The organism is Halomonas sp. DP5Y7-2, from assembly GCF_019802025.1.
GTDB lineage: Bacteria > Pseudomonadota > Gammaproteobacteria > Pseudomonadales > Halomonadaceae > Halomonas > Halomonas litopenaei_A.
The window spans coordinates 114,917-576,289 of sequence record NZ_JAHVHY010000001.1 but is presented as its reverse complement, the minus strand read 5'-3'; the positions used below and the strand labels follow the sequence as shown (position 1 = coordinate 576,289).

General features: G+C 62.1%; 379 protein-coding genes, 1 tRNA gene, 2 pseudogenes and 2 riboswitches (2 of these 384 only partly in view). Of the genes and pseudogenes, 200 read left to right on the top strand and 182 right to left on the bottom strand.

What is annotated here, in order from left to right; all coding sequences use genetic code 11:
* Positions 1–13, bottom strand: the 5' end (the start) of a protein-coding gene (locus tag KUW18_RS02415) for a lipocalin family protein (RefSeq protein WP_206939925.1). It extends 557 nt beyond the left edge of the window; 13 of the gene's 570 nt are visible here — the first part of the coding sequence; it begins with the start codon at positions 11–13; its stop codon lies beyond the left edge, outside the window.
* A gap of 202 nt (positions 14–215) precedes the next feature.
* Between KUW18_RS02415 and KUW18_RS02410 the strand changes: the two genes are divergently transcribed.
* Positions 216–1,148 carry a class I SAM-dependent methyltransferase gene (locus KUW18_RS02410; protein WP_222560720.1) on the top strand — a complete coding sequence of 311 codons (933 nt, stop codon included), beginning with the start codon at positions 216–218 and terminating at the stop codon, positions 1,146–1,148.
* A 29-nt stretch (positions 1,149–1,177) separates the two neighbouring features.
* Here KUW18_RS02410 and KUW18_RS02405 read toward each other — a convergent pair whose 3' ends face one another.
* Positions 1,178–2,254, bottom strand: a complete 1,077-nt coding sequence (locus KUW18_RS02405) for a tartrate dehydrogenase (protein WP_222560719.1) — start codon at positions 2,252–2,254, stop codon at positions 1,178–1,180.
* A gap of 208 nt (positions 2,255–2,462) precedes the next feature.
* Here KUW18_RS02405 and KUW18_RS02400 point away from each other — a divergent pair, with 208 nt between their 5' ends.
* The gene (locus KUW18_RS02400; protein ID WP_222560718.1) at positions 2,463–3,368 is read left to right on the top strand and encodes a LysR family transcriptional regulator; all 906 of its coding nucleotides are present in this window, start codon (positions 2,463–2,465) and stop codon (positions 3,366–3,368) included.
* Positions 3,369–3,397: 29 nt separating this feature from the next.
* Here the strand turns inward: KUW18_RS02400 and KUW18_RS02395 are convergent, their stop codons facing one another.
* Positions 3,398–4,594, bottom strand: a complete 1,197-nt coding sequence (locus KUW18_RS02395) for a TauD/TfdA family dioxygenase (RefSeq protein WP_261396388.1) — start codon at positions 4,592–4,594, stop codon at positions 3,398–3,400.
* A 165-nt stretch (positions 4,595–4,759) separates the two neighbouring features.
* Between KUW18_RS02395 and KUW18_RS02390 the strand changes: the two genes are divergently transcribed.
* The 3 genes from KUW18_RS02390 (at position 4,760) to KUW18_RS02380 (ending at position 8,379) form a co-directional block, all read left to right on the top strand.
* The gene (locus KUW18_RS02390; RefSeq protein ID WP_222560717.1) at positions 4,760–5,659 is read left to right on the top strand and encodes a LysR substrate-binding domain-containing protein; all 900 of its coding nucleotides are present in this window, start codon (positions 4,760–4,762) and stop codon (positions 5,657–5,659) included.
* A gap of 178 nt (positions 5,660–5,837) precedes the next feature.
* Complete coding sequence (locus KUW18_RS02385; protein ID WP_222237170.1) at positions 5,838–7,175, top strand: glycosyltransferase; 1,338 nt, start codon at positions 5,838–5,840, stop codon at positions 7,173–7,175.
* Positions 7,176–7,281: 106 nt separating this feature from the next.
* On the top strand, positions 7,282–8,379 hold the full coding sequence (locus KUW18_RS02380) for a sensor domain-containing diguanylate cyclase (RefSeq protein ID WP_222560716.1): 1,098 nt from the start codon (positions 7,282–7,284) through the stop codon (positions 8,377–8,379).
* A 233-nt stretch (positions 8,380–8,612) separates the two neighbouring features.
* Here KUW18_RS02380 and KUW18_RS02375 read toward each other — a convergent pair whose 3' ends face one another.
* The 10 genes from KUW18_RS02375 to glcD form a co-directional block, all read right to left on the bottom strand.
* Positions 8,613–9,308 (bottom strand): TVP38/TMEM64 family protein, encoded by a 696-nt coding sequence (locus KUW18_RS02375; protein ID WP_222483492.1) that lies wholly within the window; start codon positions 9,306–9,308, stop codon positions 8,613–8,615.
* A complete protein-coding gene (locus tag KUW18_RS02370) occupies positions 9,305–10,147 on the bottom strand; it encodes a zinc-dependent peptidase (RefSeq protein ID WP_222560715.1) in 843 nt (280 codons plus the stop codon). The genes KUW18_RS02375 and KUW18_RS02370 overlap by 4 nt, the downstream gene beginning before the upstream one ends.
* Complete coding sequence (locus KUW18_RS02365) at positions 10,147–11,721, bottom strand: bifunctional GNAT family N-acetyltransferase/carbon-nitrogen hydrolase family protein (protein ID WP_222560714.1); 1,575 nt, start codon at positions 11,719–11,721, stop codon at positions 10,147–10,149. The genes KUW18_RS02370 and KUW18_RS02365 overlap by 1 nt, the downstream gene beginning before the upstream one ends.
* A gap of 477 nt (positions 11,722–12,198) precedes the next feature.
* Positions 12,199–12,561 (bottom strand): hypothetical protein, encoded by a 363-nt coding sequence (locus tag KUW18_RS02360; protein WP_206939904.1) that lies wholly within the window; start codon positions 12,559–12,561, stop codon positions 12,199–12,201.
* Between the two features lie 623 nt (positions 12,562–13,184).
* On the bottom strand, positions 13,185–13,499 hold the full coding sequence (locus KUW18_RS02355; protein WP_222485178.1) for a hypothetical protein: 315 nt from the start codon (positions 13,497–13,499) through the stop codon (positions 13,185–13,187).
* 157 nt (positions 13,500–13,656) lie between these two features.
* A complete protein-coding gene (locus KUW18_RS02350) occupies positions 13,657–14,553 on the bottom strand; it encodes a DMT family transporter (RefSeq protein WP_222560713.1) in 897 nt (298 codons plus the stop codon).
* 92 nt (positions 14,554–14,645) lie between these two features.
* A complete protein-coding gene (locus KUW18_RS02345) occupies positions 14,646–15,047 on the bottom strand; it encodes a heme-binding protein (RefSeq protein ID WP_206939898.1) in 402 nt (133 codons plus the stop codon).
* Between the two features lie 119 nt (positions 15,048–15,166).
* The gene (gene glcF / locus KUW18_RS02340) at positions 15,167–16,396 is read right to left on the bottom strand and encodes a glycolate oxidase subunit GlcF (protein ID WP_222560712.1); all 1,230 of its coding nucleotides are present in this window, start codon (positions 16,394–16,396) and stop codon (positions 15,167–15,169) included.
* A 98-nt stretch (positions 16,397–16,494) separates the two neighbouring features.
* Positions 16,495–17,580, bottom strand: a complete 1,086-nt coding sequence (gene glcE / locus KUW18_RS02335; protein ID WP_222560711.1) for a glycolate oxidase subunit GlcE — start codon at positions 17,578–17,580, stop codon at positions 16,495–16,497.
* Positions 17,581–17,687: 107 nt separating this feature from the next.
* Positions 17,688–19,187: a glycolate oxidase subunit GlcD gene (glcD, locus tag KUW18_RS02330; protein WP_222161711.1), complete on the bottom strand. Its 1,500-nt coding sequence runs from the start codon at positions 19,185–19,187 to the stop codon at positions 17,688–17,690.
* A 212-nt stretch (positions 19,188–19,399) separates the two neighbouring features.
* Here glcD and glcC point away from each other — a divergent pair, with 212 nt between their 5' ends.
* The gene (glcC, locus tag KUW18_RS02325; protein ID WP_206939891.1) at positions 19,400–20,173 is read left to right on the top strand and encodes a transcriptional regulator GlcC; all 774 of its coding nucleotides are present in this window, start codon (positions 19,400–19,402) and stop codon (positions 20,171–20,173) included.
* A 339-nt stretch (positions 20,174–20,512) separates the two neighbouring features.
* Here the strand turns inward: glcC and KUW18_RS02320 are convergent, their stop codons facing one another.
* Complete coding sequence (locus tag KUW18_RS02320) at positions 20,513–21,172, bottom strand: GntR family transcriptional regulator (RefSeq protein WP_206939889.1); 660 nt, start codon at positions 21,170–21,172, stop codon at positions 20,513–20,515.
* A 193-nt stretch (positions 21,173–21,365) separates the two neighbouring features.
* Here KUW18_RS02320 and KUW18_RS02315 point away from each other — a divergent pair, with 193 nt between their 5' ends.
* The 10 genes from KUW18_RS02315 to KUW18_RS02270 all read left to right on the top strand — a co-directional run bounded on the left by KUW18_RS02315 (position 21,366) and on the right by KUW18_RS02270 (position 33,506).
* On the top strand, positions 21,366–21,842 hold the full coding sequence (locus KUW18_RS02315) for a GlcG/HbpS family heme-binding protein (RefSeq protein WP_222485195.1): 477 nt from the start codon (positions 21,366–21,368) through the stop codon (positions 21,840–21,842).
* Positions 21,843–22,366: 524 nt separating this feature from the next.
* The gene (locus KUW18_RS02310; protein WP_206939885.1) at positions 22,367–23,341 is read left to right on the top strand and encodes a TRAP transporter substrate-binding protein; all 975 of its coding nucleotides are present in this window, start codon (positions 22,367–22,369) and stop codon (positions 23,339–23,341) included.
* A gap of 63 nt (positions 23,342–23,404) precedes the next feature.
* Positions 23,405–23,986, top strand: a complete 582-nt coding sequence (locus KUW18_RS02305; RefSeq protein ID WP_206939883.1) for a TRAP transporter small permease — start codon at positions 23,405–23,407, stop codon at positions 23,984–23,986.
* Positions 23,983–25,269: a TRAP transporter large permease gene (locus KUW18_RS02300; protein WP_206939881.1), complete on the top strand. Its 1,287-nt coding sequence runs from the start codon at positions 23,983–23,985 to the stop codon at positions 25,267–25,269. The genes KUW18_RS02305 and KUW18_RS02300 overlap by 4 nt, the downstream gene beginning before the upstream one ends.
* Before the next feature lie 28 nt (positions 25,270–25,297).
* Positions 25,298–26,092, top strand: coding sequence for an enoyl-CoA hydratase/isomerase family protein (locus KUW18_RS02295; RefSeq protein ID WP_222560710.1), 795 nt, complete (start codon positions 25,298–25,300; stop codon positions 26,090–26,092).
* A gap of 24 nt (positions 26,093–26,116) precedes the next feature.
* Positions 26,117–27,304: a CaiB/BaiF CoA transferase family protein gene (locus KUW18_RS02290; RefSeq protein WP_206939877.1), complete on the top strand. Its 1,188-nt coding sequence runs from the start codon at positions 26,117–26,119 to the stop codon at positions 27,302–27,304.
* A gap of 178 nt (positions 27,305–27,482) precedes the next feature.
* On the top strand, positions 27,483–28,706 hold the full coding sequence (locus KUW18_RS02285; protein ID WP_222560709.1) for a pyridoxal-phosphate-dependent aminotransferase family protein: 1,224 nt from the start codon (positions 27,483–27,485) through the stop codon (positions 28,704–28,706).
* A gap of 65 nt (positions 28,707–28,771) precedes the next feature.
* Positions 28,772–31,777, top strand: a complete 3,006-nt coding sequence (locus KUW18_RS02280; RefSeq protein ID WP_222560708.1) for an FAD-binding and (Fe-S)-binding domain-containing protein — start codon at positions 28,772–28,774, stop codon at positions 31,775–31,777.
* Positions 31,778–31,864: 87 nt separating this feature from the next.
* On the top strand, positions 31,865–32,893 hold the full coding sequence (ltaE, locus tag KUW18_RS02275; RefSeq protein ID WP_206939871.1) for a low-specificity L-threonine aldolase: 1,029 nt from the start codon (positions 31,865–31,867) through the stop codon (positions 32,891–32,893).
* Positions 32,894–32,981: 88 nt separating this feature from the next.
* Entirely contained in the window at positions 32,982–33,506 is a 525-nt protein-coding gene (locus KUW18_RS02270; protein WP_206939869.1) for a gamma carbonic anhydrase family protein, read from the top strand.
* Positions 33,507–33,661: 155 nt separating this feature from the next.
* Here KUW18_RS02270 and KUW18_RS02265 read toward each other — a convergent pair whose 3' ends face one another.
* Both KUW18_RS02265 and KUW18_RS02260 read right to left on the bottom strand, forming a co-directional pair.
* Positions 33,662–33,814: a hypothetical protein gene (locus KUW18_RS02265; protein ID WP_206939867.1), complete on the bottom strand. Its 153-nt coding sequence runs from the start codon at positions 33,812–33,814 to the stop codon at positions 33,662–33,664.
* A gap of 482 nt (positions 33,815–34,296) precedes the next feature.
* Positions 34,297–36,000 (bottom strand): L-lactate permease, encoded by a 1,704-nt coding sequence (locus tag KUW18_RS02260; protein ID WP_222485227.1) that lies wholly within the window; start codon positions 35,998–36,000, stop codon positions 34,297–34,299.
* Between the two features lie 356 nt (positions 36,001–36,356).
* On the opposite strand from KUW18_RS02260, the gene KUW18_RS02255 reads away from it, so the two are divergent.
* The 3 genes from KUW18_RS02255 to KUW18_RS19670 all read left to right on the top strand — a co-directional run bounded on the left by KUW18_RS02255 (position 36,357) and on the right by KUW18_RS19670 (position 38,176).
* Positions 36,357–37,070: a glutathione S-transferase N-terminal domain-containing protein gene (locus tag KUW18_RS02255; protein ID WP_222237181.1), complete on the top strand. Its 714-nt coding sequence runs from the start codon at positions 36,357–36,359 to the stop codon at positions 37,068–37,070.
* A gap of 618 nt (positions 37,071–37,688) precedes the next feature.
* Positions 37,689–38,051 (top strand): hypothetical protein, encoded by a 363-nt coding sequence (locus KUW18_RS02250; protein WP_222483503.1) that lies wholly within the window; start codon positions 37,689–37,691, stop codon positions 38,049–38,051.
* Complete coding sequence (locus tag KUW18_RS19670) at positions 38,048–38,176, top strand: hypothetical protein (RefSeq protein WP_261315947.1); 129 nt, start codon at positions 38,048–38,050, stop codon at positions 38,174–38,176. Before KUW18_RS02250 ends, KUW18_RS19670 begins: the two co-directional genes overlap by 4 nt.
* 272 nt (positions 38,177–38,448) lie before the next feature.
* Here the strand turns inward: KUW18_RS19670 and uraD are convergent, their stop codons facing one another.
* On the bottom strand, positions 38,449–38,967 hold the full coding sequence (gene uraD, locus KUW18_RS02245; protein ID WP_206939858.1) for a 2-oxo-4-hydroxy-4-carboxy-5-ureidoimidazoline decarboxylase: 519 nt from the start codon (positions 38,965–38,967) through the stop codon (positions 38,449–38,451).
* 291 nt (positions 38,968–39,258) lie between these two features.
* Between uraD and uraH the strand changes: the two genes are divergently transcribed.
* The 3 genes from uraH (at position 39,259) to KUW18_RS02230 (ending at position 41,900) form a co-directional block, all read left to right on the top strand.
* The gene (uraH, locus tag KUW18_RS02240) at positions 39,259–39,612 is read left to right on the top strand and encodes a hydroxyisourate hydrolase (protein ID WP_222162089.1); all 354 of its coding nucleotides are present in this window, start codon (positions 39,259–39,261) and stop codon (positions 39,610–39,612) included.
* Positions 39,613–39,824: 212 nt separating this feature from the next.
* Positions 39,825–41,063 carry a urate hydroxylase PuuD gene (locus tag KUW18_RS02235; RefSeq protein WP_222485229.1) on the top strand — a complete coding sequence of 413 codons (1,239 nt, stop codon included), beginning with the start codon at positions 39,825–39,827 and terminating at the stop codon, positions 41,061–41,063.
* Between the two features lie 102 nt (positions 41,064–41,165).
* Positions 41,166–41,900, top strand: coding sequence for a GntR family transcriptional regulator (locus KUW18_RS02230; RefSeq protein WP_222237184.1), 735 nt, complete (start codon positions 41,166–41,168; stop codon positions 41,898–41,900).
* A gap of 193 nt (positions 41,901–42,093) precedes the next feature.
* Here the strand turns inward: KUW18_RS02230 and KUW18_RS02225 are convergent, their stop codons facing one another.
* From KUW18_RS02225 to KUW18_RS02210, 4 genes are all read right to left on the bottom strand, one after another.
* Complete coding sequence (locus KUW18_RS02225) at positions 42,094–43,701, bottom strand: inorganic phosphate transporter (RefSeq protein WP_222485231.1); 1,608 nt, start codon at positions 43,699–43,701, stop codon at positions 42,094–42,096.
* Between the two features lie 253 nt (positions 43,702–43,954).
* Positions 43,955–45,409, bottom strand: coding sequence for an NCS1 family nucleobase:cation symporter-1 (locus KUW18_RS02220; protein ID WP_206939850.1), 1,455 nt, complete (start codon positions 45,407–45,409; stop codon positions 43,955–43,957).
* Positions 45,410–45,513: 104 nt separating this feature from the next.
* Positions 45,514–46,875, bottom strand: a complete 1,362-nt coding sequence (locus tag KUW18_RS02215) for an NCS1 family transporter (protein WP_206939848.1) — start codon at positions 46,873–46,875, stop codon at positions 45,514–45,516.
* Between the two features lie 91 nt (positions 46,876–46,966).
* A complete protein-coding gene (locus KUW18_RS02210) occupies positions 46,967–47,719 on the bottom strand; it encodes an aspartate/glutamate racemase family protein (protein ID WP_206939846.1) in 753 nt (250 codons plus the stop codon).
* A 758-nt stretch (positions 47,720–48,477) separates the two neighbouring features.
* Between KUW18_RS02210 and puuE the strand changes: the two genes are divergently transcribed.
* The 3 genes from puuE (at position 48,478) to KUW18_RS02195 (ending at position 50,826) form a co-directional block, all read left to right on the top strand.
* Positions 48,478–49,419: an allantoinase PuuE gene (gene puuE / locus KUW18_RS02205; RefSeq protein WP_206939844.1), complete on the top strand. Its 942-nt coding sequence runs from the start codon at positions 48,478–48,480 to the stop codon at positions 49,417–49,419.
* A gap of 62 nt (positions 49,420–49,481) precedes the next feature.
* Positions 49,482–49,970, top strand: a complete 489-nt coding sequence (locus KUW18_RS02200) for an ureidoglycolate lyase (protein WP_206939842.1) — start codon at positions 49,482–49,484, stop codon at positions 49,968–49,970.
* Between the two features lie 13 nt (positions 49,971–49,983).
* On the top strand, positions 49,984–50,826 hold the full coding sequence (locus KUW18_RS02195; RefSeq protein WP_206939840.1) for a bifunctional allantoicase/(S)-ureidoglycine aminohydrolase: 843 nt from the start codon (positions 49,984–49,986) through the stop codon (positions 50,824–50,826).
* A gap of 49 nt (positions 50,827–50,875) precedes the next feature.
* Here the strand turns inward: KUW18_RS02195 and KUW18_RS02190 are convergent, their stop codons facing one another.
* Complete coding sequence (locus KUW18_RS02190) at positions 50,876–52,933, bottom strand: EAL domain-containing protein (RefSeq protein WP_222560707.1); 2,058 nt, start codon at positions 52,931–52,933, stop codon at positions 50,876–50,878.
* A 545-nt stretch (positions 52,934–53,478) separates the two neighbouring features.
* Here KUW18_RS02190 and gcl point away from each other — a divergent pair.
* The 9 genes from gcl (at position 53,479) to KUW18_RS02145 (ending at position 63,586) form a co-directional block, all read left to right on the top strand.
* On the top strand, positions 53,479–55,254 hold the full coding sequence (gene gcl, locus KUW18_RS02185) for a glyoxylate carboligase (protein ID WP_222161723.1): 1,776 nt from the start codon (positions 53,479–53,481) through the stop codon (positions 55,252–55,254).
* Positions 55,255–55,359: 105 nt separating this feature from the next.
* Positions 55,360–56,151, top strand: a complete 792-nt coding sequence (hyi, locus tag KUW18_RS02180; RefSeq protein ID WP_222161724.1) for a hydroxypyruvate isomerase — start codon at positions 55,360–55,362, stop codon at positions 56,149–56,151.
* Between the two features lie 60 nt (positions 56,152–56,211).
* A complete protein-coding gene (locus tag KUW18_RS02175) occupies positions 56,212–57,135 on the top strand; it encodes a 2-hydroxy-3-oxopropionate reductase (RefSeq protein WP_409995818.1) in 924 nt (307 codons plus the stop codon).
* Positions 57,136–58,004: 869 nt separating this feature from the next.
* On the top strand, positions 58,005–59,480 hold the full coding sequence (pyk, locus tag KUW18_RS02170) for a pyruvate kinase (protein ID WP_222560705.1): 1,476 nt from the start codon (positions 58,005–58,007) through the stop codon (positions 59,478–59,480).
* 179 nt (positions 59,481–59,659) lie between these two features.
* Entirely contained in the window at positions 59,660–60,382 is a 723-nt protein-coding gene (locus KUW18_RS02165) for a GntR family transcriptional regulator (protein WP_206939828.1), read from the top strand.
* Between the two features lie 40 nt (positions 60,383–60,422).
* Entirely contained in the window at positions 60,423–61,229 is an 807-nt protein-coding gene (gene modA / locus KUW18_RS02160) for a molybdate ABC transporter substrate-binding protein (protein WP_222560704.1), read from the top strand.
* A 6-nt stretch (positions 61,230–61,235) separates the two neighbouring features.
* Positions 61,236–61,907 carry a molybdate ABC transporter permease subunit gene (modB, locus tag KUW18_RS02155; RefSeq protein ID WP_222237195.1) on the top strand — a complete coding sequence of 224 codons (672 nt, stop codon included), beginning with the start codon at positions 61,236–61,238 and terminating at the stop codon, positions 61,905–61,907.
* A complete protein-coding gene (locus KUW18_RS02150) occupies positions 61,904–63,061 on the top strand; it encodes an ABC transporter ATP-binding protein (RefSeq protein WP_222483518.1) in 1,158 nt (385 codons plus the stop codon). The genes modB and KUW18_RS02150 overlap by 4 nt, the downstream gene beginning before the upstream one ends.
* Positions 63,062–63,073: 12 nt before the next feature.
* Complete coding sequence (locus KUW18_RS02145) at positions 63,074–63,586, top strand: DUF192 domain-containing protein (protein ID WP_222237197.1); 513 nt, start codon at positions 63,074–63,076, stop codon at positions 63,584–63,586.
* Here KUW18_RS02145 and KUW18_RS02140 read toward each other — a convergent pair.
* Both KUW18_RS02140 and KUW18_RS02135 read right to left on the bottom strand, forming a co-directional pair.
* Complete coding sequence (locus KUW18_RS02140; RefSeq protein ID WP_222237198.1) at positions 63,583–64,461, bottom strand: DMT family transporter; 879 nt, start codon at positions 64,459–64,461, stop codon at positions 63,583–63,585. The genes KUW18_RS02145 and KUW18_RS02140 overlap by 4 nt on opposite strands.
* Positions 64,462–64,547: 86 nt before the next feature.
* Positions 64,548–65,306, bottom strand: a complete 759-nt coding sequence (locus KUW18_RS02135; RefSeq protein WP_222560703.1) for an outer membrane protein OmpK — start codon at positions 65,304–65,306, stop codon at positions 64,548–64,550.
* A 360-nt stretch (positions 65,307–65,666) separates the two neighbouring features.
* Between KUW18_RS02135 and KUW18_RS02130 the strand changes: the two genes are divergently transcribed.
* The 3 genes from KUW18_RS02130 (at position 65,667) to KUW18_RS02120 (ending at position 68,573) form a co-directional block, all read left to right on the top strand.
* A complete protein-coding gene (locus KUW18_RS02130) occupies positions 65,667–66,698 on the top strand; it encodes a DctP family TRAP transporter solute-binding subunit (RefSeq protein ID WP_374107036.1) in 1,032 nt (343 codons plus the stop codon).
* Between the two features lie 113 nt (positions 66,699–66,811).
* Complete coding sequence (locus tag KUW18_RS02125) at positions 66,812–67,288, top strand: TRAP transporter small permease (RefSeq protein WP_222560702.1); 477 nt, start codon at positions 66,812–66,814, stop codon at positions 67,286–67,288.
* Positions 67,278–68,573 carry a TRAP transporter large permease gene (locus KUW18_RS02120; RefSeq protein WP_206939810.1) on the top strand — a complete coding sequence of 432 codons (1,296 nt, stop codon included), beginning with the start codon at positions 67,278–67,280 and terminating at the stop codon, positions 68,571–68,573. Before KUW18_RS02125 ends, KUW18_RS02120 begins: the two co-directional genes overlap by 11 nt.
* Positions 68,574–68,641: 68 nt before the next feature.
* On the opposite strand, the gene KUW18_RS02115 is transcribed toward KUW18_RS02120, so the two are convergent.
* Positions 68,642–69,169, bottom strand: coding sequence for a macro domain-containing protein (locus tag KUW18_RS02115; RefSeq protein WP_206939809.1), 528 nt, complete (start codon positions 69,167–69,169; stop codon positions 68,642–68,644).
* 97 nt (positions 69,170–69,266) lie between these two features.
* The gene (locus tag KUW18_RS02110; RefSeq protein ID WP_206939808.1) at positions 69,267–70,106 is read right to left on the bottom strand and encodes a carbon-nitrogen hydrolase family protein; all 840 of its coding nucleotides are present in this window, start codon (positions 70,104–70,106) and stop codon (positions 69,267–69,269) included.
* Positions 70,107–70,494: 388 nt separating this feature from the next.
* Here KUW18_RS02110 and KUW18_RS02105 point away from each other — a divergent pair, with 388 nt between their 5' ends.
* The 6 genes from KUW18_RS02105 (at position 70,495) to KUW18_RS02080 (ending at position 79,025) form a co-directional block, all read left to right on the top strand.
* Positions 70,495–71,478, top strand: coding sequence for a TAXI family TRAP transporter solute-binding subunit (locus KUW18_RS02105; RefSeq protein WP_206939807.1), 984 nt, complete (start codon positions 70,495–70,497; stop codon positions 71,476–71,478).
* A 201-nt stretch (positions 71,479–71,679) separates the two neighbouring features.
* Positions 71,680–74,274, top strand: a complete 2,595-nt coding sequence (locus KUW18_RS02100) for a TRAP transporter permease (protein WP_206939806.1) — start codon at positions 71,680–71,682, stop codon at positions 74,272–74,274.
* An 11-nt stretch (positions 74,275–74,285) separates the two neighbouring features.
* Positions 74,286–74,714, top strand: a complete 429-nt coding sequence (locus KUW18_RS02095) for a universal stress protein (RefSeq protein WP_206939805.1) — start codon at positions 74,286–74,288, stop codon at positions 74,712–74,714.
* A gap of 338 nt (positions 74,715–75,052) precedes the next feature.
* The gene (locus tag KUW18_RS02090; protein ID WP_206940798.1) at positions 75,053–75,871 is read left to right on the top strand and encodes a DUF2189 domain-containing protein; all 819 of its coding nucleotides are present in this window, start codon (positions 75,053–75,055) and stop codon (positions 75,869–75,871) included.
* A 206-nt stretch (positions 75,872–76,077) separates the two neighbouring features.
* Positions 76,078–76,593, top strand: coding sequence for a molybdopterin-dependent oxidoreductase (locus tag KUW18_RS02085; RefSeq protein WP_206939804.1), 516 nt, complete (start codon positions 76,078–76,080; stop codon positions 76,591–76,593).
* A 251-nt stretch (positions 76,594–76,844) separates the two neighbouring features.
* Positions 76,845–79,025, top strand: coding sequence for an ATP-binding protein (locus tag KUW18_RS02080; RefSeq protein ID WP_222560701.1), 2,181 nt, complete (start codon positions 76,845–76,847; stop codon positions 79,023–79,025).
* A gap of 165 nt (positions 79,026–79,190) precedes the next feature.
* On the opposite strand, the gene cra is transcribed toward KUW18_RS02080, so the two are convergent.
* Positions 79,191–80,195, bottom strand: a complete 1,005-nt coding sequence (cra, locus tag KUW18_RS02075; protein ID WP_222560700.1) for a catabolite repressor/activator — start codon at positions 80,193–80,195, stop codon at positions 79,191–79,193.
* A gap of 381 nt (positions 80,196–80,576) precedes the next feature.
* Between cra and ptsP the strand changes: the two genes are divergently transcribed.
* The 6 genes from ptsP to KUW18_RS02045 all read left to right on the top strand — a co-directional run bounded on the left by ptsP (position 80,577) and on the right by KUW18_RS02045 (position 89,863).
* Positions 80,577–83,468 carry a phosphoenolpyruvate--protein phosphotransferase gene (ptsP, locus tag KUW18_RS02070; protein ID WP_222560699.1) on the top strand — a complete coding sequence of 964 codons (2,892 nt, stop codon included), beginning with the start codon at positions 80,577–80,579 and terminating at the stop codon, positions 83,466–83,468.
* Positions 83,465–84,466, top strand: coding sequence for a 1-phosphofructokinase family hexose kinase (locus KUW18_RS02065; RefSeq protein ID WP_222483523.1), 1,002 nt, complete (start codon positions 83,465–83,467; stop codon positions 84,464–84,466). The genes ptsP and KUW18_RS02065 overlap by 4 nt, the downstream gene beginning before the upstream one ends.
* Positions 84,463–86,220: a PTS fructose-like transporter subunit IIB gene (locus KUW18_RS02060; RefSeq protein WP_222560698.1), complete on the top strand. Its 1,758-nt coding sequence runs from the start codon at positions 84,463–84,465 to the stop codon at positions 86,218–86,220. The genes KUW18_RS02065 and KUW18_RS02060 overlap by 4 nt, the downstream gene beginning before the upstream one ends.
* Before the next feature lie 356 nt (positions 86,221–86,576).
* Positions 86,577–87,143, top strand: coding sequence for an antibiotic biosynthesis monooxygenase (locus tag KUW18_RS02055; RefSeq protein ID WP_206939784.1), 567 nt, complete (start codon positions 86,577–86,579; stop codon positions 87,141–87,143).
* Positions 87,144–87,255: 112 nt separating this feature from the next.
* The gene (gene nosP, locus KUW18_RS02050; RefSeq protein WP_222560697.1) at positions 87,256–88,476 is read left to right on the top strand and encodes a nitric oxide-sensing protein NosP; all 1,221 of its coding nucleotides are present in this window, start codon (positions 87,256–87,258) and stop codon (positions 88,474–88,476) included.
* On the top strand, positions 88,460–89,863 hold the full coding sequence (locus KUW18_RS02045; RefSeq protein WP_315900629.1) for a hybrid sensor histidine kinase/response regulator: 1,404 nt from the start codon (positions 88,460–88,462) through the stop codon (positions 89,861–89,863). The genes nosP and KUW18_RS02045 overlap by 17 nt, the downstream gene beginning before the upstream one ends.
* Before the next feature lie 186 nt (positions 89,864–90,049).
* Here the strand turns inward: KUW18_RS02045 and KUW18_RS02040 are convergent, their stop codons facing one another.
* Entirely contained in the window at positions 90,050–90,739 is a 690-nt protein-coding gene (locus tag KUW18_RS02040) for a response regulator transcription factor (RefSeq protein WP_222560695.1), read from the bottom strand.
* 142 nt (positions 90,740–90,881) lie between these two features.
* On the opposite strand from KUW18_RS02040, the gene KUW18_RS02035 reads away from it, so the two are divergent.
* Positions 90,882–92,402, top strand: coding sequence for an aldehyde dehydrogenase family protein (locus KUW18_RS02035; RefSeq protein ID WP_222560694.1), 1,521 nt, complete (start codon positions 90,882–90,884; stop codon positions 92,400–92,402).
* Positions 92,403–92,613: 211 nt separating this feature from the next.
* Positions 92,614–93,642, top strand: a complete 1,029-nt coding sequence (gene adhP, locus KUW18_RS02030) for an alcohol dehydrogenase AdhP (RefSeq protein ID WP_222560693.1) — start codon at positions 92,614–92,616, stop codon at positions 93,640–93,642.
* Positions 93,643–93,729: 87 nt separating this feature from the next.
* Here adhP and KUW18_RS02025 read toward each other — a convergent pair whose 3' ends face one another.
* The 3 genes from KUW18_RS02025 to KUW18_RS02015 all read right to left on the bottom strand — a co-directional run bounded on the left by KUW18_RS02025 (position 93,730) and on the right by KUW18_RS02015 (position 97,780).
* Complete coding sequence (locus KUW18_RS02025) at positions 93,730–94,077, bottom strand: DOPA 4,5-dioxygenase family protein (protein ID WP_261317283.1); 348 nt, start codon at positions 94,075–94,077, stop codon at positions 93,730–93,732.
* Positions 94,078–94,311: 234 nt separating this feature from the next.
* Positions 94,312–96,357, bottom strand: coding sequence for a choline BCCT transporter BetT (betT, locus tag KUW18_RS02020; RefSeq protein ID WP_206939767.1), 2,046 nt, complete (start codon positions 96,355–96,357; stop codon positions 94,312–94,314).
* A 799-nt stretch (positions 96,358–97,156) separates the two neighbouring features.
* Positions 97,157–97,780 carry a hypothetical protein gene (locus tag KUW18_RS02015; protein ID WP_222237213.1) on the bottom strand — a complete coding sequence of 208 codons (624 nt, stop codon included), beginning with the start codon at positions 97,778–97,780 and terminating at the stop codon, positions 97,157–97,159.
* Between the two features lie 350 nt (positions 97,781–98,130).
* Here KUW18_RS02015 and KUW18_RS02010 point away from each other — a divergent pair, with 350 nt between their 5' ends.
* On the top strand, positions 98,131–98,730 hold the full coding sequence (locus tag KUW18_RS02010) for a LysE family translocator (protein ID WP_222560692.1): 600 nt from the start codon (positions 98,131–98,133) through the stop codon (positions 98,728–98,730).
* 103 nt (positions 98,731–98,833) lie between these two features.
* On the opposite strand, the gene KUW18_RS02005 is transcribed toward KUW18_RS02010, so the two are convergent.
* Positions 98,834–99,664 carry a helix-turn-helix transcriptional regulator gene (locus KUW18_RS02005; protein ID WP_222560691.1) on the bottom strand — a complete coding sequence of 277 codons (831 nt, stop codon included), beginning with the start codon at positions 99,662–99,664 and terminating at the stop codon, positions 98,834–98,836.
* A 328-nt stretch (positions 99,665–99,992) separates the two neighbouring features.
* Here KUW18_RS02005 and KUW18_RS02000 point away from each other — a divergent pair, with 328 nt between their 5' ends.
* Positions 99,993–101,516 carry a DUF3360 family protein gene (locus KUW18_RS02000; protein WP_222560690.1) on the top strand — a complete coding sequence of 508 codons (1,524 nt, stop codon included), beginning with the start codon at positions 99,993–99,995 and terminating at the stop codon, positions 101,514–101,516.
* Positions 101,517–101,587: 71 nt separating this feature from the next.
* Here the strand turns inward: KUW18_RS02000 and KUW18_RS01995 are convergent, their stop codons facing one another.
* The 5 genes from KUW18_RS01995 to KUW18_RS01975 all read right to left on the bottom strand — a co-directional run bounded on the left by KUW18_RS01995 (position 101,588) and on the right by KUW18_RS01975 (position 106,959).
* The gene (locus tag KUW18_RS01995) at positions 101,588–102,295 is read right to left on the bottom strand and encodes a response regulator (RefSeq protein WP_206939757.1); all 708 of its coding nucleotides are present in this window, start codon (positions 102,293–102,295) and stop codon (positions 101,588–101,590) included.
* A complete protein-coding gene (locus KUW18_RS01990; protein WP_206939755.1) occupies positions 102,292–103,734 on the bottom strand; it encodes an ATP-binding protein in 1,443 nt (480 codons plus the stop codon). The genes KUW18_RS01995 and KUW18_RS01990 overlap by 4 nt, the downstream gene beginning before the upstream one ends.
* A gap of 112 nt (positions 103,735–103,846) precedes the next feature.
* Entirely contained in the window at positions 103,847–104,920 is a 1,074-nt protein-coding gene (locus tag KUW18_RS01985) for a LacI family DNA-binding transcriptional regulator (protein WP_224908072.1), read from the bottom strand.
* 97 nt (positions 104,921–105,017) lie between these two features.
* Positions 105,018–105,944, bottom strand: coding sequence for a lysine exporter LysO family protein (locus KUW18_RS01980; protein ID WP_222560689.1), 927 nt, complete (start codon positions 105,942–105,944; stop codon positions 105,018–105,020).
* A 331-nt stretch (positions 105,945–106,275) separates the two neighbouring features.
* Complete coding sequence (locus KUW18_RS01975; protein ID WP_206939751.1) at positions 106,276–106,959, bottom strand: hypothetical protein; 684 nt, start codon at positions 106,957–106,959, stop codon at positions 106,276–106,278.
* A gap of 210 nt (positions 106,960–107,169) precedes the next feature.
* On the opposite strand from KUW18_RS01975, the gene KUW18_RS01970 reads away from it, so the two are divergent.
* From KUW18_RS01970 to yghU, 5 genes are all read left to right on the top strand, one after another.
* Positions 107,170–107,727, top strand: a complete 558-nt coding sequence (locus KUW18_RS01970; protein ID WP_206939749.1) for a DJ-1/PfpI family protein — start codon at positions 107,170–107,172, stop codon at positions 107,725–107,727.
* 340 nt (positions 107,728–108,067) lie between these two features.
* On the top strand, positions 108,068–108,652 hold the full coding sequence (locus KUW18_RS01965) for a TetR/AcrR family transcriptional regulator (RefSeq protein WP_222485288.1): 585 nt from the start codon (positions 108,068–108,070) through the stop codon (positions 108,650–108,652).
* Between the two features lie 580 nt (positions 108,653–109,232).
* Positions 109,233–110,342, top strand: coding sequence for an alkene reductase (locus KUW18_RS01960; protein ID WP_222560688.1), 1,110 nt, complete (start codon positions 109,233–109,235; stop codon positions 110,340–110,342).
* A gap of 252 nt (positions 110,343–110,594) precedes the next feature.
* Positions 110,595–111,353, top strand: a complete 759-nt coding sequence (locus KUW18_RS01955) for an SDR family oxidoreductase (RefSeq protein ID WP_206939743.1) — start codon at positions 110,595–110,597, stop codon at positions 111,351–111,353.
* Positions 111,354–111,506: 153 nt separating this feature from the next.
* Positions 111,507–112,382 (top strand): glutathione-dependent disulfide-bond oxidoreductase, encoded by an 876-nt coding sequence (gene yghU / locus KUW18_RS01950; protein ID WP_222560687.1) that lies wholly within the window; start codon positions 111,507–111,509, stop codon positions 112,380–112,382.
* A 120-nt stretch (positions 112,383–112,502) separates the two neighbouring features.
* Here yghU and KUW18_RS01945 read toward each other — a convergent pair whose 3' ends face one another.
* Entirely contained in the window at positions 112,503–113,447 is a 945-nt protein-coding gene (locus KUW18_RS01945; protein ID WP_222560686.1) for a 2-hydroxyacid dehydrogenase, read from the bottom strand.
* A gap of 30 nt (positions 113,448–113,477) precedes the next feature.
* Entirely contained in the window at positions 113,478–114,908 is a 1,431-nt protein-coding gene (locus KUW18_RS01940; RefSeq protein WP_206939737.1) for a PLP-dependent aminotransferase family protein, read from the bottom strand.
* A 287-nt stretch (positions 114,909–115,195) separates the two neighbouring features.
* On the opposite strand from KUW18_RS01940, the gene doeA reads away from it, so the two are divergent.
* From doeA to KUW18_RS01900, 8 genes are all read left to right on the top strand, one after another.
* Positions 115,196–116,395, top strand: coding sequence for an ectoine hydrolase DoeA (doeA, locus tag KUW18_RS01935; RefSeq protein ID WP_222161751.1), 1,200 nt, complete (start codon positions 115,196–115,198; stop codon positions 116,393–116,395).
* 134 nt (positions 116,396–116,529) lie between these two features.
* Positions 116,530–117,546: a N(2)-acetyl-L-2,4-diaminobutanoate deacetylase DoeB gene (doeB, locus tag KUW18_RS01930; protein WP_222560685.1), complete on the top strand. Its 1,017-nt coding sequence runs from the start codon at positions 116,530–116,532 to the stop codon at positions 117,544–117,546.
* Positions 117,543–118,028 carry an Lrp/AsnC family transcriptional regulator gene (locus KUW18_RS01925; protein WP_222483530.1) on the top strand — a complete coding sequence of 162 codons (486 nt, stop codon included), beginning with the start codon at positions 117,543–117,545 and terminating at the stop codon, positions 118,026–118,028. The genes doeB and KUW18_RS01925 overlap by 4 nt, the downstream gene beginning before the upstream one ends.
* A 243-nt stretch (positions 118,029–118,271) precedes the next feature.
* Positions 118,272–119,741: an NAD-dependent succinate-semialdehyde dehydrogenase gene (locus tag KUW18_RS01920; RefSeq protein WP_206939711.1), complete on the top strand. Its 1,470-nt coding sequence runs from the start codon at positions 118,272–118,274 to the stop codon at positions 119,739–119,741.
* A 144-nt stretch (positions 119,742–119,885) separates the two neighbouring features.
* Positions 119,886–121,295, top strand: coding sequence for an aminotransferase (locus KUW18_RS01915; RefSeq protein WP_222560684.1), 1,410 nt, complete (start codon positions 119,886–119,888; stop codon positions 121,293–121,295).
* Between the two features lie 131 nt (positions 121,296–121,426).
* Positions 121,427–122,446 (top strand): hydroxyectoine utilization dehydratase EutB, encoded by a 1,020-nt coding sequence (gene eutB / locus KUW18_RS01910; protein WP_222560683.1) that lies wholly within the window; start codon positions 121,427–121,429, stop codon positions 122,444–122,446.
* A gap of 115 nt (positions 122,447–122,561) precedes the next feature.
* Complete coding sequence (locus KUW18_RS01905; RefSeq protein ID WP_222560682.1) at positions 122,562–123,503, top strand: cyclodeaminase; 942 nt, start codon at positions 122,562–122,564, stop codon at positions 123,501–123,503.
* Positions 123,504–123,664: 161 nt separating this feature from the next.
* Positions 123,665–124,480 carry a DUF1206 domain-containing protein gene (locus KUW18_RS01900; protein WP_222560681.1) on the top strand — a complete coding sequence of 272 codons (816 nt, stop codon included), beginning with the start codon at positions 123,665–123,667 and terminating at the stop codon, positions 124,478–124,480.
* Between the two features lie 19 nt (positions 124,481–124,499).
* Here the strand turns inward: KUW18_RS01900 and KUW18_RS01895 are convergent, their stop codons facing one another.
* A complete protein-coding gene (locus KUW18_RS01895) occupies positions 124,500–125,408 on the bottom strand; it encodes a DMT family transporter (RefSeq protein ID WP_206939703.1) in 909 nt (302 codons plus the stop codon).
* 754 nt (positions 125,409–126,162) lie between these two features.
* Here KUW18_RS01895 and dctP point away from each other — a divergent pair.
* From dctP to KUW18_RS01880, 3 genes are all read left to right on the top strand, one after another.
* Positions 126,163–127,344: a TRAP transporter substrate-binding protein DctP gene (gene dctP, locus KUW18_RS01890; protein ID WP_224908082.1), complete on the top strand. Its 1,182-nt coding sequence runs from the start codon at positions 126,163–126,165 to the stop codon at positions 127,342–127,344.
* Between the two features lie 136 nt (positions 127,345–127,480).
* Positions 127,481–129,676, top strand: coding sequence for a TRAP transporter large permease subunit (locus tag KUW18_RS01885; RefSeq protein WP_206939699.1), 2,196 nt, complete (start codon positions 127,481–127,483; stop codon positions 129,674–129,676).
* Positions 129,677–130,019: 343 nt separating this feature from the next.
* Positions 130,020–130,409, top strand: a complete 390-nt coding sequence (locus KUW18_RS01880) for a DUF4168 domain-containing protein (RefSeq protein WP_206939697.1) — start codon at positions 130,020–130,022, stop codon at positions 130,407–130,409.
* Positions 130,410–130,485: 76 nt separating this feature from the next.
* Here the strand turns inward: KUW18_RS01880 and KUW18_RS01875 are convergent, their stop codons facing one another.
* Both KUW18_RS01875 and KUW18_RS01870 read right to left on the bottom strand, forming a co-directional pair.
* Positions 130,486–131,727: an MFS transporter gene (locus KUW18_RS01875; RefSeq protein ID WP_222560680.1), complete on the bottom strand. Its 1,242-nt coding sequence runs from the start codon at positions 131,725–131,727 to the stop codon at positions 130,486–130,488.
* A 21-nt stretch (positions 131,728–131,748) separates the two neighbouring features.
* Positions 131,749–132,912 (bottom strand): M20 family metallopeptidase, encoded by a 1,164-nt coding sequence (locus KUW18_RS01870; protein ID WP_222560679.1) that lies wholly within the window; start codon positions 132,910–132,912, stop codon positions 131,749–131,751.
* Positions 132,913–133,747: 835 nt separating this feature from the next.
* Here KUW18_RS01870 and KUW18_RS01865 point away from each other — a divergent pair.
* From KUW18_RS01865 to KUW18_RS01850, 4 genes are all read left to right on the top strand, one after another.
* Entirely contained in the window at positions 133,748–134,218 is a 471-nt protein-coding gene (locus tag KUW18_RS01865) for an antitoxin Xre/MbcA/ParS toxin-binding domain-containing protein (protein ID WP_206940790.1), read from the top strand.
* Positions 134,215–134,706 carry an RES family NAD+ phosphorylase gene (locus KUW18_RS01860; protein WP_315900626.1) on the top strand — a complete coding sequence of 164 codons (492 nt, stop codon included), beginning with the start codon at positions 134,215–134,217 and terminating at the stop codon, positions 134,704–134,706. The genes KUW18_RS01865 and KUW18_RS01860 overlap by 4 nt, the downstream gene beginning before the upstream one ends.
* Before the next feature lie 96 nt (positions 134,707–134,802).
* Positions 134,803–136,701: a DUF294 nucleotidyltransferase-like domain-containing protein gene (locus tag KUW18_RS01855; RefSeq protein ID WP_206939691.1), complete on the top strand. Its 1,899-nt coding sequence runs from the start codon at positions 134,803–134,805 to the stop codon at positions 136,699–136,701.
* Positions 136,702–136,707: 6 nt separating this feature from the next.
* Positions 136,708–137,430, top strand: coding sequence for a 3'-5' exonuclease (locus KUW18_RS01850; protein ID WP_206939689.1), 723 nt, complete (start codon positions 136,708–136,710; stop codon positions 137,428–137,430).
* Here KUW18_RS01850 and KUW18_RS01845 read toward each other — a convergent pair.
* From KUW18_RS01845 to KUW18_RS01795, 11 genes are all read right to left on the bottom strand, one after another.
* Positions 137,391–139,052, bottom strand: coding sequence for an ArnT family glycosyltransferase (locus KUW18_RS01845; protein WP_222560678.1), 1,662 nt, complete (start codon positions 139,050–139,052; stop codon positions 137,391–137,393). The two genes, KUW18_RS01850 and KUW18_RS01845, sit on opposite strands and share 40 nt — an antisense overlap.
* A gap of 154 nt (positions 139,053–139,206) precedes the next feature.
* Positions 139,207–140,877 (bottom strand): BCCT family transporter, encoded by a 1,671-nt coding sequence (locus KUW18_RS01840; protein ID WP_206939685.1) that lies wholly within the window; start codon positions 140,875–140,877, stop codon positions 139,207–139,209.
* 321 nt (positions 140,878–141,198) lie between these two features.
* Positions 141,199–142,053, bottom strand: a complete 855-nt coding sequence (locus tag KUW18_RS01835) for a glycine betaine ABC transporter substrate-binding protein (RefSeq protein ID WP_222560677.1) — start codon at positions 142,051–142,053, stop codon at positions 141,199–141,201.
* A gap of 144 nt (positions 142,054–142,197) precedes the next feature.
* On the bottom strand, positions 142,198–143,031 hold the full coding sequence (locus tag KUW18_RS01830) for a proline/glycine betaine ABC transporter permease (RefSeq protein ID WP_308126719.1): 834 nt from the start codon (positions 143,029–143,031) through the stop codon (positions 142,198–142,200).
* Positions 143,032–143,036: 5 nt separating this feature from the next.
* The gene (locus tag KUW18_RS01825) at positions 143,037–144,239 is read right to left on the bottom strand and encodes a glycine betaine/L-proline ABC transporter ATP-binding protein (protein ID WP_222560676.1); all 1,203 of its coding nucleotides are present in this window, start codon (positions 144,237–144,239) and stop codon (positions 143,037–143,039) included.
* Between the two features lie 377 nt (positions 144,240–144,616).
* Positions 144,617–145,759, bottom strand: a complete 1,143-nt coding sequence (locus KUW18_RS01820; protein WP_222560675.1) for a PQQ-dependent sugar dehydrogenase — start codon at positions 145,757–145,759, stop codon at positions 144,617–144,619.
* Between the two features lie 57 nt (positions 145,760–145,816).
* Complete coding sequence (locus KUW18_RS01815; RefSeq protein WP_206939676.1) at positions 145,817–146,692, bottom strand: AEC family transporter; 876 nt, start codon at positions 146,690–146,692, stop codon at positions 145,817–145,819.
* Between the two features lie 30 nt (positions 146,693–146,722).
* Complete coding sequence (locus KUW18_RS01810) at positions 146,723–148,897, bottom strand: FUSC family protein (protein ID WP_222560674.1); 2,175 nt, start codon at positions 148,895–148,897, stop codon at positions 146,723–146,725.
* Positions 148,897–149,760, bottom strand: coding sequence for an efflux RND transporter periplasmic adaptor subunit (locus tag KUW18_RS01805; protein ID WP_222560673.1), 864 nt, complete (start codon positions 149,758–149,760; stop codon positions 148,897–148,899). The genes KUW18_RS01810 and KUW18_RS01805 overlap by 1 nt, the downstream gene beginning before the upstream one ends.
* Positions 149,761–149,979, bottom strand: coding sequence for a DUF1656 domain-containing protein (locus KUW18_RS01800; protein ID WP_206939670.1), 219 nt, complete (start codon positions 149,977–149,979; stop codon positions 149,761–149,763).
* A 234-nt stretch (positions 149,980–150,213) separates the two neighbouring features.
* Positions 150,214–151,203, bottom strand: coding sequence for a LysR family transcriptional regulator (locus KUW18_RS01795; RefSeq protein ID WP_224908092.1), 990 nt, complete (start codon positions 151,201–151,203; stop codon positions 150,214–150,216).
* A gap of 292 nt (positions 151,204–151,495) precedes the next feature.
* On the opposite strand from KUW18_RS01795, the gene KUW18_RS01790 reads away from it, so the two are divergent.
* The 5 genes from KUW18_RS01790 to KUW18_RS01770 all read left to right on the top strand — a co-directional run bounded on the left by KUW18_RS01790 (position 151,496) and on the right by KUW18_RS01770 (position 157,676).
* Complete coding sequence (locus KUW18_RS01790) at positions 151,496–153,487, top strand: ligand-gated channel protein (protein WP_222237231.1); 1,992 nt, start codon at positions 151,496–151,498, stop codon at positions 153,485–153,487.
* A 166-nt stretch (positions 153,488–153,653) separates the two neighbouring features.
* Positions 153,654–154,607: an iron-siderophore ABC transporter substrate-binding protein gene (locus KUW18_RS01785; RefSeq protein WP_222485309.1), complete on the top strand. Its 954-nt coding sequence runs from the start codon at positions 153,654–153,656 to the stop codon at positions 154,605–154,607.
* A gap of 29 nt (positions 154,608–154,636) precedes the next feature.
* A complete protein-coding gene (locus KUW18_RS01780; protein ID WP_261395945.1) occupies positions 154,637–155,605 on the top strand; it encodes a FecCD family ABC transporter permease in 969 nt (322 codons plus the stop codon).
* A gap of 143 nt (positions 155,606–155,748) precedes the next feature.
* Positions 155,749–156,753 (top strand): FecCD family ABC transporter permease, encoded by a 1,005-nt coding sequence (locus tag KUW18_RS01775; RefSeq protein ID WP_222483542.1) that lies wholly within the window; start codon positions 155,749–155,751, stop codon positions 156,751–156,753.
* Positions 156,754–156,875: 122 nt separating this feature from the next.
* Positions 156,876–157,676 carry an ABC transporter ATP-binding protein gene (locus KUW18_RS01770; RefSeq protein ID WP_222162096.1) on the top strand — a complete coding sequence of 267 codons (801 nt, stop codon included), beginning with the start codon at positions 156,876–156,878 and terminating at the stop codon, positions 157,674–157,676.
* Positions 157,677–157,817: 141 nt separating this feature from the next.
* On the opposite strand, the gene KUW18_RS01765 is transcribed toward KUW18_RS01770, so the two are convergent.
* Entirely contained in the window at positions 157,818–158,417 is a 600-nt protein-coding gene (locus KUW18_RS01765; RefSeq protein ID WP_206939655.1) for a PRC-barrel domain containing protein, read from the bottom strand.
* Positions 158,418–158,935: 518 nt separating this feature from the next.
* On the opposite strand from KUW18_RS01765, the gene KUW18_RS01760 reads away from it, so the two are divergent.
* Both KUW18_RS01760 and KUW18_RS01755 read left to right on the top strand, forming a co-directional pair.
* Positions 158,936–160,612: a multidrug ABC transporter permease/ATP-binding protein gene (locus KUW18_RS01760; RefSeq protein WP_222560671.1), complete on the top strand. Its 1,677-nt coding sequence runs from the start codon at positions 158,936–158,938 to the stop codon at positions 160,610–160,612.
* A gap of 403 nt (positions 160,613–161,015) precedes the next feature.
* Positions 161,016–163,118 carry a TonB-dependent siderophore receptor gene (locus KUW18_RS01755; RefSeq protein ID WP_222560670.1) on the top strand — a complete coding sequence of 701 codons (2,103 nt, stop codon included), beginning with the start codon at positions 161,016–161,018 and terminating at the stop codon, positions 163,116–163,118.
* Between the two features lie 90 nt (positions 163,119–163,208).
* On the opposite strand, the gene KUW18_RS01750 is transcribed toward KUW18_RS01755, so the two are convergent.
* Genes KUW18_RS01750 through KUW18_RS01735 form a run of 4 tightly spaced genes read right to left on the bottom strand, consistent with a single transcriptional unit; the run spans position 163,209 to position 167,578 of the window.
* Complete coding sequence (locus KUW18_RS01750; protein WP_222560669.1) at positions 163,209–163,781, bottom strand: peptide-methionine (S)-S-oxide reductase; 573 nt, start codon at positions 163,779–163,781, stop codon at positions 163,209–163,211.
* A gap of 50 nt (positions 163,782–163,831) precedes the next feature.
* Positions 163,832–165,820 (bottom strand): Fe(3+)-hydroxamate ABC transporter permease FhuB, encoded by a 1,989-nt coding sequence (fhuB, locus tag KUW18_RS01745; RefSeq protein ID WP_222560668.1) that lies wholly within the window; start codon positions 165,818–165,820, stop codon positions 163,832–163,834.
* On the bottom strand, positions 165,807–166,754 hold the full coding sequence (locus KUW18_RS01740) for an iron-siderophore ABC transporter substrate-binding protein (protein WP_261396386.1): 948 nt from the start codon (positions 166,752–166,754) through the stop codon (positions 165,807–165,809). The genes fhuB and KUW18_RS01740 overlap by 14 nt, the downstream gene beginning before the upstream one ends.
* 56 nt (positions 166,755–166,810) lie before the next feature.
* Positions 166,811–167,578: an ATP-binding cassette domain-containing protein gene (locus KUW18_RS01735; protein WP_222560666.1), complete on the bottom strand. Its 768-nt coding sequence runs from the start codon at positions 167,576–167,578 to the stop codon at positions 166,811–166,813.
* 367 nt (positions 167,579–167,945) lie between these two features.
* Here KUW18_RS01735 and KUW18_RS01730 point away from each other — a divergent pair, with 367 nt between their 5' ends.
* The 3 genes from KUW18_RS01730 (at position 167,946) to KUW18_RS01715 (ending at position 172,156) form a co-directional block, all read left to right on the top strand.
* Positions 167,946–168,557 (top strand): superoxide dismutase, encoded by a 612-nt coding sequence (locus tag KUW18_RS01730; protein WP_206939619.1) that lies wholly within the window; start codon positions 167,946–167,948, stop codon positions 168,555–168,557.
* A 260-nt stretch (positions 168,558–168,817) separates the two neighbouring features.
* A complete protein-coding gene (locus tag KUW18_RS01725) occupies positions 168,818–170,614 on the top strand; it encodes an ABC transporter ATP-binding protein (RefSeq protein WP_315899899.1) in 1,797 nt (598 codons plus the stop codon).
* A gap of 468 nt (positions 170,615–171,082) precedes the next feature.
* Positions 171,083–172,156: a hypothetical protein gene (locus tag KUW18_RS01715; RefSeq protein WP_222560664.1), complete on the top strand. Its 1,074-nt coding sequence runs from the start codon at positions 171,083–171,085 to the stop codon at positions 172,154–172,156.
* 9 nt (positions 172,157–172,165) lie between these two features.
* Here the strand turns inward: KUW18_RS01715 and KUW18_RS01710 are convergent, their stop codons facing one another.
* The 4 genes from KUW18_RS01710 to KUW18_RS01695 all read right to left on the bottom strand — a co-directional run bounded on the left by KUW18_RS01710 (position 172,166) and on the right by KUW18_RS01695 (position 175,750).
* Positions 172,166–173,470, bottom strand: coding sequence for a TRAP transporter large permease (locus tag KUW18_RS01710; RefSeq protein ID WP_222237240.1), 1,305 nt, complete (start codon positions 173,468–173,470; stop codon positions 172,166–172,168).
* Positions 173,471–173,527: 57 nt separating this feature from the next.
* Positions 173,528–174,085, bottom strand: a complete 558-nt coding sequence (locus tag KUW18_RS01705) for a TRAP transporter small permease (protein ID WP_222560663.1) — start codon at positions 174,083–174,085, stop codon at positions 173,528–173,530.
* Between the two features lie 80 nt (positions 174,086–174,165).
* The gene (locus KUW18_RS01700) at positions 174,166–175,152 is read right to left on the bottom strand and encodes a TRAP transporter substrate-binding protein (protein ID WP_222560662.1); all 987 of its coding nucleotides are present in this window, start codon (positions 175,150–175,152) and stop codon (positions 174,166–174,168) included.
* 160 nt (positions 175,153–175,312) lie between these two features.
* Entirely contained in the window at positions 175,313–175,750 is a 438-nt protein-coding gene (locus KUW18_RS01695) for a VOC family protein (protein ID WP_206939600.1), read from the bottom strand.
* Positions 175,751–175,966: 216 nt separating this feature from the next.
* Between KUW18_RS01695 and KUW18_RS01690 the strand changes: the two genes are divergently transcribed.
* From KUW18_RS01690 to KUW18_RS01680, 3 genes are read left to right on the top strand one after another with little or no spacing between them, the layout of a single operon-like run.
* On the top strand, positions 175,967–176,731 hold the full coding sequence (locus tag KUW18_RS01690) for a 5-oxoprolinase subunit PxpA (RefSeq protein ID WP_222161776.1): 765 nt from the start codon (positions 175,967–175,969) through the stop codon (positions 176,729–176,731).
* The gene (gene pxpB / locus KUW18_RS01685) at positions 176,728–177,450 is read left to right on the top strand and encodes a 5-oxoprolinase subunit PxpB (RefSeq protein WP_222485323.1); all 723 of its coding nucleotides are present in this window, start codon (positions 176,728–176,730) and stop codon (positions 177,448–177,450) included. Before KUW18_RS01690 ends, pxpB begins: the two co-directional genes overlap by 4 nt.
* Positions 177,447–178,379: a biotin-dependent carboxyltransferase family protein gene (locus KUW18_RS01680; RefSeq protein ID WP_222560661.1), complete on the top strand. Its 933-nt coding sequence runs from the start codon at positions 177,447–177,449 to the stop codon at positions 178,377–178,379. The genes pxpB and KUW18_RS01680 overlap by 4 nt, the downstream gene beginning before the upstream one ends.
* A 12-nt stretch (positions 178,380–178,391) precedes the next feature.
* Here KUW18_RS01680 and KUW18_RS01675 read toward each other — a convergent pair whose 3' ends face one another.
* From KUW18_RS01675 to KUW18_RS01655, 5 genes are all read right to left on the bottom strand, one after another.
* Positions 178,392–180,554: a TonB-dependent siderophore receptor gene (locus KUW18_RS01675; protein WP_374107039.1), complete on the bottom strand. Its 2,163-nt coding sequence runs from the start codon at positions 180,552–180,554 to the stop codon at positions 178,392–178,394.
* 200 nt (positions 180,555–180,754) lie between these two features.
* Positions 180,755–181,735: a helix-turn-helix transcriptional regulator gene (locus KUW18_RS01670; RefSeq protein WP_222560660.1), complete on the bottom strand. Its 981-nt coding sequence runs from the start codon at positions 181,733–181,735 to the stop codon at positions 180,755–180,757.
* Positions 181,736–181,737: 2 nt separating this feature from the next.
* Positions 181,738–182,622: a siderophore-iron reductase FhuF gene (fhuF, locus tag KUW18_RS01665; RefSeq protein ID WP_222560659.1), complete on the bottom strand. Its 885-nt coding sequence runs from the start codon at positions 182,620–182,622 to the stop codon at positions 181,738–181,740.
* A 74-nt stretch (positions 182,623–182,696) separates the two neighbouring features.
* Positions 182,697–183,710 carry a sucrase ferredoxin gene (locus tag KUW18_RS01660; protein ID WP_261389546.1) on the bottom strand — a complete coding sequence of 338 codons (1,014 nt, stop codon included), beginning with the start codon at positions 183,708–183,710 and terminating at the stop codon, positions 182,697–182,699.
* A 71-nt stretch (positions 183,711–183,781) separates the two neighbouring features.
* On the bottom strand, positions 183,782–184,600 hold the full coding sequence (locus KUW18_RS01655; protein ID WP_315900625.1) for an ABC transporter ATP-binding protein: 819 nt from the start codon (positions 184,598–184,600) through the stop codon (positions 183,782–183,784).
* A 525-nt stretch (positions 184,601–185,125) separates the two neighbouring features.
* On the opposite strand from KUW18_RS01655, the gene KUW18_RS01650 reads away from it, so the two are divergent.
* The 6 genes from KUW18_RS01650 to KUW18_RS01625 all read left to right on the top strand — a co-directional run bounded on the left by KUW18_RS01650 (position 185,126) and on the right by KUW18_RS01625 (position 195,656).
* A complete protein-coding gene (locus KUW18_RS01650; RefSeq protein ID WP_222560657.1) occupies positions 185,126–187,261 on the top strand; it encodes a TonB-dependent receptor in 2,136 nt (711 codons plus the stop codon).
* A gap of 294 nt (positions 187,262–187,555) precedes the next feature.
* Entirely contained in the window at positions 187,556–189,418 is a 1,863-nt protein-coding gene (locus tag KUW18_RS01645) for an IucA/IucC family protein (protein ID WP_222483561.1), read from the top strand.
* Positions 189,411–190,769 (top strand): type III PLP-dependent enzyme, encoded by a 1,359-nt coding sequence (locus KUW18_RS01640; protein WP_222560656.1) that lies wholly within the window; start codon positions 189,411–189,413, stop codon positions 190,767–190,769. Before KUW18_RS01645 ends, KUW18_RS01640 begins: the two co-directional genes overlap by 8 nt.
* Positions 190,770–190,783: 14 nt before the next feature.
* Entirely contained in the window at positions 190,784–192,700 is a 1,917-nt protein-coding gene (locus KUW18_RS01635) for an IucA/IucC family protein (protein ID WP_222560655.1), read from the top strand.
* Positions 192,694–193,458, top strand: a complete 765-nt coding sequence (locus tag KUW18_RS01630) for an HpcH/HpaI aldolase family protein (RefSeq protein ID WP_222560654.1) — start codon at positions 192,694–192,696, stop codon at positions 193,456–193,458. Before KUW18_RS01635 ends, KUW18_RS01630 begins: the two co-directional genes overlap by 7 nt.
* A gap of 80 nt (positions 193,459–193,538) precedes the next feature.
* Positions 193,539–195,656, top strand: a complete 2,118-nt coding sequence (locus tag KUW18_RS01625; RefSeq protein ID WP_222560653.1) for an IucA/IucC family protein — start codon at positions 193,539–193,541, stop codon at positions 195,654–195,656.
* Positions 195,657–195,767: 111 nt separating this feature from the next.
* Here KUW18_RS01625 and KUW18_RS01620 read toward each other — a convergent pair whose 3' ends face one another.
* The 6 genes from KUW18_RS01620 to KUW18_RS01595 form a co-directional block, all read right to left on the bottom strand.
* Positions 195,768–196,391 carry an RraA family protein gene (locus KUW18_RS01620; protein WP_222560652.1) on the bottom strand — a complete coding sequence of 208 codons (624 nt, stop codon included), beginning with the start codon at positions 196,389–196,391 and terminating at the stop codon, positions 195,768–195,770.
* Positions 196,392–196,535: 144 nt separating this feature from the next.
* Complete coding sequence (locus KUW18_RS01615; protein WP_222560651.1) at positions 196,536–197,639, bottom strand: iron ABC transporter permease; 1,104 nt, start codon at positions 197,637–197,639, stop codon at positions 196,536–196,538.
* Positions 197,636–198,640, bottom strand: coding sequence for a FecCD family ABC transporter permease (locus KUW18_RS01610; RefSeq protein WP_222560650.1), 1,005 nt, complete (start codon positions 198,638–198,640; stop codon positions 197,636–197,638). Before KUW18_RS01610 ends, KUW18_RS01615 begins: the two co-directional genes overlap by 4 nt.
* Positions 198,640–199,785, bottom strand: a complete 1,146-nt coding sequence (locus tag KUW18_RS01605; protein WP_261396385.1) for an ABC transporter substrate-binding protein — start codon at positions 199,783–199,785, stop codon at positions 198,640–198,642. Before KUW18_RS01605 ends, KUW18_RS01610 begins: the two co-directional genes overlap by 1 nt.
* A 111-nt stretch (positions 199,786–199,896) precedes the next feature.
* On the bottom strand, positions 199,897–201,444 hold the full coding sequence (locus KUW18_RS01600; protein ID WP_222560649.1) for a DHA2 family efflux MFS transporter permease subunit: 1,548 nt from the start codon (positions 201,442–201,444) through the stop codon (positions 199,897–199,899).
* Between the two features lie 217 nt (positions 201,445–201,661).
* Positions 201,662–203,866, bottom strand: coding sequence for a TonB-dependent receptor (locus tag KUW18_RS01595; protein WP_222560648.1), 2,205 nt, complete (start codon positions 203,864–203,866; stop codon positions 201,662–201,664).
* A 269-nt stretch (positions 203,867–204,135) separates the two neighbouring features.
* Between KUW18_RS01595 and KUW18_RS01590 the strand changes: the two genes are divergently transcribed.
* The 9 genes and pseudogenes from KUW18_RS01590 (at position 204,136) to KUW18_RS01550 (ending at position 210,721) form a co-directional block, all read left to right on the top strand.
* Positions 204,136–205,176 carry a hypothetical protein gene (locus KUW18_RS01590; RefSeq protein ID WP_222161792.1) on the top strand — a complete coding sequence of 347 codons (1,041 nt, stop codon included), beginning with the start codon at positions 204,136–204,138 and terminating at the stop codon, positions 205,174–205,176.
* Between the two features lie 404 nt (positions 205,177–205,580).
* A tRNA-Ile gene (locus KUW18_RS01585) sits at positions 205,581–205,657 on the top strand.
* A gap of 414 nt (positions 205,658–206,071) precedes the next feature.
* Complete coding sequence (locus KUW18_RS19665; protein WP_261396384.1) at positions 206,072–206,194, top strand: hypothetical protein; 123 nt, start codon at positions 206,072–206,074, stop codon at positions 206,192–206,194.
* Between the two features lie 575 nt (positions 206,195–206,769).
* Positions 206,770–207,966: pseudogene (locus KUW18_RS01575) on the top strand (AAA family ATPase); the annotation flags it as partial.
* On the top strand, positions 207,959–208,786 hold the full coding sequence (locus tag KUW18_RS01570) for a DUF4435 domain-containing protein (RefSeq protein WP_222560647.1): 828 nt from the start codon (positions 207,959–207,961) through the stop codon (positions 208,784–208,786). The pseudogene KUW18_RS01575 and the gene KUW18_RS01570, both read left to right, overlap by 8 nt.
* Positions 208,787–209,020: 234 nt before the next feature.
* On the top strand, positions 209,021–209,332 hold the full coding sequence (locus KUW18_RS01565) for a DUF1153 domain-containing protein (protein WP_222560646.1): 312 nt from the start codon (positions 209,021–209,023) through the stop codon (positions 209,330–209,332).
* 143 nt (positions 209,333–209,475) lie between these two features.
* Positions 209,476–209,934 (top strand): DDE-type integrase/transposase/recombinase, encoded by a 459-nt coding sequence (locus tag KUW18_RS01560; RefSeq protein WP_222560645.1) that lies wholly within the window; start codon positions 209,476–209,478, stop codon positions 209,932–209,934.
* Positions 209,935–210,062: 128 nt separating this feature from the next.
* Entirely contained in the window at positions 210,063–210,302 is a 240-nt protein-coding gene (locus tag KUW18_RS01555; protein WP_206943143.1) for a FitA-like ribbon-helix-helix domain-containing protein, read from the top strand.
* Positions 210,299–210,721, top strand: coding sequence for a type II toxin-antitoxin system VapC family toxin (locus KUW18_RS01550; RefSeq protein WP_222560644.1), 423 nt, complete (start codon positions 210,299–210,301; stop codon positions 210,719–210,721). Before KUW18_RS01555 ends, KUW18_RS01550 begins: the two co-directional genes overlap by 4 nt.
* 599 nt (positions 210,722–211,320) lie before the next feature.
* On the opposite strand, the gene KUW18_RS01545 is transcribed toward KUW18_RS01550, so the two are convergent.
* The 5 genes and pseudogenes from KUW18_RS01545 to KUW18_RS01525 all read right to left on the bottom strand — a co-directional run bounded on the left by KUW18_RS01545 (position 211,321) and on the right by KUW18_RS01525 (position 215,347).
* Positions 211,321–211,608 (bottom strand): type II toxin-antitoxin system RelE/ParE family toxin, encoded by a 288-nt coding sequence (locus KUW18_RS01545; protein ID WP_261396382.1) that lies wholly within the window; start codon positions 211,606–211,608, stop codon positions 211,321–211,323.
* A complete protein-coding gene (locus KUW18_RS01540) occupies positions 211,605–211,892 on the bottom strand; it encodes a CopG family ribbon-helix-helix protein (protein ID WP_222560643.1) in 288 nt (95 codons plus the stop codon). Before KUW18_RS01540 ends, KUW18_RS01545 begins: the two co-directional genes overlap by 4 nt.
* 28 nt (positions 211,893–211,920) lie before the next feature.
* A pseudogene (locus KUW18_RS01535) lies at positions 211,921–212,741 on the bottom strand (DDE-type integrase/transposase/recombinase); the annotation flags it as partial.
* 460 nt (positions 212,742–213,201) lie between these two features.
* On the bottom strand, positions 213,202–214,071 hold the full coding sequence (locus tag KUW18_RS01530) for a DUF4437 domain-containing protein (RefSeq protein WP_222560642.1): 870 nt from the start codon (positions 214,069–214,071) through the stop codon (positions 213,202–213,204).
* Between the two features lie 364 nt (positions 214,072–214,435).
* Positions 214,436–215,347, bottom strand: a complete 912-nt coding sequence (locus KUW18_RS01525; protein WP_222560641.1) for a LysR family transcriptional regulator — start codon at positions 215,345–215,347, stop codon at positions 214,436–214,438.
* Positions 215,348–215,475: 128 nt separating this feature from the next.
* Here KUW18_RS01525 and KUW18_RS01520 point away from each other — a divergent pair, with 128 nt between their 5' ends.
* The 6 genes from KUW18_RS01520 to KUW18_RS01495 are packed head-to-tail and all read left to right on the top strand — an operon-like array spanning position 215,476 to position 221,845.
* Entirely contained in the window at positions 215,476–216,447 is a 972-nt protein-coding gene (locus KUW18_RS01520) for a TAXI family TRAP transporter solute-binding subunit (RefSeq protein WP_206943105.1), read from the top strand.
* A gap of 18 nt (positions 216,448–216,465) precedes the next feature.
* A complete protein-coding gene (locus tag KUW18_RS01515; RefSeq protein ID WP_222560640.1) occupies positions 216,466–218,340 on the top strand; it encodes a TRAP transporter permease in 1,875 nt (624 codons plus the stop codon).
* Complete coding sequence (locus KUW18_RS01510; protein ID WP_222560639.1) at positions 218,337–219,308, top strand: 3-hydroxyacyl-CoA dehydrogenase NAD-binding domain-containing protein; 972 nt, start codon at positions 218,337–218,339, stop codon at positions 219,306–219,308. The genes KUW18_RS01515 and KUW18_RS01510 overlap by 4 nt, the downstream gene beginning before the upstream one ends.
* The gene (locus tag KUW18_RS01505) at positions 219,305–220,147 is read left to right on the top strand and encodes a 3-keto-5-aminohexanoate cleavage protein (protein ID WP_222560638.1); all 843 of its coding nucleotides are present in this window, start codon (positions 219,305–219,307) and stop codon (positions 220,145–220,147) included. Before KUW18_RS01510 ends, KUW18_RS01505 begins: the two co-directional genes overlap by 4 nt.
* Positions 220,144–221,508, top strand: coding sequence for an acyclic terpene utilization AtuA family protein (locus KUW18_RS01500; RefSeq protein WP_222485440.1), 1,365 nt, complete (start codon positions 220,144–220,146; stop codon positions 221,506–221,508). Before KUW18_RS01505 ends, KUW18_RS01500 begins: the two co-directional genes overlap by 4 nt.
* A 4-nt stretch (positions 221,509–221,512) precedes the next feature.
* The gene (locus tag KUW18_RS01495) at positions 221,513–221,845 is read left to right on the top strand and encodes a hypothetical protein (RefSeq protein WP_261396381.1); all 333 of its coding nucleotides are present in this window, start codon (positions 221,513–221,515) and stop codon (positions 221,843–221,845) included.
* A 230-nt stretch (positions 221,846–222,075) separates the two neighbouring features.
* Here KUW18_RS01495 and KUW18_RS01490 read toward each other — a convergent pair whose 3' ends face one another.
* The 6 genes from KUW18_RS01490 to KUW18_RS01465 form a co-directional block, all read right to left on the bottom strand.
* The gene (locus KUW18_RS01490) at positions 222,076–223,500 is read right to left on the bottom strand and encodes a gamma-aminobutyraldehyde dehydrogenase (protein WP_222161811.1); all 1,425 of its coding nucleotides are present in this window, start codon (positions 223,498–223,500) and stop codon (positions 222,076–222,078) included.
* A 9-nt stretch (positions 223,501–223,509) separates the two neighbouring features.
* The gene (locus KUW18_RS01485; RefSeq protein ID WP_222161812.1) at positions 223,510–223,980 is read right to left on the bottom strand and encodes a hypothetical protein; all 471 of its coding nucleotides are present in this window, start codon (positions 223,978–223,980) and stop codon (positions 223,510–223,512) included.
* A gap of 32 nt (positions 223,981–224,012) precedes the next feature.
* Positions 224,013–225,422, bottom strand: a complete 1,410-nt coding sequence (locus tag KUW18_RS01480; RefSeq protein WP_222161813.1) for an APC family permease — start codon at positions 225,420–225,422, stop codon at positions 224,013–224,015.
* A gap of 211 nt (positions 225,423–225,633) precedes the next feature.
* Positions 225,634–226,785 (bottom strand): iron-containing alcohol dehydrogenase, encoded by a 1,152-nt coding sequence (locus KUW18_RS01475; RefSeq protein WP_222560636.1) that lies wholly within the window; start codon positions 226,783–226,785, stop codon positions 225,634–225,636.
* A gap of 62 nt (positions 226,786–226,847) precedes the next feature.
* Positions 226,848–228,308, bottom strand: a complete 1,461-nt coding sequence (locus KUW18_RS01470; RefSeq protein ID WP_222161815.1) for a gamma-aminobutyraldehyde dehydrogenase — start codon at positions 228,306–228,308, stop codon at positions 226,848–226,850.
* Between the two features lie 171 nt (positions 228,309–228,479).
* The gene (locus KUW18_RS01465) at positions 228,480–229,382 is read right to left on the bottom strand and encodes a LysR family transcriptional regulator (protein WP_206943087.1); all 903 of its coding nucleotides are present in this window, start codon (positions 229,380–229,382) and stop codon (positions 228,480–228,482) included.
* A 356-nt stretch (positions 229,383–229,738) separates the two neighbouring features.
* On the opposite strand from KUW18_RS01465, the gene KUW18_RS01460 reads away from it, so the two are divergent.
* Positions 229,739–232,180, top strand: coding sequence for a DNA/RNA helicase domain-containing protein (locus KUW18_RS01460; RefSeq protein ID WP_261396380.1), 2,442 nt, complete (start codon positions 229,739–229,741; stop codon positions 232,178–232,180).
* Positions 232,181–232,287: 107 nt separating this feature from the next.
* The gene (locus tag KUW18_RS01455; protein ID WP_222560635.1) at positions 232,288–232,644 is read left to right on the top strand and encodes a nucleotide pyrophosphohydrolase; all 357 of its coding nucleotides are present in this window, start codon (positions 232,288–232,290) and stop codon (positions 232,642–232,644) included.
* 140 nt (positions 232,645–232,784) lie between these two features.
* Here the strand turns inward: KUW18_RS01455 and KUW18_RS01450 are convergent, their stop codons facing one another.
* Complete coding sequence (locus KUW18_RS01450) at positions 232,785–233,981, bottom strand: MFS transporter (protein ID WP_222560634.1); 1,197 nt, start codon at positions 233,979–233,981, stop codon at positions 232,785–232,787.
* A 209-nt stretch (positions 233,982–234,190) separates the two neighbouring features.
* Here KUW18_RS01450 and KUW18_RS01445 point away from each other — a divergent pair, with 209 nt between their 5' ends.
* Positions 234,191–235,075 (top strand): LysR family transcriptional regulator, encoded by an 885-nt coding sequence (locus KUW18_RS01445; protein ID WP_222560633.1) that lies wholly within the window; start codon positions 234,191–234,193, stop codon positions 235,073–235,075.
* A 616-nt stretch (positions 235,076–235,691) separates the two neighbouring features.
* On the opposite strand, the gene KUW18_RS01440 is transcribed toward KUW18_RS01445, so the two are convergent.
* Together KUW18_RS01440 and KUW18_RS01435 are read right to left on the bottom strand one after the other, a co-directional pair.
* Entirely contained in the window at positions 235,692–236,573 is an 882-nt protein-coding gene (locus tag KUW18_RS01440; RefSeq protein WP_222560632.1) for a DMT family transporter, read from the bottom strand.
* A gap of 114 nt (positions 236,574–236,687) precedes the next feature.
* Positions 236,688–236,870 carry a hypothetical protein gene (locus KUW18_RS01435; RefSeq protein ID WP_222560631.1) on the bottom strand — a complete coding sequence of 61 codons (183 nt, stop codon included), beginning with the start codon at positions 236,868–236,870 and terminating at the stop codon, positions 236,688–236,690.
* 103 nt (positions 236,871–236,973) lie between these two features.
* Between KUW18_RS01435 and KUW18_RS01430 the strand changes: the two genes are divergently transcribed.
* The gene (locus KUW18_RS01430) at positions 236,974–237,189 is read left to right on the top strand and encodes a hypothetical protein (protein WP_206943077.1); all 216 of its coding nucleotides are present in this window, start codon (positions 236,974–236,976) and stop codon (positions 237,187–237,189) included.
* Positions 237,190–237,587: 398 nt separating this feature from the next.
* Here the strand turns inward: KUW18_RS01430 and KUW18_RS01425 are convergent, their stop codons facing one another.
* On the bottom strand, positions 237,588–238,487 hold the full coding sequence (locus KUW18_RS01425) for a LysR substrate-binding domain-containing protein (RefSeq protein WP_206943076.1): 900 nt from the start codon (positions 238,485–238,487) through the stop codon (positions 237,588–237,590).
* Between the two features lie 137 nt (positions 238,488–238,624).
* Here KUW18_RS01425 and KUW18_RS01420 point away from each other — a divergent pair, with 137 nt between their 5' ends.
* The 4 genes from KUW18_RS01420 to KUW18_RS01405 all read left to right on the top strand — a co-directional run bounded on the left by KUW18_RS01420 (position 238,625) and on the right by KUW18_RS01405 (position 243,685).
* A complete protein-coding gene (locus KUW18_RS01420) occupies positions 238,625–239,365 on the top strand; it encodes a class II aldolase/adducin family protein (RefSeq protein WP_222560630.1) in 741 nt (246 codons plus the stop codon).
* Between the two features lie 118 nt (positions 239,366–239,483).
* Entirely contained in the window at positions 239,484–240,875 is a 1,392-nt protein-coding gene (locus KUW18_RS01415; protein ID WP_206943074.1) for a YjiH family protein, read from the top strand.
* An 82-nt stretch (positions 240,876–240,957) separates the two neighbouring features.
* A complete protein-coding gene (locus KUW18_RS01410; RefSeq protein WP_222560629.1) occupies positions 240,958–242,694 on the top strand; it encodes an amidohydrolase in 1,737 nt (578 codons plus the stop codon).
* 28 nt (positions 242,695–242,722) lie between these two features.
* Positions 242,723–243,685: a CobW family GTP-binding protein gene (locus KUW18_RS01405; protein WP_222161825.1), complete on the top strand. Its 963-nt coding sequence runs from the start codon at positions 242,723–242,725 to the stop codon at positions 243,683–243,685.
* Positions 243,686–243,785: 100 nt separating this feature from the next.
* On the opposite strand, the gene KUW18_RS01400 is transcribed toward KUW18_RS01405, so the two are convergent.
* Both KUW18_RS01400 and KUW18_RS01395 read right to left on the bottom strand, forming a co-directional pair.
* Complete coding sequence (locus KUW18_RS01400) at positions 243,786–244,469, bottom strand: type 1 glutamine amidotransferase domain-containing protein (RefSeq protein WP_206943069.1); 684 nt, start codon at positions 244,467–244,469, stop codon at positions 243,786–243,788.
* Between the two features lie 67 nt (positions 244,470–244,536).
* Complete coding sequence (locus tag KUW18_RS01395; RefSeq protein WP_224908177.1) at positions 244,537–245,241, bottom strand: SDR family oxidoreductase; 705 nt, start codon at positions 245,239–245,241, stop codon at positions 244,537–244,539.
* Positions 245,242–245,396: 155 nt separating this feature from the next.
* On the opposite strand from KUW18_RS01395, the gene KUW18_RS01390 reads away from it, so the two are divergent.
* Positions 245,397–246,335 (top strand): LysR substrate-binding domain-containing protein, encoded by a 939-nt coding sequence (locus KUW18_RS01390; protein WP_222560628.1) that lies wholly within the window; start codon positions 245,397–245,399, stop codon positions 246,333–246,335.
* 44 nt (positions 246,336–246,379) lie between these two features.
* Here the strand turns inward: KUW18_RS01390 and KUW18_RS01385 are convergent, their stop codons facing one another.
* From KUW18_RS01385 to KUW18_RS01375, 3 genes are all read right to left on the bottom strand, one after another.
* On the bottom strand, positions 246,380–246,874 hold the full coding sequence (locus KUW18_RS01385; protein ID WP_222560627.1) for a flavin reductase family protein: 495 nt from the start codon (positions 246,872–246,874) through the stop codon (positions 246,380–246,382).
* A gap of 228 nt (positions 246,875–247,102) precedes the next feature.
* Entirely contained in the window at positions 247,103–248,131 is a 1,029-nt protein-coding gene (locus tag KUW18_RS01380; protein WP_222560626.1) for a methionine synthase, read from the bottom strand.
* A 25-nt stretch (positions 248,132–248,156) separates the two neighbouring features.
* A complete protein-coding gene (locus tag KUW18_RS01375) occupies positions 248,157–249,140 on the bottom strand; it encodes a DUF1852 domain-containing protein (RefSeq protein WP_222560757.1) in 984 nt (327 codons plus the stop codon).
* A gap of 938 nt (positions 249,141–250,078) precedes the next feature.
* On the opposite strand from KUW18_RS01375, the gene KUW18_RS01370 reads away from it, so the two are divergent.
* Together KUW18_RS01370 and KUW18_RS01365 are read left to right on the top strand one after the other, a co-directional pair.
* Positions 250,079–250,525, top strand: coding sequence for a DoxX family protein (locus KUW18_RS01370; RefSeq protein WP_222161831.1), 447 nt, complete (start codon positions 250,079–250,081; stop codon positions 250,523–250,525).
* Between the two features lie 130 nt (positions 250,526–250,655).
* On the top strand, positions 250,656–251,345 hold the full coding sequence (locus KUW18_RS01365; protein ID WP_222237287.1) for a pirin family protein: 690 nt from the start codon (positions 250,656–250,658) through the stop codon (positions 251,343–251,345).
* Positions 251,346–251,459: 114 nt separating this feature from the next.
* On the opposite strand, the gene KUW18_RS01360 is transcribed toward KUW18_RS01365, so the two are convergent.
* Both KUW18_RS01360 and KUW18_RS01355 read right to left on the bottom strand, forming a co-directional pair.
* The gene (locus KUW18_RS01360; RefSeq protein WP_206943059.1) at positions 251,460–251,885 is read right to left on the bottom strand and encodes a nuclear transport factor 2 family protein; all 426 of its coding nucleotides are present in this window, start codon (positions 251,883–251,885) and stop codon (positions 251,460–251,462) included.
* Positions 251,886–252,001: 116 nt separating this feature from the next.
* Complete coding sequence (locus KUW18_RS01355) at positions 252,002–253,252, bottom strand: zinc ABC transporter substrate-binding protein (protein ID WP_222560625.1); 1,251 nt, start codon at positions 253,250–253,252, stop codon at positions 252,002–252,004.
* Positions 253,253–253,581: 329 nt separating this feature from the next.
* Here KUW18_RS01355 and KUW18_RS01350 point away from each other — a divergent pair, with 329 nt between their 5' ends.
* Both KUW18_RS01350 and KUW18_RS01345 read left to right on the top strand, forming a co-directional pair.
* Positions 253,582–254,385 carry a metal ABC transporter ATP-binding protein gene (locus KUW18_RS01350; protein ID WP_222560624.1) on the top strand — a complete coding sequence of 268 codons (804 nt, stop codon included), beginning with the start codon at positions 253,582–253,584 and terminating at the stop codon, positions 254,383–254,385.
* The gene (locus KUW18_RS01345; protein WP_222560623.1) at positions 254,385–255,200 is read left to right on the top strand and encodes a metal ABC transporter permease; all 816 of its coding nucleotides are present in this window, start codon (positions 254,385–254,387) and stop codon (positions 255,198–255,200) included. Before KUW18_RS01350 ends, KUW18_RS01345 begins: the two co-directional genes overlap by 1 nt.
* Before the next feature lie 85 nt (positions 255,201–255,285).
* Here KUW18_RS01345 and luxS read toward each other — a convergent pair whose 3' ends face one another.
* The 8 genes from luxS to KUW18_RS01305 all read right to left on the bottom strand — a co-directional run bounded on the left by luxS (position 255,286) and on the right by KUW18_RS01305 (position 264,438).
* Positions 255,286–255,807, bottom strand: coding sequence for an S-ribosylhomocysteine lyase (luxS, locus tag KUW18_RS01340; RefSeq protein WP_222161836.1), 522 nt, complete (start codon positions 255,805–255,807; stop codon positions 255,286–255,288).
* A 66-nt stretch (positions 255,808–255,873) separates the two neighbouring features.
* Positions 255,874–257,886: a threonine--tRNA ligase gene (gene thrS / locus KUW18_RS01335; protein WP_222560622.1), complete on the bottom strand. Its 2,013-nt coding sequence runs from the start codon at positions 257,884–257,886 to the stop codon at positions 255,874–255,876.
* A 144-nt stretch (positions 257,887–258,030) separates the two neighbouring features.
* On the bottom strand, positions 258,031–258,933 hold the full coding sequence (gene folE2, locus KUW18_RS01330) for a GTP cyclohydrolase FolE2 (protein ID WP_222483643.1): 903 nt from the start codon (positions 258,931–258,933) through the stop codon (positions 258,031–258,033).
* A gap of 68 nt (positions 258,934–259,001) precedes the next feature.
* Entirely contained in the window at positions 259,002–260,081 is a 1,080-nt protein-coding gene (locus KUW18_RS01325) for a CobW family GTP-binding protein (RefSeq protein ID WP_222483645.1), read from the bottom strand.
* Between the two features lie 3 nt (positions 260,082–260,084).
* Positions 260,085–261,305, bottom strand: coding sequence for a zinc metallochaperone GTPase ZigA (gene zigA, locus KUW18_RS01320; protein ID WP_222560621.1), 1,221 nt, complete (start codon positions 261,303–261,305; stop codon positions 260,085–260,087).
* On the bottom strand, positions 261,302–261,730 hold the full coding sequence (locus tag KUW18_RS01315) for a TraR/DksA family transcriptional regulator (protein ID WP_206943045.1): 429 nt from the start codon (positions 261,728–261,730) through the stop codon (positions 261,302–261,304). Before KUW18_RS01315 ends, zigA begins: the two co-directional genes overlap by 4 nt.
* Before the next feature lie 368 nt (positions 261,731–262,098).
* On the bottom strand, positions 262,099–263,718 hold the full coding sequence (locus tag KUW18_RS01310) for a pyridoxamine 5'-phosphate oxidase family protein (RefSeq protein WP_222560620.1): 1,620 nt from the start codon (positions 263,716–263,718) through the stop codon (positions 262,099–262,101).
* Between the two features lie 48 nt (positions 263,719–263,766).
* Entirely contained in the window at positions 263,767–264,438 is a 672-nt protein-coding gene (locus KUW18_RS01305; protein ID WP_222560619.1) for a glutathione S-transferase family protein, read from the bottom strand.
* 165 nt (positions 264,439–264,603) lie between these two features.
* Between KUW18_RS01305 and KUW18_RS01300 the strand changes: the two genes are divergently transcribed.
* The 5 genes from KUW18_RS01300 to KUW18_RS01280 all read left to right on the top strand — a co-directional run bounded on the left by KUW18_RS01300 (position 264,604) and on the right by KUW18_RS01280 (position 268,995).
* Positions 264,604–265,506 (top strand): LysR family transcriptional regulator, encoded by a 903-nt coding sequence (locus tag KUW18_RS01300; RefSeq protein ID WP_222483653.1) that lies wholly within the window; start codon positions 264,604–264,606, stop codon positions 265,504–265,506.
* A 61-nt stretch (positions 265,507–265,567) separates the two neighbouring features.
* Positions 265,568–265,726, top strand: a complete 159-nt coding sequence (locus KUW18_RS01295; RefSeq protein ID WP_222237298.1) for a hypothetical protein — start codon at positions 265,568–265,570, stop codon at positions 265,724–265,726.
* Positions 265,727–265,926: 200 nt separating this feature from the next.
* Positions 265,927–266,742 (top strand): alpha/beta fold hydrolase, encoded by an 816-nt coding sequence (locus tag KUW18_RS01290; RefSeq protein WP_222560618.1) that lies wholly within the window; start codon positions 265,927–265,929, stop codon positions 266,740–266,742.
* A 26-nt stretch (positions 266,743–266,768) separates the two neighbouring features.
* On the top strand, positions 266,769–267,674 hold the full coding sequence (locus KUW18_RS01285; protein WP_222560756.1) for an alpha/beta fold hydrolase: 906 nt from the start codon (positions 266,769–266,771) through the stop codon (positions 267,672–267,674).
* A gap of 265 nt (positions 267,675–267,939) precedes the next feature.
* On the top strand, positions 267,940–268,995 hold the full coding sequence (locus KUW18_RS01280; protein WP_222485496.1) for a patatin-like phospholipase family protein: 1,056 nt from the start codon (positions 267,940–267,942) through the stop codon (positions 268,993–268,995).
* A 19-nt stretch (positions 268,996–269,014) separates the two neighbouring features.
* On the opposite strand, the gene KUW18_RS01275 is transcribed toward KUW18_RS01280, so the two are convergent.
* Complete coding sequence (locus KUW18_RS01275; RefSeq protein ID WP_206943035.1) at positions 269,015–269,602, bottom strand: Smr/MutS family protein; 588 nt, start codon at positions 269,600–269,602, stop codon at positions 269,015–269,017.
* Positions 269,603–269,774: 172 nt separating this feature from the next.
* Here KUW18_RS01275 and prmB point away from each other — a divergent pair, with 172 nt between their 5' ends.
* From prmB to phaC, 5 genes are all read left to right on the top strand, one after another.
* Positions 269,775–270,764 carry a 50S ribosomal protein L3 N(5)-glutamine methyltransferase gene (prmB, locus tag KUW18_RS01270; RefSeq protein WP_222560617.1) on the top strand — a complete coding sequence of 330 codons (990 nt, stop codon included), beginning with the start codon at positions 269,775–269,777 and terminating at the stop codon, positions 270,762–270,764.
* A 40-nt stretch (positions 270,765–270,804) separates the two neighbouring features.
* The gene (aroC, locus tag KUW18_RS01265; RefSeq protein WP_206943033.1) at positions 270,805–271,890 is read left to right on the top strand and encodes a chorismate synthase; all 1,086 of its coding nucleotides are present in this window, start codon (positions 270,805–270,807) and stop codon (positions 271,888–271,890) included.
* A gap of 200 nt (positions 271,891–272,090) precedes the next feature.
* The gene (locus KUW18_RS01260) at positions 272,091–272,498 is read left to right on the top strand and encodes a hypothetical protein (protein WP_222560616.1); all 408 of its coding nucleotides are present in this window, start codon (positions 272,091–272,093) and stop codon (positions 272,496–272,498) included.
* 381 nt (positions 272,499–272,879) lie between these two features.
* Positions 272,880–273,398 carry a phasin family protein gene (locus tag KUW18_RS01255; protein WP_222161847.1) on the top strand — a complete coding sequence of 173 codons (519 nt, stop codon included), beginning with the start codon at positions 272,880–272,882 and terminating at the stop codon, positions 273,396–273,398.
* Between the two features lie 192 nt (positions 273,399–273,590).
* Positions 273,591–275,408 carry a class I poly(R)-hydroxyalkanoic acid synthase gene (gene phaC / locus KUW18_RS01250; protein ID WP_409995817.1) on the top strand — a complete coding sequence of 606 codons (1,818 nt, stop codon included), beginning with the start codon at positions 273,591–273,593 and terminating at the stop codon, positions 275,406–275,408.
* A gap of 154 nt (positions 275,409–275,562) precedes the next feature.
* Here phaC and lnt read toward each other — a convergent pair whose 3' ends face one another.
* The 5 genes from lnt to miaB form a co-directional block, all read right to left on the bottom strand.
* Positions 275,563–277,056, bottom strand: coding sequence for an apolipoprotein N-acyltransferase (gene lnt / locus KUW18_RS01245; protein WP_222161849.1), 1,494 nt, complete (start codon positions 277,054–277,056; stop codon positions 275,563–275,565).
* A 65-nt stretch (positions 277,057–277,121) separates the two neighbouring features.
* Positions 277,122–277,985 carry an HlyC/CorC family transporter gene (locus tag KUW18_RS01240; RefSeq protein WP_206943026.1) on the bottom strand — a complete coding sequence of 288 codons (864 nt, stop codon included), beginning with the start codon at positions 277,983–277,985 and terminating at the stop codon, positions 277,122–277,124.
* The gene (ybeY, locus tag KUW18_RS01235; protein ID WP_206943023.1) at positions 277,982–278,488 is read right to left on the bottom strand and encodes an rRNA maturation RNase YbeY; all 507 of its coding nucleotides are present in this window, start codon (positions 278,486–278,488) and stop codon (positions 277,982–277,984) included. The genes KUW18_RS01240 and ybeY overlap by 4 nt, the downstream gene beginning before the upstream one ends.
* Positions 278,488–279,579 (bottom strand): PhoH family protein, encoded by a 1,092-nt coding sequence (locus KUW18_RS01230; protein ID WP_206943022.1) that lies wholly within the window; start codon positions 279,577–279,579, stop codon positions 278,488–278,490. Before KUW18_RS01230 ends, ybeY begins: the two co-directional genes overlap by 1 nt.
* 133 nt (positions 279,580–279,712) lie before the next feature.
* Entirely contained in the window at positions 279,713–281,056 is a 1,344-nt protein-coding gene (gene miaB / locus KUW18_RS01225) for a tRNA (N6-isopentenyl adenosine(37)-C2)-methylthiotransferase MiaB (protein WP_222161851.1), read from the bottom strand.
* Between the two features lie 549 nt (positions 281,057–281,605).
* On the opposite strand from miaB, the gene KUW18_RS01220 reads away from it, so the two are divergent.
* Together KUW18_RS01220 and KUW18_RS01215 are read left to right on the top strand one after the other, a co-directional pair.
* Complete coding sequence (locus KUW18_RS01220; protein ID WP_222161852.1) at positions 281,606–282,232, top strand: TIGR04211 family SH3 domain-containing protein; 627 nt, start codon at positions 281,606–281,608, stop codon at positions 282,230–282,232.
* 12 nt (positions 282,233–282,244) lie between these two features.
* Positions 282,245–282,895, top strand: a complete 651-nt coding sequence (locus tag KUW18_RS01215; RefSeq protein ID WP_222560614.1) for a thiopurine S-methyltransferase — start codon at positions 282,245–282,247, stop codon at positions 282,893–282,895.
* 84 nt (positions 282,896–282,979) lie between these two features.
* Here the strand turns inward: KUW18_RS01215 and KUW18_RS01210 are convergent, their stop codons facing one another.
* From KUW18_RS01210 to cysP, 5 genes are all read right to left on the bottom strand, one after another.
* Entirely contained in the window at positions 282,980–283,567 is a 588-nt protein-coding gene (locus KUW18_RS01210; RefSeq protein ID WP_222560613.1) for a YajG family lipoprotein, read from the bottom strand.
* A gap of 152 nt (positions 283,568–283,719) precedes the next feature.
* On the bottom strand, positions 283,720–284,823 hold the full coding sequence (locus KUW18_RS01205) for a sulfate/molybdate ABC transporter ATP-binding protein (protein ID WP_222483663.1): 1,104 nt from the start codon (positions 284,821–284,823) through the stop codon (positions 283,720–283,722).
* On the bottom strand, positions 284,820–285,647 hold the full coding sequence (gene cysW, locus KUW18_RS01200; RefSeq protein ID WP_206943014.1) for a sulfate ABC transporter permease subunit CysW: 828 nt from the start codon (positions 285,645–285,647) through the stop codon (positions 284,820–284,822). Before cysW ends, KUW18_RS01205 begins: the two co-directional genes overlap by 4 nt.
* Positions 285,647–286,510 (bottom strand): sulfate ABC transporter permease subunit CysT, encoded by an 864-nt coding sequence (cysT, locus tag KUW18_RS01195; protein ID WP_206943013.1) that lies wholly within the window; start codon positions 286,508–286,510, stop codon positions 285,647–285,649. Before cysT ends, cysW begins: the two co-directional genes overlap by 1 nt.
* Positions 286,511–286,534: 24 nt before the next feature.
* Positions 286,535–287,557, bottom strand: coding sequence for a thiosulfate ABC transporter substrate-binding protein CysP (gene cysP / locus KUW18_RS01190; RefSeq protein WP_206943011.1), 1,023 nt, complete (start codon positions 287,555–287,557; stop codon positions 286,535–286,537).
* Between the two features lie 385 nt (positions 287,558–287,942).
* Here cysP and rpe point away from each other — a divergent pair, with 385 nt between their 5' ends.
* From rpe to KUW18_RS01175, 3 genes are all read left to right on the top strand, one after another.
* Complete coding sequence (gene rpe / locus KUW18_RS01185) at positions 287,943–288,632, top strand: ribulose-phosphate 3-epimerase (RefSeq protein WP_222161854.1); 690 nt, start codon at positions 287,943–287,945, stop codon at positions 288,630–288,632.
* Positions 288,633–288,763: 131 nt separating this feature from the next.
* Positions 288,764–289,078 carry a GIY-YIG nuclease family protein gene (locus KUW18_RS01180; RefSeq protein ID WP_224851814.1) on the top strand — a complete coding sequence of 105 codons (315 nt, stop codon included), beginning with the start codon at positions 288,764–288,766 and terminating at the stop codon, positions 289,076–289,078.
* A 29-nt stretch (positions 289,079–289,107) separates the two neighbouring features.
* Positions 289,108–289,965: a mechanosensitive ion channel family protein gene (locus KUW18_RS01175; RefSeq protein WP_222560612.1), complete on the top strand. Its 858-nt coding sequence runs from the start codon at positions 289,108–289,110 to the stop codon at positions 289,963–289,965.
* Between the two features lie 101 nt (positions 289,966–290,066).
* On the opposite strand, the gene KUW18_RS01170 is transcribed toward KUW18_RS01175, so the two are convergent.
* Positions 290,067–291,368, bottom strand: a complete 1,302-nt coding sequence (locus tag KUW18_RS01170; protein ID WP_222560611.1) for an NAD(P)/FAD-dependent oxidoreductase — start codon at positions 291,366–291,368, stop codon at positions 290,067–290,069.
* A gap of 171 nt (positions 291,369–291,539) precedes the next feature.
* On the opposite strand from KUW18_RS01170, the gene KUW18_RS01165 reads away from it, so the two are divergent.
* The 5 genes from KUW18_RS01165 (at position 291,540) to trpC (ending at position 296,735) form a co-directional block, all read left to right on the top strand.
* Positions 291,540–292,232: a phosphoglycolate phosphatase gene (locus KUW18_RS01165; protein WP_224908189.1), complete on the top strand. Its 693-nt coding sequence runs from the start codon at positions 291,540–291,542 to the stop codon at positions 292,230–292,232.
* 254 nt (positions 292,233–292,486) lie between these two features.
* On the top strand, positions 292,487–293,989 hold the full coding sequence (trpE, locus tag KUW18_RS01160; RefSeq protein WP_222560755.1) for an anthranilate synthase component I: 1,503 nt from the start codon (positions 292,487–292,489) through the stop codon (positions 293,987–293,989).
* A gap of 245 nt (positions 293,990–294,234) precedes the next feature.
* On the top strand, positions 294,235–294,816 hold the full coding sequence (locus tag KUW18_RS01155; RefSeq protein ID WP_206943004.1) for an anthranilate synthase component II: 582 nt from the start codon (positions 294,235–294,237) through the stop codon (positions 294,814–294,816).
* An 18-nt stretch (positions 294,817–294,834) separates the two neighbouring features.
* Positions 294,835–295,854: an anthranilate phosphoribosyltransferase gene (gene trpD, locus KUW18_RS01150; RefSeq protein WP_222161922.1), complete on the top strand. Its 1,020-nt coding sequence runs from the start codon at positions 294,835–294,837 to the stop codon at positions 295,852–295,854.
* Between the two features lie 80 nt (positions 295,855–295,934).
* Positions 295,935–296,735 (top strand): indole-3-glycerol phosphate synthase TrpC, encoded by an 801-nt coding sequence (trpC, locus tag KUW18_RS01145; protein ID WP_206943000.1) that lies wholly within the window; start codon positions 295,935–295,937, stop codon positions 296,733–296,735.
* Between the two features lie 201 nt (positions 296,736–296,936).
* On the opposite strand, the gene KUW18_RS01140 is transcribed toward trpC, so the two are convergent.
* Together KUW18_RS01140 and KUW18_RS01135 are read right to left on the bottom strand one after the other, a co-directional pair.
* Positions 296,937–298,769: a cation:proton antiporter gene (locus KUW18_RS01140; RefSeq protein WP_222161924.1), complete on the bottom strand. Its 1,833-nt coding sequence runs from the start codon at positions 298,767–298,769 to the stop codon at positions 296,937–296,939.
* Positions 298,770–298,952: 183 nt separating this feature from the next.
* A complete protein-coding gene (locus tag KUW18_RS01135) occupies positions 298,953–302,096 on the bottom strand; it encodes an FAD-binding and (Fe-S)-binding domain-containing protein (RefSeq protein ID WP_222560610.1) in 3,144 nt (1,047 codons plus the stop codon).
* Between the two features lie 351 nt (positions 302,097–302,447).
* On the opposite strand from KUW18_RS01135, the gene serS reads away from it, so the two are divergent.
* On the top strand, positions 302,448–303,725 hold the full coding sequence (gene serS, locus KUW18_RS01130; RefSeq protein WP_206942994.1) for a serine--tRNA ligase: 1,278 nt from the start codon (positions 302,448–302,450) through the stop codon (positions 303,723–303,725).
* 143 nt (positions 303,726–303,868) lie between these two features.
* Here serS and KUW18_RS01125 read toward each other — a convergent pair whose 3' ends face one another.
* A complete protein-coding gene (locus tag KUW18_RS01125) occupies positions 303,869–304,711 on the bottom strand; it encodes an SIMPL domain-containing protein (RefSeq protein WP_222560609.1) in 843 nt (280 codons plus the stop codon).
* Between the two features lie 520 nt (positions 304,712–305,231).
* On the opposite strand from KUW18_RS01125, the gene KUW18_RS01120 reads away from it, so the two are divergent.
* Positions 305,232–306,422 (top strand): AI-2E family transporter, encoded by a 1,191-nt coding sequence (locus KUW18_RS01120; RefSeq protein WP_222560608.1) that lies wholly within the window; start codon positions 305,232–305,234, stop codon positions 306,420–306,422.
* A gap of 57 nt (positions 306,423–306,479) precedes the next feature.
* Here the strand turns inward: KUW18_RS01120 and KUW18_RS01115 are convergent, their stop codons facing one another.
* Together KUW18_RS01115 and KUW18_RS01110 are read right to left on the bottom strand one after the other, a co-directional pair.
* Positions 306,480–308,429, bottom strand: a complete 1,950-nt coding sequence (locus KUW18_RS01115; protein ID WP_222560607.1) for an alkaline phosphatase D family protein — start codon at positions 308,427–308,429, stop codon at positions 306,480–306,482.
* Between the two features lie 488 nt (positions 308,430–308,917).
* Positions 308,918–310,570 (bottom strand): FMN-binding glutamate synthase family protein, encoded by a 1,653-nt coding sequence (locus KUW18_RS01110; RefSeq protein ID WP_222560606.1) that lies wholly within the window; start codon positions 310,568–310,570, stop codon positions 308,918–308,920.
* Positions 310,571–310,937: 367 nt separating this feature from the next.
* Here KUW18_RS01110 and KUW18_RS01105 point away from each other — a divergent pair, with 367 nt between their 5' ends.
* The 4 genes from KUW18_RS01105 (at position 310,938) to KUW18_RS01090 (ending at position 316,015) form a co-directional block, all read left to right on the top strand.
* The gene (locus KUW18_RS01105) at positions 310,938–311,144 is read left to right on the top strand and encodes a cold-shock protein (RefSeq protein ID WP_045994373.1); all 207 of its coding nucleotides are present in this window, start codon (positions 310,938–310,940) and stop codon (positions 311,142–311,144) included.
* 334 nt (positions 311,145–311,478) lie between these two features.
* On the top strand, positions 311,479–313,248 hold the full coding sequence (locus KUW18_RS01100) for an SLC13 family permease (RefSeq protein ID WP_206942984.1): 1,770 nt from the start codon (positions 311,479–311,481) through the stop codon (positions 313,246–313,248).
* 359 nt (positions 313,249–313,607) lie between these two features.
* Complete coding sequence (locus KUW18_RS01095) at positions 313,608–314,276, top strand: alpha/beta hydrolase (protein ID WP_206942982.1); 669 nt, start codon at positions 313,608–313,610, stop codon at positions 314,274–314,276.
* Between the two features lie 119 nt (positions 314,277–314,395).
* Positions 314,396–316,015 carry a sensor domain-containing diguanylate cyclase gene (locus KUW18_RS01090; RefSeq protein ID WP_222485516.1) on the top strand — a complete coding sequence of 540 codons (1,620 nt, stop codon included), beginning with the start codon at positions 314,396–314,398 and terminating at the stop codon, positions 316,013–316,015.
* Positions 316,016–316,152: 137 nt separating this feature from the next.
* On the opposite strand, the gene KUW18_RS01085 is transcribed toward KUW18_RS01090, so the two are convergent.
* The 6 genes from KUW18_RS01085 to KUW18_RS01060 form a co-directional block, all read right to left on the bottom strand.
* Positions 316,153–317,556 carry a PhoH family protein gene (locus KUW18_RS01085; RefSeq protein WP_206943184.1) on the bottom strand — a complete coding sequence of 468 codons (1,404 nt, stop codon included), beginning with the start codon at positions 317,554–317,556 and terminating at the stop codon, positions 316,153–316,155.
* Between the two features lie 376 nt (positions 317,557–317,932).
* The gene (nirD, locus tag KUW18_RS01080; protein WP_222560605.1) at positions 317,933–318,319 is read right to left on the bottom strand and encodes a nitrite reductase small subunit NirD; all 387 of its coding nucleotides are present in this window, start codon (positions 318,317–318,319) and stop codon (positions 317,933–317,935) included.
* A gap of 34 nt (positions 318,320–318,353) precedes the next feature.
* Positions 318,354–320,894 carry a nitrite reductase large subunit NirB gene (gene nirB, locus KUW18_RS01075; protein WP_222560604.1) on the bottom strand — a complete coding sequence of 847 codons (2,541 nt, stop codon included), beginning with the start codon at positions 320,892–320,894 and terminating at the stop codon, positions 318,354–318,356.
* A complete protein-coding gene (locus KUW18_RS01070; RefSeq protein WP_222560603.1) occupies positions 320,894–322,228 on the bottom strand; it encodes an NAD(P)/FAD-dependent oxidoreductase in 1,335 nt (444 codons plus the stop codon). Before KUW18_RS01070 ends, nirB begins: the two co-directional genes overlap by 1 nt.
* A 225-nt stretch (positions 322,229–322,453) precedes the next feature.
* The gene (locus KUW18_RS01065; RefSeq protein ID WP_222237315.1) at positions 322,454–323,512 is read right to left on the bottom strand and encodes a CmpA/NrtA family ABC transporter substrate-binding protein; all 1,059 of its coding nucleotides are present in this window, start codon (positions 323,510–323,512) and stop codon (positions 322,454–322,456) included.
* A complete protein-coding gene (locus KUW18_RS01060) occupies positions 323,509–324,123 on the bottom strand; it encodes an ANTAR domain-containing response regulator (RefSeq protein WP_224851810.1) in 615 nt (204 codons plus the stop codon). Before KUW18_RS01060 ends, KUW18_RS01065 begins: the two co-directional genes overlap by 4 nt.
* Positions 324,124–324,721: 598 nt before the next feature.
* Between KUW18_RS01060 and KUW18_RS01055 the strand changes: the two genes are divergently transcribed.
* Together KUW18_RS01055 and cobA are read left to right on the top strand one after the other, a co-directional pair.
* Complete coding sequence (locus KUW18_RS01055; protein WP_222560602.1) at positions 324,722–327,532, top strand: nitrate reductase; 2,811 nt, start codon at positions 324,722–324,724, stop codon at positions 327,530–327,532.
* Positions 327,533–327,686: 154 nt separating this feature from the next.
* On the top strand, positions 327,687–328,550 hold the full coding sequence (cobA, locus tag KUW18_RS01050; protein WP_222560601.1) for a uroporphyrinogen-III C-methyltransferase: 864 nt from the start codon (positions 327,687–327,689) through the stop codon (positions 328,548–328,550).
* 98 nt (positions 328,551–328,648) lie between these two features.
* Here cobA and KUW18_RS01045 read toward each other — a convergent pair whose 3' ends face one another.
* The 4 genes from KUW18_RS01045 to KUW18_RS01030 form a co-directional block, all read right to left on the bottom strand.
* Positions 328,649–329,962 (bottom strand): fimbrial protein, encoded by a 1,314-nt coding sequence (locus tag KUW18_RS01045; RefSeq protein ID WP_222560600.1) that lies wholly within the window; start codon positions 329,960–329,962, stop codon positions 328,649–328,651.
* Positions 329,959–332,508 carry a fimbria/pilus outer membrane usher protein gene (locus tag KUW18_RS01040; RefSeq protein WP_222560599.1) on the bottom strand — a complete coding sequence of 850 codons (2,550 nt, stop codon included), beginning with the start codon at positions 332,506–332,508 and terminating at the stop codon, positions 329,959–329,961. Before KUW18_RS01040 ends, KUW18_RS01045 begins: the two co-directional genes overlap by 4 nt.
* 16 nt (positions 332,509–332,524) lie before the next feature.
* A complete protein-coding gene (locus KUW18_RS01035) occupies positions 332,525–333,220 on the bottom strand; it encodes a molecular chaperone (RefSeq protein WP_222237320.1) in 696 nt (231 codons plus the stop codon).
* A gap of 62 nt (positions 333,221–333,282) precedes the next feature.
* Positions 333,283–333,825 (bottom strand): fimbrial protein, encoded by a 543-nt coding sequence (locus KUW18_RS01030; RefSeq protein WP_222560598.1) that lies wholly within the window; start codon positions 333,823–333,825, stop codon positions 333,283–333,285.
* A 304-nt stretch (positions 333,826–334,129) separates the two neighbouring features.
* Between KUW18_RS01030 and KUW18_RS01025 the strand changes: the two genes are divergently transcribed.
* Positions 334,130–335,686 carry a phospholipase D family protein gene (locus KUW18_RS01025; RefSeq protein ID WP_222560597.1) on the top strand — a complete coding sequence of 519 codons (1,557 nt, stop codon included), beginning with the start codon at positions 334,130–334,132 and terminating at the stop codon, positions 335,684–335,686.
* Positions 335,687–335,777: 91 nt separating this feature from the next.
* On the opposite strand, the gene KUW18_RS01020 is transcribed toward KUW18_RS01025, so the two are convergent.
* The 5 genes from KUW18_RS01020 to KUW18_RS01000 all read right to left on the bottom strand — a co-directional run bounded on the left by KUW18_RS01020 (position 335,778) and on the right by KUW18_RS01000 (position 340,462).
* The gene (locus KUW18_RS01020; RefSeq protein ID WP_222560596.1) at positions 335,778–336,215 is read right to left on the bottom strand and encodes a GFA family protein; all 438 of its coding nucleotides are present in this window, start codon (positions 336,213–336,215) and stop codon (positions 335,778–335,780) included.
* Positions 336,216–336,356: 141 nt separating this feature from the next.
* Positions 336,357–336,836 (bottom strand): peroxiredoxin, encoded by a 480-nt coding sequence (locus KUW18_RS01015; RefSeq protein ID WP_222161942.1) that lies wholly within the window; start codon positions 336,834–336,836, stop codon positions 336,357–336,359.
* A gap of 45 nt (positions 336,837–336,881) precedes the next feature.
* A complete protein-coding gene (locus KUW18_RS01010; protein WP_206942935.1) occupies positions 336,882–337,589 on the bottom strand; it encodes an SDR family oxidoreductase in 708 nt (235 codons plus the stop codon).
* 205 nt (positions 337,590–337,794) lie between these two features.
* A complete protein-coding gene (locus KUW18_RS01005) occupies positions 337,795–339,144 on the bottom strand; it encodes an MFS transporter (RefSeq protein ID WP_206942933.1) in 1,350 nt (449 codons plus the stop codon).
* A 562-nt stretch (positions 339,145–339,706) separates the two neighbouring features.
* Positions 339,707–340,462 carry a murein L,D-transpeptidase catalytic domain family protein gene (locus KUW18_RS01000; protein ID WP_409995816.1) on the bottom strand — a complete coding sequence of 252 codons (756 nt, stop codon included), beginning with the start codon at positions 340,460–340,462 and terminating at the stop codon, positions 339,707–339,709.
* A gap of 345 nt (positions 340,463–340,807) precedes the next feature.
* Here KUW18_RS01000 and KUW18_RS00995 point away from each other — a divergent pair, with 345 nt between their 5' ends.
* The 3 genes from KUW18_RS00995 to KUW18_RS00985 all read left to right on the top strand — a co-directional run bounded on the left by KUW18_RS00995 (position 340,808) and on the right by KUW18_RS00985 (position 345,203).
* Positions 340,808–342,529 carry a murein L,D-transpeptidase gene (locus KUW18_RS00995; RefSeq protein WP_261396378.1) on the top strand — a complete coding sequence of 574 codons (1,722 nt, stop codon included), beginning with the start codon at positions 340,808–340,810 and terminating at the stop codon, positions 342,527–342,529.
* A 136-nt stretch (positions 342,530–342,665) separates the two neighbouring features.
* On the top strand, positions 342,666–343,895 hold the full coding sequence (locus KUW18_RS00990) for an MFS transporter (protein ID WP_206942931.1): 1,230 nt from the start codon (positions 342,666–342,668) through the stop codon (positions 343,893–343,895).
* Between the two features lie 252 nt (positions 343,896–344,147).
* Positions 344,148–345,203: a spermidine/putrescine ABC transporter substrate-binding protein gene (locus KUW18_RS00985; protein WP_206942929.1), complete on the top strand. Its 1,056-nt coding sequence runs from the start codon at positions 344,148–344,150 to the stop codon at positions 345,201–345,203.
* Positions 345,204–345,402: 199 nt separating this feature from the next.
* Here KUW18_RS00985 and KUW18_RS00980 read toward each other — a convergent pair whose 3' ends face one another.
* From KUW18_RS00980 to KUW18_RS00960, 5 genes are all read right to left on the bottom strand, one after another.
* Positions 345,403–346,014 (bottom strand): LysE family translocator, encoded by a 612-nt coding sequence (locus tag KUW18_RS00980; RefSeq protein WP_222560595.1) that lies wholly within the window; start codon positions 346,012–346,014, stop codon positions 345,403–345,405.
* Positions 346,015–346,138: 124 nt separating this feature from the next.
* Positions 346,139–348,478, bottom strand: coding sequence for a xanthine dehydrogenase family protein molybdopterin-binding subunit (locus tag KUW18_RS00975; protein ID WP_222560594.1), 2,340 nt, complete (start codon positions 348,476–348,478; stop codon positions 346,139–346,141).
* Positions 348,475–348,978, bottom strand: a complete 504-nt coding sequence (locus KUW18_RS00970; RefSeq protein ID WP_206942923.1) for a (2Fe-2S)-binding protein — start codon at positions 348,976–348,978, stop codon at positions 348,475–348,477. The genes KUW18_RS00975 and KUW18_RS00970 overlap by 4 nt, the downstream gene beginning before the upstream one ends.
* 373 nt (positions 348,979–349,351) lie before the next feature.
* On the bottom strand, positions 349,352–349,876 hold the full coding sequence (locus tag KUW18_RS00965; protein ID WP_206942921.1) for an invasion associated locus B family protein: 525 nt from the start codon (positions 349,874–349,876) through the stop codon (positions 349,352–349,354).
* Positions 349,877–350,079: 203 nt separating this feature from the next.
* Positions 350,080–350,880: an arylamine N-acetyltransferase family protein gene (locus KUW18_RS00960; RefSeq protein WP_222560593.1), complete on the bottom strand. Its 801-nt coding sequence runs from the start codon at positions 350,878–350,880 to the stop codon at positions 350,080–350,082.
* A 252-nt stretch (positions 350,881–351,132) separates the two neighbouring features.
* Here KUW18_RS00960 and KUW18_RS00955 point away from each other — a divergent pair, with 252 nt between their 5' ends.
* The 10 genes from KUW18_RS00955 to KUW18_RS00910 all read left to right on the top strand — a co-directional run bounded on the left by KUW18_RS00955 (position 351,133) and on the right by KUW18_RS00910 (position 363,263).
* A complete protein-coding gene (locus tag KUW18_RS00955) occupies positions 351,133–352,686 on the top strand; it encodes an ABC transporter substrate-binding protein (RefSeq protein ID WP_261396377.1) in 1,554 nt (517 codons plus the stop codon).
* Positions 352,687–352,804: 118 nt separating this feature from the next.
* The gene (locus KUW18_RS00950) at positions 352,805–353,752 is read left to right on the top strand and encodes an ABC transporter permease (protein WP_206942917.1); all 948 of its coding nucleotides are present in this window, start codon (positions 352,805–352,807) and stop codon (positions 353,750–353,752) included.
* Positions 353,749–354,585, top strand: a complete 837-nt coding sequence (locus KUW18_RS00945) for an ABC transporter permease (protein WP_224908205.1) — start codon at positions 353,749–353,751, stop codon at positions 354,583–354,585. Before KUW18_RS00950 ends, KUW18_RS00945 begins: the two co-directional genes overlap by 4 nt.
* Positions 354,582–356,042: an ABC transporter ATP-binding protein gene (locus tag KUW18_RS00940; RefSeq protein WP_222560592.1), complete on the top strand. Its 1,461-nt coding sequence runs from the start codon at positions 354,582–354,584 to the stop codon at positions 356,040–356,042. Before KUW18_RS00945 ends, KUW18_RS00940 begins: the two co-directional genes overlap by 4 nt.
* A 279-nt stretch (positions 356,043–356,321) precedes the next feature.
* Complete coding sequence (locus KUW18_RS00935) at positions 356,322–356,777, top strand: arsenate reductase ArsC (RefSeq protein WP_222483725.1); 456 nt, start codon at positions 356,322–356,324, stop codon at positions 356,775–356,777.
* A 138-nt stretch (positions 356,778–356,915) separates the two neighbouring features.
* The gene (locus tag KUW18_RS00930; RefSeq protein ID WP_222483730.1) at positions 356,916–357,932 is read left to right on the top strand and encodes an ArsJ-associated glyceraldehyde-3-phosphate dehydrogenase; all 1,017 of its coding nucleotides are present in this window, start codon (positions 356,916–356,918) and stop codon (positions 357,930–357,932) included.
* On the top strand, positions 357,925–359,169 hold the full coding sequence (gene arsJ, locus KUW18_RS00925; RefSeq protein WP_222560591.1) for an organoarsenical effux MFS transporter ArsJ: 1,245 nt from the start codon (positions 357,925–357,927) through the stop codon (positions 359,167–359,169). Before KUW18_RS00930 ends, arsJ begins: the two co-directional genes overlap by 8 nt.
* A gap of 237 nt (positions 359,170–359,406) precedes the next feature.
* Positions 359,407–359,760 carry a metalloregulator ArsR/SmtB family transcription factor gene (locus KUW18_RS00920; protein WP_222560590.1) on the top strand — a complete coding sequence of 118 codons (354 nt, stop codon included), beginning with the start codon at positions 359,407–359,409 and terminating at the stop codon, positions 359,758–359,760.
* A gap of 248 nt (positions 359,761–360,008) precedes the next feature.
* Positions 360,009–362,348, top strand: coding sequence for a glucose/quinate/shikimate family membrane-bound PQQ-dependent dehydrogenase (locus KUW18_RS00915; RefSeq protein ID WP_222560589.1), 2,340 nt, complete (start codon positions 360,009–360,011; stop codon positions 362,346–362,348).
* A gap of 297 nt (positions 362,349–362,645) precedes the next feature.
* Positions 362,646–363,263 carry a hypothetical protein gene (locus KUW18_RS00910; protein WP_222560588.1) on the top strand — a complete coding sequence of 206 codons (618 nt, stop codon included), beginning with the start codon at positions 362,646–362,648 and terminating at the stop codon, positions 363,261–363,263.
* A gap of 49 nt (positions 363,264–363,312) precedes the next feature.
* On the opposite strand, the gene KUW18_RS00905 is transcribed toward KUW18_RS00910, so the two are convergent.
* The 6 genes from KUW18_RS00905 to KUW18_RS00880 all read right to left on the bottom strand — a co-directional run bounded on the left by KUW18_RS00905 (position 363,313) and on the right by KUW18_RS00880 (position 370,611).
* Positions 363,313–363,477 (bottom strand): hypothetical protein, encoded by a 165-nt coding sequence (locus KUW18_RS00905; protein WP_206942901.1) that lies wholly within the window; start codon positions 363,475–363,477, stop codon positions 363,313–363,315.
* Between the two features lie 87 nt (positions 363,478–363,564).
* Complete coding sequence (locus tag KUW18_RS00900) at positions 363,565–364,929, bottom strand: APC family permease (protein ID WP_222161956.1); 1,365 nt, start codon at positions 364,927–364,929, stop codon at positions 363,565–363,567.
* Between the two features lie 482 nt (positions 364,930–365,411).
* On the bottom strand, positions 365,412–366,443 hold the full coding sequence (locus tag KUW18_RS00895; RefSeq protein ID WP_222560587.1) for a histone deacetylase family protein: 1,032 nt from the start codon (positions 366,441–366,443) through the stop codon (positions 365,412–365,414).
* An 18-nt stretch (positions 366,444–366,461) separates the two neighbouring features.
* The gene (locus KUW18_RS00890) at positions 366,462–367,862 is read right to left on the bottom strand and encodes an NAD(P)/FAD-dependent oxidoreductase (protein ID WP_222560586.1); all 1,401 of its coding nucleotides are present in this window, start codon (positions 367,860–367,862) and stop codon (positions 366,462–366,464) included.
* On the bottom strand, positions 367,859–369,235 hold the full coding sequence (locus KUW18_RS00885) for a Na+/H+ antiporter NhaC family protein (protein ID WP_206942894.1): 1,377 nt from the start codon (positions 369,233–369,235) through the stop codon (positions 367,859–367,861). Before KUW18_RS00885 ends, KUW18_RS00890 begins: the two co-directional genes overlap by 4 nt.
* A gap of 83 nt (positions 369,236–369,318) precedes the next feature.
* A complete protein-coding gene (locus KUW18_RS00880) occupies positions 369,319–370,611 on the bottom strand; it encodes an NAD(P)/FAD-dependent oxidoreductase (protein WP_222560585.1) in 1,293 nt (430 codons plus the stop codon).
* Positions 370,612–370,897: 286 nt separating this feature from the next.
* Here KUW18_RS00880 and KUW18_RS00875 point away from each other — a divergent pair, with 286 nt between their 5' ends.
* Both KUW18_RS00875 and KUW18_RS00870 read left to right on the top strand, forming a co-directional pair.
* Entirely contained in the window at positions 370,898–371,650 is a 753-nt protein-coding gene (locus tag KUW18_RS00875) for a GntR family transcriptional regulator (RefSeq protein ID WP_222560584.1), read from the top strand.
* Positions 371,651–371,684: 34 nt separating this feature from the next.
* Positions 371,685–372,407, top strand: a complete 723-nt coding sequence (locus KUW18_RS00870; protein WP_222560583.1) for an MOSC domain-containing protein — start codon at positions 371,685–371,687, stop codon at positions 372,405–372,407.
* Positions 372,408–372,558: 151 nt separating this feature from the next.
* On the opposite strand, the gene KUW18_RS00865 is transcribed toward KUW18_RS00870, so the two are convergent.
* Entirely contained in the window at positions 372,559–374,325 is a 1,767-nt protein-coding gene (locus KUW18_RS00865; RefSeq protein ID WP_222560582.1) for a peptidoglycan DD-metalloendopeptidase family protein, read from the bottom strand.
* Between the two features lie 484 nt (positions 374,326–374,809).
* Between KUW18_RS00865 and KUW18_RS00860 the strand changes: the two genes are divergently transcribed.
* Both KUW18_RS00860 and KUW18_RS00855 read left to right on the top strand, forming a co-directional pair.
* Entirely contained in the window at positions 374,810–375,745 is a 936-nt protein-coding gene (locus tag KUW18_RS00860; protein WP_222560581.1) for a LysR family transcriptional regulator, read from the top strand.
* Between the two features lie 72 nt (positions 375,746–375,817).
* A complete protein-coding gene (locus KUW18_RS00855; protein WP_222560580.1) occupies positions 375,818–376,822 on the top strand; it encodes a glutathione S-transferase family protein in 1,005 nt (334 codons plus the stop codon).
* Positions 376,823–376,842: 20 nt separating this feature from the next.
* Here the strand turns inward: KUW18_RS00855 and KUW18_RS00850 are convergent, their stop codons facing one another.
* On the bottom strand, positions 376,843–377,298 hold the full coding sequence (locus tag KUW18_RS00850; RefSeq protein ID WP_206942882.1) for a YaiI/YqxD family protein: 456 nt from the start codon (positions 377,296–377,298) through the stop codon (positions 376,843–376,845).
* A gap of 444 nt (positions 377,299–377,742) precedes the next feature.
* Between KUW18_RS00850 and KUW18_RS00845 the strand changes: the two genes are divergently transcribed.
* Positions 377,743–379,470 (top strand): DEAD/DEAH box helicase, encoded by a 1,728-nt coding sequence (locus KUW18_RS00845; protein WP_222560579.1) that lies wholly within the window; start codon positions 377,743–377,745, stop codon positions 379,468–379,470.
* A 232-nt stretch (positions 379,471–379,702) separates the two neighbouring features.
* Here the strand turns inward: KUW18_RS00845 and KUW18_RS00840 are convergent, their stop codons facing one another.
* From KUW18_RS00840 to KUW18_RS00825, 4 genes are all read right to left on the bottom strand, one after another.
* Complete coding sequence (locus KUW18_RS00840; RefSeq protein WP_206942878.1) at positions 379,703–380,452, bottom strand: glutamine amidotransferase; 750 nt, start codon at positions 380,450–380,452, stop codon at positions 379,703–379,705.
* Positions 380,449–381,621 (bottom strand): acetylornithine deacetylase, encoded by a 1,173-nt coding sequence (argE, locus tag KUW18_RS00835; protein ID WP_222560578.1) that lies wholly within the window; start codon positions 381,619–381,621, stop codon positions 380,449–380,451. The genes KUW18_RS00840 and argE overlap by 4 nt, the downstream gene beginning before the upstream one ends.
* A gap of 118 nt (positions 381,622–381,739) precedes the next feature.
* Entirely contained in the window at positions 381,740–385,042 is a 3,303-nt protein-coding gene (locus tag KUW18_RS00830) for an AAA family ATPase (protein WP_222560577.1), read from the bottom strand.
* On the bottom strand, positions 385,039–386,319 hold the full coding sequence (locus KUW18_RS00825; protein ID WP_222560576.1) for an exonuclease SbcCD subunit D C-terminal domain-containing protein: 1,281 nt from the start codon (positions 386,317–386,319) through the stop codon (positions 385,039–385,041). The genes KUW18_RS00830 and KUW18_RS00825 overlap by 4 nt, the downstream gene beginning before the upstream one ends.
* 125 nt (positions 386,320–386,444) lie before the next feature.
* Here KUW18_RS00825 and nfi point away from each other — a divergent pair, with 125 nt between their 5' ends.
* Positions 386,445–387,125, top strand: a complete 681-nt coding sequence (gene nfi / locus KUW18_RS00820; protein WP_222560575.1) for a deoxyribonuclease V — start codon at positions 386,445–386,447, stop codon at positions 387,123–387,125.
* 34 nt (positions 387,126–387,159) lie between these two features.
* Complete coding sequence (locus tag KUW18_RS00815; RefSeq protein ID WP_222560574.1) at positions 387,160–387,720, top strand: DUF1415 domain-containing protein; 561 nt, start codon at positions 387,160–387,162, stop codon at positions 387,718–387,720.
* Positions 387,721–387,878: 158 nt separating this feature from the next.
* Here KUW18_RS00815 and KUW18_RS00810 read toward each other — a convergent pair whose 3' ends face one another.
* On the bottom strand, positions 387,879–388,751 hold the full coding sequence (locus tag KUW18_RS00810; protein ID WP_222560573.1) for an aldo/keto reductase: 873 nt from the start codon (positions 388,749–388,751) through the stop codon (positions 387,879–387,881).
* 281 nt (positions 388,752–389,032) lie between these two features.
* Here KUW18_RS00810 and KUW18_RS00805 point away from each other — a divergent pair, with 281 nt between their 5' ends.
* The gene (locus KUW18_RS00805; protein ID WP_222560572.1) at positions 389,033–389,461 is read left to right on the top strand and encodes an OsmC family protein; all 429 of its coding nucleotides are present in this window, start codon (positions 389,033–389,035) and stop codon (positions 389,459–389,461) included.
* Between the two features lie 163 nt (positions 389,462–389,624).
* Here KUW18_RS00805 and KUW18_RS00800 read toward each other — a convergent pair whose 3' ends face one another.
* Both KUW18_RS00800 and KUW18_RS00795 read right to left on the bottom strand, forming a co-directional pair.
* Positions 389,625–390,368 carry a gamma-glutamyl-gamma-aminobutyrate hydrolase family protein gene (locus KUW18_RS00800; RefSeq protein WP_206942862.1) on the bottom strand — a complete coding sequence of 248 codons (744 nt, stop codon included), beginning with the start codon at positions 390,366–390,368 and terminating at the stop codon, positions 389,625–389,627.
* Entirely contained in the window at positions 390,361–391,350 is a 990-nt protein-coding gene (locus KUW18_RS00795) for an amidoligase family protein (protein ID WP_206942860.1), read from the bottom strand. The genes KUW18_RS00800 and KUW18_RS00795 overlap by 8 nt, the downstream gene beginning before the upstream one ends.
* 105 nt (positions 391,351–391,455) lie before the next feature.
* On the opposite strand from KUW18_RS00795, the gene KUW18_RS00790 reads away from it, so the two are divergent.
* Both KUW18_RS00790 and KUW18_RS00785 read left to right on the top strand, forming a co-directional pair.
* Entirely contained in the window at positions 391,456–393,822 is a 2,367-nt protein-coding gene (locus KUW18_RS00790) for a mechanosensitive ion channel family protein (RefSeq protein ID WP_222560571.1), read from the top strand.
* 367 nt (positions 393,823–394,189) lie between these two features.
* Positions 394,190–394,465: a glutaredoxin family protein gene (locus KUW18_RS00785; protein ID WP_222161975.1), complete on the top strand. Its 276-nt coding sequence runs from the start codon at positions 394,190–394,192 to the stop codon at positions 394,463–394,465.
* 309 nt (positions 394,466–394,774) lie between these two features.
* Here the strand turns inward: KUW18_RS00785 and cdd are convergent, their stop codons facing one another.
* The 6 genes from cdd to KUW18_RS00755 all read right to left on the bottom strand — a co-directional run bounded on the left by cdd (position 394,775) and on the right by KUW18_RS00755 (position 400,752).
* Positions 394,775–395,215, bottom strand: a complete 441-nt coding sequence (cdd, locus tag KUW18_RS00780) for a cytidine deaminase (RefSeq protein ID WP_222483753.1) — start codon at positions 395,213–395,215, stop codon at positions 394,775–394,777.
* Positions 395,212–395,955 (bottom strand): purine-nucleoside phosphorylase, encoded by a 744-nt coding sequence (gene deoD / locus KUW18_RS00775; protein ID WP_206942852.1) that lies wholly within the window; start codon positions 395,953–395,955, stop codon positions 395,212–395,214. The genes cdd and deoD overlap by 4 nt, the downstream gene beginning before the upstream one ends.
* 95 nt (positions 395,956–396,050) lie before the next feature.
* Positions 396,051–397,283: a phosphopentomutase gene (locus KUW18_RS00770; protein WP_222483754.1), complete on the bottom strand. Its 1,233-nt coding sequence runs from the start codon at positions 397,281–397,283 to the stop codon at positions 396,051–396,053.
* Positions 397,280–398,620 carry a thymidine phosphorylase gene (gene deoA, locus KUW18_RS00765; RefSeq protein WP_222560570.1) on the bottom strand — a complete coding sequence of 447 codons (1,341 nt, stop codon included), beginning with the start codon at positions 398,618–398,620 and terminating at the stop codon, positions 397,280–397,282. The genes KUW18_RS00770 and deoA overlap by 4 nt, the downstream gene beginning before the upstream one ends.
* Complete coding sequence (gene deoC / locus KUW18_RS00760) at positions 398,620–399,408, bottom strand: deoxyribose-phosphate aldolase (protein ID WP_206942846.1); 789 nt, start codon at positions 399,406–399,408, stop codon at positions 398,620–398,622. The genes deoA and deoC overlap by 1 nt, the downstream gene beginning before the upstream one ends.
* 78 nt (positions 399,409–399,486) lie before the next feature.
* Positions 399,487–400,752, bottom strand: a complete 1,266-nt coding sequence (locus KUW18_RS00755) for a NupC/NupG family nucleoside CNT transporter (RefSeq protein ID WP_206942844.1) — start codon at positions 400,750–400,752, stop codon at positions 399,487–399,489.
* 443 nt (positions 400,753–401,195) lie between these two features.
* Between KUW18_RS00755 and KUW18_RS00750 the strand changes: the two genes are divergently transcribed.
* The 7 genes from KUW18_RS00750 to KUW18_RS00720 all read left to right on the top strand — a co-directional run bounded on the left by KUW18_RS00750 (position 401,196) and on the right by KUW18_RS00720 (position 408,486).
* Positions 401,196–401,963 (top strand): DeoR/GlpR family DNA-binding transcription regulator, encoded by a 768-nt coding sequence (locus KUW18_RS00750; protein ID WP_222560569.1) that lies wholly within the window; start codon positions 401,196–401,198, stop codon positions 401,961–401,963.
* 804 nt (positions 401,964–402,767) lie between these two features.
* Positions 402,768–403,757 (top strand): ubiquinol oxidase subunit II, encoded by a 990-nt coding sequence (gene cyoA / locus KUW18_RS00745; protein ID WP_206942840.1) that lies wholly within the window; start codon positions 402,768–402,770, stop codon positions 403,755–403,757.
* A 3-nt stretch (positions 403,758–403,760) separates the two neighbouring features.
* Positions 403,761–405,743 carry a cytochrome o ubiquinol oxidase subunit I gene (gene cyoB, locus KUW18_RS00740; protein ID WP_222161980.1) on the top strand — a complete coding sequence of 661 codons (1,983 nt, stop codon included), beginning with the start codon at positions 403,761–403,763 and terminating at the stop codon, positions 405,741–405,743.
* A gap of 2 nt (positions 405,744–405,745) precedes the next feature.
* On the top strand, positions 405,746–406,375 hold the full coding sequence (gene cyoC / locus KUW18_RS00735) for a cytochrome o ubiquinol oxidase subunit III (protein ID WP_206942836.1): 630 nt from the start codon (positions 405,746–405,748) through the stop codon (positions 406,373–406,375).
* Position 406,376: 1 nt separating this feature from the next.
* Positions 406,377–406,703 (top strand): cytochrome o ubiquinol oxidase subunit IV, encoded by a 327-nt coding sequence (gene cyoD / locus KUW18_RS00730; RefSeq protein WP_206942834.1) that lies wholly within the window; start codon positions 406,377–406,379, stop codon positions 406,701–406,703.
* Positions 406,661–407,620 (top strand): heme o synthase, encoded by a 960-nt coding sequence (cyoE, locus tag KUW18_RS00725; protein WP_206942833.1) that lies wholly within the window; start codon positions 406,661–406,663, stop codon positions 407,618–407,620. Before cyoD ends, cyoE begins: the two co-directional genes overlap by 43 nt.
* Positions 407,621–407,880: 260 nt before the next feature.
* Entirely contained in the window at positions 407,881–408,486 is a 606-nt protein-coding gene (locus KUW18_RS00720) for a Yip1 family protein (RefSeq protein WP_206942832.1), read from the top strand.
* 147 nt (positions 408,487–408,633) lie between these two features.
* Here the strand turns inward: KUW18_RS00720 and KUW18_RS00715 are convergent, their stop codons facing one another.
* Positions 408,634–409,761, bottom strand: coding sequence for an aminotransferase class V-fold PLP-dependent enzyme (locus KUW18_RS00715; RefSeq protein ID WP_206942829.1), 1,128 nt, complete (start codon positions 409,759–409,761; stop codon positions 408,634–408,636).
* Between the two features lie 557 nt (positions 409,762–410,318).
* On the opposite strand from KUW18_RS00715, the gene KUW18_RS00710 reads away from it, so the two are divergent.
* On the top strand, positions 410,319–411,293 hold the full coding sequence (locus KUW18_RS00710; RefSeq protein ID WP_222560568.1) for a hypothetical protein: 975 nt from the start codon (positions 410,319–410,321) through the stop codon (positions 411,291–411,293).
* An 84-nt stretch (positions 411,294–411,377) separates the two neighbouring features.
* Here KUW18_RS00710 and KUW18_RS00705 read toward each other — a convergent pair whose 3' ends face one another.
* Positions 411,378–412,220 carry an IclR family transcriptional regulator gene (locus KUW18_RS00705; RefSeq protein WP_206942826.1) on the bottom strand — a complete coding sequence of 281 codons (843 nt, stop codon included), beginning with the start codon at positions 412,218–412,220 and terminating at the stop codon, positions 411,378–411,380.
* A gap of 228 nt (positions 412,221–412,448) precedes the next feature.
* On the opposite strand from KUW18_RS00705, the gene xsc reads away from it, so the two are divergent.
* From xsc to KUW18_RS00685, 4 genes are all read left to right on the top strand, one after another.
* Entirely contained in the window at positions 412,449–414,269 is a 1,821-nt protein-coding gene (gene xsc, locus KUW18_RS00700; RefSeq protein ID WP_261317295.1) for a sulfoacetaldehyde acetyltransferase, read from the top strand.
* Positions 414,270–414,426: 157 nt separating this feature from the next.
* The gene (gene pta, locus KUW18_RS00695) at positions 414,427–415,434 is read left to right on the top strand and encodes a phosphate acetyltransferase (RefSeq protein WP_206942823.1); all 1,008 of its coding nucleotides are present in this window, start codon (positions 414,427–414,429) and stop codon (positions 415,432–415,434) included.
* A 28-nt stretch (positions 415,435–415,462) separates the two neighbouring features.
* Complete coding sequence (locus tag KUW18_RS00690) at positions 415,463–416,248, top strand: TSUP family transporter (protein ID WP_222485592.1); 786 nt, start codon at positions 415,463–415,465, stop codon at positions 416,246–416,248.
* Positions 416,249–416,317: 69 nt separating this feature from the next.
* Entirely contained in the window at positions 416,318–417,016 is a 699-nt protein-coding gene (locus KUW18_RS00685; RefSeq protein WP_222560567.1) for an aspartate/glutamate racemase family protein, read from the top strand.
* Positions 417,017–417,065: 49 nt separating this feature from the next.
* Here KUW18_RS00685 and KUW18_RS00680 read toward each other — a convergent pair whose 3' ends face one another.
* A complete protein-coding gene (locus KUW18_RS00680; RefSeq protein WP_222560566.1) occupies positions 417,066–417,998 on the bottom strand; it encodes a LysR family transcriptional regulator in 933 nt (310 codons plus the stop codon).
* Positions 417,999–418,284: 286 nt separating this feature from the next.
* Between KUW18_RS00680 and KUW18_RS00675 the strand changes: the two genes are divergently transcribed.
* Together KUW18_RS00675 and KUW18_RS00670 are read left to right on the top strand one after the other, a co-directional pair.
* Entirely contained in the window at positions 418,285–419,697 is a 1,413-nt protein-coding gene (locus KUW18_RS00675; protein WP_222560565.1) for a sodium:solute symporter, read from the top strand.
* Between the two features lie 187 nt (positions 419,698–419,884).
* A complete protein-coding gene (locus KUW18_RS00670; protein WP_222560564.1) occupies positions 419,885–421,141 on the top strand; it encodes an NAD(P)/FAD-dependent oxidoreductase in 1,257 nt (418 codons plus the stop codon).
* Between the two features lie 85 nt (positions 421,142–421,226).
* Here KUW18_RS00670 and KUW18_RS00665 read toward each other — a convergent pair whose 3' ends face one another.
* Together KUW18_RS00665 and KUW18_RS00660 are read right to left on the bottom strand one after the other, a co-directional pair.
* Positions 421,227–422,978 (bottom strand): cobaltochelatase CobT-related protein, encoded by a 1,752-nt coding sequence (locus KUW18_RS00665; RefSeq protein ID WP_206942810.1) that lies wholly within the window; start codon positions 422,976–422,978, stop codon positions 421,227–421,229.
* Positions 422,975–423,979, bottom strand: coding sequence for an AAA family ATPase (locus KUW18_RS00660; protein ID WP_222560563.1), 1,005 nt, complete (start codon positions 423,977–423,979; stop codon positions 422,975–422,977). The genes KUW18_RS00665 and KUW18_RS00660 overlap by 4 nt, the downstream gene beginning before the upstream one ends.
* Before the next feature lie 148 nt (positions 423,980–424,127).
* Between KUW18_RS00660 and thiO the strand changes: the two genes are divergently transcribed.
* The 3 genes from thiO (at position 424,128) to KUW18_RS00645 (ending at position 427,320) form a co-directional block, all read left to right on the top strand.
* Positions 424,128–425,303, top strand: coding sequence for a glycine oxidase ThiO (thiO, locus tag KUW18_RS00655; RefSeq protein WP_222560562.1), 1,176 nt, complete (start codon positions 424,128–424,130; stop codon positions 425,301–425,303).
* 119 nt (positions 425,304–425,422) lie between these two features.
* Positions 425,423–425,815, top strand: coding sequence for a nuclear transport factor 2 family protein (locus KUW18_RS00650; protein WP_222237375.1), 393 nt, complete (start codon positions 425,423–425,425; stop codon positions 425,813–425,815).
* Positions 425,816–425,847: 32 nt separating this feature from the next.
* Positions 425,848–427,320, top strand: coding sequence for an NAD(P)/FAD-dependent oxidoreductase (locus KUW18_RS00645; protein WP_222560561.1), 1,473 nt, complete (start codon positions 425,848–425,850; stop codon positions 427,318–427,320).
* Positions 427,321–427,491: 171 nt separating this feature from the next.
* Here the strand turns inward: KUW18_RS00645 and KUW18_RS00640 are convergent, their stop codons facing one another.
* Entirely contained in the window at positions 427,492–428,388 is an 897-nt protein-coding gene (locus KUW18_RS00640) for a LysR family transcriptional regulator (RefSeq protein ID WP_206942799.1), read from the bottom strand.
* 114 nt (positions 428,389–428,502) lie between these two features.
* Between KUW18_RS00640 and KUW18_RS00635 the strand changes: the two genes are divergently transcribed.
* The 3 genes from KUW18_RS00635 (at position 428,503) to KUW18_RS00625 (ending at position 432,888) form a co-directional block, all read left to right on the top strand.
* Entirely contained in the window at positions 428,503–430,005 is a 1,503-nt protein-coding gene (locus KUW18_RS00635) for a sodium/glutamate symporter (RefSeq protein WP_206942797.1), read from the top strand.
* Positions 430,002–431,639, top strand: coding sequence for an amidohydrolase (locus KUW18_RS00630; RefSeq protein WP_222161992.1), 1,638 nt, complete (start codon positions 430,002–430,004; stop codon positions 431,637–431,639). The genes KUW18_RS00635 and KUW18_RS00630 overlap by 4 nt, the downstream gene beginning before the upstream one ends.
* A gap of 199 nt (positions 431,640–431,838) precedes the next feature.
* Positions 431,839–432,888, top strand: a complete 1,050-nt coding sequence (locus tag KUW18_RS00625) for a CobW family GTP-binding protein (RefSeq protein WP_222560560.1) — start codon at positions 431,839–431,841, stop codon at positions 432,886–432,888.
* 159 nt (positions 432,889–433,047) lie between these two features.
* On the opposite strand, the gene KUW18_RS00620 is transcribed toward KUW18_RS00625, so the two are convergent.
* On the bottom strand, positions 433,048–434,556 hold the full coding sequence (locus KUW18_RS00620) for a PLP-dependent aminotransferase family protein (RefSeq protein ID WP_222560559.1): 1,509 nt from the start codon (positions 434,554–434,556) through the stop codon (positions 433,048–433,050).
* Positions 434,557–434,835: 279 nt separating this feature from the next.
* Between KUW18_RS00620 and KUW18_RS00615 the strand changes: the two genes are divergently transcribed.
* From KUW18_RS00615 to KUW18_RS00600, 4 genes are all read left to right on the top strand, one after another.
* Positions 434,836–435,879, top strand: coding sequence for a TRAP transporter substrate-binding protein (locus KUW18_RS00615; RefSeq protein ID WP_222560558.1), 1,044 nt, complete (start codon positions 434,836–434,838; stop codon positions 435,877–435,879).
* Between the two features lie 56 nt (positions 435,880–435,935).
* Positions 435,936–436,538, top strand: coding sequence for a TRAP transporter small permease (locus KUW18_RS00610; RefSeq protein WP_224908234.1), 603 nt, complete (start codon positions 435,936–435,938; stop codon positions 436,536–436,538).
* A 2-nt stretch (positions 436,539–436,540) separates the two neighbouring features.
* Positions 436,541–437,881: a TRAP transporter large permease gene (locus KUW18_RS00605; RefSeq protein ID WP_206942786.1), complete on the top strand. Its 1,341-nt coding sequence runs from the start codon at positions 436,541–436,543 to the stop codon at positions 437,879–437,881.
* Between the two features lie 148 nt (positions 437,882–438,029).
* Positions 438,030–438,572: a universal stress protein gene (locus KUW18_RS00600; RefSeq protein ID WP_222161996.1), complete on the top strand. Its 543-nt coding sequence runs from the start codon at positions 438,030–438,032 to the stop codon at positions 438,570–438,572.
* A 153-nt stretch (positions 438,573–438,725) separates the two neighbouring features.
* Here the strand turns inward: KUW18_RS00600 and KUW18_RS00595 are convergent, their stop codons facing one another.
* The 4 genes from KUW18_RS00595 to KUW18_RS00580 all read right to left on the bottom strand — a co-directional run bounded on the left by KUW18_RS00595 (position 438,726) and on the right by KUW18_RS00580 (position 442,708).
* A complete protein-coding gene (locus KUW18_RS00595; RefSeq protein WP_206942781.1) occupies positions 438,726–439,502 on the bottom strand; it encodes an IclR family transcriptional regulator in 777 nt (258 codons plus the stop codon).
* A gap of 101 nt (positions 439,503–439,603) precedes the next feature.
* Positions 439,604–440,878, bottom strand: a complete 1,275-nt coding sequence (locus KUW18_RS00590) for a TRAP transporter large permease (RefSeq protein WP_222560557.1) — start codon at positions 440,876–440,878, stop codon at positions 439,604–439,606.
* Positions 440,879–440,888: 10 nt separating this feature from the next.
* A complete protein-coding gene (locus KUW18_RS00585) occupies positions 440,889–441,476 on the bottom strand; it encodes a TRAP transporter small permease (RefSeq protein ID WP_222237384.1) in 588 nt (195 codons plus the stop codon).
* Complete coding sequence (locus KUW18_RS00580) at positions 441,476–442,708, bottom strand: TRAP transporter substrate-binding protein (RefSeq protein WP_206942775.1); 1,233 nt, start codon at positions 442,706–442,708, stop codon at positions 441,476–441,478. The genes KUW18_RS00585 and KUW18_RS00580 overlap by 1 nt, the downstream gene beginning before the upstream one ends.
* Before the next feature lie 212 nt (positions 442,709–442,920).
* Here KUW18_RS00580 and KUW18_RS00575 point away from each other — a divergent pair, with 212 nt between their 5' ends.
* Positions 442,921–444,552, top strand: coding sequence for a GMC family oxidoreductase (locus KUW18_RS00575; RefSeq protein ID WP_222560556.1), 1,632 nt, complete (start codon positions 442,921–442,923; stop codon positions 444,550–444,552).
* A 183-nt stretch (positions 444,553–444,735) separates the two neighbouring features.
* Positions 444,736–445,797, top strand: a complete 1,062-nt coding sequence (locus tag KUW18_RS00570; protein WP_242520863.1) for a YeiH family protein — start codon at positions 444,736–444,738, stop codon at positions 445,795–445,797.
* A 126-nt stretch (positions 445,798–445,923) separates the two neighbouring features.
* On the opposite strand, the gene pta (KUW18_RS00565) is transcribed toward KUW18_RS00570, so the two are convergent.
* The 10 genes from pta (KUW18_RS00565) to KUW18_RS00520 form a co-directional block, all read right to left on the bottom strand.
* Positions 445,924–448,086 carry a phosphate acetyltransferase gene (gene pta, locus KUW18_RS00565; protein ID WP_222560555.1) on the bottom strand — a complete coding sequence of 721 codons (2,163 nt, stop codon included), beginning with the start codon at positions 448,084–448,086 and terminating at the stop codon, positions 445,924–445,926.
* The gene (locus KUW18_RS00560) at positions 448,083–449,297 is read right to left on the bottom strand and encodes an acetate/propionate family kinase (protein ID WP_222560554.1); all 1,215 of its coding nucleotides are present in this window, start codon (positions 449,295–449,297) and stop codon (positions 448,083–448,085) included. The genes pta (KUW18_RS00565) and KUW18_RS00560 overlap by 4 nt, the downstream gene beginning before the upstream one ends.
* Positions 449,298–449,602: 305 nt before the next feature.
* Complete coding sequence (thiC, locus tag KUW18_RS00555; RefSeq protein WP_261396375.1) at positions 449,603–451,555, bottom strand: phosphomethylpyrimidine synthase ThiC; 1,953 nt, start codon at positions 451,553–451,555, stop codon at positions 449,603–449,605.
* A gap of 94 nt (positions 451,556–451,649) precedes the next feature.
* A riboswitch (TPP riboswitch) is annotated at positions 451,650–451,784 on the bottom strand.
* A gap of 81 nt (positions 451,785–451,865) precedes the next feature.
* Complete coding sequence (tenA, locus tag KUW18_RS00550) at positions 451,866–452,534, bottom strand: thiaminase II (RefSeq protein WP_222560553.1); 669 nt, start codon at positions 452,532–452,534, stop codon at positions 451,866–451,868.
* A gap of 77 nt (positions 452,535–452,611) precedes the next feature.
* Positions 452,612–452,763, bottom strand: a riboswitch (TPP riboswitch).
* Positions 452,764–452,933: 170 nt separating this feature from the next.
* Positions 452,934–454,856, bottom strand: coding sequence for a glucans biosynthesis glucosyltransferase MdoH (gene mdoH / locus KUW18_RS00545; protein WP_222560552.1), 1,923 nt, complete (start codon positions 454,854–454,856; stop codon positions 452,934–452,936).
* Positions 454,853–456,469, bottom strand: a complete 1,617-nt coding sequence (locus tag KUW18_RS00540; protein ID WP_315900617.1) for a glucan biosynthesis protein — start codon at positions 456,467–456,469, stop codon at positions 454,853–454,855. Before KUW18_RS00540 ends, mdoH begins: the two co-directional genes overlap by 4 nt.
* Before the next feature lie 500 nt (positions 456,470–456,969).
* The gene (locus tag KUW18_RS00535) at positions 456,970–457,326 is read right to left on the bottom strand and encodes a hypothetical protein (RefSeq protein ID WP_315900616.1); all 357 of its coding nucleotides are present in this window, start codon (positions 457,324–457,326) and stop codon (positions 456,970–456,972) included.
* Complete coding sequence (locus KUW18_RS00530) at positions 457,323–458,264, bottom strand: lysophospholipid acyltransferase family protein (protein WP_206942763.1); 942 nt, start codon at positions 458,262–458,264, stop codon at positions 457,323–457,325. The genes KUW18_RS00535 and KUW18_RS00530 overlap by 4 nt, the downstream gene beginning before the upstream one ends.
* A 2-nt stretch (positions 458,265–458,266) precedes the next feature.
* Entirely contained in the window at positions 458,267–458,656 is a 390-nt protein-coding gene (locus tag KUW18_RS00525; RefSeq protein WP_261395962.1) for a DUF4870 family protein, read from the bottom strand.
* A 121-nt stretch (positions 458,657–458,777) separates the two neighbouring features.
* Positions 458,778–459,182, bottom strand: a complete 405-nt coding sequence (locus tag KUW18_RS00520) for a VOC family protein (RefSeq protein WP_206942759.1) — start codon at positions 459,180–459,182, stop codon at positions 458,778–458,780.
* A gap of 41 nt (positions 459,183–459,223) precedes the next feature.
* On the opposite strand from KUW18_RS00520, the gene KUW18_RS00515 reads away from it, so the two are divergent.
* Together KUW18_RS00515 and KUW18_RS00510 are read left to right on the top strand one after the other, a co-directional pair.
* Positions 459,224–459,859, top strand: a complete 636-nt coding sequence (locus KUW18_RS00515) for a class I SAM-dependent methyltransferase (RefSeq protein WP_222560551.1) — start codon at positions 459,224–459,226, stop codon at positions 459,857–459,859.
* A gap of 204 nt (positions 459,860–460,063) precedes the next feature.
* A protein-coding gene (locus KUW18_RS00510) for an MFS transporter (RefSeq protein WP_222485622.1) crosses the window boundary here: on the top strand, positions 460,064–461,373 show its 5' portion. 208 nt of this gene lie beyond the right edge of the window; only the first 1,310 of its 1,518 coding nucleotides appear in the window; its start codon is at positions 460,064–460,066; its stop codon lies beyond the right edge, outside the window.

Sequence of the window (461,373 nt, the reverse complement as noted above, 5' to 3'; positions counted from 1 at the left end):
CGTGCGAAGACATGATGACTCCAGAGAAACGTTCATGATGTAAAGCTAGTGTATGTCTCTGGTATCAATGTTGTCCAAGGATGGGGCGGCTTCTGCCAATCGCCACTCCGGTGCTGATACCGGCGTGGTCAGATGGCTAGTGGGGGACAGGGAATCAGGGCGTGGCCGTGAAGGACAGTACGACAGGGAATCAGAAGACAACAGGGAGCCTGGGGATGAAGGATACGAGGTCACGTAGTGAGGCGGTATTGGCAAGAGTCGATGAGCACTATGCTGGCAAACCCGCTGGCAAACCTGCTGGCCGCCTTGATGCCCGTTTGACCGACCGGCTGAGAGATGCCTTTCAGACGGCAGGCTGCGATGTGGAGCGGCTGAGCCTGGACGAGATAGCGGGTGTCGACCAGCTTCATCTTGGCGGCCGCGCGGCGAGTCGACGGCTGAGTCGGTTGGCTCAACTGCCCCCTGGCAGCCGCGTGCTGGATATCGGCTGTGGCACCGGGGGTGCCAGTCGCCTGCTTGCCGCTGAAGGCGACTGCCAGGTGGTGGGGATTGACGTCACGGCGGAGTTCATCGATGTGGCCAGATGGCTCAGTCGTGCCACCGGGCTGTCGTCCAGGACCCGGTTCATCTGTGCCGATGCTGCCGAACTGCCGCTGCCCAGCGCAAGTGTTGACGCGGTCTGGTGTCAGCATGCGCTGCTTAACATGCCGACCCCCGATGCGGTGATCGGCGAATGGTGTCGAGTCCTTGCCGGTCAGGGCAAGCTGCTATTGCATGAGGTGGTCAGCGGTGACAACCCCTCACCGCTGGTGCTGCCGGTGCCCTGGGCAAGTCGCCGAGAGCATAGCCAGCTCGAGTCACTGACTCAGCTTGAGCGGCGCCTGGAAAGCGCTGGCTTTGAATGCCTGACACTTGAGGACGTGACGGCCGATGCCCTGGCATGGCGGGGCAAGCATGCACGCCACGAACAACCGCCACAGGCTGAGACGACGCAGGGGACGCCCGCAAAGACGGAGGGCAGCCGTCACAAGCTGCCCGGCGCGGCGGCCATCTTCGGTGAGTCGTTTGTCGACATGGGGCGTAACCTGCTCGACAACCTTCAGCACGACCGGGTGAGGGTGGTACAGGGCGTGTGGCAGCGGGGCTGACCTGTTCGATCAGGCCTGCCCCGCCGGCCTCAGCCTTGAGCAATCCGCTCGCTGATGGCACCACCCAGTCGCTCGGTGGTACCAGTGCCACCAAGATCCGGCGTCAGGACCGCCTTGTCGCCGTCTTCCAGTACGGCTTCGATCGCCGCGAGGATGGCGTCGCCGGCGTCCTTGTGTCCCAGGTGTTCGAGCATCATGGCTCCGGACCAGATCTGGCCGATGGGATTGGCGATGCCCTTGCCGGCGATATCCGGTGCGCTGCCGTGAACTGGCTCGAACAGGCTGGGGAAGGTGCCCTCAGGGTTGATGTTGGCAGAGGGCGCGACGCCAATGGTGCCGGTGCAGGCAGGCCCCAGGTCAGACAGGATGTCGCCGAACAGATTCGAGGCGACCACCACATCGAACCAGTCCGGGTGCATCACGAAGTTGGCGGTCAGGATGTCGATATGAAACTTGTCGACCTCGACATCGCTGTAGTGCTTGGCCATCTCGGCCACGCGACTGTCCCACCAGGGCATGGTGATGGCGATGCCGTTGGACTTGGTGGCGGACGTCAGTTTCTTGCGCGGCCGGCTCTGGGCCAGGTCAAAGGCGTACTTGAGGACTCGGTCGACGCCGTGGCGGGTCATCACGGTTTCCTGAATGACGACTTCCCGATCAGTGCCCTCGAACATGGTGCCGCCAACGCTCGAATACTCGCCCTCGGTGTTCTCGCGAACCACATAGAAGTCGATGTCCCCGGGCACGCGTCCCGCCAGAGGACTCTTGATCCCCGGAAGCAGGCGGCAGGGGCGCAGGTTGACGTACTGGTCAAACTCGCGTCGAAACTTGAGCAGCGATCCCCACAGCGAGATGTGATCGGGCACTTTGTCGGGCCAGCCGATGGCACCATAGAAGATGGCATCAAAGCCGATCAGCGTCTCACGCCAGTCGTCCGGCAGCATCTTGCCGTGCTCGAGGTAATAGTCACAGCAGGCGAAGTCAAAGGTCTGGGTGTCGAGCGCAATATCGAAACGCTTGGCTGCGGCCTCCAGGGCGCGTACGCCCTCTGGCATGACTTCGGTACCGATGCCGTCTCCGGCGATGATCGCAATGCGATGGGACATGGGGCGAGCTCCTGTCAGCGTTGATGTTGATCTGTTGTTAGTGGAGAGACTGCCAGCCGAGTGGTTGTGGGTTGAACGGCCGTCTGTCGTCAGGTCGGCGGTCCTGACGTTGACCAGGTCGCCGTCGCTGAAGCCAGTGTAGCCCTTTACGTGAATGGGATAATGGGGCTTTATGGCAATTCATTGTTGAATCTTGGTGGAGAGTGGCGTGGCGTCACTGGATGATCTTGCGTTCTTTCGCCAGCTGGCGCTGGCAGGCAACTTGACGGCTACGGCGCGGGAGCTTGGGCTGTCGCTGTCGGCGGTGAGCAAACGGCTCAAGCAGATCGAGGCGCGGCTGGGGGTTGAGCTGGCCACGCGTACCACCCGCCGGTGGACCCTGACCGCCGAGGGAGAGCGGTATCTGGCCCGTGGCATGGCCCTGCTGGAAGAGTTGGCAGAGCTGGAAGAGAGCCTGGGGGAGGACCGCCGCGCACTGGCGGGGCCGATTCGCATCAATGCCACCTTTGGCTTCGGTCGCCGCCACGTGGCTCCACTGCTATCCGATTTCTGTGCCCAGCATCCCGGGATCGAGGCATCGCTTGAACTGTCGAACTTTCCTGCGCCGCTGGTGGAGGGGGTCGATCTGGGGATCCGTATCGGCGAGCCACCGGACTCGCGCCTGATCGCGCGTCGGCTGGTCATCAACCGTCGAGTGCCCTGTGCCTCACCTGACTACCTGGCCCAGCACGGACGGCCCGTCGCCGTCTCCGACCTTCAACGCCATGCCTGTCTGGTGCTTCGCGAGAACGATAGTGACTTTGCTCAGTGGCGCTTTGAAGATGCCCAGGGCAAGGAGGCATCGGTGAAGGTCGGTGGGCGCCTTGCCAGCAATGACGGGGAAGTCATCAAGCGGCTGGCGCTAGACGGCCACGGGATCATGCTGCGCTCCTGGTGGGATGTCTGTGATGACCTGGCGGCGGGAAGACTGGTTCAGCTGCTGCCGGGGTGGCAGGGAGTCAGGGCCGACTTCTTCGCGGTCTATGCCCAGCGCCGTCACGTTCCGGCTCGACTGCGGGCGCTGGTCGACTTTCTCGCGAAGGGACTGGAAGACCGCATTGCTGTCCCGGCTTGAGCGACGGGCTGGCGCAATAGGGCGCTGGCTCAGCCCTGTCTGGCCAGCACGCGCAAGCGTGACTCCAGCATGTCGCGGTCCAGGTAGGTGCCCTGCAGGTGGCGCTCGCCGGTGCTGGGGTCAAACGCTTCGCGACCGTGGAGAACCCGGCGATTGTCAAAGGCGACCATTTGCCCTGGCTTGAGCTCAAGGGATATTCGGTGCTCCGGGGCGTTCAGCAACGCCCAGAAATGGGCGTAGGCCTCGTACCAGGGGGCGATCAACGCCTCCGGCAGGTGGAGGGTGTCACGAATCCAGTTATTGAAGCGAATCTCGCGAATGCGCCCATCCGGCGCCACGTCTATGACCGGTTCGCGCACGCCAATATCCTGCTCGTCATCCTGAAAGCGAAAGTCGATGGGCGTTGTCGCCAGCAGGGTGAAGTGGGCGGGATGTTCGGCCCGCAATGCCTCAGCGACCTGAACGCCGTCGGCAAAGATCGAGCCGCCTCCTTCGGCATCGTTCTTGAGGCAGTAAAGCAGCTGTATGTCCGGCGGCTGGCGCCAGTTGGGCAGGTCCGTATGCAGCGCCAGGCCGATGGCCGTATAGGCTGCGTTGTTGGGGTTGGGCTTTGAGACCACGTCGAAACGTGCACCGAAGTTGGTCGCTCTGAGCGGTCCAATACGCTGCGCCAGTCGGCTGACTTCGTCCAGGGCCAGCGGGCCGTCATCCAGCAGCACCAGGCCATCGCGCAGCAGTGCGGTGAGCCACCGTTGTTCGCCCTCACCGCCGGCGACGAGGTCTGAGTGGCGTACACGCTCGGCAGCGAAACCATGGGGCCACGCCACCGTGTTGGGCAGCGGCGACGGGCTTGAATACCCTGGCCGGCGCTGATGCAGCCAGCCGCTGGCGAACCGGCTGATATGCTCATCCTGCCAGGACAGCTGCAGCTGCCCTTGTACGACCCGTGCACCAGACAGCCGTGGCGTTTCCTCAAGGGGCATCACCAGCCGCTCCCGGGTCTGCGGGTGTCGGCATCGCTCGCAGGCACAATGATCACGAAGCCAGATCAGCGGGTAGCTGCCCTCGTCACCGTTTTCCCAGGTCAGCCTGACGTGGGATTCGCTGGTGCTGACGGTGGCAAGCCATGGCCGGTCGGGGTAGGGGGCGAGTTCATGCATGTCGATCAGCGCGTCAGCGCGTAGGGAGACGTCAGTCGCTTGAGGCGGCACGGCATCGCTTTGCATGGAAACTCTCCTGAAGCGGCATGTTGAAGGTGAGGGAGGGGAAACATGGTGGCGGCTCGAGCCCGTGTCGACAAACGACTAATATGGGGTCTTAGGCCAAGCTCTGCTTATGGCACCTTTTTGCTTGGTGCCAAGTAAACCAACCACTACGCGGATGGATACGAGATGAGCGCTCTTCCTCCTCTCCACTGGCTGCAGGCCTTCGAGGCCTCGGCGCGCACGCTGAGCTTCACCGCAGCAGGACAGGAACTGTCGGTGACACAGGCGGCCATCAGTCAGCGCATCAGGTTGCTGGAGGACCGTCTGGGGCAAGCCCTGTTCGTACGACACCCTCGCAGCCTGTCGTTGACCCCGGCAGGCCAAGCCTGGCTGCCGAGCGTGCAGGAAGCCTTCGCGCGCCTGGAAGAGGGGACGCTTGAAGTGTTCGGTACCACCTCGGAAGGCCAGGTCACCCTGCGCACCACGCCCGCCCTGCAGCATTATTGGTTGGCGCCTCGGCTGGCGCGTTTTCACGCCACTCATCGCGATATCTCGGTCAGGGTGGTCAGTGCCATCTGGAGCGCCGACTTTGGCGCCCAGGGGGCGGATATGGAAATCCGCTACGGCCGAGGGGACTGGGGGAATGTGGAGAGCATCAGCCTGGGCAAGGAGTCGCTGATCCCCGTATGTTCACCATCGCTGGCCGAGCGTCTGGCCTCACCGGGGGATCTGGCTGGACAGACGCTGTTGCACGCTGCAGGATTCGCCTCAGGCTGGCCGGCGTGGCTGTCTCTGGTGGACCAGGCAGCACTGTCGCGCCAGTGCCATAGCCTGGTATGTGACAACCTCAGCATGGTCATCAGCCTTGCCGAGCAGGGCGTCGGAGTGGCATTGGTGCATCAGCGCCTGCTGACTGGCAGGCACTCCCTGGTGGCCCCTTTCGCGACGGCATTGCCCGTGGATGAAGGATTCTGGCTGTGCCGGCCAAAACGGCAGCAGGGGCAGGCCGCACACGGTCTGTGGACGTGGCTGCTGGCCGATCGGGAGGATGCCGAAGGTTCTGTCATCACCCCTGCCTCCACCTGAGTCACCTGAGTGCTCGTATCCATGATGGCCAGGCGGGGCGAACCATACACGCGTAAACTTGTCCTCATAGGGTTTGTTGCCAGCGCCGTTGCCGTCGTCCACGCCACTCGAGTGACGACCGTTTCACGCAGGCGTTAGACGCTTTTTTTCTACCTGCTTTCGGGAGCGAATAGCCACCGTGAATGTGCTGATGTTCACCAACACCTATGCACCCATTGTGGGCGGGGTGAGCGAATCCGTGCAGCGTCTCAAGTCCCAGCTCCAGGACGCCGGCCATGCTGTGCTGGTGGTGGCACCTCGGCTGGAGGGACAGCCGGACAACGAGCCGGACGTGGTCAGGGTGGCGGCGGTCCAGCAGTTCAATGGCAGCGACTTTTCCCTCCCCGTACCGATTCCCGGGCAATTGTTCGATGCCATCGAGTCCTTCGAGCCAGACATCGTGCATTCCCATCATCCTTTCCTGCTGGGGGATACCGCGGCTCGAGCAGCGGAAACGTACGGACTGCCTTTGGTGTTCACCCACCACACACTGTATGAACACTACACCCACTATGTGCCCGGGCATTCGCCCCGGATGCAGCGCTTCGCCATCGCCCTGGCGACCCAGTACACCTGGCTGTGTGACGAGGTCATCGCGCCGAGCGAGAGCATCAAGGCGCTGTTGGCGGAACGTGCGGGCAATCCGCAGACCACGGTGGTACCAAGCGGTGTCGATACCCGTCGGTTTGCCGGTGGCCAGCGTGACCGTTGGCGTAAGCACTTCGGTATCGGTGACGATGCGCTGGTGCTGGGACATCTTGGTCGCCTTGCCAAGGAGAAGAATCTGGCCTTCCTGGCCCGTGCTGTGTGCCTGGCGTTGACGGCGCGAACGGACGCCTGGTGGCTGGTGGTGGGTGACGGCAATGCGCGGCAGGTGGTCGAGAGCATCGCCCAGGAACAGGGGGTGTTGGATCGCGTCTGCTTTACCGGGTGTCTGCATGGCCAGGAGCTGATCGATGCCTACCATGGGATGGATGTGTTTGCCTTTGCTTCGTTTAGCGAGACGCAAGGCATGGTCGTCGCCGAGGCGATGGCGGCGGGCTTGCCGGTGGTGGCCCTGGACGCGCCGGGCGTGCGCGAGGTGGTGCGTGACGGTGCCAACGGCCGCCTGCTGCAGAGCGAGGACGAGAGTGCCTTTGCCGAGGCGCTGCTGGAGTGCGGTGAGCCCGAGTGCTGGCAGGACCGGCATCAGGCCGCGCTGACAACCGCAAAAGACTACGATGAGTCGCGCTGTGCCGAGCGTTGCCTGCGCGTCTATCGCCTGGCCATCGCCCATGGCGGCCCCTTTACACACGCAGACGATGGCGGCTGGGAGCGGGTGCGCAGCCGTCTTGGCGCTGAGTGGCAGATGCTGTGCTACCGAGGGCGAGTCCTGCGTCACGTGGTGCAAGACGAATGGCGGGAAGAGCGTCCTTCCTGGTGGCCTGGGCACCACCATGGTGAACCGAAGACACCGGCTCGCCGAGAAGAGTCGTAGGCGTACCCTGGCCTAAGACATGTCGAAGGGTTGCTGTCGTCAGCATGCCGTTGCGGTGCGTCGCTTGGCGGTTGTTCCCTTTCCCTGGCTGGTGCACGATAGTGTCATGACAATGCAGCAGGATGGCATGAATGCCTGGCGTGGAGGTGGCAGGGTGTCCAAGGCAAGCGAACCAGGGGAAATGACGTCTCTCGATGTCGACTTGACCATCGAATTGCCGGTGCGCTTCGTGCACGAGCTGTCTGCTGCCGAGTCGTTACAGGACGTGCTGGACACGGTGGCCAGGTGGTCGCATACCATGTTTGGCGCCAATCGGGCGTCCATCACCCTGGCCAAGTCCGAGACCGAACTGGCATTGATTGCCATGCAGGGCAACAACGCCATTCCCGTAGACGCTCCCATGCCCATCGAAGGGACGATGGTGGGGCGGGTCTATCGCAACCGTCAGGCGGAGTACGCCGCCAGCTTCGAAGGTAGCAGCGATCTGGATTGCCAGATGCTGCGTAGCAAGGGACTAAGGTGTTGTCTCGATGTGCCGATGATCAGCAGCGGTCGCTGCATGGGCACCATGAACATTGCCCATGAGACGCCTGACGCCTTCAGCGACCTCGATCGGCAGCGCCTGCAGGCCATGGCGCACTGGGTGGCGGCCAGCATTCGTATTCATCACCAGATGGAAGAAATGGCGCTGCTGTCCGGTACCGACCCCCTGACCGGGGTATGCAACAGACGGGCCTTCGCCACCCGCTTTGGTGCACTGACCAAGCGCTGGCAGTGCCATAGCGCGGCTCTGGGAATCGCGCTCATCGATCTCGATCACTTCAAGTCCATCAACGACACTTACGGCCATGACGTGGGCGACCAGGTTCTGGTCGCCGTGGCGAAAGCGCTCACGTCCAGCTTTCGCAAGTCTGACCTGATCGCGCGAATGGGAGGCGAGGAATTTTGCGTGGTCATGGCCGATGTGGACAAGCCGGCGCTGATGGTGGCGCTGGAGCGTTTCAACCAGGCGCTGGCCAGTCTCGATGTGTCGGCCGCAGGAGCGCCGATTGCGGTCACGGCCAGTATTGGCGCCCTGTTGATCGATCAGGGGCACGAGGACCTGGGCCAGCTGGTCAGCCATGCCGACAAGGCCATGTACCGTGCCAAGACCGGCGGACGTAATCGTATCGAGTTTGTTCACCTTAAGGAAAGTGCCACCTAGGGCTTGTACGAAAAGTGCCTGCGCTTGGTGATACGGCGTTAAAAATCGGGTCAAAATGCTCATTTACACCTCGTAAACTGCGCTTTCTCACCGATTTTTGCCTTGTCTAACCTTCGCTCGTCGACTTTTCGGACAAAGCCTCGCCCGCACCTGGGGGGCGCTCACTTCACGCCCCGCACTTCACGCCCCGCACTTCAAGCCCTGCTCTCGAGACGCGCTGTTCAAGAGAGGGCTTACCGCGTTATCTCGCTCCGGGAGCGTTTGCGCCGGTCCGCCCAGCGCTTGAGCGCCACCAGCACGGCAACGCCGATGGCCAGTCCCATCACGGAGTAGATCACCTCGCTGCGGCTGTCTGCCGTTACCAGCTCACCCAGCTGGCTGCCCAGCAGGGTAACGCCGGCAAGCCCAGGGGCGATCCCGATGACGGAGCCGATCAGGTAATCCCTGAAACGCAGGTGAAAGGCACCGGCCAGCATATTGGTCAGGGTGAAGGGGGCCAATGGCAGCAGATTGACGATGGTCATGGTGCGTATGCCGCGGCCGGAAAGGTAGCGCGATACGCCGTGGAGTCGCTTGCCGCCATAACGCAGCAGTGCGTCCCGACCGAGTTGCCGGCCGACCCACCAGGTCAGGCATGACGCGGCCAAGGTGCCAATCAGGGCATAACCAAACCCCCACCAGGGCCCGAACAGCAGGCCCGTGGCCGCTACCAGCAGGCTGAGCGGGAACATCACCAGCGACAGGCCGGCGTAGACGCTGGCCACCACCACCATCGCCCATGGGCTATCGCGCCATGCTGCGGCGCCCTGTGCCAGCGTTAACAAGGTGTCGACCGTCAGCAGGTCATGCATCGCCAGCCATTGCCAGGTCAGACCGCAGGCGAGGAGAAGCGTCAGCGCCAGAGTAGGGAGAAGCCAGCGACGGGTCATGACGAGCGAGCCTGTGAGTCGGATGACGGAGCGTCAAGGGCAGCGGTGGGTAGGTGCCATTGATGCGGCTGCTGCTTGAAGTAGCGACAGAGCAGTTCGTACAGGCCGGAATAGGCCTGAGATAGGAGGTCGGGTGCGCTGAAGAAGGTCTCGCAGCAGACCGCGAAACACTCTCCAGGGTGAGTGGCCGCGTAGTCATCGATAGGCGTCGGCTCGCCGCTGGCAACACGTTCCTGAAGATCGCTCCAGACCGCGGAGAATTCGCGATGCCACTGCGCCGAGGCAATGGTCACAGGAAGCGGGGGGAAGCCGTCGACGTCCTGAGAGTTGCCCATGTCGAGCTTATGGGCGAACTCGTGGATGACCACGTTGAAGCCCTCCAGGCCACCGCTCTCCAGCAGGTCGGGCAGGGCAATGACCACCGGCCCCTGATAGAACGTCTCGCCGGCACGCTCGTCCTCGTAGACGTGCATCACGCCGGCCTCGTCCATCTCTTCGACCTGGCGACGAAAGGCCTCGGGCAACACCAGTACTTCGTGCACGTTGGCGAAGGCGTCCTGGTGCTCGTGATCGCTCCAGCCGAGGGTCAGCAGGCAGGCCTGGGCCGCCAGGGCCAGGCGTTCCTCGCTATCCAGTGCCGCAGGGTCCAGGTCCGGGTGCAGGCTCAGGCGCTTGTCGTGAAGAAAGCGCCAGGCGCGCTGCCCCAGGCGCTGGGCCGACGCCTCGGGCACCCGGGCCAGCAAGGGCAGCCGCGCCCGCGCGCCTGCCCAGGTGTCGGCGGGGAAGGGATGACGGGCATCGAAACGCGCTGCTCGCCATCGCCTGAGGCGGGACAACATCAGCTGTCGTCCTGGTCCCTGGCGCCGGACTTCCAGGACCAGTCGCGCAGGCGCAGGTCGAACAGGTCCTTGCGGCGGTCCTTGAGGTTGGTCACCGAGCCCTCGGCGCGGACCACGGTCAACCGCGACAGGTCGAGATCCGAGAACATGATCATTTCGGTGTTGGGGGTGGTCTCTGCCATCACTGCGTCGTGGGGGAAGGCGAAGTCGGAAGGCGAGAATACCGAGGACTGAGCGTACTGGATGTCCAGGTTCTCGATGGACGGCACATTGCCGACGCTACCGCACAGCACTACGTAGCATTCGTTCTCGATGGCTCGGGCCTGGGCGCAATGACGAACCCGCAGATAGCCGTTCTTGGTGTCGGTCCAGAACGGCACGAACAGCAGGTCCATGTCCTGATCGGCGAGCAGTCGGCCCAGCTCCGGGAATTCCACGTCGTAGCAGATCAGGATGCCGATGCGCCCGGCATCGGTCTGGAACACGCAGAGGTCGTCGCCGCCCTCAATGACCCAATCACGCCGCTCTTGAGGGGTGATGTGCAGTTTTGCCTGGCGCTCTACGCTGCCGTCGCGGTGGCACAGGTAGGCCACGTTGTAGAGGCGTCCGTCGTCACCTTCCTCGATCATCGATCCGGCGATGATGTTGATGTTGTAGGCCACCGCCATGCGTGACATTTCGGTCTTGAAGCGCTCGGTGAATCCGGCCAGGAACCGAATGGCCGCCATCTGGTCCTGCTGTGCGGCGCGATCCTGCAGCCCCATCAGCGGGGCATTGAACAATTCGGGAAAGACGGCAAAGTCGCTCTGGTAGTCCGACAGCGCATCGACAAAGTACTCGACCTGCTGCAGTACCGCCTCGACCGATGCAAATTCCCGCATCTGCCACTGCACCGCGCCAACCCGAACCTGGGTGGGACGACTTTCCAGCATGCGTTCGGCCGGCTCGAACAGGATGTTGTTCCACTCGAGCAGGGTCGCATATCCCTGGGACTTCTCGTCCTCGGGCAAGTACTTGCGCAGCAGTCGCTTGACCTGGAAATCGTTGGACAGCTGAAACGACAGGATGGGGTCGTGCAGCTCCTTGCGCGATACCTTGTCGATGTACTCACTGGGAGACATCTGCTCGGCAACCCGGTGATACTCTGGGATGCGGCCCCCGGCCAGGATGGCCTTGAGGTTGAGCTGGCGACAGACTTCCTTGCGCGCTTCGTACAGGCGTCGGCCCAGGCGATAGCCGCGGTAGGCGGGGTCGATCAGTACATCGATGCCGTACATGGCATCGCCATCCTTGTCGTTCTGGATGGTCTCGCGCTTACCGATGAGATCGTCGTAGCGATGAGGGTTGGAGAACTCTTCGTAGTCCACCAGGGCGGTCAATGCAACGCCCACCAGGCGGCCATCGTCCTCGATGACGATCTGGCCGTCAGGAAATTCTGCCACCAGCTTGTCGATGGTGTTCCTGGGCCAGGCTCCGCCAATATCGTGATAGACCTTGTCCATCAGCCCCTTGAGCTGGGGATAGTCGTCGCAGGTCAGGTTGCGGAGATTCAGCTGTAGATCATCGAGGGACATGCAACGTTCCTCCGGAAATGAGTCGCTAAGGCTAACATGCCGCTTGCGGCAGGTGGAAAAGCCGGGAATAGGTGGGGATCAGCGTTGGTTGACAGGAAAACGCGGTAAAAAGGTGCTGTACAAGATCACTCACATAAGACCGTCGGGCTAGCAGCAGCGGCACAAGAGCATCGCTGGAAAAGCATCTGTACAGCAGCCACGAGCCCTGTATCAACGACCCATGTAAGGTGTTCCGCTACACAGTGGCGGTAGTGTCAGGACTTCGAAAAACAGGTGGTAACGAGTATACCTTAGGCACGTCTGTGACGTGAGCCAGCGCCTGTCCCATCGTCAGGGTGGCAGGAGACACCATACACGCAAGACAACTAAGGCAACCGATAGCCCCAGGACATAAAAAGGCCCCGCCCAATGAGGGGCGGAGCCTGACGAGTCACTTTGCGGGCAAGTGCAGCGGCGCGTGCCGCAGTGCTAGAGGTCTCAGACCTCGTTTTCCGGCTTGTTGGCTGAGTCGACGCCGCTATCCTCAACCAGCTTGCCCTCGTCGAGAGCGGAGGGATTATCGCTGTCAGAGGCCTTGTCAGAAGGCATGTGGCTGGAATCGACTCCACCATCCTTGACGATTTCGCCACCGGGGATGGCGCCATCGGCATGGTCGGCCATGGACGGGTCGTTGGCCGAATCGACTCCGCTGTTGTCCGGCGTGACCTCCTCCTGCTGCATATCACCCTGGGCGTGCGCATGGTCGTCGCCGTGGTGGTCTGCCAGTGCGGCGCCGGAGGCGAGTCCAAGCAGTCCAGCAAGGGCCAGGCGCTTGAGCAACGTGGTTGAGAAAGTGTTCATTGCAGTACCTCCAGATGTTCACTGGTCATGGTCTGTACAGGGTCAGTCGATGCCTGTGCGCTGGCTCATCAGTGAGAGCGCATACGTCTCAGTTCAGGGCAAAGAAGGTCGCTGTGGGTGGGGGCTAACAACCAAGAAACGTTAGCCGGACGAGGGCGTGGGAGGCGTGAACCCTTCCTTGGGCTCGGGTGGCATCCTTTTCACTGTCCGGCGCGAGCCGATCCTTGTGCTCAATGTGGGCATCCAAGCCCATCAGTTCCGTCCTGGAACTGTCGGCAGCCTTCCTGGCAGCCGTGGTGATCTAGCCTGGGCCCTTCCATGGGCCCGTCAATCTTCCGTGTCGCTGTCGGGCGTGAGCGAATCCGTCTGCTCGTCGTGGAGCTTCCTGCTCCTGCGGTTCCGTCCTGGAACCACTGGCGGCCTTCCTGGCGCCGCGGTGATCTAGCCTGGGCCCTTCCTTGGGCCCGTCAATCTTCCGTGTCGCTGTCGGGCGTGAGCGAATCCGTCTGCTCGTCGCAGAGCTTCCTGCTCCTGCGGTTCCGTCCTGGAACCACTGGCGGCCTTCCTGGCCGCCGACCCGCGGCATATCCGTGCCGCTAGTGCCGTCCTTTGTCAGGGCGCGTTTATTCGGTTTCGTTGGCAGAGTCGACGCCGCTGTCTTCTGCCAGGTCTCCGGTCGGTTGGGTCTGATTCATGCCGTCGTCAGCACCTTCGGTGCTATTGGCAGAGTCGACGCCACCGTCCTCGACAATCGGCTCATCAGTGTTCATGGCATCGCTGCCATGCTGGCCGCTTGTATCGTGCTGCTCGGTGACGTTGTTGGAAGAGTCGACGCCACTTTCCTGTGCATCGCTTTCCTCGTGATGGTTTGCCAGGGCCATGCTGGAAAACAACGCCATGGCGCTCATCAGTGCTGCTGCCTTGACGATATGTTTCATGGTGAACCTCTCGTCGCTGGTGGGTGCAGTGGACCGCCGGCGTCCTGTGCTCAGCGGTTGTACTAAAGCTATACAACCTGATCTGAAAATGCAAATAAGCCTGATAACTAAGTCTAAGTATTGTTCACTGTTATGGCGACAACGGCGGGCATGTCCCCTAGGCAACAGGGCTTTTGAGGCCGATGGGGCGACGCAAGGTCTGCGCCAGGAGAACCCCGGAAAGCACTAGCGCGCCACCGCTAAGGTGGTGCCACGAAAGAGTTTCACTAAGGAAGGACATGGCGATAAGGGCGCTGAATAGCGGCATCAGGTTGATGAATATGCTGGCTCTGCTGGCGCCAATTTGTCGAATGGCCAGCATCCACAGGTAGGTGGTGACGATGGACGCAGGGATGCCTGCGTACAGGATCAGTCCTATATTTTTTGAATCAATGGGGGTCATGGGTCCCATCAGATAAAAAGGCAACAGCGCGATCACCGCGAACAGCGCCTGGCCGTAGAGCATGACCCAGGGGGAGATGGGGAGCGGCCAACGCTTGAGCATGACGCCATACAGCGCGTAGCAGATAGCGGCCACCACCATCAGGGCATCGCCTGGAGCGACCTCCAGCGCTGCCAGGGTAGCGAGTCGGCCTTGGCTCAAGAGCCAGAGCACCCCGATCAATGCCAGCAGGCCGCCGATGCATCCACCCCAGGTAGGCGCCTCTCGCAGCACCAGCGCACTGAGCAGAATGGTCAGCAGCGGCACCATGGCGGCTAGAATGCCCATGTTGGTGGCACTGGTGGTGGCCGCTGCCACGTAGGCAAGGCCCTGCCAGAGTGCCATGCCAAGCAGACCGAGCAGCGCGAGCCTTGGCCAATGCTGGATGACCTGCCGTCGCTCTGACCACAGTCGTGGCCAGACAAAGGGAGTCATCACGAGTACGGCCAGCACCCAGCGTAGAAAGGCGATGCTGCTGGGAGAGATGGTGCCTACAGTCAGCTGGTTGATGGTCATGTTGCCGGACCAGATCAGCACGGCACCCAGCGGCGCGAGAAAGGGCAGAAGTGGCATGGGACCTTCCGTGTCAGCACTTCGGTGAGTCACAAGCACCACCGCCGCCAGAAGCGGCGGCGGTGGTGGATCCAGCTGTCGGGGACGGCGTGTTACGCGATGGCAGCGGCGCCAGCCTTGGCCACCTGGATGTCCTGATCGGGCTTGACCCCGGAGATGCCCACGGCGCCTGCCACCTGGCCATCGATCATGACGGGGACACCGCCTGACATCAGGCCCTGCATGGGCGCCGACAGGAAGGCATTGCGGCCACCGTTGATCATGTCCTCGAAAATCTGGGTGTCCTTGCGGCCGATGGCGGCGGAGCGTGCCTTGGCCATGGCAACGTCAGCGCTGAAGGGCGCTGCGCCATCGAGGCGGCGTAGGCCCAGCGGATAACCGCCGTCGTCGCTGACCACGATGGTGACGGCGAAGCCGTTGGCGTCGGCTTCCTGTTGCGCGGCATCAAGAATGGCATTGACCTGAGACTGGTCGAGGTAAGGCTTGGTCGGCATGGTGGCTCCTGTTGTTACAGTTAGTTCAAAATGTGGAAAATATTTTCGTTTTCAGTCTAGGCGCTCTGGGACTGTCTGACCAGCGCCTTGTCGACGATCTCGATCCAGTGGCTCTCGCGCTAGCCCAGCGCCTCATCGACGATCTCGACCCAGTGGCGCACCGGGGTGCGGTTGGTGGAGGCAAGATGGGTCTGGCAACCAATGTTCGCCGTGACGACCACATCCGGCTTGCCTTCCTCCAGCGCGTCCATCTTGTTGTCGCGCAACTGGCGCGACAGTTCGGGCTGGGTGATCGAGTAGGTCCCGGCGGAGCCGCAGCAAAGGTGGCCATCTCGCACCGGTGTCAGGGTGAAGCCCATCCTGGTCAGTACCGTTTCCACCGCGCCGTTGAGCTTCTGGGCATGCTGCAGGGTGCAGGGGCAATGGAAGGCCAGGCGCTGGTCGGCACGCACGTCGAGAGTGGTCAGGTCTTCCTGTCCCAGCACTTCGACCAGGTCCTTGGCGGCCTCGCTGACCCGGCGTGCCTTCTCGGCATAGTCGGGGTCGTCGGCGAGCACTTCGACATATTCCTTGACGAAAGCGCCGCAGCCGCTGGCGGTCTGGATGATGGCCTCGCAACCGGCGTCAAGGTGAGGCAGCCAGGCGTCGATATTGCGTCTGGCTCGCTCGCGTCCGGCTTCCTGGGCGTTCAGGTGAAAGTCGATGGCGCCGCAGCAGCCTGCCTCCGGTGCCGGGGTCAGCGCGATGCCTAGCCGGTCCAGCACCCGGGCAGTAGCGGCATTGGTATTGGGGGACAGGCCCGGCTGAACGCAGCCTTCCAGGATCAGCATCTGCCGCTCATGTCGCCGGGTGGGGCGGATGCCTGCATCGACCGGACGAGGCGGCATCTTGCTCTTGAGCGCGCCCGGGACCAGTGGCTTGAAGGTCTGGCCCAGCGACAGCAGCGCCTTGAAGCGAGCAGGCTCGACCAATGCCTTGCGCAGACCGAAGCGCAACGCCTTGTCGGCGGTGGAGCGCGGCACCCGGCGTTCGATCTCGGCGCGGCCGATATCCAGAAGCTTGTGGTACTCGACGCCTGACGGACAGGTCGTCTCGCAGTTGCGACAGGTCAGGCAGCGGTCAAGGTGAAGACGGGTTTCCTCGGTGATCTGGTCGTCGTCTTCAGGGCTTTCGAGCATCTCCTTCATCAGGTAGATGCGGCCGCGAGGGCCATCGCGCTCATCGCCGAGCAATTGGTAGGTGGGGCAGGTCGCGTTGCAGAAGCCGCAGTGTACGCAGCTTCTCAGTACCCTGTCCGCCTCACGCAGGTGAGGCTTCTCGAGATCTTGTTCGGTGAAATGCGTCTGCATGTTGTTATCCGCTAGTCGTGGTCAAGGCTTGCAGCGTCACTGCAGTCTTGCGGTGAAACGGGTCGCCTGTGGCAATCGCTTGGCGCGCCAGGGGCGCATTACCAGTCCGGATACAGCCGACGCGGATTGAAGATGGCGTCGGGGTCGAGTTGGCGCTTTACCTGCTCGTGGTACTTGGCGACCACTGGGGAGAGCGGGGTAAAGGGCTCGGCAGCGCCCGGTGTGAAACAGCTGGCATGCCCTCCAGCGCGCTGGACAACGGCGCGTAGTTCATGGGCATCGACCGCGCCTTTCAGCCAGCGTTGGTTGCCGCCCCAGTCGAGCAGCAGAGTATCCGGGGCAACCCCGTCGAGCGTGAGCATGGCGCTGTTGGTCGGCAGACTGATCCGCCATAGCGGCGCGTCCGAGGCCGTAAAAAAGGGCAGTGACAGCTCCTTGAGTTCGCTCCAGAAGCCTGGCTCTAGCGTGTCGCCACCGATCATGCTGGCGGTCGCCTTCACCGAACTCTCACCGCCCTCCAGGCGCACGTGCAGGGCGCCAGCGTGCCAGGCGGCTGCACTCAGCGGCAGTGGCTTGCGGCCCCACTCTGCCAGGCGCTGCAGCGCATCTTGCTGGCTCATCTCAAGACGCAGGCTGGCGCTGGCGGTGGCCTTCGGCAGCACCTTGAGCGTCACTTCGGTAATCAGCCCCAATGTGCCCTGGGCGCCGACCATCAGGCGTGACAGGTCGTAGCCGGCCACGTTCTTCATGACTTCACCGCCGAAGCGCTGCTCACGCCCCTGGTGGTCGAGCACCCGCAGGCCCAGCACAAAATCGCGCACCGAGCCGGCCCAGGGACGGCGTGGCCCGGACAGCCCGCTGGCGATGGTGCCACCCACGGTGGCGGCGCTGCCGAAGTGAGGTGGTTCGAAGGGCAGCATCTGGCCCTGGTCGGCCAGTGCATCTTCCAGTTCGGCGATCGGGGTGCCGGCTCGCACCGAGACAATCAGTTCGACCGGATCGTAGCTGGTGATGCCACGGTGTTCGCGGGTGGATACCGGCGTACCTTCCACGGGGCGGCCATAGAATGACTTGGTGCCGCCACCTTCGATACGGATGGGGTGAGCGCTGCTGGCCGCTGCAACGGCCTCGGACAGGGCGGGAAGGCCGTCGGCAGCAGAACAGAAAACATCATTGTTGGACATGCGGGTACCTGCATTCCGGCAAAAGAGAAACAAACATCCGTGCACTCGCGCTATACGGCGATGACCGGTTCACGAGAACCGTGGCAGCTCTGGATGCGGCAACATGGCTAGAACCTGGGCAGCTCTGGATGCGGCAGCTCGTTGTTGTGCACGTGCATCGCTCCGAACTCGGCACAACGCGCCAGGGTCGGGATGTTCTTGCCAGGGTTGAGCAGACCGTCGGGGTCGAAGGCTGCCTTGACCGCATGGAAGGTAGAGATTTCCAGGCTGTCGAACTGGGCGCACATCTGGTTGATCTTCTCGCGGCCTACCCCATGCTCGCCGGTGATCGATCCGCCCGCTTCCACGCATAGCTCAAGAATCTTGCCGCCCAGTGCCTCGGCGGTGGCCAGCTCTCCTTCACGATTGGCGTCGAACAGAATCAGCGGATGCATATTGCCGTCGCCGGCATGAAACACGTTGGCCACCTTCAGGCCATATTGCTGCGACAGGTCGCTGATGCCCTTGAGCACTCGCGGAAGCTCACGCCTGGGGATGGTGCCATCCATGCAGTAGTAGTCCGGCGACATGCGCCCGACGGCGGGAAACGCGTTCTTGCGACCTGCCCAGAACTTGGCTCGCTCGGTTTCGTCGCGGGCCAGCTGGACATCACTGGCACCCGCCTTGGCGAGAACACCGCGCACGGTCTCGATATCGTCGTCGACGTCGGCCTCGACGCCGTCGAGCTCGCATAGCAGGATCGCCTCGGCATCCACCGGGTAGCCGGCTCGGATGAAGTCCTCGGCGGCGCGTATGGCCAGGTTGTCCATCATCTCTAGGCCGCCAGGAATGATGCCGGCAGCGATGATATCGCCCACGGCGGCACCCGCCTTTTCGACGTCGTCGAAACTCGCCATCAGCACCTTGGCGGTTTCGGGTTTTGGCAGCAGCTTGACCGTGATTTCGGTGACCACGCCGAGCATGCCCTCGGAGCCCATCATCAGCGCCAGCAGGTCGAAGCCTGGGCTGTCGAGCGCCTCGGAACCGATCGTCATGCGCTCGCCTTCGATGGTCATCACCTCGAGCTTCAGCACATTGTGTACCGTGAGGCCGTACTTGAGGCAGTGCACGCCGCCCGCGTTCTCGGCGACATTGCCGCCAATGGAGCAGGCAATCTGGGAGGAGGGGTCCGGCGCGTAGTAAAGCCCAAAGGGCGAGGCCGCTTCCGAGATGGCCAGGTTGCGCACCCCCGGTTGCACACGCGCGACGCGAGCGTCGGCATCGATGTCGAGGATGCGGTTGAAGCGTGACATGACCAGCAGCACCCCTTGCTCCAGCGGCAGGGCGCCGCCGGACAGGCCTGTGCCTGCTCCCCGGGTCACCACCGGTACGCCGAGCGCGCGGCATTGCTTGAGCAGGGCCTCGACCTGGTCCAGGCGCTCGGGCAGGGCCACCAGCATGGGCAGGACGCGGTAAGCCGAAAGGCCGTCACATTCGAAGGGGCGCAGGTCTTCCTCACGGTGCAACAGGGTAAGATCAGGGGCAACGCGAGAAAGCTCCGCCAGGACTTCCTGCCTGTCGCGGCGCGGCAGGGCGCCGTCCAGGCGTTCGTCGTAGAGGATGTTCATGATGCTTGTTCGCCTCAGCTAGCACGGTCGTGCGTACTTGATGGTTATTGTCTGCACTACAATCTGCGTGCTATCGGTCCTGCTGTCCACCAGTTGGTTTGCTGGTCTGACCAGTTGTTGTAGCGCTGGCGCTTCTCTTCCGTCCATGATCAGATCGGCAAATGACTGACCGGCGGACGACACATGTGACAGAGGTGAGGGGCTACGCGGATATGTGGGACCGGGACGAGCGACTCGCGCCGAGCAACACCTCAGCGGCGATCGCCGCAAAACTTGAGACGCTGATTCTGGATGGTGTCTTTCGGCCAGGGCAGTTGTTGCCCTCTGAACGCCGCCTGTGCGAGCGGCTGGGGGTTGGGCGCTCGTCGTTGCGCGAGGCGCTGGGCACGCTGCGCAGCAAGGGCGTGATCGTGACCCGGCAGGGAAGGGGGTCCGAGGTCGCCCCGCTGGTGGAAGCCCCCCATGCCAGCCCCTTGATGCACCTGTTTCGCGAGCACCCCAGAACCCTGTATGACCTGCTTGAAGTGCGCGCCTTGCTGGAAGGGGAGTCGGCCAGTCTGGCCGCAAGTCGCGGGACCGCCTCGGACAGGGTGTTGATCACCCGGCGCTACCGGGAGATGGCGGACTACGTGAGCGGGACACAGGACATTGAAGTCGAGCGTCTGGCGCGCCTCGATCACGCCTTCCATCTGGCGATCTGTCAGGCGTCGCACAACCCAGTGCTGGCGCACACGCTGCAAAGCCTGACCGACCTGCTGCTGAGTTCAGTGTTTGCCTCGGTGAAGCACCTCTATCATCGGCCGGATGCACGAGACATGATCAATCGCCAGCACGCCCGTCTGCACCGGGCGGTGGTGGAAGGCAAGCCGCAGCTGGCGCGCCGAGTGGCGCTGGAGCATCTGTCTACCATCGGTGACATGCTGCGGGAGATCGAGGCAGAGGATCAGCGCCTGGAGCGCTCGGCCATGCGGCTGGAAGAGTGGTAAGGGAAACGCTGCATAAACTACTGCGCTCGACATCTCGGCTGCTGGCGGTGCTCAAGATCCTCATTTAACCGCATGCAAAGGAAACACTGCATAAATGCCTACGCCGCCGATTCGCTGCGTTACGCGCTGCTCGAACTCCTCACCTATACCCCATAGGCTCCGGGTTCTGCGCTGCGGGCGCCTGGCGCCTCATGCCGCTCGGCTGATTTATTCAGCGCTTCCTAAACTCCGGTCTTTGCGCTCCGGCAGCTACCGACCTGTCATCGCTCGAAACATTTATTCAGCGTTTCCTAAGTGCCGAGACGACGGCAGACACCTTTCCACGCCGTCCCGGAACCCCTATTCTTCGTCGATGATGCCGCTGACGGTTGCCACTTCCAGCTTGTGGCCCAGGTGGGCCCTGAGGATGTCGCCCAGGCGCTTGCCATCCCGTGCATCGATGGCTTCCAGCATGGCCTCGTGGTCGGCGACTGCCTTGGCCCAGTTGGCTTGTCCCATTTCGACGCTATAACGAATGCGTTTTACCCGCTGGCTCAAGTTGTTGTACATCTCGATAAGCACATCATTGTTCGATGCGGCCAGGATGCGCTCATGAATCTGCTGGTTGACCTCGAAGTAGGGGGCTAGCTCCCCGTTGCGGTAGTGATTCAACATGCGTTGATGCAGCGCGCGAATCTGCTCGACATCCTCATCACTGAGATGTTGGCAGGCCAGTTCGCCGGACAGTCCTTCAAGGGCACCCATGACGTCGTAGGTGTTCTTGACCCCCTGGCGAGTCAGCCTGACGACTCGTGAACCGCGATTGGGCAGGTTCTCGACCAACCCCTCCGACGTCAACACCTTGAGCGCTTCGCGCAGCGGGGTGCGTGATACGCCAAAACTCTCGCACAGCTCCTTTTCGGCAATCTTCTCGCCGGGAAGCAGACTGCCTTGCTCGATCAGGTCGCGTACCCGGTCGGCGACTTCCAGGTAGAGGCTGCGCGGCTGAATCTTTTCCATGTCTCGAGTCCCTGGATCAAAAGGTCGGTGAAGGGTGTCAGCAGGCGATAGCCGGTGGCGTGTGCTGGATGTCATGCAGGATACCGCAGTTGACGGCCACCGTTTTCGGTATTATGAATTCATTATTCAAAGAAAGCGAGTGCGACAGGTGCTGGCAGAGGTTCCATACAACACATGATGTGATGGAGGGATGATGGCTGGGAACGTATTTCTTGCACAGGTTCAGATTCCACGGCAGTTGGCGCGAGGCATTCTTGATGCAGCATTCGAACATGCCCGACAACAGCAAATGCCTCCGCTGACGGCGGTGGTGCTGGATGGCGGCGGCCAGCTGGTGGTCGGTGAGCGTGAAGACGGCTGTAGTCCGCTACGCTGGGCGGTGGCCAATGGCAAGGCCTATGCCGCCCTCGGGGTCGGCGTAGCCAGCGGTGTCACCGGAGAGCGTAACGCTCAACGGCCTGCCTTTCTCGCGTCCGTGGCGGATGCGGCACAGGGGCGCTTCGTGCCCGTGGCTGGCGGCGTACTGATACTCGATGAAGATCAGCGCATTGTCGGTGCCGTGGGCGTCAGCGGTGCATCGTCCGCTGAGGATCAGGCGGCGGCGATAGCGGGGATTCGCGCGCAAGGCTGGCTGGCAGGCCTGCAACCAGGAGACGACTCGGCATCCTGAGCGGGCTCGTCCCGGACAACCTGTCACAGTGGAATCACGGTGAAAGAGCCGCCTTCTGTGGAAGAAGCGCGCCCCTTTCCCGTGTTCCCGTCGATTCTTGGGTTCATCTTCCTTTTCTCTCTGTATCTGTCTTTTTTCCTGTTCCCCACTCTGCTTTTTGCTTCCCGTCTTATCCGCTTGTTTTTTCTCCGCTTGTCTTGCCGGCCTCTTCGGCTTGTCTCTTCGGCATCTTCCGCTTGGCGGCCGGCGCCATGGCATCCTTGGTCGAGCGCTTTTAATTTATAAGTAATTGATATTAATTCTATTTTTCTTGATAAAGCCGAGTTAGGCAAAGACAAAAGTATAATACCTAATTTTGAATTATGTATCCATTCTTCCAGTGGTCCATCGAGAGTTTGCCCCGACTACGCCGGTTGAAGCAGGCGTGACAGGAGCACGCCAGCTCCCGATGCGCCATCCTCCAGGGCGTTATCCCGCGCCCTCCGCCAGACCATGCAGGACAACAACAATTCGGAGTGAGGGTTATGAAACTGCTGAAGACCGTACTGGCCGCTTCCGTGCTGGCGCTAGGCGTCGGCACCGCTCAGGCCGACGAAGTGCAGATCAAGTTTGGCCATGTGGGTGGGCCAGGTTCGCTGTTCGAGAAGACCGCCAACGAATTTGCCCGCCTGGCCAACGAGCGGCTGGAAGGCGAGGCCGAGGTGGTCACCTACGGCTCCAGCCAGCTGGGTTCCGACGAGCAGATGCTCAACAAGTTGAAGCTCGGCACCATCGATCTGTCGCTGCCGTCCTCGATCATGAGCAGCGTGGCGCCGGAATTCTCGCTGTTCGAGATGCCCTACCTGATCGAGGATCGGGAGCACCTCGCCCGCGTCCGCGACGAGGTGCTGCGTGATGTGCTCTACCCCGTGGCCGAAGACAAGCGCTACCGCATCATCGGCATCTGGGAGAACGGCTTCCGTCAGATCACCAACAACGTCCGCCCGATCGTGGTCCCCGAGGATCTCGATGGCATCAAGCTGCGTACCCCTAACGGTGTGTGGCGGGTCGAGATGTTCAAGAGCTACGGCGCATCGCCGGCGCCCATGGCGCTGTCCGAGGCCTTCGTTGCGCTGCAGACCGGCGCCATGGATGGTCAGGAAAACCCGCTGGTACAGATCTATTCCCAGCGCTTCCAAGAGGTTCAGGACTACCTGTCGCTGTCCAATCACGTCTATTCCCCGGCCTATGTGCTGGCCGGTGCCAGCTGGACCCGCCTGCCCGAGCATGTCCGTGAAGTGCTGATCGAGACCGCCGAAGAGGTCGAGGCCTTCGCACTGGAGCAGGGCGCCGCGCTGGACGAAAGCCTGGTCAGCACCATGGAAGAAGAAGGGATGGAGGTGAACGAGGTCGACACCGACGCCTTCGTCGAGGGCTCTCGTGGTATCTACGAGAAGTTCGCCGCCGAGGTGGAAGGGGGTGAGGAACTGTTGTCGCGGGTGGAAGCACTGCGCGAATAACGCCTGTCCACTGCGGCCTTGCCACCCTAGGTGAGGCCGCATCCACCTTCGGAGGGATGCTCTGTGCTTACCACCATTTCCGCGGCCTACCAGAAGCTTCTGGAGGTCATCGTCTTTCTCAATGTGCTGGCGCTGACCCTGGTGGTGACCATCGGGTTCGCGTCACGTCTGTTGGGCTCTCCTTTCAGCTGGTACGACGAGGTCGCCTCCATCGGACTGGCCTGGCTGACCTACTACGGCGCCGCCCTGGCCGCCCTCAAGGGCGCCCACATCGCCTGTCCCAGTGTGATCAACATGGTCTCGCCATCCATTCGCCTGCCTATCGCGCTGCTCGCCGAGGCGATCACCATTGGCTTCTTCGTGCTGCTCGGCGTCACCGGCTTTCAGGTGGTACAGATCCTCGAGGGGTCTACGCTGGTGAGCCTGCCCAGCATCTCGGTGCAGTTTACCCAGTCGGTGATCCCGATCGGTGCCGCCATGTTCATTCTCGCCCAGCTGCTCAGGCTCCCCGACGTTATCCGGGCGGCCAAGGGAGCTGGCTTCGTCGATCACGAGCTCGAAGAGGCCGGTGTGCTGGCCGATGACGTGCGCAGCGATGACCCACCCGCCATGCCTGAAGGTCAGATGCCGAGGAGAACCCCATGATCATCGCGTCCATGTTCTTCGGCCTGATCGGGCTGATACTGATCAACGTGCCGGTGGCCATCGCCCTCGGTCTTGTCGGCGCCCTGGCCACCGTGGCCAGCTATGGCACCCTGGCCTTGCCCAACGTCGGCATGGTGATGTTCGACGGTGCCACCAAGTTCCCGCTGATTGCGATTCCGCTGTTCATCCTGGCCGGCGCCATCATGAATGCCTCCAGCATCTCGCGCCGGTTGATCGATCTGGCGTCTGCCATGGTCGGCTTCATCAAGGGCGGTCTTGCCATGGTGACCATCGGCGCCTCGATCTTCTTTGCCGAGATCTCGGGCTCTGCCGTCGCCGGTGTCTCGGCGATCGGCTCGATCCTGATTCCGGCCATGCGCAAGAAGGGCTACTCCAAGGAGTTCGCCGCGGCCATCTCGTCCTCGGCGGCGAGTCTGGCGATCATCCTGCCGCCCTCGATCCCGATGATTCTCTACGCGGTCATGTCCGGCGAGTCGGTGGTCAAGATGTTTGTCGCCGGTATCTTCCCGGGCCTGCTAGGCGCCCTGGGTCTGGCGGCCATGTGCTACTACCTGGCGCGTCGTCACAACCTGCCGGCGGAGCAGAACTTCCAGGCATCGCGGCTGTGGAAGGCCTTCAAGGGCGCCATCTGGGCGCTGCTGATTCCGGTGATCATCCTCGGCGGCATCTTCGGCGGCATCGTCACCGCGACAGAAGGTGCCGCGCTGGCGGTGGTGGTGGCGATCTTCATCAGTGCGGTGATCTATCGCGAGTTCAGCCTCAAGATCTTCTACAAAGCCTGCCTCGACGCCGGTGTCCAGACGGCGGTGGTGATGCTGCTGGTGGCATCCTCGGCGGTGGTCGGTCTGTATCTCACCGAGACCCAGATTCCTCAGCAGCTGGCCAATTCCATCGCCGAGATGACCGACAACAAGTACGTGGTACTGGCGCTTCTGAACGTCATCTTCCTGGTGCTGGGGATCTTCCTGCACTCGGCGGCGGCGATCATCCTGGTGGTGCCCATCGTGCTGCCGCTGGTCACCGCGGTGGGCATCGATCCGCTGCACTTCGGCCTGATCGTGACGCTGAACCTGGCCATCGGCCAGCAGACGCCTCCGGTAGCCAGCGTGCTGATCGCTTCCTGCTCCATCGCCAAGGCCGACATCTGGGCGACTACCCGCACCAACCTGTGGTTCCTGGCGGTGCTGTTCGTGATCCTGCTGATCAACACCTACGTGCCCGCCGTGGCCCTGGCGCTGGTCAACCTGATCTACGGCGTGTGATCGCGACCACCTAAAGGAGAACAATGACATGAGCGACAACGATCAAGGCCAGGTGCACTACCACAGTGAAGACGGCGTCGCCTGGCTGACCTTCGATCGCACCGCCAGTCGCAACGCCATGACCTGGCAGATGTACGACCAGCTCGAGGCTCACTGCGAGACCATCGAGAACGATCCAGAGCTGGTCGCGGTGGTGATGCGCGGCGCCGGCGGCGAAGCCTTTGTCGCCGGCACCGATATCAAGCAGTTCGCCACCTTCGACAAGGGTGAGGATGCCATCGCCTACGAGCGTCGCATCGACCGAGTGGTCGGGCGGGTGGAGCACCTGCCGCTGCCGACGCTGGCGCTGCTGGAAGGCTTCTGTGTCGGCGGTGGCGCCGCCATCGCCCTGGCCTGTGATTTCCGCCTGGCCACGCCAACGCTCAAGTTCGGCATTCCCATCGCCAGGACCCTGGGCAACTGCCTGTCGATCACCAACGTCTCGCGGCTGGTCGAGCACGCAGGTATCGCCCGGGCCAAGCAGGTCCTGATGGCGGGTGAGCTGGTACGCGCCGAGGAGGCCCTGGCTCTGGGACTGGTTGGCGAGGTCGTCGACGCCGAGGCCATCGAGGCGACGGTGGTCGAGCGCGCGCAGGCGTTCAAGGAGCGCGCTCCCTTGACCGTGCGGGCGGCCAAGGAGGTGATCCAGCGGGTGATCGAGGCGCGCCGCCCGGCCTTCGACGCCAGCGACGACTGGATCGCTACCTGCTACACCAGCCGCGACTTCAAGGCCGCGGTCGACAAGTTCGTCAACAAGACACCCTTCCGCTGGCAGGGTCACTAAGGCCCTGAGGCAAGGAGACTCACAATGCTGCCACTCGATGGGATCAAGGTACTCGACGTCTCGCAGATCATGGCCGGCCCCTACTGCACCATGGTGCTGGGTGACATGGGCGCCGAGGTGATCAAGGTCGAGAAGGCCAACGGCGGCGACGACAGCCGCCAGATGGGCCCCTACGTCGAGGACGAATCGACCTGTTTCGCCCAGATCAACCGTAACAAGAAGAGCATTTCGCTCAACCTGAAAGAAGAAAAGGGCCGCGAGGTGTTCTATCGCCTCGCCAAGGAAGCCGACGTGGTGGTCGAGAACTACCGACCCGGCGTCACCCAGTCCCTGAAGATCGACTACGACAGCCTCAAGGCGATCAACCCGGGACTGATCTATTGCTCGATCTCGGGCTATGGCCAGACCGGCCCGTCACGTCACAAGGGCGGCTTCGACCTGGTGGCCCAGGGCATGAGCGGGCTGATGTCGATGACCGGGGAACCAGGTCGACGTCCGCTCAAGACCGGGGTCGCCGTCTACGATATCGGCGCCGGGTTGACCGCCATCTACTCGATCCTGGCGGCCTATATCCACCGTCAGCGCAGTGGTGAAGGCCAGCACCTGGATATCGCCATTGCCGAGTGTGGCCTGCCCTGGTTCACCTGGGAGGCGGGCGCCTACTTCTCCGAGGGCCGAGTGCCGCAGGCAACCGGCTGGCGACACCGGGTGTCGGCGCCTTATCAAGCCATGCGCGTTCGCGATGGTTACATGATGCTCGGCTGCGCCAACCAGCGGACCTGGGAGCGTTTCTGCGAAGACGTCATCGAGCGCCCCGAGCTGATGGTCGACGAGCGCTTCGCGACCAACCTCGATCGCGGCGCCAACGTCGAGACACTGGAAGCCATCCTCGAGGACATTCTCGGGCAACAGGATCGCGCCTACTGGCTCGAACGCTGTGACGCCGCCGGGGTGCCGGCCGGGCCGATCAACGACTTCGACCAGGCCATGCATGACGAACACTACCTCGCCCGCGAGATGGTGCTGGAAGTCGATCATCCCACCATGGGGCGCATGAAGACCCTGGGCTTTCCCAGCAAGTTCTCGGCGACCCCGTTGGCGATTCGCCAGCCGGCGCCGCTGTTTGCCCAGCACACCGATGAGGTGCTGGGGGAGATCGGGCTGGCAGCAGACGAGATCGACGCGCTGCGCCAGCAAGGCGCCGTGCGCTGACACCGACACCTCCGCGATCGGCCGCTAGTGTCTGGCATGTCGCCGAATCGGTGGGGCGGTGTCGCCATAAAAATTGCATTCATTATTACAAGTTATTCCAAGAGGGGCGCGCTTGCTCTTGGTGCCCTCACAGCTATCCAGGTGTCGCCTAGTGCGACGCCTGGCCAGGAGGCCTTACATGCTGAATCTCGACTATCATCCCAGCGGACGTCACTTCCTCCAGATTCCCGGTCCTTCGCCGGTACCGGATCGCATCCTGCGTGCCATGAGTCTGCCGACCATCGACCATCGTGGTCCCGAATTTGGTGCGCTGGGGCGCGAATTGCTGGGCAAGGTCGGCAAGATCTTCAAGACCGATGGCCCGGTAGTGATCTACCCGGCGTCAGGCACCGGGGCCTGGGAGGCGGCTCTGGCCAACACGCTGTCTCCAGGAGACCCGGTGCTGATGTTCGAGACCGGGCACTTTGCCTCGCTGTGGCAGCGCCTGGCGCGTCGCCTGGGGCTGGAGCCTGAGTTTATCGGTATGCCTGGCGCTGAAGGCTGGCGCCATGGTGTCGATGCCACCATGATCGAGGCACGCCTCAAAGATGACACCGAGCACCGGCTCAAGGCGGTCTGTGTGGTACACAACGAGACCTCTACCGGTGTGACCAGTGATATCGCCGCGGTGCGCCGGGCGATCGATGCCGCCGGCCACCCGGCGCTATTGCTGGTCGATACCATCTCGGGGCTTGCCAGCGCCGACTATCGCCACGATGAGTGGGGGGTCGACGTCACGATCTCCGGCTCCCAGAAGGGACTGATGCTGCCGCCGGGCATCAGCTTCAACGCCATCTCCGACAAGGCCCTGGCCGCCAGTCGCGAATCGCGGCTGCCCAAGAGCTTCTGGGCCTGGGACGAGATCCTTGAAGCCAACCAGGGCGGCTACTGGCCCTATACCCCCAATACCAATCTGCTCTACGGCCTCAACGAGGCCATCGACATGCTGCTGGACGAGGGGCTGGATAACGTTCTGGCCCGTCATCAGCGCTGGGCGGCGGGGGTGCGTGCGGCGGTGAACGCCTGGGGACTCGAGATTCAGTGCCAGGACCCCAAGGTCTACTCGCCGGTGCTGACCGGCGTGGTGATGCCGGAGGGCGTCGACGCCGATGCCGTGCGCAAGCTGATCTACGAGCGCTTCGATCTGTCGCTCGGCACCGGGCTTGGCAAGGCCAAGGGACGCATGTTCCGTATCGGCCATCTGGGTGACTGCAATGACCTGACGCTGATGGCGACCCTGGCCGGCTGCGAGATGGGGCTGAAGCTCTCCGGGGTGAGCCTCGCCGGCAGCGGCGTCGAGGCCGCCATGGCGTACTTCTCCGAGAACCCGGCGCCACACGTGGCCCGCCTGGCTCGCGATTGAACCACCATCCGCCCGCCGGCGTGCGTTGACGCCGGCGGTCCAGCCAGGTTGCTGAGGAGAGGGTAATGAATTCGTTGACGTCTACTGTCACGCCCCGAAACGCTCGCATCCAGCCTCTGCCGAGCTTTGCCGAGCGCCTTGCGCGTGAATTGAAGGGGGAGGTGCTGTTCGACGCCGCCAGTCGCGGTCGTTATTCCACCGACGCCTCGATCTATCAGATCACCCCGGTAGGCGTGGTCATCCCGCGTCATCAGGATGATCTCGCGCTGACCCTCGACATTGCGCGGGATGAGGGGATTCCGGTGCTGGCCCGTGGCGGGGGGACCAGTCAGTGTGGCCAGACCGTGGGCGAGGCCCTGGTGGTCGACGTCAGCCGTCACCTCAACGGTGTGGTGTCCTTCGACAAGGAGGCACGCACCGTCGTGGTGGAGCCGGGAATTGTGCTTGATCATCTCAACGCCTGGCTCAAGCCCCATGGCCTGTGGTTTCCGGTGGATGTTTCCACCAGCGCCCAGTGCACGCTGGGCGGCATGGCGGGCAACAACTCCTGCGGCTCGCGCTCGATTCATTACGGCAACATGGTGCACAACGTCCAGGCGATGGATGTGCTGCTGGCCGATGGCGAAGAAGCGCACTTCGGGCGAGTTGACGAGCTTGTCGCCGGCTCTCGGGCGGCGATGCTGGCAGAGCGCGTCGAGATGATTGCGCGGCGTGAGCGTGAGCGTATTCGCGAGCATTTCCCCAAGGTGCTCAGGCGGGTGGCGGGCTACAACCTGGACCTGTTCGACTGCCAGAACCCGCTGCCGTACGAGGCTGATGGACACGCCAATCTGGCGCACCTGCTGGTGGGCTCCGAGGGCACTCTGGGGGTGACGCGACGGCTGACCCTGAAGCTGTCACCACTGCCGCAGCACAAGGTGCTGAGCGTGGTGAACTTCCCCACCTTCTATCAGGCCATGGACCTGACCCAGCACATCGTGACCCTGTCACCGACGGCGGTGGAGCTGGTGGACCACACCATGATCTCGCTGTCGCTGGAAAACCCGGCATTTCGCCCGGTCATCGAAAAAGCCCTGATCGGCAAGCCAGAAGCCGTGTTGCTGGTGGAGTTCGCCGGTGAGGACCGGGAGCAGCTGCTGAAGAACCTGGCTCGGCTGAATGAGCTGATGGCCGACCTGGGACTGCCGGACTGTGTGGTCGACATGCCGGAGCCCAGCGCCCAGAAAGCACTGTGGGACGTGCGCAAGGCCGGGCTGAACATCATGATGAGCATGAAGGGCGACGGCAAGCCGGTGTCCTTTATCGAAGATTGTGCGGTGCCACTGGAGCATCTGGCGGAGTACACCGACAAGCTCACCGAGGTATTCCATCGCCATGGCACCGAGGGCACCTGGTATGCCCATGCCAGTGTCGGTGCGCTGCATGTCCGTCCCATTCTCGACATGCGTCGTGACGGGGCCGAGAAGATGCGGGCCATCGCCGAGGAGGCATCGGCCCTGGTCAAGGCCTACAAGGGGGCCTACTCCGGGGAACACGGCGACGGCATCTGTCGCGGCGAATGGGTGGCCTGGCAGTTTGGCGAGACACTCAATGACGCCTTTCGTGAGGTCAAGGGACTGTTCGATCCGTCGAACCTGCTTAACCCTGGCAAGATCGTCGATACCCCGAAGATGGACGACTCTCGTCTGTTCCGGTTTCCCCCGGACTACCAGCGCATCGAGGTGACGCCGGTACTCGACTGGTCTCCGTGGAACGTTGAACGGGACCCCATGAACGGCGAGCAGACGGCACCCGGCACTGGAAGCGACCGCACGGGAGGGCTCGCCAGTGCGGTAGAGATGTGCAACAACAACGGCCATTGCCGCAAGTTTGACGCTGGCACCATGTGTCCCAGCTATCGCATCACTCGAGATGAAAAACACCTGACCCGCGGGCGTGCCAATACCCTGCGCCTGGTGCTGTCCGGCCAGCTCGGTCGCGACGGCCTGGCCAGCGATGAGGTCAAGGAAGCGCTCGACCTGTGCGTCTCGTGCAAGGGCTGCAAGCGCGACTGTCCTACCGGTGTCGACATGGCCAGGATCAAGATAGAGGCACGTGCCGCCAGGGTGGCGCAGCACGGGATCGGCCTGCGCGAGCGGTTGATCGGTGACCTGCCCAGACGAGCCCCCATGCTGAAGCGCCTGGCTCCACTGGTGGCCGCCATCGAGCAGGTGCCGTGGGTTGCCAACCCGCTCAAGCGTGCTCTTGGCCTGGCGCAGGAGCGTGCCCTGCCCAGAGTGACGTCGGACTACCTGGGCGGACACACGGCGGACATGGCGGCGGGTGAGGGTGCCACGAGCGGAGAAGTGGTGCTGTTTGTGGATACCTTCAACAACTATATGGAAGCCGACAATGCGGTGGCGGCTCATCGGGTGCTGCAAGCGGCGGGCTATCAGGTGACGCTGGCCAGGGGGCCTGATCGCCGACCGCTGTGCTGTGGTCGGACCTATCTCGCCAGTGGCCAGGTGGAGCGCGCCAAGCAAGAAGCCAGGCGAACCCTGGAGGCGCTGGCGCCTTACGTCGAACGAGGCGTCGCCATCGTCGGGCTCGAACCATCGTGTCTGCTCACGCTACGGGACGAGTTCCTGGGATTTGGCTTTGGTGAGGCGGCCAAGCGTCTGGCAGCCTCCAGCTATCTATTCGAGGAGTTTCTGGTGCGTGAGCAGGATGCCGGGCGCCTGAATCTGGCACTGGGGCCGTTGGCCACGCCGCGTGCGCTACTGCATGGGCACTGTCATCAGAAGGCCTTTGGCGCGCTGACGCCGGTGCAGACGGTGCTGTCATGGATTCCCGGCCTTGAGGTCAACACCATCCAGTCGTCGTGCTGCGGCATGGCCGGTAGCTTTGGCTACGAACGAGAGCATTTCGACGCCTCCATGCAGATGGCAGAGCTATCGCTGCTGCCCGCCGTGCGAGAGGACGAGGAGGCGTTGATCGTGGCTGACGGTACCAGCTGTCGCCACCAGATTCGCGATGGCGCCGCACGGGAGGCTCGCCACGTGGCCGTCGTCCTGGCCGAGGCACTGAGATGAAGCAGCGCGTGGCGGTGATGACAGTGCTCACAGCGCAGCCGGGCTGGCATACTCGAGTACACGAGCAGCCAATGCGGGGATAACGCCATGATCGATCTACGTAGTGATACCGTGACGCAGCCCACCGATGCCATGCGCGATGCCATGGCGATTGCGCCGGTGGGTGATGATGTGTGGGGGGATGACCCCAGCGTCACTGCCTTCGAGTCGGAGGTGGCCGATCGCGCCGGCTTTGCGGCTGCGGCGTTCTTCCCCTCTGGCACCCAGAGCAACCTCACCGCGATGTTGGTGCACTGCGGGCGAGGAGACGAAGTCATTGCCGGGCAGGCTTCGCACATTTACCGCGATGAGGGGGGCGGTGCCGCCGTCCTGGGAGGCATTCAGCCGCAGCCGCTGGCCCAGCAGCCTGATGGTCGTATCGCTCTGGATGACATTGCGGCGGCCATCAAGGGCGATGATATCCATCACGCGCGCACGCGCTTGATTGCCCTGGAAAATACCTTTCAAGGCCGAGTCTTGCCCCAGGACTATGTGGCGGCCGTCACCGGGCTTGCGGCGGACAGAGGTCTTGCTTGTCACCTCGATGGTGCTCGGCTGTTCAATGCCAGCGTTGCCACCGGGAAGTCGTTGGCGGAGCTGTGTTCAGGTTTTGACTCGGTATCCCTGTGCTTTTCGAAGGGCCTTGGCGCTCCGGTAGGGTCACTGCTGCTGGGAGGCGAGCGCTTCATTGACTCGGCTCGGCGTTGGCGCAAGACGCTTGGCGGCGGCATGCGTCAGTCGGGCCTGCTCGCCGCCGCCTGTCGCCATGCCCTGCATCACCATGTGGAGCGGCTGGCTGACGACCATCGCCACGCGCGCCAACTGGCGGAGTGGTTGGCGGCGGTCCCCGGTATCGGCGTTTTCGGACAAGCGACCAACATGGTGTTCATGGATGTGCCGGCCCCCCATTGCGCGGCGCTGGAAGGATATCTGGCCGAGCGAGGCATTCTTGTCGCCGTCAGGCCCCGCACGCGTCTGGTCACGCACCTCGGGATCTCTGAGTCGGACGTGCGCCGTGTGGCGACAGAAATCTCCGGCTACTTTGCCTCGCTCGCCCAGGAGTCGACAACGGAGTAGGCAGAGTTTGGAAACAGCGTCCACTATATAGTCAGGGTGGACGCTCATCGCCACCCATCCACAAGGACAACGACGTCAGGAGCGGGCCATGGCCATCTATCGTCTGGGTAACCATTCCCCTCATATCCATCGCAGCGTGTTCGTCGCCGAAAGTGCCGAGGTCATCGGCCAGGTCAAGCTGCACGAAGACGCCAGCGTGTGGTATCAGGCCGTATTGAGGGGCGATACCGAATCACTCGAGATTCAACAGGGCAGCAATATTCAGGATGGTGCCGTGCTGCATGCGGATCCCGGCTATCCGCTGGTCGTGGGACCAGGCGTGACGGTGGGGCATCAGGCCATGTTGCATGGCTGCACCGTGGGAGAGGGGACGCTGATCGGCATCCAGGCGGTGGTGCTCAATGGCGCGGTGATCGGCAAGAATTGCCTGATCGGTGCGGGTGCCCTGGTCAAGGAAGGCGCCGAAATTCCCGACAACAGTCTGGTTGTAGGTGCACCGGCGAGAGTCATCCGTGAGCTCAATGACAAGGCGATTGCTGCACTGAAGGACAATGCCCAGGGCTATGTCGAGAAAGCCAGGCTGCATCGCACGCGGCTAGCCAGGATTGGCTAGCGCTTGCAGCCAGCGCCTGGACGGCGCCTCCTCAGGCCAGGTTGGCCGAGGAGGCGCCCCTTGGAGACAAACTGTCTGGCCGTGTACCTCCAGGGCAAGTGCCTGCTGCTTTCAGCACGGGCGAAAGCGTGCTGGCCAGCTTCCCGCTGTTTCGCTCAGGAGCGTCGCCTGGCGGGCCGATGGGAGCGCCGGGCCCTTGGTGGTACGGGGATCTTGGTGCGGACCAGCGCGGCATCGGTAGGGCGTGCTGCCTGGGTGATAATGATGGCAGCAATCACGGTGATCAGGGCGAACAGAAAGTAGGACATGATAAGTCTCCTTGTCAGCGTGGTGGACTCGCTGGACGGTTTCGCCCCATCGGCGAGAGTGTCCTGAGTCGTCCCTTGATGCGAGGCTGCGGCGCGGTCTCGCCTTTCTTTATTGGTCGTCATTCCCGGCGACCTTAGTGAAAGCCTTCCTCTATTATCTGTGCGGTGCTATAGAACTGGCACGGCGCTAACTACCTGCCTTGATGTCACTCTAGGTGGCCCTGAGCCTGATCGCCATATCAGCACAGTAGTATTCAAATTGTGCTGAGAGGGGCGCCTGGCTTGGCGCTATGGAGGCATCGCCTCGGGCGATAGGTAGGCAGTGGCGAGCCACCTTGCAGGCCTTCGAGGGTTCGCGGTAGCCCTTGAACGCCTGTGTAACGTCTGTTTTGACCCTTGAGATGAGTCGCCTGGCAGGGCAACCAAAAAGGGCGCCACCGGTGGTGACGCCCTCGTTGCGCGACGTGTAGAGCGTGACGGGATTACCCGGCAAGTCCCATCAATGGGTCACTGATCCCGACCACTTGCATGGCCACGAGTCCGATCAGACCTGCCGCGAGTACATAGTAGATCGTCGGCAGAATGGTCTTGCGAATCGTGATGCCTTCACGGCCCAGCAAGCCCACCGTTGCAGAGGCTGCGACCACGTTGTGGATGGCGATCATGTTACCGGCAGCGGCACCCACAGCCTGCAGCGCGACCATAAGCGCAGTGGAGACACCGAGCTGTTGGGCCACGTTGAACTGGAAGTCGGCCAGCATCAGGTTGGAGACGGTATTGGAGCCGGCAATAAAGGCGCCAAGGGCACCGACGGCCGGTGCGAACAGCGGATAGATGCCGCCCACACCATCAGCCACGGCGGTGGCCATGGCGACGGGCATGGAGGCCAGGTCCGCGCCGTTGACGCCTGAGTTGATAAGAATACGCACCATCGGAATGGTGAATACCAGCACGAAACCTGCTCCCAGCAAGGTGCGGGTGGATTCCCCGAAGGCCGCCTTGAGCTGGCTGCCGTTCATACGATGCAGCAGGGCGGTCAACAGGACCACCATCAACAGGATGCCCCCCGGCAGGTACAGCGGCTGCAGGCTGCCGGAGATGCCAGCTTCGCCCAGAATATCGCTGAAGCCGACGCTGATGGAGGTCAGGGCCTGCTTGAACGGATCTACCGTGCGCGACAGTACCAGCAGCACTGCCAGCAGTACGTAAGGTAGCCAGCCCATGAAGGTGCTCATCGGCGCGCGGCCCACGACATCATCGGCCTTGATGCTGAGCTTGCCGATCCAGTGCTTGGGCCAGCTGTCCGCGTCGGGAAAGTCCCAGCTCTCCTTGGGCATCAGGAAGCCGCGACGGGCGGCAGGCACGACGATGGCCAGGCCTACCATGGCGCCGATCATCGAAGGAAACTCAGGTCCCAGGAAGACACCCGCCAGCGCGTAGGGCACGACGAAGGCAATGCCGGCGAAGATGGCAAAAGGCGCAATGGCCAGGCCCTCCTTCCACGAACGGTTGGCACCGAAGAAGCGCACCATCACGCTGACCATGAACAGTGGCATCACAATGCCCACTACCGCGTGGACCAGCGCCACTTCACCGGCGATCAAACGGAAGTACTCCAGCCAGGTGGCACCGCCATCCTCGAGTGTGGAAGTGATGCCTGCCTTGTCCAGGCCACCGGCCACGCCCACCACGATCGGGGTGCCGACAGCACCGAAGGACACCGGTGTGGACTGGATCATCATGCCGACGACGACCGCGGCAAGTGCCGGGAAGCCCAGGGCGACCATCAGTGGGGCGGCGACCGCTGCTGGAGTGCCAAAACCCGAGGCACCTTCGATAAAGCAGCCAAACAGCCAGGCCACGATGATGGCCTGGACCCTGCGGTCAGGGCTGATGCCGGAAAAACCGTTGCGGATGGCAGCAATGCCACCCGAGTGCTTCAGCGTATTGAGCAACAAGATGGCGCCAAAGATGATCCACAGGATCGCTACGGTCAGGATCAACCCCTGCAGGGTGGAAGCCATGACCCGGGTAAAGGTCATGTCCCAGGCCAGCAGAGCGATCAATGCGGTGACCACAAAGACGATAGGCATGGCGATCTTGGCAGCCATGCGCAGTCCAATCAGCAGAATGCCTGCCAGGACGAGCGGTATGAAGGCGATCAACGCTAGGGAGGTATCGGTCATGGTGTTGGGGTCTCTTGTCGTGTCCTTGTTTGTAATTGCCGTTGTATGACGTGCCGGTCGCATCTCGACCTAAGGTTCGGACAAGGCGGCACGATAAGCTGACTCACGACGTTGATCTAGCTCTGGGATATTGGTCAGACCAAAATGAGAATGCTGAGTTGTTTTTGGATTTACCGAGTTAAGCATTTATTTACAGTAGTTTAGGGGCTTCAGCTCAGCCTGTTCCCGCTGTCGAACGGGCAAGATTGTTAGACTAATGGACAGCAAAATGTCGATATTCCTGCATCGCAAGCGTTGGCGACGGTGGTGGGGGATGGCACTATCAGCGGACACTTTGTTGAAATGGGGTATTTGGCATGGCACTGGTGATGTATGACCTGTGTGGCATCGATGAGGCGCTGCGCTTCTCTCCGTTTTGCTGGCGGGCCAAGCTTGCGGTAGCGCATAAGGGCCTTGAGCTGGAGACGCGCCCCTGGTGTTTCACCGAGAAGGAGGCGCTTGAGTTCTCCCATCACGACAAGGTGCCTGTGATGGTGGACGGCGATAACGTCATCACCGACAGCTTCGAGATCATGCAGTACCTTGATCGTGCCTACCCTGAGGCACCTTCCTTGTTGGGCGACTCGATGGGCCAGGCGCGAGCACGCTTTTTCAAGCATTACAGCGAACGGTCCCTGCAGCTGCCGATTCTGCGCACCATCGTGATGGATCTGATAAATGCGATTCACCCCAAGGATCGCGACTATTTTCGCAGTACCCGGGAAAAGCGCCTGGGCATGACGCTTGAGCAGTTCCATTCGCCGGCGAAGGGCTTGAGCCAGCTGGATTCCGCCCTGGAACCACTGCGGGGCCAGCTCTCTGGCAGCGATTTTGTGGATGGCGATGCTCCGGCTGGCGCCGACTACCTGCTCTTTGCGAATTTCATGTGGGCCCGCACTGTCTCGACTGCGGACCTGGTCTCCAATGCGGATCCGGTTTATGCCTGGCTGGAACGCATGCTAGACGTCAACGATGGCATGGGACGCAAGGCCGTGCGTATCACTGATATCGAGGGCGCATATCGGCCCTGAGCTCTGATGTGAAGAGCTCTGATGTAAAACGCGGCGGACGTAGACCTTGATACGTCTGCTGTTCGCCGCCTATCCCTAGGACCTCACGGTTTCGTTTGTACCGGTTCAGGCTCTTTTTCCCTGCCGTTTTCCCTTCCACTGTGCAAGCCTGTCTTACTCTTCTGTTTTCTTGTGTCTTTTGTTCTGTCTCGGGTGTTTCTCCACCCCCGTAGCTTCACCGCTTTTCATCGCGATAGTAACGGAGCACGCGATGTCGTCTTTTCTTACAAAGTGTACGAATACGAGCCGCCAGCCCTCGGATAACGGATTGTCACCGGTGCGTCACTTTCCTCTTGCTATGGTCAGATGAGGCTGGCACTCGATGTGATGGTGAGTGCCGCTGCCATAGCTGACCGCCTCGGCCCCGAAGGGGGGCGGCTCCCGCGTATATGTCTTATATGATGTTGCGGCGCAGCATGGGGCGTTCTAGTCTTCATGTGGCGAGACTAAATTGTGCTCGTTTGAAGACGCGATATATCACAGGCAGCACTTGTCTGGCTGGGCGGACGCAAGCGTGAGTCATGAGTCGCCCTGACCGATGTTCTGGCGTGCTGGCTGACTTCCTAGGGAGACACCGAAATGAGCAACAACAAGGCCATGCCGTCCATTGACAAGATGATTCCCTCCATGGACACGCTATTCACCCCCTGGCGCGAAAGCAGCCTGCTGACACTGGAGTATTCACAGAAAATGCTCGATGTGCGCTTCAAGGCCATCGACTCGGCGGTCAAGGCCGGCATCGCTCAGGCGCGTACCTGGTGTGAGGTCAATGATGCAGAGAGTCTTCGCAACGCCAGTCAGGCACAGCAGGAAACGCTGTCAGCCATTGGTGAGACCTTGAGAGTGGAAGGCGAAGAGCTGTTTACGCTGAGCAAGGAATATCAGGAAAAGTGCCAGACGGTCGCCCGCCAGGCTCTGGATGTACCCAAGGACGAGTCTTGAATAGTCGTGACAAGGCATCGGATACCGCCAGCTGCGCAGCGCTGATCGCCCCATCGGATCCGATCAAGCCCGGAGCGCTGATCAGAATGAGCGGCGTGAAGATGGCCTGGTCGGCAATGCGCTGACGACGCAGTCGCCTCCCGAGACAGCGTGCTGCCGCTTGACAGGGCACAGGACGACAGACGGCCCGTCGTAAGGACGACGGGCCGTTTTCTGTCTTGCTCCCCTGGCTGCAGACAGAGCGAATCTGCCCAGCTATGTTGCGGGCTATGTTGCGGGCCATTTTTCCGGGCCGAGCCATGTGCTGTACGCAGGCCTGAATCGCAGGTCTGAATCGCAGGTCTGAATCAATAGAGGGCCGTATCGCCAGGCGGTGCCGGTACGGCCGCTTTTACGCCTATTGAGCTCGTGCCTCCAACCGAAAGCGAGCGATACGGTTGATTTGAATGACGGCCTCGTGGCGCTCCTGCTCGGCGCTGTTGTCCAGTCGCTGCTCAAAGGCTGCCAGGATGGTATGACGATTGCCGCCCTTGACCGCCATGATGAAGGGAAAGCCAAAGCGTGCCTTGTAGGCATCATTGAGGCGGGTAAATCGGGCGAGTTCTTCTGGGGTGCACTGGTCCAGGCCTGCTCCCGCTTGTTCGCGGGTGGAATCGTCTGTCAGCTCGCCCGCGGCGGCAGCCTTGCCCGCCAGGTCGGGGTGAGCGCGAATGACCTGCAATTGTTCCTCGGGTGATGCCTCCAGCAGCACCTCGCCCATGAGGTGGGCTAGCTGCGCCGGGTCATCGTGCTTGGTGGCGAGCCCCCGAGCAAAGGCGCGTTCCGCCACCCAAGGTGAGTGCTCGAAGACGTCTCCGTAAGTATCGACAAAACGCTGTTGGTCCATCTGGCTGGGACGTTCGCTGAGGGTGGGCATTCGCTGGCTCCTGTGATCTGAGGATAGCGGGGTGGTTCGTCGGCTCGGCTACCGGTGATGGGCGGCTGAAGACGAGGCGGCGATCTCGCTGCGACTTCGCTCTTTCAAACTGTATACAAAAAATTGTTTGAAATGTACTCTACATTCGATCAATGATGTTTACCATGATATCGGTCTCTTCGTCTTGCCGGTTGATGTCCTGGCCTGCGCTTGCTTGATCGGTGCGACCAATGTGACTGACCACCTGATGACGGTTCACCTAAAGACTGACCACCATAAGTGAGGATCATGATGGGACGCCTGACGACGCATGTACTGGACACAGCGCTTGGCCGCCCTGGCCAAGGAATTCGTATCGAGCTCTTCCGCCTTGAAGGAGACCGTCGCGTACATTTGGGCGATGTGATCACCAACGACGACGGACGTTGTGATCATCCGATTCTAGAGGGCAGTGACCTCATCGAAGGGGAATACGAGCTGGTATTCCACGCAGGCGACTATCTGCGCGCTCAAGGCATCGAGGCTCGCGAGCCTCGTTTCCTCGATCGTATTCCGTTGCGTTTCGGGATTGCCGATGCCGCTGAGCACTACCATGTACCGTTGCTGCTCTCGCCCTACAGCTACTCCACCTATCGGGGCAGCTGAGAACGCACTGCAGACATGCTCGCCGGGGCGAATGGCTGCGTTGCGCGCCGCTTGAACACCTCATTGGAATAGAGGTTTCGGGGGCCGAGCTGCTGGCGCCGAGCGCATTGTTTTGCTCGGTTGATGTATGCAGCGCTTCGCCCAGGGGCCGCGACGTGTCTGCACTCGGGCAGCCCTCTGCTTTCCAATAATAAACAGCCGGGATTAGGACTATGTCATCTTATCTGTTGGACGTGAGCAACTTCATGCTGCGCTGGCTCCATGTCATTGCCGCCGTTGCCTGGATCGGTGAGTCCATCTATTTCGTTATGCTCGACAACTCGTTGAAGACCCCCAAGGCGGAGGAAGATCGCAGCAAGGGCGTGTTTGGCGAGATGTGGGCCGTCCACGGTGGCGGTTTCTACCACAACCAGAAGTATGCGACGGCTCCGGCGAAATTGCCGGATGATCTCCACTGGTCATTCTGGAAGGCGTACACGACGTGGCTGTCAGGCTTTGCCCTGTTTGTCATCCTGTATATGGCGAATCCCGGCTTCTATCTGGTCAACCCCAATAGCCCATGGCAGTGGGCGGCCAACATGACGGGGTGGCAGGCCAATATCGTGGCACTGCTGTTCCTGCTGGGTGGCTGGGTGGTCTACAACGAGATGTGCAAGCGTGTCAGCCCCAATATGGAGCGGGATGGTCTCTTGAGTGTGGGGGTGGCCATCATGATGGTGGTCGTGGCCTACCTTAGCGTGCATATCTTTGCGGGGCGCGCGGCATTTCTGCTGACCGGTGCCGTCATGGCGACGGCCATGTCTGCCAACGTCTTCTTCTGGATCATCCCTGGCCAGCGCCGCATGGTCAAAGCGATGAAGGCCGGTGAGGCACCGAACCCGCTGGACGGCAAGCGCGGCAAGCAGCGCTCGGTCCACAACACCTACTTTACGTTGCCGGTGGTGCTGTTGATGATCAGCAACCACTATTCCTTTGCCTACAGCAACGACTGGGCCTGGGTGATCATGGCTCTGCTGATCTTTGGCGGGGCATTGATTCGTCAGTATTTTGTGTTGATGCATAGTGGTCAGCACAAGCCTGGCTATCCGATCCTTGGCGTGGCGCTGATCCTGCTGGCCTTCGCAGTGGGAAGTCCGTGGCTGGCAAGTGGCTCGGTAGCCTCCTCTTCCTCCTCCGACAGCTCAGTGGTGGCGTCAAGCGACGGAGGGGCGACGCCTCTGGCACGAGTCCATGCGGTCATGGAGGAGCGCTGCGCCAGTTGTCACGCGGCCCAACCTTCTCATCCCGGGTTCTCCGCTCCTCCCTTGGGTGTCGCACTGGACACTGAGACTCAGACCCAACAACACAAGGCACAGATTCAACAAGTGGTCGCCAGTGGCTACATGCCACTCGGGAATCTGACGCAAATGACCGACGACGAACGTACCTTGATCGCCAACTGGGGAGAGTGACACCGTGCGGGGCAAGCGTGGAGAGCAAGCGGGTGGTGATGGTTCTTGTTGATGGCGTATGTCGTATACAATAACGACATACTGACTCTGAGGGCTATGCTGATGAATCAGCGCGTAAAAGCGTCGCCATCTGCCACGTCGGCGCCGCGCCAGGGCAAGAACGGTGATGGCGCCGAGCGACATGAAGCGATTCATCGGTCCATCAGTGATGCCATCATCGAGCACCGGCTGAAGCCGGGAGCCCGCCTGCGCGAGGATGCCCTGTCGGACGTGTTCGGTGTCAGCCGAACCGGCATCCGCAAGATCCTCCAACGTCTTGCGCTGGAGGAGCTGGTGACCCTGACGCCACGTCGCGGCGCCAGCGTGACGCGTCCTACCGCTGACGAGGCCAAGGACGTGTTCGATGCGCGCCAGATGGTGGAGTGCGGGCTGATGCCCGACATTGCCAGAAGGATCACCAGCGCTGATATCGACACGCTGCGTGAGATGGCGCGACGTGAACGCGATGCACTGCGCACTGGGCAGCAAAGCGTGGCCATCAGGCTGTCGGCGGATTTTCATACCTATCTGGCCAGGCTGTCCGGCAATCGGACACTGGCCGACTTCGTTGAGCGTCTGTGTTCTCGCAGTTCCCTGATTCTGGCGGTGTACGGTAACACCGGTCACCTGGGCTGTGAGTCCCATGACCACCAGGACCTCATCAATTTCCTGGCCGAGGGCAAGGCTGAGCGCGCCGCAGCATTTATGGGCCGGCACCTGAAGGCCATCGAAGCGTCCCTGTCCATCGTCGAGGAAGAGAACGAAGCGCCCAACCTGTTCGAGATCTTCTCCCGCTGACACCGCCAAGCGACGCCCCAACATAGCGCCACAACGCCCCAAAAAAGCCCCGAATCATCAGCAGATGGTTCGGGGCTTTTCGTTGGTAGTGCGGGATCGAACTCTGTAGCGCGCCAACGCATCGCCTCGCGCTGGGCCTGCAACCTATTGTGTCCTGCAGCCTATCGTGGCCCGCTGGGAAAGGCCGACAGGTTTAGCCGAACAGGGTACGCAGCGTCACGAAGGCGATGGCGCTGATCAGGCCTGCTGCCGGTAGCGTGATGACCCAGGCCAGGCCGATGGGTTTCATCAGTTGCCAGTTGGTCTGATGGTTGACCAGGCCAATGCCCAGCACCGCGCCGATCAGGATGTGTGTACTGGACACCGGCAGGCCCATGATGGAAGCCAGCATCACGACGCCTGCCGCCGCCAGCTCTGCCGCAAACCCGGATGCCGGATGCATGGCGGTCAGATTGTGTCCGACGGTCTGGATCACCTCCTTGCCGATAAACCAGAGACCGACGATAAGGGCGACCCCGAAGGTGATCATGGCGATCGGAGGGATGGTCGCTTCGGCGCCAATGGCGCCAGTACGCAGTACGTCAAGGATGGCGGCGAAGGGGCCGATGGCATTGGCGATATCGTTGGAGCCATGGCTGAAGGCAAACCCCGCCGCGGTAAAGACCTGCATCCAGCTGAACATCAGGAAGGTCGAGCGGGACAGCGAGGTGCCCTTGAGCGTCTTGGCAAAGATAAACGTGGCCATCCATACCACGGCACCGATCATGCCCATGATCAGGTAGTTGTTAAGCGTCGTCAGTCCCAGGTCGAGATGCTTGAAGCCCTTGAACAGCAGCATGGCCGAGATGATCATGGCTCCGCCGGCGGCGACCAGGGGCACCCAGTTCTGCAGGGCACGATGGGCATCGATATCCTCGCGCTGGCGCTCGATCCGCTTGAGCTCCTTGAAGTAGTCTGACTCGAATTCGGCACGCTCATCATCCTGGTAGTCCTGGTCATGGTAGACCTGAACGTCCCGGGTCATGGCATGGGTATAGGAAATCTTCTGGATCTCTGACAGGCGCTCGAAGGCCTCCTTATGGCGACGATCATTCTCGTATTTCTCGCGCTTGATCGCCTTCAGACGCTGCTCCGCCTCATCGTTGTAGTTGAGGATGTGTTTCCTGATCATGCTGAACAGCGCATATGACATCAGTCCCCCCAGCACCGGTGACAGCACCCAGGAGATAGCGATCTGCCAGATCTTGCCCCACTGCACCAGGCCAAGGCTGTCGACCCCTGGGGTCATGGTTCCGAGCACGATGGACGAGCCCACAATGGCACCGATGATCGAATGGGTGGTGGAGACCGGATAGCCTTTCTTGCTGGCAAACAGTAGCCACAGGGCGGCGGCTACCAGTGCCGACATCATGATGAAGACGAAGTCCATCGGCGCGACCGTCATGCCCGACAGATCGACGATGCCCTTGCGGATCGTATCGGTGACCTCTCCGCCTGCGATGACCGCACCGCTGACCTCGAACACCGCCGCCACCAGCAAGGCCTGCTTGATCGACAAGGTTCCTGCGCCGACGCTGGTGCCGAAGGAATTGGCCACATCATTGCCGCCGATATTGAAGGCCATGAACACCCCGAACAGGGTGGCCAGGGTGAATACCAGCGGAAAGTGGCCCTGGGTGTAGCCGAAGCCCCAGAACAGAAAGTATCCGACGGTAGCGAAGAGAAGTACCGCAAAGGCCAGGCTCAGCCCTGATGGGCGAAGCACCATAGGAACCGATAGCGAGGGGGAAGGGGTGGTCATTGTGCATCCTCTGAGGTGGGCATGCCTTGCTCGTGGGACGGCAGGGCGTGAGGATGACAATGGGCAGAGGCGATGACAGCGAGATGTCATCTTGGCTGCGTTGTGTGCTTTGTCGTGCAGGCTGGGGAAGGGGTTGGTCGTGCGGGTAGAGATAGTAGGCAAGAGCTTACGTCTTTGGGGAGGAGGAAGTACGTGCACAGCAGGCCCTCCCCGGGCCAGGCCGGGAAGGGCATGGTGTCATCGTCTTGGTCGCCTAGTGAGCCGGTTGCGGGACCCGGTACTGGTGCATCAGGGCAAAATACAGCACGCCCCCGAGGGCGGCGCCCATCATCCAGCCAAAACCTGCAAGTCCTTGCAGGGCAGGAACGATCACCGTCGCCAGAGAAAACACCGCGGCTAAGGCGAAGGCGGCCACGGCCCGCAGGTTCCAGCCGTTGGTGTAGGTATAGGCATCGCCCTGCTTGGCGGAAAACAGTGCCTGCACATCGAGCTTGCCGCCTTTGATCAGATAGAAGTCGACAACGATGATGCCGTAGAAGGGCGCGACGATGGCGCCTAGCGCGTTGACGAAGCCCGGCACGCCAATTTGGCTGATGACCGAGACCCACAGTGCGCCGACAAAAAAGGCGACGCAGGCAGTGATCAGGCCGCCGACCTTGAAGCTGATATGCCGCGGGAATAGGTTCGCCAGGTCATAGGCAGGGGGGATGAAATTGGCCACCAGGTTGATGCCGACGGTAGCGGCGAAAAACGTGACGGCGGCCAGCAGTGTCAGGGGCAAGGCATCGACACGATCGACGATATCGGTGGGGTTGGTCAGCGCCTCGCCGAACAGTACCAGGGTGCCGGCGGTGATGATCAGCGCGATGAAGGAAAAGAAGGCCACGTTCAAGGGCAGGCCCAGCAGGTTGCCCAGCTTCATCTGGCGCTCGCTTTGTACGAAGCGGGTGAAATCCCCGAAGTTGATCACGACGGCGGCAAAGTAGGCGACCATGGTCCCGACCACGGCAGCAAAGGCAGATAGGCCTCCGCTATCCTCGCCGCTGGTCGAGAAGATGCTCCCGACGGCAGGCAGCAGCTCGCTGCCGGCTTGCCACCAGACAATCAGCATCAGCACGACCATGACCACGTAGACCAGCGGGCCTGCCCAGTTCAGGAAGTGCTTGATGCGCTCGATGCCGGACCAGAAGATGGCGATCTGGAACAGCCACACCAGCACAAACGACAGCCAGGCGACGGGTGACAGGCCAAGCACGCCTTCCCCTCCATCCGTGCCGATAAGGGCGGTAATCATCAGCGTGACGGCGGTGGAGGCAAAGTAGGTCTGCACGCCATACCAGAAAATACCGACGATGGCGCGCAGCAGAGCCGGCAGGTTGGAACCTCTAACCCCGAGGCTGGCGCGGACCATGACCGGGAAGGGGATGCCGTAGCGAACGCTCGGGGCACCGGTCAGGTTGACCAGAAACATCACGATCAAGCCGGCCAGCATGATCGCTGCCATCACCGCCCAGCCGCTGAGGTTGTAGGACAGAAACAACGAGGCTGCCAGGGTGTAGCCAAACAGGCTTTGAATATCGTTGGACCAGACATTGAAGATTTCGAAGGCTCCCCAGCTGCGCCGTGAGTGGGGGAGCGGGGCCAGGTCGTGGTTGTAGAGGCTCGGGTCGACCCTCGTGGTATCGAGGGTCAGGTCGGAATCGGCCATGGGGATCACTCTTGTTGTTGGATAGCGTCAGGCGGATGTCATGATGCGTTGCTGTCAGCCGGAAAAGGCAAGGCGAGGTCAGTCACCTCGCCGTTGCAGTACGCTTACTGGTTGAAGCGCTGGCAACCTTGCCAGTAGCGCATCAACAGCAGATAGGTGAGGCCCGCGGGAATCAGACTGGCGTACCAGGAAATGGTGGAGAAGCTGAAGGCCGCCACGACGCCTACGGCGGTGGCAATGAAGGCCGCCAGATTGACGCCACGGTAGGGGCCATTCGGATCGTAGAGCTTGTCCAGGTCCAGGGTGCGCCGGCGAATCAGGTAGTAGTCCACCACCAGTACGGCAAAGATGGGGCCGAGAAAGGCGGAATAGGTCTGTACGAACACCTGCAGGCCAGCAGCTGACTCATCCTTGACCAACTCCCAGGGGAAGGTGGCGAACGCCAATAGACCAACGACGACCGAGGCCTTGCGGTAACTCAGCTTGAAGGTGTCCATCAGCACGTAGGTTGGCGGTACCACATTGTTGAGGACATTGGTGGTCACCTGAGCGAAGGCGATGAACAGCAGGGTGGTCATCAGCAGAGGGGTGTTGTCGACGGCGTTGGCAAACACGCGTATCGGATCGGCCACGCCGGTCGCCTCGGACACCATGAAGCCAATCAGGCCCATGAACAGCGTGCAGGGCAGTATCGACATGGCGTAGAGGGTCGTCAGCAGGCCGGGACCCGAGCCTTCGACGTGCTCTCGTGAGTAATCGCTGACGTTGAGCATCATGGTCGAGTAGATGCCCAGAAACAGCATGGTAGCCCCCCAGAAGGGCAGGCCCCATGAGCCCTCCATGGTGACCAGATTGGCCGACAGCGTGTCACCGTACCGGGCCACGGTGCTGTAGAACATGTACACCAGCGACGCCAGGATGAAGGCGCTGCCCACGTTCTCAAGCCACTTGATGCCCTGAAAGCCCAGCACCGAAAGGCCGATCTGCACAAACTGGAAAGCGATGAAGAACACGATCAGGTTGTCATAGCCGAACAGGGTGGCAGACACCAGATTCAGTGCGCCGGCCCCAATCCAGCTCTGGAAGCCGTACCAGACAATCGCCGGAACGGCTCGCACCAAGCCGGGTAAGCGGGTGCCCTGAAAGCCGAAGGCGCTGCGCGCCTGGACCATGAAGGGAATGCCGTACTTGTATCCAGCGGCACCGTTCAGGGCAAGGGCGATACCGATGATAAAGCAGCCGATGGCAATCGCTACCGTGGCCTGGATCAGGTTGAGCGTGCCGACGACACTGGACCCCATGGTAAAGGTACCAATGGAGACACAGCCCCCGAACCAGGCCAGCAGGTAGGAGGTGCGCCCCATGATGCGAGTTTTCTGAGGCGCAAGAGACTCATCGCCGAGGCTTTTGGTGGCGGCCGGGGCGATGCCTTGGGGGGCGTCCGGCCGAGAGGTGGAAGTGGTCATCGAGGACCTCGCTTATTGTGGATTATTATTGACCGCAGGCAGGGCCCGGAGCGGTAAGGGCCTGGCGGGAAGCAGGTGGCTGGTGCCTATGCTATTCCTGAGTAAATGTGAGGTGTGACAGGTGCTGATAGTGGCCGACGAAGGGCTTGGGCCGGGGGAACGCCAGGTCACCGGTCTTGCTGGTAGCAAGTCCCAGCCCGACCAATGCCTCGGCCAGCTTGACCGCTGACGTCACCCCCTCAACCACCGGCAGGCCGACCTCTCGGCTGATGGTGTCGGTCAGATCTGCCATGCCGCCGCAGCCGAGAACGATGGCGCCGATGCCATCCTCCTGCTTGGCGCGGCGCCCTTCTTCGATAATCCTGGCAAGGGCGCGATCGCCGTCCTGTTCAAGATCCAGCACCGGGATATCGGCCGCACGGACACGCCGACACTGGTGGCGGAAGCCGTACTGGTCCAGCAGGTGTTCGGCGATGATCACCGTGCGTGGCAGGGTGGTGACCACCGAGAAGCGAGTGCTGATCAGGCTTGCCATATGAAAGGCCGCTTCTGCGATGCCGATGACTGGTGCCCGAGTCGCTTCGCGAGCGGCCAGCAGCCCAGGATCACCGAAGCACGCCACCACGTAGGCGTCGACCTGGGTCTCACGATCCATTCTCAGGACCTCTTCGACAACCCCGACAGCGCTGATGGCCTCGTCAAAGTGACCTTCAATGGACACAGGCCCACTGGCGGGCTGCGAGGCGGTCACGCGAGTCGCGGGGCCGGCGATGTCCGTAGCGGCGAGACGGATGGTCTCTGTCATCGCATCAGTCGTATTGGGGTTGATCAGGTGTACGTGCATGCTCGCTACCTTCGTGAACGAATCGATATCTCTTTGTACACAAAATAGTGCTACATCGAATACGTATCAAGTCGAAAGATGCCAGGCAATGCCTGGTTTTAAATTACGTTAAAAAACAATGGTTAAGAGATTTATCATGGTGCAGTCACCGATTGCTTCCCGTCGTTTCAGCATATTGACGACGATCTTTGTTAGTATGTGAGGACGATGCCGTTAGTGAAGTGTATACAATTGATAGCGCCGCCTGGTCGAGGGCCGCTGGGCGCAGCGTTCACACGGGGCGGCAATCTCAGGTCGCGTCGGCTGGCCCGTCGGTTCAAGCACTTAGGACAATGCCTGAGAGCGGTGCTGGAGGGCGGCTTGAAGTATGGGTCTGAAGACCGGGATGGAAGACCAGACTGGAGCCGCGTTGTTGAGGAAGAGCGAGTCCGATCTTCGACGATATCTTCGACGATAGAGTGGTTGCTCGTGGCTTGAGTACAGTCTATCTTTCTTTTGTATACATAATGAGGCGCGACCGGGAGTGCCGGGCGGCAGTGCGCCATATCGGTGACATGACGCCCCCGTGTATTAAGCGCTAGGTCTAAGCGTCAGGTCTAAGCGTCAGGACTAAGCGTCAGGACTAAGCGTCAGGACTACGCGCCAGGTTGAAACACTGTGTCGAAGCGCTGTGCGCCTTGCCCCAGGCCCTATGTCCGCTGGACCGATCAGCCCGAGCAAGCGCTGGATGCGCCCACTGGCTTTCAGGAGAAGACATCATGACAACAACCGCCTATCCCAGGGATCTTGTCGGCTATGGCCGCACGCCGCCCCATGCCAACTGGCCAGGCAGGGCGAAGATTGCCGTGCAGTTTGTGCTCAATTACGAAGAGGGTGGGGAGAACTGCGTATTGCACGGTGATGCGGGATCCGAGCAGTTCCTGTCTGAGATCATTGGTGCCGACAGCTACCCAGACCGTCACTTGAGCATGGAGTCGATCTACGAATATGGCTCCCGGGCAGGCGTGTGGCGGGTTCTGAGAGAGTTCGAGCGCCGCGGCATGCCGCTGACGGTGTTCGGGGTCGCCATGGCGCTTGAGCGTCACCCTGAGCTGGCGTTGGCCTTCAAGGAACTGGGCCATGAGATTGCCTGTCACGGCTACCGCTGGATTCATTATCAGCAGGTGTCCGAGAAGGTGGAGCGGGAGCATATGCGCAAGGCCATCGAGATCTTCGAGCGGCTTTACGGCGAACGCCCGCTAGGCTGGTACACCGGGCGTGATAGCCCCAACACTCGTCGCTTGGTGCTGGACGAAGGTGGCTTTCTGTACGACAGCGACTATTACGGTGATGATCTGCCTTTCTGGACCTGTGAAGCGGACAGCCAGGGCCAGCAGCACCCCCATCTCGTGGTGCCCTATACTCTGGACAGCAATGATATGCGCTTTGCGGCGCCGCAAGGCTTCAACACCGCTGACCACTTTTTCACCTACCTGCGTGACGCCTTTGATGTCCTCTATGCCGAGGGTGATGAGTCACCCAAGATGCTGTCGGTCGGTCTGCACTGCCGCTTGATCGGTCGCCCCGGGCGGTTCCGCGCGTTGCAGCGCTTCCTTGACCATATCGAGGCGCATGATCGGGTGTGGGTGACGCGCCGAGTGGACATCGCACGCCACTGGGCTGAGCATTTTCCGGCGCCTTCCCCCGCGCCGATTGGCTGAAGACGTCGGATAGCGTCATGCTGCACGGGCGTTGAAGCCCGCCACGAGACCCAGGAATTCCCATGCTAGAACTGATTGCGCGGCCGCTGACGGCCGAGGCCTTTGCCCCCTTTGGCGATGTCATCGACGCACGCACGTCATCGTCTTTTCCGATCAATGCCGGGCGCACCCAGCGTCATCATGACCTGGTCGCGATCGAGACGCTGGGTGATAACGCCCGGCCAATGATCAGCCTGTTCGTCAGCCAGCCGATCGAGCTGCCGCTGACGCTGAGCTTTCTCGAGCGTCATCCGCTGGGCAGCCAGGCCTTCATGCCGCTGCACGAAGAGCGTTTCATCATTGTCGTTGCTCCCCCAGGGGATGCCATTGAAGCTGACCAGGTGCGCGCGTTCGTGACCGACGGGCGCCAGGGTGTGAACTATCGTGCAGGTACCTGGCATGCCATCCAGTCGGTGCTGGACCGGGAAGGGGAGTTTCTGGTCGTGGATCGCGGCGGGGACGGCGACAACTGTGACGAGTTCCCCCTCGACCTGCGCGTGACACTGGACTGACAAGGAAACCAAGATGAGTGACTCTCGTCCCACACGACACTACTATGCGCCTCATGGCGGCCATCCCGGGCAGAAGGTCATGACCACTGACCGAGCGATGTTTACCGAGGCCTTTGCGGTCATCCCCAAGGGGGTGTATCGCGATATCGTGACCAGCAAGCTGCCGCACTGGAACAACACTCGCCTGTGGGTGCTCTCTCGCCCCCTGTCTGGCTTTGCTGAGACGTTTTCCCAGTACATCATGGAGGTCGGGCCAGGCGGGGGCAGTGAGCGCCCCGAGTCCAATCCCCAGGCCGAAGGCGTGCTGTTCGTGGTGGAAGGCCAGCTTGAATTGACCCTCGCTGGCCAGCGGCACGTGATGACGCCTGGAGGCTATGCGTTTATCCCCCCCGGTAGTGATTGGCAGCTGCACAACTCCAGCACGGAAGCCGTGCGGTTTCACTGGATTCGCAAGGCCTATGAGGCGGTTGATGGTATCGATCTGCCGGAGCCGATCGTGACCAACGAGAACGACATCGCGCCGACGGTCATGCCTGACTGCAACGAGGTCTGGGCGACCACGCGCTTCGTTGATCCCGAGGACATGCGCCACGATATGCATGTGACGGTGGTGACCTTCCAGCCCGGTGGCGTGATCCCCTTCGATGAGACCCACGTCATGGAACACGGTCTCTACGTGCTGGAGGGTAAGGCGGTCTACCATCTCAATCAGCAGTGGGTCGAAGTGGAAGCCGGTGACTACATGTGGCTGAGGGCGTTCTGCCCACAGGCCTGTTATGCCGGTGGGCCTGGCCCCTTCCGCTACCTGCTGTACAAGGACGTCAATCGCCACATGAAGCTGCCTGTGCTGTCCTGAGGCCTGGTCCACGGATCTTCGTCGTCGGGTCTTGGTGTTGCCGCGAAGGCTAGCTTGTCGGACCTTCGCGGTGATGCTCCTCCCGCAGTAATGCCTCCATGGCGGCGGCTTCCATCGGTCGGTACAGCAGAAACCCCTGCACCAGCGGGACACCTAATGTCGCCAGAAAGGCCTGCTTGCGCTGATCGTCCACGCCTTCGCAGATGACCTGGAGGCGGAGGGTCTGGCACAGCTGGTAAATGGACGCCACGATGCTGGCCTGGCGCGGATGATGGATGTGCTCGATCAGGGTCTTGTCCAGTTTGACGAAATCGACCGTCAGTTGACTCAGATAGTTGAACGATGAGTAACCGCTGCCGAAGTCGTCCAGGGCGAACTGCACGTCCATGGATTGAAACAGGTGGATATCGGACAGTGTCTGGGGCAGGTCCGTCAGTAGCGACTGCTCCGTGATTTCGATACCCAGAGCATTGACGGGGTCCTCGTTGAGCGCCGTATAGAAGCAGCGCCGGACGTTGTCGCTGGTAAAGAACAGCGGCGTCACATTGATGAACAGCCGCTTGTTGACCCCTTGTTCGTGCCATCGCAGCGCATGCTGGCAGGCTTCGCGAATCACCCAGCACTCTATGCCCTCCATCACGCCGGGATGATGGCGTAGCACGTCGAGAAACAGCGGGGCGTGGAGTCTTCCCTGGGCATCACGGTAACGCAATAGCGCCTCGACATGACGGATGCGGGACGTTGAGGCGTCAACGACAGGTTGAAAGACCAGCTCCAGTTCTCCCTCGCTCAGCCACTTCAAGGTGCGGTCGGCCTGCTTGACGCGGCTCCAACGGCTGACATTTTCTTCCATCAGCACGATATCCAGCGCGTCGTCGCCGAAGGCAGAGTCACTGGCCTTGCGCGAGGGAAAGACGGGATAGTCATCCTGACTTGAGTGCTCTCGATACACGTAGCGTCGCCATGCCACCGTATAGATGGCGACGCCACAGCCGATGCAGGTCAGTTGCAAGAGAATGGACGGCAGGTACAAGCCATCGAAGGCCAGGTAGCTGGAGATCAGGTAAGGCACCGCCCAGTGGACGCTATTGGGGTGTGGCTCCACCCAGCCTGCTGCCACGGCGGTGTAAGCGATGACGGCATTGACGGTGGGCACGGCGATGAACGCCCACGCCATGCGCAGGTTGAACACCAGGGGGATGCCGAACACCAGCGTCTCGCTGATGTTGAACAGGGTCAGCGGCGCCGATATTCGCGCCAGCGCCTTGTACTCCCGGCGTGAACTGACCACCAGCATGACCAGCATGAGGCAGAACACCGAGCCTGCCCCGCCCGGGGTGGCGTACAAGGTGAAGAACTCTGGAGACGGCAGGCCGAGCAGCGCGCTCTTGTGATGCAGGTACTCATAGACGCCGAGCATGGTGGCATAGCCATGGATCGCAAACAGCGATAGCACCTGCAGGAACATCACGAACAGGATGACCTCGACCCCATAGGGAATGCGGTCGACGAGTGCAGCATGAATGCCAGGGGCGAAGCGGTCGGAGAGGGTGACGAAGGCAAGGCGTAGAAGGATCGCCAGTAGTACGCACAGCACACCTGGCAACACATAGCGCAGGTTGAAGGTGATCAGTTGACTCATGACGACCTTGCCTGCGCTCGAGTCACTGCCGTCCCGGCCAAATAGCTTGAACATGACGTGCGTCAACAGCAGGGTCGGATAGATGGCGATGGTCGCGCCCAGACTGCGGCTTTGTGGACCGGCCTCGGTACCCAGTTGGTCCCAACCACAGAGGATCCAGAACACCGGCAGGGAGACCAGCATGACGGCTGGGGCGCGTACCCGATGATGGCTGTTGAGCGACCAGCTCAGGGACAGCAGGATGACCTCGGGAAACAGCTCTCCCAGATAGCGCGCCAGATGGCTGATGTAATAGGCCATCCCGGAATCGATACCGGCAAAATGGAAGAGGTTGGCCGCGACGGTCAGCGCGGCCATGACAATCACATAAGGCAGTATCGACAGGTAGGCATTGCGAATCGCCAGCAGCGTCCGGTGGGCTGCCAGGCTGGAAAAACGCTCATCAAGGTCGCGGAGGTCGGGCATCGTCCGGGCAACTGCCTCCGTGGGTCATGCCGCGATGCATTGGCCCAGACCGCCAGCGACGGTGAGCAGCGCGTCTGGTCTGGACCGCAGCGGCGTGATGGCTCGGGCAGGCCAGCGTCTGTCCCAGAGGGTCCCTGATGTTCCGTCAGCGGCCGGAGTAGCCTGCATAGTTTCTGTCAGTATAGCGACGTCAGCTCTACACATATGTGCCGTTGCGAGCAGGCTCCGGTTGCAATTGCACACTGCTCTATGCGTTCCGTGTTCTCCCTCTTCTCCCTCTTCTCCCTCTTCTCCCTCTTCTCCTTCTTCTCCCTCCCTCCCTCCGCGAGGGTCATGTAGGCCGTGATGACGTGATGTTTCTGTCCCGTCTCGCCACTCCCTCTACGGTTTTGTGCGTTCCTGCACGATTTTTGGAAAATAATTCCAAATACATTTGCAGCGATGGAGTCGGCCTGCTAAACATAATGGAAAGAAATTCCACAAAAATAGAATTGTCCTTTATTGCGTCGCAACAATGTATACAGTTTGATGCCTGGAGGTGTTCCATGACTCGCATGACCGCTGCGGATGCTGCTGTTCACGTATTGCTCAAGGAAGGAATTGACGTCGCTTTTGGTCTTCCTGGTGCGGCCATCAACCCGTTTTACGCCGCGATGCGGCGGGTGGGCGGCATCGATCATGTGCTGGCACGGCATGTGGAAGGTGCCTCGCATATGGCAGAGGGCTACACGCGGGCCCAGCCAGGCAATATCGGCGTCTGCATCGGCACGTCGGGCCCTGCGGGCACGGACATGATCACCGGGCTGTATTCGGCGTCTGCCGACTCGATCCCCATTCTTTGCATCACGGGTCAGGCACCTGTCGCCAAGCTGCATAAAGAGGATTTTCAGGCGGTAGATATCCAGGCCATTGCCGGTCCCGTCACCAAGTGGGCTGTCACGGTTCGGGAGGCGGCCCAGGTACCGCGGGCGTTCCAGCAGGCATTCCAGTTGATGCGTTCGTCACGCCCAGGGCCGGTCCTGATCGATCTGCCGATCGATGTGCAGCTCACCGAGATCGAATTTGATCCTGACACCTATGAACCCCTGCCGGCCTACAAGCCGAGGGCCAGTCGTGTCCAGTGTGAAAAGGCGCTGGAGATGCTCAATGCTGCCGAGCGCCCCCTGTTGGTGGCCGGGGGAGGTGTCATCAATGCTGATGCCGCGAGCGAGCTGCAGACCTTGGCCGAATTGCTGGGTATTCCGGTCATTCCGACCTTGATGGGGTGGGGAGTGCTGCCAGACGATCATCCCTTGATGGCGGGCATGGTGGGGCTGCAAACCTCCCACCGTTATGGCAATGCGACCCTGCTCGAGTCGGACTTTGTCATGGGGGTCGGCAATCGCTGGGCCAACCGGCATACCGGTAATCTCGAGACCTACACCGAGGGACGAACCTTCGTCCATATCGACATCGAGCCCACTCAGATTGGCCGTATCTTTGGCCCTGACTACGGCATCGTGTCCGACGCCAAGGCGGCCCTCGTGACCATGATCGAGATTGCCCGGGACTGGGCCAAGGAAGGCCGCCTGAAGGAGCGCAGCAGCTGGGTGGCGGCTTGTCAGCAGCGCAAGCAGACCATGCTGCGAAAGACCCATTTCGATGATGTGCCGGTCAAGCCCCAGCGGGTCTACGAGGAAATGAACAAGGTGTTCGGCCGTGACACGCGGTACGTCACTACCATCGGACTGTCGCAGATTGCTGGCGCCCAATTCTTGCACGTCTACAAGCCTCGTCACTGGATCAACTGCGGTCAGGCAGGTCCGTTGGGCTGGACGATTCCAGCAGCCTTGGGCGTATGCCGGGCAGATCCTGACGCCGAGGTGGTCGCGCTGTCTGGTGACTATGACTTCCAGTTCATGATCGAGGAGTTGGCAGTAGGTGCCCAGTTCCACCTGCCCTATGTGCATGTTCTGGTGAACAACGCCTATCTCGGATTGATTCGCCAGGCTCAGCGCGGCTTTGACATGGACTACTGCGTCCAGCTGTCGTTCGAGAACATCAACTGCGAAGAGATCAACGGCTACGGCGTCGACCACGTGACCGTGGTGGAAGGGCTGGGCTGCAAGGCGCTGCGGGTCACCACGCCTGACGAGATCGGGCCAGCCCTGGAGCGCGCCCGCCAACTGGCCCGAGAGCACCGCGTGCCGGTCGTTGTCGAGATCATCCTTGAGCGCGTCACGAATATCGCGATGGGCACAGATATTGCCGGCATCAATGAGTTCGAAGCCTTGGCCGAGAACCTCGAGGATGCGCCAAGCTCGATCGCTGCCTTGACGTGACACGCCTTCACTTGACCGGAAACCACGTGTCGACGCCGCGTCACGCCAGTTGTTGGCTGGGCGCGGGTCACAAAAGAACATCTTGACGTCCAAGAGGAGCACCACATGGCCAAGTTTGCCGCCAACCTGAGCATGCTGTTTACCGAGTTGCCTTTCCTCGATCGATTTGAGGCAGCCGCGAAGGCGGGTTTTCAAGGGGTCGAGTACCTCTTCCCCTATGACTACTCCGCCGCGGAGATCAAGCAGCGACTGCAGGCCCATGGCCTGGTGCAGGTGCTGCATAACCTACCAGCCGGCGACTGGGAGGCGGGGGAGCGCGGGATTGCCTGTCATCCGGAGCGCATCGAGGAGTTTCGCGCGGGCGTCGACACCGCGATTGAGTACGCGACGGCCCTGGGCTGCCGCCAGGTCAACTGCCTGGCGGGCATCGTGCCAGAGGGCGTCAGTCAGGCGCAGGCACAGCGGACCCTGGTCGACAATCTGCGTTATGCCGCGGGCAGGCTCGAGACAGCCGGCATTCTGCTGCTGGCCGAGCCTATCAATACTCGCGATATTCCAGGCTTCTTCCTGCATCACACGGAGCAGGCGCTGGCGCTGTTCGACGAAGTCGCCAGCGACAACCTGAAGCTGCAGTACGACATCTACCACATGCAAATCATGGAAGGGGACCTGGCACCGACCATGGAGCGTCACCTGTCGCGTATTGCCCACGTGCAGCTGGCGGACAATCCGGGGCGCCACGAGCCGGGCACAGGAGAAATCCACTATCCCTTCCTGTTCCAGCACCTTGATCACATCGGCTATCGCGGCTGGATCGGATGCGAGTACAAGCCAGCCACTACGACCCAGGAGGGGCTTGGCTGGCTCGATAGCGTCAGAGCGATTGCCACCAAGTAGGGCGTCGCGTCAGTCAGCACAGCATTGCGACATGCAGCATCGACGTTGCCGGATGTCGCGATCGCCACAGAGTTACAAGGCACCACGAGGAGCATAACAATGAGCAAGATCGGTTTTATCGGGTTGGGGATCATGGGACGCCCCATGGCAGGGCACCTGCTGGACGCGGGACACGAACTGACCACGGTCAAGCGGGGTACGCTTGCTGCCGCCTTGGCCGAGAAGGGCATGCAGGAGCTCGACAGTCCTGACGCCGTGGCCCAGGTCAGTGACGTCATCATCACCATGGTGCCCGATACCCCGGACGTCGCGGAGGTGCTGTTCGGGGAGCAGGGCGTGGTACACGGGCTCAAGCCAGGCACGCTGGTCATCGACATGAGTTCGATTGCCCCTCTGGCTACCCAGGAATTTGCCCGCAGGATTCATGAGGCCGGCGGCGAGTACGTCGATGCCCCGGTGTCCGGGGGCGAGGGAGGTGCCATCAATGCCGCCCTGACCATCATGGTGGGGGCGACCCAGGAAGGCTTCGAGAGAGCCCTGCCGCTACTTGAGATTATGGGCAAGACCATTACGCGGATTGGCGGCCACGGGGCTGGGCAGACCTGCAAGGTCGCCAACCAGATCGTGGTGGCACTGACGATCGAGGCGGTGTCCGAAGGGCTGTTGTTCGCTTCCAAGGCAGGTGCCGACGTCAGCAAGGTGCGGGAAGCACTGCTGGGCGGATTGGCGCAATCGAAGATTCTCGACGTGCATGGGCAGCGGATGATCGACCGGACATTTGACCCCGGTTTCCGCATCCGCTTGCATCAGAAAGATCTGAACCTGGCCTTGGAAGGAGCCAGAGGCCTCAACCTGGCCCTGCCAGGAACCGCCAATGCCGCCCAGCTGTTTCAATCCTGTGCTGCGCTGGGCGGATCGGAGTGGGACCATGCTGGCATCGTGCGTGCCCTGGAGGCATTGGCGAGTCACGACATTGGCCAATAGCGTCAGCCGAGGCCGTGGTATCACGGCTGACGCTTGGAAATGACAGGGGCGTGACTGCTCCCTGCCAAGCAGGTGATGGCGTTGTCGATACGTCCTGGGGCAGCGCCACGCTGACTCAAGACGTTGCCGGGGAAGCACCTGGACATCTCTACAGCATCCATGGACCTCCTGGAGAGTTCTACCGCATTCCTGGCAAGTCGTGCACCGCTATTGCCTGCTGGGTCGCGTCTGCGACCCTTGCTCGCCGACGGGGTCCCCCTCCATTGTGTGCCTGTCGGTGGGCCTTTTTGGTGCTGCAGAGTGCCTATTCAGAGGGGCTTACCGGCTCGCTTCACTCCAGGCAGCCTGAGGATGCCAGAGCTGAACGTGTGAGGCCTGGCGATATAGAGGAGCCACCGAGGCCTGGCTGTATAGAGGAGCCACCGATGCCTGGCTATACAGAGGAGCCACCGATGCCTGGCTGTATAGAATCGCCCTACAGAAGAGCCCCAGGTGAATGGCTGGGCCCCCTTCGTGATTTGAGACTCTCGCGCAGAGCTAGTTAGACTGTCGTGAACACGCCTTCTGACAGGGCATGCACATGGATGGTTTGCCGTTGGTCGGTGGTTTATCTGTAGTTAAATTACAGGATGGTGCCTTTGCCAGAGGGGGTAGCCCAGACGCTGAGCCGTTGCACTACCCTTTCGATCTAGCCGTCGTCAGTATTTGTTGATTTTCAACAAAGGGTTGGCGAGATGGAGTGGCCTATCAGCGGCGGTAGTCGCTTTGACATATTCCTTGTAGTAAAATTACAGAACTCGGTCGCGCGTCACGTTCTGTGATGATCCGCCCGACCTGCTTGCGTCATTTTCGAACCCGTCGAGGACAGCATGAGCCAATTCCCGCATACCCCCGTACGTCGTACCAAGATCGTTGCCACCCTCGGGCCCGCCAGTGATCGTGAGGGGGTCCTGGAAGAGATGCTGCGAGCGGGTGTCGACGTGGTTCGCCTCAACTTTTCCCATGGCAGCGCCGACGATCACCGCCGTCGACTGACGGAAGTCAGAGCGATTGCCGACAAGCTTGGGCGCAGTGTCGCGGCACTGGGCGATCTGCAGGGGCCCAAGATTCGCATCGCCCGTTTCGCCGATGGTGCCGTCACCCTGGAAGAGGGTGCGAGCTTCGTGATCGATGTGGCGCTGGATGCTCAGTCCGGCGACGCTGCCCGGGTTGGCTGCGATTACAAGGAGCTGGCTGAGGACGTTGCTTCGGGTGATCGCCTGCTACTGGACGATGGCCGCGTCGTGCTGGATGTTCAGCGTGTCGAGGGTAGCCAGATCCACACCCAGGTTGTCGTGGGCGGCAAGTTGTCCAACAACAAGGGAATCAACAAGCAGGGCGGCGGGCTGTCGGCGCCGGCGCTTACTGACAAGGACAAGCAGGACCTCAAGACGGCCATCGATATCGGCGTGGATTACCTGGCCGTGTCGTTCCCACGGACCGCAGAGGACATGCTCGAGGCGCGTCGCCTGTTGGGTGACGCCGGCGCCGAGGTCGGGCTGGTCGCCAAGCTTGAGCGTGCCGAGGCGGTGGCGAATGACGAGACCCTGGACGGCATTATCGAGGCCAGCGAGGCGGTCATGGTGGCCCGTGGTGACCTTGGGGTGGAAATCGGTGACGAAAAGCTGATCGGCACCCAGAAGCGCATCATCAAGCATGCGCGTAGCCATAACCGCGCCGTGATCACTGCGACACAGATGATGGAGTCGATGATCGAGTCGCCGTTGCCGACGCGCGCAGAGGTCTTCGACGTGGCCAACGCGGTGCTGGATGCCACCGATGCGGTCATGCTCTCCGCCGAAACGGCGGCAGGGGACTATCCGGTCGAGACGATCGAGGCCATGCACCGTGTCTGTCTTGGTGCTGAACGTGAGCGCATCGCTCAGGAATCCGGCCACCGCATCCATGAAGGCTTCGAGCGGATCGATGAAACCATCGCCCTGTCTGCCATGTATGCGGCCAACCACTTGTCCGGAGTGGCGGCGATTGCCTGCATGACGTCCACCGGCTACACGCCGTTGATCGCCTCGCGCATTCGTTCAGGTCTGCCCATCGTCGGTCTGGCGCACAACCCGATCGCCCAGCGTCGTATGGCGCTGTATCGCGGCGTCATTTCACTGCCCTTCGATACCAGTGACATGACCGCAGCGGAGCTCAATGATCGAGCCCTCGAGCGGCTGGTCAAGCATGGCGTGGCGGCTCCTGGCGACCACGTCATCCTGACCCGCGGCGACCACATGAATGCTCATGGTGGCACTAACACCCTCAAGATTCTCGACGTCAACGAGGGGCATGTCAGCAGCTGATGGCCGCTTGCTAGGTAATACTCGAGATCATTGTCGAGTCAGCATGGCGCCCGGTCCGTATGGACCGGGCGCTGTCGTCTGATCTGCCTCCTCCGGTGTATACATGACATGCCTCTTCTGTGGTGCAATAGGGGAAAACATGAGAAGGTCAAGCTTTCCGCGATAATGGGTAGGCAGCAATGAGCAACGCCTGGCAGCAAGAGGTGATGGCCGAGATCAAGTCCGGTGGACGGATCAGTGATGGCGATATCGTGCGCCAGGTGCGCCGAGCGGTGTTGACCCAACGGCTGCCTCCGGGGACCCGCCTGCCTGAGGTGACATTGGGCGACGTATTTGGTGTCAGTCGTTCGGTGGTGCGCAAGGCGTTGACGCGGTTGGCCTCAGAACACGTGGTAGATCAGCGCCCCAACCAAGTGGCCCGAGTCAGAGCGCCGGATGTGGACGAGACGCGGCAGACCTTTGCGGCGCGCCGATTGGTCGAGGGTGAGGTGGCTGCGCTGACCGCCGGCACACTGGAGGCTCCGGCGCTGGTCCAGCTTGAGGACCGTATCGACCGGGAGCGGGAGGCTTTTCTTGCCAGTGACGAACCGACGCGGATCGAACATTCCTTGGCGATTCATCACCTGCTGGCGGAGCATTCTCCCAATCGGGTACTGGGGGCGATGCTGACAGATCTGATCCTGCGGACATCGATCGTCATTGCCCTGTACAAGCGGCAGGGCGTCGGCAGCTGCTACCTGGAGGGCGATCACACGCGGCTGCTGAGCCATCTGCGTGAGGGCGATGGCGAGGCCTGCCGCCGCGATGTCGAGCTCCACCTGGATAGCCTTCAGTCGTTGCTGGATCTCGGCCCGAGAGACAGCCGCATCGATCTCAGGTCGATACTTGCCGGGGATGCCTGAGTCATCGCTTGACCCTACTGCCACGTGAGTCTTCTGCACCATGCGCGCTATCCTGACCGCCTTGTCCTTGCTGCTCTGCGCCTTCGCCCCTCCTGCGCTGGCGGAGCGGGTCAATGTCGCTGCGGCGTCATCTCTGCAATTCGTCATGCCGCGACTGGTGGAAAGGTTTGCCGAGAGGGCGGATGCCGATCCCGCAGAGCCTGTGCAGGTCGTGGTGACCTACGGCGCCTCCGGGAATCTCAAGCGCCAGATCGAGCAGGGGGCTCCCTTCACACTATTTCTGTCGGCTGACGAACGCCGGGCGCTGGAGCTGGAGCAGTCTGGGTTCGCCGAGCAGCCAGGCCAGGTGTATGCCCATGGGCGTCTGGTCTGGCTGCAGCGCGCCGATCACCCGCTGCCGTCTGAACAGGCGCCGTTGGCGGGGGTGCGCCAGGCCATCGAGGCGCGCCAACGCGGTGACGCTGTACGGCGTATCGCGATGGCCAATCCGCGCCATGCTCCCTACGGCATGGCTGCACAGCAGGTACTCGCCCGCGAGGGGTTGTGGGACGCCAGCGAGCCGCTGCGACTGATGGGAGAAAACGTCGCCCAGGCCGCTCAGTTCGCGCTCTCGGCGGAGGCTCAAGGAGGCTTCGCCGCCTACTCTCTGGTCAAGGCGCCGGCACTGGCCAAGCGTGCCAGTTGGCGCTTGATACCCGCCTCCTGGCACGCTCCCATCGTGCAGCGCATGGTGCTGCTCAAGGAGGCGGGGCCGGGTGCTACCGCGTTCTATCAGTTCCTGCAAAGTGCTGAGGCCATCTCCGTGCTTGAAGCCGAGGGGTTCGGCTCACCGGCTGATGGCAGGTGATGGCCCATGGATGCACCGGCGCTGATCGTTTCCCTCAAGTTGGCCGTGCTGACCAGTGCGGGGCTGTTGCTTCCAGCGCTCTGGCTGGGGCGGCGCCTGGCGCAGAGCCGCACTCGCTGGAAAGTACTGCCAGAGTCACTGGTCGCGTTGCCGCTGGTCATGCCTCCCACCGTGATGGGGTTCTATCTTATGCTGGCCTTCAGTGCTGACGCCCCCCTGGGCGGCGTTTGGCAGAGATTGACCGGGACCAGCTTGAACTTCTCCTTCAGCGGTATTCTGCTAGCCTCGCTGATCGTCAATATTCCGTTTGCCGTGCAGCCCATCCAGCGCGCCTTCGAAGCGTTACCGGATCATCTGAGAGAGGCCGCCTGGTGCAGCGGTCTATCGCCATGGCGTACCTTCCTGTCCATCGAGCTGCCGCTGGTGATGCCGGGGGTGGTGTCGGCCCTGGCGCTGACCTTTGCACATACTCTCGGTGAATTCGGGGTCATCCTGATGGTGGGAGGGGCGATCGACGGGGAAACGCGTACCTTGGCTATTTCTATCTACGACCATGTGCAGGCCTTCGATGAGTCCGCCGCAGGCTGGATGTCCGCGCTGCTGTTGGCGATCTCGTTCATTACCATCGCAGTGGTCTATGGGCTGTCTGCGCGTCATCGCTGGCAGGCTGAGCGATGACGTTGGCTGAGCGTCCGGCGGGCCAGCAAGGGGAAGGGCTGGTGGTCAAGCTGTCCCAGCCCGGACCGATTCCGCTGGATGCCGAATTCCACTGCCGGCCGGGCGAGCTACTGGCCCTGGTAGGTCCCTCGGGCAGCGGCAAATCGACCCTGCTCAGAGCCATCGCCGGACTCTACGCTCCCGCCCGTGGCCGGGTCAGCTGCGGGCAGGAGACCTGGTACGACGCTGATCAAGGCCATGACTGGTCGCCCCAGCAACGGCGAGTGGGGATGGTGTTTCAGGACTATGCCCTGTTTCCTCACCTTGATGCAGCGGACAACATTGCCACCGCCATGGGGCACCTGCCACGCAGCGAGCGCCGACGTCGAGCCGCTGACTGGCTGGAAAGGGTCAATCTCGAGGGGTTGGAGCGGCGTTTGCCGCGGCAGCTGTCCGGCGGCCAACGCCAGCGTGTGGCGCTGGCCAGGGCCTTGGCTCGGGAGCCCAAGGTGCTGCTGCTCGATGAGCCGTTTTCGGCGGTCGATCAGGTCACTCGTCGGCGCTTGCAGCGCGAGCTGGTGCAACTGCGCGAGCGGCTCAGCATTCCTATCGTGCTGGTCACCCATGATCTCAATGAAGCCAGCGCGCTGGCGGATCGCCTGTGTGTCCTCCACGCGGGACGCTCCTTGCAGCAGGGGGCGCCTGAAGCACTGTTTCGGCGGCCAGCCAGCCCAGCCGTAGCCAGGCTGCTCGATCGCCCCAATGTGTTTTCGGGACGCGTGGTGGCGACCTCCCAAGGGCTCAGGCTCAGCTGGGGTGAGTGGTGTCTTGAAGTGGCTCAGGGGCTGGACGCCTATCCGGTGGGCAGTCACCTGACCTGGTATCTGCCGGCATCTGATATTGTGCTGCAACGAAGTGATCGTCCCTCCCGCGGCATTCGCGAAAACCTGGTGACAGCCCGGGTCGACGAGCTGCTGGTGTTGGGAGGTCAGAGCTCGGTCACCCTCAGGGTCCCTCATGAACCGCAGCCATTGCGCTTCGACATCGCGACCCATGCGGCGCGCCGCAATGGTCTGGTGAAGGGCGGCTGGGTCAGGGTGTCGCTGCTTGCCGCTGGTATCCATGTCATGCAAGCAGATATGCTGCCATCCTCACGTGATGACGATAGCCCTTGATTGGAGGCCTGCATGACTCTTTCCCGCCGTCGTTTCCTGGCGTCGCTGGCGTTGACGCCGGTGGCCCTGTCCTCCACCGGGTTGCTGTCACAGGCTCTTGCCAATGCGCCGGGCCTGGAGACGGTGATCCTGGTAATCCATGGGGCCCAGGGCCCGACCCGATTCACGGTAGAAGTGGCTGACGATGCAAAGGAGCGCAATCAGGGCTTGATGGGCCGGGAGCAGCTGGCAGACGACGCCGGCATGCTGTTTCTCTACCAGAGCCCCCAGGGCGTGCACAATGGCTTCTGGATGTATCAAACCCTGCTGCCGTTGGATATTGCCTTTATTGGTGCCGATGGCCGAATTCAGGAAGTGCGTCGCATGGACCCCTGCGAGGGAAGCGCCTCTGGTTGCCCGACCACGCGTCCCGCCGAGCGATATCATGCGGCGCTGGAAGTTCGGGCCGGCACCTTTGACGCCCTGGGCGTTGGCCCCGGCGACTGCGTCAGCTGGCCGGGGAGTGAGGGAACCTGCCAGGGCTAGGTGGTTGACGTGCGGCTGTGCGCCCGGCGGCGCGGTGTGAAGCGGATGACGATCAGGGCGACCCCGGCCACGACCATACCGCCGCCGCCTAGCTTGAAGGGGTCGACGCTGTCGTCCAGCAGCAGGATGCCCAGCACCACCGCCAGCACCGGTACCAGCAAGGTCAGTGGCACCACGCGATTGACGGCGTGTCGTCTGACCAGCCCAAACCAGATGCCGTATGCCAGGATGGATGACATCAACGCGGTGTAGAGCACCGCCCCCCATCCCTTGACCCCGGCGTCCAGCATCGCCTGCAGGTGATGGTCCTCGAACCACCAGGAGGCCAAGGCCAGCTGGGGAGTGGCAAACAGGGCAATCCAGCCAGCCATCGCCATGGGCGACACCGAAGGCCCCAGCTTGATCAGCAGCTGCGAGACGGCCCAGCCCAGTGCGCTGAGCAACAGCAATGCTGTTGGCAGCGGCGCGGGCAGGCTGGGGCCGCCCGCCAATACCGCAATCCCGCCGAAGGACAGCAGCAGACCCACCAGACGTTTGATGCCCAGTCGTTCTTTCAGGAAGATCACGGCCAGTAGCGTGGCGAAGGGCGTGCCCATCTGTACCAGCAGGGCGCCGGTACCGGCTTCCGCTTGGGACAGGCCAATGATCAGCAGGGCAAAGTTCATTACCCCGAAGGTGACGGACAGTAGCAGCAGGAAGGGCAATTGGTGTCGTGACACCGGATGAAAGGGCACCAGCAGGGCGGCGACCAGTGCCAGTCTCAGGGTGGTCAGCAGCAGAGGAGGCATGTCGGTGACTCCAAGCTTGATGACGATGATGTTCAACGCCCAGATGACAATGACGCAGAGCCCGAGAAGAAGGTCACGTAGAGGCACTGGAAATCCTTGTTGGCAAAGCCAGCAGGATAGCAGAGCCCCCCGTCCGGCCGAAGGGGCGATGACGGGGGAAACCCAGCAGATGCCTAGAAGGTCCAGCGTACCAGTGCCTGCGGCAGGGATTCGTCGGTGTCCTTCAGGCCGAACTTGTTGTGCCAGTATTGGTATTCGAGACCCAGGCCGACATGCTCGGTGGCGTGCCAGACCAGCTGAGGCTGTGCCAGCACCTGGGACTCCAGGTCACCTTCCTCGGAGGTGATGTCCATGAACCCTTCGAAGCTGAAGTTCTCGTGCCACAGCTGAAATGGTCGGTTCCAGGCCAGCGTCAGCTGCTCCGAGCTGCCGTCGGCCTTGTCGCTGTCATCGTCGCGATACATGGCCTGTACCTTGAAGAAGCGAAAGCCCGGCACGTCGAGATCCACGCCAAGCCCCACCATATGAGTGGTCTTGCGGGTGGCGGAGTTGCGGTCCAGGTCGATCTGGCCGTTCAGGTAAACGTTGCTCACGGGGCCGAAGGACAGATCCTGTCCGAGCACCTTGCCGATGTTTCCCCTCACGTTGAATTCCGCATGGGTGCTGCCGTAGTCCTGTTCTTCCTCGGTGCCCCGGTCGTAGTTGGTGAAGTCGGCGAAGAAGAAACTGTCGGCATAGGTCCAGCCGCTCGCATTGGCGATCGTCAGGATGCCGTGGCGGCGGTTATCGATACCGAAGCCGGCATCGGCCTGGTCCTCATAGTCCCAGCCATAGAGGGCTTCGACCTTGGTCGTGCTATAGAGAGCGGCCTGGGCCGGAAGGCTCAGCGCGGTTGCCGTCAAGGCGGCAAGGCAATAGGGCAGCTGTCGCATGAGAGTCCTCGTTGTCATTGTGGTTGTCGTCATGCATCTAATGGAAAATATTTCCGTAAACGCCTAGATCAGCTTTTCCGATGGCCAGCGACAGGTCAATGAGTTTGTATACATTTTTGGCAGGAAGATGTGTGCATGTTCGAGGTGGGTGAAGGAGGTGGCTGCCTCTCCGTTTCCGCTCATGCCGGTGCGAGACCGAAGGCTTTCCTCTTGTGGTGGATTATGGTTTGCAGGCATATTGAACAGCGGTCAGGACCCATGTTGTTCGCCTATCTCCATAATCGACTCCCAGTCGGCCGAGCTGTCGCGTCTCCGCGCTTGCCGCGTGCCGCCAAGGGAGCATCAACGCAAGGACACGTCATGTCTTCTCTGTTTGGCCTTCGAGCGCCCGCTCGTTGTTCCCTCACCTTGGTTGGCGCCGCTCTGGTGCTTGGTAGTCTGGGTGTCTCGGCGGATGCCGAGGCGCGTGAGCTCAAGGTCTCCACGGTGCTATCCGATGCCTTCCCCTGGGGCCAGGCGGCGCAGAAATGGGCCGACCTGGTGGAGGAACGATCCGATGGCGAGCTGACGCTGCGGGTCTTCCCCAACTCCCAGCTGGTCAGCGGTGACCAGACCCGTGAGTTTTCCGCCATGCGCTCCGGCCTGATCGATCTGGCCGTTGGCTCGACCATCAACTGGTCGCCCCAGGTGCCTGAACTCAACCTGTTCTCGTTGCCGTTTCTGATGCCGGATGAGCAAGCGGTCGATGCCGTGACCACCGGAGAGGCTGGCGAGCTGGTGTTCCAGGCGATCGAGTCCCGTGGTGTGGTGCCCCTGGCATGGGGGGAGAATGGCTTTCGTCAGCTGTCCAACTCTCGCGGTGTCATTGACGAACCGGGTGATCTCGAAGGCTTGAAGATTCGCGTGGTCGGATCGCCGCTGTTCCAGGACACCTTTACTGCCCTGGGCGCCAACCCGACGCAGATGAGCTGGGCGGACGCCAAGCCTGCCCTGACCACGGGGGCGGTAGACGGTCAGGAGAACCCGCTGTCGGTGTTTGATGTGGCGCGTATCGACCAGGTGGGGCAAGAGCATGTGACGCTGTGGAATTACATGAATGATCCGCTGATCTTTGCTGCCAACCAGCAAGTCTGGGGCACCCTGTCGGATGACGAAAAAGCGCTGCTGCGGGACACCGCGGTGGAGGCTGGAGCCTGGGAAGTGGCGATGACCCGGGAGCAGGAGAGCGAGCGTCTGGCGGCCATTCAGGAGCGTGGTGTCACCGTCACCGACCTGACCGACGACCAGCATCAGGCCTTCGTCACCGCGACGGAAAGCGTCTACGACAAGTGGGTGCCGAGGATTGGGGAGGACCTGGTGGACGCTGCCCGCAGCGCCATCGAGTCTCGCTGAAGCCTCCTCCGCTGTCCCTTGTCGCGCCGCTGGTGTGACAGGTGGACTGCCATGCCGGCCTATCCTGCGGGAGGGCCGGCGTTGTCCTCACCCCCGACCGACGTACCGTTCCAATGAAACGTCCTGATGCTCGACTCGAGCGTATCCTCGCTACCCTGGCGATCCTGATCATTGGCGTGATCAGCCTGGTCAACGTGGTAGTGCGCTACATCACGGGAGGCTCCTTTGCGTTTACCGAGGAGTTTTCTGTCTTCTTGCTGGTGATTCTGACCTTTGCCGGCGCATCCGTGGCGTTGCGACGCCATCGCCATATTCGTATCGGGCTGCTGGAGCGCAAGCTGCCAGCAGCAGGTCAACGTGTGCTGATCCTGTTCCAGGGATGCTGCGGAGTGGTCGTGCTAGGCATGATCACCTGGTTCAGCGGAGTGATGACCTGGCAGGAGTACCAGTGGCAGTCCCTGTCTCCTGGGCTTGGTTTGCCGCAGTGGTGGTACCTGATTTGGCTGCCGCTATTGTCTACCCTGATGCTGCTGCGCCAGGTTCAAGCCTGCGTCGAGCGCCTGCGAAGGGAGAGTCGCGATGACACCTGATCTTTGGATGCTGGCGGCCTTTCTGCTGCTGCTGGTGGCCGGGGTGCCGGTGGCGTTCTCGCTCGGCCTGTCTGGCGCCGTAGGCATTATCACGGGGCTATCACCGGCGATGCTGGCGACCCTGGGCACCAATACCTACAACAGCGTGGCAAAGTATCCGCTGATTGCGATTCCGCTGTTTATCCTGACCGGCCTCATCTTCGAGCGCGCCGGTGTCGCGGCTCGGCTGGTGCGCTTCGCGCAGGCCCTGGTGGGTCCACGACACGGTGGGCTGGCGGTGGTTGCGGTGGTGGTGTGCATGATCATGGGAGGCATGAGCGGCTCCGGTCCGGCGGATGCTGCCGCTGTGGCCATGGTGATGCTGCCCAGCATGACCCGAGCAGGCTATCCACGACCGTTTTCGGCGACCTTGATTGCGTCATCTGCCTCCACCGCCATTCTGATTCCGCCTTCGGTGGCGTTGATTCTCTACTCCATTGTGGTGCCTGGGGTGGACCTTCGAGCGCTGTTTGCGGCGGGTCTGTTTCCTGGCGTGCTGGCTGGCGCCTCGTTACTGATACCGGCGCTGTGGCTGTCGCGCCACCATGGCTGGGAAGACCCCCGCGACGTCGAGCGCCCGCCGATCGGCAAGAGCTTTCGGGAGGCGCTGCCCGCGCTGTTCGCGCCGGTCATCATTCTAGGAGGGCTGCGCAGTGGGCTGTTTACCCCCACCGAGGCTGCGGTGGTCGCCGTCGCCTATGGTGTCATCGTCGGCCTGGTGGTGACCCGCGAGCTGTCCCTGAAGGACCTCTGGGGGCTGATGGGTGAGGCTGCCATCGTGTCCGGCGTGGTCATGCTGATCATCGCGCTGGCGGGTATCTTCGCCTGGTCAGGCACCATGCTGGGAACCTTCCGCCACCTTGCCGAATGGGTCATCGGTCTGTCTGACAACGGTGCCTTGCTGCTGGTACTGATCATGCTTGCTGTGCTAGCGGCGGGCATGTTGCTGGATGCTATTTCGATCTATCTGATCATGATGCCGATCCTGATTCCGGTGATGCAGCACTTTGGCTGGAACCCTGTCTGGTTCGGCATTCTGCTGGCCATGAATATTGCCATCGGCCAGTTCACGCCACCCGTGGCGGTCAATTTGATGGTGACCACTGAGGTCGCCAAGGTACGACTCGAACAGACCGTCGGCTGGGCGCTGATCTTTGTCGCGGCCATGGCATCGGCATTGGCGTTGGTAGCAATTTTCCCTGAGATCGCCCTGTGGTTGCCCAGGATCCTGGGGTACAACGTCTAGCATAACGTCTAGCGCAGGGGGGGCGGCAGCCAGCAGCGCCCGAGGACGTTACCGGCTGTCGTTGCCGCTCAAGGGTGATCGGTCAGAGTCTCGAGCCAACGCTGGTGGAGGTCGCGGGTGGTGTCGTCGAACAGCACGAAGCGCACCAGGTCGATGCTGTCGTAGCGGGCCAGTTCGCTGAGCACGGTAGTGATGGCAATCTCTGCGGCTTCCTCGACCGGATAGCCAAAGATGCCGGTGGACAGGGCGGGAAACGCCAAGCGGCGGATACCCTGCTCACTGGCCAGCGCAAGCGCCTGTCGATAGCAGCTGGCCAGCAGTTCGGCACTCGGCTCGTCGTGGCCGTAGACGGGGCCCAGGCAATGGATGACCCAGGGCGCAGGCAGGTTGAAGCCGGGAGTTATCACAGCCTGGCCCGGGGCGATGGGGGCCAAGGGCCTGCCTGCCTTGGCCAGTTCCGGTCCCGCCGCTCGGTGCAGCGCTCCTGCGACGCCGCCGCCGCTCTCCAGTTGGGCATTGGCGGCGTTCACGACTGCGTCGACGTCTGACTGCTGTGAAATATCGCCGGTCACGCATTCCATCAACGGGTGAGACATGGGGCCTCCTTGGCGTGGCTAGGGGGTGAGAGGGGGGTGAGAAAGGGTGGCGAAGGGATTGCGAAAGGCCTCACGCAAGAGTGGCGGCTAGGGCCTTCTAGGGCAAGGGGTGGACGGGCAGGCGGTCGATATCGTCGCGGCGGTCGCGGGCCAGCGGTAGGCGCGCACGTGCCTCCATCAGCTGTTGGCGATCCAGCTCCCTGCAGACGATGCCTTCCTGGTGGCTCAATGGTTGGGCTGGGATATCGGCCGTCAACAGGGGCGGACACAGGGTGGAGTGCCCCCAGTCGTCCCCCGCACGATTGAGGCTCAGCCAGTAGCATTGATGCTCCATGGCACGGGTCGTGATGAAGCTATGCCAGCTGGCGAAGGAAAAGTCGCGAGTAAAGGCCACTGGATGGAGCATCAGGTCCACCCCCTGCTGGCGGTAGCGGGCCGCCAGCTCGCCGAAGCGCAGGTCATAGCAGATCATGACGCCGACCCTCCATCCCGCTACATCGAACGTGACCAGGCGGTCTCCTGGGACAAAATGGCCCGCCTCGGCACTCGCGCCGAATTGCGCGCAATGTAACTTGTCATAGACAGCGCTGATCTCGCCGTCTGGTCCGACCACAACCTGGCTGATGTGTCGTCTCAAGCCTGCGGGAGTATCAGCAGCGCGGCGGGCGAGACCAAAGGCGATGAAGCAGCCGAGCTCGGAGGCCAGGTCTCGATGCAGCTGCACCACCGGCCCCTTGAGATCGTCGTCCAGTTGGTCTAGGTGATCAAAGGCGGCATCGCTGTATTCCTGAGACGACAGTTCCGGCAGCACGATGAGATCCGGTTGATGGTGACGGGCCGCCTGGCGCAGGTCTTGCGCGAGCCGTGTCAGGTAGCCGAGCTGTTCGTTGCGGGTCCGGGTGGTGGGGATTGCGGTCTGACAGGCCAGTAGTCGCATCGGATTCTCGTGTCAGGAAATGTCCAAGATTACCTGCCGTGCAGGCGTGACGACAGTCATGGGTGTGGCACCTTTGTCCGCAGCGACTATGCTCACGATGAGTGCTGGTGTCTGCATGGACGCTGATGCAAGGTGGCAGGGCAGCCGCGGCGGCTTTGCTGGATGGGCCTGTCACAGGCTGATGGTCGGGTAAGGAGGAAAGGTCGTCGTAAAATTAACGCCCACTAAACGTTAGCGGTAGCTAAACTCTCGTTTTACAATGGATATGCCTGGACCCTTCAGGTGAATTTCCCGCTAAAGTAGTGACGATTGGACGCTTTGCCGGCCCAGGAGGGGCAGGGTAGAGTTCCATGCTGTCAACGTCGACAATACCAAAAGAGGTGTGACCATGAAGCGCCATGCTTTCTCCGCCGCTGCTCTGTCCAGCGCCATTCTGGGAACTGCCATGTTCGCGTCCCCGGCCATGGCCCAGGATCAGGAACAGTTCATCACCATCGGCACCGGTGGTCAGACCGGCGTGTATTACGTCGTTGGGCAGTCCGTCTGCCGCTTCGTTAATCGCAATAGCGACGAGACGAACATTCGCTGTAACGCGCCCTCTACCGGGGGTTCTGTGGCCAACGTCAATGGCATTCGCAGCGGCGAGTTGACCATGGGTGTGGCGCAGTCTGATGTGCAGTATCAGGCCTACAACGGCACTGGCAACTTCGAAGGTGACGCCTACGAAGATCTGCGCGCCGTCTTCAAGGTGCATGGTGAGCCGCTGACGATCCTGGCCCGTGCTGATTCCGGCATCGAGAGCCTGGATGACCTGGCTGGCAAGCGCGTCAACATCGGTAATCCGGGTTCCGGTCAGCGCAACACCATGGAAGTGGTGATGGACGCCAAGGGCTGGACCGAAGACACCTTCTCCCTGGCTTCCCAGCTGGACGCGGCCGAAATGGCCTCTGCCCTGGCGGACAACAACATCGATGCCATGGCCTATGTGGTCGGCCACCCCAATGGCTCCATCCAGGAAGCCACCACCACGGTCGACGCGCGCCTGGTGCCCCTTAACGATGACGCCATCAAGGGACTGGTCGAGGAATATCCCTACTATTCCATGTCCACCATCCCGGGCGGCCTGTACAAGGGCAACGACGAGGACGTCGAAACCTTCGGTGTCGCGGCCACCTTCGTGACCAGCGCTGAAGCCGACGACGAACTGGTCTACCAGACCGTCAAGGCAGTGTTCGACAACTTCGACCGCTTCAAGCGCCTGCACCCGGCCTTCGAAACGCTGGATCCGAAGGACATGGTCTCCAATGGCCTGTCTGCCCCGCTGCACGAAGGTGCCGCTCGCTACTATCGTGAGCAGGGCTGGATCGAGTAACGGATTACCGTTACACGGATATCCGATGCATTTCTGCGCGGTCAGCCAGTGGGCGGCCGCGCAGTGCGTTGTGGACCGGCGACGAGATGAGCCAGTCACTGTCTCGTCAGCATCTGCAACGCGCCCGTTCATTCGGGCCTCAGGGGATGGTGGCCGCGGCCAACCATCATCACGATTCCTCTCCCAAGGCAGGGCACGCTTATGACTGAGGACAACAAAAGATCCACGGCGGCAGAAGTGGATCTTGAGGACATGGTCGCCTCCAGCGACTCAGGCTCGCGCAATCCGGCGGGTGGACCAGGCAAACTGCTGGTGGGGGTTGCCGCAGCGTGGTCGCTGTTTCAGCTATGGATAGCCTCGCCGCTGCCGTTCATGGCGGGCATTGGCGTCTTCAATGCCACCGAAGCGCGCTCCATACACCTGGCCTTTGCGCTGTTCCTGGCATTCATGGCGTATCCCGCCACCAAGCGCTCGCCGCGCGATCGTATTCCTTTGCAGGATTGGGTGCTGGGCATTCTTGCCGCCTGTGCCGGCGCGTACATGTTTGTGTTCTACGAGCAGCTTGCCCAGCGTCCTGGTGCACCGATTCTGCAGGACGTCATCGTCGGTGTGGCCGGTCTGGTGCTGTTGCTGGAGGCGACTCGGCGCGCGCTCGGGCCGCCACTAATGATCATTGCCTCGATCTTTATCATTTATTCACTGGCAGGCCCGTGGATGCCCGGCATTCTGGCGCATCGCGGTGTCAGTCTGTATGGCTTGGTCAATCATCAGTGGCTAACCACCCAAGGCGTGTTTGGTATCGCCCTGGGGGTGTCGACCAGCTTCGTCTTCCTGTTTGTGCTCTTTGGCGCCTTGCTGGACAAGGCTGGCGCGGGTAACTATTTCATCAAGGTCGCCTTTTCTCTGCTGGGCCACTACAAGGGCGGGCCGGCCAAGGCTGCCGTGGTGGCTTCGGGCATGACGGGGCTGATTTCCGGCTCTTCCATTGCCAACACGGTGACTACCGGCACGTTCACCATTCCGATGATGAAGCGTGTGGGCTTTTCCTCCGAGAAGGCGGGCGCGGTGGAGGTCTCCTCCTCGGTCAACGGCCAGATCATGCCGCCGGTCATGGGGGCGGCCGCCTTTCTGATGGTGGAATACGTCGGTATTTCCTACGTGGAGGTGATCAAGCACGCCTTCCTGCCGGCGCTGATTTCCTATATTGCCTTGATCTACATCGTTCACCTCGAGGCGCTCAAGGCCAATATGCAGGGCCTGGAAAGCTCCAACCCGCCGAAGCCACTGGTGCGCAAGGTGATCGGGTTCCTCGGTGGTCTGCTGCTGATGATGGTGGTGGCGCTGGGCGTCTACTACGGCCTTGGCTGGCTGAAACCGGTACTGGGCGATGCCACTCCCTGGGTCGTTGCGGTGGCGCTGGCCGTGGTCTATGTGGCCCTGCTCAAGCTCGCAGCGGGATATCCTGAGCTGGAGCTGGATGACCCCAACGAGCCTATCTACACCTTGCCGCAGACGCGCCCGACGGTCATGGTGGGTCTGCAGTATCTGCTGCCGGTCATCGTCCTGATCTGGTGCTTGATGGTGGAGCGTCTTTCGCCTGGGCTGTCGGCTTTCTGGGCCACGGTCTTCATGGTCTTCATCATGCTGACCCAGCGTCCGATCATGCACGCCTTCCGTGGCCGCGGCGATTTTGCCAAGGACCTGCGTGAAGGCGGCATGGACCTGTGGAACGGCCTGGTCACCGGCGCCCGTAACATGATCGGTATCGGTATTGCCACGGCGACGGCCGGCATCATTGTCGGTGCCGTGTCTCAGACCGGGGTGGGGCTGGTGCTCGCGGACGTGGTGGAAATCCTGTCCATGGGCAACCTGATGCTGATCCTGTTCTTCACTGCCGTGCTCAGCTTGATTCTGGGGATGGGGCTGCCGACGACCGCCAACTACATCGTAGTGTCGGCGCTGCTGGCACCGGTGATCGTACAGCTAGGTGAACAGAACGGGTTGCTGGTGCCGTTGATCGCCGTGCACCTGTTTGTGTTCTATTTCGGCATCATGGCGGACGTCACTCCGCCGGTGGGGCTGGCTTCCTTCGCTGCCGCGGCGGTCTCGGGAGGCGACCCCATTCGTACCGGGTTCCAGGCGTTCTACTACAGCCTGAGAACGGCCGCACTGCCGTTCTTGTTCATCTTCAACACGGATCTGCTGTTGATTGATGTAGCGCCCTTGCAGGGGGTATTGGTGTTCGTGGTGGCGACGATCGCCATGTTGATCTTTGCCGCGGCCACCCAAGGCTACATGCTGACAAGAAACCGCTGGTACGAGAGCATCCTGTTGCTGCTGGTGGCATTCAGCCTGTTCCGCCCGGGCTTCTGGATGGACATGATCCATGACCCGTACCGCAGTATTGCTCCGTCTGAATTTGTCGAGACTTACGGCAAGGTGGACGAAGACAGTACCCTGCGTATCCAGGTCAAGGGCGAAGATGCCTTCGGTGATCCTCTGACCACCTACATGACTCTGCCCGTTGTCGAGGGTGAGAGCGGAGAAGAGCGGCTGCTCAACCTCGGCCTTGAGCTATACATCGACGATGGGCGTGCCATGGTCGACATGGTGACCTACGGCAGTCAGGCATCGGATCTCGGCTTCGACTTCGATCAGGAGATCGTCGATATTCAGGCGCCGGTGGATCGCTGGCCGAAGGAGTTGATCTGGTTCCCGGCGCTGCTGCTGTTCGCCTTTGTGGTATTGGCGCAGCGCCGTCGTCGCTCGCATGATTCCACCGAGGCTACGGTCTGAGGAGGCCTGACATGTATCAGAAACTGTTGTTGCCGGTCGATCTCAACGAGCCCTCCTCCTGGGAGCGTGCCTTGCCTGTGGCGCTGTCCTTGTGTCGGAACTTTGAGGCCAGCCTGCACCTGGTGACGGTCCTGCCGGACTATCGCATGCCGCTGGTGGGCTCCTATTTCCCCAAGGATTTTGCCAAGAAGGCGCGGGAAGCGTTACAGAAGGCTCAGAAGGAGTTCATCGACCAGCACGTGCCTGATGACGTCCAGTCTCAGGCCATCATCGTCGATGGGTCCCCATGGGAGGCCATCATCAAGGTCGGCAAGAAGATCGATGCCGACCTGATCGTGATGGCGTCGCATACCAAGCGCAAGTTCTCTGACTACGTGATAGGCCCCAATGCGGAGCATGTGGTGCACCACAGCAAGTGTTCGGTGATGATCGTTCGCTGAGACGCTGGCAGGTCCAGGTGATAGACCGCTATCCGCAGCCCCCTCCTTGTGAGGGGGCTTTTTATTGTTGATGTGGCCTCCGCGGTACGGCCTCGAAGACGAGCGAGTGAGTGCCGTCGCAGGCACGTGGCTTTTTCGTAAGCTTGCGTAGGTTCAAGGCGAAGCCCCGGCCCATCAACTACAGTCAAGTGAGAGTCGACCGGCGCCTAGGAGCGCGAAACACCCCTTTGTCAGGCGCTAAGACTCCCATGACGGTTGTGCAACAACCGATGGAATCACTGGTGGCATAACGGGCCGATAGTACAAGCCCTTAGCCGTTGGTAGAGGGGGTGAAGATGATGAGTGCAGCAGCTTCACGGCGGGACAAGCTGGCAAGCGGCGCCAGGGTCAAGATCTCCATCAAGAATGTCGGTATGGGACGGCCAAGAGCATGGCTGGCTTCCGGCTTCGAGGACTTCAGGGCGGCAACGGCCGTCAGCCTTTCTTACGGCATGTTCTGGGTAGGGCTCAGTATCGCCGTCACGGCGGGCGCGTTGACCATGGGCCTGTGGCACTGGCTGTTGCCACTGGTGGCCGGGTTCATGTTTATCGGCCCGCTGGTGGCGGTAGGGTCCTACGGGATCAGTCGCGCGTTGGAAGAGGGCCGATCACCGACGTTGGGGGATGCATTTGGCGCCTGGCGCGGTCATGGCGGCCAGCTGGCGATGATGGGCGTGATGATGATGATCTTCTTTCTCGCCTGGATTCGCCTGGCCACCTTGCTGTTCGCGCTGTTCTTCGGTCTGCAGTCTCCTGATCCGGCAACCGTCTATGCCTCCTTGCTGACCACTCCCGAAGGGTTCGGCATGCTGGCCGTGGGGTTGGCGGTGGGTTGTGTACTGGCTTTTGGCGCCTTCTCGATCAGTGTGGTTGCGATTCCGACGCTGATGGATCAGGACCTGACGTTTATGGAAGGGATCGAGGCCAGCATCCGCTCGGTGGCCAGAAATTTCCGCCCGATGCTGCTGTGGGCGGCTATCCTGACCGGCTGTGTGTTGATCGGGATGGCGACCTTCTATATCGGGCTGGCCTTGATCTTGCCGGTGCTGGGGCACGCCAGCTGGCACGCCTACGAGGATCTCGTGGTGTGCGAGATGGTGGACGAGTCCGACGCCTGAGCCTGACGACAGGCGCCGGCGTAGGGCTCATCGCCTGGGTCTGGTGCCTGGGTCTGGCGTCTGAGAGTGATTCGCAGCGGCGAAGGGGCTTATCTCCTGTTCAGGGCCCAGTTTTCTTGAATCAGCAAAGGCGGGGGCCGCTTGCTGGACTGACCTTTTGTACGCGATGACGTACTCTACACCTGCGTAACGTGTCAGGAGAGGTCATGCGGGTGCCAGGGTGTTTTCGCCAAGTGGTCGTGCTGTTGGGAATGTTGCTGGTAGCGGAAGTGGGGCACGCCCACTCCTTGCCTGCTCCAGAGGGGCCAGTACTGCTGAAGATGTCAGGCGACATCGATAATGCCAATGTGGGAAATCAGCTGTGGCTGGATCGTCAGATGCTCGAGCAACTCGAAGGGCGGGAGCTTACGACCGATACCCCCTGGCACCGTCAGGCGAGTCGTTTCAAGGGCCCGCTTCTGCGCAGTGTCCTCGAATTGGCGGGCGTCAGGGCTGGGCACATCCGGGTGCATGCCTTGAACGGGTTTGTGGCGGATATTCCGGTGTCCGATGCCCAGCGCTACGACGTGATACTGGCGATGTCCCAGGACGATAACGTCATGTCGGTGCGAAATTTTGGCCCGCTGTTTGTGCTCTATCCCTTCGATGACCACCCTGAGCTGCACAACGAAACCATCCAATTTCGCTCGGTGTGGCAAGTGGATGCGATCGAGGTGCCTTAAGGCCTATGCGCCGTGGTGACAAGCCTCGGGCGGGTACGTCGAACGCCATGTAATGAGGAATCGGTGGTGCAAAGTGTGGTGGGAGGTGGTTTGCAGACCTGCAAGGAGGCAGTGCCGCGCGTGCACGTCGTTGAGGTAGCAGCAGTCAGAGCAGCAGCCAGCAGAGGCATCGTCGGCTCGTGTCGTCATTCGCTGCGGCGTAGGCGTGTGCGCCCGTGGCGGGAGGAGGGCGTCTTGGGCGTCCGCGTTACATGAGGCGTTATCCGCTTCGGCTTGTCTTCAGCGCCGTGGCCGCGCTGGCCTTTTTTGCCGCCGCCATGGTGGTGATCGGGCTGGTCGCGTGGCGCCAGGACAATCTGGCCCACCGGGTGATGGAAGACGTGACCTGGCACAGCTACAAGCTGGACCGGGACACCGTGCAGCTTCGCAACCTTCTGCTGTTTGGCGAACATGGAGCGCATGGTGTCGCCGATTTCAGGCTGGAGTTTGATCTGCTCTACAGCCGTTTAAACCTGTTTCAGCATAGCGATATCAGTGAGTTGTTGGAGCAAGCGCCAGCGGCACGCCGTCAGTTGTCGTTGATCACGGACCTGATGAAAGACCTGGACGCGGAAGTGAGTGTGCTGTCAGCACTGGACAGCGATACCTTATCCCTACTTGATCAGCGACTGGTCCGCCTGAGTACGGAGACCGAGCGCTTGATCATGGCCGTCAACGGCTACCTGGCCGAGGTCAATACGGAGGAGCGTCAGCGGCTCCAGTGGTTGTATGTGCTGTTGCTGGTGATGATTCTGGGCATGACCCTGGCAGGGGGCGTCATGCTTACTGTGCTGCTCAAGGAAGCGCGGGACAACGAGGCGTCTCGCAAGGCCTTGGAGACCTTGAGCGGTGAGCTGGAGATCAGTGCACGGCGGGCCCAGTCTGCCAGCCAGGCCAAGTCAGATTTTCTGGCCACCGTCAGTCATGAAATACGCACCCCGCTCAACGGCGTCATCGGCATGAGCGAGCTGTTGAGTGACCTTGATCTGCCTGAACGCGCCGATCACTACTCTCGCACGATCCATTCCAGTGCCCGTCAGTTGATGGGCATGATCGATGACATTCTGGACTTTTCCAAGATCGAAGCCGGCCGCATGGAAGTGGACCTGCAGCCGGTGCAGCTGGACCGGCTGGTGGAAGAAACCCTCGATCTTTTCCGTCCCAAGGCCCTGACCAAACGGCTGAAATTGCTGAGCCACATGGATGACACCTTGCCGCCGTGGATTGAAGGCGACCCCGGGCGGCTGCGCCAAGTGGTGCTGAATCTGCTGGCCAACGCGATCAAGTTTACCGAACGCGGCATGGTGCGTCTTTCAGTGACGCGGCTGGACGATGAGCGGATCCAGTTTGATGTGGTGGATACCGGTCAGGGTGTGGATGCCTCGCTGCTGCCCCAGCTGTTCGAGCCGTTCAGGCAAGGTGACGCTTCGGTGGCACGGCGTTACGGGGGGACAGGGCTGGGGCTTGCCATCTCCAAACGGCTGGTGGAGTCGATGGGCGGAGAGATCGGCGTCGACAGTCGCTGGGGCAAGGGCAGCCGATTCTGGTTCAGCTTACCTCTGGTGGCCTGTGAGCAAGACGAGCGTGCCATGCCGACGGCCCCCACCGGGCGCCCGCGGGTGGCCCCGAAGCAGCTGGCCGAAGCGGATCTGCTGGTGGTCGAAGATAACCTGGTCAACCAGGAGGTGGCCATGGCGATGCTCGAACGCCTGGGTTGCGCCGCGACCCTGGCGGCCAGTGGCAAGGAAGCGCTGGCACTGTGCGGCGAGCGTCGCTTCGATCTGATTCTGATGGATATTCAGATGCCGGACCTTGATGGTCGAGAAGTGACGCGGCGCTTGCGTAGCTTTGCCGACTGGCGGCGGGACGTACCGGTCGTGGCCATGACCGCAGGTGGAGCCAGCCATGATGAGGCAGACTGCCTGGCTGCCGGTATGAATGACTACCTTAACAAGCCGCTGCTGATGGGCACCTTGCTCAGCGTTCTCAAGCGCTATCTGCAAGGAGAGGGGCATGCTGTCGAGGGAGCGAGCGCGGCGACCTCGCTGATCAACGTCAAGACACTGGATGCGTTGGACGAGGGCCTGGGCGGCGAGCGCAGAAACGCCTTGGTCAAGCTGTTCGGGCGTCAGGCGCGAGCCCGGCTGCCGGATATCGAGCGGGCCTATCGCGAGGGCGAAGATGAACCCTTGGCGCGACTTGCCCACCAGCTTCGCGGTGAAGCCGCGGGAGTCGGGGCCCAGGCCGTGGCGGAAGCCGCCCAAGCCCTGGAATTCTGGGTCAGGGAAGGGCGTCCCACGGAAGCGCGGGGTGTGATCGACAGCTTGCCCGATCTGCTGGAGCGAACCCTGGAGGCCTACGCTCAGAGCCAATACCGTTTCCCGCTGGCATGATATTGGCTCCGGCATGGCTCTGACATGGCCCTGGCTCTGACATGGCTCTGACATGGCCTTGGCTAGAGCGCGGGCGACAGTAGCGTTACGCCCCAAGGGCAAGTCATCCTTGAGGAGTGATCCTTGAGGAGTGATCCGCGTATCGCGCAATGACCTGGGGCGCTGTCAAGAGCGGTAACTGGTGGGCAACGGCCGCCGCCAGCGCGGATGGCGCGGCACGACGGCGCGCTGGGGACTATAGCTTCCATTGACCGCCTCCAACGCCAGATCCAGGGCCTTGTGGGCGATGGTCTGGTGATCCTGGACGGCGGAGTTGACCGCCAGCGGCAAAAAGTCCAGCAGCCGGTTGTCACCGAAGCTGGCCATGGCCAGGCGAGAGGGAAGCCCTCCGCGGGCGATCAACTCGTCCAGCGCACCCTCCAGCAGAATGTATGAGGCGGTAACCAGCGCATCCGGCAGTCCGTTGGCATCCATGTACTCGCCAAGCATTCTGGCGCCTTCCTCCCGGGCATACTGATGGCCGCTGGCCAGCGTGCACTCCAGCTCGCGCCCTTCGATGCCGCGATGGAAGCCGGCGCGACGCTCGGCGGTGATCGACAGGTGGGGTACCGCGTCCAACCACAGAATGCGTTTTACCGAGGACGTCATCAACGACCGCGTCAGCTGTTCCGCTGCATTGGCGTCATCACTGACGACGCTGGCGAACTGGTCAGCCGACAGTCCTCGGTCAATGGCGATGACGGGCAGGCCCTCTGCCATCATGTCGGCGTAGAAGATTTCCGGCTGCTCCAGACAGCTTGCGACGATAAGTGCCTCGCAGCGCTGAGCCCGAAGTGCCAGGGCCAGGTCCTTCTCACTGTCCGGCTGGTCGTCGGAGCCCACAATCAGCAGCTGGTAGCCCGCGGCCCTGGCACCTCGTTCCAGGTGCTTGGCGAGCCTGGCATAGCTGGAGTTCTCCAGGTCAGGAATGATCAAGCCAAGAATGCGGCTGGTCCCTCTACGCAAGGCGGCGGCCTGGGCGTCAACACGATAGCCATGCTCGCGGACCACGGCCATGACGCGATCCACCGTGTCCTGACGAATGCGACGCTCCTTGGCCTTGCCATTCACGATGTAGCTGGCGGTGGTGCGAGAGACGCCTGCCAAGCGAGCGATTTCGGCCAGGGTCATGCGGTTTACTCCCTCTTGTGGATGCCACGGTATCGGCGTAGGTGTTGCCGGAAAGACGGCGGCGCCGGTTCATGCCTGCGCTGTCACGTACCTGCGCGAGATGCGCGCAGGGATAGTCTACCTGTTGGCGGTCGCGGTGCCCCCTGCCAAAGTCTTAACAAACGCGACTTGCCTTATGCGCTGAATCGTACCAGCATTGTGCCATGGTGAGGTGACACGATTCAGCTTTGTGGCAGATCAAACGCCAGACCTGGCCGAGCAGGGACAAGGCTCGCTGGCCCAGCAACGCCATGGTCCCGGCGATCCCGCCTGTCTCGTATCACCCTAGTGACTGTTCATTACCGGTGGGGCCCGCAGGAGCCTCGCCCAGGAGAACTTCAGATGCTGACGCTGAATGCCGACGACGTCTTGCTGGACTGTCGTGCCGAGAGCTGGCGCCACGCCCTGGATACGGCCTTCGACGCGCTGAAGGCGGCCGATCTGGTAGAAGATGGCTATCGCCAGGGACTGCACGACAGGGAAGCCCAGTCGTCTACCTGGTTAGGCAACGGGATTGCGATTCCTCATGGAACTCCCGCCAGTCGCGAGGCTGTGCGGCAGACAGGCGTACAGGTATTGCAGTTTCCCGAGGGGGTCGAGTGGCACGATGGCCAGCGGGTGCACGTGCTGGTGACGATCGCTGCCCAGAGCGACGAGCACCTCGATATTCTGCGTAGCCTGACCCATGTGCTGGACCAAGAGGGAGTGTCGCAGCAGCTGGCGGCGGCGACCACCGCCGCTGAGGTGGTGGCACTGCTTGGACGCAAGGTGGTGAGCGCCCGGCTCGACGCAAAGACGTTGGTGCTCAACCAGGCCGGGCAGGACATGTTTGACCTGCTGCTGGCGGGCGCGCAGCGACTCAGGCATCTCGGCCTGGTCGATGGCCGCTTTGTCGGGGACGTGCTTGAGCAAGCGCCTGCTGCCCTCGGCCATGGTCTGTGGCTGTATGCCAGCGACACCGGGGTGGCGGAGCCAGGCATGGCTGTGGTTACCCCTGCCGCGGCCATCGAGCATCAGGGTGGCCGGATCAAGGCCGTGCTGTGCCTTGCGGCCCAGGGGGAGGCGGGTCGGCCACTGGCAGACGCGGTCCTGTCCTTGGTCGACGCCCTGGCGTCGACCCCGGCACCTGAGCTGGACGAGGGTGATGCCGATGCCTGGCTGAGCCTGCTGGCTGGCGAAGGCGGTGGCGTGGCTAGCCGGCGGGTGCAGCTGCTCAACGCTCATGGGCTGCATGCGCGCCCCGCCAAGGTGCTGGTGCAGAAGGCCCGTGAAGCGGGGGTGGCAGTGCAAATACGCCTGGCCGACGGAGGTGGCCAGCCGGTCTCGGCGGCGTCCTTGAGCAAGGTGATTGGCCTGGGTGCGCGTCGCGGCCAGGAACTCGTGCTGTCAGCGCGAGGCGATGGCGCTGAAATGGCCCTGGAGCAGCTGGCCGAGGCCATCACGGACGGTCTTGGCGAGCACGTTACGCCGCTGTCTGCCACTGCGACAGCGACACCCGCGGCGATGGCGGCAGACACGCTGGACAGTGAAGTCCCGACAGTGCCCCAGGAGGATGAACCTGTCACCGCGGTTGCCGCCTCTCCTGGACTGGCAGTGGCGCCGCTGTACGTGCTGAAGACACCGCGCTTCGACTATCCCGAGCATGCCTCCGACCCTGCCGCGGAAAAGGCCCGTCTGGCCGATGCCATTCAGCAGGGTGCCGATCAGCTCGAGGCATTGATTCGCAGTACCGCAGGCGGCGAGGTCGCGGCAATCCTCTCGATGCACCAGGAAATGCTGGATGATCCCGAACTGGCCGAGGCCTCGCGTGAGGGAATCGATGAAGGGTTATCCGCTGAGGCGGCCTGGTGGCAAGCGATCGACGTGGCCGCGCGGGCCCAGGAGCAGCTGGCAGATCGGTTGCTGGCCGAACGTGCCGCGGATCTGCGCGATGTTGGGCGGCGCGTGCTGGGCATTCTGTGTCAGATCGAACTACCGCAACCGCCGGATGAGCCTTACCTGCTGGTCACCGATGATATCGGCCCGTCAGATGTGGCTCGCCTGGACACCCAGCGTGTGAGGGGCATCGTCACGGCACGTGGTGGTGCGACGGCGCATAGCGCCATCCTGGCAAGAGCGCTGGGGATACCCGCCGTGGTGGGGGCTGGCGCTGGCGTGCTGCAGCTGACCAGCGGCACCGACATGCTGTTGGATGGCGACGAGGGCTGGGTCGTGGCGGCCCCGACGGCCGAGCGCCGCGAGCGCTTCGCGTCGCGCATGGAAGAGCTCGAGGCGCTCAAGGAAAAGGCGTGGGAGGCCCGTTTCAGTGAGGCGCGCACAGGCGATGGCCAGCGTATCGAGGTGATGGCCAATCTGGGTAATACCGCCCACGCGCATGACGCCGTCTCCCGCGGCGCGGAAGGCGTCGGGCTGCTGCGTACCGAGTTTCTGTTCATGGCCCACGCCTCGCTGCCCGATGTGGCCACCCAGGAGCGCGAGTATCGTGAAGCGATGGACGCCCTGGACGGTCGTCCGCTGGTCGCGCGCACGCTGGACGTGGGCGGTGACAAACCCCTGTCCTATTGGCCGCTGCCCCAGGAAGATAATCCCTTCCTGGGACTTCGCGGCATTCGTCTGGCCCTCAAGCGTCCCCAGGTCTTGCGCGATCAATTTACCGCGTTGATCAAGGCCGCCGCAGGCCGTCCGCTGCGCATCATGCTGCCGATGGTCAAGGATGTGGCGGAGTTTCGCGCTGCCCGCGCCATCTTTGATGAGGTGCTGGAGACGCTGGGGGTGAGTCATGACGGGGAATCGCTCCAGCTGGGCGTCATGATCGAGGTTCCCTCATGCGCCTTGCTGGCGCCGAGCCTGGCCCCAGAGGTCGATTTCTTTTCGATCGGGACCAATGACCTGACCCAGTACACCCTGGCGATCGACCGGGGCCACCCGGAGCTGTCTGCTGACTCCGATGGCCTGCACCCGTCGGTATTGAGGCTGATTCGAATGACCGTGCAAGCCGCTCATGACCATGGCAAGTGGGTCGGTGTGTGCGGCGAGTTGGCCAGTGATCGCCAGGCGATCCCGGTGCTCGCAGGCCTGGGCATTGACGAGCTGTCGGTCAGCGCGCGCCAGGTACCCATGGTCAAGGCCAGACTGGCGAGTGTGACGATGGACAAGGCGCGCGAGCTCGCCGCCCTGTCTCTGGCACAGCCCACCGCCAGTGACGTGCGCCGCGCGCTGGAGGCCCAGCAATGAGCCGGAACCAGGACGAGGCCCACAAGGCCCCGGTGCTGACGATCTCGGCCAATCCCGCGCTGGATCTATCGGTAGGGCTGGCGCAGCTGGTGCCGGGCGCCCTGCATCGCGCTGAATCGGTGGAACTGACCGCGGCGGGCAAGGGCGTCAACATGGCGCGAGTGCTGGCCGCGCTGGGCCATCCGGTGTGTGTGACCGGCTTTCTTGGCAAGGACAACGACGCCGCCTTTGTCGACGCCTTTGCCGACATGGGGGTCGAAGACGCCTTCGTGCGGCTGCCAGGGGCTACCCGTATCAATACCAAGCTGACCGAGCAGGATGGTCGCGTCAGTGACATCAATGCGCCGGGGCTGGCGCTCGAGGAAGAGCACTGGCAACGCTTGCTCGACACCCTGGATCAGCGCCTGAGCCAGCCTCAGCTGCGGCCTGCGGCGGTCATGATTGGGGGGAGTCTGCCTCCGGGAATTGCCCCCCAGGCCCTGGGTGAGTTGATCTCTCGGGTCAAGGCCGCCGGGATCCCGGTGTGGGCAGATACCAGCGGTGAAGCTCTGCGAGTCGCGGTCAAGGCCGGCGCCGATGCGGTCAAGCCGAATGTGGAAGAGCTGGCTGACTGGGCCGGGCGTGCGCTGCCCGGTGATGACGCCATCCACCAGGCGACCTTGGAGCTGTTCGCTGCCGGCGTCGGTGATGTGGTGGTCTCGGCCGGGGCTTCTGGAGTGACCTGGTTGGGTCAGCAGGGGCTGTGGCAGTCGCTTCCCCCTGCCGTCAAGGTCAGCAACACCGTATGTGCCGGAGACACCCTGTTCGCCGGACTGCTCCATGGGGTGCTGTGCGAGTGGTCTGCCGAGCAGGCGTTGAGATTCGCCACGGCGCTATCCGCCGAAGCGGTGCGCCATACCGGTGTCGGATGTAGCGACGCCGGCGACTTTTCCGATCTTCTTTCCGACACCAGGGTGCGACGCCGCAATGACGTCGAAGCCCGGGGAGTAATGGCATGAATGTGATTGTGCTGACGAACTGCCCGAGTGGCAGCGTCACGAGCTATCTGGCGGCTCAGCGCCTGGAGCCTGCAGCCAAGGCCAAGGGCTGGCAGGTGTCCATCGAGATGCATTCGAACCTGGCCAAGGTCGAGGCGCTGTCCAACGACACCCTGGCCGCGGCTGAACTGGTCATCGCTGTCGGCGAGCCGCTGGCAGGGGCGCATCGTTTCAGCGGCAAGCGGCTGTATCGCGGCCAGCTGGCCGACGCGCTGGGCGATCCTGATGCCTTTCTCGACAAGGCGGCGCGTGATGCGCAGGTTTTTACACCGCTCAATGACGGCGCCGAGGGGCAGTCAACGGGCGCTGCCGCGGAGCCGGGAAGCAGTGCGCGTATTGTGGCGGTGACCGCTTGTCCCACTGGGGTGGCGCACACCTTCATGGCGGCCGAGGCACTGGCGGAGGCCGGGCGTGCCTCGGGACACCAGATTCGCGTCGAGACTCAAGGGTCGGTGGGTGCTCAGGACCAGCTGACGTCCGAGGAAATCGCCAGCGCCGATGTGGTCATTCTCGCCTGTGATATCGAAGTGGACCCCAGTCGTTTTGCTGGCAAGCGGATCTATCGCACCTCCACCGGAAACGCCCTGAAGAAGTCTCGTCAGACGATCGAGGCTGCCTTGCAGGAGGCGAGCCTTGAAAGTGGTGGCGAGCAGGCCAAGGCCGAGTCCGCCAAGAGTTTCAAGGAAAAGGGGGTCTACAAGCACCTGTTGACCGGTGTGTCATTCATGCTGCCCATGGTGGTGGCTGGCGGTCTGCTGATTGCATTGTCCTTTGTCTTCGGGATCGAAGCGTTCAAGGAAGAGGGCACACTACCGGCTGCGCTGATGGAGATAGGTGGTGGCACCGCCTTTGCCCTGATGGTGCCGGTGCTGGCCGGCTACATCGCCTATTCCATCGCCGATCGACCCGGCATTGCACCCGGCATGATTGGCGGCATGTTGGCCTCGAACATTGGCGCGGGGTTTATTGGCGGCATCCTTGCCGGCTTTCTGGCCGGCTACGTGGCCAAGGCGGTGACGCGCTACGTCAGGCTGCCCTCCAGCGTCGAGTCGCTCAAGCCGATCCTGATTATCCCGCTGGTCGCGAGCCTGGTAACGGGGCTGGTGATGATCTACGTGGTCGGCGAGCCGGTGGCACAGCTGCTGACAGCCCTGACCTCGTTTTTGGAAAGCATGGGATCTACCAACGCGGTGCTGCTGGGCATCCTGCTCGGCGCGATGATGTGCTTTGACCTTGGCGGACCGGTGAATAAGGCGGCGTATACCTTCGGCGTGGGTCTACTGGCCTCGGAAACCTATGCCCCCATGGCGGCCATCATGGCGGCTGGCATGGTGCCTGCGATTGGCATGGGGATTGCCACTTTTGTGGCCGGGCGAAAGTTCGCAGATGCGGAGCGTGAAGCGGGCAAGGCATCCTTTGTGCTGGGCATGTGCTTTATCAGTGAAGGCGCCATTCCCTTTGCTGCCAAGGATCCGCTGCGAGTGATTCCGGTCAGCATGCTGGGTGGAGCCATCACCGGGGCCATCTCCATGCTGGTGGGGGCCAAGTTGATGGCACCTCATGGCGGCGTCTTCGTGCTACTGATCCCTAACGCCATCACCCCGGTGCTGTGGTACCTGCTGGCCATCGTCGCCGGATCGCTGGTGACAGGCCTTGGTTATGCGGCGATCAAACGCAGTGAGGTGTCTGCCATGCCCGTCGGCGAAAGCCACTGATGGAAAGATGACACGCTGCACAGGTGTGGTGCATTGATGTGACCCGAAGGGTCCTGTCGGTGCGATGGTCAGGCTCGGCCCCTTGGTGGGTCGGGCCTTTTTTCTGTAAAAGTGATTTTTTTCGAGAAGATAAACTGTCATTTGGCGAAGGTGCCAAGAGAAAGATGACGCCCACCGGCGCTGTGTCATAATGGCTTGGATTTTGCTTGATAAAGCATGTACCGACGTTGCCGCTGCCGCTGACTACCCTAGCCGCCGCGGTGTGGGCCTTACCGGGCCCGTAGTAACCCTTACCCTGGGTATCTGGAGGCGTTCGGCGCTGATCGCGCGGCGACTCCGGTTGATGAGGAGATCCCATGTCAAGCAAACCTGTCACATTGATGGTGGCACGCCGCGTCGCACGAGGCCGCTACCACGACTTTACCGTCTGGCTCGACGAAGGCCGTGAACTTGCCGCGGATTTTCCCGGTTATCTCGGTTCCGGCATCCTGGCACCGCCTCCCGGGGACGACGAGTACCAGATCATCTTTCGCTTTCAGGACTCCGACACCCTGGCCCGCTGGGAGCATTCTGCCTCTCGTCGCGCTTGGCTTGAGCGTGGTGCCGGGCTGTTTGATGCTCCGCTAGAACGCCGCGCGGTGGGACTGGACAGCTGGTTTTCGTCGCCTGGACCGAGAGTCCCCCCGCGCTGGAAGCAGGCCATCGCCATCTGGCTGGCGTTTTTTCCCGTGTCGCTGATGTTCCAGTGGGGGTTGGGGGATGCGCTGGCGACACTGCCGATGGTGCCTCGTGTGCTGGCCAGCACATTGATGCTGACGCCGGTCATGGTGTTCCTCTTCATCCCCCTGTCCACGCGCCTGTTGGCGCCTTGGCTGCAGGCCCCCACGCGGCGCCTGCCGCGGTTCAAGCTACGTCGAAGCTGAGCCAGCCGAGTTCACACCAGAGCATTGAGTCGTGACCCTGGCGGCACCTACACTCAAGGGAGCGCGGCGTGACACGCCGTGCGCCCCTGTGGGCAGGAGCCGAGGACCTTCAATGGCGGATAGGGATAGTGGTCTGGATAGCGGTCTGAACAGTGGTCTGGACAGTGGGACGGATAGCGGGATATCCGCCCCGGTCGCGCGCGACCACGAGGCGCTTGGCCTGAGCGTCGCATGTAGTCGCGATCCCCGGCCTGGGGTTGCGGCGCAGGAGTTGAAGCAAGGACTCGATCACCCCGATCTTGGGTTCGTGCTGTTCTTCGTCAGTGCCGAATACCCGCTGGACGAGCTGGCCGAGGCGATCGACGCCAGGTTTGGTGAACTGCCGGTGGCCGGGTGTACCAGCGCAGGGGAGATTACGCCAACTGGCTATGCCCGCGGCTCCATCGTGGCCATCGGCTTTGATCGTCGGCACTATGGCGTCGCCACGACCCTGATCGAGGAGCTGGACGACGTCACATTGCCGGACGCGCAGCGTCGGGTCGAGGCACTCTTGAGCAGCGCGCGACGACGCCTGCCGGGAGAGGCGTTTGCGCTGACACTGCTCGATGGTCTGTCGGCCAGTGAAGAGCAGGTGCTGGCGACGCTCGACGCCGCACTTGGCGGTATCCCGAGCTTTGGCGGCTCAGCGGGCGACGACAATCACCTGGCCCATACCCATGTGTTTACGGCAGGGCGCTTTCACAGTGGTGCTGCGGTTGTCGTGCTGATCACCACCCGCCACCCCTTCGAGGTGTTTTCGTCCCACCATCTCAAGGCCCGCAGGGAGAAGCTGGTGGTGACCCGTGCCGACGCCGAGGGGCGGCGCGTGCTGGAGCTCAATGCGCTGCCCGCCGTCGATGAGTACGCGCGGTGGGTGGGAGTGCCAGCCAGCCAGCTCGATGAAGGGGTGTTCGCCCGCTTCCCGCTGGCGGTCAAGCTGGGGGATGCCTACTACGTGCGCTCCATCCAGCGTGCCAATGCCGACGGCAGTCTCAGTTTCTACTGTGCGGTGGAAACCGGCATCGTGCTGACCGCGATGGCTGCCGAGCCCATTCTCACCGCGCTGGAGCACACCCTGAGCGGACTGCGGCAGCGGCTAGGCAGCCCGCAGTTGATCATCGGCTGCGACTGCTTTCTACGCCGTCTCGAGATAGAAGCCCTCGATCAGGTGGCAGAGGCCTCCCGCCAGCTGTCCGGGGCATCGGTGCTCGGCTTCAACACCTATGGCGAACAGCACCATGGCATGCACGTCAATCAGACCTTCACGGGGGTGGCGATTGGATCTGGCCGGTGAGCGACAGCCGAGTACCTTGACGACGGCGCTGGAACACGAGCTGGAGGAAGAGAACCGGCGACTGCGCAAGATCTGTCAGGCGTTGATGGAACGCGTCGAGTCGGCGGGCATGGGGTCGGCGCCCTATGGCGCCTTCGAACATGCCGTATTGCTGGCGGAGCAGGTGCGCGAACGTACCGAGACGCTGCACCGCACCCTCGATGAGCTGGCAGAGGCCAATGCGCGGCTGGAGGAGGCGCGGCGCGAGGCAGAAGCGGCCAATGCCTCCAAGACACGTTTTCTCGCGGCGGTCAGCCACGATCTGCTGCAACCCTTGAACGCAGCCAGACTGTTTGCCAGCGCTCTGGAAGAGCAGCAGCTAGGCCATGAGCCCGGTCGCCTGGTCCACCGCATCGATCGCTCCCTGGCGGATGTGGAGTTGCTGCTGGGGACGCTGGTGGATATCTCGCGGCTCGATGCGGGCGTGCTGACGCCGGATATCGCCCCCTTTTCAGTGGCGCAGCTGCTGGACGTGCTGGCGGAAGAATGCCGCCAGATGGCTGGGGCGCGGGGGCTGGCGTTGCGCTACGTCGCCAGCAGCGCCTGGGTCGCCTCGGACCTGGCCCTGCTGGCCCGCGTCATCCGTAACCTGATGTCCAATGCGGTGCGCTATACCGAGTCCGGACGCGTGTTGCTGGGCTGTCGGCGTCGGCAGATCGGTGGAGCGGCCTGTCTCGAGATTGTGGTCGGCGATACCGGACCAGGCATCGATGCAGCACGCCAGCAGGACATCTTCCTCGAATTTCGGCGTGGTGATGCCGACGCCAAGGCGCAGGAGCGCGGCCTCGGTCTTGGGCTTGCGATCGTCGAGCGCATCGCGCGCTTGCTGGATCATCCCATTCGGCTGGTCAGCCGGCCCGGGCATGGCGCCTTGTTCTCGGTCACGGTTCCCCTTGTCGAGTCGGTGCCGACGCCGCTGGAGACGCCCGACAGTCAGCTTCTGCCCGGGGAAGAGGTGCTGGCGGGCAGCCTGGTCTGGGTACTGGACAACGACCCCGCCATTCTCGACGGGATGCGGGCGCTGCTGGGCGGATGGGGCTGCGAGTCGCGGCTGGCGCTTGAAGTCAGCGAACTTGAGCAAAGCCTGGACAGTGCAGAGGCTGCGCCTGATACCCCCGCGGGGCCCAGGGTGGTGATGATCGATTATCACCTGGCCGATGACGAGGAAGACGGGCTCTCCCTGGCCCAGCGTCTTGCCGCCAGCGGGCGCGGTATCGTCCCGATCCTAATCACGGCCAACCACGACGCCGCCATCAAGCGCCGCTGTCGCGAGCAGGGCATCACCTGCCTGTTGAAGCCGGTGAAACCGCTACGGCTACGTCAGGCATTGGTGCATCTCTTGAGTTGAGGCGAGCGTGGGAGCCACTGGAAGGTTCGTGTCGCGACGCTAGGGAGGGGGTGTGTCGGTAGCACTTTGTTTGGGTGGGTGAAGTGACGCAGCTGACTTGGCGCCCGGTGTGCTGCCCTTCCCTACGTCTTCTTCCGGACCCTGGTCACGGCTGTCTGAAAACCTGGCTGCGTCGTAGTCGGCGCCTTAGCGGGTCCGTCGGTTTGCCAGGCAGGTCAAGAGGGTGGACTCGTCGGCGGCCAGGATGGCCTGCACTCGACTACTGACCCCGAGCTTCTTGAGAATGGCTGAAACGTGGGTCTTGACGGTGGTCTCGGCGATCTCGAGCTCCCGTGCGATGACCTTGTTGGAGGCTCCGCGGATGACCAATGAGAGCACCTCTAGCTGCTTTATCGTCAGCTGGTTCAACACGTCCACGGGAGTGGCCGTGCTCTGCGCGGGGGCGGGAGAGGGCCTGACGGCAGACAGCTCAGCTGGCCGACGCATGATATCCGCAGGCAGATAGATCTGACCGTCAAGAATCTGCTTGATCGCCGCCAGCAGGTCCGGGCGAGGTGTGGATTTGGGCAGGTATCCAACCGCGCCTAGATCCAGCGCCCCCAGCACCGTGGCTCTGTCACTCTCGGCCGATAGCACGGCCACTGCCACGCCGGGGAACGCACGCCTGAGGGTATCGAGGCCATCGAGCCCCGAGGCATCGGGCAGGTTCAGGTCCAACAGCACCAGGTCGACATTGTCATCGGCATCCAACGCCTGGGCCAGAGCGGCGAAACAGTCCGCCTCGCGCAGCGAGGCACCGGGCAGTCCTGCCTGGATCACCGCGGTGATGGCGTCGCGAAACAGAGGGTGATCGTCAGCCACCATCAGGCTGTACATGTCGGGCTCTCCGCGTTCTTCACGATGAGCCTCCTACCGAAGGAGGAGGCGCTCTCCTGCCAGGGCAGTATGTCGCATGCCGGGTCCGTGACCAAGACTGGAATGGCGTACAACGACAACATCCTGACAAAGGAGACACGCCATGATCTATCAAAACCCCGGACAGCCCGGCGCCGTCGTCAGCTTCGACGAGCAATACGGCAACTACATCGGCGGTGAATTCGTCGCTCCGGTGAAGGGGCAGTACTTCGACAATGTCAGCCCGGTCAACGGACAGGTGTTCTGCAAGATCCCACGCTCAACGGCGGAGGACATCGACAAGGCGCTGGATGCCGCCCATGCCGCAGCGCCGGCCTGGGGGCGCACCTCTGCCACGGAGCGCTCGAACATCCTGCTCAAGATGGCGGATCGCATCGAGGCCAACCTGGAAGCCTTGGCGGTGGCAGAGTGCTGGGACAACGGCAAGGCGGTTCGCGAAACCCTGAACGCCGACATCCCCCTTGCAGTCGACCATTTTCGTTACTTCGCCGGCTGTATTCGCGCTCAGGAAGGCACTGCTGCCGATATCGACGCACACACCGTGGCCTACCACTTCCATGAGCCGCTAGGGGTGGTCGGCCAGATCATCCCCTGGAACTTTCCACTACTGATGGCCACCTGGAAACTGGCCCCGGCGCTGGCGGCAGGCAACTGCGTAGTGCTCAAGCCGGCAGAGCAGACCCCCGCTTCCATTCTGAAGCTGATGGAAATCATTGGCGATCTGTTGCCTGCCGGGGTGGTCAATGTGGTCAATGGCTTTGGTGCCGAAGCCGGTGAGGCCCTGGCGACCAGCAAGCGGATCGCCAAGATTGCCTTTACCGGATCGACGCCGGTGGGGTCGCATATTCTCAAGTGCGCCGCCGACAACATCATCCCCTCGACGGTGGAACTGGGTGGCAAGTCGCCCAACATCTATTTTGCCGACATCATGAATGCCGAGCCGGAATTCATCGACAAGGCGGCCGAGGGCCTGGTGCTGGCGTTCTTCAACCAGGGTGAGGTGTGTACCTGTCCGTCGCGGGCGCTGATTCAGGAAAGCATGTATGAACCCTTCATGGCCAAGGTGATGGAGCGGGTCGCCACGATCAAGCGTGGCAACCCGCTGGACACCGATGTTCAGGTGGGTGCCCAGGCCTCCAAGGAGCAGTTCGACAAGATCATGTCGTATATGGACATCGCCCGTGAGGAGGGAGCCGAGTTTCTGACCGGGGGCAACCAGGCCAAGGTCGATCCGGCCCTGGATACCGGGTACTACATCGAGCCGACGCTGCTCAAGGGCAACAACCAGATGAGGGTGTTCCAGGAAGAGATCTTCGGCCCGGTGGTGGCTGTGACCACCTTCAAGGACGAGGAAGAAGCCCTGGCCATCGCCAACGATACCGAGTTTGGCCTTGGTGCTGGCGTGTGGAGCCGCGACATCAACGTGGCCTTCCGCATGGGGCGCGGGATTCAGGCCGGCCGTGTGTGGACCAACTGCTATCACCAATATCCCGCCCACGCCGCCTTCGGCGGCTACAAGAAATCCGGTGTCGGTCGCGAGACCCACAAGATGGTGCTCGAGCATTACCAGCAGACCAAGAACCTGCTGGTGAGCTACGACACGAATCCGCTGGGTTTTTTCTGATCCAATGACACTTGGCCAGTGGCAGCGCCGCTGGCCAAGTGGAGAGTCCGAGTGGTCGCGCCGAACCTGGCGCATGTTACCGGCGCCTGTTGGGCGCCCATCGCCTGGTCGTCAATGTCGTGTGCGTGGTGATGAGTGTGGTGTATCGCGGGTCCTCGACATGGGCGTACCAAGGTTTTCTCATGCCTGAAACAAGGCAAGGAGTCATGCCATGCAACGCACTATGGAAGCCGCCGTCGTTCGTCAGTTTGGTCAACCCCTGAGCATCGAGGAAGTCGAGGTACCGCGTCCTGCCAGAGGCGAGGTGCTGGTCAAGATTGCGGCATCGGGTGTGTGTCACACTGACTTGCACGCGGCTCACGGCGACTGGCCGGTCAAGCCCAATCCTCCTTTCATTCCGGGCCATGAAGGTGTCGGCCAGGTGGCGGCCGTCGGCGAAGGGGTCACCCATATCAAGGAGGGTGATCGCGTCGGTATTCCCTGGCTGTACACCGCCTGTGGGCACTGCGAACACTGCCTGGGGGGATGGGAAACGCTTTGCGAGTCGCAGCAGAACACCGGGTATTCGGTAAACGGCGGGTTCGCCGAGTACGCGATCGCCGATGCTGGCTTCGTCGGTCATCTGCCGGACAGTGTGGGCTTTGTCGAGATTGCTCCCGTGCTGTGTGCCGGGGTGACGGTGTACAAGGGGCTGAAGATGACCGATACCCGCCCGGGGCAATGGGTGGTGGTGTCGGGGATTGGCGGACTGGGCCATATGGCGGTGCAGTATGCCAAGGCCATGGGGCTGAATGTGGCAGCCGTTGATGTCGCGGATGACAAGTTGGAGCTGGCCAAAAAGCTGGGTGCCACGGTGACCGTCAACGCCCTCAAGGAAGACCCGGTGGCAGCGCTCAAGCGCGATATCGGCGGTGCCCACGGGGCCTTGGTCACGGCGGTGTCGCCGAAGGCCTTCGAACAGGCCCAGGGCATGGTTCGGCGGGGCGGTACCATTGCCTTGAACGGCCTGCCGCCAGGGGACTTCCCGCTGCCGATCTTCGATACCGTGCTGAACGGCATCACCGTGCGTGGTTCCATCGTCGGCACCCGTCAGGACCTGCAGGAAGCACTGGATTTCGCCGGTGAAGGCAAGGTCAAGGCCACCGTTTCCTCCGATCGCCTGGCCAATATCAACGACATCTTCGGGCGTATGCTGGATGGCAAGATCGAGGGGAGGGTGGTGCTCGATATGCAGGGCTAATGTGACCGCCCTGCACTGAAGACGTGTTGAGTAGGAGGGGGCGGTGGAGCCCAGGTTTCCAAGGCCCAGGTGCTTGCGTTCTGCCGCTCAGTCGCGGTGAAACACGTCGAGGTTCAACGTTTGGCTCTGACCCAGCCAGATGACCCCCTGAGTGTGGTCAAACAGGTCATCGTCGGTACCCAGGTGCACAAAAATGTCCATGTCGCCCCGGTGGATGGCGAGCCAGGGCACAATGGCACCGAAGTCTTCAGCGGCGAAGGAGAGCTGGCAGCTCCAGCGTGGGTGTGGGCCCACCGGTTGTTGATGAAAGCGCCCGACCTGCACGGCAAAGCGTGCCTGGCAGGCGTCTGCCAACGTCTGCGCCTGGGCAAGCCCGCAAGCATCGTCGTAGTAGAGGTGGGCATGGTAGTAGCGAATCTGATCGACATCGGGCATCGGTAAGCTCCTTGGTAGTCCTTGTAGCATCGCGCCAATGGAGGGATGGAGCAACGGTGGTGGGCTGGCTTGCAGCTTCACGACCGCACCAGCACCACTTCTCGCCAGTCTCAGTCCTGGTCAGCTCCACAGCACTCTCACTGCACCACTTTTATCAACGCATAAGAAAGCGGCGGCCCCTGGGGCCGCCGCAGTTGATGCTGATGTTGCAGGGTTATCTGAACGCCAAGGTGTTCAGGGGTCTTGCGTCGCCCCTTCCGGTGGCTCGCCGATGAAACCAGGCATGGCCGGTGTCGGCGTGCCCTGGCGGGCAATGGCCAGGAACTGCAGATGACGCTCGTATTCGCCGAGCACGTCGTCGATGACCTGGCCGCGGGTGTAGCCGTTGAGGTTCTGCCCCAGGCCGCCTTCCGCCAGATGGACGTCCAGACGCAGGTAGTAGTCGTCATCGGCGGGCAGGAAGCTCGGCGTACGCATGCGGTGTGGTCTGACCTGATAGACGAAGCTCTGCATCTCATCGAAGTCCACCTGCAGGGTCAGGCGCGGCAACGGCTCGCCGTCGATCTGCTCCTCACTCAGGGTGGCGGTCTGGCCACGGCGCTCGAGCTCTTCCACAAACTGGGCGAGGCCGGGACGCAAGGCGTGCTTGATGGTGGACTCCGCGCCGGCGCGGTTGGAGGTGTCCAGCGCGCGATCCAGGCGCTCCTTCCAGTTGCCTCCTTCACCGCTGGCCGCGACCAGCTTGCGCGCGTCGGCCTTTTCCTTCTCCGTGCGCAGCGCACGGGTCAGCCCGACCATGATCGCAAACATCACCAGCGAGAAGGGCAGGGCTGTGATCACTACCGCACTTTGCAGAGCGTCCAGACCACCGGCCATCAACAGGGCAATGGTAATCAGACCAATGATGGCAGACCAGAAGATGCGCAGGCGAATCGGTGCATCATGGTTCACGTCACGCAGGATCGAGGTGAAGTTGGCCAGGACCAGAGCCCCGGAGTCAGCGGAGGTCACGAAGAACACCACACCCAGCAGCGTCACCACCGAGGCGGTAATGCTGATATAGGGATATTGCTCCAGGAAGGTATAGATGGTGGTCTGCGGCGTGGCCAGAGCCTGCTCGCCCAGCACCGTCAGCCCGTCATTGGCGACCATGTCGATCCCGGAGTTACCGAAGATGGACATCCACGCCATCATGAAGCCCAGTGGAATCAGCAGGGCACCCATGGCGAACTGGCGAATGGTGCGCCCACGCGAGATACGAGCGAGGAACAGGCCAACAAAGGGCGTCCAGGCAATCCACCAGCCCCAGAAGAAGATGGTCCACCAGCCCTTCCACTGCTGTGCGTCGCTGCCGGCGAACGCATAGGTGTCGAAACTCTTGCCGACAAAGCCACCCAGATAGTCCCCGACGTTAAGCACCAGGGCATTCAGCAGATGAAGCGTATCGCCCTGGAACAACACGAACAGCAGCAGGGCAGCAGCCAGCAGCATGTTGAACTCGGACAGGCGACGGATGCCTTTCTCTACGCCGGTCACCACGGAAATGGTCGCCAGTATGACCACCAGTACGATCAGCACGACTTGCGTCGAAAGGCTCTCAGGCACGCCGAACATGAACGTCAGGCCGTAATTGAGCTGGATGACGCCGATGCCCAGGCTGGTGGCGATACCGAACACCGTGGAAATGACCGCGGTGATGTCCACCGCATTGCCGATCGGGCCGTAGATGCGCTTGCCCAGCAGCGGATAGAGCGCGCTCCGGATGGCCAGCGGTAGGCGGTGACGATAGCTGAAGTAGGCCAGAGCCATGCCCATCAGGACGTACATGCCCCACCCGGTCAGGCCCCAGTGCAGGAAGGTCTGGGGGACGGCCTGGCGCAGCGCAGCGGCACTTTCCGGTGCCATGTCCGGAGGGGTCAGGTAGTGCGACAGCGGCTCTGCCACGCAGAAGAACAGCAGGTCGATGCCAATGCCTGCAGCGAACAGCATGGACGCCCAGGAGAGTAGCGAGAACTCTGGGCGGGAGTGATCCGGGCCTAGCCGAATGTTGCCGACGCGGGACAGGCTGATCACCAGCACGAATACCAGATAGGCCACGGCGGCCAGCATGTAGTACCAGCCAAAGGTATCGTTGACCCAGGCCAGCCCTGCATCGAACAAGGCGCCTGCCTGCTCGGTCAAGGTCATGGTGAAGATGAGAAAGACCACGATGCCTGCCACGGCGCCATGAAAGACGACGGGGTTGAGACGATCGCGGGAGGCGTTTTCATGTTGTGACATGCACGTGCTCCCTAGAGGATGAAATGAGACTGAGCCGATCCGGCAACTTGCTGACCGAGGCCCTGCTGTGCCGGTCTCCGTAGCGCCGTCCTGGCATCTCCCAGCGGGCATTCCTTGCTGCTACGCCATTTCGTTAATTGGATGAGCAATTAACGAAATGGTGGTGACGGAGTGTCGCGATCAATGCCGTCTGGCCGAAGGCTCATTGTGCTGCTGCCGATAGGGCAGGTCGCCAGCACAGCGAGTGTTCGCGAGACAGTAAGCGCGACCCCAGCGGCGGCTCTTGGATGGGGTCGCTGACGATCCTATCCAGCCGTTGGAGGCTCACATTTTATTGATTGAACGTTCAATAAAATACAGAGTCCCGATGCATCTTTCAAGGTCGGCACCAAAAGACCGTGGAGAAAGCGTTGGGCATGGCGTGCAGGAATCGGGTCAGAGAACGGGGACGAAGGGTGGGGCCAAGGAGCGGGGCTGAAGAACGGGGCCAGAGAACGGGACTAAGTAGCGGGGCCAAGGAATGGGAAAGAAAAACGAAGACGAGAAGCGCGGCCGAGAAACCCACGCCATAAGGGGGCGATACCCATGAAAAAGCCCCATACCGGGCGGCATGGGGCTTACGAGGGGCTGCCGGAAAGCGATTCCGGCGCCTAGGGAAACACGGCATCGATGATGACGCTCAAGAGGCTACGGTGACTGCAGCGATACGATCCTGGTGACCGTCAGTCATTCCGAGGCCGCCTGCTGCGGTGGCGTCATCAGCTGCAACAGGCTGCCAGTGTTTCCTAGTGGGCGGGGATCAGGCCTCGGGAGCGTGGCGCTTGCCATGTTCGTGAGGATGACGCTCGCCGTGGCCGCGAGGACCTTGATCATGGCCCGGCATCAGGGCGTGCTTGAGCTCACGCATCTGCTGCTCGTCGAGGATGTTGGCCATCTGGTCCCTGGAGGACGTCATCAGCTCGCGCCATGCATCGTGTCGCTGTTCGTCACTCTCGAAGTCCTGGGCCTTGAGAGCCTCGGCACCTTCCTTGAAGGACTCACGGGCAGCGTTGAAGGCCTCGCGGTCTTCAGCGGACAGCTCCCACTTGTCGACCAGCGCATTGACGCGCTCTTCGCGCAGTTCATGACGGGCGCGCTCCAGCGCGGCCATGCCATCTTCCCCGAGGATCTCCTGGCGCTGTTCGCGGAAATCGGCGTTCAGTTCCTCGATGGCCTCGTGATGCTCGATACCTGCCTGCTTGAGTGCTTCGCGGGTGTCGGCGTCGATGCCGGCACGCTCATACAGCTCCGCGCGCATATCAGGGCCAGCGTGACGCGGTCCTTCGTGGCGATCCGGAGCCGCGCTAGCGCTCATCGCGATTGGCAGCAGGGCAGCGGAGATGGCGGCAGACAGCAGGGCCTTGCGAGCAAACGTGGTGTTCATGTGTGACTCCTTCAGCGTTGATGACCCTTTACCAAGGGTGATGTTGTCCGGGCGATGCCCTTGTTGACGTGATTTATCTTGGCGGGGTGTCGTGCAACTGACATGCAGCCAATGTGCAGAGAAGCGGCAAGCGCAGCCGACGTTATGCAACACGCTGTTCCAGTCAGAGCCGCCGTGGCAGGCGGAAGGCTCCAAGGCGGTGGTCGTGGCTGGTGGTGAGACGAGGCGGGTGGCGAGACAGGGAACAAGACTGGGTCAGGCGGCTGGAGGGACAGTGGGTGAAATTTTCTTCAATACCCGCACTAGCAGAAGCCTCAGGCTGAGGCTTTCCCCTGGGTGTGGAGTACGACATGACGTTTTCTGCTGATGAACTGTTGGCGATATTGGGATTTGCCTTGGTGGCGTCGCTTTCGCCGGGTCCCGTGAACCTGCTGATACTGACCGCCGGGATCGGCCACGGTAGCGCCCGAGCGATGCGACTTGCGGTAGGCTCATGTGCTGGCTTCACGCTCTTGCTAGGCGTGTTGGCGGCCGGACTTGGCAGCGTCTGGCAGGCGCTGCCGGTATTGCAGTGGGTGTTGAAGGCGGCGGGCGGAGGGTTCGTGGCGTGGCTGTCCTGGAAACTGCTGCAGGACCGCGGCGACTGGGGAGCAGAGGCCCATGGCACGGCGCCAGGGTTGATGACGGCGGCACTGATGCAGTGGCTCAATCCCAAGGCGTGGATCGCCTCCATGGCGGGGCTCGGGATCTTTACTGCGGGGCGAGGAGGGCTGGATATGGCCGTGTTTACCCTGACGTGGGGGACGGTCTGCTTTGCCAGTGCCTGCGTATGGGCATGGTGCGGGTCGCACGCGGGGCAGTGGCTGGCCGATGCGGGGCGTCGCCAGCTGCTGCAGCGCGGCTTGGCGGTGACGCTGATGTGCAGTGGCGTGTTGATGCTTCTGCCTTGAACGGAGTGGCCCCTCTATCATCCGCTGACGTTGCCCGTCCTTGGCCATCAATACGCCCAGAGCCGCCCCGAGGGCCGCAACAATCCGGCGGGAGATAAGCCGACTATGCGTGGCGGGGGAGGGAACCCTCGGCGTAGTGCCCCGGTGTGGTCGCCAGCAGTTTCTTGAAGGTTCGCTGCAGATGCGCCTGGTCGGCGAAGCCGCAATCGCTGGCGACTTGCGCAATCGGCTGGCCCTGGCGCAGCCGATCGCGAGCTTCGCGCACTCGCAGATCGATCAGGGCTGCATGGGGCGTGGTGGCATAGTGGCGCCGAAAGCCTGCGATCAGGCTGGTGGTGCGACAGCCCGCCTCCTGGCACAGGTCGGCGAGGCTCAGGTCATGTTGCCAGTCATCGTTCAGACGCTGCCAGGCACGGGCCAGGGCGTCGGGCGGAGCATTGCGCAGAGGCTCGGCTCGTGCCATCTGCTTGGCCAGCTCAGCCACCAGCAAGGCCAAGGCGGCGTCCCGTTCCATCCGGTCGGCATCGGCGGAGGCAAGGGTGTCAGTCAGGACCATGATGGAGCGGTGCAGCACGGGATCGCGACTGATCTGCCGAATCAGAGGCGGAAGGTCGTCCGTCGTTACGTCCAACTGGACGGCCAGCCAGGCGCTGTCGAGATAGACCATATCGTAGCCCCAGTCAGCGTCGCTCAGGGCATTGCAGGCATGCACGGCGCCGGGCTCTATCATCACCACGTCGCCTTGGGTGACTTCAAGGGAGCGGTGGCGATGGCGGAACTGGGAATGTCCTTGAACGATGGCACCCAGTGACAGGGTGTCATGGCTGTGGGCGGCGTGACTGAGGCGATGCCCCCCTCTCACCCGCCTGGCCTCGAGCTGGGGCAGGTCAGGGGCGCGCAGATAGCGGGACAGGGTGGCCGGAATAGTGCGCATGACGGGCTCTCTATCAATAAGGGCTCTCTGGTTAACAAGGACGTCTCGTTGACGAGCCGCAAGGGAGAGCAACGATAGCTACTGTTATCCATCTTCCCGCGGCAGGCAAGTGCCGTGGAGCCTGAGCTGGGTCAAGGGATGCACCCTGAGCACAGCGTGGCCGCCAGGGGCGGGGAAAAGGCTGACGGCGATCAACGAGTATCGCCACTTAGATGGATAAGGTGACTTACCTTTTATGCTGAAACGATCCATTGGCTGACAAGGCCGTCGGACACGACGCTGCGTGGCAAGAGCAGTGGGTCGATTTCCTCTGACAAGTGAGATCACCATGACGGACACTGCCACGTCCCGGGCGCAATCGCCCGAGGCGCTCAGCTATCGTGAGCTGCATCGGGATGCCAGCGAGTTTGCCAGCCGCTCCGACTATCTGGAGCACGAACTCAAGATCATGCGTCCCAGGCGCTTCAGCCTTAACTTGATCGGACGTGACTTCAATTTCGAGATCGAGGATCTGGTGCCGGCGATCGCAGGCACCATCGGTATCATCGCGATGTACTCGGCGGTGATGATGTCCTGGGCGGATGGGCTCTCGGCCGCCTGGCCAGATGTCCAGCTGGGCAAGGATTTCGCTATCGCCGTGTCACGGCTCGAGATGCTGCTCCCGGTGCTGCTGTTCTGCGTGCTGGGTTCGGGGATCTTCAATCCCCGTGCCAACCTGGCCGGCAACCACGGACCGATGATTCCGCTGATCGGCAGCATGGCGTTGGCCGGCGCGCATCCCCTGGCGCTGGCGCTTTGGATCGGCGCCTTTGGTCTGGGGCTGTCGTGGATCAAGGGCGGGTCGCGGCTGGTCAACCTGACGTCTCAAGGGACCGCTGGGGGGCTGCTGATCTTCCTCGGATTTTCCGGGGCCATCGGCCAGATCAGCAATCTTAAATCTTGGGGCCTGGGCCTCTCCGGCGACATGGGGTACGTCGCTCTGATCGTGCTGGCGGTGAACATTGTGCTGTATGCGGTGCTGGCTCGCCTGGGCAAGCGCTGGCTGGCCATTCCTGCCTGTGCGGTCACTGGACTGCTGGTGGCGCTCGCCTTGGGCGCAGGTGGTGACCTTGAGTTGACCACCGAAGTAGGCCTTCCGCCCTTGAGCCCAAGCTACTGGTGGGGCAGCACCGAACAAGGCTGGATGATGGGGCTGCCCAATGTGCAGCACTTTATCGCCTCACTGCCGTTTGCCATTCTGGCGGTGGCCATGTGGTCCCCCGACTTTCTCGGCCATCGCATCTTTCAGGAGATGAACTATCCCAAGGGGGCCGACAGGGTGCTGATGGACGTCGATGACACCATGACCATGTGCTCCATCCGCCAGGTGGTCGGCACTGCCCTTGGAGGAGGCAATATCACCTCTTCCTGGGGCACTTACATGATCCCGGCAGCGATTGCCAAACGACCGATTCCGGCGGGGGCGATCCTGCTGGGCCTGCTGACCATCACCATTGCCATTCTAGGGTTCCCCATGGACATCGCGGTGTGGCCACCGGTCATGTGCGTGGCGCTGTTGGTGGGGGTGTTCCTGCCGATGCTCGAGGCCGGCGTACAGATGATCAAGGAAGGGAAGGACGCCCAGGCGGCCGGGGTATGCCTGTTTGCCGCTGCGGTGACCAACCCTGTTCTTGCCTGGGCCGCGACCATGCTGCTCGACAATAATGGCTGGATCGGTGACCGCGAGCGTTCCGGGCGGCTGTCGCTGGCGGATCGGCTGGTCATTCCCGCCGCGGTGCTCGGTATCTGTCTGTTCGCCATGCTGGCGGTGGGCATGTTCGAGGGACAGTACGGGATTCCCGCGCTGTTCTAGATCGAGCGCACGTGCCAGACGCAAGAGGCCGCCCTTGGGCGGCCTCTTGCGTTGTCGGCGGGTGATCGCTGTCACTCTTCCGGCTGGTACTTGTAGCCGACGCCGTAGACCGAGCGGATGATTTCTCGTTCTGGCCAGATGTCCGCGATCTTCTTGCGTAGCTTCTTGATGTGGCTGTCCACCGTGCGCTCCGAGACGATGCGATGGTCGCGGTACATGTGATCCATCAGCTGCTCGCGGGCAAAGATGCGGCCCGGCGAATGCATCATGACCTTGAGCAGCTGGAACTCCACCGCGGTGAGGCCGAGATCCTGGCCGTTGGCCAGGGCGCGCCAGCCGCTCTCATCCAGGATAAGGTCGTGATTGGCCTGGCTGTCAGTGTGCCGGGCTTGGCTGCGACGCAGCACGGCCTTGACCCTGGCCACCACCTCTCGTGGGCTGAAGGGCTTGCAGATATAGTCATCGGCACCCAGCTCCAGCCCCAGCAGTCGGTCGACTTCCTCGACGCGGGCGGTGAGCATGACCACGGCAATATCGGGCCAGCGCTGGCGGATCTCGCGACACAGGGTCAGGCCATCGGTGCCCGGCAGCATCAGGTCCAGCAGTACCAGGCTGGGGCGTGACTCGACCTCGCTCAGGTAGCCCACGACCTGATCGCCGTGGTCAATGTGGTGGGTGGCATAGCCACTGCCCTGCAGATAGTCCGCCACCAGGCGTGCAATCTTGGGCTCGTCCTCGACGATCAGGATCGTGTCGGTGGCGGCGTCGTTATCAGTCATTCGGTGTCCTCGTGCTGCTGCAGGTGGTCGGGCAGGGCCGGAAAACGCAAGGTCCAGCATAACCCTCCGAGAGCGGAAGGAGAGGGAGTCATCTCGGCGTCGTGGGCCCGTGCCAGGGCGGTGGCGATGGACAGGCCAAGGCCACTGCCTCCGCTGGCGCGGTTGCGGGAGCCTTCAACGCGGTATAGCCGCTCGGTCAGGCGGGGCAGCTCGCTGGCCGGGACGCCAGGGGCGCTATCTTCCCAGCGCAGCAGCCAGTCGTCGGCGTCGCGTTCGAGTCGGACCCTGAGCTGCCCAGGAGCCTGAGTATAGGCGCAAGTGTTGTCGATCAGGTTATTCCAAAGCTGGCGCAGGCGCTGGATGTCACCACGAATCCAGGCAGGCTGCTGGATATCATGCTCCAGGCTGATGCCGTGGTCACTCAGCCAGCCCTCCGCCTCATCCAGGCGAGAGGACAGCTGCTCGCCCAGATCCAGCGGGGCTAGCTGCACTTCGAGCGCGCCAGCGTCACTCTGTGACAGCAGGCGCAGGTCGGCGACCAGTCGTTCCAGCTGGCCCACTTCCTGGGACAACGAGTGCAGATTGTCCTGATCGAGGGCGCGAATGCCGTCCTGCATCGCCTCGATCTCCCCACGCAGCACCGCCAGGGGCGTGCGCAGCTCGTGGGCGATGTCCGATACCCAGCGGCTTCTTGCCTCACGACTGGCCTCCAGGGTTTCTGCCAGCACGTTGAAGTCATGTGACAGGCTCGACAGCTCATCGCGGCCCCGCTCGGGCAGGCGAATGCTGTAGTCGCCTTCGGTCAGGCGCCGGGTGGCCAGCGCCATGCCACGGGCGCGGCGTCCCATCCACCACGACAGCGCGGCTGCCAGCAGCAGCGACGTCAGCGCCAGTGCGATCACGATGATCGTCAGGTTGCGCTGCTGCTGGGCCAGAAACAGTCGATCCATGCGGGCCATCAGCTGTTCCGGAGGCCGATACCCCAGGGTCCCGACCTGGCGCCCGGCACTCATGACCGGCAGCCAGCGAAGCTCTGCCGCCATGTCATCCTTGTCCGGTGGCAGGCCGATGACCGGCAGTCCGTTCTCGTCGTGCAGTACGAAATCCCGTGGATCCCCCAGGTCACCTTCAATCGACAGCGGTGGCAGGTTGTCGCCGGGCCATAGCTGTCGCCGCACCAGATGATGCCAGGCCCGCGGTGACTGGCGTAGCCATTGCCAGTTCTGTCGCCGCGCCCAGGCTTCGCCCAGCCCCTCCGCCAGGGTTTCGGCACGCCGGGTCTGGGAACGATCCAGGTATTCGATGAAGCCCTGATCGAGACTACGAGAAATGGCCACGAAGACCAGGCCAGCAATGGCCACGTTGACGACCAGAATAATGGCGAAAAGCTTCAGTCCCAGGCGTGAGAAGGCTGGGCGAAACAGACGTTTCGCGGACATGCGCGAGTTCCTTGACCGTGATGACAGTGGTTCCTGCACAGCATGCCATTGCTCGGCATGAAAAGGCGTCATTAACGGTGAAACCTTTGTGCAGCTTGCCGCCGGCGGTGGTTCAGGGGCAGGTATCGCCCAGCACCAACTGGGTGGAAAGGCGCTGGTGCTGAGCGGGCTCCAGGCCGAGTACCATGCGTGCTGCGACGCGTCCTTTCTCGATGCTGTTCTGACGTACTGTAGTCAGCCGAGGTGCGCGGTACTGTCCCTCTTCGATGCCGTCAAAGCCCGTCAGGCGCAGGTCCTGCGGCACCCGGATGCCGCGTTGCTCGGCCAGGGTTAGCGCGGTCAGGGCAATTCGGTCCGACATGCACAAGAGCAGATCGGGACGCTGTTCGGCGGGAAGGTCAAGAATCTCCGCGATCACGGGGGCACATACAGCGTGAACGTTTTCATCGATGTTCCACACCGGCACGTCGTCAGGGGCTATGCCTTGCTCGGACAGCGCGCGCTGGAAGCCATCCAGTCTGGCCCGGGTGATGGTGTGGTCGGCGCTTAAATAGTCCTGTTCCTGGCTGACCCGACCATTATGCGGCTCCACGGTCAGACGCAGACTCACAATGGCCGCACGTTGGGGCGCGTGGGTCAGAGCGTGGCGCGCAATGGCGTAGCACGCCTGTTCATTGTCGACGTGCACGGTAGGTCGAGCATCGATATGGAAATCGACGCCAACCAGAGGTCGTTGGGCGGGAAGTTCGTTGATCAGGCGGTCACCGGGCATCAAGCCGTAGACGATAAAGCCGTCGGCCATGCTGGCGGAACCCGGGTGGCACAGCGCGTCGGCCTGGCGCGGTGAGCCCGCCTGACGTCCCGACAACAGCAACAAGGTGTGGCCGTGGGCGTCGAGGACCTCGGTGACACCGCTGAGCAGCTCGCTGGAGACGGCGTCATTCAGGCTATAGGTAAGGGTTTCTGCCAGTACCACCGCGACGATGCGCGACTGCCCGGTGCGCAAACTGCGCGCCCGGGCATCCGGGCCGGGGTATCCCAGGCGGCGTGCCTCGGCCAGGATATGTTCGCGCAGCGCGCGCGACAGCTGATCGGGACGGTTGAAGGCATTGGACACCGTGGCCGTCGAGACCTTGAGGCGCTGGGCCAGATCCTTCAGCGTGATAGGGCGATCGGACGTGCTCACGGTGGGATGTCCTCCGATGCAGTCGCCAGCAGGGCTGCGATGGATGATGTCGTGCCGACAGTAAGCCTGGTCCGCTGCCAGGCGCTGACGCTTGAAGCTACAGTGACACCAGGAAGAGAATCAGCGGTGGTGACAGTAGCGACAGCAGAAAGCCACTGACCACCGCAATGGGCACGCAGCGAACGCCACCGTGCTGCTGAATGACCGGCAGGGTGAAGTCCATCGAGGTGGCGCCGCCGTAGCCGATGGCCAATGGCGCATAGCGGCGCATGACCAGAGGAATCAGTACGAAGGCCAGCAGCTCTCGCGTCAAGTCGTTGAAGAAGGCGACGCCCCCGAGCGCGGGGCCTAGGCGCTCACCGATCAGAATGCCCGACAGCGAGTACCAGCCAAATCCCGAGGCCATGGCCAGCCCCTCGTTCCACTCAAGGTCGAGCAGCGGGGCCGCCGCCAGCCCACCCAGCAGCGAGCTCGTTGCCAGCGTCAAGGCGATGTAGAGACCATGTCGGTTCAACAGGATCTGCTTGAGTGGCATGCCGGAATTGCGCAGCTGGCAGCCGATCAACGCCAGCAGCAGGTACAGCACCCACTCGGCGAGGTGCTCCGCCAGCTGGAAAGGGGTCGCCCCCCAGCGGCCGACCAGCAGCAGGCCGAGGACCAGGCCTGCAACGACCACCCCGACCAGCGCCAGTGAGCCAGCCATGGCGGCCAGTTTGCTGGTGGGCGCACCTTCAACGACCTGCCTTTTCCCCAGATCCAGTCGCAGTCGCCGCGACAGCCACCACAGGGCTGCCAGATTGAACAGCGAAATCACGCTGAACAGCGTCAGCGCTTGGCCGCCCATGCGCGACAGCTGGTTGCCGAGGTCTGGCAAACCCGCAAGGCTGATGCCCATCAGCAGCAGGATGAGATAGATGGAGGCGCTGACGCCTCGATTGATCCAGCCAAGCACCGCAGCGCTGCGAACGGGGATCAGGTAGCCCAGTACCAGGGGCAGCAGAACGATCAGCAGACCGCTAAACATGAAAGTGCATCCTTGCTTGATAGATAGAGTGCTTGTCGGCGCTTCCCAGAACGCAGGGAGAAAAGGAGATGGTCGGCCGGTATAAGGGGTGGCTGGATCGCTCCCATGGGCGATCCACTCGCAGCACGAAGCGCCCGGGTGATAGCCGCGGGCGCAGGTAGAGCGCTGGGACATGTCCCTCGCTACCCGCAGTGCCAACATAAAGCGCACTACTCTATGCAAATTTGGTCGGCCGGGAAAGCCGACCAAAGCGGCAGAGCGTCGTCGGTGCAAGAGAGGGGGAAGCGCCGCCGAGCGGAGGTCCGCGACCTCGGTTGGGATGGGGGGTGGGTCACGGGAGGGTGAGTGAGGTGAGTGCCAGCTCGCTGACCTGCTCGCCCCGCTTGGTATAGGTCACGCCGAGCAACAGGCCAGCAAGCTCAGGATGAAAGGTCACCACCATGTGTCGGTCGTCTTTGTCAGGGTCTGCCAGTCGAACCCTGGGCGCGTCGATAGAGCGTCCCTGCACTTCCATCCTGCGTGACGCCATGGGGGTGGCAATCAGTCGTTCCTGTTCGCCCTTGTGGTCGAGGTAGCGAAGCTCACAGGAGGGCGAGCAGCCATGCTGCTGTACCTGGCGAGACAGCTGAATCAACGCTGTCTGCCGATCAGGGGTCTGCCGCAGCTGCGGTGCATTGAGCTGGTAGCGCTTGCCGATACCTAGCAGCTTGTAGCCGCTGGCGTAACCAATGGCTTGAAGCTGTGCCCCCTGGCTCAGGAATCTCGCGCTTTCCTGACCTTCTGCAACGGCGACGCGAGCGCGCATATCACTGAGCCAATGTTCGCCCTCTGGCTGCAGACGGTGATGGACGGTGGCATCCGGCCAGCCGTCCACCGACAGGTGATAGCGAGCGTCGAAGGCCGATAGCGTCGCGGCCTGTGCCGTGACAGGCATGATCAGCAGCCACAGCAGACTGGCGCCGAGCGCCTGGCGGCAGTGGGTGACAAGTCGGCGATAGTGGAGAATAGAGGCCATGGTGTTATCCGTGCTGGCAAGTCGGGTCGCTTACTGTGGGAGGCCGATTCCGCGACAAGGTTCCGCGACGCTGGCGATGACGCGGATCAGTGGTTACGCTGCATGACAGCATGGTCAGCGTGAGGCGGGTCTGAAAAGTGCCTGCGCTCGTCGACTTTTCGGTCAATGCCTCGACCCTGCGCCGTTTCCAACGACCAAGGAGTCTGCCTTATGGCACGTTTGTTGCTGCTCGCGGGAGATTTTGTCGAAGATTATGAAATCATGGTGCCGTTCCAGGCCTTGCAGGCCATGGGGCACCGTGTCGATGCGGTCTGTCCTGACAAGAAGGAAGGCGATACGGTCAAGACGGCCATCCATGACTTCGAAGGTGACCAGACCTATACCGAAAAGCCGGGGCATCTGTTCGCGCTGAACGAGACCTTTGCCGACATCACCGTAGCAGACTACAACGGTTTGGTGATCCCAGGCGGCAGGGCGCCGGAGTATCTGCGCCTGGACGAGCGGGTACTGGAGGTAGTGCGCCACTTCGTCGACAGTGAAAAACCGGTTGCAGCCGTCTGCCATGGTGCCCAACTGTTGGCCGCCGCGGTGTCATTGTCGGGTCACCGCATCTCCGCGTACCCGGCCTGTGCGCCGGAAGTGCGCCTGGCCGGAGGAGAATTTGTCGACCTCGAGGTGACCGATGCGATCACCTGTGGCAAGTTCGTGACCGCGCCAGCCTGGCCGGCGCATCCGGAGTGGTTGCGCCAGTTCAACGCGCTGCTGTAGAACGCGCTGCTGTAGACAGCAGCGGGCGGTGGCGAGCCCCATGCTGGGGAGGAGACTCACGTGCGGGTGTCGTCGCCAATCGATTGCCGCAGGGCAAACGCCGCAAGTAAGCGTCGCAGTGAAACCCTGAAGGGTAACGATGAGGTACATCGAGGAAGCGTATCCCTATAGTTAGTGGTCGGTTCGGTGCCTCATTGTGCTGCTGGCGAGGCCATGAAGTGGGTGTTTGCTCGACGCCAAGGCCCCGTTATTCGGGCCTTGGTGGTCAGGCTGGCGGTTATCGGCGGAGTCACCTGTGATGGGGTTGACGTGAGTAGACGACTGGTCTAGTGTGCGATGTATGACGACTAAAGCTCCCACCAGAGACCTGTTGATTCAGGTCGGCATGACCACCTTTGCCGAGCACGGCTATACGGCCACGGGCATCAATGCGGTGCTCAAGGCGGCAGGCGTGCCGAAGGGGTCCTTCTATCACTACTTCGCCAGCAAGGAGGCGTTCGGCCTTGCGGTCGTTGAGTCTTTCGCGGAAGAGTACGACAAGCGCTTCCAGGACTTGCTGGTGCATTCTTCTGACGAGCCCTTTGCGCGGCTGCACCGTTATTTCGCTGAAGCGCGTCAAGGCATGGCGGAATGCGGTCACTTGCGCGGCTGTCTGATTGGCACCCTGGGACAGGAGATGTCGTCCCAAAGTGACTGCTTGCGAGACGCCCTTGACGGCATTTTCAAGCGCTGGGAAAGCTACTTTGCCAGCTGCCTGAAAGAAGGGCAGCAAGCAGGCACGATTCGCAGCGATATCTCCGCAGAGGCGATGGCATCGTTCATCCTGGCGGGCTGGCAGGGTGCCATGCTCAGGGCCAAGATGATGAGGACCTGCTCGCCCATGTCGGAGTTTGAGGACACGTTGCTGGCGTGTATCAAGGCCTGAGCCGCAAGAGCAGGAGAGCGTGAACCGCTTCGGCAGCATCGCGGCGACATTGCGGCAAGACGGAACAAGCGCCTGCACGAATGAGCCGCTGCATTGGGCGCAGCCCTGACGCCTCGCCGATAGCGCGTAGGCCTCGGGTTTCGCGCTGTTCGGGCGTCGCGACAAGTGCGCCCGGCGGCTCATTCCGCTCGCTGGACGTGTGTAGCGCTCTTAGTGCTTTTTTTTGAACGCAATCACTAATAGACTGGTCTAAAAATTTGTACAGAACGGTTGAAAATCTATTCAATAGTTGTACATTAAGTGTATTGATAGAAAGCGTCACTGGTGAGTCCCTTCCGGGATAGGCGTCAGGTTTCGACGTCAGGGCTAGTTTCCATTGCTAGCAACCAGGACGGGTTTCCAGTGCTGGCGGCCAGCGCTACTCACCCAGGCTGTCTAGCGGTGGCGTGATGGCATTGGCAGGACGGCCAACGGAATCTTTCGCCACGTGAGAACGTTGCACCAGCAAGAACGGCGACCTTTTTCATTTTCTTGCCAGATCGTCACGCCAAGACGATGACCACTGATCAGGAGGCTTTGTATGAGCGCTGAACAGGATCCGCTTTTTACCCCCCAGGTACTGGGTGATATTGAACTGCCGCATCGTGTCTTGATGTCTCCGCTCACGCGCTCGCGTTCCGCGCAGCCAGGGGATATCCCTCAGCAGATGAATGTGGACTACTACCGTCAGCGCGCGGGCGCCGCTCTGATCCTGAGTGAGGCGACGCAGATTTCACCCCAGGGAAAGGGCTATGCGTTCACCCCTGGCATTCACAGCCAGGAGCAGATCACAGGCTGGCGCAAGGTCACCGATGCGGTGCATGAGGCCGGCGGCCGTATCCATGCCCAACTGTGGCATGTCGGACGGATTTCCCATCCCGAGCTACAGCCCGGCAAGGCTGACCCGGTCGCCCCGTCGGCGATCAAGCCGGAGGGGGCCAAGACGTTTATCAGCGCTGAATCAGGCATGGTCGACGTGCCGACCCCCCGTGCGCTGGACGTTGACGAGCTGCCCGGTATCGTCGAGCAGTATCGCCAGGCCGCCATCAATGCGCGTGAGGCGGGCTTCGATGGTGTTCAGGTCCACGCTGCCAACGGTTATTTGCTCGATCAGTTTCTCAAGTCGGACAGCAACGCACGCACCGACGCCTATGGTGGCAGTGTCGAGAACCGCCTGCGCCTGCCGCTGGAAGTCGTGCGCGCCGTGGTCGACGTATGGGGCAAGGGGCGTGTCGGCGTGCGCATCAGCCCGACGGGCAGCTTCAATGACGTGCACGACCAGAAGCCTGAAGAGACCTTTCCTGCCTTCGCTGCGGCACTGGATGACGTCGGCATTGCCTACCTGGAGGTGGTCGAGGATTCCTTCCAGGGCAATCATGAGAACGGCCGTCCCGAAGCCATCATCAGCGCCATCCGTGACAGCTTCAGCGGCGTGTACATTGCCAACGGTGCCTACACCGCCAGCGAAGCGCGCGAGCGTATTGCCGCCGGCAAGACGGACCTGGTGACCTTCGGCCGCCCGTTCATCGCGAACCCGGACTTGCCTGAACGCTTCCGCCGCCATGCGCCCCTCAATGAGCCGGACTACGACACCTTCTACGGTGGCGATGAAACGGGCTACACCGACTATCCGTTTCTCGACCAACAGTGATGGAGACGGCTCCCCCGGAGAGCCGAGTCCCGCACCCCGCGGGGGTGCGGTGGCGCTTAGACACGACACCGTTAATGACACTCTTAACGGCACGCTAGATGACATTCTCAACGACAGTCTCAATGACGCATTCGGTGACGCTCTGAGGCCTTCGCGGAGCGACCCCAGACGGGCGTGCTTCGTGCATGACATGGGGCGACGGGTGTTTTTACCGAGCGTCGATGTCTTCACGGATCGATAATGGAGATCAGCATGGATATCAAGAACGTAAGTACCGACGGCATCCAGGACAAGGTTGTCATTATCACCGGTGCCAGCAGCGGTCTGGGCGAGGCGACAGCCAAGCGTCTGGCCAAGGGTGGCGCCAGGCTCGTGCTGGGGGCTCGCCGCGACGACCGCCTCAAGCGCCTGTGCGAGGAGATCAAGGCCGAAGGTGGGCAAGCCGTCTACCGGGTGACCGACGTGACCGATCGTGAGCAGGTAGAGGCCCTGGCACAGCTGGCGCGTGACGAGTTCGGGCGGATCGATGTGCTGGTCAACAATGCTGGCCTGATGCCGCTGTCGCCGCTGGACAAGCTCAAGGTAGACGAGTGGGACCAGATGGTGGACGTCAACATCAAGGGCGTGCTCTACGGCATTGCCGCCGTTCTACCCACCATGCGTGAACAGCACGAGGGCCACGTCATCAACCTGTCCTCCGTGGCGGGCCATGTGGTATTCCCGGCCGCTGCGGTCTACTGCGCGACCAAGTTCGCGGTCAAGGCGTTGACCGAAGGGCTGCGTCAGGAGTCCGGTGGCGAGATCCGGGCCACCAACATCTCCCCTGGGGCCATTGACACTGAATTGACCCAATCGATCAGCGATGATGATACGGCCAAGGGGGTCAATGAGCTTTACACCCTGGCCATCGACGCTGACGCGGTGGCTCGCGCGATTGCCTTTGCGGTGGAGCAGCCGGCCGACGTGGACGTCAATGAGCTGGTGCTGCGCCCGACCCGTCAGGAGCTGTAAGCTAGGCGGGAACATCGGCACTGAGTCAGCTGTCGGGTCATGTTGCGGCGAGGAGGGTGGCGCCGTTGCCACCCGACTCGATTTGCCGACGAACATGACGACAGCGGATCCCGGACTGAGCGGGATGATGCCCACATCACGTGAAGGAACATCATGAGCAACGACACACAGTACCAGCCGCCGAAAGTATGGAAGTGGGAAGGCGAAAGTGGCGGTCAATTTGCCAGCATCAACCGGCCGATCGCCGGACCGACCCACGACAAGGAGCTACCGGTCGGAAAACACCCGCTGCAGCTCTACTCCCTGGCGACGCCCAATGGCGTGAAGGTCAATATCATGCTGGAGGAGTTGTTGGCGCTGGGCCATGACCAGGCGGAATACGATGCCTGGTTGATCCGCATCGGCGATGGCGACCAGTTCTCCAGCGGTTTCGTGGAGATCAACCCGAACTCGAAGATCCCGGCATTGGTGGACCACAGCACTCAGCCAGCGACGCGGGTGTTTGAGTCGGGGTCAATCCTGGTGTATCTGGCGGAGAAATTTGGCGCCTTTCTGCCCACTGACCACAAGGCCCGGACCGAGGCCATGAACTGGCTGTTCTGGCAGATGGGGTCCGCGCCGTATCTGGGCGGAGGCTTCGGGCATTTCTACGCCTACGCGCCTGAGAAGTACGAGTATCCGATCAATCGCTTCACCATGGAAACCAAGCGCCAGCTGGATGTGCTGGATCGCCACCTGGCCGACCATGAATTCCTGGCGGGTGACAGCTACAGCATCGCCGACATGGCGACGTTTGCCTGGTACGGCCAGCTGGTCCTGGGCCGGCTGTACGATGCCGCCGAGTTTCTGTCGGTGCACGAGTACACCCACGTGCTGCGCTGGGCCAGGGCTATCGATGCCCGCCCCGCCGTCAAGCGTGGGCGCATGGTCAATCGCACCTTCGGCGAGCCTGCCGAGCAGCTGCACGAACGGCACGATGCCAGTGACTTCGACACGCGCACCCAGGACAAGATCGGCGGTGACAGCTGAGCAGTGACGTGATGCAAGATCGTTGATCAACGACCGCAGAAGGGCACCTCCATGAGGTGCCCTTTTTTTTCTGGTTCGCAAGGGTGTGTCAGCGATTCCAGGCCACAATGAGCGCTGCTATCAATAGCCTGCTTCGGGGTCCACGGTCTCGATCTCCTTGCCCTGGCTAAGCGCCTCGATGCTTGCGGCGACCTGGTCGAGGGCCTCGTTGAGCGGAGTAGGGCCAGCCATGTGAGGCGTCACCAGAACCCTCGGGTGGTGCCACAGCGGGCTGGAGGACGGCAAGGGTTCCACCGGGAAGGCGTCGAGCAGCGCCCCGCGCAGACGACCCTCCTGATGGTCATCGGCCGGGCCCAATGCCTGCAGCAGCGCTGCCTCGTCAATCAAGGTGCCGCGTCCGGGGTTGATCAGGCTGGCACCCTGGGGCAGTAGCGCCAGGCTGCGCTGGTTGATGATGTGGTGAGTCGCGGGAGTATCTGGCAGAAGCAGCACCAGGGTGCGTGAGCGTTGCAGCGCCTGCTCCAGCCCAGCGTCACCGTGCAGGCACTCGATATCTTCCAGCGACTTGGGCGATCGACTCCAGCCGAGCACCGGGTAGCCGTCGGCGGCGATGGTGGCGGCGACCTTGGCGCCGATGGCCCCCAATCCCAGTACGCCGACCGTCCACTCCTGCTTGTCGATGACGGCGTGTTCTCGCCACTGGGCCTGCTGTTGCTGGCGCTGATAGCGATCGAAGTCCCGTTGGAAATGCAGCAGGCCATAGCGGGTGTAGTCGGCGATCAGTTCGCCCATGCCCGCATCGCGCAGCTTGACGATCGGGACATCTCGGGGCAGGGCCGGATTGTTCAGCAAGGCATCGACCCCAGCCCCCAGGTTGATGATGCCCTTGAGGCCGGAGCACTCCCGCATCAGCGTCTCATCCGGTTTCCAGGCGGCCAGGTAGTCGGCCTCGGCGCGCTGCTGTCGATCCGTGTCTTGGCTCTTCCAGATGGTCGCGCCGGGTAGCCGTTCGCTCAATGCGCGCTGCCACTGGTCTGCCTGGTCGGTATGTACGATAACTTTCATGGACAGTCCTCTGCGGGCGGTAGGTCGGGTCTAGTAGACAATCTGCATCATGGGTGGCGGGGCGTCATCCAGCAGCTGCGCCAGGCGCCTGAGGCCTTCCTCCAGGCGTTCGATATCCGGCTCGGCGCCAAGGCTCAAGCGCACTCGTCGCGGGGCCGGAGTCTGCTCCACCATGAAGGGCGTGGCCGTGGTGATCGCCACGCCTTCCTGTTCGGCCAGTTGCTGCAGTTCCTCCGCGCGCCAGCTTCCCGGTAGCGATAGCCACACATGCAGGCTGGTGGGGCGAGAGGCGCGGCCATGCTCCGCCAGCAGGCGGGCGGCCAAGCGCTGGCGCTCGGCCAGCAGATCCCGTTGATGAGCCGCCATCTGATCCACGCTGCCGTCCTCCAGCCAAGCATTGGCCACTTCAAAGCACAGCGGCGTGGCCATCCAGGAGGTCGCGCGCAGGCGTGGCAGCGTATGGTGAAGCTGGCTGCGCGGTACGGTCAGATATCCCGCGCGCAGTCCCGGCATGGTGGCCTTGGTCAGGCTGGTGACATGAAACCCTTGGGTGGGGATGCGCGCGCTGACCGGGGCCAGGGGTTGGGGCTCAAGCAACGCGTGAACGTCATCTTCGATCAGCCAGACGCCATGCCGCTCGAGGATCGCGGCAATGTCGTCCCGACGGGCCTCGCCCTGAGTCGCTCCGGTAGGGTTGAGCTGGCTTGATGTCAGGCACACGGCGCGAGGCTTGAAGCGGCGACACGCGGCATCCAGGGCCTCCGGCACCATGCCCTGACCATCGATGGCGACGCCTCTCAGCTGGAAGCCAAGTGTTCGCGACAGGGCGATCAGCCCATGGTCGGTCAGGGCTTCGGTCAGCACCAGATCACCGTGTTGCACCACGCTGGAAATGGCCAGCATGATGCCGTGAGCGCCACCGTTGGTGAGGATGCGGTCGTCCGGCTCGCCAGGCATCCCCAGCCGCTCGTTCAGCCACCAGCTGGCCAGTTCGCGTTGATGAGGGAGTCCAGCAATCGGGCGGCACGCGGCAAACACGTCAGGATGCGCCGTGTCGGCCAGTTCCCGCAGACTGTCACGAAAGCGCTGATGATGGGCGGGAGGACACACCGGATGAGCAATCGACAGGTCAATCAATGCCTGTTCCGAGCGGGGCTCACCTGCGCGCAGATAGGCGGACTCGCGATTGTCGTCCAGCGCATTGATCCAGGTGCCACTGCCGACCCTGGCCTGGACCAGGCCCATTTTTTCGGCCTGTGCATAGGCGCGAGATACCGTTTGTACGCTGACGCCAATGTGCTCTGCCAATCTTCGGTGGGGCGGCAAGCGAGTGCCCGGCATAAGCTCACCAGAGCGTATGCCTCGGGACAGCGCCCGCGCAATGGCCAGGTACTTTGGCTGGCCGTCGTCGGGAAGCCCATCGATCAGGGCAGCGAGTTGGCCGAGTAGATCAATTGTCATGATGCAATAAAGCCTTTGACCGGGAGCTTATACGTAGTGCTAGTATCAGCAAGACGGCATTGATCAGTCATTGTCATGACGCTTCATGACGATTGTCATGACAATTCTTTCCTCCGCACGCTACAGGGGAAGCAATGCCGCATCAAGCAGACATTGAACGAAAGCGGCGAGGCCCCAGGCCCATCTTCGGCAGCGGTTGACGCCGGTTCGTTCAAGGCATCTGCAAGGGCGCGCCGGGCCTCTAGTTGCCCGGTTTTCGGTGATGACATTGTTTGGCGAGTGGTTTCATGATTCAGGTATCCCTGCCGTTCACTCGTGAGGAATACGCTCAGCGCCTGCAGAAGGTGCGTGCCGAGATGGCGATGCGAGGCATCGATGTGCTGATCGTCAGCGATCCGTCCAACATGGCCTGGCTGACGGGCTACGATGGCTGGTCCTTTTACGTACATCAGTGCGTCTTGCTGGGGCTCGAGGGCGAGCCCGTGTGGTACGGCCGGCGTCAGGACAGCAACGGTGCGCTGCGCACCTGCTGGATGGATCCGGACAACATCACCTATTACCCCGACTATTACGTCCAGAACCCCGACATGCACCCCATGGAGTATCTGGCGCAGTCGATCATGCCTGACCGGGCATGGTGTGAAGGGGTGGTCGGCATGGAGATGGACAATTACTACTTCTCCGCCAAGGCCTATCAGAGTTTGGTCAAGGAACTGCCCCACGCGCGTTTTCAGGATGCCAATGCACTGGTCAACTGGTGCCGAGCGATCAAGTCTCCGCGTGAGATCGAGTACATGCGGGTGGCGGCGCGTATCGTCGAGGGCATGCACTCACGCATTCTCGAGATGATCGAACCGGGTCTGGCCAAGTCCAAGCTGGTGTCGGAAATCTATCGTGTCGGCATTGAAGGCTGGACCGACAGCACCGGTCAGGTCTATGGCGGTGACTATCCGGCCATCGTCCCGCTGCTGCCGACGGGCAGTGACGCCGCGGCACCGCACCTGACCTGGGACGACACTCCCTTCCGCGAGGGGGAAGGCACCTTTTTCGAGATTGCCGGCTGCTACAAGCGCTACCACTGCCCGCTGTCGCGCACGGTGTTTCTGGGCAAGCCGCCCAAGGAGTTCGTGCGCGGTGAGTCGGCCTTGCTGGAAGGTATCGAAAACGGTCTTGCGGTGGCCAAGCCGGGCAACCGTACTGCCGATATCGCTCTGGCGCTCGGCGCGGCGATGGACAAGTACGGCTTTGACCGGGGGGGCGCCCGCTGTGGATACCCCATCGGCATCAGCTATCCCCCGGACTGGGGCGAGCGTACCATGAGCCTGCGCCCGTCTGACGACACCATCCTCGAACCGGGAATGACCTTCCACTTCATGCCGGGCATGTGGATGGATGACTGGGGGCTCGAGATTACCGAAAGCATCCTGATCACCGAAAACGGGGCTGAGCCCCTGGCCGACTTCCCGCGTCAGCTGTTCGTCAAGTAGACGTTTCCCCTGGCCGCTGCGGCGCTGCTGTCCCGTTGCCATGACAGGACCACAGCGCCGGATGCGATCTCACCATAATCCGGTGCCCATGACGGCATCGACATGCTTTCCGCAGATTCTGTTCTGGAGTTCCCATGAGCAAGCGCAAGAGCCCGATTTCCGCGACCGTTGATTTCGACGCCCAGGGCGTTCAGCACGGTTTTCTCAAGCTGCCGATTTCCAACGACGAGTCGGCCTGGGGAGCGGTGATGATTCCGGTGACGGTGGTGGCCAATGGCGAGGGTCCCACGGCGCTGTTGACCGGTGGTAACCATGGTGATGAGTACGAGGGCATCACGGCGCTGCAGAAGCTTTCGGTATCGCTCAAGCCGGAAGAGGTGCAGGGGAGGGTGATCATCGTGCCGATGATGAACACGCCGGCGGCCCAGGTAGGACGACGCACCTCACCGATGGATGGCGGGAACCTCAATCGCAGCTTTCCGGGAGACCCCGACGGCAGCGTAACGGAAAAGATCGCCGACTACTTTACTCGCGAAATGGTGCCGATGGCCGATATCGTGCTGGACCTGCATTCTGGCGGCCGCACCCTCGATATCATTCCGTTTGGTGCATCCCATGTGCTCGACAACCCCGAGCAGCAGCGTCAGGCGCTGGAAGGCGCCAAGGCCTTTGGCGCTCCCTACGCCATGATGATGTTCGAACTCGATGCAGCGGCCCTGTTCGATACGGTGGTGGAAAGTCAGGGCAAGGTCTTCATCGCGACCGAGCTGGGTGGCGGTGGCACCTCGACCCCCGAGAGCCTCGCCATCACCGAGCGCGGCATCGACAATATCTTGATTCACTTCGGCTTGAAGCAGGGTGAGGTAGCGATGCCCGAGACCCAGGTCTATCTCGATATGCCGGATGCCAGCTGCTACGTGCAGAGTGAACACACCGGGCTGCTCGAGCTGACCCACGCCCTCGGCGACAGCGTTCAACGCGGTGATGTGATTGCAAGGGTGTATGACATGACGCGCAGCGGTGCCAAGCCCATCGAGTATCAGGCCGAACGCGATGGCATCCTGGCGGCCCGTCGCTTTCCGGCACAGGTCAACATGGGGGACACCATTGCGGTGATCGCGGAAGTGGTGGAATCCCTGGGCGAGTCATGAAACTTGACCGTTACGATCTCAAGATACTGTCCATCCTGTCCCAGGACGGGCGCATCACCAAGTCGCGGCTGGCCGAAGCCATCAACCTCTCGGTCAGCCCCTGCTGGGAGCGGGTGAGGCGTCTGGAGAAGGCCGGCGTCATCGAAGGCTATTGCGCCAGAATCAATGCCGCCGCATTGGTTCGGCGCACACCCGTATGGGTGCAGATCGAGCTCAAGGCCCATAACGCCGAGAGCTTTCAGCGGTTCGAGGCCTTGGTTCATGCGACCGACGAGGTGACGGAATGTGTGGCCGTCGGTGGAGGGGTCGACTACTTGATCAAGGTCGAGACCGAGACCATCGACGCCTATCAGCGATTGATCGATGACTGGCTGACGTCGGATATCGGGATCGAGCGCTATTTCACCTACATCGTGACCAAGCAGGTCAAGGCGCCGCGCCAGGGGGTCGATATCGACGCCCTGAACAGCAGCGCTACTTGAGGCTCGGGCCGGGCCTCGTCAGGGGCCTGCCTGGGTCATCGGTTTGCACAAACCTGCATGGCAGAAAAAACCTCGATGTAGCGAGTCGGGACAAAAAAAATGCCATCTTCCAGCGGCGGCTTCAAAAAGTCCGTCCCTGGTATCTCCCTTACCATGACGTCATTGCGTGGCGCCTGCCATGGCATTGATACAGGTGTTCCGTCCCCCTGATGAGACGACGGAACCGACTAGGGAGGTAGCGTCATGAAGCTCAGCGATCCGCGTCTGTTTCGTCAGTATGCCTACATCGGTGGCAAGTGGACCCACGGTGATGAAGGCCGCGAAGAAGCGGTGATCAACCCCGCCAATGGTGAGGTGATCGGTCATATCCCGCTGCTCGAGCCGGCCCAGATCCGTCGTAGTGTGGACGTGGCCGACGAGGCCTTCGCCCAGTGGCGAGCCCTGCGCGCCGACGAGCGCTGCGAACGTCTGCTGGCGTGGTACGACTTGCTGCAGCAGCACCGCGAAGATCTGGCGACGATCATGACGCTCGAGCAAGGCAAACCGCTGCCCGATGCGCGTGGAGAAGTGGAGTATGGGGCCAGCTTCGTGCGCTGGTTCGCCGAGGAGGGCAAGCGAACCTACGGCGAGACGATTCCCAGCCACATTCCCAACGCGGCGCTGGGGACGATCAAGGAGCCGGTCGGCATTGCGCTGCTGATCACGCCATGGAATTTTCCGCTGGCGATGATCACTCGCAAGGCAGCAGCCGCCATGGCGGCGGGGTGCCCGGTGATCGTCAAGCCGGCCAACGAGACGCCGTTCTCTGCGTTGGCCCTGGCGGAGCTGGCCGAGCGTGCCGGAATCCCGGCGGGCATCTTCAATGTGGTGCTGGGGGATGCCGCCCAGGTGTCGTCGCTGCTGTGCGCCGAGGACCGGGTCAAGGCGGTGTCCTTCACCGGCTCCACCCGTGTGGGGCGACTGTTGCTGGAGCAATCCGCGCCGACGGTCAAGCGGGTGTCGATGGAGCTCGGCGGTAACGCGCCCTTCATCGTGGGCCCGGACATGGACCCCAAGGAAGCGGCCCTGGCCGCCGTGGCGGCCAAGTTCCAGACCGCAGGGCAGGACTGCCTGGCGGCCAACCGGATCCTGGTGCACGAGTCAATCCACGACGCCTTCGTGGCGCACTTTAGCGAGCGTATGGCCGCCTTGACCGTGGGCGACGGGATGCTCAGCGAAGTGGACCTGGGGCCGTTGATTCACCGCCGGGCGGTGGAAAACGCCCGTGCCACCGTGGACGACGCCGTCTCCCGCGGTGCCACCCTGGTCGCCGGGGATCAGACGGATGCTCCGGGAGAGAACTTCTTCATGCCGGTGCTGCTCACCGGCGTGACCCAGGACATGAAAGTATGGCGTCAGGAGTGTTTTGCTCCGGTCGCAGGCGTGACGGCTTACCGCGATGACGATGAGGTGATCGCTCTGGCCAATGACACCGAGTACGGGCTGGCCGCCTATGTCTACACCCATGACATCAGGCGGATCTGGAAGCTGCTGCGCGCCCTGGAGTTCGGCATGGTGTCGGTGAACTCGGTCAAGATGACCGGTCCTCCCGTGCCGTTTGGGGGCGTCAAGCAGTCGGGCCTCGGACGCGAAGGTGGCGCCACCGGTATCGATGAATATCTGGAAACCAAGTACTACTGCCTCGGCGCACTGGGCTCGGTCTCTGGCAGCTAGATGACAGCCTGCGGTGATGGACGACATGACCGCGGCAGGACGGTTGGCCCGTAGCAGGTACGGGCCGACATTGATGACGAAACGGCTGATCCGTTCTCTCGGCGAGAGCGGGAAGCGCTACGGGCAAGGAAACAAGGAAACCACATGAGCACCCATCAGGACCTGATCGATCGCGACCGCAAGGTCACCTTTCACGCCTCGACGCACCTGCGTGACTTCGCCCATGGCGACGCGCCTGGCCGCGTCATCACCGGCGGCAAGGGCATTCACATCGTCGACAAGGACGGCCGCGAATTCATCGACGGTTTTGCCGGGCTCTACTGCGTCAACATCGGCTATGGCCGCACCGAAGTCGCCGAGGCCATTTACCAGCAGGCGCTGGAGATGTCCTACTATCACACCTACGTTGGTCACTCCAATGAGCCTCAGATCGCCCTGTCCGAGCAGATTCTGAAGCTGGCGGGTCCCGGCATGTCCAAGGTCTACTATGGCCTGGGCGGCAGCGATGCCAACGAGACCCAGCTGAAGCTGGTGCGCTACTACAACAACGTTCTGGGCCGCCCGCAGAAGAAGAAGGTCATCTCGCGCCAGCGTGGCTATCACGGCTCCGGCCTGGCCACCGGCTCGCTGACCGGTCTGAAGGCGTTCCATGATCAGTTCGACCTGCCCATGGCTGGAGTGCTGCACACCGAGGCACCCCATTACTACCAGCGCAGTGCCGAGCAGGCCGGCATGAGCGAGCGCGAGTTCTCCGCCTATTGTGCCGAGAAGCTTGAAGAGATGATTCTGGCGGAAGGTCCCGACACCGTGGCGGCCTTCATTGGTGAGCCGGTGCTCGGCACCGGCGGCATCGTGCCACCGCCCGAAGGATACTGGGACGCCATCCAGGCGGTGCTGGCGAAGTACGACATCCTGCTGATCGCCGATGAAGTGGTCTGTGGCTTTGGCCGTATCGGCGCCGACTTCGGCAGCCATGCCTACGGCATCAAGCCCGACCTGATCACCATCGCCAAGGGCCTGACCAGTGCCTATCAGCCCTTGTCCGGGGTGATCGTGGGGGATCGCGTGTGGCAAGTGCTTGAGCAAGGTACCAGCGAGCTGGGCCCGATCGGTCACGGTTGGACCTATTCCGGCCACGCTCTGGGATGTGCTGCAGCTCTGGCCAACCTGGCGATCATCGAGCGTGAGAACCTGACCGGCAACGCGCGTGATACCGGCGCCTACCTGCAGAGCCGCATGCAGGCGGTGTTCGGCGATCATCCCATCGTCGGTGAGGCCCGTGGGGTGGGCATGCTGGCGGCACTGGAGTTTGCCGTGGATCCTGATTCCCGCCAGGCCTTCGACGCGAGCCACAAGGTGGGCCCACGGATCGCCGCCGCGGCGCTCGAGGAGAACCTGATTGCTCGTGCCATGCCGCAGGGTGACATCCTCGGGTTTGCGCCGCCGCTGACCACTACCCGCGCCGAGGTCGATGAAATTGTCGCCCGTGCCGAGCGTGCCGTGAACAAGGTCACCGATCAGCTGGTCAAGGAAGGCGTTCTGCAGACCGCCTGACGTCAGCGCTGATCTGCGGTGTGTGACATGGGGTCGTCTCCTTGAGGGAGGCGGCCCCTGTCGGTTTATACGCGGCGGCGGGGGCGCTGGAGGACGGTCGCCTTCGTCGCGCGCCATAAAAGGAGACAGCCATGCAAGCCTCCACGTGCTCTGCCCATGGCGTAAGCCTGGACCAGATCTTCAAGGCCCGACACCGGATTGCCGGCCAGGTGACACGTACACCGCTGGTGTTGTCGCGACCGCTGTCCGAACGCTTTGACGCTGAGGTGTATCTCAAGCTCGAAACCTTGCAGCCCACCGGCGCGTTCAAGCTGCGCGGTGCCACCAACATGATCGCCGCGCTGCTGGAGCGAGATGGACGCGATGCCCTGGCACGTGGCGTGACCACCGCCTCCACCGGCAACCATGGGCGCGCGGTCGCCTATGCGGCGTCGCGTCTCGGGGTACCCGCCGTGATCTGCCTGTCGCGATTGGTGCCGGCTAACAAGGTCGCTGCTATCGAGGCCCTGGGCGCCCAGGTTCGACAGGTGGGAGCCAGCCAGGATGAGGCCTTCATGGAGGTGGCGCGCTTGGTGGAGCAAGAGGGCATGACGCTGATCCCTCCCTTTGATGACCCCCTTATCGCGGCGGGCCAGGGCACCATCGGGATCGAGCTGCTGGAAGACCTGCCCGAGCTTGACCGAGTGATCGTGGGGCTGTCCGGTGGAGGACTGCTGGGAGGCATTGGGGCCGCGATCAAGGGCGTGCGTCCTGCTGCCCGCGTCAGCGGTGTCAGCCTGGCCGAGGGGGCCGCCATGCATGCCAGCCTCACGGCGGGCTATCCGGTAGAGGTGGACGAGGTCGAGAGCCTGGGAGACTCCCTGGGTGGCGGTATCGGCTTGGACAATCGCTGCACCTTCGAGCTGGTCAAACAGGTGATGGACGACCATTGCCAAGTGTCGGAGCGTGCCATCGCCCAGGCCATGGTGGACCTGCTCGAGCACGACAAGATCCTGGTCGAAGGGGCCGCCGCTGTCGGTTTGGCGGCCATGGCGCAGGGCCACCTGGACGTTCGCGGAGAGCGCGTTGTGCTGGTACTTTCCGGCAATGGCGTCTCGCTGGATACCCTTGACCAGGCGCGCCGGTGTGCGGCCGATGGCCCTCGCGGCTGAGGCCCGCACTTGAGGCCGCACATGAGACCAAGGCTTGATCCAGCGTCCGCCTCAGGACTTTCTTCACAGGGCACCGACAGGTGACAGGTGTCCTATCCATGACAAGGAGCCATGCATGCAGCTCTTCAACCGCGAACAGATTCGTCAGGCTGTCGCTATCGACCATCACGCCCTGGCAGCCGTCGAAGAGGGCTTCGCTGCGCTGGGGCGAGGCGAGGTGGTGCAGCCGCCGATCCTGTCCATGGCCATTGAGGAGGCCAATGGCGAGGTAGACGTCAAGACCGCCCATATTCGTGGTCACGACCGCTTTGCGATCAAGGTCAGCCCGGGGTTCTTCGACAATCCCAAGATAGGCCTGCCGAGCCTGAACGGCCTGATGATGGTGTTCTCGGCCCGCACCGGTCTGGTCGATGCGGTGCTGTTCGATGAGGGCTATCTGACGATGGTGCGCACCGCCTTGGCGGGCGCCATCGCCGCCAAGTACCTGTCCCGTGACTCCAGTCGCCGCGTCACCGTGCTGGGAGCCGGGGAGCAGGCCATCCGGCAGGTCGAGGCACTGCGGCTGGTACGTGACATCGAGATCGTCGATGTGTGGTCTCGGCGTGGGTCGGCTGCCGAGGAGTACGCCGAGACCATGCGTGAGGCGGGGCTTACCGTGAATGTCCACGATAGCGTGCGTGAGGCCTGCGCGATGGCCGACATCATCGTCACCACCACGCCTTCCCAGGCACCGATTCTGGAGGCCGCCGACCTGCCCGAAGGGGTGCATGTGACCGCCATGGGGTCGGATAGTCCGGATAAGCGGGAGTTGGCCGAAAGCGTACTGACGCGTGCCGACGCCTTTGTCTGTGACACCCGCGCCCAGAGCGAGTCCAACGGCGAGCTGAAGGCGTTTCATGGACGTGAGGTGCCGTTCAAGGTGCATGAACTGGGCCAGGTCATTGCGCGTGGGGATCGTCTGCGCCTGTCCGATGCCACCATTACCGTGTGTGACCTCACCGGGACGGGCGTGCAGGATACGGCCATTGCCGCCCATGCCCTGAACCGGCTGGGCTAGCGGCTCATCGCCAGAACGTCAGGGCGGTGATGGCCACGTTTGCCAACAACAGGCCGAATCAGGACGACTCCAGATGCTGGGGGAGGCTGCGCTGCCAATCGTTTTTGCTGAAACGAGATTTTTTGCGGAGGATAGAGGGGTCTTGAGTGTCTGGAGCTGTCATGCCCTCTCTACCTGCGCCTCTACGCCATCGGCGTAGATGGATCGTTATCCTGGCGCGACTTGGCTATACCGCCAAGGGCGTTGTCTATCTGCTGATCGGACTCCTGGCCGCGCTGGGGGCGGTGGGACTGGGCGGTGACAATGTCGGCACCAAGGAAGCCCTGGCTCATCTGGCGCGGCAACCGTTTGGCTCGCTGATGCTGGCGGCACTGGTGGCGGGTCTCTATGCCTATGCCGCCTGGCGTGGCTTGCAGGGACTGTTCGATGTGGAGAATCGTGGCCGTAGTCTGAAGGCCCTGGGCACACGGGCGGCGCTGGTGATCAGCGGACTCATCTACGCCAGTCTAGGCTGGTACGGGCTTGAGCTGCTGGATGATCCTCACGAGACCACGGGAGGGGCCGAGGAGCGAACAGCGATGCTGATGTCCCACCCTGGCGGTCTCTGGCTGGTGGCCGCACTGGGCCTGATCTTTATCGGTGTTGGCGTGCGCCAGTCTTGGCGTGCGTTGACCGCCAGCTACCTGGAGCGCTGGCGACGGCAGGACATGAGCAAGCGCCAGAAAGACCTCGCGTCAGGGCTCAGCCGCTGGGGCCTGGCCGCTCGCGGCGTGGTCTTCGCACTGATCGGAGGCTTTCTGCTGGCTGCTGCCTGGCAGGCCGACCCAGGCCAGGCCGAGGGGCTGGGTGGGGCCTTGGATGCTCTGGCCGCCCAGCCCTTTGGCCCATGGTGGTTGGCCGCGGTGGCAGGAGGACTGCTCAATTACGGCACCTACTGCGTGATCAATGCTCGCTTCCGACAGGTGAAGGTGGACTGATGCGCCCGGTGCCGGCGCATCACCTGCCGCGCTTGGCACGGATCGTCAGCGCCACCCCGGCGATGGCGATGACCATGCCGGCCAGGGATAGCGCCGGCAGGCCTTCATCGAAGAGCCACCAGGCCTCGACCGCGGTCACCGGCGGAACCAGGTAGAACAGGCTGGCGACCCGGGAAGCTTCTCCGCGCTTGATCAGCAGCATCAACAGCAGAATGGCCGCGATCGACAGCACCAGCACCAGCCAGCCAAGGGTCAGGACAAAGGTCAGTGTCCACTCGACCTCGCGGCTTTCCAGCAGCAGGCAACCCCCACCGAGCAGCGCCAGCGCGCCCAGATATTGCACCACGCTGCCCCCCAGCAGAGGCATGCCGGTGCAAAAGCGCTTCTGGTACAGCGTTCCCAGCGCGATACCCAGCAGCGCGACCAGCGTACAGGCCAGCGCAGGCCAGCCGAACCCGTCGAAGGACAGGGCCGACAGGTCCATCTTGCCGCCCAGCACCAGGCTGACGCCTGCAAGCCCCATCACGAGCCCCAGCCATTGCACCGGTGTGAGCCTCTCGCCAAGCAATGGGCCCGCCAGTGCCGCCGTCAGCAGCGGCTGCAGGCCCACCAGTAAAGAGGCCAGCCCCGCCGGCATACCCAGACTGATGGCATAGAACACGCCGCCTAGATAGGCCCCATGGACGAGGCACCCCGACACGGCGACGTGCCCCCACAGACGCAGCCCCCGTGGCCATGCCGATCGAGTGAGCAACACAATCGGTACCAGCAGCGCCAGGGTAGCGATGAAGCGGATGGTCAGAAAGGTGAAGGGCTCGGCGTAGGGCAGGCCGAATTTGGCACCGATGAAGCCGGTACTCCACAGCAGTACGAAGACCAACGGCATGGCTGCTGTCAGTCCGCCAGGCAGCGTCTTCGTGCTGCTCATGGGTGCGTCTCGGAGCACACGTCAGGCGCTGTGATGGTGGCGGCGACTGTGGCGGCGACTGTGATGGCGACTGTGGCGAATTCAGTGGCGCATGCAGTGGTGGTTGCAGTGGCGAATACGGGCAGCGATCCCGGCGACTGCCGAGAAGACAGGATCCGTTCCATGGAGAGGCTCCTTTGCGATAAGCCAGGGCCCGGAGGTTCGAGCCGTGAAAGCAGAGCCCATGATGCCTGAAAAGGCGGCCGGGCTGGAGCTGCCGATGGCCCGTCGCTGTCGTGCTTTGGTCGTAGGTCGAGACGTCGTCAGATGATTGGTCAGACCATGATTTAGATTGTTTTTACGGGTTTTTTTGCCTCTATGGGCACTGGTCAGACCAATCGGAGAAGGCACTTGCGTTGAAACACTGCGTTGGCCGTATTAGTGCTTTTCGCTAGCTTTTTTTCGACGACAGCCGTCCCGCGACAGGTGTGTGCTCTAGTGAATCAGGGCTCCGTTCCATCACAGCTTTAGCTGCAAAACGGTGAGCCGGCATATGGCTGCGCAGCAGCTCAAGCCGCACATCACCAAAGCTCTGATGCCGCATCGCTGGGGAAATACCTGCAGTCAGGTGGCGGATGTCTGCGCATGGACGCGTGCAGGGCCTGGATCCCATCCGGGAACGCCTGCGGTAGTCAATGCTGACGCCATGGATCGACAACAACAACGCACCTGGCACCGCCGACCCTCGGCGTGCCGATCCACCTGGAGTTTTGCCATGTCTCCGATCGACAAGTCCCGGCAAGATCAGCCTGGCATGTCTACGACACCTCTCGATACCCATGCGGCCGCTGCCAGCCCTGTGACGCCGGATCGCCGCCGCTTCCTCAAGGCTGCGGCGGTGGGCTCTGCCGCTGCGGTGGCGGCTCCCTGGGTCGGCAATGTGCAGGCTCAGCAGGGCATTCGCATCCGCATGCAATCGTCCTGGCAGCCAGGGACGACCGGCTATCGCATCTTCGAACAATGGGCTAACGGTGTGGCCGAGGCCACCAGTGGTGAAGTGACGATTGAGCCCTTTCCTGCCGGCGCCGTCGCCGGCGCCTTCGAGGTAGCCGATGCGGTTCGCAATGGAGTGCTCGATGGACAGAACTGGTTCACCGTCTACTGGCCAGGAAAGATGCCGGCTGGGGTGTTTCTGACGGCCTACCCCATGGGCCTGTCCGTGCCTCACCAGTGGGACATGATGTTCGGCGCTTACGGCGGCTTCGGTATTGCCAAGGATCTTTACCGCAAACAGGGTCAGGAACTGCTGGGCTACGTGCACCACGACCTCAACCTGATTCACTCCAAGGTGCCGTTGAGAAGCTTTGACGACTTCGCTGGGGTCAAGATCCGCATGCCCGGTGGCATCGTCGCCGAAACCTTCGCCAAGATCGGCGCCCGTACCACGCTGCTGCCTGGCTCAGAGGTCTATCCGGCCCTCGAGAAGGGGACGATTGATGCGGCGGATTACACCGGTGCGGCGGTCAACTTCGAGCTGGGCTTCTGGCAGGTGACCGACTACATCATCATGGGCCCGCCTTCGACGCCCTGTCTGCACCAGGCGGTCGACCTCATGGACATTGCGGTCAACCGCCGCGTCTACGAGCGCATGTCCGATCAGACCAAGGACCTGATGCACGACCTGGTCGCTGCCTACTCCCGCGAGCACTACGCCGCCATCCAGAAGGCCAACGCCGAGGCCTGGCCGAAGTATCGCGAGAAGGGTGTCGAGATCATCCACCTGTCAGAAGAGGATGCCGACCGCTTCCGCGATGCCGCGATCCCGCTGTGGTTCGAATGGGCCAACAAGGATCCGGATGCGGCGAAGCTGTTCCGCGCCCACCTCAACACCATGCTCGACCCGGCGGTGGCCCTGATCACCGAAGAAGACATCAAGGATTTCGAGCTCAACGCTTGAGGACAATCGCGACGCTGGGGCGCCAGCGTCGCGAGTACCTTTGAATGACTGACGTGCCGCCCGGGACTGCCCGATCGGCTTCGATGAATGGTCCGTGGTCGCCTGCAGCAAGCCGGCGGCCTGCGGAGGAGCGTCAATGAATCTTCAGATCGATTTCGTTCTGCCTCACTGGCTGTACTGGTCGGTGTTGGCGGGGTTGCCGCTGGTCGTGATGCTGTTGGTGGACAGAAGTTTTCGCCGCGGCGGTCAGGTCAGCGGCAGTGATACGGCCGAGACGCCTGTGTCGTCGGAGCAGGCTGACTATGTGCCGCCGGGAAATGCGCTGACGGCGGGTATCGACCGCATCTCGGGGTTCGCCGGTCGCTATGTGGCTTACTGGTCGCTGATCGCCCCCTTTGTCTTCACCTACGAAGTGCTGATGCGCTACGCCTTCAACTCGCCGACCAACTGGGCGCACGAGTCGATGACCCTGATGTTCGGCATGCAATACCTGCTGGCGGGCGCCTTCGCCCTGCGTGAAGGGGGGCATGTACGAGTCGATATCCTCTACCAGCGGGCGGCGCCGCTCAACAAGGCAGCGCTGGACCTGGTCACCTCGATTTTCTTCTTTATCTTCACCCTGGCGCTACTGACCACCGGGTGGCGCTTCTTCTCACAGTCGGTCAGTGATGTCTGGTGGTTTGGAGACAGCTACGCCAATGAGGTGTCCTTCACCGAATGGGCCGTACAGTATTATCCGGTTAAATTCATGCTGTTCCTGGGGGCATTGCTGTTGCTGCTGCAGGGCATCGCGCAGCTGATTCGCGATATGCAGTCCTACGCCCATCACCGCCAGAGCCACGCCGGTAGCCGGACCTTTGCTGCCGTACTGGTGGGGCTGGCTCTGCTGCTGGGTGCCTACACGCTGTATGAAGTGGTCAACATCGCTCTGACCGACTATGAAAGCCTGGCGATGAGCCTGGAGAATGCCCTGGCCACCGTCGGCATTGGCGAGCTGACGTTACTGATGTTCGGCACCTTGATGGTGGTCCTGGTGGCCGGGTTGCCGCTGGCCTTCGTCACCGGTGGGCTCGGTGTCGTCTTCCTGTATCTGGTGGGCGATCAGCACATGCTGAACCTGATGCCATCGCGGATCTTCCCGATGATGACCAATTACCAGCTGTCCGCCATCCCGCTGTTTATCTTCATGGCGGCGGTACTGGAGAAAGCGGGCATCATCGAAGAGCTGTTCGATGTGGTCTACAAGTGGATGGGGGGCCTCAAGGCCGGACTGGCCATCGCCACCATCATTGCCTCCACCTTGCTGGCCGCCATGGTCGGTGTGATAGGCGCCGCCGTTGTGACGATGGGGCTGATCGCCTTGCCGGCGATGCTCAAGCGCAACTATCAGCCCGAGATAGCGCTGGGCTCGATCATGGCCGGCGGCACCCTGGGCATTCTGATCCCTCCCTCGATCCTGGCGATCATCTACGGCGTCATCGCCCAGCAGTCCGTAGGCGAGCTCTATCTCGGCTCGCTGATTCCTGGTCTCCTGCTGGCGGGCATGTACGCCTTCTATTGCTGGATGCGGGGTACCTTGAACATCAAGGTGGCACCGCCGATGCCGGTGGAAGATCGCGTGTCCAGCGCCGAGAAGCTGAGGCTGTTGCGCAATATGCTGGCGCCCATCGCGCTGGTGATGTTGGTACTCGGGATCATCTTCACCGGCGTCGCCACGCCGGTGGAAGCGGCCGGTATCGGAACCTTCGGTGCCTTGCTGGTGGCGGCACTGCATAAGCGCCTGACTTGGCCCAATCTGCACGCCGCCTGCATGACGACCCTGGTGGCCACGGCGATGGTGATGTGGATCATCTTCGGCGCCAGCATCTTCGTCGGCTTCTACATCCTGCAGGGGGGCCAGACCTTCGTACAGGACCTGATCGCCGGCGCTGGGCTCGGTCCCTACGCGGTACTGGCGTTGATGATGGTGTTGCTGGTGGCGCTGGGCATGTTCCTGGATTGGGTCGGTATCCTGCTGTTGGCGGTGCCGATCTTCGTGCCGCTGATCAAGGGGCTCGACTTTACCGGGGTGCTGGGGCTGCCTGGCGTAGATCCCGCCGATGTATCGCTGTGGTTCGGGGTCATCTATCTGGTCAACATGCAGATGTCGTTTCTGAGTCCTCCCTTTGGCTATGCGCTGTTCTACATCAAGGGCGTGTGTCCTCCCCATATCACCATGGGGCAGATATTCCGCTCATCCTTCCCGTTCCTGGCTCTGCAGGCCTTGGGGCTGTTGCTGGTCATCCTGTTCCCGGCGCTGGTGACCTGGCTACCCAACCTGGCTTACGGATAGCGCCGGCTAGGCCAACGCTTCTCCCTGTCGCCGGAGCATCCGGTGGCAGGGGAGACAGTGCTTGGCTCGCTAGCCGCAGGCGCGAGTGTCGGCACATCCGCGCCGGCACGGCTGAGTCGCTGCCCCCACCACGTAGTGACAGAAACCGCGAGAAGTGTCCGCTATTCTGCTCTTCACCTGACGCAGCGTTGGCGTACCATGGGGTCAGCTCTTCACGCTGATGTCGCTCGCTGGAGACAGCTGGCTTGCATTCCGTAACACGATCGTGGGGAACCGATGCGAACGTGTGTCGTCACAATGGGCGAGCGATTGACGAATTCTCAATGACCTCCTGGAGGACTTCATGCAACGATTCACTGCCCTGATTACTGCCGCACTGCTCTCCGCCGGTCTGATGAGCGCCACGGCCCACGCTCAAGACGCCAGCGCCCAGGCATCGTCCAGCGCCGACGTGGAAGCAGCAGTACAGGCACAGAACTTCTCTGACGCCGAACTGCAGAAGTTTGCCGATGCGTCCAAGGAGATCGCCACGATTTCTCAGGATTACACCCAGCGCCTGCAAGAGGCCGAGGACCAGCAGGCCCAGCAGGATGTGCGCACCGAGGCCAACCAGAAGATGGTCGAGGCCGTACAGCAAAGCGGGCTCGAGGTGGAGAAGTTCAATGCCATCGGCCAGGCCATTCAGCAGAATCCTGACATGATGAAGCGCGTTCAGGAGATGGCGCAGTCCTGATAGGTGACTGTCCATAAAGACGCCCCCTCCGGCTTTCCGCCGGAGGGGGCGTCTTCGTTTTGGGGGCAGCCTTACGTCAGTGGCTGACCTGGAGGGCCAGCTTTCTTGCTCTGGCGCTGATGGTGAATGACGCAATCATTCCCAGCACGCTGACCAAGGCCAGGGTGAGGAAGATATTGTGGTAGCCAAGCGCCTTGTCCAGATCTAGCCAGTGGCCGAAAAGCGTCGCTGAGAACAGGTCGGGAGAGAACCCAATCACCGAAGCAATGCCTGCAGCGGTAGCCATCAGAGATGCCGGGATCTTGGTTTCACTGGCGATGGAGAACACGATGCCGTAGAGCGACAAGCTGAAGATGCCTGGCAGCAGGGAATAGAGGCTGACCATGGTCGAACTGGCATTTTCTGGCATGTAGATCACGCCGGTGTAGAGTAGGGCAAGGATCGCGAAAAGTACCACGAACCAGCGGCTGGTCGACTTGAACACCTTGTCGGCGATAAGACCACTGACGGGAGCGAGTATATAGAATACGTAGGTTCTGAAGATGGTAAGAATGCCAGACTGCTCAGGAGAGACCCCATAGATGTCGGTCAGATAAGGCGTAAAGTAGACGTTGCTGGAGAAAATCATGAAGGCGGCAAAGATAATGACCGAGAAGATCCAGAGCACTGGGCTCTTGAGCAGGACCACGATCTGCGAGCTATCAAAGTTATTGGTAACAAGGTTGCGGGACGCCTCGCGATCCTCCTTGATGAGGAACCAGACGACGGCTGCTGCAACCGTGGTACTGATGCCGTAAATCATGACAACGTAGAAGAATTGCTGCGACATGTCGTCCGAGAAGCCTAGTACCCACACAGCAATGCCATTGATGGCCGCGCCGAAGAGTCCGTTGCCCATGTAGTAAAGTCCATACATGAACCCTTGTTCTTTTTCTCCCCCGATCAGGCGAATCGTTTTCATGAGGGCACCCAAGAAAACAAACACGGTAGAGAACGATAGCAGGAACCAGATGGCCAGACTGATGCCATAGCCCATGTTGAAGGCGTAGATGAAGGTCAGTATTGACGTCGAGAGTAGCGATAAAATAATACAGCGCTTGGTGGAGCTCTTATCTGCCAGAATACCCCCAGGGATCATCAGCAGGGTGGTGCCCACCGTATAGATAGTGGTCAGTAGGCCAATTTGCTGATTGCTGATATCCATCGCCGCAATCTGGTAATCGTAGAATACATACCTGATGTAGGGAATGAGATAGATGGTCGCCCCGGCCGATGATAGCGCCAGTATCTGTAGATACTTAAATAGCCTTGAGTTCATGGGTATTCTCTGCAGATGGATTTACTTGAGGAGAGAAGAAGCATAATCGACAAGAAACGCCACGCCGTTGATCAGGCCGGCTTCTTGCATATCGAATTTCGAATGGTGTAGCGGATACTGTCCCTCACCTTTTCCGATGCCGATGAAGCCAAAGCACCCCGGAACTTTCTGGAGATATTCCGAGAAGTCTTCACCCGCCATGGAGGGCGCGACTGAGACAAGTGCGGACGCTCCAAGTGTATTGATGACGGACTGCTGTGCCAGCGATGAAAAGTGTTCGTCATTCTCGACGAATGGTGCTCCATAGAGGTATTCAATCTCGTAGGTTGCGCCGAACGATGAGGTAACACCCTGCACGATGGTTTCAATACGCTGCTTTATGGTGTCTCTCGTGTCATTGGAGAAGTAGCGACATGTGCCCTTGAGGTGGACGGTATCGGGAATAGCGTTGTGAGCGACTCCGCCATTGACCGCGCACACGCTGACCACGGTGGGAAGGAAGGGATCAACCTGTCTGCTGCAGATACTCTGAAGGCTGGTAATGACATGCGCTGAAATCAATACAGGGTCGATGGTCTGGTGAGGCATGGATCCATGGCCGCTGCTTCCTACGATTGTGATATCGAAGAAGTCGGCTTCTGCCATGCGCGGACCGCTATCGACAGAGATGGTGCCGACGGGAATATCTGGCCACACATGTAGTCCAGCAATGGCAGTCATATCTTCAAAAAAATCGCTTCTTTCGGCCACGATCTTCTGAGCGGCGCCCTCAAGCTCTTCATCAGGCTGGAAGATAAGTTTGGCTGTTCCTTTGAACGTGTCTCTGTTCTCCGACAGGAACTTGGCAGCAGTCAGTAGCATGGCGATATGGCCGTCGTGGCCGCATGCATGCATCACCCCTTGGTTTTTTGAGGAAAATGAGACGCCAGAGGCTTCCGTGACTGGCAGTGCATCAATGTCTGCACGAAGGCCAAGAACGACATCCCCAGGTTGACCTTCAATGGTTGCCAGTATTCCAGTACCACACACCTCCTTTTCATAGGAGATGTTTAATTTGTCGAGCTCATGACAAATACGCTCTGCCGTTTTAAATTCCTGCTGGCTCAGTTCTGGGTTTTCGTGGAAATGCTGACGTAGATCAATGGTGTATCTGGCGCTCTCTTTCGCAAACTCTAAAGGTGTCATGCTGATGCCTTCTGGATAGGGATTTAACTTCCGCTTATACGCGATGCGTTTTTTCGCGGAGCTGCTAGAGGTGTTGTCGATTAATATTTTTTAATAGCGCGTTCTTGTTTGCAATAAAAATGCATGGCGGTTTCGGATGAAAAATTGACATTCCTCTATGGAAAAGGCATTTGCTTCTGTTTTTACACGAACTGCTTGTATATGAGATGATTCACCATAATGACCTTTTTACGTCTTTCGGCTTTTCACTTGTTTTTTTAAGGACTGCCTGAGGAAAGCGCTCGCTGTACCAGACGAGGTAACGCTTTAGACTTACGAATTGTCTTCGGTAGATAAAAGCGGTGTTAGGAGCTGCAGTAAGAGCTGTGCTGGGAACTATGTCAGGTTCTTGATGTCGAGCCGCTTGCATGTGCTGCAAGTGAGAACTCTGCTCGTGTCACGCCCTGCGTTATTCATGTCAGTGCGGTGAAGAAAACACGCTGTGATCGAAACACTTGATAGGCATCCGTCATGCTTCACGCTGCCTGCGCTATATCCGCCATACTCGCCATACTCTGGCCAGTGTGCAGCGCACGCTGGTATTGCGGTGGGCTCGGGGTAGAGACGTTCCATGACAGGGGTCTGGCCATTCCGTGAAGTCCTGACATGATGAAGCGCGTTCAGGAGATGGCACCGACCTGGTCGGTTGCCCATGGGGATCACGCCAGGCGAACTGGCGAACGCGCCCTGCTGACTATCCGGATCAGCGGACCTTCTTTCCGTCAAGCTCAGGTCTCTCGACACTTTTGCCAGATGGCACTATTATTTTGACAGATGGCTGTCAAAGGAGCTCATAATGAAGGTTGCCGAATGTGCCCTCGATGCCAAGACGAGTTTGTTGCAACGCACGCTGGAGCGCCTGCTGGGCAAGCCTGCACCCGAGGCAACGACGGCCCTGTACATTCACGAGATGATCGAGAAGGGCTTGCCGTCTCGCGATGTATTGCGATTTGTCGAATCAGTTGACCTGCTTAGTGATAGGGCAATGGCCGTCAAGCTGATCGGTATGTCCGAACGCACGCTTTATCGTCGGATCAAGTCGCCGGAGCCGCTTAACACTGAGCAGAGTAGTCGTGCCTGGCGTTTCGCCGAGGTGCTTACCAGGGCGGAAGATGTGTTGGGCGATGCTGCTGAAGCAGAGCGTTGGATGGGAACACCGGCCTTGGGGCTTGAGGGGCGCAAGCCGATAGATCTTCTCACCACCCAGGTGGGGTACGAGCTGGTGGACGACCTTCTTACCCGCCTGGATCAGGGAGTGTACACGTGACATCCGCTGGCAAGGATCTGCTGCTGTGGCGGCTTGAACGAGAGCGGCATATGGCCAGCTGGAGCAGTGGTGTCGGTGCAAAGCTGGCTGGCGGACGCTGGAATACAAAGGGGCGAGCGGCGGTGTATGGGGCCTGCGATCCATCAACGGCGATCCTCGAAGTCGCGGTGCATAAGGGTTTCAAGGCGCTGGATACCATCCCCCATATGTTGTTGTGCGTGCGTATCACTGATCCTGGCAGCGTGTTTGAGGTAGTGCCCGAGGACTTGCCCAACCCCACCTGGTTGGTTCCTGGATCGCCTAGCCTTGGTCAGCAGTGCTATGGCGACGAGCTGCTGTCTCGTTATCCCTTTATAACAGTGCCTTCGACGGTCTCCCGACATAGTCGCAATATCGTGATGAATCCGCTGACGGGCCAGGAGAGCGTCGAGATCGTCGTGATCGAGCCCTTCGCCCTGGACCCACGGCTGCATCCTCCCGCCGAGTGAGCAAACGCTTTACAGCCATTGCCATGGCCCGCATCCTTTCTGCATGAGAGCGCCGAGCATGTAGCGCGCCTGTACCGGCACCGCGCGGAGGACACCATGGAAGCGGAACTGTTGGAAATCAGCCAGCACATGGGGCGCTTCCCGCCCTTTGATGGTCTCACGGATGAGCTGCTGGATGAGGTGGCGAGCCAGGTACAGGTCAGCTATTTCAAGGCGGGCTCGACGATTCTCGAGCTCGATGCGGTGCACGAGGAGTTCTGCTACATCCGCAGTGGCGCGGTGGAGGTCTCGCGCCGCAACGGCGAGCTTTACAACCTGCTTGGCGAGGGCGATATCTTTGGCCATTTCAGCCTGTTGCGCCACAGCAGAGTTCGCTTTCCCGCCAAGGCGCTGGAAGACAGTCTGATCTACTTCATTCCCGAGGCCATGTTCCATCGGCTGTGCGAGGCCGATGAAGCCTTCTCTGACTTTGTCGAGGTGGATCGCCCCCGGCTCGAGACGGCGGTCGAAAGCCAGCGCAAGAACAACGACATGATGGTGACGCGGATCCGCAAGCTGCTGACCCGCTATCCCGTGATGGTGGAGGCCCGTGCAACGGTGCAACACGCGGCCCGCCAGATCAGCGACTTCCAGGCGTCGGCCGTGCTGGTGCTGGACAAGCCCGGGGACAACCCCCGCTATACCTTCAAGGACAGCGAGGGCACCTACTGGCAAGTGACCGGGATCCTCACCGACAGCGATTTTCGTACCAAGGTGGTCGCCGAGGGGCTGTCACCGGATACCCCGGTAGGGGAGGTGGCGGGTCGTCGGCTGATCGCGATACAGTCCGATGAGTCGGTGCAGGAAGCGATGCTGTGCATGTTGCGTAACAACATCCATCATCTGCCGGTGATGCACCGCCGTTCGCCGGTGGGCATCGTGCATCTGTCCGATATCATTCGCTACGAGACCCAGAGCAGCCTATATCTGGTGAGCAATATCTTTCACCAGCCATCGGTGGAGAGTCTGGCCAAGCTGGCCCCCGACGTGCAGGCAGCGTTCGTGCGGATGGTGCATGATGGCGCCGACTCGCAGATGGTGGGCAAGGCGCTGTCGACCATCGGTCGCAGCTTTACCCGGCGCCTCTTGGAAATGGCGGAAGAGGAGTTGGGGCCGCCACCGGTTCCTTACTGCTTCATGGCGCTGGGTTCCATGGCGCGTAACGAGCAGAGCATTGTCACCGACCAGGATAACGCCCTGGTACTCTCCGACGACTTCGACCCGGCGCTGCATGACGAGTACTTTGCCACCATGGCCAAACGCGTCAGTGATGGCCTTGCCGCCTGCGGGTACACCTACTGCAAGGGCGACGTGATGGCCACCAATCCCAAGTGGCGTCAGCCCTTGGCGGTATGGAAGCGCTATTTCACGCAATGGATCGAGCAGCCCTCGCCGGAGGGGCTGTTGCACAGCTCCATCTTCTTCGACCTGGATACCGTGCATGGCGACAACCCGCTGGTGGAAGCCTTGCAGGACCTGGTGGCTACCAAGGCATCACAGCACAAGCGCTTCCTGGCCGCCATGGCGCGCAATGCTCTCAACCGTACGCCGCCACTTGGCTTCTTTCGGACGTTTGTGATGGAGAAGGACGGCAAGCACAACAACTCGATCAACTTGAAGCGCCGGGGCACCGCTCCCATGGTCGATCTGATTCGTATCCATGCCCTGGCCTGTGGGTCCCGTGCCCAGAACAGCTTCGATCGACTCGATGACATCGACCGCACTCAGCTGCTGGCGCCAGGCGTCAGTGACCGGCTGCGCTACGCGCTGGAGTTTCTGTCGATGTCGCGGATTCGCCATCAGGTCATCGATCTCGAGCATGAGCAGCAGCCGGACAACAACATCGAGCCCGAAAACGTGTCCAGCGAAGAGCGCCATCACCTGAAGGATGCCTTCCAGGCGCTCAGCAATGCCCAGAAGTTTCTCAAGTTTCGCTACCCGATGACGCACAGGTAGGCGGCCATGCCACTCCTTCGACCCAAGACACGCTCGGCCCCTGACTGGCACGACTACCTGGTGGCCCGGCGCCAGCAGAGTCGTCAGCGTGCCCTGGTGGACTTCTTTGCTGGTGCGGATCTGTCCCCGATCCTGCCCGTGCAGGAGGCCCCGCTGATGGCCCTGGATCTGGAAACCACTGGGCTGGACCCCAAGCGAGACGAGATCGTGTCGATTGGCCTGGTACCGTTCTCACTGTCACGGATTCGTCTGTCGGAGCGACGCTACTGGGTGGTCAGGCCGCACCGCACGCTCAAGGCCGAATCGGTCACCTTCCATCACATCACCCACGCCGATATCCAGGGAGCACCGCGCATCGAAGAGGTGCTCGAGGAGGTCTTTGAGGCGATGGCCGGGCACCTGCTGGTGGTGCACTATCGCCACATCGAAAGGGCCTTTCTGCAGGCTGCCGTGCAGGCTAAGTGGCAGGAGACTCTGAGTTTTCCGGTCATCGACACCATGTCCCTGGAGGCGAGAATCCATCGGCAATCACTGATGGCGCGCTTTCGACGCTGGATGGGGCGGCCGCCGGCCTCCATCCGCCTGCATGACAGCCGGGTGCGCTATGGCCTGCCTCACTACCACGGACATCATGCCTTGACCGATGCTATCGCCACGGCCGAGCTGCTGCAGGCCCAGGTCGCCGGCAACTACGCTCCGGAAACGCCCATCGGAATGCTCTGGAGTTGAGCCTTAGGCTGGCCTTCCCACAGCAGTGGCGGGTGGCCCCCTGCGACACTGCCGGGTCGTCCGTTCGGTGACCGTGTCAGCAGGCGATAGGTTTTTCCTCGATAGGGTTGATAGAGGATGGTGGTGGCGTTCTCGGGTAGCGGAAGCTGATCGTCGCTGGTGACGATGCGACCGTTCGGATGGGAAGCCCACCAGCGATCCACCTCGTCGTCCTCCAACTCGACCAGAGGGCGTTGCAGCCGGCCAAGATACTGGAACTGGTCCGCGTAGCGCCCGGCGTAGGCAACGGGAGTTCCGCGAGTCTCCAGCTGGTGGAGTCGCTGGGCCAGAGGAGTAAGGTCATAGCGTTGTGTCAGCAGCGGGCGGGTGCTGACCAGCAGGCAGGTCAGGGTGACCGGCCACACCAGCAGGGCCAGGCGCGAAGAGCGTTGAGGAGCAGCGATCATGGCCAGCAGCAGGGGAACCAGCGCCAGCGCGCGATAGCCATTGTGAACAGGCGTAACGCCTCCCAGTGTCTGCAAGAGCTCCGGCATGACCAGCAGCAGCGGGACTGCCAGCCATGGCATATGTCGTAGCCATCTGCCGTGGCTTGCCAGCAGTGGCTGCCCCTTGCCAGGCAAGCCCAGGCTGATCCACAGCGCAGCGAAGGGCAGTGTCGGGATCAGGTAGTGCGCCTGCTTGCCACTGATCAGGCTCAGTACAAGGACCGCTGGCAGCACGCCGAGCAGAGCCAGGCGGGCCAGTCGGGACGTCAGTCGGGGACGCCACCACAACGATGTCATCGACCAGGGAAACAGCGCCAGCGGGATTAGCGGCAGGTACCAGTACCAGGGGCGGGCGTGGGCAAAGGAATGACTGACCCTGCCGGCAAACTGGCCCCACAGGATGTCACGGGCATAGTCGGCTCCACCGGCCTGTGCCGCGGGCAAGGCCCAGGCCAGGCCCATGGCCAGGCCGATTGTCCCAGAGCCACAGAGTGCCATCGCGCTGGCGCCAAGTGAGCGCGGCGACCACCAGCCGATTCCCAGCGCCAGCGGCAGCCAATACAGCAGTATCACCGGCCCCTTGGCCAGCAATCCGAGTCCCAGCCCCACGCCGCTCATCACTACCCAACCTGTCCCCCCGTATCGCGCTAGGCCGACCAGGCCGAGCACTGCCAGCAGCAGGCAGGTGGTCAGCAGAATGTCGAACATCGATAGCGGCAAGAAGACCGACCAGAGCGTCATGCCCAGCAGTAGCCCGGGAGCCCAGCGCGCCTGTGCGACGCTTTGCGGGAATCCGACGCGAACAATGGCCACCAGCAGTGGATAGCTCAGTAGACCCACCAAAGGCACCGCAAGGCGCCCGACCGGGTCGTCGGTGCCGAAGATCACCCAGGCCAGATGAATGAGCCAGAACAGCAGGGGAGGCTTGTGGGCATAGGGCTCGCCATTGAGCTGGGGTACCAGCCAAAGGTGGTGCTGCCACATTTCCCAGGCAACACCCAGATAGCGGGTCTCGTCGATGGGCATCAACGGAGTAGATGCCACGCGCACGACGATCAGCAACGCTGCCGCCAGCATCACCGTGGTCAATGGTGTCAAATGGGGCAGGGGTAGCTTGGACAGGGAGTGCTTGGACATGACAGGGCTCCATCAACGGATGCCCGTCACCCTAGACGACAAACCTTAGCAGAGGCTTATCCGGCAGGAGGGTGCTGCTTTTTCAGGCGGCCATAACGACCGTCGGCGGCCACAAGGCCGCCGACGGTAGATGATACGAAGCTGTCAGGTCGAATCAGACGGCCTTGGGCTCGCTCATCAGGCCCTTGATGATGGCGTAACTGGCCACCAGCAGCACCAGCGTGAACGGCAGACCGGTCGACACGGCTGCCGCCTGCAGCGCTGTCAGGCCACCACCCAGCAGCAGGGCAATGGCAATGGCGCCTTCGATCAGTGCCCAGAACACGCGCTGCGGCTTGGGGGCATCGACCTTGCCACCTGCGGTGATCGAGTCAATGACCAGAGAGCCGGAGTCGGAGGAGGTCACGAAGAACACGATGACCAGCACGATGCCGATGAACGACGTGATCGACGCCAGCGGCAGCTCACCCAGCATGGCGAACAGCTTCAGCTCCAGTGCGGCATCCTGCACACCCTGGAAGCCATCGGTGATGTACTGCTCGATGGCGGTGCCGCCGAACGACGTCATCCACAGCACCGAGACCAGGGTCGGTACCAGCAGCACGGCCGTCAGGAATTCGCGCACGGTGCGGCCACGGCTGACACGGGCGATGAACATGCCGACGAACGGTGACCAGGAGATCCACCAGGCCCAGTAGAAGGCAGTCCAGCCCTGCACGAAGTTGGCGTCTTCACGGCCGAAGGGGTTGGACAGTGCTGGCAGTTCAGCCAGGTAGTGCCCCAGGTTGGAGAAGAAGCCGGTGGCAATCGCCAGGGTCGGGCCAACGATGATCACGAAGGCCAGCAGCAGGAACGCCAGCACCATGTTGACCTGGGACAGACGCTGTACGCCCTTGTCGACGCCCAGCATGATGGAGCAGAGCGCCACGCCAGTGATCGCGACAATCAGCAGCACCATGGTGGTGTCGGTGTTCGGTGTGCCAAACAGCTCGTTGAGGCCGGCGGCTGCCTGGGAGGCACCGAGACCCAGCGAGGTCGCCAGACCGAACAAGGTGGCGAACACCGCCAGGATGTCGATCAGGTGTCCAGGCCAGCCCCACACGCGTTCACCCAGAATCGGGTAGAACACGGAGCGCATGGTCAGCGGCAGGCCCTTGTTGAACGAAAAGATGGCCAGCGACAGGCCGACAATGGCGTAGGCTGCCCAGGGGTGGAGCCCCCAGTGGAAGATGGTAGCGGCCATGCCCAGATTGACGGCGGCCTGTTCATCGCCAGCGGCGCCGCCAAGAGGCGCCCAGTCAGTGCGAATACCGTTGTCACCGACGGTCGTGCCACCCAGCGCCGTCGAGAAGTGCGACATCGGCTCGGACACGCCGTAGAACATCAGGCCGATGCCCATGCCGGCGGCGAACAGCATGGCGAACCAGCCCATGTAACTGTAGTCAGGTGTCGCGTGAGCACCACCGATACGGACCTTGCCCAGAGGGGTGAAGATCAGCCCCAGCGACAGCAGCACGAAGACGTTGCCGCCCAGCAGGAAGACCCACGACAGGTTGCTGGTCAGCCAACCGCGGATGCCGTTGAAGAACGGCTCGGCGCTGGTCTGGAAGGCCAGGGTCAGGATAACGAACACCAGAATCAGCAGCGATGAGACGGAGAAGACCTTGCCGTGCAGGTCGACGTCCACGCCGAAGGATTTGGTGACGATATTGTCCTGACCGATGACGTAATCGGTATCGATCAGATTGGCGGGCCCGTCCGGGGCCGGTACCCCCTCGCTGCCGGTATCGGCGCTCGAGGGCTTGTGGTTAGGGTCTGTTTCCACGTGCGATCTCCCTTGCGTTTGAAGATGAGGTGCAAAGTGTTGCTGCCGTCAAGCCATGCTGCTGTCACTCGTTGCTCGTTTGTTGTGCCAGTCTGTTGGCCGTGCCTGCCTGAAGTGTGGCCTGTCTGAAGGCGCTTGCCAGCGGCATCTTCAACGGCAGGGGCCGAGGACGCGCTGCCAATGCTGCCACAAGCATGTCACATTCCGCGGCTGTAGAGCGTTCCCGCGACGACAGCGTGGAGGACATCAACGACAGCAGGGGCGCCCTGGGGCACCCCTGAAAACGGCCGCGTCGGAGTGACGCAACACGGTAAAGTGGGCTCAGGCTTCGCCCAGCCACTCCTTGACGACGTCCGGATGGTTCTCGACCCACTGCTTGGCATTTTCATAGGGGTCGGCGTCGTCTTCCTGATTCATCAGCATGACTTCGCCCATCATTTCCGGGGTCCACTCGAAGTTTTCGAGAATCGAGTAGGCCTCCGGCATGTCGTCCTCGAGCCCCTGGCGAACGATGGTGTGAATCTGCTCGGCACCGCCGTAGACGCCCTGCGGGTCGTCGAGATACTTGAGATCCCAGCGGGCGAACATCCAGTGCGGTGTCCAGGAGGTCACTACGATGGGCTCGCCGCGGTCGATGGCACTGCCCAGTGCCGCCGTCATCGTGGCGCCGCTGCCAGTGCGCAGGTCCAGATCGAGATCATAGGCATCGACCACTTCCTCGGTCAGGCGCATCAGGCCCGCGCCGGGATCGATACCAATGATCTCGCCATTGAATTCGTCAGCGTGGTCGTTCAGCTCGTCAATGGAGCTGATATCCGCGTCCGCCGGGACCACCAGGCCGAGCTTGGTGCCGTCGAGGTTGACCCCTGCATCGACCAGTTGGTTCTTGAGGCGAGCGTAGTAGTCCTCATGGGTGGTCGGCAGCCAGCCGGCCAGCAGTGCATCAGCGTCGCCGCTGGCGACGGACTGCCACATGGCGGCGGCGGACAGGGCGGACGTTTCGACCTCGTAGCCGGCCTGTTCCAGTACGGCACGAACCACGTTGGTAGAGGCGACAGTGGAGGACCACTCCACGTAGGCCAGGTGCACGGAGCCCTTGTCCTGGGCGTTCACGCCAGTGGCGACGGCGCTGACGGCCAGCGCCAGGCCGAGGGTACGGGTTGCCTTCAGTGACATGCTGTGACTCTCCTTGCGATGAGTGAAACAGGTTCCATCAGCCGTGTTTCCAAGCTGTTAAAGCCTGAAGCAGGCGGTGGCATCTTGCAAATGGATGGGGCGCGCGGGCGTCAACGGCCGTGCCCCATCCGTCGCTGCCAGCCCTTACTGCTTGCGTTCCTTGCGCAGTGACTGGGTCAGACGGTCGAGCAACATCGCCAGAATGACCACGGCGATGCCAGCCTCGAAGCCGTCACCCGGGCGCAGGCGCTGGATCGCGCGCCAGACTTCGCTACCCAGACCGTCGGCGCCGATCATGGCCGCAATGACGACCATGGACAGGGCCAGCATGATGGTCTGGTTGATGCCGGCCATCACGGTCGGCAGGGACAGCGGCAGCTGAACCTTGAACAGCTTCTGGCCTCGGGTGGCGCCATAGGCGTCCGCGGCTTCGATCAGCTCCACCGGCACCTGGCGGATACCCAGAGTGGTGAAACGAATCGCCGGGGGCATCGAGAAGATGACCGTGGCAAAGATCGCGGATACCGAGCCGATGCCGAAGAAGGGGATAGCCGGAATCAGGTAGACGAAGGCCGGCATCGTCTGCATGAAGTCCAGAATCGGCATGATCGCTCGGTACAGCCTGTCCGATAGCGCTGCGGCGATGCCCACGGGCAGTGCGATGATCACGGCGACCAGGGTGGCGATCACCACCAGCGTGAGGGTCTCGATCATCGGATCCCAGAGGCCCAGGTCCCAGATGAGTCCCAGGCCAATCACTGCACCGATGGCAAGTCGCGGGCTGGCCAGTTTCCAGCACAGGCCGGCGATGATCACCAGCAGAGCCCAGTCGGGAAGCCACATCAGTGCATCGTTGAGACCATCAATACCGGTCTGGGTGAATCGCGAGATGCCACGGGTAACACCAGAATACTCTGTGGTCAGCCAGTTCAGCCCAGTCTCGATCCAGTCTCCGAGGGGAATGCGAGGAATCTCGATCGCCATTATTGATCTCCTGCCTGTGCCAGTTCATCCAGTACCGCGCCCTTGACGACGACGCCCAGCAGGCGTCGTTCGTCGTCGATCACGGCGATCGGGAAGCTCTTCTCGTTGAACAGGGCGAAGAGATTATGCAACGGCTCGTCGGGGCCCACCGTGCGGAAGTCCTGCGTGAGTACCCCATCGAGACGATCCTGACCGGCCTGAATGGCCGTATTGGCAGCGTCTGCCTCGACCAGCCCCAGCAGCTTGCGGTCTCGGCTGGTGACGTAGATCGAGTCCATGGCGTTTTCTTTCATCTTGCGCAGCGCCGTACGCGGACCGTCATCTTCTCGCGCGGTGGCACGCACCGGACGCATGGCGCTGGATGCCGTCAATACTCGCGACATGTCTACGCCTTCAATAAAGCGTTCCACGTAGTCGTCGGCGGGCTTGGTCAGGATTTCCTCGGGCGTGCCGATCTGCACCACTTCACCGTCCTTGAGCAGCACGATGCGATCACCGATGTTCAGCGCCTCATCCAGGTCATGGGTGATGAACACGGTGGTCTTCTTCATGCGGTGCTGAAGCTCCAGCAACTCCTGCTGCATGTCTTTGCGAATCAACGGATCCAGCGCCGAGAAGGCCTCGTCCATCAGCAGCACGCTGGCGTCGTTGGCCAGTGCCCTGGCCAGGCCCACCCGCTGCTGCATACCCCCGGACAGCTGATTGGGATAGGCATCCTCCCAGCCCTTCAGGCCAACCTGGGAGAGGGCGTCGCGGGCCGTCTTGGCTCGGGTATCCGCGTCGATGCCGCGAATCTCGAGGCCGAATTCGGCGTTTTGCTGCACCGTGCGATGGGGAAACAGAGCAAAGTTCTGAAACACCATTGAAAAGTGCCTGCGACGGCATTCCAGTAGCGCCTTGTCGGACAGCTGGGGAATATCTTCGCCATCGATGACGATCTCGCCTTCGGTCGGCTCGATCAGCCGGTTCAGACAGCGAATCAAGGTGGACTTGCCGGAGCCGGACAGGCCCATGATGACCAGCAGCTCACCTTCATGGACGTCGAAGTCGATGTTCGACAGGCCCAGCGTCTGGCCGGTTTTCTCGAGGATGTCGGGACGCTTGAGTCCCTCGTCGCGAAGCTTGAGCGCCTTCTTTGGCTGGTCGCCGAAGACCTTGCTCAGCCCGCGAACCTTGATCTTGACGGATCGGTTATCGCTCATGGGTACGGGATGCCTTTTCAGGTGACGTGTTGGCTCCCAGGCGCTCGAACGATGAAGGTCGACGTCATGCGGTCGTTGGCGTCGGCGTTCGTCGTCCAATGCTGGAAGCTAGGCCTCGGGGCTGCGGCTTTCCCTGCCGCAGCCGCGCTGGGTGAAAGCATGCCATCTTTCACCGTTGAGGCGCAGAAAAGTGCAATACCCTAAAGGTCTTTGAAAGATCATTCAAATTAAGCATGGGGGCGAAGAGTGCTTGAAAGCAATCTCGCGCAGCGCAAGGGGTTGTGCATGAGAGCTATCGCCACCCATGCCGTTTAGGCATGGGAGCGAGGAAGTTTTGTGGCTTTTCGCGACGGGCTGTGGGCCTGTGGCAGGGGGCCTCAGCGAGCCCGTGAGAGTCGGATCAGGCGCCCCGGGTTGGCGTCGGTCAACAGGTAGACGGCCCCTTCGGGACCCACCCTGACGTCGCGTATTCGTCCCACTTCGCCGTCGAGAATGACCTCTCTTTCGATCAACTGATCGGCGTCGAAACGCAGTCTCACCAGGCGTTCGCTGCGAAGGCCTCCGGCCAGCAGGTCACCTTGCCAGTCCGCAAACTCATTGCCGCTCACCACGGCCAGGCCCGAAGGCGCGAAGCGCCCTTCGAAGACGTGCAGCGGGTCGCGCTTGCCCGGTGCGCTGTCCACGCCCAGTGGCAGGTTGGTGGCGTAGTCGCGGCCACGGGTGACGTCCGGCCAGCCATAGTTATCCCCAGGCTGGATGAGGTTGAGCTCATCACCGCCACGAGGACCATGTTCGGTGGCCCACAGGCGACCATCGGCGGCCAGGGCCAGCCCCTGGGGGTTGCGATGACCGAGGGAGTAGAGTTCCGCTGCCGCGCCCTCGATAGCAGGGTTGTCAGTGGCTGGCGCGCCCTCCGCCGTCATGCGCAACAGGCTGCCGGCATGGTCTCGCGCATCTTGTGCCCGCTCGCCATCGCCACGGTCGCCGATGCTCAGCCACAGCAGACCCTGGTGATCGAACAGCAGCCTGCCCCCGTAGTGACGTCCAGGTCGAGAAAATCGGTTCTGCACGAATACCGGTTCGACGCGGCCGAGCCTTTCACCGTCCCACCACACGCGAGACACAGCGGTGGCATCGCCCTCGGCGTCTTCATCCTGGGAGTCGTCAGTCTGGGCGGGACGCGCCCAGGCAAAGTAGAGCCAGTCGTGGACGCCGTCGCCATAGTCCGGGTGCAGGGCCAGGTCGAAGAGTCCGCCTTGTCCCTGGGTCGACACCTCGGGCAGCCCCGTCAACGTGTCGACCTGGCCGTCGTCGATCAGGGCGAGCGAGCCGTGCTGCTCGCCGACCAGCAGGCGTCCATCCGGCAGGAACGTCAGCGACCAGGGGGTATCCAGCGCGTCCGTGATCACTTCCAGGGCCACCGGATGGTAGAGCCCGGGCACTTCGGTCGGCGGCGGTTCCGCCCAGGCGGATGGGGCCGTGGCGGTCAATGACAGGGTCAGGATGAGGCGGCGGATCATGCAGTCTCCCGTTGATCAAGATGCCTGGCTCCGACAGCACCGCTGTCTCGACAGACGCTACAACAGCAATGCCAGCAGTGCCGGCAGATAGATCAAGGATAGCAGGGTGGAGCAGAACACCAGGCTGGCCACGTAGGCGGGTTCGCGTTGGGACTTCTGGGCAAACAGGTAGTTGAACACTGCTACCGGCATGCTCATCTGCACGACCAGAATGGCAAGGGCGGTGGGTGGCAGCGATAGCCAGGTACCCACACCCCAGGCCACCCCGGCCGCCATCGGAATCCGCAGCAGGCTGAACCAGACCCCTGAACGCAGGCTTCTGACCTGAATACTGGCCAGGGATACCCCCAGGGTGATCAGCATCAATGGCACGGTGAAGCCAGAGATAAGGTCAACGCTGTTCTGCAGCCACAGCGGCAGCTGGGTGTCCGTGAACAGCAAGGCCATCGAGATAAGGATGGCGTAGACGGTTGGGGTCTTGATCAATGACTTGAAGGGATTGCCACGGCTGGCCAGCATCGTGCCCAGGGTGAATTGGAACAGCGAGACCGTGACCATCACGGTGATGCCGAAGGCAAAGCCTGCCTGGCCAAAGGCGTAGAGCACGACCGGCAACCCCATGTTGCCGGTATTTGGGTACATGGTGGGCGCCAGCAGCACGCGCCAGTCCCGACGCAGGATGACGGCCAGCAGGAAGGTCAGGGCGGCCATGGCGCACAGCACCAGCGCGGCTGCCAGCATCGTTCGGCCAAAGCTCGACGCATCGATGTCGGCGCCGGCCAGAGAGGCGATGACCAGCGACGGGGTGCCGATGTTGAACACCAGCTTGGTCACGAAGGCCACCGGGTAGTCGAAGCCGCGTCGAATCCAGAAGAACCCGAGGCCTGCTCCGGTGATGACCGGGGCCATTACCGCAAAGAGTTCGGCAAACATGGAAGCGCAATCTCCTGGAGGTTGGGGAGGTCAGCGCTCACGCGCCAGGCGCGAGCGCTCGGCCTGGCGTTCAAGCGACATGGTCAGTCTTTCGATCAAGCCCGCGGTCAGGCGTTGTTCCACGGGATCATTGCCGTGCTGTTCCAGTGCCTCGAGCAGCTGCTCGCCGGTAGCACGCATATGTTCGGGTGGCTCGCCCCGGGCACTGGCGCCGTAGTCGTCTGCCAAGGCTGCGGCAAAGCGGTCGAGCGCCTGTCGTATCGGGGTTGCCTGTTCGCCGAGGCGGCGCCTCAGGTGCAGGCTGGCGTAGCCCAGGTCCAGGCCGACCAGCCCCAGCGATAGCAGATAGCGCCGCTGTTCCGGGAGCGCATCGTCATGCCGGGCGAGACTCAGCAGGCGGTCGGCCATGGTACCACCAAAGCGCGTTTCTGCCTGGTGCGGCGGTCTTTGCCACAGTCGATGCAGGTCGCTGACCGTTGCTTTCACCAGGCGGCGCTTGCGCACCGCCAGGGGGAGGCCCGGCAACAGGCGAAACGCCGTGACCACGGTGGAGAGGCCGATCACCAGTGCAATGGCGCGGTTGAGAAAGCCATCGAAGGTGAGATCCATGCCATTGCCGGGCATCGTCAACAGGATGTTGCCGATGGTGAAGGCCAGGCAGTACCCCATCAGCCGCGGATTGGCGGCACCGAGCAGCCCGACGAACAGTGGAGGCATGAAGACCAGCGCCAGGGTCACGATGTCGTTGGCCTGGGCCAGCAGCACGTGTCCGAACAGGAAGGCACTCGGTATGGCCGCCAGCATGCCCTTGAGGAAGGTCGCGGCGACCATGGCAGGGTTGTCGCGAGTGGCGAAGAACGCCGAGAACAGGGTGCCGACCAGCATCGCGACCTGGCCATTGTCCCAGGCGGTGTAGCGCCAGAAGGTCGCCAGCAGGGCGAACACCAGTCCTGCCCGCAGACCATTCAGGGCTGCTGCCAGGTGGTCCCTGTGCCACGCCAGGGCGGGTGCCTTCAGTCGGCGTTTGCCAGGGGTATGAATGGCCTCACGCGCATCGAGGATGACCAGCGCATGGCCCAGGGCTTCGCGCATGCCCATATTGAGACGTAGCTGTAGCAGGGCCTCGGCGCCGTCACGGTCCCCGGTCGTGGCCGGATCGAGATGCTCACCAGCAGGTCCGGAAGGGGGGCTGGAAGTGACGCCAGACGTGCTGGCAGACGTGTTGAGAGACGTGCCATCAACAGCGCCGCGACAAGGACCGCCTTTGTCGATGCCGCGCTCGACGCACTTGAGGGCGCGGTGGCGAAGTTGCAGCAGGCGCTCACGGGCCTGGCTCACCCCTTGCCCCTCGGCGCTAAGACGCAGACCTTCCGCCATGTCCCGGGCCAGCTGGCGGGTCTCGGCGGGCAGGCGATCGCCGTGGTAGCGCAGCAGCTGCTGCAGGGCATGCAGGATGGCCAGCAGGCGTGAGGTGCGACGTGTCAGCACATGGCTGGCGCGAATACGTCCACTGCCCTCCGGGCCTTCATAACGTGCCGCCTGACTGTCGGTCTCAAGCTGGGTCAGTGGCGTCAGGGTGGCGGTCAGGGTGGACTGCAAGGCGCCGATGTCGTCGCTGTTGTTGAGGCGCAGGGCACCATGGAGAAAGGCATGATTGACCACCTGGTCAGCCAGGTCGGCCAGGTGGTCGCGTACCTGGATCGGCCACAACAGGGCACTGACCAGGGTGGCGCAAATGGCGCCCAGGGCCAGTTCCGACAGGCGTGCAACGGCAATCGCGAACAGCCCCCCGGGGGCACTGGCGGTGATGATCACGATCAACATGGCGGTGACTGCCGCCATGATGCAGCCGTAGGACGCGTTGTTGCGGGTCAACGAGGCGGCGTAGGCACACACGGATATCCACAGCGTCAGGCACACCAGGGCTGGCGTGGGGGCCTGAACAAAGGCAGCCATGATGGCGATGCCGACGACACAGCCGATGAGGGTGCCGCTGAGCTGACTGATACCTTTTTCAAGGACCATTCCGCTCATGGGGCGAATCTGCAGAAAGGCGGCGGAGATCAGTGCCCAGTAGGGGCGGTCGAGGTCGCACCAGAGCGCGATATACAGAGCCAGCAACATGGCCAGCGTCGCCTTGATGGCAAACTTGACCGCGCTGGCCGGCGGCGTCAGATAGGCGTGCCACCACACAGAGAACGGCATCAGCGCGACTCTTGCTGGACGCGTACCGTAGCGGTCATGCCTGCGCTCAGTTCAAGCCCTTCGGGTAGCTCATCCAGGGCAATACGCACGGGAATGCGTTGTGCCAGGCGTACCCAGCTGAAGGTCGGCTCGACTTGGGGCAGCAGCTGGTTGTTGGGCGCCGTGTTGTCGTCGGCAATCCCGCGACCGATGCTCTCGACGTGGCCAGCCAGCTCGATATCTCCGCTCATCAGAATCACCGTGGCGGGATCCCCGACCGCAAACGCTGGGCGTTTGGTCTCTTCGAAGTAGGCGGTCACGTAGTAGGACCCTTCTACCACCAGGGCCATGACGGCGGTGCCACGGGTGACGTAGTTGCCTTGGGCAAGCTGCAGGTTCAGCACATGCCCTGCCGCCGGGGCGGTGACGTCGGTGCGCTCCAGATCGAGACGCGCGCTTGCCAGGTCGCTGCGGGCCTGATCCAGGGTGGCGGCGGCCACATCCCGGTTGCGATTGGCGCTCTCCTGGTTTTCGGCACTGATGGCCTGGCGGCTCAGTTGCGCACGACGAGACGCTTCATGCTCACGCAGCGCCAGTTCCGCCTCGCGCTGGGCGACGATGGCAGAAGCCTTGTCGAAGGCCGCTTGATAGCGCGCCTGGTCGATACGAAAGAGCGTCTGTCCGGCGTCCACGCGAACGTTGTCGTCCACGGCCAGCTCAGTGGCTCGGCCGGAGACATCGGGGGCAATGGTGATGATCTCTGCGCCGATACGGGCGTCCCGTGTCCAGGGCGTATAAAGGTAGTAATGCCAGAGCCATAGTCCGCAGGCGATGGCGGCGGCGACCACGATCAAGGTGATCAGCGCACGTAGCGACTTGCGCATTCAGGTGGCTCCAGGGGTAAGGGCACCGAGCCAGGCGAAGGCAGCGGTGCAGATGACGAACAATGAGGTATCCAGCCACGCCTCGTGCCAGTAGCGGGAGCTGCCCAGCCAGCGATGCAGCAGCCAGCGCAGTGTCGCGGCCAAGAGCAGGCCGAGGATCGCGTAGACCAGCAGGGGACTGAAGTAGATGCCGCCCAGGGCGACTTCCTTGAGCGCCATGGAATCTCTCCTGGGCAAACCAAGTGCCGGATGCGTTACGTGAATCGAGTAAGCCAGAGCGAGTAAGCCAGAGAAAGGTTAGCAAACAACGGACGTTGACGGCAGCCCTGCCGTCCCATGTCGCGTCTTTGCGCCTGACGTTGGTAGTGAGGTAGCGGCTGTTGATGTGGAGGAGGAGCTGACCTGCGGGAGGTGGCCTATGGGGAGCAAGCTCGCGACGGCAGAGGCCTTGGATCAGCCAGCGGCTTGGCGGCGCGCAAGTGGCTCCTGGCGCTGGCCGATCCAGTCGGTAGGCACCGCATCACGCAGGTGATCCAGCAGGGCAGTGACCTTGCGCGGCTGATGACCGAAGCCATATAGCAGTGTCACCGGCAGGGGCGTCAGCGACCAGTGATCAAGGCAGCGCACCAGTTCCCCAGGGTGGTGACGCTCCCGGGCTTCAACCATCCACACCGGCAACACGCCAATGCCCCGGCCGCGCGCAATGGCATCTACATGCAGCATGGACTGATCGACCCGAAAACGAGAGGCCGGCGGCTGAAAATGCACCTGACCGCCCTGGCGGTGAGTCAGGGTGATGCCGTTCTGGCTTTCCCCCATCAGGTCAATCCAGGCGTGGTGGGCCAGGGCATCCGGGGATTCAGGCTCGCCGTGGTGGGCGAGGTAGTCGGGATGGGCATAGATGCCACGCTCCAGAGCGCCAAGGCGCTCCTGGCGTAGGTTGCCGTCCTCTACCTGGCCAAGCCAGACGCATACACCCTGGAAGTCGGGGTCCCTGGCAGCCACTTCCCCCGTGCTCAGGGTCAGACGCACGGCGGGATGTTTCTCGAGAAAGGTCTCCATCACACCACCCAGCCAGCTACGGGTAAGGGTGCGGTGTGCCTCGACATGGAGCTCGCCACTGACGTCTTCGCGCAGGCTGTCGAGGGTGCGCTGTCCCTGATCGGCCAGCTTCAGTATCTCGCGACTGATGACGTAGTAGCGCTGTCCTGCTTCTGTGGGCAACAGCTGATTGGCCTGTCGCTTGAGCAATGGCTGGCCTAGACGTGCCTCCAGCTGACTGATCCGCCGGCTCAGGGTCGACTTGGCCAGGCCCAGCTGAATCGCACTCTGGGTCAGGCTTCCGGTCTCCATGACACGGTTGAAGGCTAGCAGTTCGTCGAGGTCAGGCATCACATCACGCAGGCGTGCTGAAGAAGAGGAAGAGGCCTTGCAGTATGCCATGCGCTGACGCGGATGAAAATCATTCTCTAGGGCTGCGGCGCAGCGTCGCCGAGGCAAGAACGGGGCCCTCGCGTGTCTCTCGTGACGTTCGAGCCACAGATCCCGATTGCGGATGGCCTGTTGCGAAGGGTGCAACGCGGTGTTTTGCAGCAATTATGAAACTTTGATGGAAGAATCTAAATGATAAATATTCACATTCATAAAGGCTTCGTCTTTAGACCCACGACCCAGCGGGCCGAAGCCAGAGCAAGAGCCACCAGGTGGATTGCCACCTCACTCGGAGCGAAAAACGATGTTGTCTCACCCCCTGCCGCGCCATCCTCTGTCGATCAGCATTCGCCGCCTTGCCGTCGGGCTGGCGGGAGCCTCCGTATGCACGGCCCTGCCGGTGTTGGCCGCTGATGATGTTGCCCTGGATGACGTGGTGGTGACAGCCGCCGGGTTTGATCAGAGCATCGCCGATGCACCGGCCTCGATCAGCGTGGTGACCCGGGAAGACCTGGAAAAACGCTATTACCAGGACGTGACCGATGCGCTGCGCGACGTTCCGGGGGTCATCGTGACCGGCGGTGGCGGTGGTGACAATGGCTATGACATCAGCATGCGCGGCATGCCCGCCAAGTACACCCTGTTGCTGATCGACGGCCGTCGTGTCAGCACCCGCGAGACCCGTCCCAATGGCAGCGCCGGCTTCGAGCAGGATTGGCTGCCGCCGCTGCAGGCGATCGAGCGTATCGAGGTGGTGCGTGGCCCGATGGCGACCCTTTACGGTTCCGACGCCATCGGCGGTGTCATCAACGTGATCACCCGCAAGGTGGCCGATGAATGGCACGGCAACCTGCAGCTGGACACCATCCTGCAGCAGGACAGCGATTCTGGCGACAGCCGGCAGGCCAACTTCTATGCCTCTGGGCCGCTGTCCGAGGGACTGCTCGGGCTGACGGTGTACGGACGCGCCACCCAGCGGGATGAAGACAACATCATCAATGGCTACGAAGACAAGCAGGTCCAGAGCTTGACCGCGAGGCTGTCGCTGACGCCCTCCGACAATCATGATCTGGCGCTCGAGGCCAGCCGTACCGAGCAGGATCGCGAAGCCTTGCTCGGCAACAGCGTCGACCCGGACGGCTGCCGTGGTGGCTGTGAAGACAGCTTTGACGAGTTCACCCAGGAATACGTGGCACTGACCCATACCGGTCGCTTCTCCTTCGGTACCACAGAGACCTACGTCCAGCGCGAAGAAGCCCGCAACAAGACTCGCGAGATGGAGATCACCAACACCAACGCCAAGTCGAGCCTGGTCATGCCGCTGGGCGCGCATATCGTCACCGTCGGCGCCAGCTTCGAAGAGGAAGAGCTGGACGACCAGACCTCGAATCAGATTTCCGATCTGACCAACGTGCGCAACAGTCAGTGGGCCCTGTTTGCCGAAGACGAGTGGATGCTCCTCGACGACTGGTCGCTGACCGGCGGGGTGCGTATGGATCACGACGAGAACTACGGCTCTGAAGTCAGCCCCCGCTTGTACAGCGTCTGGCACATGACCTCCGACTGGACGCTGAAGGGCGGTGTCTCCACCGGCTACCGGGCACCGGATCTGCGCGAGATCACCCCTGGCTGGGGGCAGGTCAGCCGCGGCGGCAACATCTACGGCAACCCGGATCTCGAGCCGGAAACGTCGGTCAACAAGGAACTGGGGCTTCTGTACAACAATGCCAGCGGTCTGTCTGCCAGCGCCACCGTGTTCCACAACGACTTTGACGACAAGATCACTCGGATCGCCTGTCCGGTAGATATCTGTACGGATGGCCCCAACCAGTTCGGCAGCAACCCGACCTACCGAGTCAATGTCGATGAAGCCGAAACGCAGGGCGTCGAGCTGTCGCTGTCGACCCCCATCGGCCAGTCGTTGGAGCTGTCCGCCAGCTACACCTACACCGACTCTGAACAGAAGAGCGGCGAGTACGAAGGCGAGCCTCTGACCCAGCTGCCCGAGCATGAATTCTCCGCCAACCTCGACTGGGAGGTGAGCGACCGTCTGTCCCAGTGGACACGCGTGACCTATCGCGGCGACGAAAGTCAGCCCACCACCGGACCGTCGCAGAGTGCCATCGTGGCGCCGGACTACACCTTCGTCGACACCGGCATCGGCTATCAGCTGACCGACGCCGCTCGCGTCAACGTCGGCATCTACAACCTCTTTGATGAAGACATCGACTACGACGAGTACGGCTACGTCGAAGATGGGCGCCGCGTCTGGCTCGGCTTGAACGTCGACTTCTAAGGAAGAGCGTCAGCGTCCCGCTCTGTCGAACGCACCGTTCCGATATGAGCGAGGAGGTTGGGCAAGCAACTGCAACTGAGATTGATTACTATATCGTTCCACATCGCCCCTCCTCGGCATGTCACCGAGGAGAGGCGTGCGACAAGGAATAGAGAAGATGCGAGCAATGTCCCGTAAAACATCCGCAGGGGTGGTGGCAGCGATCGGCCTGGCCGCTCTTGCCCTGTTGGCGCCTGTCAGTGCCAGTGCCCAGCAAGATAGTCGTGTGCTCGAGACCGCCAACGGCAAGGTCACGGTCAACGGGCAGCCGACGCGTGTCGTCACGCTATACGAAGGGGCGTTGGACGCTTCTCTGGCTGCCGGGGTAACGCCGCTGGGCGCGGTGGCGACGCGTGCTGCCGAGGATGTGGCGGACTATCTGCGCGATGACGTTCCCGATATTCAGATCGTCGGTACCTCCGGTGAGGTCAATGTCGAGGCGGTGGTCGGGCTCAAGCCTGACCTGATTCTGGCCTCCTCGCGTCTGTCTGACGAGACTTACGCGCTGCTATCCCAGCTGGCGCCGACGATCGTGCCCACTACCCAGGGCTTCGATGCCAATGCCTGGAAGGATGAGGCCCGCCTGTTTGGCGCCGCACTGGGGCATCAGGACCAGGTGGACGCAGCCATTGATGCAGTGGAAACCCGCGCCGCCTCATTGGCTGATCAGGTCGCCGAGCGCAGCGCGGGTGACAGCGCTTTCCTGATCCGCTGGATGCCCCAGGGGCCGCTGGTGATGTCGACTCGGCTGTTTTCCACCGGCTTGCTCGAGGCCGCTGGCCTGGACGTTCAGGACGATGGACTGGTGCCTGACAACCGTCCGCATAGCGACCCGCTGAGCCTCGAGTCGCTGTCGCGTGTCGACGGTGACTGGCTGTTCCTTGCCACGCTCGACGAGAAGGGACAGGAAGCGCTGGCCCAGGCGCGCCAGAGCGATGCGTTTGCCCGGCTGTCGGTGGTCGAGAACGATCGCGTCGTGGCGGTGAACGGTCAGCTGTGGACCAGTGCCAATGGTCCCATCGCCGCCCAGGCTGTGCTCGATGACATCGAGCGGGCACTGGAGGTCACTGCCGCACCGTGACGTCACTTCGACATGTTCCAGGAGGGCCATTGGTGGCCCTCTTTGTGTTGCTTGGGCTCGCCGTCATGGCGAGCCTTGCCGTGGGTGCGGGTGAGCTCGGTGTGGTCGACTCTCTGCAAGTGCTGATGGGGCAGGGGGGGGAAGAGGCGTCCTTCGTTGTCTGGCAGCTGCGACTGCCGCGCACCCTGGTGGGCCTGGTAGTGGGCATTGCCCTCGGCGTGTCTGGCACCCTGCTGCAGTCCATGACCCGCAATCCGCTGGCTGAACCTGGCCTGCTCGGCGTCAGCGCGGGGGCCGCCTTTGCCGTGGCGCTGATGTTGCTGGCGGGAGGCAGCCTGCTTCAGCTGCGCATCGGTGTGGCGCAACTGGGGGCGCTGGCCGGTTGCCTGTGCGTGCTGGGCGTCAGTCGCATCCGTGGCTTGGGCAGTGATCCGATTCGTCTGGTGCTGGCGGGGGCGGCATTCTCGGGCCTGCTGGGGGCCCTGACGTCGCTTATTCTGCTGACCGACCGCCGCGCCGCTGACGAGATTCGCTTCTGGGTGGTCGGCAGCCTGTCAGGACGTCAGCTGGAGGACTTGCTGGCGGTGCTTCCGAGCATGGCGATCGCGGGACTGGCACTGATCGTGGTAGTGCGACCGATGGCCAGTCTGGCCCTGGGCGAGCGCGCCAGCGCTGGGCTTGGGCATCACCCCGGCAGGCTGCGTCTGATGGCGGTGCTGATCGTCGCGGTACTGGTGGGCGGAGCCACCGCCGTGGCCGGCCCCATAGCGTTCGTGGGGCTGGTGGTTCCCTTTGTCGCCCGCGCCATCGCCGGGCCTGAGCTGCGTCGCACGCTATGGCTGTGCCTGCCGCTGGGACCGCTGCTGGTGTTGACCGCCGATGTCGTCTCCAGACGGCTGGTGGCACCCTCTGAAATGCCGCTGGGAGTACTGACCGCCCTGTGCGGGGCACCGGTACTGATCAGCGTTGTGCGCGCCCGTCGCCTGCCGAGTCTGTAATGATGTCGATGCCTTCTTGTTCCTCACATAGCCCTTCGAATAGCCCTTCGCATAGCCCCTCACATAGCCCTTCGCATAGCCCCTCAAATAGCCCCGCCACGCTCCCGGAGAGCGCCGAACATCGCGGCCCGCTGCCACAGGGCATGTGGCTATGGCGTTATCGCGGGATCAGCCTGCTGCTCGACCGGCGCCATTGGTCAGGGGTGCTGTTACTGTTGGCTGCGCTAGGACTGGCGAGCCTTGCCTACCTGTGTCTCGGCGAGCAGCACCTGCCTCCACAGACCCTGTGGGACGTCATGCTCAACCAGGCGGGGCCCCTTGATACCTTCGTGGTCGAGCAGCTTCGCCTTCCTCGCCTGCTGGCGGCGCTGTCCACTGGCCTGGCCTTTGGACTTGCCGGCTGCCTGATGCAGACCTTGGCGCGCAATCGGCTGGCGACGCCGGGCATCATTGGCATCGATAACGGCGCCACCGCCTTTGCGGTGGCCTCGGTGCTGGGCATGGGGCTCAGCCTGGCGCCTTCCGCCATGGCGCTGGCCGGGGCGGCGACTGCCGCTGTGCTGACCTTCGGCCTGGCCGCGGGAGGGGGCGCCCGTGGCTATCGCTTTATCGTGGCCGGGATAGGGGTCGGTGCCATCTTTGGGGCAGTGACCCAATTGATGCTGTCGCGGGCGGCCATCGATGTGGCCAATGCAGCCTACCCCTGGACCGTAGGCACGCTGAACGCGCGTCCTGCCGGCGCCGTGCAGGTGTTGGGTGTTGGGCTGCTCGTGCTGGTGCCGCTGGCGCTGTGGCTGTCGCGGTCACTGGCATTGATGCGCTTTTCCGATGCCGTGGCCACCGGCCTGGGGGCACCGCTCAAGCGACGCCGGGCCCAGGTGCTGGTGGTCTCGGTGGCGCTGACTGCCTTGGCCGTATCAGTGGCAGGGCCGGTGGGCATGGTGGGGCTGCTGGGCCCTGAAGTCGCGCGCCACCTCTGCGGCAACCGTCAGGTACCGCTGCTCGGGGCGGGGCTCGCCGGGGCCATGGTCATGGTGGTGGCCGATCTGGTGGGACGGTTGTTGCTGTCTCCGCTAGAGCTGCCCGTGGGTATCGTCACCGCGGTCGTCGGTGGCCCCTGGCTGATCTGGATTCTGGTGCGCCGCTGATGAGGCCTCGGTTGAGTGGTTGCCCATGGTTGGGCGCACGTCTAGAGCCTATTTAGAAAATTTAGATAGTTGAGAGAGTCTTGATGTCACTCCCATCATCGTCACCGCAACAGCCTCGGCCGATGGCCCCAGAACCCGCCCCCTACGTGGTGGAAGACCTGGTGCTCAGCCATGGCCGCCTGCGCGTCATCGACGGCTTGAACCTGACCATTCCTCAAGGCCAGCTCACGGCCATCGTGGGGCCCAATGGCTGCGGCAAGTCGACGCTGCTGGCGGGACTTTCACGGCTGCACACGCCGACACAGGGCAAGGTCTGGCTGCAAGGCCAGGAGCTCAAGCGCCTGAGTGCAAGAGACCTGGCGCGCCGCATTGCCTTGCTGCCCCAGGAGGCCTCCGCCCCCGAGGGGCTTAGCGTCAATGATCTGATCCGCTTCGGTCGCCAGCCTCACCAGTCCTGGTATCGCCAGTGGAGTGAGGAAGATCAGGCCGTGGTCGCCCAGGCCATCGCCAGCGCGGGACTACAGACGCTTGCCGAGCGTGGTCTGGAGACGCTCTCCGGAGGCCAGCGCCAACGAGCCTGGATTGCCATGACCATCGCCCAGCAGACGCCCATTATTCTGCTGGACGAGCCGACGTCGGCGCTGGATCTTGGCCACCAGCTGGAGGTCTTCGAGCTATTGCATCGGCTGGTGCTCAAGGGGCGCACCATCATCATGGTGGTGCACGACCTGACCAGCGCATGCCGTTATGCCGACCATCTGGTGGCGATGCGGGACGGTAAGCTAGTCGCGGAGGGAAAGCCGCAGGAGGTGGTGACACCTGCCCTGGTCAGGCAGCTCTATGACGTTGACTGTTCGCTGGTGGAAGATCCGCTGACGGGCAAGCCGCTGCTGGCAGGCTTGAGGCGGTCCGAGCAGAGCTGACGCGATGCTGAGCCCAGGGACGTTAGACCTATCCAGGAACGTTAGACATATAGTGCGGGCCTAAAACGCAACACACCCGGTCGATGACCGGGTGTGTGATGGCGTCAAAGGATAGTAGCCTGTGACGTTCAAGCTACCCCATTAATTGGCGGCATCTTGTGCAGCGTCTTCGGCATTGTCGCCAGCGTTTTCGATGGCATTACCGGCGCTGGTCAAGGCGTTGGCAGTGGCGGACTTGGTGGTCTGCCAGGCACTCTGAGCGCCTTCCTTGGTGTCCATCCAAGCCTGTTGCACGTTGGTCTTGGTCTGATTCCACCAGGTGTTGGTGTACTCAGGCTGTGCGGAGATTTCATCCTGAGTGATGTTCAGGTGAACGGAGTATTCGATGTTGTCCAGGCTGTCGCCGTTGGTGGTCTGAACGGTAAAGTCGCCGGTCTCGACCACGTACTGGTTTTCGCCCAGGTCGAGCAGGTCGCCTGCTTCCACCACGATGGCGCGGATTTTCATGTCATTGTCGAGCAGGATATCCTCGACTTCGCCCACCTCGTCCTGGCTTGAGCCTTTGGCAAAGACATCGGCATCGAGCAGCTCTTCAGCGGAGTAGAGGCCTTGCGGCTCGCTGTGTGCGGCCTGATTCGCGCCCTCGTTGTGATGATCGGCAAGGGCGGTGGTGCCCACGGCCATGGAGCCGGCGAAGACAGTGCTTGCGATAGCGGTAGTCAGCAGATTCTTGCGGATCATTCCTTTTCTCCTTCTGGCGAGTGGTTCTTGCGATCCTCTCGGTTGCGGCGTGTTCCAGTGCAGCAACCTGTCTTGCTTGCAGCGACGCAAGGATGCTCATCGCGACGCTGTGATATCTATTGTGGAGGTTATGTACAAGATTTCAAGGGCGCGTTGTGAAAGAAATATGTAAGCCCGTGTTGCTGCTTCATGACAGGTTCAGGGAAGCGTATAGCCCGACGCCATGGGGAAAAGGCACGGCGGTTGAGCCGCGCGTAACGCTGCGAATCGGCGGCGCAGGCATTTGTGCAGTGTTTCCCTTGCGTCGACGGTTCGCTCTGGGACAATGCACGCCCTGGTGTGGCAAGCCAGCCATGACAAGCCAGTCGTCACAAGCCAGCCGTGACACGCCGACAACCATGGACCTGGTCACACGTTGCCAAAGAGGCTGCGCCCAGTGGTGGTCTGTGAGCGTGGAGAAGTCCTGCGGCGTAGAGCAGCATTCAGCGAGCTAAATTCCCCCTGAGAGGCGTGAGTCATTGGAACTATTAAGTGTCGTCTACCGCTACTATCGTTGGCCCTTTGTCGGGGTGATGCTGCTGAGCCTCGTCAGCGCGGCCCTGGGGATTGGAGCGATCGCCTTCATCAACCGCCGTCTGATCGAAGTGTCGGGAGACGTCGGCAGTATTCTGCCCCAGTTCTTGGGCATTGTAGTGGCGCTACTGGCCGTGACGCTGGCTTCGCAACTGGCGCTGACCACGCTGGGACATCACTTCGTCTATGGACTTCGCTCGCGTCTGGTCAAGCAGATTCTGGACACCGATATCGAGCGCCTGGAACGTCTAGGCAGTGCCGAATTGTTGGCCAGCCTGTCCAGCGATGTGCGCAATATCACGATCGCTTTCGTGCGTCTTCCCGAGCTGGTTCAAGGCATTGTATTGACGCTAGGCTCAGCGCTTTATCTCGGCTGGTTGTCGCCAGGGCTGTTGATCGTGACCAGCCTTTGGGTCGGGGCGACCATGGCAGCCGGAGCCTGGTTGGTCAGACGCGTGTATCGCCATCTGTCCCAGGTGCGCGAGACCGAGGACGCGCTGTACCGCGATTATCAGGCGGTCATTGATGGTCGCAAGGAGCTGGCGCTCAATCGTGACCGAGCCCAGGCACTCTTTGAAGACACCTACGACCGCGATGCCCGGCGCTATCGCCACCACATCATCCGCGCCGATACCTATCACCTGAGCGCTGTCAATGTGTCCAACATCATGATGTTGGGCGCCATCGGTGTGGTGTTCTATCTGGCCAACGGGCTGGGCTGGGCGTCTACCGAAGTCGCGGCCACCTTTTCGCTGACCCTGTTGTTCCTGCGCACTCCCCTGATCTCTGCGGTGGGCGCCTTGCCCACGCTGCTGAGCGCTCAGGTTGCCTTCGATAAGATTCGTGGGCTGGATCTGGCTGAGCCCCGTCAGGAATTTGGCCGTCGAGCGGCGGTGAGCGGAGCATGGCAAGAGCTACGGCTGGAGGGCGTCAGCTTCCGCTATTCATCGTCGCATACCTCTGCAGGGGACTCTGGTGGATTCGTGGTCGGCCCCCTCGATCTATCGCTTAAGCGAGGTGAGCTGGTGTTTTTGATCGGTGGCAACGGCAGCGGCAAATCCACGCTGGCAAAGCTGTTGACCGGACTGTATCGCCCTCACGAGGGCAGCATGACGCTCGATGGCAAGGTGTTGAATGACAGCGATCGAGAAGGGTTTCGTCAGCGCTTTTCCGCGGTGTATACCGACTTTCATCAGTTTGACACCCTGGTCGGACCCGACGGGGCCTCGCCTGACCCGGTACTGGTGGAACGCTGGCTCGATGTGCTCAAGATGCGGGACAAACTGCACTTCGATGGGCAAAGGGTGACCAATCCAGAGCTGTCTCAGGGACAGCGCAAACGCCTTGCACTGCTGATGGCGGTGGCGGAGGAGCGCGACATCCTGTTGCTCGACGAGTGGGCGGCGGATCAGGATCCGCAGTTCCGGCGTGTGTTCTATCAAGAGTTGCTACCCAAGCTGCGGAGCATGGGCAAGACGGTGTTCGCCATCAGCCATGACGATCACTATTTTCAGCACGCTGATCGACTGCTGGAAATGCGCGCCGGACAGTTGATCGAACTCACCGGGGAAAATCGCGAGGCCGCCAGTCGTGATGCCGTGGGACGCCTTGAACAACATTAGCGTACTCACCGGTCCGACAGTGAAGGCTGGGCAGCTAAGGCGCCCAGTGGGCCAAGCCAAGCTAGGAAGTCAGTAAGCTCGCCCTGACTGGCGCGTACCGTGATGGTACGGGAGGGCTGGGAGAGCTGCCCGGAGAGCTGCCCGGAGAGTGGCTGGGAGAGTGGCTTGGAGAGCGGCTTGGAGAGCGGCTCGGAGGAGGAGATCTTGGCGGGTTAGGTCGTAGCGATATGCCGATCGTTGACCGTAACCCGCATTTGGTGGAGAAGCGTTGACTGCTCGTGGAGGATAAATTGCGAGATTAAATGAAAACAATTAGCATGTAGATGTTGTTGTTTTCTTGAGCAGGATTCCCATTGGCGTTCCTGCTTGGTCGTTCGCTCTGACGCTGCCTCCGAGGTTCTCCATGCTCCCCCAGCACCACTCACTATCCCGTCACCCGCTTGCACGGGCGGTTCACTATGCCACCGTGCCCCTGATCGTCGGGTGGGTTCCGATGGCCTCGCTGGCGATGGCACAGGAGGAAGCGGTCACCGAGGTCTCCAGTGACACCATGGTCGTGACGACGTCTACCCTGAAGGTCGATACGCCGGTGCTGGAGACACCGAGGTCAACCTCCCAGGTCTCCCGAGAAGAGCTCGATAACCGCCAGGTCAACAAGTACGACGAAGTGCTGCGCTACCGCAGCGGCGTGGTATCGCAGCCGTTCGGCCAGGACAACAAGGCAGATTGGTTCTATATTCGCGGCTTCAATGGTGAAGACTCGCTCTATCAGGATGGCTTGCGTCAGTTCCGCGAGGGTGGCTACTTCTGGTGGAGCACCGAGACCTTTGGTCTGGAAAGCGTTGAGTTGCTCAAGGGGCCTGCCTCTATCCTGTACGGTGAGGCGCCTCCCGGTGGGGTCATCAACGCCATCAGCAAGCGCCCGACGGAAGACCAGCAGGGGCTTATCGAGCTGCAGTACGGTAGCGATAACCACGAGCAGGTCGGCGTCGACGTCTCCGGCCCTGTGGCCGGCCGCGACGATGTTCGCTATCGCATGGTGGGACTGTTCCGCGAGAACGATGCGCAGATCGACCACGCGGACAACCAGCGCGTCTATCTGGCGCCGAGTCTGGCGGTGGATTTGTCCGACGATACCAGCATTACCTTCCTGGCAAGCTACCTGAAGGATCATGGCACCCCCACCAACGGCTTCAAGCTGCCTTACGGCACCGTCGACAGCACGCCTTTTGGTCGGCTCGATCCCGAAGACAACCTCGGGGAGCCGGGCTACGAGCGTCAGGAGCATGAGCAGTGGGCGCTGGGCTACGAGCTGTCCCATCGCCTGAATGACACCTGGGACATCGAGCAGAACTTCCGCTACAGCCATCTGGACCTGCTGGAGCGCGACGTCTATGTGTCTTATCTGCTGGATGATCGCAATGCCCAACGTGGCCTGACCTATCGCGATGGTGACTTCGATGCGGTCACGGTAGACACCCGTGCTATCGGCCGCTGGTACAGCGATCGTACCGAGAACACCCTGTTGCTTGGCGTCGACTATCAAGATCTGGATATCGACTACGACAACTACGATGACTTCGCCTTCGGCTTGCCCTTCGATATCTTTGATCCCGAGTACGGCAACTTCACGCCGTCATCGCGGACAGGTAGCGACCATGATGAGGGCAAGGAGCAGCTTGGCTTCTACGCTCAGAACCAGCTGCGTCTGGACGATCGCTGGATCTTTCTTGCCGGCCTGCGCCATGACAGCGTGGATGTGACCAATCGCATCAACGGTGAAGATAATGGCGGTGGTACCGAGGATGAGACGAGCTTCTCCGGCGGTATCATGTACCTTGGCGACTATGGTATCTCGCCATATCTGAGCTACAGCGAGTCCTTCTCACCGCAGATCGGCACCGATCCGGACGGCCGCGCCTACCGCCCCAGCGATGGCGAACAGTGGGAGCTGGGGGTGAAGTATGCACCTGACTGGCTGGATGGTTATGTCACCGCGGCAGTCTTCGACCTCAAGGAAAGCGATACCCTCTACACCAGCGGTGAGTCGGCCAATCGCCAGGGGGGAGAGCGGGAGTCCCAGGGCTTTGAGATCGAGGGGGTAGGCTACGTGACCGATGACCTCAAGGTCACCGCCGCGTACACCTATACCGATGTACGGGTAGACTTGAGTCGCGAAGAGCAAGACCTGCGCGCGGGTCTGATTCCGCGCAACCAGGCGTCGCTGTGGCTGGACTATGAAGTGCCAGGAGCCCTGCATGGACTTAACCTGGGCGGTGGCGTGCGCTATGTGGGCGAGACCAAGGACAATCCTCGTTACTCGGATACCCAGGTGGACTCCTACACCTTGTGGGACGCCAAGGTCAGCTATGACATCACGCCGCAATGGACCGCCCAGGTCAACGTCAACAACCTGACCGACGAAGAATATGTGTCCGGTTGTGACTACTGGTGCTACTACGGTGAAGAGCGCAGCGTGGTAGGCAGCATCAAGTACCGCTTCTGACCACAGCACGTAGTCTAAGTGAGAACGCCCGACCAGGCTCTGCCGGTCGGGCGTTTGTGTGTCTGCCGGGAGGACGTCATGGCTGGCGTTTCAAGAACAACGCTGTGAAGGTGTCGGCGCCTTGTTGACCCCTGCCTGGGCCAGTCGCTCGCCGTCTGCGACCTCGCTAAAGCGGTCCAGCAAGAGCTTCAGCTTGGGGGTAATCCAGCGCTCGCAGAACGGCCGCGAGGGGTCGCTGTAGAAGTAGTCCTGGTAGTCCTCCTTCGAGGCGCGAAAGTCCACCAGTGGCAAGACCCGGGTGAGCAGGGGGGCGTCGAAGTCGTCCTGCAACTGGGCCAGGGTGTCTCGAGCCGAAGCCGCCTGAGACTCGGTCAGCACATAGATCGCCGAGCGATAGCGGTCGCGGCGCTGGTGGTCTGCGGTGGCCCGGTGGGTGTAAAGGTGAATCTCGATCAGCACGTCGAGGGGCAGTCGAGAGGGGTCATAGTCCACCACCACGGCTTCATGAAAGTCCGAGTGCTCGCCGTCGGCGGCGACCCAGCCCTGATGGACGGATTCGACTCCCTTGAGCGACTGGTAGACCGCCTCCAGGCACCAGTAGCAGCTGCCGCCGAGGGCCAGGCGGCCGAGGGAAGGACGGAGCAGGGGCAGGCTGTCGTGCATCGGGATTCCCTCGTTTGCGGAGCGGTTTTGTCACCGATTACACCTTTAGCTTACAACTTTCGCAGCCCCCACATGAAATAGCTGCCGCCAAGAATCGAGGCGACCAGACCGGCAGGTATCTCCTGGGGGAATAGCAGCTGTCGCCCGACCCAGTCGGCCAGCACCATCAGCAGGGCGCCGATCAGCGCCGCACCGGCCAGATGCAGGCGAGCGCGAGAGAACCCCATCAGCCGCGCCATATGAGGAGCCAGCAGGCCGACGAAGGACAGCGGCCCGACGATCAGCGTGGACGCGGCAGTCAGCACCGCCACCGTTGCCAACAATCCCAGGCGAGCGTTTTCCACATGGATGCCAAGGGCCTTGGAGGTGGCGCTTCCCAGCGGCAGGATATCCAGCCAGCGGGCCAGCAGCTGGGCAGCCAGGGCGACGGCCGCACCGGCCACCAGCACCACCAGCGCCGAGGTCGGGTCGACGTAATAGGTCGAGCCAGACAGCCAGGCCATGACCTGTTGCCCGCGGGGGTCGCCTCCCACCATGATGATGGAGCGCACCGCGTCGAACAGCGCCGTGATGGCCACGCCGCTGAGCAGCAGGCGCTCGGGCTGGAAGCCGCTGGCGCGGTTGAGTGCAACCAGCAGCGCTAGTGTCACCAGCGCCCCCAGGGTGCCGGTTCCCAGCAGCAGCAAGTGGCTGGGTCCGGGCACCACAAAGATGGTGATAATCAGCGCGATGGCTGTGCCACCACTGATGCCCAGCAGTTCGGGGCTTGCCATCGGGTTGGCGGTGACGCGCTGGATCAGGGTACCGGCGATGGCCAGCAGGGCGCCGCTGCCAGCGGCCGCCATGATCCGTGGCCAGCGCCAGTCGAGTACCTGGACCTCTGTGCTCAGTGACCAGCCCGTGCTGGTTTGCCCGGCGAGTATGCCGACCAGCATGGCGATCACCAGTGCCGCTGCGAGTCCTGCCAGCAGCGGGACAGGCGTCGAGGTTCGCAGCACCAGGGGAGCCGATGCCGGTGGTGGCCGACGGGGCGTCAGCTTGAGCCGGGGGATCAGCCACAACAGCAGGGGAGCACCCAGCATCGCCGTGGTAGCCCCTGTGGGAAGCAGTGTCGGCAGTGCGTCGATGCCGCCTTGCAGCACCAGGTCGGTGACGGTCAGCAGCAGCGCGCCAAACAGCATCGACCAGCCCACCCGCGCCGGCAGCCGTCGGGCACCGGCCATACGTGCGATGTTGGGGGCCGCCAGACCGATAAAACCAATGATGCCGACAGTAGCCACCACGCAGCCTGTCAGGAAGACCGCCAGGCCGAGGCCGCCCAGGCGCAGCCACTTGAGTGACACGCCGAGGCTCTTGGCGCTGGCATCATCGAGCTCGAGCAGTGCCAGCGGGCGAATCAGCCAGATGGCCAGGGCGCCAGCGACCAGCACGCGAGGCAGCAGGTAGAACACCCCGTCCCAGCCATTCTGGGCCAATGATCCTGCACCCCATACCAGCACCCCCTTGAGCGCCTCCTGGTTAAACAGCAGCAGCACGATGGCCAGGGCGCCGAAGTACAGATTCACTACCAGACCACCGAGCACCACCACGCCAGGCGACAGGCCGCGCCGCCAGCCCAGCGCAAATACCAGGCCCATGGCCAGGGCGCCGCCGGACAGGGCGACCCACTCCCGTCCAAGGGCGAGCAGGCCCGGCGCCACCAGGGTGGCGATCATCAGGGCCAGGTTGGCCCCACTGGCGACGCCCAGGGTGGTGGGTGCTGCCAGGGGATTGCGTAGCACCTGCTGCATCAACACTCCAGCCAAGCCCAGGGCTGCGCCGGCGGTCAGGGCAATGGCCAGTCGCGGCCACCAGCTGTAGTGCAGTACCAGTGACGAGGGGGTGGTCACGTCAAGCGAGGACAGTGCGGCCAGGGCAGAGCTTGCGCCACCCAGGCCTTCAAGGGACTGCCACGCTGCCAGCAGGCAAAGGGCGACGAGCACCGCGGCGGTTGCACTCAGTCGGTGTGATTGCCAGCTGCGGGTGTCAACGGCCTGCATCAAGGGTCTCGCTATCACGGGAGGAGGGTAGGAGCATCGTCGTTTCGCGCTGGGCGGAGCGCGTCGTTGTTGTGGTGGCTGCGGGGCTGTCTGCACCCAGAGCCTCACCCAGCTTGCTGGCGAAGCGGTTGGCAGAAGGCAAGGCACCAAAGCTCCACACCGGTGGCAAGGTCACGACGTCGTTTCGTTTGACGCTTCCCAGATGGCGCCATAGCCCGCTGTCGGCCAGCGCCTCGCGCACTCCCGCAACATAAGGTTCGACCACCACGATACGGGCCTGTGGGTAGTTGGCCAGCTGTTCGATGCCGATCAAGCTGAAGCCCCAGACATTGGTGGTGCCGGTCCAGGCGTTGGTCAGGCCCATCCGCTCGATCACGGCCTGATACAGGCTGTGGTCACCAAACAGGCGCACGTGACGCTCATCCATGAACTGGATCAGCAGCAGCGGGCGCGTGTCCTCGGGAAGGCGATCGGCAATCTGCGCGATATGCGCCTCGCTGCTGGCAATAAGGCGCTCCGCCTCCGCCTGGCGGCCGACCAGTTCGCCCAGTTCGCGGGTCAGGGTCAGTGCTTCGTTCCAGAAGTCACCGTCCCCGCTGTACATCGAGAATTGCTTCACCTCGGCAATGGCCGACAGTCGCGGTGCCAGATTCGCAAACATGGGAGAGATGACGATCGCGTCCGGGTTCAGGTCGGCCAGCAATTCCAGGTTGGGCTGGGTGCGCAGGCCAATATCGACACTCTGAGCGGGTGCTTCGAGCCCCACCCAGCTTTCATAGTCATCGGTCTGGGCCAGTGCCATGGGCGGCGCCTCCAGGGCGACCAGCGTTTCTGCCAGGGTCCAGTCGAGGCTCGCGATGCGTGGTGAGGCCAGACAACTGGCGGACAGTGACAACACTCCCAGCGCCAGTGCTGTCAGCCAGCATGAACGCAAGGGGCGCGGCAATCGTCGAAAAAGCGGGCGGGCTGGCAGTGAAAGCCGACGGAGCATCATTGCACCAGGGCCACGGCGTGCTCGCCACTGGGGTGGGGCATGACCTGCATCGGGATGCCGTAGATATCCTCAAGGACGTCTCCGGTCATCAGTGTCTCCGGGCTTCCCTCGGCGATGACCTGGCCGCTGTGCAGAGCCACCAGGCGGTCACAGAAGCGTGAGGCCATATTGATGTCGTGAAGCACGATCACCACGCCCAGGTCGAGCTCACGGCTGAGCTTCTTCACCAGGGTCATCACCTCCACCTGGTGAGCGATATCCAGGGCTGCCAATGGCTCATCGAGCAGCAGCAGACGACTGCCCTGGGCCAGCAGCATGGCGAGCCACACGCGAGTACGCTCGCCCCCGGACAGGGTGTCCACCAGGCGCTCGGCAAAGGCCTCGGTGTGGGTCAGTGCCATGGCCCTGCTGACGTGCTCCTGGTCGTCTAGGCGCGAACGCCCGAGCAGTCCCTTCCAGGGATAGCGGCCAAAGGCGATAAGCTCGCGGCAGGTCAGGTTTTCGGCCCCAGGCAGGTGCTGGGGGAGGTAGGCCACCTCCCTGGCGAAGGCACGGCGCCCCCAGCTTTCAAGGGGCTGGCCGTTGAACAGGATGCGTCCTGCGCTGACCGGTTGCTGCTGCGCCATCAGCTTGAGCAGGGTGGACTTGCCCGAGCCATTGTGGCCGATCAAGCCATGCACGCGGCCCGCGTCGAAGGTTAGGCTGGTGGGGGCCAGCAGCGTCTTGCCCGGAATCGTGAAAGAGGCGGACTGAAGGTCGAACATGAACAAGGGCTCCGCTGGGTCGTCCGGGCGATCGGAATTACACTCTTAATGGATAGGAATGGTTATCAATTTGTTTGCTGTTGTCAATCCGATGTGTCATCAGGGAACATCGGGCAGTCGCCGTTGGCTAACCCTTGTAGAAGAGGCGTAAAAGATGCCACCCTGTGGCCTACGGCATCGGGCCTTGCCGAGGTGAGCCAAGGTCGCTGAAGCGACGCCGCTGGACGAGAACTTTTCCAGCGCTGCAGGCGCTAGCGAGACCGTCGCGACTTGCCTATAGTATGAGGCCCACGATGACGCAAGCTGGTGAGTGGGATAGGATTATCCCCCTGAATCAGCCCAACTTTACAAGGAAGGAGGTATCACCATGGCACATACTCTGCCGGAACTGCCCTACGCCTACGACGCACTGGAACCCTCCATCGATGCGCAGACCATGGAGATCCACCATTCTCGTCACCACAACACCTACGTCACCAACCTGAATGGTGCGCTGGAAGGTACTGGTCTTGAAGACCTGCCGGTGGACGAGCTGGTTGCCAACCTTGAGCGTCTGCCTGAAGACAAGCGCCAGCCGGTCATCAACAACGGCGGTGGTCATGCCAACCACTCCCTGTTCTGGACGGTGATGTCCCCGAACGGCGGTGGTAACCCGAAAGGCAAGGTGGCTGACGCCATCGAAAAGGAACTTGGCGGCTTTGATGCCTTCAAGGATGCCTTTACCAAGGCCGCTCTGGGCCGTTTCGGTTCTGGTTGGGCGTGGCTGTCCGTGACTCCGGACGGCGCCCTGGTGGTGGAAAACACCCTCAACCAGGACAGCCCGCTGATGCACGGCAACACCCCGGTACTGGGGCTGGACGTGTGGGAGCACGCCTACTACCTGAAGTATCAGAACAAGCGTCCTGACTACATCGCCGCCTTCTTCAACGTGGTGGATTGGGACGAAGTCGAGCGTCGTTACCAGGCAGCCACTGCCTGATCGACACCGGCATGACGTCATCACGACGTCGTCCGACCTGCTAGCAGGTCACGCGCCGCGGCCCCAGGGCCGCGGCGTTTTGCTGTGTAGTTGTTGTGTAGTTGCCGCGTATTGCTGGTGTCGGCGGCCGGGTCTCGCCCTGCGCCAGCGTGTTCATGTTGCACGTCATCAACGGCTTCGCATTCTCAGCACCCGTGTCTTCGCCCCGTGCCGAGGGCGCGAAGCGCTGGCACCGATGTAAGCCGCAAGGAGCCACCACTGTGTCCACTTCCTCCAGCCTGCAGGCCTTGGGTCGCCTGTTGCGCTATGCCCGGGGCTATCGTCGGCGAATCGTCGCCGCGACCCTGTGCTCGATTATCAACAAGTTGTTTGATATCGCGCCCGAGATTCTGATCGGTGTCGCCATCGACGTCGTGGTCAATCAGGAGCAGAGCTTCGTCGCCCGGTTGGGCTTCGTCTCGGCGTCGTCCCAGATCATTGTGCTGGGGGTGCTGACCTTCTTTATCTGGGCGGGAGAGTCACTGTTCGAGTATCTGTTTCAGATCCTCTGGCGCAACCTCGCCCAGCGCCTGCAGGCGGACCTGCGACAGGACGCCTACGAACACGTGCAGCGTCTGGACATGGGCTTCTTCGAATCGCGTTCATCCGGCGAGCTGGTGGCCACCATGAACGACGATGTCAACCAGCTCGAACGCTTCCTGGATGGCGGAGCCAACTCGCTGATCCAGGTTGGGGTGACCGTCGTGGCGGTGGGAGCCGTGTTCTTCGTGCTGTCCCCGTTGATTGCGCTGCTGGCGTTTACCCCGGTGCCATTGATCCTTTGGGGGGCCTTCGTGTTTCAGCGCAAGGCGGGGCCCTTGTACGCCGACGTGCGCGAAAAGGTGAGCGTGCTCTCCAGTCGGCTGTCGAACAATATTCAGGGCATGGCCACCATCAAGAGCTTTACCGCCGAGGCCCGCGAGGCCGAGCGGCTGAAGGCCGACAGTGAAGCCTATGTGGATGCCAACAGTCGTGCCATTCGCATCAGCTCGGCCTTTATTCCGGTGATTCGCATGGCGATCCTGACCGGCTTCCTGGCGACCTTCATCGTCGGCGGCATGCAGGCGCTTTCAGGCGAACTGAATGTGGGAGCCTACGGTGTACTGGTGTTCCTGACCCAGCGCCTGCTGTGGCCGCTGACAGGGTTGGCCCAGGTCATCGACCTGTTCGAGCGGGCCATGGCCAGCACGCGTCGTATCCTTGATCTGATTGCCACACCCATTCGTGTGCGCGATGACGGTCAGACCACGTTGCCGACCCCGGTCCGGGGGGAGGTGCGGTTCGATAAAGTAAGCTTTCACTACGCCGAGAGCCATGCGGGTATCGATGATGTGGATCTGGTGGTGCCCGCTGGACGCACCCTGGCGCTGGTCGGCCCCACGGGTTCCGGCAAGTCCACCCTGATCAAGCTGCTGCTGCGCTTTCACGATCCCGACCAGGGGCAGGTCGTCCTGGATGGCATTCCGGTAGCGGAGCTTCGCCAGAATGCGCTGCGCGATGCCATCGGACTCGTCAGTCAGGACGTCTACCTGTTCGAGGGCAGCGTGCGAGACAACATCGCCTACGCACGACCCGAGGCAAGTCTCGATGAAGTCGTCCGTGCTGCCCGTACTGCCGAGGCCTGGGAATTTATCGAGCGCCTGCCCGATGGCCTCGATACCCGCGTCGGCGAACGCGGCGTACGGCTGTCCGGTGGCCAGCGTCAGCGCCTGTCCCTGGCCAGGGCGCTGCTCAAGGACCCGCCGGTGCTGGTGCTGGATGAAGCCACCAGTGCGGTGGACAACGAGACCGAGGCCGCCATCCAGCGCTCGCTGGCGCGGATTGGCAGCGAGCGCACCGTGATCATGATCGCCCACCGCCTGTCCACCATCGTTCACGCCGACGACATCGTGGTGATGGAGCTTGGACGAGTGGTCGAGCGCGGCACCCACCAGCAGCTGATCGAACGCGGCGGACGCTATGCTGCCCAGTGGCAGGTACAGACCGGTGAGGCCGCCCAGTCGGCTCAGGTCATCTAGGCTGTCCGCTGGCGCTATCAGCTCCGCGCCAGCGCCATCAGCTCCGCGCCAGCGCCATCAGCTCCGCGCCAGCGCCAGCCTCAGTGTCAGCGGCAGTAGCCGTGCCTGTAGCAGAAGCCGTGCCTGCGGCAGAGAAGAGGCCCATCGCGCTTGGCGGCAAAAGTCGCCAAGCGGGCCCGGGGCGTCTAGGGTGAGTAAGTCACTACACACTTTGCTGCGCCGGGACAGCAGGGGGTAGTGACGGAGCCTGATGATCAGGCCAGCTCCCGGTACAGCAGCGAGCACATCGCGCTCGCGGGAGGAACTGCCATGGGCATATCGGCCAAGCAGCGTCCTAAGGCCGCTCAATCAGAGCCGCTCGAGACACAATGCCCTGAGACGGAATGCCCTGAGACGGAATGCCCTGAGACGGAATGCCCTGAGATAGGCAGTCAGGATACGGCCAGCCATGACACGGGCGCGCTCGATATGGGTCGCCACGACAGCAAGCGCTGCGATGCGAATCGCCTCAGTGCTGACAGTCTCGACGTATCGGATCACCGGGTGTCAGGGGGTGTGGCGCGAGAACGCTCGAGTGCATCGACCTTGGCGGGTGAGCAAGGGCCTACTCAGCCAAGCCGAGAGCCGTCGAAGTCCGACGACAGTCGCGGCGTCGATCCTTGCGGTGACCGGGTGGATCAGTTGCTGGATGACATGGCGGCGTTGCTGGATTTTGCGCTGGAAGCGGAAGGCGTGCCGCTGGATGTGGATCTTTCCGCGTATTATCGGGCGCGCCAGCAGCAGAGGCAGAACGTGCCGTTAAGTGGCGCCGACATCGACGGTCTGGTCGCCTGTTACCGTGAGCTGTCGCGCCGCTACCCGGGCATCTCCCCACGCACCTTGGCGGCGACACGTCCCAGCCGGGAAAGCGGCAGACTTCGCGATAGCCGCACCGGGCGCTACCTGATGCGGCTGTGGCAGTGCACCGCGGCGGTGGTGATGCTGGCCATCATCTCCAATGTGATGATGTCAGCGATCGGCGCGGAGGCAGGCATGACGGTTGGCGCTGGTGCGCAGGCCACTCTCCTGGGATTTCTCTACGAAGGTCTGCGTCACACCGAGGCGTTTCTGTATGGAGCGCTCGGGGCCTTTGCCTTTGTGCTGCGGGTCACCGCCAGCCGACTCTACAGTCGTACCTTCGACCCGGCGCGTATTGGCGAGCACGTCAATCGCATCGTGCTCGGCACCCTGTCGGGAGGAGCGATCGTGCTGTTCGTTTCTCAGATTCCCAGCGACAAGGGCGCAGAGGTCGCGCTCAGCGGCGCCGCCCTGGGATTTCTCGCCGGCTACAGTATCGACTTTCTGTTCGGCACGCTGGACCGAATGATTCGCGCCTTGCTGTCCGATGGCAGCACAGACAGTGCCAATCGTGCTGCAAGGGCAAGGCGTGACGCCGATGTGGTGGAAACCCTGGATGAGTTGATGAGCCAGCAGACCGACGCCGAGACCCGGCGCCGGCTTGAAGGCATCATCGAGACGCTGAGACAGCGCCAGCGAGTCTGAAAACGGCGGCTATCCGCTCATCGCCTGGGGCAGGTAGGTAGCGATGCCGGGGAACAGGCTCATGATCACGATGGCCACGATCATCAGCAGGAAGAAGGGCACCGTGGCACGGGTGATCGACATGATGTCGCGGCCGGTGAGTCCCTGGATCACAAACAGGTTGAACCCTACCGGCGGGGTGATCTGTGACATCTCGACGACGATGACCAGGTAGATGCCGAACCAGATCAAGTCGAAGCCGGCCACCTCGATCACCGGCATGATGATCGAGGTCACCAGCAGGATCAGCGAGATACCGTCGAGGAAGCAACCCAGCACCAGCAGGAACAGGGTCAGGACCACCAGTAACCAGGCCGGTGACAGGCCCATGGCGCCGATCTTCTCGGCCAGGTCCATCGGCAGCTGGGTAAAGCTCATGGCGGATGCCAGGAAGGAGGCCCCGGCAATGATGAAGGCGATCATGCAGGAGGTCCGCACCGCGGCAAACAGTGCCTCCTTGAAGATGGCGGCGTTGAAGTGGCCGTTGGCCCTGGCGATCAGCATGGACAGTACGACGCCGGACGCAGCGGCCTCGGTGGGCGAGGCGAGCCCGCCGTAGATGCTGCCAAGAATACCGCCGATCAGTGCCAGCAACGGCAGCAGCTGCAGGCTGCCGGTGAGCTTCTGGCGCAGCGGCATGGCGCTGTCGCGCTTGCCCACCGCGCCCCGCCGATTGCCTACCAGCAGTGACCAGCCGATGACATAGGCCATGAACAGCCCCAGCAACAGCAGACCGGGTCCGACGCCTGCGATGAACAGTCGCGAGATCGACTGCTCGGTGACGACGCCATAGACGATCATCATGATCGATGGCGGAATCAACAGGCCCAGGGTCGAGGCGCTGGCCAGGGTTCCGATGGCCAGATCGTCGTCATACCCTCGGCTCTTGAGCTCAGGCAGCGTCATCTTGCCGACGGTGGCGCAGGTCGCCGCAGAAGAACCGCACACTGCCGCGAACAGCCCACTGCCGATGATGTTGGAGTGCAGCAGGCGTCCAGGAAGTCGGCCGAGCCAGGGCGACAGCGCCTGGAACATGTTATTGGCAAGCCCCGAACGGAACAGGATTTCGCCCATCCACACGAACATCGGCAGGGCGGTCAGGTCCCAACCGTAGCTCGCGCCCCAGAAGTCGGACGCCAGGATAGGTCCGGGCGCCAGGGGAAAGAACAGCGTCAGCACGATAAAACCGGTGCCAAGCAGGGCGTAGGCGATCCATACGCCGCTGCCCAGCAGCAGTGCCAGGGCCAGCAGGGTAACCAGACTGATGATCAGCATAGCGACGGGCTCTCCACGCAGGGGTAGCAAGGGGGCCGTGCGACAGGGCAGGGGATGTCAGTCATGGCCAGCCTCATCATCCGGGGCCTGGAAGCGTTGTGGTGCCTGCAGCGCCTGGCGTGCGGTATCGAGCAAGGCCTCGGCCAGAGCTAGGCTCATCATGACCATGCCGATCAGCAGCACCAGCTGCGGAATCCACAGGGGGATGGCCAGCAGCCCCGACGAGACGTCGTCGTATTCCAGGCTCTCCTGCATCAGCTGCCACAGCGACACGCACAACAGCGCATTGAGCGCCGAGGCGATCAGCAGACAGGCAAGTTCGGTAAAGGCCCGCACCGCCGCAGGAAGACGCTGAATCACCAGCGACATGCGGATATGGGCATGATGGGTGAAGGTGTAGGCCATGCCGAGAAATGTCGCGCCCACCAGCAGGAAGGAGGCCAGCTCCGATACCCCGGTGATTTCGAGGCCCAGGCGCGAGCTGCCGGCCATGACCAGCACGGCGTCCAATAGTCGAAACATTACCTGCAGGGTAATCAGCGTGCAGATGGCGACCATCGAGGCGGCCGCTCCCCATCCGCCCAGGCGGTAGATGGGCATCAGGCGAAATGTCATGAGTATGCTCCCACCGGAGGGCGGACAGGATCAATCAGCGCGGATGGCCTCCAGCGATCGGCAATCCGCGCTGCCTTGACTCACTCGATGTTGCTGCGGTACTCCTCGATCAGCGCCTTGGCGCGATCATCCGCGCGGCTCTCCCAGTCCTGGAACAGCGTGTCGCCAGCCTCGGAAAGGGCTTTAGCCACCGCATCAACGGGCTCGGATATGGTGATGCCATTCTCCTCAAGGGCCTGGGCGCTGCCTGCCATGTCGGCCTTGCTGGCTTCCCAGCCACGCTGTTCGGCCTGGGCGGCGGCCTCCAGCAGTGCGTCCTGAGAGGCCTGGTCGAGACGGTCGAAGGCCTTCTGATTGACGAAGATGATGTTCTTCGGGATCCACAGGTTGGCATCGGTGAAGTGGGACACGTAGTCCCACGCGGCCATGGACTCACCGGTCGACACTGAGGTGATCATGGCGTCGACGCGTCCCGTGGAGAAGGCCGTCGGAATATCCGACTCCTCGGTTTCGGTGGGTAGGCCGCCGAGATTCTCGGTCAGGCGCTGGGTATTGATGTTGGGAGCACGCACCCTGAGCCCTTCAAACTGGGCTGGATCGTCGAGCGCGATGTCGGTGTAGATGCCTTGGGAGGGCCAGGGCACCGCGTACAGCGGTTTCATGCCCTGTTCAGCGAACAATTCTTCAATGACGGGCTTGCTTGCCTGCCACAGCGCCCATGCCTCGTCGTAGCTGCCGGCGAGGCCCGGCAGGGTGTCGAGTTCAAAGACGGGGGATTCGTTGGACAGAATCGACAGGAAGATCTCGCCGGCCTGGACGGTGCCACGCCTGACCGATGGCTTGATCTCGCCATGGCTGATCAGCGAGCCACCCGAGTGCACGGTAATATCCAGCTCACCGTCGGTGGCCTCGCGGACATCGTCAGCGAACTGTTTGGTGTTGACGGTGTGAAAGCTGGCGTCGCCGTAGGGCGTGGCCAGGTTCCAATCGGCGGCCTGGGCGGCGGATGCCAGGCCCGTCAGTGAGGCAACGGCAACCGCCAGACGAAGAGAGCGGAGACAGGGCATGATGGCGAACCTTGTTGTTGTTGAGTGTGTTGTTGAGCTTGTCGTCGAGTGAGTCGTTGAGTCTGTTGTCGAACCTAGCGATGAGGCGATGCTTGCGTCAGCGTCAGTGAAGGCGGCGTTGAAGATCAACCGACACCACTGACGCAGCCCGGACCGGTGGTCAGGCCTTCTTGAACAGCTGGCTGTCGCGATCCTTGAACGCCTTGAATTCTAGCGCGTTGCCGGAAGGGTCCTTGAAGAACATGGTCGCCTGCTCGCCTGGCTCGCCCTTGAAGCGAATATAGGGTTCGATCTCGAACTCCACGCCGTGGGACTTGAGCTTGTCGGCCAGGGCTTCCCAGGCTGGCATCTCGAGGACCACGCCGAAGTGCGGTACCGGCACGCCGTGACCGTCGACCGGATTCTTGTGGGCAGCGCTGGCGGCATCCTTGAGCGCTGGATTCAGATGGCAGACGAACTGATGGCCGTAGAGGTCGAAGTCGACCCAGGACTCAGAGCTGCGGCCTTCGGGGCAGCCGAGAAAGTTGCCATAGAATTCGCGGGCTTCGTCGATATCGCGGACCTGGATGGCCAGATGGAAAGGATCGCTGACAGCCATGGGAAGTCTCCGGTTGGATAGGGCGTTATTGACAGGGTAGTGTCAGTGATTCTTGGCCGGGTGAGCTGCTGTCGTCAATCTTGACGCTGAATTTGTTGCTGCGCAGCGATGACGCGAGTCTCGGGGCGATGCCGGTACGCTGCCCGGCGGCTTGATCGAGAATTCAGACAGCGACATCATTCAATGACACTTCATCGACAACAATAAGGTGGCCCTATGCCGATCCCCCTCCTCAACTGCGATGTCGGCGAGAGTTTCGGCGCCTGGAAGATAGGCCGCGATGCCGACGTGATGGCGTATATCGACTGCGCCAACATTGCCTGCGGCTTCCATGCGGGCGACCCCGACGTGATGCGTCGCACCGTCGGCCTGGCGGTGGCCAACAACGTGGCCATCGGTGCGCACCCCGGCTACCCGGACCTGGTCGGGTTTGGACGGCGCAGCCTGGCGGTGTCGCCGTCCGAAGCGGAGAACCTGTTGCTGTATCAGATCGGCGCGCTGGATGGTGTGTGTCGAGCGGAAGGCTCTCGAGTCCGCTATATCAAGCCCCATGGTGCCCTGTACAACGATATGGCGGTGAACAGCCCGGCGGGCCAGGACCTGCTGCGCGCGACCATGCGCGCCGTGCGTGCCTACGATGCCAGCCTGCCGCTGCTGGTGATGTCCACCGCCGATACCGATGACGTCCGGGCGTTGGCGGCGGAGGAGGGCGTTTCCCTGTGGTTCGAAGTGTTCGCCGATCGAGCCTACGACCAGCAGGGGCGGCTGGTGTCTCGGCGTGAACCGGGAGCGGTGCATCATGATGAGTCGACCATCGTCGCCCAGGCGGTCACGCTGGCCAAGGGGGAGCCTCTGGCGGCCCGAGACGGGACCCCGCTGCAACTGCCTGCGGATACGCTGTGCGTGCACGGTGACAACGAAAGCTCCGTGGCCGCCGTCCGGGCCATTCGTGAGGCCTTCGACCGACTGGAGGAGGCATGACGCCACGCCCACGACTGGAGACAGTCGCCTTCGATAGCCTGATCGTCAGGCTGTTTGATGCCATCGACGAAGCGCATATGCCCTGGGTGCTGGCGGCCACCAACGCGATTCGCCAGCGCCTTGGCGACGCTGCCCTGGAGGTGGTGCCGTCCTACACCACGGTACTGGTCCAGATCGATATCCAGCGACTGTCGTTGGCGGAGGCCCGGACACGCCTCATGGCGGCACTTGATGGACTGTCACCCCAGGCGGCGGAACAAGGCACCCTGCATGAGATTCCTGTCTGGTACGACCCCTCCGTCGGTCCTGAGCTAACGCTGATGGCGCGCCGCTCCGGGATGACGGTCGAGGAGGTCGTCCGCCGTCACTGTGCGCGTGACTACAGCGTGTTCGCGCTGGGCTTTGCGCCTGGCTACGGCTTTATGGGGCTGGTCGAGGACGCTCTGGCGACGCCGCGGTTGAAGACCCCGCGCCAGAAGGTGGCCGCGGGCAGCGTGGGTATCGCGGATCGCCAGACGGCGGTTTACCCGGCTCCTTCTCCCGGTGGCTGGAACCTGATCGGGCGAACCGCGGTGAAGCTGTTTGATCGCGAGCGCGAGGGCTACACCCTGTTCAAGCCCGGTGATCGCGTGCGCTTTGTGGCCATCGACCGCGCTACCTTCGAGGCGCAGGGCGGCGACACCACCCCCCAACCCCCGGCCGAGGAGAGCGGCGCATGAGTCTCAAGGTGGAACGTGCGGGACCCATGGCACTGGTGGTCGATGGTGGACGTGGTGGGGTGCGTCATCTTGGCGTGACCCAGGGCGGCGCCATGGACTGGGTGGCGCTGGGATGGGCCAACTGGCTGCTCGGCAATGCTCCGGACGCCGCTGGTCTCGAAGTCATGGTGGGGGGGCTTGAGCTGGTCGCCGAGGCCGATATCTGCGTGGCGCTGGCGGGGGCGGATCTCGCTGCGCGACGTGACGGCGAGGCCATCGCTCCCGGTCAGGCACTGACGCTGAAGCAAGGACAGCGACTGGTCTTCGAGCGTCCCAGCAAGGGCCTGCGCGCCTATCTGGCTCTCCCGGGGGGCGTGGCCGGAGAAGCGGTGATGGGGAGTCTTTCGAGCACCGTGCGGGAGGGCCTGGGCGGTCTGGATGGCCTGGGACGTCCCCTGGTGGCGGGTGACCGCGTGGAGGCGAAAGCGCCACACCAGCGTGTGAACTCGCGAGAGCTGGCCCCAAGCGCGGCAACGCTGACTGCCTCATCGGAGCCGCTCGAGCTGGCGCTGGTAACGGGCGCTCAGCTCGCAAGCTTCGACGGACACAGCCTTTACCGTGCCTTCAACCAGGACTGGACCATCGATCAGCGTGCCGACCGCATGGGCATTCGCCTGACCGGGGCGCGCCTTGAAGGCCGGATGAAGGGCATGGTGTCGGAGGGTATTCCGCTGGGTGCGGTGCAGGTGCCTCCCGACGGCCAGCCGATCATCCTGATGAACGATCGTCAGACCATCGGCGGCTACCCGCGTCTGGGTGCGCTGACGCCGCTTGCCTGTGCACGCCTGGCCCAGTGCCTGCCCGGGACACGGGTCCGCTTCAAGGCGGTGTCTCCCGAACAGGCTCGGCGGGACCATCTGCAGTGCCTGCATGCATGGCGTACTGAGTGATCGCCGTCAGACTCAGAACTGATAGCTCACGGTAGCACTGACGCTGCGCTCGGCGCCGAAGTAGCAGAACTCGAGGGAGTTGCAGGACGCGACGTAGTCTTCGTCCAGCAGGTTGTTGACGTTGAGTCGAGCGCTCACGCCCTCAAGTCCGACGCGGCTGAAGTCGTAGCCAAGGGTGGCATCGACCAGGGTGTAGTCCGGAACCGACTTGGTGTTGGCGCGATCTGCCTGGATATCGGCGTGGTAACGCACCCCCAGGCCGGTGTTCAGGCCGGCCAAAGGTCCGCGGGCGACATCGTAGTAGCCCCACACCGAAGCGATATGCTTGGGTGAGTAGATGGCGTCGTTGCCCTCTTCACCGGGGACATCGCTCTCCTCGTAGGTAATGTCGGTGTAGGCGTAGCTCGCCTGCATGCTCAACTCGTCGGTGAATTGGGTGCGGGCTTCAAGCTCAATGCCTTGGGACTCGATCTCACCAATGGCGCGGTAAGGGTCAGTGGGCTGCTCCTTGGTCGCCACATTGTCTTGAGTGATGTGGAACAGGGCGATGGAGTATTGGTCCTGGGTGCCCAGCGGCTGATATTTCAGGCCGGTTTCCACCTGCTCGCCTTCCATGGGCTCAAGCAGATCTCCTGATGCATCGACGAAGCTGGTCGGAGTGAACGCCGTGGAGTAGCTGACGTAGGGTGAGACGCCGTTATCGAAGGCGTAGAGAAGGCCGGCCCGTCCACTGAACTGAGTTTCATCCAGTTCGGAGCTGTCACCGCTATCGCGATTGGTATTCTCGATGTCGACCCAGTCGTAACGGCCACCCAGGGTCAGATGCCAGCGGTCCCAGCTGATCTGGTCCTGCAGGTAGACGCCGGTCTGCTCGAGCTCGTGGGTCTCGCGGGTGGTCACCGCGATGTCGCCGACGGGGCCTGCACCGTAGCTGGGGTTGAAGGCATTGATCTGCGGGAAGGCGCCACTGGACCAGGTCACCTCGTTTTCCCGTGTCTGATAGTCGACCCCCGTCAGCACGCGGTGGTTGAGCCCGCCGGTGGTGAAGCTGGCCTCGAGCTGGTTGTCTACCGTCCAGGCTTCCAAGTCCTCATCGGCGCCTGAATAGTAGCGATAGAGCTCAGTGTCGTTGGCCCAGCCATAGGCATAGACCTGGTCCATGGTGACATCCGACTCCAGGTACCTGAGCTTCTGGCGAGCGATAAGCCCGTTGCCGAAGCGATGCTCCAGCTCATAGCCGAAGAGGTTCTGGTCACGCTCGAAGTTGTCGTAGTCGTCTTCGCCTTCGAAGAAGGTGTTGTCGATGTGCTGGCCGGCGTGGCTGGTCACGGTGCCCTCGTAGGGCAAGCCCGCGTGATAGCCGCCTTCGGGTTCACGAGACAGGTAGGCGTTGAGGTTCAGGGTGGTCGCGTCGGTGATGTCCCAGGTCAGTGACGGTGCGATGGCATAGCTTTCTTCCTCCACCGGGTCGAACTGGGTATCGGCGGCGCGGGCGACGCCGGTCAGGCGGAAGGCGGCGCGCTGTCCTTCGTCGACGCTACCGGTGATATCGAAGGCCGCACGGCGCTGGTCGTTGTTGCCAAAGCCGACCTGGACCTCTCCGGTGGGGGTATCGGTGAAGGTCGGCCGCTTGCTGGTCAAGGCCACCAGGCCACCGGGGGAGGCTCGACCGTAGAGCACCGAGGCCGGGCCCTTGACCACCTCGACACTTTCCAGCATCCACGGGTCAATCTTCAGTGAGCTGTAGCTGTTGCTGTCGCCCATCAGTTTCAGGCCGTCGAGGAAGGTATTGCTCACGCTGCCGTCAGAGAAGCCGCGCAGAACGATGTAGTCGTAGCGGTTGGATGCACCGATCTGATTGGTATAAACACCTGGGGTGTAATCCAGAGCCCGCTGCACGGACTGGGCACCGCGTCGCTCGATGTCCTCGGCGCTGACGCTGGAGGTGGCCTGCGGGGTCTCCAGAAACGGCGTGTCGGTCTTGGTGGCGGCTTCACCGGTGACCGTCATGGTGCTGAGTTCTGCGCTGTCGGCCGCGCTGTTGTCGGCGGCTTGTGCCAGGGCGTTAGCAGAGAGCATCAGCGACGACAGGCCAAGCATCGCCAGCGATGCACGAGAGATGGCGGTCGCGAGTGGCGTCGACGCCCATTGGCGGCGCAGGCCGGGGGAGGTCATTGTGTTCATGGAAGGGCTTACCGTATGAGTCGAGCCAGGAGATGGCGTTGGAAGCGTGTTTTTCGGTAATGCGAATTATTCCATTTTAATGGCGCCATCTTCCTATGCGTATCGCCAAGATCCTTATGCGCGGTGACAGGCTGTTGAACGATTGCCGTGCCAAGCTGGTGGGAGTGCTGCGGCTATGCGTGAGCCACCGCCTAGCCGACATCCCTGGGAGATACCCCGAAGCGACGGCGGAAGGCGGTGGAAAAATTGGAAGCATGGCCGTAGCCGCTGTCGAAGGCGGCCTGCTGTACGCTGGCGCCCCGAGACAGCAGCTCATAGGCCAGCATCAGGCGGCGTTCGCGCAGGTAGTCGAAGACCGAGACACCGAACAGGCGCTGGAACTTTGCGCGTAGACCGGATTGGCTCATGGAGGCGAGCTCGGCGAGTTGCTCGAGGCTGTAAGGGTGAGCAGGGGCATCGTGCAGGGTTTGACGTACCCGCTCCAGGCGCTGGCGTTCTGCCAGCTGCAGACCGCTTTGATGCGCTCCGGGATGACGCAGGCCATGGGCCAGCAGCTGCAGTCCGATCGCCTCCAGCAGCAGCTGTCGCTGTCCTGCCGAGGGTTGCGGCGTGACCGCCTGCTCAAGCATCGGTGCCAGATAGCCGGGCAGGGGCCAGACATGCAGGTGAGGGCGCGGCGAGTCGAGAAGCTCGGTGATCTCAGGACGTTGGCTGAGTGCGTGGATGGCCGCTTCGTCGAGGGACAGGTTCAGCGTGCGCAGGCGCTGGCCGGCGTCCTGGTGCACACGCAGGGCCACCTGGTCGGCGAGCCTGGCGCTGAGCGCGCTGCCGGCGGAAAGGCGCTGGCGACGCCCGCCCTGATCTACCTGAATGGCGCCCTCCAGGACGACGCAGACGAACAGGGGGGAGGCCATGGTGGAGCAGGAGTCATACGGCGTCAGCACCTCGACGTCGGAAAACGTCAGATGCCAGCCAGGGCGTACCTGCTCCTCGATCACACGCCCCCTGAGCACGGCCAGGTCGCGGGCCACCTGGGGCGAGCGCATGCCGGCGAAGCGATAGTCGATGCCGTGGCGTTGCGCAAAGCCAAGAAAGTCACCGGCGCGAATGAGGCGTGGCTGGATGCCTTCGGCAGGCGCGCCGACGAGAGGGCGGGATCGGGCTGGGGGCATCGTCAGCCGGCGGCAACGCGAGACGTGGCGTTGCGCAAGGAGGGCCGACGCGCCTGGCGCTCGCCTTCGTCCTTGGCCGCAGGGAAGGTCTGCACCACGCTGGAGGTGTCGCCAGATTGGTTCTGGTTCTGATTCTGGTTCTGGCGCTTGGCCGCGGCGCGGGCTGCCAGGGCATTGTCATCCAGCGGGCAGGTGCCGCAGTAGGCCAGGTCATCCAGGCGGTAGCGTAGGCAGCATACGCGGCGAATGCGCTGGGTCTCGCCTTGATCGTCCTGGAGGTAGCGAACCGGCATGAACAGAGGGTTGCGCCGGCCATCGGGATACACCCGGTGATCGAGCAGCCGCAGCGCTTGCTCGGCGGCGTCGGGTGAGCCCATGGGGTGTGTGTGAGCCCCACGGGCAAAGTAGTCGAAGTAGCCGCCGAAGTTGCTCCAGAACACCTTGGGCGAGGCGCCGGAAACGCAACCCAGCATGTCGATCAAAGGAGCAATATGGCCTTGCAGCAAGCGCTCGAAGCGCTCGAAAGCATCCAGTGATGGCAGCGGGGTGCCCTCATGGCGTAAGGCAATACCGTGGGTGCAGCCTGATTCGTTGAGATAGATCCCCATTTCGTCCAGTGCCACCGGCAGGTCCCGCTCCAGCAGCAGGTTGGACGCCAGCGTGTGGGCGGCAAGCTGGCTAAAGTGCCATTTCGACCACAGTGAGGCAACGGCCTTGAGATCCTCTCCCTTGAACTGAGTGGTGTAGCGCTCGATCAGCTCGTCCAGCACGCCAGGCTCGAGCAGTGTCTCTGCTGGCATGGCGTCGTCGGGCAAGGTCGCTGCCACAGTAGGCACCGTGAGGTGTTCCAGGGGACCGCAATACAGACGGGAAAGCGCTGATGTCATGGGGCGTCCTGCAGGCCGGAGGCTTGAGGTCGAAAGACCAACGGCGACTACAGTAGATTAAATGCGAATTGTTATCAAGAGTAATGATTCTCGTTAGCTGGTGCTACTCTGATGGCTCGCCACACCTGGCTTGCGCTCGGCCCTTCTGCCAGGTCCGAGCACATGTCCACGCGATCAAGGGTCATCGAGCGACATAGCACTTGTGCTCGGCCCTCATGGACGACGCCTTCATGGTCAGTGGATCTCCAATGCCAGTGAATGCTGACGCTATCGGCATCGGCGGTGGTTCCAGCGTCGGCGCCAGCCACGTCCTCGACCAGTGTCAGCTGCACGCCACCGGCGGCGCTGGTGGCGTCGTGCTCATCGAGCCAGCCGAGCAGGGCGACCTCGGCACACTGCTGTACCGGTGTCAGCGCGGACGCGCCACGGTAGCCGGGTAGATAGCGCCTGCCCTGGGCTTCGGCCTGCAGCATGGGTAGCGCGTGCTCGGGATCGATACGGCCGTACTTGCGCACCGGAGACAGCACGATGATGCTGGCGGCGAAGCGGCAGCCACCCAGGTGGCTGCTTTCCCACACGTCAAACGGCAAGCGCTGCTGCTCGACCGCGTGCGCCAGGGCCTTGTAACTGCGAAAGCCATAGCGTGCGCAGCACTTGTCCTTCTTGCCATGGGTACAGCACAGCACCACATCGTCGCGTTGGGGGAGCGATGGCCAGGCGGACAGGTCGGAACCCGAGGCCAGCGCCTCGGCGAACGCCAGCAGGGCATCGAGATCCAGACGCAGGCGTTGGCGCTCTGGCATCAGCATGACCTCGTGGAGGCCGTCTGGCTGGTCGCGCCGGTGAATCAGATTGACCCGGCGACCGCTTGCGGCCAACCCATCCAGGCTGTCTTTCAGGCGCTGTGGCATGTCGCTGGCGTGGCGCAGGTTGCGCTGCCATTTGGCCCGGGGCCAGCTGATCAGCAGGTTGCGCTCGGCGTGGGCGCCGCTGCCGGGCAAGGGATCGTCCAGCTGGCGGCTGAGGTCGGTGCAGAAGGTCTTGTTGATCACGGCGGTATTGATGGTGGTGTGGCTGGCGCTGTTCATATCGGCACGGGGATTGCTGTCACGATACTGGTTTTCACGAGGCGGGATTTCACGGTGCGTGGGGTGCCGTCTCAGGAAGGCCGCGTGCAGGCGGCGGCTTGGTCGCGGTCTTCCAGCAGTGGGCTGCCGGCCCTGTCCGAGCGTCGCTTGAGCGGCACGCACAGCGGCCTGCCGCTGGCCGGGTCGTGAATCACCTGGGCGTCCAGGTCGAAGACCTGCATGAGGTTGGCGCGGGTAAACACGTCAGCCGGCGTGCCGCTGGTGATGATGCGGCCGTCCCGCAACATTACCAGTTCGTCGGCGTAGGCGGCCGCCAGGTTCAAGTCGTGGAGCACCAGCAGCAGGGTGCGACCCTGGTCGTGGGCAAGGCCGGTCAACAGCTCGAGCAGATCGACCTGAACCTTGAGGTCGAGAAACGTCGTGGGCTCATCGAGCAAGATCAAATCGGTCTGCTGGGCCAGGACCATGGCGATCCAGCAGCGCTGGCGCTGACCTCCGGAGAGGGCGTCCACGTGACGATCGGCGAACTCGGTCACGTGGGTGTAGGCCATGGCTTCGGCGATGACCTCGGCGTCACGACGAGCGTCACGCTGCCATAGTCGCTGGTGCGGGAAGCGCCCCATGGCCACCAGTTGGCGCACGCTGAGGCCTTCCGGGGCGGTCGGTCCCTGGGGCAGCAACCCCAGCCGTTTGGCCACCTCACGGGTCGACTGATGGTGGATCGCCTGGCCATCCAGCAGCACTTGTCCCGACTGCGGGCTAAGCGTTCTCGCCAGTGTCTTGAGCAGCGTCGACTTGCCACTGCCGTTGGGCCCAAGCAGTACCGTCAACTTGCCCGGTGCGATGGTGATGTCGACGCCATCCAGCACCACCCGGTCTTCGTATCCCACTGTCAGGGCTGTCCCCTGAAGTCGATGTGACGCGGCCTGGCGAGGGGCCGGGCGCGAAGGCTTTGGCGGAAAAGAGGGGGACGACGACATGGGGCGCGTCTCTGCTGAGGGCAAAATGGCTGTCGACGGTATGACAAAACATTCTCATTTTCAATCTGGCGAAACAGCTTGCAGCACTGTTCGTGCGCTTTTGACCAGTCGTTTAAGCACAAAATCTTGTGAGGTTATGACGAACGGTTCGTTCGAACATCATGGACAGCGCAAATTCGATTAATTAGGATAATCGTTCTCATTTAGAGATGCGGTAGTAACAACGACGCAGCACGATATCAGATGAGAGGCGTGCAGCAGGACCTCCGCTTGCGGAGACCCATTGGGAACAGGGAAGGCTTGACCGTCATGTCGGCCGATGTCGTCTCTCGCGCTGGAGTCACCGCCTCCGCCACGGGCGAAGGGGGCGACAGGCCTGAATCAGTCGCTGCGCAGATCATTCGAACGATAGCTCCACAAGGAATAACGCACGACATGAATCGTCATGCTCTATGGCCCACCGTCTCACTACTGAGCCTCGCCATTGCTCAGCACGCCGCGGCGCAGACCAGCGCTTCCTCGTCTTCCTCCGATGCAGCCCGTGCAGATCAAGGGCCGACCATGGTGGTGACCGCCTCGCGGACCAATACCACCAAGGAAGACTCGCCCCAGACGGTGCGCATCATCACCGAGGAAGAGATCGCTCAGCAGCTCGATGTGACCACGGACTCGTCGCAGATCCTGAGCAACCTGCTGCCGTCCTACTCCCCCAACCGCCAGAAAATGACCGGCAGTGGCGAGACCCTGAGGGGCCGCACGCCGCTGTTTCTGATCGACGGTATTCCCCAGTCGAACCCGCTGCGTCCCACCGGCCGTGAATCGCACACCATCGACTTTTCCCAGGTCGAGCAGATCGAGGTCATTCAAGGGGCCAACGCGACCAACGGTGTGGGGGCTGCTGGCGGGGTGATCAACATCATCACCAAGCGACCGGAGCCGGGTAGCTTCAACCAGCACTTCAGCGCGCAGCTGACCACGCCCACCAGTGAACTGGACGGCGACACCCTGAGCTACAAGACCGATTACGGCTTCAGCGGCAATGAGGGTGCCGTGGACTACGTGTTTGGCCTCAGCTATGAGGACCAGGGGCTCTATCTGGATGGCAAGGGCGATCCTGTCGGGGTCGATAACACCCAGGGCGATCTGATGGATTCGCGCAGCTATGACCTGCTGGGCAAGCTGGCCTACTGGATCGACGACAACCAGCGCGTGCAGTTCACCCTGAACCACTACGACATCGAAGGCCACAATGACTACGTCAGCGTGACCGGCGATCGCGATGCGGGCATCCCGACCACCTCCGAGCGTGGCACGCCCGAGGGCGATGCACCCTACAACGAGGTGTGGACGACGGGCCTGAGCTATGACAACTACGACCTGGCTGGCATGCAGCTGAGCGCCCAGGCGTACTATCAGGATTACGAGGCACTGTTCGGAGCCACCGATTCCGGCACCTTCCAGGACCCGTCGCTGGCGCCGTTGGGCACCTACTACGACCAGAGCTCTGCCAAGACCGAGAAGTTCGGTACCAAGGTCTCGCTGACCAAGGATGACCTGTGGGATGACCGACTGAAGCTGACCGGTGGCTTCGATACCCTGTTCGACGAGACCGAACAGTACCTGTACGGCAGCGGCCGCACCTACGTGCCGCCCACCGACTACACCGACCTGTCACCGTTCTTCCAGGCCGAGTTCGCCCCTGTCGATTCCCTGCTGCTGTCCGCCGGCGTGCGCTACGAGTACGCTGAGCTGGATATCGATGACTACCAGACGGTATGGGCCAACAACGGTGTGGACGTGGAAGGTGGCAACCCCGACTTCGATGAAACGCTCTACAACGTGGGCGCCGTATGGAAGCCGGTACAGGGTGTAAGCCTGTTCACCAACTACTCAGAAGGCTTCTCCATTCCCGATGTGGGACGAGCGCTGCGAGGGATCGATACGCCGGGACAGTCGGTCGACAGCATCGACAACCTGCGCCCCATCGTCACCGAAAACATCGAGACCGGTGTGCGCTACGAGAACGATCGGCTGGCGGCTGAGTTGAGCTACTACGAGTCCACGTCCGACTTCGGCAGTCGTCTGACCGAGCAGGACGGTGTCTTCATCATGAACCGTCAGGAAACCCAGATCACCGGCATCGAGGCCTCGGTGGACTATGCCTTTACCGAGCGCCACTCTGGTCGTCTGGCCTACTCCCATATGACGGGGCTGTACGACAGCGACAACGATGGTGATCTCGACGCCGAGCTGTCCGGCCTAGATGTGTCGCCGGACCGTCTGGTCGGCAGCTGGTCCGCCAACTGGACCGACAAGCTGTCCACCTTCCTGCAGGCCAACTACGCCTTCGACGAGTCCTACGATGAAGAAGAGCGTGAGTTCGATGGCTACCTGCTGGTCGACGCCGCGGTGGGCTATCGCCTGCCGACCGGCAAGATCAACGTCGGCGTTTCCAACCTGCTCGACGAGGACTACATCACCTACTACTCCCAGAGTGCGCTGGTCAACGACGACCGCTACTTTGCTGGCCGTGGTCGCACCCTGACCCTGGGCTATAGCGTGGAGTTCTAGGAGCGAACGTTCAGGAGCGCTTGATCAAGGCCCGCCGTCAGGACGGCGGCGGGCCACTTGAGCGGCCCTGGCCAATCGCTCGCTGACGCAGCACAGCACACCTTCACCACGGTCATCACGACCATCGTCCGATCAATCGTCATAACAACCGCTACAGCAACACCATCACAACAACGCAACAACAACACCCCTTCGCCTAGTGACTAGCCAGGAAAGCGCGACTTTCTCAGGCCTGCGGTCGTGCGCCGTAGCCAGAGAGAGCAACAAAGGATGGAATCCTTGCGGAGGTTGCATATGCAATTCCCCTTACAGACTCGCACCCCTGGCGAGATTGCTCGGCATGCCTCGCAGCATGCCCTGCTCAACGGCATCATCAAGGAAGTGGGTATTCCCCAGGACTTGCTGAGCCACCACTGGCCTGCCCATCGGCAGGGCCTGCCCCACACCGATAAAGGATGGCCGCTGCAGATTGCGTGGTCACCGACGCTTAGCTTGTTTGTGCTGGTCGACCGGCATTCGGCGTTGGGCGTTCATGCCTATGTATCGGAGCTGTACCTGCGGCGTCCTACGGACCCGCGTTGGCGCCCGGCGCAGACGGCTGAGCTGGTAGCGGCATTGCTGGAGGACGGGCCCTGGCGTGACGCCTTCCCCAATCCGGAATTCCGCGACCAGGTTCTGCTGAGTCAGCGCGTGATGGAAGATATCCTGTCACGCGCCGACCAATCTGATCGTCGCAGCGAGCGTCCTGAGCGGCACCCCCTTGGCGACTATGCGTCCAGCGAACAGGGGCTATGGTTCGGACATCCCAACCACCCGACCCCCAAGGCGCGGCAATGGCCTGAGGATCTTCCCGATGCCGGCGTTGCCTGTTCGCCGGAGTCGGGTATCGCAACACGTTTGCACCAGTTCTCGTTCCCGGCAGAGGGCCTGCGCATCAACAGCAATGGCCCGTCGCCGCAGGAGCTGCTGCAGCAGGCAGCGGATCAGGCAGCCGACAGCGCCGACGACCGCGTGGTACTGGCCATGCACCCGATCCAGGCCGAGCTGTTCCGGCGCTCGCCCCAGGTCGCCCCCTATCTGGCCGACGGGCGGATTCGCGATCTTGGCGCCAGCGGCTTCGAGGCGGTGCCCACGGCGTCCATGCGTACCTGGTACCTGGAGGATCACCCTTGGTTCATCAAGGGCTCGTTGAACGTGCGCATCACCAACTGCGTGCGCAAGAACGCCTGGTACGAATTGGCCAGCACGCTGGTGATCGACCGCATCATGGCGCAACTGGTCGAGGCGGGGGATCCCGCGCTTAAGCGACTGGAGGTCGCCCGCGAGCCCGCCACGCTGCACTGGACGCCGAGCGACGATGACGCCGATGGCCAGGATCCCGAGGTGCGCCGCTGGTTCTGTGAACAGACCGGCATCATCCTGCGCGACAACTTCTGCCGTCGCTTTGGTGCCGAGCGCTGCCTGTTGTCCGCCACGGTGTTTGCCCGGGATACCCAACTGACGCCGATGGTGCTCGATCTGGTCGGGCGCAGCTATGGCGTCGGCCCCGCGGACAGCAGCGACGAACAGCGACTCGACTGGTTCCGTGCCTACTTGAAGACCCTGGTAGAGCCGGTGCTCGCGCTGTACTTCCGGCACGGCATCGTGGTCGAGCCCCATCTGCAGAATTGTGTGCTGGTGCATCAGCAAGGACGCCCGCAGCGGATGCTGCTGCGCGACTTCGAAGGCACCAAGTTGACCGCTGACCTGGGCGTGGACTGGCTGGCCGGCGAGACGCTGGATCCCCGTGTCCGCCAGTCGATGGTCTACAGCCGAGAGAAAGGCTGGAATCGCATCGCCTACTGCCTGCTGCTGAATCATCTGGCGGAGGCCATCCTGGCATTGAGCTGGCAGCGTCCTGCCCTTGCCGATGACCTGTGGGACGCCACCGCCGACGAGCTGGCGCGAGTAAGGGACCGCTTGAGCGAGATGTCACAGGCATCTCCCGGGAGGGCTACCCCCGAGCTTGATGCGCTGCTTGCCGGTGACGCGCTGCCATGCAAGACCAACCTCAAGCTCAGGCTGATGGCCCAGGCGGATCGGCATGCAGAATACGTGCGCTTGCCGAGCCCCTGGCGCGCGGTGTCGAGCCCGCGCCGGGAGGTGGCCCATGGTTGATGTCACCCTGAACCGCCCGTTGGCTGACGCTGTGCCGAGGGGCGACGCCGCTGATACGCCAGTGGTGGCGGAGCGTTCTGCAGCAGTAGCCCCTGGTTCCGCTCACGCCATCCCCGAGGCGGTGCGCCAGGCCATATTGGCCCATCAGGCAGACGCCCAGGACCCGGTCGCGGCCTTCTTCTACGACCTGGAGGCACTGGCAGAGCGGGCGCGCTGGATGATGTCGGCGTTGCCCAAGGGCGTCGAGCTGTTCTATGCCATCAAGGCCAACAGCGAGGCCCCGATGCTCAAGACCCTGGCGCCGCTGGTGGATGGTTTCGAGCTGTCCTCCGGCGGTGAGATAGCGCGGATGCGCCAGGCGACCCAGGCGTTGCCCTGGGTGCTGTCTGGCCCCGGCAAGCTGGATAGCGAGATGCAGCGCGCCATGGACGAGGGTATCGAGGCCTTCCATGTGGAGAGTCTCGGTGAAATTGCGCGTCTTGAGCGCCTGGCGGCAGCGCGAGGTGAGCCGCAGAGCGTGCTGCTGCGTATCAATCCGAGTCTGCCCGAGTCGCTGTCCAGTCGCTTGCGCATGGCGGGCACCGCCACACCGTTCGGCATCGACGAGGCGGAACTCGGCGCGGCGGTCGCGGCGGTGGAGGCAGCGTCCCACCTCAGGCTGGTAGGCTTTCACGTGCACGCCATGTCCCACCAGCGCAGCGTGCACAAGCACAAGACACTGCTCGATAGCTATCTGGATCGCTGGCCGCGTTGGCGAGCACTGGCCGAACATCCGGCGTCGGTCACCCAGCTCAATGTGGGGGGCGGCATCGGCGTTGACTACCAAGCGCCATCTGCCCCGGGCGAGCAGTTCGACTGGCCGGCGCTGTGCGCTCATCTGGGACAGCGCCTTGAGCACATGGACGATGCGCCACGCCTGCGCTTCGAGATTGGACGCTTCGTCTCAGCCTTCTGCGGCTATTACGTCATGGAAGTGATCGACACCAAGTCGAGCCACGGCGAGAACTTCGTGATCTGCCGTGGCGGCACCCACCAATTTCGCCTGCCCGCCGCCCAGGGCCATGACCACCCGGTGGTTGCGCTGTGCCCATCACCGGCCGAGGGCCGCTCTGGCGCGCAGGCGGACGCCAAGCCCGCTGCCACAAAACGCTGGAGCGTGGTCGGCCAGCTGTGCACGCCCAAGGATGTACTGACACGCGCCGCCTGGCTCAACGACCCGGCGCCAGGGGATCTGCTGGTGCTGCCCCTGGCCGGGGCCTATGGCTACAACATTTCCCACGCCGACTTTCTGTGTCATCCAAGGCCCGAGCAGTGCTTTATCAGCGCGCCCGGCCGCGTGGCTATCTATTGACGTCGAGGAATCCCATGACATTACTTACCTCCGCGGCAGCCGCCACGCGGCCCTTTGCCGTGGCTGCCAACTGGCAGCATCGCCAACGCATCGAACGCCGCGTCATTGGCCAGCTGCTGCAGACATTGCTGTACGAAGACGTGCTCGAACCCATCAGCGAAACCCGCCTGGAGGCCTCGTCGGCGTCCCCCGATGCCGCCGACAGATCGCTGTTCCGGTTGAAGGTGGGGCCGGGTCGCTACCGGGTCGAAGGGTTTCGCTGTCACAGCTTTGCGCTGGTGCGCCTGGATCATTCGAGCCTGGTGAAGGAAGCCGCAGATGGCGATGTATCGCCGACCCTGTTCGAGGTGCTGGATGACCTCGACCATGCCCTTGGTGGCGATGGAAAACTCGGTGCGGGCTTTATTCGTGAGCTGACCGAAACCCTGATCAAGGACCTGCAGTCGTCCACCGTCGCAAGCCCGGGTAACGGGATCGACCCGCGCCAGCTGGATGCCGATGCCCTGGAGCAGGCCTTCACCGATGCCCATAGCTATCACCCCAGCTACAAGTCACGCCTGGGATTCAGCCTCGATGACAACCGCCGCTATGGCCCGGAGTTCGGCCAGGACCTTCGCGTGCTGTGGCTTGGCGTACCGCGGCGGCTGGCCCATCAAGGGGCTTCCTGCGGCTATCGGGTAGCGGCCATGGTCGAGGCCGAGGCGGGCGCCGAGGTCGAGTCGGCGCTGTCTGGGTGGCTGCAGCAGCAGGATTTGACGCGCGATCAGGTGGTACTGATGCCGGTCCATCCCTGGCAGTGGGACAACGTGCTGGTTGCGGCGCTGTACCCGGAACTTGCCCGCGGCGAGATCGCTCTGCTGGGGGAAGGACAGCTGAGCTACCGGCCCCAGCAGTCGATCCGCACCTTGTCGCCGGTGGGGAACGCCGAGCGCGATGCGCCGCGCCCCTACCTCAAGCTGGCGCTGGGTATCACCAATACGTCCAGCACCCGCATCCTGGCCCGTCACACCATCACCAATGGGCCCATCATCACCGCTTGGCTCAAGACCCTGGTGGACAGCCATACGACGGCCAAGGCATCGGGCATGGTCATCCTCGGTGAGGTGGCGGGCGTTGCCCTGGACGAGCGCGCCTTCCCCGGGCTGCGCCATGACCAGGTGTATGGCCAGGTGGGCGCGCTGTGGCGAGAGCACATCGACGAGTTCCTGGCGCCCGGAGAGCAGGCGGTGCCCTTCAATGGGCTCAGTCAGTTCACTCGCCAGCCCGACGGCGAACCCGACGCACCTTTCATCGCCGACTGGATCGAGCGCCACGGCCGCGACGCCTGGACGCGTCAGCTGGTGATGGTGGCGACCTTGCCGATCATCCACCTGCTGTTTGCCGAAGGCGTCGGGCTTGAGTCTCACGGCCAGAACATCGTGGTGATCCACCGCGATGGCTGGCCGGTGAGAATCGCGCTCAAGGACTTCCACGATGGCGTGCGCTACAGCGAGGCCGCCCTGGCCCGCCCGGAGCTGGCCCCCAGGCTGGAGCCACTGCCCGCGGCTCATGCCGCTCGCAACCGCAACTCCTTCATCGTCACCGATGACCTGGATGCGGTGCGGGATTACTCCTGTGATGCCTTCTTCTTCATTGCCCTGGCCGAGATGGCGATCTTCCTGAAGCGTCATTTTGGCCTGGAGGAGAAGACCTTCTGGGCGATGGTCGCCGACGTCATCGTGGCCTACCAAGAAGCCCACCCGGAGCATGCCGAGCGCTACCGCAGCTTCGACGTCTTCGTCCCCGAATGGGAAGTGGAAGCGCTTACCCGCCGGCGGCTGTTTGGCGATGACATTCCCCAGGTCAAGCGCGTGCCCAATCCCCTGGCTGAGCACGCACCGGGCGGTGCAACGCCGCGCCAGCACCAGGGCGGGGAGCCGATGCCATGCTGAGAACCAATCAACTCAAGCTCGCCCTGGCGCAAGGGCGCGAGGTGTTTGGCGTGCTGGCGTCGCTGCCTACGGCGGCGTCGATCGAGCTGATCGCCGAGGCTGGCTTTGACTTCGTGGTGATCGACTGCGAACACGTGCTGATCAACCCGGAAACCATCGAGCACATGATTCGCACCGCAGAAAGCTACGCGCTGACGCCGCTGGTGCGGGTCGCCGATGACGATCCCAAGACTCTGCTGCGGCTGCTGGATGGCGGCGCCCAGGGCATCGTGTTGCCCAGTGTCGAAGATCCCGTGCGCCTGGCAATGGCGGCCCAGGCGTGCCGCTATGCCCCCCAGGGCACCCGCAGCCTGAACGCCGGAAGGCCGGGTTCCTTCGGCAAGCACTCCCTGGCCGAATACGTGCACAAGGCCAACGACGAGATTCTGGTGGTGGCGATGATCGAGAGTCGCACCGGCGTGGAGCGCATCGACGCGCTGTGTGCGGTCCCTGGGGTGGACCTGATCCTCGAGGGCGCCGCCGACCTGTCGCAATCTCTGGGTGTCACCTGGCAGACCGCTCATCCCGAGGTGACCGATGCCTTGGCCAGGGTACAGCGTAGCGCCGCCGAGCACGGCATCCCATACGCCGCCTTCCTGCGTCACGCTGGTGCCAAGGCCGAGTGGCGCGAACGCAGCGTGCATACCTTCATGCTGGGCGATGAACGCGGTATTGCCTTTCGCGCCCTCAGCCAGGCATTGCAGGAGGCCGCGTCATGACCCGGCCATCCCCAGACGCTGAAGGCCTGGCGTCATCACCCACCCCTGATCGCCCAACTATCCAACAGGAGGCCCCAAGTATGGCGTCCATCGACGGTTCCTCATCCTTTCGCGGCACTGATGTGCCTGTCACTGATTCGGCTGTCACGGGCTCAGCTGGCGCAGATTCATTTGTCGAAACACCTGGCGCCGGCGAGCAGATTCTGGCGTTTCTCGTAGACGGCCTGCTGGTCGAGGAGCTGCTGGAGAGCGCCAAGCTGCGTGAAGACGACGATGCTGCGCGGCGTCAGGCCACCGCCTGGTTTGGCGCGGCAGTGGTGCAGGGCCAGACCCGTCTGTGGGACTGGCAGACACCCCAGGGCGAGCGCCTGGTCATGCTGCTGGAGCCAGGCATTGTCCAGGCCTGGCAGAAGGTGCCGGCGACCCCTGTGCTGGTCGTGCCGGACGCTGATTCCAGCGCTATCGAGCTGGATGCGCCAGCGCTGATGCGCCTGCTATGCCAGGCGAAGGGGGAGCCGGAGCAAGCGCTAGAGACAGGGCCAGCCGAGGCCAACGGTGACCAGCCCCACAGCGGCTTGACCAAGGGCCAGCAGGTGTTTCTGCGTGCGCTGGAGGACAGCCTGTGGCAAGCCGAGGCGTCGATGCATCACGGCGTGCGCACCGATGACCTTGCGGCGCTGGATACCCACGCCCACTTTGTGCGGACGGAGCAATGGGCATCGCTGCTGGATCGCCCCTACCATCCGACGGCCAAGGCCAAGCAGGGCATGAGTGCCGATGAGTACCAGGCCTACATGGCGGAGTTCGCTCGTCCGGTGGGGCTCGTCTGGGTCGCCGTGGCGCGCCATCGGCTATGCACCGGCGCCGGCCTTGAGGCGGCAGACGGCGGTGACGTGGACAGCGTGCCCGCCGACTGGGTGCTGGCCCATGATGAGCGCCAGGCGCTGCAGGATGAGCTGAGAAGCAAGGGTATCGACCAGACCCACGTGGCCTTGCCGGTGCATCCATGGCAGCACGAGCATGCCCTGCCGACGTGGTTAGCCACGGACCTTGAGGAGGGGCATTGCGTGACCCTTGAGACGGTCACCGGGGGCTGGTGGCCGACGTCATCACTGCGCTCGCTGCTGTCTACCCGCTGCTCCGAGCACAGCCTGAAGCTGCCTATGGCCATTCATTCCCTGGGCGCATCGCGCTATCTGCCCGCCGTGAAGATGATCAATGGTGATCTCAGCGCCAGGCTGCTGGCCCAGGCCAGGCAGCGTGACCCGGTGCTGGCGAGTGCCCTGCACCTGTGTGACGAGGGCAAGTGGTGGGCCTACATGCCCGAAGATGCCAGCCTGTTTGACGAAGCCCCGCGTCATCTCAGCGCCATGGTGCGCAGCTATCCGCGGGAGCTGCTGGCCCAGCGTGATGTGCAGCTGGTGCCCATGGCGACCCTGGGGACGCCACTGCCGAGCGAGAACACGGCAAGCGCCCACCACCTGTTCAGCGACTGGATGGACCAGCGAGGCATGGAACATGGGGCCGAAAGCGCCAGAGCCCTGTTTGGCGAGCTGTGTTCGCGCTTCTTCGAGATCAACCTGCGCATGTTGCGTCTCGGGATGCTGGCGGAGGTCCATGGTCAGAATGCCGTGCTGGTAGTGCGTGATGGCCAGGTCGAAGGGCTGCTGCTCAGGGACCATGACTCGCTGCGCATCCACGTCGGTCAGCTCGAGCGTCACGGCATGCAGGACCCGTGCTACCGGATCAAGAAGGGACACGCCAATACTCTCTACCACGAGAGTCAGGAGGCCCTGGTGTTCTGGCTTCAGACCCTGGCCATCCAGGTGAACCTGCGCGCCATCATCGACACCGTGGCGGGGCATTTCGGCCTGTCGAGTCGGGCCCTGTGGCAGGATCTCAGCGCGGTGCTGGACGGCGTGCTCGACGCCGTTCCCTTCGAAGATGGCGAGCGTCGTCGATTGAAGGCGGTGCTGTTCGAGCGCGAAAGCTGGCCTTACAAGCGTCTGATCGCACCGATCATCGAGCGCGCCGGCGGCCCCGGCAGCATGCCCTTCGGTGTCAGCGAGACCGTCAACCCGCTACGGGCCTGCCAGGGGGAGCCGACGCATCAGACAGCCGAGGCAACGGCCTGCGTCGAACAGGGTGTCAGTACCGCAAGCCTAGCCGACCGCCAGAGGACGCTGCAGCAAGCCTGATCTAGCGTAAGAAAGTACGCGGCGGCATCGGTGAATACCGATGCCGCCGTTTTTTGTGCGCAAGACAGGGGCTATGGCAGGGGCTATGACCGGGGCTATGACAGGGGATATTCAGCGCAGCCAGTCGGGGTGCTCGCGTAACATCGCCTCGCGGCGGCTGGCCTCTTCGGCTTGCTTGGCCAGGGCGCGCTCCGCCAGTGCGTCGGCGCGATGGGGCGGCAGCACGAACAGACCGTCGTCATCGCCGACAATCAGGTCGCCGGGTTCGATGGTGACGCCGTCAATGGAGACAGAGGTGTTGATCTCACCCTCCAACGACAGCGAGCGGGTGGTCAGCGGGCTGGTCCCCCTGGCGTAGATCGGTAGCGATAGACGAGAGAGGGCGTCCCAGTCGGTAATGGCGCCATTGGTGACGACCCCGGCAAGTCCCTTCTTGAGCGCCGCGTAGGCGCGAAACTCCCCCCAGCAGGCGCGCTGCTGGTCGCTGCCCACGTCGATCACCAGCACATCGCCGGGCTCTGCCTGGATCAATGCTTCGCGGATGATGCTGCCATCGATATGCGGGATCTTGACCGTCAGCGCCGTGCCCAACAGGCGAATGGGACGTCGAATCGGCTGCAGCGACGCGATAGCGCCGAGGTCACTGAAGTGGCCCAGGGTGGAGGTCGACAGGCTGCCCAGGCGTTCGATCTGTTCGTCACTGAAGCGCTGCTGTCGCGGCGCGATGTAAAACATGCTGGTCTCCTTATTGAAAGACGAGGCTGTTTGAACAAGACGCTGTCAGCAAGACGGTATCAGCAAGACACCAGTGCTGACGTGATTACGCCTGGACCCGGCAGTCCCGCTGAACTTGATCAGCACTTCAAGCAGCACCTCAGGCTACTGCCGGTGGCGATAGAGCAGATAGACGAAGAACGGGGCGCCGACGGCAGAAACGAAGATGCCGGCCGGCAGGTCCTTGGGCAGAAAGGCCACCCGTCCCAGCAGGTCGGCATACAGCACGATCAGGGCGCCACACAGCGCGGCCGTTGGTACCAGGCGCGCCAGGCTGCGTCCTACCAGGCGAGCCGCCAGGTGTGGCGCGACCAGCCCGACAAAGCTGAGTCCGCCGACGAAGGCGACCGCGGCACCGGCCAGGGCCACGCTCAGCGCCAGCAGGATCAGGCGGCTCTGTTGCACGTTGACCCCAAGCCCCAGGGCGACGCTGTCACCCAGCGCCAGGGCATCCATATGTCGAGCCAACGCGAGACTGGCCGGTAGGGCGATCAACAGCCACGGCAGCAGCGACAGCACGTCCTGCCATTGGGCGGCGTACAGGCTGCCGGTCAGCCAGACGTAGGCGTGCAGCGCCGAGGCATCGTCGCTGATCACGATCAACAGCGTAGTGGCAGCGCCCATGGCCGCTGAAAGGCCGATGCCCACCAGCACGACGCGAGAAGGTTCAAGCCCCGCTCGCCAGGCCAGGGACACCACCAGCAGGGTGGCCAACACGGCCCCTGCGAGTGCTGCCAGCGGCAGCAGACTGATGCTCAGCGAACCGAGAAGGCCTGCCAGGAAGATCACGGCCGCCAGCGCTGCGCCGCTGGTGATGCCGATCACGTCCGGTGAGGCCAAGGGGTTTCTGACGATGCCCTGGAGGATCGCGCCGGCGCAGGCCAGCGCGGCGCCCGCCAGCACCGCCAGCAGGATGCGTGGCAGCCGAAGCTCCCAGATGATAAAGCCGACGTCGCTGTCTGCCGGTGCCACCAGGGCGCCGAGCACCTTGGGCGGCGACGTGGGGAAACTGCCCAGGGACAACGACAGCCCCATGCTGGCGAGCAGCGCCAGCCCGAGCAGGGTGACCACCCACAGGAAGCGATATCGTGCTGTGCGCTCCCGTGGCGAAGAGCAGCCCGGTGAGGTCAGGGAACTGCTGCTGTTGAGGCAGGTGTTCGCGCGGTGATTGGCGGCGGATGTCGACAAGGTGTTGTGTCCCTGGGTCATGTCGCCACCTGCCGTCTGCGCGCCAGGTAGATGAAGAAGGGCGTGCCGAGCAGTGCCGTCATCACCCCGACCGGCACCTCCTGGGGTGGCATCAGAAACCGCGAGGCGATATCGGCGGCCAGCAGCAGGGTCGCACCCAGCACGCCACAGGCGGGCAACAGCCAGCGATGGTCGATGCCGATCAGGCCGCGAGCCATGTGCGGCACGATCAGCCCGACGAAGCCGATCATGCCGGCCAGGGCGACGGAGCTTCCCGCCAGCAGGATCACGCAGAGGCCGAGCAGCAGCTTTAGCGTACCCACGCGCATGCCGAGGCCGGTGACCATCTCGTCGCCTAGCAGCAGCGCATTGGCATGACGTGACAGAACCGCGGTGATAGCCAGCGCCAAAATAAACAGGGGCAACAGGGGCACCACCAGATCGAGCTCGCGACCCGAGACGGACCCCGCCAACCAGTACAGCACGCTCTCGAAGCTCTGCTGGTCGAGGATCAGCAGGCCCTGGCTGAAGGACAGAAACATGGCGCTGACGGCAACCCCGGCCAGCACCACCCGCAGCGGAGACAGTTCACCGCGGCGTCCTCGGCTGAGCGCCAGCACCAGCAAGGCGGCTACCAGCGCCCCCAGCAGCGCCGCCCAGACATACTGCCCTGGGGCATGCAGCGGCAGCAGCGATACCGCCACGACGACGAAGAACATGGCGCCGGCATTGATACCAAGGATGCCAGGCGAGGCCAACGGGTTGCGGGTCATGGTCTGCATCAGCACCCCGGCGATGGCTAGGCTTGAGCCGGTCAGGGTCGCAATGACGGCCCGTGGCAGACGCTCGGAGACGATGATGATGTGGTCGATTCGGCCTCCGTCGTAGGCGCTCAGCGCCTGCCAGACATCGCCCAGGGTGATGTCGGTGGTGCCCAGCGTCACGCTCGCGGCGAAGGCCGCAAGCCACAACAGGATGCCGAGCACGAGTCCTGCCGAACGGGTGGTGGTGCGGTCAAGCATCAAGAATCCTGCTGGTCGTCAGTAGCGCGAGTGGAGCTGTGGGTTTTGGCAGCGGCTCTGGCGTCAGATGCGAAGGCCAGCTGGCAGTCGTTGGGGCCGACAGGCGCCTGTTGGGACATGCGAGCCGCCAGCGGCGTCGAGTCAGCGGCCAGCGGCAGTGAGCGGGATGCGGAAGCGGCGGACTCAGACGATGCAAGCTGGGGAAAATAGTGACGGTACAGGTCATCGAGCATGGCGTTGGCCGCCAGAATACCGCCACCCATGATCCAGTTGACCGTATTGACCTCATACACCCGTCCCGCCTGTGCTGCCTTCAGGCGCTGCCACAGGGGATGCGCGGTCCAGTGACGGTAGGTGGCCAGGATGGCCGGGTCGTCTTCCAGCAGCACGAAGATGACATCGGCATCCAGCGTCGGGATATTCTCTTCGCTGGTCAGCTTGATGCCCCAGCCCTGGTCGCTGGCCGCATCGGGCTGCTCGAAGCCGATCTCGCCGAGAATGCTTCCGGCAAAGCCGGTGGAATACAGGCGCAGATGATCGCTCTTGAAGCGAACCACGGCCGCCTTCTGCGGCCAATTATCGCCCAGGCGCCGCGCCAGCCGCTGACGCAGGTCGGCGATGCGGGCATTCCAGCAGGTCATCAGCTCGCGGGCCTGGGCCTCGCGGCCGGTGGCTTGTGCTACCTCGTCAAGGGATGACCTGAAGTCATAGACGTTGGCCGCGAAGCGGGTTGGGGCGATACGTTCCAGCAGCGGGCGAACCCGCTCGTGGCGAAAACGCGTGCCAATAATGACGTCAGGGTCGAGCCAGGCGATCTTCTCGAGATTGGGCTGGGTTTCCAGGCCCACATGCTCCACCCCATTCAGCGCCGGTCGCAGATAGCGGTAGGTGGGCTTCTCCATCCAGGCGTCGACCACTCCAATCGGCGTCAGGCCTAGTGCCACGGCACTGTCGGTGGCGCCCTGGTAGAGCGTGACCAGACGCGGAGAGGTGGCTGGAGGTGGCGCCGTGTCCCCACGCGCCGTTTCAGCAAACAGCAGCATGCCGGCCAGCAGTGCGATGGCGGCAAACAGCAGAGCGCCCGACAGCAACGCCAGCAGCTTTAGCAGCTCGCGCAGCGCCGAAGGCGCTGCGCGGGAGCGCAAGGGCCTCGGGGACGATGGCGCTGCGCGGGGGCGCAACGGCCTTGGGGGCGATGGCGCTGGCGGGTGCGATGATGGGCGTAACGTGGGAGAGGGCATCATGGGGCGGATCCGTCACGTAAGCATGTGGGCAGTGTGATGGCGGGTTGCCCGGCCCAGCCGCCAGGCCAGCGGCAGGCACAGCAGGGCGATCAGGGCGAGCGCGGTGAAGGCTTCACTCAGGGCCTGGGCACTGGCGCCAACACTGGCGTCACTACCGGCGAGCTGGTCGACCCGGGCATCGTAGTAAAGCGATAGCGCCACCAGCCCCAGCGATGCGACCAGGCGTCGGGCCATATTGTTCATGGCGGAGGCTTGGGTCATCTCGGCGTCAGGTAGCGCGCGTACGCCGACAGTCGTGGCAGGCAGGTAGCCGCAGGCAAGGCCGATCCCGCGAAGTCCCATCCAGGCCCCGACCAGCCACACCGGCGCAGCCGGTGACATCAGGGCGAGTCCCATCAGGCTGATCGCGGTCACGCCGAGCCCCACCAGCAGACACCATTGGGGCGGGTAGCGGTCGATCATGCGGCCGGCCTGGGGCGAGCACAGTGAGGCGGTAAGGGCGGTGGCCAGAAACACCAGTCCGGTGACGAAAGGACTGGCACCTAGCACCTGCTGCATCCACAGCGGCGTCAGCAGGACGCAGCCAAACAGAATGATCGATTGCAGGCAGGCCAGCACCACGCTCAAGCGGTAGGCCGAGTGGCGAAATAACGACAGTGCCAGCAAAGGTGCCGTGGTACGTTGCTCCACCAGGACAAAGGCCACCAGGCAGGCGATTCCCGCGGTCAGCGGCACCGCCACACCAATGGACAGCAGGTTTTCAAGGGTCTCGACCCGTCCTAGTGCAGCAAGCACCGCGCCCATGCCCAAGGTGATCAGCACGAAGCCCGGCAAGTCGAAGCGACGCTGACGATTGGGCGCTTCACGCCGCAGGCAGCGCCAGCCCAAAGCCAGGCCGAGCAGTGCAAAGGGAAGGTTCATCAGAAACAACGCACGCCAGTGGGTCAGCTCCAGCAAGAGACCGCCCACCGTGGGACCGATGGCAGGCGCAATCATGACGGCAAAGCCCCATATACCGCTGATTCGGCCTCGCTGCTCAGGCGGGTAGGCGGCAAAGATCAACGCCAGGGACAGCGGGATCATCAGTCCGGCAGCGGTGCCCTGAAGGGCGCGCGCCATGATGATGCCCGACAGGCTGTCGGCCATGGCACCGAGCAGGGACCCCGCCAGAAATCCCGACAGCCCCAGCAAGTAGATCGTGCGGCGGCCGAAGCGGTCGGCCAGGTAGCCGGTGAGGGGCATGCTCATGGCCATGCTGATCATGAACAGCGTGATGACCCAGTTTACCTGGCTGGCGCTGGCCTCGAAGGTCACCATCAGCTCTGCCACCGCGAGGTTGAGCGCACTGTTGTTGAGGCTCACGGTAAAGGTGCCCAGTAGCACGCTGGCCAGTACCCAGGCGCCTCCTGGCGTGACCTCGGCGGTATCGTCGTCAGTGGCCCGCGGCGGTGACGCGTCATTACCCAGGGCATCCTGGTTCTCGTCAGCTGTGCCAGCGCGAGAGGACAGCGCGGTGGGCGAGCGAGAAGAAGACGGTGCCGAGGGGCGAAGCGTGGACATGAAGCGTCTCACCGTAGTGATAAAGCGTGAGCATCGAGGGGCGATGATCATGCCATGCCGCAAAGGCAAATGCAATTCATTATCAAATAAGGCGTTGCCGTCAGCAACCGGGGGCGCCGCACGCTGTTTGGCAAACAAAAGCGCCAGACCCAAAGGCCTGGCGCAGCTGACAGTAGCGGATCTGGATGGGTGTCAGGACATAGCCCGATGGTAGGTCTTAGAAATCCATCGTCCAACCCAGGGTAAAGGTGCGTCCCCGACCCTGGTAGTCATACAGGTACTCTGGACCATAGTAGGGAGAGTAGAACATCGCGGCGCGCTGACCCCAGACCGTGGAGTATTCTTCGTCGAGAAGGTTGTCGATGCCAAGGGTCAGGCGGCCGATGTCGATGTCCTGAGCCAGGGCCAGGTCCACCGTGGTATAGCCATCGATTTGACGGTCGTTGTCATCTTCGAGGTTGTGGGCATGGTTGGCCTGCAGGCGCGCGCTGCGACCCGCGGCCATATCGTTCCATCCAACGAAGGCCGTCGCCGATGACAGCGAGGCGTAGCGGGCGTCACGCTTGTTCCACTGTCCGTCGTCGTCTTTCTGTTCCGAGCGGACCAGGTGCAGGGTGCCGCCGACTTCGAAGCCCCCGTCCAGGTAGCGAGTGACAGCAGCCTCAAGACCGTAGTCACGCTTGTTTTCCTCAACCACGCTGACGGACAGGTCTTCGGCGTTTTCCACCGCCTTGTCAGACCACGCATAGTAAAGTGCTGCCTGGGTGCTCCAGTCGGCGTTGTTGAAGCGCCATCCCAGCTCTACCTGATCCGTCTTGATGGCATCCAGCGGGTTGTCGTCGACGCTGACGTCGGCGCTCTTGCCGTAATACTTGGCAGGATCGGGCAGCTCGAAGCCTTGACTGAACTGAATCCAGTTCTGGTGACCATTGCCATAGTCGTACAGCGCGCTGGCATTGAGCAGCGTCGCGTCGTAGTCATTCTCGCCGCCGGGGATGCCATTGAAGTCGTCGACCTCGACATCCATGTGCTGCTGACGAACCCCCGCAGACAGGGTCAGCCCCTCGGTTACCCGCCAATCCCCCTGGGCGAAGCCTGCATAGCCATCCACTTCATAGCTGGGGTAGCGGGGGACCACGTCACTGCGCTGCTGAGTCAGCCCGCCACTGGCGTTGGACGCAGCGATATCAAAGAGCATCTGGTTGGCGTCGAAGGACTCCCGGTCCATGTCGACCCCATAGGTCAGTGACACGCTGTCGCTCAGGTCGGCGTCAAATAACGCCTTGATGCCGCCAAGGTCGGTGTTCTGCTTGGAGGTACGAAACTCGATGCCCTCAGATGTCGCGTAGGGGAAGGCGTTGAAGCTGGCTTCCTCCTCCCGATAGAAGGCCTGCAGGTAGAAGTCCTGGCCCAGCAGGTCAGCGTGATGATACTGCAGGTTGACCATGCGACGGTCGGTCGCCGGGTCCCGGTCCGATGAGTAGCCGTCACGGATCTCGGCACCGTCCAGGTTGCCCAGGGTCAGGTTGGGGAAATACAGGCCGCGATCCCCTTCATAGGCGGAGCGGTAGAGCTGAGCCCCTAGCGTCAGTGTCTGTTGTGGCGCCAGCCTGACATCGACGCTGCCCATGATGTCGATGGAGCGGTTGTCCTGCAGGTCGGTCTGGGCGATATCCGGGAAGATCTCGTCACCGCGACCGTCGTAGAAACGGCCGTTGTCCTGATACGCCACCGCCAGACGACCTTGAATCTGCTCGTTGCCGCCGCTGATGTCCTGGGCGAGACGAAAATCGGCATCGTCGCTGTCATTGAAGCCGCTGGTCACGCTGGTGGCGGTGGAAAAGTGGCGCCCGGGACCTTCCCCCTTCTTGGTGACGATGTTGATGATGCCGCCGGTGGCACCTCCGCCATACAGGCTGCTGGCGCCGGACAGCACCTCTACGCGCTCAATGTTGAAGGGATCAATCGCATCGAACTGGCGCGAGAGACCGCGAGAGCTGTTCAGCGAGACACCGTCGATCAGCACCTGAACGCTACGGCCACGCATGTTCTGGCCGTAGTTGGTGCGCCCCTGAGGGGCCAGGTCCAGACCGGGCACCAGACGACCAAGGGCCGTTTTCAGATCCGCGCCAGTGGCGATCTGGGTGTTCAGCTGTTGCTGGTCAACGACCCAGACGGCACCGGGAATCTCACTGATCGATTTGGGCGTCCGCGAGCCGACCACCACCATGGTGTCGGCGGTAACCTCCGCTTGCGTAGTGGTCGCGGCAACGGAAGTGTCGTTTTGTGCCAGGGCCGTAGCAGGTGTTGCCAGGGTCAGCAGCAGCGCTGCGTAGCCGGAGCGGCAGGGCGTTCGCGGTGATGCTGAGTCGCAGGCGAGGGGGAAGCGAATGGCGTGGGAAAGAGGGTGTCTGGAGTGCATGAAAGGATCGCTGAATAAGAAACACCGCCGCCATTAGGCGTGTCGGCGAAACAACGCGTGAAAGCCTCTTCGGGCTTCATCGCAACCGGCCAGCAGACATCGAAGGGGCAGCTGTCGCTGCTGGCGCAAGCAATATAACGAATTGTGGAAATAATGCGAAGCGTTCGTATTAAAGCTTGTGGTTTGTGCACGTCAAACTCCCCCCCTCGCCGACCAGAGGCACAAGGCGTAGGCTGGATGCCTCTACTACACGACGATCAGGAGGCTTGATGACACGGGTAAAGATCCTCAAGCAGGGCACGATCCACTGCTTTCCTCCCGGGCTGCGTGACGACCAGGGCGAGCTGGTCAACGCCGAGATTTCTGCGGTGGCCTACGATGGCGAGCGACTGCTGATGGCCAGCGACAAGCCGATCCCCGGTCACGAGCGTTCCGCCGCCTTCAGCCTGCCGTTGACCGCCGATGGTCCCGACGACAACCGCATCGACTACCTGACCCAGCAGACCATCAAGGAAGCGGTGAAGTATGAAGACTTCGCCCTGACCACCGATGGGCGCCACATGATCGCCACCACCGGCTTTGATCGCATCGACGACGAGACTCACGATCTCAACGCCTATAACCACCTGCTGATCTGGCCCCTTCACGAGCCTGACCGGGTCCAGGTGGTGGACCCCGACCCCCGCGACGGCGTGGAAGGCTCGCTCGAGTTTCGGCGCAAGATGGACGCAGCCGTAGGCGAGCCCTACTACAAGATCGAGGGTCTGGCCGCGATTCCCGGCGAGCGTGGCGATGGCCTGCTGTTGTTCGGCATCCGCGAGCAGGGCAAGGCCCACGATGACTTCGACTACGTGCGCCGGGTCATCGGTGCCCATTACATCATCAACGACAATGACAACCTGGAATTTGTCGATGCCCTGCATGACGTCTTCAGCTTCGACCCCGGCGAGTACGACGGCGTGGACCACGTTTGTGGCCTGTCTAGCCTTGAGTACGATCCCTACCACGGCCAGCTCTACCTGCTGACCAGCTTCGAGACCGAAGAGGGCGACGACGAGGTCATCGGCGGCTATCTGTGGGTGATGTCGCTGCATGACTTCCGCCAGGGCAGGACACCCACCCTGGTGCGCGACGAGAACGACAAGGTGCTCGAGTTCGAACACAAGGCCGAAGGCCTCGCCGTACTTGACCGCGAACGTCTGTTCGTCGCCTACGACAACGACCGCAACTACGACCTGCACAGCGTCAGCGAACGCGACGAACGCCGCTGCTGCGAAGCCCCCTACACCATCCTTGGGCTGGTGCAGTAGACCCAACGTCATCCAGGCACCGCACAGCGCCACATCGCACAGAAGCAAAGCGGGACACGGAGGCGACGACTGGAGAGCCCTGGAGAGCGTCAGTGAGCGATAGAGGGCGAAGAGCAATACCGCGTGAGTAGAGGTGTGGGTAAAAGGCGCGTCAGAATGGGCGCGGGAAGAAAGGGCGCGGGGAATCGGTGAAAGGAGAAGGGCGCCGCGGGTACGCCAGCGGTACAGCCAGTCGCCAAACCGGTTCTTGAGGCGCCCGATCGATGATGTGACCAGGGCTGTGATGTGAGGAAGGGCACAGCCGAAACGCCTCGAAGACTGCCATACTGACCAGTGGCAAGCGTCCACCTGAAACCCGCTGGCCTACGGCCGCCGCATTCGCTATCATACGTCCGCGCTGATAAGGGCCTATAGCTCAGTTGGTTAGAGCAGGGGACTCATAATCCCTTGGTCGTAGGTTCAAGTCCTACTGGGCCCACCATTCAAATCAGCGTCCTAGCCGAATCGGTTAAGTCCTTCCGAGAATTTGGTGTCCGTAACGGCGTCCGTTGTGTCATCCCTGGCACCCGTCTCAAGCCGGCACGCTCTCTTCATCCTGGTAGATCCTGGCAGTTGGAAAGCCGTCGTCCGCAAGACTGGGTGGCCTACCACTGCCCGCACTTTGCATTCGTTTTGGCACCAAGCGTGATGCCCAGGACTGGGCACTTCGTACCGAAGACGACATGGTGCGTGATATCTTTGCATCGCATATCCAGCGCGGTGTCTCGGAATGCATGACGCTCGAAGCCGCCCTCAAGCGCTATCTCGCCGACGTTATCCCGACCAAGAAGCCCCTAAGCTCTTGTGAAAAGCCCAGAAGAGCGAACGCCACAAGGCCGGCACGCTGATCGAGCACTTGGGCAAGTACTCCCTTGCGGCCTTGACGCCGGAGCTGATCGCCAACTACCGCGACACCCGCCTGAACCGCATTGGCGATGCAAGGATGGGCCTCGGCCTGACCTGCAATAGCTTCTGGTAAGGTCGAGAGCTAAGCGTCAGCGGGATAAGAGTGGCGCTTGAGCCCTCATAACAATGCTCTGGAACCAGGCGAAGAAGCAATCTGTACTCATTTTTTTTGCTTCCGTGGCTTAAGGCAGAAGACAGCTGGCCGATGAGTAGAAGTAAGGCATTCCGGTTGGGGGCGATGAGGTCAGTGCTCACAAGCCAATGCAGATGCTAAAGCGGTATACGCACCCTCGGGCGTAGGACTTGGTTGAGCAGCTGGATACATTGAGTGATATCTAATGCACAAGATGATAGTTTGAGATAGTTTAAGGGAATGTTCGGGTGGCTTTCGACCCATAATGGACGTACCGATTAAGACAGCTATTACATCATACGGAGTTATGTGGCATGCGTAGTAATGAGTGCCATCCTGCCGAATAAAATAAAGATATAGGAAGTTCAATCGACAAAGAGAAGACAAGCTTTCGGCATAGCATTCTTTAGCTTAGATAATGAAATAGGAGAGTCCTTTTGTACAAGATCGATAGATTCGAAATTGATGGTTTTTGGCACCGTTTTGATGCCGCTTGAGGCTTTAATTCTGATGTTAATATAATTATCGGAAAGAATGGTACCGGTAAGACAACTTTTATGAATATCTTACATGGCGTTTTAGCTGTAGATATTAACTCGATAGAGGAAAATGATTTTAAATCAGTAAAGATAACTTTAGTCGATGGAAAGCGAAAGAAGACAATTAAAGCCACTAAGTTAGAGGATGAGCGATATCCATTCTCCGTTATTGAGTATCAAATATCTCAAAGAAAGTTTACACTTCGTCTTATGGGGCTCCAAGAGCGTCGCTATCCAACATCTATTAGAAGAAGATTCCAAGAAGAAGCTTTAAATCTTCGCCAAGAGTTAGAAGATCTCGTATCAGTGTCCTCACTGTCTGTATATCGTCTTCGACATGATGATGACTACGAGGTTCGTGACAATCGAGGGACCCGTGTTGTTTCACCTGTGGATTATAGGCTTGGACAGGCATTAAGAGGGCTTACCCAATACCAGCTGGGACTTTCTCAGAAAGCTAGAGAGGTTTCTGCAAAGTTGCAAACCGATGTTTTAGCATCAATTCTTTATGGCGAAGAAGATGCCAAAGATGTAGGCTATGAGCTGGATTTTGATAAATCAGAAGAACAAACTCGCCTGACTTCTGCTTATGCACAATTAAACTCTTTAAATTCTGAGATTAGAAAGAAAATACGCGTTCATGTGAATGCGATTGATGAAACAATCACAAGTATTACCGGGAAAGTGAAGTCGAAAGAAAAAAGCTCTGATAAGAAGATAGTGGATATAAAGCCGCTTGAAGCGCTGCGAAAAACGCGAAGAATTATTGACCTTTCTCTGGAGGCAAAGAAGGAAACTCAGGAGATATACGCACAGATTGAAAAATTCTTGAGTATAATAAAAGATTTCATAAAAGATAAGAAATTTGAATTCGATTCAGGAAGTCTAGTTATAAAAACCACACACGGAATAGTTGGGCATGAGCGTCTTTCTTCTGGTGAAAAGCAACTAATTATTTTGTTGGTAGAAGCCTTGCTTCAAGGTTGTCGCCCACACGTATTTTTAGCAGATGAGCCTGAGCTTTCACTTCATATCGCGTGGCAGCGGATGGTCATACCTGCAATTAAAGACCTTAATCCAAGTGCGCAAATTATAGCAGCCACACACTCACCAGAGGTCGCCTCAAAATATTCAGATTCGATTTTTGATATGGAGAGTTTGATTAATGGCTGACCTCGAGTATTCGGTTGAAGCAAGAAATACCCTCAGTGCATTTTATCGTGTTGAAAGAATTGTTTATGTCGAGGGGGAAGACGATATTATTTTTTGGGAGTTTTTATTTGAAAAGCTTGCTGGTATTAGTGTCAAAGCAGAAGAAGCAGGTGGAAAGGGAAAGCTAGAATCTAGAATGGATGAAGTGAGGAATGGAGAAGCTAATTTTTTTGTTGCTATTGACAGTGATTTTGATTGGATGAATGAGGATTGTTCTCATCCGAAAATTTATTCAACTTTCGGGTATTCTATGGAGAATTCTATGATTACAGAGGAGTCATTGCAAAAACTTATATGTAGGGTTGCAAAGGTTTCTAGGCATCAAGTGAGTACAGAAAAGTGTCGAGAATGGCTGTTTAGTATAGAAGATGCTGTGCAGTCGCTAGTTCTAGCAGATGCTGCCAATCGACACCAAGACGCTGGTCTTTCTGTAGTTTCGGATAATTGCGACCGGTTTCTTGTATCAAAAAAATCCAGCCAGTTGTCCGCTCAAAAGATCTCATCGCACATTGAAGGTCTTGATATAGATATTCCTCAAGAATTTAAGAACAGATTTTCATTTCGCATGAATACGAAAGGGTTGAGATTGATTGATGTTATACGAGGGCATTTTCTGTTTTCAGCAGCTTTTCGATTTGTAAAGGAGTACGTAGCAGAATTAAAATCATCAGCATCAATATCTCAGGAAATGCTTTTTGGTGGTTTAATGCTAGCTTTTGAGGCAAGCTTTGACGAAAATCATAGGCATTATAGCTATTATCGAGACATCTTTGAAAAATAAAAATGACAACTGTCTGCACTGAGGATTAAAGAAACATGCGGCATCTTGCTACGACTCAAGCTACTCCATTTTATCTGCTAATGGTCCCATATTTATATATTACTAGCCCAAGCTTAGCCGCCTGGCCGACACCGTGCCTTTAAGTTGTGCGTGCTATTTATGTGTAATAAATTGTAAGTGAAGTGACCCCCTCCCGAGCTGCACAGACTATAGTGCAGCCATCAGGAGGATGAAATGAACAACGAACCTACCGTCAAACGCTGGGCCGCGAAGCGCAAGGCCTCCGTGGTCATGGACATCTTCAAGGGCAAGACCACAGCAGCTGAGGTGGCCCGCCAATACGATCTCACCGTCTCCGAGATCGAGGGCTGGGTCGATGAGGCCCAGCGGAGTATGGAAAACGGGTTCAGGGCTCGCCCGAAGGACGTCCGCGAGCAGTACGAATCTGAACTGCGGGAGACCAAAGAGGCGCTGGGTGAGGCCCACCTGCAGATCTATGCGCTAAAAAAGTTTCGCCGCCTGCTCGACGAGGACGAGAACTCGTAAGGTCGCTGCAGGCGGAAATGGTCCAGCAGGGCCACGTGGTGTCGCTCGTCAAACTCTGTCAGTGGTTGGGGCTTCCCCGGCGGAAGTTGTATTACCGTCCGAGGCCGCGGCGACGCAAGATCAATACGGAGCTAACCACCAGAGTGAAGCTTGCGCTGGAGCAGTTCCCCACCTACGGCTATCGCCGTCTGGCGTGCGTCCTGGGGGAGAACCGTAAGCCGATCCAACGCATCTTGCAGCTCAAAGATTGGCAGGTGCGCAAGCGGCCCCAAGGCTTCCGGCCGCGTGCCCGGAGCCTGCCGTCCGTCGCCTCTCGGCCTGATGAGCGTTGGGCCACCGACCTCACCCATGTGTGGTGCGGTAAGGATCGGCGGGCCAGCCGGGCGGTGATCATCGACTGTTGCACTCGAGAGATCCTTGGTTGGCGATTGTCGGACAACGGCAGCAGCAAGACGGCTGAAGCAGCGCTGGAAGAGGCTCTGGTACATCGATTCGGCGCACTGAGTCGGACTCATCAACCGCTGGCCCTGCGCTCTGACAACGGCCTCGTTTTCAGCAGTTGGCACTATACAGCGACAGTGAGGGCCTACGGGCTCACATAAGGGGGGGGCAAGAGTCCTGGCCCTCGAAGCCTCTATTAGGGCCAGCATGGTACCTATCGTCATGTGCAGGCGCATTCGTGCGCTTCACGCTATCATTGATAGCATTGTAATCACATGGAGAGTCTGGCATGGCTTCGATCACGATCCGCAACTTGGATGAGCAGTTGAAGGCTCAGCTTCGCATGCAGGCGGCAAGGCATGGCCATTCCATGGAAGAGGAGGTTCGCATCATTCTACGTAGTGCCTTAAACCAGCCTCAGGCAAAGGGGCTGGGGACTCGCATACGTGAGCGATTCGCAGACGCGGGAGGCATCGAACTGGAAGTGCCGCCTAGGTCTGAGCCACGTGATCCGGGCTTCGGCGCATGATTGTTCTCGATACCAACGTGCTATCCGAGCTGATGCGGCCTGTGCCAAACGCCCGGGTTGTCGACTGGCTGGACAGGCAGGATGCTATTTCCGTGACAATTTCCGCTATTACAGTCGCTGAAATTCTCTATGGCATCGAGCGCCTGCCCGACGGTAGGCGCAAACGTGGTTTCGCAGCCATGGCGGCGGCAATGTTTGAGGAAGATTTCTCTGGCCGCATTCTATCGTTCGATAGCGGGGCTGCGATTCACTACGCAGAGCAGGTCGCTGCCAGCGAGAGTGCAGGAAGGCAGGTTCACATGGCCGATGCCCAAATTGCGGCTATCTGCATCCAGCATGGAGCGGTGTTGGTGACACGCAACGTAAAGGATTTCGAGACGTTGAGCGTCGAGACGACCAACCCTTGGGAAATGGGCTGATATCGGTACACTGACGGTACAGTGGTTGGTTCGGGAAGGTTCCACTAAATTTCGCTAAGCTTCTGATATTCCTCTTTTTTAATCCTTGTTAGATTGCGGTAGATTTCGTAGAATTTTGATTATCTTATTGATTTAAAAGCGAAATTATAATTCCTTGGTCGTAGGTTCAAGTCCTACTGGGCCCACCATTCAGACCAGCGTCTTACGACTTCCCTTCCGAGAGTCCCAACGTCCAAGGGATCCGTTTCAGTAGTCAGTTTCAGTAGAGCGCCGATCCTTCAGTCCCCTGGAGACTTTACATGGCCACCATCGTCAAGACCCCCGCCGGCAGCTAGAAAGCCGTTATCCGCAAGACCGGCTGGCCTGCCACCGCCCGCACTGTGCATTCGTTTCCGCACCAAGGGTGACGCCCAGGACTGGGCACGCCGCACCGAACACGAAATGGTGCGTGATAGGGGGGAATCGCAAATCCAGCGCAGTGCCTCGGAGCGCATGACGCTCGAAGCCGCACCCAAGCGCTATCTCGCCGACGTAACCCCGACCAAGAAGCCCTAAGCTCTTATAGAGAGCTCAGAAGTGAATCGCCCGGTCTACCCGACCTATTTTAGAGAAGGCGGCCACTGGCGAGCTGTGTGCACCACACTCAGTACCCGCACCTGCATCCCCACAATGTCATAGACCAACATATAGCTGGGATGTACAACCAGCTCTCGGGATCCCGGAGCACGGCCAGGCCGTCCACTGTCAGGCTGGTCCACCAGCTGTGCCGCCTTCTCTGAAAACAGTTCATCCAACGTCAAGGCTGCCAGCGGGTTCTCAGCTTCTATGTAGTCGTAAATGTCGTCACGATCCTGGATCGCCTCTGGCGTCCAGACCAGCTCCATCATTTAGACTTCGCCAGACGAGCACGGGTAGCTGCACGGCGGGCAGCAGACCTTGCTTCCACATCGGCGGCAGGTATCAGATTTCCAGCGTCTGCCGAGGCCCGTGATTGCTCCACCTTGGCAATCAGCCAGGCATCATAATCCTGCGCTTCCTGCTGCTGCGCTACATAGTTGCGCATAAAGTCGCGTAGAAGCTGTGCCCCGGTACGATCGTGAGCCTTGGCCGCATTGGCAAACTGTGCTTTCAGGTTTTCGTCGACCCGAAAGGTGAAGGTAGCATCGCTCATGACACCATCCTCATGTGTTACACGGTAACTACAGGGTAGCACAGAGGGTATGCCATGCATCCACGCGCATCCGCCATGAGCAGATACGTGAGCGGTACATGTCGATTGATAGTTCAGGACGCCGGTTCTGCCAGTCTTTCATCGCAGAAACTGGGGCCTGGTGCTTCAATGCCTTCTGCGGGATGTAATGATTGTACAGCCAGCAGTACCGTTTTAGCGTTTGCTCCAGGTCTTCTCCGGAGACATAGCGACGCGTCGCCAAGAGGTCACTGATACAGCCATTGAAGCGTTCGACCAGTCCGTTGGTTTGAGGGTGGCCCGGTCGAATCAGGCGGTGCTCCACGTGGTGCTCTGCACATGCCTGGTCAAACGGATGCTGTTCGGTGGGCTTGCGCTCTCCACCAAAGGTGAAGCGATCCGTGAAGCTCTTGCCATTATCCGTCAGCACCTTTTGTACCTTGAACGGGGCCTTCTCAACGACCCGATAAAAAACGCTTCAGCATCGCTTACCGCCTGGCGGGAGCGCAGCTCTAGATAGACCCAGCGCGTAGCTCGGTCGATGGCAACGTACAGATAGCGGTGCTGCGTCTCGTCAGGCATCTGCGGCAGATACTTGATATCGAGATGGAGGTAGCCCGGTTCGTAGTCTCGAAAGGACTTGGGCGCCTCCTTCTTGCCCTCCTGGTCCCTCTTAGCCAATTGGGCCAAGGTGGGTACCTGGCGGCGTTTCAACATCCGGTGGAGCGCCGCTCTGGATAGCGTGGGGTGCAAAAACTCCCAGGCGACGACGAGCAGGTCGTCGAGCCCGAGACGAAGGAATTCGCGTGCCGCAATCAGCACCTCTTCCTGCTCGTGAAGTGACTCCCACTTTCACGATCTACGTCATTGGCCAGTCAGCTGGCGGGTAGCGGAGGGTGTCGATCCAACCTCTATCTGGCCAGGAGGCCTCCGTGATAAGTGGCCCCAACTCCATATAGACGTTGGGGAGATATACGTACTTGAGGGCGGAGGAACATCCTCGCTTAGTATATTGCGTCGTGCCCTTGCCAGTGTACCCCGATGACGACCATCGCATTCTGGATGGTGCCAGGTGCGAGCTACCCGAATGCCCAGCTGTGTGGGCGCATGAAGGGACTGGCGGAAATTTGCCGGCTCAAGAGTGATCCAGGATCTGGAATGACAGAGTTGCGGCTTTGACGAGGGTGTCACAGACATAGCCCTGAACACGAACGGTCACCTCGGTCTTGAAGCCGGGTGGCCGTTCGCGTTTTCTGCAGCGCTTTATGGTTGCTGGTTCAGCTCTCGGGGGTCATTGCTCGGCGATGTCGAAATCGCCATTGGTGCGTACGTAGAGCAGTGTCTCGCCGTCGGCACCGGTGGCGATGTCATGGGTGATCTCGCCCTGTGAACCGAAGTAGCTGCCGGTCGTCAGGTGCTGGCTGTCGTTCTTTCCCTCGGTCTCGTGGGTCAGGTCGCCCTTGATGACCACGGCGCGGAATTCGTCGGCGTGGCTTGTGATCTCAACCGAGAAATCGGCTGGCAGTTTCACCAGACGGCCACTCATCTGTCCGGCGTCCGGGTTGCCCCACAGGAAAGCGGTCTTCGGGCCTTGTACTGCGTCGTCGCTGCCCGGAAGGCTGATCCAGCGTATGTCATTGGCATCCAGCCATACCAGGTTGTTTTCGGCGACATTCAGCGGCTCTTCATCGTTGTGGAAGGCCTCGGATTCTGGCTGTACCAGATAGGGCCCTTCATCGATCTCGATGTAGGCCATGTTGACCTCGTCACGGGCTGCGGTGATATGAGACTCCCCCGCCGGCTGGATCCAGAACGAGCCTGCGGGCAGCCACTGCTCATCGGCGTTCTTGTCATCGTTGTGAACCTCGCCCTGGATGACCACACCACGATAGGTGATGTTGTGGATGTGAGGCGGTGAGGAGAAACCTTCATTGAACTTCACCAGGAAGCCGGAAGCGCCATCCTTGGTGCGGTCACCCCACAGGTCACCTGCGGCCGGGCTCTGGTCACCGCGCAGCGGATTGAGATAGCCCCAGTCGATATCAGACTGCTGGACGACTTCGCTGGTTGGCGTGAGCGAGGACTGGCTATCGGCGTGGGCGGTGATGCTGGTAACGGCGATCGAGAGGCCAAGTAGAGCAAGGGAGAAAGGACGTTTCATGATGGCTGCCTGTCTGTCTGAGCATTGAAAGGAAAGGCGCATCGCCGATGCGCTGGCAATCGACGCGGTGAATTTTGGAAGGCACAGGCGGCGTGATAAAGCGGCAAAGGGGGGAAACACTATTCGTCAGAACACGATAATCTGGCGCTGATGCTGGGCGTTGTGCTGTGGGTCGACGCTAGGGTGAAGCCACGACATGCGGCGTTTCTTCTTCCTAGAGACGATGAGAATTCCTCGATAGGTCACGGCGGCGCGCCCTCAACACCGTGTGGCATTGCGGGTGAAAGCTGGCCTGGGGCAGTTCCCCTACCTCTGGCTATTGGCTATTGGCGATGTGGCGAGATGGGGAAAGCCTTCGTCTCGACTATTGAATTTCCAGCGGATTAAGCGTCAGCGCGTGCTTTCTCACGACTTCCAGCATGGCGGTGGCAGCGGCGGACTGTAACGAGCGCGCCGGTGTGATGATTCCCAGCGTGCGTGGAACGGTGGGGTGCGTCAGTGGGCGCCACTCCAGCCCCTCAGACGAGATTTGTTTAAAGCTGAGGGAGGGTAGGGCGGCGACGCCTTGTCCGGCTGCGACCATGCGTCCTGCTGTGCCGATCTGACTGACTTCGCACATGACGTCCATCTCCGCATCGAGGTGTTGCAACACCTCGTCGATGGCCTGCCGGGTGCTCGAAAGCCGGCTAAGGGCGATGACGGGATAGGCGATCAACTCCTCCCACTTCACCTCGTCCTGGTTCAGCAGGGGATGTCCATGGGGGCAGACCGCAACGAAGTGGTCGTCCACCAGCGATTCGAAATGTATGGCCTCTGCCCCGCTGGGCTTCACCGAAAAGCCGATATCCGCTCGCTGGTCCCTGACGAGTTCATCCACCTGGTTGGCCAGGACATCATGGACGTTGATGGCGATGTTGGGGTACTGCCGCCGGTAGTCCGCCAAGACGGCAGGGAGGAAGCCGGCCGCGAGGGTCGGAAGGGCGGCTAGCGTCACCTTGCCGCGTTCCTTGTTGAAGAGTTCGCCGATATCTCCCAGGGCTTCGTCCCAGTCACTGATCAGGCGCCTTGCGATAGGCAGAAAATAGCGACCTTCCGGGGTCAGCTGGATCCCCCTGGGCGAGCGGTTGAAGAGCATGCCCCCGACCGACTCCTCAAGCTTTCGGATGGCAATGCTCAAGGCCGGTTGAGAGAGGTGCAGGCGTTCGGAGGCCTCTATGAAACTGCCGTATTCTGCGACGGCCACAAATGCCTTCAACTGTCGGATGGATGGTTGCATAAAAAAAGTAAAAGTCTCGTTCGTTTAAATATATTAGACAAATACCGGCATTCTTTCCAAGGTGTGGAGGTCGCAAGACACTCGTCTACTGGACGCCAATAATAGATAACACCAGAGAGAGCTACGCCATGTCCTCATACAAGACGCCGCTGCTGGCTGCCATCCTCAGTGCCGGCCTGATGTCCGCTGCTGCCCAGGCAGAAGATCAGCTGCTTATCGGCTCCACCTCTACCTCCTCCAGCCAGTACGGCTATTTCGTGGCCGTCGGCCAGATCATCAACCAGAAAGTCGAAGGGGTTCGCGCATCGGTCGTCGAAACGGGAGCCACCGTCGACAATCTTCGCCGGATTCTTCGCGGTCAGCTCGATATGGGGCTTGTCACCACCAATGTGGGCTATCACGCCTACTCGGGCGAAGGTGAGTTTGCTGATCGGCCGGTAGATAACCGTCTGCTGTGGGTGTATTCGGCAGCCCCGCAGAATGTGGTCATGCGCGAGGATGCCGGGGTGTCGTCGTTGACCGACCTGAACGGAGTTGGTCTTAACCCAGGTATTACTGGGTCGGCTACCGAGGCGACAACGCTGGCCGTCATGGAGACCTTGGGCATCTCACCCGACTACGTGCGAGGCTCCACCACCGACGTCGTGGCCGGTGTGAAGGACAACCGCATTGCCGGTTACGTCAAGTCCGGGGTCGGCAACAAGCTCGACGGATCCTCCATGGACGTCGCCACCTTTACGCCGATTCAGGTGTTGTCACTGGACGAGGATCAGGCGAACACCCTGCGGGAGCAGATGCCTGACATCTCCGTGGTAGATATTCCAGAGGGCGCGGCCGAAGGTATGCCTGCCTACACCACCTGGAGCTTCGGCCTCGCCATGCATTCGTCGCCGGACCTGGATGAGCAGATGGCGTATGACATCGTCAAGGCGGTCATGGAGAACCCAGATCCGCAGGTGAGCGCATTGGCCAACCTGGCGAATGTGGACATCGCCGAACTCACGTTGGAAAGCGGCACGGTTCCCTTCCATCCAGGCGCCGCTCGCTATTTCGAAGAGCAGGGCTACGAGATTCCTGACCACCTGCAGCCGGTGGAATAATCTCAGGAGCCCGGTTCCATGCGTAATAAAAGCTTGATGTTGGTCGCCCTGGTTCTCGGTGGCTTCATTTTCTACACCTCGGCAACAGGGCCATTCGATAGCCTGGTACATCGAAGCGTTTTTCTTGCGCTGGTGATTGGACTGGGCCTTCTCAGCTTCCCTCTGGGCGCAGGCAAGCCATGGCGTCCAGTTGGGATCACCGTTGATGTCATGCTTGCCGTTGGTGCCATCACCTCCTGTCTCTATGTCACGGTAAAGGCAGATGACATCCTGTCGACGCTGCCCTGGGCGACCACTCAGGACAAGCTCATGGCAGCGACGCTGGTGCTCACCATCCTGGAAGTCGCGCGGCGTGCCATCGGCTGGATTTTTCCCATGCTGGTAGCGCTTGGCATTGCCTATGCGCTGTTCGGCAATCTGCTGTCTGGCCCGTTGAGTCATCGAGGTTTCGACACCGCTTTTGTGACCGAAACGCTTTTCCTTGGTGACCTGGGAATCTGGGGCATGCTGCTTGGTGTGGCGGCGACCACGATCGCTGCGTTCGTCTTGTTCGGATCATTGCTGCTGCATACGGGAGGGGGCCAGACCTTCATTGATCTGTCGATGCGCATTGGAGGCCGAAGCCAAGGTGGAGCAGCCAAGATTGCCACGGTCGCGTCGAGCCTGTTTGCCATGGTGAGTGGCAGTGCGGTGGCCAATGTCGCGACCACAGGCAACTTCACGATTCCGATGATGAAGCGCTTGAAGTATCCCGCCGCTTTCGCCGGAGGCGTCGAGTCGGTGGCCTCGACGGGTGGTCAAATTGCACCGCCCATTCTGGGAGCCGCCGCATTCATCATGGCCGAGATCCTGGGCGTCAGCTACGTCACTATCGCTCTGGCGGCGCTGCTGCCTGCCGCTCTCTTCTATGTGGCAGTGTTTTTTACCATTCACGTGGTGGCGGTGCGGCGTGCGCTGCCGCTGGTGCCCGAGGCCGACTTGCCACGCTGGCCGGACGTACTGCAGTTCAGACGAATCGTGCCCATTCTGGCGGCCCTGGGCGGCCTGTTCGGTGGCGTACTGACAGGCTACTCCATCCAGTACTCCGCGTTTCTGGGCATAGCGTCGCTACTGCTGTGCTACGTGACCTTCGGCATTCTGGACCGCACACCCCCCGCGCAGATGGTGCGGATGCTCATGACCGGGCTTGAAGACGCTGGCAAGGGCATGGTCATCATCGGTGTCCTGCTGGCAGGGGCTCAGATCCTCGTCGCGATGCTCAACATGACCGGTATCGGAGTGACGCTATCCACCCTGGTGGTGAGCGTGGCCGGCGAGCAGCTTTTCCTCGTGGCGCTGATCGTTGCCGTTATCTGTCTCATCATGGGGATGGGCATTCCCACCACCGCGGCGTATGTCCTGGTGGCCGCTGTTCTGGCGCCGGCCTTGACGCGTATGGGCGTTGAGCCGCTGGTCGCCCATCTCTTTGTCTTCTATTTTGCGACGATCTCGGTGATTACCCCGCCGGTGTGTATCGCGGTTTTCGTTGCGGCAGGCATCGCTCAGGCGGGATGGTTGAATGTGGCCGGTCATGCCGTACGCCTTGGCGCCGCCACCTACATTATTCCCTTCCTGATTCTGGCCTACCCCGCATTGATTGGCATGGGCGGTGCGTGGGAAATCACCACCGCAGCCCTGCGAGCCCTGGCGTTTGTCCTGGCCTTCGCCGGAGCCTTGGGTGGAGCCCGATTGACAGGGCGTCGCTGGCTGGATGCCGCCATTCTCCTCATCGTCGGCATTCTAGCGGTCTTGCCGGGCCTGGCTCCGGGCTTGGTTGGCGTCATCGGGCTGTTTGCCCTGTATGGCTGGGCTTGGAATGTGGCACGTCGTAACCAGCTGCAGGGAGCATCATGATGAACGATTCCGAGTCTGTGATAACGCGCATTGCGATAGTGGGATGCGGCACGATTGGCATCTGTTGGGCCGCCTATTTCCTTTCGCGTGGGTTAGAGGTCAGTGCGTATGACCCGGACGCTTCTGCAAGAGCCGCTTTTGCAGATCTTGTGGCTGCCGACATGGAAACACTGGGGGGCTCTCCACGTGAGCCCAAGGTATGTGGCGCTCTAGCTGATGCCGTCGAGCAAGCGGAGCTGGTGGTGGAGAATGCGCCGGAGTCAGCAGAGGTGAAGCGTAGGCTGCTGGCTGACATTCAACGGCTGGCCCTTCCGTCGGCGTTGATCGTCAGCAGCACGTCGTCGATGCAACACTCCGATATTGCCTTGGATGCTCCGGAACCGTCGCGAATCGCGATTGCTCATCCCTTCAACCCTCCCCATCTGGTGCCGCTTGTCGAGCTCTACGGGACGGATGCAGAGGTTGTCGACAGGCTCGCCACCTTTTACCGAGGCATCGGCAAGCAGCCCGTGGTGATGAAGAAGGAAATGGTGGGGCACATCGCTAACCGTCTGACGTCTGCGGTGTGGCGCGAGGCGTTGTACCTGCTGCAGGAAGGGGTCGCCAGTGTCGAAGACATCGACCGGGCGGTGACCGCGGGCCCGGGAATGCGCTGGGCGATACAGGGTCCTTTTCTGACATATCACCTGGGGGGTGGAAAGGGTGGAATCAAGCACTACTTAGAGCACCTGGGTCCGAGTCAGCAATATCGCTGGGCCAGTCTGGGCTCCCCGACGGTGGATGAGGCGCTCAAGAGTCGTGTCGTCGCTGGTGTCGAACAGGCGGCTTGCGGTCAGTCACTGAGCGAACTTTCTGCTCAGCGTGATGCCCAGTTGGTGGCGCTGCAGCAAGCCATCGAGGCTGCACCTCAGTCTGCACAACCGCCCGCACACCAGCCCGCAGATCAGCCCGCGGAGGTGAAGTCATGACATCACCTTGCTTGTTGATGGTCGCCCCCAACGGCGCTCGACGTACCCGGGTCGATCACCCGCAAATCCCGCTGACGCCAGAGGCGCTAGCCGCCGATGCGCTCGCCTGCCGTGATGCGGGGGCGGCCATGGTGCACTTGCACGTGCGTGAACCTGATGGCCGTCATCTATTGGATGTGGCTGCCTATCGAGACGCGCTGGGCATGATCCGTGCAGCTGTCGGCGATGACATGGTGCTGCAAGTCACCAGCGAGGCGGGTGGGCGTTATGACCCACAGGCCCAGAGGAAATTGCTGGAAGAGCTTCGTCCTGAATCCGTCTCGGTAGCCGTGCGCGAGCTGTTTGGCGACCCTCAGGAGGTCGCAGCGAGTGGCGCCGTTTGCCGTAACCTTCAGGCCGAGGGGGGCAGTGTGCAATACATCCTCTACTCCGTTGAGGACCTGCTCCACTTCAACCAGCTTCGCGATACTGGGGTCTTGCCATCCGGCAAGAGCTTCCTGCTGTTTGTCCTGGGACGCTATGAGACACCGCCGGTGGCGGATCCGGCTCGCCTGCCTGAATTTCTGAAAGCCCTGACACCGGGTGATAAGTGGGCCGTCTGCGCCTTTGGGCCGACGGAAGCCGAGTGCATGGGGTTGGCCGCAGCGCACGGTGGGCATGCCCGTGTGGGTTTCGAGAACAACCTCTGGCGCCCCGATGGCACTCTGGTGAAAGACAATGCGGAGTTGGTGCGCTTGACGCGCGAGCGGATTGAAGCCAGCGGCCGCAGCATCATGAAGCCTCGTCAGGTGAGAGAATTCCTTGGTTTGCCCTTGGTGAGATCCGGGAGGCTCGCATGACTGTTGTCGTAGGCTGTGGGGCGGGTTTCTCGGGTGACCGTACCGACGCGGCGGGGCCACTGGTGGAAGCTCTGCTGCACTATGATGCGCCGCGTGCCCTGATGTTCGAAACGCTGGGAGAGCGAACCCTGGCGGCCGCTCAGTTGGCGCGTCTGCAAGACCCCAGCAGAGGGGTAGAGCCCCTGCTGGAGGCGTTTCTTGCCCCCGTTCTGGGTGATTGTTTGCGTAATGCCATTACCGTGTTGGGAAACTTCGGTGCGGCAAACCCTGAAGCCGCAGGTGACCAAGTGGCAGCGATGGCACAACGGGCTGGCGTCAAGGATGCCCGCATCGCGGTGATTCAGGGGGATGACGTTCGCCAGCAGATTCACTCGCTTGACTGGCAGCCGTGGGAGGGCGAGCACCGCGAGCTGCCAGACAGCAACGACGTGGTGGCGGCCAATGTGTACCTGGGGGCGGATGCACTGGTCGAGGCACTGGCGCAGGAGGCACAGGTGGTGGTCACAGGACGTGTCGCCGATCCCGCCTTGGCCTTGGCCCCTCTGCGCTACCACCACGGATGGGCGCGCGATGACTGGGACCGGATCGCCGCCGGGACCTTGGCGGGCCACCTGATTGAGTGTGGTGCACAGGTGACAGGAGGGTACTTTGCCGATCCCGGGGTCAAGGATGTTCAAGGCATGCACTGCCTGGGATATCCCATCGTCGAGGTAGAGCGCGATGGCAGTCTGATAGTGACGAAACCTCCAGGTACAGGAGGCTTGGTGACGGAGCAGACGGTCAAGGAGCAGCTTCTTTACGAAATTCATGATCCCGCCGGCTATGTGACACCGGATGTGGTGGTGGACTTGACGGGCGTTGAGGTGCGGCAAGTGGGCCGTGATCGCGTATCGGTCAAAGGGGTGCGAGGGCACCCAGCGCCGGACAGGCTCAAGACGACCGTCAGCTTTCTGGATGGTTATCAAGGGGAAGCGGAAATTTCCTATGCCGGGCCTAACGCAATGGCTCGAGCAAAGCTCGCCCAGGATACGTTGCAGCGGCGGTTGGCAACGCGCTGCCCCGCTGACATGAGGACTCGCTTCGATGTCATTGGTATTTCCAGCGTGTTCGACGGTGATGCGGCAGTGTGGCGAGACAGTCCAGGAAGCTCCTCCGAGGATATTCGGCTGCGTCTGGCGGTGGAGCATAAACAACGTGCGGCGGTTGAGCTCGCGACACAGGAGTTGCTGGCGCTGTATTGCTGCGGCCCCGCTGCAGGTGGCGGTGTGCGTCGACACCTGAACCGCCGGCTCAAGACGGCCTCGTACCTGGTTCGCCGCCAAGATGTCACACCCAGCGTCAGCATCCGCAATGGGAGTTGAGGATATGTCTCGTGAACGACGGTCTCTTTATCACTTTGCCCATGCTCGCGCTGGCGATAAGGGCGACCGACTGAACCTGGCCGTTTTCGTCTACAAGGACGAGCACTACCGCTGGCTACTGGATCAGGTGACCGAGGAGGGGGTGTATCAGCTCTTCGCTCATCGTGGTGTCACCGGGGTGAAACTCTATCCCATGCCTAACCTTGCCGGGATCAATCTTGTCCTGGAAGACGTCCTTCAAGGGGGCGTAAACGGTTCGCTCAACCTGGATGGCCACGGTAAGACACTCTCTTCCCTGCTGCTTTCAATGACGGTCGAGAGCCCCGTTTCGCGATAAATGGGACGGGCGACCGACAAGGTTGTTACGGCTACCTTCAGAGGGAACGTGGAGGACGTGCCCGAGGTCCGCTGAGTGGGCAGCCAGGTGCAGGCGACGGTGCGGCTTGCGAAGCAAAAGTGGGGCGAAGGGTGTTGCTCCCTGTCGCATCGTCTAGTGCTGCTGTGCTTTACAGCGGGGAAGACGTCAGGCGGATGATCACTCCGCCTGACGTGATTCGAATAGCTACGTCAGTGCTTGATCATGACATGTCTGACACAGGTGTAGTCTTCAAGACCGTACATCGACATATCCTTGCCATATCCAGATAGCTTCTGGCCGCCGTGCGGCATTTCGCTGACCAGCATGAAGTGCGTATTCACCCAAGTGCAGCCGTATTGCAGCCGGCTCGAGAGGCGATGGGCGCGCCCGATGTCCTGGGTCCATACAGAAGAGGCGAGGCCATAGTCGGAATCATTGGCCCAGGCTAGCACCTGCTCTTCTTCTTCGAACGGGGTCACGGAGACCACTGGGCCGAATACTTCGCGCTGTACAATTTCGTCGTCCTGACGTGCACCCGCGATAATGGTTGGGGCAAAGAAATTGCCAGACCGGTCGAGGGCCGTCCCGCCGCTGACCACTTCAATATGCGGCACGGCTGCAGCTCGCTCTACAAAACCTTGTACGCGCTTCAGGTGGTCTGCAGTGATCAGGGGGCCCATTTCGACGTCTTCTTCATCCTGGGAACCGACCTTGATCTGGCCCACCGCGTCTTTCAAGCGGGACACAAAGTCTTCATAGACGTTTCGTTGGACATATAGGCGGCAGGCGGCGGTACAGTCCTGGCCAGCATTATAGAAGGCGAAGTTGCGGATGCCTTCCACTGCATCATCAAGGTCAGCGTCGTCAAAGATCAGTACCGGCGCTTTGCCCCCTAGCTCCATATGCATGCGCTTCACGCTGTCTGCAGTAGACGAAACGATAGCACTGCCCGTACCTACTGAGCCGGTCAGAGATACCATGCGTACCTTAGGATGACCTGTCAGGGGTTCGCCGACCGTGTTGCCTCGTCCATGGACCACATTGACGACCCCTGGTGGAAAGATGTCGGCCATGGCACTGGCGAGTGCCAGGCTCGTCAAAGGAGTGTGCTCGGACGGCTTGAGTACTACGGTATTACCCGCAGCAAGGGCCGGAGCAAGCTTCCATGACGCCATCATCAGCGGATAGTTCCAAGGTGCGATGGATGCCACTACTCCCAGTGGGTCTCTGCGGATCATGGAGGTATGCCCCTCCATGTACTCACCTGCAGCAGACGCACTCATGCACCTTACCGCGCCGGCGAAGAAACGAAAGACATCAGAGGCACCTGGAATCTCGTCTTCAAGAGACTGCCGATAAGGCTTTCCGCAGTTGTCTGACTCCAATCGGGCTAGCATTTCTTGGTGAGAATCAATCCAGTCAGCCAGTGCCAGCAGCTTGGTAGCGCGAAATGCTGGTGTCGTCAGCGACCAGCTGGTGAATGCTGCATCGGCAGCTGTTACGGCTTCCTCAACCTGCTCAGAAGTTGCCTCATTAAGCGTGCACAGGACTTCATGATTGGTAGGATCAAGAACGTCCAGAGGAGCGCCTTTACCTTGACATAAAGTGCCGTTGATCAATAGCGAGTAATCCATGGAATATCCTTACGCGAGAGTGGTATCAAGGCGTTGACCAAGCAAGCGGCTAAGCCCTTCGATCTCTTTGCCATTGAGTTTAACGAAGTAGTGCATGGGCGGGACGAGCGTCCAAATAAAGCAACCTGGTAGTGTGACTAAATGCACGGTTGCACTGGAGTCAGAGACTCCCCGCCGGTAAGTTGCCATTTCAATATCAATCAGCGATGACAGCGTTGACAGCTGGGGATGCTGAGCAAGCCAGTCACTGGCAGCCTGCTCACCAGACCATTGCGTTCCCTTTCTCCAGTACGCTTCACCGAGAGGCGCCTCAAGGTTGTCAATCTTCAGGGTGATGTCTAGCTTGTAGATTCTAGAAAAGAAACGGCGCTTCTCGACGTAGCGCAAGATCATATCGCCACCATCGAAGCTTCCCGATCGGCTCATAGGGCCGATACGTTCGCTGCAACCTAGTTGCTTGGCCATGAGTTCGAACGCCATGTTTGCGCGCGTTTCGATGTTGGAGAAGAGTCTCATCGAGCGGAAGCCTCAGTCACTGGAGCGCTGTCTTCGGGACTGGTGGTATTGTGTTGGGCGTATAGTGATCCCAGAGGCGTCGGTGTGAACAATGGAATCTTCTTGAACTTTAACCAAGCCACTGCGTAGACAATGATAATGGTCATGAAGCCCCCTGCGATCGCGTAGATCTGGGCTTTCATCGCTCCTTCGGGATGAATGGTAACGATCATGTAGATACAGGCCGCGATACCCACTATTTGGGGAATCGGAAAGAAGGGGGTCGAGAAGGGCCGATGTACATTGGGATACCGCTTACGCAGGATCATGACGTTGATCTGGGCAATAACGTAGGAGAGCAGCCATGTCACGCAGGACGCCAAAATCATGGTAGCGATAAGGTCCATGCTGATGCTCAGCATGAAGGGGATGCACAGTAGAAGAAATACGCTAAAAATGCCTACCCAAGGAGTACGGAAGCGGGGGTGGACATAGGTGAAAGCTCGAGGCAGTAAGCCCTCTCTGGCAAGGCCGTAGAGCATGCGAGGTACAGCAGCCATGTGCGAGTTGATGGAGCTGGCACTGGCGAGCACCGTAATCATGACCATAAAGATCTTTCCAGCCTGCCCGAACAGCGCCCCGGCCCCATCTACCTGAGGAGCAGTAGAAGATTCGAGCACGTCGAGGGGAACGTAACGTGCGATAGCTTGGCCGAACAACATATCAGCGACAAAGATGGTCAGAAGGCCAAACAACATGGCCTTGGGAATCGTCTTTTCCGGCTCTTTGACTTCTTCCGCCATGGGAGCGACGTACTCGATGCCAACGAATAGCCAGATACCGAGTGCTAATGACTGAAGTACGACTTCCCACCCTTTAGGGTTGAACGGAACCTGAGTGGGATCTGTGTGAGTACCCCATTCCATCAAACCCAGTACACCCATGACTGATGTACCTATGATCATGGAGCCGGTTGTGAATACCTGGACGGAGCCGAATACCCCGACTCCCACCAGGTTCACGGCAAGGAAGAGCACCAGGAGAACGACCGCGACGAACGTAGCACTGATGCCAGGGACCAAGCTTTGTGCCGCGAGCCCTGCAGTGATCGACTCCATGGCTCCGGCAGCCGACACCAGTACAATGTAGCCGCCAAGAACGCTGACAATTGCCATGAAAGGGCCCATGGCTACCATCGTATAGTCGCCGATCATCCCCGCTCCGGGCATGAAAGATGAAAGCTCAGAGTAGGAAAAAGATACAAGGATACTCACGATCATCGCGATAAAGGCACTGACGATAAACGCTGGGCCCACCAGGCCCATGCTATAACCAAGTGTCACCATGGTGGTGCCAGCCACGACCAGCCCCGTACAGGTGGAGAAAGCTCTCCAGAAGCCTAGAGTTCTTACAAGTTCGTTGCTCATTTTTGTCGTTCCACTGTGATGGATATTATAAGGCAGGGCTCGTTGTTTTATTTAAACACTGCATTCAGGAGCTCAAGATGTGACGCCCGCGTCAAATAGTGATGATGGAGTCTTGATGGTCAATATCTGAGCGGTCGCCAACGATTTTTGTAGCGGTAGACGAGAGATAGCGTGTTTTCGTGTACGTTTAATTGATCAGTAGTAAAGCGTCCTAGTAGTTATATGCCTGGCGGATGATGTCTAAGTAACTGTCGACCGTCATTTCTTTGGCATTACTAGCGTCTGAGATATTCTGTTTTGATTTTTCAGCAATGCTATGAAAATCCGCTTCCTGGACGCCGGCTACTTCAGAGAATTTCGGGATGCCGAGCCGTTGGCTCATGTTGAAAAGCACGTCGACGGCAGCCCTGGCGGCATCTGCTTCGCCGAGTTGCGGGTCAACCCCCAGGGCAAAGGCTACTTGAGAATGCCGTTCCAGATCCGCGTCACAGTTATGTCTGAAGATAAAGGGCAGGAAAATGGAGTTCGCAACTCCGTGAGGAGTGTCGTACATGCCTCCGATGGCTTCTGAAATGCAGTGCACGCTGGCGATGTCTGCATTGCCAAAAGCCATACCTGCGATCAGGCTGGCGACCATCATTTGCTCTCGCGCGCCATGGTTATCGCGTTCTTCTACCGCAGGGAGAAGGTTTGAACTGATCAGGCGAATGGCGTGCAGCGCTAGAGCGTCACTGATGGGGTTAGCCATCTTTCCGGTGTAGGCTTCTATCGCATGTGTTAACGCGTCCATTCCCGTAGCTGCCGCGATTGCCGGAGGTAGTTGGGCAGTGACCTCCGTATCGAGTAGTGCTAACTCAGGAGCTAGCCTGACGTCCAGCAGGCTCATTTTATACTGTCGTGCAGAATCGGTGATCACCGAGAAAAAGGTGACTTCGCTCCCCGTACCCGCTGTAGTCGGAATAGCCACTAGAGGAAGAGGGTCGGTGACAAGGGTATTCTCGCCTTCATAGTCCTCGATAACTCCTTCATGAGTCATCAAGACCGCGATCGCCTTGGCAGCGTCAATAGCGCTACCACCCCCTACCGCCAAAAGGCCTTCGATATCTGCACCCCGATACTCGTTGGCTATGCGATTACAATCTTCGCTGCGAGGATTGGGCTTAACCTCAGTCGTTACCTTAAAGCTGATTCCCGCATGTTCAAGGCTTGCATAAATAGGAGAGAGAAGCCCTGCGGCTTCGATGCCCGGATCAGTGACTATCAGGATGCGTGTCAACTGCATTTCCTGAAGGTGTTGACCTACCTGTGAGCGCAGGCCCGGTTCCATCACGATTTTAGTGGGTAGCACAAAGGGAAAGTTCATGGTGTCTCCAGAGCTGTTATTATACGAGGGGCATGGACGGGCATTCGCATGCCATGAAGTTGTCAGTCAAGTGGGGAATGTCTAGCCATGATGTGCCTTACCACGCTGTAGTCTTGGAGCGAATCACTCGAAAGCTCCTTTCCATAGCCGGATCGCTTCAGTCCGCCGTGAGGCATTTCGGTAGCTAGCATGAAATGGGTGTTGATCCACGTGCAGCCGTATTCGAGTCGGCTGGCAAGATGCATTGCCTTATCCATGTTTGTGGTCCAGACGGAGGAGGCAAGTCCATATTCGGTATCGTTCGACCAATCCAGGGCCTGAGATATTTCATCAAAGCGTGTGACTGTTACGACCGGGCCAAAGACTTCACGCTGTACAATTTCATCCGACTGAAGACAGCCAGCAAGCAATGTTGGTTGGTAAAAGAAACCGCTCCCGGAAGGAATTGCCGCGCCCGTAATGCGTTCCACGTGGGGTTCTGTCAATGCCCGTTCGACGAAGCTGGCGACGCGATCACGCTGGCGTAGGCTGATCAAGGGGCCCATATCGTTGTCTTGATCGTTGCGCTGGGCAAATCGGAGCCGTGAGACGGCGTCGCCCAGCCGCTCTACCAGGCGGTCATGAATACCTGATTGGACGTAGATGCGGCACGCTGCAGTGCAGTCCTGCCCGGCATTGTAGTAGCCGTGTCGGGTGATGCCTTCGACCACGAGGTCCAGGTCAGCATCATCGCAGACGATGACGGGAGCTTTGCCACCAAGCTCAAGGTGGGTGCGCTTGAGTGAATTGACCGCCTCTTTCAACACCTTTTGGCCCGTGACGATGTCTCCGGTGAGGGAAATCATCCGAATATCGGAGTGTCGGGCTAGCAGGCTGCCTACGTTTTCACCACCACCACAGACGATGTTGAGACACCCCGCGGGGAGTATGCCTTCTAGATGGGTGGCCAGTTCAAGAATCGAGAGTGGCGTGTGCTCAGATGGCTTGAACACTAGGGTATTACCCGCTGCAAGCGCAGGAGCGATCTTCCACGCCGCCATCATCAGTGGATAGTTCCATGGGGCGATGGATGCGACGACACCAAGTGGTGCTCGCTGAACCATGCTGGTATAGCCGGGAACGTACTCAGCACTGAGTTGCCCATATTGACAGCGGACGGCCCCTGCGAAGAAACGAAAGACGTCGATGGCTGCGTTCAGGTCGTCGTTCAGTGCCTGATGCAGAGGCTTGCCGCAGTTCAGTGATTCTATTTGTGCCAGGGAAGAGGCCCTTTCCTGAATCAAGCTGGCAATTTCGAGTAGAGCTGTCGAGCGCTGCTGTGGCGTCGTGCGTGACCAAGTTGCCTGGGCGCGACCGGCAGCGGCGATGGCCTGCTCGACTTGTTCCATGCTTGCTTCCCGGACCTCAGCGATCACCTTCCCAGACGTGGGATCATGGATGCTTTCAGCTCGGCCCTCACCTTCGACGAGACAGCCATCGATAAGGAGCTTTGTAGTGAACGAAGGGCATGGGACTGAGGTCATGAGATTCTCGCTTGCAAGGATGGGAGCCGAGTCCAGCGACGCGCTCTTTTACGCAGTTCGGCAAGACTAAGCGGGAAGCAAAGTATCGACAATTTCTTATTTTCGAGGGTAGGTATCGATTTTTCTGTGGGCTCGAGGATCAAGAAGGACTTGAGGAAGTAACCGGTGCACTCAGCGTCTGGTGTCACCGTGACCGCCGCGAACGACGGACAGGAAGGCATCAACGAGGGCTGGACGCTGTGATCCCCTGCGCCAGGTAAGGCCAACGTCCAGGGTGTCGTTCAAGTCATGCAGTGAACGTGCCTCGATGATGTCGCCCTCAAGCGACCAGGGACGGTATGTCATGTCGGGCTGTATCGAGAGTCCAAGGCCGGCAGCGACCAGACTGCGTACTGCCTCGGTTGAGCTGGTTCGCATGGTGATGTTCGGGGGAGTGCTAAGGCGTTGCCAGAAAGCACGGGCGCTATGCTCCATTTCATCCACGTTCAACTGAATTAGCGCCTCTGCCGCGACGTCAGCGAGAGAGATGCTGTCATGCTCGAGAAGAGGGTGTCTCGCGGGTAGCCAGAGACGGTAAGGAGAATGCACCAGTACTTCGGTTTGCAGTGCCTGGCGATTGGACAGGTTGGAGAGTATCAGCACACCGACGTCAATTTCCCCGCTGACAAGCAGGTGTTCAACATAATGCCGCTCGTCTTCGACCACGGTGATCTCGACTCGCGGGTAGGCCAGCTGAAAGCGCGTCAACAGGTCGGCCAGGAAGTACCCGGCGACGAGACTTGTCACGCCGATGACCAGCTGGCCGGACTCTTGATGCGTCGCTTCCTGTAGATTCCTCTTGGCGTTTTCTACAGTGCTCTGAATCAGGTGCGACTGGCGCAGGAACTGATGACCTTGATGGGTTAGCGTCATACCCTTCGCGCTGCGGGAAAATAGCGACACTTCGAGCTCTTCCTCGAGCTGCTGGATGGCCAGCGTCAGAGTCGATTGAGAGACGAATACTGCCTGGGCTGCCGCTGAGATGGATCCCAGTTCAGCGATGGCGATGAAGTAGCGTATTTGCTTTAGGGTCATGGTCTAGTATTTAAAAAAACGATGGCGTGCTTAGGGTATAGGGTTTTTCTGCTTGGTGTCAGATCACGGAGCAGTGAGACGTTGGAGAGCATGACGTCCTGGACCCAACAAGCTGTCTCGTTCATGGAGGTGGAGAGCCCATAGCAGGAAGGCGAGTGGGCTGGTAGTCAGGATTTTGGTCCAGATGGCGTTCGCCGTTTGGCTGCGCGAGCGATCTTGGCTAATAGAGCTCAACCTCCAGCAGGAGAGGCGAATGGGTCCTTTGGGTAGCGAGGCCAGCGCTTCGTTTCATCACTCAGGCATCTCACATTCGGTCAGTGCTGTGGCTGTCGCTAGTGTGCATAATCGTCAACAGCATGCAGGCGAGCAACGATGACTCGCTGACGGAAAAGGGAGCCCTGGAGCGTATGCTGGTCTACAACGCCACCAAGCAGCAGTTTATCGATGATGTGCGAGCCAACGTCATCACCGACGCCATCGAGAACGAGGTGGCGCGTAGACTGAACCGCAACTCGCCACGCAGTGAGGTGACGTCCTGGGAGAACTCCCTGCGCTTCATGATGAGCGTTCTGCTCGACGAGGGCATTCCTGCATCGGCGGGGGTCGCCATCGAGTACAACATTCCGCTGACCAATCGCCGGGTGGACTTCATCCTGACCGGCAAGAACCACCAGCGGGACGATGCGGCGGTTATCGTGGAACTGAAGCAGTGGCAGTCCGTCGAGGTGACGAAGAAGGATGCCATCGTGCGCACCCAGTTGGGTGGTGGCGTGCGCGAGACCAACCACCCGTCGTATCAGGCGTGGTCCTATGGCGCGCTGATCGAGGACTACAACGAGACGGTACGCTCCGAGTCGATCCGCCTGGTGCCCTGCGCCTACCTGCACAACATGAAGCAGGGGCACGCCATCAATGATCCCTTCTACGAGCACCACACGCGCCGTGCGCCGGTCTTCATCTCGCAGGATGCCCTGAAGCTCTCCGAGTTTTTGAGCCAGCACATCAAGTACGGCGACAGCAACGACATCATGTATCGCATCGAGCATGGTGTGATCAAGCCGAGCAAGAACCTGGCGGATGCCCTGGCCTCGATGATGCAGGGCAACGCCGAGTTCCTGATGATCGACGACCAGAAGCTGGTCTATGAAACTGCGATCGATCTTGCGCATCGCGCAGGCAGCGGCAATAAGCAGTGCCTGATCGTCAAGGGCGGGCCAGGTACCGGCAAGTCGGTGGTGGCGATCAACCTGCTGGTGGAGCTGACGAAGCGCGAGATGATGACCCAGTACGTCTCGCGCAACTCGGCCCCTCGTGAGGTCTTCAAGAAGAAGCTGACCGGCACGCGCAAGAAGACGCACATCGACAACCTGTTCAAGGGCTCAGGCAGCTACGTCAATGCCGAGCCGGATACCTTCCATGCGCTGATCGTCGACGAGGCGCACCGCCTGAACGAGAAGTCGGGCATGTATCAGAACCTGGGCGAGAGCCAGATCAAGGAGGTGATTGCCGCGTCATGCTTTTCGATCTTCTTCATCGATGAAGCGCAGCGTGTCACGCTGAAGGACGTGGGTACGGTCGAGGAGATCCGGCGGCGGGCGGCCGAGGGCGGCGCCGAGATGCAGGAGCTCGAGCTGGCGTCGCAGTTTCGCTGCAATGGCTCGGATGGGTACCTCGCCTGGCTCGATCACGCGCTTCAGATTCGCACCACGGCCAACACCGACCTTGAGGACATCGACTACGACTTCCAGGTGTTCGATGACCCGAGTGCCATGCGCCAGGCGATTCTCGAAAAGAACCGCAAGGCCAACAAGGCACGTATGGTGGCGGGCTATTGCTGGCCCTGGGCCAGCAAGAAGGACAAGCAGGCCATGGACATCGTGTTTCCCGAACATGGCTTCGCCGCCCAGTGGAACCTCGATGACGACGGCATGCTGTGGGCGATCGCCGATGGCTCAGCAGAGCAGGTCGGCTGTATCCACACCTGCCAGGGGCTCGAGTTCGACTACGTCGGCGTCATCATCGGCGACGACTTCGTGATTCGTGACGGCCGCGTGGTGACAGACGCGGCCAAGCGGGCAGGTCAGGATCGCTCGGTGCATGGCTACAAGACGATGCTCAAAAATGATCCTGAGCATGCCCATGCCCAGGCGGATCAGATCATCAAGAACACCTATCGCACCTTGATGACGAGGGGCCAGAAGGGCTGTTACGTCTATGCCACGGACCCCGAGACCCGTGAGTACTTTGCGGCCTTTGCTCGCTCTCAAGCAGCGGCTGAGCGGCTGGATGCGCCCGAGGAAGCCGAGACGCTGGATGGCTTGCATCTTCCCATCGTGACGCGTGATCAGGCCGCGCCGTTCGAGCGCCATGTGCCCGTGTACGATCTGAGCATCGCCGCCGGTGAGTTCAGCGAGATGCAAATCGCCGACGCCGAGCACTGGGTCGAGCTGCCGGACTTCATGCGTGCGAGCCCCGACCTGTTCGTCAGCCGGGTAGTGGGGGAGTCGATGAACCGGCGCATCCCCAATGGCGCCTGGTGCCTGTTCCGTGCCAACCCCGGCGGCACGCGGCACGGGAAGGTCGTCGTGGTGCAGCATCGCGCCATTGAGGACCCCGACCATGGCGGCAGCTTCACGGTGAAGCTGTATCAGAGCGAGAAGGTCGAGGAGTACGGCGAGTTCGTGAACCAGCGCATCGTGCTGAAGCCCCAGACCAACGCCTTCGGTTACAAGGACATCGTGCTCGAGGACGAGCTTGAGGATCTGAAGGTCATCGGCGAATTCCTCTCCGTGCTGTGAGCGAGTGGGCGGTCGGATCGCCGCCTATACCGATGCAGGCTAGATAGCGAGCGGCAGAGCAGGCATGCTCACCGCTATCCGATACCGCAGAACCAGGTGAGCCCTAGATGTTAGACCCGTTCAAACAGCTCCGTGACGCCATGGACCAGTTCGCCACCGAGCGTGACTGGGACCAGTTCCACTCCCCAAAGAACCTGGCCATGGCGCTGACGGTGGAGGCAGCTGAACTGCAAGAGTGCTTCCAGTGGCTGACCGAGGCGCAGTCCAGGGAGCTGGATGAGCAGCAACTGGCCGCCGTGCGCGATGAAATTGCCGATGTTCAGCTCTACCTGATCCGGCTGGCGGGCAAGCTGGACGTGGATATTGAAGCGGCATGCCGGGCGAAGATGGAGAAGAATGCGCAGAAGTATCCCGCCGACCAGGTGAAGGGGAGTGCGAAAAAGTACACGCATTATCAGGATTGACGTGATGTGTCTTCGCCTGTCGGTGCTGCTTGACCGCTGAGCACGACGCTGGCCCGAATTCCCCGCCACCTGGCCGTCAGGTGGCGGGGCTTTTGCATCATGCCTTTCGTCATGAGCGGGCTGGTGTTACCTGTGATAGCTCAGGCGCTGCGATTGTCGCGCTTGAGAAGATAGGCGGCTAGGTAGAGCACCGTGAAGACTAGCCCTAGAGCGGCCGCGGTTCCGAAGACATTGCGGCCATCGCCCGGAACAAGTTCCAGGAATGAGGTCAGGAACTGTCCCAGGAAGATCGCCATCGTCAGGTAGGAGAGATTGCGACCGCGAACCGAAGGATGGCTGCGTTCCACCGTCATATGATTGAGCAGCGGGATGGAGAAACCGAAGCCCAAGCCGGCTAGTAAGGCCCCGACATTCATCAGGGACATGCTCTCGGCCTGCTGGAAGATGAACAGGCTGGCGGTATAAAGCAGAAAGGCCAGCACCAGAGTCGGCATTTCGCCCAGCGCACGCGACACCTTCGGCATCAGCATTGCGGCCACCACCGCGACCAGTGAGATTGCCGCCAGGAAGATACCGGTGGCTGCCTCATCCAGCCCGAGAAGATTCAAGCGCATGGGCAGCATGACGATGGCCGTGAAGAATAGCGTCATCGAGATGGCTGCTGCCAGGTAGGTGCCATGAAGCGAGGATAATGGCGCGGCGGCCTGATTCTGCCCGGGCTCTGCCTCAGGGGCGGAAGGGGACTGTCTCGGCACCATTATCCACAGCATGGCCAGTAGCCCCCAGGCCAGCAGGTAGAGTAGGAATGGCATCTGCCAGGCGATACCCGCCAGTACGCCACTGACGAGCAAGAAGATCACCCCACCAAGCTCGATGGACATGCCCTGCTGGGAGATCATCGCCAGACGGGCATGACCGTGATACCACTCTGAGATCAGGGTGGTGCCGCCTGCCATCACCACCGCTGTCACGCCACCCAACAGGATGCGATCGGCAAACACGGCGACGGTGCCCTCCAGCAGCGCCCCGCCTGCTCCCAGCAGGCCATACAGCAGCAGCCCCCCCACAAGCGAGGGATAGGCACCGATGCGATCTATCATGCGCCCGGCGATCGGCGCGAACATCACGGCACCCAACGACGGCAAGGTGATCAGCCAGCTGGCATGACTTTCCACCTGCAGGGCAGAGGCGATGTTCAGAAGCCCGGGGGCTACTACGGTTCCCACCATGATGGTCAGGCAGGCAATGGCCAGCAGTGTGAAACGGCCACCGGCAGAGAGAGTTGGCGAGGACTCGCGTGCACCCTGCGCGACGAGTCCAGTGGTTGATGTCGTCATATAGGCTCCACTCGTGTTCAGGGCCTCCGTATCAGCGGATGCGCGGCATCGGCCTACCCAAGTAAGAGGCAAGGAGGGACGCGAAAGGCAACAGCTAATGGAGGAAGGCTTAGCAGGCCCTCAGATTAACGAGTACAGACTTATAGTAGAAATGACGATAATCGATATGACTTATACTATCTGAGCATCAGTAATCCTCGAGGGCAGTCATGGAACTCCGCACTCTGAAAACCTTCGTCTCGGTGGCGACGCACAGAAGCTTCTCGGCCGCTGCACGTGAGCTGCATACCGTGCAGCCCGCTATCAGCCGCCAGATAGCCGACCTCGAAGCCGAGTTGAACGTGAGTCTGCTGTGGCGCAATACCCGGGAAGTGCGTGTCACGGCGCCGGGAGAGGCATTGCTGGAGGAGGCGCAGGCACGCAAGCGCGTGGCGATGGCAGCCAGCGGCCAGACCGGCACGCTGCGTATCGGCTATATGAGCTCGGCCTGCGCGAGCTTCGTGCCCGGGTTGATGCGCGATTTCGCCGCCACCCACCCAGAGGTGAGTCTGACCTTGAATGAGATGAGCGCTCAGCAGCAGCTGGATGCATTCGGACGTGACGAGATTGACATCGGACTGTCGCGTCCGCTCCCCGTCGAGCACCGAAACGCCTTGGCTACCCTGCCTGTCTACGAGGATCGTCTGATGGTGGTTGTGCCGGAGGGGCATCGTCTGGCGCACCGCAAGCGGCTCGCCCTCAGCGAGCTGGAGCAGGAAGACTTTGTGCTATTTCAGCGCAAGCATGCGACCGGGTTGTTCGACCAGATCATCAGTGCCTGCGGCGATGCAGGCTTCTCGCCGCGCATCCAGCGCCAGCCAGCCTTGATGCAGACACTGCTCAGTGAGGTCGCGGCTGGGGTGGGAATCGCCATCGCGCCCGGCTGCATTCGACGATTGCAATGTGATGGCTGCCGGTTTATCCCATTGCGCCCGGCACTCGGGGCAGTGCCGCTGGAGTTGCACTATCCGACGACACCGGGACGACCGGTGATCGACGCCTTCGTCGCACTGGTCGAAGAGCGCCTCCCCGCCATCCGCCAGCAGATGGCGTGAGGCTCAAGCAGGGGCAAGGACGGGCTGGTCGTTGGTGTAAACCTCTGGCCACGGAGGACCATGGCTACTGAAAGTGGCAGCCGCTTAGCTCGCCGTTAGAGTCTCGGACTAGGCGCCGCATGGAAGGGCCTGCCTGATGCCGCTTGAAGCTCTCTACATGTTTAAGAGGCTTCCTGCCAAGTACCACAATCATACAAGGTGAACGAACAGGGTTGTCGACGCCTGCCAGCAGCGAGTAGACGCTTGTATCTTGAAGCACTTTTCTGAAGTGTTTAAGCGCTAGCCTATGACGCATCATTATTCCAAGCGCAGGGTATAACGCGACGACCAGCAGGGGAGCTCAGTTCCAATGTGACATCATCAAGGCCTTGTTTACCGGCGACTGGGAGTACCTCAGTTGGCTGGATAGCTTCGCTATCGTCTCAACAGGCTTCAGGAGGAGTGCCTGCTTTCCGCATGCCGAATACGCTTCATCGTGTGATTACCTGCTATCAGGGGTAACGGGGCCGAAATCTCACTTTTCCGGTGGTCCGGGTCCTTGGAGAAAGATTACCTTTGCCTGAGACTCGCAAAGCCCCCTCTTGCGAACTCCATCGTTCAAGGGGCCGGTCCCAAGCTACATGAGATGAGAAGGTAGGCGCCGAGCTTTGCCTCGCAGGCCCAGCCAGGCGTTGATGAAGAGGGTCAACAGAATCAATGAGCCGCCGAGCAGGGTCGCCTGTGGTGGCTGCTCATCCAGCCAGTACCAGACCCACAGTGTGCCAAAGACTGCTTCAATCAAATAGAACAGCGCCACTTCCGCCGATGGCAGGTGGCGGGTCGCGTTGTTGATCAGTGCGGTGGCCAATGGCATCTGCAATAACCCCATCAGCGCCAATACGCCGTAGCTTTGTGTTGTCAGGGCAAATGGCGTTGCCATCGGCCAGGCAATCAGTGCCGATAGGCCGCCACCTATGGCGATAAGGGGGAGTCTGTCCAGCTTCGGGTGACGGCGCAGCAGGGTGAGGTTGCCCCCGACAGCCGCCGCCGCGATCACCGCATACATATCTCCCAGCAGTCCTTCGCTGGAAAGCGACCCCGCGAAAACGATCAGCATGCCGGCCATGGCCGCCGAAATCGCTAACCAGATCCGCATGGCAACCGCCTCATGCAGAAAGCAACGCGTGAAGATGGCAGCAAACAGCGGGGCGGCACTCAATATGACGACAACATTGGCGACCTTGGTGTTCATGACGGCGAGGACAAACAGACTGGACGTGATCGCCAGCGTGATGGCGGAGCACAGGGCCGCGGCGGGATGTTCTTTCAGTGTTGCCAGCCGTCGGCCGCTTAGGCACAGCAAGCCGAGCGAGAGTGCCATCAAGGCGCCTCTCCAGAAAATGATGTTCCATCCATCCGTCGCCGCCAGGCGGACCAGCAGACTGTCGAAGCTTAGAACGGTGACGCCTGCCGCCGCCATGGCAAGGCCGCGTCCGTGGCCATGTAGAGGGAAGAACATTCAGTGGGCTCCTGCTGAGATGTGCGTTGGTCCTGGGGTCAGTCTGGGGTGATGGCGACGATGTCACAACGTCCCAGGCAGGATACGAGCCCTGCGCCTGGCGAGCTGTTCTCTTTACGACAGCATGGTTGTTGTCTTTTCCCCAAGGGCAGCCGCGATCAGCCAGTCCCTGAACAGGGGCGGGGCGCTAGCAAGCGGGCGACGGCGGTCGCGCACGACGTACTCAGCAAGGCTGGTGTTGTCGCTATACTTGCCATCACGCACAAGCTTGCCGCTGGCAATGGCGTCAGCGGCCATGGAATGCCGCGCCAGGCCAGTGTGGCGCGCCCCTCCCGCCGAGCTGTGTAGGCTATAGGGCAGGCCATGCGGCTGGCGTACGCGCAGCCACCCGGAGAATACGATGAGCGAACAACGCCCCAAGCCCGAGGCCGGTGGCCCTGCGCTGGAAGGCCATGCCGTTGAGCAGATTCCCGCTAAGACACTCCGCCCCCGTGAGCCTGCGGTGCGCTGGCTAACGCCTGATGAGCTAGCCGACTTACGTCGTGATATGGCCGAGTCGTCGGCCTGGATGCGCGCTGAACTCAAGCGTCGTAGGGCGCGTAGGCAAGACCAGTAGCACGTTACGGGGTTGGAGCTTGCTCCTGTCGTTCCGGCTGACGAGTGGTTGTGATTCAGATGAGACCACGGTGGAGGCGCTGTCGTGGTCTAGTGGGTGCCGTGGTGTGGTCGGTTGCTGAAGTGGTCCAGGGGCAGGCAGTGACAGGTGCTCTTCGTCTTTTCCCCAGTTGCCTTCTAGGGCTTGTCTGAAAAGTGCCTGCGCTCGGTAATACGGCGTTAAAAATCGTCTGGTACGCCAGCCCGGTCAAAATACTCATTTACACCACGTAAACTGCGCTTTCTCAACGATTTTTTCCTTATCTAACCTTCGCTCGTCGACTTTTCGGACAGAGCCGAGTCACCCGCGTTCTTTCATCGCCGGTGGCGAGTAGATCTGCTGCTGCTTTTCATCATTGTCTACGTCGTTTCCTCCAGTAACCACCGGGCGAACAGCTGCGTTGGGCGATGGGGCAGGCGCTGCCGGCGGATGGCAACGTAGTAGGCGCCACACACCATCGCTGTGCGGGAGGCCTGTACCAATTGGCCCTTGGATAGCTCGGCTTCGACAAAGTAGGCGGGAAGTACTGTCGCGCCGAGGCCATGTTCGGCGGCATCGAGCAAGAACCGGAAGTGCTCGAAGTGCTGGCCTGGAATCGACTTTATGGCCTCGCCATCGAGCCCGGCGCCTTGTAGCCAAAGGTATGTGGAAGATAGCTGAGGGGTGGGAGCATAGCTGCCGTGGTGCAACACCGGGTAGCGCAGCAGGTCTCTGGGGTCGTCTATCGGGCCATACCGCTCGAACAGGGCCGGGGTGCATACGACCACCAGCTCGCCTTGAATCAGGAAGTGGCTCTCGAACTCTGGCCATTGTCCGTCCCCGTAGAGAATACCCACGTCAAAGTCTTCGCTACCGTCGTAGAGGTGGCGAAGATCATTCATGATGTCGGTAGTCACCTCAGGGTGCTTAAGCTTGAAGTCCCCGAGTCTGGGCAGTAGCCAGCGAGAGGTAAAGGAAGGCTCCGCGCCGACGGTGACCAGGTCAGACGTTCCACTGCTGAGCGAGCGTGTCACGCCGTCGATCTGGTGCAATGCTTTCGATACCACGCTCAGGTACTGCTGGCCACTGTCTGTCAGGCTCAAGCGCTGCTTCTCCCGGTGAAACAGCGCGCAGCCAAGCTCGCGTTCCAACTTCTTGATCTGCTTGCTGACAGCGCTCAGGGTCAGGTTGAGCTCTTCCGCCGCCTTGGTGATGCTGAGATGACGGGCCGTCGTCTCGAAGCAACTGAGCGAGATCATGGTGGGCAGCTGACGACTCATCGGCGCGGTCCTGAAGGGTCATTCCGTTTTGGAATGATCTATGGAAAATAGATCGATATCACGTATCTGACAAGTTCCTTACTCTACCCGAGTCGGCCCGAACTGGGGCTCGTCCAACGGTAGAACAGGAACAAGACATGGGACATCAGGACACGCGCGCGGCGCTGCGAACCGATCTGGCGGCGGCCTATCGACTTTTGGATTACTACGGCTGGAGTGATCAGATCTTTACCCATCTGTCAGTTCGGGTTCCAGGTGACGAGCCGACATTTCTGATCAATGCCTATGGTCTGTTACCCGAAGAGGTAAGCGCATCCAACCTGGTGGAGATCGATGCTTACGGTAATAAAGTTGGAGAGGTGGATAGTGAGGTCAATCCCGCCGGGTTCACCATACATAGCGCTATCCATCTCCACCGGCATGACGCAGCATGCGTGATGCATACCCATACCATGGCCGGAATGGCCGTGTCGGCGTTGGAAGAGGGCCTGCTGCCGATCAATCAGACGAACATGGCCTTTTATCAGCGCTTGGGATACTACGACTACGAAGGCATTCCGTTGGACCTGTCCGTTCGGCAGCGCATCGTCGAAGCGCTTGGCAGTCACCAGGCGATGATCTTGCGAAATCATGGTCTTCTTACCGTGGGTCGCAGTATTCCCGAGGCCTTTTTCTACATGTATTACCTGAACCAGGCCTGCGAAATCCAGCTCGAGGCGATGAAAAGCGGTCGTCCGCTGGTCCTGCCCTCGAATGATGCCTGTGAGTTTACCGCCCGACAGTTCGAGCACCCCGACTATCATCAGGAAGGTGTTGACCTGGTCTGGAAGGCGCTGCGGCGCAAGCTGGACCGCATGGATCCGAGCTACCGGCAATAGTCCCTGGCGAACCGCGGCACGTCGTTCCGGACGACAGTGCCAGACAGGCCGTACCGGGACGTTGGCCTGATACCACAATGGAATCCTGAAGCTGGATAACTATAACAAGGTGGCACCCATGCAACATAAATCCGAATCATCGGCCGTGACCGATGAGACAACGCATCGCTCCCATCGCTATAGCGCTGCGCAACTTGCCAAGTTCCTGCTGCCCACTCTTCTTGGCGTGCTGTTGTTCCTTACTCCCATCAGCGTCGATGGCCGCCTGACGGTATTGATTGCTTTCGTTATCGACTATATCAATGACGTGATAAAGCCATTGATGGTGCCGGTAACCGTTGCCGTTGCGGTCATTCCCAGCGCACTGACGGTGCTGGTCACGTTCAGCTCGCTAAAGGAGCATCCCAATCGCTTCGTGCAGCTGCTGAATCCTGGAGTCGGATGGACGCTTATCAGGGTGGTAGGAGCCACACTGATGCTGATGACCTACTTCCAGTGGGGGCCAGAGTGGGTATGGCACCGCAACACCGGGGGCGTATTGCTTTACGACGTCGGGCCCGTGGTACTGGCCATCTATTTCCTGTCGGCCTTGCTGCTGCCGCTGCTGACCGATTATGGGCTAATGGAGTTCGTCGGTAGCCTTCTGTCTAGGGTTTTCGTCAAGCTGTTCGGGCTGCCGGGGCGTGCCGCTATCGACAGTCTTGCCTCCTGGCTGTCAGCGTCCGCCGTGGGCATTATCCTGACCACGCAGCAGTACCGACAGGGCTTCTATACCAGTCGAGAAGCCTGTGTCATCTCGACCAATTTTTCGATCGTGTCGATCGCTTACTCGTACCTGTTGCTGAGTTTGATCGGAATGCAGCATGTATTTCTACCGTGGTATGCCGCCGTCGCTTTCACCGGCATTGTGTGCGCCATCATCGTGCCAAAGTTACCGCCGTTGCGGGGTAAGCCCGATGCGTACCATCCCGTTGTGGGTCAGCAACTGGTGATGGACAAGCAGGCAGGGGAAGGGCTGTTTGCGATGGGGCTGCGTCGAGCAGTAGAACGTGCGGCCTCGGCTGCGCCACCGTTGGAACTGTTCAAGCGCAGTGTGCATGTCAGTCTCGATGTGGCGATCTCCGTATATCCCACGATGATGATCATTGGCTGTACCGGATTGGCGTTGATCGAGTTCACCCAGTTCTTCCACGTGCTGTCATTGCCTCTGGTGCCATTTCTCGAACTGCTGCAGCTGCCAGAAGCTGACAAGGCCGCTCCTGCGCTGCTTGCCGGCATTGTGGACAGCATCATGCCGCCGTTGCTCGGCGCCGGTATTGAAAGTGAGGTTACTCGGTTCGTGCTGGCAGGTGTCGCGGTCAACCAGATCATCTTCTTCACCGAGGCCGCGATCGTCCTGATTCGAGCAGGGATTGGTTTGAAGCTGAGGGACCTCATCGTGATTTATCTGCTCCGCGTACTGATCTCCTTGCCGATACTGTCTCTCCTGGGCCACCTGATCCTGGGATAAATCTGCCAACGCCTGCGGCTAGCCTGTGTCATGTCACTGCGCTAGTCGCTGGAGGCATCTTCCGGTTTGAAAGGGCTACATCATGGACGTTTCTCGTCATTATCTGTCTTCCAATACCCGTCCTTCTGCAGCAACTGCCGAGCTGGTCTTGACCAATGGCCGGTTCTACACGGTGGATGACGCGACGCCCTGGGCTGATGCTGTAGCGATCTCCCAGGGGCGCTTCATCGCCGTCGGCAGTGCCGACCAGGTTGCCGCCCATATCGGTGAACATACTCGTGTGGTGGATCTGGGTGGTCGCTTTGTCATGCCTGGCCTTTACGACATGCACACCCATCCTGACCTGGCGCTGGCACCTGGCTACGCAGGATACCTGGATGTCGGACTCGAGGACCCGACGCCAGAGCAGGTTAGCCAGGCGATCTTGAGTTACGCCGACCAACATCCGGGGGATGGCTGGATCTATGGCGCTTATTTTGTGCGGTATACCTTCAAGCAGGCGGGCATCGTTCCGGATCGAGCCTGGCTCGACAGTATCGTGTCGGATCGCCCGGTGGCCATTCTCGACCGCTCCTGGGGATGTATGTTGGTCAACTCGATGGCGCTGGAACTAGCCGCTATCGATGTCAACACTCCGGACCCTCGCCATGGTTACATCGAACGTGACGGTATCACTGGGGAGCCCACGGGCATCCTGGTCGATGGTGCCTACGCGATGATTCATGCCGCCATGCCGCCCTCTCCGGCGCATGCCCTGCAGCGAGCCTATCGTGAGGGCGTGCAGTTCCAAAGCGGACGTGGGGTGGTCGGCACCAAGTTTGTTCATGTGTGCGAACACCGTCTCGATGCGTTGCGCACCATCGACCAGCAAGGACAGCTGACAGTGAGGGTCGAGGCGGCGATCAGCTGGCAGGATGACATCTTCCCCGTGAAGCGCCGGTGGGAGCTGATAGCAGGGGAGCGGCACTTCTATCGCAGTGCTCGGCTTAATGCCAACGCTGTCAAATTTCACTTTGACGGGACTCATGAGTCGCGGTCGTCGTACTTGTCGACCCCCTGGGCCGAGGGCAGCGCCTGGCGCGGTCACCTCAACCTGACGCCTGAGCATATCAACGACATGGTCGCGGATATGGATCGCAAGGGCATTCGCGTGATTGCGCATTGCACCGGCGATGGCGCTTCTGATCTGTTTCTTGATGCTGTGGCCGAGGCTCGGCGACGCAACGGTGGCAAGGGCATGCGCCATCAGTGTGCCCACAGCACCACCTTGCTGGATGCCAACTTGCAGCGCTTCAGCGAACTGGATGTCATTGCCGAGTTTTCCCCGGTGGGGTGGTTCCCCTCTTCGTTTGCCTATGCTCGTGCTGTGTTTGGCGAGGAGCGCATGCAGCGTGCCTACAACTTCAAGGGCGTGTTGGATGCCGGCGGCGTGGCGGTCATGGGCACCGACTGGCCGGTATCGAGTCTGGACCCCTGGATCGGCTTCGAGGCAATGGTGACCCGAGAGAATCCCTGGGAGGAGACGGACGCCAGCTTCTATGGCGAGCCGATCAGCCTGGAGCAGGCTATTCGCGTAATGACCATCAATGGCGCCTGGGCGATGGGAATCGAGCATCAAGCCGGCTCGATCTCGGTCGGCAAGTCGGCTGACTTGATCGTGCTGGACCGCAACCTCTTCGAGGTTGCCCCACGAGGCAATATTCACGCTACCCAGGTAGACCTCACCATGCTGGAAGGTGAGTTTGTCTGGGACGCACAGGGAGAGTTTTCCGGCACGGTGCGCGAAGCCGTATGGCAGCGCGATATTCCTGAATTTTGAACCGCCCAGTCCGAAGGGATGAGTCCGCATGAAGCATCAGCATTTCCCCCCTGTTCCGGTCACCATCGTGTCGGGCTTTCTGGGCGCCGGCAAGACGACCTTGCTCAACAAGATTCTCAACAGTGACATTGGGTTGAGGATGGCGGTGATGGTCAACGACTTCGGTGCGATCAATATCGACCGTGACTTGATCGTCAGTGAGACGCAGACCATGGTCAGCCTTGCCAATGGCTGTATCTGCTGCACCGTAGAGAGCGACTTGATGGAGCAGGTGTCCCGCTTGCTGGCTCTCAGGGAGCAGCGTCCGGAGTACATCCTTATTGAGGCCAGCGGCGTCTCCAACCCTAGCAAGATAGCCGGGACATTGCGTTATCCACAGTTTCAGGACCAACTGGTGATCGACAGTGTCCTCACGGTAATAGACGCAGAGCAGTTTGATCAGCTCGAGGGCGAGCTGGCGGCCCTGGCGATGGAGCAGCTCGATATTGCCGACATCGTGGTACTCAACAAGTGTGACCTGGCGAGCCCTGCGCAGGTGAGGGCGATGAAGCAGCGCTGGCTATATCCCGGAGTGCGACTGCTGGAAGCGCGCTTTGGTGAAGTGCCGCTGGAGCTGGTGCTGGGCGTTGGGGCCTTCGATCCTGTGCGCCTGGAGTCCTCGCATGAGTGCGGTGCGCACTGCACGCACGCAGATCACGCTCACCAGTTTGAAAGCTGGAGCTGGAGCAGTGATCGGCCGCTGTCATTGGCGGCGCTGCGGAGGGTGCTCGAATCGCTGCCGTCGAGTGTCTATCGCGCCAAGGGTATCTGTTGCCTGGCAGAGCTGCCGGATCGCCGTGCAGTGCTGCATCTGGTGGGCAGTCGCAGTGAGCTTGAGCCCGGTGCTCCCTGGGCGGAAGACCAGCCCATGTCGCGCGTTGTGGTCATCGGTGAGCGCGGACAGCTGAGCCTTCCTCAGCTGGAAGCGGCCTTCGAGGGATGCGTGGCGTAAGCGCCTGTTAGGCCAGCTCGCTGGCTGATAGTTGAAGCGCCTCCCCCGGCAGCAACAGGTCGTCGCCAGGGGAGGCCTCCGGTGGGTCAGCTATCAGACCTTATGCCTTCAGGCTGTCGAGCAACAGCTCGGCGACGCCCTCAGAGGACATCGGGTTCTGGCCGGTGATGATCAACCCGTCCTGAATCGCGAAGGCGGTGAAGTCGGCCTTCTTTTCGTACAGACCACCTTGCTGCTGCAGGCTGTCTTCCACCAGGAACGGCACGATCTCGGTGAGGCCCACGGCGGCTTCTTCGCCATTGGTGAAGCCGGTGACGCGCACGCCATCGACGAAGGGGGTGCCGTCTGACTTCTTCGCCTTCAGCAGCACCGCAGGGGCGTGGCAGACCGCGCTGACGGGCTTGCCAGCGGCGTGGAACTGCTCGATCAGGCGAATGGAGTCTGCATCATTGGTCAGGTCCCACAGCGGGCCATGGCCGCCCGGGTAGAAGATGGCATCGAAATCCTCGACCTTCATCTCGGACAGCACCGCGGTGTTGGCCAGGTCACGCTGGGCTTGCGCGTCCTGGTCGAAACGGCGAGTGGCGTCTGTCTGGAAGTCTTCGCCTTCACTGGCCGGGTCGAGCGGTGGCTGACCACCCTTGGGAGACGCCAGCGTGACCTCGACACCGGCGTCTTTCAGCACGTAGTAGGGGGCGGCCAGCTCTTCGAGCCAGAAGCCTGTCTTCTTGCCAGTGTCTCCAAGGGTATCGTGGGATGTGACAACAACCAGTACCTTGCTCATGGGGCTCTCCTTGATCGTGCGGATGTATCCGCAGGACGTGATGATGGGGTTGACGCCTAGACGTCGTTTAGCGCGTTGGCATCAGGTGCACTTCGCGGATGTTGGCTCGCGGCGCTGCTTGGATGGCGTACAGCACGGCGTCGGCAACATCCTGCGGGTGCAGCTTGTCCGGCTTGGGCTGGTCAAAGAAGGGCGTGTTGACCATGCCTGGGGTAATCGTGGTGCAACGGCCCTGCCACTCGGCCATTTCCAGCGCCAGGTTCTGGCCAAAGCCGTAGGCGAACCACTTGCTTGAGCTGTAGATCGACCCCGCATGGGTGTCACGCCCCGCCACCGAGCTGGTGAGGATGAAATGCCCCTGACGCGCTCTCAGGTGGGGCAGAGTGGTGTGGGCGGTCCACAGCAGTGCGTTGATGTTGATATCGATGACGCGCTTCCACTCTTCCGGGTCTCCCTGCTCCGTACCCGCTTGGCTGATGCCGGTGCCAGCGTTAGCAAAGGCAACGTCCAGGTGGCCGTAGTGGGCCACCGCACGCGCCACGACGTCAGCCATCTGATCGTAGTCGGTGGCATCGGCGGCAATCGCCAGCACCTTGTCGTGACCCAGTTCCTCGGCCAGGGCAGCAAGTCGCTCTTCGCGGCGCGCCGTGACGACCACCTTGTGACCAGCTTCCACCAGCGTGCGCGCCGTGGCCTCGCCAATGCCGCTGGATGCACCGGTAATCAGTACGATCTTTTCGCTGGCAGTGTCTGTCATCTGTCCACCTGTCATGATGGGCTCCTGTGAGTCGAGTGCTGAGTTCACGTGTGGTGTCACGGTAATGTCTGCTCGGCCATCGTCATAATCGATAGTGCGGATAGCTGCTATTATCGAGACAAATAGTTGGTGGCTCGCCGCCACGTCAGACGCTGCTGTGGGTGCCCTGGATGAAACTCAACTACGACCTCAACCTGCTGCGGACCTTCCATGCGTTGTACCTGGAGCAGAACGTCACCCGTGCGGGAGAACGTCTACATCTCAGCCAGCCGTCAGTAAGCGCTGCCTTGGGACGCCTGCGGGAGCTGTTCAATGATCCGCTGTTCATACGTGATCGCCAGCGCATGCGTCCGACAGAGAAGGCGGACCACCTCTTTCCCGTCATCGAGGCAGCGTTGACCGATCTGGATGGCCTGATTACCAGCGAGCGGGACTTTTCTCCCGCCACCGAGCAGCGCCATTTCGAGATCGCGGCCAACGACTATTTCGAGGTGTTGATTCTGCCCGCGCTGGCCGGGGTCCTGCGCGAACAGGCGCCAGGCATCACCTTGCAGGTGCGTCGCCTGTCACAGGACATGAGCGAGGCTGGGGTCATGAGCGGCACGACCGATCTGGCGTTTGGGCGCCAGGTCGATCCTCCCGATAACCTGGTCGTGCGCGAGGTCATCCGCGAAGGGATCGAGTGTCTGGTCGGAAATGGGCACCCGCTGCTGGAGCGGCTGGAAGGAAGTGGGCAGATGGCCAGGGACGATTTCGAGCGCTATGCCCATGTCCTGGTGCAGCCCCATACGCGCTTGAAAAGCGGTATCTTCAAGCAGCTCGAAGGCCAGGGCTTGAGGCGTGAGGTGGCGTTGGCCGTGACCTACTTCATGGCGGTGCCCGCGCTATTGGAGCGGTCTTCGCTGATCGCCAGCCTGCCCACAGGGCTTTGCCAGCATTTCCAGCGACAGTTTGCGGTGACCCCGGTGGCGCCGCCGGTGGCCTTTGACGCCTTTCCCTTCCATCTCAGCTGGCATCGCCGCTATCAAAAGGACCCGGCACACCGCTGGCTGCGCGAACAGATCATCGCGTGCTGTCGCAGGCTGCCTGATCAGGGCGAGCTAACGTAAATGCGTATGCATCAGCCCGGCTTTCCATCCTTCGCGCTAGCGCCTCACGCCAGCTGGCGATACTGGCCCTTGAAGTACAGCAGGGGGCCGCTTGGGGAAGCCTCGCCCTGGTTGAGTCGGAGCGCCTTTACCTCGCCAATCACGATAAGGTGATCCCCGGCGACGTGCTCTGCGTGAATGTCGCAATCGAGCCAGTGCAGGGTATCCGGAATCAACGGGTTGCCTAGCGGTGATGCTTGCCACTCGATACCTTGCCACTTGTCGGCCCCCTGGCGGGAAAACTGATTCGAGATCGGCGCCTGTTCAGCGGACAGCATGTTGACCGCGAAGCGACCGGCCTGGCGGATCTTGGGATAGCTGTACGAGGTCGATTTGACGCTGAAGGAGACCAGCGGCGGATCCATCGAGACACTGTAAAAGGACTGGCAGGTGAAGCCGATCGGCTCACCCTCAGCAAGAGAAGAGATCACGGTGATTCCGGACGCATAGTGCCCAAGGGCCTCGCGGAAGCGGGCCGGCTCGATCACATCCCTCGGCATGTGAACTTGGCCGGTCCTTGCCGTAGCGGGTGAGCCAGAAACAGCGGGTGAGCCAGAAACAGAGGATGAGCCAGAAACAGCGGGTGCAGCGGGGTCTGAAACAACGCCTGAAACAACGTCAGAAGATGGGGCAGGGAACGACATGGTGACTCCGGAAACGTCAGACGGCATGGCCGCCGCGAGGCAATCACGGCGGCCATGGGAAAGAACGGAGGGTGCGCGCCTGGTTTAGCGTGTCAGCTCCTGGCGGACAATCGCTGCCCCCTGACTGAGGGCATCCATCTTGGCCCTGGCGACCTGGCGGGACAGCGGCGCCATGCCGCAGTTGGTGCAGGGATAGAGCTTGTCGGCGTCGACGAACTGAAGTGCCTTGCGCAGGGTGTTGGCCACCTCTTCCGGGGTCTCGATGGTATTGGTCGCAACGTCGATGGCACCGACCATGACCTTCTTGCCACGAATCAGCTCGATCAGCTCCATCGGAACCCGCGAGTTGTGGCATTCCAGAGAGACAATATCGATGTTGGACTGCCTGAGCTTGGGGAAGACCTCTTCGTACTGGCGCCACTCGGAGCCGAGCGTGCTCTTCCAGTCGGTGTTGGCCTTGATGCCGTAGCCGTAGCAGATGTGAACGGCCGTCTCGCACTTCAGGCCCTCGATCGCTCTTTCCAGCGTGGCGATGCCCCAGTCATTCACTTCATCGAAGAAGACATTGAAGGCCGGTTCATCGAACTGAATGATATCGACCCCGGCAGCCTCCAGTTCCTTGGCTTCCTGATTCAGAATCTTGGCAAATTCCCAGGCCAGTTTTTCCCGGCTCTTGTAGTGACCATCGTAGAGGGTGTCGATCATGGTCATGGGGCCGGGCAGTGCCCACTTGATGGGTTGATCTGTCTGGGCCCGCAAGAAGGCGGCATCGTCCACGAAGACGGGCTTCTGGCGGGAGACGTCTCCGACGACAGAGGGCACGCTGGCGTCGTAGCGATCGCGGATGCGCACGGTCTCGCGCTTTTCGAAGTCGACGCCATTGAGGTGTTCAATGAAGGTCGTGACGAAATGCTGGCGAGACTGTTCACCATCGCTGACGATATCGATGCCGGCATGGCGCTGTTCGTGCAGGGCCAGGCGCAGCGCGTCCTGCTTGCCTTCCACCAGCTCGGCTTCCTGAAGTTTCCAGGGGGACCACAGCACTTCAGGTTGTGCGAGCCAGGAGGGTTTTGGAAGGCTGCCGGCCGTCGATGTCGGGAGCAGTGTTGTCATGATGGATAGCCTTGTCAGAAGTGAATCAGTGAGCGTAATTGGCGGACCATTGTTCAAGAATCGCGCGGTAGGGTTTGATGAAGCACTCTTCAACAAACTTCCCTTGCTCGGTCGCGAGCTGGCTGCGTTCTTCTCTGTCGTAGACGATCTGCGTCAATGAATAGTCCTGCTGCTGCAGGCTCGGCTGGTAGGACTTCCCAGCAGCTGAGTTGGCGTTGTAGATCTCCGGACGATAGATCTTCTGGAACGTATCCATGGTGCTGATCGTGCTGATGAGCTCCAGGTTGGTGTAGTCGCCCAGCAGGTCGCCCATGAAGTAGAACGCCAACGGTGCGACGCTGCCCGGGGGCATGAAGTAGCGAACCTTCATGCCCATCTTGTTGAAGTACGCATCCGTCAGCGAATGCTCCTCCTGCAGATACTCGACACCCAGCACGGGATGATGATTTTCCGTGCGGTGATAGGTCTTGGTGCTCGACACGCTGATGCAGATGACGGGGGGCTTGTTGAAATGCTCCCTGTAGGTGTCCGAGTTCACGAAGGCCTTGAACAGGTTGCCGTGCAAGACACCGAAGTCATCGGGAACGCTGAAGGTGTCCTGCCCCTTGTTGTGTTCCTTCAGCACCAGGCTGAAGTCGTAGTCCCGGACATAGGACGAGAAGTTGTTGCCCGCGATCCCTTCGATGCGCTCGTTGGTGTGTGTATCGATGATGCGGGTCTTGAGGATTTCAATCAGCGGCAGGGCACCGTCACGGGTGGACGTATCCACGGCCATTTCTACCGAAATGATCTCCAGTTCCAGCCTGTAACGGTCACCCTTGGGGTTGTCCCAGTCAGCCAAGGCATTAAAGCGGTTGTCGATCATGCGCAGGGTGTTGCGCAGGTTGTCCTCGCGCTTTTCCCCTCTGGCCAGGTTGGCAAAGTTGGTGGTGATACGAGTGCTGTCCGACGGCTGATAGTGTTCGTCGAAACGAAGGCTCTTAACGGTGAATGCAAAGTCGTTGTTCATCGTGGGTGCCATCCTGGTTCCTGAGAGGTGAATCCAAGGCGTCTGGAGATCCAGTCGTCCTTCGACGGTGCCTTTCGGGTCAAACGGTTGATCTCGTCAAGGTGTGCTAGCTCACCGGTAGCTTGCGCGCTGGTCGTGACGAGCTGGTCGTGACGAAATAGTGATGACGATTATCAAGACACTTCTAAGATGAGGCAAACTGAAGTTTCTCATTGTTAACTTCAAATTTATTCATGCAGGGAGGAGGGCGATACCGCAGCGTGCAGGAACGTCTTTGAGTTCGATAAAACCGAATGGTCTATCGGATTTATGTCGCTTTTTTTCGATATTATTGTTGGTTTAATCTTTCTTCAACGCGACAGAGACGCTGATCGCGACACCCACTACACGGTCATGAAGAGAGACACACCATGAAACTCAAGCCCGCACTGTTCACTCTGCTTTTCGCCACTGCCCCTGTCACAGCAGCTCTCACTGCTCCTGCAATCGCTCAGGCAGGTCAGGCTTCTGCCCTCACCGCGAGATTGCATGAGCCACTTTCCATTCAGGCGCAGTCGCTCTCCGTTCAGGCGCAGCCGCTTGTCGGTACTGCGGTCGAGGCGAATGCCACGAAGGTCAGCATGGAAGGTAGCACTGCCATGGCGCAGGCCCGAGCCAACCTGCAGGCACGCCACCTGCGCCACACCTCGGCGACTGGGGACAGCAATGGGCTGCAGCTAAGCCTTAACGCGACCAAGTAACCCGGAAAGGCGTCGGCCTGGAGGCTTGCGCAAGATCGACCGAGTGCTTCCCTCGGTCGTGACAATACGAACACCGTCAGTGCCAAATCCATCCGCTGACTCACCGAGAGTGGAATCGCCGGGATCGCGTTCGACTCTCTATGGCAACCGCCCGGACCCCCGTGCTGTGGCAACCGCACGAACACTCTTGGAGATATCATGAACACATCAGTCGTTAGCCGCGTCATCAGCAGTTCAGACAGCCTGGCCCCCCTGGCCCTGCGTGTGCCCGCCGGCATCATTTTCATGGCACATGGTGCCCAGAAGCTCTTCGGTTGGTTTGGCGGCTATGGTCTGGAAGGCACAGGACAGTGGATGGCCTCCATCGGACTTGAGCCGGGGTACTTGATGGCGCTGGCGGCTGGCAGCGCAGAGTTCTTTGGCGGTCTGGCGCTGTTGATAGGGTTGCTGGTGCGCCCGGCAGCGGTGGTGCTCGCGTTCACCATGCTGATGGCGATCTTCAGCGTCCACGCTGCAAACGGACTGTTCATGAGCAATAACGGCTATGAATTCGCGCTGTCGTTGTTGGCGATTGCTGTCTCTCTTGCGATCAGCGGCGGTGGACGAGCCTCACTGGATGCGGTCATGGCTCGTAAGGTGTCCTGATTGCCGTTGTGCGACTTTTCCACGCCCCATACTCGACCTATCCACGACTTGATCATGACCTTGATGCGTCGCCATGCGTGATCCTTTTGCGGCGGCTGCGCTTCACCAGGTGCTGCCTGTAGGAGGCAATATGAGACTTCGACATGCCCATGAACGCGGACGTGCCAATCACGGCTGGTTACGCTCTCACCATACTTTTTCGTTTGCCAGCTACGTGGATCCACGACACATGGGGTTCAGATCGCTGCGAGTCATCAACGAAGATCGTGTGACCGGTGGTGCAGGGTTCGGCACCCATCCCCACCAGGACATGGAAATTATTTCATACGTGCTGTCGGGGACGATGGCGCATCAGGACAGCATGGATAATGGCTCTACCATGCGGCCTGGAGACGTGCAGCGGATGTCGGCAGGCACGGGAGTGTTGCATAGCGAATTCAACGCTTCACCCAGTGAAGAGCTGCACTTCCTGCAGATCTGGATAGAACCTCGAGAGCGAGGCATCGCTCCCAGCTATGAGCAGCGCTCGTTTCCGCCGGAGGACAGGCAGGGCCGCTGGCGCCTGGTGGTCTCACCGCAGGGTCTGGACGATTCCGTCAGCGTGAATCAGGACGTCAACTTGTATGCGGGGCTGTTCGATGCGGGCGAAAGCGCCGAGACGCCGGCAACACGCCACGCATGGCTGCATGTGGCCAAGGGCGAGGTTGCGGTCAACGGGCAGCTTATGTCCGCAGGCGATGCGGCGGCGTTTGAACCGGGAGAAGAGGTCAGGGTCGTCGGTATCGCGGCGGCTGAGGTGCTGCTGTTTGACCTTGCCTGACCTGGTCTTGGACGGCCACCACCCTGCATGCCGTCGCTAGAGACCCAGGCCGACGCCGTCGCTCGCGACGTCAGCCTGGGTCGCGCCAACATCACCGTGCGGCTCAAGACCGCTTCAGACAAGCTGCGAGGAATGGTGGCCCGTGATCTTCCATTCTCCTGCGATTTCTTCAAAGGTGAACAGGAAGCGCGCGGGAATGGTGGCCATATCACCCTTTATGAGATAGCTGAAGACGTAGTGGCCACCGATGACGACGGTGCCCAACTTGCGACTGACACGGCGAGAGAATTCGCCGAGCTCGCAGCTAAGGTCTTCGTTGGCGAGAAAGGCATCGAAGTAGGCCTGCCTGGCAAGTCGGTCTTCTCTCACGTCGTTGGCGACAGTCGGCACAAGAATGGCGTCTTCGGCGTAAAGCGCCAGCAGGGTCTCCTTCTCTCCACGACTGACGGCAATCGCCCATCGCTCCAGCGTTCGGGTGGCCGCGTCAAGGCAGAACTGCGCATCCCGTTCAGTCAATGGCGGGGAGGTCGGGTGGGGCATGGTGAATGGCTCTCCATAACAGTGTGGGAATGAACAGACGCCGCCGACAGGGCGGGTGTCGGCGACGTCAGGGCAGGGGAGTGGCCCGTTTGACGCTCACTCCTCGAGCCCTAGCCCTAGCCCTTGGTGCAGTCGGTCATGCCGTCTGCCAGTCGCTGCAGCAGCTGTGAATAGAGACCGGGTCCCAGGTCCAGGTCGACACCGAGGGGGTCCATCACGATGGAGGTGTTGACCTCTGTTCCCTCGAACACGCTGTCAATCAGGGCAGGGTTGAACTGGGGTTCGCGGAAGACGCATTGGATGTTGTCGTCGCTGACACGGGTCTGGATCTCGCGAATTCGCGCCGGGCTCGGGTCTGATGCATCGCCAAGGGAGATGGCCCCGGAGGCAGGGACAGCGAAGCGGTTCTCGAAGTATTGGTAGGCGTCGTGGAACACGATGAAGCGAACCCCACGTGCGTCATCCAGTTGGTTATCCAGCCGCTGAATCAGCTCGTCCAGGTCAGCCTGGCCGTTCGCTGCGTTCTGGCGATACGTAGCGGCGTGCTCTGGGTCCAGTTCTGCCAGGGTGGTCGCAATCGTATCGAGCCATGCCTTGGCATTGACAGGATCAAGCCAGCCATGGGGGTCCATGCCGTCGTGTGCATGACCATGTTCGTGATCATGAGCGGTATGCTGGTCGTGATCGTGGTCGGCATGGTCGTGATCGTGGTCGGCATGGTCGTGATCGTGGTCGGCATGGTCGTGATCGTGGTCGGCATGGTCGTGATCGTGGTCGGCATGGTCGTGATCGTGGTCGGCATGGTCGTGATCGTGGTCGGCATGGTCGTGATCGTGGTCGGCATGGTCGTGATCGTGGTCGGCATGGTCGTGATCGTGGTCGGCATGGTCATGATCGCCATGTTCGTCGTGCTCGCCATGGTCATGATCGCCATGTTCGTGACCATCATGATCGTGATCTTCGTGATCTTCGTGATCTTCGTGATCGCCATGATCATGGGCTTCAAAGGTAGCGCCTTGGCGATATGCCAGTGTCACCGTGCCGGGAGCTTCCATCAGCTCCACTTCGCGAGCGCCATCCGCCAGGGAAGTCCTGGCTCGCTCAAGCCACGGCGTCAGGCTGTCACTGACCCAGAACACGGCGTCGGCGCTGGCCAGTGCCTGCGCTTCGGAAGGGCGCATGGAATAGCCGTGGGGCGACGCACCGGGCTGGATGACCAGCTCTGGCGATCCCAACTCTCCCATGACCTGGGCCACCAGCGCATGCACCGGTGGGATATCCACCGCCACGTTGGGCACGTCAGCGACGGCAATGGCCGGTGTCAGCAGCCATGGCAAGCAGAGCGGACGCAGTAGCGGTTTTTTCATCGTGTTCTCCCGGAAGGTATCGACGTGGACAGCTGACGTGGTGACGCCACGCTTGTGGAATAAAACGTTATATTATAACATTAACTGCCTGGTCAATGAGAGCCCCGTAAACCTGAGCCTCGTCAATAGCGCCCGCCCTGGTTCGGGGTCGCTTGTACGGGGCCAGCGACAGCTCATCCTTCTCCCACGACGGCGCGTCCCAGTCTCGTGACAGCACGTCCTTGCGAGTGGCCAGAAGAGCCGTCATGCCGCGCGCGCCGCGCACGGTGGCTGTGAATATCATGTCTCTGCGCGTGAGCGGCGCAGCAATAGCCAGTTGGAGAGCCTCCATGCCCTTGCTGTCCATCGACAATTTGTCTGTCGCCCTAGGGGGCCATAGCGTATTGGAGGGCATCGACCTGAGTGTCGATCGCGGCGAAATCGTGACCCTGGTGGGCCCTAATGGCTCCGGCAAGTCGACTCTGTTGCGCGCCATCATCGGTGCAGTAAGGCCATCGCAGGGGCGTGTGACCCGGGAAGCTGGGCTGGTCATCGGCTATGTACCACAGCGGTTGGCCATCGACCCGACGCTGCCGTTGACCGTGTTTCGCTTTCTTAATCTGCCGCGCCGGCATTCGCGTCAGGCGCTGGCTCAGGCGCTGGTGCAGGCGGGAGTGCCGGAGCTCGGGCAACAGCAGGTCGCGGACCTGTCAGGAGGCCAGTTTCAGCGAATCTTGCTGGCGCGAGCCCTGCTGGAAAAGCCTGACCTGCTGTTGCTTGATGAAGCGACTCGTGGCCTCGACCACCGCGGCACCGCGGACTTTTATCGGCAGATCGCCAAGGTTCGCAGCGAGCTTGGATGTGCGGTAATGATGGTCAGCCATGAACTGCATGTGGTCATGCGGGCGTCGGACAGAGTGGTGTGTCTCAATGGCCACGTGTGCTGCCAGGGCACCCCTGAACGCGTGCTCGCATCACCGGTTTACCGCCAGCTGTTTGGCCCTGACACCAGTGATGCGCTGGCGTTTTATCGGCATTCGCATCCACAGCCGTCGTCTTCCCAGTGCCTGGCCCCAGAGGACGCGGGGGCCGAGGCGCCGCCGACCACTCCAGCGAAGGCGGCAAACGACAGGCTGATGGAGGCGTCTCGCTGATGTTTGACGATTTTCTTGTGCGAGCCGTGTTGGCCGGTCTGGGGGTTGCCCTGGCGGCTGCACCGCTCGGGTGCTTTGTTGTCTGGCGACGAATGGCGTATTTCGGCGACGCGACGGCGCATGCTGCGATTCTTGGGGTGGCTCTGTCGTTGCTGCTGTCCACGTCCATGTTGGCGGGCGTACTGGCCGTTTCGCTGCTGATGGCGGTGGTGGTCTCTCAGCTGAGTGGACGGGGCTACGCCATGGACACTCTGCTCGGCGTCATGGCGCATTCGGCGTTGGCCTTTGGGCTGGTCGCGGTGTCCTTTGTGTCGGGTGTGCGCATCGACCTGATGGCGTATCTGTTCGGCGATATCCTTGCGGTGGGCAAGAGCGACCTGATGATCATCGCCGCTGGCGCGATTCTGGTGGTTAGCCTGGTGGGATGGCGCTGGTCGGCGCTGTTGACCGCCACGCTGGACGAAGATCTCGCCAGGGCCAGTGGTATTGACCCGCGGCGGGAGCAGCTGGTGCTGACGCTGTCGCTGGCGGTGGTGGTCGCGGTGGCACTGAAGGTGGTGGGAGTGCTGCTGATTGCGGCGCTGCTGATCATTCCGGCTGCGGCCGCGCGCCCGCTGTGTCGCACCCCGGAAGCCATGGCGCTGGTGGCGGCGAGCATTGGCGCCTGTTCGACCACTGGCGGGCTCCAGGCCGCCTATTGGCTGGATACGCCGACAGGGCCCACCATTGTCAGTCTTGCTGCGCTTATATTCGTTGTGACCAGCGTGGTGGGGCGTGTTTGCTATTCCCGGTCTAGGGCCGTGGATCCCGAGTGACGACGGCTCCAGGACGACGGCTCTCACACTGCAGCGCACGCTTGGTGGTTGACCAAGCGTGCGCTGCAGCATGTGCGCTGGGTGCTTAAACGTCGTTGCCCAGGGTCTTGAGTTGCTCGGGGCTCAAGGCCAGGTCGTCATTGCGGTTGACGCCGATGCCCTGGTCGATGATGGTGCGCGCGATCTCCTGAGCCTCTTCGAGGGAATGCATCAGGTAGGTGCCGCACTGGTGCTCGTTGAGCTCAGGAATATCTTCCATGCGCTTCACGTTGAGCACGTCGTTCATGGCCGCCTGCCAGGCGTCGGCGACGGCTTGCTCGCTGGGGCTGCCCAGCAGGCTCATGTAGAAACCGGTGCGGCAGCCCATCGGCGAAATATCGATGATCTCGACGCTGTCGCCGTTCAGGTGCTGGCGCATGAAGCCGGCAAACAGGTGCTCCAGGGTATGAATGCCCTTTTCCCCCATCATGCTCTCGTTCGGCCGGTTGAAGCGCAGGTCGAACACCGTGATGGTGTCGCCCGAAGGCGAGCGCATGGTCTTGGCCACGCGCACTGCCGGGGCATTCATGATGGTGTGGTCAACGGTAAAGCTGTCGAGAAGTGGCATGTTGGCTCCTGCAGATATAACGCAAGGGCACGACGTCGCGCGTCGCGCCCATTGCAAGCATGATGCTCAGGCCTCCTGGGGGAGCGTGGCGCAAGCCAGGCGCTCGAGGCGCAGTGCCTGTTCGCGGCGCTGAGCGTTGTGGTCGGGAGCCTGACATTGTTCTTCGAGCAGGGCAATGGCTTCTTGCACTGGCATGCTGCCAAGGTCGCTGCCGTCGCGCAGGCGCACCGTGACCTTGCCCTCGGCGGCTTCGCGATTGCCGACAATCAGCAGGTACGGGATCCGGCTCAAGGTCTGCTCCCGGATCTTGTAGCCGATCTTCTCGTTGCGCACGTCGGCATTCGCCCGTATCCCTGCTCCCTTCAAGGCATCTGTCAGTAGCTCAGCGTAGTCCCGCTGGGCCTCGGTAATCGACATGACCACGGCCTGCTGTGGCATCAGCCAGGCGGGAAGCTTGCCCGCGTGATGTTCGATCAGGATGCCGATGAAGCGCTCGAGCGAGCCAAACAGGGCTCGATGGAGCATGACGGGCCGCTGTCGTTGGCCCTGCTCATCTACGTAGTCGATGCCAAATCGCTCGGGCAGGTTCATGTCGACCTGCAGGGTTCCGCACTGCCAGTCGCGGCCGATGGCATCGCGCAGCACGAACTCCAGCTTGGGTCCGTAGAAGGCTCCTTCGCCCGGGTTGAGAGTGTAGTCCAGCGCCATGGCGTCGAGGGCTGTCGTCAATGCTTGTTCAAGGCGATCCCAGACAGCATCGCTGCCCATGCGGTTGTCGGGGCGGGTCGACAGCTTGATGTGGACGTCATCGAAGCCGAACTCCCGATAGATATCCAGCACCAGCGCGACCACCTGCTGACACTCCTCGTTTATCTGCTCCGGCGTGCAGTAAATGTGGGCGTCGTCCTGGGTGAAGTGGCGCACCCGCAGCAGGCCATGCAAGGCACCGGATGGCTCGTACCGGTGTACCTTGCCGAATTCACCCATGCGAATGGGCAGGTCACGGTAGCTCTTCAGTCCGTGGCGATAGAGCAGCACGCTGCCGGGGCAGTTCATCGGCTTCAGCGCAAGATCCCGTCCGTCCTCGGTCTGGGTGGTGAACATGTGGTCCTGATAGTTCTGCCAGTGCCCGGAGGTTTCCCACAGACTGCGGTCCATCATGTCGGGTGTGTTGACCTCGACATAGCCGCTACTGGCCTGGCGGCGACGCATGTAGGCGATCAATGTCTGCAGCACCTGCCATCCGCCTGGGTGCCAGAACACCGCACCGGGCGCTTCTTCCTGGAAGTGGAAAAGCCCGAGCTGGCGTCCCAGGCGCCGATGATCACGACGCTCGGCTTCCTCAAGACGCTGGACATAGGCCTTGAGTGCCTTGCGGTCCGCCCAGGCGGTGCCGTAAATCCGCTGTAGTTGGGCGTTGCGAGCGTCACCGCGCCAGTAGGCACCCGACAGCTTGGTCAGCGCGAAGTGCTTGAGAAACCGGGTATTGGGAACATGGGGGCCACGGCACATGTCCACGTATTCCTGGTGGAGGTAGAGGCCCAGGGTGGCTTCCTGCGGCATCTCCTCGATCAGGTGAAGCTTGTAGCTTTCGCCGCGCTCGCGAAAGATCTCTATGGCCTGGTCGCGGGGCAGGCGGCGCTTGATGACGTCGTAGTTCTGCGCGATCAGTGACGTCATGCGTTCAGCGATGGCTTGCAGGTCATCAGGGGTGAAGGGCCGTTCGTGGGCGATGTCATAGTAGAAGCCGTCTTCGATGACTGGCCCGATCACCATCTGGGCGTCTGGGTAGAGCTGTTTGACCGCGTGCCCCAGCAGGTGCGCGCAGGAGTGGCGCAGGATATCGAGCCCTTCGGGATCGCTGGGGGTGATCACCTGGACCCGGGCATCCCGGTCGATGGGGTCGCAGGCATCCACTAGCACGTCGTTGACGCGCCCGGCCAGGGTTTGCCGAGCAAGCCCCGGACCGATAGCGGCGGCGATATCTGCGACGGTGGTAGGCGAAGGCAGTGTGAGCTCGCGCTCATCCGGCAGTGTGATGGTGACGTGCGGGGCGGCCGCGGGGGCGCTGTCATTCATGTCGGTTCTCACGATGAAACGTCGTGGCGGTAGAGAAGCTCGGGTTCAGATCGCGCCAGCGCGGTGACCCAGGAGGAGGCTGAGAAGGCATGGGGGCGGCCTGTGGGTGGCCTGTGGGTGGCATAGGACTGGCCCCAGAGGACATCACGCTTGCTCTCGCCAATTCCACTGGCTACGAGCCACGGCGTCATGGGCATGCAGGCTTTCTGCGTGCACCACCTTCAGGTAAAAACCGTCGATACCGGGCTGGTCCCGCAGGACCTGGTGCACGCGACGAGCGGCATCCTCGCAGAACATCAGGTTCTGTCCGTTAGCGAGGGCAAAGGCCTGCTCGTCAACCCGTTTGACGGCGGTCTGCAGGGCAGTGCCGAGGGTCTTTTCCACCCGATCGACGATGGTCTCCAGCGGCAGTTCCGCAAGCTCTGTCGACAGGCGCAGCGACAGGTGCGCCTGACTGCGCTGGCTATGGGGGGTGGCCAGGATGCCTTGCTCACTGCCGAGCCAGGCGTGTACCGCCTCTCGGGTGACGGGGGTATCGGTGAAGTCTTCATCGAACGCCTGCTGAATCAACTGGCGTGCCAGCGCCGCCGAGCAGGGGCAGGTCGATGAATAGCCGATGCTGACGTCGAGCACGGCGCTGACCTGGTCACTGGCGCTACGTCGCATGCGCAGCGCGAAGGGATAGGTCTTCCACCCTGACAGCGGGCTGATCAAGGCGGGGCGTCGCAGCAAGGCCTCGCCCTCCAGGTCCAGATAGGCCTGCTGCGAGAGCTGCTGGTGGCTGTCCAGAAAGTTGTTGAGGACGTCGTTGACGCGGGGCAACGTCAGCGGCACGTCCTCAAGCTCAGCCAGTGCCAGGTACAGGCGTGACATGTGGATGCCGCGAACCGCGGGATCATCAAGGCTGACACCGGCCGATGCGCGGCCCGCAATGGTCTTGCCGGCGACCTGCAGTGGCAGGGCGATGCCCTCCATGCCGACCCAGTCCAGGGGAACTGAGTGAGTTGCAGGGGCGGCGGCGATATCTTCCAGAGGGTGCGATGTCATAGAAAACTCAATGTGTGACTAGGTGGCGTGGGCCTTGGCCTCGTGCATCTGCGGGTGGTGCAGCTGGGCTAGCTATCGAAGTAGGTGAACAGCTGCGTCACCGTATCGGCGGCCACACCACTGGTGATGAATACAAAGCGAGACACGCCGTCCGGACAGGCGTCTGGCGGCAACGGGACGGGAGGGTGAAAGATATGCTGGACGCCATGCAGCGCCAGCGGCTGGTCTCGGTTGGCCACGTTAACGATGGCCTTGATCCGCAGCATTCTGTCGCCCAGCAGGCTCAGCAGAAGATCCAGCCAGTCCTCCAGCACTTCGGCTGCAATCGGCGTCTCGACAGTGAAGCAGAACGAGCGAATCTGCTCGCCGTGGCGGCTTACGGGAGCGTCGTTGGAGACGCTGAGCATGGGCGTCGGCGCGGCGCTGGCGCCAGTCCCGACAGAGACGCTGGAGAACGAGCTGACCTGTAGATAGGCGCCGGCCCCGAGCCAGCCCTGAGCCTGCGGCGCATCCTTGGCCGACGCTGGCAGACGCCGGGCGGTGAGGCGTGCAGCATCGATTTCGCCATTAAGGACCTCGATCTGCTCGGCGGCAGGGTTGATCTCGGCCAGCTGCCTCGATAGATCGTTCAGGCGTGTCCCACCCACCAGATCGGTCTTGGTCAGCAGCAGGCAGTCAGCGACCGCAGCCTGGCGCTGTGACTCGCCATGGGCATGAAGGGTAGAGAGACCATTGGCTGCATCGACCAGGCAAACAACGCCGTCCAGACGGAAGCGCTGGGCCAGCCAGTGATCGGTCATCAAGGTCTGGAGAATCGGCGCAGGATCGGCAAGCCCGGTAGTCTCGATGATCATTCGGGACACCGGGCGCGCCTCGCGTTGGTTCAGCTGCTCCACGGCTTGCTGCACGCTGCGACTGAGGTCGCCGCGAATCGTGCAGCACAGACAGCCACTGCTCATTTCGACGACGGTGTGCTCATCGCCCTCTGCCACCAGCCGGTGATCCAGGCCGATGTCACCGAACTCGTTGATCACCACCAGCGCATCGCTCATGGCCGGCTGGCGCACCAGATGATTGAGCAGTGTCGTCTTGCCGCTGCCAAGAAAGCCGGTCAGCACGGTCACCGGGATAGGTTCGGCATTCTGCATGGTTTACTTCCAGGCGGGGAAGGGGTCGGGCAGCGTTGCCCAGGCGTCCTTGCCCTCCAGCAGCAATGACTCGCTGATCAGGCAGTCATCCAGCGCTTGGCGGATACGCGCTTCGTCGAGGTTCTGGCCGATGAAGACCAGCTCCTGTCGCATGTCGCCGAAGGGCTCTTCCCAGCGTTCCAGGATGGAGGCGCGATAGTCGGGGTCTTCGGGCCAGTTGATCTCAGGGATCGCCTTCCAGAACATGCCGGCAAAGCCGTAGTGGGCGATACCCCCAGCCTGGCTCCACTGGCCGGCAAAGGTCGGCCGCGTGGCCAGCCAGAAGAACCCCTTGGAGCGCAATAGCTTGCCGCCAAACCAGTTGCTGTGCAGCAGCTCGAAGAAGCGCTGTGGATGGAAAGGACGTCGTGCGTGGTAGGCAAAGCTGGAGATGCCGTATTCCTCGGTCTCTGGCACGTGCTCGCCGCGCAGTTCCTTGAGCCATCCCGGCGCTTGCTGGGCCCGCTCGAAGCTGAAGCGCCCGGTATCCAGCACCTTGTCCAGGGATACCTTGCCATGGGCGATGGGCAGCAATTCGGCCTCGGGGTTGAGGGCGCGCAGCACGCTCGTCAGCTCTTCAAGTTCGGCCTGGCCAAGAAGGTCAGTCTTGCTGATCAGCAGCACATCGCAGAATTCGATCTGGTCGACCAGCAGGTCGGCCACATTGCGCTCGTCGTCTTCTCCCAGGCTTTCCCCGGCCTCTGCCAGGGATTGGGCCTCGCGATACTGGCTGAGGAAGTTGGCGCCATCGACCACGGTCACCAGAGTATCCAGGCGGGCGACCTCGGACAGGCTACGACCTTGCTCGTCGGCGAAGGTGAACGTTTCGGCGACGGGGAGTGGTTCGGAAATGCCGGTGGACTCGATCACCAGCGTGTCGAAGCGCCCTTCCTCGGCCAGTCGTCGTACTTCGATCAGCAGATCCTCGCGCAGCGTGCAGCAGATGCAGCCGTTGCTCATCTCTACCAGCTGTTCTTCGGCCCGGTTGAGAGTGACCTCGCCTGCCTGGTCTGGTGCACCCCTGACCAGGGCCGCGTCGATATTGACCTCACTCATGTCATTGACGATGACCGCCACTCGGCGACCTTCGCGATTGGCCAGGATATGGTTGAGCAGGGTGGTCTTGCCGGCGCCGAGAAAGCCGGACAGAACGGTCACCGGAAGGGGGGCGGCTGAGGGGGTCATGCGCTTTCTCCTCGCATCTTGCGATAGTGGTGTTCCCGTTGCTCCTGGCGTTCCTTGGCCTCAAGGGTCAGCTTGGCGGTAGGGCGCAGCAGCAGCCTGGGGATGCCGATGGGTTCGCCGGTTTCGATGCAGTAGCCGTAGTCTCCGGCATCGATCCGGCGAATGGCTGAGTCGATATTGGCGATCAGGCGGGTTTCGCGATCGGCCTGACGCAGCTGCAGCCTCAGCTCCTCTTCAAAGGCGGCCTGGTCAAGTTCGTCGCTATCCCGCTCGTGGGACGCCATATTGGTCCGTATTTCCCTCAGGTGGGCCTCGATCTGGGCCCTCTCCGACAGCAGCCGCTGGCGGAAAAATGCGAGCTGCTCTTCATTCATGTAGTCGTCGTCCGACATGGCCAGAAGACGGGTCTCTTCAGGAGACGACATCGCGGTGTTCTCCAGCGATAGGGGTGAATCACGGTGTGTTGGCAGCACGCGTTGGCTTGGCTTGCGTCGTGATCACTGGCTGATCATCTGTACCGACCGCCAGGCGTTGACGCCACGGTGTGGATTCGAGCTACCACAGCTCGTCGCGCCCAAGTCGTGGGTGCAAAGTTATAACATAACAAAAAGAGGTTGCGAAGCAGGGCCGAGACGGTCGAAGTACACATGAGGGGCAAAGACGGATAGCGCGATGCTTAGTGTGGTGTTTAGCGCGAGATGGAGGAGAGGGGGAGGCGAGAGGGGGGCGAGAGGGAAGCGAGAGGGAGGCGATAGGGAGGCGCCCCCCCCGCTACACCAGGCACCCTGAGAGGTTAAAAGGACTCGCTATGGAGGCGAGCGGCGGGGACGCCGTAGCTGATGAGATCATCGGTCAAGTTCGCTACGAAAGCAGAGGGGCCGCACACAAGATAGTGTGTTTCGGGATGACCAGCGGTCTCGAGCACGGCAGTGGCGCTGAGGCGTCCAGCAACGTGGAAGTCATGTCCGAGGCGATCTTCCGGGGCCGGCTGACTGTAGAAGATGCGCTGGTGTAAGTGGGCATGACGAGCCACCAGTTCGTTGACTTCCTGGCGCAGGGGATGTTGATTGCCTCGGCGAGCTCCGTGAAGGTACCAGGCGGGGCGTCCTTGTCTGGCCGCCGCGTGAAGCATGGCGACCATAGGGGTGAGACCAATACCCGCACTGATCAATGCCACCGGTGTCTCTTTGTCAGGCAACACGAAGTCGCCGGAGGGCCTGCCTGCCTTGATGATTGCTCCTTCGCCAATGACGTCGTGCAGGTAGCGTGATACCAGGCCGTAGGCCTCGCGCTTGATACTGAGACGGTAGTGTTGGCTATCGGCAGGATCACCTGACAGCGAGTAGCTACGCGAGGTGGTGCCAAGCTGTCCTGGAACCTGCATGTCCACGTTGAGGTGCTGGCCTGCGGTGGCCGGTAGTAGGGGATGTTGATCGACAGGTGCGAGGTAGAAGGAGGTGACGTCCTTGCTCTCGCGTACCTTGCGCTTGATCGTGAGGTCTCGTGTGTGTTGAAGATCTCGCTGCCAGCGAAGTGACAGCACATGGCGGCGTTCCAGTATGCGTTCGATAGTGACGTGTATAAATCGTCTGGCTTGTGGGTCGGAGGACGCCCCCGGGCTCCAGTCGATTCGTGCGGTGCCACTGATGTGCAGCAGGCTGCCTTGGTTGAAGTCCACGAAGACCAGACCCACCCGTGGATCCTTGAGCAGATTGCCGATGGTGTTGAAGAAGTTGTTACCCGCATAGTCCGGAATGACCAGCTCTTGCTCGCTCTCTACCTTGACGAAGCCCGGCGCGCCCCCACGATGCGAAGCGTCGAAGCCGTTGTGACGTGCTTCGGAGTGATCGTGATGGCCAGACCCCATAAACATCGTGTCGGCGCGTTCAATCCAGTGAATGTGGTCGCGTGTCAGCTGGCTGAAGCGCTTGAGCGTGCCCGGCGCGTCGGCTTGGGTACGCGATAGTGTGCGCTGTTGAATGTACTGGGGGCAGTTGCCAAAGGACTGCTGAACGTCGATGACGTAGCCATCGGAGGACCGTGAAATTCGCCCGTTGAAGCGATTCCTGCGTCGGCTGGCGAGATCGATGCCCAGCACTCCCACATCACCGCCTGAGAATAAGCGCTCGGCTAGCGGATCACTCGGCTCTGGCTCGGTACGGAGGCTCAGCTGATAGGGCGTGGGAGAGTGCAGAAATCCGTCGGCCCCCTCCAGCACAGTGACCCAGGTACGACCGTTCAGGTCGCTACCTGCCATGACCAGAAAGGGCAGAGCAGTGTGGAAATCTCGATGCTGGTCGGGCAGAAAGTCTCGAATAAAACCGCCTGCCCAACTGGCAACGTCGCCGACACCCGCACGATGCTGGGCCTCGCGTTCGCCCTGATGAAAGGGAGTGGTGGGCACTTGCGTCATGGATATCCTCGCAGGATCTTGGAGGGGAACTGATTGATGGAACTGTATTTAGGGTCGTCGATGAGCTCTGAAATATGACGGTTTGGCCGGGCGCAGCTCTGGCGCCACCACCGGTGACGATGCCATGGCCACGAAGCCAGGCAGTGCGCGCACGCGCTGCAGCCACGTATGCACGCTCGGATAAGGCCTCAAGTCGACGCCGCCTTCTGGGGCATGGGCGATATAGCTGAAGAGCGCTACGTCTGCGAGCGTCGGTCGCCCAGTGGCGAGCCATGCTCGAGTGGATAGGTGAGTGTCCAGGATACCTAGCAGGTCGTGAGCCTTTTCTACTGCTGCCGAGTGATCCAGCGGGACATCGAATACCTTGACGAGGCGAGCGGCGCAGGGGCCTGCAAACAGGTTGTCGGCAGCAATGGTCAGCCAACGCTGCACTTCGGCCGCGTCCTTGGGTGAGGCGGGAAGCCAGTCGCTGTCCGCTGCATAGTTCTTGACCAGATAAACGAGAATGGCGTTGCTGTCCGAGAGTGTATAGCCGTTGTCGTCGATGGCCGGGACGAGACCGAAGGGGCTGATCGCCAGGAATTCGGGTGCTTTGTGCGCGCGATTGGCCATATCAAGATCGACTGTCCGATAGGGCAACCCGAGCAAAGAGAGCATTAGCTCTACCCGGTGGCAGTGACCAGACTTTGGCGTGCGGTATAGGGTGATGGGGTGCGACATGATGGGTGCCTGCTGTGGAAGTGTGAGCTTAAGCCTCGGTAATGACGAGCATTGGACGGCCACTGTGGCGGGCCTCACTGCTTGATGAGCTTATCTCTCTTCGTTTAATGAATTAATATGGAAAAAAAGAAAGGCACTATTTTATGAAATGGAGGTAATCCGCGAATGGATCGGCTGCAAAGCCTAAAGGTCTTCATTGCGGTGGCAGAAGCCGAGAGCTTCGCGGAAGCCGCTCGCCGACTTGGCATGAGTGCGCCCTCGGTGACGCGAGGGGTGAATGCCCTTGAGGCTCGTCTAGGTACGCGGTTACTGATCCGCACCACCCGTCGAGTGCGATTGACAGAAGTAGGTCGCGCCTATCTGGAGGATGCCCGTCACGTGCTGGCGCAGCTGCAGGCCGCTGACGATGCTGCTTCCGGCGCGGCCATTCGTCCGCTCGGCGAGTTGCGACTCACCTGTCCCAATGAGTTCGGCCGGCGATATATGACGCCCATGCTGGTGGACTTTCTCGACGCCTATCCGGATGTGTCAGTGGATGTCGTGATGCTCGACCGAGTGGTCAATATGGTGGAAGAGGGCTTTGATGTGGCACTACGTATCGGTCCTCTTCCGTCATCAGAACTGGTCGCAGTCAGGGTGGGGGACGTGCGACGAGTGATCTGTGCAGCACCTGATTATCTAGAGCGCTGGGGCGAGCCTCAAAAGCCTCAAGAGCTAAAGGATCATCGCATTGCCGCGGTCTCTGCCTTGAGTCCAATCGTCGAATGGCGCTTTGGACGTGACGAAAAGGACACCGTGAGGATAAGTCCTCGGCTACGTCTGAGTAGCGTGGCTGCGGGGATCGAGGCAGCGTGTCACGGCTGGGGGCTGACGCGTGTGCTGTCGTATCAGATCGCGGATGAGCTGGCCTCGGGCCGTCTGCGCGTGGTGCTGCAGGATCACGAGCCCGCTCCTTGGCCGATTCATCTGGTGCATGTCGAGGGCCGGCGTGCGCCAGCGAAGGTGCGTAGCTTCGTGGATTTTGCCCGCGATCGCCTGCGTGCTCGTTTGGCAGACATGCTGGAGTGAGCGTGGCCGCAGCCGCCCTGCGGATAGTCTGACGATTGCAGCCCATTGCAATGAGACTGGCATGCGGGCTTCTGGTGTCGTCACCGATGAGTTACCGGGCCAACCAAAGCCCAATGATCACTGCGATGGCGACGGTGAGGAAGAAAATGCGGTTGCGCTGACGCGTATCACGACGGGGCTTGGAGGACACGTGGAATACCTGGCTGATGAAAGCGAATGACGAGGCGTCAGAAGCGCCAGTGGTTGCCATGAGATCGGTGCAAAGAGGACGAGGCTCCACGGTGGCGACCGAAGGCCTACGTCCCACTGCCGGCAGGCCACTTGAGCACGGCGCTGACTCGCCATAGGGTAAACTCGTTAGCCAGCTGACGCTACCGGCGGCCGGATTGCCGCTGCCCCTATGATGATGAGCGAAGGACCATGACCGAGTCACACCGCCCGACCTTGCTGTTTGCCCACGCCAACGGGTTTCCCGGGGGCAGCTATCGCAGTCTGTTGGCTCCATTGAAGGAGCGTTTTGACATCCAGCCACTGGACCGGCTGGGGCATCATCCTGACTTTCCTGTTGGTCACAACTGGCTGGCCTTGCGCGACGAATATCTGGACAGTACGCGTGATCTGCCGGGCCCCTTTATCGGCGTGGGGCATTCCATGGGCGGCGTCATCACCGCCATGGCAGCGCGCCAGGCTCCTGAGCGGTTCCAGGCAGTGGTGATGCTCGACCCGCCGCTGATGCTGGGGTTGGACGCAATGGCCATGCGCCTCAGCAAATGGCTGGGCATGGTGGATCGGGTGACCCCGGCGGGCAAGAGCAAAGGGCGGCGCGCGCGCTGGGAAAGCCGCGATGCCATGCGTGCCCAGCTGCGGCGCAAGGGGCTGTTTCGGGCCTTTACGCCGGAAGCCCTGGACGACTATATCGAGGCCGGCACGACGGTACTGGAAGACGGTAGTGCCGTACTGAGCTACGACCCGGATATCGAGGTCGAGATATTTCGTCACCTTCCTCACCACCTGGATCGTCTGCCCCGCGAGGTGTCGGTGCCTATCGGAGTGTTGGCGGGAGCGTCGTCGGATCTGCTGACGCCGTCGCGGTGCAGGCGGCTGAGCCGCCGCGGTATCGTGCTGGAGACGGTGCTGGGGACGCATATGTTTCCCATGGAGCAGCCGGATGCGACGCGAGAGGCCTTGCTGTCCATGATCGATCGCCTGCTGGCACCAGAGGGGGCGCGTAAATGACCCGGATTCCGACGACGGCAACCGCCATGACCTCGACAGGCGCTGCTCTGGGTTTGGCTGAAGGGCGCCTGGCTGAAGGGCGTTTGGCTGCGCTGGTTTGGGGGGAAGAGGGGGCGCCCACCTGGCTGGCGCTGCACGGGTGGCTCGACAACGCGGCCAGCTTCAGTCGTCTCGCGCCGCTGCTGGCACGTCGCCTTGGCATACGCATCGTGGCCATCGATATGTCGGGCCACGGGTTGTCACGGCCACTGGCAGGGAATCTCGATTACGCCATCTGGGATTACTGTCATGACCTGCTCGACGCCATGGACGATCTGGGGCTGGAGCGCGCACCGCTGCTGGCGCATTCGCTGGGGGCTGGGGTCGCCTGCCTGCTGGCCGCTGCGTTGCCCGAGCGGGTCGAACGCCTGGTATTGATCGACGGCCTGGGAGCTCTCACGACCGCACCGCAAGAGACCGCCCGGCAACTCGGACGGTCGCTCAAGGCGCACCGTCGCCGGCGGTCCCGCTCCCCCCGCTATGCGGATCTCGACAGCGCGGTGGAGGCACGTGTCGTCGGTGGTGCGACGCCCGTGGATGCCGAGACGGTTCGTGACATTGTGGCGCGCAATCTGGCACCAGGGGACGATGGGCAGCTGCAGCTGCGCACCGATCCACGCTTGCTGCGACCCTCTCCCGTCAGGCTGACCGACGAGCAGGTCGCCCACCTGCTTGAGGCTATTGCCTGCGAGGTACTGCTGATCGAGGGACGCGACGGTATCCTCGGCGACAGCCCCCGCGGCATTGCGGCGCGGGCACGGGTTCGCCAGCTGACACGGCACGTGCTTGAGGGCGGGCATCATCTGCATGCTTCGCCCAGCCATGTGCAGGCGGTGGCAGACACCATCGTCAGTGCCTTAGGCGACCCCGGGGGTCCCGCCGCTTCATCCTAGCTGGCCCGGCAAGCTCCGGCATGGGCATGGCGTGGGACGTCAGGCGCTCGTACCAGATGCCGGCCTCGAAGCGGCTACGCCGTGATCAGCGGTGTAAGTGTTTCCACGCAGGGGTGGACTAATCTGATAGACAGGTTCGAGGCAGCCGTATTCGCCAGAGCCTGTCAGATCATCGTGCGTCGGCAGGACGGTCATTGCCCAGCCCTCGACCTTGCCGTGGACTCGGGGACGACCCGCCGACATCAAGCGGCAGGAGGGCCACGCCATGACGACCTATCGCCACGACTGTCCGCCGGGCTTGCCCGGCAAGCGCATCGCTCTGACCCTGGGCAGCGGCGGAGCCAGAGGCTACGCCCACATCGGTGTTCTGCAGGAGCTGGCCGCGCGAGAGTACGAGATCGTCGCTATCTCGGGGTGTTCCATGGGCGCGCTGATCGGCGGCATCTATGCCGCGGGCAAGCTGGAGGACTATCGGCAGTGGGTGGAGGAGCTGGGCTCGTTCGGGGTGCTGCGACTGCTCGACATGTCGTTCACTTCCATGGGCGCCATGCAGGGCAAGAAGGTCATGAGCAAGATCGAGTCCTTCATCGGTGATGTGGCCATTGAAGATCTGCCGATACCGTTCACTGCGGTGGCCACCGACCTGGTGCGCCAGCGCGAGGTATGGTTTCAGCGCGGTTCGTTGCTGAAGGCTATCCGCGCCTCTATTGCCATCCCGGGGGTGTTTACCCCGGTGGAGGACGGGCCACGCCTGCTGGTGGATGGTGGCCTGCTGAATCCCTTGCCGATCATTTCCAATGTCTCGGTACACGCGGACCTGGTAATGGCCGTCAACGTCACGGCCAACAGTCCGCAGCTGGTTACCCTGGAAGAACTGTTGCCGACCCATTGTCCCAGCTGTGACGAGTCACGCGGTGGGTCGGCGTCCCCTGCGTCTTCCCCCTCGAAGGACGAACGACGCAAGGGGGATCGAAGACACGAGGCGAAAGGGACGCCGCTGGTACGTCGGCTGCTGGACAGCGCCAATACCGAGGCCGAGGCGGATCGCGCCGAGCGGGGCACGGCGGCGCTGGGTCCCAAGGACTGGGGACGCCTGGCCACCATCCTCACCTCATTCGATATCACCCAGGCGGCCCTGGCGCGCTACAAGGAAGCGGGATACCCGCCTGATATTCTGGTGGAGGTGCCCAAGACGGTGTGTGGGTCGTTTGAGTTCCACCGGGCCAGAGACCTGATTCGGCTGGGACGTCACCTTACCTGCCAGGCGCTGGATCGTATCGAGACCTGTGGCCTGGTGGAGCATGCCGAGGTGCGTCGCTGAGCGCCGACGGGTGATGTGGTCAAGGGGTGTGGCCACGTCTGCGGAGGAGCACGTACACCGCGCCGGTGCCGCCCTCGGCATCGGTGGCGGAGCAGAATGCCAGCACGCTTGGCCACTCCCTGAGCCAGGCATTGACGTGGCTCTTGATCACCGGGTAATCCGCGGTTGCGCCCCAGGCCTTGCCATGGACGACAATCACGCAGCGATGGCCGCTGGCGACGGAATCGCGCAGAAAGCTCTCAAGTTCAGCCCGGGCTTCTTCCAGGCTGTAGCCGTGCAGGTCGAGCCCACCCTCCCACTGGATCAATCCGCGCTTCAGCTGGCTGCGCGTCCGGTAGGGCAGGTCAGGCAATGCGAAATCGAGATACTCGGAAGGACGTACCGGCTCTACCCGACCGTCGGAGGTGCGCCCCGTCGCCACGTCATCCCCGGCACTGACCGCCGCCGCGCGTCTCGCGGCGGCGGCCTGGTCCCGCTGTGGATGCGATGTGGTGCGCGGCTTGCCGGTATCAGCGCGATTGTGCCGGATGCGACGGACTCCCGCCTGTTCCAGGGCCTGGCGAAACGCGTTGATGTCGTCGTCGGGCGGTGGCTGGCGGTGGCTCATCGGGGCCTCGAGTGCGTGAATGGGGCGGTCAGTATACCGCGCTCGTCGTGGCAGTGAACCGCTGGCGCGGATACAATGCCGGACAGTCCATTTCGCTACGCCGATTGCCTGTTGCAGCGCGTGCTGCAAGGCCGGATAGCCCCATCGCGAACCCGCTCGACAGGATTCCCCCTTGGCTGATTCTTCTTCTGCCCCCTCATCCACGCGCCTTCCTGCCCAAGGGCGCGACGCTTCCTCCACGCTGGTGCTCGCCGACGGCGAACTTGCCGATGGTCTGATCACCCTGCGCGACTGCCTGCGCTGGGCCACCAGCGAGTTTCATCTGGCCGGATTGACCTTCAGCCACGGCACCGATAGCGCCTGGGATGAGGCGGTAGCGCTGGTGCTGGGCGCGCTGCATCTACCCTGGGACGTTGATCCCAGCGTGCAGGAGGCCCGCTTGCTGCCGATGGAGCGTGAGCGCATCGTGGCATTGGTCCGCGCGCGTATTACCGATCGCCGGCCGCTGCCCTATCTGCTGGGCGAGGCATTTTTCGCCGGGCTGACCTTTGCCGTGGATGAACGCGTGCTGATTCCGCGCTCGCCCATCGCTGAACTGATCGAGAGCGGCTACCAGGCGTGGTTCCCGGAAGAGCCGCCGCGACGCATTCTGGACCTGTGTACCGGCTCTGGCTGCATCGGTATCGCCAGTGCCGAATATCTGCCCACTGCAGAGGTCGATCTGTCGGATATCAGCCAGGATGCCTTGGCCGTGGCGCGGGCGAACATCAATCGCCATGATGTAGGGCGTCGGGTGCGCGCGGTGCAAAGCGATGTCTTCGATGGCCTGGAGGGGCAGCGCTACGACCTGATCGTATCGAATCCGCCCTATGTGGATCTGCGGGACCTGACCACCATGCCTGAAGAGTTTCGCCATGAACCTGCGCTGGCACTGGGTGCCGGCAGCGACGGCCTGGATATCGTCCGGCGCATCCTGCGCGAGGCGAGAGCACACCTGACGGACCAGGGCGTGCTGATTGTCGAGGTGGGCAATTCTGACCATCACCTTGAAGCGGCCTTCCCCGAGGTGCCGTTCCTGTGGCTCGACTTCGAGCGCGGCGGTCAGGGCGTGTTTGCCTTGACCGCCGATGAACTCGACGCCCATGCGGCGTCCTTTGCCTGAGTTCGCCTAACACTTTCGCGATACACACAGAGGAGCGCCCATGTCCGGCAATACCTTCGGCAAACTGTTTACCGTCACCACCTTCGGCGAGAGCCACGGGATCGCGCTGGGCGCCATCGTCGATGGTTGTCCTCCTGGCATCGAGCTGAGTGAAGCCGACCTGCAGGCGGACCTCGACCGCCGGCGTCCCGGCACGTCCCGTCATACCACCCAGCGGCGCGAGCCGGACCAGGTCAAGATCCTGTCCGGCGTGTTCGAGGGCAAGACCACCGGCACATCGATCGGTCTGTTGATCGAGAATACCGATCAGCGCTCGAAGGACTACTCCAAGATCAAGGACCAGTTCCGGCCCGCCCACGCGGACTACACCTATCACCACAAGTACGGCGTGCGCGACTATCGCGGTGGCGGTCGCTCCAGCGCCCGCGAGACCGCGATGCGCGTCGCTGCTGGCGCGATTGCCAAGAAGTACCTGGCCAGTCAGGGCATTGTGGTGAGGGGCTACATGAGTCAGCTGGGTGAGCTGGCCATCGAATTTCGCGACTGGGCCTCGGTAAACGATAATCCGTTCTTCTGCCCTGACCCAGAGCGCGTGCCGGAGCTCGAGGCCTACATGGACCAGCTGCGTCGTGATCAGGACTCGGTCGGTGCCAAGATCACCGTGACCGCGGAAGGCCTGCCGCCTGGCTTGGGCGAGCCGGTGTTCGACCGTCTCGATGCTGACCTGGCCCACGGCTTGATGAGCATCAATGCGGTGAAGGGCGTAGAAATCGGTGATGGCTTTGCCAGCGTGTCACAGCGTGGCAGTGAGCATCGCGACGAGATGACCCCGGAAGGCTTCCTGTCCAATCATGCGGGCGGTGTGCTGGGGGGGATTTCCAGTGGTCAGACCTTGATCGCTCATCTCGCGCTCAAGCCGACCTCGAGCATCACCATTCCAGGACGCTCCATCGATGTGGACGGCAATCCGGTAGAGGTAGTGACCAAGGGCCGTCATGACCCCTGCGTCGGCATTCGTGCGACGCCGATTGCCGAAGCGATGATGGCGTTGACGCTGGTGGACCACCTGTTGCGCCATCGCGCACAGAATAGCGAGGTTTCCGTCAGCACCCCACGGTTACGCTGAATCGCGGAGCGTGACAGGACTGCTACACTCAAGATGGCGTGAAAGGAAGATGACGAAGCAAGGCATCTTTTGCTTATTGCGTCTTGTGCTTGCTGCGCAGGGTGGCGCTGGTCAGGACAGTCGCCGTCGATATCGCTGATGTGATATTCCCCTAGCGCCGACGCAACGTCGACATATCGACCAGGGAGTAAGAGGCCAGCATGAAAATCAACGTCGAGTTCGATCTGACGCCAGAAGAATTCCGTCAGGCACTGGGGCTTCCCAATATCGAGGCCTTCCAGCAGGACCTGCTTGATCGCATTCAGCGGCAGATGGAATCCGGTGTCGAGGGCTATGACCCCATGAGTCTGATGCAGCCCTTTCTGCAGCAGCCTGCTCTGCAACAGGGCTTGTCCCAGGGTCTGGCCAGCTTTGGCAACTATCAGAAAATGATGATGGATATGCTGACTCAGGCGGCTCAGAGTGCGCGCAGTACATCGAGCTCCTCGAGCGAGTCGGAGCAGGAGTCGGGATCGGCGTCGCGGTCCAGCAGCACCGCTCGGTCGAGCAGTGCGTCTCGTCGGACAGGCAGTGCCAGCGCCAGGTCCGGCAGCAAGGACAAGGGCTGACGGCTTGGCCATGGCAACAGGCGCGGCGATGCCGGTGACGAGTGTCCCATGCATATTCGCGCAGCTCGAGGGGATGTCATGGCGCTGTCATCCTGTGTGTGCCAGACTGACCTTTGTTGCGTTGCAACAATGATGCTGATGGCGCACGCCAGGAGCAACGTCAGGCTGGCCTGCAGTTGCCATGCAGAGCCATGGCGGTCGCCTGGAACGACAGGCGTCATGTGACTCCAAAGGGGCGCAATGCCCCCATGAAGAGTCCGCATGAAGAGCCTGCATGAACAACATCCGGTGCGCTGACGCTACGGCGTCATTGACACGAAATGCTGAATGAACAGGCTGTTTGGACAGGGTTCATCGACAGGACTTCCAGGAGGTTTGGTCATGCAAGACAAGATGTTCGACAACTTCAGCGAGCAGACTCGTCAGTTCTTCGAGCCGATGCGCAAGCTTAATTCCCTGATGCTGGACAACATGGAAAAGATGTCCCAGTACCAGATGGAATCGATGAAGCGCTATAGCCAGATGGGCACCGAGCGCATGCGTGATGCCACCGAGATCAACGATGCCGAGGGGCTGCGCGACTTCTCCACCCGTCAGGCCGAGATGCTCAACGAGCTGTCGGCGCAGATGCTGGAAGATGCCCGCGCCATGAGCCAGCTCAGCCTTGAATTCAAGACAGAACTGGAGACGTTGTTCGCCGAGTCCGGCCAGCAGCTTGCCGAACAGGCCACCCAGGCACGGGACCAGGCGACGGCTGCCGTGGAAAAGGCCACCCAGCAGGTTACCGAAGCGGCGGAAAAGACCGCCCAGCAAGCGTCGCAGGCAGCCTCCAGTGCTACTGCATCTACCAAGTCGACAGGCACCGCCAGGGCGACCTCGAGTCGCAAGCGCACGTCCTGATCGCGGTGTCACCCTGGCGGTCGGTCAAGCGACAGCCAGCAAAGGGCAGGGGTCCGGTGGGCCCTTGCCCTTACGCATCAAACAACCATGACAAGATGAGGGTGGATACCGCGATGCCGGCCGGCGAACGGTGAGCCATCCTGTGTGCGGGGCAGTGGAGAGGAGGTCGCCATGGCGGCAGGTGAGCAGGTAATGGACAACCCTGAAGAGTGGGGCAGCCAGTTGTCAGTGCTGAGCGCAGAGTACCAGGCACTGATGGAGGACTTTCTTTCACGCATGGTACCGAGTGATGCAGCCGACTCGGTGATGGAAGATATTCGCAACAGCTTCCAGGCGGGTGCGGAGTCGCTGATGCGTAATCCCACCTTGCTGTGGGAGACCCAGACGAAGTTGATGCAGGATCAGCTGGCGCTGTGGCAGCAAGCCATGTCTGCCGCCAGCGGCGGCGCCCTGGAGCCCTTGGTGACTCCCTCGCGGGGGGATCGCCGATTCAAGGATGAGGCCTGGACCAGCGACCCGGCCTATAACGCCATCATGCAGCAGTATCTGCTGTTCTCCAGCACCGTGGAGAACCTGGTGGACCGGCTGGACGATCTGACCCCTGGCGAGAAGCGCAATCTGTCGTTCTATGCTCGCCAGATGGTCAATGCCATGTCACCAACCAACTTCGTCTCGACCAATCCGGAGGTCATGCGCAAGACCCTGGAAACCCGCGGTCAGAATCTGGTGGATGGTCTGGCGCGACTGCGCGAAGACCTGGCCAACTCTGCCGAAGGTCTGAACGTGACCATGACCGATCGCAGTGCCTTTGAGGTCGGCCGCAACATCGCGGTGTCCGAAGGCGCCGTGGTCATGGAAAACGAGCTGATCCAGCTGATTCAGTATGCGCCCACCACGGAAAAGGTGTTCAAGACACCGCTGCTGATCGTTCCTCCCTGGATCAACAAGTATTACGTGCTGGACCTGCGCCCGGAAAACTCGCTGGTCAAGTGGCTGGTGGACCAAGGGCATACCGTCTTCCTGATTTCCTGGCGCAACCCAGGCCCCGAGCAGCGCGACCTGACCTGGGCGGACTACATGCAGCTGGGGCCCATCGCGGCGCTGGATGGCATCGAGCAGGCTACCGGAGAGAAGTCGGCCAATTTCCTCTCCTACTGTATTGGCGGCACCCTGACCGCGTCGACCATGGCGTATCTGACCAGCACCCGACGCGGGCGCAAGGCGAAGTCAGTCACCTACATGGCGACGCTGCAGGACTTTCGTGATCCTGGGGAAATCGGCGTGTTCCTCAGCGAGCCGGTGCTGCAAGGGATTGAAGCCAAGCTCGAGCAGGACGGCTACCTCGACGGCCGGGTGATGGCGTATTCCTTCAACCTGCTGCGCGAGAATGACCTGTTCTGGTCGTTCTACGTCAATAACTACCTCAAGGGCGAGGACCCTGCCGCCTTTGATCTGCTGTACTGGAACACGGACGGTACCAATCTCCCAGCGGGCACTCACGGCTGGTACCTGCGCCACCTGTACCAGGAAAACCTGCTGGTCGAGCCGGGCGGGATCGAGCTGGACGACGTCAAGATTGATCTGCGCAAGGTATCGACCCCCAGCTACTTCGTTGCCACCCGTGAAGACCACATCGCCAAGTGGAACAGTAGCTACTACGGGGCCTTGCTGCCCAAGGGGCCCGTCACCTTCGTACTTGGTGGCTCCGGGCATATTGCCGGGATCGTCAACCCGCCCCACAAGAACAAGTACGGTTACTGGACCAACAGCGAACTGCCCGACAACCATGACGACTGGCTGGCTGGCGCCGAGGCCCACGAAGGTTCCTGGTGGCCGCATTGGCAGCAGTGGATGTTGGACGGTGGCTATGTGGATGCAGACAAGATGGTCGAGGCTCGTCAGCCCGGAGGGGGAGAGCTGGCCTTGTTGGAACCTGCGCCAGGACGTTTCGTGAAGATCTCGATTCCGGAGGTACTGGGCGAGTCTCCTGAAGACGATTCGTCCTCCTGAGACGCGCTCTGACGAGGGCTGTCACGACAACGCCGCAAGGGCCTTGGCCCTTGCGGCGTTTTGCTTGCCTGCAGGTCTTTGGTAGCGATTGGCGCTTGCTGGGGCGATAGGCCTTTAGCGGCTGACGCCAGGTCAGCTGCGCATCACCCTTTCGTCAGGCGGTGCGGCGGCGCCAGCCGAACCCGATCAGCAGCAGCAGGGCGGCCAGGGCCCAGGTGGGCCAGCTGCCGGTGCGCGTGAAAGGCGTCAGGCCTTGCATCGGTTGCACCTCGCCATCCAGCCTGGCGGTGGTGAATTGGGGCAGCTGGTCGAGGATCTCGCCCTGGTCGTCGATGATCGCCGTAATCCCGTTGCTGGTGGCGCGGATCACGTAGCGGCCGTTCTCCAGGGCTCGCAGGCGGGCCATCTCCAGATGCTGGTGCGGGCCGATGGAGTTGCCAAACCAGCTATCGTTGGACACGGTCAGCAGCAGTTCGGCGTGGCGAGCTCGCTGTGCTACCAGGTCGGCATAGATGATTTCGTAGCAGATCGCGTTGCCGATGGTATGCCCCGCGGCGACCATCGGGTCCTGCCGATCGGGACCCGGTGTCATGGCCGGCATCGGCAGGTCGAAGAAGGCGATGGCGCCGCGCAGCACGCTTTCCAACGGCAGATATTCACCGAAGGGCACAAGATGCGCCTTGCGATAGCCGCCGCTGGCGTTGCCGTAGGCGGATACGGCGTTGTAGAAGCGGCCGTCTTCATCCCGCTGCAGGATGCCCGTCAGCAGTGCCGTTTCGGGTGCCAGGGCAGCCTGTGCGCGGGCCATGATGGGTTCTGCCTGGTCTTCGAACATCGGCAGGGCAGCCTCCGGCCAGATGACGATATCCGGCTCGGCGGGACGGCTGGCCTCCAGTTCTCCCGTCATGCCGAGATAGGTGTTTACGGCTTGACGCTGACCTTCAGGCAGCCACTTGATCTCCTGGGGCAGGTTACCCTGCAACAGGCTGACCTTGAGCGGCTCGCCAGCAGGTGTCGTCCAGTGGCTTGGCAGGACGACGGCCACGGCCCAGATCAGGACCAGTGGCAGTGCTGCCAGATAACGCCTTTGCAGCAGCTCTACCAACAGGGCACCACTGGCGGCAACGGCTAACGACAGCAGATAGACGCCGCCCAGGGGAGCCAGCGTCGACAGCGGCGAGTCGACCTGGGTGCTGCCCAGCAGCAGCCAGGGAAAGCCGGTGAATAGCCAGGTGCGAATCCACTCCATCAGCACCCAGAAGCCGACAAAGCCCGCAAGCCCCGCGACGACGGTAGGGCGTGCTGGCATCAGGCGCCGGAACAGGCCCAGAGGAATGGCGACGAACAGGGCCATGCTGGCAACGAACAGCGCGGTCAGAAAGAAGGCCAGTGGAGCGCTGGTGTAGCCATAGTCGTGGATGGACACATAGACCCAGGAGGCGCCGCTGCCAAATAGCCCCAGGCCATAGCTCCAGCCGCGCAGCAGCGCCTGACGTGGCGACATGAGGTAAAGGCCGGCGTAGACCAGCGCGGGGGAAAGGAGAGCCAGCCACCACCAACCAAAGGGGGCAGCCGCCAGGGTGGTCAGGCCACCGGCAAGCAGGGCAGCAAGGTAACCGAGTCGGCCACCGAACAGTCGCTCGAGCATGGAACGTCCATCCTTGGGTCACGAGAGATAGGAGAGGGGCGATGCCCCTTGCGGGGCATCGGGGATCATTCGCTTTCGGCGTTGGCGGGCTCGACTTCCAGCAAGCGAATGCGTCGGTTATCGGCGTTGAGCACGGTGAAGCGCCAACCGCCGATCTGAGTATGTTCACCGCGAGCCGGAAGGTGGCCGAAGCGTTGCATGACCAGGCCGCCAAGGGTGTCGAATTCGTCATCGGAAAAGCGGGTATCGAAGCGCTCGTTGAAGTCTTCGATGGGGGTCAGGGCTCTGACGGCGTAGCGATCCTCACCCAGCTGACGAATGTCTTCTTCCTCGTCGGTATCGTGTTCGTCTTCGATGTCGCCGACGATTTCCTCGAGGATGTCCTCGATGGTGACGATACCCGCGGTGCCGCCGTATTCATCCACCACGATCGCCATGTGATTGTGGGTATCGCGGAATTCCTTGAGCAGGCTGTTGAGGCGCTTCGACTCCGGGACGAACATGGCCGGACGCAGCACTTCCTCAAGCTGAAAGGGGCGTTCCTCGCTGTTGTTCTGCAGCAGGGGCAGCAGATCCTTGACCAGCAGGATGCCCTTGACCTCATCGAGGTTCTCGCCGATGACCGGATAGCGCGAGTGGCCGGTTTCCAGAATGATGGGCAGGTAGTCTTCCAGCGGTTGTTCGAGCTCAAGCGCAGTGACCTGAGAGCGCGGAATCAGCACCTCCCTGACCTGCTGATCGCTGATGTTCAGGGCGCCCTCGATGATGGTCATGGCGTCCTGTTCCAGCCGTAGACGGCTGCCTGCCTGGCGCAGGAATTCACGGAGTTCTTCCCGCGAACTGGGCTCGTCGCTGTCGTTGGACAGCGCGCTGAAGAGTTTGTCGAACCAGGACTTGTTGGCCTGGCTACTCGATCGGTCTTCGCTCATGCGTCGGCTCTCTCGTCCTCGCTATCGGGATCTGGAGATGGGGCCGGCGGGGCGTAGGGATCAGAAATACCCAGGCCGGCAAGGATACTGCGCTCGAGGTTTTCCATGACCTCGGCTTCATCGTCCTCGATATGGTCGTGGCCGAGCAAATGCAAGGTGCCATGGACGACCATATGAGCGTAGTGATCGATCAGCCGCTTGTCCTGCTCCATCGCTTCGCGCTCGACCACCGGGTGACAGACCACCAGGTCTCCCAGTAGCGGCAGGTCGAGGCCGGGTGGGGCCTCGAAAGGAAAGGACAGAACGTTGGTCGGGGCATCCTTGCCACGATAGTCACGATTGAGGGCCTGGCTTTCGTCGCTATCGACCAGGCGTATCGTCAGTTCGGCATCTTCACGGCCGGGAAAGTGTTCCAGCACGGCATCGACCCAGCGTTGAAGCTGGGCCGAGTCGGGCAGCGCTTCGGCGTGGCTGGCGATCTGACGATCGACGCAGGCGCTCATCAGTTGGCGTCTCCGTTGCTGCCATTGCTGAACTGGAGGCGATCGGCACGTTCCTGGCGGCGTTCTTCGGCGCGGGCCTCGCGGCGCGCGCGTTCCTCGGCTTCCTGGTTGGCCTCGAACAGGTCATAGGCCTCGATGATGCGCTGGACCATCGGGTGGCGGACCACATCCTTGGCGGCGAAGTGTGTCACGCCAATGCCGGCGGTGTCCTTCAGCACGTCGAGCACCTGAATCAGGCCTGAGCTCTGCCCGCGCGGCAGGTCGACCTGGGTCACGTCACCGGTGATCACCGCGGTCGAGCCAAAGCCGATACGGGTGAGGAACATCTTCATCTGTTCGCGAGTGGTGTTCTGGCTCTCGTCGAGGATGATGAAGGCGTTGTTGAGGGTTCGTCCACGCATGTAGGCCAGCGGGGCGATCTCGATCACCTGGCGCTCGATCAGCTTGGCAACCTGCTCAAAGCCGATCATTTCATACAGGGCGTCGTACAGCGGACGCAGGTAAGGATCGATCTTCTGGGCCAGGTCGCCAGGCAGGAAGCCGAGTTTCTCGCCGGCTTCCACGGCTGGGCGTACCAGCAGGATGCGGCGCACCTGCTGCTGATTGAGGGCCTCTACCGCGGCCGCCACGGCAAGATACGTCTTGCCGGTGCCCGCCGGGCCGATGCCGAAGTTGATATCGTGCTGGCGGATGCTGGTGACGTAGCCCTGCTGGTTCAAACCGCGAGGCTTGATCAGCGTACGCGGCGTACGGATCAGCACTTCGCCGTCGCCGATCTCTTCTTCGGTCTCTTCCTCAAGGGCTTCGATACCGGATTCCTGCAGGAACAGGTGAACGCTGTCAGGGGTTAGTTCGGTAGACGCGGTCTCGCGGTAGAGATGCTCCACCAGGTTGGAGGCTGCCTTGACCCGGGGGCCGGGACCCGCCAGCTGGAACATGTTGCCGCGATTGCGCAGGGTGACGCCGAGCCGGCTTTCGATCAGCTTCAGGTGCTCGTCGCGCTGGCCGCACAGATTGGCGAGACGGCGCGGCTCGTTGGGTTCAAGGTTGAGCGTGATGATGCGATTGGCCTGGGTCGATGGCTGGCTCAAGGCGAGAAAAATCCGTGGTTGATGACTAGAGGGTGTTAACAGTTCCGTCAGCTTACTGCCCCGGCGTAGGCCAGGGCAATGATCCGAGGCGGTGTCGATGCGTGTTGGACAGCCACCTCGGGTCGGCTGCGTATCAGTAGCGCTCGCCAGAGGCGAGTTCGCCGCGCAGTGAATTGGGCAGCGCTTCGGTGATTTCCACGTCGACAAAGTAGCCAATCAACTCGGTCGGATTGGCCGCGCGGAAGTTGACGACACGGTTGTTCTCGGTGCGGCCGGACAGCTGTCCCGGGTCACGCGGCGAGAAACCGGATACCAGCACGCGCTGGGTAGTGCCTACCATGCGACGACTGATCTGCATGGCCTGCTGGTTGATACGCTCCTGCAGGATGGCCAGGCGCTGCTTCTTGACCTCTTCTGGCGTGTCGTCCTCCAGCGCCGCTGCCGGAGTGCCCGGTCGCGCGGAATAGACGAAGCTGAATGAGACGTCGAAGCCGATCCGGTGAATCAGGTCCATGGTCGCTTCGAAGTCTTCTTCGGTCTCGCCAGGGAAGCCGATGATGAAGTCGGAGGAGAAGCTGATGTCGGGACGCAGCGCGCGAATGCGCTCCATCTTGTCGACGTACTCCTCGACCGTGTGACCGCGCTTCATGGCCGCCAACACCCGGTCGGAGCCTGCTTGCACCGGCAGGTGCAGATGGCTGACCAGTTCCGGGATGTCGGCGTATGCCTCGATCAGGCTGTCGCTGAACTCCACCGGGTGGGAGGTGGTGAAGCGGATGCGGTCGATGCCATCAACTGCCGCCACGCAGGCAATCAGCTCGGCCAGGTCAATCTCGTCGCCATCGTCGTTGATGCCACGGTAGGCATTGACGTTCTGCCCCAGCAGGTTGATTTCGCGAACGCCCTGGTCGGCCAGGTGGAAGACCTCATCCATGACGGCCTCGAAGGGCCGCGAGACCTCTTCGCCGCGGGTGTAGGGCACCACGCAGAAGGTGCAGTACTTGGAGCATCCCTCCATCACCGAGACGAAGGCACTGGCACCATCGGAGCTTGGCTTGGGCAGGTGATCGAACTTCTCGATCTCGGGGAAGGTGACGTCCACCACCGAGATCTGGTTGGAGCGGCTGGCATCCAGCATGCCCGGCACGCGGTGCAGGGTCTGTGGACCAAACACCATATCCACGTGGGGAGCACGCTTGCGGATGGCATCGCCTTCCTGGCTCGCCACACAGCCGCCGACGCCGATGACCAGGTCGGGGTTCGACTGCTTGAGCTTTTTCCAGCGGCCGAGCTGGTGGAAGACCTTTTCCTGGGCCTTCTCGCGAATCGAGCAGGTGTTGAGCAGGATCACGTCTGCGTCTTGCTCGTTGTCGGTCAGCTCCATCTGATGAGATTCGCCGAGCAGGTCCGCCATGCGGGCGGAGTCATACTCGTTCATCTGGCAGCCGTGGGTCTTGATGAAGAGCTTCTTCGTCATAACGGTGGTCGGGCTCCCGGCCCGAAGTGCATCAGGCAGGCCTGGTTACGTGAATGTGGGTAATCGGGCGCGAGACTGGCGGCCGAACGGCCGTGGCGCATGGGGGCATATTATACGCACCGACCGGGGATGGGGCCAGTGGGCCCCTGTCTGCCGGCACGGCTTGGGCCGCGCTGTGGCAGGGGCTGCTCACGGGAGGCGAGAGCCCTGCGATGTGGTAGTCTTGCCTGCGAGCCAGACAGGCGGGTGATTATTTTGTGACCGTTTTGAGTCAAACCCAGGCGACGCGCCCCGGGCGCGGCGATGTCCAGCGGTTTTCCCGACAGTTGTCCACAGCTGTTGTGGAACGTTTTTCACCTCGTCGCTGTCCTGTGTCGAGTTGCCAAGAAAGCCCTTGAGAGCCTCCTTGGCAAGCATGGCACGCGCCGGCACGCCGGCCGCGCCGCACAGCGAGCGACCCTATTCTCATTGCGCGCTGTTGAGCTGGCAGGATGCCAGTGCAGCGTCACAAGCGTCGTAACCGAGCCCAGATTAGTCAGGAAAGACGGCATGAAAACGCAATTTCTCAAGACAGTGACCCTTGGCCTTGCGCTCGCCAGCAGTGCCTTGCCGGTGATGGCCCAGGACGATGGCAACGCCAGGTGGGTCACGGATGAACTGACCACCTATGTGCGCAGCGGCCCCACCGATGGCTACCGCATCGTTGGCACGCTGACGGCGGGCCAACCAGTCAGTCTGCTCGACACCTCCGGTGACTATTCACAGGTGCGCAGCTCCAGTGGCGATGTGGTGTGGGTGCCCAGCAGCGAGCTGCAGGAAACGCCCAGTGCCAGCGACCAGCTGCCTCAACTCGAATCGCGAGTGGAAGAGCTGACGGCAGAGCTCGACGGCATCAATGAAAGCTGGGAAGAACGCACCAGTACCATGACAGAGACGCTTAAGGTGCGTGAGCAGCGCATAACCGAGCTTGAGACGCGCAATCACGAGCTGGAGAGCTCCTTTGACGAGATCAGCGAGGTCAATCGGGATCTGGAAGCGCGTCTGGAGACCCGCAAGGAAGACCTGCTGATGCGCTACTTCATGTACGGTGGCGGTGTCGCCGGTGCTGGCCTGATCGTCGGTTTGATCGTTCCGCACCTGCCCCGTCGTCGCCGCAAGCGCGATCGATGGTTCTAAGCGAGACCGCCCATGCAACAACACTGGCTGAAGCGCTGGGAGCAAGGCCGGATCGGCTTTCATCGCGATAGCGTGCACCCGGCGCTGGTACGGCACTGGCCGCTTCTCGGCGCGACACCGGGTACCAAGGTACTGGTGCCGTTGTGCGGAAAGAGCCTCGACATGCGCTGGCTAGCCGAGCATCAGCACCCGGTGCTGGGCATCGAGCTGGCCGAAGCCGCCCTGGCCCAGTTTGTGGAAGAAGGACCGGGTGAGGTGTCGCGCTATCAGCAGGACGGATTTTCCATCCAGCGCCAGGGCAGCATCGAGCTCTGGTGCGGCGATTTCTTCCACTTTCACATCGCCCAGGCGGCGGAGATTGGTGCCTTCTACGACCGGGCCGCCCTGATCGCCTTACCCGAGGCGACGCGTCAGCGCTACGCCTTCCACCTGGCACAGTTGATTCCGCCTGGAGCACGAGGGTTGCTGGTCAGCCTGCGACGAGATGGCGAGGACGGGCCGCCCTACAACGTCAGCGATGAGGAGATTCGTCGCCTGTTCGACCCGAATTTCATCGTCACCCACCTGGAAGATGGTGAGCGTGAGGATAACGGGTTTCAGGAGTCGGTGTGGGCGCTGGTGCGGCGGGGGCCTGTCACCGACGAGCCAGCGCAGCATCGGTAGGTCGTTACGCTAGCGCACAACGAAGGCGCTTGCCGGCCACTGGACCGGCAAGCCTGGACCGGTAACCGGCAATGACAGGAGGGCTTAGCGAGCCAGCAGCTGGCCCAGTTGGGGGTCGGCGAAGGCGCGATTGAGTCCGTCGGACAGCAGGTCCGTGACCATGCGCTGGTTAGTCGCCTTGTCAGGTTTTATCGCGTAGCTCTGCACGCGTCGTGAGGTGTAGGTGCCGGTGTAGGTTTGACCATCGTTGGTGGCCACCGCTTCGATCACGCTCTCCAGGCGAGCTTCGTCTACCAGTGGCTGGCTCTGGCCGCGCTGGTAGCTGAGCTGCTTCAGCGTCAGGGTCAGGGTGGGACGTCCCGGGGCCGGTTCAGCGGTAGGGGCGAAGCCCATGTCGCGCACGGCGCGTTCCGCCTCGGCTTGCAGCCGTGGCACGATCTCATGGGGGCTGACGGTGATGGTCGCCGTCGAGCTGGCGCTGCCGGTTCGCGTGCCGAGCACGTCGGAAGGACGGTCATCGGCGGCAATCACGGTGACTGCCTGGCCAGAGCCGGACGCGGGCACGGCCACGCTGCGCTGGGGATCAGGCTGAAGCTGGTGGGGGCTGGAGCAGGCGGCAAGGGCAAGCAGCATGGCCATGCCAGCTGCGCCCTTCAACAGGCGACGAAGCATAGGGGTGAACTCCTTGTCATGGTATCTGAAAGTCGCAAAAACGCGTCGGCCGGTCACGCCGCTGCAGCAGCAGCGTGTGTCCGGGCTGCGCGATGATACGCCTATCAGAAGGGCAAGCGCAGGGAAAAGTTCCTCTAAGGCGCCTGATGGCGTCAGGCGCTAACCTGCTGCGGGCGCACCTGGGGGCCAGGGGCCTCCTGGGCGTCGGGATAGTGATGCCAGCGTCTGGGCAGGGCATGCACGCGCATGCCGCGCTTGAGGGACAGGCGCTCGGCGTCCTGGTGGCTTAGTGTGGCCATCCATGGCTCGCTCATCCAATCGGCACTGAGCTCTACACGGACTTCTGCACCCACCGGCACTATCGACATCACGCTGGCAGGCAGGTGGGCATCCGCCTGTGCCTGCAGGGCCACCTGAACCTCGTGGGGGCGCAGCAGCAATTCCTGGCGTCCGTCCTCGAGGTCGACCGCCAGGCGGGCATCACCGCAGGTCAGCACGCCGTCCTGGACGACTCCCTCCAGATGATTGACGTCGCCGAGGAATTCGAACACGAAACGATTGCGGGGCGCCCGATAGAGCGTATCCGGCGTGTCGACCTGCTCGATACGCCCATTGCTCATCACCACCACGCGGTCGGACAACTCCAGCGCTTCTTCCTGGTCATGGGTCACGAAGACGCTGGTAAAGCCGAGCTCATCGTGCAGGTGCCTCAGCCAGCGGCGCAGCTCCTGACGAACTTTGGCATCCAGCGCACCGAAGGGTTCGTCCAGCAGCAGGACTTCCGGCTTGAGCGCCAGGGCGCGAGCCAGTGAGACGCGTTGCTGCTGGCCACCGGACAGCTGCGCGGGAAACCGCTCTGCCAGGTGCGACAGCTGGACCATCTCCAGCAGCTGCATCACCCGGGAGCGAATCTCGGCACTGGAGGGGCGCTCGGCGCGGGGCAGAACGGTCAGGCCGAAGGCGACGTTGTCGAAAACGCTCATGTGTCGGAACAGCGCGTAGTGCTGGAACACGAAGCCGATGCGGCGATCGCGCACGTGGACCTGGGTGACATCGCGCTCGCCGAACAGGATGCGGCAGTCTCGATGGTCATCGGGGGTCTCGAGGCCGGCAATGATCCGGAGCAACGTGGTCTTGCCGGAGCCAGACGGGCCGAGCAGGCCGATCAGCTCACCGCTGCGGATCTCCAGGTCGATAGGAGACAGCGCCTGGGAGCGTCCAAAGTGCTTCTGGATGTGGCGCAGATGAATGCTCATGTCAGGGCCTCCCGGCGCGTGGCGCGCCATTCAAGCATGGCCTTGGCGGCCAGGGTGAGAAGGGCAATCAGGGCTAGCAGGGCGGCGCTGGCGAAGGCGCCTACCGTGTTGTAATCCTGGTACAACAGCTCTACGTGAAGCGGCAGGGTGTTGGTTTCACCGCGGATGGCGCCAGACACCACCGATACCGCACCGAATTCACCGACCGCCCTGGCATTGGTCAGAATCACGCCGTAGAGCAACGCCCAGCGAATGTTGGGCAGGGTCACCCGGCGGAACAGGGTGAAGCCTCTGGCGCCCAGTGTGACGGCGGCTTCCTCCTCACGGGACCCCTGTGCCTGCATCAGCGGAATCAGCTCCCGCGCGACGAAGGGGCAGGTGACAAAGATGGTGACCATCAGGATGCCAGGCCAGGCAAACATCAGCTGAATGTCGTGGGCATCCAGCCACCCGCCGATCCAGCCGTTGCGACCGTACAGCAGCAAGTAGACCAGGCCAGCCACCACGGGGGAGATGGCAAAGGGAATGTCGATCAGTGTCTGCAGCAGGCGGCGTCCAGGGAAGGCAAACCGGGTGACCAGCCAGGCCAGCATCACCCCGAAGACGAGGTTGATCGGAATCGTCAGCAGGGTGACGAACAGCGTCAGGCCGATCGCGGCCAAGGTGTACTGGTCTGTCAGGTTGGCGATGAAGGGACCGACCCCTTCGGCCAGTGCCTGGGCAAAGATGGCGACCAGGGGCAGCAGCAGGAACAGTGCCGACAGGCCCACGGCCACCGCGATGAGGCTGCGTCTGAGCCATGGTGCATCACCGATACGTTGCATCAGCCACGTCCTCCATGCAGGCGGCGGATAAAGCGGCCTTGCCACAGGTTGATCGCCAGCAGCAGCAGCAGCGAGGTCAGCAGCACCACGGAGGCAATCGCGGAGGCACCGACGTAGTCATATTCCTGCAGCTTGACGAAGATCATCAGCGAGGTGATTTCCGTCTCGTAAGGCATGTTGCCGGCGATAAAGATGACGGCGCCGAATTCGCCGAGCGAGCGCACAAAGGCAAGGCCGGTGCCGGTCACCAGGGCGGGCCACAGGTGCGGCAGGATCACCCGACGAAAGGCGACGCCATCTCTTGCCCCCAGGCTCATGGCGGCCTCGTCGATTTCGCTGGGCAGATCCTCGAGCACTGGCTGCACGGTCCGCACCACGAAGGGAATACTGGTAAACGCCATGGCCAGGGCGATGCCGACCCAGGTGTAGGACACCTGCCAGCCCAGCGGCTCCAGCAGCTGGCCCATCCAGCCCTTGGAGGAGTAGAGCGTCGCCAGGGTGATGCCGGCCACTGCGGTGGGCAGGGCAAAGGGCAGGTCCATCAGCGCGTCCAACAGACGCTTGCCGGGGAAGTCATAGCGCACCAGCACCCAGGCCATGAGCAGGCCAAAGACGGCATTGATCAGTGCCGCGACGAAGGCGCCGCCGATGGTGGTGACGTAGCTGGCCACGACCCGTGGTTCGGTGATGATGAACCAGTATTCGGAAAGGGACAGCCCCTTCAACTGGCCCACCAGGCCGGTCAACGGCAGCAGCAGCACCAGTGAGACAAAGGTCAGGCTGATGCCCAATGACAGGCCGAAGCCCGGCAGCACATGGCGCCGGGCTTTGCGGGCTAAGGGCAGGGAAATGGCCTTCAGCATGGGGGCAATGGTTAACCTTGACGTTTAACGGCGCTGCAGCTGGTCCAGCTCGCCGCCGCTCTTGAAGTGGGTGTCCATGGCATTGTCCCAGCCGCCAAACACGTCCTTGACCTCGAACAGCTCGGTGGCAGGGAAACGGTCTGCGAACTCTTCCTTCACCGCCTCGTCATGCACGCGGTAGTTGAAGCCAGCAAGCTGGCGCTGGGCCTCCTCGGTGTAGAGGTATTCCAGGTAGGCACGGGCCAGGTCCAGGTTGCCGTTGCGCTCGGCGTTCTCCTCGACCACGGCCACCGGGAATTCTGCCAGGATGCTGACAGGCGGGACGATCACGTCGTATTCGTCGCTGCCGTATTCGTCACGGATGTTGTTGACCTCAGACTCGAAGCTGATCAGCACGTCACCAATGCCGCGCTCGATAAAGCTGGTGGTCGCGCCGCGGCCGCCGGTATCGAACACCTTGACGTTGCCGAGGAAGTCGCTCATGAACTGGCGAACCTGCTCTTCGTCACCGTCGAAGTTACGTTCGGCCGAACCCCAGGCAGCCAGATAGGTGTAGCGGCCGTTGCCGGAGGTCTTGGGGTTGGGGAACACCAGCTCGACGCCCTCGGCTGCCAGATCTTCCCAGGTCTCGATGCCCTTGGGGTTGCCCTTGCGGACCAGGAAGGCGGTGGTCGAGTAGTAGGGGGATGCATTGTTGGGCAGCTGGCTCTGCCAGTCTTCCGCGACCAGGCCTGCATCCGCCAGGACCTGAACGTCGGTGACCTGGTTGTAGGTCACGACATCGGCCTTGAGACCCTGCAGGATGGCACGTGCCTGAGCGGATGAGCCGCCGTGGGACTGCTTGATCGTCAGGGTGTCGTCGTGCTCGGCCTGCCAGTGTTCCTGGAAGGCTGGGTTGATGGCGGCAAACAGCTCGCGCGCGATGTCATAGGAAGAGTTGAGCAGCTCCTTGTCCTCGGCCATTACCGGCGAGGCCATGGTGCCACCAAGGCCTGTAGCCAGGGCGAGGGACAGGGCGGTACGGCGAAGGATCGGGGACAGCTTCATGTCAGGCTTCCTTGACGTCAGAGAATGTCGCGAGTCCTTCGAGAGCCGTTCGATAATGCTTGGCGAGGACTGCGAGAGGGTGCGCGAGGGTTGCGCCAGTGCCGTGCCCGGGGATGCAAGAACGTTGCAGGAACTCCGGGAACGATACGCAGGCTAAACCTAAATTTTGGTAATGACAATCCTTCTGCTTAAAACGTTTGGCTATATAAGGCGATAAGATGTGAATAGGTTGCAAGCCATGACGGCGCTGTTGCGGCGAAGGATGTCATTGGTTAACGCTGCCCTGCCACGGCCCAGCTGCTAGAATGCGATTTTCGTCAGGTGGCGGCACCCTTGACCGCTGTGCGGCGCCGCTCGCTTTTTGTCTCTTGCCAGCAGGGATGTCATGAACGATTTTCTGATTGCGCCTTCCATTCTGTCCGCCGATTTCGCCCGGCTGGGGGAGGAGGTGGACAATGTGCTTGCCTCCGGCGCCGATATTGTCCATTTCGATGTCATGGACAATCACTATGTGCCCAATCTGACCATTGGCCCCATGGTCTGTGAGGCCCTGCGCAAGCATGGCGTCACTGCCCCGATCGATGCACACCTGATGGTCAAGCCGGTGGATCGCCTGATTGGCGACTTTATCGACGCCGGTGCCACCTACATCACCTTCCACCCGGAAGCCTCGGAGCACATCGATCGGTCGCTGCAGCTGATACGTGACGGTGGTTGCAAGGCTGGCCTGGTGTTCAACCCGGCGACGCCGTTGTCCTACCTTGATTATGTGATGGACAAGGTCGACATGGTGCTGTTGATGAGCGTCAACCCCGGCTTCGGCGGTCAGTCCTTCATTCCCGCGACACTCGACAAGCTGCGCCAGGCGCGTCAGCGGATTGATGCCAGTGGTCGTAACATTCGCCTGGAGGTCGATGGCGGCGTCAAGGTCGACAATATTGCCGAGATCGCCCGCGCCGGTGCCGATACCTTTGTGGCTGGCTCGGCGATCTTTGGCGCCCAGCGTAGCGACGACCCTCACGGCTATGACAGTGTCCTCGCCGATTTCCGGGCACAGCTGGCCGGTACGCGTTGAGCGCTGAAGCGGACTATTCTGGCTCAGGGCGGGCTGGCTCTGACGGGGCTGACCCTGACGGGACTGACCCTGCCCAGCTCGACCCGACGCAGCGTGACTCGAGCGGGGACGAAGCAGGCAACCAGGCCGGCGTGCCGCAGACGTCCGCACGCTGGTACCTGTACGTGGTGGAGACGGCCGCTGGTGCCCTTTACACCGGTATCACCACGGATGTCCCCAGGCGACTGGAGCAACATCGCAGCGGCAAGGGAGCCAAGGCGCTGCGAGGCAAGGGCCCCCTGACCCTTCGCCATCACGAGGTGGTGGGTTCGCGCAGTGAGGCGAGCCGCCTGGAAGCTGCCGTAAAGCGCATGACGGTGCGCAGCAAACGACAGTGGCTGACGGCCCGGCGGGACAGCGGTTTGCCCGTCCTGCCGGCGGAACAGGCCCAGCAGCCACCCCCATAACGAAGAAAATGCCAAGCAAGGAGAGGGATATGGACGTTCTGGATAAGCTCAATGTGGATGCTCTGGTGGCATTTGCCTCCACCACAGGGCTGCAATTTCTGATCAACCTGGTCGCCGCTGCGGCGATCTTTATCATTGGCCGTTGGGTGGCCAAGGCGGTACACCGCGTTGTTATCAAGGGCATGGAGCGGGCGAACGTCGAGCCGCTGCTGATCAAGTTCCTTGGCAACATCCTGTACGCTTTGCTGCTGATCTTTGTGGTGCTGGCAGCGATCAGCCGCATTGGTATTCAGACGGCGTCACTGATTGCGGTGATCGGTGCAGCAGGCCTGGCGGTCGGCCTGGCATTGCAGGGATCATTGGCCAACTTCGCCGCGGGTGTGATGGTGATCATCTTCCGTCCCTACCGCATCGGTGACTATGTGGAGGCAGGCGGCGTCAGCGGCACGGTGGAAGATGTGCAGATCATCAGCACCGAGCTCAGCACTCCTGACAATCGCAAGATCATCGTCCCCAATGGCCAGATGATGAGTGGTGCCGTGGTCAACTACTCGGCCCATGCCACACGTCGTGTAGACCTGGCGGTGGGTGTCGGCTACGACGACAATATCGATACCGTTCGCCGTGTGCTGGAAAGCGTGGTGGCCGACGATCCTCGCGTGTTGAGTGAGCCCAAGCCCAATATCCGCATGAATGCGATGGGGGATTCCTCCATTACCTGGATTGTGCGTCCCTGGGTCCAGGCTTCCGATTACTGGAGCGTCTACTGGGAAATGACCGAGGAGATCAAGCGCCGCTTTGATCGCGAGGGCATCAGTATTCCGTTCCCCCAGCGCGATGTGCATCTCTATCATCACGCCAAGGACGAGAGCCAGGCCAACGGCTAAATTCGCTGTTTATTGACCTGTTGCCAAAAAAGGCTGCCTTCCCAGGCAGCCTTTTTTCTGGAGTGCGTCAGGCATGGCGCCTGGCACACCAAGGCCCAGGATCAGTGCAGCTTGAGGCGTGGTTTCAAGAACCGGTTGAGGCCATCGACCACCACCATCATGGCGGTCTTGATGGAGCCATGAATGGTGCGCTGGTGCATCCGGTACAGCGACGCATAGAAGAAACGTGCCAGGTTGCCTTCGATAAACAGGCTGCGAGCGGAAGCGGCCCGCATGAGGCTGCCGATGGCATCGAAGTGTGCCAGGGAGATCAGCGACCCTCTGTCACGGAACACGAACTCCTTCAGTGGCTTGTCGTCGATCACGGCGCACAGGTTCTTGTACAGGACGCTGGCTTGCTGGTGGGCGGCCTGAGCCCGTGGCGGTACCACCTTGCCGTCTGGCTGGGGACAGCTGGCACAGTCACCGAAGGCGAAGATGTGCGGATCATCAATGCTCTGCATGGTCGCGGCCACCTTGATGCGGTGGTTGCGCTCTGTCTGCAGGCCCAGCTCCGAAAGAAAGGCGGGGGCCTTGATGCCGGCGGCCCATACGCCGAGGTCGATGTCGATGCGCTCATCATCCGAGGTGGTGATCGCATGGTCGTCGACCTTGGTCACGCGGGTATCCACATGGACCTTGACGCCCAGTTTCTCCAGCTCCTTGTGCACGGCCTGACTGATGCGGTCCGGCAGGGCTGGCAGGATCTTGGGTGCCGCCTCGATCACATGCACCCGCAGATGCTCACGGCCGAGCTCGGTGAATCCGTAGCTCTTGAGCATGCGTGATGCATCATGCAGCTCAGCGGCGAGCTCGACCCCGGTGGCCCCGGCACCGATGATACCGACGGTGATGCAGGGCGGTTCATCGTTTGTCATCCGGGTGCTGTAACGCATGAAGGTATTGAGCAGCGCCTGACGGAAGCCTTCTGCCTGGGCCGGACTGTCGAGAAAATGGCAGTGGTCGGCGACGCCCTCGGTGCCGAAGTCATTGCTGACGCTGCCAACGGCCATGACCATGTAGTCATAGGACAGGCGCCTGGCAGGCAGGATTTCGTGTCCATCGTCGTCAATGATGGCTGCCAGGGTCAGGGTTCTAGTGTCTCGGTCGAGATCGCACAATGTACCGCGCTGGAAACGGTAGCCGTTACTGGCGGAATGGGCCTGGTAGGAAATCTCGTCCTGGCCGGAGTCGAGCACGCCGGTGGCGACCTCGTGCAGCAGAGGCTTCCAGATGTGCGTGGAATTGCGGTCCACCAGCACCACGTCCGCCTTGCCTTTCTTGCCCAGGCGTCTGCCCAGGCGGGTGACGAGTTCCAGGCCGCCGGCGCCACCGCCGACAACAACAATGGTGGGTTTGCTCATTGCAGAGCTCCATAAAGGGGAGGGGAGCGCCATCATAGGCAGATAAGTGCTTGGCTGACCACGGTGGTTGCGCCAGAATGTGCGCCTCGCATGTACATTCCGTTTTCTGCATAGTGAAGGGGATCGTGCAGGGGACGGTGCAGGGTATAGAGCAGGGGATAGTGCAGGGACATGGTGAACGACGGTTGGAAAATGCCTGTGGGCGAGGCCCTGGATGGGTCACAGTTGGTGGCCTTTGACCTGGATGGCACCCTTATCGACTCAGTGCCTGACCTGGCCGCGGCGGTCGATGCCGCGTTGCTCGACGTGGACTTGCCCGTGGCGGGTGAGGCGCGCGTGAGAGACTGGGTGGGCAATGGGTCATGGTCGCTGCTGGAGCGGGCGCTGACAGATGCCTTGGGCGAGGCCCCCAGTGAGGTGCTGTGCAAGACCGCCCACGAGCGCTTCCTCGAGCACTATCACCGGCACCCCTGCGTGCATACCCGCCTCTATCCGGGGGTCGAGACCGCCTTGTCTCAGCTGTTTCGCCGAGGCTTGATCCTGTGCCTCGTCACCAACAAGCCCGAAGCGTTCATTGGTCCCATTCTCGAGCACCTGTCGATCGACGGCTACTTCACGGTGTGCCTGGGAGGCGACACTCTCCCTCGTAAGAAGCCGGACCCCATGCCGCTCAGGCACCTGTGCCAGCAATTCGACGTCAGTCCTTCGCAGTGTGTGATGGTGGGCGATTCACGCCATGACATTCAGGCCGGCAAGGCCGCTGGGTATCGGACCATTGCGGTGCCCTATGGCTATAATCACGGCGAACCTGTCAGCCTTAGCGAGCCCGATCTGATAGTTGAATCGCTTGACCAACTCGTTTAGGGTTTTTCGGCATGACGCTATGTCATGGCGTTATGCCGATAGGCTCTGGCTATAGCCAGGACGACCTCGCCGAGGCGGAGTCGTGTTGCCTTTTCACCCCCTGACTTGCTGCGATGGATTGCCCATGGCCCAGCCTTCTTCTTCCTTGATGACCCTCCCGCACTGCTCGATGTCGGCGACACCGGCGCGTTGCGGTTGGCGATGGTGACGCTGGACCCTCTGTCACCCACTTTTTCATTGAGGACCTGGGCATGATGACCCCCGAGCGTTTTGCTGAGCTGGCCGACGCTGGCTATAACCGTATTCCCGTTACCCGTGAGCTGATGGCCGATCTGGACACGCCGTTGTCCACCTACCTGAAACTGGCCGACCAGCCCTGGACCTTCCTGCTCGAATCCGTCACTGGCGGCGAAAAGTGGGGGCGTTACTCGATCATTGGCCTGCCCTGTCGTGAGCGCATCGAAGTGCGCGGTCATCTGGTCAAGCACATCGTCGATGGTGAAGCGTCCGGGCTCACCGAGGCCGAAGATCCGCTAGCCTGGATCGAAGAGTTCCAGAGCCGCTTCAAGGTGCCGGTGCTGGATGACCAGCCGATCTTTGACGGTGGTCTGGTGGGCTATTTCGGCTACGACACCATCCGTTACATCGAACCCCGCCTCGCCGGCGTCGAGAAGGATGATCCCATCGGCGTGCCGGATATTCTGCTGATGGTGTGCGATGAGCTGGTCGTGTTCGACAACCTTTATGGGCGCTTGACCCTGTGGACCCACGCTGACCCGGCGACGCCTTCCGCCTATACCGCCGCGCTGTCACGACTGGAAGCGCTGGAGGAGTCACTGCGCAGCCCGCTGGCGCTGCCTTCCCGGCTGCCCGGCCAGGCTCGACCGCAGGTCGAGGAGGGGCACTTTACCTCTGGGTTCACGGAAGAAGGGTTCAAGGCCGCCGTGGAGAAGATCAAGGACTATGTGCTGGCCGGAGACGTGATGCAGTGCGTGCCGTCCCAGCGTATGTCTATCGACTTCGAGGCAGAGCCGCTGGATCTGTATCGTGCCCTCAGAAGCCTGAATCCGTCGCCCTACATGTTCTTCTTCAATCTTGATGATCACCATGTGGTGGGCGCCTCGCCGGAGATCCTGACGCGGCTGGAAGATGGCATGGTGACCGTGCGCCCGATCGCCGGGACCCGTGTGCGTGGCAAGACCGAGGCCGAGGACAAGGCGCTGGAAGAGGACCTGCTGGCAGACCCCAAGGAAGTCGCCGAGCATCTGATGCTGATCGACCTGGGGCGCAATGACGTGGGCCGCATCTCCGAGACCGGTAGCGTCGAAGTGACCGACCAGATGGCCATCGAGCGTTACTCGCACGTCATGCACATCGTCTCCAACGTGACCGGCAAGCTGAAGCCTGGCTACAGTGCCATGGATGTCCTGCGTGCCACCTTCCCAGCGGGGACCCTGTCCGGCGCGCCGAAGATTCGTGCCATGGAGATCATCGACGAGGTCGAGCCGGTGAAGCGCGGCGTCTACTCCGGAGCGGTAGGCTACCTGTCCTGGCACGGCAACATGGATACCGCCATCGCCATTCGCACGGCCGTGATCAAGGATGGTCAGCTGCACGTGCAGTGCGGCGCAGGCGTGGTGGCGGACTCGGTCCCCCAGTCGGAGTGGGACGAAACGCTGAACAAGGGTCGTGCTCTGTTCCGCGCCGTCGCCATGGCCGAGCAGGGTCTCGACAAGCCGGGTGGGCGCAGCCGCTGAAGGCTGTCGGCAGACGCGCCAGGCTTGACAGTCCTGAGACCGACACACACTATAAGCCCATGATGAATATGAATCCGACAACATCCCGTGATCGCCAGCAGTGGTGGCGCCCCTTCAACTGAAGAGGGCGGAAGACCCCGTGCCAGCCAACGGGATGTCGTGACAGCAGAAGTGCCGCCCATGAGGCGGCATTTTTGTGTGGTTCGTCTCAATGGGTGAAGCCAAATTTTGATTCTGGAGCCAACATGATCTTGATGCTCGATAACTACGATAGCTTCACCTACAACATCGTGCAGTACCTGGGGGAGCTGGGGGCCGAGGTGGTGACGCGGCGTAATGACACCATCAGCCTGGATGAGATCGAGGCCATGGCACCGAGTCATATTGTGGTGTCGCCGGGACCCTGTACCCCCAACGAGGCGGGTATCTCGCTGGACCTGATTCGCCACTTCGCCGGCAAGCTTCCGCTGCTGGGTGTTTGCCTGGGACATCAGGCCATTGGCCAGGTGTTCGGTGGCAAGGTGGTGCGAGCGCCCCAGGTCATGCATGGCAAGACCTCTGACATTCGCCACTCTGGCCAGGGCGTGTTCAAGGGACTGGATGACCCCCTGTCGGTCACGCGTTATCACTCCCTGGTGGTCGAGAGAGAAAGCTTGCCCGAGTGCCTGGAAGTGACCGCCTGGACCGATACGGACGACGTGACGCCAGGCTTGATCATGGGCTTGCGTCACAAGGAGCTGCCCATCGAAGGCGTCCAGTTCCACCCGGAGTCGATCCTGTCCCGACAAGGCCACGAAATGCTGGCCAACTTCCTTGAGCGCCACTGAACCGATCAGGAGACTAGCATGCAGATGACCAATGCCATCGCGGCGGTGATGCGCCGGGAAAATCTCGGCCGCGAGCAGGCTTACGCAGTGATGAATACCATCATGACCGGCGAAGCGACCGACGCTCAGGTCGCCGCCTTTCTGATGGGCATGGCCATGAAAGGGGAGACCGCTGAAGAGATCACTGGCTGCGCCCAGGTGATGCGCGATCTGATGACCCCGGTCCGCTTGTCCTGCGAAAACGTGGTGGACATCGTCGGTACCGGCGGGGATGGGGCAAACCTGTTCAACGTCTCCACCGCGTCCAGTTTTGTGGCGGCCGCTGCCGGGGCCCATGTGGCCAAACACGGCAATCGCGGCGTGTCCTCGTCCTCCGGCAGCGCAGACCTGTTTCAGGTGGCGGGCATTGGCCTTGATCTGGATGCTGAGCAAGTGGGCCGCTGTATCGAGGAAGTGGGTGTTGGCTTCATGTTCGCGCCGAACCACCACCCGGCCATGCGTCATGCGATCGGCCCGCGTCGTGAGATGGGGGTGCGCACGCTGTTCAACATCCTGGGTCCGCTGACCAATCCGGCGGGGGCGCCCAATCAGTTGTTGGGGGTGTACCATCCGGATCTGCTCGAGCTGATGGTCGAAGTACTGAGGAAGCTGGGCAGCCACCACGTTCTGGTGGCCCATGCCGAGGATGGACTGGATGAAATCTCTCTGGCCGCGCCGACCCGGATTGCCGAGCTCAAGGATGGTGAGATTCATCGCTACACCCTGACCCCGGAAGACGTGGGCATCGAACGACAGTCCCTGGATTCGCTGAAGGTCAGTAGCGCCGAGGACAGCCTGCGCCTGGTGGAAAAGGCGCTGACCGGTGAAGGGCCCGCTGCCGATATTGTCGCGCTCAATGCCGGTGCTGCCTTGTACGCCGCCGACGTGGCGGACTCCCTCAAGGAAGGGGTGCTGATGGCCCAGGATGCCCAAGGGACGCGGCTGGCGCTGGAAAAAATGAAGGAGCTGGCGCACTTCACGCGAGTCTTCGCGCAGTGACCGCGACGGCTTGGACGTCAGTGACGACTGTTTTGACGCCGTAATGGCATGCCCGCAGGGGCCGCAAGGAGAATCACAACATGGCCAATGCCACCCCGACGATCCTCGAGAAGATTCTCGAGCGCAAGGATGAAGAAGTTGCCAGCAGGCGCCAACAGGTGAGTGAGCAGGCGCTGCTCGAGCGGGCTCGCGAGCAGGATGCGCCGCGGGGCTTCGTGCGCGCGCTGGCGGAGCGCATCCGTGAAGGCGATCCCGCGGTGATTGCCGAGATCAAGAAGGCATCGCCATCGAAGGGACTGATCCGCGAGGACTTTCGTCCCGCCGAGATTGCCGAGCAGTACGCTCGTGGAGGCGCTGCATGTCTCTCCGTGCTGACCGATGCAGACTTCTTCCAGGGACACGAGGACTACCTGGTGGCGGCCAGGGCTGCTTGCGACCTGCCGGTGATCCGCAAGGATTTCATTGTGCATGGCTATCAGGTCAGCGAGGCCAGGGCCATCGGAGCCGACTGTATCCTGCTGATCGTTGCTGCGCTGGACGACGTGAAGATGCAGGACCTTCACCAGCAGGCCGGTGAGCTGGGCATGGACGTGCTGGTGGAAGTCCATGATGCCCATGAACTCGAGCGGGCACTGGCACTTAACCTGGCGTTAGTGGGGATCAACAACCGCGACCTGCACACCTTCAACACGCGGCTCGAGACAACCCTGGACCTGCTGCCGCGGATTCCGCCGAATGTCACCGTCATCACCGAGTCGGGGATTCACGATCGCCACGACGTGCTGCGCATGCGTGAGCATGACGTCAACGGCTTCCTCGTGGGCGAGGCCTTCATGCGTGAGGAGGAGCCTGGGGAGGCGCTGAGGCGGCTATTCTTCTGACGCTCGTCCGAGCGCACTAGGCTCGGTCTGCTGGGGTATTTGCCCCACCAGCAGGTGTCCCGCATGTCTTCCCATATGACTTGGGCCGGTCGTTTGACCGGCCCAAGTTGTTTTCAGGTGAGGGGCGTTTTCAGGCGAGAGACGTCTTCGGGCGAGAGACGTCTTCGGGCGGAAGGTGGCCTCATGCAAGAGGCGGCTGGCTCAGGTGATGTCTCCACCGGGCATGACCAGCCGGATGACATGATCGCCCTTGCGCGGGCTGAGCGGTGCATCCGCACTGGCAATCCTCGGTCGCCCCGACGAGCCGATGCAGATGAGAGGCGCTGTGCGGGTACCGGGTGCGCCGATGGGGGGCGCCGCCTTCTCGCCCGAAGGCCTCAGCACCTGACGATGGCGTGGGGTTTCCGTCAGTTTCTCGACCTCGAAGCGGGCGCCTCGCTCAACCAGGCTGGATAGCTGGGCAAAGGTCATCTCCCTGCCGAACAGGTAGGGCACGTGTTCAATGGCAGTGGCATGCTGCCGTCTGGCCTGGCGGCCCAGGTTGACCGCCAGGCGAAACACCTGGCCCTGGCCGAGCAGGTGCTCGAAGTGCAGTGCCGCCAGGTCGTTGAGCTCGCGGTAGGGAGACAGCGGCACGAGGTAGCCGATGCCGGTCAGCTCCATGTGCTGGGAGGCGTGTTCCGACAGCGGATCACCGTAATAGGCGGACAGCTTTTCGGCGCGCGCCGCTTGCACGGCATCCCAGCTTGAGTCGGTCAGCAGTACCCCAAGGCCTGCCTGGCGCAGGCAGTGTGCCATCTGGCGGGCCACCGGGTTGGCGCCAATGATCAGTACGCCATGGGCGGAAGGGCGGCGCACCTTGAGCCAGTCTCCCACCGGTCGAGCGAGCAGGCTCTGTGACACCACTGTTGCGATGATGACCAGAAAGGTCACCGGCACCAGCCGATCGGCGCCGGGCACTCCGATCTCTTCGAGACGCAGGGCGAACAGCGATGCCACGGCGGCGGCGACGATACCGCGAGGCGCAATGAACGCCAGCAAGCCTTTCTCGCGCCAGTCCAGGCCACTGCCAATAGTGCATAACCATACCGCCAACGGACGGACCAGCAGCAGCAACACCGCCAGGAAGGCCCAGGCAGGCCATCCCAGCAATGCCAGCTGCTCCACGGTCAGGCGCGCTGCCAGCAGAATGAACAGGCCTGAGATCAGCAGGACTGACAGCGTTTCCTTGAACTCGATGATCGGCCGTGTCGGCACCCCGCGCATGTTGGCAAGCCAGGCCCCCATCACGGTAACGGTCAGCAGCCCCGATTCATGGAACAGGGCGTTGGATACCGTGAAGAGCCCCAGCATGGTCATCAGAGTGCCAAAGCTGTGCAGGCGCTGTGGCAGCAAGTGCTGGCGCAGCACCTGGCCCCACAGGTAGCCGCCGGCCACACCGAGCCCGAAACCGACCAGCGCCGTCTGGGCGAACAGCGCCAAGGTATGCGGTAGCGCCTGGGTGCCGGAACCCAGTGCCACGAATTCATACACCAGTACGGCACCGATGGCGCCCACCGGGTCGATCAGAATACCTTCCCAGCGCAGGATCTGGGTCAGGTGTTCACGGGCCCGCAGTGTCTGCAGTAGCGGCAGGATGACCGTCGGTCCCGTCACGACCAGCAGCGCACCGAGCAGACTCGCCATCTCCCAGCTCAGCTGCAACAGCCAGTGTGCCGCCAATGCACCGCACACCGCAGTGATCAGGGCGCCCCAGGTCACCAGTCGTCGCACCGTGCGGCCATGGCCGCCGAGTTCGCGAAAGTTCAGGGTCAGGCTGCCTTCGAACAGGATCACCGCCACCGCCAGCGACACCAGCGGAAACAGCAGGTCGCCGAACAGCGCGTCGGGGTCCAGCAGGCCCGTGACAGGGCCGGCGGCGATGCCTGCAATCAACAGGGTCAGGATGGCGGGAACCTTGAGACGCCAGGCCAGCCACTGTGACCCCAGTGCCAGCAGGCCCACGCTGGCCAAGGTGAGTCCGGCATGCTCCATGATCGGTTGACTCCGAAAAGAGAAAAGCCGCGCAGACTAGCGGCGCGGCGTCCATCATGCAATGCATTCGCCTTATAGACGTCAACGATGGTCTGACTGTTGCTCGATGGGAGCCACCGCATCTCGCTGCCGCGGGTTCTCTCTGCTCCCGGGGCAGCGCCTCAGCTGGCGCGGCGCAGGGCCTCAGCTGGCGCGGCGCAGGGCCTCCAGCAGAGCCTGCAGCGGGTGGGGCAACTGCAGGTCCGAGAAACGCTTGGTCTGGCTGCGGCAGGAATAGCCGGTGGCCAGCAGTCGCCCCTGGGCGCCATGTTGCTGCACGACGGGTTCCCACGACTGAGCATAGATGGTGCGTGACGTCGCCAGGTTGCGGGCTTCATGGCCGTAGGTGCCGGACATGCCACAGCAGCCGGATGCCAGCGGTGCCAGGTCCAGCCCGAAGCGCTCGAACAGCTGTTGCCAGGCCTTGGGGCTGCCGGGCGCCTGGGTCTTCTCGGTGCAGTGCGACAGCAGCTGGAAGGGCGCCTCCTGGCTCAGGTCCAGTCCGCTGGGGACCAGGCCATTGCCAAGGCTGAGCAACCATTCCTGCAGCATCAGCACCTCGGGAACCGCGTCCGCCCCCAGTGTCTTCACGTACTCCTGGCGGTAGGTCAGGGTCATGGCGGGGTCGATGCCGACCAGGGCGACGCCACTGCTAGCCAGCGCCCTGAGTTCCCGAGCACGGCGTCGGGCGGTGCGCTCGAAGGCCCCCAGGAAACCCTGCACATTGAGCGGCTTGCCGTTGGGCTTGAAGGGCGCCACGAAGACGCGGATATCCAGTCGTGACAGGAGCTCCACCACATCGGCGACCAGCCTGGCTTCGAAGTGGCTGGTAAAGGCGTCCTGTACCAGGATCACACTGCGTGCCTTCTGGCGCTCGCTCAGCCGGCCAAGGGTCAACGGCGTAGCCTGTGGCACGCCCCAGGCCTTGAGCTGCTTGCCAAGGCGTGCTTGCGACAGGCGCGGACTGTCGACCATGCCCAGGCCATCACGCAGCAGCCGATCCACCAGTCGATGGTTCAGCGCGGCGTTATAGGCGGGCGCCAAGGGAGCCAGTGCCGGCAGCATGAATTCCAGTCCGCCGATCAGGTAGTCCCGTAGCGGACGCAGGTAGCGACCGTGATAGACCTCGAGAAACTGCGAACGGAAGGCGGGGACATTGACCTTGACCGGACATTGGCCAGCGCAGGACTTGCAGGCCAGGCAGCCGGCCATGGCGTCGTAGACCTGGTGGGAGAAATCGTCCTTGCCGCGCAGACTGTTGCGCGCCCGTCCGGGCAGGTGCTTGAGCCATCCCAGCAGCGTTTCTTCTTTCTTGCGTTGCGCTTCCTCGACCACATCGATGCCGGCCTGGCCCTGCAGGCGCAGCCACTCGCGCATCAGGCTGGCTCGCCCCTTGGGGGAGTGCACCCGGTCCCGCGTGGCTTTCCAGGACGGGCACATGGCGTCATTAGGGTCATAGTTGTAGCAGGCGCCGTTGCCGTTGCAGTAGACCGCATCTGCGTGGGCCTGCCAGACCCGCTCATCGATCTGGCGATCGAAGTCCCCACGCATGGGCACCTTGTCAATCGCCAGCAGGCCCGGATCGGTGGCCGTCACCGTGGTGTCGCTGCTGGAGTCGTCGACGCGGTCAGCCCCGAGGGGCGTGGCAATCTTGCCGGGGTTGAGCTGGTTGTGGGGATCGAAGGCACCCTTCAGTCGGCGCAGGCTGGGGTACAGCTCACCGAAAAAGGCCGGCGCATACTCCGAGCGAACCCCCTTGCCGTGCTCGCCCCACAGCAGGCCATGATAGCGCTGGGTGAGGGCGGCCACCTCGTCGGAGATCTCCCGGATCATGGCCTGCTGCTGCGGGTCTTTCATGTCCAGGGCCGGGCGCACATGCAGCACGCCGGCATCGACATGGCCGAACATGCCGTAGTCGAGACCCCGGGCGTCGAGCAAGGTACGGAATTCGGCAATGTAGTCGGCCAGGTGCTCCGGCGGAACGGCGGTATCCTCGACAAAGGGCAGGGGCCGTTTCTCGCCCTGCACGTTGCCCAGCAGACCCACGGAGCGCTTGCGCATGGCATAGACGCGACCAATCGCCTCGCGGCCCTCTGCACGGGTGTAGCCCAGCCTTGTGACGCTGGTATCGCTGTCCAGAGCCTGGCAGAACTCGGCGACCCTGGCGCGCAGGCGATCCGGGTCGTCGTCGTTGAACTCCACCAGATTGATGCCTTCGATGGTCATGCCCGCTTCCACCGGGAAGAACTCAGCGACCGCGTCCCAGACGAAGTCTTCCATGGCCAGGCTCAACACCTTGTCGTCCACCGTCTCGATTGACGTGGGACGCAGCGCCTGCTGCGAGTCCGGTGAAGCGCCACCGGCCATCAGCGCCTTGGCATCGGCCAAGGCATCCATGAAGCTTGGGTAGCGGATGTTGACCAGCACCGCGTGACGAGGAATCGGCAGCACGTTGAGCACCGCTTCATTGGTCAGCGCCAAGGAGCCTTCTGCGCCGCACAGCACGCTATTCAGGTTCAGCCGACCGTCTTCGGTACGCAGATGAGCCAGGTCATAGCCCGTCAGGCAACGGTTGAGCGGTGGAAAGATAGCGTCAATCTGAGCGCGCTGGTGATCGATGATCTCCCGAGCCACCCGGTAAGCACGCCCCCTGGCGGTCTGTTCCTGGCACAGTGCGGCCAGTTCGCTCTCGTCCACGGGTCCCGTGACCAGCCGCTCCCCACCGATCAGGATGCTGTCCAGTTCGAGTACGTGATCGCGGGTCTTGCCGTAGGTGCAGCTGCCCTGGCCACTGGCATCGGTGGCGATCATGCCGCCGATGGTCGCCCGATTGGAGGTGGATAGCTCAGGGGCAAAGAACAGGCCGTGGGGCCTCAGGGCAGCATTCAGCTGATCCTTGACCACACCTGCCTGAACCCGCACGCGGCGGTTGTCCACGTCGATCTCGAGAATCTGGTTCATGTGGCGGGAGACATCCACCACCAGGCCGTCGCTCAAGGATTGTCCATTGGTGCCGGTACCGCCCCCACGCGGCGTCAGCGTCACCTGGCGGAATTCATCGCGTCCGGCCAGCCGCCCCAGCAGCACCAGATCGTCAGCGTGGCGTGGAAAGACCGCGGCCTGGGGCAGGCGCTGGTAAAGGGAATTGTCAGTGGCCAGCACCGTCCGACTGGCATAGTCGGGAGCCATCTCGCCCTCGAAGCCTTCGTTCTTCAATGTCGTGAGGAAGGTGACATAGTGCTGGTCAAGGTCGGTCGCGGTGTCAACAAGAGGCAGGGAAGCGATCATGGTCTCGGTCGAAGCTGGCCCCGCGTTGGCGAGTTGTAGCGCTCGCGACAGGGCGGAAGAATGAGGTGTGCCTACTTTACCGCGACTTTGGCTGCGATACATCCTGAACCCGGCTGTCCCTCGTGTCCGGTAACGCCAGCATCTGCCAGGCCGGTGATGTCAGCCCGGGCCAATGGCGTCGCCTGCGGGATTTGCCTACAATGACTGGCCTGCGCGGAGGGCGCCCGAGCCGAATGCCTCGACCTGTGGTGAGTCATGGCTCGTTGGCGATGCAGTATGTCGGCCCACGGCGCCTCCGCACCAGACTGATACGTCATCTCCATTTCCTACATAGCCGACGGACCCGATTCCATGCTCGATCCGAAACTGCTGCGCGGCGACCTCGACACGGTCGCGACACGACTGGCCACCCGCGGATATACCCTCGACAGTTCAGCGCTGTCATCGCTGGAGGCCCGGCGCCGTGAGCTGCAGGCCGAGACCGAGCGCCTGCAGAACGAGCGTAATACACGCTCGAAGGCTATCGGCAAGGCCAAGGCGGCGGGAGAAGATATTCAACCGCTGCTTGATGAGGTGAGTGATCTGGGCGAGCGCCTGGACGCGGCAAAACATGCCCTGGGCGGCGTCCAGGGGGAGTGGGACGATATCGTGGCGGGCATCCCCAATCTGCCCCACGACAGCGTGCCCGCGGGCAAGGACGAAAGTGACAATGTCGAGGTGTCCCGCTGGGGAACCCCGGCTGAGTACGCCTTCGAGGTGCAGGATCACGTCGACCTGGGCGCCAAGAAGGGCGACCTGGACTTCGAGGTGGCCGCCAAGCTCACGGGCGCTCGCTTTGCCGTCATGCGAGGCCCCATCGCTCGGCTGCACCGTGCCCTGACCCAGTTCATGCTAGACAAGCAGACGCTGGAGCACGGCTATGAAGAGTGCTACGTGCCCTATATGGTCAACCGCGATTCGCTGTACGGTACCGGCCAGTTGCCGAAATTCGGTGAAGACCTGTTCAAGCTCGATGACGAGCGTGAGTTCCACCTTATCCCCACCGCCGAAGTGCCTCTGACCAATCTGCTGCGCAATGAAATCGTCGATGCCAAGTCACTGCCGCTGAAGCTGACGGCGCATACCCCGTGCTTCCGCAGCGAGGCGGGCTCTCATGGTCGTGATACTCGCGGCATGATTCGTCAGCACCAGTTCGACAAGGTCGAAATGGTTCAGCTAGTGGATCCTGCGACCAGTTATGACGCCCTGGAAGAGATGCGAGGCCACGCCGAGGCCATCCTGCAGGCGCTGGAATTGCCATACCGTGTGGTGACTCTGTGCACCGGCGATATGGGCTTCTCCGCGGCCAAGACCTACGACCTCGAAGTCTGGCTGCCCAGCCAGGCCACCTATCGTGAAATTTCCTCGGTATCCAACTGTGAGGATTTCCAGGCACGACGCCTGCAGGCTCGTTTCCGTGCCCAGGGGGAAAAGAAGCCCCAGCTTTTGCATACCCTGAACGGCTCAGGCCTGGCCGTGGGCCGCTGCCTGATTGCCGTGATGGAAAATCATCAGAATGAAGACGGCTCGATCACCGTGCCCGAGGTGCTCAGGCCGTATATGGGTGGCGTCGAGCGCATCAACATCTAGAAAGCCCGGCAGCGGCGTTGCCGTTTAGCGCTGCAACAAAGCCCCCGGTAGGGACCACTACCGGGGGCTTTGTCGTGTTGAGCGCAGGTGGTTCACCCGCCGCTTGCCGTCAAGCCATGTGGCTGGCGGCCTGGTCGCTGCCTTCAGGGACTGGACGCGGTTGCCGCCTGACTGTCCGGGTGATCGGCCGACGGGCTTTCCTGTCCTGCCAAGGCCCAGCGCACCTGGACGCCAGCGTCGATGGTAATGTTGCCGGGGCTGTAGTCTGCCGCACCGCCGCTTTCCGCCATGTCGGCGCGCATGGCCATCATGCGTGGCTGGAACACCGGGGCGTTGGTCTCGCTGACCTGAACCACGTCACCCAAGGTAACGCCCAGGGTATCGGCCATCAGTTCGGCCTTGGCACGAGCACGCTCCAGCGCCTGAGTCAGGGCCTGATCGCTGGCAGCATCGCGGTCGGCGAGGTCGTAGCTAACCCCATCCAGAGCGTTGACGCCTGCAGTGGTCAGCGCGTCAAGCAGGGTGGGCAGGCTGTCCAGGTCGCTGATGGAAAGACGGATCGGTCGTTCGAGGCGGGTGCGTACCATGGGGGTCGGGTTGTCACCATTCTGGCTCGCGCGATGCAGCATTTCCTGCTGCACACGCAGCGATCCGGCGTTGATGGCATCACGCTCAAGCCCGGCGTCCTCCAGCGCGGCGATCAGCTCAGCGGCCCTGGACTCCAGTTTGGAGCGGGCCTGACCGAGGGCCTCTGCGTGATCGCCACTGTCTTTCTCCTGGGCAATAGCGGGGGTAAGCTCCCACAGCCGCGCGCTCAAGGTCGCCTTGTCGGGAGCCACCTGGAGCTCTGACTGCGCCTGAATATCCAGGTAGCGCTGCGGCGCCGGTTCGCTGGCCAGCAGGGGACCGCTGGCAAGTGCCAGGCCAAGCCCGAGCCCCAGCAGGGCGGCAGGGGAAAAGCGGCGGCGGGGATGGGTCAGTGCCATGATGTGCTCCTTGGGTGTTCCCTTTCCTATGGTCTTGTGTGCCGGGTGGCAGCTATCCGAGAGACAGCCTTGGTGCGACGGTTGTGGCTCGACCCGCTCGGTGAGACTGGCCGTCCGTCGGCCCCGGCGATTCAGTCCTTCGACGTCGCCAATGGCGATGCGTTCCTGGCCTGGCAAGAACGTCCATGATAGTTGCATGGTTGCAGTCGCGTTCAATGACAGCATGGCCGAGGGCGAGGGTCATGGGCCTCCCGCTCAGAGCCCAAGGCCTTGAGTTTACGTACCTGGGCCCAAGGGCCCGGGCCTGCAACGTATTGTGGTAGCGGTCATGTTACTTTGTGCTGAAATGATTGGCAGGGCAGTATGTCGTGCGAGCCGGATGCGGCCTGGACGGGAGTGCGGCCGAGGACGTCATTGTCTCGGTGGCGTGTAGGCCCGTCAGCAAGCCCACGGCATGCGTTGAGTCGCTGCCACCCTAGTCAAGGACGACCTGACCTACCTGACAGAGGAGTACAGGTGCATGGAAGACGATGTCAATGCGCAGGAAGAGCGCAGACTTCCCCTCAACTTGACCCTGGCGCTGGCGGCGCTGGTGGTCATTGTGGCGGGGATGCGGGCCGGCTCCGATCTGCTGGTGCCGGTGTTGCTGTCGCTGTTCATCGCCGTGGTGTGTACCGCTCCGGTGCAATGGCTGCACGAGCGAGGCCTGGGACTGCGCTCCTCGGTGTGGCTGACGCTGGTGGTCATCGGGGGCATGCTCAGTCTGCTGGCGCTGCTGCTGGTCAATACGGTCAGCACCTTCTCCGAGGCGCTGCCCGGCATTGAAGAGAAGCTCTACGAATATTACCTGCGCCTGCTGGATGGTCTGGCGAGCATGGGGCTGGCCATCGATACCCAGCGTCTGGCGGGTTTTCTTGATACCGAACAGCTGGGCGAGTGGATCCCGGCGCTGCTCAGCCAGTTGGGCAATCTGATGATGCAGAGCATGGTGGTAGCCTTGCTCGTGGTATTCATGCTGTTCGAAACCCTGAATTTCCGGGACAAGGTGTCGCGGGCGCTGGCGAATCCCGCGCCTAGCCTCGAGCGGTTCAACGAGTTCAGCCACACGCTCAAGCGATATCTGGCGGTCAAGACGGTGATCAGCCTGATTACCGGTGCTCTGGTGTGGATTGCCTGCCAGATCGTGGGAGTAGACTTCCCGCTGTTGTGGGCGGTGCTGGCCTTTGCGCTCAATTACATCCCTAACATTGGCTCCGCTATTGCTGCGATCCCCCCGGTGTTGCTGGTGCTGGTCTCCCCGGAGGGTGGCCTGGGTGATGCCTTGTTGCTGAGCCTGGCCTACCTGTCGATCAACTTTGTGATGGGCAACCTGATCGAGCCGCGGGTCATGGGGCGCGCCCTGGGCTTGTCTACCTTCGTCGCGTTTCTGTCGCTGGTCGTGTGGGGCTGGATCTTCGGCGTCACCGGCATGTTGCTGTCGGTGGTGCTGACCATGACGCTGAAGATTGCCCTGGACAGTCATCCCCAGACGCGCTGGATCGCACACTTGCTCGGCCCGGCCAACGGTGGGCCGGTGGAAGACGCCAGCCGACCGCTGGCAGAGCGCGTGCGGATGGCCAAGCTGCACCGCCAGGCCATGCGCAAGGGAGTTCGAGGATTGATGTCCCGGGAGCCGTCCTCGAAGGACCAGGCTCGCTCCAACGATAGCTGAGCCGTCAGGCAGGACCTGCGAGCGCCGAGACGCCTGGGGCCTGCCTGCGCGGGCAGGTCACGGCGCCTTGTCGGGCGGGGGAAAGGTGACCTCCATCCCACGGGCATCGAGCTGGCGAATGTCGTCCGGGCTTCCGTCCTCGGCCAGCGTGATTAGACCGATGCCCGGCCCATTCCATAGCCGCTCGCCTGCCTTGGCGTGGTCAGGGTCGCGCGGTTCGACGGCCATTGGACGGCGCTGGGTAAACCAGTTGAGGGGCGAGCGTGGGGAATAAAGCCAGCGGTTGAGCCGATCGAAGGTATCCAGCAGGGTGTCGGGAAAGCAGTTCTTGATCCCGCTGGAAGTCACCTGCCAGATCTTGGGCCCCTGGCGACGATGGCGAATCCGAATGTCATAGACAAAGGAGTAGTGCACGTCGCCGGAGAGAATGACGTAGTGCCCCGGGGTTCGGGAGTGGCGAAAGATGTTGAGCATCACGCTGGCGGCGCCGCGGTGGGCCATCCAGTTTTCCGCGTCCACCATCAGGGGTTTACCCGCCAGGGTGAAGAGCTTCTGGATCGCTTCGATCAGCTTGACGCCGAACATCGGAGCCGGTGACACAATGACCACCGAGGGGGCATCGATCAGTTCCTGTTGAAACTCTGACAGTGCTTCCCAGTCCATCAAGCCTGACGGGCGATGGGGCTTGCGCCCATTGCGCCAGCGGCGCGTGCGGGTATCCAGGACCACCAGGCGGGGCGTCCCCTCGACCTGAAACTCCCAGCCCTCGAAGCGGAAGAGTCGCTCAAGGCTGGCATCCTGATCGGCAGCCGACAGCCAACCTTGGCGCTGGCACGCGTCCTCGAGCAAGGCCTGGGCGTCGTCCAGGGGAGTCTTGAGGCGATCCGGATCGTTGCCCCAGCCCTGGCACAGCAGGTAGGCCATCAAGGCATTGCCAATGATCCGCTTGGAGAAAGGATGCCCATATGCCGTTTGCTCCCACTGGGCGGTCAGATTCCAGTCATCGGTAACGTCGTGGTCGTCGAAGATCATCAGGCTGGGCAGATGCGCCATGACCCTGGCCGCGGCGGGCAGCGTCTCGACAAAGTCATCAATGACACGGGCCTGTTCCTGGTAGCGTTCGCGGTGCTCGTCATCGAGTTCGGGGCAGGTCAGCTCGATGATGCGCCAGGGCGTCGGGGACCACACCAGCAGGTACATGGCCATCATTTCGGCGAAGGTCATCAAGTGATTGGCGGCGCTGGCCGAGGTGAACACCGGCTTGCGCACGCCGCCGAAGAAGCGATCCTTGAGGTCATCGGTGCTCTTGACGTCCGGCAACAGCTCTTCCCTGCGGTAGTAGCTGGCAGGGCTTGCATAGAGCGCCGGACTATCGTCGATCACCGCACCTTCGAGCACTTCATCGAATAACCCCAGGCGCTTGATCAGTGCGTGGATGGCCACCAGCATCGGGCCAGCGACGTCATCCGCGTAGACCTGATCCCCGGTCATCAGTAGCCAGGCGGGCATCGCCTCGGGGTGGTCAAGCTGCCCGGCCAGCCAGCTGTCCAGGTGCGCCAGACCATCGGGGCCATCGTAGTGAGGGCGGCGACAGGAGCCATGCAGCAGCCGTCGATGACTGGAGGCCAGGACGAAGCAGGGGGCGGACTGGCCGTCGTGGCAGAGGTGAGGGGCCCATCTTGCAGCACCTTGTCGAAGGCTGTCCGGGGCATTCTGCTCCACGACCTGAAGGTCATAGGCGATCAGAGTGTCCTGCGGAAGCGGGGCATCCACGGCGGCGTCGATGAGATACAGCCAGGCATGGCGCCCCAGGGGAATCTTGCGGTAGTCGTCGTCGCCGAGCACTCGGCGGTGAGGCGCTTCATCCTGCGGCGTAAGCTCCAGCTCCAGCGTCAGCTCGCGACTGGTGACCAGCCATGCTCGGAATCTCTCGCGCGTCAGGCGTCGCAGGATGGGCCCGGCAAGGATAGCGGGCAGGTCATGGTCTGACGTTCCAGTGTCGTTCATGGCGATCCTGTCGATGTCGTCGTGCTGGCAACAGCATGATGAGGTTCAGATACTGCAAAGAATATCATCGCTGCTCGGCACTGAAACCCGGCGCACGCCTCCTGCGGCGGCGGTGGCAGCGATAATGATCGTCGGTGCTAGTGACCACCGGACGGGTGCAGGCCGAGGCCTTAGAGTGGACATGATGTACTGAAAGGGGTTCCACCACCGGGTGAACACGGTATCAATGCCAGTGCGGAGGCCGGCGCGGACGAGTCGCTGCCCTGTAGGCGCCTAGCCATGCTCGGGGGATGTGTCGGTACATGCCTGCGCTGTGAAGCCTCTCTGCCGCCATGCATCAGCAGCGTCGCGAGCAGGCTCAACAGCGTGAGCGCTGCGAAAGTAGATAAAGGAAGGGCCGCCGCGGTATCCGTGTGAGGGAGTGGGCCTGGTGTGACCAGCGGCGGGGAGCCTACGGGCCTTTCATGTCATGAAAGGCCCGTAGGGCATCAAAGCAGCTTGGTTTGCCTGAGACTTTGCAGCGCGTCAGGTGCATCGAAGCTATTGGCGTTCGCCAGGTCCCAGAACTCACGGTACAGCGGGTGGTCCTTGGCGCCCCCACGCAGCAGCTCGCCTGGCGCCAGGCTATCTATCAGGCTGATGTAAGGCAGAGCCTTGCCGTTATCCAGGCGGCGGATGATGTGTTCGGGGCCCAGCTCGTTGGGATGGTAAAGGCCAGCGGCTTCCAGCATTTCACACAGGGCGAACTTGGTATTGGCATGGAAGTTCTTGACTCGCACGGCCTTGTCATCCACATCCAGGCGGCTGCCACGGGCCTTGTCCTGGGTAGCGATACCGCTGGGGCACTGGTCGTTGTGACAGCTCTGGGCCTGGATACAGCCGAGCGAGAACATGAAGCCCCGGGCCATGTTGACCCAGTCTGCGCCAAGCGCGAGGGTGCGTGCGATGTCGAAGGCGCTGATCAGCTTGCCGCTGGCGGCGATACGGATGTCGTTGCGCAGGCCCGCGCCCACCAGGGTGTTGTGAACCAGGATCAGGGCATCGTTGAGGGGCATACCCAGGCGGTTGATGAACTCCAGCGGGGCCGCGCCGGTACCTCCCTGTCCTCCGTCGACGACGATGTAGTCGGGATGATCGCCACATTCCAGCATGGCCTTGACGATGGCAAACCATTCCCAGGGATGCCCCAGCGCCAGTTTGATGCCCACCGGTTTGTCACCGGACAGCTCCCGCAGCTGCTGAATGAAGTGAATCATCTCGCAAGGGGTAGAGAACGCCGAATGGCGAGAGGGGGAGAGGACGTCCTGGCCTTCCGGGACACCGCGGGTGGAGGCGATTTCGGCGGTGACCTTGGCGCCGGGAAGAATGCCGCCGTGGCCGGGTTTGGCCCCTTGGGACAGCTTGATCTCGATCATCTTCACTTCGTCGCGGCGAGCGTTGTGGCGAAACTTCTCGGGATCGAACCCGCCATCTTCCCTGCGGCAGCCGAAATAGCCTGACCCGATCTGCCAGACCAGATCGCCACCACGCAAGTGATAGGGCGAGATGGCTCCTTCACCGGTGGTGTGATAGAAGCCGCCTGCCCTCGCGCCCTCATTGAGGGCGCTGATGGCGTTGGGCGACAGAGCGCCAAAGCTCATGGCGGAAATGTTGATCACGCTGGCCCGGTAGGGGTGGGCGCGCTGCTCTCCGACCACAATGCGAAAGTCGTGATCGGTGATGTCCACGGGTGACAGTGAGGGGCCCATCCATTCATATCCCGGGGCACTCATGTCTCTCAGCGAACCGAAGGGTTTCTTGTCGCTGGTGCTCTTGGCACGGCGATAGACCAGCGAGCGCTGTTCCCGCGAGAAGGGCGCCTCATCGGTGTCGGACTCGATGAAGTACTGGCGAAACTCAGGACCGATGGACTCCAGAAAGTAGCGGATGTGGGCAAGAATAGGGTAGTTGCGGCTGACGGTGCGACGTCGCTGCACGATATCGTAGATGCCCAGTGCGGTGAGGGCACCGAACGCCAGCACGCCGGCCAGCCACCAGGCCGAGGACGTTCCGACGCCGATCACGCTGACGATGAGGCCTGCAATGGCGAGGTAGAACGCGCCGAAGCGAGTCGGAGCGTGGCGTGACAGTAAAGAGGCCATGAAGAGCTCCCTGCAGCTCAGGTCGAAGGAAAACGCTGCCGACCATGCAAGCATATAACCCTGCTTGGGCATAGTATGCCGGGCCCGCCGTGACGACTTGGCACACTGCATGACGCAGCGGGAGCGGGAGGGGCCGGACGGGTTAGGTAAATTTAGCCGGCACCGTCATCTTCTCGTCATCCAGGGCAAATAGTGTTTGACCTTGGCGCCAAGACGGCGCATGCTGCTGGCAGTTGGTTAGCAAGTTGAACGTCTCAGAGGTCATCGAAGCATCCTAGCGTCGATTGCCCGGGGAAAGGTTTCTTGTTTTACCCACTGCAACTCGGGTATCTCCCGGTCAATAAACATGCTAGTCGAGGATTCGATCATGGCAACTGGTACAGTCAAGTGGTTCAACGACACTAAGGGCTACGGCTTCATTTCTCCGGACGACAACGGTGACGACCTGTTCGCTCACTTCTCCGAGATTCAGGCTGACGGCTTCAAGTCCCTGCAGGACGGCCAGAAGGTCTCCTTCGAGGTGACTCAGGGCAAGAAAGGCCTCCAGGCCTCCAACATCAAGGTCATCGACTAAGTCGATCGCTTGATGGCCGCGTAAGCGGCAGCGTCCTTCGAGGGCGCGACGATAAAGGCTCGCTTCGGCGGGCCTTTTGCGTTTTTGTGCCTTTAAAAGCCTTCTGGTTGTCAGCCTCTTCCCAGAGTGATGATATTGCCGGCTGGCTGTCCTGCTGCTGCGGCTGATAGACACGAAAGTATGTAGCAACGTGTTGCGTTGGAGAGCTGCCCTGGAGAGATGTGCACAAGAAGTCTCTATATGTCTGAAAGTGATAAAAAAATAATACATTGTAACTATTTAGCATAAGTTAAAGCAGGCACAATGAGCGCTGTCTCACCAGCAAGGCCACCCCATGTCTCTGGATGCCTGGATCGCTCTCTCTGTTGCTTGCGCTGTCTTTCCGTTGATGGCGCTCACCCGCGCCGGGCCAGACATGGTCATGATGGGCGCGTTGGTGGTGCTGCTCAGCCTCGGTGTCATCGATGCCCAGCAGGCGCTGAGCGGATTTTCCAGCAGCGGCCTGTTTACCGTGGCCTTCATGTACGTGCTGGTGGCCAGCTTGCGCGATACCGGGGGTATCGACCTGATCATTCGGCATGTGCTGGGGCGGCCGAAGGGCGTGCGTCATGCCATGGCGCGGCTGATCTGGCCGGTTACGGCGGTCAGCGGTGTGCTCAACAATACCCCGGTGGTGGCCACCTTCATTCCTGCCGTGATCAGCTGGAGCCGTCGTTTCTCCATCGCTCCTCAGTATCTGCTGATGCCCTTGAGCTTCGCGTCCATCCTCGGCGGCACCGTGACCTTGATGGGGACCAGTACCAATCTGGTGGTGCATTCGCTGATGCTGGAGCGCTTTCCGAACCTGCACCTGGGACTGTTCGAGATCGCCCTGGTGGGCGTGCCGATGGCGCTGGCCGGTGTGGGCTATCTGCTGTGGGCGGGGCCGCGCATGCTGTCTGGCCATCCCGGTAGCGAAGCCGCTTTTGCCAACCTGCGTGAGTTCACCATCGAAATGGAGGTAGACCCGCAGGGGCCGTTGGTTGACCGCACGGTAGAAGACGCCGGGCTGCGCCACCTGGCCGGTCTCTTTCTGGTCGAGATCGAGCGCGGTGGCAACGTGGTCAGCGTGGTGGGGCCTGGGGAGACCCTGAAAGGCGGCGACCACCTGGTCTTCGCCGGGACCACCGATGGTGCGGTGGAATTGCAGCAGATTCGTGGCCTGCGCCCCTCTCGGCTGGGTGAGTCCCACCTCGAGAAGGAATTTCGAGAGCGTCGCCTGGTCGAGGCGGTGGTCTCCGATCAGTGTCAGTTCATCGGCCAGAAAATTCGGGACGGACACTTCAGGACGCTGTACGGCGCTGCCGTGCTGGCGGTCTGCCGCAATGGGCGCCGGGTGGTGGGAAGCCTCGGCCAGATTCGCTTGCAGCCCTCGGATGTGCTGCTGCTTGAGGCTCGTCCTGCCTTCGTGGAGCGTCATCGCCAGTCCCAGGACTTTCTGTTGATCAGTCAGGTCAATGGTCAGGCGCGCCCCGCCTTCGACCGCGCTCTGCGCGCCTGGGGCATATTGGCGGCGGTGGTGCTGGTGGCCACCACGGGCCTGATGAGCATGATGAATGCGGCCATGCTGGGGGCTGCCGCGGCACTCTTGAGCGGCTGCGTCAGTGTGCGCAGCGCCCGCCGAGGCATGGACACCCAGGTACTGTTGACCATCGCTGCCTCGTTTGGCCTGGGGGCTGCACTGCACACCTCCGGCGCCGCCGATGCGGTGGCGGCCGGGCTACTGGAGCTGGTGGGCAATAGTCCCTGGGCCCTGTTAGTAGGCACCTACGTGGTGGTGGCCTTGTTGACCTCGCTGGTGACCAACAATGCCGCCGCCGTGATCACTTTCCCCATCGCCATGGCCGGTGCAGACAGCCTTGGCGTCAGCCCGTTGCCGTATGTAGTGGTGGTCATGTTTGCGGCCTCAGCGAGCTTCCTGACCCCTATTGGCTACCAGACCAACCTGATGGTCATGGGGCCTGGCGGCTACCGCTTGCGGGACTATCTGCGCCTGGGGGGGCCTCTCAACCTGCTGACCGCTGCCGTGGTGCTAGGACTTACCCCGCTGTTCTGGCCGTTCTAGCTGCCCAGAGCTGTCCGGTTTAGTAGCCCAGAGCTGTCCGGTTTAGTAGCCCAGAGCTGTCCGGTTTAGTAGCCCAGTGCTGTCCGGTTTAGTGGCCCAGTGCTGTCCGTTCTAGCCGCCGCTGTCGCAGGAAGGGGCGGCAGTGGTGGCAGTGGCAGCAGTGGCGGCAGAGGATGAAACAGGCCCTTGGGCGGTGCGCCCTGCGACCCACGTCTCGTTATGCTCGCTGCTGTTGCCGAGCTTGAGGCTCGTTCCTGAGCGTATAGTGCGCTAGGGTAGCGACGTATTCCCTGAAAGCTGCGTGCGTTGCCACCTACCTGCGCTGCACTTAGAGCTGAAACACAGATAGAGACCCGCCCATGAGCAATAACGACCAGTTGGTCATCGAACCGCGTGGCGATGCACCCGCTGACGCCTGCATGATCATTCTCCATGGCCTTGGCGCCGACGGTCGGGATTTCGAGCCCGTCGTGCCGATGCTGCCCAGGCCTGACTATGCCCAGGTCCGCTTCATCCTGCCCCACGCGCCCCGTCTACCGGTGACCATCAATGGTGGCATGGTCATGCCTGCCTGGTACGACATTCTTGAGATGAGCCTGGATCGCCGCGTTGATGAGATGCAGCTGCGTCTTTCGGCTGAGCGTATCAAGGGCGTGATTCAATCCCAGATTGATGCTGGCATCGATAGTCGACGTATCCTGTTGGCTGGCTTCTCCCAGGGTGGGGCAGTGGCCTATGAAGCAGCGCTGAGCTTTGATCAGCCGCTGGGCGGACTGCTGGCCATGTCGACCTACTTTGCCACGGCGAACTCGATCGAGCTGAATGACGCCAACCGCGACCTGCGTGTCGAGGTGCATCACGGCAGTATGGATCCTGTGGTACCCGAATCATTGGGTCGGGCAGCCTTCGCACGGTTGGAAGAGCTGGGCTATCACACGGTGTATCGGCAGTACCCCATGGCCCATGCGGTATGTCCCCAGCAGATCGGCCATATTGGCGAGTGGATGAGCGAGCTGCTCAGCCGCTGAGGCCCATTCCTGCGGCGACCCATCGACGGGTAATGAGATTTTTCATCCAGCACAGGTAGGACGGTTCTTCTAAGCTTTTTCTTACAAAATTTTAAGAAATTGACTATGGGAACATGGGTATGTCATTGCTGGCATTCTTCCGACGTCGATGGTCCGCCGGAGTGCTTGAGCCGCCAACGGGCGCGGCTTTCAGCACTGAGCTCGACGCCTTGCTGGGGCAGGCTCCGTCGATGGCGCTAAGCCTAGGCGCTGATGGTCTGGTCGTCTGGGCTAATAGCAGCCAGTGTCAGCAATTGGGCCTGTCGCTGGAGGCGCTGGTCGGGCAATCGCTGTCCCAGGTGTTTTGTCCCGAGGCTGCGAAAATACTGGAAACGGCCCTGGACCACTGCCGCGCCAGCGGATCGGGCTGGCAGGGAGTCGTTATCTGCAGCAAGGGGCCGCAACTGCGTCACCTCAGTAGCACCTTGCATCCCGTTCGCCGGGAGCCAGCCTGCTGGCTGTTGATGTCCCAGGATATCACCTTGCTGCAGCGCCAGGCCGCCTCGGCAGAACGCCTGAGTGAATCCATCGAGAGCAGCGTAGCACGGCTTCCGGGGGTCGTCTTTCGCCTGCATCAATCGCCCGCAGGCCAGCTATCGTTCGGTTATCTAGGACCCGGTTTCGAGGCGCAGACCGGCCTGTCACGGGCCCAGGCGCTGGAAGACGCCGAGGTGGTGCTGTCGCGCCTGGCCGAGGAAACGCGGGAGCAGCTGACGTTGGTACTGGCCCAGTCGCTGGTCAGCCTGACGCCGTGGCATCTGGATGTGAGGCTTGCGCGGCAGGGCGATGACAGTGGCGAAAGCGAGCGCTGGTTCGAGGCAAGAGGCACTCCACAGCGGTTCGAGGATGGCGCGGTGGTCTGGGATGGGCTGCTGCTGGATGTCACCAAACGCAAGCAAGCGGAAAGGCGCATTGCCAAGCTGGTGAGTACCGACGTGCTGACCGGGGTGATGAACCGCAGGGCGTTCTTTGAAGCGGGTGCGGGGGCCTTGGCCCGGCTTCGGCGACGCCAGGAGCCCGCCGTGCTGGCCATGCTCGACCTGGATCATTTCAAGGCACTCAATGACGCCTTTGGCCACTCCGCGGGGGATATGGTGCTCAAGGCATTTGCCGATACCTGTCGCCTGAGCCTGCGCCCCTATGACGTGCTGGCGCGGATTGGCGGTGAAGAATTCGTGGTGCTGCTGGCCGATGTAGTGGCCGAGGATGCCTGGGATATTCTTGAGCGTCTGCGGCGTAACGTTGAGACCACCACCTTGAAGGTGGACCATCGTGCCCTCAAGGTAACAGTGAGCATGGGGGCCATCAGTGTCGGCAAGGAAGAAAGTCTCGACATGGCGATGCGCCGAGTGGACGCAGCGCTCTACGAAGCAAAGCGAGCTGGGCGCAATCGTCTCAGTGGCCTCCTGCAACGTTTCGATGAAGTCAACGGTGGGTCGCAGCAGGCCCGTGAGTATTCCAGCATTCACAAGGAGTTGAAGATGGCGTTGAGCGAAGATCTGCGAATCCCGAAGGCCTGTCCTAACTGTGGCAGTCATAACATGCGCGTGCCCGCTACCAAGAACCCTGATGAGAAGGTGCACTGTGCCTCCTGCCAGAGCTACGTGTGCCTGTACTCTGAAGCGGCGGAAATGATCGAGAAGACGCCCAAGAGTGAAGAGGAAGCCTTGATCGAGAAGGCGATGAACCGCGACAAGTAAGCCGGGCGTGGGGCGGGTCGCCGCTCCGCTGCCGTTCAGCATGTAGACAGCGCCCCCGCCTTTACAGGCGGGGGCGCTGGTGGTTCAGGGTGCCGCTAGGGGCGGGTCACTGTCGCACGACAGAGCACGACAGAGCACTACAGCAGCTCCTCGCCGGCGAGGGCCAGGCGGGAGCGTTCCACGCTCTTCAAGGTCACGTGTCCAGCGTGGGGCCAGTTCTTGAAGTTCTGAACGACGGCAGCCATGCCGCAGGTGTTGGCGGTCAGGTAGGGGGTGTCGATCTGACCGACGTTACCCAGGCAGACGATCTTGGTGTTGCGCCCGGCACGGGTGATCAAGCTCTTGAGCTGTTTTGGGGTGAAGTTCTGGGCCTCGTCGATGATCAGGAAGGTGTCGTTGAGCGTACGACCGCGCATGAAGCCCGGCGCACGAATCTGCACCCGAGACGCCAGCAGCTGGCGCGTGGCATCCTGGTTCCAGGTTGAACTGCCGTCGTGCTCGTCTCTCAGCAGGTTGTCCATGTTGTCGTGGAAGGCGCCCATCCAGGGTGACATCTTCTCCTCTTCTGTCCCTGGCAAAAAGCCGATGTCCTCGCTCATGGAAATGGGGGCACGGGTAAACACCACGCGCTCGAAGCGTTTGCTGTCCAGGGTCTGTTGAAAGGCTGCCGCCAGGGTCATGAAGGTCTTGCCGGTGCCCGCGCTGCCGGCCACCGTGACCAGATCGATGGCATCGTCCATCAACAGGTTAAGGGTAAAGTTCTGACGGCTGTCGTGGGCATGGACGCCCCAGACGCTGGCGCCGTGACGGTAGTTGGTCAACAGCTCCAGGGTGGCCTGGTGCGGGGCCAGTTCGCGCACGATGGCTTCGAAGCTGGCTTCGCTGTCAGCGTCGGAGACCAACATGCCAAGGTGCCAGTGGGCGGGGATCTCTCCGCTCAGGCGATAGATCACCTTGTCCTGTTCACGCTCGACCTTGACGTCCAGAGCCATGGCGTCCCACAGGTCATGACCGGCATCCGGGTAGACAGACACGCCATCGGTCATGGCGTCGGAGTCGTCAAAGGCGCGGTCGGTCAGGTAGTCCTCGACGGGCACGCCCAGGGCGGCAGCCTTCACCCGCAGGTTGATGTCCTTGGTGACGAGCACGACCGATGCATCGGGTCGCTCCTGACGCAGCCGGCAGGTTTCTCCCAGCAGCCGGTTGTCAGGACTGTCCTCCAGGTTGTCAGGCAGGGTCAGGTCGGAGTAGCACAGCAGCCGGAGTCGGCCTTCAGGGCCGCTGACGCGGGTAATCGGGATGCCCTGGCGAATCTGGTCGATATCGACATTGGCGGTGAGGTCAGAGAGGGTCCGGCTGACTTGCCGGGCGGTGCGAGCAATTTCTCGGATGCCGTTCTTGTGCTTGTCGAGCTCCTCGAGCACGGTCATGGGGATAACCACTTCGTGCTCTTCGAACTGGTAGAGGGCGCTGGGGTCGTGGATCAGTACGTTGGTGTCCAGCACGTACAGTCGGGTGGCCTTCTTGTCGATGCGTACCATCGGCGCAGCTCTCCTGATGATCACCTTGGGCGTCAACATGACGCCTCGATGTCGACACTCTCAGCGCAACGTGTCAGAGATGTGACAGAGGCCGAGGTGTCGGCTTGCTCGCGTGGGGGTCCTCCTGTGGTGGCTGGGGCGACAGCCGCTCGCTGATGGCGTCGCTGTAAGGTCGTTGAGAAGGGCGGCAAAGACGGTCCTGCTCATCCTTTTGACCGTGATGTTCTCAACTGGTGCCTTTGACCTAAGCATGGACGATGACAGAAATGCTGCAAGGGCGAACAGTTTCAACGCTTGATGACGTTTTGCTGTTGGCGGCCCCGGCGATCCTTGCCGGAGCCCGCCAGACAGTCTGGCCAGCCCGGAGGCTGACGACTCAGGTGGCGATCATGACCCTGTCCTGGTCGAAGGCCACCGGCCAGGTGCGCAGTTGGATATCGGGATCTTCCAGGCATTGGCCGTCGGCCAGTCGGTAGTGCTGCTTGTAAAGCGGGGAGGCCACCATCGGCTCCCCCTGATGGTCGCCCAGCAGACCGCGAGCGATCACATTGGCTTGGGCGACAGGGTCGTGGTGGTCGATGGCAAAGAGCTCCGTGGGTTGGCCCGGCAAATAGAACAGGGCGACCTGGTGGGCGCCGTCACTGCCGTCGCACCAGGCAGCAACGCCGGAGTACGCCACCAGATCGCTGCGTTGGCACAGCACGGTCCAGTGAGCCCCGTGCGCGGAGGGAGAGAGCGAAGCGTTTGGACAAGAAAGCGTCATGGTGGGTCCTCGGTATCCTGGATGGCGGGGTGGATCATGCCGGGCGCAGCTGACCGCGCTCCTGGGTGACGATGATGTCGGGGTCGGCGCGGTGATCGTTGACATAGCTGCGAAAGCGCTTGAGCTTGTCCGGGTCGGAGAGGGCGCCAGCCCATTCGCACTGATAGCTGTCGATGACCTGTTGCATCTGGCGCTCCAGCTCTGCACCGAGGCCGAGGCTGTCGTCCAGGATCACCGCCTTGAGATAATCGAGCCCGCCTTCCAGCTGCTCCCGCCATACCGAGGTGCGCTGCAGTCGATCGGCGGTCCGCACGTAGAACATCAACAAGCGGTCGATGGTCTGGATCAAGGTCTGGTCGTCCAGGTCAGTGGCGAACAGCTCTGCGTGGCGTGGACGCATGCCGCCATTGCCGCAGACATACAGGTTCCAGCCGTGCTCGGTGGCGATGACGCCGATATCCTTGCTCTGTGCTTCGGCGCATTCCCGTGTGCAGCCCGACACCGCGAACTTGAGCTTGTGCGGGGAGCGCAGGCCCTTGTAGCGGTGCTCAAGCCGCAGTGCCATGCCGACGCTGTCCTGAACCCCATAGCGACACCAGGTGCTGCCGACGCAGGATTTCACGGTACGCAGCGACTTGCCGTAGGCGTGTCCGGTCTCGAAACCGGCCGCGATCAGCTCGCTCCAGATGGCGGGAAGGTCCTCCAGGCGAGCCCCGAACAGGTCGATGCGCTGACCGCCGGTGATCTTGGTGTAGAGACCGTATGTCTTGCCCACCTGGCCCAGCACGATCAGCTTGTCGGGAGTGATCTCGCCCCCGGCAATCCGCGGGACCACGGAGAAGGTGCCGTTCTTCTGCATGTTGGCCATGAAGGTATCATTGGTATCTTGCAGGGGGATGTGCGCTGCGTCGGTAATCGGCTCGTTGAAACAGGAGGCCAGGATCGAGGCTACCGCCGGCTTGCAGATGTCGCACCCCAGACCCGGCGATCCATCCGGGCGCGGCGTACCATGCCGTGACATCAACTCACTGAAGGTCTTGATGCCTTCCACCCGGACGATGTCGAAGAGCTGCTGGCGGGTGTGGGCAAAGTGCTCGCACAGCGAGGTATCGACGTCCATGCCGCGAGCTGACAGCTCATGATCAAAGACGCTTTTCAGCAGTGCAGCGCAGCCTCCGCAGCCGGTGCTGGCCTTGGTGGCATCCTTGACCGCTGACAGGTCCTCGCACCCCGCATCCACGGCTGCGCTGATCGCCCCCTTGGTGACGTTGTGGCAGGAGCAGATGGTCGCCTCCTGGGGCAATGCATCCGGCCCCAGTGCCGGCGCAGCCTCGTTGGATGGCAGGATAAGTGCGGCCGGGTCCACGGGCAGGTCAAGGCCGTTGGCGTAGTACTGCATCAGGGTGTCATAGGGGCCGTTGTCACCGACCAGCATGGCCCCCAGCAAGCGCTTGCCATCGGCGGACACGACCAGCTTGCGATAGATCTGCTGCAGCTGGTCAAAATAGCGGTACTGCTTGGCGCTGGGGTGACGGTTACCATGGGCGTCGCCGATGGCGCCCACATCGACGCCCATCAGCTTCAGCTTGGTGCTCATGTCGGCGCCAGTGAAGGTCAGTTCGCCGCCGCTCAAGGTGTCTGCGGCCGCCTTGGCCATCTGATAGCCCGGAGCGACCAGGCCGAAGATGCTGTTGTTGTACAGGGCCACCTCACCCACTGCGAGAATCGCTGCATCGCTGGTGACGCAGTGATCGTCGATGACCACTCCGCCCCGCTCGCCGATCTCCAGTCCACACTCCCGGGCCAGTTCATCCCGGGGACGAATGCCCGCAGAGAACACGATCAGGTCGGTCTCCAGCACCTTGTCATCCTGGAACACCATGCGCAGGCGGCTGGCCTCGCCAGGCACGATCTCGCGGGTGGCGCGTTCGGTCAGCACCTGAACCCCGAGACCCTCGATCTTTTCTCGCAGCAGCTCGCCGCCCTGATCATCGACCTGCATGGGCATCAGGCGGGGGGCGAATTCCACCACCGCCGTATCCAGGTCGAGTCCACGCAGAGCGTTGGCCGCTTCCAGCCCGAGCAAGCCCCCTCCGACCACCACGCCAGTGGTCGCGGTGCTGGCGGCATGGCGTATCGCGTCCAGGTCGTCCAGGGTGCGATAGACCAGACAGCCATCCCGGTCATTGCCCGCAATGGGCGGCACGAAAGGGGTCGAGCCCGTCGCCAGTACGAGCCGGTCATAGGTGTGAGTACCCTGCGCGGTGCGGACCTGCCGAGAGTCGCGATCGATAGCGGTGATGGCTTCGTCGAGGCGCAGCTCGATGCCGTGTTCGTGGTAGTAGTCCGCGGTCGACAAGGCCAGCGAGTCGGCGTCTTGACCGGTGAAGTAGTCGGATAGGTGGACACGGTCATAGGCCAGGTGGCGCTCTTCGCCGAATACCGTGATGCGGTAGTGATGGTGCTGGCCGCGTTCGACCAGCTGTTCGATGAGGTGATGGCCGACCATGCCGTTGCCCACCACGATCAGGGTGGGGCGGGTGTCACGGGTGGCGGAGTCTGAACGTGTGGTCATCAGGCGGCATCCTGGTGGTGTGAAGAGTCGGAGTGAGGCGCAGCGTGGGCGCTGAGCAGGGCGTCCGTGTCGGCCTGGCCGAGCAGCAGGGAATGACGCACACGGTCCAGACACGTACCTTGTTCGGCCAGTGAAAATAGCCATGGGCCCATGCGCGTGTCGCCGTACAGCACGGCGCCCTCGAGCTTTCCATCGCGCAGCAGCAGGCGACGATATTCGCCGGTATCGTGATAGCTCAGCACTTCGTGGCCGCTGTCAGGCTCGGTCGGACCGAAGGCATACAGGTCGACGCCCGACACCTTCAGCTTGGTGGCGCAGGGCCTGTCGCTGTAGGCATCTGCGGCCTGGCCGCTGAGGCGGGCGGCGAGTATCTCGACCTGGCGCCAGATGGGCTCTACCAGGCCGTAGGTGCTGTCACCGAACTGGCAGCATTCACCCACCGCCGAAATGCGTGGATCGGATGTGGCCAGGCCGTCATCCACATGGATGGCCCGATCGCAGCGAAGGCCCGCCGCTTGGCCGAGTTCGATGTTTGGCGTAATGCCTGCCGCAATCACGACGCAATCGGCCTCCAGCACCGTTGGCTGTCCGCTGAGGCGCACGCCACTGACCTTGCCTCCTTGATCGCCGATGACGGCGTCGAGACGAGCCCCAGTGTGCAGCGTGATGCCGCGCTGACCGAGCTCGGCGGCCAGCATGCTGGCGGCGACAGCGTCCAGCTGGCGGTTCATCACCCGCGATGATCGCTGCACAACGCTAACCTGCATGCCTCGCCCGGCAAGCCCTGCCGCTGCCTCAAGGCCAAGCAGACCGCCGCCCACGACCACGGCGGTGCCGCCGGCTTCAGCGATGGCCGCCAGCCGGGCAGCATCGTCCAGGTCACGGAAGCCATGCACGCCTTCAAGGTCGATGCCGGGAATCTCGGGCATGGCACTGCGTGAGCCCGTGGCCAGCACTAGGTGGTCATAGCACAGTATTTCACCGTCATCGCACTCGACGCGCTGGCGTCGACGGTCGATGTTTACCACCCGGGTGCCAAGGCGCTGGCCGACGATCGGAAAAGTGTGGTCATCGAGCGACAGAGCCATGCTTTCGCGCTCGATGTCTCCGGCAAGCCAGCTGGAGAGCAGTATGCGGTTGTAGGCGGGGTGGGGCTCGGCGCCGATGAGGGTGATATGGCTCGGTGCCCCGGAACGTCCCTTGAGGCGTGATACCAGCCGATGCGCGGCCATGCCGTTGCCGATGATCACGAGGTGACCTGTCGTGGGGTTTGCCTCAGTCGAAGGGGATACGGTGCTGGGATGTGCGGTATCCGCTTGCGTCTTGCTGGACATGGTAAAGGCTCCAAAAACGCCAAAGACGTCTCTCACTCCCCCAGCATTGGGGGGTGAAGAGACGTCTTTGTCTGAGTCGATGCGATCGCCGTTGATCGCGGCCGGCCAGGGCCGGTGTCATGTCAGTGAGTATCCAAGTTTCGTGCCGGGATACGCGGTTCTTCTTTTTTTACAACGTCTTGCTAAAAGATGAGGGTGCGTGGTGCAACACCACGACGGAGAGTACTACGGGGTGATGGCACTTGGTTGGTGCAACGCCTCGTCGTGATGCACGCTGCTGTAGCAGGTCTCCAGCGTGACGTCGTCCAGCTCCCTCCCTCTGGCCATGAGCAGCGGTTGGAGCCGCTCGGCCATGCCGTAAAAGTCGCTGGGGTGAGGGCGCAGGCCTTCACTCAGCAGAGGATAGCCGGGAGCGCAGCCCACGGGCAGTTCGTCGAGATGAGCGACCGCCTCATCCAGGTAGGGGGGCAGTGCCAGCCATTCCAGCGCCTGGCGGCGGGCGCCTGCCGCGCTGTCCAGCCAACTGGCGGCGGCCCGCAGCGCACGGATGAGGGCGGCCAGCGTGTGGGGGTAGCGACGCGCCCAGGACGCGGTGACGCCCAGCACCTTCTCGGGATGGCCCGGCATCATGTCCGCGCCGCTGGCGATGACCTTGCCGACCTGTCGAAATTCGGCCTGGCTTCCCCAGGGCTCGCCCACACAGAACCCATCGATTTCGCCCTCGCGCAAGGCGTCCACCATTCGGGGAGGCGGCAGCGCGACCAGCTCCACCTCGCTGTCGCTGTCGATAGCGCCGAGGGAGAGCCATTCACGGAGCAACAGGTGCTGGCAGGAGTAGGGGTAGACCATGGCCAGCCGAGGCTTGGCCAGACCCCGGGTCAGGCAGTCGCGCAGGGCCAAGGCGGAGCCTTGCGGGCGGGGCAGGTCGCTGCGCACATCCAGCGCATTGGCCAGCCGCTGGGACAGCACCAGGGTATTGCCCTGGCGGCCCAGTACCATCGCGGCCAGCGTTTCGCATGGCGCCCGTGACAGACCCAGGCTCATGGCCAGTGGCATGGGCGCCAGCATGTGGGCACCATCGAGGAGTCCGGCAGCGACCTTGTCGCGCAGTGTCGACCAGGCGTTCTCTCGTGACAGGCTGACATCGAGGCCCTGCGCGCTGAAAAAGCCGCCTTCCCTGGCGATGATCAGCAGTGCCGCGTCCAGCAGCGGGACGAAGCCAAGGGTCAATCCTGCGAGCTCTGGTGCGCTGGTCGATGGCTGAGTGGCCTTCCCTATGCTCATGATCCCTGCTCCAGTGGTTTGAGAATATCGATGACGTTCTGGGCGACCTGGGCGATGCGCTGGCCGCGGTCCATGGCCAGCTTGCGCAGCATCCGGTAGGCCTGTTCTTCATCGCAGCTCTGGTGCTTCATCAACAGGCCCTTGGCCTGTTCGATGCGCTTGCGGTCGGCCAGCTGATTGCGAGCCTTGTCGAGGTCTCTGCGCATGCCCTGAAAGGCCTCGAAGCGGGCGATGGCAACCTCGATCACGGCCTTGACCCGGTTGGCGGCCAGGCCATCGACGACGTAGGCGCTGACCCCCGCCTTGACCGCTGCCTTGAGGGATTGCGGATCATGCTGATCGGCAAAGAAGACCACCGGCCTGGGATTTTCCCGTTGCAGCAGGGCCATGCTCTCCAGGGTGTCCCGGTCGGGGGATTCCATGTCGATAATGACCACATCGGGCTGATGCTGGCGCACCATGTCATTCAGGCTTGCCGGACTCGATAGCCGGCAGACGACCCGATGGCCATCGTTGGCCAGGGCCTCTTCGACCATGGCCGCGCGCACGATCTCATCGTCGACCAGCAGCACACTCAAGGTGTCGGGTTCAGGCATCGGCATAGAAGGCATGGCTCTTGTCGGGCGCTTGGTAAAGGTAACGGTGTGGGTGGATGCACTGGGTAGTGGCAACGTGCCTCTGGTGTCAGCTGACAGCGCAGGGCGGCGTCTAGGCTTCGCTGGCGGCAATATGTGTTCCACCTGGCTAACTATCTTTTTTAATCAGAGTGATAGCGATGCACGGCTACGGTGCACCGGGGGTTGAAGCGATGGGCAAGCAGGCAAGGGGCACGAATTGCACCGGATGGGTGCGAAACCACGCTTCGCGGTGAACGTCGTGGTGCATGGCCACCTCGTTCAGCCGCAGGCAATGCCCTGGCGGCCCCAGAGCGTGAGCCTTCACGCAACAGCCAGGCGGTCGCCCTCGGGCGGAGCGGAAAGCCGGTGTCACTGGGCGCACCTGCCCTGGCTGCCGGCAACCTGGAAGGGGGTTCCTGCCAAGATGGCACGAGGTTTGCTTCTGTAGTGGAAAGCGCAGACATCGGACAGCGACAGGTCTGCGCGCAACGGAAATCCAATGTGGGGTTTCCTCGGCAAAGACGCCCATTCAGCTCCTGGCCATGCCAGGCGCTGAGTGGGCGTTTTGCGTGATGGCTCACAGGAGAAGGGGATGACCCAGACAGATCATGACGGCGTGCCAGCCCAGCCAATCCTCGACCATGGCGACGGCAAACAGGCAGGCACGCTGACCACCTGTCCCTACTGCGGTGTTGGCTGCGGTGTCGCGCTGAGTGCAAAGGGGGGGAGCGCCGTGGTCGAAGGCGATACCTCTCACCCCGCCAACTTCGGGCGTCTGTGCGTCAAGGGAACCGCGCTGGCAGAGACATTGGGCCATCACGGCCGCCTGACGATGCCGCGGGTCGATGGTCACGAGACCAGTTGGGAGCAGGCGTTGGATACGCTCGCCGAGCGCCTGCTCAAGATACGCGAAGCCGCGGGGCCGGGTGCCATCGCTGGCTATCTGTCGGGACAGCTGTTGACCGAGGACTACTACGTCGCCAACAAGTTGTTCAAGGGGTTCATCGGTACCCCGCACCTGGATACCAACTCACGTCTGTGCATGGCCTCTGCTGTCGCCTCCTACAAGCGGACCTTTGGTGCCGATGCGGTGCCCTGTAATTACGAGGATCTCGAGGAGGCGGAGCTGGTCGTGCTGGTGGGATCCAACCTGGCCTGGAACCACCCGGTGCTCTACCAGCGGCTGCGGCTGGCCAAGTCGCGTAATCCCCTGTTGAGGGTGGTGGTCATCGACCCACGCGTCACTGACAGCTGCGAGGTCGCCGATCTTTACCTGGGACTTCGCCCAGGCTCGGATGCGGCGCTGTTCAACGGGCTGCTTGCGTGGATGGCGCGCCATCAGCGACTGGACAGGGTGTACCTGCAGCGTCATACGGATGGCAGTGACGAGGCGCTGAAAGCGGCCTTGGTCGATGCTCCCGATATCGATGCGGTCGCGGCGGCGTGCGACCTGGACCCTGAGCGCCTGGAAACCTTCTACTACTGGTTTGCCACTCAGCTGCATGTGGTGACCCTCTACTCCCAGGGAGTCAACCAGTCGACCAGCGGTACCGACAAGTGCCAGGCCATCCTCAACTGCCACCTGGCCGGCGGCAAGATTGGGCTGCCCGGGGCGGGACCGTTCTCGATCACTGGGCAGCCCAACGCCATGGGCGGGCGTGAGGTCGGTGGCCTGGCCAACCAATTGGCGGCACACATGGATTACCACGCGCCGGGCGCGAGGGAGAGGGTGGCACGCTTCTGGTCGACTCAGACGGTGACCGCCACGCTGCCCGAAGGTCCAGGCTACAAGGCGATCGAGCTGTTCGAGGCGCTGGAGCGGGGAGAGATTCAAGCGCTATGGATTATCGCCACCAATCCTCTGGTCAGCCTTCCCGATAGTGATCGTGTTCGCGCCGCCATCGCCCGCTGTCCGCTGGTGATCGTGTCCGAGTGCATGGAGGATACCGAGCTGGTGGCGCTGGCGGACATCGTTCTTCCGGCCAGCGGCTGGTCGGAGAAGGACGGCACCGTGACCAACTCCGAGCGGCGCATTTCACGCCAGCGTGGTCTTCTTCCGCCGCCCGGAGAGGCGCGCCATGACTGGTGGATCCTGTGTCAGGTGGCCGCCCGCCTGGGTCTGGGGGAGGCCTTCGCCTACACCCATCCGGCCGAGATATTTGACGAACATGCGCGACTGTCAGGTCTCGACAACGACGGTCAGCGCGCTTTCGATATCTCGGGCCTGGCGGGACTTACCCGGCAGCAGTACGACGCCTTGGCACCCATCCAATGGCCGGTCACCCGCTCCGCTCCGCGGGGCACGCCGCGGCTGTTCGAGGATGGTCGCTTCTTCACCGAGACCGGCCGAGCTCGGCTCTGGCCGGTCTATGCCAAGGCGCCACAGCAGACCACCAGCCAGCAGTTCCCGCTGCGCTTGAACAGCGGCCGAGTGCGTGATCAGTGGCACACCATGACCCGCACCGCCCGAGCCAGCCGGCTGATGAACCATCGTGCCGAGCCCTTCGTCGAGGTGCATCGTGACGACGCTGCAGCACTGGGCCTGGTCGATCAGGCATTGGCGTCGATCCGTTCACCCACTGGAGAAATGCGGGCTCGTGTGCGGGTCGCCCCTGGCCAACGCCGCGGTGAGGTGTTTGTGCCGATTCACTGGACCCGGCGCTTCAGCCACTCGCCTCAGGCTGGCGCGCTGTTCGGCGGTGTCACCGATCCGCTCTCTGGGCAGCCGGAAACCAAGCATGGTGCGGTGATGGTTTCTCCTCTGGTGCATAGCTGGGAAGCCACCCTGGTGCTCGGTGACGATGCCTTGAGCACTATGAGCGATTCGCCGCGAGACGCGATGGCCAGCCTGGTCAAGGGCACCGAGTACTGGACGCGAGTACCGATGGCGGCTGGCGAGCGCTGGCAGTTGGCGGGGGATCTGCAGAGTGCCAGCCGCGACTGGCTGGCCTGGGCCCGCCAGCACCTTCCTGGTGAGGTGGGCCCGGTGCTGCAGGATCCGTCAGGCTGCCGCTGGCGCCTGGCCGGCTTCGATCAGGGGCGGTTGTGCTGGTGGCTGATGGTGGGACCGGTGAACGAGCTGCCCGGGTTGGGCTGGTTGTCGCAGCGCCTGACGGAAGCGGCCAAGGGCGAGGTGATGGCCCAGCAGGATCGCCGTCGCGTGCTGGCGGGTTGCGATGATGGTGCCTCTGATCAGGGACCTATTGTATGCAGCTGTCACCAGGTGGGCCGCACCCCGATTCAACGCGCGATACGTGCCGGAGACGATTCGGTGGAGGCGCTGGGGGCAAGGTTGGCGTGTGGCACCCAGTGTGGCAGTTGTCTGCCGGAATTGAAGAGCCTTGTAGAAGAGGAGAAGAGCCGTGGCGCCATCAAGCCCCCGCAGCCAGTATCTGCATGCTGAGAACCCGTCCCCTGGGGCATCGGGCGTCAAGGCGTCCGCCGCTGGTACGTGGCGCAAAAGCCCTGTCTGGCCGCGATGGATGGGGCTAGCCGTGCCGCTGTTGAAGCGCCTCGGTGGAAGCCGTTGCAGGCTTCGGGGCAGCGGTCGGTCTGCGATGTTCGATACACCGGCACGAGCGTTGTCGCTGCTGTTGGCGCGGCTGGCGACGCTCTGTCAGCGTGGCGCCGATCGCCTCGAAAGGCCCGTGCCGATAGCGGCTACTGGCCTACGTCAGGGGCAGGTGTCGCTGGTGGGGGCGGGCAGTGGAGCCGGCGAGTTGCTGACGCTGCTGGCGCTGGAGCGACTCAAGCACGCTGATGCCGTCGTCTACGACCGGCTGGTGGGGCCGGCTGTGCTGGCGATGATTCCGGCCGGAGTGGAGCGGCACTATGTCGGCAAGGCCCGCGGGCATCATAGCCTCGACCAGGCCAGCATCGGGCAGATGCTGGTCATGCTCGCGCGCCAGGGCAAGCGTGTAGTGCGACTGAAGGGAGGCGATCCCGGTATCTTCGGGCGTCTGGGAGAAGAGCTGGATGCGCTGGAGGCAGCAGGGGTGCCCTGGGAGATTGTCCCTGGCATCTCGGCGGCGGCCAGTGCCGCTGCCGCCATGGGAATTCCCCTGACCGAGCGGGGCCATGCCCAGAGTCTTCGTCTGGTGACCGCCCAGCAGTGTCGAGAGGGCGGCGAGCCGGACTGGAGATCACTGGCGCGCCAGGATGAGACGCTGGTGTTCTACATGGGCCTGAACAAGCTCACTGCGATCTGTCGAGGCCTCATCACAGCAGGGCTCCCACGAGACTGGCCGGTGATGCTGGTGGCCAACGCCAGCCTGCCCGAGATGGCGTCAGTGGTGGGTACGTTGGCGGATATCGACAGCCGTCTGGCGGCCAGCCCGCTGCCGTCTCCGTGTCTGATCATCGTCGGCAGTGTGGTCAGCCGGGCCAAGGTGACAGCAGCGGCTGAGGCAGCGACCTTGTAAGAAGGGCCGCACAAGGCCCTTCCAGTACTCCAGCTTGGGTGGAGGTTGCTTGCAAGAGCGGCCGCCGGGGGGGGGCCTGCGGCGGTTGGCCAATCGGCTTACTTTGGGGCAAGCACCAGGGTTGCGTGGCCGTTGGCAACGCCGGGCTCGATGTCGCCTGTCTTCACATAGCGAGCGAGAAAATCGAGCATCAGCACTTCTCCATCGATGGCCTTGAGGTCTGTATCAATCCAGCGATAGGCACTGTAGTCACTGCCTTCCGGAGTGATCGGGAGCGGGTCCGGGCGATCACTGTGAAGTAACTGGATACCAACGCCCTTGGCGCTGTCTGCCTCCCCATCCAAGGCGAGAATACCGGCATCTCCACTGGGGTCGTAATCATGAATATTGCCGAGTACCGCCCATTTGACATCGCCATCGCTGTGGCACCATGCCGATACGTTGACGGGAGTGTCGGGTACCCCCTGCGGTGGCTGCCCGAGTTCGTCGAATCGATGACTGCCGATCTGGCCCAATGAGACGGAGACATTGCCGACGCCTTGACAGGGGTTCATGCGCACCTTGAGGGGTTGGGCGAAGGTGAGGCCGCTTAGGCTGAATAGATCGGCGTTGTGGTTAGGGGGAGTGCTCAAGTCGTTCATCAATGACAACAGACTGTATCCCTCCCAGGCAGCATGCCTCAGGGTGACCCCCTCGACACCAGGATCTCCTGCCATCTTGTAAAGCGTTACCTTGACATAGAATGAGGGCATCTGACGCCAGTTGACGGCAAACCAGGCGTCAGGGCAGTCCGTGGTGATGGGGGGATAGCCCTCGGCGAGTCCTGTCCCTGCTTTGGCATCGGTACAGGGAATCCCATGTACCGGCTCGTCAAAGGGAAACAAGTTGAAGGCCGGGTTGGTATTGGCCCACTTGAAGGGCAGCGCCTTGCCCTCCACCATCAATTCAGTGGTGTAGCCAACACTGCCACTCCCCCCACCGCCGTACGGATTTCCGACACCATCGTCGGTCATGACATACATGGCTTCATCGGCGGCATCCGAGGTGACGCCTGGCACCGGCCAGTAGCCGTTGGTGGCTGAATAGTGCTGCCATAGCAGCCAGTACTTCACCGTATCCGTTGCATAGTAGCAGCGCGCTACCCAGCCGCCATTGATAGCGTACAGCTGGGAAGCGGGAAGAATGCCGACGGCGATGGGGGTGCCGACGGCGGTGTCGCTGTCGAGGACTATCTCGGAGCCGAAGTCGACCGGTAGCGGCTGGTTGTCCCAGGGAGGAATGATCTCGAAGCAATGTGCATGGGCTCGTGAAGAAAGCGCCAGCAAGCCGAGCAGCAGGAGCAGATAGCGCCATGGGTGCCGCCGAGACCCGCTGCCTCGAACGGTGTGCAAAAGGGGGGGGTGTAGGATCATGATGGGTCCTTGGTGTGATCGGAAGACGGGCCAATGCACGGCGACTCGACAATAGGAATATCGTCACTGCCCATGGCTGGAGGGGTCCATTCAGGTTGCGCTTGGCAGTGCCTACCTTGGTCAAGGCTGATGGTCAGCGGGCTTCCCGGAGCGAGGTCGCGTACCAGCAGCATGCCGCCTGCACCGACTTGTCCGAGGACTCGACCGTCGGCTGCAGTGGCGGTAGAGCCGAGCGGAACTCCCCTCCCGTGTTGCGTAAGCACCAGGACCACCGGCTGCCCCGTGTCGGTGGCGAAGTGGATGGGCACCATGGCGCCGGCATAAGGGGAGACCTGGACGTTGGTGCGCTGAAATTCCACTGCGGTAGATGCGCCACGAGGGTCCAACTGCACATCGTTGACGCGGTAGGGTGAGAGGAACGGCACCAGGGCTTCTCCGTCGCTATCCAGGGTGAGGTTGGCGGCGTTGGTGACGCGAGCGCCAGCACCACCTTCAGCCCTGATCAGTCCGATGGTGTCACCTGTGCTTTGCCCGAATGTCACTCCGTGGCGATGCAGCAGCACTGCTCCGCTGGCGCCGAACGATAGCTGGCGATAGTCATCACTTTCGGAACCGGACAGGGTGTATTGTCCCACGGAGGTGTGGGTGGAAAGGTTGGCGCCATAGGAATGCTGGTCGCCGGTGTCCCCTGTGGACTGGCTGGCATGAATCCCATAGGCAAGGCCCCTGTCTTCCCCGAGATTTCCGGTGACATTCAGATTGCGATGATCATTCTGTGCCGAATCCCGACTGGCCGAGATCGTCATGCGTGGCGCGAAGGCGGTGTTCGATAGTGGCAGCGACGCGGACAGCAAGGCTCTGTTTTCCGTGTCTCGGTCCTCGCTTTCGACCCGTGACAGACTGAGGTTAAGGCTGACCCTGCCAAAGGTTCGCGTCAGCCCGAGTTGGTAGGTCGATTCCGAGCCTTCACGATGCCAGTAGTCCGCCACTGAGCCGGTAAATGACAGGCGGGAGCGCTCACCCAGTGGCTGGCTGATGTTGAACTGCAGCCGGTTTCGCTGGCTGGCATCGCTGTAGTAGGCGTCCACATCCCGTTGCTGCGGCTCAGAGGAGGCCGGTACATCTTGCAAGTAGGCGGCATCGCTCAGCGACAGGTAGCCGGAACTGGAGTAGCGATAGGCGGCCAGATTGATATCGGTGTCGCTGCCGATCAAGTGTCGACTGTAGGAGGTCTGCAGACTCCAGCCATGGCGGTTCCCATCGGGCAGGCGGGCATCCGAGTACTGGGCATCGACCCCTACGGCACCGTAGCGAGTATTGAAGGCGGCGCCAATCAGCGGTGACCAGTAGTCCTCGCTGGCTTGTACTCCGGTATAGCCGGTCAGGGCATTGCTCAACCCGCGCCGATAGCCGATTTCTGCCAGTAGCGGAGCATCACCAATGGCATCATTGTTGAGCTCACCGGCGGCCAGATAGAGCCTGGAGTGCCCAGGCCGAAGAAGTCCCGGCAGCGCTGCGTAGGGCACGCTGTAGCGCTCTATCCTGCCGTCAGCTTCGGTCACTTGAACGTCGAGGTCGCCTCCGTACCCGGTCGGGTAGAGGTCGTCGATGACGAAAGGACCTGGGGGAACGCTGGTTTCGAGAAGGTGCTTTCCTTGCTGGGTGATGGTGACCTTGGCTTGAGTTTGCGCGGTACCGGTGACCACCGGAGCATAGCCTCGCTGACTGTCAGGCAGCATTCGCGGCTCGCTGGTCAGTGTGGCCCCCAGTACCGGGATTGAGTCGAACAGCTCTCCACGGGTGTTGACCTCGCCCAGGCGCAGTAGACGTTCCTGCCCGGCCAACGGGCGCTGCACGTAGTGGTGCAGACTGTCCCAATCCACGTGGCCCTGGTCATCCCGGGTGGCATTGAAGTCGCTGCGGTACTGCCATAGTCCAAGGTTGGCAGCTATCGATGCCCCCAGAAAGGTGCTGTCAAAGTCCTCTCCCGAAATGCTCGATCGGTAGCTGTTGAGGTGATAGTTGGTCAGCAGGGCGGCCTCCCCGGCAGTCCAATGCTCTGACTCCACGTAACCCCGAGGGCGTTGCAGCATCAGCGCCTGCGGTACGCTGACTCGAGCGCTCAGCGTGCCCTGATCCGGCGTCAAGGTAACCCCTGGCGCCACGCTGGTTGCGTCGAGGTAGCAGTCATCCGCGGCTAGTCCCGAACAGCGCTGCTCGAGGTCCTGGAGAATCTCCGGGTCCAGGCCGACGACTTGCCAGGCCGATAAGGCCAGACGGGTGCTCTGCGTGTCGTTCGAGTCTTCTTCGACACGCAGCAGGTGCCGTCCCACCGACTGCTGGTTGACGATTAGCTCCACGGGATAGTCTCCCGGCACCATGTAGCCCGCTTGAGAAAAGCGACTGATGTCCAAGCCGCTCGATGCGAGAAAGGCAGGATTGAACTCCACCTGTTCGGCGCAGGCGAGACCAGGCAGCACCCAGCTAGTGAGTGCCAGCCAACAAACGTGAGAGGGGGAACAAGAGACCCGGGGCCGCGTTGCCATGGAAGCTCACTCCTGGTCAGTCGTGCGCAAGCGTGGCCTGGCGAACCACTACCGCGCCGTAGTCATTGACTGCCTGGTACCACAGTGAGGTATGGCGGGCGTCGGCTTGAGAGATAGGCCAGCTGGCGTGACCGTGTGGCGCCACCATGTCCAGTGATACATCGGCTCCGGTGGGATCCTGTTGCCAGGATGCCGATACCAGAGAGACATGCGCATCGCTAGGATTGGTGCACTCCAGTAGTGTTTGGCCATTCCTGTGGGTGACCCTCCACTGCAAGCGTGAAATGGCCTCCGTCGCGCTGACCTCCAGGTCGGCGGGGCGGTAGAACAACTTCAGGCGTGTCAAAATGCCCAGTTGCAGCAAATTTGTTTGCTGTTTCGAGACCGGCGGAACTTCCTTGATGTTGAGCCAGTAGAGTGACTCTTCATGCGTTTCGGGTATCTGGCGAATGCGCAGGATACGCAGCGTCTGGCGCTGGCCGGGATCCAGCCGAAAGACCGAAGGAGTGACCAGGAAGGGGGAGTCCGCGTCCCTGGCGGGCCTAGAGCCTGCTCGCTCATCGGCCCAGGCCTGAACCAACACCGGCATGTCGTCCTTGTTTTCCAGGCTGATGGTCTGCTCATTCTGATCTTCGTTGTACACCACTCGGGTGCCATTGATGGAGACGCTGGCAGAGACTGATGTGGCAACCGACAGCGCGAGCAGCAACATAGCTGTCGCGCCAACCCATCGGCCTGACACCCTCCGCCAGGGTAAGGGTAGGGTCGTAGGCTTCATTCGTAGACGATCTCGATAGCGCCAGTGGCATTGACGGTACCCGCGGTGACGGCGGCAGCGGTGGACTGATACCAGGCAGTCAGCGGGATGATGGTGGTGCCGCTTCCTGCCACGATGTCTACTGCAGGAGTACTGACATTGTTAGCGGCCTTGACCCAGTCATCGTTGGCGTCATAGACGGCGATGCCCACATTTTGTGCCGTGCTGGTGGCATCCAGCAGGAATAGCCCGGTGGTAGGGTCGACTTGACTATCGTCACCGGTGAAGCGTACGGCGACCTTTTGTGCTCCGGTGGTGCCCGCGGTGCAGGTCAGTGCCAGCTGGAAGGCTTTCTGACCTGCCCGTGTGCCAGCGGCGCCAAAAGCGCTGGTGGAAACTGTCGGCAGGGTGACCGAAGTGTCAGCGGTGGGGATGGTGCAGTTGGCAGCGACGATCTCTCCATTGAAGGTAATGGTGCCATCGGCGGCTTGAGCACTGCACGCCGAGAATAGGGCGAGAGTGAGGCCGATGGGCGCGATGTAGGAACGGGGATAGGACATGAGACACCTCCAGGTATGAAGTGAGCATCTGCGCTAGCTCAGATGAGTAAGCCAGTCGTGCTCGGAAGTCGTACATGTCAAAGAATATTGAGTATTAGTAATTTGGTGTTGATCTAGATCATTTTTTGAAAAATATGGTTAAAAATGTTTCTGAAATGTAAAGTTTGGTTAAAGAAAACCTAAGACTTCTGGCCTTATTCGAGAGTAAGTGGCTGGTTTTGGCACTAAACGGAAGTCGTTCTGGGCTTTGTGCGGAGACATTCGCTATTCTGAGCCGATCAACACAGGACACACGGATTCCATCATGCGCGCGTGGCTTCACTCGTTCAGGGCAGGTCTGATACTGGCTTCGGCCATCACATTGACGGCGTGCAGTGGCCTTCCGTCATTGGAGGGGCGAAGCGAGACACGCTATCTGCCCACTGATGACGCACGACATACGGCACTAGGGGAAATGGTGTCCCCCTATGTCGACGCTCATCCCGGCAAGAGTGGCATCCATCCGTTGCGCAACGCCCACGACGCCTTCGCCGCTCGCCTGCTGCTGGCGGAGTCGGCTGAGCGGACGCTGGACGTGCAGTACTACATCTGGCACGACGACATCACCGGCTCCATGCTGTATCAGGCATTGCTGGATGCGGCGAATCGCGGTGTGCGTGTCCGACTGTTGCTGGATGACACCAATACGGCGGGCCTGGACGACAAGCTGGCGGCTCTGGACGCCCACCCCAGCATCGAAGTACGGCTGTTCAATCCCTTTGTGGTGCGCTCGCCACGCCTGGTTGGCTACGTGACCGACTTTTCACGGGCCAACCGCCGCATGCACAACAAGTCGCTGACCGTAGACAACCAGGCCACCATCATCGGTGGGCGCAATATCGGTGACGAGTATTTTGGCGCGGGTGACAACGTGATGTTCGCCGATCTCGATGTGGTCGCGATTGGTCCGGTGGTCGAGCAGGTGTCTGCCGACTTCGATCGCTACTGGGCCAGCCAATCATCCTATCCGGCGAGTCGGGTCATCGATTCGGTGGGGCGTGAAGGGCTGGCGCAGCTCGAGCAGTCGCTGGCCGTCGCCATGGGCTCAGACGATTCCAAGGAGTACCGGGAGCTGCTGGATGACAGCCAGTTCATGTCGTCGATTCGGGAGGGCAGCCTTGAGCTTGTGTGGGCCAATGCCTTGATGGTCAGCGACGATCCGGCCAAAGGGCTTGGGCTGGCAGATGACGAGGACCTGCTGACAGGGCGTATTCGCGGGTTGCTCGGGCCACCTCGCGACACCGTACACCTGGTGTCACCTTATTTCGTGCCGGTAGAGAAAGGCACTCAGATGTTCGCCGACCTTGAAGCCCGTGGGGTAGAGGTCACCATCCTGACCAATGCACTGGAGGCCACTGATGTGGCGGCAGTGCACGCGGGATACGCCAAGCGACGTCGTGAGCTGCTGGAAGCCGGCGTCAGATTGTTCGAGCTGAAGCGTGCTCCCGATGCGCCAGGGCGCAGCGACGCGGCAGGCCCCTTCGGCAGCTCCGGCGCCAGCCTGCACGCCAAGACCTTCGCGGTAGATGGGGATCGTCTGTTCGTCGGTTCCTTCAATTTCGATCCGCGATCCGCCAGGCTCAACACCGAGCTGGGCTTTATCATCGAGAGTCCCGAGCTCGCCCAGGAGATGGAGCGCGTGTTCAACACTGACGTGCTGGACAACGCCTATGAAGTGAAGCTGGACGAGGACGGCAGCATGTACTGGCTCGAGCGCACCCCGGAAGGGGTGGTGCGTTACGAGGGCGAGCCGAATGTCGGGGTGTTGCGGCGTGCGGCAGTGTCGCTGATCTCGATCTTGCCGGTGGAGTGGATGTTGTAACGGCACTGTGGGTGGATGGCGTTTGACCGGCAACAACGGCCAGCACCCTGCTGGCCGTTTGCGTGAAGGGACCCCGCGGTGGGGGTGTCCTTCAGTCATCGCCGCCGAAGGCGTCAAATACCTCCTGGCCGGTCATGTCCTGAGTCTGGTTGCCAAAGTGGTACCAGGCTGGCTTCTGGTCGATGAAGATCTGGTGGTCGAAGTGCCAGTCCTGTCCCTGATCGATTAGCCCCGCCGGGATCGCGTAGTGCTGACCGTCTTTCAAACGGTAGAAGAGGTGGGTGCCGCAATGCCGACAGAAGGCGCGCTCGGCCCACTCCGAGGAGGCAAAGACGGTGATGGCGTCTTCTCCTTCCAGCTCGATGGGGCCGGCTGGCTCCACGGCGAACAACGGACCGCCGCCCCAGACTCTGCACATCCGGCAGTGGCAGGCGGCCACCTGGTAGGAGGCCAGTGGCAGCGAGAGCGTCACGGCACCGCACAGGCAGCTGCCACTGACGCGGTGGGATGGCGTTGATGCGGTATTCATGTCGCGTGCTCCTGCAGGCGGGATGTCTCAAGCCTAGCAGAAGCGCGTGGTGGGGCACGTCTGGACCGACGTCGGAATGCGGACGCCTACCGGCCATGAGAGCTGGCCTGCAAGCGCCCGTCGCGCTGGTGTCGCGGTGTCCTAGAGTGAGGCCAGCACGGTATCGGCGCTCGACGCCTCAATCACGCCGCGCTCGGTATCCACGCCCAGATATTGCACCACGCCGTCGTCGACGATCATGGCGTAGCGCAGGCTGCGCACGCCCATTCCGGCGCCGCTGGCGTCCTTGTCCATGCCGATGGCTCGGGTGAAGTCTGCATTGCCGTCGGCAAGCATCGTCAGCGCCTGGGCATTCTGATCCTGCTGCCAGGCGCCCATGACGAAGGCGTCGTTCACCGACAGGCAGGCAACGGCGTCCACCTTCTCCAGCAGCTTGTCGGCATTGACCACGAAGCCAGGCATATGGGTGTTGGAGCAGCCGGGGGTGAAGGCCCCGGGAACGGCGAACAGAACCACCTTGCGTCCGTCAAACACGTCGCGGGTAGAGATGGCTTCCGGCCCCTTGGCGCCGTTGGTGTAGAGCGTCACATCTGGCAGGCGATCGCCGATGGCAATGGTCATGAAAGTACCTCAGGTCAGGGAAGTAAAAGGGGGATGCAGGGACCGTCAATCAGCGTCCGTGATGTCGTCCTGCAGAGGTGGGGTGGGACGCACGAGAATCTCGTTGACGTCCACGTGGCGCGGCTGGGAGATCGCGTACATCACGGCGTTGGCCACATCGCGGTCTTCCAGCGCGTACTCCGGTGGTTCGTCGAAAAATGGGGTGTCGACCATGCCGGGTTCTATCAGCGTCACGCGTATACCGCTGCCGCGAAGCTCCTCGCGCAGGTTGTAACCGATGCCTGAAACGGCCCACTTGGTCGCCCCGTACATGGAGCCAGGAAGTGTGGTTCTGCCTGCCGCAGAGCCGGTAAGGAGCAGGTGGCCCCGGCTGCGCCGCAGGGCAGGGAGGCAAGACTGTATGGTCAGCCCAAGCCCGTACACGTTGGTCATCAGCATGGCCTTCCACGTTTCCGGGTCTGCCGAGCTGAAGCCGCCAGGTGAGCCACCTCGGCCCGCGTTGGCAAACACCGCATCGATGCGGCCAAAGCGCTCAAGCGCTTCCTCGACCATCATCTTCTGGGCCTCGGGATCGGTCACGTCCATGCCAACGGTCAATACATTTTCGGGGCCCAGCTCCTGAGCAAGGGCCGTCAGGCTTTCCTGGGAGCGGGCTGCAAGGACCAGATGGTAGCCTTCCCTCGATGCCGCTCGTGCGGTGGCAGCGCCGATGCCGCTGGACGCTCCGGTGATCAGCAACACTCCTTCTCGCATCGCATCCTCCTGGTGGCTCGGCTCCAATCGCGTCGGTGCTCGTTTCAGCATGCGTGGCTCCGGCGCATGTTGCAAACCTCTGGGCACAGGGGACGTCTTTCAAGGGCAAGCGCAAGGACCAGGAGACACAGTAAAAGCCCGGCGCAAGGCCGGGCGGTCATGCAGTGACGTTGGCCGCGCCTATAGGCAGGCGGGCCGGGACGACTCAGCGTAACGACAATGCGCTACCACGCTCGCCCTGGGCAGCGTCCTCGTAGGCTGCCGCTTCCTCGGCCTCCACTTCAGGGCTGAACCTGACCAGCAGGGCGCACAGGGCGGCCAGGATCACTGCGGCGCCCAGGTAAAACAGGCCCTGCTGATAGCTGATCGTCTCGGAGCGAAACAGGAATCCCGCGGCCACGGCGCCCGCATTACCACCGGCACCGACGATCCCCGCCACTGCGCCAAGAGCACGCCGATTGATGAAAGGCACCACGCCGAAGGTGGCACCCTCGGCCATCTGCACGAACAGGCTGAACACCAGCATCATGCCGATGGCCAGTGCCAGCACGTGCATCTGGGAGAAGAACATCAGCGCCACACCCTCGCACAGCAGCGCGATGAAAAGCCAGCGAACGCGGCCCTTGAGGCCAGCGTTACGCGCAAACAGATCCGAGAAGATACCGCCCATGGTACGTGCGAACAGGTTCATCAAGCCGAACAGACCGGCGATCATGCCGGCGGTGGCCAGCGTCAGGTCGAAGTTATCGAAGAAGTAGATCGCGGCGATGTTGTTGATGGTCAGCTCCACGCCGAAGCAGGCCGCGTAGACGACGAACAGTGCCCATACGCGAATGTCTCGAGCGGCGGCGCCGAAGGTGCTGGCCATGCTGCCTTCTCCCGACGCTTCCTCCAGTTCACCGCGGGCACGCAGCTCCTTGAAATTGCCGTCGGGGGCATCCTGGGTAAAGCGGTAGTAGCAGAGTCCAGCGATAAACATCACTACCCCGGGAACGACCATGGCCAATCGCCAGCCCAGGGTCTCGCTGACCCCCAGCATCAACAGCCCAGAGAAGATCAGCGGCATCAGGATCTGGGTGGTGCCGCCCCCCAGGTTGCCCCATCCGGCAGAGGTGGCATTGGCGGTGCCGACCACGTTGGGAGCGAACATCACCGACGTGTGGTACTGGGTGATGACAAAGGAGGCGCCGATGGCGCCAATGGCCAGTCGTGCCAGCAGAAAGGATTCAAAGCTGTCGGCGAAACCAATGCTCATCACTGGCAGGGCGCCAAGGCATAGCAGCCAGGTGTAGGCCAGCCTAGGGCCAATGCGATCACACAGAACGCCAATGGCCAGCCGGACAATGACCGTGATGGCGACCGAGGCAATGATCGTATTGCCTATCTGGGTCTTGGTCAGGCCGAGGTCGTCTCTGACCACCGCCATCAGCGGGGCGATACCAAACCAGCCGAAAAAGCAGAGGTGGAACGCGAACCAGGAAAAGTGGAAGGCTCGCATTTGCGGAGTCGAGAAGGAAAACAGGCGGATCCTGTTGGCCTTGTGGCGCAGATTCATGGAACAGTCCTCCAGGGTGGACGAACACGCGAACTTGTTTGGCCTTCGCCATTGAAGGTCGGGTCCGACGCACTCGTACCCCGAGGGGTCTGGTCCACGTCCGGCACACACTGGTTGATGCGAAGCAAGTGAAATGCCGGTGAAGGATAAGCGCAGCCTAATCAGTCGTTTGTGATTTTTTGCGCTGCTGGCGTGCAGGGGGTGGCGACCCGCGGTGCATCGATGCGGTGCATCATTAGCCGCCATGCATGGTCGGAGTGCGCCTTGCAGGTGCCCCCAGCGGGATGCTGGGCGCCTTGAGACGAGCCTATACCGCACTCGCCATGACGTGGATGTTGCTCGGCGAGATGCCATGGTCGCTGTTGGCTGCAGTGGGGTAGAGGAGGTAGAGCAGGTAGAGCAGGGGAAGAGAAGGAGAAGGAAGAGGAGGCTAGGGAAGGGAGGGCTGAAGAGGCATAGCGCTTCAGATCGAGGTGGGTGTCACGCGGGACAAGTGGGCCTGTGCGCCATCGAGAGCCACGGCACGGAAACTCCGTGCCGTTGGCATCCTGGGCAGGCGTCATCAGCGCGACAGCGCAGCGACTTGCTGATCTCGACGTGGGCAGCGCAGGTAGGCGGAGCTGTTCAGCCAACGCTGGTCCGGATAGTAGGTGAACAGATACTGGTTGTCGCGAATACTGTTGATCAGCGGCACGGCGACCTCGTTGCGGACTGCCGGGCAGCCGTGGCTGCGACCGATTCGACCGGTTCGCTCAATGAATTCCTGGCTGACGTAGTCGGCACCGTGCATGACGATGGCGCGGTCGTAGGCGTTGTCGTTGACCCCCGGCTCCAGTCCTTCCAGGCGCAGGGAATAGCCATTGCTGCCGACATAGCTGTTCATGGTGCGAAACAGTCCGATGCTCGACTGATAGCTTTCGGGAATGTTCGAGAACATGCTGGCCACGGCGTCGCCAGAGTTCTTGCCGTGGCTCACCCATTCGCGAAAGATCAGGCGGGGCTGCTTCAGGTCGAAGACCCATAGTCGGCGTTCGGTGGACGGCAGCGAGAAATCGATCACGGCCAGGCGCTCTGCATCAGGATCAGCGCAGTTGATGGCGCGAGCGGCGAGACTTAGAACCCCCGGGTTGGCCTTGGGTGCCAGGCGCGCCAGGGTCTGCTCGAGGGAGTTGTGGTTCCAGTGGTCCTCCCGGGTGGCGTCGCGAATAAAATCCTGAGCGCTGGCAGGAGCCGCAAAAATGGCGCACAGGGTCAATACTAGAGCATGGGTGAGACGTGTCTTCATGCGATGGTAGGGGGCTGAACAATGGGTCGACATGCTCATCAAGGCTCCGAGGACATACAGTGGCGTCGGTGGTGATCGTAGCTCGCTGTTCTGCTGCAGGCGTCGTGACAGGAGCCAAGAGACAAAGGCTGCGGTGGCCGGCCATGGCCTCGGTGCATTGCGCTATCTCAAGGCGACACGCCATCGCTGTCGCAGCGTCGCAAGGTGTCATGACGTAAGGTCGTGTAAGCGGTACGCTTAACTTTATGACGATACGCTGTCGTCGTGACACATGCTGTAAAACAGGTCGGGTCGGTGGAATACCGTACCGACGACTCTATTATGACAATACCGCCCGGGATGGCCAGTATTGACGTCAAGTTGCAGGGAGTTCAGGTCATGTTTAACCCAAATGTGGTACGGCGGCTAATGCCAGGGAAGGGCATTGCCGCAGCACTTTGTTACGCCATGCTGGTGTCTCCGGCGTGGGCGGCAGTAGACGGTGATGATGGCACCGGCGAGACGGGTCCTGCCGCGACGGAACTTTCGTCGGCATCCTCCACGGCGGAAGGGGGAAGCGTCGAGGAAGCGTTGCAAGATGTCGGCGGCGTAGTGCCAGGCCCACTTGCGGGCCGCCTGATCGGCGCATCCGAGATGGCCCAGCGCTTCTATGGACTGCGTGGCCAGCGCGCTGTGTGGACGGATATGGAGCGGGTAGATGCCCTGGTCGCGGCGCTGGAAGACCTGGATGACGATGGCCTGACGCCGCAGGATTATGCGCCGGCGACATTGTTGAGCCAGGCTCAGTCCAGTGACCTGTCTACACCGGGGGCTTTTGAGGTCAAGGCAACCGAGACGCTGCTGGCAGCCATGGCACACCTGCAGCGAGGCAAGGTCGATCCGCTGAGGATCGATAACGACTGGGAAGTGGACGTCGATCCCCCTGCCTTTGACCTGGTGAGGCTTTCCCGTGAGCTGGACCGTGGCGATGTTGCTGCCGCCCTCGAGATGGCGCGCCCTCCGTTCGAGCCCTATCGCCAGCTGCGCTCGGCTCTGGCGCGCTACCGCAACATCGAGCGCTTGGGAGGCTGGCCGCTCTTGCCTGCACGGGAAACGCCGCTGCGTCCGGGAGACCGGGACGCCGATGTGGCGCTGTTGAGGCAGCGCCTGGCGATGATCGGTGAACTGGAAGTGATGGCGGCAGATACTGCCCACTACCCGCAGCTTGATCTGCAAGCGCCCGAGGCGGAAGTCTACGACGAGCCCCTGGCCGCAGCGGTGCGTCGCTTCCAGCGGCGTCATCTGTTGACCGATGACGGGGTGGTCGGACCGAATACCCAGGCCGCGCTCAACATGACCGTGGGCACCCGCATTGACCAGATTCGCGCCAACCTGGAACGGGCACGCTGGCTGCTGCATGGCTTGCCTGAGTCCTTCGTGCTGGTGGATATCGCGGGGTATCGGCTGAGTTACTTTCGTCCCGATGGTGACGTCTGGCGATCTCGCATCGTCGTGGGTCAGCCCTACCGTCGGACGCCGACCCTGCGCTCCGAGATCACTCACCTGACCCTCAATCCGACCTGGACAGTGCCTCCCACCATCTATCGTGAGGATATCCTGCCCAAGGTGCGGCGCGACCCAGGTTATCTGGCGAGCCGGGACATGGTGGCCCTGTCTTCCTCCGGCCAGCGTCTTGATCCCTATTCCGTGAACTGGTCGAGCCCCGGTGGAGTGATGCTGCGCCAGGGAGCTGGACCACGCAATCCGTTGGGTCGGGTGGTGATTCGCTTCCCCAATGACCATCTGGTCTACCTTCACGACACCCCTTCACGGGGGCTGTTCAACCGTACCCAGCGGGCCTTGAGCTCCGGCTGTATTCGGGTGGAAGGGGTGGCTGAGCTCGCCCAGCTGTTGTTTGATGACTCCAATACGTCGGCTAGCGTCAGCCGCCTGATCGGCGATGGCAAGACCCGCAATGTGTCGTTACAGCGACGTATTCCCGTGGTGCTCAATTACTGGACCGTGCAGCCGGAGGCCGATGGCCACCTGGCCTTCAGGCCCGATATCTATAACCGTGATCGTGCAGTGGTCACGGCACTCGATGCTCCGGTGGTGCTGTAGCGGCCCTGCGCACACATCGTCTGTTGCCGGCCCCTTGGGCGTGTTTCCACGTTTCTCGGGGCTCGGCAAAAGGTGTATTGCAGTGACTTGTTAGACGGGTAATGATCTGGGTTCACCCGTCGACGAGTCCTGTTTCATGTCTTTCCCACGTCTGCCCGCCTCCAGCCTGTGGTTGATTGTCAGCGGCTGTGTCTTGCTGATGATGTCCTTTGGGCTGCGCTCGAGTTTTGGACTCTTCGTCTCGCCGATCACCGAGGCCAACGGTTGGGGCCGAGATACCCTGGGGTTGGCCCTGGCGATTCAGAATCTTGCCTGGGGTGTCATCGCGGTGCTGGCCGGCGGGCTGGCCGACCGTTTTGGCAACGTCAAGGTGCTGATCGGCGGCAGCGTGTTGTATGCCGCGGGCATGTGGATGACCGCAGGCGTATCCGAGGTGTGGGCGCTGCACACGGGGACCGGGCTGCTGGTAGGCGCAGGAGTGGCAGGCACTGCCTTCGGTATCGTGCTGCCTGCCTTGGCAAGAGCGGTGGCTCCCCATCAGCGTCAGCTGGTGCTGGGCGTCGGTACCGCAGCAGGGTCCATGGGACAGTTCTTGCTGGTACCGGTGGCCCAGCAGTTGATCGGTGCCTTTGGCTGGGCTGGGGCGCTGCATGTCATGGCGCTGATGGCCCTGGCCATGGCGGTGCTGGCCATGCCTCTGGCCTCGTCCCGGGCCACGTCCGCCGCCGCCCAGGTCAGCCCAGAGCTTGCCGAGCGTGACTTCCGCGCCACCCTGGGGCTGGCGCGGGGCCATCTTTCCTACTGGTTGCTGACCATCGGCTTCTTTGTCTGCGGCTACCATGTTGCCTTTATTACGGTACACATGCCGGCGTTCCTGACCGATGCAGGCTTCGCACCTGAGGTGGCTGCCTGGTCCATTGGCCTGATTGGCCTTTGCAATGTGGTGGGATCGCTGGCCTCGGGCATGTTGTCGGGCAGGTTCACCATGCGCGGCGTGCTGATCGCCATCTACGCAGGTCGAGCGGTGGCAATCACGGCGTTTATGCTGCTGCCGCTCAGCTTGGGGTCGGTGTGGGTGTTCAGCTGCGTCATGGGACTGTTGTGGCTAGCCACGGTGCCTCCCACCACGGGCCTGGTGGCGACCATGTTCGGTACCCGATATATGGCTACCTTGTATGGAGTGGTCTTTCTCGGTCATCAGGTCGGCAGCTTCTCGGGAGTATGGCTGGGCGGGTGGCTGTACGAGACGACCGGAAGCTATGCAGGCTTGTGGTGGAGTGGTGTGGCCATGAGCCTTGTCGCCATGGCGTTGCACTGGCCCATTCGCGAGAGCGCCGCCCAGCCGCGTGCGGCAACCGCCATCTGAGTGTAGCTGCTGAATGTAGCTGCGTAGCAGGGGCCGAATCCGGCCGGGCAAGGAGAGGGAAGGAGAGGCCAGTGCCCGAGTGCCGTTGTCGTTATCAGAGAATTCGTGAAGACTGATATACCGCAGGGGGTCGGCGGTGCAGTATAACGTTGACGATGCAGTGGAGATGAGGCGACGTCCTCGATCTTCGACGCTGCCATCTGCCACACCTTGATCTGTACACCTCACCTTGAATAACAACGAGGCAATATCATGCAGCGATGGATAGCACTGGCGGCCTTGGGCCTGGCAAGTACTGGAGTGATGGCGCAGGACAATGACAAGCTGTACCTGTTCAACTGGACGGAGTACATGGATCCGGCCCTGATCGAGGCCTTTGAGCAGGAGTTCGAGGTCGAGGTCGTGCAGAACTACTTCACCTCCAATGCCGAGATGTTCTCCAAGCTGGCCGCCGGCGGTGACGCCCAGTATGACGTGGTGGTGCCGACCGACTATTACGTGACGCGACTGATCGATGCGGGACTGGTGCGGGAGTTGGATGACGAGCGCATCCAGGGGCGTGAGCACTTGATGGAGGCCTTCCGCCATCCCTCCTATGACCCCGACGAGCGCTACAGTGTGCCCTACCTGTGGGGCGTCACCGGGATCGTCTATGACACTCGGGTGTTCGAGGAGCTGCCGACGTCCTGGAGCGTGCTGTTCGACCCGGCGGTCAACCCGGATCAGCCTTTCGCCCTGCTGGGCGGCGATCCTCAGGTGTCGTTGGGTATGGTCTGTGCCTACCAGGGTGCCGGTTTTGACTGTACTGGCAAGGAGGCCTGGATCGACGCCGCCAAGCTCGCCGGTCAGACCCTTGAGCGTGACAACTTCACGGGCTTCGTCGATAGCACGGCGGCAGTGGAGCAGGTCGCTCGCGGCGTCAGCGCCATTGCGGTGACCTACAGTGGGGATGTGGATTACCGCAAGGCGGACTCCCCCGAGATCTACGGCGACCTGGCCTTCTTCGCACCGGAAGAAGGCGCTCAGCTTGGCGTGGATACCTTCGTGGTACCCGCACGAGCCCCACATCCCGAGCTTGCCGAAGACTTCATCAGCTTTATGATGCGTCCGGAAAACGCCGCCAAGGCAGCCAACTACGCGTACTACAGGACGCCAAATGAAGCCGCGCTGCCGATGGTGGATGAAGCGCTGCGCGAGGTGTCCCAGCTGGATGCGACGGCCAGCGACCACCTCGTGACCACTCCCTTGATCGAAGGTGAGGCACTGACGATGCTGCAACAGCTATGGACCGAAGTGCGCTCGCGCTGAGGTATTTCTGAGGAGCTGCCTGCAAGCGCCTGCGCTTGTCGATTGCTCGGTTCGGACATGGAGGAGGCTAGCGCCCAGAACGTCTGGGGCGCCGCCTCCTATACAGCCCTCTTGCTACTGCCTGGCCTTGATGCCCTCGTGGCAGCCCTGGGACACCGTTCCGGCAAAAGTCGCGAGGGCGGCGGCAGCTGCCTCTCCGTTATCTTTCCACCAGAGCCAGCTTGGCACTCAAGGCAACGAAGGTCCCCGCGAACAACCGCCGAAAGGCGGTCATTACTCCAGGACGTTGCTCGACATGGTGTCTGATCCAGGCGGCCCCCAGCCCGTAGGCTGAAAAGACCATGAGGGTCATCAGCATGAAGATGCCTCCGAGGCCGAGCATCTGTTCGAACACCCTCTCTCCAGCGGTGATGAACTGCGGCAGAAAGGCCAGGAAGAAGACCGACAGTTTGGGGTTGAGGACATTGATCACGGCACCGATGATACCGATTCTGACAAGCGATAGCTGGCGCGGGGACTGGCCGGAGAGTTCCAGGGCACCCCCCTGTTTCAACAGGCAAAGGGCCATGTAGAGCAGGTAGATCACCCCGAGGATCTTGAGCACGGAAAAGGCCAGGGCGCTGGTATGCAGGATGGCGGCAACGCCGGTGATAGCAGCAACCAGGGATGGCACAATGCCGAGTGTGCAGCCAAGCGCTGCGGCCAGGCTAGCCTTCTCACCCCGCTCGAGACCGGTCGCCAGGGTATAGATGACCCCTGTGCCGGGGACAAGCACTACGACAAGACTGGTAAGCAGGAAGTCGATCGACATCCAGACGCTCCTTCATCCGGTGGGCGTTGACGGCAAGCAGGCGGCCAGGCGACCCTTTCAAGGTAGTCTGGCCGCTCGCTTTTTTCTGGAAGTTTCCGCGCAAGGGGCTCGCTCCAGGTTGCTGTCAGCCCTTCAACTGGTTGCCTACGGGCAGGGTCCTGATGCGTTTTCCGCTGGCGGCGAAGATGGCGTTGGTCAACGCCGGCGCCACCGGGGGGAGGCCTGGCTCGCCCACTCCGCCCATGGGCGCATCGGGGTTATCCACCAGATGTACTCGCACGTCCCGCGGCGCGTTGGACTGGCGTGGCAGCAGATACTGGTGGAAGTTGTCCTGCTCGATACGTCCGTCCCTGGCGCTGATCTCGTTGAGCAGGCCAATGCCGATCCCCATGACCACCGAACCCTCCATCTGGGCGCGGATACGCTCCGGGTTGACCCTGGGTCCACAGTCGAAGGCCACGTCGGCCTGATGGATGATGACGCTGCCCTGTTCGCTGACCTCCACCTCCAGCACGATGGCCGTGTAGGAGCAGAAACTGTGGTGCACCGCCAGGCCCTGGCCGCGTCCCTCGGGCAGTGACTTGCCCCAATCGGCTTCCTCTGTCACTCGTTCAATGACCCCACGCAGGCGTCCCACGTCGATGGTATAGCGCTCCGGGTCCTCGCCGTAGTTCCAGCTGGCGCCGACCGACATGGGATCGATCTGGCGTGCCGGGCCCAGCAACTCCAGCAGGTAGTCGCGATGGTCACGACCCGCACTGGCGGCCAGTTCAGCGACGAAACTCTGGATGGCGAAGGCGTGGGGCAGATTGACCACCGAGCGGAACCAGCCGATGCGCTTGTGGGCCGGCGCTTCACCGTTTTCCAGTGACAGGTGGGGGATGTCGAAGGGCAGCGGGGTCAAGCCCATGCCGAGCTCGTAGGTCGCCTTGTACTTGGGGTCTTCCTTGAAGATCGACATGATGGTTGGCGCCAGCGTGCGATGGCGCCAGCCCTGAACCTTGCCGTCGGCGTCCAATCCGGCCTCAAGCCGGTCGATGGACAGGGCGTGGAAGTAGGTATGGTGCAGATCGTCCTCGCGGGTCCACTGGAGCTGCACCGGGCGGCCGTCGAGGGCGCGGCTCAGGTGGGCGGCCTCGACCACGAAGTCCGGCTTTGCCTTGCGTCCAAAACCGCCGCCCAGAAGCGTCTGATGCACACTGACGTTGGCGCCGTCGATGCCGAGCTGCCTGGCCACTTCGTCCCTGGCGCTCTGGGGATCCTGTACCGGAGCCCAGGTGTCGACCGCTCCATCGACGACCCGGGCGATGGCCACCGGTGGCTCCATGGTGGCGTGGGCCAGGTGTGGCATGAAGTAGGTGGCAGTGTGGCGCGACTCGGCGTCGGTCAGCGCCGTCTCGATATCACCGCTGGCCCTGAGCACCTTGCCGGGGGAGTCGGCTCGTTCCTCGAGCATCTCGCGATAGCGATCGGTATCGTAGCCGGCGTTAGCCTCGACGCCGTCGGTGTCCCACTCGATCTTGAGCGCCTTGCGTCCTTCGATGGCGGCCCAGGTGTTGCTGGCAATGACGCCGACCCCGCCCAGGGGATGGAAGGCCGATGGCTGTGACGTACCGTCGAGGGTGACGGTCTTGATCACACCCGGGATCTCCAGGGTGGCGCTGTCGTCGACGCTGGCGACCCTGGCGCCCAGCACGGCGGGCCGGGCGATCACCGCATAGGCCATGTCGGGCAGCCGGACATCGCCGCCGTAGATGGCCTTGCCGGTCACGATGTCTTCTCCGTCAACAGCGGGGGCGCGCTCGAGCTGGTCAGGGTCGCCATCGTGGCTCGGCCCCATCGACTTGCCTATCCATCGCCACTCGCTGGCAGGCTTGAGGGTGAGGCTATCCCGCGCGGGAATGTCCAGCTCGCGGGCGGCGGCGGCCAGCTCGCCGAAGCCAAGTTCGCGACCGCTGGGCCTGTGGATCACGACATGGACGCCTGCTCGGCACTCGTCCGGGGGAACGTCCCAGCGTGCTGCCGCGGCCTGTTCGAGCATGGTGCGTGCCGCTGCTGCAGCCCGGCGCATGGGGTCGAACCAATGGCGCATGCTCCGCGAGCCGTCGGTGTCCTGGTTGCCAAATCGCTCGGAGTCCCCCGGGGCCTGCAAGGCCTTGACCCGGCGCCAGTCGGCGCCCAGCTCGTCGGCGGCCACCATCACCAGGCTGGTGCGGATGCCCTGTCCCATTTCGGCGCGGTGGTTGGTCACGCTGACACTGCCATCGTCATCGATCTGGATAAACACATTGGGGTTGTCGACCCAGCCGTAGGGCATCGCGGCGGCGCCGTACTGCTGCTCGTCGGCGGACAGGGCAAGGTCCCAGCGAGCCGCCAGTACCAGGGCGGTGCCTGCCGACAGCCCTTGCAGAAAGCGGCGGCGCGAGACGTTGGCCAGTAGCAGGGTCGCGGTGGTCTGGTTCATGCCTGCCCCCTCTCGTTGCGAGACGCCTTGGCTGCTTGTTGAGGGGAGCCGCTGTCGGCGGCCCGGTGAATGGCCGTGCGAATGCGGTTATAGGTACCGCAACGACAGATATTGCCGCCCATGGCGCTGATGATCTCGTCGTCTGAGGGGCTGGCGTTGTCCTTGAGCAGCGCGGTGGCGCTCATGATCTGGCCTGCCTGACAATAGCCGCACTGGGCGACGCCTGCGTCCAGCCATGCCTTCTGTACCTCGCGACCGACCGGATCGGTGGCCATGGCTTCGATGGTGGTGACCTGCTTGTCCACCGCAGCAGACAACGGGGTGACGCAGGAGCGCACCGCCACCCCATCCAGGTGAACGGTGCAGGCGCCGCACAGGCCCATGCCGCAGCCGAATCTGGTGCCGGTCAGTGCGACCACATCGCGCAGCGCCCACAGCAAAGGCATCTGTTCAGGAAGATCCAGCGAGTGTTGCTCGTCATTGATGGTCAGGGTAATCACGGTCTTCTCCTCGGCGTCTTGTTATGGCGTCTTGTAATGGCGCCTCTTTAAGGCGTCACGGAGGGGATCAGACAACGCCTCCAGAGGAACAGGATAGGCAAGATTCCGCTGATGTTTTGTGCCACTTTCGCTCAAAAGAAGGGCGCAATGACCGCCGTGTTCAGGAAAGTTCGACGAGCCTGGGCGCGGAGGGGCCATGAAGATGGCAAGGCGAGCGCGCGACGGGGTCAGAGCAAGGCGGGGAAAAGCATGCGCTCAGCGGCGGACGTAGCGCGACGGGGCGATCGAGCGGGGAAGGTGGCCCGGCACATCACCCTGACACCAGAGTGATGTGCCGTGTCGATCGATTGGCCCCATAGATCGGGGCGGGCAATCAGTTCTGGTCGACGCGGTCCTTGGCGGCGCTGAAGCCCATCAGCGACACGTTCAGATCCTGGCGCTGTCCACGCGGGTTGACGATGCTGACGGTCGCCGAGTTACCGGCCTTGAGCTGGTTAAGCAGCTGCGGCTGGAGAGGAATATCGGCGCGGCAGCCCTGCGGCACGCAGACCTGATACGGCATGCCAACGGGCTGGTTGGAGTCGACCTGGAGCTGCAGACCGGGGGCCAGACGCACGCCCAGGGGCACCAGGAAGGTCATGGCGGAGCTATCCAGCTGCGCAGGGTTACCCACAACAACGCGCAGGACGGGCTCCCCGTCGGCGCCATCGACCAGCTGGGTCATGGAGCAGGCGCCGTCAGCACGGTTGACCGGGCAATTGACTTCCCAGGACTGAAACGTCTCGGTGTTGACGGCGGGTCCGGCGTTACCGGTGCTCTGGGCCGCGGCCAGGGGAGACAGGGCCATCAGGCTGAGGGCACCGGCGGTACGCAGTCCGGACGCGAGGCGATTGAACATAGAAGGCAGGCTCCTTTCCAAATCCATTGGCAAACAAAGGGTCGGGGCATAGTTCAACACGGAATGCCCCCCGTTGGCGACTGCTGCGAGGGGGCAGCGTGATGAAAAACAGGGAGGTGCGCCGAATAAAGGACAATGTGCTGGAAACGACAGCGAGGTTTGGCCGGGTGCCACCGCACCTGCTGGACATGGGCAGCGTCGGTTCAGGGCGGTAACGGCGCCAAGGCCTCATATTCAGCGTCCAGCTCGATACCAAAGTGTTGGCTCAAGGCGGACAGGTAGTCCTCGCCAGCCGCCACGGTGGATTCGTGAAGGATGCCGTGTCGATGTTCCCGCAGGTTGAAGTTCGACAGGGTGACCAAGCCCTCCTGGGTGACAAGGGACGCCATCCGTGAGGTGGTGAAATGCAGTCCCGGCCAGGTCGAGGTGAAGTGATTGGCGATCTGAATATCGCCGGCGCAGACGGTCGACAGGTCGCTACTGTAGAGGTCCACCCACTGGCCATCGATCCGTGACTGCAGCATGACTCCAAACTGGGGGGCCTCGAGTAGGCGCAGGGACTGGTCACCGTGCTGTTGGGTCAGGCCAGGCTCCAGGCGGATGGGCGCCCTGGGGGTGTTGGCGCCAAAGCCGGTATCCACCAGCCATTGCTGCTTGCCCAGCGAGACCAGGGCCAACTGGTGGCTGCGCCCTGTCGGAGTCCCTGACAGGTGGACTCGCGCCAGTATCGCTCGGGCGCGGAAACCGCAGGCGTGAAGTGCCATCAGCAGCAGGCCGTTGAGCTCGAAGCAGTAACCTCCCCGTGGCTGATGCACCAGCTTGCGGACGATGGCGTCCGCGCTGACGTCGACGCCACGGCCCAGGCAGATATCGAAGTTTTCAAAGGGCAGGTGGGTCACCTGGGCACGCTGGATGTCGGCCAGGAAGTCTTCCGTGGGGGAAGCGCTGGCTGCCAGTCCCACTCGGTCGAGGTACTGATCCAGTGGAAACTGGCCGGGGCTCATGTGCTATCCGTCATCGTTAAAGGTAGTCCCTCAGCCTAGCGTTCCCCGAGACGCCTTGCTATGCGGTGTCTTGTGCTGATTCAGGCGTTCGCCAGGGGGCGTCTGCTGCGTTGGACGCTATGTACCCGTGGACAAATGTCACCGTGGCCTTCTGTCAATCCTCTTGATGTTATAACATCGCGAAAATTTTTGGCCTGCAAACACGAAGAGGACGCATTCATGCTGCGGAGTTCACGATCGAAGGAGGGGCGAATGCCTGTTCTCAAGATGCTGGCTGGTGCCGGAAAGGCCTCAGGCTTGCTCGCTGCCAGCCTGTCTGCGGCTGCGCTGAGCACGGCTCAAGCGGCCGATGGCCGGGTGGATGTAGTAGCCCCCTGGGAAGTGGGCAGCATCGAGCCGACCCAGTCGGGCCACATCTTTGGCCGCATGGAGGTGGGCGAGACGCTGGTTGATGTTGCCCTTGACGGTGAGTTGATCGCTGGCCTTGCCACCGACTGGCAGGTCGATGACAGCGGCCTCGAGTGGCGCTTCCGTCTGCGCCAGGGGGTGGAGTTTCATGATGGCAGTCCCATGACGCCGGAGACCGTGGCCCAGTCCCTTGAGCGCACTCTCGGTGAGCCGGGGGTGCTGTCTCAGGCGAGCATCAGCCAGGTGGCTGTCGACGAAGACGAGCTGGTATTGACGTTGGATGCCCCTTACGGCGCGCTACCTGCCCTGCTGAGTCATTACTCCACCCAGATTCTTGCGCCATCTGCCTATGACCAGGACGGGCGGGTGGTGGCCTACGTGGCCACTGGCCCCTACCAGGTAGCGACCGTCGAGACACCACAGCGCCTGACCACGACTCGCTTCGAGGCGTACTGGGGAGAACCACCGAGTATCGCCGAAGCCAGCTATCTGGCGGCGCCACGAGGTGAAACACGCTCGCTGATGGCACAGTCGGGCGACGCGGATATCGTGCTGACCCTGGATGCTGCCAGTCAGGCGAGGCTGAGCCGTGCGCCCAACGTCGAGGTCATGGCGGTGCCGATTCCTCGCACCGTGTTGCTGAAGCTCAACGCTGCGCGTCCTGGCCTGGATTCCCCGCAGGTGCGGCGGGCCGTCAGCATGGCGATCCAGCGTGAGGGCATTGCTCGGGGCATTCTGCGCAGTGACGATGCCATGGCCAATCAGATGATGCCGCCGGGCGTGGCGGGCTGGCATCTGGACGGACTTGCCCCCTTGACGCAGGACCTGGACGAGGCGCGACGGCTGCTGGCGGAGGATGGCTGGACACCAGGTCAGGATGGCGTTCTGACCCGAGACGGCGAGAGGCTGGCGCTGACGCTGACGACCTTCTCCGATCGCCCGGAGCTGCCCTTGATCGCTACGGCGCTGCAGGCTCAGCTCGCAGAGGTGGGGATCGAGGTGACCGTGGATGTCGCCAATTCCAGCGAGATTCCTTCCCGCCACCATGACGGCAGTCTCGACATGGGGCTGATGGCACGCAACTTCGGTCTGGTGCCCGATCCCTTGCCCATCATGCTCCAGGACTACAGTTCAGGCCAAGTCGGTGGAGACTGGGGGGCGATGAATTGGTCCAGTCGTACCCTCGACGAGCTGCTCGGCGAGATGCAGGCGGCCACCGATGGCGCTACCCGGGAAGCGCTTGCCGGTCAGGCGGCTGAGGTACTGCATCGGGAGCTGCCAGTGATTCCGATCGCCTGGTACGTGCAGACCGCCGCCGTCAACGTAGCTCTTGAAGGGTTCGAGCTGGATCCGTTTGATCGTAGCTATCGCATCAGCGAGTTGGAGTGGGCGCAGTGATAGTGAGTAAACCGCTTGACCTGCCCGCCGTGTCGCTGGGCCCGGTCTCGATCTTCGCCGAACCGACACGCTTCGCCGATCCAATACGCTTCGCTGGGCCACTGCTGGGAGGTGTTTGATGGGCAGAGCGATTCTCTCGCTGCTGGGACAGCGACTGGTACAAGCAGGGCTGGTGGCCTGGGTCGTAGGGAGCCTGACGTACCTGTTGACGCGGGCCCTGCCTGGCGACATGAGCTTTCGGATTGCCGCAGGACGCTACGGCTATGAGCAGGTCAACGCCGAGGCCGCGGCGGCCGTTCAGCAGGAGCTGGGCCTTGATCAGTCACCGCTGGCCGCCTATCTCCAGTGGCTCATGGATCTTGCCTCCTTCGATCTTGGCCGCTCTCTGGTCAGCGGTGAAACGGTTGTGCAGGAACTGTCTCACCAGCTTGGCCACTCCCTGTCCCTAGCCCTGACGGCGGTGGTCATGGCGTTGGTGCTGGGCCTGCCGCTGGGGCTGGCCAGCGGGTTGCGCCCCGGGCGCTGGCTCGATCGAGTCAGCCTGGCGCTGGCGCTTGGCCTGCGCTCGCTACCGCCCTTTGTCGTCGGCATTGCACTGGTGGTGCTGTTCTCGTTGACCCTGCACTGGTTGCCCGCTGCTGGCCACGGCAGCCTTAGCCACCTGTGGCTGCCGTCGTTGGCGCTAGGGCTTGGCCTCGCCGCGGTATCGAGCCGGGTGGCGCGCAACGCGATGGCCGATGTCGCTGGCTCCGACTACTACGCGTTTTCACGACTGAAGGGACTCACCGGGTGGCAGACCCTGCGCCGGCATGGCCTGCGCAATCTGAGTGTCCCTGTGGTGGCGTTTCTCGGCGTGCAACTGGTGTATCTGATCGAAGGCGTGGTGGTGATCGAGTCACTGTTTGCCTGGCCCGGCATCGGTCATGCGCTGGTCCATGCCGTGGTCGCTCGCGATGTGCCGATGATTCAAGGTACCGCTCTGGTGCTGGGCCTGGGCTTTGTGCTGCTCAACACGCTGGTGGATATCGCCACCTTGTTGCTGGACCCGAGGAGGCGGCTGGCATGAAGACATTGACGAGACAAGGTCCCATGACTCCTTTGCTGGCGCTCCGCCGTCGTTTGCCGGCGTCGCGGATGTTGGGGTTGTGCCTGCTGGTCGGGCTGATGCTGTTTGGTTGGGGCGTCCCGCTGCTGGGCGGTGCTGATCCCTATGCTCAGGATTTGATGCACACTCTCGAGGCCCCGGGAGCTCTGCATCCGCTGGGTACGGACCACCTTGGGCGAAGCTTGCTGGCACGCACGGCCGAGGCGGTTCGCCTGTCGCTGGGCCTGGCGTTTCTGAGCGTGGCCAGCGCGGTCACGATTGGGCTGGTGCTTGGCGTGGCCGCCGGCTGGCGCCGGGGCTGGGGCGATCGTCTGCTCGGCGCCCTGGCTGACTGTGTGCTGGCCTTGCCTGGCCTGCTGCTGGTGCTGATGCTGGCGGCCATTGCTCCTGGCAGCTTCTGGACCCTTTACCTGGGGATCTCACTGGTGCTGTGGGTCGAGGTGTTTCGCCTGGTGCGCAGCGTGACCCAGGGCCTGATGGCCTCGCCGCAGGTGCAGGCCTCGCGGCTGCTCGGGTTCGGCCGGGTGTATCTGTTCCGTCGTCACCTGTGGCCTGCACTGCGGCCTCAGGTCATGACGCTGGCTGCCTTTGGTGCTGCCACCGCGATCCTGGCGGTGTCGTCTCTGGGGTTTGTCAGCATCGGGCTGCGGCCACCCACGGCGGAGCTGGGGCTGATGATGACCGAGCTCTTTCCGTACTACCAGGAAGCGCCCTGGGCCCTGGCTCAGCCGGTACTGGCGCTGTTCCTGATGGTGCTGGGATTCATTCTGCTGGCAGGGGAGGAGCCGAAATGAGCACCATGATGACGGTCAAGGAGCTGTGCGTCACCACCGCTGGGGATGCCCCGGAAGTGCTGCTCGAGCCGATCTCGTTTGCGCTGAAGGCCGGCGAGCCATTGACCTTGATCGGCCAGACCGGTTCAGGCAAGAGCCTGCTGGCCCAGGCCTTGATGGGTAACCTGCCGGGCAGTCTCGAGGTGTCGGGAGAGGTGTGGGTGGATCAGCAGGATGTCCTGAGCCTGCCACTGTCCGAGCGGCGTCGCTGGTGGGGGCGTCGGCTAGCCATGCTGCCCCAGGAGCCCTGGAGTGCGCTGGATCCGATCATGGCGATTGGCGAGCAGATCGGTGAAGGCCATCGGCTCGTCGGCGGACTTACGACCGTCGAGGCTGAGCAGGCCACGCGTCGAGATCTTGCCCATCTGGGGCTTGAGGACAGCTACGCGCGGCTGCCGATGCAGATGTCGGGAGGCATGGCCCAGCGTGCCGCCTTCGCTGCGGCGAGAACCGGTAACGCCCCGATCGTGATCGCCGATGAGCCGACCAAGGGCCTGGATCGCGGTCGTCGTGACGAGGTGGTGGCGTTGTTGCGCGAGGCGTTGGGCAGCCATGGCGCGTTGCTGACCATTACCCACGATTTCGAGGTGGCGCGTCAGCTCGGGGGCAAGGTCATGATCCTGCGCAAGGGGCGCTGCCTGGAGCAAGGAGATGCCGATAGCGTGCTGAGCCAACCCACCAGCGGCTATGGCCGCGAGTTGATGGAGGCGCAGCCGGAACGCTGGCCGGAAGCGACAGCCGCGCCAACTGACCCGCAGCGCAAGCAGGCTGCCATCGAGCGCTCAGCTCCAACGCTCTCGTGCACGCCGCCGCAGGGGGCCGTCCTCAGTGCCAGTGCCCTGGGCAAGTCGAGAGGGGGGTGCGTGCTGTTCAAGGACCTGAATCTGGCGTTTCGCCGAGGCGACATCGTCGGAGTGAGCGGCCCGAGCGGCAGCGGCAAGAGCAGCCTGGGGGATGTGCTGCTGGGTTTGGTGGCACCGGATGAGGGCGAGCTTTGGCGTGATCCCTCGGTGCAACCGAGCCGTTTTCTCAAGCTGTACCAGGATCCTCCTGCAGCCTTTGCACCGTACTGGACAATGGGCACGCTGATCGACGACGTGTGCCGACTGCACCGCCTCGACAGCGCAAGAATTGCTCCGATGCTTGAACGACTGGGGCTGGCGCCGGCGTTGCTCGATCGCAGGCCAGGGGAAATGTCGGGAGGAGAGCTCCAGCGTTTTTCCATCCTGCGTGCCCTGTTGCTGGATCCCGTCTTCCTGTTTGCCGACGAGCCGACGTCGCGTCTTGACCCGGTGACCCAGCGCGAGACGGTGGCACTGTTGGTCGAGCTGACCAAGGAGCGTGATTGCGCCCTGCTGCTGGTCAGCCACGACGAGGCCCTGGTGACCAAGAGCTGTGACCGTATCGTCAGTCTTTAGCCGACTGTCACGTCCAGGGCGGTCTGACCGTCACACCCGGCCGCACGCCCGAAGGCCTTCCGGATGGAGGCTTTCGGGCAGCCTGGCTCATGCTTGTCCCGCACCTTTTCTCTCGGCCTTCTTGGCTCTCAGACCTCTCGGTCCTCTCGGTGCCTTGATCTCCACACTCCTATCCCCAGCGTGAAAGCGCCACCGTCATCTCGACGGTACGCACAACGTTCATGGGATTGACATCTTTGTCTCGTATATATGAAATTTCATATATTAGGAGGCGCCTCCATGTCATTGTCATCTACGTCAGGTAAGCAGCGTGTGCTGTTTCTTTGCCACCAGAATTCTGCTCGGTCGTTAATGGGTGAGGCGTTGCTGCGGCATCTTGCCGGTGAACATTTCGAGGCGTTCAGCGCCGGAACCGAGCCTGACGAGCCACACCGCAAGGCAATGGAAGCGTTGAGAGAGCAAGGCATTGCGACCGAGGGGTTGGCGAGCCAGTCGCTCAGCAGTTTTGCAGGTCAGCACTTCGATACTGTCATCGTATTGTGCGACAAGGCACAGGAAAGCTGTCGAGACTGGCAGGGCAGCCGGGATGAGCACCTGTATTGGGATATCCGTGATCCCAGGGCTATCGAGCGTGACAATGCCTACGCGCAGGCGCTGCAGGAGATACGAGTGCGCTTGATGCTCTGGCTGCAGCTCAAGGAGCGTGATCGTTCTGGCCAAGCAGCCCCCCGCTGAGGCTAGCAGGAAGCCTTGGAATACGCAGGCGCCGGAAATGACGGACCGCCGCCAGGTCTGTCGAGTCTTCCAAAATCCGCTCTGTAGCAACGTTTAGCAGCGGTACTTTTTACCGCTTCACTAGATAGCGAGTCTCTTATGACTTTACGTATTGGTATCAATGGCTTCGGCCGTATTGGCCGGCTGGTAGTGCGCAGCCTGTGGCCGCGAATTGTCAGCGGCGAGGTGACCCTGGTGAGGGTCAATGACCCGGGTGGGGATGCGGAGACCTTTGCCCATCTACTGGAATTTGACTCGGTACATGGACATTTCTCGCCGGGCACGGGGGTCCTGGGGCAGGAAGACGAATTGCGCCTCGATGGACGGCCGGTGGCCTTCAGCCGCGCGCCGACACCCCAGCAAGCCGACTGGTCCGGTTGCGAGGTGGTGGTGGAGTGCTCGGGCAAACACAAGACGCGGGATACGCTTGACGCCTATCTCGCCCAGGGCGTCGCGCGGGTGGTCGTCAGTGCGCCGGTCAAGGAGCAGGGCGTTCTCAACGTTGTCATGGGCGTCAATGATCACCTGTACCAGGCGGACCGTCATCGCATTGTGACGGCGGCAAGCTGCACCACCAATTGCCTGGCGCCAGTGGTCAAGGTGGTGCTCGAGCGATTTGGCATTCGCCATGGCAGCATGACCACCGTGCATGACATTACCAATACCCAGACGATTCTGGACGCCCCTCATAAGGATCTGCGCCGAGCGCGTGCCTGCGGCATGAGCCTGATCCCCACCACGACGGGCTCGGCCAAGGCCATCACCGCGATCTTTCCCGAGCTGGAAGGAAAGCTCAATGGGCACGCCATTCGCGTGCCGCTGGCCAATGCCTCGCTGACGGACATGGTGTTTGAGCTGGAGCGAGAGGTGACCGTCGAGGAGGTCAACGGCGCACTCAGGGAAGCGGCCGAGGGGCAGCTGAAAGGCATCCTGGGGTATGAAGAGAAGCCTCTGGTGTCCATCGACTATCGCACCGACCCGCGCAGCTCGATCATTGATGCGCTGTCGACCATGGTGGTCAACGGCACCCAGCTGAAGCTCTACGCCTGGTACGACAACGAGTGGGGATACGCCAACCGCACCGCGGAGCTTGCCTTGAAGGTGGGACGTGGCTGATTCGCTGCTGTCTCGGCTGAGAGCGCTGCCGTTCGAGGTTCGCCAGTATCTGCTGATCACCGGCAACTACTGGGCCTTTACCGTGACCGACGGCGCCTTGCGCATGCTGGTGGTGCTGCACTTTCACCAGCTCGGATATTCGCCCCTGGAAGTCGCCCTGCTGTTCTTGTTTTACGAGGCCTTCGGCGTGGTGACCAATCTGGTGGGGGGCTGGCTGGGCGCTCGCCTTGGGCTCAATCGCACGATGAATATTGGTCTGGGGCTCCAGATCGTGGCGTTGGCCATGTTGATGGTGCCTTCAAGCGCCTTGACCGTTGCCTGGGTGATGGCGGCTCAGGCTCTGTCAGGCATCGCCAAGGACCTCAACAAGATGAGTGCCAAGAGTGCGGTCAAGGTGCTGGTGCCGGCAGGCCAGGGGGGCAGCGACTCCGCCCTGTATCGCTGGGTGGCGCTGCTGACCGGGTCCAAGAACGCGTTGAAGGGGGCAGGCTTCTTCCTGGGTGGAGTGCTGTTGACGCTCATCGGTTTTCGCGGCGCGGTGATCACCATGGCAGTGATGCTGCTTGCCGTGCTGGGGCTGTCGCTGCTCAGGCTAAAGGCCGACCTGGGGCGCTCGACGCGCAAGCCAAAGTTCACCGAGATGTTCTCTGCTTCCCGCGCCATCAACGTGCTGTCGGCGGCGCGTCTCTGTCTGTTTGCCGCTCGTGATGTGTGGTTCGTGGTCGCCTTGCCAGTGTTTTTGTACGATCAGCATGGCTGGAGTCACTGGACCGTAGGGGGCTTGCTGGCCATCTGGGTGATGGGTTATGGCGGGGTGCAGACCCAGGCACCCCGGTTGACGAGGATGGTGGCCCTTGGGCAGCGCTGGACAACGGTGCTGTGGGCCCTGGTGCTGGCAGCTTTGACGGCTGTGCTGGCGCTGCTGCCGCTGGCCCAGGTGGGCTGGCTGGTCGCTGGATTGCTGCTGTTCGGTGTGTTGTTCGCCATCAACTCAAGTTGGCACAGTTATCTCATCGTGCATTACGCCCGGGCCGACGGCGCCTCCATGGACGTGGGTTTCTACTACATGGCTAACGCCATGGGCCGTCTGCTGGGTACGCTGTTGTCGGGTTGGCTGTACCAGGTGCAGGGGCTTTCGGCCTGCCTGTGGGTAGCGGCGGCACTGGTACTGGCCAGCGCCTTGATGGCCTTGGCGCTGCCTGACAGAGGCAACACGGCAGGCGTGGCCGCGGCATGATCGGGCGTGGTCGGGCGCGCTTCAGGGGCCGAGCGTAGCTTCTGGAGTGAGCGTAGCTCCTGGAGTAAGCGTAGCTCCTGGAGCGAGCGTAGCGCTTGAATCAAACTGCGCTCTCGGAGCAAGCGTAGCCCCATGGCAGCGATGGGCACGGCACATCGCTGACCGTCATGCACTTATCACCCACATCAGCGCCTGAAAGGAGCGTGTTCTGGACCGCATTAGCCATCAGGAGAAAGGATGACGCCGCTTGACCCCCTTAGCCTCTACAAATGTCTGGCGGAGGAAACCCGTCTGTCGGTGATGTTGCTGCTGCTTGCTGAGGGCGAGCTGTGTGTCTGCGAAATGACCGCGGTCCTCCAGCTCTCCCAGCCCAAGGTGTCCCGGCACCTGGCCGAATTGCGTCGCTGTGGTTTGCTGGCCGATCGTCGCGAAGGGCAGTGGGTTTACTATCGGTTGAGCGATGACCTGCCCAAGTGGGCCATGACCTGCCTGAGGGCCGGGTATGAAGGGCGGCAGCCAGCGATGAACGCCCTCGGGGCAAGGCTGGCATCCATGGGAGACAGGCCCCAGCGGCGCGACAGCTGGTGTTGATGGGTGTTGATGGGGGGTGGTGAGAGGTGATGACGGTGGATGACAGCGGATGTCAATGCAGGATGACGGGGCCATGTGGACGACCGGAGATGCGAGTTAGCCGTCAGGCATGACAGAAAAGACGTCATTGACTGACTCCTTTGTCAGCGTCCGTGCCTACACTGTGTAGTGGACCTGGCATGTTAATTTTCACGCTAATCAATTAACATGCCGCCCACTTACACGATTCAGCGCAAGGACCTTGGATCATGATCATTGTTTCCCTCATCTTCGCCTTGGTGGGGCTATCGCTCCTGGGGGGCGGCGCCTGGCTGATTACCCTGGGCGGAAGCTGGTATTACGCTCTCTCGGGTGCCGTCCTGCTGGTGGTTGGCGTCATGCTGCGTCGCCGGAGAGTCCAGGCTCAGCTGTTGTTTGCCGGTCTGCTGGTGGCGACTGCCGTGTGGGCGCTGTGGGAGTCAGGCTATGACTGGTGGCCCCTAGCGACGCGCATGGGCCTGCTGATGCTGCTGGCCATTCCGCTGCTGTGGCCCCCTCGTGCCGGCAAGCGTGTTGGTACGGCGGTGCTGCTGCCGGTATGGGCCATTCTGGGTGTCGGCCTGTTGGGCAGCATCGCGGTGGATGCTCACCGCATCGACGGCCGTCTCAATGAAGACGAAGTCGTGCAGTCTCCTGAGCTGGGCGACTCTCCCGAGGCCAGCTGGCATGCCTACGGGCGTAACAATCTTGGTCAACGCTATTCGCCGCTGAACCAGATCACCCCCGAGAACGTGGGAGACCTGGAGCTGGCCTGGCAATATCAGACGGGAGACCTCAAGGGCCCTGACGATGTTGGAGAGACCACCTACGAAGCCACGCCGCTGAAGATCGGCAATGGCCTTTTCCTGTGCACGCCTCATAACTGGCTGGTAGCACTCGATGCCGATAGCGGTGAGAAGTTGTGGCAGTACGACGCCAAGGTTCCGGCGGAAAGTTCGCGTCAACACCAGACCTGTCGTGGCGTTTCCTATCTGCCGCCAGCCAGCGGCGATGAAGACGCTCTGGATGTGGCGGTGATGGACGCTCCTTCCGAGTCTCTTGAGCCAATTCAGTGCGATGCTCAACTGTTTATGCCGACCTCTGATGCTCGCCTGCTGGCGGTGGATCCGGCGACCGGTGCACTGTGCGAGAACTTCGCCGATAACGGTGAGCTGGATCTGATGCACAATATGCCGTTCAAGCAGTCTGGCTTCTATTACTCCACCTCACCCCCCGTAGTGGCCAATGGCCTGGTGGTGGTCGCCGGCGCGGTCAACGACAACTATGCGGTCAACTCACCCTCCGGTGTCATCCGTGCCTACGATGCCAGGACCGGTGAACTGCGTTGGAACTGGGATTCCGGTAATCCACAGGAGACCGCGCCGATCGCCGAAGATGAGACCTACGCCACTAGCTCGCCCAACAGCTGGTCGGTGGCCAGTGCCGATGAAGAGCTGGGCCTGATCTACTTCCCCATGGGTAACCGCACGCCCGATCAGCTGGGTCAGTTCCGCAGCGAGGCGGAAGAGACGTACGCCACCTCCGTGGTGGCACTGCGTCTCGACAGCGGTGAGGTCGAGTGGGTGCAGCAGTTCGTCCACCACGATCTGTGGGATATGGACACGCCGGCGCAGCCGAGCCTGGTCGATCTGGACACCGAAGAGGGCATGCAACCGGCCCTGGTGGTACCGACCAAGCAAGGTGATGTGTATGTTTTGAACCGTGCTACAGGCGAACCGATCTTCCCGATCACCGAAGAGCCGGCCCCTCAGGGCACCATCGAGGGTGACTTTGCGGCCCCGACCCAGCCCAAGTCGGCGCTCAACTTCCGTCCGCCGACCCTGCGCGAGGCAGACATGTGGGGCGGTACACTGGTCGATCAGATGATCTGTCGCATCCAGTTCCGTTCGCTGCGCTATGAAGGGCAGTACACGCCTCCGTCAGAGCAGGGCACCATCGTGTTCCCCGGTAACTTCGGTGTGTTCAATTGGGGCAGCGTCGCGGTGGATCCGAAGCGTCAGGTCATGTTCGGCATGCCGCTGTATCTCGCCTTCACCAGCACCCTGGTGCCGAAGGAAGGTGCCGACCTTGGCGAGACCAACCAGGGCGAGCAAGGCCTTAATGAAAACGCCGGGGCGGACTACGCGGTAGAAATGAAGCCGTTCCTGTCGCCGCTGGGTGTGCCTTGTCAGCAGCCTCCCTGGGGCTATGTGGCGGGCACCGACCTGCGCACCGGCGAGGTGGCCTGGCAGCACAAGAATGGCACCATCGAGGATATGACCGCGTTGCCGCTGCCCTTCAAGATGGGGGTTCCTGGCATCGGTGGCCCGGTGATCACCGATGGCGGCGTGGCGTTTCTGGCGGCGGCCGTGGACGACTATTTCCGCGCTTACGATCTGACGACGGGAGAGCAGCTGTGGGAGTCGCGTCTGCCGGCCGGTGGCCAGGCCACGCCGATGACCTACCTCAATAGTAAGGGGGAGCAGATGGTCGTGTTGGTCGCAGGTGGCCACGGCTCCATCGGTACTACCATCGGTGACTATGTGATGGCCTACAAGCTGCCTGAGTGAAGAGCGCCAGGGCGAGCGCTGTAGCGCGCTCGCACCGCTCGCAGTGTTGCGATAGCCCCCGTCGGTCTGCCGGCGGGGGCTTTTGCGTAAAGGGTGCCGTGCGGCTCTCTGGTGGGATGTCGAACGAGCGGTCGCAGGGTGCGAGGTGCTGGGTCTAGGTGCCAGGTGCTAGGTCTAGGTGCGGCAAAATAGCCAATTCCACCTGGCTGGATTGATTCTCATAATGTGAATCTTTGGGCCATCACGGCCCATCGCGAGGCTGTCTTGGCCGGGTCTGCCATTCACTGAGGAATCCCGATGTCTTCCATTGCCCTGTACGTGGCGATCTATCTCGCCGTTCTGCTGTCGATCTACCAGGTGTATTACATCTACTATGAACAGCACTTCGCCGACTTCGAGAAGCGTCCGGGGTTGGATGAAGAGGGGCTGGCGGAGTTATCGGGGCTGGCTCGTCAGGTAAGGGAAGGCGGGGACCGCACGGCATTCGAGGCGGCGGTGCGCTCGCGCCTGGGTGATCGACTCGACCCCCGGGTCGTGCTCGCTGCCTTTGCTCGGGAAGGAGAGCCGGTCAATGCGGCGCAGTTGCTGCGGCGTCGTCGGCAGATTGTGACCAATGGCAGCATCATGGTGCGCCATCTTGCCCGCTGGAAGACAACGCCTCCTGCGCGGGATGTTCGCGGGCTGATGATCCTGGTGATTACCGTGCTGTGCCTGTCAGTGCTGGCACTTGGGGGCCTGGCGATCTACACCGTGGGTTACCAGCTGGCATCACCTTCTCTGGCCTGGGCCAACGAGCCGGCGGTGCTGCTGGCGCTGATCGCCGGACTGATCGTCGCGACTCATCTGGTCTACAAGCTCGATGTCTACCTGCACGATCTCTACCAGATCGGTCGCTTGAACTTGCACTTCCAGTAAGCGACATGCGCTGCTGGCCCTCGCGGGCCAGCAGCGCCTGACTCATGGATCAGTCGTCTTCCAGTACCACCAAGCCGTAAGTTCCGAGGGTCGGCAGTCCGCCTGAGCGGTCACGCAGGGACAGGCTGCCATTTTCGGCAACGTCGAAAGCCAGCACCTCTCCGGTATTGCCCACCAGTTGGTAGAGTGAGTCTCCGGCAGGATTCAATGCCATGTCGGAGAAGAACAGGAGCTCGCCATCGTCCTTCTCGGTTCGCCCCAGCGCTTTCTCAGCCCTCTCTCAAAACCTCTCAACAACCTCTCAGTTCTCCTTCAGCTCCAGGTCCGGCACGTCGTGCTTGAACATGCGGGTCAGGTAAAGCAGGTAGGCAAAGCCCACCGCCACCCAGGTCAAGCCCACCTGGAAGGTATGCCCTGAGAGGCTCGACCACAGCCAGATGGTCAACAGGAAGCCGACGCTGGGCATGACGCCGTAACGCAGCAGGTTCTTGGGTTGCAGCAGGTGCTCGTCGACCAGGTAGTGCTTGATCACCGACAGGTTGACGAAGGAGAACGCCACCAGCGCACCGAAGCTGATCATGGTGGCGGCGAGTTCAAGGCTGATGACCAGCGCCATCATCGAGATTCCACCGACGATCAGGGTAGAGCCCAGCGGCGTACCGTAGCGCTGGCTGACCTTGCCAAATACCTTGGGCAGCACCTTGTCTCGTCCCATGGCGAACAGGATGCGCGAGACGCTGGCCTGGGCCGCCATGGCCGAGGCAAAGCAGCCAGCGACATAGGCGGCGGTGAAGAAGGTCACCAGGAAGCTGCCGCCGGCGCGGCGCATCACGTCGACGGCGGCCGAGTCGACACTGCCGAAGCTCTGGTAGTCCGGGAAGACCAGGTGGCCCACATAGGAGGCGAGGATGAACAGGCCGCCACCGATCAGCGTGCACAGCATGATGGCGCGCGGAATATCGCGCTTGGGCTCACGAGTTTCTTCACACAGTGTCGATACCGCATCGAAGCCGAGGAAGGACAGGCACAGGATGGCAGCGCCGCCAATCACGCTGGCCCACTGGAGGCTTTCGCTGTGGAAGGGGGCCAGCAGCGAGGGTGTCTCGCCGCTGCCGATCACCTTCAGCGATATGGCGATGAATGTCGCCAGAAACACGAACTGGAAGACGATGATGATCAGGTTCATCTTGGCCACCAGCTTGATGCCAAGGATGTTCAGCGCTGTGACGGCCACGATGGCGCCCAGCACCCAGACATGCTGGTCGACCGCCGGGAAGTATTCCTTCATGTAGATGCCGATGACCAGGTAATTGATCATCGGTAGGAAGATGTAGTCGAGCAGCAGTGCCCAGCCGACCATGAAGCCGACGCGTCCGCCGAAGGAGCGGCGCGTGTAGGTATAGGCAGAGCCAGCGGTAGGATAGTGCTCGACCATCTTGCCGTAGCTATAGGCGGTGAAGAACATGGCTGCCAGGGTGACGATATAGGCCATGGGGACATGGCCCGCGGTCATGTCGGTGACCACGCCGTAGGTCGTAAAGACCGTCAGCGGGACCATGTAGGCCAGGCCGAAGAAGACCAGGGCGGGCAGGCCAAGAATGCGCTTGAGCCCACTGTCCTGGCCGTCATGGGCTTCGGGAAGGCTGGAGGAGCGTTGCTGTGTCATAAGCCGGATCCTGTTGTCATTGCTGTTGTGGGGGCTTGGGCTTCTACGTGTGTTGTTGCTTGGGAGTGTGATCGTGACGGTGTCGATGTTCCGGAGTAGAGGCGCAGGAAGTCGAGTCGCCGGTCCTTGACGCACACTCGCAGTGCCATTGGCCTGGGTCATATGGGACCAGAGCGCATTGGACTAGAGCGCATAGAACCAGAGCGATAGGGCTCGGCGCGGTTTGGCGTGTAGGTGAGGGCATCCTTGGGTGTTCTGGCGACACCGGTCCGTGTGGAGGTTGGCGTTGTCAGTGGCAACCGACTGACGGTGCATGTCACTGTTTTGTCATCATTCACATAGTATGCAGAATGCTTTGTGAGGCGCCGCCGGAGGCGCGCGAAAGTCGTTAGCGTTGCGCCCCGGCGTACAGGACAGGGTTGAATGTCCTCCGCGTCCTCTTTCCTGAAGGCTTCCTTACGTCTCTGCCTTGGGCTGTCGCGCTATGCGGCATCGAAGCCTTTCAGCACGTTCACCGCGTTGATGCCAATTTCCTCCACGGCATAGCCGCCTTCCATGACGAACAGGGTCGGCAGGCCCAGGCGCTTGATACGCGCGCCAATCTCCAGATAATCCTCGCTCTTCAGGGTAAAGGAGCTGATCGGGTCGTTTTCGAAGGTGTCCACGCCAAGGGCGATGATCAAAAGCTCCGGGGAAAAGTGGCGTACCTTGCCGGTGGCATCCTCCAGCGCCTGCAGCCAGCTGGGGAAGTCGGTGCCGCTAGGCAGCGGGTAATTGACGTTGAAGCCGGTGCCTTCGCCGTGCCCCGTTTCGTTGGCAAAGCCGAGGAAATAGGGGAACTCGTCCATGGGATCCCCATGTAGCGACAGCGTCATCACGTCGCTGCGCTCGTAGAAGATATCCTGCGTGCCGTTGCCATGGTGAAAGTCGATATCGAGAATGGCCACGCGCTCACATCCGCGATGGCGAGCCTGCTGCGCGGCAACCGCCACGTTATTGATAAAGCAGTAGCCACCGTACTGGTCGCGGGCGGCATGGTGACCGGGAGGACGACACAGCGCGAAGGCCGGCTCGCCGTGGGCAAGCACATGGTCCAGTGCGGTCAGGGCAATGTCCTTGCTCAGCAGTGCCGCTTCGAAGGTCTCCGCGGTCAACGAGGTCTCGCCGGCCAGCGCGTAGTAGCCCAGGCGCCCTTCGATATGGCGAGGAATGGGGCCGCCGGGCATTCGCCGAGTGGGCCAGATGTTGGGGATGGCTTCCCCTTCGTAGCCGGCCGCCTGCCAATCGCGCCAGGCGACCTTCAGGAAGTCGATGTATCCCTTGTCATGAATGGCCAGTACCGGCTCGAGCCCATGGCTGTCTGGCGGCCTGATCTCGCCCAGCTGTTCGGCCCTGGCCCGGTCGATGATGTAGTCCACTCGTTCAGGACACTCAAAGGGGGCAACGAGCTGCCCGGCAAACAGCTCCGTCCTGGTACGACGGTGGCGAGTAGCGTCACTGTGGATGATCAGCATGGGGTTCTCCTGTCGGAACTACTCGATCAACGAGGCAAAGGTATCGTTGAGTCGAGCGAGAGCGGGGCTTACCAAGGGGAGATGGCGCTGTCTGGCCAGCAGTGCCTCCTCGGCGGCGTAGGTCAGAGTCATGCCTTTGGCGCCGAGCCAGCGCAGCGGCTCTGGCTCCCAGCGCTTGAGCAGCGAGGTTAATGCGCCGTCACAGACCCAAGGTGCCCTGGTACGTGGCGTATCCAGCTTGAGTATCCGCTCCGCCAGCGAGCGGGCCATCAGGTGGCTGGCGGCCACGCCTTCACCGGCATAGCCCCCCAGGGTGGCGATGCCCTCGCGACGATCCATGATGGCGTGGGGGCGAAAACTGCGCGAGAGGCCGAGGGTTCCCCCCCAGCCGTGGCTGATGGTCACCTCGCCAAGATCAGGAAACAGCGACTGCAGCAGTGCCTTGCGCATGGCAATGTCAGCGCTGCTGATGGCGGTCTGATGGCGTGGCAGTGCCTTGTAGGGATAGTGCCCCCGGGCGCCGAAGATCAGTCGGCCGTCGCGGCTGCGGTGACCGTAGTTGATCAGGCGGCTGGCGTCGGCGAAGGTGGGGCGATCATGCAGTCCGATGGCCTCCCACTGGGGCGCGCTGAGCGGCTCGGTGGCGATCACCAGGCTGGACACCGGCACCAGGTGGGGGCGCAGCTGTGGCAGCGTGTTGTAGCCTTCGGTGGCCACTACCGTCATCGCCGCGGTCACGCTGCCGCAAGATGTGGTCACACGGCCACCGTCAATCTGCTCCACTGGACTGTGCTCGTGCAGCGTCACGCCCATGTCGGTCAGGCGCTGTGCCAGTCCACGCAGCAGCTTGCCGGGGTGAAGGCTGGCGACCTGGCGGTGAAAGAGGGCGCCAAAGGGCCGCTGGAAGCGCGCCTTGGTCACGAGTTCCTCCGCCGTCAACCACTGACAGTCCTCGGCCCGATGGCCGAGTGCCAGCATGTGCTCGCGGTAGTCCCGTTGCAGCGCCTCCTGAGCGGGGTAACGGGCAGCCACATAGAGCGCGCCGCCCTTGTGGAAGTCGGCATCAATCCCTTCCTGGGTGAGGGTCGCGCCGATGGCATCGACATTGTCGGCCAACAGGTCGCACAGGGCCTGTCTCTGCTCGGTGGAGTGCCCCGTCAGATGGCGTCCCAGTCCGGCCAGGCTGCCGATGGCCCAGCCGCCATTGCGGCCCGAGGCTCCGTGCCCCACATGGCGCGCTTCCAGCACGCGAATATCCATGTCCGGGGACAGCGTCTTGAGGTAGTAGGCCGTCCATAGCCCGCTGAAGCCTCCCCCGATGATCACCACGTCGGCCTTGGCATGGGTCTCGAGCGGTGGGTGATGTGGCGCTCCCTCAAGAGCGCCGGACCAGAAACTGGTGGGAGATGGTGTCGTCACATGAACCCCAGTGCCAGATAGAGAAGGCCGGCCAGCATGCCCGCCAGTGCGGCGTAGGGCAACTGGGTGAAGGCATGCTGGAAGGGCGTGCAGCCACTTGCCTGAGCGGTCAGTACCGTGGCATCCGAGTAGAAGCAGGCGTGGCTGCCGAAGGTACTGGCTGACAGGGTGGCCCCGATCACCAGCGTCATGTCAGCGCCTAGGTTATGCCCGAGCGTCGTGACGATGGGCAGGATGATGACGAACACCCCCCAGTTGGACCCCGTGGCAAACGACACGAACCCCATCAGCGCAAAGATGACAAAGGGCAGAATCTGGGCGTTGATCAGTGGCTCGACCGTGGTGATGATGTATTCATTCAAGCCAAGCGTGGTGTTGACGTCATTGAACATGAAGGCAGCAACCAGCACCGCCAGGGCATCCAGCATCGACTTGAAGCCCTCCAGGATATTGTCGAAGGTTTCCCCCGGTGACAGCTTCTTGAGGCCGATGAAGGCGACAATCATGCCGGCCAGGGTGACGAAGATGCCCATCAGGAAGTCGAGGTCGAAGTACCAGGTAAAGAACGCCAGGGAAGCCATCGGCAGCAGGAACATCCAGATGCTGCTGCGAGTCTGGTGCTTGGCCTCCAGGTGCCCGATCTCGTCATCGATATGCTCAGCCCCAGGCGGTACGCACAGGCCCTCATTCTGGGCGCGCAGCTCGGCTTTCTTCATCGGGCCAAACAGGGGGATCTTGCCATAGGCGACCAGCGGCACCATGGCCACGGCAATCCACGGATAGAACATGAAGGGAATCGCTTGGATGTACTCCCACACGCCCTGTCCGTCCGGGGCCAGGCCGTTCTTCTCGATCAACGCACCAAAGAACACTGCCCAGGTCGAGATGGGGATCAGCACGCTGACCGGGGCGGCGGTGGAGTCGATGACATAGGCCAGCATTTCGCGAGATGTCTTGAAGCGGTCCGTCACCTGACGCATTGAGGTACCGACGGCCAGGGAGTTGAGGTAGTCGTCAACGAACAGCACGATACCCATGAACCAGCAGCCCAGCAGCGCCCTCGGCTTGTTGGTGATGAAACGCAGCAGGCTATGGGCGAAGGAGCGGGAGGCCCCGGACTTCAGCAGCAGCGCGATGATCGACCCCATCAGGCCGCACACCGCGATGACCCAGGCCACGTCCTCGTCGGTAAGTACCGTCAACAGGCTGTCTGCCAGGGTGGATAGTGCACCGGTCGGCTGAATCAGCAGAGCGCCGACGAAGGCGCCTGCCACCAGCGGTTCCAGGGCCCGCCGACTCCATAGCGCGAGCAGCAGAACAACGACGGTGGGCAGCAGGACTAGCCAGCCGTCAGCGGGAAACAGATCTTGCATGGGGAGCCTCCTGGGCATTCATTGTTGTTGGTTCAGGAGCGTGGCGTCATGGCATCGTTGTTTTGTGGGGTAGGTCTTAGGTCTTAGCGAAGTCTCTCGCGGAGCTGGTAGTACCACATGCCGGCCGCCAGCAGGCCATTGCCGATACGCTCGCTGACCGGAATACGCCAGTGGCGCATATTGGCAAACAGATCGAATTCTTCGAGCTGGCCGCTGACCGCTGCTGCCATGATGTTGCCGACGATGTGCGAGGTGGCGATGCCGTGGCCAGAGTAGCCTTGGGCATAGAACACATTGGGAGACAGTCTTCCCAGCTGGGGAATGCGGTTGATGACGATGCCGGCCTGGCCTTGCCACTGGTAGTCGAGTGCTACCCCGGCGAGCTGCGGGAAGGTGTGTTCGAGGCGCGGCCGTAACTCTGCCCCGATGTCCTGGCTTGCCTTGCCGGAATAGTTGGCACCGCCGCCGAACAGTAGACGGCCGTCGGCGGTCAGGCGGTAATAGTCGAGCACAAAGCGGGTGTCATAGACGGCCAGGTCCTGAGGATTGATGGCCTGGCGCTGTTCGGCGCTAAGCGGCGCCGTTGTGACGATGCCCAGCGACGCGGGAAACAGCTTGCCCTTGAGCGCTTTGCGCTCGAGGCGGTGGTAGGCATTGCCGGCGAGCACCACGCTGGCGGCATGGACACGTCCGCGATCGGTGATCACGCAAGGGGTATCGCCGTGCACAATGTCGGTCACCTGGGAGCCCTCGAACAGCAGCCCACCCAGGGATTCGATGGCCCGCGCCTCGCCCAGGCACAGGTTGAGAGGATGCAGGTGCATGTTGTAGTCGTTGCGCACGGCGCCGTGATAGAGCGTCGTACCAACGAGCTGACGTGTCTGCTGTGCATCCAGCAGCGACAGGTGCTGGGCAATGTCGTGGCCCTGTGAAGCGTCCACGTCACGCTTCAGCTCGTCCAGATGGCTTGGCTGATAGGCCGCATGCAGGTGGCCGAATTTAAGGTCGCAATCGATGCCATAGCGGTCGACGCGTTGGCGCAGGATGCGATGACCGCGCCAGCGTAGATCCCACACGAAGTCTTCGGCCTGCTCACGCCCAAGGGGGCCGCTGAGTTGCTTGAGCATGGCGTCCTGGCCGGAGAGACTGCCAGTGACCTGGCCGCCGTTGCGACCGGTGGCGCCCCAGCCGATCTTGTTGGCTTCGATCACCGCCACCCGGTAGCCGCGCTCCGCCAGTTCCAATGCCGTGTTGATGCCGGTAAAACCGCCGCCGATGATCGCTACATCAACGCTATGCTCCCCCTCCACGACAGGGTAGTGGGTTTCCTGATGGAGGGTTGCCGAGTAGTAGGATGCGCAGCGCGGTTGTGCCATGGGGCCTCCGGGGACGTCACGGTGTCATTGTTAGTGTGATCACATGGTGTGATCACACTAGCAGCAAGCTCCACAGCGCACAAGCAAGAGGCGTGTGCATCACGCCTTCCTTCTCCTCTGTTGCTACTGGCTAATGACGCTTCGCCAGATCTCTGCGCGGCCTAACGTTGGTGGTGGCTCGTCCTCCTGGGCCAAGCGGTGGTAGGCGGGCGCGCTCGGTTAGGCTAGGCTGGACGACGATAGCTGTGCGGCCGCCACTTCGCCGCCATCACGACCGAGGAGCGCCATGAATCAGGCTCGGCCTGCAACACCGACAACGGCAGACATCGTTACTGGGCCCAGCCCTGTGGGCGCGTCGGCGCCTGCGTTTCAGCCGGACACGGCCTCGATGCGCATCCATCAGGATTTGCGTCGTCGACTGTGCGAGGGGGAGTTCGGTCCCGGCGATGTCCTGTCGATACGTGGGGTTGCGGCCTGCTATGACACCAGTGCCATGCCCGCCCGTGAGGCCGTGCGCTGGTTGGTCAGCGAAGGTGCGCTGCAATTCGTCGACAGTCGCAAGATCATCGTTCCCTACCTCAGTCGTGAGCGCTTTGTTGAAGTGCTGTTCGCTCGCCGCAGTCTTGAGAGCGAGCTTGCCCGCCAGGCGTTTCCGTCTATCGAGAGCTGCCACATGGAGGCGCTGGAAGCGCTGGATGACAGCATCAATCGCGCCATTGAGGCGGGTGATCTGCGGCGCTACATGCGGGGTAACCACGCCTTTCACTTCTTGATCTATCGGCTCAGTGGATCTGCGGTGCTGCTGCCGTTGGTCGAGCAGCTATGGCAGCAGTACGGACCGAGCATGGGCTTCATCTGTACCCGCTGGGGCGGCTCGGGTATCGCCGATGACCACCATCGCGAGATGACGCAGGCCCTGCGCGAGGGTGATAGCGAGGCATTCTGCCAGGCGCTGACGGCGGATATCGAGCAAGGCATGCAGCTGCTGGATGATGATGCGTTCAGCCAGCCCCCACCGTCCGTGGGCTTGAGCGGATAGAACGACACGGGACGCTGGCGCCAGGCAGGACGCCATGTGCCCGTCCCGCGCCGGCGGCGCGGCAACTCCCAATGACCCGCAGCAGGGGAGCAAGACCATGTTCAGTGATGTTCAGGGGCCCTACGTCAGTGAGCCCCAGATGTTGCCAGGCTTTGGCGAGAAGAGCGGCATTTTCAAGGTATTGGCGGCCAGTCCCCAGTGGCTTGGACGGTCTGGTCTGACAGACGATAGCCAGGCCAACCAGGTGGATCATGGTGGAGAGGATCGCGCGCTTTGCCACTACGCCGCCGATCACCACCAGCACTGGTGCGAGCGATTTCCCGCGGCCCGTGAGATGTTCCGGCCAGGGGTGCTTGGTGAAAACATCTCAAGCCAAGGCGCCGACGAGAGACAGGTCAGAATTGGCGATGTCTATCGCATCGGGGAAGCCCTGGTTCAGGTGTCACAGCCGCGCCAACCATGTGCCAAGGTGGATGCTCGCACCGGTCAGCCTGGCTTGGCACGAGCGTTCATGCAGGATGCCCGTATGGGATGGCTGTATCGAGTGCTGGAAGAAGGCTGGGTGCCGGCCCAGCCACAGATCCATGTGGTCGAGCGGGGACCGCAGGCGTGGACAGTGGCGTCCTGCTGGCGCGTGCTGGAAGATCGTCGAGCGGCGCTGGAGGTGATGGCTGAACTACGCCAGGTAGAGGCGCTGGCACAGCACTGGAAAGATCAGCTGACGCGGCGAATGGATTACTGGCGCGGGCGTGGCTAGGGGCAATGCTGCTAGGGTCATTGCTGTCGTGACGACCGATGCCTGTTGATGCATGACACGTCGCAAGGCTCGGTATGCGGTGATGTTCGATACACTCCAACGACAAGGCCCTGCCTAGGAGGCAGGGCCTTGTCGTATTCAGAGTGTTTCCTTAACTGTCGTTGTCGCTCAGCTCTTCTGCCAGGGCGACCTCCGAGCCTGGCTTGGCGGTCTCGAGGGCTGCCAGGGTGGGGCCGGTTTCCTGCTGGAAGTCGGCCAGGGCCTGCCCGGACAGGCTCTGGTTCTCCGGCAGCGCCACGCGCATGGCGTCAACCTGGTTGTTGCTGACCATGACTTCATAATGCAGGTGAGGGCCGGTGCTGCGTCCGGTGTTGCCGGACAGCGCAATGCGCTCTCCCATGGTGACGCGCTGGCCGGTGCTGACCAGCGGGCGCGACAGGTGCAGGTAGCGCGTCTTGTAGCCATTGTCGTGACGAATCACGATGTAGCGACCAGCGGCGGGGTGGTTACCGACCTTTTCGACGCGACCATTGGCGGGAGCTTCGACGCTGGTGCCGATCGGCATCGCGAAGTCGGTGCCCTTGTGCGGGCTGATGCGCCCTGTCACCGGGTGGTGGCGACGCAGGTTGAAGTTGGAGCTGATGCGATAGCTGCCCGAGAAGGGGTAGCGATTGAAGGCCGGATCGAGGCTCTGGCCCTCAGGCGTATAGAAATTGTTGTCTTCGGGGTTGCGCACCAGGGTCAGATCCATGCGCTCGCCGGAGTAGGAAACCGCCAGGACGCGGGGGTCGAGGCGCTGCCCATCGATGATGTCGGATTCCACCAGCACCCTGAAGCCATCCCCACGACGCGTGTCGCGGCGAAAGTCGAGCTTCTTCTCGAGTACCCGTGCCATTTCGGCGACTTCGGCGCGACTGAGGCCGGCGGCTTCGGCAGAGCGTGCAAAGCTGCCGCTGACGGTGCCCGCGTAGAGGCGCTGGGAGGACTCTCCCGCGCGCTCGATCGTGGCAACGTCAAACCCTTCAGCCTCGCGCTCAATCAGGTAGCCGTCGCGCACGTTCTTCATGATGCGCAGAGCCTGCAGGCGACCATCTTCATCGAGCTGGTATTCAAAGGTATTGCCAACCCGCCAGCGGGTCAGGACATTCTGGTCGGGCAGGTCTTCCAGCAGCGCCATGACCTCGCTGTAGCCCAGGCCCAGCGTCTTTTCAGCCATTTCTGCAAAGGTATCGCCCTGGCGCACGCGGTAGGTCTGCCAGGTCGGCACGAAGGGTTCGTTGGCCGCAATTTCCTCTTCCAGCACGATCGGGCCTTCATCGAACAGCTCCAGCTCGTCTTCGCTCACGTCTTCGTAAGAGGTGGCGTCGCTGGCGACATCGAGTGACTGCTGTTCCAGCATCCCGCTGGCGACGGTGCCCAGCACCACCGCGATATGCAGTGAGCCTTCGTCGAGCTTGAAGGCCGGTGCCTGCTCGGGGCCTTCCAAAGCAACTGGCGCCGCGGTTGATGAAGCTGCGGCGCCAGAGAGCGAGCGGGTGGACTGTAAGGACAGCGGCGGTAGCCCCGACGATGAACGCATGGCGTTTTCAAACTTGACGTCAGCGTGGGCAGTATCGACGAAGTCGATGTCGACGATTTCTGTCGCCTTGAGCTGTGAAATCGGGATGTGCTGGCTGGTGGCGTCGAGTGCGAGGTCGATGGCTTCGGCGACAGGTGTTCGCTCGAAGTCCAGTGACGGCAGCCCTGGGGTGGCGCTGCTGTCGAGGGGAACCAGGACAGACTCCAGCGACTGGTTGTCGCGCTGGACATCTTCGTAGGTGGTGACGATCTTGTGGGCGCCCAGCACTGTGACCATGGTGGCAACGGGTAAAAGCAGCAGCTTGTGCGTGCGGGGCAGCGAATGAAGGATTCGCATCATGGGTAAAAGGCCATAAAAAAAGTGATGAAGGTAAATATATATAGGCTATCGCACCATACCCCATGGAAGGCGGTATCGCTAGACTGTATGGCCATACAGGAAGGGCGCTTAGGCTGGGTCTTACTGTGCCCAGAAGCGCTTATAGGAGGAAAAGCAGCGGCCGCATTTTTCTCGAACGCTGTTTATTAACTGCTGTCTATTGGACCCTTGCTACAGAAACTTTGCAACCCCCCGTAAAGTCGTAGTTCTTTATGCCGTGCCGGGCGTGATGGTCTTCTTCATACCTCAAGCCATCAAAACGGCGGAGAAGAGCGCTTGATGGTACCAGCCGTTGCCATACTGGCGGCCAATGTCGGGTGTCCAAAGTTGACTGAGTTGTAGGAGGGTTTCGCTGGCGACCGAGAAAGCGAACGTTGGTGATCCATGTCAAAAAGTCATGGCGGCTGGCATGCTTTGTACCAACGACGAAACATAAGGTGCCAGGATGTCTCGTGTGACGCTTGCTCAATGGCAGATGCTCGCCGCCGTTGTTGACCACGGCGGTTTTGCGCGCGCAGCTGACGCCATTCACAAGAGCCCATCAACGCTGAACCACGCCGTACACAAACTGGAAGAACAGCTCGGTGTGAAGGTGCTCGAACCGGTGGGGAGGCAAGTCAGACTGACCGAGGAGGGCGAGCTGCTGCTACGCCGCGCCCGGCAGCTGCTGGAAGGGTCGGATGCCTTGGCTGACATAGCAGCGCGACTGCGGGAGGGACTCGAAGCGGAAGTGGTCCTGAGCATCGATCAGATCTATCCCTCAGAGGCGCTGGCGCGCGCCATGGAGGCGTTTTCCGACGCCTTTCCTCAGGTCAGGCTGCAGTTGCATGAGTCGGTACTCAACGGTGGCGTTGAGATGTTGCAGGATGGACGGGCCGATCTGCTGGTCTCTGGCCTGCCTGCACCCGGCTACCTGGGGGAGCCGCTGGTCAGCGTGCCGTTTATCGCGGTGGCCCACCCCGACCATCCCTTGCATCGGCTCGACAGGTTGCTGGACCTGCGCGATCTGGAACATCACCGTCAGGTGGTCGTGCGGGACTCCTCCCAGCGTGCCGCGCGAGATTCGGGCTGGCTCAAGGCCGAGCAGCGGTGGACCGTGAGTCACATCGCCACGTCTCTGGAGATGCTCGAACACGGCTTGGGCTTCGCCTGGTTGCCCGAGACTCGTATTCGCCGGCAGTTGGATAGCGGCAGGCTAAAGGCCCTGCCGCTGCAGGCGGGGGGCGTGCGAGATGTTCCCATTCAGCTGTTCCATCGAGATGCGGATCGTGCAGGGCCTGCCACCAGAGCCATGGCAGAGCATCTACGGCGGGCGGTTCGCCGCTGTGATGGGGCGTCCGATACGCACGGTCATTCGAAAAAATCGGACGATTCGCCGTAAAAGCTGCGCTTGTCGTCGACGCAGTGCGTCGTAAGCTGCTGCCATGTGACACGATATCGAGGAGAGATGGCGATGGGCTTGCTGGTCAATGGCGTGTGGCGGGATCAGTGGTATGACACCGACAGCACCGGGGGCGAGTTTGTGCGGGAGTCGGCCAAGTTGCGGGACTGGGTGACCGCCGATGGTAGCCAGGGTCCACAGGGCGTCCCGGGGGTGCCGGCTGAGGCGGATCGATACCATCTGTACGTTTCGCTGGCCTGTCCCTGGGCGCACCGTACCTTGATCATGCGACAACTCAAGGGGTTGAGGTCACTCATTGGTGTGTCGTACACCAGCCCGCTGATGCTCGAGAATGGCTGGAGCTACAACGAGGCGGAGGGATCCAGCGGTGACTCGGTCAATGGCGTGAGCTTTCACCATCAGCTTTACACCCTGACCGACCCACACTACACCGGTCGAGTCACCGTGCCCGCGTTGTGGGACAAGCAGCAGGGCAGAATCATCAACAATGAGTCGGCAGAGCTGGTGCGGATGTTCAACGGCGCCTTTGATGCGCTGACCGGCAACCGCAATGATCTCTATCCCGAGTTCTTGCGCGACACCATCGACGAGATCAACGCCGACGTCTATGAAAACGTCAACAATGGCGTCTACAAGGCGGGATTTGCCACCGATCAAGCGGTCTACGAACGCCAGGTCTCGGCACTGTTTGCCTGCCTGGACCGGCTGGAATCACGCTTGGCCAATCATCGCTACCTGGCGGGCGCCTGGTTGACCGAGGCCGATATTCGCCTGTTTACCACCCTGGTTCGGTTTGACGCGGTCTACCATGGCCACTTCAAATGCAATCTCTATCGCATTGAGGACTATCCGAACCTGAGTCACTACCTGCGTGAGCTCTACCAGTGGCCGGGCATCGCCGACACGGTCAACATGGAGCACATTCAGGGCCACTACTATATGAGCCACGTCACCATCAATCCCAATCGCATCGTGCCGAAGGGACCGGCCCTGACGCTGGATCGCCAGCATGACAGGGCACGGCTAAAGGGCGAAGGCATCCACCAGCGCGGATAGTCCTGCTCAAGCGCCGCCTGCTAGGGCCTGGCGTGACGTGCCAGCCAGCGGTCCAGCGCGTTGGCGAATTCGCGCCGGTCGGTGTCCGAGTACCCCTTGGGGCCTCCGGTGTGCTCGCCACTGGCGCGCAGGGTTTCCATGAAGTCCCGCATCTGGACCCTTGCCTTGATGTTATTGCGATCCAGCGTCTCACCACGGTTGGTCATGACCATGGCGCCCTTGTCGAGCGCCTCCAGGGCCAGGGGAAGATCCGCCGTGATCAACAGATCGCCTGGCGCAATGCGGCTGACAATTTCGTTGTCGGCCGCATCGAAGCCGTGGCTGACCGCCATGGCCTTGACCCACTTGGAGGGCGGTAGCGGGATCTGGTGGTTGGCCACGAACCAGGCCTGGGTAGCCGTGCGTTCGGCCGCGCGCACGATGATGTCGCGAGCGACTCTGGGGCAGGCGTCGGCGTCGACCCATAGGTGGGGCATCGATGTCTCCGAAACGGGAATTAGGTGAATGGCTCACAAAAGATGTGGCAAGAACCATTCGCCGATGGTAGCATGCGCGCTCCTCGCATGTGTTGACCCCACCATCATGACGCAGCGACCTCCGATATCCACGGATATCGCGAGCACACAGATGCTGCAACGCGCCAAGCGCGTTCGAATTGTGAAGATGGAGCACTCGACGTCGATTCCGACGGCCGCGGTGCAAACGGTCGCCACGATGGTTCTTGAACGGACGACGTGTCCGTTGCTTGAGCCGATGCCAGGTGCGACCGGCGTCCCAGACTCCGAATGCTGACAACTGACATGTTGACCTTGCTCTGCGTTGCGTAGAGCGACGTCGTTCTGTTCGCCCCGAAATTGGGCGTGTCAGGGACGCCAACCACGTTTTTTTGCCGGTAACCCCGGCCTACCAAGGTGTGATTCATGACCTCGACGACTGTCGCTTCACCGTCTTTCGGTGATCTGGCCCTGCTGCCTGCCGTTCTCTCCGCCATCGAGACCCTGGGCTATGAGACTCCCTCGCCCATTCAGGCGCAGACCATTCCAGCCCTGCTGGAAGGCCGCGACATGCTGGGCCAGGCCCAGACCGGCACCGGCAAGACCGCTGCCTTCGCTCTTCCCTTGCTCTCGCGCCTCGAGATGGATCGTCGTGAGCCTCAGGTACTGGTACTGGCGCCAACCCGCGAGCTGGCCCAGCAGGTAGCGGTGTCGTTCAGCAAGTACGGCCAGAACCTGAAGGGACTGGAAGTGGCAACGCTGTGTGGCGGTCAGGAATATCGCGAGCAGCTCAGCGCATTGCGCCGTGGTGCTCAGGTCGTCGTCGGCACGCCTGGCCGTGTGATTGACCACCTGGACCGTGGCAGCCTCAAGCTGTCTGGTCTCAGCGCCCTGGTGCTGGACGAAGCCGACGAAATGCTGCGCATGGGCTTCATCGACGACGTCAAGCGTGTCGTTGCCGACACCCCTGAAGATGCCCAGCGCGTGTTCTTCTCGGCGACCCTGCCCAGCGAGATCGAGCGCATCGTCAACCGCTACCTGGTGGATCCGGTCAAGGTCACCATCGAAGCGCGTACCACCACCGCGGAAAGCATCGAGCAGCGCCTGGTGCGCGTCGATGGCGGCGCCAAGCTGGAAGCACTGTCGCGTATCCTCGAGGTCGAGCCGGTCGACGCCGCCATTGTGTTTGTGCGTACCCGTGCCGCCTGTACCACTCTGATGGAGCAGCTGTCTGCCCGTGGCGTCAACGTCGCCAGCCTGTCCGGTGATCTGGATCAGAGCCTGCGCGAGCGCACCATCACGCGCCTCAAGCGCGCCAAGGTCGACGTGCTGATCGCCACCGATGTGGCCGCGCGTGGTCTCGACGTGCCGCGTATCACCCACGTCATCAACTACGATCTGCCCCAGGATGCCGAAGCCTACACGCACCGTATCGGTCGTACTGGCCGTGCGGGTCGTGACGGTGTCGCCATCACCTTTGCCGGCTTCCGTGAAGGCCGCAAGGTGGGCTGGCTGGAGCAGGCCACCGGCCAGAAGATGCTGGCCATGGAGCTGCCCGACGAGGCCGCTATCCGCGCCCATCGTGACAACGTCTTCCACCAGCGCGTGATTGCCGCCGTCACCAAGGGTGCCGAAGAGCAGCGTGCGCTGGTCGAGCGTCTGGTCGAGGAAGGCTATGACCCGATCGATCTGGCTTGTGCCTTCTCGGCTCTGGCCCGTGCTGATGAGGCACCGATCGGTCGCCTGCAGGCTCCGCGCAAGGAGCGCAATGATCGCGCCCCACGCGATGGCAAGCCGCCGCGTCGCCGCGAGAGCCGCGGACCCAGCGAAGGCATGACCCGCTACCGCGTGTCCGTCGGTCACAAGGACGGCGTCAAGCCGGGTCAGCTGGTCGGAGCCCTGGCCAACGAAGGCGGTATCGAAGGTGCCCGCATCGGTCGCATCGATATTCGCAACGGCTTCTCCACGGTTGAGCTGCCCAACGGCCTGCCGGCCAGCATCCTGGCCAAGATGGCGCGTGCTCGCGTCGCCGGTCGCCCGCTGGAAATCAGTGAAGATCGCGGTGGAGACCGTAATGGAGAGCGCAGCGGTGACCGCGCCCCGCGTCGTCGTCGCGATGACGATGCGCCGGTACGCCGTCAGTCCCGCGCCTGAGCACCTGCGGCCACCGCCAGGTGGCCGCAGGTAGCGGTCGCAACGTCAGTGCTCGGCTGATGCCGCAGCGACAGCCATCTGACGCGATCTAGACAGAAGTCATGTCGACAACGCAAGAAGGCCGGTGGATATCCACCGGCCTTCTTGCGTTCGGAGACGATGTTGTCGCAGTGCATTCGGCTCGCGACCCTGGCAGGGCCCACGGGGCGACGGCTGGGGGTCACATCGGCGGCTAGTCGCTGATCACCATCTTCAGCGCAAAGGCGTCCAGCAGGCTGCTGGCCTCTGGTGTATCGCGCAGCCCCTGGTGCAAGGCGTCAGGATCTTCCCCCTGGTCGGCGAGCACCTCTCGTTGGTGGGCCAGGTAAGCGGCGGTCACGGCGGGGGTGAACTCCGGGTGAAATTGCACGCTGTACTGGCGCGGACCATGACGCAGGGCTTGATAGGGGTCGTGGTCGTTGGCGGCCAGTATCATGGACTGCGGCGGCCGCGTCAGGGCGCTCTGAGCATGGGTCAGCTGGGCGTTGAAACGCTCGGGCAGGCTGGCGAACAGCGGATCCTTGCGTCCCTCGTCGGTCAGCGTCAGCAGCCGGGTGCCGCATTCACGACCAGACGGGTGATAGCCGGCCACGCCGCCAAAGGCATCTGCCATCAGCTGATGGCCGTAGCAGACCCCGAACAGCGGCAGGTTCGCCTGCCAAGCACGACGTAGCCAGGGTTTGAGCGCCTCGCTCCAAGGTGCCTGGTCGGAGACCATGGCGTGGGACCCGGTCACGATAACACCGTCCTGGTCAGAGACCGCCGGCAGCGAGGCGTGGCGCACGTCGATGACCTCGATGATGCCGCCCTGTTGGCGAAAGCCTTGCAGGCGAGCGATGAACAGATCCTCGAAATCACCGTGGTGCTGGACCACGTCACTAAAGCTGTCCCCGGTCTTGAAGATGGCAAGACGAGCCGGCCCTGAGCGCGATGTCTGGCTCATGGCTGGCGCTTCCTCAGGCGTTGGCCAAGAGCGCTCATGAAGTCGCTGCCAGCCTCCAGCTGGGGGCGTTCAATGTACTCGTCCGGCTGATGGGCCTGGCTGATGCTGCCGGGGCCGCAAATGACGGTGGGCAGTCCGGCCAGCTGAAATTGACCGGCCTCGGTGGCGTAGGCCACGGCGGCGCCGTCAGGGCTGTCGCCCAGCAGTTCGCGGCATAGGGTCAGGGCCTCGCGGTTGTCGCGGTCGGCCAGGGCAGGCACGGTGGTATTGAGGCGCTCGGTGGTGATGGACGCCTCGGGAGCGCGTGCCTGCATGGCGCTCTCCAGGGTGCGGGCGGTGGCCTCGACACGGGCCAGCAGTTCCTCCGCGTCGTCGGTGGGCAGGTGGCGTATTTCCCACTCGAAGGTGCAGCGGCGGGCCATGATGTTGATGGCGGTACCACCCTCAATCTTGCCGACGTGCAGGCTGGAGTGGATCACGCTGAACGCTTCATCCACACGTCCTTCTTCCTTCAGCTCTGCCATCAAGTCTTCGATGCGCGTGACCAGACGAGCGGCCACGTGAATGGCCGAGACGCCTTGATACACCTGGCTGGAGTGAGCCTCGCGGCCGATCACGGTCGTGCGGAAGTTGGTGGCTCCCTTGTGTGCCACCACCGGTGACATCAGCGTCGGCTCACCCACCACGACCGCAGCGGGGCGGGGGTGTTCGGCCATCAGTCTTTCGATCATGCGCGGTGCGCCAACGCAGCCGACTTCTTCGTCGTAGGACAGGGCCAGCCAGATCGGCACCTCAAGTTCGAGCTGGCTCCAGCGCGGTACTTCGGCCAATGCGCAGGCAATGAAAGCCTTCATGTCGCAGGTGCCGCGACCATACAGGCGCTCGCTGTTGGCGCCTTCACCCGCGGTCAGGGTGAAGGGATCGGTAGACCAGGGCTGGCCGGTGACCGGCACCACGTCGGTATGGCCCGACAGCACGACCCCACCTGGGACGGCTGGACCGATGCGTGCCAGCAGGTTGGCGCGGGAGCCGTCGTCGCTTGAGACCCGCCAGTGCTCCACCCCGTGCTGGTCGAGCCATTGCTCGACGAAGGTGATCAGTTCGAGGTTGGACTGTCGAGACACGGTGGCAAAGCCGACCAGGGTCTTGAGCAGGTCGTAAGCGGTCATGGGGGCTCCAGGGGCGGGTGTGGTGAAGGCGCCAATGTATCATGGGCGGTGTGCTGGCCCCAGCATGCGGACGCCTTCCTGTCGTGGTGGATGTCTCGGCTCCCAGCAGCATAGGGAGCTAGTCAGTGAGCACAACGCGACTCTCCCCATTGCCGCCAGGCATCACCTGGATCTGCACGGGAATGCGTTCATGCATCTCCTGGACGTGGGAGATGACACCCACTCGACGGCCCTGAGCCTGCAGCCCATCGAGTGCGTCCATGGCCAGGGCCAGGGACTGTGGGTCGAGGCTGCCGAAGCCTTCATCGATGAACAGTGACTCGATGGCAAGCTCCCCCGAGGCCAGGGAAGCCAGCCCAAGAGCCATGGCCAGCGAGACCAGGAAGGTTTCCCCACCGGACAGGGAGTGCACCGAGCGTCGCTCGTCCGCCACGTCGCGATCGATGACCAGCAGCCCCAGCGGGCTGCCTCCTCGCACCAGTCGGTAGCGACGGCTGAGGCCGGCCAGGTGTGCGTTGGCCTCGTCGATCAGACGCTCCAGGTTCCAGGCCTGGGCGATGCGGCGAAAGGTCTTGCCGTCGGCGGCGCCGACCAGCTCGCTGATCCGGCCCCAGCGGTGGAGTTCGGCGCGGGCGGCCTCGAGCGCTTCCAGTCCATCGCGCTGACGCTGGCGGCGGCGATCATCGTCATGCAGGCGGTGCAGGGCGGCGTCCCGGGTCTGCTGGGCGTTGGCGACTCGCGGCTGGCATTCGCGTTGACGGGACGCCAGATCCTCGCGGCGTTGTGCCAGGCGGTGCTCGGTGTCGGTGTCGAGCAGGGTGTCCGGATCCTGGTCAGGCAGATGACGCTGGCGCCAGCCGCGCCAAGCTCGGCGTCGCTCCTCAAGGCTGGTGCGGGCGGTCTGCAGCGCATCGCGCGCGCTGTCGATCCGGCGGCGCAGCCCTTCGATGTCGGCGTCGCTGCGCTCGAGGAGTTGCGCCAGTCGCTCGTCGTTCAGCTCCGGCTGCTGGCTACGCCAGCTGGCGAGGTGCTGATCCAGTGCCGCCTTGTCATCCTCGATCTGGCGAAGGGTGTGGCGCTGATGGGTGAGCTGCTGATTGAGGCTGATGACCTTGCGTTGCCGCTCCTCCACCGCCTGGCGAGCCTGCTCGTAGTGTTCGCGGCTTCGTTGGACGTGTGCCTCGAGGCGTTGCTGCCAGGCGTCGACGCTGGTGTCATCGCCCAATAGGGTCGACAGCTCCGCCTGATGGCGCTCAACCGCCTGACTCAGTGTTGGGCGACGTTCATCGAGTCGCTGGATCTCTTCGGCAACGTCGGCCATCCGCGCTGCCACTGTCTTGAGGTCGGTTTCTGTTCTGGCGATGGTCTCCGCCAGGGGGGCCAGCGTGCGCTCGGCCTGTTCAACAGCCGCAAGACGTGTCTTGGCTGCTTGATGACGCTGCTGCTGGCGCTGGGTTTGCTGCGTCAGCCAGTCCTCCACGTCCTTGGCGGAGTGCTGCAGTGCGTGCAGGCTCGCGTCGAACAGCGGGTGGGCCTCAAGCTGGGTCGATGCCTGGTCGCCATGCGGGGCCAGCTCCGCCAGTTGGGTCTCCAGTTGTGACACCCGCTCGTCGAGGGTCCGGTAGCTTCCGAGCAGCGTATCGCGTCGCTGGCGACAGTCGCTCAGCTGCTCTTCCGATGCCGCCAGCTGGCGATTCTCCTCGGCGATGGTGGCTTCGAGCTGGGCGCCCTCGGCACTGGCCGGGGGGGAGTCACGCCATGGATGTTGAAGACTGCCACAGACCGGGCAGGGATGATCCGGCGCCAGCGTGGCGCGCAGTGCATCCACTCTGTCGCTGCGTACGGCACGCAGCCTTTCGATGCTGCGGCTGAGCGACTCGTGAGCCTGGGTGGCGGCATCCAGGTCTTGCCGTGCGGCCTTGCCCTCTTCCAGCAATTGGTCGCGCTGTCGTCTGGCCTGCTCATGTTCGGCAGTCACCTGGCGCTGCTGATCATCGAGTTGCTTGGCCCTTTGCCAGCGTTGGCGCAGCTCTCCGAGATCCAGCAGGCGTTGCCCCGCATCCTCAAGGCTCTGCTGGGCCTCGGTTCTGGCGTCGGCCACCCGTTGGTCGGGGCCCAGGTAGTGCGCCAGGGTTTCGGTGGCGCTGTCCCGTTGCTGGCGCTGCTGCTGCAGCGCGCTGTCGGCTGCCTCACGTTGCTGACGAAGCTCGGCGTGCTGTTGACGACGACGCCTCAGCTCCTGCTCGAGGGCCTCATGCTCTCGCTGGTGGCCGTGAAGTTCGCTGGCAATCTGGTGCGCCTGCTGGATGCGAGGACGCGCTGCGTCGCGCTCCCGTTCGGCAGTGGACAGCGAAGTCTGGGCGGCCGTCTGCTGTTGTTCGTGCTGCTGCTGATCGTCGAGGGTGGTCGCCAGGCTGTGCTCGAGCTGTTCGAGGGTGTGGCGGGCATCGGGCAGCTGCCGAGCCAGCTGATGTTGACGCTGGAACTGGCTGCGCTGCGGGGCCAGACGCTCGAGCCACTCAAGCTCGCGGCGCTGTGCATCCAGCTCAGCCCAGGACTGCTCTGCCTGGTCCAGGGCCTGGCGGGCTTCAGCGTGGCGTTCTCGATACTGGACGTCTTCGGTCAACCAGCTGGCTTCCTGCTCGAGCTGGCGCAGTGCCTGCAGCTGCTCGGCGAGCGCGGCTTCGGCCGAGCTCAACTCGGCCTCCATGGCCTGGCGCTGATCGCTGTCGCTGGGAGTGTCCTCATCCAACAGCGCTTGCTGCCGCGCCACGGCGTCCCGCGCTTCCTTGGCACGCTGGTAGGCCGCCATCGAGATCAGCGAGTATTCAGCGGTGTCGGTCAGCTTTTCCAGCAGGTCCGAGCGGGCGTTGTCATCGGCCTTGAGGAAGGCCGCAAACTCGCTCTGGGCCAGCAGCACCGCACGAGTGAACTGATCAAAGTTCAGCCCGAGCCGGTCTGGCAGCAACTCTGCAAACTCGCGCTTCTGGGCGGTCAAAAGACGCTCGTCCTCCAGGTCCTGCAGCGACTGCTCGACGGCCTGGAGCTTGCCGGTGGCCTTGTCCCGGGCGCGGCGGACGGCCCATCGAGCCCGGTAGCGGCGACCGTCGCGGCCAATGAAATCGACTTCGGCGTAGCCGCTGGCGGCACCGCGGCGCAGCAGGCTGCGAGGGTCCGAGGTCAGAATGCGTGAGCCGTCCTGGTCATCCAGGTGGGAGTCTCGGCTCGGCGCACCGCGCAGGCGTGGCGTATTGCCGAACAAGGCCAGGCACAGTGCATCCAGCAGGGTGCTCTTGCCGGAGCCGGTCGGGCCGGTGATGGCGAACAGGCCGGCCTCGGCCAGCGGGGGCTGGCTGAAATCCAGCTCTAGCGGGCCCGGCAGTGAGGCCAGCTGGGCGAGTCGCAGGGCAAGAATCTTCACGTTGATGCTCCTTGGCGGCTGGCGCTTTCGGACGCATCGTCATCCTGAACCTGCTGACATAGTCCGTCGAAGTCCGCCAGGACGTCCTGCTCCGGCTCTTCTCCCCAGGCCTCGCGCCAGGTGCGCGTGAACAGCTCCCGTGGCCCGATGTCCTCCAGTCGCTCGCCGCGTTGGGGGGCTTGCTCGGCGCTGCTGGGCAGCTCGCGCTTGAGACGCAGCAGGCGCACGGCCTTGGTCGCCAGTGCCTGCTCGACGCGCGAGCGTAGCTCCGGCATTGGCGCCTCGAGACGCACATTGATCTCCAGCCAGTCCCAGCGCTCGGTGGGACCGGACCCTTGGCGCTCGGGCAGATCGTCGATGGCCTGCAACAGCTCATCCAGGGACGCCGGTCCAAGCCGTCGCATGGTTACGGCGCGTGGCACGGCCAGGGGCTCGACCTTGGCAAGCGTGCCGTTGTCCAGGCTCAGCAAGAGCACCTGATGGGGGTAGTCGACCTCACTGAAGTCCAGTGGCAGCGGGCTGCCGCTGTAGCGTATGCGCTCCTCGCCCACACGCTGGGCGCGGTGAAGATGGCCCAGGGCAACGTAGTCGATATCATTGGGAAACAGCGATGCAGACAAGGACTCCTCTCCGCCGATCACGATAGGCCTCTCGCTAGCCTCCGAGACGGCGGCGCCGCGCAGGTGGGCGTGACTCATGGCGATCAGCGCCTGACCGTCGGTGCGCTTGCGGCGGGCCGCCTCGATCAGCTCACGGTGAACCCGCTCGACGCTGCTGACGTAGTCATCGTGGCGATCGCTGTGGTGGTCGCTGGTGCGTCGGCGACCGGTGATTTCCGCCGGCCTGAGGAAGGGCAGGGCGAGGCACCAGGCGCCCACCTCGCCACGGGCATCGGTCAACGGCACCAGCAAGCGCTCGCTATCAATGTGGCCGTCGTCGATGAACTCGATCCGTCCCAGCGCGTAGGTACGCAGGTGGCGCATCAACGGCGCTGGCAGCTCGATACGGCTACCGCTGTCATGATTGCCGGCGATCAGCACCAGGGTGAGCGCTGGGCAACGCTGATGAAGTTCGACGATGAAGTCGTACAGCATCTCCTGGGCACGCAATGAGGGGTTGACGACATCGAAGACATCGCCGGCCACCAGCAGGGCATCGGCAGCGTGATCCTCGGCGACCTGAATCAGCCAGTCGAGGAACGCCTTGTGTTCTTCATGGCGCTCCTGGCCGTGGAAGCTCTGGCCTAGATGCCAGTCCGCAGTGTGGATGATGCGCATCCGTCCTCCCTGATGGATCGTTGGGCCGACCAGTCCCGCGGCTTGTCGTTGCCCGTGGCGGAGGCATAGTCTACCGCGAGCAGATGGCGACATCAGCCACCCATGGTCATCGACAAGGAGGCGCTATGACCAAGCTGCATTGCGCGCCCCGCCCGGCGCTGCACGACTGGGCACTGGCACCGAGGGAAGCCATCGCGCTGCAACGTTCGTTGGCCCAGCGGCTCGAGCGTGAGGACCGGATCGCTGACGTCGAGCATATTGCCGGCGTCGACATTGGCTTCGAAGAGGGGCAAACGACGACCCGCGCCGCGGTGGTCGTGCTGGCCTGGCCATCGCTTGAGGTGGTCGAGCAGGTCGTCGCCAGGGAGCCGACGCGCATGCCTTACATTCCGGGGCTGTTGTCCTTCCGCGAGATTCCGGCAGCGCTGGCGGCCTTCGACAAGGTACAGCATCGTGTCGACCTGGTGATGGTGGATGGACACGGTATCGCCCATCCGAGGCGCTTGGGCGTTGCCGCTCACCTCGGTCTGTGGCTGGACCTGCCGACACTGGGGGTGGCGAAGAAGCGCCTGACAGGACGTCATGGTGATGTGCCCGAGGCTCGAGGTGAGTCCTGTGACCTGCTTGACGGGGACGAGCGCATCGGTGTCGTGCTACGCTCTCGCGCCGGCGTCAAGCCGGTGTTCGTATCCCCTGGGCATCGGCTGACGGTAGATACCGCCGCTGCCTGGGCGGTGGCCTGCCTTGGCCGCTACAAGCTTCCTGAGCCGACCCGGCTAGCCGACAGGCTAGCGTCAAGGCGCTGAACCGGCCTTGCTACTGAACCTGCGAGAACCGTCCATGTCCGACACTGCTCTGTCACCAAGCCTTGCCGCTACCGCGACCTGGGTCGAGGAATTCGTGGTCCGACTGAACGTCTGCCCGTTCGCCGGTCGCGAGCTCGCGCGGGACACCATTCGCTATGTCGAGGTGGACGGGCGCGCCCTCGAGCCGGCGCTGATGGCCCTGATGGACGCCTGCCACCAGCTGGAGGTGGCGCCAGAGGTGGAGACCAGCCTGCTGGTGTTCAGCCACGGGCTTGCCGACTTCGATGACTACCTGGACGCCCTGGCCATGGCCGAGGCGCTGCTGGTCGATCAGGGCTACGAAGGGGTCTTCCAGCTGGCGAGCTTTCACCCGGACTACGTGTTTGACGGGGTCGAGGACGATGACCCGGCCAACTTCACCAATCGCTCGCCGTGGCCGGTGTGGCACCTGCTGCGAGAAGAGGGGCTGGAGCGGGCGCTGGCCCACTATCCCGACCCCGAGGCGATTCCTGAGCGCAATATCGAAAAGCTCAGGGAGATCGGCAGCGCGGCGCTGGCGCGTCAGCTTGAGGAGCTGCGCCAGCGCTTCCGCTGAGCCATATACATTAGGAAAGTACTGAGTAAATGTAGCGAGCGATGGCAGGTCGGCTACTGCCGGAACGGAGAGACCGGAGTTTACGTGTGGGTAAATGAGGATCTTGAGTACCGCCAGCAAGCCGAAATGTCGAGCGCAGCCATTTATGCAGTGCTTTCCTAGACGATATCCAGGGGTATGCGGGTGCTCGGCGCCGGATACAGCTCGTCCAGGCGCGCAAGCGTCGCCTCATCCAGCGTTACCTCCAGGGCCTTCGCATTGTCATCGACGTGGTCAGGAGTGGCGGCCTTGGGAATGGCGATGACGTCGCGACTGCCGTCGATGGGGCGAATGGCCCAGGCCAGCAGCAACTGAGCGGGACTCAGTTGATGCTCTGCCGCCAGGGCCTGGAGCTCGGGGTCCCGCAGTGGATCTGGCCCGACGCCACCGGCCTGCGCCAGAGGACAGTAGGCCATCAGCGGGATGCGATGCTGTCGCTGCCATGGCCGCAAGGCCACCTCGATGCCGCGGGAAGCCAGGTGGTAGAGCACCTGATTGACCGCGCAATGGCTGCTACCGGGGACGCTCGACAGCGCCTGCATGTCCTCCACATCAAAGTTCGAGACGCCAAAGTGGCGGATCTTGCCGGCGTTTGTCAGGCGCTCGAAGGCCTCCAGGGTCTCTTCCAGTGGAACGTTGCCGGGCCAGTGCAGCAGGTACAGGTCCAGGTAGTCTGTGTTCAAACGCTTGAGGCTTGCTTCGCAGGCAGCGATGGCGCCGCTGCTGCTGGCATTCCAGGGATACACCTTGGACACCACATAGGCCTGGTCGCGCCGTCCTGCCAAGGCCTCGCCCACGACGCTTTCGGCCTCGCCGTCGGCATACATCTCGGCGGTGTCGATCAGTCTCAGACCGCGTTCGAGCCCTCGCTGCAGGGCGGCGATTTCACGTGATCGCGGTGCGCGCCCTTCACCCATGAACCAGGTTCCTTGGCCAATCGCGGGGAGGGTGTCGGCATCATGGGGGCCGAGGGAAACGGTAGCGAGACTCATGAGAAAGCGGACTCCTTGTGGCTTTCGTGGACACTCAACAGGACTATCGTAGCCGAGTCCGCCGTCGCCAACGCAACAGGGGGCACAAGGCTGGACACTGCTTGATGGAAGATGCACTGTGGTGACATCAGTCTTGGTGGCGTGCCACGAAGACTGCCCGCTGACGCCGCCGCTGGTTCACATTGTTGCCAAGGGGTGTTCAGCGTGCGCCAAAGGGAAAGGCGCAGAGGTGATCGTCGAACTCGATCGAAGTCTCAGTCTGTCAATGGAAAGGAGTCGATATGAGCATTACCAATACCGCATCAGCGCAGTGGAAAGGCAATCTCAAGCAAGGCAAGGGCGTAGTATCGACCAACAGCGATGCGCTCAACAACGTGCCTTATGACTTCAAGCAGCGTTTTGAAGGTCAGGCCGGTACCAATCCAGAGGAATTGATCGGTGCCGCCCATGCCAGCTGCTACTCCATGGCCCTGTCGATGATTCTGGAGGGGTCCAGCCTGGAAGCTGACAGCATTGACACCAACGCTGATGTCACCCTGGAAGAAGTGGACGGCGGTTTTGCAGTGACCAAGGTGCATCTGACCGTGCGTGCCAGCATTCCTGGTGCCGAGGAAAGCGTGTTCAATGAGGCCGCCGAGAAAGCCAAGGCGGGCTGCCCGATCTCGAAGCTGCTGAACGCCGAGATCAGCCTCGATGCCAAACTGGTGTGATCGTCAGGGAGCGTCATCGTCTGGGCGATGACGCTCCCTGCCGGCTAGCTGGATAGAGCTTGCCGCATCAGTAAAAGCCTGCCGCTGGCAGGCTTTTTTGTGCACTGGCGTTGCCTCTAGTGTGACGTTCATGACGCAGGCCATGGCCAGACGCCATGAGTGACTACAGCGGATGTTCGGCCGCTGCCGCGCGTTGACCGGCATTCCGACTGGCCTTGGCGGGCGGGCGACGTTCGCAATGAGGCTTGCATGAGGCTTTCACCAAGGCCTTGATCAGCCGCTGCTGGGGGCGGTTGAACACCAGAAACTCCGGGTGCCATTGCACCCCAAGCAGGAAGTCATGGTCCCGCGATTCGATTCCCTGGACCAGGCCATCCCGGTCCCTGGCGACGATGTCGATGCCGCGCCCTGCCTGCTCGACGGCCTGGTGATGAAGGCTGTTGATGCGGCACCAGCTGACCCTCAGCAATTGGTGCAAGCGACTGCCCTCGACGATGTCCACGGTCTTGCGCGGCAGCACGGTGCGACGGCGCTTCAACCCTTCGTGGGTGGTGTAGATATCGCTGTCCAGGGTCCCACCGAGGTGAACGTTGATCAACTGGGAGCCACGGCAGATGCCCAGTACTGGCGTGTTCCGCGGAATTTCCCGGGCCAGCAGTTCCAGTTCGAGCTCGTCTCGCTGGGGATCGACGCGCACGTCGAGCTGCATCTCTCCTCCGTAGAGGTGTGCCTGGATGTCATCACCACCGCCCACGATCAGCCCATCCAGATGCTCTGGCCTGGGCCGTGACGGAGACAGTCGCAGTGGCCGGCCGCCATGCCGCCAGACCGCGAACCAGTCGAACCACCAGGCCAGCAGGCTCTTGTGGTCGGAGGTGGATATGCCGATCAGTGGACGCTCAGCCATCCTTGGCATCTCCTGTCAGCGTGTTCTTTACCTTTTGCCATAACGAGCGGTCGAGGTGACGGGCCCGGTACTCCGCCATACGCTCACTCAAGGTGTCCGGTGCGCAGGCGAGACGCTCGACTTCCAGCCAGCGATTCCACTCGGTGACGGCTCCCCAGTCTGGCTCGGAGAGTTGTGCGTTGGGCAGGCGGTAGTGAAAGGTCGGGCGCGGCTGGACGAGCTCCTTGCGAAACAGCTCGTGGGGGTGTTCTGGCCGCAGGTGCGCAAACAGCGGCAGCATGTCCAGATCACGATTGCGGGTCGGGTTGTCGGCCAGGTAGTCATCGATCAAGGTGTCGATGTCAGGAGCGTAGTCCGGGTCGAACAGTTTGAGGCAGTAGCGCTTGTGAAAGGGATTGGCGTGGGGCAACACCTCGCGGGTGATGTCGACCCGAATCTGTTCCCTGAGCCAGTTGGCCGAGAGCAGATAGGCACGCAGATAGCGCAGGATATCTGCCGCCTCGAGACTCGGCAGTTCAGGGTTGAGGTGCAGTCCGAAGCCGTAGAGCAAGCTGGCCTCGGTGCCCTTTGCGCCATGTTGACGCAGGGCGTCGAACAGGGCGTCGAGGGTGTCCAGCTCGTCCCATGGCACCGGGGGGCAGACGATTTCCGTCGGCACCACACCGGTCACCATATCGCCCAGCAGCTCCCGCGACCGGCGATCGATATCACGGCGCATGCGCTCCCAGTCATCCTGCTGGGCGGACTCCTGGGCGGCGTCAGGATGCACGTAGTGTGAATCAAGTTCGATCTTGAAGTCGCCCCAGCGGGTGTCGCAGACCTTCATGCGATGTGCACTCTGGACGTCGATGCGTCCTTCGAACAGCGACTGGACCAGCTTCGTCGTGGCCATGGCGTCCAGGCCAGCGAATTCGATTTCGACCCCCACCTTGCGGGTTGCTCCGTCCGAGGTGGTGGGCTCGGGTGGCGCTTGGGCTTTCATGTCGGCATCCTATTGAGGCATCAACGGTGCATTTCTTCGCAGACTACCACAGGCGGTGAAGGTTCATCCGCGAAGGCATCGATTCGTACGTGGCGAGGAGCACGAATGGTTCGGTTCAGGCAAAAGAGGTGGTACGTGTTTCAAGGGGTTAGCTTCCTCGCGCTTCTGTTACTCTGTTTTGTGCCTATTCAGGCGTCGGCGCAAGGTGTCGGACTGACTGCCTTGGCCGGCAATAGCGGTAATGGTGGTGCCGCCCAGGAAGCCTCTCCCGAAGAGCTGCAGCGCTCTCTCGATACCTTGATCCAGACGCTGGAGAGCGATCAGAGCCGCCAGCAGCTGGTCGACAGTCTGCGCTCCTTGCGGCAGGCAGGTCAGGCAGAGGTAGAGGCGCAGGGCAACTCGCAGGGGCTGTTGGGAGCGCTGGCCGATACCTTCAATGAGCTGGGTGAAGAGGCCGAAAGCGCCAGGTCGCCCATGGTCCAGTGGCGCGCCAAGTTCTTCGAGGGCTGGCAGGATATCGACGGCCTGGTCAGCGGCACCGAGCACAGTGACCTGGCGCGCTTTGCGGTCGAGTTCAGTGTGTTGATGGCCACCTGGGGGGGCATCGTCATCATCCTGGTGGCGTTGGGTCGGTTGGTCGGTCGTCGTCGCGGGTGGCCCATGGACCTCCCACGAGACCCCAAGGCCTGGCTGCTGGCAGCGCACTTTCTGCGACGTATGCTGCCCTGGGCGCTGGGGTTCCTGTCGATTCTGGGGGTGCTGCAGCTCGTCCCGGAAAGTGCAGCAGCCACGGGCGTATCGGTGGTGGCCTATGCGGCTCTGTGTGGGCGCATTCTGTCGGTGGTGGTAGAAATCGTGGTATCGGTGTTCACCAGCGGCCATCGCTATCCTGCGGTGCGCCTGCTGCAGCAGCACGCGCTGCGTCCGCTGTTTGTGATTGGTGCCCTGATCGCCCTGGGTGATGCCTTCAAGTCTGAACGCCTGGTGGAGTTGCTGGGCTTCGATCTGGCATCGTTGGCCTCGGTGCTGGCCAACATTCTGGCCACCGCATTGACCTTCCGCTTCATCGTGCGTTTCAAGCGCCCGATCAAGCACCTTATTCGCAACCGCAGTTACAGCATTCGCAAGGACTGCAACAGCCATACCGAGGTGACGCGGGTCATCGGTCGACTGTGGCATATCCCGGCTTTGCTGCTGGTCGGCGCGTCACTGGTGGCGATTTTCGTGACCGTGGGAGACGTGGGAACGGCGCTGGCGCGATCGATCATCAACGCCGCCTTGCTGGTACTGACGCTGGTGGTGACGGCGCTGCTGCGACGGCAGAACGAACGACACGACCACTCTCGCGGACGCCACCGCCACCACAGTGAGTACCGGCGCCGGCTGGAACGTTTTGCCTATACCCTGGGGCACGTGTTGGCCTGGCTGGTGTTTGCCGAGCTGTCGCTGCAGGTCTGGGGCGGCTCCCTGGTGGGCATCGGTCGCGAGGGAGTAGCCAGCGTGCGCATCGGTCAGGCCATCCTGGCGATTGCCTTCACCGTATTGCTGGCCTGGCTGGCGTGGATATTCGCCGATACTGCGATCCAGCGGTCGCTGATGTCATCGGCACGGTCGCGAGGACGTCGGGTCAACCAGGCCAGGGCTCAGACCATTACGCCGATGATTCGCAATGTCGTCTTCGCGACGATCGTGGTGATTGCCTCCATCGTTGGACTGGCCAACCTGGGGGTCAACGTCACTCCGCTGCTGGCGGGTGCCGGGGTCATCGGCCTGGCGCTGGGCTTTGGTGCCCAGACCCTGGTCCAGGATCTGATTACCGGCATCTTCATTCTGGTGGAGGACTCCCTGGCGGTAGACGACTTTGTTCGCATCAATGGTCATATGGGCACGGTGGAGGGGCTGACCCTGCGCACCGTTCGTCTGCGCGATCTAGACGGTATTGTTCATATCCTCACCTTCTCGAAGATCGAGTCGATCCATAACATGTCACGCCAGTTTGGCGTGGCGTTGATGAAGATCCGCATTCCCTTCGACATGAAGATCGACGATGCCACTACCATGATGCAGGAAACGGCGCGGGACCTGCGTCAGGATCCGATCATGCGTCACCACATCTGGTCACCTCTGGAAATGCAGGGTATCGACCGCTTTGAGGATGGCTGTGCGATCCTGCGGATGCGTTTTCGGACCTCCCCGGAGATGCAGTGGGATGTGGCGCGTGCTTTCAACATGCTGCTGAAGCGTCGCATGGAGCAGGTAGGCATCGAGCTTGGTGCGCCACGCATCAGCGTCAGCATGGAAGGTCGCGGGGGCGGTCGTCTGGATGGCTCTACCCAAGAGGGCGAGGCGGACTATCAAGGCGCTACCTCAGGCACCCAGAGTGATGCCAGCGGTCGACGTCCGGGCCAAGCCGGAGTGGCCGATCCGCAGCATCAGACCAGTGCCACGGGAGCGTCGCCGGACCCCGCGTAAGACCTGGGCTAGACGACAAGGGGGGCGAAGGGCAATAGCCCTCGCCCCTTTTTGGTGTGTTGCACTCGTCATGGCTGTGTTCACTTCTTGGGAAGCGCTGCATGAATGCCTGCGCCGACGACTCGCTGGGTTTCCCAGTGTGCCGGGGCGTGCATCCCCATCCAGGGGCGTAAAGTGGCTGTCAGGATGCGTCAGTCGGTGACACTAAGGTAACAAGTCGGGCGGCGGCAAGGTCCAGCAACAGGGACGCGGCGTCGCCTGCACCACTTGATACTGATGGCTTCCTGACCGGTTGACGAGACGTCGCCACACGGGGAGGTCTTCCGGTGATAACAGTGTGCCTAGCGCACCACCAGAGGGATAAGACATGACGATTGCCAAGGATCTCGCGCTCTACCACTTTGCCCATTGCCCGTTTTGCGCCTTTGTACGGCGTGAACTCGACAAGCTTGGCGTCCAGGTTGATATCCGGGATGCGGGGGCGGATCCCGCCCATCGCAAGGCGCTGAAGGAAGGCGGCGGCAAGGTTCAGGTGCCGTGCCTGCTGATCACCGGTGATGATGGCAGCGAAACCTGGCTTTACGAGTCCATGGACATCGTGGCGTATCTGAAAAAGCGCTTCGGCAAGGAGAAGGTGGCGTAATTGCGGTGTGGTTTAGGTGTGGTGTAGGTGTGGCTCAGGCGTAGCGTGGGTGGCGTGCAGGTCGACCGCCCAGTGCGCCCCTGGAAACTACGATGGTGTTACCGGATTGGGCAGAAAACTGCATTGCAGGAGAGATGAAGCTCAAGACAGGTGAAGTTCAAGAGACGTGAAGTGCAAGAGAGGTGAAGCTATTGCATCAAGCCTGACGTGACTTTCAGCAAGCTAGTGATTGGGGCCACCTGGAGTGGCCCTTTTTTTGGTCTGGATATCCGTTCGAGTGGCTGATGCAGAGCCCAATGGCGGCGGTTGTCAGCTCCCGTAAGCGGAGCCCTTGCCGAGATTTTCCGGGCCGAAGGAGTCGGGCAGCAGCTCATCCATGGTATAGCGCTTGAGCAGCTGACCATCGGCATCCACCACGCGGATGACAGTCTGGGGAGAGGCAAATTCCCGCAGCCGCTGGCGGCAGTCGCCGCAGGGCGTGCACAGGTGTGACCCAGGTCCAATGACATAAACCTCCTGCAGTCGCGTTTCGCCTGCGGAGATCATGGCGGCAATAGCGGATGCTTCGGCGCAGAGTCCCTTGTAGTGGGCCACTTCGACGTTGGCGCCGACATAGCGATTGCCGGCTTGAGTGATCAGCAGGGCACCCACCGGATGGTCGGAATACGGGACGTAGGCGCGTCCCCGCACTTCGATAAGTGCCGCGACAATGTCGGTGGGGACGGCGGCTTCTGGGGCGTGATCCGTCATGAGTGTGTCTCCTGAGGGGCGTGGCGGCGATCGTCCTCGAGCACGGCGTCCAGGGCAATGCGCATCATGTCATCGAAGCTGGTGGCCCGCTCGTCGCTGGACAGGCTGTCACCATTGACGATGTGATCGGAAACGGTGCAGATCGTCATGGCTCGGGCGCCGAATTCGGCGGCGACGCCGTAAAGACCGGCGGCTTCCATCTCGACACCGACGATGCCGAAGTTACGCAGGCAGTCGATCAGCGCCGGATCGGGGTGGTAGAACAGATCCGCTGAAAAGATGTTACCGACCTTCACTGGTACCCCGTGACGTGCGGCCGTGTCGACCGCAGCACGAGTCAGCTCGAAGTCCGCAATGGCGGCAAAGTCCAGCCCGCGAAAGCGCGAGCGGTTGACGCCGGAGTCGGTACTGCCGCCCAGGCCAATGATCAGGTCCCTGACCTTGACGTCATCGCGAACGGCTCCGCAGGAGCCGACCCTGATCAGGCGTTTGGCACCGAACTCGGTGATCAGCTCCTTGGCATAGATCGATACCGACGGGATGCCCATGCCGTGGCCCATGACAGAGATGTCGCGGCCCTGGTAGCGTCCGGTGTAGCCGTACATGTTGCGCACATCGTTGACCAGGCGGATGTCTTCCAGATAGGTCTCGGCGATGTAGCGTGCGCGCAGCGGGTCGCCAGGCATCAATACGGTGTCGGCGAAATCACCGGGTTCGGCCTTGATATGGGGAGTAGCCATCAGGATTCCTTGTACTGTCGAAGCGGCGTCGCCAGCGGGATGACGCCCGCTGGTGCGGAGTCTAGCTGGCGGCGCGGATCAGCTGGACCGCGGCGCTAGCGGTTTGGCAAAAAGCTGTCACCGTCGTCCATGGGAGCCAGACCAAAATGGTCGGCCAGGCTTTGACCAATGTCGGCAAAGCTGTGACGACGACCCAGCGAACCCGACCTCAGGCCCGCGCCGCGGCTCAGCACCGGGATGTACTCGCGAGTGTGATCCGTGCCATGCCAGCTCGGGTCGCAGCCATGGTCGGCAGTGATCACCAGCAGGTCATCCTCCGTCAGTCGGGAGAGCAGCTCCGGCAACTGACGGTCGAAGGCTTCCAGGGCAGCAGCATAGCCGGATACGTCGCGGCGGTGGCCATAGACCATGTCGAAGTCGACGAAGTTGGTCATGATCAGCCGTCGATCGTCGGCGCTGGTGGGCTCATCCATGGCCGCCAGGGTGGCGGCCATCAAGGCGTCATGTCCCGAGGCCTTGACCAGACGGCTGATGCCACAGTGGGCGTAGATGTCGGCGATCTTGCCGATGGCGACGACCTCCCCGCCGCTGTCGTGCAGCTTTGACAACACGGTGGGAGAGGGGGGCTCGACGCTGTAGTCGCGGCGATTGCCGGTGCGCTGGAAACTGGCTGCATCCTGGCCGACGAAAGGCCGCGCGATCACCCGGCCGATGTTGTACGGCTCGAGGAGACGCCTCGCCGTTTCACACAGCTCAAGCAAGCGCTCCAGGCCAAAGTGATGCTCGTGGGCGGCAATCTGAAACACGCTGTCGGCGGAGGTGTAGACGATGGGTTTGCCGCTCTCGCAGTGTTGCTCCCCCAGCCGGGCAATGATCTCGGTGCCTGACGCGTGACAGTTGCCGAGTATACCGGGAAGGCCGGCCTCGCTGATCAAGGCGTCAAGCAAGTCCTCGGGGAAGCTGTTGCTGTGGTCGGGAAAGTAACCCCAGTCGAAGCGCACCGGTACTCCCGCAATTTCCCAGTGGCCGGAGGGAGTGTCCTTGCCGGAGGAGACCTCTGCGGCGTGGGCGTAGGCACCATCGACGTCTCCCAACGTGATCCCCTCGGCAACCTCGCCGGTGGCTTCCTGATGCGCATGGAACAGCCCCAGACGAGCCAGGTGGGGAAGCATGAGCGGGCCAGTGCGCCCCCTGTCGTCGGCCTCGCCTCTGGCGCAAGCCCTGGCGATGTGGCCCAGGGTGTCGGCGCCTGCGTCGCCAAAACGATCGGCGTCGGGCGCCGCACCGATACCGAAGGAATCCATTACCAGCACGATAGCGCGTGTCATCGGATGTCTCCTGCCAGGGAAGGGTCGGGCAAGGTGTCATGCACCAGTGGCAACGCGGGGGCCTGGTCGGCGACGGTGAAGGCGTCACGCAGCTGCGCGGCCACCCGCTGTGCATCATCATCACTGGCGGCGTGGATTCTGGCCACCGGGCGATGATGATCGACGGCCTGGCCGATGCCGGCGATCTGGTCAATACCGACGCGATGGTCGATGGCATCGCCTGCTCGGCGACGGCCACCCCCCAGCGCAACGACGGCCATGCCAATCGCCTTGACGTCCTGGGCGCTGACCACGCCCGGTTGCTGGGCAAAGACGTCACGCACCACGGGGGCACCAACAAGATGCGCTGGCGCCTGCGAGAGCAGGTCTGATGGGCCGCCGAGGCCCGCCACCATGCGCTCGAAGCGCTCAGCCACCTGACCGTTGGCCAGACAGGCATCCAAGCGTGCCGCGGCGGTTTCCCGGTCCTTGGCGATGCCGCCCACCAACAGGGTTTCTACCGCCAGCCTGCGCGTCAGCTGAAGCAGGCGCGAGTCGCGACGTTCGCCACGCAGGATCGCCAGGCATTCGTGCACTTCGATGGCGTTGCCTGCGCTCTCGGCGAGGGTCTGATTCATGTCGGTCAGCAGCGCGGTGGTCGGCGTCCCTGCCTGGCGAGCGACGTCCGCGATGGTACTGGCGAGTTGCCGGGTGTGTGCATCGCTCTCCAGAAAGGCCCCGTTGCCGATCTTGACGTCCATGACCAGGCCGTCAAGGTTCTCGGCGAGCTTCTTGCCGAGGATCGAGGCGACGATCAGCGGCAGCGAAGAGACGGTGGCGGTCACGTCGCGCACGGCATACAGGCGCTTGTCGGCGGGCGCCAGGTCTCCACTCTGGCCGACGATGACGACCCCAACGTCCTTCAGCAGGCGCTCGAAGGTCGCTCGCTCAGGCGTGACGTTGTAGCCGCCAATGGCCTCCAGCTTGTCCAGGGTGCCGCCGGTGTGGCCCAGACCTCGGCCGGAGATCATCGGCACGTGGGCGCCACAGGCGGCCAGCCAGGGCCCGAGAATCAGCGACACGGGATCCCCGACGCCGCCAGTGGAGTGCTTGTCGAGTACCGGGCCCGGAAGGTCCAGGCTGCGGTAATCGAGACGACTCCCCGAGTCACGGGTCGCTTCGGTGAGGGCAACGGTTTCGTCCAGTGACATGCCGTTGAGGTAGGTCGCCATGGCGAAGGCGCCAATCTGCTCGTTGCCGGCGCTGTCGTCAGCGATCGCCGTCACGAAGTGCCGGATCGCCTCCCGCGACAGGGTCTGTCCATCTCGCTTGGCCGCGATGATGTCTTGTAGCAGCATCAGTAGCCCCCAGCCTGGCCTCCGTCATCGACGCCAACCCCGGCGGTCATCATCAGGTTGTCGAGCAGGCCTGATGCGCCGAAGCGGAAGGTCTGCGGGGTCGCCCAACCCGGGCCCATGATGTCCGCGGCGAGGTCCAGGTAGACGGCGGCGTCTTCTACGGTGCGCACACCGCCAGCGGCCTTGAAGCCTACCGGGCGGTCGGCGCTACGGATCGCCTCAAGCATGACCTTGGCAGCTTCAGGCGTAGCGTTCACGGTGACCTTGCCCGTCGATGTCTTGAGGAAGTCGGCTCCGCCGGCGATGGCCTGCTCGCTGGCGCGGCGAATCAGTGCCGGGTCCTTCAGCTCACCGGTCTCGAGGATGACCTTGAGGGTGCGGTCACTGGCGGCCGCCTTGCACATTTCCACCAGTTCCTGGCCGATCGCGTCGTCCCCTGCCAACAGCGCGCGGTAGGGAAAGACCACGTCCACTTCGTCAGCGCCTGAGGCGACGGCTTCGCGTGTGGCGCGTGCAGCCGCCATGATGTCGTCACCGCCATGGGGAAAGTTGGTCACGGTAGCAATCTTGACCTGCCCGCTGAGGTTGTGGGCAGTCAGGGCGCGGCGTGCCGGCACCACGAACTGGGGGTAGACGCAGACCGCTGCCACGTTGCCCAGTGGCGTCTTGGCACGCTGGCACAGGGCTTCGACGACGGCATCGGTATCGTCATCATTCAGGCTGGTCAGGTCCATCAGGGAAAGGGCCTGGCGGGCAACGAGATGGGGGTTGAAGGTCGGGGTGGACATGAAAACGTGCTCCTGAAGCCACCAGGACCGCCATCGCGGCGGTCGGGGCATGAATGAAGGGAGAGGATCCGTCAGGCGTCAGGCGCCCAACGTCATGAAGAAGCCGGCGATGCAGGCCGACATCAGGTTGGAGAGGGTGCCGGCAAGGACGGCCTTCAGGCCCAGGCGGGCGATATCGTGCCGCCGACTGGGCGCGATGCTGCCCAGGCCCCCTAGCAGAATGGCGATGGAGGACAGGTTGGCGAAACCGCACAACGCGAAGGACAGTACCGCCGCCGTGTGGGCACTCATGGCCTCGCCGGTGGCAGCGACCATTTGCTCGCCGTCGATGTATGGCGCGAGGTTGATGAAGGCAACGAACTCGTTGACCACCAGCTTCTGGCCGATGAAGGAGCCTGCCAGCGTCGCTTCCTCCCAGGGAATTCCCAGTAGGAAGGCCAGCGGAGAGAACAGCCAGCCAAGGATCATCTCGAGGCTCAGACTGCTCATCCCGAACCAGCCACCGACACCACCCAGGATGCCGTTGAGCAGGGCAATCAAGCCGATGAAGGCCAGCAGCATGGCCCCCACGTTGGCGGCCAGCTGCAACCCCGATGAGGCACCACCGGCAGCAGCGTCAAGCACGTTGGCGGGCTTGTCGTCTTCTTCGATGACGTCGGACACGCTGTCCGCCTTGTCCGCATTGGGATCTGTCTCGGGCATGATCAGCTTGGCAAACAGCAGGCCGCCTGGGGCGGCCATGAAGGAGGCGGCCACCAGGTATTCCATTGGAATGCCAAGCGCGGCATAGCCGGCGAGCACGGAGCCCGCGACCGAGGCCAGTCCACCGCACATGACGGCAAACAGCTGAGACGTTGTCATGTGGGCAATGAAGGGGCGGACCACCAGCGGCGCTTCCGTCTGGCCGACAAAGATATTGGCGGTAGCGGACAGCGACTCAGTGCGTGAGGTGCCTAAGAGCTTCTGCAGCGCACCGCCCAGTAGCCGGACGACCCACTGCATGATGCCGAGATAGTAGAGAACCGCGGTCAATGACGAGAAGAAGATGATGACCGGCAGCACCTTGACCGCGAACACGAAGCCCACGCTGTCCACGTTGGCGAGCCCGCCGAACAGGAAGGCGATGCCGTCATTGGCATACAACACCACCTGGCTAACGGCGTCGGATACCGTCTTCAGCACCTTCTGACCCACAGGGACATACAGCACGAAGGCACCGAGGCCCGCCTGGATAAGGAAGGCGCCACCGACGGTTCTCAGCCGGATGGCACGACGGTTGTGGGAGAACGCAATGGCGATGGCAATCAGCGTGACCATGCCGACCAGGCTCATGAGCAATGTCATAGGTGTTTACGCCTTGGAAAATGTGACTTGGACAGCGCGATGGAAAGGAGCGGTCGTTGTCCTAACTCTCGAGCCTTCCATAGAGAGTAGATCATCGCACCGGCCGTCACGGGCGTGGGTTTGCCGCTGAGACAGATGCAGGTCATGAGTACCCTGAAGGGCCCTGGCATGCCATTGCCATGGGGGCGAAGAAATGACCTGGGTCACCGCTTGCCGCACCTGAGTCCAGAAGTTCGCGATGCATGATAATGGATTGGCCAGGCGTCGCTGCAGCGATCTGGCTGTCAATGGGATCATGTTAACATTTAATGTGAGAAAATTAACATTTGTGCAGTGGCGTTTTCTTCAACGCCGATCGCTGGCTGAACCCTGTAGTTCAGTGCATGCTTATTGAAAAACCATAACAGAAGGGCACGATGACGGTCCGCGCGGGGGCAAACGTAATGAATCAACGAAGTGTGCAACGGCAGGAGCGCTTGCTGCAGGCGCTGGCTGGCGGTGGAAGCCTTCGCCTGGCCGATGCGGCCATGCTGTGTGGCGTTTCGGAAATGACGTTGCGTCGAGACGTCTCCTCCAAGGGCAGCCCCTTGATGTTGATGGGCGGGCATCTGGTGCGTCGTGACGATCCGCACTTCTCTCCCGTATACGACCTGGAGACCCAGCGGGATCGCGGTATCGATATCAAGACCCGGCTGTGCCAGCGTGCCAGCAGCTACGTCCAGGATGGCGATACCCTGTTTATTGACTGTGGCACCACCTTGGTACCTATGGTGGCCGAGCTGGGGCAACGCCGGCATCTGACCGTGGTCACCTATGCCTTGAACGTGGCCAACGCGGTCAGCCACCTCGACAGCGTCAGGCTGATTCTGCTGGGAGGGCTCTATCAGGGCGTCTCGCAATCCTTCGATGGTGAGGATGTGGCCCGCCAGATACGCAGCCTAGGCATCAATCGCGCCTTTCTGTCGGCCGCCGGCGTGCACCTCGAGCGGGGGCTCAGCTGCTTTCACTTTCATGAAATCATTCCCAAGCAGGCGGCCATCGAGACGGCGGCCCAGCGCATTCTAGTTTTCGATGACAGCAAGTGGGGCGTTCTGCGCCCGGCTTTCTTCGGGACGTTGTCCGATGCCGATATCATCGTCACCCACGGGGAAGCTGCTGCCGCAGCGTCGGCATCCCCGGAGATCGCGGCGCGAGTCGACAGCCCGCGCTGATCCTCCATGCTCCACCACGCAGCGTCGACGCCTTCGCCAGCCAACGGCACCCGCTGCCGCCAGTCTTGGGACTGGTAGTTGCCGGCTTAGTGTGCCGCAGGTGGCACTCGGCAAGTACCCAGTACGAGTGCGAGGGTTAGGGTAGGGGGAAAGGTAGGGTTAAAGGCAGAGGTAAGAGTCAGGGCCAAAGGGCATCGGACAGCGGGTCCCGTCAGATGGCCTCCCTGATGACAGCTGTCCGCCGTGGTGGAACCATTAACGCCTTTCCGCTGTCACTTGCACGGCACCTTGCGGTCACGCGCGTTGGTCTTCGTGGCAGCCTTTCTCTCTCGCCCTCGCTGGCCTTGGCTCTCGGCTTCTCACTCGGCTTCTCACTCGCCTTCTTGCGCGCGTTCTCTCTCGCCTTCCTACGCGGGCACCTTGAGGCCTGTGACGTGAGGTCGCATCCTCTGTGATCCTCGTCAAGGCTATGGCCCGAAGGCCGTGGCCTCGAGACATGACCCTGAACTGCATCAAGGAAAGGTGCGACACCCTGCGGCAAATCGTCGCTTCTCAAGTCGGGCTCTGCTGTCGACAATACGCACCGGTCGCGTTCCATCTCCTTTTTTGTCCTCGTAACGATCTCGTGTCGTGGTACTCGGATGAGTGGGGAGCGCGAGTTTCTGCGGGTTTCGATTGCGGATCGGCACATTTCATGCAGCTTTTGTGAAAGATGCATGCAATGTCTCTCCTCGTCGGGCCTGCATGTCCTGCGAGCCTGGGCTCGCTACCTATGGTCTTCCGCCGCCCTGACGAGGTTGCTACATGAGAAGAAAGTCGTACCTGCGCGTGCTCGGCCTAGTGCTGTTGCTGGCGCTGCCCCTGCTGTTGGCGGGCTGTGAGTCGGCGCTGCTCGACCCGAAAGGGGAGATCGGCCGTGAACAGCGTACCTTGATCCTCACCGCCTTCGGTCTGATGCAGATCGTGGTGATTCCGGTCATCGTACTCACTCTTTGGTTTGCCTGGCGTTACCGCCGTGGCAACACCGATGCCACCTATTCACCGGACTGGGCTCATTCCACCAAGATTGAGGCCATCGTCTGGTTTATTCCCTGCGTCATCATCGTCTTCCTGGCGCTGCTGACCTGGTACACCTCCCATAGCCTCGACCCGCACAAGACCCTTGAGGCCAAGGAAGGTCAGAATGAACCCATGGAAATCCAGGCAGTATCGCTGGACTGGAAATGGCTGTTCATCTATCCGGAACAGGGCATTGCCACGGTCAATGAGCTGGCCTTCCCCGAAGATACCCCCGTGCGCTTCCGGGTGACGTCGGGTTCGGTGATGAATGCCTTCTTCATTCCGCGCCTGGGCAGTCAGATCTATGCCATGGCGGGTATGGATAACGATGTCCACCTGATCGCCGAAGAGCAGGGCGTCTACCCCGGCCGCTCCACTAACTACAGTGGTGCAGGTTTCTCCGGGATGACCTTCGATGCCCACGTGGGCTCTGAAGCAGACTTCGAGGAGTGGGTCGAGAAGGTACGTTCATCCTCTCAGACGCTGACCTTCCCAGAGGAATACTACGACCTGGCCACGCCCAGCGAGGACAACGAGGTCGAGTACTTCTCCGAGATCACCCCGGCGCTCTACGAGCGCATCATCAAGAGCTTCCTGGCGGGCGGCAAGCACGCCGAGTTCGTCGAGACCTACGGCGGCGTTGTTCATGGTCATGGCGCAGGTGGTCACGGCGATGAGGACGAGTCCCATGGCGAGTCGCATGGTGAGTCCAGCAGCGCGGAGGCAGCGGAGTAAATCATGTTTGGAAAACTGACGTTAGATTCGATTCCGATCCAGGAACCCATCATCATGGTGGTGGCGATCGGTATTGCTCTGGGCGGCATTGCCGTCGTGGGCGGTCTGACCTACTTCAAGAAGTGGGGCTATCTGTGGCGCGAATGGATCACCTCCGTCGACCACAAGAAACTGGGCATCATGTATTTCCTGGTGGCCCTGGTGATGCTGATTCGCGGCTTCGCCGACGCCATCATGATGCGGACCCAGCTGGCCATGGCATCTGCCGGGGCCGAGGGGTATCTACCGCCTCACCACTATGATCAGATCTTCACCGCGCATGGTGTGATCATGATCTTCTTCGTCGCCATGCCCATGGTCATCGGCCTGATGAACCTGGTGGTGCCGCTGCAGATCGGTGCTCGCGACGTGGCCTTCCCGTTCCTGAACAACCTCAGCTTCTGGCTGTTCGTTGCCGGCGTCATTCTGGTCAACGTATCGCTGGTGGTGGGTGAGTTTGCCGCGACCGGGTGGTTGGCCTACGCGCCATTATCGGGGATAGAGTACAGTCCAAGCGTCGGCGTGGATTACTGGATATGGGCATTGCAGATATCCGGGATCGGCACGACCCTGACGGGCATCAACTTCTTCGTCACCATCCTGAAGATGCGTACCAAGGGCATGACCCTGTTCCGTATGCCCATCTTCACCTGGACGTCGCTGTGCGCCAACGTGCTGATCATCGCGTCTTTCCCGATTCTGACCGCCACCATCGCGATGCTGACGCTGGATCGTTACCTGGGGACGCACTTCTTCACGAACGACTTTGGCGGCAACATGATGATGTACGTCAACCTCATCTGGGCCTGGGGCCATCCTGAGGTGTACATCCTTATCCTGCCGGCCTTCGGTGTGTTCTCCGAGGTGATCGCGACCTTTGCGCGCAAGCGTCTGTTTGGATACGGCACCATGGTGTGGGCAACCATCGCCATCACCTTCCTGTCGTTCATCGTTTGGCTGCACCACTTCTTCACCATGGGAGCAGGGGCCAACGTCAACGCCTTCTTTGGCATCATGACGATGATCATCGCCATCCCCACAGGGGTGAAGGTGTTCAACTGGCTGTTCACCATGTACCGCGGTCGCCTGGAGTTCACCTCCCCGGTGCTGTGGACCATCGGCTTCATCATCACCTTTACCCTGGGTGGCATGACCGGTGTGATGCTGTCGGTGCCTGCGGCCAACTTTGTGCTGCACAACAGCCTGTTCGTTATCGCGCACTTCCACAACGTCATCATCGGTGGCGTGGTGTTCGGTATGCTGGCGGGTCTGACCTACTGGTTCCCGAAGGCCTTCGGCTTCATGCTCGACGAGAAGTGGGGCAAGCGCTCCTTCTGGTTCTGGATTACCGGCTTCTATGTCGCCTTCATGCCGCTGTACGTGCTGAGCTTCTTCGGCGCCGTGCGTCGCATGCAGTCCTATGACAATGGTGCCTGGCAGCCCTGGATGATCATCGCCTGGGTCGGCGCCGTGCTGATCCTGTGTGGCATTGCCTGCACCGTGATCCAGTTCTACGTCAGCATCCGTGATCGCAAGAAGAACCAGGACGTCACCGGGGATCCTTGGGACGCGCGTACCCTGGAGTGGGCAACTTCCTCTCCGGCGCCGTTCTACAACTTCGCGCATCTGCCGGAGATCAAGGACATCGATGACTTCTGGAACCAGAAGCAGGCCAACGGTGGCAAGGCTGGCGTGTCCAAAGGGCCGTACAAGGACATTCACATGCCCAAGTACACCTGGGAAGGTCCGGTGATCGGTCTGATTTCCGCGGTCTTCGGCTTCGCTCTGGTGTGGCATATCTGGTGGCTGGCCATCGTGGCCGCACTGGGCATGTTCGCTACCTTCATCGCGCGTGTCTTCAACACTGACGTCGACTATTACGTGCCCGCTGCGGAAGTCGAGCGTATTGAGCGCGAACACCAGAACCGTGTGGAGATGCAGGCATAACCATGGCTACCGATACACTCAATCAGCAAGGTCATGCCTCCGGGCATGACCATGATCACGACCACGATCATCACGATGCCGCGGGCACCAAGGTCTTCGGTTTCTGGGTCTACCTGATGAGCGACCTGGTGATCTTCGGATCACTGTTCGCCACTTATGCCGTGCTCCTTCGGGGCACGGCGGATGGTCCGACGCCGGGCGAGATCTTCGAACTCCCGTTCATTCTGGTCGAAACCTTCCTGCTGCTGTTCTCGAGCTTCACGTACGGCATGGCCGTACTGGCCATGAACGCCAACCAGACCCAGAAAGTGCTGAAGTGGCTGGGGATCACCTTCCTGCTGGGCGCGGCCTTCGTAGGCATGGAGATCTACGAGTTCGCTCACCTGATCCATATTGGCTACGGTCCTGATCGGTCGGGCTTCCTGTCCGCCTTCTTCACCCTGGTCGGTACCCACGGTCTGCACGTGACCTTTGGTCTGATCTGGATTCTGGTGATGCTGATTCAGGTGAAGCAGCGCGGTCTCGACGATATGGTGCGCCCGCGCATCATGTGCTTGAGCCTGTTCTGGCACTTCCTGGATATCGTCTGGATCTGCGTATTCTCCTTCGTCTACCTGATGGGAGTCCTGTGATATGAGCGGACACGCCAACGACCATCACAGCCATGGCAGCGTCAAGTCCTATGTGATTGGCCTGATCCTGTCCATCGTGCTGACTATCATCCCCTTCGGGGCGGTGATGACCGGTGCTTTCGACACCGGGGCGACCCTGATCCTGATCGTCGGTACCGCGGTGGCTCAGGTGCTGGTGCAGCTCGTGCTGTTCATGCACATGAACACCAAGGCCGATGAAGGCTGGAACTTCATGTCCTTCGTCTTCACCGTGGCGATCCTGGTTCTGGTCATCGGAGGTTCCCTATGGATCATGTACCACCTGCATCACAACATGATGATCGGCTGACGCCGACACCCATGATGTTCAGGGACACTCTTAAGGACTACCTCACGATCACCAAGCCGGGCATTATCGGCGGCAACGTGATCTCGGTACTGGGCGGCTACTTCCTGGCCGCCCAGGGCCAGTTCGATGTGGTGGTGTTTCTGTCAGCGTTGCTGGGCCTGGCCCTGGTCATTGCCTCGGGCTGTGCCTACAACAACGTTATCGACAAGGACATCGACGCCTTGATGGAGCGCACCCGCACCCGACCCCTGGTTCAGGGGCGGGTGAGCGAGGCGGCCACGCTGCGTTTTGCCACCTTGCTGGGTCTGGCCGGGTTCGGCCTGCTGGCGTTGGGGACCAATGCGCTGACGGTCGGTCTTGCCGCTTTCGGCTTCGTTATCTATGTAGGAGCGTACAGCCTCTACATGAAGCGTAATTCGGAATTCGGCACCCTGGTCGGCAGTCTGTCCGGGGCCGTACCACCGGTCGTGGGCTACTGCGCGGTGACCGGTAGCTTCGACACCGGCGCCCTGACGCTGCTGGTGATCTTCAGCCTGTGGCAGATGCCGCATTCCTATGCGATTGCGATCTTCCGCATGGAAGACTACAAGGCGGCCAATATTCCGGTACTGCCGGTAGTTCGCGGTATCGGTACAGCCAAGCACCACATTCTTGGCTATATCCTGGCGTTCATCGGCGCGGCGCTGTCGTTGAGTCTTGCCGGCTATGCCGGGCCTGGCTACTTCATCGTGGCACTGGTGCTGGGGGTCTACTGGCTGTACATCGCGGCCAAGGGCTACCGCACGGACGACAACGTGCGCTGGGCCAGGCAGGTCTTCGGCATCTCGATCCTGACCATCACGGCGCTGAGTCTGATGATGTCACTGGACGCCACGCTGATGCCCAGCACGCCCATGTGGACCTCGCTGGCTGGCTAGAGCGATCCTCTGAGCCAAGGGCTGACACCGGTCCTTATGTACGTCTCAATGCCCCGCATCACATCAGTGATGCGGGGCATTGTCGTTGATGGAAGAAGAAAAATATTAGCCACAACTTGTACAGTATGTGTACAGGATGTACCGTTGATCGGGTAGCGAACCGAAAATTCGGTTCTATACTGCAAGTTATGGACAACGGAGACCCGTGGATCGAGCACCGATGCCGGGGCTCATTTCAGCGGTAGCAGGGGGGAGTCAGTATGCTGACACATGTCTGGGGATTGATGGCCCATCCGAATCGCGAATGGAGACAGATCAAAGAAGAGAGGGAGACGATAACGCATCTGTATGCGCATCACGTCCTGTTGCTGGCCGCCATACCGGTGATCTGTTCGTACATTGGTACGACGCAGGTGGGTTGGAGTCTTGGAGGTGGTACCACCATCAAGCTCAGTTACCTGGATGCGTTGGGGGCGGGTATCGCGTTCTACATCGTGATACTGGCGGCGGTGTACATCGTCGGCAAGACGATACGCTACTCGGCCAAGCGCTTTCCCAAGACCCCAAGCCAAAGCCAGTGCATCATCTTTGCCGGCTATGTGGCGACACCGATGTTCCTGAGCGGCATCGTCGCGGTCTATCCGATCATCTGGCTGTGTCTGTTGGCCGGGGTGATTGGCCTGTGTTACACCGCCTATCTGCTGTATCTGGGGATTCCCTCCTTTCTCGACATCAGCCGGAAGGAAGGCTTCGTGGTCTCGAGCACCACCCTCGCCGTCGGTGTGCTGGTGCTGGAAGCGCTGCTTGGCATGACAGTACTGCTGTGGGGCTACGGCGAGCGCATCATCCTGTCGTTGATCGGCTGAGAGTCAACCCGTGCAAGACCGCAGTGAGCACAATAGCGAGCACCATCAAGAGGGCGACGCGGCGGCGTCGCCCTCTTGCGTTGCCCTCTTGCATTGCCCTATCGGGAAAGCCAAAAGATGAGCGATGGCTGACCCGTGGGCCAAGCCCTATCCCTTGATGCTGTCGAGGGCCTGCCGCAGGCTGGCGATACTGCGCTCGGGCCGGTGCAACTTGTCGAGGCCGAACAGGCCGATACGGAAGGTCTGAAAGTCGTCGCCTTCATCGCACATCAGAGGCACGCCAGCCGCTACCTGAAGGCCAGCGCCGGCAAATTTACTGACCAGGGCCGGGTCATCGTGATAGCAGACGACGACGCCGGGAGCCTCGAAGCCGTTGGCAGCAACACTCTTGAAACCATACTCGGCCAGCAGCGCGCGAACGCTCTTGCCCAGGGCCCACTGCTCTTGCTTGACCTTGTCGTAGCCATAGGCGTCGGTCTCGCGCATGATCTCGCGCAGGCCTCGCAGGCTGTCCGTCGGCATGGTGGCGTGGTAGGCATGGCCGCCTTTTTCGTAGGCCTCCATGATGGTCAGCCATTTCTTCAGGTCTGCCGCAAAGCTGGTGCTCTGGGTCTCCTCGATGATTTCCCGCGCCTGGGCAGAGAGCATGACCATGGCGCAGCAGGGGGAGCCACTCCAGCCCTTTTGAGGCGCGCTGATGAGCAGGTCGACCCCGGTGGCTTCCATATCCACCCACACCGTTCCAGAGGCGATGCAGTCCAGCACCATCAGGCCGCCGTAGGCGTGCACCGCGTCGGCGACGCGTCGAATGTAGTCATCCGGCAGGATCATGCCTGATGATGTTTCCACGTGTGGTGCGAAGACGATATCGGGCTGCATCCGCTCGATGGCTTGCTCGACATCTTCGATCGGGGCCGGTGCAAACGGCGAGGTAGGGTCGTTGTCGTCGAGGCGGCGGGCCTTTTGCACGTTGAGCTCTGCCGGGATGTTGCCCATCTCCAGGATCTGATGCCAGCGATAGCTGAACCAGCCATTGCGGAGCACCAGAGCGCTGCGGTTCTGGGCAAACTGGCGTGCCACCGCTTCCATGCCGAAGGTCCCGCTACCGGGCACAATCACGGCGCTATGCGCGTTGTATACCTGTTTCAAGGTGGTCGAGATGTCGCGCATCACGCCTTGAAAACTCTGCGACATATGGTTCAGGGCGCGGTCGGTGTAGACCACGGAAAATTCCAGCAGGCCATCGGGATCGACGTCTGGGAGCAGGCCAGGCATGAGGCACATCCTTTGAGTGGGCATTGAACAAGCCGGGGCGCAGGGAGCCTCCGGTAGCGGCACCGGTCGACGATGCTCCGGTGCTCATTATTCTTCACAGCATACGGTCAAAGCGGGTCGACGACCAGTGGCCACAGGCACCGCAGAGGCCCATGGCGACCGACCGTGCGCAGTGATTCAGGCACGGTTATTCCATCCCGTGCTTTTTATTCTGCCTATCGGTCTAGCAGGGATTTCCGTCCAGTTATCAGCTGCTTCGCCGTTCGGGGCCGGGCACTGGGCAGGGTGCGGCTGGCGACCAAAGCAAACTTTGATCATGCTCAATGAGGCCGTGGAGGGGGATGGGCGGGGATGAGCGGGGATGAGCGAGAATGAGCGTGAGCCCAGCGACGGCCCCACAAGCGTCACCCATATTGCGATGGCGATGGCCCGAAGAGCTCGTCCTTTTCGCTTGGCGCGTATTCCTCCTTTGGCCTGCGCAAGACCAGGATCGTCGGCACCGCTGAAAAGCATGACGATGCCGATGAAGTGGACGCATCAGATCGAGGATGTCGATCATGAACGAGACACTGACATGCGCCTGTGACCACGGCGATCCGTCGTGGGAGGCGCTGGAACGACAATGGGTGGAGTGGGGACGGCGAAACCCTGAGCAGGCGACATGGCTGCTGGCCAAGATGGACGAGCAGACATCGACGGGCGAACAGGGCCTGCAGGGAGCAACGCCGCCTGAAGATCTGGCGGCCGCAGGCCTGGGGCCTGACGGAGCGCCGCTGGTCGGCGCATCACCTGACGTCATGCCGCTGGCTCGTGTCGAGCTGAGCAACGGCAACACCATCGAGTTTGTCGGGGTGCGCGGTGACAGCAAGGAACCTGAAGTAGGCATGCGCGAGCTGGGACAGCTCGACCGTGCCACCGGCGCGACCTTCGCTGCCGAGAGGGACGTGACGGCGCTGGAACTTTATCTGCGACTTGCCCCCAAGGATGCCCCGGTACCCGACATGCTGCTGGAGCTGAATCCTGCGGTAGAGCGCAAGGCGTTCAAGCATCGTACGGTGGAGAGGGTCGAGGACGCCATCGAGGTGGACCTGGATGAACTGGGGATTGCGCCGGACATCGCTCGGGCCGGCCCCTCCTCGGGGGGCGGCCCCGGCCAGTCCTACTGCGTGCCCGGGGATGGCTATGACCTGTTTCGCAACCACAACTGCGAAACGGTGTCGTTTCCCAGTAACACCTGGTGGTGGTGCGATCCCGCTGCCCATTACTATCACCGGGATCGCTGGACCTCCAATCACAAGCGCCGCAACTCTGTCGGCGTCACCAGCGCATGCCACGGACCGGCAGCCACCCTGCACTATTACAAGAATGCCTTCGGCAACTGGAGGCACTTGCATACCTGGCATCTTGCTTCAGGGTACTGGCAGTGGACCCGTTACGAAGGCTTGTCCAAGCGTGATCGCTGGATTCGCCATCGCTGCGTGACCGGCGGCGGCAGCAGCTTTGTTCGCTGTGTCAGTTTCTTCTTCAACTGACGCCTTAGCCCCACAACGCTGGGCACCATCTAGGGTGTCCAGCGTCTTGCTGGCGGGCTTGTCCAAAGCCGACTTCGCTCACCATCAGGCTATCGGTTGTCGGTGCTCTGTGGTGTCCTCGCCGGTGGCGTCCGACTCCGGCAAGGCGCCCTGATTGATGCGGGCAATGGCGGCGGCGGCGCGCTCCAGGGCGGGAAGGCAGTCCAGAGCACGCTGGCGGTCCATACGCATGACCGGGGCCTGAATGGCCAATCCCACATTGGAGACCCCGGCCGGGTTCGGGGCAAGCACCGCGATGCACAGCAGACCTGGAAGAAACTCCTCATCATCGAAGGCGTAGCCGTCACGCTTGACCTGTTCGATTTCGGCTTCGATGGCATCGATGTCCGTCAGGGTGTTACGGGTGAAGGCCTCCAGGGTGGCATCGGCCAGCAGACGCCGTCGCTGGGATGCGCCCATCTGGGCCAGAAACAGCTTGCCGCTGGCAGAGCAGTGGGCCGGCACCCGTGAACCTGGATGCAGGTAGAAACGCAGCGGTGCAGAGGTCTCGACGCGATCCAGGTAGAGCACCTCGCTGCCGGACAAGGCGGTGATGTTACAGCTTTCTCCCACCTCCCTTACCAGCTCGGCCAGCACCCCGTGGCGAGCCCCCTGGACCGTGTCGTTCAGCAGCAGCGTTTCGGCCAGACGGCGTAGGCGAGAGCCCTTGCTGTAGTGACGGTTGTCTGCCTCCCGCTGCAACATGCCGGAGTTCTCCAGCTGCTGAAGCATGCGATGCAGCGTCGGCTTGGGCAGACCTGTTTCATCTACCAGGCTTTGCAGAGTGAAGTACTGGTCTTTTTCCGCGATGACCTCGAGCAGTGCCAGCAGGCGCTGAGCCGGGGTATCGCCTTCAATGATGCGCGTGTCGACGCCGAGTGTGGTCATGGCAGGCCTCCCTATGCCGTGAAGTTTATCTGTTTCTGAAAAGAACGCAATTCGTACCGTTTTTTGAAATTCGTGTTGACTCCTCACCACTCGGCGGCTACCTTTGCCTCAAGTTCTAGAAAACGGAACTTATCGTATCGAAAAGCTTGATTTGGCTATCCAGAGCCTCGAGCCAAGACACAGGCCGCCAAGGCCGCCAGCACCCATTCTGTTCCCTGGAGGAGCTCCATGAGTCACAACGACAACACCCAAAACCGCCAGGTTGTGAAGGGCAAGCAGAAGATGACGCCCTCGGAAGCCTTCGTCGAAACCCTCGTTGCCAACGACGTGACCGACATGTTCGGCATCATGGGCTCGGCCTTCATGGACGCCATGGATATCTTTGCCCCGGCCGGGATCCGCCTTATTCCGGTGGTGCACGAGCAGGGTGCCGCCCATATGGCTGACGGCTATGCTCGCGTTTCTGGACGCCACGGCGTGGTCATCGGCCAGAACGGTCCCGGTATTTCCAACTGCGTGACGGGCATCGCGGCGGCTTACTGGGCCCATAGCCCGGTGGTCATGATCACCCCGGAAACCGGCACCACCGGTATCGGCCTGGGCGGATTCCAGGAGTGCAACCAGCTGCCGATGTTCCAGGAGTTCACCAAGTACCAGGGCCATGTGACCCATCCTGCGCGCATGGCCGAGTACACCGGTCGCTGCTTCGATCGCGCCATGGCCGAAATTGGCCCGACCCAGCTGAATATTCCGCGGGACTATTTCTATGGCGAGATCGAGGCCGAGATTCCCGAGCCCCGGCGTATCGACCGCGGTCCCGGTGGCGCCCAGTCGCTGGACGAGGCGGCTGCACTGCTGGCCGAGGCCAAGTTCCCGGTAATCGTCTCCGGTGGCGGTGTGGTCATGGCCGACGCGGTGGAAGAGTGCAAGGCCCTGGCCGAGCGTCTTGGCGCACCGGTGGTCAACAGCTACCAGCACAACGACTCCTTCCCGGCCAGTCATCCGCAGTGGTGTGGTCCGCTCGGGTATCAGGGCTCCAAGGCGGGTATGAAGCTGATCTCCCAGGCTGACGTGGTGCTGGCCCTCGGCACTCGCCTTGGCCCGTTTGGCACCTTGCCGCAGCATGGCATGGACTACTGGCCCAAGGACGCCAAGATCATTCAGGTCGATGCCGATCACAAGATGCTGGGGCTGGTGAAGAAGATCTCCGTGGGCATTTGCGGCGATGCCAAGGCTGCTGCCATCGAGCTGAGCCAGCGCCTTGAAGGCCGCAACCTGGCCTGCGATGCGTCCAAGGACGAGCGCCTGGCCAAGATCAAGGCCGAGAAGGAAGCCTGGGAGAAAGAGCTCGACGAGTGGACCCACGAGCGTGATCCGTTCAGCCTGGATGCCATCGAAGAAGCCAAGGACGAGAAGCCTTTCTCCGGCGGCGAGTATCTGCATCCGCGTCAGGTCCTGCGTGAGCTGGAAAAGGCCATGCCGGAAGATGTCATGGTCTCCACCGATATCGGCAACATCAACTCGGTGGCCCACAGCTACCTGCGCTTCGAGAAGCCACGCAGCTTCTTTGCCCCCATGAGTTTTGGTAACTGCGGCTATGCGCTGCCCACTATCATCGGAGCCAAGACCGCTGCGCCTCATCGTCCGGCCATTGCCTACGCCGGTGACGGCGCCTGGGGCATGAGCCTGATGGAAACCATGACCGCCGTGCGGCACGGTATTCCGGTGACCGCCGTGGTGTTCCACAACCGCCAGTGGGGTGCCGAAAAGAAGAACCAGGTCGACTTCTACAACCGTCGCTTTGTCGCCGGTGAGCTCGACAACGAGAGCTTTGCCGAGATCGGCCGCGCCATGGGCGCCGAGGGTATCACCGTGGACCGCCTGGAAGATGTAGGCCCGGCCCTGAAGAAAGCGGTCGACATGCAGATGAATGAAGGCAAGACCTGCATCATCGAGATCATGTGTACCCGCGAGCTGGGCGACCCCTTCCGCCGCGACGCCTTGAAGAAGCCGGTCCGTCTGCTCGAGAAGTACCAGGACTACGTCTGATACCGGAGGCGGCGGACCCTGGAGTCTGATCGCCAAGCAAGACTCTCTCGTCCGGTATGACGACATTGCCCTGGCCTGGTGCCAGGGCTTTTTTTCATGTTCGTGATGCGCCACGACCGAGTCTGTCGACCCCTTTACCCCTGGGAGAGCGGTTGCGATGAAAGCGCTGAACCATATTCGTGAGATGGCCCGGCAGGACCCGAAACGCATCGTCTTGTGCGAAGGCGATGACCCCCGAGTGCTGAGGGCCGCCCTGACAGCGAGCGCGGCAGGCTACGCGCGCATTCAGCTGGTGGGCGAGCATAAGGTCATCCAGTCCCGGGCCGAAGCCGAAGGGCTTGAGCTGGATGCGATAGAGCTGATTGACCCCGCGGATTCCGAGCATACCGAGCGCCTGGTGGCGCTACTGTTGGAGCTGCGAGGGGCGAAGGGCATGACCCCTGAGGATGCCGCCACACGGGCGCGGGATCCGTTGATCTTTGCCAATCTGATGGTGCGCGCCGGGCTTGCCGACGGCAGCGTGGCTGGTGCCGTCCACACCACCGCCGATGTGGTTCGCGCCGCGATCCAGTTGATCGGCATGGCCCCTGGCGCCACCCTGGTATCCAGCTTCTTCTTGATGATGCTGTGCAAGGAGTTCCACAGCCTCAAGGGCGGCATGATCTTCTCTGACTGCGGCTTGGTGGTGGACCCGGATGCCGGGGCGCTGTCCGAGATCGCCATGGCGGCTGCCGATAGCGCCGAAGCCCTGCTGGATGAGCCGGCCAGGGTAGCGATGCTGTCCTTTTCTACCAGTGGCAGTGCCCATCATGCGGCGGTGGACAAGGTTGTCGAGGCGGCGCGTCGGGTCAAGCAGGCGCGCCCGAGCCTGGCCATCGATGAAGACGTGCAGCTCGATGCTGCCATCGTGGCGGAGATCGCCGAGCGCAAGTTGCCGGAGTCCAAGGTCAAGGGCAATGCCAATGTGCTGATCTTTCCAGACCTTGAGGCAGGCAACATCGGCTACAAGCTGGCGGAACGCATCGGTGGGGCCGAGGCCATCGGGCCGCTGCTGCAGGGACTGTCGCGGCCTGCCAACGACCTGTCGCGAGGCTGCAGTGAGCAAGATATCGTCAACGTCATTGCGGTGACCACCGTCCAGGCCCAGCGCCTGTCGGTAGCGTAAACGGTATGGGGACGGCCAAGGAGGGTAGATGACACTGGTTCCTGAGGGAATGGCGCTGTCCAGTCTTGCGGCGGTGGTAGCGATCACCTTGCTGGCCGGCTACCTGCACACCGTGGCTGGCTTTGGTATCGGCATGATCATCATCGGAGTGGCCAGCGGTCTGGAACTTGTCAGCGTTGCCACCCTGGTGGCCGTTGTCAGCCTGATTACCCTGGTCAACAGCGCCGTGGCGCTACCTGGCAAACTGCATCACCTGGATGGGCGCCACGTGCTGGCGCTGGGTCTTGGCATCGTACCGTCCATCGGACTTGGCGTGTGGGCGCTGAACTGGCTGAGCGTCAGCGCTGAAGCTCTACTGATGCTGATGCTGGGGGCACTGGTGTTTTACGGAGGTCTCAGCGTTGGCCTCAGGCCCCGTCCGCGCGCACAGGTCTCGGCTCCTGCCGGCTTCGCGGTCAGCGGTGCGATGACGGGTCTGCTGGGGGGCATGTTCGGCATGCCGGGGCCGCCGGTCATCTACCACTGCTACCGCCAGCCGTTGCCCCGCGAGACGATTCGTCTGCTGTTGATCGCGTGTTTCGCCATGACCTCCGGGGTGCGCACCCTGTATGTCGGTGCCGGCGGCGGGCTCGACGCTCAGGTGTGGCTGCTGGCGCTGTGGACTCTGCCAGCGGCGGCACTGGCCACCTGGGCAGGGCGCCGCTATCCACCACCCTGCAGTGCTGAACTGCTGCGACGGGTCGCGATGCTGACCTTGATGATCATCGGCACTGGGCTGGTGATCGATGGCGCCATGGCGCTATGGCAGTACTGAATCGATGCCAGAGCTTTGCCCTGAGCCGACGGCATCCATACATCTATCGAATGCATCTGGAGCTGGCCTGTGAGAGCCAATATAGAAGAGGCGCCGCTGGGGGTGCTGTGCCTGGATTCGTCCTTTACCAAGCCCCTGGGACACCTGCGCCATCCCGATAGCTTCCGCCATCCGGTGCGCTACCGCGTGCTCGAGGGCGTTGATATTCCCAGGCTGCTGCACGCGCCCGGCGACGCCTTGCGCGACCTGTTGCTTGAGCAGGCACGGCAGCTGGAAGCGGAGGGGGTGTGCGCCATTGCGGGCAGCTGCGGCTTCATGGCGAGGTATCAGGATCAGGTCGCCGAGGCAGTGTCGGTGCCGGTGGTGCTCTCCAGCCTGACCTTGTTGCCCTGGCTTGCCGTCGTGCACGGGGGCCTTGGGCGGGTGGGGGTGCTGACGGCCGACGCAGGGGCATTGAAGGCGCAACATTTCCTGGGAGCGGGCTGGCAGGGGGCTCTTCCCGCGCTTGAAGGTCTCCAGGACGGGAGCGAGTTTCGGCAGGTGATCCTTGAGGGACAGCGTGATGATCTCGACATGGCGGCGATGGCGGAAGAGGTCGCGACTGCCACACGACGGCTGATGCGCAAGACCACGCTGGATGCCATCGTGCTTGAGTGCACGGACCTGAGCGCCTTTGCGGACGTGGTGCGCCGGGAGGCGCGCTGCCCGGTCTACGATATTGTCCCGGCGCTCGATCTGATCATTCGGGCCTGTGGCGGCAGCAGGTGAATATGCTTAGCCCGGTGTGCACCGTTCAGGCACGCCACGGTGTCCCTGCTCAGGCGTGAAGGGGCGTCAGGGCGCGCTTATGCCAGTGGGCCAGCCCCTTCTCGAGATAGGGCAGGAAGCGCTGGCATTGACGGGAGCTTGGATGAAAGCGCGGGGTGATGATGGCGATCTCCAGGTCGATGGCCGGCTCGAAGGGCACGATGGCCACGTCACAGTCCTGGCGCAGCAGGAAGCCCGCGGCAGAAACCGGGTCCACCAGCGCATGACCGATGCCAGCGCGCACCAGGCTGATGGCAGACGGAAACAGGTGTGTCTCGGCGGCGACATGCCAGCGGGCATCGGCCTGGCGTAGTGCCTGCTTCAGCTTGAGCGTGCTCTGGTGGTGCTCGTCCAGGGTGATCAGCGGCATCCCGTCAAGGTCCTTGGCCCCGACCACGGTGGCGCTAGCCAATGGGCTGTTCGCCGGTACCGCCAGATGCATGCGCAGGGTCAGATGCTTGACCTCCAGGTCACTGAGATCATCCTGACGTTCAATGACGCCCACATCGAATTGGCCTTCGGCCACCCAGTCGCGAATCTTGCCTGAGCTGAAGGTCTGCAGGGACAGCCGCGTATCGGGAAAGTCACTGAGATAGTCCGCCATGATCTGGGGCAGGGCGCTCGGTGAGAGCCCCGGCATGCAGCCGACAATCAGCTTGCCGGCGCGGCCCTGGCGCAGACCTTCGGCCAGTTCGTCCAGATGTGACACCGACGCCAGCACCCTGTCGACGCCCTCCATCAGGTAGCGAGCCTCCGGCGTCAGCTCGGTGCCGTAGTTATTGCGACGGAACAGTAGAAAGCCGGCCTCCTGCTCCAGGTTGGCGATGGCGGAGCTCACCGCCGGCTGGCTGAGATCGAGTCGTCGTGCGGCCTTGCTGAGACTGCCGGTGTGCACGACCTCGCGAAATATCTGCAGCTGACGAAGAGGGTAGCGCAGCTTCATTCAGGGACTCCTGGGTAGGGTGGTGGAGGACAGGCTTCGCCGCGATGTGGCATGGGCCGATGTGGCTTCGCTTGTACTGCTGTCTGCGGTGGTGTCTGCGGTGCTGTCTGGGTCGTCGTTCGCGGCGACATGCTTTGGGCTCTTCCGCGGGAGGCGAGGGCCGCTAAAGCGCACGCGATATGGTATAAGTTTTATCTATAGGTTCATAGGTAGATCAAAGTTGTTTTTATGACAAGGGTCGTCGAAGCTGACACCACCCCCCTACAACCATAACGAGGGTAGTTGCATGAATCCGATCGACCTCTGCGGACTGCTGCTGTACTTCGCGATACTGATCTACATCGGCTATCGCAGTGCCAAGAAAGTCTCTGACAGCGCTGACTTTGCGGTTGCCGGCAACAAGATCATCTGGCCGGTATTGTTCGCCACCTTGGCGGCGTCCTTTCTTGGTGGCGGTGCCTCAATGGGCCGTGCCGGCAAGTCCTTTGATGAAGGCTATGCCTTCATGTTCGCCGCTTCTGCGTTTCCCATTGCCACGGTGCTTGCCGGACTGTTTATCGCGCCCAGGCTCAAGCGCTACGTCAATGCCCATACGGTTGGCGACATCATGGCCCAGCACTTTGGCGCCAGTGCTCGCCTGTTTACCGGGATCTTCTCGCTGGTGTTCTGCGTCGGCATTCTAGGGGCTCAGGCCCTGGCCGTGGGCACCGTGTTCAACGCCATACTCGGCATCGACGTTGCCACTGGTATCTTGATCGGCATGGCCGTGGTGCTGGTGTATTCCACCATCGGTGGAATGTGGGCGGTCATCCAGACCGATGTAGTGCAATTTCTGATGTTGGCGATCTTCCTGCCGGTCACCATGCTGATTGGGCTGCATGACCTGGGGGGACCTCAGGCATTGATCGAGCGCCTGCCGGAGGGCCACTTCAGCCTGATGGGTGACTATTCGCTGGGCATGTTCCTGTCGATCTTCATTGCCTTCCTGCTGGGCGAAACGCTGGTTCCCCCCTACACCCAGCGAGCCCTGTCGGCGCCGGACTCCCGCCATGCACGGATCGGCTATTCGGTGGCCGGTGGCTTCGGTTTCCTGTTCTATCTGGTCAGTGCCACCATCGGGCTGGTGGCGTTGGTGCTCTATCCAACGATCTCACCTGATCAGGCCATGCCGACGCTGATTCGTGACGCCCTGCCGGTGGGCATTACGGGGCTGGTACTGGCATCGCTATTGGCGGTGGTGATGTCGACCGCCGACTCCTACCTGAACTCCGCCGCAGTGATCTTCGTCAGTGATATCTACAAGCCCTTCATCGAGCCCACGGTCAGTGAGCAGAAGCGGCTGTGGATCGAGCGTCTGGTCAACCTGTTGATCGGCCTGGGTGCGGTAGTGTTCGCTCTGTACGCGACCTCGATCATCGATGCGCTGCTGCTCAGCTATGCGCTGTGGGCGCCGACCATTCTGCTGCCGTTCGTGTTCGCCGTGCTGTTCAACTTGCGCTGCACCCGCTCAGGTGTGGCGGCGATGCTGGCGGGCGCGACGGTCACGATCCTGTGGAAGTGGGGGCCCTTTGACCTGCAGGCGGCTACTGGCTTGACCGCTCTGATCGCCGGTGTCATCGCCAATGTCTCGGTGTTTGTACTGGTCTACCAGCTGTTCCGTTCGGCTCCCGATGCTCCCGTCGTCGCCAAGACTCAATAAAGGAGACTCCCATGACCCTGTACGCTCTTGCCCTGTATGCCGTCAGTGCCGTCAGCATCCTTACCGCGGTAGGGGTGGGGATCGCCTCCTGGCGCTTCTACCGCGATAACTGAATCCCCGCTATCCACGCTACGCGCGTCCGGCCTGAACCACGGGCCGGACGTCAGTGTCCCCAAGGAGACATTGCATGAACACCATCGCCGTTGTGGGGGCAGGCATTGTCGGTCTGGCCGTGACGAGATCGCTCGTTGACGCCGGCTACCAGGTGCAGCTCTTCGATCCGGGAGCACCGGGGGAGGGCACCTCCCTTGGCAATGCAGGACTGATTGCCAACTACGCGACCTCGCCCATGGCCAATATCGAGACCTTGAAGGCCCTGCCCAGGGAGCTGGTCCGGCGTGACGCATCGTTATCGATTGATCCCCGCTATCTGTCGCGGTTGGCCAGTTTTGGGCCGCGTTTTATCCAGGCCGCCACACCCTCCCGCTTTGCCCGCCACAAGGCGGATCTGGTGGCGCTGATACAGGACGCCGTCGAGGCGCAACACCGCTTGCTCGAATCGCTTGACGCACCGGGCCTGTACGCGGATACCGGCTGCCTGCAGCTGGCGTATCGTGGGGATGCGCTGTCTCGGTCGCTCGAGGCCTCAGCTGAGGCCAAGCGGGCCGATGGCGTCGACTGTCGCGCGCTGACGGCCGCTGACGTTCGCGACCTGGAGCCTGAGCTCAGCCCTGAGCGCCTGGAAGGTGCCTTGTTCTTCCCCTCCACACGTCACCTGAAGGACCCCTTGGCCGTCAGTCGCACGCTGTGGCGCCGACTGGAGCGCGCCGGTGCGGTATTGCACCGTGCGCGCATCGAGGGACTGGCGCCTTGTGTCGATGGCGGGTGGCGTCTGGTCAGTACGCTGGGGGAGCACCATGCCGATCAGGTGGTCATGTGCGCGGGCATGGCTAACCAGGCGTTGATGAAGTGGCTGGGGATGTCGCTGCCGGTGGTCAGCGAGCGTGGTTACCACGTGCGGCTCGACACGTCGGTATCGCTGACACGACCTGCGGGCTGGCTGGCCCACCATTTTTACGCCACACCGATGGAGGGCGGTATGCGCCTGGCGGGCACCACCGAGTTTACCGCGCCGGAACGGCGTGCCGACCAGCGCCGCTGGGACCGCCTGAAGGGATGGGGAGACGCGATGTTCGGTCGCTCTCTGACGCTGAGCGAGCGCTGGATGGGCGTTCGTCATTCCACCCCGGATGGTTTGCCGGTGGTCGGTCCCGTGGCCGGCAGGGAAGGGCTGTATCTGGCCTACGGGCACGCTCACCTGGGGTTGACCCTGTCCGCCCAGACCGGTGAGTTGATCCGCGCTATGATCGATGGCAGCCCGCTGCCTGACTACGCACAACGGCTGTCGCCGGCGCGTTTTACTGGGTTGCGACGAGCGAGCTGAGAGGAGAGGGCCGAGTAGAGATGGCCGAGAACAGAGGGCCGAGAAGAGAGGATGCCGACTAGCCGCTGGTGCCTGTCCCCCAAGACTAATACCGCCGCTTCGACAGCATCAGCTCCACCACGTCATCCAGCAGGGTATTGTCCAGGGTCTGACCGATGTCGATGACTCGGTGTCTCGGATAGTAGGGGCTCAGGTCGAGACCGACGCCGAGGCCAACGATATCGATGGGGCCGGAACGACGACCGTTGCCGCCGCTGTACGTCGCCACCACCGAGCGCAGGTGGTGGTCGAGGTAGTGACGATCGTTGGCCAGGTTGGTGGCGCTATCCGAGGGGCTGCCGTCGGAGATCACGACCAGCAGGCGGCGGTTGACGTCGGCGCTCATCAGCCGCTGACAGGCCCATTGCACGGCTTCGCCGTCGATCCCTTCCTTGTAGATATCGGCCTTGAGCAGGGCCGCCAGTCCCAGCCGGGCGCGGCGCCAGGGCTGGCTGGCGTCCTTGATGATCAGATGGCGTGCCTCGTTGAGGCGTCCCGGGGCCGCGGGTCTGCCTGACCTGAGCCAGTCCCGTTGGGCACGGCCCCCATTCCAGGCGCCGGTGGTGAAGCCCAGCACCTCGCTGCTTACCCCCGCCATGTCCAGCGCCCGGGCCAATAGCTCCACCAGGGTGGCGATGGCTTCACCGTGGACCTTCATGGAACCGGAGCAGTCGATCAGCAGGCTGACTTGAGCATCGCTGACGGGTCGATGGCGTTCGCGGAGAAAGACGCGGCGCTCCTGGGGCGATGTCACGATCTGCGATAGTCGGCGCCCGTCGATCACGCCGCTTTCTTCGCCGTCGTTCCAGCCATCTCTCTCCACCACCGACAGATGACGCCGAAAGGCTCGTGCCAGTCGGCGCACGTTGACCTTCTGGGCGGCGAGCCGCTGATCCAGACGGTCGCGGTACTCCACCAGCAGCGCGTGCCGGACCAGGCTGTCGGCACGCCTTTCGCTGTCATAAGCCGTGGTGAAGGCGCGGTAGCGGTTGGCGTCATCCTCCAGTAGACGGCTTTGCCCGCTGAGCGCGACCGGGATCTCCTCCTCCAGGTCATCTTCACTGTCCAGCAGCAGGGCCAGGGCACGGCGAGGATCCTTGTCCTCCTGCTCGCGATCCTGCTGAGGCTCAAAGCCTTCCAGCTGGGCAGCTATCCAATCGGCGATGGCGTGGGCGTGACGCTGGAAGGCCGCTTGATCGTGACGCTCGCGTCGCAGTCCCGCCAGGGCGTGGCCGAGGGCCGGTACGATATTGGCCCGGGTGGCCTCCAGCATGTCCTCGAACGCTTCCAGCATCGGTGCCGCCATCAGCCGCGAGCGACTGATTTGGATCACGCAGAACAGCAAGAGTCCGAGGGCGGTTTCGGTGAATTGTGCGTGATGGTAGTCCAGCGACCACTGTCGAAAGCGCTGTTCGAGGTTGCTCGCCATGCCCGGTGCCCCGGGGCCCAGCAAGGCTTCCACGCGGCACTGCTCCAGCCAGTCGTAGATCAGCCGTGGTTCGGGCTCTGCTGGCCGTAGGTGCTGGTGAAGCGCGTCGTCGCTGAAGCGCTCGCGCAGGGCCAGGGCATCGCTGACCGCGCGATAGCCCGTAATCGACAGGCAGTCATCGGCAAGCTTGAGGTGAGGGGCCCGCAGGGGGACTCGTCGTTGCCCGTGGTAGAGACGACGGCTGGCGTAGAACCAGCGGCTGTCGCCGGTGTGGGCTCGCAGTACCGCCGCCTCGATGTCTTCGAGATATTGCTGGCGCCGTGTTCTGGCCAAGGCGCTGGCGTGGGTCGCATCGCCTGGGGTCGTCATGATGCTTCACTGCCACCGTCGCCACTGGCGATGGACTCACTCAGTTCCTCATCGAAGCAGCGTTGGTAGAACTCCGCGACCAGGGCGCGTTCGTGCTCGTCGCACTTGTTGAGAAACGACAGGCGAAATGCCAGCGCAGGATCGCGGAATATCTCGCAGTTCTCGGCCCAGGTAATCACCGTGCGTGGCGACATCAACGTCGACAGGTCGCCGTTGGCGAAGCCCTTTCGGGTGAGTTCGGCCACCGCCACCATGGCGTCGACATGGCGCCGGCCACGCTCGTTGTCCTTGCTCGGCACCCTGGCGAGCACGATGTTCACTTCCTCGTCCCGCGGCAGATAGTCGAGCTTGGCGACAATGTTCCAGCGATCTACCTGGGCGTGGTTGAGCAGCTGGGTACCTTGATAAAGGCCGTCCTGGTTGCCCAGGCCCACGGTATTGGCGGTGGCGAACAGGCGAAACATCGGGTGTGGACGGATGACCCGGTTCTGATCGACCAGGGTGAACTGGCCATCGCGCTCGAGGATGCGCTGGATGACGAACATGACGTCGGGTCTGCCCGCGTCGTACTCATCGAAGATCAGGGCGACCGGCCGTTGAAGTGACCAGGGCACGATGCCCTCCTGGAATTCTGTGACCTGCACGCCGTCTCGGATCACGATGGCGTCCTTGCCCACCAGGTCGAGGCGACTGATGTGACCGTCCAGGTTGACGCGCACGCAGGGCCAGTTGAGGCGCGCCGCGACCTGCTCGATATGCGTCGACTTGCCGGTGCCATGAAGCCCTTGAACCATCACCCGACGGTTGCGGGTAAAGCCCGCCAGGATCGCCAGGGTCACGTCCGGGTTGAAGCGGTAGGCCTCATCCATGGCGGGCACATGATCGTCTCGCTGCGTGAACACCGGCACCTTGAGGTCCGAATCGATACCGAAGATCTCCCGGGCGCTGTGCCATTGCTGGGCGGGGAGGCTGTCATCGAGCAGGGAATGGGCATCGGCCATGGTCGTGTGTCCTGGTGCGCTGCTGTGAAAGTGATGACACTATAGACGTGTTTTAAAAAATAACGCAAATTGTATCGAAAAATGAGATTTCAATGGATTCTGGCTACCCAAGGATGAGTGGGGCGCCGTGAACGAGGGGGAGAAGCACATGCGGGATGTGATCGTGGTGGGTGGAGGCGTCATCGGCATGATGAGTGCCTGGCGTCTGGCACAAGCCTGCCTGACGGTGACGCTGGTAGAGCGGGGTCGTTGTGCCGGAGAGGCTTCCTGGGCCGGTGGTGGCATCGTTTCGCCGCTGTATCCATGGCGCTACAGCGCGCCTGTCTCTGCGCTGTCAGCGTTGTCTGAAGGCGTCTACCCGGCGCTGTGCCGCCAGCTATATGACGAGACCGGGGTCGACCCGCAGTTCACCCGGCATGGCCTGTTGTATCTCGCGGTGGACGATGCCGAGGACGCGCGACAGTGGGCGCAGCGCTTCGGCAAGCCATTGGAGGACATCGACGCCGATGCCATTTGCGGCCTCGAGCCAGGGCTCGCCGAGACCGATTGGCTGCGTCGGCAGCAGGGCGGGTTGTGGATGCCCACACTCGGCAGCTTGCGCAACCCGCGCCTGGGGCGTGCCCTGCGCGCGCGGCTGGAACGGGATCGTCGGGTCGAAGTCCGGGAGGATTGTGAGGTCATTGGATTCAGGCGTCGAGGCGATGACGTGGTCGGGGTAGAGACCGTGCAGGGTCGCATCGATGGGGGGCGCATACTGGTCTGTGGTGGAGCATGGAGCGGCGAACTGCTGCGGCGAGCCGGGGTTGGCCTGGCAGTCAACCCGGTCAAGGGACAGATGATGGTGCTCAAGCCCCCTTATGGTACTCGACCGCTCTCACGGGTGGTGCTGGCGGATGGGCGTTACCTGATCCCACGTCAGGATGGACGCATTCTGGTGGGGTCCACCCTGGAGCACCAAGGCTTCGACAAGACCACCACCAGCGCGGCACGAGTATCGCTGTATCGCAGTGCGGTGCGGCTGTTGCCAGCGCTTTCCAGGGCCAGTATCGAGCATCACTGGGCCGGCCTGCGACCTGGCTCCCCTGGCGGCATTCCTTTTATCGGGGAGGTGCCTGGCTGGGCTGGACTCCACGTCAATGCCGGCCATTTCCGCAATGGTCTGGTGCTGGCGCCCGCGGCGGCTCGACTCGGCGTGGAGTTGCTGTTGGGTGAGCGACCCTGCGTGGACCCGGCACCCTATCGGCTTGGGCACGACGCACACCATGTGCAGGATTCGGCGTCACCCGCAGGGCTGGCCCAATCGACAGCGAGCAACTGGTGCTAAGGGACGAGCGCTCGGGGCCTTTAGGCTCGGGGGTAGACGAGGCCAAGAGGGCCTCGCCAACACAATAACGATACTGCTCTAGGCGCTCAGTCGCGCTGTGAACAACAAGGAGAACCTCCATGAGCCAACCCGACGCCCAGTTTCTCGCCGATTTCGCCGATGCGCTCAACCGTCACGATATCGACGCGGTGATGTCGATGATGACCGACGATTGCGAATTCCATGCCGTGGCTGGCCCAGAACTGCTGGGCAAGACCTTTCATGGTCAGGAGCAGGTTCGCGCTGGACTCAGGGCGGCCTGGGAAAATGCCCCGGATGCCCAGTGGCTTGACGGGGTGCATCAGGTGATTGGAGATCGCGGCTACAGCGAGAGCACCTACTGTGGGACCACGGCCGATGGTATGCGCTCCGAGGCTCGCATGATCGATGCCTTTACCTTCCGCGACGGCAAGATTGCGGTGAAGAATGCCTTCCGCAAGCAGCGGCCGGCCACGCCGACTCGTCAGGGCTGAGGGTACCCCATTCGCGATCCGGGAGGAGCGACATGCTGGAGCTAAAGACCGCGGAGCAGCGAGCGTTGGATGCCACCGGCCAGGGGCCGCTGCAAGGCAAAGGTGCGGCGACGTCTGCGCGCGCCCCTTATGATCCTGCCTATGACCCGCTGACGGCGAAGCAGGTGGGTACCGGCTGTGACTATGCGCCCACTTACTGGGTCGCCACCGCCGGCGAGCCACCTGCCGACGACGGCCCCATTGAGTGCGATACCGATGCCGACGTGGTCATCGTTGGCTCGGGTTTCACGGGGCTGACCGCGGCGATCTTCCTGGCGGAGCGCTATGGCATCAAGGCCACGGTACTGGAAGCCAATCGGGTGAGCTGGGGCTGCAGCACGCGCAACGGTGGCCAGGCTCAGTGCGCCTCAGGGCGCCTCAAGCGCTCCCAGTGGATTGCACGTTACGGTCTCGATACGGCGCTCAAGCTGCATCGGGAATGCGTCGAGGGCATGCAGACGTTCAAGTCCCTGATCGCCGACATTGACTGCGATCCACAGCCCGGCGGGCATCTGTATATCGCCCACAAGGATCGGATGATGCCGGGCCTGGAGAAAGAGGCGCGACTGCTGCGGGACACCTTCGACTACGATGCGCGGATCATCGATGGCGGCACCGTCAAGCGTGAGTGGGTGGGGGACAGTGAGGCGGCAGGCGCCATGCATGAGCCTGAGGGCATCGGTATTCATGCGGCAAAGCTGGCCTTTGGTTACCACCGCAAGGCACGTGCTCTGGGCGTCAAGGTACACCCGGCAAGTCCGGTTCTGGGCTGGGAGACCCGCGGCGACACGCACTACCTGCGCACACCGGGCGGTCTGGTCAAGGCGCGGGCGGTCGGGATTGCCACCGGGGGCTATATCACCGGTCAGCTCCACCGTTCGCTGCATAATCGGCTGCTGCCGATCCTGTCGAATTCCATGGTCACTCGCCCATTGACGTCCGACGAGATCGAGGCGACCGGGTTTCGCACGCGCCAGGTGCTCACCGACACGCGTATCCTGCGCCATTACTACCGACTGTTGCCCGACAATAGGGTGCAGATTGGCAGTCGCAGCGCGATTTCAGGTCGTGATGCGCCGAAAGAACGCTACGCCGCCATGCTCAAGGCCGATCTTGAGCGCAAGTTTCCGGCGCTGGCCGGTATCGAGATCGACTACTCCTGGTGGGGCTGGGTCGATGTCAGCCACGACATGATGCCGCGGATTCACCAGCCTGATCCCCGGGAAAGCGTGTACTACGCTCTCGGTTACGGTGGAAATGGGGTGATGTACTCGGCCCAGGCCGGCAAGCGGCTGGCACAGTGGATCGCAGGTGAGGGCGCTACCCTGGAGTTGCCGATCTTTACGTCCAAGCTTCCGTTTCCCAATCTGAGAGAGCGCATCGAGTCGCAGGCGTTTGCCCCTTTCCGTCGCGCTGGCCAGCGTTTTCTCTACCGCTACTACTACGTCAAGGATGAATTGCTATGACGACATTCGGCGACGCCGGTACCACGCTCTTGTAACGTGCGCTGTTGCCTCGCTGGGTCAAGGGAGCCAGGCCGTGCCCATCGGGACGGCCTGGACGTCGTTGTGATGTGGGGCGGCGGACTCGCCATCCCGTTCGCTCTAGAGTGGTCGGACGCGTAAGGCGTCGAACCCTCAATGCTCTGGCGGCAGCTGCTTGTCGAGCCGCTGCAGAAAGGCCGTTTGTACCGGCGTCAGCTCCCCTTCGCGCCAGGCCACCTCCGTGACCAGACTGTGTTGCACGCCTTCCAGGGGCACCATGGTTACCCCCTTGCGCAGGTAGTTGCTGGCGCACTCCAGATGCACGGTGACGCCAAAGTCGCAGGCCACAAAGGCGAAGATCGTCTCACTGTTGAAGGTTTCCTGCGCCACCTTGGGCTCAAATCCCGCCTCGCGGCAGATCAACTCGAGCTTTTGACGGAAGTGGTGCCACATGCTGTGTGCGCCGAGAATGAACGGCTCGTGGGCGAGCTCCTCCAGGCGGATACTCCGGCGCTGTGCCAGAGGATGATGCTCGCTGACCGCAGCAATGAAGCGGTCGCGCTGGATAGGACGTGAGCACAGGCCTGGGGTCAGTACAGGCCCGGTGACGAAGCCGAAATCCAGATGGCAATCCGTCAGATCCTGTAGCTGTGATGCCGTTGAACCAAAGTGCAGGTCAAAGTGGATATCCGGGTGCAGTCGGCGAAAGTCATCCAGCAATGCCGGCAGTTCCCCGGTGATGGCAAAGTCGGTGTAGCCAATGGCAAGGCGTCCCAGCTCCCCCCGTCCCGCTCGCTGTGTCTTGAGCACCGCCTCGTCCAGATGGCGCAGGATTTGGCGACTCTCCTCCAGCATGACGCGTCCGGGCTCGGTCAACCTGACCTGGCGGTTGTTGCGTAGCAGCAGGGTCTCGCCGATGGCCTCTTCCAGCTGAGCAATGGTGCGGCTGAGAGCAGGCTGTGCAACGTTGAGCCGCTCAGCGGCATGACGAAAGTGCAGGCAGTCAGCCACGGCGACAAAAGCGGAGAGATGGCGAAGTTCTATGCGCATTGATGCCTCATCGGTATCGCATGAAACCTAATTGATATTATACGAGCAACGACGGTGGTCCTAGGCTGAGAACATCCGCTTCACTTCCAATAACAACCGTCGGGTGACTCCATCATGCAAGATTCCTTTCACGGGGTAATTGCCTTTGCGCTGCTGGCCTTGATGCTATGGCTTGGCAGTCAGCTGCGCAGCCGCCTTGGCTGGCTGCGAGCCTCGCTGGTTCCCGCCAGCATTGTCGGTGGTCTGCTGGGTTTCTTGGCGCTGTCGCTGGGCCTGCTGCCTGGCTATGAGCCAGGCGATTTCACCGCGCTGACCTTTCACTTTTTTACCCTGAGCTTCATGTCCTTGTGCCTGACCGGAAGCGGGCGCCAGAGCGAGGCCGGCGGTGGCAGCATCTTTCGCGGCGGCATGTGGATGACCCTTGCCTGGAGCATCAGCCTGGGCCTTCAGGGCGTGATCGGTTTCCTCGTGGTCAGCGGCTACGACGCGGTGACCGGCAGTGAGATCAGCGCCTTTCTCGGTGCCATCGTCACCCATGGCTTCACTCAGGGGCCCGGACAGGCGCTGACCTACGGCACTATCTGGGAGAGCGAGTACGGCATCGCCAATGCCGCCCAAGTGGGACTTATCTATGCCTCGCTTGGATTCCTGATGGCCTTCGCACTGGGCGTGCCGTTGGCGCGACGCTATCTGTCCAAGGGACTGAACGCCAACCGCGCCTCACGCCTGGACGACAACTTCCGTCGCGGCTTCTTCACCCGTGCCGGCGAGGCGGCCGACGCGACCTCCTTGCCATCGATGGGGCGCATGATCTCCCACCCTGGCAATCTGGACTCCCTGGCCTATCACCTTGGTCTGCTGGCGATTGCCTATGTCGTCACGCACCTCTGGCTGACCTTTATCCAGGGGGTGATCGGTGACGCCACACCCTTCGGCATCAACGTGGGGGTGCTGTTCAGTCACAACCTGTTCTTCCTGCACGGCCTGGGCGTCTGCGTGCTGATGCGTATGCTCATTGACCGTCTTGGCCTCGCTCATCGGGTCGATGATGAGACGCTTAAAAGAATTACTGGCAGCTCGGTGGATTTCATGGTCGTGGGCACCCTGATGAGCATCCAGTTTGCCGTGCTTTACGCGCTGCTGGTGCCCATCCTGCTGGTCACGGTGGCCGTCACTTTGTCGACGCTGCTGGGGTGTCTGGTCATGGGGCGGCTGAGCGGCGAGCTAGGGCCGGAGCGAACCGTGACGTCCTTTGGCTGCTGCTGCGGTTCCACCGGTACCGGCCTGCTTCTGCTGCGAATGATGGACGCCGACTTTTCCACCTCCGTGCCCAAGGAGCTGGCCTTCTTCAACCTGGCCATCGTGCTGGCGACGCTGCACCTGCTGATGATCTTCGCGCCGATCGCGCCGTCTCTGGGGGCAGGCACTTATCTGCTGGCCTTTGGTGGCACGGCGCTGGCCCTGGTCGCCTGTATCCCGCTGATGCTGATGTGGGGCCGCCACGGGCGAGATAGTTCGCCATCGTCAGGTTGGGCCGCCAGCGTCGACCAACCTTCATACACCAGCTCACCCGCCAGCCTTTCATCGACCGTGACCAAGGGAGCGTCTCGCTCATGAGTATCGTTGTCTATCCTGCTCGCCGCGTGCTGACCATGAATCCATCCCAGCCGCGAGCCACCCACGTCGCCGTGCACGATGACCGAATCCTGGCGGTGGGCGGCGCCGAGGATATGCCGAGCCATGCCCGCACCGATGATCAGTTTGCCGACAAGGTGATCCTGCCGGGCTTCGTGGAAGGCCACAGCCATGCCCTGGAAGGTGCGATGTGGGACTACCTGTATCTTGGATTCTTCCCGCGCCAGGATCATCTTGGCCAGCAATGGAGCGGCCTTGAGACCATCGCCCAGGTGCAGCAGCGCCTGCGCCAGCATGCGGCCACCTTGGACGAGGGGGAGCCGCTGATCGCATGGGGGTTCGACCCGGTCTACTTTCCAGGGCAGCGACTGAGTCGTCGAGAGCTGGATGAGGCCGTTGCAGACCGGCCGCTGGTGATCCTCCACGCCAGCTTTCACAGCATGACGGTCAATAGTGTGATGCTGGAGCTGAGCGGGATCGAGCAAGGCCCGAGGGTGGAAGGGGTACGACTGGATGACCAGGGACGGCCAAACGGTGAGCTGCAGGAAATGGCGGCCATGTTCGTGGTGTTCGATGCCATCGGCAATAACCTGTTCAATGCGGTGGCCTCGCCCCAGGCGCTCAAGCGATACGGGACGATCGCCAGTGCCTGTGGCGTGACCACCATCACCGATCTTTACAACCCGATGACCGACGAGGCCATCGAGGCCATGCGGGAGGCGACCCAGGCCGCCGATTTTCCGGTACGGCTGGTGCCTGCCATGGGGGTATTGGGTTGGTCGGCGGAGGAGGGGATCGCGCGTCTACAGCGTGCCAAGACCTACAGTCATGACCGACTGGTGTTCGGCCCGGCCAAGCTGATGACAGACGGCTCGATTCAGGGCTACACCGCCCGCCTGAAATGGCCCCACTACCATGACGGCCACGCCAATGGCATGTGGAATGCCGACCCCGCCGCCTTGACGGAGCTCGTACAGGCGTACCATCAGGCGGGATTGCAGCTGCATATCCACACCAATGGAGATGAGGCCGTCGAACTGATGCTGGAGGCTCTGACCCAGGCGTTGACGCTGTGGCCGCGCCCCGATCATCGCCATACCCTGCAGCACTGCCAGGTCATCGACCATGCTCAGCTGCGACGTGCTGCCAGGCTTGAGCTGTGTCTCAACATGTTTGCCAACCACATCTACTACTGGGGCGACATCCATCTGCAGCGCACCCTGGGTCCGTCTCGCTGCCAGCGACTGGAGCCACTGGCGTCTGCGCGACGCCTGGGCATCATGACCGCGATCCATAGCGATGCGCCGGTGACCCCTTTGGGGCCACTGTTTACTGCCTGGTGCGCGGTGAACCGCACCACCGCCAGCGGCCGTCAGCTTGGTGAACAGGAGGCCGTCAGCGTTGAGGCCGCCCTTGAGATGATCACCCTGGGTGCCGCCTTCACCCTGGGGATGGATGATCGCGTGGGCAGCCTGGAAGTGGGCAAGTTTGCCGACATGGCCGTGCTGGATCAGGACCCGCTTGAACAACCGGCCGAAGCCCTGCGAGACATCAGGGTACATGCCACCATGCTGGGCGGGCGTATCCACCAACGCAAGGCAAGCCACACAGGATGAAGGTTGCTGACTCCGTCGCTGGCGACAGGGTGCCCGGCAAAGGGCAAGAGAGCGCGATGGATACGCCCGCCTGCAATGGGCATCAACAAAGGTAGATGAGATGGTCCATGACGATCTGGCAAGTGGTCCCATGGGGGCTGAGAGGATAGAAGGGGCTGTGGGAATAGTTCGGACTGAGGGAATAGTGCGGGCTGAGGCAATGGAAGCCGCCAGGGACAGCCTTGAGCCCTCAAGCATCAGTCCGCGGGGCTTAGCGCCGCGCAGTGCGCTCGAGGCGGTTCCGGTCACAGTCATCGCCGGTTTCCTGGGGGCAGGCAAGACCACCTACATCAATCGACGACTGGCTGCGGGTGACGTGGTGGATGCGCTGATCCTGGTCAACGACGTCGGCAAGGTCAATGTGGATGTGGCATCGATCGACTACCGGGACGATCGCGTGCTGTCGCTGGCCAATGGCTGCGTCTGCTGCACCCTGGGCGGGACCCTGGCAGAGCAGCTGTCCCAGGCGCTGCGGCTGAAGGCCAGGCCCAGTGAGATACTGATCGAGGCCAGCGGGGTCGCCAACCCCTGGCGCATCGGCGACATCGCTCGACTGGCGCCGGGCTTGAGCCTTTCCGATACCGTGGTGCTGGTCGATGCCAGCCAGGCCCGGCGCCTGGCTCAAGACGTTCAGGTCAGTGACCTCTGGCACGCTCAGCTGTCGTCGGCGCGGCGCTTGTTGGTGAATCGACTACCTCGGGACGAAGAGGATAGAGAACGCCTGCTGGCCTGGTTGGGAAAGCTGGCGCCAGGAGCCACCCTGGTATCGGAAACCGGGGCCTGGGACGATGGTGATGTCGCCGCTCAGTCATGTGGCGGCGCTGACAGCCAGCTTGACCGCACGATCGCGGGGTCTTCTGAGCATCCGGCGGGCGCCGACGCGTCAGGGGGCCACACAGATCACTCCGGGCTGAGGCAGCGTACCCTGCACTTCACCGGAGCGGTGGCGGCCGATCGACTGGTGACGGTGCTGGAGCGCTACCGCGATTGCCTGTATCGGGCCAAGGGCTTTCTCAGGCAGGCCGGGGGCGAAGGGGGCTGGTACAGCCTCCAATACAGCGGATCGCGAGGTCGTTGGCATCCCCATGGCCGTCCTGTGACGGGAGCGGTGTTGGTCTGTATCGGCCGCCAGAGCGAGGCATTTGACGGTCTGATCAAGGAGATTGAACAGCTCGAAGAGCCGCTTGAGCATTTGATCGACCATCCTTAGATCGCCCCGCGGCCAGCCCGCCAGGGGACACCTGCATCAATGGCTGCGCCGCCGATTCGCTGCGTTGCGGGCGCCTAGCGCCTCATACTGCTCGGCTGGTGTATTCAGCGCTGCCCTAAGGGGCGATGGTGTGGGGCCGACGCTGAAGCGGATGTGCGTTCAGCCGCGATGCACCGGTGTGCTTGCCTCTTGCCGCAGTGAGGGAAGCAGTGAGGCCAGACGCTCGATGCCGGCTTCGATGCGCGACTCGTCGATGGCAGAAAACCCCAGGCGCAGCGTGGGACGCGTCGGCTGGGTAAGGAAATGCACGTCTCCCGCTTCAAACAGCACGCCTTGCTCCTGGGCCAGACGCTTGAGCAGCCCGACGTCGGTGTTCTCGGGCGCTTCCAGCCAGAAACACGAGCCGCCAAAGGTGGAGCGGATCTGGAACTGAGGAAGGTGCGCTTCCAGGGCATCCCGCATCAAGTGCCAGCGACGTTGATAGGTCTGGCGTATCTGGCGCAGCAGAGCGTCGTGATAGCCCCGGTCGAGAAACAGCGCCACACTGCGCTGATTGTTGGTCGCTGGATGTCGAAGCATGAGGCGACGCAGGGCGCGCGCTTCAGCGATGAAGGCAGGGGGCGCCACCATGTAGCCAAGCCTCAAGCCTGGCGCCAGCGTCTTGGACAGACTCCCCACATAGATGACCCGACCGCTGGTATCCAGACTCTTGAGGGCGGGGGTCGGGTTGTCGATGAAATTGGTCTCGCTCTCGTAGTCGTCTTCTATCACCAGGAAATTGTCGCGGTCGGCGCGTTCCAACAGCTGTCGGCGACGCTCCAGCGGCAGGGTGACGCCGGTAGGGGATTGGTGGCTAGGCGTCACATAGGCCAGATGGCAGCCGGCAAGTCGGTCATCGATCACCAGCCCCTGGTCGTCCACGTCCACCGCCAGAATATCGTCGGTAAAGGTGCGCGCGATGTTGACCATGTCGACGTAACCGGGGTTTTCCATGGCAAAGCGGCGCTGTGGCCCCAGGGTCAGCATCGCGCTGATCCACAGCGCCTGCTGCGCGCCCACCGTCACCAGGATTTCCTCGGGTCGTGCCCAGACGCCGCGGCGTGGCAGCAGGCGTTGGTGAATCTGTTCGACCAGCAAGGGGTCGTCTTCACTCAGGTGGTCGGCAGACCAGCGGCGAATCGCCGGCACGCTCACCGAGTCACGACTGCACTCGCGCCAATGCTGGGTAGGGAAGAGGTTGGGATCGATCTGACCGTAGAGGAATGGGTAGTCGTAGTCGAGCCAGTCGGTCGGCTTGGTGATGCAGGGCTGCTGGGCGAGCCGGCGCGTCAGCAGTGATTCCCAGGGCAGCTCGGGTGCGGCCGCAGTGCGTGCAGCAGCGTGATTGTCGGCCCCGGTGGCGGCAACGCGCCCGGCCAGAATGTCAGGATTGACGAAGTAGCCGCTGCGTTCTCGGGCCACCAGATAGCCATCATCCAGCAGCTGGTCATAGGCCAGCATGACGGTATTGCGCGCGACGCCCAGCTCCTTGGCCAGGCGCCGGCTGGAGGGAAGCGCTTCTCCAGTCGGCAGATGGCCCTCGATGATCGCGCGGGCGATCTGCTCGCGCAGCTGGCACTGCAGGCTTTCCTTACGGTCGGCGTTGAGTCGAAACAGGGGGGCGCTCATTCCGCTGGTGCATTCCTGATAGTCATTATTGGCATTGTGGGGCGACGAAGAGATTCGCTACCGCTGCTTACGATCCTACAGACAACGCACGCTGTCGAGAGGAGCCGGGGGGCTGGCCCAAACGATGGCGGCGCGTTGGTCCTATGGGGTGCGCGTTTGTCGATAGAGAGTAAGCATCATGGTGAGGCGGCGAAGCCAACATGCCGCCGACCGCCCCTGAAATGAAACACCCGACACAATATTCCGCTCGATGCGGTACAACAATGATGGGAGTTCCTCATGCATAACCAGGCACCCTATACGCACCCCAAGTCCTCACGCGTTCTGCCGCGCGGGCTGGTTACCGGCTTGTCACTGGCGCTGCTGAGCGCTGGGACCACTGTCCAGGCGGCGACCTGGAAGATGGCGCTGGGTGATGCCGCCGGTGGCACCCAATATGAGCTTGGATCGACCTTTGCCACCCTGATCGAGGAAAAGTCAGGGGGTGAGATCAACGTCGACCTGTTCCCCAACGGTCAGCTTGGCAGCGAGCAAGATACGGTCAACAACGCCAGCATGGGGCTGCTCGACCTGTCGGTGCTGGCGATCAACAATATCACCCCCTTTTCGCCAACGGTGGGGGTAATGACACTCCCCTATGTCATTCAGAGCCCCGAAGATGCCCGCACCCTGACCCAAGGCGCGATCGGCCAGGAAATGGTGGAGAACACCATTCGCGATGCTGGCGTGCGCATCCTCGGTTGGGCCTATTCGGGATGCCGACGGCTGACCAATTCGTCTCATCCGGTAGCAACCCCGGACGATCTGGATGGGCTGGTCATTCGCGTGCCCAAGAACGAGATCATGATCGCGGCCTATCAGTCCTGGGGCATCAACCCCAATCCTCTGGCCTGGTCGGAGACCTTCACGGCGCTGCAGCAGGGCGTGGTCGACGGTCAGGACAATCCCTACATCACCATTGATGCGATGAAGTTCTACGAGGTCCAGGATCATGTGACCGACAGCTGCTATGTGTTCTCCATGGAGCCGCTGATCATCAGCGAAGGCAAGTTCCAGAGCCTGCCCGAAGAACAGCAGCAGTGGGTGTTGGCAGCGGCTCAGGAGGCCACCGACCACAGCTATGACTACCTGCTTGCCCAGGAAGACGCCATCAAGACGCGCCTGGTAGAAGAGCACGGCATGGAAATCACCGAGCCTGCCGATGGCGAACAGGCCTGGATCGAACAGGCCACTGCCATCTGGCCTGACTTCTACGACAGCATTGGCGGCAAGCAAAAACTGGATGCCGCTCTGGCCGCTCTAGGACGTGAACCCGCTCCCTGAATAGCGTCCCTCGCCTGAATGTCCTTGAACCCTCCTGGTGCCCGGTGTCGGGCACCATGGCCGCCGACTCCACTGGCAGGGTCGGCGGCGACTGCTCGGAGGTCGTCGTGATGAAATGTGTCTGGAAGGTGGTGGACAATCTCGAGAACTGGCTGTGTCAGTTGCTGCTGGTGACCTTTGTTGTTCTCCTTTTCGCGCAGATTCTGCTGCGCAATCTGTTCAGCTACTCGCTGCCCTGGGCCGATGAGCTGGCGACCTACGCCTTTGTCTGGTTTGCCTATCTGGGCGCGGTGTACGCCGCCAAGAAGTCTGCCCATAACCGGGTGACGTTTCAGTTTCGCTTCCTGCCCAGGTGGGTGGGGCTTGCCTGTGGTGTGCTGACCGACCTGATCTGGGTCGGCTTCAATCTGGTGTTCATCTGGCTGAGTTACGACTTCGTGTTCCATCGGATGAACGACTTCTGGAAATCCCAGACCCTTGGGGTGCCGATGAAGGTGTTCTACCTGATCCTGCCGCTGGCATTCGTGCTCATGACGCTACGTATCGTGCAGAACAACTATGTGCGCTTTGTTCAGCATCGGGAGCCGGAAGACCCGGAGGCCGAAGCCATCGAGGAAGCACGGATGGCCGCACTGTCACCCTCGGCCGAGGAGAAGTAGCGATGGAAACCAGCCTGATCTACGTGCTGTTTGGCGTGTTCTTTCTGCTGCTTCTGCTGGGGGCTCCGATTACGGTGTCGCTGGGTGTCGCCGCCCTGGCGACGTACCTGTGGCTGGGGGAAAACCCCATGGCCTTCGTCCAGATCGCCTTTACCTCGGTAGGCTCATTTCCGTTGATGGCATTGCCAGCCTTCATACTGGCGGGGGCATTGATGGAGGCCGCCGGCATATCCCGACGCCTGGTCGATATCGCGGAAGCCTTCGCGGGTCCGGTGACGGGGGGGCTTGCCGCCGCCACGGTATTTGCCTGCATGTTTTTCGGTGCCATCTCCGGATCGGGGCCTGCTACCACCGCTGCGGTGGGCATGCTGATGATCCCTGCCATGGCCAATCGTGGCTATGACCGCGGCTATGGTTCCGCCATCACCGCCTCGTCCGGTGGCTTGGGAGTGGTCATTCCGCCGTCGATTCCGATGGTGATCTTCGGGATTTCGGGGATGGGGCTGCAGCCCCCGGCCGAGGCCGTGGCGCAGCATGGCGCCTTCCAGAGTCTGTCGATTCCGAAGCTGTTCATCGCCGGTATCGTGCCCGGCATGGTCATTGCCGGTTGCCTGTTGACCATCAACTATGTGATCTCCAGACGCCGTGGCTATTCGGGGCTCAGTGATACCTGGTCCTGGGAGACCATTGGCCGCAGTCTGAAGCGCGGTGTGTGGTCGATTCTGGCACCGCTGATCATTCTGGGAGGTATCTACAGTGGACTCTTTACCCCCACGGAATCCGCCGTGGTGGCCATTGCCTACACCCTGATCGTCGGCATCTTCCTGCACCGCGAGCTGAAATGGAAACCCACGCTGAAGACCCTGGAGACGACTACCTGGATCACTGGTCGGGTGCTGCTGATCCTGTTCACCGCGACCGTCTTTGGACGACTGCTGGTCGAGCAGCGGGTTCCTGCCGTCATTGCCGAGGGCATGCTGGGATTGACCGACAATCTGTATCTCATCTGGGCCATGGTGATCGCCTTCCTGCTGTTTGTCGGCATGTTCATGGAAACCCTGGCGGCCATCATGATCCTGACGCCCGTTCTGCTGCCCATCATGTACATGCTGGGGATGGATCCGGTGCATGTGGGCATTGTAGTGGTGTGCGCGCTGGCCATCGGCTTCCAGACGCCGCCTCTGGGGGAGAACCTGTTCGTGGCGTCAGGTATCGGAGGATCGTCGATCGAGGAAATTTCGCTGAAGGCGCTGCCATTTGCCGCCGCATCGGTATTCGCGCTGTTCCTGATTGCCTACTTCCCGGCGCTGTCGCTGTGGCTACCCGGGCTTCTTGGCTATTGACGTCGTGCAGGTGCCGCCGGGTCATGGCGGCGTCGCGGGCGCCAGTGTGAGTGTCGCCCTCTGAACTAGCCCTCTGAACTCGCCCTCTGAACCTCGCCGGGAACCGCCACGCCAGCGTCCCGGCCTGACACCCCATAGAGAGGTTGCCATGCCTACCACCATCTCACGTGTGCTGTGTTGCCTTGGGCTCAAGGATGACTGCCGTCAGGTCCTGGCCCATAGCCTCAGCCTCGCCAGCGCCTGCCAGGCAGAGGTTCACGTGTTGCACGCCGTCAAGTCACTCTCTGACGATGTGATGCAGACCCTCAAGGCCAACATTCGCGAGCGACGCACTCTGGATGCGTTGATGGAACAGCGACGCGCACAGGCGGCACAGCGACTCGATGAGTTTATCGAGGCGCTTCAGCAGGATTGGCTGGGGAGTCACCCGGCAGACAGCGAACAAAGCGGCCGACAGCGCGGTGACAAGGTATCCGCCGACGCGCCGAGCCACATGAGCCTGATCACCGCTCGTGCCGTGGTGGAGGGATATCCGGCGTCGGAAATCATCCGTTATGCCACCCGACATGATTGCGACATGATCGTCATGGCCACCAATAAACGGGGGTTCAGCGCGTCCTACGCCGGCAAGGTCACCAAGGGCGTGATCAAGCGTGCCAGCGTTCCCGTGGTGGTGGTGCCACCGGTGTGAGCCTGTGGAAACAACCTGTTGAAAGAGCTCGTTAAAAGAGCTCTTTAAAAGAGCCCGGTGCAACGTCACGCCGCGCAGCGTCGGGCTCTTCATGCCGTCGAGCCCAGGGCGTCTCAAGATGAGACGCTTGATGGGGCGCTGCTGGACCGCTTCTCAACGCTGAAAGGTTTCTTGCAGCTGGCCGGCGATACGGCGCATCAGCGGGGCCCACTCCATCAGCGAATCAATGGTGTGGCGCAGTCGCGGGGCGTGAATGGCGAGCGTCGCCTGGATACGGCCCGCTGTGTCGTAGATGGGCACCGCGATAGCCACCATGCCCTGAATAAATTCTTCGTTGTCGGTGCTCAACTCGTTGGCGGCGATGTTCTCAAGGCGGCGTTCGAGTTCGTCGGCGTCGGTGGCGGTGTAGGGCGTGTAGGCCTCCAGCGGCAAGTGCTTGAGCAGCTGGCGGCGTTGGTTGGCGCCCATCAGGGCAAGAAACAGCTTGCCGCTGGCGGTGCAATGCAGCGGGATGCGAGAGCCCGGGGGCAGCTGGATGCGTACCGGCCAGTTGGTTTCCACCCGCTCGTAGTAGAGCACCTCGTGACCCTCCAGCAGGGTCAGGTTGCAGGTCTCGTTGACGTCTTCGGCGAGACGCTTGAGCAGCATCCGGCGCGGAGCCTTCAGGCTCTCGTTGGCGAGGACCCCCATGGCCATCTGATGCAGGCGATCTCCCGGCAGCAAGTGACGGCCCTCTGGGTCCCGCACGATCAGATCCTGTTCCTCGAGCTGCTTGAGCAGTCGGTGGAGCGTCGGCTTGGGGATGTCCAGCTGGCGTTCCAGGTCGGCGGCACTGACGCCATGCACGGCGGTGGCGATGCTCTCGAGCAGCATCAGACCCCGTTGCAGCGTGGAATTGGTCGTGTTGCGGGAGCTGTCGTTGGTCGGCATAGGCGATCCTTGGCGACGTCGAAATGAGAAACCTGACGTTCATGATAACGCGGCAAGCCCGGAGAGGCTTGCCGCGTCAGCGTGCACCGGTTCAAGCGATGTCATCCCACCAGCATCAGCGACAGGGCAGGCCATAGCGAGATGGCAATCCAGCAGCTGATCAACGCAATAAAGTAGGGAATAACGAACTTCACCAGTCTGAGGTAGGGAATACCGGTGATGCTGCTGGCGACGTACAGGTTGAGACCGAAGGGCGGCGTGACGAAACCGATGGCGGCACCGACCAGGAAGATCACCGCGAAGTGTATCGGATCGACCCCCGCATTCTGGGCGATTGGCGCAAGAATCGGGGCCAGGATGATGGTCACCGGCAGACTCTCGAGAATCATGCCCGCCAACAGGATCATCAGCATGCATGCGCCGAGGATGATGTAGTAGTTGCCCAGCCCGCTGAGCAGGGTCTCCAGCGCCTGCCCCGCACCCAACACCGACAGAAGCTGCTGCATGACCACCGAAATGGCGATCAGCGGTGCCAGCATGCCGGCGATCTGGCCGGAGCGCAGCATGATCGACGGCAGTGCCGTAAAGCGGATCTCGCGGGTGATCAGCAGCCCGGCAATCAAGGTGAAACCGACCGTGATCGCTGCCGCCTCGGTGGGCGAGAACTTGCCCGAATAGATGCCGTACAGCACCACCCCGATAGTCGCGAAGCCCAGGTAGGCGCGGCGTGCGAAGCGAGCGCTTTCTCCGCCCTTGAAGGGAATCAGCGTGCCCCAGCCGTGGCGCCGTGCGACCAGGTGGCAGGCCACCATCATGCCCAGCACCATCATCGCTCCGGGAATCATCCCGGCGATGAACAGATCGCTGATCGACAGGTTCATCATGAAGCCGTAGACGATAAAGATGATCGAGGGGGGGATGATGATACCTACGGTGCCGCCAGAGGCCGCGGTGGCCGCCGAAAAGCGCTCGTCATAGCCGTTCTTGACCATCTCAGGCTGCATGATGGAGCCAATCGTGGCCGTTGTACCGGCGTTGGATCCCGAGATCGCCGCAAACAGGCCGCAGGCGCCCAGGGTCGCCATGCCCATGCCGCCGCGCAGCCAACCCAGTACCGAGTAGGCAAAGTCGGACAGCCGCTTGGCAATGCCCGCGGCATTGATCAGGTCGCCGGTAAGGATAAACAAGGGAAGCGCCAGCAGCCCGAAGAAGCTGAGCCCCTGGAACAGGGTGACGCCGACGTTGGCGAGGGTGAAGTCGATGATCAGGCTGGTGCCGACCACCCACAGCCCGATCACCAGAAAGATCGGGACCCCCAGCAGAAAGATCGTGGTACAGCCCGCCGTGACCAGGCCAATAAGCATGCCGTCAGTCATCACGCTTCTCCTAGTCCATGATGGACGGTTGCAGGTTGAAAGGTTCGCCTCGGCGGAAACGTGCGACGTCGGTCGCCAGATTCTGGAGGACGCGGTAGATGATCAGCACCCAGGCCAGCGGCGTGGCCAGGTAGAACCACCACTGCATGACATTGTCGGTGCCAGGCACAATGGCGAAGTTCATGTGCGCCAATTGCACCTGGATGAGGGTGAAATGGATGACCAGGGCGCCGAAGGCGATCCACAGCACCGCATCGAGGACCTGACAGGCGAACTGGCCTGAGTAGGGCAGGCGCATGCGAATCTCGTTGAGCGAGAGGTGGGTACGCTGCTTGACGTTGAGCGACGCGCCGAACCAGGTCAGCCACAGGAACAGCAGCACCGGGATACTGGTACTCCAGGGGGCTTGCAGGCTGAAGAAGAAGCGGCGGATGACCTCGACGAAGATGATGCCTGCCATTCCGCTGTAGGACACCAGAATGATGACCTTCTCCAGGTTGGCATCGATCCACTTCAGAGGCAGCAGCCAGGCGGGAGTCGAGCGGTTGGCGACGTCAGACGACGTCGCCTCAGCCGCGGTGGCCTTGTGATCGGTCATTACGCCCTCCACCAGCGCTTCGGCGCTACATTGACAGCCGCCATATCGCGGGGGATTTCGCGAGCAATGGTGTGAATCTCCTGGTAGATATCGATGTCGCCCGCCCAGCCATTCAAGCGCTCACGCCATTGCTCCCAGGGGCCCGGGTTGAACTCTGGCGCACATAGCTGCTCGGCTTGGGCGCGAATCTCATCGGATAGCGGCGCGACTCTCACATTGTTTTCTGCAAAGACGGTGCCCGCGGCAGGGTGTTCACTGGCGCCGACAATCTGGTAGCGACCGGCCTCGTTCATGCCCTGGGTAAAGATCTGCGCGGTATAGGCAGATTCCATCACTTGCTGCTGAAGTTCTGCGCCGAGGCTTTCGAACTTGGACAGATTCATGGCGGTATGCTCGGTGCCCGCGAAGAAGCGCAGGTCGACCGCTTGGGAGACCACCGGCGCCATGCCCGCGTAGGCCACCGCACTCATCCAGGTTTCCGCGCCATCCAGCAGCCCCTGCCGCAGTCCGTCCAGGGTCTCTTCCCAGGCCACCGGAACCGGATTGAGACCAAGCTGTTCCATGGCGATACGACCGAGCTGAGTGCCTGTCACCCGGTTCTTGGTGCCTTGCAGCACTTCCAGGCTGTCGACCAGCGGACGGTCCGCCCAGCTCTGGCCCATCATCAGTCCGCGCAGGTCGCAGTGGGTGAACAGGAACTGCAGGTTGTGGCGCTGGCGCATCGGTTCGCGCAGTAAGGCCTCGCTGCGGTGGTCGTAGAAGAAATGGAACATCGAGGCGACGCTCGGGAACATGTAGGCGAAGTCCAGCACGTTCAGGTAGGGCGCGCCGCCGGCGGAATTCTGGGTCGATGCCGAGAAGATGTCGACGATGCCCTGTTGTGCCTTGCTGACACAGTCGAGCTGGTTGCAGACCTCGTTGGACCCCATGAATTCGACGCGAATAGCGCCGTCGGTGCGCTCCTCGAGGTCCCGGGCAAAGAACAGCTGACCGGATTTCTGAATATCCAGGTTGCGCTCATTGAAGCCGGAGGCGCCGAAGCGTAGCTGGAACTTTGGCTCACTGGCGTAGCGGCGCTGCTGCTCGGACTCCGCGGCGCGGGCAAGACTCGATGCGGTAAGGCCCGCGCCGAGGCCGCTGGCGGCCAATAGGGTAGACGTCATGCCGAAGCGACCGGAGATGTTGAGGAAGTCACGGCGAGACAGACGTGAGGGGAGAAGGCGTGAACTCATGTGTTGCTCCCAATGTTGTGGTTGGTGTCGGGATGCAGTAGGAGGCAGGCCATGGCGGGGCAATGCCTCCGGGCCGTTTTTCGGCCTTGACCACACCATAGATCGCCTTTTGGGTGTTGGCAATAAAATTGATTCTATTTGTCTCGATGTTGATATTTTTAGAAATGGGTCTACGATGTTTTGAGGCAAAACGTCTCGTTTGAGTGAGAGCCATGACAACGACAACACCATCGTCAGACGTCTTCGACTACATCGTCGTGGGAGCCGGTTCCGCCGGCTGCGTACTGGCGAACCGTCTCAGCGAAGACCCGGAGGTTTCCGTACTGCTGCTGGAGGCAGGGGGATCGGACTGGAACCCTTGGATTCACGTGCCGGTAGGCTACTTCAAGACCATGCACAACCCGGCGACCGACTGGTGCTACCTGACGGACCCGGATGACGGCATCGATGGTCGGCGGCTGCAGTGGCCCAGGGGCAAGGTCCTGGGGGGATCGAGCTCGTTGAACGGTCTTCTCTATATAAGAGGGCAGCGTCAGGACTATGACGACTGGGCGGCCATGGGCAACCAGGGGTGGGATTACGCCTCGGTGCTGCCCTATTTCAAGAAGTCCGAGTGCCAGGAGCGCGGGGCCAATGCCTTTCATGGCACCGATGGGCCGCTCAAGGTGTCAGACCTGCGACTGCGTCGCGAGATCGCCGAGCGCTTTATCGAGGCCGCCAAGGCGGCGGGTATCCCCGAGAATCAAGACGTCAATGGCGAGACCCAGGAAGGAGTCGGCTACTTCCAGCAGACATCGTACAAGGGCTTTCGCTGCTCCACGGCCAAGGCATTCCTGCGCCCCGCGTTGAAGCGCCCCAACCTGACCCTGGTCAAACGGGCCCATTGCCAGCGCCTGCTGTTGGAAGGAAAGCGGGTGGTCGGCGTTGAGTACCGCCAGGGTAATGTGCTTCGTCGGGCCAGCGCCACTCTTGAGGTGCTGCTGTCGTCGGGTGCCATAGGCTCGCCGCAGATCCTGCAGTGCTCGGGTATCGGTGACCCACAGCACCTGGCCGATGTCGGCGTCGACTGCCTTCACGAGTTGCCTGGTGTGGGGGAGAACCTGCAGGACCACCTGCAGATTCGCCTGGTGTTCAAGACGCGTTGCCGAACCCTCAATGATGAGGTGCGCCATCCGCTCAAGAAGCTGGCGGTGGGCACCCAGTATGCGCTGACCCGCACCGGGCCGCTGACCCTGGCCGCCAGTCAGGTGTGCATTTTCACCCAGTCGCGGGAAGGGCTGGACCGCCCTGATATCCAGTTCCATATGCAGCCGCTGTCCGCCGACAAGCCGGCGGAAGGGGTGCATCCGTTCTCGGCCTTCACCTCATCGGTGTGCCAACTCAGGCCGACGAGTCGCGGACGCATCCGTATCACCAGTCCGGACCCGGCGGTCTATCCCTCCATCCAGCCTAACTACCTGAGCACCGATGAGGACTGCCGAGTGGCAGTAGACGCCATCAAGGTCGCCCGGCGTATCGCCGAGCAGGCTCCCCTCGCCGATGTGATTACTGACGAGTACGTGCCCGGACGTGCCTATCAAAGCGATGAGCAGTTGCTGGACGCCGCTCGCCGCTATAGCCAGACCATCTACCACCCGGCGGGCACCTGCAAGATGGGCAACGACCCACTGGCGGTGGTGGATGATCGCTTGAAGGTGCATGGGCTCCAGGGGATCAGGGTCGTCGACGCTTCGATCATGCCCATCATCGTGTCGGGGAACACCAATGCACCGACCATCATGATCGCCGAACGCGCGGCGGACATGATCAAGGCCGACCGCCAGGCAAGGACACAGGTCGCCTGAGTACGGCGCGACGCCAGGGCGCCTAGCTGGACTCATGCAAGGCCCGGCGCTGGTCCTAACTCCACCGCAGCGCCTGGGACAGCATGTGCTGCATGCAGTGCCGGCCGCAGCGGTCCCCGTATTGCTCACACCATGAAGACGCTGCCACGACGTGGCGATATCAACGACAACAGAGGACACGTCATGTCCCAGCCAACGACCCACGCCCCGAGCGACGCCCCAGACAGTGGGTGGAGGCGGCATCTGGAGCCCGCCAGGGCGCGTATGCCCGGCGTACTGATCTGTATCACCATCGCCCTCGCGACGACCTTCATCGCTGATCACTATGGTGGTCCAACCCTGCTGTACGCGCTGCTGTTCGGCATGACGCTGCACTTTCTCAGCGAGCAGGGCCCCTGTCTGCTGGGCGTCGAGTTCGCGGCTCGCACCATCCTGCGCCTGGGCGTGGCCTTGCTGGGCGTGCGGATCACGCTGGAACAGGTGGCCGAGCTTGGCATCGGTCCGGTGGTAACGGTAGTGGCCGGGGTCATCCTGACCATCGTCGCGGGTGGGGTGCTGGCGCGGCTGCTTGGCCTGCGCAATGACCTGGGCCTGCTGACCGGGGGATCGGTCGCCATCTGCGGTGCATCGGCAGCCCTGGCGCTGTCGGCGGCGATGCCTCGTAACGAGGTGGCCGAGCGCAATACCATCCTGACGGTGGTTGGCGTGACCACGCTATCCACGGCGGCCATGGTGCTGTATCCGCTGCTGGTGGGAGCGCTGGAGCTGAGCGACACCCAGGCGGGTATTTTTCTGGGCGGCACGATACATGATGTGGCCCAGGTCGTCGGTGCCGGCTATATGATCTCGGACGAAACGGGCGATATCTCGACCTTCGTCAAGCTGCTGCGGGTCGCTATGCTGGTGCCGGCGGTGATGGTCTTCATGCTGCTGTTTCGGCGTGCCCGGATGGCGGAAGGCGGTGCGGATGGCGCCAAGGTCCCCATGTTCCCGAGCTTCCTGATTGCGTTTGTGGTGCTGGTACTGATCAATAGTCTCGGCGTGATACCCCCGGTGATGGTGGAGGGTATGACGGACCTGTCGCGCTGGTGCCTGGTGACGGCGATTGCCGCGCTGGGGATCAAGACGTCGTTTCAGAAGCTCGCCGTGGTGGGGTGGAAACCGGTCATTCTGATGATTGCCGAGACGCTGTTCCTGCTTGGCCTGGTGCTGGTGTGCCTGTATACCGGTATCGCCGAGTGGTGACCGGGGAGGCAGGCGTGGCAGACCACCTAGCCCCGGCAACGCCGGGGCTAGGTGGTATCAGCGCCGAGATGCGGCGATCAGGACGCCAGTGGCGGCATTGGCGTGACGGGAAACGTCGGCGGGCCGCTATTGCCCAGCCTGTATCGCCGTCAGCGCAATCGTGTAGACGATGTCTTCGACCAGGGCGCCCCGTGACAGATCGTTTACCGGCTTGTTGAGGCCCTGCAGCATGGGGCCGATGCTGACCACCCGGGCACTGCGCTGGACCGCCTTGTAGGTGGTGTTGCCGGTATTGAGGTCAGGGAAGACAAACACCGTAGCGCGCCCTGCCACCGGCGAATCCGGTGCCTTTTGCCGGGCCACGCTGGCGATCGCCGCAGCGTCATATTGCAGAGGACCATCGATGGGCAGGTGCGGGGCTTTCTGGCGGGCGATGCGGGTGGCTTCTCGGACCTTGTCAACGTCAGCACCGGTGCCTGACTCGCCGGTGGAATAGCTGATCATGGCGACCCTGGGCTCGATGCCGAAGGCCTCGGCGCTGGCCGCACTCTGCAAGGCAATCTCGGCCAGCGCGTCGGCGTCCGGGTCAGGATTGACCGCGCAGTCGCCGTAGACCACCACCTGATCGGGCAGCAGCATAAAGAAAACCGACGACACTTGAGCATAACCGGGGGCGGTCTTGATCAGCTGAAAGGCCGGTCGAACGGTGTTGGCGGTGGTGTGTATCGCCCCTGATACCAGGCCGTCGACCTCTCCTTCCGCCAACATCATGGTGCCCAGAACCACGCTGTCGTGAAGCTGGGCCTCGGCGGTCAAGGGGGTCAGCTTGCCCTTGCGCCGTTCCACCATGGGGGCGATGAAGCGGCAACGTTCGCTGTCGGGGTCGAGAATCTGCAGATCATCGGGCAATTCAAGGCCGCGGGCCTTGGCCACTTCCGCAATGGCCTGGCGCTTACCCAGCAAGACGCAGTTGGCGATGCCGCGGCGTTGGCACAGGATGGCTGCTTCCAGGGTGCGTGGCTCCTCCCCCTCGGGCAACACGATGCGCTGGCGCTTTTGCTGCGCCATGCTGACCAATTGATGGCGAAAGGCCGCGGGAGACAGTCGGCGCTGGGTCTCGTCGTCCATCAATGCCAGCAGCCATTCTCGATCGAGGTGATCCGCCACAAAGGCGCTGATGGCCTCCGCCCGCTCCTGGTCATCCACCGGAATCCCACCAGGGATGTCGGTCAGTTTGGCCACCGTGGTGAAGCTGTCGGTATCGACGGAGAGGACAGGCAGGCCGGAGGATAGCGCTGGCTGGCAAACGTCGATCAGCTGCTTGCTGGGGGTTTCGCCGTGGGTGAGCAGGAGGCCCGCCAGGGGCACCCCGTTCATGGTGGCGAGGGCAGCAGCCAGCAGGGTGTCGTCGCGATCACCAGGCGACACGATGAGCTCGCCCGGGCGCAATGCATACAGCAGATGCTCGGCGCTGCGGGCGCCCAGGGTGGTATGGGCGACGCGACGTCTATCAGCATCACCGTGATGCAGGATCCTGGCGCCGAGGGCGCGGGCCACATCCAGGGTCCGCGGCGCGGTCAGCGCGGCGCGATAGGGTACCGCGGCCACTACCGGCAGGCTCTGCTCGGATGCCGTGGACAGCTGGTCCTGCCAGTACTGGCGGTGGACGCTGGCTTCACGATCACTGACGGAGGCCAGGGTCTGATCGCTGGCCGAGTCATCGCCGTCACCGGGCAGGCGCATCAGAATGGTGCCGAGGGTGCGCCTGGAACCTACCGCGTCGATGCTCTGGCGATGGAAGGCCAGACTCTTGGCCAGCTCCTTAAGGTCGCTCGTCTGGCCATCGGCGACCAGAATCACCTGGGCGTCCAGGGCGCTGGCAAGACGTACATTGAGATCCAGGGCGTAGGCGTTCTTGCGCAGGGGGCGAATGCCTTCCACGACGATAAAGGCCGGCCGCTTGCCGGTCGCCGGTTTGGCGACCCGTGAGTGGCGTTCGACGGCAAGCTCAAGCAGACCGTCGCTGTCATTTCTGCCCAGGTAGTGCTCCACGTCTTCCCGGGGCACTGGACGAGGCGAGCCGATGCCCAGGGTGCTGGCGACCAGCGAGCGAGCCCTTTCGGCGCTATTGCTATCGTCATCGATGCCCTCTGCCTGGCTGAATGGCTGCAGGAAGCCTGCCTCCAGGCCCAGGGTATCCAGCGCGCGCAGCATTCCCAGCGCCGCAGAGGTCAGGGCGACCCCCTCATCCACCGGGATCAACAGCAGGGTACGGGGTTGCGGGCTCATACGGCTTCCTCGGACCTGTCGGCCAGTGCCAGACGGGTGATCAGTGCTCGGGTCTGGCTGGCGATATAGCCTTCTTCATCGGTGGGAATGACGCGGATTTCCGGCGAACCGGACTCGCTGGCGTCATGGATGGCACCTTCGCTGCCGCGCGCAAGAGCGCTGTTGGCTGCGCTATCAAGATGCACGCCCAGCGCCTTGAGGTGGCCCAGCGTGCGGGCCCGAATCAGCGACGAGTTTTCTCCGATGCCGCCAGTGAAGGCGATGCCGTCGACCCGAGGAAGCGCGCAGGCAAGACCGGCCAGGGTCTTGGCCAGGCGATAGCAGAACACTTCGATGGCCAGGGTCGCGCCGGGGTGTCCTTCGCCTGCGGCCTGCTCCAGCTCGCGCATATCGTTGGTCATCCCTGATACGCCGAGAAGGCCGCTCTTCTGGTTGAGCAGCAGGTCAATCGATTCCAGCGACATCCCTAGCTGGCGGGCCAGATGGAGGTGCAGGCCCGGGTCGACGTCGCCGCTGCGTGTGCCCATCACCAGCCCCTCCAGGGGCGTCATGCCCATGCTGGTGTCCTGGCTTTCGCCTTCCCAGACTGCGGTTGCGGAGCAGCCATTGCCGAGATGGGCGATCAGCCAACCTCCGTGTCCCCGCTCGCTGACCTCGGCCAGGCGCTCGCTGACGTAGGCGTGACTGGAGCCGTGGAAGCCGTAGCGCCGGATGCCATGGCGCTGATACAGGTCTTCGGGAATCGCATAGCGGTAGGCGTGGGCCGGCAGGGTCTGGTGGAAGGCGGTATCGAATACCGCCACCTGGGGCAGGTGCTCGAACAGACGTCGGGTGGCGGTGATGCCATCCAGGTTGGCCGGGTTATGCAAGGGTGCCAGGCTGACGGTCTGGCGAATGGTGCGGACTACCGTGTCGTCCAGCAGCGTGGCGCAGGTGAAGCGCTCGCCGCCGTGGACCACCCGGTGCCCGATGCCGACGGGACGTTGATCACCCAGGTGGTCGAGGATGGTCTTGAGCGCCAGGGCGTGGGTGGCTCGAGGTAGCGAAATGTCACGCCGGTTGCCGTGCTCGTCTTCCAGCTTCAGGCAGGCATCGTGGCTGCCCAGGCGCTCAGCAATGCCTGATATCCGAGGTGCGCCAGGGGTCTGATCGACCAGCGCAAACTTGATCGAGGAGGAGCCGCAGTTGATCACCAGTATCGGGGCTTTCATGCCATCTCCAGAGAAAGACGCCTTGTTAAGGCGTGTAAACGGGGGGGATGGCGGCGAATCTAGCACCGCGGCCGCTGCCTCATAATTGTCCTGGGGAGGTAGGGAGGGCCAGTTGCTGGTGGAACAGCACAGCTTGTGACGACCATCAAGTGACAGGGCAAAGAGGTTAGACTTTGGTAGCAATTTGTGCGGTGCAGCGTGAAGGCTGCCGGCGGCCCTGAATCTCCGCCGCAGCATTCGCTTTGCGGCAGCCACCTCCCCGCCCGCGGGGCCGCGGGCGGGGAGGTGGCCGTGATGGGCTTGCGTCAGACTTCCTTGTACAGGGCACCGCCTTGCTGGCGGAAGGCTTGTGCCTGCGCCTCCATGCCCGCCATGACCGCCTCGCTGTCGCCGCCCAGGCCGTTGTCGCGGGCATAATCGCGGACTTCCTGGCTGATCTTCATGGAGCAGAACTTGGGTCCGCACATGGAGCAGAAGTGGGCCACCTTGGCCGCGTCCTTGGGCAGCGTCTCGTCGTGGTAGGCGCGGGCCGTGTCCGGGTCCAGGCCCAGGTTGAACTGGTCCTCCCAGCGGAACTCGAAGCGTGCCTTGGACAGCGCATTGTCCCGGCGCTGAGCGCCGGGGTGCCCCTTGGCCAGATCCGCCGCATGGGCGGCGATCTTGTACGTGATGATCCCGGTCTTGACGTCGTCCTTGTCGGGCAGGCCCAGGTGCTCCTTGGGGGTGACGTAGCAGAGCATGGCGCAGCCGTACCAGCCGATCATCGCCGCGCCGATGCCTGAGGTGATGTGGTCATAGCCGGGAGCGATGTCGGTGACCAGCGGGCCCAGGGTATAGAAGGGCGCCTCGTCGCAGTACTCGAGCTGCTTGTCCATGTTCTCCTTGATCAGGTGCATGGGCACGTGGCCGGGCCCTTCTATCATCACCTGCACGTCGTGCTTCCAGGCAATGTGGGTCAGCTCGCCCAGGGTCTTGAGTTCGGCCATCTGAGCTTCGTCATTGGCATCTGCCACGGATCCCGGGCGCAGCCCATCGCCCAGCGAGAAGGCCACGTCATACTGCTTGCAGATCTCGCAGATCTCCTCGAAGTGGGTGTAGAGGAAGCTTTCCTGGTGGTGATAGAGGCACCACTTGGCCATGATCGAGCCTCCCCGCGAGACGATGCCGGTGACTCGGCCTGCGGTCAGCGGCACATAGCGAAGAAGCACACCGGCGTGGATGGTGAAATAGTCCACCCCCTGTTCCGCCTGCTCGATCAAGGTGTCGCGAAAGACCTCCCAGGTCAGGTCCTCGGCCACGCCCTTGACCTTTTCCAGCGCCTGATAGAGTGGCACGGTACCGATCGGCACCGGTGAGTTGCGGATGATCCACTCACGGGTTTCATGGATGTTCTGTCCAGTGGACAGGTCCATGATCGTATCCGCCCCCCAGCGAATCCCCCAGGTCATCTTGTCCACTTCCTCTTCGATGGAGGACGTCACCGCAGAGTTGCCTAGATTGCCGTTGATTTTCACCAGAAAGTTACGCCCGATGATCATCGGCTCGGCTTCGGGATGATTGATGTTGGCCGGGATGATGGCACGCCCGGCGGCCACTTCCTGGCGCACGAACTCGGGGGTGATCTCATCCGGCAAACGGGCTCCGAACGACTGGCCGGGGTGCTGGTGGCCAAGTATCGCTTCGACCTCGTCACTGCCACGATAAGGGTCCTGAAGGGCCTGTCGACGTTGATTCTCGCGAAGTGCAATGAACTCCATTTCCGGTGTGATGATGCCGCGCCGCGCGTAATGCAATTGGGTGACGTTGCCCGGGCGGCCATCGGCGGTCCTGGTGGCGCGACGTGGTGTGCGCGTCAGCTCGAAGCGCAGCGGTGCCAGCAGTGGGTCATTGGCACGCCGGCGGCCGTACTCGGAGGTGGGACCGTCGAGCCACTCGGTGTCGTTGCGCTCCTCAATCCAGGGCCTGCGCAACTCGGCCAGTCCCTTGCGCAGATCGACCTGTACCGCCGGGTCGGTATAGGGGCCTGAGGTGTCGTACACCAGTAGCGGTGGATTGGCTTCGTCGGCGCCTGAAGTGCGCGTCGGCGACAGGGTGATTTCGCGAAATGGCACCCGCAGGTCGGGGCGGGAGCCCTCTACATAGACCTTGCGAGAGCCTGGCAGGGGAGTGACGGCGGCCTGGTCGACCCTGGCCGTCTCGGCCAGGAAGTGAGCGTCATGGCGGGATCTCGGATGAGACGAGGGATGGTCGAGTGACATAGGTGGTTTCCTCTCACGGCGGTGCAGGGCAAGTGGCGTCGCCCTGATGGTGGTAATGGCACGTCGCGAGGGAGAAGGGGGGGCGTCGAGGCCGTGGCCGTGAGCGCTTGATCCCTACGCTGGTCCTCGCCTCGATGCCGTAACATCGGGGGTATCCCCAGATCAGGTTCAACGGGTCTCATGCGCTGCATGATCTCAGCCGCTGGCTGCGGCACCCCGTCAAGCGTTGCTGTTGTCAGCTTGTCTGTGTTGTCGAGCGCGATCACCCAGGTCGATCGCCCAGTTCGATCGCCTAAAGGCGTCGTCAAGGTCAGTCGCTCAGCTCCAGTCCCATCTGCCAGAAGTCGGTCTCGAGACGGGTCGCGTCGCTAAAGATGCGCGCCAGCCGGTCGAAACGAGCGCTCGATACCTGGCTGAGCTGGTCGTCGAGCCAGTGCCTTTCGCGCACGGCCGAGGCCTGAAAGTCAGGGCTTGAGTACATGGTGATCCAAGCATCGTAGGGATTGTCGCCACCACGCAGCGTCTCGGGATGATCCGCCAGCCAGCGGCCGATGTCGGCGTAGCCGACCATGCAGGGCGCCAGGGCGACGTGCAGGTCCAGCAGATCACCACGACTGCCGGTGTCGAGGACGTAGCGGGTATAGGCCAGGGTGGCACGTGCCTCCGGTAGACGGCTGAGCTCGCTGTCGTCAATGCCCCATTCTCGGCAGTAGGCAAGATGCAGGCCCAGTTCGACCTCGAGGATCGTCTGCATCCCCTTGAAGGCCCCCTGCAAGCTCTCCAGGTCCTGGCTCTTGTAGGCAGCAAGGGCGTAGGCGCGTGAAAACTGCAGGAGAAACAGGTAGTCCTGCTTCAGATAGTGGCGAAAGCTGGCGTCATTCAGGTCGCCGCGCCCAAGTGCACGAACGAAGTCGTGCTCGGTATAGCGCCGCCAGTCGTCGCGGCAGGCAGCGATCAGATCGTTGAAGCAGTAGCCCATGATAGCTCCGGCATAGTGGATCCGGTGGGCGGGGCAGAGAAGGACGGCGGGGAGGAAGGGCAGGCCCCCGCAGGGAAGGCGTGCCACCGCCTGATTCCCTACGCCGGTTCAAGGTGTGAGTCCACACCGCACCCGGATCAGGTTCCACGGGATCGGTGCTGTCGGGCTGCTACACCACGCTGGCCCTGCACCATCTCAGCCGGATTGACCGGCACCCCGTCAAGCGAGTCGACCGCAGTCTAGCACGCCCTTGCGGCTTTGCCAGACACCACTTTCGGATAGCATCGGAAGGGGGCGTCAAGGGAGGTTGTCGAGAGAGACTATCTAATGATGACGCCGCGGCCATGAGGGGCATGGCCGCGGCGTCCTGCAACGACGCTGATGATGGCTGATGATGGATCAGCGACGATCTGGCGTGGGGGTGTCGATCGGGTGGCCAGGGTCGCTGTGCACCTCAGCCGATTGATGGGGGCGCCGGAAGGACTGCACAGGCATGTCTCGGGGACGCTCGCTGGGGGGAGCGGTTGGCGCGCCCGACGAGGGTAGCTGACTCTCGATGTGTAGATCGGCGACGACCCTGGGGGGGCGTGTCTCACTGGGTACCAGCAGAAGCCCGGCGCGGGCCAGGCGGCGGCCGATGGTCAGGCTGGAGCTCCAGCGCACCAGCGGAGCCGCCAGCACCAGGCCGAGCCAGACGGGCGTCAGCCAGAGAAAGAAGCTCGGAGTGTAGGCCCAGGTGACAAGAGCCCACACCGCACCAATCAGCGACCACAGCCAGGTATGGCGGAAGGCTTCCCGCCAGGGCAGTGCCCGCCCCTCTCGGGATAGCGGGTCCCAGGCAACGGTACGACCGGTCAGCACCTGGATCACGAAACGGCTGTGGAAGACCATCATCAGCGGTGCGATCAGCATGGCGAACAGGGTCTCCACCAGCATGCTCAAGACCAGTTTTGGGCGTCCCCCGTAGCCCTCTGGATCCCGCATGAGACCAAGTATCAGTCCCAGCACCTTGGGCATCAGCAGCATGCCCAAGGTGCCGATCAACAAGGGAATGATCAGGTTGGGCGGAGCGATGGGCCAGTCAGGGAACAACTGCGAGCTGGCGGTGAAGAAGTTCGTGGGAACGAGCGCCCTGATCAGCGCATCGATGGTACTGATGACCAGGATCGCCAGCCACACCAGCGACGACAGGTAGGCCAGCGCGCCGAAGAAGAAGTGCAGACGGCTCAGCACATGCAGGCCATGGCCATTCAGCAGGCGCAGATGCTGCAGGTTGCCCTGTACCCAACGTCGATCACGCTTGGCATAGTCGAGAATGTGGCTGGGCATTTCCTCATAGCTGCCGCCCAGGTCGGTGCGCATGCGCACCTGCCAGCCGGCCCGGCGCAACAGCGCTGCCTCGACAAAGTCATGACTGAGGATATCGCCACCCAGGGGCGGCTTGCCGGGGAGCTCGGGAAGGCCACAGGCGTCGGTGAACGCGTCCACCCGAATGATGGCATTGTGGCCAAAATAGTTGGCTGCGGTGGCGTGCCAGAAGCTCAGCCCTGCCGCCAGCATGGGCGAGTAGAGCGCGGCAGCGAATTGATTGCAGCGCCCGAACAGACTTTGCTGGCGCACGGGAATGGGCACCGTCTGCAGTAGCCCCAGCCGAGGATTGGCCATCATCTCGTCGATGAGCTCGACCACCGTGGTCCCGCTCATCAGGCTGTCGGCGTCGACCACCAGCATATAGTCGTAGTGGCTGCCCCAGCGGGTGCAGAAGTCGCTCAAGTTGCCTGCCTTGCGCCCTGCGTTGCTGTCCCGGTGGCGATAGTGCAGCCGGCAGTGGCCCTCGAGTCGCTGCTGCAGCGCTGCCATGGCGGCCTTTTCTTCCGCCACGACGGCGTCGTCGGTGCTATCGCTGAGCACGAAGGCCTCGACGTCGATGCCCTCCGGCAGCTCGCCAAGGTCCATGCAGGTCGTCTCGAGCCCAGCCGCTACCCGGGCCACGTCCTCGTTGTGGATCGGCATGACCAAGGCGGTGCGAGAGCGAGAGCCGGCGGGCCTCATCGCCCCGGCGCCACGCCGCTTGAGGCTCAAGGGGTCACGCCCAGTGAGGTGAAGCACAAACCCGATCACGGCGCTCCAGAAGGCCATGGTGATCCAACCGAAGGTAATCGCAAACAGTCCCAGGATGGCCATTTCCAGGGGAGTGATGCCCTCGACATACAGGATCTTGAACATGGTCCAGACACCCAGCGCGGTGGTGGCGGCAATGGCCATGCCGACCAGCGTTCTGCGCCATCGGGGCCAGGGGACTTCCGGGGTATGCTCGTTCATCGGGGACTCCAGATGCTGTTCCAGGTTTCGCTCAGGCGCTGGTCGCGCAGCATCAAGGTCAGGCGCAGGTCTGCCGGCGTATCGCCATCAGGCAGCAGCTTGAAGCTGGCCCGCCAGGTGTCTCCATCGGGCAGTGCTGTCACCTTGGCTTCCGTCGTTTCGCCACTGGACGTGGTCAGGTGCACGCTGACCGGCTGGCTCGCATCGAGACCCTCGAGCTCGCCGCCGCGGAAGTCGATGATGAACTGCCTGAGCTGTTCGTCGGGGGGATTGCTCTGACCGGGAATGCCACCCCAGCCCTGGCGTGACCTGACGACCCGCGCCAGGGGTTCCTCCATGGGGGTGTCAGCGAAGGTCCAGGTCTGATACCGATAGGTGCGTGACTCTCCCGCCTTGAGGGGCGAGGAGGGGACCCAGTAGGCCGTGATATTGTCGTGGGCCTCGCTGTCGGTCGGAATTTCGATCAATTCCACGTGGCCTTCTCCCCAGTCGCCAGCGGGCTGTACCCACTGACTTGGGCGGCGCTCGTAGCGGGCTTCCATGTCCAGATAGGCATCGAAGTGGCGCGGACGCTGGACCAGGCCGAAGCCCCTGGGAGAGGTATCCTGCAAGCCAGAGATCTGCAGGTCTGCGGGATTATCGAGCACGCGCCAGGTCCACTCGCCAGAACTGGTGGCCATCAGTAGCCCGCTGGAGTCATGCACGCGGATGCGATAGTCATCTTCTTCCTGCCGATCCATTTCGCCATGCAGGAACATACTGGTCAGAGGGGCGACCCCGAGCTTTTCGACATCGTTGCGGGCGAACAGTCGCGCTTCGGTGTCGACGACAGTGTTCTTGCCTGGCGCAATCTCGAAGCGGTAGGCCCCGGCCAGCGACGGGCTGTCCAGCAGCGCCAGAACCGTCATACGGTTGGCGTCAGCCTCAGGCTGGACCAGCCAGAACTCGCGGAAGGAGGGGAACTCTTCGCCCTGGGGCATGGCTGTATCGATCGCCAAGCCTCTTGCGGAGAGCCCGTAGCCCTGGTTTCTGCCCACCAGGCGGAAGTAGGAAGCGCCAAGGAAGACGGCAAACTCGTCGTCGACATCCGCTCGGTTGAGCGGGTAATGCAGACGGAAGCCGGCATAGCCCTGGTCGCTGAGATCCAGTTCGGCCAGCTCAGCAGCATCGTCGTCGTAGCGAAAGCGCTGCTGCTCGAAGGGCAGGGTGCGCACTTCGCCATCTTCGAGGAGATGGATATCGACCGGCTGGTCATAGAGAAAGCCGGGATGGAACAGCTCCACCTTAAAGTTGCCGTGATCGCGCCAAAGCGCCTGTTCATCGCGGTAGCGAATCTGCCGGTAGCGGTCGTAGCCCATCTCGGCCACGGCGTCAGGCAGTGTACTTTCTGGCGCTTCGTAGGGCGCTTCGGCCAGGGTTCTCGCCTGATCGGTCACCTGTTCGAAAAGGCTGTCGGCATCCACCGCCAGCGCGGGTGCGCTGACCAACATGCCGGCCAGTGCCCATGATGCAGCGGCCTTCCAGTGGAGGCAGCCGCGTCCACTGACGCGGGCTGAATCGGCTGGGTAGGCAGTGGGCGGTGTCGACCGTCCGCAGATGACTCGGGTGTTCACGTTCGCTCTCCTTGCGGCCTGATGGCACCGAACTGCCAGTGCTCTGTCAGGCGGAACCAGTGGGACGTTGGGCAGTGGCCGTCGGGACCTGTCACGGCTATCGCGGAGCCATCACGGTCAGCCGCGGATCGCCGTGATACGTGACCATCGCCGCGACTGCCGTTGCGGCGATGGTCGAGAGACGGTCAGCCAGCAGGTCGCGTGTCTCACTTTGCCCATATTTGTGCTGAAACGGCTATCCATGCTCTTCACACTCTAGCCTATTGTCTGATGGTAAAGATGCAATAGATGGGTTCTACCTGCCTTTGAGAGGAGGTGGAAAGTGAGGTTCCGTGTCGTCTTCTGGCGACAAAATTGCGAAGAAATGTATCCCTACGGATACATGCCGCAGGGGCAACGGCAGGAGAGAAGGTGTAGGGGAAGGGACTGATCCGGCGGGTAAGGTGCGAGGCAGCAGGGGCGCCCGCGTTGGCGAGTGTCGGCTCGGCTGCGGCAGATGGCTACCACAGCCAGCTGTCTACCCGAGGCGGCGGCAGCCGCCGGTGTAGCGCGCGCCAGCCGATGATGCAGCGAATCACGAACCAGGCACTGACCAGCAGTGGTGGCAAGGCCAGGCCGATGACCAGAACCGTCAGCACCGCCGCGGCGGCCGCATACACCAGGCCGATCCAGAAGGTTCGAATCAGGTAGTGATAGTGGGCCCGAAGCCACGGCGGGGCGTCCTTGCGATACACGTAGGCCACGATCAGCGCGATCAGCAGGGTCAGGAACCCGGTGACCAGGCCCGCCAGGTACATCACGTACAAGGCGTGCCCTACATGGGTGTCGCGGGAGATCGAGTCCTGAGGACGCGTCACTTCATGTTCCTCGAACTGTAAAGCCGGTGGCGGCGGAAGTCGGGATCGCCGCGCTGCTCTTCCAGGGTCTTGGTGAAGCGCTTGTACTCCCATTGGTACTGGGCGGGTTCGAGCGCGATGACCTCTTCGATGCTGGCATTGACACCGGTACAGGAGGTCGTCTCGTCGGCATCGTAGACTCGCTCGTCGGCGGCCAGGAAGTGCAGGGCAAACCCTCGCCCGGGTAGGCGCAGGGCGACGCCTGTCACCACCCGTGCTTCGGTGCGTCCCACCAGCTTTGGCAGCAGGGTGGCGGTATAGGCCGGGCGTCCGAAGAAGGGAGCAAAGACACCGCTGCCCCAGCTGGGCTCCTGGTCTGGCAGGATGCCGACGGCCTCGCAGCGCTTCAGCGCCTTGAGCAGGGCGGCGACCCCTCTTGGATTGGTCGGCACAAGGCTGGCGCCGCAGCGCTCACGCCCCGCACGGATGATGGGATCCAAGGGTGCCAGCTTGGGCGGCTCGTACATAGCGGTGAAGGGAAAGTGGCTGGACAGCCAGAAGTTGAGCACTTCCCAGTTGCCAAAGTGAGGCGCCAGGATGATGACCCCCTTGCCTTCGGCGCGGGCGTCATCCAGCAAGGCCCGGCCATGCACCTCGACGATGCTGTCAGCCACGCGCTGCGGGTCGCCTTGCCAGGAGAAGCCGAGCTCGAGCATGGTGGCGGTCGAGTGCGTGAGGCTGTCGCGAGCCAGCGACTCCCGCTGCTGCGGGCTGGCGTCGGGGTAGACAACCTCCAGATTCAGCCGAGTGACCGCGCGTTCGCGCTTGAGCAAGGGGTACGCCAGGCTGACGAGAACGCGGCTCAGCCGCCACAGTGAGGCGGGTGAGCAGTGCGACAGGAGGGTCCACAGGCGAGCGACGGCAAAGGCCTGCAGACGTTGTTGCCAGGGGAGTTGCATGATCAGATCAGCCAGCTTTCCAGGTTGTCCGGGGCACGCTTTTCCTGCAGGGCCTTGAAACCCTTCACACAGCGGACGATCAACCATACCGCCAGCGCCAGCAGCAACGGCAGCCCGATCAGGACGAAGGTCAGCAGGGAGGCGACGACCGCATAGACCAGTCCGATCCAGAAGGTGCGGATCTGGTAGCGATAATGCTGGTCCAGCCAGGCGGGGCCCTTGCCCTTGTACACATAGGCGATGACCACGCCGATCACGGCGGTGAAGCCGGTGACCAGGTTGGCCAGCAGCAAGGCGTAGCCGACCATGGCGATGGTGGTGTCGGCGCCAAAGCCCTCCGGCTCGGGGGGCGTGACGTGGGGAGACTGGGGCTCGAGGTCGCGCTGGCTCATCCGTGTTCCTTTCTGTGCATGTAAAACGGCTTCGCTATGATACCCAGCCTGTGCCGCAATGCCATGATGAACGGGGGAGATTCGTCGCTGGATCTTACTCGTTCCTCGGCCTCATCCCGCTCTAGACCTCACCGTGCTCCTGGGGTTCTCGCAGTGGGCGGCAGATCTCCAGCAGGTTGCCGTCGGGGTCTCTCAGGTAGAGCGACTCGATCTTGCCGGTGGCGCCCTGACGAGTCACCGGACCGAGCTCGATATCGACCGACAGTGCCTCCAGGTGTTGCTGGACGTCAGCAAGGGGCAGCTGGCTCTTGAAACAGATATCGAGGCTGCCGGGCGTCGGTGTGGCGGCGCGCGGGTGGACGTCGGTCGCGGTCCAGTGCAGACGCAAGGCCAGCTCGCCCAGCATCAGGTCGACACGTTCACGGTCTCGGTAGCGGACATCGAGTCCAAGCACGCGCGTGTAGAAGTCAACGGCGCGGGAAATATCGGTCACGGTGATGACCAGGTGATCAAGACCTGACAGCATGCCTTTCTCCACAAGTGAATCAAGCCTCAGAGAATACGACGATGCCGAGCTGTCCGCTATGCACAAACCCGACGACCCAGCATTTTCATTGGGACGGACAGCGCGACTACTTCCGCTGTCCGCGCTGTGACCTGATTGCCGTGCCGTCGGCTCAGCGTCTGGCGCCAGCCGCGGAAAAAGCGATCTACGACCAGCACGACAACCGCCCCGACGATCCCGGCTATCGGCGTTTCCTGGGACGGCTGTTCGGTCCCTTGAGCGAACGATTGCCTGCCGGGGCAAGTGGGCTGGATTTTGGCGCTGGCCCTGGCCCCACGCTGTCACTAATGTTCGAAGAGGCCGGCTTTTCGATGCGGATTCACGATCCCTACTACCACCCCTTCCCGCAGTGGGCAGAGGCGGAGTACGACTTCATCACGGCCACCGAGGTGGCTGAACATCTGTACGCCCCCGGTGAGGTACTGGCCAGTCTGGTGCAACGCCTGCGTCCCGGTGGCTGGCTGGGGTTGATGACCAAGCGCACACCGGATGACTTTGCCGGCTGGCACTATATCCGCGACCCTACCCATGTGGTGTTCTTCAGTGACGCGAGCTTTCGCTGGTTGGCCAAGCGGCTGGGCGTCACGCTGGAACTGGTGGGCTCGGATGTCGCGTTGCTGCAGCGGCCAGCGCGCTGACGTGGCTGTAATTTGTGCTTTGTCAACAAGGCGTTGCAGGAGCTCTGCAAAAGCGGCTCGAAAGCCGTTGACAGACGGACAAACGGGGGTATATTCGCCGCCCAAGAGTCGTCAATAACGCACCGCGACGGACGGACTCGATATGCCATCACTCACCCGCCGTCGTCGTCCGCGTCGTCCGCATCGCTGGAGCCCAGACCTGTCATGTCTCCTCAGCTTCTGGCCATGGCTCTGCCCCCTGTTCTAGGGCTGTTCATCCTTGGTATCGGCAATGGTTTTCTGTCGTCGCTGATTACCCTGCGGCTCGATGCTGCCGGGGAATCCCCGGTCGTGGTCGGCTGGGTATCTGCCGCCTATTTCATTGGCCTTGGGCTGGGGGCGCTGTTCAACGATCGCCTGCTGCTGGCCATTGGCCATATCCGCGCTTACGGCAGCTTTGCCTCGTTGGTCGCCGTGACCGTGCTGCTGCAAGGCTTGATGCTGGACCCGGTGGCCTGGTTCGGCTTACGTCTGATCGGTGGCTGGGCCACGGTGGGGGTCTTCCTGGTCATCGAAAGCTGGCTGCTGGCGTCCGGTGACTCCCAGGTTCGCGGTCGCCTGCTGGCGCTCTACATGATCGCGCTTTACGGCTCTGGCGTGCTCGGGCAGCTGTTGCTTGGCGTGACCCAGAACCTGGGGGACACCGCACCGTTCATGGTGGTGGGGGCGCTGGCTTCACTGTCGGTGCTGCCGATGGCGATGATTCCCCGCGTGACCCCGCTTCTGGACAAGATCGAACCCCTATCGCCGTTCCGGCTGATGGTGTTGACGCCGACAGGGGTCGTGGGGGCGTTTGGCTCTGGCATGCTGGCCGCTGCCGTCTATTCGCTGCTGCCGCTATACCTTCAGCGCAACGGTTTTGGCGTCGCGGATGTTGGCCAGCTGATGGCGGTCACGGTGCTGGGCGCCATGTTGCTTCAGTACCCGGTCGGACGCTGGTCTGATCGTCATGACCGGCAGACCGTGCTGATTCTTATCGGGATCTTCTGTCTGGCGATCTCACTGACGGTGCTGTTGGTGCCGTTGCCTTCCTGGGGGCTTGCGGCGCTGCTGTTCCTGCTCGGGGGTGGGGTGTTCTCGCTGTATCCGGTGTCCGTCGGTCACTCAGCTGACCGCGCCCCGGCCGGTGCCCTGGTGCCGATGAGCCAGGGACTGCTGCTGATCAGCGCGCTGGGCTCGTCGGTGAGTCCGCCTCTGATCAGTCCGGTCATGGCTGCGCTTGGCGACACGGCGCTGTTCATGTCCTTTGGTGCCTTGGGAGCTGCCCTGGTGCTGTTCTTCGCCTGGCGTCGTCTGGTGCGTCCTGCTCCGGTGCCTGTGGTGCCGTTCTCTGCGGCCACCCCGCTGTCCTCGGTGGGCGCGGAGCTGGTGGTCACCGACGAGTGGGTGCAAGGCGCCAAGGAGCACGAGCACATGGAAGACTTGTCAGACGTGGTGCCTGACGTGGATGTAGCCGAGCCTATCGTCGGGCCCCC

What these genes read in the sequence shown, in the direction of transcription:
- KUW18_RS02410 (WP_222560720.1), top strand. Translation starts at nt 216, where the DNA reads ATGAAGGATACGAGGTCACGTAGTGAGGCGGTATTGGCAAGAGTCGAT.
- KUW18_RS02405 (WP_222560719.1), bottom strand. Translation starts at nt 2,254, where the DNA reads ATGTCCCATCGCATTGCGATCATCGCCGGAGACGGCATCGGTACCGAA.
- KUW18_RS02395 (WP_261396388.1), bottom strand. Translation starts at nt 4,594, where the DNA reads ATGCAAAGCGATGCCGTGCCGCCTCAAGCGACTGACGTCTCCCTACGC.
- KUW18_RS02390 (WP_222560717.1), top strand. Translation starts at nt 4,760, where the DNA reads ATGAGCGCTCTTCCTCCTCTCCACTGGCTGCAGGCCTTCGAGGCCTCG.
- KUW18_RS02380 (WP_222560716.1), top strand. Translation starts at nt 7,282, where the DNA reads ATGACAATGCAGCAGGATGGCATGAATGCCTGGCGTGGAGGTGGCAGG.
- KUW18_RS02375 (WP_222483492.1), bottom strand. Translation starts at nt 9,308, where the DNA reads ATGACCCGTCGCTGGCTTCTCCCTACTCTGGCGCTGACGCTTCTCCTC.
- KUW18_RS02370 (WP_222560715.1), bottom strand. Translation starts at nt 10,147, where the DNA reads ATGTTGTCCCGCCTCAGGCGATGGCGAGCAGCGCGTTTCGATGCCCGT.
- KUW18_RS02365 (WP_222560714.1), bottom strand. Translation starts at nt 11,721, where the DNA reads ATGTCCCTCGATGATCTACAGCTGAATCTCCGCAACCTGACCTGCGAC.
- KUW18_RS02360 (WP_206939904.1), bottom strand. Translation starts at nt 12,561, where the DNA reads ATGAACACTTTCTCAACCACGTTGCTCAAGCGCCTGGCCCTTGCTGGA.
- KUW18_RS02355 (WP_222485178.1), bottom strand. Translation starts at nt 13,499, where the DNA reads ATGAAACATATCGTCAAGGCAGCAGCACTGATGAGCGCCATGGCGTTG.
- KUW18_RS02350 (WP_222560713.1), bottom strand. Translation starts at nt 14,553, where the DNA reads ATGCCACTTCTGCCCTTTCTCGCGCCGCTGGGTGCCGTGCTGATCTGG.
- KUW18_RS02345 (WP_206939898.1), bottom strand. Translation starts at nt 15,047, where the DNA reads ATGCCGACCAAGCCTTACCTCGACCAGTCTCAGGTCAATGCCATTCTT.
- glcF (WP_222560712.1), bottom strand. Translation starts at nt 16,396, where the DNA reads ATGCAGACGCATTTCACCGAACAAGATCTCGAGAAGCCTCACCTGCGT.
- glcE (WP_222560711.1), bottom strand. Translation starts at nt 17,580, where the DNA reads ATGTCCAACAATGATGTTTTCTGTTCTGCTGCCGACGGCCTTCCCGCC.
- glcD (WP_222161711.1), bottom strand. Translation starts at nt 19,187, where the DNA reads ATGAACATCCTCTACGACGAACGCCTGGACGGCGCCCTGCCGCGCCGC.
- glcC (WP_206939891.1), top strand. Translation starts at nt 19,400, where the DNA reads ATGTGGGACCGGGACGAGCGACTCGCGCCGAGCAACACCTCAGCGGCG.
- KUW18_RS02320 (WP_206939889.1), bottom strand. Translation starts at nt 21,172, where the DNA reads ATGGAAAAGATTCAGCCGCGCAGCCTCTACCTGGAAGTCGCCGACCGG.
- KUW18_RS02315 (WP_222485195.1), top strand. Translation starts at nt 21,366, where the DNA reads ATGGCTGGGAACGTATTTCTTGCACAGGTTCAGATTCCACGGCAGTTG.
- KUW18_RS02310 (WP_206939885.1), top strand. Translation starts at nt 22,367, where the DNA reads ATGAAACTGCTGAAGACCGTACTGGCCGCTTCCGTGCTGGCGCTAGGC.
- KUW18_RS02300 (WP_206939881.1), top strand. Translation starts at nt 23,983, where the DNA reads ATGATCATCGCGTCCATGTTCTTCGGCCTGATCGGGCTGATACTGATC.
- KUW18_RS02295 (WP_222560710.1), top strand. Translation starts at nt 25,298, where the DNA reads ATGAGCGACAACGATCAAGGCCAGGTGCACTACCACAGTGAAGACGGC.
- KUW18_RS02290 (WP_206939877.1), top strand. Translation starts at nt 26,117, where the DNA reads ATGCTGCCACTCGATGGGATCAAGGTACTCGACGTCTCGCAGATCATG.
- KUW18_RS02285 (WP_222560709.1), top strand. Translation starts at nt 27,483, where the DNA reads ATGCTGAATCTCGACTATCATCCCAGCGGACGTCACTTCCTCCAGATT.
- KUW18_RS02280 (WP_222560708.1), top strand. Translation starts at nt 28,772, where the DNA reads ATGAATTCGTTGACGTCTACTGTCACGCCCCGAAACGCTCGCATCCAG.
- ltaE (WP_206939871.1), top strand. Translation starts at nt 31,865, where the DNA reads ATGATCGATCTACGTAGTGATACCGTGACGCAGCCCACCGATGCCATG.
- KUW18_RS02270 (WP_206939869.1), top strand. Translation starts at nt 32,982, where the DNA reads ATGGCCATCTATCGTCTGGGTAACCATTCCCCTCATATCCATCGCAGC.
- KUW18_RS02265 (WP_206939867.1), bottom strand. Translation starts at nt 33,814, where the DNA reads ATGTCCTACTTTCTGTTCGCCCTGATCACCGTGATTGCTGCCATCATT.
- KUW18_RS02260 (WP_222485227.1), bottom strand. Translation starts at nt 36,000, where the DNA reads ATGACCGATACCTCCCTAGCGTTGATCGCCTTCATACCGCTCGTCCTG.
- KUW18_RS02255 (WP_222237181.1), top strand. Translation starts at nt 36,357, where the DNA reads ATGGCACTGGTGATGTATGACCTGTGTGGCATCGATGAGGCGCTGCGC.
- KUW18_RS02250 (WP_222483503.1), top strand. Translation starts at nt 37,689, where the DNA reads ATGAGCAACAACAAGGCCATGCCGTCCATTGACAAGATGATTCCCTCC.
- uraD (WP_206939858.1), bottom strand. Translation starts at nt 38,967, where the DNA reads ATGCCCACCCTCAGCGAACGTCCCAGCCAGATGGACCAACAGCGTTTT.
- uraH (WP_222162089.1), top strand. Translation starts at nt 39,259, where the DNA reads ATGGGACGCCTGACGACGCATGTACTGGACACAGCGCTTGGCCGCCCT.
- KUW18_RS02235 (WP_222485229.1), top strand. Translation starts at nt 39,825, where the DNA reads ATGTCATCTTATCTGTTGGACGTGAGCAACTTCATGCTGCGCTGGCTC.
- KUW18_RS02230 (WP_222237184.1), top strand. Translation starts at nt 41,166, where the DNA reads ATGAATCAGCGCGTAAAAGCGTCGCCATCTGCCACGTCGGCGCCGCGC.
- KUW18_RS02225 (WP_222485231.1), bottom strand. Translation starts at nt 43,701, where the DNA reads ATGACCACCCCTTCCCCCTCGCTATCGGTTCCTATGGTGCTTCGCCCA.
- KUW18_RS02220 (WP_206939850.1), bottom strand. Translation starts at nt 45,409, where the DNA reads ATGGCCGATTCCGACCTGACCCTCGATACCACGAGGGTCGACCCGAGC.
- KUW18_RS02215 (WP_206939848.1), bottom strand. Translation starts at nt 46,875, where the DNA reads ATGACCACTTCCACCTCTCGGCCGGACGCCCCCCAAGGCATCGCCCCG.
- KUW18_RS02210 (WP_206939846.1), bottom strand. Translation starts at nt 47,719, where the DNA reads ATGCACGTACACCTGATCAACCCCAATACGACTGATGCGATGACAGAG.
- puuE (WP_206939844.1), top strand. Translation starts at nt 48,478, where the DNA reads ATGACAACAACCGCCTATCCCAGGGATCTTGTCGGCTATGGCCGCACG.
- KUW18_RS02200 (WP_206939842.1), top strand. Translation starts at nt 49,482, where the DNA reads ATGCTAGAACTGATTGCGCGGCCGCTGACGGCCGAGGCCTTTGCCCCC.
- KUW18_RS02195 (WP_206939840.1), top strand. Translation starts at nt 49,984, where the DNA reads ATGAGTGACTCTCGTCCCACACGACACTACTATGCGCCTCATGGCGGC.
- KUW18_RS02190 (WP_222560707.1), bottom strand. Translation starts at nt 52,933, where the DNA reads ATGCCCGACCTCCGCGACCTTGATGAGCGTTTTTCCAGCCTGGCAGCC.
- gcl (WP_222161723.1), top strand. Translation starts at nt 53,479, where the DNA reads ATGACTCGCATGACCGCTGCGGATGCTGCTGTTCACGTATTGCTCAAG.
- hyi (WP_222161724.1), top strand. Translation starts at nt 55,360, where the DNA reads ATGGCCAAGTTTGCCGCCAACCTGAGCATGCTGTTTACCGAGTTGCCT.
- pyk (WP_222560705.1), top strand. Translation starts at nt 58,005, where the DNA reads ATGAGCCAATTCCCGCATACCCCCGTACGTCGTACCAAGATCGTTGCC.
- KUW18_RS02165 (WP_206939828.1), top strand. Translation starts at nt 59,660, where the DNA reads ATGAGCAACGCCTGGCAGCAAGAGGTGATGGCCGAGATCAAGTCCGGT.
- modA (WP_222560704.1), top strand. Translation starts at nt 60,423, where the DNA reads ATGCGCGCTATCCTGACCGCCTTGTCCTTGCTGCTCTGCGCCTTCGCC.
- modB (WP_222237195.1), top strand. Translation starts at nt 61,236, where the DNA reads ATGGATGCACCGGCGCTGATCGTTTCCCTCAAGTTGGCCGTGCTGACC.
- KUW18_RS02150 (WP_222483518.1), top strand. Translation starts at nt 61,904, where the DNA reads ATGACGTTGGCTGAGCGTCCGGCGGGCCAGCAAGGGGAAGGGCTGGTG.
- KUW18_RS02145 (WP_222237197.1), top strand. Translation starts at nt 63,074, where the DNA reads ATGACTCTTTCCCGCCGTCGTTTCCTGGCGTCGCTGGCGTTGACGCCG.
- KUW18_RS02135 (WP_222560703.1), bottom strand. Translation starts at nt 65,306, where the DNA reads ATGCGACAGCTGCCCTATTGCCTTGCCGCCTTGACGGCAACCGCGCTG.
- KUW18_RS02130 (WP_374107036.1), top strand. Translation starts at nt 65,667, where the DNA reads ATGTCTTCTCTGTTTGGCCTTCGAGCGCCCGCTCGTTGTTCCCTCACC.
- KUW18_RS02125 (WP_222560702.1), top strand. Translation starts at nt 66,812, where the DNA reads ATGAAACGTCCTGATGCTCGACTCGAGCGTATCCTCGCTACCCTGGCG.
- KUW18_RS02120 (WP_206939810.1), top strand. Translation starts at nt 67,278, where the DNA reads ATGACACCTGATCTTTGGATGCTGGCGGCCTTTCTGCTGCTGCTGGTG.
- KUW18_RS02115 (WP_206939809.1), bottom strand. Translation starts at nt 69,169, where the DNA reads ATGTCTCACCCGTTGATGGAATGCGTGACCGGCGATATTTCACAGCAG.
- KUW18_RS02110 (WP_206939808.1), bottom strand. Translation starts at nt 70,106, where the DNA reads ATGCGACTACTGGCCTGTCAGACCGCAATCCCCACCACCCGGACCCGC.
- KUW18_RS02105 (WP_206939807.1), top strand. Translation starts at nt 70,495, where the DNA reads ATGAAGCGCCATGCTTTCTCCGCCGCTGCTCTGTCCAGCGCCATTCTG.
- KUW18_RS02100 (WP_206939806.1), top strand. Translation starts at nt 71,680, where the DNA reads ATGACTGAGGACAACAAAAGATCCACGGCGGCAGAAGTGGATCTTGAG.
- KUW18_RS02095 (WP_206939805.1), top strand. Translation starts at nt 74,286, where the DNA reads ATGTATCAGAAACTGTTGTTGCCGGTCGATCTCAACGAGCCCTCCTCC.
- KUW18_RS02090 (WP_206940798.1), top strand. Translation starts at nt 75,053, where the DNA reads ATGAGTGCAGCAGCTTCACGGCGGGACAAGCTGGCAAGCGGCGCCAGG.
- KUW18_RS02085 (WP_206939804.1), top strand. Translation starts at nt 76,078, where the DNA reads ATGCGGGTGCCAGGGTGTTTTCGCCAAGTGGTCGTGCTGTTGGGAATG.
- KUW18_RS02080 (WP_222560701.1), top strand. Translation starts at nt 76,845, where the DNA reads ATGAGGCGTTATCCGCTTCGGCTTGTCTTCAGCGCCGTGGCCGCGCTG.
- cra (WP_222560700.1), bottom strand. Translation starts at nt 80,195, where the DNA reads ATGACCCTGGCCGAAATCGCTCGCTTGGCAGGCGTCTCTCGCACCACC.
- ptsP (WP_222560699.1), top strand. Translation starts at nt 80,577, where the DNA reads ATGCTGACGCTGAATGCCGACGACGTCTTGCTGGACTGTCGTGCCGAG.
- KUW18_RS02065 (WP_222483523.1), top strand. Translation starts at nt 83,465, where the DNA reads ATGAGCCGGAACCAGGACGAGGCCCACAAGGCCCCGGTGCTGACGATC.
- KUW18_RS02060 (WP_222560698.1), top strand. Translation starts at nt 84,463, where the DNA reads ATGAATGTGATTGTGCTGACGAACTGCCCGAGTGGCAGCGTCACGAGC.
- KUW18_RS02055 (WP_206939784.1), top strand. Translation starts at nt 86,577, where the DNA reads ATGTCAAGCAAACCTGTCACATTGATGGTGGCACGCCGCGTCGCACGA.
- nosP (WP_222560697.1), top strand. Translation starts at nt 87,256, where the DNA reads ATGGCGGATAGGGATAGTGGTCTGGATAGCGGTCTGAACAGTGGTCTG.
- KUW18_RS02040 (WP_222560695.1), bottom strand. Translation starts at nt 90,739, where the DNA reads ATGTACAGCCTGATGGTGGCTGACGATCACCCTCTGTTTCGCGACGCC.
- KUW18_RS02035 (WP_222560694.1), top strand. Translation starts at nt 90,882, where the DNA reads ATGATCTATCAAAACCCCGGACAGCCCGGCGCCGTCGTCAGCTTCGAC.
- adhP (WP_222560693.1), top strand. Translation starts at nt 92,614, where the DNA reads ATGCAACGCACTATGGAAGCCGCCGTCGTTCGTCAGTTTGGTCAACCC.
- KUW18_RS02025 (WP_261317283.1), bottom strand. Translation starts at nt 94,077, where the DNA reads ATGCCCGATGTCGATCAGATTCGCTACTACCATGCCCACCTCTACTAC.
- betT (WP_206939767.1), bottom strand. Translation starts at nt 96,357, where the DNA reads ATGTCACAACATGAAAACGCCTCCCGCGATCGTCTCAACCCCGTCGTC.
- KUW18_RS02015 (WP_222237213.1), bottom strand. Translation starts at nt 97,780, where the DNA reads ATGAACACCACGTTTGCTCGCAAGGCCCTGCTGTCTGCCGCCATCTCC.
- KUW18_RS02010 (WP_222560692.1), top strand. Translation starts at nt 98,131, where the DNA reads ATGACGTTTTCTGCTGATGAACTGTTGGCGATATTGGGATTTGCCTTG.
- KUW18_RS02005 (WP_222560691.1), bottom strand. Translation starts at nt 99,664, where the DNA reads ATGCGCACTATTCCGGCCACCCTGTCCCGCTATCTGCGCGCCCCTGAC.
- KUW18_RS02000 (WP_222560690.1), top strand. Translation starts at nt 99,993, where the DNA reads ATGACGGACACTGCCACGTCCCGGGCGCAATCGCCCGAGGCGCTCAGC.
- KUW18_RS01995 (WP_206939757.1), bottom strand. Translation starts at nt 102,295, where the DNA reads ATGACTGATAACGACGCCGCCACCGACACGATCCTGATCGTCGAGGAC.
- KUW18_RS01990 (WP_206939755.1), bottom strand. Translation starts at nt 103,734, where the DNA reads ATGTCCGCGAAACGTCTGTTTCGCCCAGCCTTCTCACGCCTGGGACTG.
- KUW18_RS01980 (WP_222560689.1), bottom strand. Translation starts at nt 105,944, where the DNA reads ATGTTTAGCGGTCTGCTGATCGTTCTGCTGCCCCTGGTACTGGGCTAC.
- KUW18_RS01975 (WP_206939751.1), bottom strand. Translation starts at nt 106,959, where the DNA reads ATGGCCTCTATTCTCCACTATCGCCGACTTGTCACCCACTGCCGCCAG.
- KUW18_RS01970 (WP_206939749.1), top strand. Translation starts at nt 107,170, where the DNA reads ATGGCACGTTTGTTGCTGCTCGCGGGAGATTTTGTCGAAGATTATGAA.
- KUW18_RS01965 (WP_222485288.1), top strand. Translation starts at nt 108,068, where the DNA reads ATGACGACTAAAGCTCCCACCAGAGACCTGTTGATTCAGGTCGGCATG.
- KUW18_RS01960 (WP_222560688.1), top strand. Translation starts at nt 109,233, where the DNA reads ATGAGCGCTGAACAGGATCCGCTTTTTACCCCCCAGGTACTGGGTGAT.
- KUW18_RS01955 (WP_206939743.1), top strand. Translation starts at nt 110,595, where the DNA reads ATGGATATCAAGAACGTAAGTACCGACGGCATCCAGGACAAGGTTGTC.
- yghU (WP_222560687.1), top strand. Translation starts at nt 111,507, where the DNA reads ATGAGCAACGACACACAGTACCAGCCGCCGAAAGTATGGAAGTGGGAA.
- KUW18_RS01945 (WP_222560686.1), bottom strand. Translation starts at nt 113,447, where the DNA reads ATGAAAGTTATCGTACATACCGACCAGGCAGACCAGTGGCAGCGCGCA.
- KUW18_RS01940 (WP_206939737.1), bottom strand. Translation starts at nt 114,908, where the DNA reads ATGACAATTGATCTACTCGGCCAACTCGCTGCCCTGATCGATGGGCTT.
- doeA (WP_222161751.1), top strand. Translation starts at nt 115,196, where the DNA reads ATGATTCAGGTATCCCTGCCGTTCACTCGTGAGGAATACGCTCAGCGC.
- doeB (WP_222560685.1), top strand. Translation starts at nt 116,530, where the DNA reads ATGAGCAAGCGCAAGAGCCCGATTTCCGCGACCGTTGATTTCGACGCC.
- KUW18_RS01925 (WP_222483530.1), top strand. Translation starts at nt 117,543, where the DNA reads ATGAAACTTGACCGTTACGATCTCAAGATACTGTCCATCCTGTCCCAG.
- KUW18_RS01920 (WP_206939711.1), top strand. Translation starts at nt 118,272, where the DNA reads ATGAAGCTCAGCGATCCGCGTCTGTTTCGTCAGTATGCCTACATCGGT.
- KUW18_RS01915 (WP_222560684.1), top strand. Translation starts at nt 119,886, where the DNA reads ATGAGCACCCATCAGGACCTGATCGATCGCGACCGCAAGGTCACCTTT.
- eutB (WP_222560683.1), top strand. Translation starts at nt 121,427, where the DNA reads ATGCAAGCCTCCACGTGCTCTGCCCATGGCGTAAGCCTGGACCAGATC.
- KUW18_RS01905 (WP_222560682.1), top strand. Translation starts at nt 122,562, where the DNA reads ATGCAGCTCTTCAACCGCGAACAGATTCGTCAGGCTGTCGCTATCGAC.
- KUW18_RS01900 (WP_222560681.1), top strand. Translation starts at nt 123,665, where the DNA reads ATGCCCTCTCTACCTGCGCCTCTACGCCATCGGCGTAGATGGATCGTT.
- KUW18_RS01895 (WP_206939703.1), bottom strand. Translation starts at nt 125,408, where the DNA reads ATGAGCAGCACGAAGACGCTGCCTGGCGGACTGACAGCAGCCATGCCG.
- dctP (WP_224908082.1), top strand. Translation starts at nt 126,163, where the DNA reads ATGTCTCCGATCGACAAGTCCCGGCAAGATCAGCCTGGCATGTCTACG.
- KUW18_RS01885 (WP_206939699.1), top strand. Translation starts at nt 127,481, where the DNA reads ATGAATCTTCAGATCGATTTCGTTCTGCCTCACTGGCTGTACTGGTCG.
- KUW18_RS01880 (WP_206939697.1), top strand. Translation starts at nt 130,020, where the DNA reads ATGCAACGATTCACTGCCCTGATTACTGCCGCACTGCTCTCCGCCGGT.
- KUW18_RS01875 (WP_222560680.1), bottom strand. Translation starts at nt 131,727, where the DNA reads ATGAACTCAAGGCTATTTAAGTATCTACAGATACTGGCGCTATCATCG.
- KUW18_RS01870 (WP_222560679.1), bottom strand. Translation starts at nt 132,912, where the DNA reads ATGACACCTTTAGAGTTTGCGAAAGAGAGCGCCAGATACACCATTGAT.
- KUW18_RS01865 (WP_206940790.1), top strand. Translation starts at nt 133,748, where the DNA reads ATGAAGGTTGCCGAATGTGCCCTCGATGCCAAGACGAGTTTGTTGCAA.
- KUW18_RS01855 (WP_206939691.1), top strand. Translation starts at nt 134,803, where the DNA reads ATGGAAGCGGAACTGTTGGAAATCAGCCAGCACATGGGGCGCTTCCCG.
- KUW18_RS01850 (WP_206939689.1), top strand. Translation starts at nt 136,708, where the DNA reads ATGCCACTCCTTCGACCCAAGACACGCTCGGCCCCTGACTGGCACGAC.
- KUW18_RS01845 (WP_222560678.1), bottom strand. Translation starts at nt 139,052, where the DNA reads ATGTCCAAGCACTCCCTGTCCAAGCTACCCCTGCCCCATTTGACACCA.
- KUW18_RS01835 (WP_222560677.1), bottom strand. Translation starts at nt 142,053, where the DNA reads ATGTCACTGAAGGCAACCCGTACCCTCGGCCTGGCGCTGGCCGTCAGC.
- KUW18_RS01825 (WP_222560676.1), bottom strand. Translation starts at nt 144,239, where the DNA reads ATGAGCGATAACCGATCCGTCAAGATCAAGGTTCGCGGGCTGAGCAAG.
- KUW18_RS01820 (WP_222560675.1), bottom strand. Translation starts at nt 145,759, where the DNA reads ATGATCCGCCGCCTCATCCTGACCCTGTCATTGACCGCCACGGCCCCA.
- KUW18_RS01815 (WP_206939676.1), bottom strand. Translation starts at nt 146,692, where the DNA reads ATGTTTGCCGAACTCTTTGCGGTAATGGCCCCGGTCATCACCGGAGCA.
- KUW18_RS01810 (WP_222560674.1), bottom strand. Translation starts at nt 148,897, where the DNA reads ATGCCGTTCTCTGTGTGGTGGCACGCCTATCTGACGCCGCCGGCCAGC.
- KUW18_RS01805 (WP_222560673.1), bottom strand. Translation starts at nt 149,760, where the DNA reads ATGCGCAAGTCGCTACGTGCGCTGATCACCTTGATCGTGGTCGCCGCC.
- KUW18_RS01800 (WP_206939670.1), bottom strand. Translation starts at nt 149,979, where the DNA reads ATGGCGCTCAAGGAAGTCGCCCTGGGCGGCATCTACTTCAGTCCCCTG.
- KUW18_RS01795 (WP_224908092.1), bottom strand. Translation starts at nt 151,203, where the DNA reads ATGGCATACTGCAAGGCCTCTTCCTCTTCTTCAGCACGCCTGCGTGAT.
- KUW18_RS01790 (WP_222237231.1), top strand. Translation starts at nt 151,496, where the DNA reads ATGTTGTCTCACCCCCTGCCGCGCCATCCTCTGTCGATCAGCATTCGC.
- KUW18_RS01785 (WP_222485309.1), top strand. Translation starts at nt 153,654, where the DNA reads ATGTCCCGTAAAACATCCGCAGGGGTGGTGGCAGCGATCGGCCTGGCC.
- KUW18_RS01775 (WP_222483542.1), top strand. Translation starts at nt 155,749, where the DNA reads ATGTGGCTATGGCGTTATCGCGGGATCAGCCTGCTGCTCGACCGGCGC.
- KUW18_RS01770 (WP_222162096.1), top strand. Translation starts at nt 156,876, where the DNA reads ATGGCCCCAGAACCCGCCCCCTACGTGGTGGAAGACCTGGTGCTCAGC.
- KUW18_RS01765 (WP_206939655.1), bottom strand. Translation starts at nt 158,417, where the DNA reads ATGATCCGCAAGAATCTGCTGACTACCGCTATCGCAAGCACTGTCTTC.
- KUW18_RS01755 (WP_222560670.1), top strand. Translation starts at nt 161,016, where the DNA reads ATGCTCCCCCAGCACCACTCACTATCCCGTCACCCGCTTGCACGGGCG.
- KUW18_RS01750 (WP_222560669.1), bottom strand. Translation starts at nt 163,781, where the DNA reads ATGCACGACAGCCTGCCCCTGCTCCGTCCTTCCCTCGGCCGCCTGGCC.
- fhuB (WP_222560668.1), bottom strand. Translation starts at nt 165,820, where the DNA reads ATGCAGGCCGTTGACACCCGCAGCTGGCAATCACACCGACTGAGTGCA.
- KUW18_RS01735 (WP_222560666.1), bottom strand. Translation starts at nt 167,578, where the DNA reads ATGTTCGACCTTCAGTCCGCCTCTTTCACGATTCCGGGCAAGACGCTG.
- KUW18_RS01730 (WP_206939619.1), top strand. Translation starts at nt 167,946, where the DNA reads ATGGCACATACTCTGCCGGAACTGCCCTACGCCTACGACGCACTGGAA.
- KUW18_RS01715 (WP_222560664.1), top strand. Translation starts at nt 171,083, where the DNA reads ATGGGTCGCCACGACAGCAAGCGCTGCGATGCGAATCGCCTCAGTGCT.
- KUW18_RS01710 (WP_222237240.1), bottom strand. Translation starts at nt 173,470, where the DNA reads ATGCTGATCATCAGTCTGGTTACCCTGCTGGCCCTGGCACTGCTGCTG.
- KUW18_RS01705 (WP_222560663.1), bottom strand. Translation starts at nt 174,085, where the DNA reads ATGACATTTCGCCTGATGCCCATCTACCGCCTGGGCGGATGGGGAGCG.
- KUW18_RS01700 (WP_222560662.1), bottom strand. Translation starts at nt 175,152, where the DNA reads ATGCCCTGTCTCCGCTCTCTTCGTCTGGCGGTTGCCGTTGCCTCACTG.
- KUW18_RS01695 (WP_206939600.1), bottom strand. Translation starts at nt 175,750, where the DNA reads ATGGCTGTCAGCGATCCTTTCCATCTGGCCATCCAGGTCCGCGATATC.
- KUW18_RS01690 (WP_222161776.1), top strand. Translation starts at nt 175,967, where the DNA reads ATGCCGATCCCCCTCCTCAACTGCGATGTCGGCGAGAGTTTCGGCGCC.
- pxpB (WP_222485323.1), top strand. Translation starts at nt 176,728, where the DNA reads ATGACGCCACGCCCACGACTGGAGACAGTCGCCTTCGATAGCCTGATC.
- KUW18_RS01680 (WP_222560661.1), top strand. Translation starts at nt 177,447, where the DNA reads ATGAGTCTCAAGGTGGAACGTGCGGGACCCATGGCACTGGTGGTCGAT.
- KUW18_RS01675 (WP_374107039.1), bottom strand. Translation starts at nt 180,554, where the DNA reads ATGACCTCCCCCGGCCTGCGCCGCCAATGGGCGTCGACGCCACTCGCG.
- KUW18_RS01670 (WP_222560660.1), bottom strand. Translation starts at nt 181,735, where the DNA reads ATGCCCCCAGCCCGATCCCGCCCTCTCGTCGGCGCGCCTGCCGAAGGC.
- fhuF (WP_222560659.1), bottom strand. Translation starts at nt 182,622, where the DNA reads ATGACATCAGCGCTTTCCCGTCTGTATTGCGGTCCCCTGGAACACCTC.
- KUW18_RS01660 (WP_261389546.1), bottom strand. Translation starts at nt 183,710, where the DNA reads ATGAACAGCGCCAGCCACACCACCATCAATACCGCCGTGATCAACAAG.
- KUW18_RS01650 (WP_222560657.1), top strand. Translation starts at nt 185,126, where the DNA reads ATGAATCGTCATGCTCTATGGCCCACCGTCTCACTACTGAGCCTCGCC.
- KUW18_RS01645 (WP_222483561.1), top strand. Translation starts at nt 187,556, where the DNA reads ATGCAATTCCCCTTACAGACTCGCACCCCTGGCGAGATTGCTCGGCAT.
- KUW18_RS01640 (WP_222560656.1), top strand. Translation starts at nt 189,411, where the DNA reads ATGGTTGATGTCACCCTGAACCGCCCGTTGGCTGACGCTGTGCCGAGG.
- KUW18_RS01635 (WP_222560655.1), top strand. Translation starts at nt 190,784, where the DNA reads ATGACATTACTTACCTCCGCGGCAGCCGCCACGCGGCCCTTTGCCGTG.
- KUW18_RS01630 (WP_222560654.1), top strand. Translation starts at nt 192,694, where the DNA reads ATGCTGAGAACCAATCAACTCAAGCTCGCCCTGGCGCAAGGGCGCGAG.
- KUW18_RS01625 (WP_222560653.1), top strand. Translation starts at nt 193,539, where the DNA reads ATGGCGTCCATCGACGGTTCCTCATCCTTTCGCGGCACTGATGTGCCT.
- KUW18_RS01620 (WP_222560652.1), bottom strand. Translation starts at nt 196,391, where the DNA reads ATGTTTTACATCGCGCCGCGACAGCAGCGCTTCAGTGACGAACAGATC.
- KUW18_RS01615 (WP_222560651.1), bottom strand. Translation starts at nt 197,639, where the DNA reads ATGACCCAGGGACACAACACCTTGTCGACATCCGCCGCCAATCACCGC.
- KUW18_RS01610 (WP_222560650.1), bottom strand. Translation starts at nt 198,640, where the DNA reads ATGCTTGACCGCACCACCACCCGTTCGGCAGGACTCGTGCTCGGCATC.
- KUW18_RS01600 (WP_222560649.1), bottom strand. Translation starts at nt 201,444, where the DNA reads ATGTCCACGCTTCGCCCCTCGGCACCGTCTTCTTCTCGCTCGCCCACC.
- KUW18_RS01595 (WP_222560648.1), bottom strand. Translation starts at nt 203,866, where the DNA reads ATGCACTCCAGACACCCTCTTTCCCACGCCATTCGCTTCCCCCTCGCC.
- KUW18_RS01590 (WP_222161792.1), top strand. Translation starts at nt 204,136, where the DNA reads ATGACACGGGTAAAGATCCTCAAGCAGGGCACGATCCACTGCTTTCCT.
- KUW18_RS01570 (WP_222560647.1), top strand. Translation starts at nt 207,959, where the DNA reads ATGGCTGACCTCGAGTATTCGGTTGAAGCAAGAAATACCCTCAGTGCA.
- KUW18_RS01565 (WP_222560646.1), top strand. Translation starts at nt 209,021, where the DNA reads ATGAACAACGAACCTACCGTCAAACGCTGGGCCGCGAAGCGCAAGGCC.
- KUW18_RS01555 (WP_206943143.1), top strand. Translation starts at nt 210,063, where the DNA reads ATGGCTTCGATCACGATCCGCAACTTGGATGAGCAGTTGAAGGCTCAG.
- KUW18_RS01550 (WP_222560644.1), top strand. Translation starts at nt 210,299, where the DNA reads ATGATTGTTCTCGATACCAACGTGCTATCCGAGCTGATGCGGCCTGTG.
- KUW18_RS01545 (WP_261396382.1), bottom strand. Translation starts at nt 211,608, where the DNA reads ATGATGGAGCTGGTCTGGACGCCAGAGGCGATCCAGGATCGTGACGAC.
- KUW18_RS01540 (WP_222560643.1), bottom strand. Translation starts at nt 211,892, where the DNA reads ATGAGCGATGCTACCTTCACCTTTCGGGTCGACGAAAACCTGAAAGCA.
- KUW18_RS01530 (WP_222560642.1), bottom strand. Translation starts at nt 214,071, where the DNA reads ATGAAACGTCCTTTCTCCCTTGCTCTACTTGGCCTCTCGATCGCCGTT.
- KUW18_RS01525 (WP_222560641.1), bottom strand. Translation starts at nt 215,347, where the DNA reads ATGCAACCATCCATCCGACAGTTGAAGGCATTTGTGGCCGTCGCAGAA.
- KUW18_RS01520 (WP_206943105.1), top strand. Translation starts at nt 215,476, where the DNA reads ATGTCCTCATACAAGACGCCGCTGCTGGCTGCCATCCTCAGTGCCGGC.
- KUW18_RS01515 (WP_222560640.1), top strand. Translation starts at nt 216,466, where the DNA reads ATGCGTAATAAAAGCTTGATGTTGGTCGCCCTGGTTCTCGGTGGCTTC.
- KUW18_RS01510 (WP_222560639.1), top strand. Translation starts at nt 218,337, where the DNA reads ATGATGAACGATTCCGAGTCTGTGATAACGCGCATTGCGATAGTGGGA.
- KUW18_RS01505 (WP_222560638.1), top strand. Translation starts at nt 219,305, where the DNA reads ATGACATCACCTTGCTTGTTGATGGTCGCCCCCAACGGCGCTCGACGT.
- KUW18_RS01500 (WP_222485440.1), top strand. Translation starts at nt 220,144, where the DNA reads ATGACTGTTGTCGTAGGCTGTGGGGCGGGTTTCTCGGGTGACCGTACC.
- KUW18_RS01495 (WP_261396381.1), top strand. Translation starts at nt 221,513, where the DNA reads ATGTCTCGTGAACGACGGTCTCTTTATCACTTTGCCCATGCTCGCGCT.
- KUW18_RS01490 (WP_222161811.1), bottom strand. Translation starts at nt 223,500, where the DNA reads ATGGATTACTCGCTATTGATCAACGGCACTTTATGTCAAGGTAAAGGC.
- KUW18_RS01485 (WP_222161812.1), bottom strand. Translation starts at nt 223,980, where the DNA reads ATGGCGTTCGAACTCATGGCCAAGCAACTAGGTTGCAGCGAACGTATC.
- KUW18_RS01480 (WP_222161813.1), bottom strand. Translation starts at nt 225,422, where the DNA reads ATGAGCAACGAACTTGTAAGAACTCTAGGCTTCTGGAGAGCTTTCTCC.
- KUW18_RS01475 (WP_222560636.1), bottom strand. Translation starts at nt 226,785, where the DNA reads ATGAACTTTCCCTTTGTGCTACCCACTAAAATCGTGATGGAACCGGGC.
- KUW18_RS01470 (WP_222161815.1), bottom strand. Translation starts at nt 228,308, where the DNA reads ATGACCTCAGTCCCATGCCCTTCGTTCACTACAAAGCTCCTTATCGAT.
- KUW18_RS01465 (WP_206943087.1), bottom strand. Translation starts at nt 229,382, where the DNA reads ATGACCCTAAAGCAAATACGCTACTTCATCGCCATCGCTGAACTGGGA.
- KUW18_RS01460 (WP_261396380.1), top strand. Translation starts at nt 229,739, where the DNA reads ATGCAGGCGAGCAACGATGACTCGCTGACGGAAAAGGGAGCCCTGGAG.
- KUW18_RS01455 (WP_222560635.1), top strand. Translation starts at nt 232,288, where the DNA reads ATGTTAGACCCGTTCAAACAGCTCCGTGACGCCATGGACCAGTTCGCC.
- KUW18_RS01450 (WP_222560634.1), bottom strand. Translation starts at nt 233,981, where the DNA reads ATGACGACATCAACCACTGGACTCGTCGCGCAGGGTGCACGCGAGTCC.
- KUW18_RS01445 (WP_222560633.1), top strand. Translation starts at nt 234,191, where the DNA reads ATGGAACTCCGCACTCTGAAAACCTTCGTCTCGGTGGCGACGCACAGA.
- KUW18_RS01440 (WP_222560632.1), bottom strand. Translation starts at nt 236,573, where the DNA reads ATGTTCTTCCCTCTACATGGCCACGGACGCGGCCTTGCCATGGCGGCG.
- KUW18_RS01435 (WP_222560631.1), bottom strand. Translation starts at nt 236,870, where the DNA reads ATGGCCGCTGACGCCATTGCCAGCGGCAAGCTTGTGCGTGATGGCAAG.
- KUW18_RS01430 (WP_206943077.1), top strand. Translation starts at nt 236,974, where the DNA reads ATGAGCGAACAACGCCCCAAGCCCGAGGCCGGTGGCCCTGCGCTGGAA.
- KUW18_RS01425 (WP_206943076.1), bottom strand. Translation starts at nt 238,487, where the DNA reads ATGAGTCGTCAGCTGCCCACCATGATCTCGCTCAGTTGCTTCGAGACG.
- KUW18_RS01420 (WP_222560630.1), top strand. Translation starts at nt 238,625, where the DNA reads ATGGGACATCAGGACACGCGCGCGGCGCTGCGAACCGATCTGGCGGCG.
- KUW18_RS01415 (WP_206943074.1), top strand. Translation starts at nt 239,484, where the DNA reads ATGCAACATAAATCCGAATCATCGGCCGTGACCGATGAGACAACGCAT.
- KUW18_RS01410 (WP_222560629.1), top strand. Translation starts at nt 240,958, where the DNA reads ATGGACGTTTCTCGTCATTATCTGTCTTCCAATACCCGTCCTTCTGCA.
- KUW18_RS01405 (WP_222161825.1), top strand. Translation starts at nt 242,723, where the DNA reads ATGAAGCATCAGCATTTCCCCCCTGTTCCGGTCACCATCGTGTCGGGC.
- KUW18_RS01400 (WP_206943069.1), bottom strand. Translation starts at nt 244,469, where the DNA reads ATGAGCAAGGTACTGGTTGTTGTCACATCCCACGATACCCTTGGAGAC.
- KUW18_RS01395 (WP_224908177.1), bottom strand. Translation starts at nt 245,241, where the DNA reads ATGACAGGTGGACAGATGACAGACACTGCCAGCGAAAAGATCGTACTG.
- KUW18_RS01390 (WP_222560628.1), top strand. Translation starts at nt 245,397, where the DNA reads ATGAAACTCAACTACGACCTCAACCTGCTGCGGACCTTCCATGCGTTG.
- KUW18_RS01385 (WP_222560627.1), bottom strand. Translation starts at nt 246,874, where the DNA reads ATGCCGAGGGATGTGATCGAGCCGGCCCGCTTCCGCGAGGCCCTTGGG.
- KUW18_RS01380 (WP_222560626.1), bottom strand. Translation starts at nt 248,131, where the DNA reads ATGACAACACTGCTCCCGACATCGACGGCCGGCAGCCTTCCAAAACCC.
- KUW18_RS01375 (WP_222560757.1), bottom strand. Translation starts at nt 249,140, where the DNA reads ATGAACAACGACTTTGCATTCACCGTTAAGAGCCTTCGTTTCGACGAA.
- KUW18_RS01370 (WP_222161831.1), top strand. Translation starts at nt 250,079, where the DNA reads ATGAACACATCAGTCGTTAGCCGCGTCATCAGCAGTTCAGACAGCCTG.
- KUW18_RS01365 (WP_222237287.1), top strand. Translation starts at nt 250,656, where the DNA reads ATGAGACTTCGACATGCCCATGAACGCGGACGTGCCAATCACGGCTGG.
- KUW18_RS01360 (WP_206943059.1), bottom strand. Translation starts at nt 251,885, where the DNA reads ATGCCCCACCCGACCTCCCCGCCATTGACTGAACGGGATGCGCAGTTC.
- KUW18_RS01355 (WP_222560625.1), bottom strand. Translation starts at nt 253,252, where the DNA reads ATGAAAAAACCGCTACTGCGTCCGCTCTGCTTGCCATGGCTGCTGACA.
- KUW18_RS01350 (WP_222560624.1), top strand. Translation starts at nt 253,582, where the DNA reads ATGCCCTTGCTGTCCATCGACAATTTGTCTGTCGCCCTAGGGGGCCAT.
- KUW18_RS01345 (WP_222560623.1), top strand. Translation starts at nt 254,385, where the DNA reads ATGTTTGACGATTTTCTTGTGCGAGCCGTGTTGGCCGGTCTGGGGGTT.
- luxS (WP_222161836.1), bottom strand. Translation starts at nt 255,807, where the DNA reads ATGCCACTTCTCGACAGCTTTACCGTTGACCACACCATCATGAATGCC.
- thrS (WP_222560622.1), bottom strand. Translation starts at nt 257,886, where the DNA reads ATGAATGACAGCGCCCCCGCGGCCGCCCCGCACGTCACCATCACACTG.
- folE2 (WP_222483643.1), bottom strand. Translation starts at nt 258,933, where the DNA reads ATGACATCGCACCCTCTGGAAGATATCGCCGCCGCCCCTGCAACTCAC.
- KUW18_RS01325 (WP_222483645.1), bottom strand. Translation starts at nt 260,081, where the DNA reads ATGCAGAATGCCGAACCTATCCCGGTGACCGTGCTGACCGGCTTTCTT.
- zigA (WP_222560621.1), bottom strand. Translation starts at nt 261,305, where the DNA reads ATGACCCCCTCAGCCGCCCCCCTTCCGGTGACCGTTCTGTCCGGCTTT.
- KUW18_RS01315 (WP_206943045.1), bottom strand. Translation starts at nt 261,730, where the DNA reads ATGTCGTCTCCTGAAGAGACCCGTCTTCTGGCCATGTCGGACGACGAC.
- KUW18_RS01310 (WP_222560620.1), bottom strand. Translation starts at nt 263,718, where the DNA reads ATGACGCAAGTGCCCACCACTCCCTTTCATCAGGGCGAACGCGAGGCC.
- KUW18_RS01305 (WP_222560619.1), bottom strand. Translation starts at nt 264,438, where the DNA reads ATGTCGCACCCCATCACCCTATACCGCACGCCAAAGTCTGGTCACTGC.
- KUW18_RS01300 (WP_222483653.1), top strand. Translation starts at nt 264,604, where the DNA reads ATGGATCGGCTGCAAAGCCTAAAGGTCTTCATTGCGGTGGCAGAAGCC.
- KUW18_RS01295 (WP_222237298.1), top strand. Translation starts at nt 265,568, where the DNA reads ATGCGGGCTTCTGGTGTCGTCACCGATGAGTTACCGGGCCAACCAAAG.
- KUW18_RS01290 (WP_222560618.1), top strand. Translation starts at nt 265,927, where the DNA reads ATGACCGAGTCACACCGCCCGACCTTGCTGTTTGCCCACGCCAACGGG.
- KUW18_RS01285 (WP_222560756.1), top strand. Translation starts at nt 266,769, where the DNA reads ATGACCTCGACAGGCGCTGCTCTGGGTTTGGCTGAAGGGCGCCTGGCT.
- KUW18_RS01280 (WP_222485496.1), top strand. Translation starts at nt 267,940, where the DNA reads ATGACGACCTATCGCCACGACTGTCCGCCGGGCTTGCCCGGCAAGCGC.
- KUW18_RS01275 (WP_206943035.1), bottom strand. Translation starts at nt 269,602, where the DNA reads ATGAGCCACCGCCAGCCACCGCCCGACGACGACATCAACGCGTTTCGC.
- aroC (WP_206943033.1), top strand. Translation starts at nt 270,805, where the DNA reads ATGTCCGGCAATACCTTCGGCAAACTGTTTACCGTCACCACCTTCGGC.
- KUW18_RS01260 (WP_222560616.1), top strand. Translation starts at nt 272,091, where the DNA reads ATGAAAATCAACGTCGAGTTCGATCTGACGCCAGAAGAATTCCGTCAG.
- KUW18_RS01255 (WP_222161847.1), top strand. Translation starts at nt 272,880, where the DNA reads ATGCAAGACAAGATGTTCGACAACTTCAGCGAGCAGACTCGTCAGTTC.
- phaC (WP_409995817.1), top strand. Translation starts at nt 273,591, where the DNA reads ATGGACAACCCTGAAGAGTGGGGCAGCCAGTTGTCAGTGCTGAGCGCA.
- lnt (WP_222161849.1), bottom strand. Translation starts at nt 277,056, where the DNA reads ATGCTCGAGCGACTGTTCGGTGGCCGACTCGGTTACCTTGCTGCCCTG.
- KUW18_RS01240 (WP_206943026.1), bottom strand. Translation starts at nt 277,985, where the DNA reads ATGAGCGAAGACCGATCGAGTAGCCAGGCCAACAAGTCCTGGTTCGAC.
- ybeY (WP_206943023.1), bottom strand. Translation starts at nt 278,488, where the DNA reads ATGAGCGCCTGCGTCGATCGTCAGATCGCCAGCCACGCCGAAGCGCTG.
- miaB (WP_222161851.1), bottom strand. Translation starts at nt 281,056, where the DNA reads ATGACGAAGAAGCTCTTCATCAAGACCCACGGCTGCCAGATGAACGAG.
- KUW18_RS01220 (WP_222161852.1), top strand. Translation starts at nt 281,606, where the DNA reads ATGAAAACGCAATTTCTCAAGACAGTGACCCTTGGCCTTGCGCTCGCC.
- KUW18_RS01215 (WP_222560614.1), top strand. Translation starts at nt 282,245, where the DNA reads ATGCAACAACACTGGCTGAAGCGCTGGGAGCAAGGCCGGATCGGCTTT.
- KUW18_RS01210 (WP_222560613.1), bottom strand. Translation starts at nt 283,567, where the DNA reads ATGCTTCGTCGCCTGTTGAAGGGCGCAGCTGGCATGGCCATGCTGCTT.
- KUW18_RS01205 (WP_222483663.1), bottom strand. Translation starts at nt 284,823, where the DNA reads ATGAGCATTCATCTGCGCCACATCCAGAAGCACTTTGGACGCTCCCAG.
- cysW (WP_206943014.1), bottom strand. Translation starts at nt 285,647, where the DNA reads ATGCAACGTATCGGTGATGCACCATGGCTCAGACGCAGCCTCATCGCG.
- cysT (WP_206943013.1), bottom strand. Translation starts at nt 286,510, where the DNA reads ATGCTGAAGGCCATTTCCCTGCCCTTAGCCCGCAAAGCCCGGCGCCAT.
- cysP (WP_206943011.1), bottom strand. Translation starts at nt 287,557, where the DNA reads ATGAAGCTGTCCCCGATCCTTCGCCGTACCGCCCTGTCCCTCGCCCTG.
- rpe (WP_222161854.1), top strand. Translation starts at nt 287,943, where the DNA reads ATGAACGATTTTCTGATTGCGCCTTCCATTCTGTCCGCCGATTTCGCC.
- KUW18_RS01175 (WP_222560612.1), top strand. Translation starts at nt 289,108, where the DNA reads ATGGACGTTCTGGATAAGCTCAATGTGGATGCTCTGGTGGCATTTGCC.
- KUW18_RS01170 (WP_222560611.1), bottom strand. Translation starts at nt 291,368, where the DNA reads ATGAGCAAACCCACCATTGTTGTTGTCGGCGGTGGCGCCGGCGGCCTG.
- KUW18_RS01165 (WP_224908189.1), top strand. Translation starts at nt 291,540, where the DNA reads ATGGTGAACGACGGTTGGAAAATGCCTGTGGGCGAGGCCCTGGATGGG.
- trpE (WP_222560755.1), top strand. Translation starts at nt 292,487, where the DNA reads ATGACCCCCGAGCGTTTTGCTGAGCTGGCCGACGCTGGCTATAACCGT.
- KUW18_RS01155 (WP_206943004.1), top strand. Translation starts at nt 294,235, where the DNA reads ATGATCTTGATGCTCGATAACTACGATAGCTTCACCTACAACATCGTG.
- trpD (WP_222161922.1), top strand. Translation starts at nt 294,835, where the DNA reads ATGCAGATGACCAATGCCATCGCGGCGGTGATGCGCCGGGAAAATCTC.
- trpC (WP_206943000.1), top strand. Translation starts at nt 295,935, where the DNA reads ATGGCCAATGCCACCCCGACGATCCTCGAGAAGATTCTCGAGCGCAAG.
- KUW18_RS01140 (WP_222161924.1), bottom strand. Translation starts at nt 298,769, where the DNA reads ATGGAGCATGCCGGACTCACCTTGGCCAGCGTGGGCCTGCTGGCACTG.
- KUW18_RS01135 (WP_222560610.1), bottom strand. Translation starts at nt 302,096, where the DNA reads ATGATCGCTTCCCTGCCTCTTGTTGACACCGCGACCGACCTTGACCAG.
- serS (WP_206942994.1), top strand. Translation starts at nt 302,448, where the DNA reads ATGCTCGATCCGAAACTGCTGCGCGGCGACCTCGACACGGTCGCGACA.
- KUW18_RS01125 (WP_222560609.1), bottom strand. Translation starts at nt 304,711, where the DNA reads ATGGCACTGACCCATCCCCGCCGCCGCTTTTCCCCTGCCGCCCTGCTG.
- KUW18_RS01120 (WP_222560608.1), top strand. Translation starts at nt 305,232, where the DNA reads ATGGAAGACGATGTCAATGCGCAGGAAGAGCGCAGACTTCCCCTCAAC.
- KUW18_RS01115 (WP_222560607.1), bottom strand. Translation starts at nt 308,429, where the DNA reads ATGAACGACACTGGAACGTCAGACCATGACCTGCCCGCTATCCTTGCC.
- KUW18_RS01110 (WP_222560606.1), bottom strand. Translation starts at nt 310,570, where the DNA reads ATGGCCTCTTTACTGTCACGCCACGCTCCGACTCGCTTCGGCGCGTTC.
- KUW18_RS01105 (WP_045994373.1), top strand. Translation starts at nt 310,938, where the DNA reads ATGGCAACTGGTACAGTCAAGTGGTTCAACGACACTAAGGGCTACGGC.
- KUW18_RS01100 (WP_206942984.1), top strand. Translation starts at nt 311,479, where the DNA reads ATGTCTCTGGATGCCTGGATCGCTCTCTCTGTTGCTTGCGCTGTCTTT.
- KUW18_RS01095 (WP_206942982.1), top strand. Translation starts at nt 313,608, where the DNA reads ATGAGCAATAACGACCAGTTGGTCATCGAACCGCGTGGCGATGCACCC.
- KUW18_RS01090 (WP_222485516.1), top strand. Translation starts at nt 314,396, where the DNA reads ATGTCATTGCTGGCATTCTTCCGACGTCGATGGTCCGCCGGAGTGCTT.
- KUW18_RS01085 (WP_206943184.1), bottom strand. Translation starts at nt 317,556, where the DNA reads ATGGTACGCATCGACAAGAAGGCCACCCGACTGTACGTGCTGGACACC.
- nirD (WP_222560605.1), bottom strand. Translation starts at nt 318,319, where the DNA reads ATGACGCTTTCTTGTCCAAACGCTTCGCTCTCTCCCTCCGCGCACGGG.
- nirB (WP_222560604.1), bottom strand. Translation starts at nt 320,894, where the DNA reads ATGACCACACGTTCAGACTCCGCCACCCGTGACACCCGCCCCACCCTG.
- KUW18_RS01070 (WP_222560603.1), bottom strand. Translation starts at nt 322,228, where the DNA reads ATGTCCAGCAAGACGCAAGCGGATACCGCACATCCCAGCACCGTATCC.
- KUW18_RS01065 (WP_222237315.1), bottom strand. Translation starts at nt 323,512, where the DNA reads ATGAGCATAGGGAAGGCCACTCAGCCATCGACCAGCGCACCAGAGCTC.
- KUW18_RS01060 (WP_224851810.1), bottom strand. Translation starts at nt 324,123, where the DNA reads ATGCCTTCTATGCCGATGCCTGAACCCGACACCTTGAGTGTGCTGCTG.
- KUW18_RS01055 (WP_222560602.1), top strand. Translation starts at nt 324,722, where the DNA reads ATGACCCAGACAGATCATGACGGCGTGCCAGCCCAGCCAATCCTCGAC.
- cobA (WP_222560601.1), top strand. Translation starts at nt 327,687, where the DNA reads ATGTTCGATACACCGGCACGAGCGTTGTCGCTGCTGTTGGCGCGGCTG.
- KUW18_RS01045 (WP_222560600.1), bottom strand. Translation starts at nt 329,962, where the DNA reads ATGATCCTACACCCCCCCCTTTTGCACACCGTTCGAGGCAGCGGGTCT.
- KUW18_RS01040 (WP_222560599.1), bottom strand. Translation starts at nt 332,508, where the DNA reads ATGGCAACGCGGCCCCGGGTCTCTTGTTCCCCCTCTCACGTTTGTTGG.
- KUW18_RS01035 (WP_222237320.1), bottom strand. Translation starts at nt 333,220, where the DNA reads ATGTTGCTGCTCGCGCTGTCGGTTGCCACATCAGTCTCTGCCAGCGTC.
- KUW18_RS01030 (WP_222560598.1), bottom strand. Translation starts at nt 333,825, where the DNA reads ATGTCCTATCCCCGTTCCTACATCGCGCCCATCGGCCTCACTCTCGCC.
- KUW18_RS01025 (WP_222560597.1), top strand. Translation starts at nt 334,130, where the DNA reads ATGCGCGCGTGGCTTCACTCGTTCAGGGCAGGTCTGATACTGGCTTCG.
- KUW18_RS01020 (WP_222560596.1), bottom strand. Translation starts at nt 336,215, where the DNA reads ATGAATACCGCATCAACGCCATCCCACCGCGTCAGTGGCAGCTGCCTG.
- KUW18_RS01015 (WP_222161942.1), bottom strand. Translation starts at nt 336,836, where the DNA reads ATGACCATTGCCATCGGCGATCGCCTGCCAGATGTGACGCTCTACACC.
- KUW18_RS01010 (WP_206942935.1), bottom strand. Translation starts at nt 337,589, where the DNA reads ATGCGAGAAGGAGTGTTGCTGATCACCGGAGCGTCCAGCGGCATCGGC.
- KUW18_RS01005 (WP_206942933.1), bottom strand. Translation starts at nt 339,144, where the DNA reads ATGAATCTGCGCCACAAGGCCAACAGGATCCGCCTGTTTTCCTTCTCG.
- KUW18_RS01000 (WP_409995816.1), bottom strand. Translation starts at nt 340,462, where the DNA reads ATGTCGACCCATTGTTCAGCCCCCTACCATCGCATGAAGACACGTCTC.
- KUW18_RS00995 (WP_261396378.1), top strand. Translation starts at nt 340,808, where the DNA reads ATGTTTAACCCAAATGTGGTACGGCGGCTAATGCCAGGGAAGGGCATT.
- KUW18_RS00990 (WP_206942931.1), top strand. Translation starts at nt 342,666, where the DNA reads ATGTCTTTCCCACGTCTGCCCGCCTCCAGCCTGTGGTTGATTGTCAGC.
- KUW18_RS00985 (WP_206942929.1), top strand. Translation starts at nt 344,148, where the DNA reads ATGCAGCGATGGATAGCACTGGCGGCCTTGGGCCTGGCAAGTACTGGA.
- KUW18_RS00980 (WP_222560595.1), bottom strand. Translation starts at nt 346,014, where the DNA reads ATGTCGATCGACTTCCTGCTTACCAGTCTTGTCGTAGTGCTTGTCCCC.
- KUW18_RS00975 (WP_222560594.1), bottom strand. Translation starts at nt 348,478, where the DNA reads ATGAACCAGACCACCGCGACCCTGCTACTGGCCAACGTCTCGCGCCGC.
- KUW18_RS00965 (WP_206942921.1), bottom strand. Translation starts at nt 349,876, where the DNA reads ATGTTCAATCGCCTCGCGTCCGGACTGCGTACCGCCGGTGCCCTCAGC.
- KUW18_RS00960 (WP_222560593.1), bottom strand. Translation starts at nt 350,880, where the DNA reads ATGAGCCCCGGCCAGTTTCCACTGGATCAGTACCTCGACCGAGTGGGA.
- KUW18_RS00955 (WP_261396377.1), top strand. Translation starts at nt 351,133, where the DNA reads ATGCCTGTTCTCAAGATGCTGGCTGGTGCCGGAAAGGCCTCAGGCTTG.
- KUW18_RS00950 (WP_206942917.1), top strand. Translation starts at nt 352,805, where the DNA reads ATGGGCAGAGCGATTCTCTCGCTGCTGGGACAGCGACTGGTACAAGCA.
- KUW18_RS00945 (WP_224908205.1), top strand. Translation starts at nt 353,749, where the DNA reads ATGAAGACATTGACGAGACAAGGTCCCATGACTCCTTTGCTGGCGCTC.
- KUW18_RS00940 (WP_222560592.1), top strand. Translation starts at nt 354,582, where the DNA reads ATGAGCACCATGATGACGGTCAAGGAGCTGTGCGTCACCACCGCTGGG.
- KUW18_RS00935 (WP_222483725.1), top strand. Translation starts at nt 356,322, where the DNA reads ATGTCATTGTCATCTACGTCAGGTAAGCAGCGTGTGCTGTTTCTTTGC.
- KUW18_RS00930 (WP_222483730.1), top strand. Translation starts at nt 356,916, where the DNA reads ATGACTTTACGTATTGGTATCAATGGCTTCGGCCGTATTGGCCGGCTG.
- KUW18_RS00920 (WP_222560590.1), top strand. Translation starts at nt 359,407, where the DNA reads ATGACGCCGCTTGACCCCCTTAGCCTCTACAAATGTCTGGCGGAGGAA.
- KUW18_RS00915 (WP_222560589.1), top strand. Translation starts at nt 360,009, where the DNA reads ATGATCATTGTTTCCCTCATCTTCGCCTTGGTGGGGCTATCGCTCCTG.
- KUW18_RS00910 (WP_222560588.1), top strand. Translation starts at nt 362,646, where the DNA reads ATGTCTTCCATTGCCCTGTACGTGGCGATCTATCTCGCCGTTCTGCTG.
- KUW18_RS00905 (WP_206942901.1), bottom strand. Translation starts at nt 363,477, where the DNA reads ATGGCATTGAATCCTGCCGGAGACTCACTCTACCAACTGGTGGGCAAT.
- KUW18_RS00900 (WP_222161956.1), bottom strand. Translation starts at nt 364,929, where the DNA reads ATGACACAGCAACGCTCCTCCAGCCTTCCCGAAGCCCATGACGGCCAG.
- KUW18_RS00895 (WP_222560587.1), bottom strand. Translation starts at nt 366,443, where the DNA reads ATGCTGATCATCCACAGTGACGCTACTCGCCACCGTCGTACCAGGACG.
- KUW18_RS00885 (WP_206942894.1), bottom strand. Translation starts at nt 369,235, where the DNA reads ATGCAAGATCTGTTTCCCGCTGACGGCTGGCTAGTCCTGCTGCCCACC.
- KUW18_RS00880 (WP_222560585.1), bottom strand. Translation starts at nt 370,611, where the DNA reads ATGGCACAACCGCGCTGCGCATCCTACTACTCGGCAACCCTCCATCAG.
- KUW18_RS00875 (WP_222560584.1), top strand. Translation starts at nt 370,898, where the DNA reads ATGAATCAGGCTCGGCCTGCAACACCGACAACGGCAGACATCGTTACT.
- KUW18_RS00870 (WP_222560583.1), top strand. Translation starts at nt 371,685, where the DNA reads ATGTGCCCGTCCCGCGCCGGCGGCGCGGCAACTCCCAATGACCCGCAG.
- KUW18_RS00865 (WP_222560582.1), bottom strand. Translation starts at nt 374,325, where the DNA reads ATGATGCGAATCCTTCATTCGCTGCCCCGCACGCACAAGCTGCTGCTT.
- KUW18_RS00860 (WP_222560581.1), top strand. Translation starts at nt 374,810, where the DNA reads ATGTCTCGTGTGACGCTTGCTCAATGGCAGATGCTCGCCGCCGTTGTT.
- KUW18_RS00855 (WP_222560580.1), top strand. Translation starts at nt 375,818, where the DNA reads ATGGGCTTGCTGGTCAATGGCGTGTGGCGGGATCAGTGGTATGACACC.
- KUW18_RS00850 (WP_206942882.1), bottom strand. Translation starts at nt 377,298, where the DNA reads ATGCCCCACCTATGGGTCGACGCCGACGCCTGCCCCAGAGTCGCTCGC.
- KUW18_RS00845 (WP_222560579.1), top strand. Translation starts at nt 377,743, where the DNA reads ATGACCTCGACGACTGTCGCTTCACCGTCTTTCGGTGATCTGGCCCTG.
- KUW18_RS00840 (WP_206942878.1), bottom strand. Translation starts at nt 380,452, where the DNA reads ATGAGCCAGACATCGCGCTCAGGGCCGGCTCGTCTTGCCATCTTCAAG.
- argE (WP_222560578.1), bottom strand. Translation starts at nt 381,621, where the DNA reads ATGACCGCTTACGACCTGCTCAAGACCCTGGTCGGCTTTGCCACCGTG.
- KUW18_RS00825 (WP_222560576.1), bottom strand. Translation starts at nt 386,319, where the DNA reads ATGCGCATCATCCACACTGCGGACTGGCATCTAGGCCAGAGCTTCCAC.
- nfi (WP_222560575.1), top strand. Translation starts at nt 386,445, where the DNA reads ATGACCAAGCTGCATTGCGCGCCCCGCCCGGCGCTGCACGACTGGGCA.
- KUW18_RS00815 (WP_222560574.1), top strand. Translation starts at nt 387,160, where the DNA reads ATGTCCGACACTGCTCTGTCACCAAGCCTTGCCGCTACCGCGACCTGG.
- KUW18_RS00810 (WP_222560573.1), bottom strand. Translation starts at nt 388,751, where the DNA reads ATGAGTCTCGCTACCGTTTCCCTCGGCCCCCATGATGCCGACACCCTC.
- KUW18_RS00805 (WP_222560572.1), top strand. Translation starts at nt 389,033, where the DNA reads ATGAGCATTACCAATACCGCATCAGCGCAGTGGAAAGGCAATCTCAAG.
- KUW18_RS00800 (WP_206942862.1), bottom strand. Translation starts at nt 390,368, where the DNA reads ATGGCTGAGCGTCCACTGATCGGCATATCCACCTCCGACCACAAGAGC.
- KUW18_RS00795 (WP_206942860.1), bottom strand. Translation starts at nt 391,350, where the DNA reads ATGAAAGCCCAAGCGCCACCCGAGCCCACCACCTCGGACGGAGCAACC.
- KUW18_RS00790 (WP_222560571.1), top strand. Translation starts at nt 391,456, where the DNA reads ATGGTTCGGTTCAGGCAAAAGAGGTGGTACGTGTTTCAAGGGGTTAGC.
- KUW18_RS00785 (WP_222161975.1), top strand. Translation starts at nt 394,190, where the DNA reads ATGACGATTGCCAAGGATCTCGCGCTCTACCACTTTGCCCATTGCCCG.
- cdd (WP_222483753.1), bottom strand. Translation starts at nt 395,215, where the DNA reads ATGACGGATCACGCCCCAGAAGCCGCCGTCCCCACCGACATTGTCGCG.
- deoD (WP_206942852.1), bottom strand. Translation starts at nt 395,955, where the DNA reads ATGGCTACTCCCCATATCAAGGCCGAACCCGGTGATTTCGCCGACACC.
- KUW18_RS00770 (WP_222483754.1), bottom strand. Translation starts at nt 397,283, where the DNA reads ATGACACGCGCTATCGTGCTGGTAATGGATTCCTTCGGTATCGGTGCG.
- deoA (WP_222560570.1), bottom strand. Translation starts at nt 398,620, where the DNA reads ATGCTGCTACAAGACATCATCGCGGCCAAGCGAGATGGACAGACCCTG.
- deoC (WP_206942846.1), bottom strand. Translation starts at nt 399,408, where the DNA reads ATGTCCACCCCGACCTTCAACCCCCATCTCGTTGCCCGCCAGGCCCTT.
- KUW18_RS00755 (WP_206942844.1), bottom strand. Translation starts at nt 400,752, where the DNA reads ATGACATTGCTCATGAGCCTGGTCGGCATGGTCACGCTGATTGCCATC.
- KUW18_RS00750 (WP_222560569.1), top strand. Translation starts at nt 401,196, where the DNA reads ATGAATCAACGAAGTGTGCAACGGCAGGAGCGCTTGCTGCAGGCGCTG.
- cyoA (WP_206942840.1), top strand. Translation starts at nt 402,768, where the DNA reads ATGAGAAGAAAGTCGTACCTGCGCGTGCTCGGCCTAGTGCTGTTGCTG.
- cyoB (WP_222161980.1), top strand. Translation starts at nt 403,761, where the DNA reads ATGTTTGGAAAACTGACGTTAGATTCGATTCCGATCCAGGAACCCATC.
- cyoC (WP_206942836.1), top strand. Translation starts at nt 405,746, where the DNA reads ATGGCTACCGATACACTCAATCAGCAAGGTCATGCCTCCGGGCATGAC.
- cyoD (WP_206942834.1), top strand. Translation starts at nt 406,377, where the DNA reads ATGAGCGGACACGCCAACGACCATCACAGCCATGGCAGCGTCAAGTCC.
- cyoE (WP_206942833.1), top strand. Translation starts at nt 406,661, where the DNA reads ATGGATCATGTACCACCTGCATCACAACATGATGATCGGCTGACGCCG.
- KUW18_RS00720 (WP_206942832.1), top strand. Translation starts at nt 407,881, where the DNA reads ATGCTGACACATGTCTGGGGATTGATGGCCCATCCGAATCGCGAATGG.
- KUW18_RS00715 (WP_206942829.1), bottom strand. Translation starts at nt 409,761, where the DNA reads ATGCCTGGCCTGCTCCCAGACGTCGATCCCGATGGCCTGCTGGAATTT.
- KUW18_RS00710 (WP_222560568.1), top strand. Translation starts at nt 410,319, where the DNA reads ATGAACGAGACACTGACATGCGCCTGTGACCACGGCGATCCGTCGTGG.
- KUW18_RS00705 (WP_206942826.1), bottom strand. Translation starts at nt 412,220, where the DNA reads ATGACCACACTCGGCGTCGACACGCGCATCATTGAAGGCGATACCCCG.
- xsc (WP_261317295.1), top strand. Translation starts at nt 412,449, where the DNA reads ATGAGTCACAACGACAACACCCAAAACCGCCAGGTTGTGAAGGGCAAG.
- pta (WP_206942823.1), top strand. Translation starts at nt 414,427, where the DNA reads ATGAAAGCGCTGAACCATATTCGTGAGATGGCCCGGCAGGACCCGAAA.
- KUW18_RS00690 (WP_222485592.1), top strand. Translation starts at nt 415,463, where the DNA reads ATGACACTGGTTCCTGAGGGAATGGCGCTGTCCAGTCTTGCGGCGGTG.
- KUW18_RS00680 (WP_222560566.1), bottom strand. Translation starts at nt 417,998, where the DNA reads ATGAAGCTGCGCTACCCTCTTCGTCAGCTGCAGATATTTCGCGAGGTC.
- KUW18_RS00675 (WP_222560565.1), top strand. Translation starts at nt 418,285, where the DNA reads ATGAATCCGATCGACCTCTGCGGACTGCTGCTGTACTTCGCGATACTG.
- KUW18_RS00670 (WP_222560564.1), top strand. Translation starts at nt 419,885, where the DNA reads ATGAACACCATCGCCGTTGTGGGGGCAGGCATTGTCGGTCTGGCCGTG.
- KUW18_RS00665 (WP_206942810.1), bottom strand. Translation starts at nt 422,978, where the DNA reads ATGACGACCCCAGGCGATGCGACCCACGCCAGCGCCTTGGCCAGAACA.
- KUW18_RS00660 (WP_222560563.1), bottom strand. Translation starts at nt 423,979, where the DNA reads ATGGCCGATGCCCATTCCCTGCTCGATGACAGCCTCCCCGCCCAGCAA.
- thiO (WP_222560562.1), top strand. Translation starts at nt 424,128, where the DNA reads ATGCGGGATGTGATCGTGGTGGGTGGAGGCGTCATCGGCATGATGAGT.
- KUW18_RS00650 (WP_222237375.1), top strand. Translation starts at nt 425,423, where the DNA reads ATGAGCCAACCCGACGCCCAGTTTCTCGCCGATTTCGCCGATGCGCTC.
- KUW18_RS00645 (WP_222560561.1), top strand. Translation starts at nt 425,848, where the DNA reads ATGCTGGAGCTAAAGACCGCGGAGCAGCGAGCGTTGGATGCCACCGGC.
- KUW18_RS00640 (WP_206942799.1), bottom strand. Translation starts at nt 428,388, where the DNA reads ATGCGCATAGAACTTCGCCATCTCTCCGCTTTTGTCGCCGTGGCTGAC.
- KUW18_RS00635 (WP_206942797.1), top strand. Translation starts at nt 428,503, where the DNA reads ATGCAAGATTCCTTTCACGGGGTAATTGCCTTTGCGCTGCTGGCCTTG.
- KUW18_RS00630 (WP_222161992.1), top strand. Translation starts at nt 430,002, where the DNA reads ATGAGTATCGTTGTCTATCCTGCTCGCCGCGTGCTGACCATGAATCCA.
- KUW18_RS00625 (WP_222560560.1), top strand. Translation starts at nt 431,839, where the DNA reads ATGGAAGCCGCCAGGGACAGCCTTGAGCCCTCAAGCATCAGTCCGCGG.
- KUW18_RS00620 (WP_222560559.1), bottom strand. Translation starts at nt 434,556, where the DNA reads ATGAGCGCCCCCCTGTTTCGACTCAACGCCGACCGTAAGGAAAGCCTG.
- KUW18_RS00615 (WP_222560558.1), top strand. Translation starts at nt 434,836, where the DNA reads ATGCATAACCAGGCACCCTATACGCACCCCAAGTCCTCACGCGTTCTG.
- KUW18_RS00610 (WP_224908234.1), top strand. Translation starts at nt 435,936, where the DNA reads ATGGCCGCCGACTCCACTGGCAGGGTCGGCGGCGACTGCTCGGAGGTC.
- KUW18_RS00605 (WP_206942786.1), top strand. Translation starts at nt 436,541, where the DNA reads ATGGAAACCAGCCTGATCTACGTGCTGTTTGGCGTGTTCTTTCTGCTG.
- KUW18_RS00600 (WP_222161996.1), top strand. Translation starts at nt 438,030, where the DNA reads ATGCCTACCACCATCTCACGTGTGCTGTGTTGCCTTGGGCTCAAGGAT.
- KUW18_RS00595 (WP_206942781.1), bottom strand. Translation starts at nt 439,502, where the DNA reads ATGCCGACCAACGACAGCTCCCGCAACACGACCAATTCCACGCTGCAA.
- KUW18_RS00590 (WP_222560557.1), bottom strand. Translation starts at nt 440,878, where the DNA reads ATGACTGACGGCATGCTTATTGGCCTGGTCACGGCGGGCTGTACCACG.
- KUW18_RS00585 (WP_222237384.1), bottom strand. Translation starts at nt 441,476, where the DNA reads ATGACCGATCACAAGGCCACCGCGGCTGAGGCGACGTCGTCTGACGTC.
- KUW18_RS00580 (WP_206942775.1), bottom strand. Translation starts at nt 442,708, where the DNA reads ATGAGTTCACGCCTTCTCCCCTCACGTCTGTCTCGCCGTGACTTCCTC.
- KUW18_RS00575 (WP_222560556.1), top strand. Translation starts at nt 442,921, where the DNA reads ATGACAACGACAACACCATCGTCAGACGTCTTCGACTACATCGTCGTG.
- KUW18_RS00570 (WP_242520863.1), top strand. Translation starts at nt 444,736, where the DNA reads ATGTCCCAGCCAACGACCCACGCCCCGAGCGACGCCCCAGACAGTGGG.
- pta (WP_222560555.1), bottom strand. Translation starts at nt 448,086, where the DNA reads ATGAGCCCGCAACCCCGTACCCTGCTGTTGATCCCGGTGGATGAGGGG.
- KUW18_RS00560 (WP_222560554.1), bottom strand. Translation starts at nt 449,297, where the DNA reads ATGAAAGCCCCGATACTGGTGATCAACTGCGGCTCCTCCTCGATCAAG.
- thiC (WP_261396375.1), bottom strand. Translation starts at nt 451,555, where the DNA reads ATGTCACTCGACCATCCCTCGTCTCATCCGAGATCCCGCCATGACGCT.
- tenA (WP_222560553.1), bottom strand. Translation starts at nt 452,534, where the DNA reads ATGGGCTACTGCTTCAACGATCTGATCGCTGCCTGCCGCGACGACTGG.
- mdoH (WP_222560552.1), bottom strand. Translation starts at nt 454,856, where the DNA reads ATGAACGAGCATACCCCGGAAGTCCCCTGGCCCCGATGGCGCAGAACG.
- KUW18_RS00530 (WP_206942763.1), bottom strand. Translation starts at nt 458,264, where the DNA reads ATGCAACTCCCCTGGCAACAACGTCTGCAGGCCTTTGCCGTCGCTCGC.
- KUW18_RS00525 (WP_261395962.1), bottom strand. Translation starts at nt 458,656, where the DNA reads ATGAGCCAGCGCGACCTCGAGCCCCAGTCTCCCCACGTCACGCCCCCC.
- KUW18_RS00520 (WP_206942759.1), bottom strand. Translation starts at nt 459,182, where the DNA reads ATGCTGTCAGGTCTTGATCACCTGGTCATCACCGTGACCGATATTTCC.
- KUW18_RS00515 (WP_222560551.1), top strand. Translation starts at nt 459,224, where the DNA reads ATGCCGAGCTGTCCGCTATGCACAAACCCGACGACCCAGCATTTTCAT.